The organism is Pseudoalteromonas sp. R86517 (assembly GCF_042466295.1).
GTDB lineage: Bacteria > Pseudomonadota > Gammaproteobacteria > Enterobacterales > Alteromonadaceae > Pseudoalteromonas > Pseudoalteromonas atlantica.
This window is the reverse complement of sequence record NZ_JAXHCB010000003.1, coordinates 1-461,373: the sequence shown is the minus strand read 5'-3', so window position 1 is coordinate 461,373 and position 461,373 is coordinate 1. Positions and strand designations below refer to the sequence as shown.

Genomic DNA, 461,373 nt, shown 5'->3' with positions numbered 1-461,373 from the left:
ATTGAAGGCATAAAAATGAGTAATGGCGCACTGCGTGACTTATGGCCTTCTCAAGTAAATATGGTAAACGTAGAAAGTAAAGGCAAGATTAAAACCCTTCACTTTACCCAAAACGATACCTGGCTCGAGGCTAAGTTCGAGCAATAAGTACTTCCCCAACCTACGCGCACTGCAGTTTATGTGCGCGTATTCTCCTTTTGTTTATGCTGTGTTCATTTTTGATCTGTTATTACTAGCTGTTCGTAGAATTTTAGTAATTAATTGGTGTTTATAAGGCTAAGTAATAGATAAGTGAATACTTTTCTAATAATTTGTTTGATAAACATTTGCTAAATTATTCTCATGAAGTAGAGTCATTATGTGTACACATGTTGTATTGATTTTTACCCCATTCAAGGAATGATATGAAAGCTCAAGTAGAGGCTATTCAAGGAGTTATATTTGATTTAGATGGCACGTTAGTATCGTCTGAGTTAGATTTCTCTCTTATAAAAGCACAAATAGGTTGCCCATGCGAGCAAGACCTACTTGATTATATTGCCCAGCTTCCATCGCCCTACATGCGTGAAGAGGCGATGAATATAGTGCATCAGCACGAGCTGCAAGACGCTCAGTTTGCCACTATATTGCCAGGCGTAACCGAAGCCGTTAACGCCCTTAAAGTTAAAAATATTCCTATGGCTATTGTTACCCGCAATTTTGATAAAGCGGCAGCAATAAAGCTACAAAATAACCCGCTACCTATCGAAACGGTATTAACCCGTAGCGATGCCCCAGCCAAACCCGATCCCAGTGCCTTAAATGCAATTGCCACGCTTTGGAATATAAACGCCAGCAACTTGTTATACGTAGGGGATTTTTTATACGACATTCAAGCAGCACATAATGCAAATATGCGCGCTTGTTTGTACGCGCCAAACGCGGTGCCTATTTATGCCGACCAAGCTGATTACGTTTTACGTGAATTTACCGAATTAATTACTTTAGTCGAAAGTTACTCACAAAAAGTAGAGTTATGTTAAATAGCGCTTAACTTTTATTGTTGCGTAATTACTCCAGTGTTATTTGCATAGGAGCAGCTGTATTTATTTAGCAAATAGGTTGTTTTAAATTCAGTTTGTAAAGTTCAACAGACCCTAGCCCAATAGGGTTTGAATTGGTAAAATATGGCAAAATTAACGTATTGATTAGAGGCACAAGATGGGCAGAGCATTTGAAGTCCGTAAGAGCTCGATGGCTAAAACAGCCAACGCAAAAACTAAAGTTAACTCAAAGTACGGTAAAGAAATTTATGTTGCCGCTAAAAATGGCGAACCAGACCCCGATGTCAATCAATCACTGCGTCGTCTAATTGAAAAAGCAAAAAAAGACCAGGTTCCTGCTCACGTAATAGAAAAAGCAATTGAAAAAGCAGCCGGTGGGGCAGGGGAAGATTATTCTCCCGCACGTTACGAAGGCTATGGCCCAGGTAACTGCATGGTTATTGTTGATTGCTTAACCGACAACCCAAACCGTACAATTAAAGATGTACGTTTACCGTTTACCAAAACAGATTCAAAAATTGGTACACCGGGCTGTGTTGCACATATGTTCGATCACCTTGCCGTACTTGGTTTTGCCGGTGACGATGACGAAGTGGTCCTTGAAGCACTAATGATGGCCGACGTTGATGTAACCGACGTTGAAGTTGAAAATGGTAAAGTGTCGGTATTTGCACCCCATACTGAGTACTATAAAGCGAAAACAGCGCTTGAGGAAAACTTTGAAGGGATTAACTTTGAAGTAGATGAAATTACGTTTGTTCCGCAAGTGCATGTAGAAATTGAAGATGAAGAAGTTATTGCTAATTTTGACAAGTTCATCAACATGCTTGAAGACTGTGATGACGTTCAAAACGTGTATCATAACGCAATAATTAAAAATTAATTTAGCGCAAGGTACAGTGAGCACTAAATAAATAACGGTACTAGGGCGTGTTGACCTTTGGCGCTTGAATTTGCAGCAGTATGTTTGGTTTTTAGGCAAGACAGAGCCTATGAAGTGTGGTTATTCCCCATAAATAGGCGATAACGTAGCATAAATGCCAAACATACGCTGCCCTTTTGGGTTCTGCCTAGGTTGAACAAATTTCAATCTGCAAAGATCAACACGCCCTAATAAACAAAAAGCGCGTTTTGTGTAGGCAAAACGCGCTTTTTTGCTGTTAAACTAATGTTAACTATTCAGCTAGGTTATGGTGTTTTGCTTTATATTTTAAGCGGTAACTGTGTAATAGGGGCTCGGTGTAGCCACTTGGCTGCTTAGCACCTTCTAATACAAGCGCTAAAGCGGCTTGATAAGCAATACTATTTTTAAGTGACTCTTCGTTTTGTGCCATAGGCTTGTAAGCGCTGTCGTGCTCATTTTGGCCATCGACTACTTTAGCCATTTTAGCCATAATCGACTCTATTTGTTGTTGAGTACACACCCCATGCTGTAGCCAATTTGCCATATGTTGACTTGAAATACGCAAGGTTGCTCTGTCTTCCATTAAGCCTATGTGGTTAATATCAGGCACTTTTGAGCAGCCAATACCTTGGTCTATCCAGCGTACTACGTAGCCTAAAATGCCTTGTGCATTGTTCTCAAGCTCACTTTGAATATCTTCTTTACTGAGCGTTTGCGGCTGAGCCATTAAAGGAGGTGTAAGTAAATCAGTAAGGCTTGCCATGCCTCGTTTGGCAATTTCTTTTTGCTCGGTAAATACATCTACATCGTGATAATGCATAGCGTGCAAAGTGGCTGCGGTAGGCGAGGGCACCCACGCGGTATTAGCGCCAGATTGCACATGAGCAAGCTTTTGCTCCATCATAAGTGCCATTTTATCTGGCATTGGCCACATACCTTTACCTATTTGTGCTTTACCGCTTAGGCCGCAGGCAAGGCCTGTATCAACGTTACGGTCTTCGTATGCTTTGATCCACGGCTGAGCTTTAATAGCGGCCTTTGGCAAAGCGACCCCTGCGTGCATAGAGGTATGAATTTCATCGCCCGTGCGGTCTAAAAAGCCAGTATTTATAAACACCGCGCGCGCTTTTGCTGCGTGTATACAGGCTTTTAAATTTACTGAAGTACGGCGCTCTTCATCCATAATTCCCATTTTTAGGGTGTTTTTTGGCAAGCTAAGCGCTTCTTCTACCATGCTAAAAAGCGTATTTGTAAAAGCAACTTCTTCAGGGCCATGCATTTTGGGTTTTACAATATTGATGCTTTGCGCACTGGTGTTTTTAATGCCTGTTTTTTTATTTAAATCGTGCAGGGCTGCGGTTGCGCTAAACATCGCATCCATAATGCCTTCAAATACGGGTTGGCCGTAAATGTCGGTAATAGCAGGGTTTGTCATTAAGTGGCCGACATTACGGACAAACATCATGCTGCGGCCTTTAAGCGTAAGGCTACTGCCATCAAGGGCTGTATATTGCTTATCGCTTTGTAAAGTACGCTCTATGGTTTTATCGCCTTTTTTAAACGATTCAACCAAGTTACCTTGCATTAACCCCAGCCAGTTTTTGTAAACTTGTACTTTATCCTCGGCATCTACTGCGGCAACAGAGTCTTCGCAATCCATAATGGTTGTTAGTGCAGCTTCAAGCAAAACATCTTTTAATCCTGCTTTGTCGGCCTGGCCTATAGGGTGGTGATGGTCTATTTGCAGCTCTACATGCAGGCCATTGTTTTTTAATAAAATAGCACTTGGGTTTTGCGCCTCGCCTTGGTAGCCAATAAGTTGCTCAGGGTTTTTTAATTGAGTATGCGAGCTGTCTCTTAGGGTGATAGACAAGGCGCCTTCAACAATTGAGTAGTTGGTGCTTTCTATGTGTGAGCCATTTTTAAGGGGCAGGGCCTTATCTAAAAACTGGCGCGCATACGCCATTACTTTAAAACCACGAACCGGATTATACGTAGTGCCTTTTTCAGCGCCGTCGTCTTCACTTAATACGTCGGTGCCGTATAGCGCATCGTATAACGAACCCCAGCGCGCGTTAGCCGCATTAAGCGCAAAACGTGCGTTGCTAACAGGCACAACAAGCTGAGGGCCTGCGCTGAGTGCTATTTCGGGCTCTACATTTTGCGTTTCAATGGCAAAGTCTGCAGGCTCTGGTACTAGGTAGCCAATGTCTGTTAAAAACGCTTGGTACTGCGCGCTATCCCACGTTTTATTTGTTTTATGGTAGTCATCTATTTGTTGTTGTAGCTGCTCGCGCTTAGCTAAAAGAGCGTTATTTTGCGGGGTAAGCGTTTGTACTATGTTTGCAAAGCTTTGCCAAAATTGCTGCTCAGATAAATGAGTGCCTGGGAGTAGCTGTGTTTTTACAAAGTTGGCGAGCTGTGTATCTACGCTTAGCCCTGAGTGTGTGAGAGTGTGTGCCATATTTACCTTCCTTAAACGGTCGCGGTGTTGTTGTGTGCGTTAAAGCAACAATAACGCAAAAAAGGCTCAGTGCGTGCTTTTTAACCATTCACAAAAAATATAGCGGTAATAACAACTATAAATTTACTAAATCTAAAAAATAAGCCTAATGTTGAATTAAGCGATACGGAGCACACACTCCTAGCCACTCTCACAATAATTTAAATAATTTATAGACCCGTTCGAAGGATTTTATTATGACAACATACACACGTGAAACCGATACTCTAGCAACACTTTGCCAATCTCAAGGTAGCGCATGGAAAGCCATTAACCCTGAGTATGCAAGCCGCATGCGTTTACAAAACCGTTTTCGTACAGGGATTGAAATTGCACAATACACCGCAGATGTAATGCGTGAAGATATGGCCGCTTACGATAAAGACACCAGCCAATACACACAGTCTTTAGGTTGTTGGCATGGTTTTACTGCGCAACAAATGATGATGGCAATAAAGCGTCATCAAAAAACAACTAAGCGCAGTTATGTTTACTTAAGTGGTTGGATGGTTGCTGCACTTCGCTCTGCATTTGGCCCGTTACCGGATCAAAGCATGCACGAAAAAACCTCAGTGCCTGCGCTTATTGAAGAAATTTATACGTTTTTAAAACAAGCCGATGCCCGTGAACTAGACCACTTATTTAATGATCTAGACGAAGCGAAAGCCAATGGCGGCGATGTGCAAGCGGTGCTTGATAAAATTGATAATTTTGAGACACATGTAGTGCCTATTATTGCCGATATTGATGCTGGTTTTGGTAACGAAGAAGCAACCTACTTACTTGCTAAAAAGATGATTGAAGCAGGTGCGTGTGCCATTCAAATAGAAAACCAAGTGTCTGACGCTAAACAATGTGGTCACCAAGCAGGTAAAGTAACTGTACCGCACGAAGATTTTTTAGCAAAAATTAACGCTGTACGTTACGCATTTTTAGAACTCGGTATTGATAACGGTATTATTGTTGCGCGTACCGACTCATTAGGTGCAAGCCTTACGCAAAAAGTGCCTGTGTCTCAAACGCCAGGAGACTTAGCTAGCCAGTACAACGCGTTTTTAGAAACCACACCTATTAACGGTGTAGATGATTTAAACGAAGGTGATACGGCAATGAAAATTAATGGCCAATTATGTAAGCCAACGCGTTTAGAAAACGGTTTATACCAGTTCCGCGAAGGCACTGAAAAAGACCGCGTAGTACTAGATTGTGTAACAAGCTTACAATCGGGCGCTGACTTATTGTGGATTGAAACCGAAAAACCACATGTTAAACAAATTGCAGAGCTAGTTAACCGCGTTAAAGAGCAAGTACCTGATGCTAAGCTTGTTTATAACAATTCGCCGTCATTCAACTGGACGCTTAAGTTCCGTGAGCAAGTGTACCAAGAGTGGCAAGAAGCGGGTCGCGACTTGAGCGCTTACCCAAGCCTAGGTGATAATAAAGGCCTAATGGCGCCAGAAATGGACGATACAGAGCTTGCTGCTGAAGCGGATGTATTAGTGCAAAACTTCCAGCGCGATGGTGCACGTGAAGCGGGTATTTTCCATCACTTAATTACACTGCCTACATACCATACGGCTGCACTAAGCACCGATATTTTATCAGAAGGTTACTTTGGTGATATGGGCATGCTTGCTTATGTACGTGATGTACAACGTCAAGAAATTCGCCGCGAACAAGCCTCAGTTAAGCACCAAGATTTAGCAGGGTCTAATATTGGCGATACGCACAAAGAGTACTTCTCTGGTGAAAACGCACTTAAAGCCGGTGGTGAAGATAACACCATGAACCAGTTTTAACTTTTCTAGATAGTGTTACTCAAGGGCCGTAAGGCCCTTTTTTTATTATATTAATATAAATCGGACTCGCCTAAATTTAGTTGTGGATCACAATTTAACTAGGTAGATATTAAGTACAGCTATATGGCTGCTTTTTTACTGTAAAGCCGCTTTAAAGTGCAAAATCCCCCTATTAAAAGGCTGTTTTTAGCTGTTTTACTAAGTATAAGTAAAATAATAAACCGAAATTTTACTAACCTGGTGCCTTTATAAAACAATTTTTTACTAACTGAGTGCTTATAAACAGTGGCTCAAACCGATTTTTTACCAACTCAAACGATTTAAATTACAATAAACCGAAATTTTACTAACTGAAAAACACCTAAGTCCGATATGGATAAGCTCAAAACTGTAAAGGGGGTTTACAGTTTGGCATTAATTAACCTAAGCGTTGGTAATTACAAAAAATAGCCACTTAGGTGTGGCTATTTTTAAACCTAAACACGGAGCTTATTTTTTGTTTGAGTGTTTATCAAACCACCATTGAATGTAAGCCACCTTAGTCATTAAATTAGAAGGGCGCGCCGTAATACCGTGTGATGCATTAGGGATACGCACCATGGTGGTGTCAACACCTTGCAGCTTAAGGGCTTGATAAAACTGCTCGGTTTCAGAAATAGGGGTACGGTAATCTGCCTCCCCTGTTAAAAGCATAGTGGGCGTTGTTACGTTACCTACATAGCTAATAGGTGAGCGTTTCATGTAGTGCTCAATATGATCCCAAGGTTTACCTGGGAACCAGTAATCGGCAAAAAATGGATAAAAGTCGGCAGTTAGTACAAAGCTGATCCAATTAATCACGGGTTTAGCCACCACTGCTGCTGCAAACCTGTCGGTGTGCCCTACAATCCATGCGGTTAATACACCACCGCCAGAGCCACCTGTTACAAATAGTTTAGACTCATCAATAAAGCCTTTCGCTATTAGCGCATCAACGCCGGTCATTAAATCGTCAAAATCGTTACTTGGGTAATTATGATGAATTGTTTGGGCAAACGTTTTACCGTATGAGTCACTGCCTCGTGGGTTCATGTATAAAACCACGTTTCCTTTGGCTGCAAACAATTGCACCTCGGTACTAAAGTGAGGGCCATAATTAGCCACAGGGCCGCCATGAATTTCTAATACAAGTGGGTATTTTTTTGATTTATCAAACCCAGGAGGGTATGCAATCCAACCTTGAATTGGCAGCTGGTCGTGGCTCGATTTAAGCCAAATTTCTTCTACGTTGGCAAGTTCTTTATCGCCTAACGCATCGGCATTGAGTGTAGTGAGGCGACGAGCTTTGCCTCGTTTTATAGTGGCTATATCTGCAGGGCGCTGAGTATCGGCAAGTGTAAAAGCAATATCGCCATCTTCGCTTACATCAAAATCGCCGCCCGAATAAGGACGACCAAACGCAACGCTACCTATTTGCTCGGTGATCACTTTACGCTTACCACTGCGTGGTTGGTAGGCAAGGGCGGTTTGGCCTTCGTCTGCGTAGCTAAAGTAAACTCCTTTTGAATTGGCACTCCATTTAATTTTCCCCACACTTCTATCAAAATTAGGGGTTAGGCTTTTTGTATCGCCCGTTTTTAAATCACGAATATAAAGCTGCGTGTTTTCGTAATTGGTGCGTTTGTCGTCATACCCTGTAAAGGCTAGGTAACGCCCATCGAGAGATACTTTAGGTTGTTGGTCAGGGCCGTTTCTGTTGGTAATGGCAGCAATTTTTAAGGTGCTTAAATCAAGCTGGTATATTTCACTATTAGTGGGCTTTAGTTGATTTTGCTCATGCCGATTGGCCGAAAAATAAAGGCTGTTGCCGTTTTTACTAAAGCTTACTTCGCCGGCGTTATTAAACTCATCATGTGTGAGCTGCTTTGCATTGCCGCCATTTGCATCTATTGCAAATAATTGGCTAAAACCTTTTTGGCTATAACCGCCTCCGTCGGCACGGTAGTATACATCGTCTATAAATTTAGCAGGTTCTGCCCACGTAGCACCTTTAGGCTTGCCAGGTAAGTTAACAGGTGGTGCACTGCTACTTGGTACAAACATACTAAAAATAAGCTGCTGAGAGTCGGGATGCCAGGTAATTGCGCGTGGGCTGCTGGTTAGGTTACTAATTTTTGCTACAGCACCTGTTTTAAGCCACTTCATATAAATTTGGCTGCTGCCATCGCGGTTAGATATAAATGCAAGGCGTTGCCCATCTGGCGATAGTACCGGGGAGTGATCCATATGCACACCCGAGGTAAGCGGTTGCAGTTGTTTAGTTTTATAATCAACTGACCAAATATTACTGACTTTACGGTCCGTTTTTATATCCATACGGTTACGTACAAAGTACACCGTTTTACCATCGTCTGTTATATCAATTTGATTGGCGTATTCAAGGTTAAACACATCTTGTAGCTGTAATATGTTGTCCTTTGCAAAAGCTAACTGGCTACTACCAAGTAATAAACTGCTACTTAAACTAAGTGCTAAAAGCGTCTTCATTTGTATTCCCTGTTTGGTTTTTGTATATGTAGTTATATGTCAGCAGGAAAGGGATGAAAAGCGCGATGCGGTGAAACTATAATTTAATACCCGTTTAAGTAAAGCCTGGTTACTTTAGAGTAATAAATAGCGGGCTTACTGCGTTAAAATTTAATGCGCAACACAATATATTTCAGCGCTTTGTTACTTATGCAATGGGACTTGTGCTGTGTTGTTGCGCTTTTTTTAAAGTGATATTAGGTTTTACGTGATTGAACTTAATGGAGGTTAAAGCTGTAAAGCCCCTTTACAGCTAAATAGTTTTTAAAGTAAAGCAAACACGCGTTTTGTAACTTGAGGCTTAATAACGAGTTAAAAGCAAGGTTAGGTTGCTGAAGCACACAGTGACTTAATTTCTTTAATAAGAGCTATACCGGCTGCGTTATCGCCATGTACGCACAAACTGTTGGCATTTAAGTTTAGGGTGTTCCCTGAGCGAGTGGTTACACAACCCTCGGTTAATAGCTGTTTTACTTGTGCTAAAAGCGCTGGCTTGTCGTGAACGCTGCCATCAAGGTGGCGAGATACTAGATGCCCTTCGTCTGTATATTGCCTATCAGCAAAGGCTTCTAAAATAAGATCTACACCTAAACTATTGGCGGCAAAGGTGTGTTTTGCAGAGTCTTTTGTGGCTAACAGCATAAGCTTTAATGGTGCAGGGTAGTGCGCTATGGCAGTAATAACTGTTTGTAAAATATGATCGTTTTTCATCATGTCGTTATATAAAGCACCATGTGGCTTAACATAGCTAAGTGTTAAGCCTTGTACTTTAGCCATGCCATCAAGGGCAGCAATTTGGTAATGTAAGCAATTGGTCAGTTCTTGCGCGCTAAGGGCCATAGAGCGCCTGCCAAAACCTTGTTGGTCGGGGTAACTTGGGTGCGCACCTATTTGTACATTGTGCTGCTTTGCTAAATACAACGTATCGGCTATTACATCTGGGTCTCCACCATGAAAACCACACGCAATATTTGCCATATCAATATGAGGCATTACCTCATCATCTAATCCCATTTTCCATGCGCCAAAGCTTTCGCCTAAATCGCAATTAAGTTTCATTTTTTATCCCTTGTTATTATTATTTTATGGTAACTGGAAGCACGCCATGAGCGTGTGCATTGCCTAACAATACCTTAGCAAGCGCTGTAAACGCAGGCCCCGCAACAGCATTGTTTTTATCTGTATCTATATTATACGCATAAGAAGCAAGAACTGCATTAGCTCTGCTGCCAAACTGCGCTATGTCGTAGGGGGCACGCAAACTTATAAATATTGTTTTTTTATTCACTGATGCAGCTATATCCAGTAATGATGACAGCGCTTTAGGTTGCTCAGCGGTATTGAGTGCAAAGCGAGGGTCGTCTTTCAAATCATCCATTCCGCCAATCTCTACAGCGCTTTGATTAGGCGTAGCGTTGCCTGCAATTACCACATCTGCATTTTTAATTAAGCTATGCGCCTTTACAGGGTCAAACCCTTGTAAACTACTGCAACTATACTTAAGCGCTGCAGTACTTATAGCGCTAAGCGCTTGCTGCATGGCCATGCATTTTCGGGTATCGGGCATAATAATATGGATGTGTTGCCCTTTGCTTAAATTAAGAGGCAATGCATTATTGTTATTTTTAACCTCAGTAATAGCATTTACGGCAAGCTCAGCTTCTATTTTGCGATGTGCTTGAGAGCCAATAATATCTTTTGCTTTAGCCAAAGTGCTTAATGGGTCTAGCTGTGTGGTTAATTTAAATTTATTTTTTAAAGCGGTTATACGTGCAGCCGATTGAGCCACTTCTTCTTTACTGAGTTGTTTATTATTAACAGATGCGACTAATTCATCCATTAGTTTGTCGAGTGCGTTTAAATCAGCCGGTGTTCTGATCTCTATTGGCATAAGCGCTAGGTCAACGCCTGCTGCAAAGGTATTGATTACCGCTTGGGTTGGGGTGAAAAAATGACTAATGCCAGCCATATCTAAAGCGTCGGTTACCACCACACCTTGATAATTTAACTCCCCTCTTAAAATGTCAGTAATTATAGTACGCGACATAGTGGCGGGTTTTATCATGCTTTTGCCATCAACACTTACAAACGTACTGTTATCGAGTTGTGGGTATTGAATATGCGCCGTCATAATCATGCCTGGGTTTTGCGTGGCAATTATGTGTTTAAAGGGAGCTAAGTCTTGTTGGTATATGTCTTCTTTGGAGTGATTTACTTGTGGTAACCCTGTGTGGCTGTCTACGTTGGTATCGCCGTGCCCTGGGAAATGCTTTAACGATGTAATAACGCCGTTGCTCTCAAATCCGGCCACTTGTGCTGCGCCTAATTTACTGACAAGCGCTGGGTTTTCACCAAACGAGCGAACATTAATTACCGGGTTATCGGGGTTCATGTTTACATCTACCGTAGGGGCATAGTTAACATTAATACCTAACGAATTAAGCTCTTTAGCGATAACAGTGGCAGTTTGGGTTGCGTATTGAATGCCATACTTTTTATAGGTTGCACCAATAGACATATTACCAGTAAATGAAGTGGCAACATCGCGTGGTAAACGCGCCACTCGGCCGCCTTCTTGGTCTATCGAAATAAATAACGGCAGCTTTGAGCTTGATTTACTCGCCGCAGTTTGTAATTGGCTATTAAGGGTAATGGTTTGCTCAATAGATTGGGTGTTTTCAGAAAATAAAATTACACCACCAATATTATGCTTAGCAATGGCCGCTGCTAGTTCATCAGGTAGGGTAGTAACCTGTGTTCTGCATTGTTTGCTTGACCCTTGCTGACAAAAATAGCGTAAATCGAGTATTAGTTTTTGCCCCAATTGTTGTTCAAGAGACAGTGTAGGCTTAGCAAAAGAAGATTGTAATGGCATTAAACACCCAGATAAAAAAACAACAGACGAAATAAAGCATTTATTTAGCAAAACACACTCCAACGCTAAATAGATAAGTGGCAGTAGCTTATCTATTTTTGTGTACAACTGCAAAGTGCAGCTGTTTGTATACACAGGGTAAATTGTAAGGCGTGTATCATGGCTGAATACGTTTTATCTAAATGGTGAGTAGGTGTTAAATTAGCTGTACTCATTGCCGCCGTTTTAAAAACTAAAGATTAAATAGTTCATTGTTTTAATTGGCCAGTTAACTATTAAAGCCGCGCAGGGGTTAAGCTATAGGCTAGCCACGGGAGTTATTAAAGGCTAAGCACAAACACTATTTATTGCCTGCATTACTATAAAGGCTTGACATAAATAGTTAACTCTATATAGTAGGCCGCAGCTAGAAAGAAAGCATGTAATTTATAAATCTCCATTTCGTTGTTGTATAAGTAATACTTGTAGTACCGTCCTGAAGTTTTTAAGTACCATCTCATTTTTTGCTACACCCGCTCTTATGAGCATATTTTTTATTTTTATATCAGGATATTACAATGTCTAACATCGTATCAGGTACAGTTAAGTGGTTCAACGAGTCTAAAGGTTTTGGTTTCATCGAGCAAGAAAACGGCCCAGACGTTTTCGCACATTTCTCAGCAATCAAAAGCGAAGGTTTCAAAACTTTAGCTGAAGGCCAACGTGTAGAGTTCACTCTTTCACAAGGTCAAAAAGGTCCTCAAGCGGATAACATCACTCCGTTATAATTTTTACTTTTAAAGTAAAAATAAAAAAAAGCGCTTAAGGCGCTTTTTTTGTGTCTAAAATTTGACTGTAAAATAGCGCCATCTATCATTTAATAATATAAATTAATGTAGTGGTGCGGTTATTCTAAAACTCTTTCCTTTTATTGCTTGTTTCTTCTTTAGCACATTTGCTCATGCAAACCATTTTAAGTTAGTTATTTATACAGATCAGTTTGCACCTTATAATTTTATAAACGAGCACGGCCAACTTGTTGGCGCTAACTACGATATAGTCAACGCACTGTGTATTAAAGCAGAAGTAGAGTGCGACTTTAAAGTCATGCCTTGGAAGCGTGCCGCAATGCTTGTGCATAAAAAGCCTTATTCAGCCATTTTTTCAATGGCGCAACATACTAACCGAATTCCTTTATTTAATTGGCTTGGTCCGTTAACTACTGCACGAACTTATTTTTATAAGTTAAAAAGCCGTCCTGATGTCACTGTAAATACCCTTGGCGACACCACTCTTTATTCGTTAGGCATGGTAAGGGGAGATATATATCAATCATTGGTCAAAAAAATAGGGTTTGTAAATGGGCAAAACTTAATGACGTTTGGTGAAGAGCAACAATATATTCAGCTTTTTATAAACAATAAAATAGATCTTATTTTAGGCTCAGAGCACGTTATTTATAACCAATTAAAGCCTTATAACGTGAGCTTACTTGATGTAGAGCAACTTACTGAGCTACCTGTAAGTAACGACCTTAAAGATAATTATTTAGCGTTTAATAAAGCGGTGCCGCAGCACATAGTAGAGCGCTTTCAACGCGCCTTTAAAGTGCTAAAACAAGAGCGCAGTCTCGATTCGTTCATAGCGCCATATAGCAATAATTAATCACTAAGCCCCTATTTTAGAATTCATTAATTAGTGCGCTTTAATAAGCAAGGTTTAGCTTCGGTGCTAGGGTAGCCCTTGGGGATTTTTAAGTGTGTAAAAGGCTTTTTGTAGCGCGTTTATATAGCGCATATCGGTGTTTTTATTTGCTGCCAAATAGGCATCTACCTTGAGTTCTTCTACATTATATATGGCTTTAAATTCAGCGTCAGGGGTGGGCAAATACTGACTTATTTGATGTATTAGTTCGGGGTCATCAACAATTAAGTCTACTTTTTTGGCAACCAGTAACGAATACGATTTTTGTATATCGGTGGTTAGCACAGCTTCAAAGCCCAAATTGGTTAATATATCAGTAGAAAAGTCGTTACGTTGCATCGCTATTTTGTATTTTTTTGCTTCCTCAGTATTGTTAATAATTATGTCGTCACGCTCTTTAAGCGCAACAAAAGCAAGCTCAAAATGCGAAACTGGGCCTATCCAATGAAAGTTGTTTTCTCGCCCTTTGGTGCGCGCTATGGTGTAAATAAAGGTGTTTTGGATAGTGCTGGCAAGTCTAAATGCTCGCGCCCATGGGTACATTTGTATATCGGGCGTTAGGTTCGCCTTTGCAAAAATAGCCCTTATAAACTCAGTGCCTTTGCCTGTCACTTTTCCATCAACGAGTATTTGATCGGGCGGCGAGAGTTCCGTGACAACTAAAAGAGGGTCTGAGCTTGCGTAGCTATTAAAAAAAACAAACAACAATACTAATAAAAGTTTACGCATTTATATAAATCGACTTATCAACAGCGGCTATTTTATGAGTGTGCTTAAAGGTAGAGCATCAATAAAACAGTAGGTTACATTAGGATAAACCTAATTGTGGCCTAAAATTTATAATTTACCACTTTTCAATAATACAAATTTATCGCAAAAATATAAAAAGCCATGAGCGTATATGTACTTAAAGGTAAGAAAGAGAAAGTAGTTATTAAAAGGAAGAATATATTTATAAGGGCCTTAAAACGATAAAAGGGCCTTGCGGCCCTTGGTGAAGTATCGTTCAAGTCAGATAGTGCTTTAACCCCTTAAAGTACTATCTTCTTGTTTTGCAACACCGGTGTTCATCTCATTAAGTTTCTAAGCTAGCGAGAGGAAAAACCCAGCAATTGCTGCGCTCATAAGGTTAGCCATAGATCCTGCTAACACTGCTCTGAGCCCTAAGCGTGCGATATCCTTTCGCCGACTAGGCGCCATACCGCCTAATCCACCTAGTAAAATAGCTATCGACGATAGATTAGCAAACCCACATAACGCAAATGTTACAATTGCTTGAGTGTGCGCACTTAACGTATCGCGATAATTTATAAAGTCTAAGTAAGCAACAAACTCATTTACTACTAACTTTTGACCAATAAAACTACCAGCTATGATTGCCTCATCCCACGGTACGCCAAGTAACCATGCAACAGGAGCAAATACATAACCTAAAATTTCTTGTAGCGTTAAAGTAGGGTAATCAAACCACCCACCAATACCGCCTAGTAAACCGTTTAATAATGCTATTAATGCTACGAAAGCTAATAGCATTGCGCCCACATTTAGCGCTAAATGCATGCCGTTAGCTGCGCCTGATGCTGCTGCATCAATAACATTAACTGGCTTGTCTTCATCGGTGTCTAAATCAGCAAGCGTATCTTTAGGTGTTTCGGTCTCTGGCACAATCATTTTGGCCATTAAAAACCCACCTGGTGCAGCCATAAAGCTGGCGGCAATTAAATACTTAAGCTCTACACCAATAATTACGTAACCTGCCATTACAGAGCCTGCTACCGTGGCTAAGCCACCTACCATTACTGCAAACAACTCAGACTTAGTCATGGTTGCTATAAACGGCTTAACTATTAAGGGTGCTTCAGTTTGGCCTACAAATATATTAGCCGTTGCTGAGAGCGATTCTGTGCGCGAGGTTTTCAATAGTTTTTGTAAACCGCCGCCCAGAATTTTAATTATCCAATCCATAATGCCAATGTGGTAAAGCACAGCAACAAGTGCTGAGAAAAACACAATGACCGGTAAAACTTGAATAGCAAAAATAAAACCGAGTGTATCTTGCGATGCAAGAGGGCCAAATAAAAACCCAATCCCGTCGTTTGCAAAGCTAATTACCGAAGAGACGGCACTAGACATACTTGCTAACACATTTTTACCTGCTTCAAAAAACAGTACAAACCCACCAATAACTACTTGCATAGCAAAGGCTATCGCTACGGTGCGTAAGTTTATTGCTTTACGATTAGTCGAAGCCGCAAAAGCAATACTTAGTAGTACAAACATGCCTACTAAGCTCATAAATGTTGTCATACAGATGTTCCCCGTTATTATTCTTGTAGTAAATACTTAATTTTACTTTTAATAATATCAATCGCAACGCGGTTCATTCCGCCTCGAGTCACAACCAAATCAGCGTTATGCTTTGAAGGCTCAATAAATTGATAAAACATCGGTCTAACAGTTGCTTGATATTGCTCAACAACAGATTGTAATGTTCTGCCTCTTTTTTCCATGTCTCGTTGCATACGACGCATTAAGCAAATATCAAGGGGTGTATCTATAAATACCTTAATATCAAATTCTTTATTAAGTGCTTTATCACTTAATAATAAAATACCTTCTACTATTAAAATTTTAGCTGCAGCAACGCGACGAGTTTCATCGCTTCGTGTGTGTTGTGCATAATCATAAGTAGGTACTTCGACAGAGTTACCACTACGAAGTTGAGTTAAATGTTCAAGCATTAACTCATGTTCAAATGCATCAGGATGGTCGTAGTTAGTTTGCGTACGGTGTTCCATAGGCAAATGCGACTGATCCTTGTAATAAGCATCTTCTTCAATAATGGCGATAGCGCCTGGTTCAAGCTCATTAACCAACTCATTGTAAATAGTTTGGCTAAAAAGAGATTTGCCCGACGCTGATGCGCCAGCAATAGCTATAATAGTTCGTGTCACTAAAGTTCTCACCCACACAGAAAGGAAAAGTTGTTTGGTTGATCACAATAGCAAAAAAGACACGAATAATCTCTTTTGCTTTGCTTAAGAACGCAAATTTATAATGTTTAGCTTTTATGAAACAGGACTTATGTCCTGTACGGAAAATTCGATCAGCGGATAAAGTAACCACCTAGAAGCAAAGTGAGGTCAACATGGCAAGAGCAATCATCTTAATGGCAGACAGCCTAGGTATAGGCGCAGCACCCGATGCAGACAAATTTGGTGATGTTGGAGCAAATACACTCGCCCACTTATTAAAAGCATACCACGACGAAACGGGTAAAGCGTTATCGTTACCTAATTTATCTAAATTAGGTTTAATCGATGCCTGTGAGGCAGCGGGCGGTGAAACGTGTTTAGTTTCTGAGCGTCAAGCATCGCAAGGTGCATGGGGTTATGCAAAAGAGCTTTCAAGCGGTAAAGATACGCCATCAGGGCACTGGGAAATGGCCGGCGTACCTGTGTTATTTGATTGGGGCTACTTCCCTAAAACACAGCCGAGTTTTCCACAAGAATTTGTAGACGAATTTATAGCCGCTACCGGTATACCTGGCATTTTAGGCAACTGCCATGCATCAGGCACCACCATATTAGAGCAGCTAGGCGAAGAGCACGTAAAATCAGGCAAACCAATTTGTTACACCTCAGCAGATAGCGTGTTTCAAATTGCCGCACACGAAGAGTCTTTTGGCCTTGAGCGCCTTTACGAAGTGTGTGAAATTGCCCGCGAATTACTTGATAAACTAAATATAGGCCGTGTTATTGCTAGGCCATTTTTAGGCACAAGCAGCGCAGATTTTGCCCGTACTGGTAATCGTCGCGATTATTCAGTATTGCCGCCAGCACCGACCCTATTAGATGTGCTATCTAAACACGGTGGTGAAGTAATAAGCATTGGTAAAATTGCAGATATATATGCACACCAAGGCATTACCCAAAAACACAAAGCCCCAGGGCTGATGAATTTGCTTGAAAAAAGCAGCGAAGTATTAGCAAGTGCGCCAGATAACAGCTTAATTTTTACCAATTTAGTTGATTTTGACGAAAAGTTTGGCCACCGTCGCAACCCAGTTGGTTATGCAAAAGCGTTAAAAGAATTTGACGATTACTTACCAACTATACTAAACCAATTAAATGCAGATGACGTGTTAATGATCACTGCAGATCACGGCTGTGATCCAACCTTTCCAGGTTCAGAGCACACCCGCGAATATGTACCAGTTATAGCTTATCAACCGGGCATGCAAAATACCCCGCTTGGCGAGCGCAATAGCTTTGCAGATATAGGCCAAACCCTTGCACAGTGGTTTAACTTACCTGCACTTGAATACGGTGACGGCTTTTTAAATAAGCTAAACGCGCCTAAATAAAAAGGAAAACAATTAATGAGTACTCCGCATATTAGTGCAAACGTTGGTGACTTCGCTGAAACAGTATTAATGCCGGGCGATCCGCTTCGTGCACAATACATTGCTGAAAACTTTTTAGATGATGCAGTACAAGTAACAGGCGTACGTAACATGTACGGCTTTACAGGCACATACAAAGGTAAACCTGTAAGTATTATGGGTTCGGGCATGGGCATACCATCTATGTCTATTTATGCGCGTGAGTTAATTGTAAGCTTTGGCGTTAAAAATATTATTCGTATTGGTACCTGTGGTGGTATTGGTACAGATATTAAAATTCGCGACGTAATTTTTGCACAAGGCGCAAGCACCGACTCAAACGTAAACCGTGCACGCGTTCGTGGTTACGATTTTTCAGCAATTGCTAACTTTGACCTACTTTTAAACGGTGTTAACGCCGCTAAAGACCTAGGCATTAAAGCAAAAGTAGGTAACGTATTTACTACCGATACCTTCTACCAAGCTGACGACACATTCTACAAAGACCTAGATAAACTAGGTGTACTAGCTGTAGATATGGAAACAGCAGGTTTATATGGTGTAGCTGCAGAGTATGGTGCTAACGCAATGGCACTATTTACCGTAAGTGACCACGTGATCACCGGTGAAGCAACACCTGCAGATGAGCGCCAAAGCACATTTAACGAAATGGTTAAAATTGCTTTAGAGTCTATTTAATAAACGCAATTTTATTAAATTAGCAAACAGTTCCTTGGTAACGTATTCACTAAGTTTTGGAGACACGCCCAAAGTGAAGTGAGACTAAACCCCCCAAAGCCGCATTTTATGCGGCTTTTTTTATGCCTATAAAAGCGCTGCTTTTAAAGCGCCAGCAAGCTGCACAGCACGAGCTAACCGCGTAGCTGGGGTTAACCTCGCGTTTGGTATTAATTTTTTTCGCGGCATAAAGCCGCTGCTACTCATGAATTCCACTACAAAGTACACAGAGGCGCTTAGCGTTACACAGAGAGCACGGGGATTGGCTCATCACTTTTTAAATCACTTATTATCTACCTCTAAAAGTGCAGCGTGTCTTAACCTCTTTGTGAATAATTGGCTTAACTTGTTTTTCACCACAGAGGACACAGAGGCGCTTAGCGCTACACAGAAGAAACAATGGGGGGTGGTAACATTTCTCCTGCTCTTCTCCTTCACTTCTCTGTGGTAACAAAATCACTCATGAACGAAAACAACGCGCGTCTACAAAGCACGAGCTAACCGCGTAGCTGGAGTTCACCTCGCGTTTGGTATTAATTTTTTCGCTGCATAAAGCCGCTGCTACTCATTAATTGCACCGCAGAGGGCACAGAGACACAAAGGAAACAATGGGGGTTGGTAAGTCATTTCTCCTGCTCTTCTCCTTCACTCCTCTGTGGTGAAAAAAATCACTTATGAACGAAAACAACGCGCGTCTGTACAGCACGAGCTAACCGCTTAGCAGCGAGTTCTCCTCGCGTTTGGTATTAATTTTTTTCGCGGCATAAAGCCGCTGCTACTCATCTTTTTTAAACAAACCAATGTTACCCAAAGTAAAAGCACTACGTTTAAAAAGTAGCTACACCCAGTGTCACTCTTACTAAGTTAATGCTAGTGTATAAATTACAACCATTTATTGTTTTTGTTGTTTAACCGTTAAGCTATGGAGTTGACTATGTCTAACTGGGTAGATGCAACCGTAAAAAAAGTAACATGGTGGAGCGATACACTTTTCAGCCTGGTAGTGAACGCAAGCGTAGAGCCATTTAAAGCAGGGCAGTTTACTAAGCTCTCGATTATGGAGGGCGATAAACGTATTGCTCGGGCATACTCTTATGTAAACGCGCCTAATAACCCCGATTTAGAATTTTACCTTATCAATGTAGAGGGCGGCTTATTATCGCCTAGGTTGGCGCAATTAAAACCAGGCGACACTGTATTAATAGAGCAACGTGCCACAGGCTTTTTTACCTTAGACGAAATACCGCCAAGCGAGCAGTTATGGATGCTAGGTACAGGCACTGCAATAGGGCCGTTTTTATCTATTTTGCAGCAACAAGAGGTATGGCAAAAATACACACAGATTAATTTAGTGCACGGCGTACGTTTTAATACCGATTTAAGCTATCAGAATCTAATACACACCCTAATAAACGCACACCCTACACAACTTAACTACATTCCGGTTGTAAGCCGTGAGGAGCCACAGCAAGGCCTGAAAGGGCGTATAACTACAGCAATTCAAAACGGCGAGCTATTTAGTAAAGCCTCTAGAACCCCAAGCCCGAGTAATTCGCAATTTATGATTTGCGGTAACCCACAAATGGTAAAAGACACCACACAGTTACTTTTAGATAAAAACTTTAAACGAAACCGTCGCAGAGACCCAGGGCACATAACGGTTGAGCAGTATTGGTAAAGTGTATAACAATCATTTAATTGCTACCCGAAAACGCTCAAATTTGTTATGTTGCAGCATTAACAGCGTTATATGTTCATATTAGGAAAGTTATGAAATCGTTATCTATTATTTTTGCCTCGCTTATTGCCACTGTTGCCCTGATCAGTTATGCAGCAGAGCAAACCGAAGAGACTCAAGAAGAGCAAAAAAGTACCGAGCAAGCGTCAAGCTCTACTCAAGCCAGCAATTCACCAACAAAAGCAAAAGATGAAAAGTTAAACACGCTTGAGTACCAAGCCCCAGAGCTTAAAGCGCCAACAGTAGATACTACTAAACCTGACGACTCAAAAGTACTGGGTAGCGAAACCCCAAAACCGGTAGAAAAACCAAAAAACAAAGTAGAAAAAGCAGCAGCTGTGGCCGAGGCAGAAAAAGCGGTAACGCAAGCCAAAGAGGCATTAACCGCTAAGCAGCAAGCTAAAGCTAAGCAATCTCGCGAGTCGCTTGCTGTTGTAGAGCAATTAGTAGAAGCCTATAACGCACGTAATATTGAACAATTTATTCGTATGTACGATGAAGATGTAGAGTTTTATATTTTTCCTAATGAGCTATTATTTAAAGGAAAAGAAAAACTAATAGCCCGTTATGGCTTAATGTTTAAAAAATTAAAATGCATTAATAGCTCGCCAATAAAGCGTATTGTGCACGGCGATATAGTAATAGACCACGAGCTATCAGAAACCTGTTCAACAGACGAAAACGTGGTAGATAAACGCTCTGAGTTAGTATCGAGCTACCAAATAAAAGACGGAAAAATAATCCGCGTATTATTTTTTAGATAATTATAAAAGGCATACTATGCAGTTAGCAGACGACAAAAAAATTCGCTTAATGTACCGCGTTGAGCCAGGGTGTTTAGGGCCGCAGGGCGCAGATCACATAGAAGACTTTTGTCGTTATGCTAATAAGCATATTAAATCACCTTATTACGGGCAATTTTTGTTTTTACCACGTTTTGACAAACAAAAAGATGAGCGTCAATACAGCGTAAAAAACCGCAACCTATCGCGAGTGCAAGCCAAGGCCTATTTAAACCATTTTGAAATTGATATAGATACCTTCGAAGAGCAACTCGACGAACTCCTCACCAAAGCCATCGATTTATACTTTAAACGATAATTATAAACGCCTGAATACAAGTTTTACCCTGTAGCTAATTTTGCCTGTAGACGCCTAGTTTGCTCAGGGGGATGCGTATTTTCTCATTAATTGCCCCACAGAGGGCATTTTGCGCTACACAGAGAAAATAGGCATTGGTGAGTTACTTCTTTGTGGTGAGATAATCATTTTTAAGACGTGTCTACAGAATAGGGTTTATCGTGTAGCAGCGAGTTTACCTCGCGTTTTATATTGAATTTTTCGCGGCATAAAGCCGCTGCTACTCATTAATTTCACCACAGAGGGCACAGAGGCGCTTCGCGCTACACAGAGAAAACACAGGTATTGGTGATTTATTTCTCCAGTTTTTCTCCTGCACTCCTCCTTCATTTCTCGGTGGTGACATAATCACTTTTAAACGAAAGCATAGGCTAACCACGTAGCAGCGAGTTTACCTCGCGTTTTATATTGAATTTTTTCGCGGCATAAAGCCGCTGCTACTCATTAATTTCACCACAGAGGACACAGAGACACAGAGGAAACAATGGGGGTTGGTGAGTAATTTCTCCTGCTCTCCTCCTTCATTTCTCGGTGGTGACATAATCACTTTTAAACGAAAGCATGAGCTAACTACGTAGCAGCGAGTTTACCTCGCGTTTTATATTAAACTTTTTCGCGGCATAAAGCCGCTGCTACTCATTAATTTCACCACAGAGGACACAGAGGCGCTTCGCGCTACACAGAGAAAGCACAGGTATTGGTGATTTATTTCTTCAGTTTTTCTCCTGCTCTCCTCCTTTACTTCTCGGTGGTCACTAACCACGTAGCAGCGAGTTTACCTCGCGTTTTATATTAAACTTTTTCGCGGCATAAAGCCGCTGCTACTCATTAATTTCACCACAGAGGACACAGAGACACAGAGGAAACAATGGGGGTTGGTGAGTAATTTCTCCTGTTCTCCTCCTTCACTTCTCGGTGGTGACATAATCACTATTAAACGAAATCATGAGCTAACCACGTAGCAGCGAGTTTACCTCGCGTTTTATATTGAATTTTTTCGCGGCATAAAGCCGCTGCTACTCATTAATTTCACCACAGAGGACACATAGACACAGAGGAAACAATGGGGGGTGGTGAGTAATTTCTCCTGTTCTCCTGCTTCTCTTCTCGGTGGTGTGATAATCACTTTTAAACGAAAGCATGAGCTAACCACGTAGCAGCGAGTTTACCTCGCGTTTTATATTGAATTTTTTTCGCGGCATAAAGCCGCTGCTACTGCTATTGTGGGCTTCGCACTTTACGGCAATAACGCGCCTACAAAACTCTAGCTTCCCGCTACTATGGTATTAAAGCTGTCGTTGTCGTGTAGGCTGGCAAATGCACTTTCGTGTAGTAGCTCATTACGTAAGTTTGGCGAGTATTCAAGAGCCATTTTTATATCGGCTAATGCATCGGCATGTTTGTGTGTAAGTGCATACGCACACGCACGCTGCCAGTAGGCATAGCCGTAGTCGCTATCTATATCAATGGCTTGGTTACATAACTCAATGGCTTTAGCTGTTTCGTTTAGCTCTAATAATGCATCGGCTTTATAGGCAATGGCTTCTACATCTTCTGGCTTACGTTTTAAAATTTCGTCAAATATTTCAATTTTGTTTGCAAAGTCGCTTTCTAGGTTTGCGCGCATCCATAACGAGTGCACCTCGTTAGTGACCGATATACGCTCTTGGTTACTGAGTATTTCTTCTGAGCGTACACGCAGTTTTTCTTCAAGAATTTTTAAGCGATCTTCGTACTCGTCAGTGATCACACTGACACGCGTATTTACTATGTCTTCTACTTTATTTTTAACATCGCGCAGCGAGTTCCAGCCTACTAAAACCAAAATAGAGGCCGTAGCAGTAATAATAAAAAACACGTTATTAATAGTGTCGGTGGTGTAAATAAGCGCTCTGTCGGCGGTGTCTAATTGGGCGTGTGTAACTTGTTTTGTTACATCTTCGCGTAATTGTTGTTGGTCTTGGCGAACGGCTTTTAACTCATCAAGAATATAGCGTTCTAAAAGCGGTTTATACATGGGCTCATTTAATTGCGCTAACGCTTGTTGCTGTTGCTCTTCTGTTGGTGCAGCAGATTCTTGGGCATTAACAGTATTTAAAAGCGAAACAAAACAAACAAATAGAATAGTTATATAAAAACGCATGGGTACGCCTAGTTAATTATTAGTGACTAATCGCACTTTAACATGCAAGGCTTATTGGCACTAGGGCGTGTTGGCTTTGAACATTAAACAAGTTAACAAAATCATACAACTGTTCACATAGCCTCAAAGGATTCTAAATTCTAGGCAAAAAAAAGCCAGCCCAATGTGGGCTGGCAAAACTGCTTAAAACAACAATAAATTGTCGCAGGGAAATAACAGGAGTGAGTGGTCATAATAATCAAGTTAATCTGAACATTTACTTAATTATTCAAAATAGATTTCAATAAGTTATAAAGTAAAGGTGCATTGGGCTTAGTAATGCACCTTTATAAACAACTTTAATTTCATGGTGAAGGGGGGTATTCCAATGTGCGCTTAATTAAAAGCCACTTTCAAACCCTTCACATACCATTACGCGTTATCTATTTAATCCGATCACACTAATTGTGGTGTTTAAACTGTATTCATTAAACCAATGGTTTCAATCGATTTAATTCAAGTTAATACGCTGGCGAATGTAATATTAGGGGTCTATATTGTTTGAGCAGTAAATAAAAATTATGCACAAAATTAATACACCTTAGCGTGTTACTTTAAATGTAAGCGCTGGGGCTTGAGTAAAATAGTTAAACTCTTCATTTAAAGTAAGGAGCTGAAAATGAGCAGCACTAAATCGGGTCAATGTCCCGTAATGCACGGTAGTAACTCAGTTATTTCTAAAGTAAACACAGATTGGTGGCCAAATACTCTAAATTTAGACATTCTTCATCAGCACGACACAAAATCAAACCCCTACGGCACAGACTTTGACTACGCCGAAGCATTCAAATCTCTCGATTTAGACGCAGTAAAAGCAGACCTAAAAGCCTTTATGACCGATAGCCAAGATTGGTGGCCTGCCGATTGGGGTCATTACGGCGGCTTAATGATCCGTATGGCATGGCACTCTGCGGGTACGTACCGATTATCAGATGGCCGTGGTGGCGCAAGCACCGGCAACCAGCGTTTTTCGCCGCTAAATTCGTGGCCAGACAACGCAAGCCTAGATAAAGCACGCCGCCTATTGTGGCCAATCAAGAAAAAATACGGTAACAAACTATCGTGGGCCGACCTATTTATTTTAGCCGGTAACATGGCATACGAATCAATGGGCTTAAAAATTTATGGCTTTGCCGGTGGCCGTGAAGACATTTGGCATCCAGAAAAAGACATTTACTGGGGCGCAGAAAAAGAATGGCTAGCACCGAGTGATGAGCGTTACTACAACGTAGAAAAACCCGACACCATGGAAAACCCATTAGCTGCGGTACAAATGGGCTTAATTTACGTAAACCCAGAAGGCGTTAATGGTATACCCGATCCGCAAAAAACCGCGCAGCACGTACGTGAAACATTCGCTCGCATGGCAATGAACGACGAAGAAACCGCAGCGCTTACTGTAGGCGGTCACACGGTAGGTAAAACCCACGGTAACGGTAAAGCTGAGCACTTAGGCCCAGAGCCAGAAGCGGCCGACGTACACGAGCAAGGCCTAGGCTGGAACAGCACTAAAGAAGGCGGCTTTGGTCGCAATACCGTAACGTCGGGCCTAGAAGGCGCGTGGACTACCCACCCAACAAAATGGGATAACGGCTACTGCCACTTACTATTAAACTACGAGTGGGAACTAACTAAAAGCCCAGCAGGCGCGCACCAATGGGAGCCTGTAAATATTAAAGAAGAAGACAAGCCGGTAGATGTAGAAGACCCATCAATTCGTTTAAACCCAATGATGACCGACGCCGATATGGCCATGAAGGTAGACCCAATCTACCGTAAAATTATTGAACGTTTTAACAACGACTTTGAGTATTTTTCTGATGTGTTTGCCCGCGCGTGGTTTAAACTTACGCACCGCGACTTAGGTCCTAAAGCGTGTTACTTAGGTAAAGATGTACCAAGCGAAGACCTAATTTGGCAAGACCCAATTCCAGCGGTTGACTACACCCTATCTGATGATGAAATTAGCGAGCTAAAAGCACAAATTCTTGATTGTGGCGTAAGCGCAACTGATTTAATTACTACAGCGTGGGATAGCGCACGTACGTACCGTGGCTCAGACCGCCGTGGTGGTGCAAATGGCGCGCGTATTCGCTTAGCTCCGCAAAAAGATTGGCAAGGTAATGAGCCAGAGCGCCTAGCAAGCGTACTTAGCGCCCTTGAAAAATTTAAAGCAGGTTTAGCTAAGCCTATCAGTATTGCAGATTTAATCGTATTAGGTGGCACAGCAGCTGTAGAGCAAGCTGCAAAACAAGCTGGTGTTGATGTAACAGTACCGTTTGCGCCAGGGCGCGGCGATGCAACCGACGAAATGACCGATGCCGAGTCGTTCGAACCATTAGAGCCAGTACACGACGGCTTTAGAAACTACCTTAAAGGCGACTTTAGCGTATCGCCAGAAGAGCTACTTTTAGAGCGTAGCCAGTTAATGGGCCTAACAGCACCAGAAATGACCGTACTGTTTGGCGGAATGCGCGTGTTAGGCACAAACTACGCAGGCAGCAAACACGGCGTATTTACCGACAATGTAGGTGCGCTTTCTACCGACTTTTTTGTAAACTTAACCGACATGGCCAATAACTGGAAACCGTCTGAGCCAGGTGTTTACAACATTGTTGAACGTAAAACAGGCACCATAAAATGGACTGCAACACGTATAGATTTAGTGTTTGGTTCAAACTCTATATTACGTGCACTAAGCGAATTTTACGCACAAGACGACAACAACGAACGTTTTGTAAATGATTTCGTAAATGCATGGGTAAAAGTAATGAACGCCGACAGATTTGATCTTAAATAAATCAAAATTATAGGCACAAAGGGGAGCAACATAGCTCCCCTTTTTATTATCTAAATTTTAGTTCGTGGCCTGTAGGCACCAAGCTTGTTCAGGGTTGATGTACAGCTTTTCATTAATTGTAAATTAAATACCACCACCGAGGACACAGAGGCGCTTCGCGCTACACAGAGAAAACACGGGGATTGGTTAATCGCTTCTTCTGCTCTTCTCCTTCACTTCTCGGTGGTGACATAATCACTTTTAAACAAAAGCAATGTGCGCCTAAAAACTATGAACTAACCACGTAGCAGGAGTTTACCTCGCGTTTGGTATTAAATTTTTTCGCGGCATAAAGCCGCTGCTACTCATTAATTCAACCACAGACGGGGATTGGTTAATCACTTCTTCTGTACTTCTCGGTGGTTAATTTGGCTTGTAAGCGCGAAGCTTGTTCATACGAAAGGCAAAGCATCTCATTATTCAAACGATGTATTGCACAAAGAGAAAAAATGAGGAGAAAATGAGGAGTGAAAGTTGTAGGCGCGAAGCTTGCTCGCGCAAGTTGCTAGTTGCTTCTCTAAAGCGAAGCGCCTCTACACCTCTTTGTGATTGTATTGGTTTAATATTTACGCGCTATCGCTCGTTACGCCAAAAAGCTGCGGGTCTACAAGGTAAGGTATAGCTCCGGTGTTAGTGTTAACATTGTGGGCTCCGGGCTTGCTCAGGGTTGATGTGCTGCTACTCATTAATTGTAAATTAAATACCACCACCGAGGACATAAATGCGCTTCGCGCTACACAGAGAAAACACGGTGATTGGTGAGCCATTTCTCCTTCACTTCTCTGTGGCGACATAATCACTGTTAAACAAAAACAATGCACACCCGCATATTCAAACACCCACAAAAAAAGGCGCTAAACAGCACCTTTTTAAAATGATTTAGGCTTTATTTTTAGTTTTTGAAACCTAAAAGCTTAAACCTAAAAACTTATACCTAAAACAGACGCGATATAAAATCGCTGCTACAACTTAAGCGATTTTTTTCTCTTCTATGCTTGCTAGGTATTCGTCAAACGTACCTTGAAAATCAATGACCTGCTTGTCTTTAATATCAATAATACGTGTTGCTAAAGACGATACAAACTCGCGGTCGTGGCTTACAAAAATAAGCGTGCCCGCAAAGTCTTTAAGCGCATTGTTTAGCGCTTCAATGGCTTCCATATCCATGTGGTTGGTTGGCTCGTCCATTACAAGTACGTTTACGTCTTGCATCATTAACTTACCAAACAACAAACGGTTTTTTTCACCACCTGAACAGTTACGCGCTTTTTTGTTTGAATCGTCAGCGGTAAACAACAAACGCCCTAACATGCCGCGTACCATTAAATCGTTATGCTTGGCTGTACGCCATTGCGACATCCAATCAAATAACGTTAAATCGTTATCAAAATCTTTTGTGCTGTCTTGCGGGCAGTAGCCAAAGCTTGCGTTTTCTGACCACTTAATTTCGCCTTCATTACTTTTAAGCTCGTCTACTAAACAGCGTAAAAAGGTGGTTTTACCCACACCGTTTTCGCCAATAACCGCAAGCTTAGCGCCTGCTTCTAGTAAAAAGTCGCCGCCGCTAAATAATGTTTCGCCATCAAAACCGTGGCCAAGTTTATTAACTTCAAGCGCTTGGCGGTACATTTTTTTGCCTTCGTCAAAACTTAATGATGGGCTCATACGGCTTGACGCTTTTACTTCATCAAGCTTAATTTTATCCATTTTTTTAGCACGCGAACTGGCTTGTTTAGCTTTAGAGGCGTTAGCACCAAAACGGTTAACAAAGTCTTGAAGCTCGTCAATCTCAGCGCTTTTTTTAGCGTTTTCGGCTAATAATTGCTCGCGCTGTAAGCCTGCGGCTTCTAAAAACTTTTCGTAGTTACCTGGGTAAATACGCAGCTCGCCGTAATCAATGTCGGCCATGTGAGTACATACCGAGTTTAAAAAGTGGCGGTCATGGGAAATAATAATCATGGTGCATTTACGTTTATTAAGCTCATTAGCAAGCCACGTAATGGTATGAATATCCAAGTTATTGGTTGGCTCATCAAGTAGCAGTATGTCAGGGTTTGCAAACAGCGCCTGCGCTAAAAGCACACGTAATTTCCAACCTGGGGCAACGTTTGCCATTAACCCATAATGAAACTCTTTATCTATACCCGCTTCTAATAGTATTTCTTCAGCGCGGCTTTCGGCTGTGTAACCGTCCATTTCGGCAAAAACGCTTTCAAGGTCGGCCACTTTCATGCCGTCTTCTTCGCTCATTTCGGGTAATGAGTAAATACGGTCGCGCTCTTGCTTTACTTTCCAAAGCTCTACGTCGCCCATAATTACGGCATCTACAACGCTGTATTGTTCAAACGCAAATTGGTCTTGGCTTAGGTTACCTACTTTAAGCCCCGGTGTAATCGACACATTACCCGCACTTGGCACAAGCGCACCGCTTAAAATTTTCATGAAGGTCGACTTACCACAGCCGTTAGCGCCAATTAAACCGTAACGGTTACCGTTACCAAATTTAGCTGAAATGTTTTCAAACAACGGCTCTGCGCCAAACTGCATCGTAATATTTGCGGTGGAGATCAAAAAGTTAGTCCTAGAATGAGTACTGACAGGGGCCAACTGCAGCAAAACGCCACAAACAAGACCAAGCAATAGGGTAAATTAGCTGGCGAATTATACAGATCCCCCCATGGTAATGAAAGGTAAAAGATACATACCTAAAATGGCAGCACGCTGTGCTATGAATCTATATAAGTGTAAAACCGAGGGTTAATAGGGTTTATAAATGCGCTCTATGGCCGCTTTATTATTTTTAATAAGGCGATTAATTACAGCTACTTCGTCAAGCGTGACCGACTGTTTACTCATCATAAAATGTACGCCATTAACATTAATAGCTGGCGCCGTTTTTACCGGCAAAATAGTGTTGTAGCGCTTAGCAAAATATTTTGCGACAACAGAGTCGTCAATCACGTAGTCAACTCGCTTTTTGTTAAGCATACCAAAGCGCGTATTTGCATCCGCGGTAAGTACTATTTGGTTGGGGTAGTGTTTTCTTATTTTTTCAAACTCAGCGCCAAAAAAGCTGCCTCTGTTAACGCCAACAATAAAGCCACGTTCAAAAAGCGCCGCCAAATTAATTACATCTTTGGCGTTTTCATGCTTATAAAGCAGCATAACTTCATCGCGATATACATCAGTAAAATAAGAGTATTCGGCGCGCTCTTTTGTATAACTTGCCGCAAAGGTAATATCAATATGGCCTGTTTTTAGCTCTTGCTGAACCCGCGATAAGCTCGGAAAATAAACCCACTCAATACAAAAAGGCGAATCGTTAAAAACAGCGTTAACCGTATCTACCTCTGCGCCTACAAAGGCATTGCCTTGTTTAATTAAATAGGGCGCCCAGTTGGTTTCGTTGGTGCCCATTTTTAACGTTTTAGTGCATGCCAGCACATTAAATTGCGCAACCAAAAATATAAACGCTAACAGAAACATCTTCATAAAACGTCCTTTTATACCAATCCGCATAATTAAGTGATCTATTTTGAGGATGGATAAACGTGTTGATAGCAAGGCAAAAAATTCGCTATTTAGTTGTTCTAAATGAGAATTTTTTAACGCAGATAGCGACACATTTAGCCCCTGAAAATGATTAAGTATTAATGTGGGTTGGTATTATTACTTAAATAACGCCTTAAGCGCCGCTTTATTTTTTACAATATGCGCATTAATAGTGTTAACTTCTTCTAAAGAAATCGTTTTTTTGCTCATCATAAAATGCACATTATTTACGTTAATAGGCGCTACTTGCTCAACGGGTAAAATAGCCGTGTATTTATTAGCAAAATGGTGCGCCACTAACGAATCGTCTACTACAAAATCTACCCGCTTTTTATTTAATAAAGCAAAGCGTTTATCGGCATCGCTGGTAAGTACTATTTGCTTGTTATATTTATCGCTTAACGTTTTAAACGTGTGCCCTAAAAAGCTGCCGCGATTAACGCCGGCTGTTAAGCCTTTTTTAAATAACTGCTCTAATGAACTAATATTTGCCGAGCCAGCATGTTTATACAACAACATTACTTCTTCGCGATAAGGCAAACTAAAGTGGGCATAAGCTTGGCGCTCACGGGTTTTACTTGCTGCAAACATTAAATCTACACGGCCGTGTTTTAGCTCTTCTAAGGCGCGTAAGGAGTTAGGTAACAACGTAAAATTTATACAAAAAGGGGAGTCTTTAAAAATGGTTTTAATTATATCTATTTCAACCCCCGTTAACGTATTGTTTTTTAGTACCACATACGGCGGCCAGTAGCGCTCGTTAGTGCCTACATTAATTGTTTTATCGCATGCTTGGGCTTTAGCGCTAAATAACCCCAAACACGTTACCCACATCAATAAAAACACACGCGTACAGCTCAAAACATTCATTCAAACAGCGCCTTAAGTGCTGCTTTATTTTTAGTTATATGCGCGTTAATAATTTTAACCTCATCGGGCGTTACTGTTCTTTTGCTCAGCATTAAGTGTATTTGGTCTTTATTAATAGCGGGTACGGTAGGCGCTTTCATTAAGCTGTTACCACGCTTACTTAAATAATTGCCTACTAGCTCGTCTTCTATTGCGTAATCTATACGCTGTTTATTAAGCATTTCAAAGCGCTTACTGGTTGCGCTGGTGTATTCTATTTGTTTTTTATGGCTTTTTTTATACTGCTCAAACTCTTCGCCATAATAACTACCAAAGTTAGCGCCTATGGTTAAACCTTGGTTAAAAATATCAGCTAAGTTTTTAACCTTGTGTTGATTGTTTTTGTTTTCGTATAAACGCATTACCTCGGTGCGGTAGGCCTTTGTAAAATGAGCATATTTAGCGCGCTCACTGGTGTAACTTGCCGCCCAGCCTATGTCTATTCGGCCATGGCGCAGCTCGGTAAAAGCCCGTTTAGAATTAGGCAGCATTTTTATTTCAAAACAAAAAGGCGAGTCTTTAAAAATAATAGTTAACGCATCCACCTCTTTACCCTGTAACTGGCCGCTAATGCCCATTACATACGGCGGCCAAAAAGCATCATGTGCGCCAACGCTAAGCGTTCTTTCGCAGGCAAACACACCCCAAGAGGTACTAAACAACACACACAATAATAAGGTTATTAATTTATTCATTAAGACTCTGAGGTAAGCTTTTTTTGTACGTTATTAAAACAGTATAACCTAGCAAAATAATATAATGGTGAAGGAATCATTAAAGTTGTAAAAAAATGTATCTAAAAAGGAGAGGGTTAAGGCTTTAAGGAGATAATTATTGCTAAATTCAATACAAACAGCGTATTAAGCTAAAAAAACCTACTTATAAGTTCTTTAATTTATCGGCTTGTTCCTGTAGATTAAACAAGTATGAATGCAGCATTAACGTTGCAAACTCGCAAAAGCCAAGGAGCGGTATAAGCAGTGCCCAATACCACACTAAATTATTATAACCAACATGCACAAACCTTTAGCGACTCAACGATTAATGTTGATATGTCGGCGCTTTACCGTGAGTTTTTACCTTATGTTGTCCAAAATGGCCATGTGCTAGATGCAGGTTGTGGCTCAGCTCGCGATGCTGCCTATTTTAAAGGCCAAGGTTTTAATGTGTCGGCTTTTGATGCAAGCCCAGCGCTTGCTGCGCTTGCAAGCAGTTACTTACAACAACTGGTCGAGGTTAAAACCTTTCATGAGCTTGAGTGTGTTAATAAATACGATGGCATTTGGTGCTGCGCTAGTTTGTTACATGTGCCAAAGGCCGAGCTTCCTCAAGTATTTTTAAACCTGCAAAATGCACTCAAACCCAATGGCGTTTTATATGTATCGTTTAAATATGGCACGCAAGAGCGTGTACATAATGGCCGTGAGTTCACCGATTTAACCGAGCAGTTATTAAGTAATTTGCTAAATCAACACACGCAATTAAGAATAATTAAGCACTGGCAAAGTGTTGATCAGCGTCCAGGGCGCGAAAGCGAAGTATGGCTAAATGCCATAATAAAGGCTGCTCCCATTTTATGATTAGCGCAATGCAGCAACAGCTCGACTTTATAGCGTACATACAACGCATGCTGGTTGAGGGCGATTTTAGCGCTACCTACAAGTTTGCACTTTTACACGCTATTGCCGATGTATGCGTAGAGCAACCGCTGTTATCTGAGCAAAGTGAATTAGTAATAGAGCTACCAACCCTTGCCGATAAACTCATTACCTTATACTGGCATCATGCAATGCCGTTTTCGTCAGAGCACACCGGCGAAAGCGCCTTACTTAAGCAAAATACAGGCGCGCAATCAAAAGTAATTAGCGTATTGTTTGAATGCCAGCAAAACAATATACGTAACTTTCGCCAGCTTAAGCAAAGCCCGTTTTATAAGCCCACGTTTAATGCTGCTATGGCAACACTAAAATCAGGGCCGCTTTGGCGCTTACAAATTCTCGCCAAACAAGAAGAATGCTTTTTATACCCACATACAAACAGCACTCAATTTATTACGTTAAATGCAGGTATAGCTAGCTGCTTTAGGCGCTTTTATGACCTAGTTGTATACTTGGCTAAAAATGCATGGCTTCAAAAAATTCAAAGTATAAAGCACAACCAAGCCCTTATTGGCCCGCAAAGTCAGCTGCAAGAGTTTTTATTTGGGGTAGACCGTAATGCACTTACCAAGGCAAAGCCTGTTTTAGTAGAGCTGCAATCAAACACCTGTTTTTATTGCCAAAAGCCAATGAAAAACGATGTTGAGGTTGATCACTTTATACCGTTTGCCCGCTATGCAAACGATCTTGGCCATAATTTTGTGGCCGCGCACCGCAAATGTAATAACAACAAACGCGACTTTTTAGCCGCACAGCAGCACCGTGAACGCTGGCAAAACCAAAATTTGGTCGTTAATAGCCAAACTATTAGTAATGAGCTAAGTGCCTATTTTCATTGCGATGCCGATAAATCTCTCGCTGTAAGCAATTGGGCTTACCAAGTAGCGCAAGCAAACAGCGCTAAATTATGGATTGCCAATAAAGACTATTTCGAACAAGCAAAACCAACTGCAGAATTGTTTACGTTTCCAAATGCACCACAGCCTGAGCTAAATCAAGTTGCTGAACCTGCCATTAGTTTAAAATCAGTTGATGAAGCATTAAAGCTACCGTACTTCCCTAATATTAAAGTTGCCTGTGGGCATTTTAAAACTGGCGATAGCAGCGATGTTGAATATTTAGACGCGCCACTTGGCGCGGGCAAGCTTGACCCAAACGTACACTTTTTAGCACGTGCTTCGGGTAACTCTATGAATGGCGGTAAACACCCAATACTTGATGGCGACTTATTGTTACTTGAGCTTATAACTTCCGATAGAGCCGGATCACTTCGCGGCCAAATTGTCGCTATAGAGCGAGATGATATAAGCGGAGACGGGCAGTATTTACTGCGCAAAGTTAATAAATTACCAAACGGGCAATATGAGCTAATCGCTCAAAACCCTGATTACGAAGTAATGATTGCTGATGAAAGCATGCGAACGTTCGCACGCTTTAAACAAGTGGTTGTGTAGTCGCGATTTTATATCGCGCTATTACTTATAGGCGCAGAGCTTGCTCGCGCGAAAAGCGCAGCTTTTAAATTTGTAGGACGTGCCGTAGGCGTGAGCTTACCTCGCGCTTTGAAAGTGTAGAAACAGGCTTGAGTCGTGATTTTTACATGATTTTGGGAAAAGGGATTTAATAACCTCTATTCGAGGTTTATGCCAGATTGCTGGCGACAACCAAAGGGTGCATACCGCCGTCCACCCTTTGGAATCCCACGGCGCGCCCGAGGATCACACTGTATCTTCAACTTACGTTAATGATGTGAACGTAAGCAGCGTAGATAGGCCATCCATGGCCAAGCTACGCTTTGTACAGCATCCATGCTGTAAATTACTCATCATTACGATCGTTTCAGGTGTGATCACGGGGGATTGGCGTGTGATGGTAGATTAAAGGTTATGAATATAGGCAGTAATATATTCCATACTTTTTATGATTTTAATTTTTCAATGGCTAGATTGTTACTATTCAAAGCAACATTAGCTACTTATTTAAGGATGGTAATGACAAATGTCTAAAGGAAAAATTTATGCAGGATGAAAACTTCACATTTTATGAATCAAAAGAGTCATGTAAGAATTTAATTTTGTTTATTCATGGCTTTACTGGTGATTCAGAAACAACATGGGTGAATGCCAACGGTAAATCTTTTGCTTCTCTTTTATTAGAAGATGATTATATCAAAGAAAATTTTGATATTGCCTCATATAGTTACTTTACAACACTGCTAAACCTTTTCGCTGACGCGAAAGTAAAGCTCCGTCGTTTAAAAGCCATAATAAGAAGAGTCACACATAAAAAGGAAAAAAACTTGGACATCGATGAGTTGTCTAATAACTTATCAACTCATATACGTTTTACGTTAAAACAATATGACAACATCTATATTGTGGCTCATAGCATGGGAGGATTAATTACAAAAAACTTAATCAATAACGATATCTCTAAAAGTGGTACTACTTGTGTTAGGTTATTTGTTTCTTTAGCTGTACCTCATCAGGGGTCTGAGCTGGCTGTGTATGGCAAATTAATAAGTAGTAACCTTCAAATACAGAACTTAAATCCAGTTCAGCAATTTATTAATGATTTGAACCAAAATTGGGTTAATTTAGATGAAAAACCTACTACTAAATACTTGTATGGTACTTACGACGAGGTAGTGACAAAGCATAGTGCAGTTGCAGTTGATAAAATTGAAAAAGATGTGGTGTCGGTACCTGATGACCATAACTCTATTTCTAAACCAGAGAATTCAACTTCGGTTGTTTGCAATATTGTAAAAAATTTTATAATTGAAGAGCATACACATACTAAGCTATATGAAGTTGGTCGTCAGTCGTTATCAGATTGCACTCAATATGAAGAAGAGATTTTTGTACTTAAAATGCTTGTCGCGGATATTGCAAAACACTCTAGAGATAATGCGAAAGAGTTATTCTTTAATGCTGAATATATGCGTAAGTTACTTAGTTCAAAATACGATCAAAAGTATCTCACAGAGATGATAGAGAATATACGTGAACTCTATAAAGATTGTTATGATATGTATCTGGCTGATGGGAATATGAATTCAGGTCAACTCTTATCAGAGGTACATAGCAGGATATCTGCTCAAGACTCGACACTACTGAAAAGCTTTATACCAGCATTAAGATTGTATCATAAAAAAGGCATGTTACATCAGATGGCTAATAATCAAGAGCTTGATATTTGGTGGTGTAAAGAACAGAGTTTAAATCCTAAAACAGGTAATTAATAATGAAATTACCCTTTATAAATCCAGAAAATGACTTAAATCTAAATCTTGCAATTTTGATTATCATAGTTAGAACTTTAAGTCACACAAAACGACAAACTTTGAAGTTAAATAATGAACGTCTACATATTTATTATTTCTTGGTAAAAAACCCTGTAAAGCTTAATAAAGTGATGGAAATATTGGGCAAAGCAAAGGTGCTACTTAGTGAACGAAATTCATATTCTATAGCTTCTATTTCTGCAAATTTAGATCCATTGTTTGATAGAGAAGGGTTGAAATCATTATTAACAATTCTTACGGCTCAAAGTTTAGTAAAAGTAGAGTATAAAAAAAATGATGGTTTTTTCTATCAGTTAACAGCTAAGGGTTATGAGCTTTCAGATTTATTTACTGAAAACTACTTCAAAGAAGTAGCACTTAACTGCAACAAACTAAAACAAACATTGAGCTTAAGTCAAAGCAGTTTAAACAATATACTAGGGCAAATAATGAGAATGGACGCATTTTAATGGCAAGTAATATTTTAATTAATCAGGTTATAGTCGTTGGTAGGAATAAAAATTATCAAGTTAATTTCAACCCTGGTGTGAATATAATTTACGGGGATTCAGCGACAGGAAAATCAAGCATACTTAATATAATTGATTACTTATTAGGTGGAAAAAAGTTTAAATCTTATCCTGAAATTGAGTTAGCAGGAAGGTACGCAGCGTTAGATGTAACACTTAATGAAGATAGGTATACAATCAAACGTGATCTTTTTAATCCAAATCGAGTGGTTGAAGTATATCCTTGTGCGTATGATAAAATAGGTGAATATGCAGCTACAAACTACTTACCAAATTTCAGTCCGAATACAGAATATCCTGAGGCGGGATTTTACTCAGACTTTTTGTTAGACGCCTTGAATTTTAGTAGGGTAAAACTTAAAGAAGCACCAACTAAAGATGACTCCAAACAAGTTAGAATGAGCTTTAGAGATCTTTTTAAGTATAGTTATATCAACCAAGATGTTTTAGGTAGTGAAAAGTTTCTCAAGTCTGATAATTGGGCTGTACAAACAAAAAATAAAGAAGTATTTAAATACATTTTTAACGCCTTAGACAGTAACATTAGTAATTTAGAAGGGCTTATTTCTGAGAAAACTAATCAAAAAAATAAGCTAGATAAAACATTCAAAACTGTTTCTGAATTTTTACGAGATGCAGAATTTGGCACGCTTACGACACTAGATGATGAAATAGACGCTGTAGATGCCGAAATACTGAATATTAGTAAAGAAATAGCTAAATTGAATGAAACACAAGCAGAAGATCCTGAAATATATCAAGCCTTAAGAACTGAATTGGCAAATTTAGCAATGGAACGTAGAGTTATTAATGCAGATATGCAGGAACACCAATTAAAGATCGAACGGTTTACCCGACTAAAAAATGATTATTTAAATGATATTAGTAAATATAAAGCGTCTGTTTCAGCGAAAAAGATTATTGGTGAGGTTGAGCAAGAGATTGAATTATGTCCTGTTTGCGATAATACTTTTGAAGTTACCGTTGCTAGAGAAAATTTTGAAATAATTGCTAATGAGAAAATATATAGTGAAATAAATCTTCTCAAAAGAAGAGCTAAAGAAACGGAAAGTATTGCAAACAAAGCAAAGTTTGATTGGGAAAACTGTCAATTAAAATTAAAAGAGATAGAAGCTGCTGAGAAAGAAGCGTACATACTTCAAGAAAAAAACACGGCAGTTACCCCCAAAATTGCTGAAAGAGATATATTTGTTTCAACACTTGGAGAATTAAATCAGCGCCGCAAAGAGCTCGTTTCAAGATTAAAGGTAAGAAATAAGCATAATAATTTATCAATATCGAAAGAGTCTATTGAAAAAAGTATTATAAGTTTACAAGAACAACTAGAGGAACTACGTAAAAGTACACCAACAATGACAGAAATTCTAGAAAGTTTAGCTGATAGCTTGCAGTCTTATCTTCGCTTTATTCGCATAAAGTCACCTAAAGGAGTGAGCTTTGACAAAAAAACTTTTTATCCAAGAGTCCGAGATATAGAATATTCTGATATTACATCTGGTGGTTTAAGAACCATAGTAGGAATTGGTTATATGTGTTCATTGATGGAAGAAGCTTTAAATAATAAGATCAATTACCCATCATTTTTAATGATTGATACTGTTGGTAAGTATTTAGGTAAAACTAAAGAGCAAAAATATAAAGAAGTAAGTAATCTTGATGCTGATCGAAGTGAAGCCGTATCAGATCCAGCTAAATATAAAAATATATATGATTTCATAATTGGATTGGCCGAAAAGTATGAAATTAATAATAAAACTTGTCAATTTATCTTAGTTGATAATGATGTCCCTGAGCATATTGTAAATGACTTAAAAGGTTTTATCGTTGCCCACTACAACTCAGAACGATTAAATGGTTTGCCGGTAGGTTTTATTGATGATGCTGATTATTAAATTAATTATAGAAGCTGTTGTACAATAAATTATGGCTAATAAGTCCATTTGAGCCTAATGCTTTAACCAATTCGCTATACTCATTTCGATAAAAGTTAACTAATGGGTTGGGTTTCCCTGTTTCTAAGTTAGTTAACTTGTCATAATTCTCAAGAAGATCTTTTAATAAGAAAAGATCTTTTTCAATGTATTTAATGATTTTATAATCGTCACTACTAGTGTCACTGCATGCTTCATATAGAAATTTGAAATCGAGGTTTTTATTATAATCTGCACCACCCAAGATAATTTTATGTAAAGAAAGAGTTTTTTCTTTGAATCTATTTTCATTGTAGTTTTTGTTAAGACGTTCAGTAACTTTTTGAATTACTTTATAAGTATCATCTTTTTGTTGTTGGTTGGAAATAAGTGAAAGTTGCTGCTCATTAGCATTTGCTACACGTGTAAACTCTTTTCTTGTTTCTTTTAGTTCTGTATTTTGTAAGACAATTGTCATTAATAAACAAATAAATGATAGAAAGGCAAAAATGGGATTTAATGTTCCTCCCATAAAATCACCAAAAGCTCCCCATTGCTCAATCGGTGAATCTGGTGAGAAGCCGAATTGAGCAATTATACTACATAATACAGATATCATTATTACAAAGGCGGCAATAGCAAGGCCACGGAAATTTTTCATTTGTTATTCCTTAAAATAAATATTTGAAATTAGCTTTAATCAAAGTTTTAGCTTGTCACCCAACCGCTAACTTCCCTGCCTCATGCCTCATGCCACATTTCACTTGGCATGGGGCTGGTTAACTCCCACGTTATATTCATCGGCTGGCTGCCATTATGGCTTTGGTATTTAACCTCGCCGTAGTTTACAAATCCCATGGTTCGGCCGTTTTCATCTTTGCCTTGTTCGCGCACAAATAACAGGATAGTTTTGCCTGTTTGTTGATGCTCAATATAACTTAGGCCGCGGCCGTGTTCTGGGCGGGCGCTATTTTGCGTTTGCCAATGAAACAGAGTAGGGCTGATTGCGTAGTCGTGATATAGCGTAGTGGGCGAGTAGGTTTTTTCGCACTTGTTGAGTGTTACAAATAACAGCTCTAGGTTTTGATCATTGAATACAAGAACACCCTCACGAGCAGATGACTGTTGCTCAAACGTGTGTGCGCCAAATGCTGCGAGTATTTGTTGGCGTGTGTAGCGGCTGTGTAATTTTATTGCGTGGTTTGGTAGGCAGGCTAAATCGCTTTCTTGTTGGTGAATGCGGTTTATTAAAAGCGCGATTACTTGGGCAAGTTCGTGTTGTAGCGCTTTATGTTTAAGGCCTTGTAAGCTTTGCTCAAGCGTTTTAAAACCTAAACTTGTGCCTGTGCTATCCCAAAAGTTGTAATGCGCCATAAGCGCGTACAGTTGGTTTTGTGGTGTTAGGGTAAAGCTAAAGTCGTTTTTACATAAGTCACGTAAAAAGCATAAATAACTGAGCGAGTCGCAGACGAGTAATTGAGTGTTTATAGCACGGTAATACGCGGCGTAAATATCGGCTTGTTTTGCGGGTATTTCATCGCCTTTTAACCAGTGCCAGCCGCCGAGCCTACCGGCTTTGGGTTTGTATATATCTTCTAGTGTGACTTGTGGGTTTATGCGTAAAAAATTACTGAGCGTTAGCGTGTCATTAGTATGTTGCGAATAGCTATTTATCAGCTGCTGTAAACGGCGTTTAGAGTTTATGGCTTGCTGAATATTTTTTAATATTGTTTGTTGTGTGCGCTTTTGTAGCTCTATGCGGCAACCCAGTGGTAAGTGCGGGAAGTTGTTTTCAATCTCGGTTTTTATTGGTTGGTTACTTTTACCAATTAGCGCGCGAAATTTACTGGCAAAGTCATATTCTGGGCGAGCATTACCTACAAAGTCGAGCACCGTACAGCATTGCTTATGGCTGTTTTCAGGTAGGCGCAGGCCACGGCCAAGTTGCTGCAAAAACAGCGTTAGGCTTTCAGTTGGGCGTAAAAATAACAGAGTATCGACCTCTGGAATATCGACCCCTTCGTTAAAAATATCAACCACGCAAAGTATTTGTATTTCGCCTTGGCGTAGTGCTTGCTGTTTAGCCGCGCGCTCACTGGTATTTTTGCTGGTCAGTACATCGGCGTTTATGCCTGCTAAGTTAAATTTAGAGGCCATAAACTCCGCGTGTTTTTGGCTTACGCAAAATGCCAACGCTTTAATATTGTGAACATTAGTCACTATATCAGCAAGACTGGATATAATTTTGTTAGCGCGGTTGTTTTCCCCTGTATAAAGGTTACTTAGCTCGGTTATATCGTAACGGCCGCCGCGCCATGTTATTTGGCTTAAGTCGGTGTCGTCATCCAATCCAAAGTATTGAAATGGGCATAAATGGCGTTGATTGATTGCCTGTGGCAAGCGAATTTCGGCGGCTATTACACCGCAAAAGTCATCGAGTATATTGGCACCATCTTGTCGCTCTGGTGTAGCGGTTAAGCCAAGTAATATAGTGGGCGCAAAGTGATTTAATATAGCGCGATAACTCGCTGCGCTTACGTGGTGTACTTCGTCTATTACTATGTAGTCGTAGTAATCATGCGTTAAATTAAGCGATCCAATTTGGATGTTTAATGTTTGTATTGATGCAAATAACTGGTTGTAGCGCTGCGGTTTGTAGTTACCTACCCACAGCTCACCAAAGTCGTTATTTTTAAGCACGCCACGGTAAGCGCTTTGCGCTTGTTTTAGTATTTCTTCTCGGTGGGCTACAAACAAAAAGTGTGCGTTTGGGTTTTTATCGTAAACAGTTTTAAAGTCGAACGCCGATATAATGGTTTTACCCGTGCCTGTTGCGGCTACCACTAGGTTTTTAAAGCGATTATGCACGCTACGTTCAACGCTTAGTTTTTCTAAAATAGCTAGCTGGTGTGTTTTTGGTGTTATATCAAAATAAAACTGGCTGCTTGATTGCCCAACACCGCGTTGCTCATTAAGAGAATTTATTAGCTTTTCTTTACATTCAGCTTTGCCTGTAAATAGCTCGAAATCTGGCGATTGCCAGTAGGTTTCAAACGTGCTTTTGGTTTTGGCTATTATGTGTGGGATTTCTTGCGCTGTAATTTTTAAGTTCCACTCTAGGCCGCTGGTAAGCGCTGAATGCGATAAATTAGACGAACCAATATACCCAGTATGAAAACCCGTGTTACGCATAAATAAGTAAGATTTAGCGTGTAGGCGTTCTTGCTGATTGTTGTAACTTAGCTTTACCTCGGTGTTTGGTAGATTTGCTAAAAACTCAACGGCTTTAGCATCCGTTGCACCCATGTACGAAGTAGTAATTACTTTGAGTTTATTACCGCTTTTGGTAAAGGCTTCAAGCTCATTTTTAAAAATGCGCAGCCCCGTCCATTTTATAAATGAGACAAGCCAGTAAATAGTGTCGGACGATTTAATCTCGCGCTTTAGCTCGGTTTCGAGTGATATCCCCGCATTTGCACCGCTAAATAATTCGCTTTGGGTAAGGCCTGTTAGCGGAAAAATATCGCTTGAATAATCTTTAAGATTTGCAGCAATGGGGTTTTGGGTATTAAACAACGCGGTGAGTATTCTGCCTTGGCTGTCGATAAGGTTTTCGTTAATTAGCTCGTCATCACGAATATGATCTTTAAGCCAAAGAACAAGGCTATTAGCTAGGCTAATTTGCTCTTGCAAACGCTCGCCCGAGTTGGGAATGGCATTTATTGCATGCTCAACAAGCTTGCCCAAAAAGCGTGAAAGCCATGTTGCGGCCTCTGCCGATTCTAGTTGGCGTTCGCCCACATAAAATTGATCACGATTTAAATTTTGCTCAATTACTTGCGTAATTAACTGCTCGTAAATACCAATTTGCTGCATTAAAACCACTCCCTGTTTGCGTGCAGTTAGTTTACTTAAAAGTGCATTGTAAACAAGCATTAACTCATTATTGAATTGAAGGCTGATGCTTAGGCCACTCCCCCGTGATCACACCCGAAATTGAATTAGTGATGAGTAATAGCAGCGCATGGATGCGCGTTAAGTGATGCTTACACACGGACGTGTTTCATCGCGTTTACGTTCATATCATTAATTTAAATTGAGGAGATAGTTTGATCCTCGGGGCGCCGAGAGATTCCAAAGAGAAGTCGGCGGTTACTTCTCTTTGGTTGCCATCGCCAACGCGATATTTATGAACTGTTTGTATTATTTCAAAAGCTCTGCTTTTAGCGCGAGCAAGCTTCGCGCTTACGCCGAGTTTTAACAGAACACTTTGATATAACCTGTTGACGCGCAACTTGTTGGCGTTTTAAAAGCAGGGCTTTTACGGTGTTAATTTATTAAGTAACGAGAAGCTACGCTTCTAACGTGAGCAAGCTCTACGTCTACAGGTGTTTAGGTGAAATTTGTTGAATAGATTGTACGGAGTTTGAATAATGCGACATGTACCTGTTTTTAAGGTATAACGTAAACATTGTGATTATAGGAACCCATCATGGATGATTTATTAAACCAAGGTTTAAGCCTTTTAGTTATTGTAGGTAGTGTTTATTCCTTATTAGGCGTTTTGTTTCTCAAAATATGGCTTCATCAAAAAAATGCCAAACTACCTGTAGATCGTAAAAAGCTTAAACGTGTTGCTGCACAAACACTTAGTGAGCAAGTAAATGACAAGATTGTTGATGTAATAGGGCTTATCTTTTTATCTGCGTTGATCGTTACAATGCCTTTTGCCATTAAAGGGATTGCTGAAGTATTTGCCAGCGGTGAGTTAAATTACTTTTTGGTTATTTTAATTGCTTTGGGTTTAGTTTATGTAGCAAGAAAGCTGTGGGTTAAATCAAACCTTTTGATAAAGCTTAAACTTGGACGAGATGCGGAGCTTGCCGTTGCCTCGGAGCTTATAGAGTTACAGTCACATGGATACCAAGTGTTTCATGATATACAAGCAGATGGGTTTAATATTGATCACCTAGTGGTAGGGCCAAATGGTATTTTTGCTATTGAAACAAAGGGCAGGCATAAACGAATAAAAGACGATACAAATTACAAAGTTAAATTTGAGAAAAATCGTTTAGCGTTTCCCTCTTGGTTTGAAAGTAAGCCGTTAGAGCAAGCCCAAAATCAGGCTAATTGGGTGAATAGATGGCTGCAAGAGGCAACGGGCTTCAATACTCAAGTTTTGCCAATTCTATGCTTTCCTGGTTGGTTTGTAGAGCGAAAGCAAAGACCAGAATTTCCTATTGTTTCTCATAAACAATTAGTTAAAACGATTCTATCAATGCGGCAAGTTAGCTTAAGCCAAGAACAGCAACGTGCTATTTGCTATCAAGTGATTCAGCGATCACTGCATGAAAGTAAAGCAATGTAAAAGCCTAGCTTTTTTAGCGTCAGCAAGCTTAACGCCTACGGTGGGAATAGGTTAAAGGCGCTAGGGGTTAGTCTGAATTTATAGCCCGTTGCTCGCGGCTCGTTACCCATAGCTTACTGTCTTCTCATTTACCCTCATTCACTTCTCTTTGTGCATATATGGTTTTAAGTGATTTATTCACAAAGAGGTTATGAAGCGCTGCGCTGAAGAGGTAATGCAAAAGGGACTAGGCGCTTTAAGTTCGCTCCTCGAAGCTCATTACGTCTCTATTTAAATAATATTGCAATCATGTTAAATACCGCTAAACTAATCATTAGTTTATTAATGACCGATTAGGAAGTCATTTATGAGATCAGAACAAGCATTAAAGTTGGCGCGTCGCTTGGGTGATTTAATTCGTCAGCATCGTACTTTACTTTATACCCAGAGCACGTTCGCTAATATGATTGGTGTATCTCGCTCCACGGTACAAAAGCTTGAACAAGGAGAGGTAGTAAAAAGCGATATATTGTTTGAAGCCCTTGTTGTTCTTCAATTGCAAGGCTCATTGCTGGATGAAATTAACGAGCTAGCCGCAGATGTGGGCGGTTATAATGCAAGACAGCGTAAAAGCAATAAAACTCAGGTGATTAACGATGACTTCTGAAGCTTATGTATTTATTGACGGTTTAGAAGACAGCCCCATAATTTGTGGTTTTTTTAAGTTAAATCCACAAACTGGCCGAGGTGAGTTTAATTAGGGTTAAAGTTACCTTGCGCGCTCTGATGCGTTTGCGCCCCTTGGTTGCTAACGCCATCGCCAACGCGATATAAGGAACTAAAAACACAGAGCGCGAGCAAGCTTCGCGCCTACGTCGAGTGCTAACGGCAAAGCTTGGTGTAACCTTGTAGACGCGCATTGCTTTCGTTTAAAAGCAGGGCTTTTACGGTGTTAATTTTTTAAGTAATGAGAAGCTGCGTTTCTAACGTGAGCAAGCCCGACGTTTACAAGCGCGATATAAAATCGCGCCTACATGTTGGTGCCTTTCTTTATGTAATCTTTGCATCTTTTAGCAAATTAAAGCTGCTGTGTGCGGTTTTAATTATGCGGTTATTTAATTTGGGTAATTTTATTTAAGTTTTAGTAACAATAAACGCAAACTTTTTGCTTGGGGTGTGGTCATAAAAAGAGCTGATTTTTACAGCTTGTTACAAATAAATAACGCACTGCCTGGTAGCAAAATGAGCGTGTAGCTATTGCCAGCATTATAATGTGGCGCGCTGAGCTTACCAGTGGTTCATTAAATATTAACATTGATAAAATTGTTCTTTTAATTTGCACTGCCTAGTATTAAAGATTGACAGTACACACCCAAACAAAACATAATATTAACATTGGCTACACTTAAAAAGCATTTCATTTAATTGTATTGCGTAAATTGGTTGAAGGAGGGAAGTATTATGAACAAATTACTCATTGCATGCGCTATCACTGCTGCAACTTTGTACGTGTTTAAAAACGATTTGACCGCCTTGGCTCAAAATAATCTACCCAACTCAATAACTAACACCACGGCTGTGCAGCCTGCTCAACCTCTGGTGGTAGATATACAAGCAATGCAAAGTAGCCACGATGTAACTAATAAAGAAGGCACTGCACTTACCGAGCAAATAGTGATTACTCCTCAAGAGGTGGGTGAATACTCTGAGCTAGAAAGCGCTGCTCAAATTGAAAGTACGCTTGATTTAGCACAGTCAGAGCAAGTGTTTTTAGATAAAGTGCAAAGCAGCTTTGCTGAAAAGTCGCTATTTTTATACAGTTTTGAGTGTAAGCAAAACGATTGTAATGCAGGCATTGTGGCAACCGACGGCCAACCTAAACACGAAGACATAGCCGGCGTGTTAGCGCATTTGTCGGCGTCTGAAGAGTTTGCTAATCACTCTGTGCAATTAGCGGGTGTGGCGGTTAATAACGATGGTATTTTACAATACGATTTAAATATTAAAAACATGCCCCCCGAATAATACTAAGCGTAATAATAGTTAATTATTTTGAGCGGCCAAATTTGGCGCAGCTGTGTTACAAATACAAAGATGCTAAAAGTACAGGAATTTTCAACTAGTTAGTTATAACAACTAAACAAGGCATTTTTTGTAGCAATAAAACGTGTTCTCAGTCTTCAATCCATACTTAAAATAGCTCGCTTAAGTAAGCGCATTAATACAACTCTATATTTTTAAACAACAAAGCGGCCTTGTGGCCGCTTTTTTGTGCTGGTAATTGAGTAATAGCAATTTAATCTTTAAATAGCGGGTACTTGCTGCGTTAAAAAAATTATTTGTATAGAGCAATAATATCGAGCTTATTTGCTCGGCTATTCTTTTGTTTGCATGTTTTTAGCGCGCTCTTCTGCCTCTATTAAGGCTTGTGATTTAGGCGCTTTCTTTTTTTCCTCAATCACGGGCTTTTTATCTGAATTTGGGTCCCAGCTTTCATCTAGCGAAAGGTTTGCAAATGGGTTGCTAGAATCACTTTGCTTGGGCGTACTTTCAGGCTCTGGTTGCGCTGGCTTTTCTTGAGCTGGTTGTGGTTCGTGAGCTGTTGATATTGGCGCATCTAACGTGGGTTCGTTATTTGGTTTTGCTGAAACTGTAGCTTGTGCAGGTTCTTTACTTGGTTTTAAAGGGGCATCTGGATTGTAGGTACGAATTTCGGGCTCTTTAAAGTCGTGTTCGCTATTTAACGTGGTTTGTTCAAGCTCACTGTTTTTATCGGCTGTATGCAGCTGCGCGCTGGTATTGGGCTCATTGATAGGGTTACTAGGCGCAGCCGGTTCGTTTATAAGAGTAGACTCTTGTGGTTTTACTTCTTCAACGGGCTCTGCTTTTGGCTGTTCTGCGGCGGCTTTGTGTTTACGCGTGCGCTTAACCGAAGGAGCGTCTGGGTTAAACTCTCTTACTTCGGGCTCTGCAAAGCCTTTTGCATTTTGAATACGCGCTAATGTATTTTTTGCGGCAGCTTCAAACTCTGCGGTGTTTGGCTCTGGCGCTACTTTTTTAGGTTCAGGTGCTGGTGCATCTTCTTCTGGTTTAGCTTGTTCTGGCTCAGCCTCTGTGGCTTGCATATTGGCAGGCAATGGCTCGTTAATTGCCTCGTTTTTTGGTGCATTAGAGCTTGTAGGCTCTGGCTCACTCGGGGCCGAAACCGGTGGCACAGCTGGTTTTGAAAGTTCATCACTTGGGGTTGGAGCCGTTTTGGGTGGTGCTGCTTGCGCTGCGCTTATGTTGTTATTTTTTGGGGCTGTAGCCGGTGGAGCAACCGGCGGCTCGGGCTTATTTTGTTTAGCGCGGCGTAGACGTATAACCACCATGGCGCCAATTAATACCACAATAAGCAGTAGCAAACTTGGTAACAATAATGAACTTGGTGGCTCTGCAACTGGCGCAGGTATAAGTACAGGTGCGGGTTTGGGCGTTGTATTAACCGTTGGCTGCTCTTTTTTAGGCTCTATTTTAGGCGCTGCTTTTGGGGCTGTTTCAGTGGCCACCGGCTGCGCTTGGCTAGTGGTAGGTATTAACTCGCTGCTATTAGGCGCAAGTTCACCCTTAGGTGTGCTTGGCGCATCCTTTACTGTATTAATTGGCGCAGTCTCTGGCTCGTTAGTTTCTGAGCTTTGCTGGCTTATTTGATTTGTAGGCTGAGAGCTTGTAGTTGCTTTACTTGCGCTTTGTTTTATAGCTTTTTCGGCCGCAGTTATTTGCTCAAGCAGCTGTTGTTCTTGCTCGGGGGTAAGGGCAAGTGGTTGTGGCTCTTGTTCAACTACTGGCGGCTCTACAGGTTTTGGTTTTGTTTGTACTTGCTTGGGTTTATTACAGTTTCTTTTAAAATCGCGTGCGGCGCTGCGGTATTTGGCACTGGCTTTATTATTACTGTACTGCTGCATTTCTTGCTTAATTAAAATACACATGGCTTCGTTATAGGCAGCACTTTGGCTGCTGTAAAATAAAGCAAAGCAAAAAATAAGTTGAGAGAGTCTAATAATCATAAAACACGGCGCTTAAGTATCAATAGTCTGATTTTAAGCGCAAAATTAAAATATATCTAGGCACTAAGGGCGTGTTGACCTTTGTGGATTGAAAATTTGTTCAATCTAAGGGCGATTAAATCGCGGCGTTAGGTTTGTAAAAACCACCCAACTGCACTCCCTCGTTAATCAATCACCATTAGGCTGCGGTACTCGTCGTAGGCAAATTGGTCGGTCATGCCACTTATGTAATCTTGAATTAGCCTACAGCGATAGTAAAACTCGTAAGCGGCAAAGTGGTCGGGCTCTTCTTGCATGGCATCTATGGCATGCTGATAACTATTTAAGTGCTTTTTAGAGAGCTTTTTAACCAAACGCGATTCGATTAATAATCGTGAGTCGCCATTTAATGCGCGTTTAAAATCGTCGCTGTTAAGTTGTAGCAGTGGTTTATAACAATCGAGCAGACCGTTAATTATGCGATAGCCTTGTAGTTCGAGTTTTTCTACCTCTTTGTGAGAAAACACATGCTTAAGCGCCACCTGTTTAAGGGTTTTAGTAACGGCGTGTAGGTGGCTGTTATCTTCTAATAGTGCTTGGTTAAAGTCGCCGTGGTAAATAGGCTCAATGTGCTCTATAAAACGCTTTGCCGCGTGGTTTACAAGTGGGTGAAGCAAGGCCACGCGTAGGTAAATAAAAAATTCGCTATTAAAGTTGTAAGGCTGCGCGTTGGCGCGCTCTAGTGCGTAATCTACCGCTTTATCTACAAAATTTAGGTGTTCGGTGTCGTCAATGGTTAGGTTTATAAGGGCTTTTTTATATTCACTTTTTAGCTGCTGACAAAGTAGCTCGGTGGTTATTATGTCTTTTTCTACGGCGTCTTCTATGTCGGCTAGGCAATACGAAATATCGTCGGCGGCTTCCATAATGTAACTTGCCGGATGGCGGCAGTATGGCTCTATAACCAGCTCGTTTTGCAATGCCTCTACAAAGGTTTTTTCGCTGTAGTAGTAACCTACTTTTTTCATTAAGTAGTTTTTATTTTGCGGTATGTCCTTTGGGTTTAATCCCGCGGGGCGGGTGTACTTTAAAATGCCCGCGCTTTGGCAATAAGTTAAGTTTAACCCCAGTAGCGAATGAATTATGCGTATGCCTTGGGCGTTGCCTTCAAAATTACAAATATCGTGCGCTAGGTGCTTAAAAATAACCCCTATACCGGTATTTTGCTCTTGGCAGCGCGCTGGTGTAACACTTGCTAAATTGTTATTAAACCAGTGATTTATGGCAGCTTCGCCAAAATGTCCGAAGGGTGGGTTGCCTATATCGTGCATTAGGCAGGCCATTTCTACTAGGCTTTCTAGTGGGCGTTCTAGCCCTTTTAAGCCAAACTCGGTTTGTTGCTCAAAGCTTAAATTTGCAAAAATGCGCTGTACTATAAAACGGCCAACTTGCTGTACTTCTAGTGAGTGAGTTAAGCGCGAGCGTACCGCTGCGTTTCGCTCTAGCGGAAAAACCTGAGTTTTTTGCTGCAACCTACGAATAGCTGCACTGTTAATTATACGACCGCGATCGCTTTCCATCGCCATTTGTAAATTTGCAGTCGTGCGATACATGCGCGCTGGGGTGATTTTTTTACTAAAGTCGATAGTCATCGGAGTCCTTGCTTAGTAGTGACGACTGGCAAAGTAAATGCGCGTTGTCATTCGTTTTAAATACTTACTTGTTAATATATACATCTAGACGAGTTAGGTACAGGTGCTTGTATCATTTAAGGCCTGGCAATTGTATTATAAAGCTATATTTTTCAGTATTTAACGCATTTTAATGTAGGCGAGTATTTGTAATGAAGTATGTATTTTTAAAGGCGATGATGTTGGCTCTTTTAGTGTTAACCAGCCAAGCGACATATGCGGCAAAAGAGCAAACCGTTGTACTTATATCAATAGATGGCATGCGTTGGGATTATATAGAAAAACACGGCGCGCCTAATTTAAAAGCAATGGCTGCTAAAGGTGTACGCGCGCAAAAACTAATGCCTGTTTACCCAACAAAAACGTTTCCAAATCATATTTCTATTATTACAGGGTTGCTGCCGGTAAACCATGGCATTGTAGATAATAACTTTTGTGATAAAGCCCGTAAAAGCGGGTGCTACAGCATGGGTAAAGGCATGCGCGATAGCACGTGGGTAAACGGCATTCCACTTTGGAATTTAGCAAAAATGCAGGGGCTAAAGTCGGCTACTTATTTTTGGCCAGAGTCGGATGCGCGCTTTAATGGTATGACACCCGACTATTACTTTCACTATTCTAAATACAATGAGTACCAAGGCCGTGTTGATCAAATAATACAGTGGCTAAGCTTACCTAAAGCGCAGCGCCCACGTTTTGTAGCAAGTTATTTTTCACTTGTTGATAGCATGGGCCACGAGTTTGGGCCAGACGCACCGCAAACTCGCGATGCAGTAAAGCAATTAGATGAACTAATGGGCCAATTACAAACCCGTTTAAGCAAGCTAGAGCAAGAGATTAACCTTGTTATTGTATCCGATCACGGTATGGCGCATGTAAACCCAGAGCAAAGTATTGATGTTTCTACATTGCCTAAAAACGATAATTTTATAGTTAAAAATACCGGCCCGCGGTTACTTATTTATGCAAAGCCTGCTGCAACAAGCGAGCAAATTGCAACTTACAAACAACGTTTGCAACAAGCCGCAAACGGGCGTTATACGGTATTAAACGACGAGCAATTAGCGGCATATCACTACAATAAAGGCACTCGTGTGGGCGATATTGTTGTGCAAACTAATGCGCCAGCGGTATTTACTAACGAAGGCAAAGCAATGTACTTAGGTACTCATGGCTATGCCTATACCGATGATATGGCGGCTACGTTAATTGCAGTAGGGCCTGCTTTTAAACAAGGGCTAAGCCTTGAAAAAGTAAATAATCTTGATATTTACCCGGTACTTGCCAAAGTAATGGGGCTTAAGCTTTTAAGTAAAGTAGATGGTGACGGTAAAACGTTAATGCCTGCTATAAAACAAAAAATAGTAGTGCATTAATTAGCTGCGCACTTTTAGGCTTTTAGTGACTTAACCTTGAAAGATCAACAGCCCCTAAGCTAAATAAAAAAGAGCGCAAATGCGCTCTAAAGGGAAATAATTATAAGTGGGCTATATACAGCCTGCTTTAAATCACTTACTTAAAGTTAGCAATGCTTGTTTTAGTGTCGGTAACCGTACGAATAGCATACGCTTGGTTAGTTACACCAAAGGGTAAGCCATTTACGCTCCAATTAGGGTTAGAGAAGTAATCGTATTGCGTTGCGCTACCGTAAACATGCGGGTAAGCCATTATACTTGCAAATTCGTTTTGTACGCCGTGGCCCATACCATCAACATATACGCCGCCCGATGTATCGCCTTGTTTACGTGAGTGCGCTAGGCCTTGGTTATGACCAAGTTCGTGTACAAACGTAGTGGCACCACAGTCAATAGCAGTAATAGAGTACATACGGTCGCTCATTGAGCTGTATAAATTACCGTTAGTGCCTTGGCCAACCCAAGCTAAACCACACGAGATTAAACCATTACCCGCACTTTGGCCTGTACCAAGTACGGCAACCATGTCGGCTTTCCAGCTAGTGCGTAAACCATCTACGTAGCTGCTGTTAGTTACTGCATCTAACCAATCTTCAGACGGTGTAATTGCGTAATCGCCTAGGTTTTCTGTGCCGGCTAAACGCAGTGTAATGTCTACCCCATTTTGGCTATAAACCTGGTTACTAAAGGCGATCAGCTGGTTTATTTTAGTGTTTATATTACTCGTAGCTGCGGCCGATTGGTCGGTATATAAAATACCAATATCAATTGTTACTGCCTGTGCTGCACTGCTAGCAAATAGCGCGCTGGCAATGGCTGCCGTAGTGATTAGTTTTTTCATTTTTATATTTCCTTACTTATGTAGTGGTTGGAAGTTTTACTGCTGATTGATTTAGTTGGGTTACTGCGTGTTGGGTTGTTCAGTTTTTTTTGGGGCAAACATATCTATGGTTTTATCTGTTTTTGGTGTGGGCGCATCTACGTGATGCTCTATGTGGTTTTGGTATAAGTCGCGTTTTGCTGCAATCCAGCCATATTTACCTTTACTTTCAAAAACGTAATTGCCGCTAGGTGCGGTAAATTGCCCATAAATTGCATCGTTTCCTACGGTCATAACCGTGGTGTGTAGTTGCCCGTTGGCACCAATAACTTGGCCAAATATGCTTTTATCGCCATTACTCGCCTCCGATAACGAGGTGATTTCGGCGCTGTAGGTTTCAACGGTTTGCGGGATTGAAATATCAAACGAGTCGCCAGTTTCAAGGGTTTGTAACGTATTTAGGTCGAACTCTATGTAGGCTTCGTTGTTTAAATCGCTTGGTAGTACGTTGGCGTTGGTAAGTACCTCTTTAGCTTTTTCAGATACCTTGTTTATAGCCTCAAACTGGTTGCTTTTCGCTGGTGCCTCAATGGTTTTAGGTTTTACGTTAACGGGATCTTTACTCATATCAATGGGCTGTGGTGCTTTTTTATTTGCTGCAAATTGAGAGTCAACGGGCACTATATCCACTGCAACAGGCGCCGTTACCTGCTGAGGTTTTTCGGTATTAAATAGCAGCTTATAAATAGCAAATGCAGATAGACCAAGGGCAACAATTATTAAAATAGCGCGTTTCATTTGTTTCTCTTACGGGGTTTTTAGTTAACTAATTGTTATGTTTTATATCATCTAGAGGATTAGATCAAGTTAGTGGTGGTAGTATAAAAGTGCTAATTATTTGCATTGTAAATGATTGTAAATAAACAATTTACCTATAATGGGTTTGATTTGTTGAGCTAAAAAGGATGGGTTTTTATAGAGTTTTAGCGGGGTGTAAGCGTAAGCGAATAATTGTTTTTGTTTTTAATTTGGCAATGAAAGGTGTGATCTTTATAGGTAAAAAAAATTTTAAAATAATGAATATTTTTCACGCTTAATAGCGTAAACGCTAATTGCAAAGCGTAAATAGGCAACGTATGTTGTGGGCTTAAAAATCTAAAATTAAGAGGGATTTTATGACGTTTTCCGATCAGCTGCTTAATCGAGCAACCGCAGGGTTGGTGGCTGTTATTATTGGTTTTTCAAGTTCTATTGCGCTTATTTATCAAGTCGTTATAACCCTTGGCGGCACGCCCGATTTAGTCGCAAGCTGGCTTTTAATGCTAGGGCTGGTAATGGGCATAACCACTATTGGGTTGTCGTATTATTATAAAGTGCCCGTTTTAATTGCATGGTCTACCACCGGGGCGGCTTTACTTATTTCCAGCGCGCAGGGCTACCATTTAGGCGAAGCCATTGGTGCATTTATGTTTGCCGCTACATTGGTTTTTGTGTCGGGGGTTACCGGTTGGTTTGAAAAAATAATGAACCGTATACCGAGCGAACTTGCCTGTGCCATGCTGGCAGGCGTATTGGTCACCTTTGGTATAGATGTATTTAATTTTATGAATGAGCTACCACTGGTTATAGGCCTAATGGTGCTTATGTATTTTTTAGGAAAACGATTTTTTGCGCGTTTTGCCATGCTTAGTGTTTTAGTTGCAGGCGTGCTACTGGCGTGGCAAATGGGGCATATTGATACAGGCGCTATTCATTGGAAAATAAGTGAATTTGCATACATAGCGCCGGTGTTTAACTTGCAAGCGTGTATAAGTATTGGCTTACCGCTTTATATAGTGACCATGACCTCACAAAACTTACCGGGTATTGCTGTACTAAAGGCTCATAATTATAAAGCGCCTATCTCAGCTACGCTTAATGTAACTGGTTTTATTAATATTTTAACAGCCCCGTTTGGTACGTACTCTATTAATTTAGCCGCTATTACTGCTGCTATTTGTATGAGCGATGAGGCCGATAAAAGCCCCGATAAACGCTATTGGGCAAGTATTGCCGCAGGCGTATTTTATATTGTTATGGCACTTTGCGCAGCAACGCTTGTTGGTTTAGTGGCAAGTTTGCCGCAGGCATTAATTTTAGCCTTAGCGGGTATTGCGCTGTTTGGCACCATTGCTAATAGCTTGCAGCAAGCTTTAAGCTCAGCCCAATACACAGAGGCTGCAATAGTTACGTTTTTGGTAACCGCATCTGATTTAACCATGCTCTCGGTGGGCTCTGCGTTTTGGGGAATAATTGCCGGCGTTTGTACGTTGATGATCACCCGTAAAAGTTAAAGAAAAGCGTTAACGAATAGGTTAAAACAAGTAAAAGCGTTGCTTTTAAAACGCCAGCAAGCTGCGCGTTTACAAGGTAATTGATCTCGGTGTTAATTTTGTTGGTAGGCGCGAAGCTTGCTCGCGCAAAATGCTAATTACTTCTCTAAAAGCGAAGCGTCTCTTAACCTCTTTGTGATTTATTGATCTTTAATACAGAAATGCACAAAGAGAAGGGAAAGAAGATTAAATGAGAAGTGAAAGTTGTAGGCGCGAAGCTTGCTCGCGCAAAATAGTGGCTATGACATTTAATAAATGCTTACCTTACAATTAAAAAAGCGGTGTTAAATTTAACACCGCTTTTTTACGTTAAGGTGCGTTTAAAGCATTGGTTTTAGCACATCATATAAAGCGTTAATGTGATCGTCTCTGTCGTTTAAGGCTGCAATATAACGGTACTTTTCGCCGCCTGCATTTTCAAATATTTCGCGGTTTTCTTCTTCAAGCTCTTCGAGTGTTTCTAAGCAGTCGGCGCTAAAAGCAGGGCTTAAAATTGCAACGTCGGTAATGTTTTCATCAGGTAACGATGCAAGCGTGGCGTCGGTGTATGGCTTTAACCATTCGGCTTTACCAAAGCGGCTTTGAAAAGTGCTAATTACTTTATCTTTATCAAGGCCTAGTTTTTCAACCACTAAACGCGTGGTTTGCAAACATAGGCAGTGGTAAGGGTCGCCTCTATCTAAAAATAGCTTTGGCATACCGTGGTATGAAAAAACTAATTTTTGTGGCATGCCGTTTTTTTCTAAATCTTCACTAATGCTGCTAGCTAATGAATCAATGTAAGCGGTGTTTTTGTGATAACCATTTACAAAGTGTAGCTCTGGCACCCAGCGCCATTTTTGCAATACTCTTGATACGGCATCAAATGTTGAGCCGGTGGTAGGGCTTGAATATTGCGGGTAAAGCGGTAGTACAATTATGCGCGTTAGGCCTTTATCGCGCAGCTCTTCCAGGCCCGCCTCTATTGAAGGGTTACCGTAACGCATGGCCATAACAACTTCGGTATTGGTGTAACCTTGCTCTTGGAGTAGCGCGTTTAGTTTGTCGCGTTGCAGGCGGGTAATATGTGTTAGCGGCGAGCCGTTTTCGGTCCAAATGCTTTCGTATAGTTTTGCTGAGCGCTTAGGGCGAATACGCAAAATTATACCGTGCAGTATTATCATCCACACTAAACGTGGAATTTCTACAATGCGCGGATCGGATAAAAATTCACGTAAGTAGGTACGCAGTGCCGCAGGGGTGGGAGCGTCTGGACTGCCTAAGTTGGTAAGTAAAATGCCCGTTTTTTGATTAAAACGTCCGTCGTGGGGATTGTCAGTGACTGCAGAAAATCGCGACACGCTGTGCTCCTTAAAGCAATGTGATACCTATTCGCAATAATACTTAATTATTTTGCGGGGCTAAACGTGTCGCTACAAGCGTTAAGCAATTCTCATTTAGAACAACTAAATAGCGAATTTTTTGCCTAGCTATCTACACGTTTTTCCACCCTCAAAATAAATTACTTAATTAAGCGGATTGGTATTAAACAGTTTAAAATTTATACCCAGATTAACAGGTACCTGTTTGAATTAGTTTAGCTTATTTACGGTAATTGTAACGAAAAAAGCCACAGTTTAGATCACTCATTTAGCGCTTTTTACCATTATTCTAAATGGGGTCGGTTTTTTGGCTTCTAGTTGCTGTAGTTTTTCGATGGATTTTTTACCAAACACATGGCCTTTAGGTAACAACATAATACCGCTGTGGCTGTGTAACGTATGGCCTAAAACCATATTAGCTTTTAGCTCTTGAGCGCTGCATATAATAATAGAGCCCGCATTATTAAGTTGCTCATTTAATTTGCTATGGCTTGCCTCGAGTGCGCGCACAATTTTAGGGTGGTAAAAAGTGCCACTGTACATTTTAACGCTTTCGAGCGCATCGCTGTGGCGCTCTTTGTCTGTGGGGCTTTGGCTTTGTTCAAATGCGTTCCAATAATCGCGAGCAACGCTAAGCACCATAGCGCCAATAGGAATGTCGTTTGCTGCTAATCCTTTTGGTAAACCGTTACCGTTAAAGCGCTCATATTGATGATAAATTGCATCAGATACATCATGTAAATGTATTGCAGGCATAAGCATTAATTGTGCTGTGCTTGGGTGTGTATAAAAAGCTTTGCGCTGTTGCTCGCTTAGCCGACTCACTGGCTTTTTATAGAGCTCTGGGTCCATAGCAAGCAAACCTATTTGCGCTAAGTAACCCGCCATGGGGGCTAAATCTATACTTTTCTGCGAGAGGTTTAAGTACAGTGCTATTTGGGTGCAGGTGTCGGCAATTTTTTGCGCTTTGTTGCCATCTAAGTATGGGTTGGCGTTTATAAAATTATAAAGTAGCTCTACGGTGGCTTTGTGTTCGTGTTTTTCGCGCTCGTTGGCATCTTCTAGCTGTTTAAGTACCTGCTTAATTTGTTTTGTACGCTTTTCTACTCGTTGCTCTAACGAGTTATTTAATTCGAGAAGTTCTTTGTTTTGCTGTTTTACTTGCTGCTCGAGTTGCTTGTTTTGTTTTTTTAGCCGAAATTTTTCGATGCTGTCGTTTATGCTGCGCAAAAGCATATCGTTTTGCCATGGCTTTTGTATGTAGCCGTTAATTTGCGCTAGGTTTACAGCGGCTAGGGTGGTTTCTATTTCGGCGTAACCGGTTAATAAAATACGCTGTGTTTCGGGGGCTTTGTTACGGGCTTGCTCTAAAAATTGCGCGCCATTCATGGTGGGCATTTTCATGTCGCTAATGATTAAGCTAAATTCGTAGCTGTTTAAAAGCTCAAGCGCTTGCACTGGGCTTTTGCAGGTCATAAAACTAAAGTTATTATTTTTTAATAAGGAGGTTAGTGAGCGCAGAACAATTTCGTCGTCATCAACACAAAGTACATCTACGGCAGTGATTGAATGTGCAGCGTCTGCTGGTTTGGTCATAGTGCTACCTTTTAAAATAATAAGCATAGCCTAAAAATTGCCCCTAGTTTGCATAATTACGTGTGGCAAACTAAACGTTATACATGGATGCGTATTTATGGAGCGAATAGGATGAGCACTTTAACCGACGACTACAAACAAGCCTTTTTAGATGAGCAGCAAAAGCGCATAGCCGCAGAGCAACTGCTTGCCGATAAAAGCCAATTGTTAGTTGTGTTAAATGGCGAACTAACCAAAAACGTTGCTGAGCTGTCTTTGTATCAGCAAATGTTTGTTCAGGCCGACAAAATGGCAAGTGTGGGTGTTTTGTCTTGCAGTATTGCGCATGAAATAAATAACCCGCTTTCGTATGTAATTAGTAATATAGAAAGCTTGCAATATGTTAGCCCTCTTTTATCAAAATCTCTTCACTATAACGAGCAGTTTTTAAACGGCCAATTAAATGCAGGGCAATTTAAAAACGTGTTGGTTGATCTAAAAAAACAATACCAACTGGCATGGAATGGACACGAAATTTACTCGCAGTTGAGCGAAAGCCTAGATGGTTTAAAGCGCATAAAGCAAGCCGTGCATAATTTATTAAACCTTAGCCAATTTACAAGTACCCATAACAAGCAATATTTAGATGTAAGCGAGGTTGCAGGCTCTGCTTTAGGCGTGTTGCAAGGGCAGCTTAAATACTGCGAAATAAAAACCAATTTTGAGCAAGTGCCGCTAATTTGGGGGGAGCTGTCGTCTATTCATCAAATTTTTGTTGAGCTGTTATTAAATGCTCAACAAGCGTGCGAACATGAATTAGAAAAAGGCACCATTATTGAACTAAGCGTAACGCAGCAAAATGAGGGGGTATGTATAAAAGTGAAAGATAACGGTTGTGGAATGGATGAAAATACCCAAGCGCACCTTTTTAAGCCTTTTTTTACTACACATAAAACAGCCCACTCATTAGGAATAGGAATGACCGTTGTTAACTTTATTTTGCAAGATCACGGCGGAAAAATAGAAGTTAGCAGTACTTTAGGAACAGGTACTACCATTTGTTGTTGGTTACCCGTAAAAGTACAAGAAAGCGTAATAAACCCATTGTAAATAAAGTGTTAATTTAATTTGAGGTTGAAATTAAAATCCTTAATTGTATGTGTTTTGAACAAGTTTAAGTGTTATTTTTTAGTATTTACATTTTTTTGCATAGTTAGACCTATTATTTAGTTTTTTTCATTTCTTTTTATTTGCATATGTTGCTAGGATGTTCCCCAGTGCGATGCGTTACATCGCAATAACAAATATTAAAGAACACACTAAACAGGGTCGTCACCATGTCAACATACCGTTTAAATACATTAGCTGCCGCTGTTGCGTTTGCCGTAAGCGCACCAAGCATTGTAAGCGCTCAAGAAGCACCTGTTGAGGCTGCACAAAATATCGAACAAATTTCTGTATTAGGGTCGCGCGTTTCTAACCGTACCTCTACTGAGTCTTCGTCACCTATTGATTTAATAGACGCTGATGATTTAAACAAAGGCGGCTTTACAGAACTAGGGCAGAGTCTGCAAGCTACTGCCCCGTCGTTTAACTTTTCTCGTACGCAAGTATCTGATGGCTCTGATTTATTTAGACCAGCAACGCTGCGCGGCTTACAGCCAGATCAAACGTTAGTGTTGGTTAACGGTAAGCGCCGCCATAATCAATCTATTTTTGGCCTTAATGGCACTGTAGGTGCAGGCGCTGCCGGCACCGACATGAACGCCATTCCGCTAACTGCGCTTAAAGGTGTAGAAGTACTACGCGATGGCGCAGCAGCTAAATATGGCTCTGACGCGATAGCTGGCGTAATTAACTTATCGCTTAATAATTCAACTGGCGTAACAACGGGTTACGTACAGTACGGCGGCACCAGTGAAGGCGACGGCGATACGCTTTCTGCAGGTTTAAACCGTGGTTTTGACTTAGGTAACGAAGGCGGCTTTATTAATTTATCGCTTGAGTATCGTGATGCCGATGGCACTAACCGTGCAGAGCGCGATACCGGTGGGTCGTTAAATGTTGAGCCAGGCACGTTGAGTGAAGATGTACGTTGGAGCCAAGGTAACTCAGAAAGTGAATTTACCTCGTTATTTTACAACATGGCTTTGCCAATGGGCGACAGCGAATTGTACTCATTTGGTGGCTACTCTGAGCGTACCGCACTGGGTAATGGTTTTTACCGTAACTTTAACGAAGCATCTAAAAATGTAACGCAAGTATACAGTGATGGCTTTTTACCCCGCATTTATAACGAAGCTGAAGATATTTCAGTAGCGGTTGGTTTTAGAGGCGATATAAACCCAGATTGGGGATACGATGTATCGGCAGTGTATGGCGAAAACAAATACGACTTTACCTCACGTAATACTATAAATGCCTCTTATGCGGCGGAGTACGTATTTAATAACCCAGATGCAAGCGATGCCGATATAGCAGCCAATGCAGGCCCAAGCGGCGGTTACTCTGGTGGTTTTAGATTTGATCAAACAACAGTTAATGCTGATTTTAACGGCATCGTTGATATTGGCCGCAATGAGCCTTTATATGTAACTATTGGTGCAGAATACCGTAAAGAAAACTACGAAATAGTCCCTGGCGATGAAGCCTCTTACGCATGTGGTTTAGCAAATACCGATGCTTCGTACCCTTCAGTAAACGATCCTGATCAATTTGCTGAGTGTGGTTTTCAGGCTTATAACGGTTTGCGCCCAGAGGCAACAAACAAGAGCGATCGCCACAGCTACGCGTTTTATGTAGATGTAGAAACCATGGTTACTGATGCATGGAACGTAAGTGGTGCGCTGCGCTATGAAGACTTTTCAGATGCGGGCGATGATTTAATTGGTAAATTAGCAACACGTTATGAATTTAACGATGACTTTGCAGTACGTGGTGCGGTTTCTACTGGTTTTAGAGCGCCATCGCTTCAGCAAAGTGGTTATACCGCATTTACAACTAACCTAGGCTCAGACGGCACACTTACTCAGTCGTTCACTGCAAATACGGGGACTGCTTTTCCAAGTGCGTTAGGTGTAGATAGCCTAGAGCTTGAAACCTCAACTAACTACAGTGCTGGTTTTGTTTACGATGTAACAAGTGAGCTTTCGTTAACGGTTGATTTTTACCGCGTAGAAATTAAAGACCGTATTACGCTTGGTAGTTTACTTTCTGCAGAGGATGTTGCCTTTAGCGATGAAGCCGTAGCCGCGCTTCAAGCAACCGGCGCAGTGCAAGCTAATTACTTTTCAAACTCTGTAGATTCAACTACACAAGGTGTTGATATTATTGCCTCTTACCGTACTGATGTAGAGGGCGGTAATTTTGGAGTAACCTTTGCGGGTAACTTAAACGACACTAAAATTGATAACGTGAACGCAGAAGAAGGTATTCCTGAGTCGGTGGCGTTTGATGATTTACAACGTAGCTTTTTTACCGACGGCCAGCCAGGTGAGCGCGCAACTTTAACGTTTGACTATGAGCGTGATGCGTATGAAACAACGCTTCGCTTTAATTACTTTGGCGAAACAGACGTTAAATACTTTGGTAATGACCACATCCCTTTACCAGGTGAGCTTTCGCCTACGGGGTCGTTTAAACCAACTAGTACAGTTGAATCAGCAGTACTAGTGGATTTAAACGTTAGCTACCAAATTAACGAAATATTTAACGTATCGGTAGGGGCTGATAATATTTTTGATGAAACCCCAGATGAGCTAGGTGATGACGAAGTGCTTAATTTTATTACCAACGGCGCGTTTAAATACCCTGTACGTGCATTGCCTTACGGCTTTGACGGGCGTACTTATTATGCAAAAGTAAGCTTTGAATTTTAATTATTTGAGCTAAACCTATTTAACCTGAATTCTGGTTAAGAGATATACCAGCATATTTTATTATCCAGCGTTCAGGTTACTCAGCGCAGTTATTTACTGCGCTTTTTTTATGTTTATTTATTATGAAAAAAGAGCGTTAAAACACTTGCAAGGTTGAAAATTAGGCATACAATCGCCACTTCTTAAGGTTCTTATTGTTATAAATAGTTAGGAAATAAAATGGCTAAAAAATCGAAAACCAAAGCCGCAAATAATAGTGCGGTAGACACCGGCCGAGGTGTTATTAATCATAATGCGCTGGCGGCGCTAGTAACCTCTAAAGTGTTTAAACCTCAAGTGGTTAAAGCTAAAAAAGGGAAAGGCTCGTTTAAGCGCAATAACAAACACGTAGGACGAGAGTCTTATTTAATCGCGGCTTAAATAGCACCGATCAAATAAGACTTTTAACTGCCTACTTTTTGCCAAGCATACGCGTAAGGGTGTTGTCTTTATCAATAATATGGTGCTTTAAAGCGCCCACAATATGTAAACCTAACGCGATAAGAAGCGCATTTGCTGTAATACCGTGAACGGTTTTTCCTATCTCAGCTAAGCCTTGGTTAAAAGCGAGGCTTTTTTGTGGGTTTTCTGGATTGGGGTTGTGCGGTACAAGCTCTAGCCCGAACATCTCTACGCCATGCCCACCAAAGCCCGACATAATCAGCCCCGAAATAGGCATAAGTAACATGCTTATTATAAGAACGTAATGCACAATTTTAGCTAACACTTGCTCATAATTTGGGTGTTTAACATCGTGCTTTGGCCAGCCATTTACAATGCGCCATGTTACTCTTAATAACGCAAAAACAAGCAGCATTACGCCAAATGACTTGTGCCAACTCATTAGAAAAAATGCTTTAAAGTTTTCCATATATAGGCCTGAGCCTAATAACCCAATAATTAAAATAGCTACAATCCAATGCAGGCTTATGGTGGTTTTGCTTAACGTACTTGTTGTATCTTTTGTAAGTTTCATTGTGGTTATTCCTAACTTAAAAAGTGGCGCTTAGTTGCGTGTACAATTGAATAATCTACATTAATGCAGCTAACTTAAACTATAGAGGGTTAAAGTAGGGTTAACGAAACTTATTTTTTAAATTTAAAAGGATAAACCCGCAACGTGAAGTGAAAGTTGTAGGCGCGAAGCTTGCTCGCGCAAGATGTAAGTTGCTTCTCTAAAAGCGAAGCGCCTCTGAACCTCTTTGTGGTTTATTGATCTTTAATACAAAAATGCACAAAGAGAAGGGAATGAGGAGTAAATGAGAAGTGAAAGCTGTAGGCGCGAAGCTTGCTCGCGCAAGATGGTAGTTACTTCTCTAAAAGCGAAGCGCCTCTTAACCTCTTTGTGATTAATTGAGCTTTAATACAAAAATGCACAAAGAGAAGGGATAGAGAAGTAAATGAGTAGCCAAAGTAACTTGGTATAAGTTATCTGTATATCACCACCGAGTACACCGAGGCGCTTCGCGCTACACAGAGAAAACACCCGTAACGCTTAGTCACTTCTCTTGGTATTCTCCTTCGCTTCTCGGTGGTGAAACAATCACTTTATATCTCGGTTAAGGCGTTGCTTTTAAACGCCAGCAAGCTGTGCGTCTAAAAGGTAATTTACTTCGGTGTTAATTTTGTTGGTAGGCGCGAAAAGCTTACTCACGCGCGATGCTAAGCATCTAAAAATCTAGGCCACTTTCTTTTAAATTATTGGCGATAGTTTGAGAGGGGTTTTCACCAAATAACTGCGTGTAATCTTTAGTAAATTGCCCTGCGTGCCAAAACCCCCAATTGGCCGCTATGATTGATATAGGCTTAGTTTGTCCAACCACTTTAAGCTCGCGCCTTACATTGTTAAGTCGAGTTAAACGCAAAAACCTAAGCGGGTTAATACCTAAAATGCTTTCGAAACTGTACTGCAGCGTGCGCCTACTAACAAAAGAAAGCTCGCAAAGTTCGGTTATGGTTATTGTTTTTTGTGGGTTGGCTGCCACGTACTCTTTTACTTTATCGACCACCGCTTTACGGTGTTTGTAGCTTGGGGCTATGTTTTGCTGCGGGTTATCGGCTTGCAATAAGTGTAGTGCTAACATACTAAGCATATCTTGCTGTGACTCTGGTTTAAGCCCAAAGCCTTTGTTTATAACCATACTGTTAATAATTTGCCTTGCTGTTTGCAGCGATGAGTCACTTACCGTTAAACGAGCAGATTGTGCAGATGATAGATTTTTAATAGTTACGCCTTGTAACTGCGCCATGTACTCAATTGAATGCCAATTAATAACCAAACCGTAAATATCAAATTGATCAGGGGTAATTAGCTCAAAGTCGCTGCTGCTGGTACGGCACATAAATTGATTGCTCGCTACATCAAGGCCATTAATTTTACTTTGCTGCGACTGACTCGGTATGCCAAGCCAAATAGAGTTAGGGGCTATATTGCATTGCTGGCGCAGCGCACGCTCGGTGTACTCTTTAAATGCATGAATATCGTTGTAATTTACGCCTTCTATACAGCCATAAAAGCGGCCATCGCTTACTTGGTCGTACTTTTGCTGCCATTGAGTGAGGTTATGGGCTTGCTCGTCAATATCGTGCGTGTATACCTTGCTCTTTTGTGGTGCGTTGTTGCTGCCTTGCTGCGCCATATAGGTGATGCTCTTTTAAAGTAAACATATTTTTAGTTTAAGTGAATGCCAAATAAAGGCGTTAACTTACTGAAATAAAATAATAAAAACGATTTGCCAAAATTCGATAGCCACTTGGTACAAATTAAGCCTTCTTGTGACTATTCAAAATTGATTTATAGCTTATATGAGGCAAGACCTATACCAAGGTTTGTAATATTAGTTATGCGGAGTAAATCATGGGGCATATGTACAGTTATACTTTAGGAACACATACTTATCAATTCAAGAGCTTAGCGCAGTTAATGGCTAAAGCTACGCCGCAGCGCTCGGGTGATAGGTTAGCGGGAGTTATTGCACAATCAGCGCAAGAGCGCGCTGTAGCGCAGATGACATTGGCCGAAGTACCGCTAAAAACATTTTTAAACGATGTACTTATTCCCTACGAGCAAGACGAAATTACACGCCTTATTATTGACGAGCACGACGCAAACGCTTTTAAGCTTATATCGCACTTAACCGTGGGAGATTTTAGAAACTGGTTATTAAGTGATTTTGCAACGCCTGCGGTACTTGCAAGTGTTAGGCAAGCCATTACCCCTGAAATGGCCGCTGCGGTAAGTAAAATAATGCGTAATCAAGATCTCATACTTGTTGCTAAAAAGTGCCACGTAAAAAGCGCGTTTAGAAACACCATAGGTTTGCCTGGGCATTTATCAACCCGCTTGCAACCTAACCACCCAACCGATGACATAAATGGTATAGCTGCCTGCATGCTCGATGGCCTTTTATACGGCAATGGCGATGCGGTAATTGGCATCAATCCCGCCACCGACAACGTAGCGCAAGCCATTAAGTTAATGACGCTGATGGATGATGTGATTCAAAAATACGAAATTCCGACACAAAGCTGCGTGCTTACCCATGTAACTAACACCATAGAGTGCATAGAAGCAGGCGCTCCGGTTGATTTGGTGTTTCAGTCAATAGGCGGTACAGAAGCAACAAATTCAAGCTTTGGTTTTAATTTAAATACACTAGCTGAGGCGCAAGATGCTGCGCTGAGCTTAAAGCGTGGCACGGTTGGCAATAATGTAATGTATTTTGAAACCGGACAAGGCAGCTCGCTTTCGGCTAATGCACACCATGGGCTTGACCAACAAACCTGTGAGGCGCGTGCCTATGCTGTAGCACGCAAGTTTAACCCTTTATTAGTTAATACCGTTGTAGGCTTTATTGGCCCCGAGTATTTATTTGATGGTAAAGAAATTACCCGCGCAGGGCTTGAAGATCACTTTTGTGCCAAGCTTTTAGGCATACCTATGGGGTGCGATGTGTGTTACACCAACCACGCCGAGGCCGACCAAAACGATATGGATAACTTACTCACCTTATTAGGTGTGGCGGGTTGCTCGTTTGTAATGGGGATTCCAGGCTCGGACGATATTATGCTTAATTACCAAACTACCTCATTTCATGATGCCTTGTATGTGCGCCGAGTTTTAGGCTCGCGCCCAGCGCCCGAGTTTGAAGCGTGGCTTAGCAAAATGAAAATTATGGAAAATACCGCCGAGACTATTTTATCAAACACCTTACCAACTGCCTTTGCTAAGCCATTAAAAGCAGTACAAGGAGGGATGTAATGAAAGCGGTTAAAAGCATAAACACGCAAAGCAGCCACGATCACGATAATGGCAAAGTGGTTGAAAACCCATGGAGCGATTTACGTCGTTTTACCGATGCCCGTATAGGCCTTGGCCGCGCAGGCATTAGTTTACCTACATCTGAAATGCTAGCGTTTCAGCTATCGCATGCTCAGGCGCGCGATGCGGTTAACTTTCCGTTAGATATTAGCGAAATGACAAAAACTCTCAGTGCTATTGATGCGCTTAGCGAGGTTGAAAAACCGCTAAGTGTACAAAGTGAGGCTGTTGACCGTGTTACTTATTTACAGCGCCCCGATTTAGGCCGAAAGCTAAACCAAGCAGGGCGTACAACGCTTTTAAACACTATGCAAAATAGGCAAAGCAGTACTCAGGCACAATACGATTTAGCCATTGTAGTAGTTGATGGGCTTTCGTCGTTGGCGGTACAAAAAAACGCAGCGCCATTTATAAACGAGCTTTTAAAGCAGCTTCCTACTGAGCCCTCACCTTACAAAATTGCGCCAATTACCCTAGTAGAGCAAGGTCGCGTAGCGATTGGTGATGACATTGGCGAGCTGTTAAACGCACAAGTGGTAATGGTATTAATTGGTGAGCGCCCAGGACTTAGCTCCCCCGACAGCCTTGGCCTTTATTTAACGTGGGAGCCTAAAACAGGGCTTAACGATGCCTGCCGTAATTGTATTTCTAACATTCGCCCTGCTGGGCTTAGTTACTTTGAGGCTGCCCGAAGAGCCGTATATTTACTGCAAGAGGCCAAAAAGTGCGGGCTTACTGGGGTTAACTTAAAAGACAGAACACAAGACGATGTAATAGAGCATCAGGTTCAAACCACAAATTTTTTAATCGCGGAATAAAACTATAAAAAGAGGTCAATATGTCTAATAACAATAAAGAGTATCTTGCACAAAGGCAGTTAAAAAGTGGCACTGCGGGCTGGTTATTGCTTGCAGGGCTAGGGGTGTCGTATGTAATTTCGGGCGACTTTGCAGGCTGGAACTTTGGCATAGCCGAAGCCGGCTGGGGCGGATTTGCCATTGCTGCTGTGTTAATGGCAATAATGTATTTAACGCTGGTGTTATCGCTTGCTGAAATGTCGGCAGCAATTCCTGCGGCGGGTGGCGGTTACAGTTTTGCACGACAAGCAATGGGCCCTGCCGGGGGTTATTTAACTGGCCTTGCGGTATTAATTGAATATGCATTAGCCCCCGCCGCCATTGTTATATTTATTGGCTCGGCGGTTGAGGCGTTAACGGGTTTTAATGGCCCGTGGGTATATGCACTGTTTTATTTAACGTTTGTGGGTATTCACTTAGCGGGTGTGGGTGAAGCGCTAAAAGTAATGATGGTGATAAGTGGTTTAGCAGTATTGGCTATTATTGCCACCGCCGTGGCGTTAATTGCTAATTTTGACGCGGCTAATTTATTTGATGTTGCGGTAACTAATGCTGCAGGTGCAAATGAATTTTTACCACTTGGTTGGTATGGTGTGTGGGCTGCATTACCTTTTGCTATGTGGTTATTTTTAGCAGTAGAAGGCGTGCCGCTTGCTGCCGAAGAAGCTAAAAACCCAGCTAAAGATGTACCTAAAGGCATTATTGGCGCTATGTTATTTTTACTGTTTACCGCTTTACTTGTTGTGGTATTAGTTCCCGCTGCTGGTGGTGCAAACGCAATGGGCGCCAGTGCAGTTCCTTTAGTTGATGCGCTTAACGCCACGGGCAATACAAGCTTAGCCACTGTGGTAAATATTTTAGGCTTAGCGGGATTGGTCGCGTCGTTCTTTTCGATTATTTATGGTTATAGCCGTTTAGTGTTTGCGCTTTCGCGTGCGGGCTATTTACCGCGTTCGTTATCAATTACTACAGAGCGCAAAGTACCCGCGCGTGCGTTAATTGTACCCGCTATTTTTGGATTTATTGCCTCACTAAGTGGCGAGGGCGATTTAATGCTAGCCATGGCGGTGGTAGGTGCAACGGTATCGTATGCGTTAATGGCGCTGAGCCATATTATGTTACGTATTAAGCAACCTAATTTAGCTCGCCCGTATAAAACGCCAGGTGGCGTGGTTACATCGGGTATTGCGTTAGTGTTATCACTTATTGCATTAACGGGTGTGTATGCGTTTGACCCTCGTGCATTTTTATACACCGTAGTGCTATTTGTGATTGGTGCAGCTTATTACTTTGGCTATAGCGCTAAGCATTTAGTCGCTAAAAGTGCAGATGAAGAGTTTGCTATGCTTGCCGACGCTGAAGCGGACTTAGCCGCCTCAAATTAAGGGGGTTAACACTAGGGTAAAAGCGTTGCTTTTAAAACGGCAGCAAGCTGCGCTTCTACAAGGTAATTTACCTCTGTGTTAATTTTGTCAGTAGGCACGAAGCTTGCTCGCGCAAAATATTAGTTGCTTCTCTAAAAGTGAAGCGCCTTTAAACCTCTTTGTGATTTACTGATCTTTAATACAAAAATGCACAAAGAGAAGAGAGAGAAGTAAACGAGCAGCCAAAGTAAATTAGTATAAGTTATCTGTATATCACCACCGAGTACACCGAGGCGCTTCGCGCTACACAGAGAAAACACCCGTAACGTTTAGTCACTTCTCTAGGTATTCTCCTTCGCTTCTCGGTGGTGAAACAATCACTTTATACCTCGGTTAAAGCATTGTTTTTAAACGCCAGCAAGCTGCGCGATTACAGCCCATTTAACTTATGCGGGTTACTTTTACTTTTATTTTTCCTGCATTGGCGCCGTAAAATCGGCTTAAGTCATTGGCAAATGGGCTAAATTCACCTGATTTAGTAATGGTTACTGTAGCGCCATTGGCTATTTCAAATAAATATTCGTCGTTATTGTTAATTGCGCCAACCAAAGAGAACCACTGCGCTCTTGGAAGTCGTCTAAATGGTTCAAGCAATGCCATGGGGATTTCTTTAACCCCTAATTGCACATTATCGCGGTGCCAGCCGCTTGCAGTGCATTTTATGCCGTCGTCATACCAAAATTGATTAGGGTAGGGTTCAAACTTATAAGTTGCGCCTTCAACTAACATAAGCCCTGTATTGTTATGTGCCTCGCTGGCAAACACCATTACATCTTGGCTTTGCGAAACTTGTAATACGCTCATGTTTTGGTTTTCAAGGGCAATGTGTTGGCTTAAACCAGTAAAGCTTAATGTGCTGTTATCGTTATACCTAATTTTGTAATGCAAGTTTTTAAGCGATTCTGGGCGATAGCTAGTTAGTTTATTAATTCGTGTAGCTACGCTTTGATGTATATGTGGTTCTAAGTTGCTGGCTTCGTTATCAATAAGTACATAGCACTCCCTATCCACCAATTTAAAAAAGGGATTAAACCAAAAGTAATTTTGCTGATGGCTTAAAGCTAAAGGATCGGGCGTTACGGTTACATCGTCTTGGTCAACTAATTTACTACCAGGCAATAAGGTTTCGTAGTCAATATCGTGACTGGTTAATAAACTAATATTAAGTGGTTGCTCAATTAACCATTCAAGCGCATAGCGCAGGCAAATATCAGCTAGGCCATCGCGGTAATAACCGCCGCCAATATCTGAATGCGCCCCTGCAAACCAAAGCTCGGTAATATTATTTTGATGGTTCATTAAGGTGGGTTCAAACGCACGGCGTTTTTCATCAAGTGCTACACAGTGCAGTGCCTGCGAAATATTATTAGCAATGGTGTGGTTTTCAAATATTACATGCTCGGCACCGCGCGTTGCTTTACTGACTTTTGATAAACCTATTGAGGCCACGGTATCAAATACACAGACGTAAACATTATCGCTAATTAAAGGCTCTAGGATTTTTGCAAAACGCCTAGCGAGTGCGCCGCCTCGGCTAAAACCGGTAAGTAAAAGGGTGTCGCCTAGTTGGTAATGCGCTTTAAAATCACTCATGGCTTGATTTAAAATACTGGCAACATCGTCACCACGTGGCGCTAAAGTTTGGTTTAAAATACGTTTTAAGCGGCTACCTTTAGTGCCAATACCTTGATAATAAAAACTAAGCTGGTTTGTAAATGGAGTGGTGGGGGAGTCATCGAGTTTGCCGCCTAATAATAAATGCAGCTTAAGAATATTAGAAATACTACTGTCTTCTTTAAAATGGTCTGAGCTAAATTGCTCAGCATCGCGCGGCTCGCCACCAGTACCATCAAAATTAAAAATTAGCGTTTTACCCGTCATAGCCCTAATCCTTTAATTGTTTTAAATACTCTACACAGGCAATGTTAAATATTAAAGACATTAATTTTTCAAATAGCACGCTAAGAGGCGTTAGCGTGCTTAGCGGGTTATTTAGTGATTATCAAACATATAATGATTTAACTCTGTGCCCTGGGCAGGCTTAAGCGCTGGGTTTAGCTGAATTAACTGCTGATAAACCTCAGGGTAAAACATTTTTAATCGTGCTACGCGGGCTAAGTGGTTTGGCTCAAATTTTTCCACAAGCTGCAAAGCTAAAGGAATCATTGGGCTTAACTCCCCTTTGGTGTAACTTTGCTCTAGTGCTAAGTCGAGTATATCTACGCCAAGCTTACTTGGATCAGCCGGTATTTTATTATCAATTAAAAATTGTACTGCCTCAGAAGAAGACGATGCAGCTTGTGTATAAACGTCGCGCCCATGTATATCGGTAATCGAAAAATCAAAACCCGCCTGTGCGAGTGCTTGCCAATGGTTTATCGAAAAGCGGCTTAATCGTGTTAACTCACGCGGTGGCTTAGGGTTTATGCGGTTTTGCCAAGTAGTGATTAAATCATCAGGGTTTAAGAGTAATAAAGAAAAAAGCGTATCGGTTTCGGCTTGAGTTAATACCGTACTGAGGCTGTATTCATAAGCTTTTTGATATTCTTTCTTAGATAAATATTCGTTAAATGTGCTTTGGCTTCTATCGTTTGAAAGCTGGTTACTCAGACTACTCCACCAATAATTGACTAAAACAGGGTCTATATCGTGCAAAACACGTACAAAGTTAGATCCGTGCTTATTTTTAACCTGTTGAACTTTGTCATAAGCTTGCATTACTGTGTGCAGCTGCTCTGTATCTTTTAACTGTTGTTGTAACAGCTCACAGTTTTGCCTTTTATTGTTTAGCTGCGCTTTTTGCTGCTTTAAATCTACTAAAAAAAGGGCAACATCAGAATTATCAGGCTCAGTTATTTGGGGGAACGCGTTATTGTTAATTTTACCAATAGGGCTAAAGTAAGCGTATTGCGCTGGGTTGTCCTGCTTATTAATATAGGCCCCTTGCTGGTAAATAAAGTCATTTACAAAAAATACCCCTTTGCTATTTAGGTCTTCATTCGCATTGCCGCTATGTGCTTTGTAACCACGCTTTTTAAGATAATCTAAAAGCTGGGTGTGCTTAGTATCTAATGGGGCTAGGGTTAAGTTACCGCTTTTAGGCAGGTTTACAATAGCCACGTCTAAACCTGTAAATAGGCCTGGCTCGTTGGTTGGCGTAACGCCTTTTGTTTGCAGTGCTTTTACAAGAGGTAAATTAAATTTACTGACCGCAATATCGGCTAAGTTATATAAAACAGTGTTTTTTTCGTATAACGGCATGACATCTAGCACGGGAACTTGCTGTAAAAGCGCAATAATATACTCATTTGGAATATCGTTTTTTATAGCGGTAGCCACTTCATTCACTGTAAATTGGTTAGATGAAATTGCCTGCTCAAACTCTTTTGGCGTAAATTTATTTGCATTAAGCACAAACATTGTCGCCGGAGAAATTACCTCACTGCCTTCAAGTTTAATAAACGTTTTAGAGTAAGTGGTAAATGTATCGGTGTTGCTTAATAAAGCGTAAAGCGTTTCTTTTTGTACATTTTCATCAAGGGGTACACTCAGAGTAAGTCCTGGAGGGTTATGCTTATTATCTCCAAGCTGTTGTATCATTTCTTTTACTTTATCATTGGTGAAGCCCTTAATAGCCTCAATACCTTGCCAATTAGCTAACTCGTTTAAAGAGCTAGTAATGTTAAGTTGCTGCTTTTGCTCTGCAATAATGGCATCTTTTAAAAGGGCAATGTATGTACGCTGATTGATTTTTGATAAATCTGTATACTTTAAAAGCGTGGATACCGATGTCCCTTTTTTAAGTTCACTTACAAAAAATGAAACAAGCGACTGATTCAATGTTTGTACTTTATTGCTTTGTTGTTGTGACTGATCTCTACACAGGCTAATCTGTTTTTTTAGTTTATTTACTACCTGTAGCGGTGAGTCCTCATTTGGCTGCTTTTTATTAACTACGCTGGTCTGAGAGGTGGTTGGTTTCACTTGAGCTGCTTGCTCTACAGCTACAGAGTGCGGTTGAGTTTGAAAAAAATAAACAGCTAAAGCAGTGATTATTACAATCCCAAAAAGTATTTTTTTCATTAGCGTCAATCCCTTGAATTACAATTACATCTAACTGCATGGTACTATTTTAGATACGCATAATGCAAAAAAGCTTTAAAGGATAACTTACATTACCTATTAAAGCTTTTTGACTATTTAGCTGCTGTTTATGTTCTAGTGCAATTTCATTTTAGGGCGTACTACGCGCAGTACTTTTTCGCTTATCCATAATGCAAAGGTTTTTGCGCTGCCGTGTATGGCGCGCTGGTGCATGCGATACAGTGATATATACATAAAGCGAGCAATTTTACCTTCTATAAAAAAGGTATTGCTGGTTAAGTTACCCATTAAATTACCTACCGTACTGTAGCGCGATAAGTTAACGAGCGAGCCATGGTCGCTATATTTAAAGCCGCATAATGGCTGTTGTTTTAACGTGGCAATGAGGTTTTTTTCTACACATAGCGCCATTTGATGCGCCGATTGCGCACGCGGTGGAACAAGCTTTCCGTCTTCTTGGGTAAAGGCGCAGCAATCACCAATAACAAAAATGCTTTCATCTACGGTACTTTGTAAAAACTCGTTTACTTGAATTTGGTTACTGCGGGTAAGATCAAAAATACCTAAATCTTTAATAAAATCTGGCGCTTTTACACCTGCAGCCCATACCATTATATCGGCGTCTATGTGTTCTTCGTCTTTTGTTATAAACCCTTGTTCGGTGGCTTCTTTTACCAGTGTTTGCTCTCGTACGTTTACGCCGAGTTTTAATAACTCGCGCTTTGCGCTATCGGCTATGCGCTCGGGTAGGGCGGGTAAAATACGGGGCCCCGCTTCTATTAAATGAATATGTAAGCGCTTAGACGACATATTTGTAAGGCCGTAAAGCTTTAATAATTCAGATACATGGTAAAGCTCTGCCGAGAGCTCAACACCGGTTGCGCCGCCGCCCACAATGGCAATATTTAATGATTGCTGTTGGTTATCGTCTTGGTGAAGGCGAGTAAAGCTGTCGAGTAGTGAATGCTGAAAACGCTCAGCTTGCTGATTTGAATCTAAAAAGTAGCAATGATCTTTTATGCCTGGGGTATTAAAGTCGTTGCTTACGCTGCCAATGGCAATAACAAGGTGGTCGTAGCGTACGCTGCGCTGTGGCAAAATAGTGTGGCCTAGCTCATCAAGGTGCGGTGCAAGGGTAATGGTTTTATTGCTTTGGTCTATATCGCAAAATGTACCAAGCTGAAAATTATAATGATGTTTTGCAGCGTGGGCTGAATACACAACGCCATCTAAATCGGGGTCAATAGAGCCTGTCGCTACTTCGTGTAGTAACGGCTTCCATATGTGGGTGCGGTTTTTATCGATTAAAAGAATTTCGGCTTGTTTTTTCTTCCCTAATTTATGCCCTAATTGTGTTGCCAGCTCTAGTCCGCCTGCGCCACCGCCAATAACGACGATTTTAGGTTTAGTTATATTCATAGCAATGCCCTTAAAAAATAATATACCCAAATAATCTGCTTATAACGCTTATAAAAAATCACTTGGGTATACAAAATTAGCTTGGCTGTTAGCACCATTGAGCATCTGCTGCGTATTTTGCGCCTAAATAAAACATATGTCAGCAATTGATAAGCTTATTTGTTGTATACTAAGGTCTAAATTGCCTCAATATGAAAAATTTAGCGCTTTACAGGGGCCTAATATAAAAGCGTTACTTTACATAAAAGGCAACTTGCTTCTAATAGGGCATAACGCAGATATTAAAAGCTTTTAACTCTTTTAATCTATTGATTTTAAGTAGGTTTTAGTACTTTGTTGATTGTTGCAATAAAGCCGCTAATACTTGCAATCTATGCTTTATCTAAATTGCTTTTAATGCCAACAGACACTCTTATATTGAGATGCTTTGGGCTATATGCAAATATTTCATTTACGTTGCACTTTTGCTGTTAAAGCCTACTCCATAGCCAAAAAGGATATTTATGACCACGCCATTAATTAAATCACTTGAGCAGCATTTTGGTTTTAGCCAATTTAGAGCAGGGCAACAGCAAACCATTGAGCAGCTTTTAAATGGGCAGTCGTCACTGGCTATATTTCCTACGGGGTCGGGTAAGTCGTTGTGTTATCAGCTAACAGCTATGCATTTACCAAACTTAACCTTGGTGGTGTCGCCCTTACTTGCATTGATGAAAGATCAAATTAGCTTTTTAAATAGCAAAGGTATTTACGCGGCAAGCCTTGATTCGAGCCAAGACCAAATGCAAAGCAGCACCGTAATGAACGATGTGCGAAATGGTAAAATTAAAGTATTAATGGTGTCGGTTGAGCGTTTTAAAAACGAGCGTTTTAGAGAGTTTATAAGCCAAGTTGCGCTGTCTATGCTGGTGGTAGACGAAGCGCACTGTATATCTGAATGGGGCCATAACTTTAGACCCGACTACCTTAAACTACCGCGATACCGCGAAGAGCTAAATATTCCACTGGTACTATTACTTACCGCCACAGCCACAAAAAAAGTAAAACGCGACATGAGCGAGCGTTTTAATATTGCCCCAGAATGCATTGTACAAACAGGCTTTTACCGCGCTAACCTCGATTTAAGCGTGCTAAGTGTAAAAACGGCTGATAAAAACACTGAGCTTACAAACATAGTGCGTGCGCAAAATGGCCCAGGTATTGTGTATGTAACGCTTCAGCAAAGTGCTGAGCAAGTGGCTAATACGCTAAGTGCACAAGGTATTCAAGCGGTTGCGTATCATGCAGGGCTTGAAGATACACTACGCTGGCAAATTCAAGATGATTTTATGGCGGGTAAAATTAACGTTGTTGTGGCAACAATAGCCTTTGGTATGGGCGTTGATAAATCAGATATTCGCTTTGTTATTCATTACGATTTACCAAAATCGATTGAAAACTACAGCCAAGAAATTGGCCGCGCAGGGCGCGATGGCAACCCATCAAACTGCTACACCTTGGCTAATTTAGATGGGCTAAACACAGTAGAAAACTTTGTGTATGGCGACACCCCTGAGCTTAGCGGCATTGAATACGTAATTAACGATATTAAAGCCCAGCCGCAGCAATGGGAAATGCAGGAGTACAGCTTATCGAGCGAAAGTAACATTCGCCAATTAGCGCTTAAAACCTTGCTGGTACAACTAGAAATGCAAGGCGCAATAACGCCGCAATATGCTTACTACGCCGATTTTAAATACAAGTTTTTGGTTGATAAAAACGAATTACTGAGCCAGTTTGACGAGCAGCGCCAAGCCTTTTTAACGCAAATATTTAGCCACACCGATTTTAAAAAAATATGGGGCACGCTTAATTTTGACACCCTTACCCAAGCCGCCCAAGTTGATCGGAAACGGGTTGTGGCCGCGCTTGACTACCTAGCCGAAAAAAACCTAATAACCCTTGAAACCAAACGTATTACCCAAGTTTACAAAGTGCATAGTGAGGTTATAAATAACCCTGAACTTGCAAAACAATTACACAGTTATTTTATCGAAAAAGAACAAGCCGAGATTAAACGTATAGCTGCATTGGTACGCTTTTTTGAGCTACAAAGTTGCTTAAGCTATAACTTGGCGCGCTATTTTGGCGACCAAAATGCGCCAGTGCAATGCGGGCATTGCAGTGTATGCCGTGGTAATGCTGTAAAACTTGAGTATTCAATAGAGCCTGCTCACATTGCCGATGACGTTGTTTATCAAAAAGTGGATGAGTTTTTAGCGCACATGGCAACAAAAGGTATTCACAGTGTAGGTATTGAAACTCAGTGCCGCTTTTTAGCGGGCATGAGCGTGCCATTATTTGCACGTAATAAAGTGCGCCAACTGAGTGGTTTTGCGCTTTGTGAGCAGATGCGTTACAGCGATATAAAAGCAAAACTACTAGCGCGTTAAATTAGTTACTGTATCCTAGTGGCTTATTCAAAAAAGTAAGTCACTATGCCTAATACTGTTATTCCAAGTAAAACTATTTCCTCTACACCTGAGCCCATAACCTGCGCTAATTGCCAGGCATGTTGCTGCCAATTAGAAGTGCGCATAGTGACCGACACGGGCGTGCCTTTTCAGTACATTGATTACGACAAATGGGGCAGCGAAGTAATGAAACGCGCAGACGACGGCTGGTGCCAAGCACTCGACCGCAATACCCTAATGTGTACCATTTACGAAAACCGCCCACTTACGTGCCGCGAGTTTGAAATGGCCTCAAATGAGTGTATTACAGAGCGCGAAATAGCGGGTATTTGATAAAAACATATGCACTAAAAAAGGGGCTTAAAAAGCCCCTTTGGTTTATCTGTGTTTTGTACTTTAATTAATCGTATTTAGCTTCTAGCCCATTAGCTGTATGAAACTTCTCGTGGCTTTGTAATTGCTCATCGTATTTTACAAGGTGTTTAAAGTGGGCAAGCTGGCCTGAGTTTTTAACTATTTCTACAATAAACGACATCATAATATCGGCACCGGTTAACGTGTCGCCGACTAAATAACGTTTACCTTGGAGTCGGTCGTTAAAGTAGCTAATTACTTTCACGGTTTCGGCATCGGCGTAATTTTCTAAAAACTCTGTTTTAGCGCCATCTTTTAAAACAAACATTTTAAGCAACAGCGGCAAAATAGCAGAGCTTTCGGCAAAGTGAAGCCATTGTTGATATTCAACATATTCGGCAGTGCCTGCTTTTGGCGCAAATTTACCGTTACCGTATTTAGTAATTAAATAATCGGTAATCGCGCCGGATTCGGTAACAATTAGGCCATCGTCTTCAATTACTGGTGACTTACCTAATTGGTGTACTTTTTTAAGTTCGTCAGGCGCTAAAAAGGTCTCTGTGTTGCGCTGGTAGGCAACAATTTCGTAATCAACATCAAGCTCTTCTAAAAGCCAAATAATACGTTTTGAGCGCGATTTATTTAAATGGTGTAGTTTAATCATGTCAGTCCTTGTTGGCGTTACTGCATGTGCAGTAACGCTTAGTAAAATTTAAAGTGGCTCGTTAATTTTAACAACGGTTTTACCAAAGTTTTTACCATTAAGCATGTCGTTAAATGCGCTAATAGTGTTTTCAATACCTTCTACCATGTGTTCGCGGTATTGTACTTTGCCTTCTTTAAGCCATTTTTGCATGTCTTGTGCAAATTCGTCGTAGCGGTGGCCGTAGTCGTCAAAAATTATAAAGCCTTGCATTTTAATACGTTTAGTAAGTAATTGCCCCATTAGCATACCCATACGATCAGGCCCATCTGGGAGGCTGGTAGAATTATATTGCGACACTAAACCACACAGTGGCACACGGGCCGCGGTATTAAGTAGAGGTAATACGGCATCAAACACTTTACCGCCCACATTTTCGTAATAAACATCTATGCCGTTATCACAGGCTTTTTCTAGCTGCTCTGCAAAGTCATCGGCTTTGTGATCAATACAGGCATCAAAGCCCAGCTTTTCAACAGCATGTGTACATTTTTCGCTGCCACCAGCAACGCCTACCACTTTACAGCCTTTAATTTTAGCTATTTGGCCAACGGTTGCGCCAACCGGCCCTGTTGCTGCGGCTACTACAACGGTTTCGCCTTCTTTAGGTGCGCCAATATCAAGTAAGCCCATGTAGGCTGTAAAGCCTGGCATACCCATAATACCGAGTGCGTACGATGGGTTTTCTGGCTCTTTACCTAATTGCATAAGGCCTTCGCCGTTAGTAATGGCGTAATCTTGCCAACCGGTGTAAGCAAGTACCCATTCGCCTTCGCTGTATTTATCGTTTTTAGACTCTTCTACTTGGCATACGGTAGCGCCTACCATTACATCGCCCACATTAACCGGATCGGCATACGACTTTGCATCGCTCATGCGGCCACGCATGTATGGGTCAAGTGATAGGTAAATAGTGCGCAGCAGCACCTCGCCATCTTTAAGCGCTGGTAAATCTACTGTTTTAAGTTCAAAGTTTTCATCGGTAGGGGCACCGTGCGGGCGTGATGCTAAAGTAAGTTGACGACTAGTTGCAGACATAAAAATCTCCTCTTAAGAGTGAATTTACTTAGCGAATGTTTACGCGTTTAAAACCAGGTTGAGCCTAAACAATAATGCGCGCTAAGTTATACGAAAATAATAATTTGTACCTTAATACACGAGCTTTGGGCGCGAGGCTGGTAATTCAAGCTTTGCAGAGTATTTATTCTAAACGGTTTATTTTAGCTTGCTAAAAATATGGCTATCGTAAAATACACCATTTTTATAAATGGCCTGTTTGAGCACAGCCTCGGCTTTAAAGCCGCATTTAGTGAGTGCCTTTATAGAGCCAGTATTGCCAGCAAATACAGCGCCAAAAATTCTATTTAGGTTTGAGCTTTTAAATGCGTCATCGCAAATTTGCGAAATAGCCTGGCTCATTACTCCTTGCCCCCAAAAGTGGCTATTAAGCCAATAGCCTATTTCGCCACTGCGGCTATATTCAAATTCTCCGGGGGTGATACCAATACACCCCGCAAATTGCTCATCTACAACAATGGCCTTAACTATTCCACTTTTAGAGCCTTGGTTTATCCACCAGTCGGCGTCGGCTTGAGTATACGGAAATGGAATTTTAGAGGATAAAAAGCGCGTAACCTGCTTATCGTTTAAGGTATTAATAATGTGTGGCGCGTCTGTTGGTTTAAAGTCTCTTAGGGTGATCATTGTTTTAATAAAGTGTCTGTTGCATACGGGTCAACTTAGCAAGCAATTAGAGATTGCACAATCACAAAGATTAACCGTTTACGCCTATAACTTTGTTTTAAAGTACTCTAATATAAGCAAAATATGATACCTGTTTAAGATACCTTTATGCACCCACATATAGCCGCCCTTTATAATAGTGCCCAAAAGCCAAGCCGTTTAATTATAGGTTTAATGAGCGGGACCTCGTTAGATGGGCTCGATGTAGCACTGTGTAAGGTAACGGGCGCAGGTATAAATACGCAAATTGAAGTGCTTAACTTTACCACCGTTGACTATAACAACGAGTATAAAAGTAAAATAAAGCAGGTATTTGCCAAACGAGAGTGTGACTTAGAACTTGTTACCTTACTGCATCCATGGGTTGGTAAACTCCATGGCGATATGGTTAATCAGTGCTTACATACTTGGCACGTAAACCCAGCAAGTATTGATGTAATAGCCAGCCACGGGCAAACCATTTACCACTGCCCGCAGTCGCAGCATAATCATAAAAGCTTTACTAATGGCACATTACAAATTGGCGATAGCGACCAAATAGCCGTTACTACCGGTATTACAACGATTGGCGACTTTAGGCAAAAACACATAGCCGCAGGAGGGGAAGGTGCACCGCTTGCGGTATATGGCGATTACTTATTTTTTGCAAACCCCAATGAGAACCGCATTTTATTAAACATGGGTGGTATTGCTAATTTAACGTTTTTACCTAAAAGCGGTGATGCAAATAGCGTATTTAGTAGCGACATAGGCCCAGGTAACACCATTATGGATGCGTACGTACAGCAGAATTTTAAAGGCATGCACTTTGATGATGGCGCTAAAATAGCTAAAGCTGGCAAGGTTAATTCACTCTTATTAAATGCATTGTGTAGCAACACTTTTTTTGAGCTTGCGCTGCCTAAAACAACAGGGCCTGAAGTATTTAATTTAGCGTATTTGCATGCCGCTCAGCTGCAAACAAATACACAGCACTTAAGCCATGAAGATGTTATGGCAACTTTAAATATGTTTAGCGCAAGGGTAATTGCAAATGCGTTAAATGAATGCGGGCAAAGTGCTAAAGAGTGTGTGGTGTACGCAAGTGGTGGCGGTATTCATAACTCATTATTAATGGCGCACCTTAATGCGCTGTGCCCGACCATTAAAGCATTTAAAAATACCGATGATTTGGGCATAAACCCCGATGCCAAAGAGGCCGTACTATTTGCCATTTTAGCCAACGAATGCCTAGCAGGTGAGCAACAGCACCTAAATAATACTGCGCAGGGTATTGCTGGGGTCACTATGGGTAAAGTGAGTTTTGCTGATTAAGTTTTTATAAATTTGTATACCAACACATTAAAAAAACGAAAATAAACTTGAGCTCATATTACGAAAGTATTTTTTAACGCCGTGTGGCTTAGTTTGGCTTTTAAGGGCTTGCTGATTTTTATAACCAGCCTCAAACGCATTTACTTGCATATCAAACTGTAAACTATTTTTTAAAGTGGCATTTAAGCCATGCAGCATCAATTGCATTACTAAGCAGTGGCTTTGGGTAATTTTACTTAATGTTAAATACACATAACCACGCTCTAAGTCGGCGTTAGTGAGTACTTTTTCAGTAAAGTATTGTGCATCACGGGCACTGGGATACGTTGCGCTCAGCGAAATAATATCGTTTTCGTGGGCGTCGTCAGGCAATACGCATTGCAGCGTTATTTCATGCATAGCACTGGCTTGCAAGGTTAACTGCTCGTATTCCATTGTGTGGCCCATAGCCGCAGAGAGAGGATCTTCAAACGATTGTAACGCAAATGTGAGTTGCGTCATTGGTGTGCTCATTTACTTCAACTTCTAGATTATAAAAAATACAGTTCGAGTTTAAATTATCACCTATTTTGATTGCAGTTTTATGACAAATTGCACTTAATCGGATAATCGCTGTATTTTGATCAAAAAAGATCGCTATATGTTCTTTCTCATTCAACTTTGGAATAGTTTGTCACACATCTAGAATAAAGAGCCTTATGTGGCAAGGCTTGTAGCGATGGTGTTGTTGTTCCTTATTTGAGTTTTTCTCATAGGCTTCTCTTCATAGGGAATAGAATTTGGTTTTTAGGCTTTACCTAATCAAAGCATTAAATAGAGATTCCAAATTAAAATTTCATACTTATCTTTTTTGATTTAATACGGTATGCATTGCGGTTGAATGTTGTAGCCCGTATTAAAAGAGTGCCCGCACAAGCCAAGCTATCTTATGCTAAAAATGTAGTAAGGCCTTTATGAGCGATAACAGGTCATTGAGATTGGCTAAATATCGTCGTTAATTGATTGGTTAAACTGCACTTTGCGCATATATTCATGAAAATGAGCGCTGCGCGCAAATTGGATTATTTAAGTTTACCTAAAAACTTTAGAAAACTTAGTGATAGTAATACCTTAGGTAATTTGTTAAAACTATATAAAGTAGATAAGTGAGCGTTAAGTCGGCAGAAATATGCGCGATGAGCGCACTATTAAATTGTTAGCAGTACAAGGATGCATATGAGCACTATCGATTATTCTAAATACTCTATAAATGAGTTATTTGAAGTTAAAGATAAAATTTCACCTGAATCTAGTAATTATGATTCATTCCTGACAGAGCTCGAAATTAGAAAAGACGAAATAGCTATAGTAATGGCTAACTCCCAAACTGAAGCTTTTTCGTTAGCTGAAAATAGAGTTAAGATCATCGGTTATTTCCAACTTACAGCAGCCGTATTTATTATATTGTATTATTTGAGCTCTATTGCCGATGGTTCAGTTTCAATACTTAGTACGGTGATTACGCTTCCACTAATAGTACTTAATATTTTAGCTGGCTATACTGCATTAAAAGAAAACCATAAATACTACTGGCTTTCTATCTTAAATCAGTCACTTCAAATCCCTAGCATTGCTATCGGTAGTATTTCAACTACTTATTCTGGGTTAGGTGGTGCTTATGTTTACCTGAGTTGGGGGACTGAGTTTTCATTTGGGGCAACAGCATCATTTTTGCCTGGCTTCTCTTTTAATCAATTTACTTCAAGTTTACCTATGCAGTCGTTCTCAATTGATATTATTGCAATAATATTCATTGGTGCTCTTCTAACTGTAAGCAAGGTTAAAAGTACTGCTAACAAGCCAATTAATCAGGACAAATAACAGTTGGTTTTTGCTCCTACGTCGCTTATTTTAACCAACTGATATTCGCCCATTATTGGGGCGTTATACGCAAACTAGGAATCTGTGAATATGTCGGATGTAATGGAAAAAGTAGAAGATGACATTAACAAACATGGTTGGCATGTTCTTTCTGTTTTTAGCAAGGATGCTCCGAGCTTTTCATATTCAATAGGTTTTACTGAAACGCTTGATCATCCTGAAATCATCATGTCTGGGTTGGATACCTCATTGATGCACTCACTAATCAACGATATTGGACAGTTAATCAAGAACGGTCAACGATTTACCAATAACCAATTAAGTGAAGAAGTTATAAAAGGCTATCCGGTCAAATTTAGTAAAATTAGCGAACTCAACAAAGAGGAATACTTAAGGGCGGCTGTTAGTATTTATAGCATTGAAAAGTTTGACGCTTTTCAATGTATTTGGCCTGATAAAGAAGGTAAATTTCAAGAAGAAAGTAACACCGCTCAAGAGGTCTTATCGTGATTGCGTATAACAAAAAATTAAGTCACTCACTTCGTTCGCTGGGACGCATACACGTGGGCTGCTTCGCATTATAGCCCACGCGTATGCGCCCCTTATTTAAAAGTTAGGTTCCTATGAGATTACTCACGATTCTTGCTGTTGGATTTTTAGTGCTGGGGTGTTCTGACGAGTATAATCCTTTCAAAAACAGGGTAGAAAAAAGAGCAGAAGGCTTTTTGTCGAAACATCATAGTAGCTTAGAGCATTTGATTAAGTTGGCTGAGAAAGGAAAATTTGAGCTTGTTCAGTGGATAGATGAAGATGATGGTAAAAACCTGCCGGTAAATGTCGTTTCAATAAAAGGGACTAAAAAGAAAGTAGAAGTTTCTGATGGCCGACTTGACGAATTCATTTCATTCGCTAAAAGTAAAGGAATCAAATTAATTTGGTTTCAGTACTTTGATGGTGTTTGGTTTGTCATGAAGGCATTTTCTTATGAAGACAGCGGAAAGCGTCGAGAAGGCTATTTTTCTTTTGGTAATCCATCAAAAACAAGAATTTGCCATTTCGGCGAAGAAAATATGGGGTTCGCTATGCTTAACGAAAGCGAAAAGAATTGGTTTATGATCAAATGTAACATCCCTAAAACCGGAACCTAACAAGTTGCCAAAGTTCGCCGCAAAAAGCGCGGCTGGGACAAATACTCACTGGGCTTCGCCCAACAACGTTCGCATTTGCCCCTTGGCAAAGCGTTAGCTGCTTTGAGGTCAATCATTAGTAAGGTGTCATAGTGAGAATTTTAGTAACAGGCTCTGCCGGTAGAGTCGGGCGTGCAATCTATATTAAATTAATGCGCACCCATGACGTGGTCGGCATTGATAAAACGCCTTGCTCAACAGCCGATTACATTGGTGATATTCTTGATAGTGATCTGATTGATCGGGCTCTTAAAAATGTTGATGTCATCATTCATACAGCGGCTCTTCACGCTCCACATGTTGGTTTAGTACCTGATTCAGAGTTTCAGTCTATCAACGTAGACGCGACCGAGAAACTCGCTCTGGCTGGATTAAAAGCAGGTATTAAGCACTTTATTTTTACCAGCACTACTGCATTGTACGGCTATGCTTCAACACCTAAAGGTATTGCAGGTTGGATAAATGAAGACATCACACCTCAACCCAAGTCGATTTATCATAAAAGTAAAATTGCGGCTGAAGCTAAGCTAGAAGAAATTTCAAAGTTGTTTCAGCTTCCAGTTACTGTGCTGCAAATGTCGAGATGTTTTCCTGAACCTGCGGATTTAATGGCAGTATTTCGCCTTACTCGTGGCATAGATGCTCGTGATGTAGCAAACGCTCATTTATGTTCTGTGGAAAAACGCTTAAGTGGTTTTAATCGTTTTATAATCTCAGGCGCTACACCTTTTCAACTTTCTGATTGTGAAGCGCTATATACTGATGCTGCATCTGTCATCGAGCGTCAATGTCCTGACATCGCGCTAGCATTTAAACAAAGAGATTGGCAACTACCTCAAAGCTTAGATCGCGTATATGACTCATCATCTGCATGTGACAAATTAGGGTGGTCACCTATACATGGTTTTAAAAGCGTTTTGGAAATGCTAGATACTGAAATACCTGAAGTATTGCCAATTTTGAAACGCAGCTAACAAAGCAATTAAGAGTGATTCGGCGTGGGCAGCGTTTTTACTATGCATTGCTTTTAACATTAGGCAAAGCGAGTTCGCCCTCAGTACACTCTTTTTTAAAAGTTTATTACTTTGTGCCTAAACTCGTTTGCAAGTTTAGTTTTTCGATAGCTGCCTGTATTAGCCCTTGTCTATCTTTTGTTCACTAAATGCTGGTGTTCATTTTTATTGAACGATATTAATTAGTGAATAGGGAAACTTAAATCCCTTACTGTAATTAGTGGAATAAGTACAAGCCTGATAAGTAACCTTTAGAGAGTTTATAACAGCTCTATTAAAATAAGCCCCTGTGTTAAACGTTACGTTTAACACAGGGCTTTATAGTTTTAGGCTAACCTGCTTAACACCAAACGCATTAAAACGAATACTGCAGCCTTAATGAGATTGCATTGCCCGATGTGATAGTACCGCCTGCTTCAAAGTAGTCGGCTTTTATGTAGTCGGCCATAAACTTTATGTTTTTGTTTACGGTGTAGTTAACGCCGAGGGCGTAGGTTTTTGCGTCTTGGTTTTCTTGCTTGAGCTTAAGTAGGCTGTAGCGGCCTGTAATTTCCCAGCCTGGCTCTGAGCTTGCGTCTAGTTTTGCGTTTTTATACTTACGGTATCCGCCCGATAGCTGATAGCCAAATTGCAAATAGCCGCCTTCGTAATCATTGGTTGTATTTTCAATATTGGTTACTTGTGCTTGTTGCCACTCGGCCATCATGGTAAATCTATCTTTAAGCCATAGTAGCTCTACGCCTTGTTGCGAAAGGCTATCTGCATTAATTTTATCGCCTTCTATTAATGAGTCGGCGGTATAAACTTCAAGAGGTTCATTTACTCTAAATTCGTTACCGTCGTACTGCCTCTCACTAAATGCGACGCCCATGTGTAAAAGGTTGGTGTTTTGCTGCCATGGCACCCAAGTTACGCGCCCTGTAATAGCAGACGTTGCTTCGTCTTCATCGGGCTCGTAATAACCTAGCTGCCAATTTACTGAGGCTATGTCGCCGGAAAGGCTAATACCTAAGCTACGCCCTGGTGAAAACGCTTCGCTTATCATGCTGCGCTCAAGCATTAGCAATTTACGCGAGCTGGTTAGTTTTTCTAGGCCAAAACCTTCTTTTTGCTGGCCTATGGTTAAATCGGCATATTTCCAGCCAGAGTATTCTAGGTAGGCGTCTTTTATTTCGGTTTCGCCATCGGCAAAGCCAAGCTGAAATTTACTTTTCCAGTCTTTACTTATATCTGATTTAAAACTTAGGCGTGCGCGGCGTATTTCAGAGGTACTTTCTGAGCTGTTGCTGTCGTATTGCCCCTCTAACAATGAGGTATCAAACTTGTTGTAGTCGAGCATGATATAGCCGCTTAGGTCTATATCGTCGTTAATTTTGGCAAAGCTTGCGTTACTAACAAGGCAAAGCGCTGAAAGTGCCGCATAGGTAATCGTTTGTTTAGAGGTCATGTTAGGCTGCCTTTGTTTGTTTTTCGGCTAAGTAACTTACTTTTAGTTGCGCTACGTCTCTTAAAAAGTCGATGTGTTCTATATCTACGGCAACGACGTTTAGGCCTGTGCGCTGTTTTAAATCATTGATGAGAATGGCTTGGTTTTGTGGGGTTATGTTTTCTATGCGCTCGTAGCAAACGCTTTGTACTTCGTAGCGTTTTACAAATACGCTTGAGTCAATCAAAAAGGCAATTAAGCAAATAATGCCATTAAGAATACTTAGCTCAATTAGGCTCATTTGCCCTACAGAGGTCAGTAAAGCAATGGCAGTAACAAGGAATAAGTAGGTCATTTCTTTAATCGAGATAGACTCAGTGCGGTACCTTAGCATGGTAAATACAGCAAATAGGCCAAATGCAAATTCCATCGACATATCAACGCCGTGCAGCAAAAAGGTAATAATAAAAACGCCTACGCCAAATAAAATAAACGAGCCTGCTACCACTGCATTTTTACTTACGCGAAAGTAACAGCCATAGCAAAGTACAGCCAGCGATAGGATGTTTACTAAAAAGCGGGAAAGAAAAATAAGATCTAATTTGGTCATTTTAATTATTCTCTAAAGGTAAAAGCGGGTTAGTGCGGTTAAGGTGTTTTAAACGGGCTAAAACAGGTTTAAAGCGGTTTACTTTTAAACGCTCGGGGTAAAGCAAAGCACAGCCAATGCAGTATTTACTAAACGAGGCAGGGAATATGTGGTGTTTGCTCATAAGTTTATAAAATGGCGAGCGTTTTGTTTTTTTACTTTGTTTAAGCTCGGCAATAAAAAAGCCCGGTAAGGTTATTTTGTTATCGCCTTTTGGGGTGTTGTACCACAGGTTAAAATCAAGCGTTAAGCGCTCGGCTTTTTCTTCGTTGGCTAGGGCTATGCGGTTATAGCCGCTTTGCTGGGTTACGTTTAAATGTGCAAAGCTGTTTTTCATTTGCTCTTTAATAAACGCCGTGCTGTTAGCTTGCTGGTTGTTAGTTTGCGCGAGCTTTATACGTGTTTTTACTGTGCGGCTTTGGTTGTTTTTTAGTTTTACTTCTAGGTATTCGGTGGCGGTATCAACGTAGCGCCTTTGGCGTACTTTGTAGCGATTAAGCTTACCGTTATGGTGGGCTTTATATAAATCAAGTTCGGGTGTATCAAAGTACTGATTATAGTAAGAGAATAAACGCTTGCCTTGTATATCAAGTACCCGATACTGGCCTTGTATATGAGTAAGTAGCTCAGGTAAAAAAGACAGTGGTAGCATAAACTTGCTATCTACACGGTTCATTAAATTAGCGTTATTAAGATCGTTTAATCCGTAACCTTCAAACGGAATAAGTAACTCGTTAATTAAGCTTGTTAATGAGCCACGAGCATCTGGTTTTTCAGGCTGAGCCTGCTTATTTTTAGTGTTTATAGCAGTAATTGCTACTGGTGAGATTGAAGTATCCTTTTCAAAAAGTTCATCCTTAAAACGTGCTTGAATTGTCATAATTTTCTCAGATTATTAAATTGCAAAGTAATAGAGTGCAGTGCCAGCGTGCTGACACCGCATCAAGGATGGGTTGTTTATCTAGAGCAAAATCCGCTGCCATCACCCGCTGAGGGCAATGTGCCATCAAGCTGCGCGGCCATATTTGCTACGCGGTACTCCATAAACGAGGTTAAGCCGTAAAACTGCCCCGTGGTAGAGGTTAGGTTTTGCTCAAAGTAGGTTGAGCCATAAAAGCTAGTTGGGTCGTTTTGTACGTGCTCACGAATTAAATCGGCTATTTCATTTACGCGTGCGTTAAATGTGTCGCTTGAAAGTGAGCCATTAATAAGCTGTGTTAAATAACTGTGGTACGTATCGAGGTGGCTTTGCTCGGCAAATACATTAGCAATTAATGGGCGCTCGCTTAATGCGCCGCTTACAGGCTCATCAATGTAGAGCTCTCTTACATCTACGCCATTACAATCCATGTTAAAGGTGCCAAATGACTCGTTAAAATCCCACGGTAAAATGCTAAATACGCCATCGTCATCGTAAATATAATAGTTATGTGCAAGCGGGCCGTGGTAGCTATCTAAATTAGACAGTGAAGTACTAACCGACATATAACGCAGCAGCGTGTCTATATCTATGGCGCTGGTTTCGCCTTTATCTAGCGATTCAACAAAGTTAATAAAGGCGCCGTTATCGGTGGTGTCTTCGTTGGTTTGCAGGTTTATATCGGTGTAGCTTTGTATGTCGTCACCTAGCCATAATAAATCGCTGCCTGTGCCATCTGGCTTGTATAAATCGCCGTTACTGTTGGCAAAGTGTTTTTCTACAAATTCGCCATCTACGGCTTCTACCATTAAGTACAAACCAAATAGCTCGCCGTTTACATAAAAGTTAACGTAAGCATGCTCAGGCGTTGGGACGCCCATTTTATCCATAAGCTCGTAGGCGATTACTTCACGCATGTACGACGGGTCGTTAAACGAGTTTTGTAGTGTGAATTTTTTTAGCCCAAAAAACTTTTGCCCCGACACATATTCGTTAATATCAACCTTAAAGCTGTAACGGTCGCTGCTTGAGTTGGCAACGCTGCTTAAGCTTGAGCCGCCTTTTGTGCGAATAGCCACGCTATCGAGTGTTACCCCATTAAAGGTAATAGCGGTTTCGTGGTATTCCTCATCAAGTGGGTTATCTAGAATGTCTTGCCAGTTTTCGTCGGTAATTGTAATAGAAAGAGTATTAACCGCTGTGGGTGTAAAGGCGGTTGCAACTGTATTTTCACTACTTGGGGTAGGTGTTAAAAACGCATGAGTAAAGCCTGTACTGCTACTTAGGCCGTAACTAAAGCCTGTGGCTACATCACTTTCGTCCCAGTCAATGTAGTCAATTACTTCATCGTTGAGTATTAAGTTTAGCTCGTCTTCTTTGCCTAGTTTAAACGGGACGTAGTAAGTGCCTGGGTCTTCATCGGTGGCATAAATAGTAATGTATTCACCTGCGTATAAATCTATGTCGGGAAGGGTTACGGGGTCTATGTCGTCGCTTTCATCAATAACGTGGTAGTTGGCTAAGTTAATTGTATTTTCGCTGTTGTTGTATAGCTCAAACCAGTCGTTGCCATCGTCTGCGGCGCTTGCCACTATTTCGTTAATAACGAGTGGCCCGTGGGTTGCTTGGCTGTTTGAGCTAAGCTCTGTTGGAGTGAGTACCGCAGTTGCATCGCTGCCATCTGGGTAGCGGCCATAGCTGTAACCACTTAGCGCTTGGCCTTTATTCCACGATAACTGCTCTATAATTACATTGTTACTGTAAAGGCTGACGGTATCGCTTGCGCCTAATTTAAACGCTACGCTTGGCAGGTCGCCTAAATCATCGGTGCTTGCGTAAATGCGGTAAAACTCACCAGGCGATAACGTAATATCAGGTAGAGCAAATTGCTCGTTATTGTCATCACTTAGTGTGTAGTCGGCTAAATAAACATCGCTACTGCTTGTTACATAAAGCTCTATCCAGTCCTCACCGCCGCTGCTGTCTTTTGCTACTACTTCGTTTATACGCAGTGGGGCATCTTCAGCAATTAGCGTTGTAACAAGTGTAGAGGTATCGGCTGTTTGGTTAGCTGCGCCCTCTGTGGGCGTTAGTGTTTGCGCGGTGCCGGTGCCGTCGGTGTATAAGCCGTAACTAAAACCTTCAGCGGCTTCGCCTTCTTCCCAATCAAGTACAGACACCGCAGTGCCGTCCTCGTATAATGTAACCGCATCGTCGCTCCCTAGTTTAAAGGTAACGTAATAGCCGCTATCGGGCGGGGTGTCGGTTTCATCAATGGCTTGAATAACAATAAACTCACCTTGCGAAAGCGCTACTGCGGGTAAAGCTTGAGGCTCTCTGTCGGCGTTATCATCAACAAGTGAAAATACCGATAAGTCGGCTATATCTTCAGTGGCGTATAGCTCAATCCAGTCGTAGGTGGTGTCGCTTGGGCTTGCGACAATTTCGTTAATAACTAAGCCCGTTGAGGTGGTTGTTGATGATAAGTCAGTTTGCTCTGTGCTGCTATCGGTTGTTTGCTCAGTACCGCCACAGCCATATAAAAATGTAGTAGAGGCGATAACTGAATAAAATATAAAAGGTTTTATATTCATGTATGCACGCTTATTATTTTATTAAAGTGGGCAAACTATAAAAATAGAAGGTGCAAACAATGTGTAAACATTCAGTAATATTCAGTATAGTGAGCTTAATTACTCACTTTAAAAGTTACTTTAACCTTATGTTTAAACAATTAATTTTATTGTGCGCGTTAAGCATGCCGCTTGTAAGTACTGCCGCTACTGCGCCATTTTCGGGCGATATTACAACTGATGTACTATTAAGCGATTACGATAAGTTTAATAAGCAGTACAACGCATTTACGCCAACCGAGCAAGATATAGCCTTAATGCAAAAGCTAGAAGGCAAGGCATTAGTTGTATTATTTGGCACTTGGTGTCACGACAGCCAACGCGAAGTCCCAAAGCTTATTAAGTTACTTGATGCGTCTAAGGTAAAACTTGCAAGCGTTAAATATGTGGCCGTGGGTTACAACAAGCAAGACGACGCTGGAATAGCACTAGCGCACGACTTGCAATACACCCCTACGTTTATAGTAAAAGATAATAGCAAAGAGTTAGTACGCGTAGTTGAAAAACCAACGGGTACATTGGCACAAGATTTAACGCAGGGTTTGTGAGTAGAGCTTGGGGCTGTGAGAGCTTACTGATTCAGCCTAATAGACTTATAAGTTAGCTTGTGGGCTGTTATGAATGATCTCTTAGTATTTCAATATGAGAGGTCAGGATTTTACCCCTTTGTTTTTTTAAGGAGGAAGTATGTTTTTAAAAAGTGATGTAGAAAAGCTTGAAGAAAACTTTAGGTTAGCTAAGCAGGCATTACCTGATATTGATAGTTCTAGTGGCTACCCTAATTATCCTGAAGTTATTTCTGAATTTATGAATAGTCTATGTTCCCCTCCGTGGTTAAAAATTGATTATGACCCAAAAGAAGTAAAAAATATCATTTCAAATATAGATAATGCTTCCCCTGATAATTTACGTAATGTATTGACAGATGCAAATCGTATTGAACGTTTTGGTTGTGGGCAATGGGCAGTAATTTTAGGCGGAGATTTTTTTCCTTTAGTTATAGCTCGTGCTTATGAGCTCACAAAACCCTAACAAACATAAGCGATAGAGGACAAACTGTCTCACACATCACGAGTTATCAACGCTCGCTTTAACGTTTATGTAAATTTACGACGCGCGTTAAATTCACTCATTTAAAAATTGAGCACTAAATAAACTTTTTTCGAATGCTTGCGCAGCTTGCGAAGACGGTCTGTCTTTATAATGCAGTTGGTATAGCGGCCGAGAGAGTTGCTCGTTATTTTTTTGGCTCAGGCGTGTTAATTTGCCTAACTGCACTAAATCTTCTGTGACTACGTTTGGCAATAAAGCGACCCCCATACCTTGAGCAACAGCTCTTGCTATGGCTTCGTTGCTGCCTAATTGCATACTTTGCTCAGCCTGTACGCCATGCTCTGCTAATAACTTTACAGACATTTCTAACGTGCCAGAGCCTGGCTCGCGTAATAACCAAAACTGCTTATTTAACCATGCTTTTAAGTCTTTAGTGGGCTTAAAGTTGCTCGGTATAACTACACCCATTAAATCATTTTGCCAGTGCTTACTAATAATGTGCGGCTCGGTAGGTGTGCCTTCAACCAGTGCTAAATCTATAGTGCATTCAAGTAAGGCATGCTCAATTTGCGCGGTATTAGCCACTTGTACTTCTACTTTTATATGCGGGTACTGCGCACAAAATTTGGCTAAATAAGGTGGTAGCCAATAACTGGCAATGGTGGTGCTGGTGCCTATAACTAATGTACCGCGCTTAAGCCCTGTTCGCGATTTAATATCGTCAATGGCGGCTTTTTCGATAGCAAAAATACTGCGAGCGTGATCAAAAAGTGCTTGGCCACCTTCGCTTAAGGTGAGCTTTTTACCCTTAGATGCACGTTCAATAAGTTGAATGTTTAACTGATGCTCTAGCTCTTTTAGCGCCTTAGAAACAGCGGGCTGGCTTATAAAAAGCGCTTCGGCTGCGCCTGAAAAGCTACCCAATTTAGCCACCGTATAAAACACCCTAAGTGCATGTAAGTTCATTGAACAACCTTAAATTGCATAACTCTAAATTGTATAACTTTAAGTTATCAAATCATGATTTTAATATATTGGAGTTATATTTTGAGCTTTCTTACAATTAAGTCAACACATCAATATGGTTTAAGTGAGGGAATATTATGCTTAGCGCTATTAAAAATAGTTTTCAGCCTTTGGGTATTAATACTAAGCAATACGGCGATACGCGCTGGTGGTTAGGTATGCTGCTGGTGGTTGTGTTAGCGGGGGCATCTGTTGCATTAAGTAAGTTACCTATAATGCAAAGTGCGCAATTTAGCTCCTTAACAATTGGTATTGTGCTTGGCATTATTGTAGGCAACAGCGTGTTTTCGCGTATAGCTACGCGTACAGATGTAGGCGTTGATTACGCTAAAAGTATATTACTCAAAGCGGGCGTTATTTTATTTGGGTTTAGAATTACTTTTGCGCAAGTAGCGGATGTAGGCTGGCATGGCCTATTAACCGATGTGGTAATGCTGCTTGGTACGTTTATATTAGCAGTACAGCTAGGTAAGCGCGTTTTTAAGCTTGATGAACAAACAACCATACTAATAGGTGCGGGTAGCTCTATTTGTGGCGCCGCAGCGGTAATGGCAACTGAACCAGTTATAAAAGCACAAGCGCATAAAGTATCTGTAGCGGTGGCAACGGTTGTGGTGTTTGGCACGTTAAGTATGTTTGCCTACCCCATTATGTTTGAATATATGGGTGTGAGTGAGCATGCGTACGGTATTTTTGTTGGTTCAACCATTCATGAAGTTGCACAAGTGGTAGCAGCAGGGACTGCGGTAAGTGCCAATGCGGCCGACACCGCCGTGATAGAAAAAATGCTACGCGTAATGATGCTTGCGCCATTTTTAGTAGGCTTATCGTTTTGGCAAAGTAAAAAGCATGCAAACATAAACGCACATGGCGGCGAGCAAAAATCAGGAATTACAATCCCTTGGTTTGCAGTGTTATTTATAGTGGCAAGTGGCGTGCATTCGTTATCGGTTATTCCGCAAGGTACTACAAGCGCTATTATATGGTTTGACAATATACTACTTACCATTGCCATGGTCGCACTTGGGCTGCGTACCCACGTTGGCGCTATTCGCCAAGCGGGTATAAAGCCACTGTTATTAGCTGGCTGTTTATTTTTGTTTTTAACCTTAGCTGGCTTTGCCATTAATATTGGCATTGCGCAGCTGTTTTAAAATATAACCTGCTGGAGGTAGATTGGCTTAAATAGGCCAATCTACTTCGTTTAAGTGATCGAGCTGCTGTGTTTTATTACTGTGCCCGTGCCATTTATTGGTATAAATACCATTTGGCTCAAACTGCGCGGTTTGTTTTTGTATATTAAAGTGGCGGCCGCCACGCGGATCAACCCCTACACCGGCTATGTACTGCCAGTTGCCCCAGTTTGCTGCTACATCGTAATCAATCAATTGTTGCTCAAAATAGGCTGCGCCGTATCGCCAATCAAGGGCAAGCTCGTTTACTAAACAGCTTGCTGTAATTTGCCTTGCTCGGTTTGAAATGTAACCCGTAGTGTTTAGCTCTTTCATAATGGCATTTACAAGCGGGTAAGGCGTTGTACCGTTACACCAAGCAGCAAAGCGTGTAGGTGTAAAAGTAGTAAGCGGTTTAGTTTGTTTTTGCCCTTTAAAGCTAAACAGGCTGTTACCTGCTTTAAGTGCGTGCCATTTAAAATACTCTCGCCATAGCAATTCAAATTTAATCCAATAAGTAGACTCGTTTGCCGTATTGCATTGCTCGTAATTTTCTACGGCTTTGTAAACTTGTTTTGCACTTATACAGCCAAAGGCAAGCCAAGTACTAAATTTGGTGGTGTTGTTAAAGCCATCAAGTTCGTTGCGAGTCGTTTTATAAGTACTTGGCATTGTGCCTGCAAAGTATTGCTTTAAATGAGCTTGCGCACTGTTAAGCCCGCCATGCATTACGCTTTTATTTGTTATACGTTCTATAGGTTTTTTTGCGCATAAAGTTATTGGCTTAGGGAGCAAACCGTTTGGCAAAGTTGTTGGTGTAATAGGGCTATTAGCGGCCTCTACCTTTTTACGAAACGGGGTAAAGTGTTTGGGTAATTCGCTTAAATCAAAGGGGAGATCACTTTGCTTAAAGAGCGTGTCTTGCTGCGTTCCTGTAAATTGTGTATTGGGGCAATGTGCTTTGAGTAAGTTTATTTGGCGTTGCTCGTACAGGCCAAATTGCTCACTGTATACCACTTCATCAATATTTTGCTCATTAATACGTGCTTTTAAAAGCGATACGGGTTCGCCCTCAAGCACATGCAGGGTTTGCCCACGCTCAATAAGTGCTTGTTGTAGTTCGTACAAGCTTTGCATTAAAAATTGCTGTTTGTGTATGCCGTAAGGTTTTTGTTGGTAGTTATTATTTTTAAACCAGTGCGGGTTTATAACAAATACAATATCAAGCGCGCATTGCTGCAACATAAGGTCACTAAAAATTGGGTTGTCGGTTAGGCGTAAATCGTTTTGTAGCCAATATAAAATGCGTTTGCTCATACTTATGCTCTGGTTTTTGTAATCATTAAGTTTACGAAGCAAAAGCGGATAGGGATTAGTCAGCTGCAAGTTTTAGTAATGAAGCGGTGAGCAAGTATTGCTTACTCACCTGTTTAGGTTTTATTGAACTGGTTTGGTCGTGTTAGTGAGGTTAATAGATACATAAGCAATTAAATATACAAATACGCTAAGCGGTAAACTACAAATAAATAAAGCAACTTTGTACTTTTTAGCAATAGATGGTTTAGGCATTATGATTGCAAAAAGCATATTCATTGCTAACCAAAAAATGGTAACTAACGGTGAAAGCGTTGTTTTAGCGCTTGATAAATCACATGTGCCAAATGAAATACTGGCAATAGATGCGTTACCTATTTCTATACATTGCGCGTTACCTAATAAGCTGATGGTAACTAATGTTGTAATTAATAATAGTGCTAGCGGCAGTAAATGTTTCATATTTTTTCCTTAGTTATTTAATTTTATGGGTCGCTCTATAGCGCCTAAACAAAATTAAATCGATTGGCAAAAAATAACGATAACAAAGCCATTAACTAGTTATTATAAAGTTATAACCATGGTATTACCTTGGTTATAACTTTATAAGTCATTACTATTCAATAGGTTGTGTTTTTACTTCCGCTATAAGCTGATAACCTCGCTTCATTACAGACTTTATATATTTGGGGTTTTTTGTGTCGTTATCGTTAAGGGCTACACGTAGTTTGCTAATAACTCGTCTAACTGCGGTATCGGTTACTATTTGATTCTCCCATACATTATTGTGTAACTCTTCAAGGCTAACTATTCTTGGCTGTTGTTCTATTAAATAGCTAAGTACTTGCATGCATTTAGGCTCTAATGTGTAGAGGTTATCTTCTTTAATTAAGGACTGCTGCAGACTGTCAAAAGTGTACTCGCCAATTGTTAGCTGATTAACACTCGGCTTTTCAATAACAGGTTCTGCGCAAACATGGTTAGCTTGGGTTTTATTTGCTGCTGGGTTTGAATATTTTTTATAAACGCGTGATACCATCATTCCAGTTAAATTCATTAAAAGCACTAGCGGGCTGAGTGGAAATGCACAAAGGAAAAGTAAATACTTAAACCCCACGTGTACATTTGGTTTATTAAGCATTTGCCCAAATAACACATTTAAAAGCATCCATATAATAAAATAAGGCGTAAGGGAAATTGAATCTGTTTGCTCCCCACAAACGCCATATTTTACGCCCTCTATGTAGTTTGATGCTTCTAAACAAAACGCATTAGCTTGGCTGCTAAATAAAATGAATGATATAAAAATAAGTAGGTGTTTCATTAAAAAGTCCGTTTAGAAAGAGGCGGAAAATAATACCGTCCTCATTAATGTTAAATAGCCAATTTTTGTTTTGCTATCCAATCGTTTATAACGTCTTCAAGCACTGCCATAGGCAATGAGCCTTGGCCAATAACAGTGTCGTGAAAGCTGCGTATATCAAATTGAGCACCAAGCTCTTTTTCGGCTTTTGCGCGCAGCTCTCGTATTTTTATTTCGCCCATTTTGTACGAAAGCGCTTGGCCTGGCCATGAAATGTAACGATCTATCTGATCTTCCACCGCACTTTGTGGTAAAGCGGTGTGACTGGCTAAGTAATCAATTGCTTTTTGGCGGCTCCAACCAAAGGCATGAATGCCGGTATCAACAACAAGCCTCACCGCACGCCACATTTCGTAGCCTAAACGGCCAAAATCGCTGTATGGGCTTTGATAAAAACCAGCTTCTTTGCCTAAGCGTTCTGTGTATAGTGCCCAACCTTCGCCAAATGCAGAGTGGCTAAGTGTGCGTCTAAATTCGGGGACATTTAGCTCCATAGCAATGGCGTTTTGTAAATGGTGCCCGGGTATGGCTTCGTGCAGACTAAGTGCTTCTAAATTATATAAAGGCTGCAGTTTAGGTGTTGAGGCTAAAAAATAAGTGCCTGGTGAGCGGTTATCTGGTGGTGGCATATAAAACGCACCACGACTTGCTGAGCCCTTAATAGTAAAGGTGTTACGCGGTAAGTGGCCAAAGTAAGTGGGCAATTTGCCATACATTTTTTGCGTTATAAACGCGGTTTTTTCTAGCAAGTCTTGCGCGTCTTTTGCGTAAAATTGCTCATCGGTTGCTAAAAATTCTAAAAACTCACTATAGGTGCCATCAAAGCCTACTTCATCAATAATATTTTGCATTTGCGCCTTAATACGCGCGACTTCTTTAAGGCCTAGTTGGTGTATTTGTTTAGGTGTGGCGTTTGTTGTCGTGTAGTAATTAACCGTGTACTTGTAGTAATCAAGCCCGCCTTTAACGCTTGCTATGCCCGGCTGCGCTCTACAATGTGGCATATAGTCATTTTCAAAAAAGTCGTAAAAATGCTGATACGCAGGAATTACTTTATTTTTAATTACGGCTTGGGCTTTTTGTTTTAATTTTGATTTTTGCGATGCACTAAAGGTATTAGGTATACGGGTAAAGGGTTCGTAAAGGGCGCTATTTTCGGGGTTGTTAACTATGTGCGCGCTAATGCTTTGGCTGTAATTTTCAAAGGTTTTACAATAATGAGTAAAGCCTGTTTTTATACCTTCTTTCATTAAATCAATATTTTGCTGATTAAAGCGCGGGTAGTCGGCAAGGCTGATTAAAAAAGCGTTGTAATCATCAGCTGTTAAAAAAGCCATATTAGCTGGCGCTTCTGCAAAGTAGGTATGCCAGCCACTTAAAAAGTTTACCGGAAAATACTTATCTTGATAAAGGTAGCTTTGCTGCTCGGTTTCTCGCTCATATTTAAATAAGCGGTAGTTCATTAGCTGATCCTTGTTGAGCGTTTTTGGGTCAATATTGGCTAAGCTTTTTAGTACATTGTTGTTATACGCTTGGCGCTTAGCAATGGCTTGCTCGCTCCAATTTGGTAATGTGCCGTTTGGTTTCCAACCGTCTGGATCGGTCCGAAAAAATATTTTTTCAGCTTTGGCATTTTGCCAGTGGTTATCAATAATGGTTTTTAAATCGCTGTTACTGTCGGCAAGGCTTGGTAGCGAGGTGGCTGCTAAGCAAATAGCTAAAATACGTTTTTTAAACATAGTTATCCGTTATTGGCGAGTTAGTCGCGCTTTTTTATTTTAATTTGTGCTCAATATAGTACCAAGTTAACTTAATCAATGCGCTTACTTTTATAACTTGTACCTCTAGGCTTTACTTTTTGATTGAACAAATTTCACTGCGTAACTGAGTGGCGCACTAGTTTATTGTTTTATCAGCGTTTAGAATGATTAAAACTTATTATAAAAAAATGACCGTCATGTTTAATAAAGTAATCGCCTTAATTGATGAAGCAAACAACCAAGACCCAAACAGTGAGCAATTTAATGGGGAGAGTGTCCCTAAAGAGTATTTATACTCACAGCGTATGAGCGATATGCTTAGCCGTTTTAACCCAGGTGCTGACGAGCTTATGCAAATTGCAGTGCGTGGGCAGCATATACAACGCTGGAAGTCGCCGCGTAGCGACTTTGCAATGAACAAGCAAGGCTATCATCAGTGGCGCAGTGCGCTTTATATATTTCATGCAAGTAGTGTTGTTGCACTTATGCAGCAAGCTGGGTACAGCGATGATGAGCAAAACAGAGTGTACGATGCAGTTGCTAAAAAAAATATTAAACGTAACCCAGATAGCCAATTAGTAGAAGACGTAGCAAGCCTGGTATTTATTGAGCATTATATGCTCGGGTTTGCTAATAGTAAGCCTGATTACGATGAGCAAAAATGGATAGGGATTATTCGCCGTACATGGCAAAAAATGTCAGACGATGCGCATGAGTTTGTACTTGCAGGTAATATTACATTGCCAGCGCCGCTTGTTGGGCTTATTCATAAAGCGCTTGAGTAAAGTAGTGTAAGTTAAGTATTAAAATAAAAGGATTTTAGAATGTTATGCCCACGCACAAATACCTCTCTTGAGCCGTTATTAATTGGCGGCATTACTGTTTTTACGTCAGCGCAAGGCGGCGTATTTTTTGATAACAGCCAAATTTTTAAGTTTAGCTCGCCTGAGTTAAAGCATGGTCAGGTTCTAATTAAGTATTTGAGTAATTACATTGAAGGTGAGGGCGATGTATCATCGCGAGTAAATTGCCCAAAGTGCTTAGGGTCTGTTGAACTTTGCGGATTAAAATTTGTTCAAACTAGGGGCTATTTAATCACGGCGCGAGGTTTGTAACCTAGTGGACTAAGTAAAAGCCAAGCAACAAAGAGTAAATAGTCCCTAGGAAGAACCCTTTGGGTAGCGCCTGTTTGGCATTAATGCTACGTTATCGCCTATTTATGGGGAATAACCACACTACATAGGCTCTGCCTTGCCTAAATACCAAACAGGCTGCTGCAAATTTAACCTTGAAAGATCAACAGACCCTAGACATAGTAATGATGCGCCGGTTTTTTTCGCCGCTCAAAGTGGTTGAGGTAGACGAATGCCCAGGTTGCGCTGGCATATGGCTTGATAGCGGCGAGCTTGCAAAAATACACGAAAACCACCTAACACCCAAAGAGCGAAAACTGCTAGCGCATGAAATGGCCACCAATCATGGGTTTATATCTATTAAGCCGCCAAAATCTAAGTATTACCCCAAAGCGCCTAAAAATACCCAAGACACCACCGTTGAACGGTTGGTGCAATTGGCATTACTTAATCTTTAATACCCAGCCTCAAAATAAATCACTTAATTAAGCTAATTGGTATAAAGCATAAAAAAACGGCGTACTAAAAAGTACGCCGTTTTTTTGTAGTAAATTAACTCTAACGAATTTATTTATTACGGTTTTCTTTGGCAAAGGCACGTATTTTACGTTTTTGCGAAAGCGTTACTTTGTTAGTACGCCCTGCAAATGGGTTATCACCTTCTCTAAATTCAATTTTGATTGGGGTGCCCATAATTTTAAGTGCTTTACGGTAGTAGTTCATCAGGTAGCGTTTGTAGCTATCTGGTAAATCGTGAACTTGGTTACCGTGAATTACAATACGTGGCGGGTTATAACCACCGGCATGCGCATATTTAAGCTTAACACGACGACCACGAACAAGTGGCGGCTGATGATCGGCCTGTGCCATGTCCATAATACGGCGTAGCATTGCGGTGCTAATACGTTTAGTTGCTGACTCGTACGCTTCGTCAACCGATTCAAATAAGTGGCCAACACCTGTACCGTGAAGTGCAGATATAAAGTGCAAGCGTGCAAAATCAATAAAACCTAAACGGCGATCAAGCTCTGTTTTAATGCGATCTTTAACGTAATCATCAAGCCCATCCCATTTGTTCACGGCAATAACCAATGAACGACCTGAGTTAAGCGCAAAACCTAATAAGCTTAAGTCTTGATCAGAAATACCATCGCGAGCATCAACAACCAGTAATACAACGTTTGCATCTTCAATGGCTTGAAGCGTTTTAATTACTGAGAACTTTTCAACCACGTCGCTTACTTTTTTACGCTTACGAACACCTGCGGTATCTATTAAAATATATTCTTTGTCGTTTCGAGTCATCGGAATATAAATAGAGTCGCGAGTGGTGCCTGGCATATCGTATACAATTACACGTTCTTCACCGAGTATACGGTTTGTAAGTGTTGACTTACCTACGTTGGGGCGGCCGATAATAGCCAGTTTTACAGGTTTATCTGCAAACGCTTGGTGGTCTGTATCGTCGCCTTCAGCTTCTTGATAAAGGTCGATTAACTCTTCATCGTCATCAGCAACGTCTTCATCTAGTGCCGCAAGCTCTGCAATTACAGGCTGTAAAGTGTGCTCTAAAAGCTGTGTAATACCACGCCCATGTGCTGCTGCAATATGGTGAATATTACCTAATGATAATTGATAAAATTCTGCACAGTTTGAGTCGGCGTCAATGCCATCTGTTTTGTTGGCAACCACAAAGCTTTTTTTCTCTTGCTTGCGCAAGTGATTAGCAATGGCTTGGTCAGCAACGGTCATGCCTACGCGGGCATCAACCAAAAACAACACAATATCGGCTTCTTCAATGGCAAGTAACGACTGGTCAGCCATTTCGGTTTCGATGCCTTCTTCAGAGCCATCAATACCACCCGTGTCTACCACGATAAATTCATAGCCATCGTAATTAGCTTGGCCATATTTTCTATCTCGTGTTAAACCTGGAAAATCGGCTACGAGTGCATCACGAGTACGTGTTAAACGGTTAAATAATGTGGATTTGCCCACATTGGGTCGCCCAACTAGAGCGATCACGGGAAGCATAAACTACCTCTTTAAAAAACAACAAAAGGCTTCGCAGTGCGAAGCCTTACAAAAAACCTTTAAGTGTTAGCTAGTTAGTTAGGGGTGTTTACCACACTAACTTCACCATCACGGGTGTATAAAATTAGCTTGTCGTCGGCTACAACCGGCTCAACAAAAAAGCCTGAGCTGTCAAATTCTTCACGAGATACTAACTCGCCAGTGTCTTTGTTTAGCCAATGTAGGTTACCTTCTTGGTCACCTAAAGCTAAGTGGCTACCTGCAACTGCAGGGCCTGTTAGGTACCAACCACGTAGAGCGGGTTGGCTCCAACGTTCAATACCTGAATTTTTATCTAATGCGTAAATTACGCCTTCGCTATCTACTAGGTAAATAGTTTGTGCATCCATCGCTATTTCGCGGTAGCTGCTGTATTCACGTTTCCATACAACATTGCCTGAGCGAATATCTACCGCTGCTAGGTTACCGTTGTATGCAATAGCATAGGCGTAAGGGCCGCTAATAATTGGTTGTGTGTCTACATCAACCAAACGCTCAAATTCTGATGCGCCTTTAGCAACGGCAATTTCTGCACTCCATGCTGAATAACCGCTCTCAGAAATGAGTACACTTAATTTACCTGTTTCTAAGCCTACTAACACACCACCGTTTGCAACTGTTGGCGAGCTTTGGCCACGCAATGTAAGCGGTGGTACTTCTTGTTCGAAGTTCCAGCGTTCTTCGCCTGTATCTGGGTGCAGCGCTAATAGTTTACCCGAGCCTAAATTAACAAAAATTAGGCCATCACCCGCAGCTGGTTTTGATAACGCTTCGCCTGGCACATTTTTACGCCATACTTCTTCACCCGTTTCGCGGTCAAGGGCAATAATAAATCCGTGCTCAGAGCCTACGTAAATTTTACCATAAGCTTGTAATATACCGCCTGATAATTTAGCTGTGCCGTAATCTGACCATGGCCAAAACGATAAGTCTTCACGTACGTCGGTTTCCCATAGCGTGTCGCCATTGGTAAGCGAAAGCGCTTCAATTTGGCCTTCGCGGCTAGCTACATAAATAGTGTCTTTGTATACAGCAGGCGATAAGCGAGAAAAATAATGTTCTACACCACTGCCAACCGACTCTTGCCACACTACGTCTGTTTCAAATTGATTAACAATTTCAGGAAGTACTAACTCGTCTTCGTCATCACTTGATGAACAACCCATTAGCGTTGCCATGCACAGTGCGAGAGTTGCTGTTGTTATTTTTTTCATACCTAAAACCTTATGCCGCTGGGCTAGTTACTGCTAGGTCGTCTAATTTAATTTGTAATAAAGGGTTTGTTGTTAACCCGCCTGCATCGGCAGCTGCTTGATACGCAGTGCGAGCTTGGTCCTTATTACCTTGTGCAATGTAAATATCGCCTTTTAGCTCAGCTACATTGGCGTTATATGCCTCTGGTAGTGGCGAGTTTAATGTACTTAAGGCTTCGTCAAATTTACTTTGCGCAAGTTGAATACGTGCTAAACGCGTAATGGCAATGGCTTTAAGCTCTTCGCTTTGGGCGTTTGTAACAATCCAGCTAAGTTTTTCGCTAGCAAGGTCTAATTTTTTTGCATCAACAGCGTCTTTTGCCGCAACAAAAGCGGCTAAAGTTGCATAGCTTGTGTCTGGGTTGTTTTTAATGAATGTATCGGCTGCGCCAAGTACATCGTCACTTTGTACAAGTGTTGTATATTCGTCAGACGCTTGCTCAGCAGTTGTAATTTGGTTTTGGTTGTATGCTTTCCAACCGTATAAGCCGCCTAAACCTACAATTACACCTAGCGCAAGTGAAATACCGTTTTCGCGAAAAAAGCGCTTAATGGCTTCTGCTTGTTGTTCTTCTGTTGAATAAATGTCCATTATTACCTCTTAAGTTAGCTTAGCTATTGATAAGCTCAGCTAATAGCGCTTTAGCTTGTTCTAATTCTAGTGTGACTTGCTCTTTACGCTCACGTAAATATTTGATGGTCACAACGCCTTTTTCTAATTCATCTTCGCCAATAATAACAGCCACTAGTGCATCGCTTTTATCAGCTCGTTTTAGTTGTTTTTTAAAGTTACCGCCGCCGGCATGCACCATAACGCGTAAACCGGGTACGTCGCTACGCAGTTGCGCTGCAATGGCAGGGGCTTGTACGCTGGCTTTGTCGCCCATTGCCGCTAAATATACATCAGCATTGCGGCGAATGTCACCTACGCACTCAAGTGCTTGTAGTAACAGTACTAAGCGCTCTAGACCCATAGCAAAACCAACTGCGGGCGTTGCTTTGCCGCCAAGTTGCTCAACTAAGCCATCGTAGCGTCCGCCAGCACACACTGTACCTTGTGCACCTAGGCTATCTGTTACCCATTCAAATACGGTGCGGTTGTAGTAGTCTAAACCACGTACTAACTTTTCATTAACCGTGTATATGACGCCAGCTGCGTCTAAACGTTCACATAAATTTGCAAAATGTTCTTTTGATTCAGCATCTAAATGCTCAGACAATTTAGGCGCATCCACTAAGATTGCTTGCACGTCTGGGTTTTTGCTATCAAGTACACGCAATGGGTTTGAATACATACGGCGCTTTGAATCTTCATCAAGCACGTCGGTATGCTGTTCAAGGTAGGCAACGAGTGCATCGCGGTAATCAGCACGTGCTTCGTTAGAGCCTAACGAGTTAAGCTCTAAACGTACGTGTTCGTTAATGCCAAATGCTTTCCATAATTGCGCGGTAAGTAAAATAACTTCTGCGTCTATATCGGCTGTGGCAATACCAAATGTTTCTAAACCAAATTGGTGAAACTGACGGTAGCGGCCTTTTTGAGGGCGCTCATGACGAAACATCGGGCCCATGTACCACAGGCGCTGCTCTTGGTTATAAAGCAAGCCATTTTGGTTACCTGCACGTACACACACTGCGGTGCCTTCTGGGCGAAGGGTTAGCATGTCGCCGTTACGATCGGCAAAGGTATACATTTCTTTTTCTACTATATCAGTTACTTCACCAATAGAGCGTTTAAATAAGTCGGTTGATTCTACAATAGGAAAACGAATTTCTTGATAACCGAACGATGCTACTGTCTCGCGTAAAATGTTTTCTACTTTCTGCCAAACTTGCGTGTCGCCCGGCAGACAATCGTTCATACCGCGAACTGCCTGAATTTGTTTTGCCACTGATAAATCCTAATTACTGTTTATGTGTAATAAAAAAATGCTTACACAACAAGAATGCTAAAAATTGACCCGTCATTATATACCCAAATGACCCCATGATGCGAGCGTCGTTTGAATTAAAAGCGATTTAGGCAAGGCATTGATTGAAAGTAATAGTGGTTCTATTGTTAAAATCAATAACGCAGTATAAATCGCTTTTAAACCAACCCGTTGGGCGGTTCACAGACACTTACTCTCATCGTTGTTACTTTTTAAAAGGGATTGCCATTCTTGCAAAGTAACGCCTTGATATTAAGAGCCTGTGAAACGCTGAATTCTGTATCTTGGGGTCGTTTGGGTATCCTCTAGCTATAAAGGTAAACGCCAAACACCGTGGTTTGGCGCTTTATACGGTATTTATTCGACTATTTTAATGTCGATAGGTGTTTGCTGCTCTTTTTGAGCAATAAAGTCGCGCACGTAGCCTTCAAGCTGGTCAACAATGTTGTTGTTATCAATACGCGCTTTTTGACGCTCGCCATTAATGTATAAACCTGAGCGGCGGTTTGCACCGGCAAGGCCAATATCACTAACAAGGGCTTCGCCTGGGCCGTTAACGACACAACCAATTACCGAAACAGACATTGGCTCAACAACATCTTCTAGGCGCTCTTCAAGCTGGTTCATGGTGCTCACTACATCAAACTCTTGACGTGAGCAGCTAGGGCAGGCAATAAAGTTAATACCGCGAGAGCGTATACGCAGCGATTTTAAAATATCAAAACCTACTTTGATTTCTTGAACTGGGTCGGCAGCAAGTGATACACGTAGCGTATCGCCAATACCTTCGGCAAGTAACATGCCTAAACCTACAGCCGATTTAACCGAGCCTGAGCGCATACCGCCGGCTTCGGTGATCCCTAAATGCAGGGGTTGATCTATTTCTTTAGCAAGTAAACGATAAGCGCCTACAGCTAAAAATACGTCTGATGCTTTTACCGATATTTTAAATTGGTCAAAATCAAGGCGGCGTAATATATCTACATGGCGCATTGCTGATTCAAGTAATGCCTCGGGAGTTGGCTCGCCGTATTTTTCTTGTAGGTCGCGCTCTAATGAGCCGCCATTTACACCAATACGAATAGGGATATTATGCTCGCGTGCAGAGTCTACAACGGCTCTAATACGCTCTTCACTGCCTATATTCCCTGGGTTTATACGTAGGCAATCTACGCCATATTTTGCCACTTTTAACGCTATGCGGTAATCAAAGTGAATATCGGCTACAAGCGGTATACTAACTTGCTCTTTTATACTTTTAAACGCTTCTGCTGCATCCATAGTTGGTACAGATACACGCACTATATCGGCGCCGGCATCTTGTATTGCTTGGATTTGCGCTACCGTGGCATCTATATCCATGGTGTCGGTATTGGTCATCGACTGCACGGCAATAGGGGCACCGTCACCAATAGGCACGTTGCCTACATTGATGCGGGTTGATTTTCTGCGTTTAATTGGAGATTCTGAAAACATAGCGACTACTCTGCTAATGGTAATTTAAATTTGGCTAAACGATTTTTAGGATAACCAGAAATATCAACTGGTTCGCCGTTTAGAGAAACACTAACTACGTCGTGCTTACCCAGCACAACTGAAAAAGGCGGGATACCGCTTACAGCCATTTTATAGCCTGCTTTTTTTACGCCAAATGCAATGCGCTCACCTTCGCCATCGTGTATTTCTACCCAGCTCTCATCGTTAAACACCATGTTAATTGTACTGGTGTTACTTTGCGTGTCGGGCTCGTTAGTGGCTGTTTGGGTGCTAGCGGCAATAGGCGCCGTGGCATTAACGGCTTCACTTAAGGGGACTTGTTCAGCACTTAAAGGCATTACAGCCGGTGTGCGCTCAACTGCCCGTGTTGCTTGCACTTGCGAGGTGTTCTCGCTTTCGTTATTTAGCGCGTTGTTATTTTGCTGGTTATCTAAAATTGAATTTTCAATATTGATTGTGCTTGTTTGCTCATCGATAGGCGTAGCATTTTGCCAAAACCATAAGGCAGATGAGCCAATAACAATGGCTAAAATAATGTAGCTCACCAGCATTAGGCGGCTGTCGTGGGCTTCTTTTTCTGTGCGGCGCGAAAAGCTTTGCATGTTAGCCGGCTTTGTAGGCTCGGGCGGTGCTGGCAATTTAGCTAATATAGGGGCGCTATCGACGTGTAGTTCACGGCAATAGTTTTTAATGTAGCCTTTTACAAAGGTAATAGGGCCTAACGTTTGGTACTGATCGCTTTCTAAGCGTTGCAGCTGAGAAATAGAAAGCTTAAGTGGGCCAGTAAGTGACTCTAAGCTTACATTAGCCTGCTCTCGGTGCGCTTTTAATAGTTGCCCAACACTTGGCTCATCGCTTTGTTGCGTAGTTTCTTCTGTCATAATAGGTACGAATTTGGATCCACTAGTAATAGTCTGTGCCCAGGTGTAAGTTCTATATCTGGGCTTAATTTATTCCATCGCATTAATTCATCAATTAATACATGCCGCTGGGTAGCTATGTCGTAAAGGGTATCGCCAGCTTTAATCTCGTAATAAATATTAGGATCGTTTAAATAAATTTTACTTCCGTTGATAACACGATCCGACTCCTTTAGACCATTCCACTGCAGGAGTTTTTGTAGTTTAACATTGTATCGCACTGAAATGCTAAATAGGTTTTCACCAAACTCAATAATATGAAAAGGCACCTTTAAAGGGGGGACTTTTGGATTAAGCATGGGAGGCTCTTGTTTTACACTTGGTTGGTAGTTTTTTAGTGTAATGTCGTTACTGTCGCTGTATGGGTTATTACTAAATACCGCACTGTCTTTTTTAGCCTCATAAAATACTACCGAATTATTTAAGCCCGTATTTTGTGGGCCATTTGCAGCAGGGCGTGTATTTTGTGGGGTGTTAAAGTTAGCTTGTTTGGGCGCACCAAATGAAATTATTTTTACTTCGTCATCATCTTTGGGTGTTTGTTTAGCGACGGCTTTTGGCGGCTCAGCTGTGGGTGTAGACGTTTGTTGCGCTTGGTGATCCGTTGTTAAAGCCAAAAGCACCGCTGCGGTATCTGTATTAGATTCTGCAGGCGCAGATGTTGTAGTTGTAGTTGCTACTTGGGCAGTATTTGTTACGGTTGGAGCGGCTGCCGCAGCTGGCACTACTGCTTTTGTTGTTGTAACTACTTCAGCCTGCGTTGGTTGAGCCGCTGGCGTGAGAGTGGCAACGTCATCATTTTGCTCAGCTACGGTTTTTTGTTTGTTTGCTGCGGCAATGGTTGCCTGTGCTTTTGCCGTCTCATTTAATACTGGGCTTGAAGGCTCAACCCCTGGAGAAATTAAGCTGGTCGAATTATCGGTAGTTGGGCGCTTTTTTCGGATAATTTTAATTTTTGGTTGCTCAACACTGATTTGCTCTTCGCCATACTGCTCTTGAAGCTCTTCGAGCTGCGCTTTACGGTATTTTTCGCGCAGTATTTCAAACTCAGTTTGTCTAGTACGATTATCGCGAATAGCATAGGCTTGCTTACTGGTTGGGTAAGTTTGCATTATGGTGGCGGCAATTTTTTCTGCTTCTTCTATTCTGCCCATGCGCTGCTTAATTAAATAACCAAGCAATAAAGCCCGTGCAGACACTCGGCCGGTGTCGTCATGACGCTTTAATACTTCGCTGGCTTTATGTAAATCGCTTTTAGCATAAAAAAGGGCGGCTAAGCTTATTAGGGTCGATGTACGTTGCGAGCTGTGATTAAGTGCTTGTTTAAAGTAACTCTCTGCATTTTCAAAGTCGTTAAATTCTATGGCACATAAGGCAAGGTTTTCGTAGCTTTCGGCAACGCGAATATAGCTTGGAATATCAATTGCTTTTAAAAACTGATCGGTCGCGCGGTCATACTCTTCAATACTACATAAAAACACACCGTAGTTATTAAGCGTGTTCGGATCGTCAGGCTTAATTGCTAATGCTTTTTGATAGGCTTTATCGGCACGCTCTTTTTCGCCTACTTGTTGGTAATAATAAGCAAGAGAGTAATGTACTTCAGGTAGATTTGGGGCAAATTCTATAGCTCGCTCAAGGTTATACTTTGCTTGCGAGTTGTTGCCAGTTTCTAAGTATTGTAAAGCGAGGGCGATACGAGTGCGTGCTGCGCCTGCATTATTGATTTTGTTTTCGACGACGGGTTTGTCACTGCCGTTATAACTACTTTCACTTACGCACCCTGTAAGGGCAAGTGTTGAAAGTGTTAAAGCAAGTAAAGATCGCATTACCTTGTCTCTGTTTTTCTATCCATAGCGCCTATCTTACCTAAAACCCTTAGTGTTGCATCATTTATTTAAAAATAAACAACTTAACCACCCTGCACAGGGAATATACGCAGGGTGGTTACAGGCTTATGCTTGCTGGATATTTACGCTAATTGCGTTATCGTCGCGCATTTTCTTTTTCGCCATACGTTTAGTACGGTCAACAACATCGCCGGCTAATTGCCCACAGGCGGCGTCAATATCGTCACCACGAGTACGGCGCACAATACACGTAATACCCGCAGCTTGTAAAACCTTAGAAAAACGGTCAATACGGCTGTTGCTAGAGCGCGTGTATTCGTTACCCGGGAACGGGTTAAACGGAATAAGGTTAACTTTAGAAGGTGTACCTTTAAGCGTTTTAACCAGCTCATGTGCTTGGTCGGTGCTGTCGTTAACGCCATTTAGCATAACGTATTCAATGGTCACGTCTTTATTTGCTTTAGAGCCATCGATATAACGACGACACGCGGCTAAAAATTCTTCAATAGGGTACTTTTTATTAATTGGTACAAGTACGTCACGCAGAGCGTTATCGGGAGCGTGAAGTGAAATAGCAAGTGCTACGTCTATTTTTTCTTTTAATAAATCAAGCGCAGGTACAACCCCTGAGGTACTTAATGTTACGCGGCGCTTAGATAAGCCAAAGCCCCAGTCGTCCATCATAAGTTCCATCGCCGGCACTACGTTTTTAATATTAAGCAGGGGCTCGCCCATCCCCATCATTACTACGTTGGTAACTGGGCGTTTTTCGCTGTTGCCATCAAGGCCTATGTCTTTAGCTACACGCCAAACTTGGCCAATAATTTCAGACACTTTAAGGTTACGGTTAAAGCCTTGTTGCGCAGTTGAACAAAACGTACACTCAAGGGCACAACCGACTTGCGAAGATACACACAAGGTGGCGCGGTCTTTTTCTGGGATCCATACAGCTTCAACTTCTTGGCCGCCATCAAGCACTAATGCGTACTTAATTGTGCCGTCGCTTGCTTGCTGGCGAACAGAGATTTCTGGCGCAACAATTTCGCATTCGTTTTTAAGCTTTTCTTTAAGCTTTTTATTAACGTTGCTCATGTCGTCAAAGTTATCAACGCCAAAATGATAAATCCATTTCATCACCTGGTCGCCACGAAATGGCTTTTCACCGAATGATACAAATAGCTCGCGCATTGCATCTCGGTTTAAATCTAATAAGTTAATCTTTTTTTGCTCGGTCATGAAACAACCTCAATCGGTGACGGTGGAGATAAAATTTACAAGGGCGAATTGTACACAATTCACCCACTTTAATCATTAAGTAAAATATCAAAATGCACTTAAGGATACTTTACGTAATGACTAAAAAAGGGCTCGAAAGCCCTTTTCTTACTTTGCATTACAGCGTTAACTGTAAAACTCGAATTAACGAGTACGTGGGCAAAGCTCTTCGTCAGCGAAGAAGTACGCGATTTCGCGAGCAGCAGATTCAACAGCGTCAGAACCGTGAACAGCGTTTTCGTCGATGCTATCAGCGTAGTCTGCACGTAAAGTACCAGCTAGTGCTTCAGCAGGGTTAGTAGCACCCATGATTTCACGGTTTTTAAGAACAGCGTTTTCGCCTTCAAGAACGGTAACCATTACTGGACCAGATGTCATGAAAGATACTAAAGCACCGAAGAAAGGACGCTCGCTGTGCTCTGCGTAGAAACCTTCAGCTTTCTCTTTTGAAAGGTGAACCATTTTAGCTGCAACGATTTTAAGACCCGCAGTTTCGAAACGGTTGTAGATTGCGCCGATGTGGTTTTTTGCTACTGCATCAGGTTTTACGATTGAGAAAGTACGCTCTAAAGCCATCTTTATGCTCCAATAATTTTTAAATAAAAGTGTGAATATTTACGGGCGCGAATTATACGCGTTTTAATTGAAAAAACCTAATTTTATTAAAAACCAGTTTGGTTGCAGTTTTATGATCTTGATCAAAAGCACATTGTTTGGCGCATTTATAATGCCGCGCTTGTAAATTAATTAATCATGCAACCGATGTGTACTCGGTTAGCTGTATGGAGCGCATATGCCAGCTGTTTCTTCTGTAACTTCTTTTATTCCCGAACTGTTATGCCCTGCAGGGAGTTTAAAAAACATGCGCTACGCCTTTGCATATGGAGCTGATGCTGTGTATGCAGGTCAGCCTCGCTACAGTTTGCGGGTACGTAATAATGAGTTTGATTTAGAGACATTACAAATAGGGATTAATGAAGCCCATGCGCAAAATAAAAAGTTTTATGTGGTCTCTAATATTGCTCCGCATAACGCAAAGGTTAAATCGTATTTACGTTATATAGAACCTGTGATTGCTATGGGACCCGATGCGCTGATTATGTCAGATCCTGGGCTCATTATGCTGGTACGCGAAAAGTGGCCAGCCATGCCTATTCACCTATCGGTGCAAGCAAATGCAGTTAATTATGCAAGTGTTCAGTTTTGGGCAAAACAAGGTATTGAGCGGGTTATTTTATCGCGCGAGCTATCACTTGAAGAAATAACCGAAATACGCACACTCTGCCCTGACACCGAGCTAGAAGTATTTGTGCATGGTGCATTGTGTATGGCGTATTCGGGGCGTTGTTTACTTTCGGGTTATATAAATAAGCGCGACCCAAACCAAGGTACCTGCACGAATGCCTGCCGCTGGAATTACGATGTAAAACCAGGCGTTGAAAACGAAACGGGTGAGATGGTGCATAAAATTGATCCGAACCAAGTTATTCCTACTCTTAGTGAAGGTACGTCAAGTAGCGAAGTATTTATGTTAGAGGAACAAGGTCGCCCTGGTGAGTATATGCCTGCATTTGAGGATGAACATGGTACGTATATTATGAATTCAAAAGATTTACGCGCCGTACAATACGTAGAGCAGTTAACAAAAATGGGTGTACATAGTTTAAAAATAGAAGGGCGGACAAAATCGTTTTATTACGTAGCGCGCACCGCGCAAGTATACCGTAAAGCCATAGATGATGCGGCATCGGGTAAACCATTCGATACTCACTTATTTAAAACACTTGAGAACTTAGCGCATAGAGGCTACACCGAAGGCTTTTTAAAGCGCCATGCCCACCAAGATTATCAAAACTATGAATACGGTCACTCTGTATCAACTAAGCAGCAATTTGTTGGGGAAGTAATAGGGCGCCATGCTGATGGTTTAGTTGAAATAGACGTAAAAAATAAATTTTGCACAGGCCACTCACTTGAACTGATGACACCACAAGGGAACATTATTTTTGAACTTGAATACATGCAAAACAAAAAGGGCGAAAGTATTAGTGATGCAAAAGGCTCTGGGTATCACGTTAAAATTCGATTAGATACACGCATTAATTTAGAGCACGCAATATTAATGCGCAATTTAGATGAGCACCAAGATACCCGCAACCCCTATAAAAAAGTAGCAAGTGAGTAAGCGCTAGCATGGCTCTGCTTATAAATAACAAGTGCATTAACTGCGATGTATGTGTAGATGAGTGCCCCAACAGCGCGATTTTTATGGGAGAAGAAATCTACCAAATAGACCCAGATAAGTGCACTGAATGTGTGGGGCATTACGATAAACCAACGTGTGTCATAGTGTGCCCCATTAATTGCATTAAAAGCGATCCTTTAAATAGGGAGTCACTTGAGCAGCTCGCACAAAAGTATGTAAACCTAGTTGAAAGTGAAGGCTGAACACATAAAAAGGAACATATGCTTACAAATTTAGCAAAAAATTAGCTTAAACTACTTATTAATTATCGCGTTATCATTAATACCTCCTATACTGGAAGTAACTTGATTTAGTGTTTTTTGGTAGGGAAATTAATGTTTTTTTCAAAAGGTAAGCAAAACGAAATAGCCGCTTTAAAAGCTCAGTTGTACCCTTTAGAGCAAGTGTGGGATGGGCTTTACAAAGAAATGCTGGTACTTAATGTACTTTATGATGGGCGAATTTCGCATGCTAACGATAACTTTTTAAACGCATTAGGTTATAACGAAGATAATTTAACAAATAATCAGCTAGGCGATTTTATTGCTGAACAGTCGCGGTTATCACCTGAATACGAAGAGCTTGAAAAAGCATTCCAAAAAGAAGGCCACTGGAGTGGGGCTATTGAATTTGTTCGCCAAGATGGCAATGCAGAGTGGCTAAGATTAATTGTGCACCCTGTGGTGGGTGAGCAAAATCAGTTATTGTATTTTTCGGTGTTTGGCACCGTACTTACTAAAACCATTACAACCTCTCGTGAACAAAGCGACACAATAAAAGCGATTTATCGCTCTATGGCTGTGATTGAGTTTGATTTACAGGGGCATGTATTAACGGCAAACGATCAGTTTTTGTCAGCCATGGGGTACAATGAATCAGAAATAATTGGCCAGCATCACCGGGTATTCTGTCAAACCGAAGAAGCTAATTCGGCTGAATACCAACAGTTTTGGAGCAAGCTTAGGCAAGGCCAATTTATTGCCGACAGGTTTAAACGCATAGATAAATATGGCAATGTAATTTGGTTAGAAGCCACCTACAACCCTATTTCGAATGATGCGGATCAGCTTTATAAGGTAATGAAATTTGCCACCGTAATTACTGAGCAAGTAAACCGTGAAATTGCTATTTCGCAAGCAGCCGAAATAGCCTATGGCACCTCTACAGAAACAGATAAAACCGCAGAGCGTGGTAGCTGCGTATTACAAGAAACCGTATCTGTTATGAACGAGCTGGCTGTAAATATGGAGCAAGCAGCTAACGAAATTTCGGCGCTGGATCAACAATCACAACAAATAGCCAGCATAGTGCAAAGCATAAGTAGTATTGCCGAGCAAACCAACTTACTTGCACTCAATGCTGCAATAGAGGCTGCGCGTGCAGGAGAGCAAGGGCGCGGGTTTGCCGTGGTTGCTGATGAAGTAAGGCATTTAGCGTCAAGAACATCAAAAGCAACAGAAGAAATTGTGGAAGTGGTACAGCGTAATCAGTCACAAACCCAAAGTACGGTAGCGGTTATTGAGCAAGGCAAAGAAAAAGCAGAGCAAGGTTTAGCGCTTTCTAAAGAGTCGGGCGAGGTTATGGCAGAAATTCAAGATGGAGCCCAAAAAGTGGTTAATGCAGTAGGCCAATTTACCAGCCAATTAAACTCTAATAACTGATTGAGTAAATACGTTAAAACAACAAGCATAAAATAAAACCGCGAAAGCGGTTTTCTGCTTTAACAAGAATGCGTACCGGCACATATTAAGTAATTTGAACTGTGGGTAATAAACCTATCTCTGGCTAGAGAAAATAAATTTTACTATCACTGTAATTTAATTTGTTAGTAAGTCTCTTAACCGGAGTTTAGGTGAAGTAAAGCGGTGGGTAATAATTTTATAACAAGGGGTTATTTTCACCTTAGCTAGCATTAAATAGCTTAAAAACGGGCGCATAAACCCTAATAAGTTTAAATAGTGAGTTGCGAGTCATTTTTTAACCACAGTTGAGACTAAGTTAAGTCAAGCGTTAACAATACATTAAGTTTCGCCATGTAAACTTTGCAGCAATTTGCCATTACGTACTGCAATACGCTAATGGATCACTGATTTGCTTAGCCTAAGCAATGTAAATGGAATAGCTGTAAAAAATGATTAATTGCCTACGTCATTATCCTTTATCTAAAGTATATAAATCTTTATTTTGCGCATCACTTATTACCTCAAGCCCATTTAGCTTAGCTGATGATGCTGCCTCACAAAACGCTAAAACACTGCTTAAAAAAAATATGGAAGTAATTGAGGTACGGGGTATACGCTCAAGCATGGCTGAGAACTTAGATGTTAAGCGTATGTCTGGCTCTGTGGTGGATGCAATTACTGCCGAAGATATTGGCAAATTTCCTGATAAAAATGTAGCGGATTCGTTGCAGCGTGTCCCCGGCGTTGTTATTGAACGCGATGGCGGAGAAGGGGCATCGGTGAGTATTCGTGGTTTATCATCTGAGCTCACATTTACTCAGCTTAATGGCAATTTTATAGCCTCATCACCTGGGGAGCCTTCACGCTCGTTCGATTACACTTTACTGCCATCTGCCATGATAGAGAGCGTAGAAGTGTATAAATCGCCAGAAGCGCGTTTAGATGAAGGCGGCGTGGGCGGCACAGTATTAATGCATAGCCGCAAGCCTTTAAGCATGGAGGCAAACTCAGGTGTATTTAACGTTGAATCTACTTACGCCGATGTGACAAAAGAGTATGAGCCGCAATTTAGTGGCTTATATTCGTGGAAAAATGACGACGACACCTTTGGCGTATTGGTGGGTTATACCTATCAAGAGCGTACTAATCGCACTTTAACAGGCAGCACCGATGCAAATGTATGGCGTTACACGGGTGGCGGTCAACCTACTGATATTAATGGTAATGCCGTTGATAACAATAACGGGTGGGATACGATAAGTGATGCCAGCGGTAATCGTTATGATGGCGTGTGGTTTCCGCAAGTTGTACGTGGCTCAGTGCTTAATGAAAAACGTGAGCGTGAAGGTATTCAATTTAGTACACAATGGCGCCCAACTAATCGCTTAGAGCTAGGGTTTAACTACTTTGGTTTTACACTCGGACAAGACAGAACCGAATCAGTCATTGATATTCCTGAGTGGTCACTTAATCCTGATTTTTTAACCGCAGTAAACCTAGACGAAACAGGCACCATTGCAACGGGTATGCAATATAATGCCAGTGCTAGCGGTGTTGAAAACGATATGCAATTTCCGTGGATGCGTGGCAGTTATGTACGAGAAGAGTCTACCTCCGATACTATCGATTTTAATTTAACCTACGAAGGCGATAGCTTTAAAGCCCGCTTTGTTATTGGTAACACTCAATCTGAGGGCGGCCCTGAAGAAAGCTGGGAAGCCGCTTATAAAAGCTCAAACGCCGGTGAAAACGAAACCATTATTCAAAACGCATCGCAAAGCGCAGCGTGGTCTTTAAATGAAAATAATGTATCGCTGAGTATTGACCCCAACACATTAGCTAACTTGCAAAGTGGCTTAGGCGGTGGGCGTGATGCGGGTTCGTCAAATTCAAGCTTTGTGCGCAGCGAACTCGAAGAGGATTATTATCAAGCCGACATCGACTTTTATGTTGATTGGGGATTTTTAAAAACGATTAGAACCGGGGCTAAATATCGCCATGCCAACTTACACCGCGAGACCGGTAATACGTTTTTTTTAGATCCTAACTTTGATATTGCTGCAGGTGAAGCGAGTGAGCAAGGTATCACGCAATTTGATAGCTACCAATGGAATGGCGGTATGCCACTTGCCGAGGATGTGTTTATTAATCAAACCAATATAGTTGGCGGGTTTAATATAAACCAAATGCCCAGCATAGATTGGGATAAATACCGAGATTTAGTAACCGACAACTACACGCCTTATACCCGCATAGAAGATAACTTTGTGTACGATATTGAAGAAAAAATATCAGCGTTTTACATTCAAGGCGATTTTGAATTTAGTGAAGTAAGAGGTAATTTAGGTGTGCGCGTAGTACAAACTAAAACCTTAACCTCTTCTACCGATTTATATACTTATCAACTTGATCACACCAATGATGAAACAGGCGAGCCGGTAACTGGCGATGCGCGTTTTGTAGAAGACTATCAGTTGGTTACACAAAAAAACACCGACACACAAATTCTGCCAAGCTTTAACATAGCGTGGGATGCCACCGACGATTTAGTGATTAGGGGCGCTATCGCTAAAGTGATGGCGCGACCAGATTACAGCGATTTAGGCTCGCAGCAGCGTATCACGTTTGTATCAAATGAATGGGCAGAAGACAGAGCCGCATTCAAAGAGCTTGCAGGCTTTAGTGGCAGTGGCGGTAATAAAAATTTAAAACCTTTTGAATCAGTGCAGGCCGACTTATCTATTGAATATTATTACGCCGAGGGCTCTGCATTGGGGTTAGCGCTGTTTCATAAAAAGGTTGATAACTTTGTTGTGCCGCTGGTAATAGATATGCAGCAAGATTTTGAAGGCAAAGAAAATATAGTAGAGAGCGGTTTCATTACCGTTGCGCCATACAGCACAGTGGGTAACGGCACCGATGCGGTATCAAAAGGGGCTGAAGTATTTATTCAACATGCATTTGCAGGTGGTTTTGGTTTTTATGCTAATTACACCTATAACAAAACCAATAAAGCCGATGTAAGTGTAAATGGTGAAGAATTTGGCCAATCGCCATTAATTGGAAGCGCTAAATACCAGTACAACACCTCTGCTTATTACGAAGGCGAGTACTTTACTCTTCGCGCGTCGTACAATAAACGCGGCGAAACAGTACTTGGCTTAAACAGCGGTTTAAATGTATACCAAGATCCTTACGAGCAAGTTGATGTAAATGCCGCCATTAATATATCTGATGGCTTAAGTTTAACAGCCTCTGTTATTAATTTAACTAAATCGGAAACTGTTACGCGTTTAGGTAATGATAGCGATGCGCGTTTATTAAGTTCAAGTTACTCAGGTAGGCGCTACTACGCGGGTATAAATTATAGTTTTTAAATAAAAGCCCACTATACGTTTTTAGCACACTAACCTTGTTAATGAATAGCATGACCATTATGATGAAATTATTATAAAAGGATGAAGAAAATAAATTAATGAGTTACCAACCGTTGATAGATGATTCTGCTTCGCTAATCGAATTTACGCGTGTGTATTTAGCGCTTTTTTATACGTTTGTGGCGGGGTTTTACACCGTTAGAATTATTTATAAAAATCGTTCAACGCCCTCGGGTGTTATTTTTCCTGGCGCTAAGTTTTGTACTAGCTGGTGGAATCATATGGCGTTTAAGTTTTTTAGAGCTGCTATATGGTTTGTGTGTGTGCTGCGTGTGTTTGTGCCTGCCACTGATAACTACTTAGGTATGTTTTATACCTTAAATGGGTGGCCGGGTGTTATGTTTGGCAATATTATGCTCACGGCGGGCTTTGTGCTCAGTATGGTTGTTCATTTTCATATGGCGTCACTTTGGCGCTCGGGTATAGACCCAAATGGGCCTCAAACACTTAAAACTACCGGGTTATATAGTTTTTCGCGCAACCCTATGTATGTTGGTGTGGCAACTGCTCAGTTGGGGTTCTTTTTAGCATTACCAAGCTTATTTAGCTTAATTTGCCTTGCTGTGGGCTTATATGCGCTTTATAAACAAATAGCCGTTGAAGAAGCGCATTTAGTAACGCGTTTTAATAATGACTACCTAAAATATAAGCAAACCGTACCGCGCTGGTTGTAGGTTATTCAACGGTTGCTTTTATTTGCAGATGGCTATTTATAAAGTCTTGCTTTGAAAGCGGCTTTGAATATAAATAGCCTTGAATGTAATCACAGCCCAGCGCGATTAATTGTGCTTGTTGGGTTGGTGTTTCTACCCCTTCGGCGACCACTTCTACCCCTAAGTTATGCGCCATAGTAATTATGGCTTTAATTAGCGCTATACTGCTGCTGTTGGCTTCGATATTTTGTATAAACGATTGATCTATTTTAAGTATATCAATGTCTAACTGCTGCAAGTACGCAAGCGATGAGTACCCAACACCAAAATCATCAATGGCAATGTCTATATCAAGCGCATTAAGGCGTTTTAAATGGTGCTGAATAGCGTTATCGGGGTCCATTAAGCTATTTTCAGTTATTTCAATTAAAATAGTATGAGGTGGCAAATTATACAGTTTGCACGCCTCTACCCATTGGGTAACCCAAATACCGTCGCGATCAATTTCTAAAGGCGAGGTATTTACACTAATTTGCACCGGTGTATAGCTTAGCTTATTAAACTGCACCGCATCGCGAACAGCTTGCGATTTAACCCATTCACCTAACTCTTTTATCAAGCCATTTTGCTCTGCTATATCGATAAATTCGACAGGGCCAATAATACCTCGCTCTGGGTGGTTCCAACGGATCAGCGCTTCAGCTTTTTTTAGCGTACGTGAATGGGGGTCCCATATTGGCTGATAGTAAAGTTCAAATTGATTGTTATTTAAGCCAATGCGTATTTCTTCTATAAGGCGGCGCTTTTCAATCGCCAGTTCTTCCATTTCGTATGAGAAAAACTCAAACCTATTTCGCCCCTTACTTTTTGATAAATACATCGCTTGGTCGGCTCGTTTAACTAAGGCTTCGACCGATATGCCGTCATGCGGAAAAAACGCCACGCCTATACTCGCGGTTACCTGCACATGTTCGTTTTTTATGGTTATTGTTCGGGTCAGGCTTTTCATTACATCGTGTGCAATGTGCGAAACCGCTGTTGTATCGCTTATTCCTTTTAGTATTAGGGTAAACTCATCACCGCCTAAGCGCGCCACTATGTCTTGCTGTTTTAAGCAGCGGCGAAGTCGCTTAGCCACTTCGTGAAGTAATAAATCACCAAAGTCGTGGCCTAAGCTATCGTTTACTTCTTTAAAGCCATCTAAATCAATAAATACCAAAGAAAATGGTTGTTCAGGTGTGCTTACAAGCTGTTGCAGGTGCTCATAAAAATAACGGCGGTTAGGTAGGTCGGTTAAGCCATCTTGATAGGCATATTGATGCAGCTGAACATTGGCATTTTCGAGCTCTTTTGTTCTTCGTTTTACTTGGTTTTCTAGCAGGTTGTCGCGCTGTTCTATAGTTTGCAGCATGGTATTAAAACAGCTTGTTAGCTTACCCACTTCATCCTTTGAAAGCTCTTTAGCACGTAAGCTATAGTCGTTAGATGAGGTAATTTTCTCTGCTGTTTGTGCTAAATATAAAATGGGATTTAAAAAACGCTTTCTGAGCATTAGCGATACAAGCAAACTTAAAATAAAGCTAAAAATCATTAAAACAATAATAAACCGGCCATAAAAAGCGGCTCTATCGTTTAGGTCACTGTCGTCGGCGCGCACAATCAGCGTACCGTAGCGTTGAGCGTCAATTGTTAATGGTGTTTTTACTTCTATTGTATGCGGGGCTGAGCTTTCTTGGCTGTATTTAGGCGAGGTTACGCTTGCAAGTTGTTGGCTAAAATTGTTTATCACTTCTACCGATACAATATCGGAGCGCATTAATAACGGCTCAATCAGCTCTTTTATTGCGGCGGTGTCGTAAAATATTAAAGCAGTACTAATATTGGGGGCTAATATTTGCGAGAGTGATTTTAGGCTTTGTGTTTGTTCTTGTTTTGCGGTTTTTAGCTCATACGCGCTAAAAACAGCAGTAACGGTAGCGGTAGAAATAAGTGCAACGCTCATTAAAATAAACAGCAGCTTTTTACTCATTGAGTTGAGTGAGAAGTAGTTTTTCATTGTTTACCCCTCAACTACACGTGCTAGGCGCAGCACTTTTGAGCTCATAGTAATGCCTGCTTTTTTAAGCTTGCTTGGGGCAACTTCAAAGCGCACCTTACTACTTGAAAGGAAAAATCGAATATGTCCTTGTGCGGCTATAAAGCCATCGGTTTCGCCAACTATCATTGTATTTTTTAAATTAAGCGCGGGGTGGGCATCTAACCACATGTTATAGGTATTATCGGTAATAAATACTATATCACAGCCCTCAAGTGCAGTTGCCTCAAGGGGAGTTAGTTTATTTCGTAAGTGGCGATTATGTACTTTTCTGTTTTCTAGGGCGGCATTTGCTATTGCTATAAATTGGCTGTCGGGGCTACAAATTAAAAAGTCGGAGCCGTTTTCGGGTGCAGATTGCCATTGCCCTAAACGGGCAAAGTTATATAAAAAGCCTGCTTTAAGCACATATTCTTTTTGCACCGCAAACGCGCTTGAGCTTGTACAAAGCGCAAGGCAAAAAAATAGGTAAAGCAATCGATTTAAAGGCTTAAGCATTGGCTCTCTTAAAATGTTGCACTAACAGAAAACGTAACACACTCGTCTATGTAATTAGGAACAGTAAATGTTTCGCGAGTATTGGCGTATTCTATGTGTGAGCCTGCAAATAAATTTTTGCCTGATACTGCTGTGGCCCAGTTATTGTTTATTTTCCAGTTCCATGTAAGGTCTACAGCGGTGTAGTTATCTGTATTGTAAGTGCTTGAATTTTCGGCTCTTAGCGTGGCAAAAATAGAATGCTGCTCACTTAATTGGTAATTCAGTTTAGTAAATAATTGTCTGTTTACTGAGTCGTAGCCAATAGTAGGGCGTGTTGCATTAGGTAAGTCGTAATCTATTTTTGTATAGCTGTAGCCAACTTCGCTGCTTAAGTCGTCCATTAGTTGCATCGAGAACAATAAATCACCGCCGGTTGTGGTAGTTTCACCTACCGAAACAAAGTCGTAATCTAAGCTTGTTGTTTGAAGCGCCGCAAATGCTTGTGACACTTCCCCGGCTAAGTAAAAGTTTAATGCAGGTATAAATTGTTCTACATGAGGGTTTAAGCTAATTACGGCCACATCATTCGCTTGCGTATTAAATGCAGAAACATCTAAAGACCACTCCGCCTTTGATATACGGTAGCCTAGCTCGTACGAGATATAATTTTCGGCTTTTACGTTATCGTTACCATTTAAAAATGTAGCTATATGGTATTGATCTATTTCAGCAATACCCGACTGCATGCCAATAACGTCTGAGATTTTTTGGCCATTTACTCTAAAGTTATCGTTAAATTCAATTAGAGTAGGAATACGCACGCTACGTGAAATTGAACCCCATGCTAGGTGTTCGCTATTTGGCTGATAGGTAAAGCGGGCAAGGGGTTGGTTTTCCCAACCGGTTAAATCGTTATGCTCTATTTTTGTGCCTACAATGAGGTTTAACGTATCTGGAATAACACTGTATTGCGCTTGCAGCATGGCACCGTATTGATGAAGGTCTTCTAGGTCTTTATCGCTATTAATAAAAATGCTGTCTTGAAAAGAAATATCATTAAATCGATAATTAAGCCCCCAATCTACTTGGAGTGCTCCGGTAATAAAGTTCATTTGATAATCAACGTCAATCGATTCAAAATCTTCATTTATATAGGGTTGTTCACCATGTTGTTTAAGCCACGACATTTGCAGCATTTGGTTTGCATTATCTGAAAGACGATGCTCAACACGGGTCATTATTCGCGTATCGCGCCTATCTGCAATAGTTGGAAATTGCTGACTGCGGTTAGACGCATCTACTACCCCAGTAAGGTTTTGGCCGTGCTCTGTGTGGGTATGATCCCCTTGCAGGAGGATTGACCACTCATCGCTTGGCGTAAAATCAGCTCTAAAGCCGACAGCGTGCTGTTTAGTAAAGTCATTAGGTTTAATGAGGCTGCCTTTTTTAGAAGGTGCGGTATTTTTAGTATTATAGTAGCCCCTGTAACTACCAATATCAGAAATATCACCACCATGGCGAAGGCTTATGTCGGCATTTATTTGATTACCTGTAATTGCTTTAGCGTAAGTGTTGCGTGTATCTAAGCTATTTTTAGTAATGATATTGATCACGCCGTTATTTGCGTTATTACCCCATAACAACCCGCCCTGACCACGAATAACCTCAATGCGTTCAATATCGTATAAAGGCACATGCAACGACTCCCAATACACAGCCGCAAATTTGGGGGTATATAGGCTTTGCCCATCTATCATTACTAATAATTTGCTGGAATACCGTGAAGCAACACCGCGTGCAGAAATAGCCCATTGATTGTTATCAAGTTGTCTTACGGTAAGGCCTGGCACCATTTTTAATGCCTCAGGAATAGAGGTAGCGCCCGAGCTTGTAATTTGCTCTTTGCTTAGCACATAAATAGAAGAGGCGGTGTTAAAGGCCGATTGTGCTCGTTTCATTGCAGAAGTTGCTTGAACATCCATTCCCATTAACGCGTCAAGGTCTAAGTCATCGTCGTTTAATGGTTCTGCAGCAAGTATTGGTGAGGCAATAATAAGTGAGCACAATAGCTTTTTAGGTATTTTCACCTAGGTTTCTCCACAGGGATCAAAAATCAAAAACAGGATATATTTTTGTAAAACATTTGTTACCACAAAATATTAGCATACTTTATATTGCTAAAAGTACACTTTATTAGGCTAACTAGCATAAATTACTAAGTAGTAAGGGTGTTTTAAAATTTAACGCTAAATTATTAAAGTTTTGTAGTTTTTAAATAAAATTAACAAATAAAGCTACAAAATCAAGTAATAAGGCAGTCTACATTAGGCGCTGCTTGTAAATTCGCTTATCTAATTTAGCTTGCTGGCTATATCATTAATTATTAGATGGTATGTAAAACGCAGCACACCTAAACACATGCATTAATAAGGTAAATTACTTATAGTTAGCTGGTTCATACAGGTAAAATAATTTACCCTAAGTGTATTAGTCACTTTTATATTATTTGTTTTTATGAGCCTTCTTTTTTCTATTGCGTTAGCAAGCCTTCCTGCTTTACCCGAACCCGTTGCAAACAATGCCGTAGCTAAGGTTACTGTTGAAAACCAACGCTATTTTTTGAGTTTTATGGGGCTTGGTAAAAACAAACAACACACAGATGTACACAATAAGGTATTTTCACTAAAACTGGGCGACAGCGCTTGGCAGCAACAAGCGAGTGTGCCTTCAAGTTTGCCATTAAAGGGGCGCTTAGCCAGTACTGCTGTTGGCTTAGGTGAATACGCTTATATTTTTGGTGGCTACACGGTAGATAGCGATCATACTGAAATTTCAAGCCCCGATGTGTACCGTTTCGATATAAAAAACAATACGTATAAACACCTTGCAAGCATGCCAGTACCAGTTGATGACAGCGTAGCGCTAAGCTACAAAGAGCGTTACATATACCTTATTAGCGGCTGGCATAACGATGGCAACGTAAATTTAGTACAGGTGTACGATACTAAAAACAATACATGGCAGCAGGCGTCGCCTTTTTTAGGTGAGCCTGTATTTGGCCAAGCGGCTGCTATTAGTGGTAACACCATTGTTATTTGCGATGGCGTTAAAACCCAAGCAAATCCAGATTCACGCCGCTCGTTTGCAGGTGTTGCGCAGTGTTTAAAAGGCACAATAAATGCCAACAATCCGCTAAAAATAGATTGGCGCACGTTACCTCATCCTACAGGTGAATCGCATTACCGCATGGCTGCTACTAGCTACAATAACAATATTTACATGATTGGCGGCTCTAATAACCCCTATAACTACGATGGGATTGGTTACAATAAACAGCCCGCCCCGGCGAGCAACCATGTGTGGCGTTTTAATATAAAGCAAAACACGTGGCAGGTATTACCTAATGTAGCTGTTGGCAGTATGGATCACCGTGGCCTACTTGAGCATAACGGGGCTTTATATCGTATTGGCGGCATGAATAATCAACAGCAAGTAATAAGCGATGTATTAGGGTACGAGGTAACACAGTGAATACACTTTATATTACCGGTGCAGGGGTAAGCGCTGCCAGTGGCATACCTACATTTAGAGGCGAAGATGGCTTTTGGACTATAGGCAGTAAAAACTATACGCCTATGGAAATGGCCACGCGTGCTATGTATCAAAACAATCCGCGCGAGTTTTTAGCCTGGTATTACAACCGTTTTGCTGCCTATCGTAACCATGGCCCGAATGAAGTACACCATTGGCTGAGCGATAAAAATTTAATAACCCAAAATATAGATGGTCTTGATGGCAAAGCCGGTAACAAAAATTACATTGCTATACACGGTAGGCTCGATCAAATGACGTTATTTCATGAGCAAGGCGAAGCCGTTAAACCGCTTATGACTCCGTGGGATAGTGTAGATGAAAGTCGCCTGCATGAGTCTCTTTTTGAGCTATTTAATATTCAAAACCAAACACCGGAGCTTAATCATTCGTTTAAGCCTTTTGTGTTGTTGTTCGATGAATTTTACACCGAGCTTTACAGAATAACCGAAGCACAACAGCGTATGCTCAACGCCGATAAAATTGTATTTATGGGCACCTCGTTTAGTGTAAATATCACCCAAATGGCATTAGAAATAGCCCGTAATTACGACATACCTGTAGAAGTGGTAGACCCTAACCCTGTTCACATAATGCACAGCAATGTAACGTACAAAAAAATGAATGCATTAGAATACATCCAATCTAATTAGAAAGTGCTATATTTTGAAGAGATTGCTAATGTTTTCTTAAAGATTACAATCTCTTTATATAATATTAACGAGTCAACAATGTTATTATTATCCTTATTATAACAATACTAAAGAGACTTGAATGAGCGACCTAACTGCAATAGCAAACTTGTCCATTTTACTTGTAGAGCCTTCAGAGGTTCAGCAAAAAATAATAATAAAATCGCTTGCAGAAAGTGGTGTTAAACAAGTAGAAACTGCGGCTACTCAAGCGCAGGTTTTATCGTTACTTGAAAGTTACCACCCAGACCTAGTAATAAGCTCGATGTACTTATCAGACGGCACAGCCGACTCATTATTGCAAAAAATAAGACTTAACCCCGCCACTGAACATCAACCTTTTATGCTTATATCGAGCGAGCGTAATAAAAAGTACCTTGAGCAACTACGCCAATCCGGTGTGTTGGCTATTTTACCTAAACCTTTTAGCGCAAAAGCCATTACTCGCGCACTCAAAGCAACCCTCGATATAATAAGCGAAGAAGAAGTAGATCTTGATCATTTTGATGTAACGCTACTTCGCGTACTTGTTGTAGACGACAGCCGCTTTGCTCGTAAACACATAATACGCGTACTTGCTGGCATGGGGATCCCCGAACCGGTAGAAGCCGAAAACGGAAAAGAAGCCATAGCGCACCTTAGTGAGCAATCGTTCGATTTAATCGTTACCGATTACAACATGCCAGAAATGGATGGCCGCGAGCTAACCGAAACAGTACGTGGCTCAAATGCTTACTCGCATATTCCTATTTTAATGGTGAGCTCAGAGGCAAACGACACTCACCTAGCTAATATTGCGCAAGCAGGAGTTGATGCCATTTGTGATAAACCGTTTGAACCGGCCACAGTGCGAGAATTACTTTATAAAATAATGTCTTAGTCTTTTAAAAAACGGCTAACAACAGCGGTAGTTAAATACATAACTACCGCTGTTTTGGCTTATTGGCTTATTGGCTTGGCACGTTATATAACTGAAACGCTACAAAACATAAAATAACCGCAATACAGCTATCAAATACGCGCCATCTAAACGGGGAGCTTAAAACCTTTTTTAATTTTGGCGCAAACAACACTAAGCTACTAAACCAAATAACAGAGGCCACACAAGCACCAATAGCAAAGTGCATAGGCGCGGGTTGTAATGCGCCAATGCTGCCAAGTAGTAATACGGTGTCTAAATAAACATGTGGATTTAGTAAGCTTATAGCAAAGGCCGCAAGGGCCGTTTTCCACCAGCTCACTTTTATTACCTGAGTTACTTTTAACCCCGATGTGCCTTTAATTGCGCTGCGCGCAGAGCCAAATGCTAAGTAAAGTAACATAGCTATACCACCCCAGGTTAACCACGGTAATAACCCCGGCAGCCATAGCTTTAACTCATTAGCGGCAAATACACCTACAATAATTAGCGTGGCGTCGCAAAGTATACAAACCGCAGCTAAAACAAAACGGTTAGCGCCCGCCATACATTGGCTTAAAATCCAAATATTTTGCGCCCCAATGGCAATAATTAAACTTAGCCCTAACATCACGCCCGACAAAAACGACATACTTCTAATCCACCCAAATAAAACCTGTTATCCAATGCCTTGCAGGGTAGGGGGTATTCTGTTACAAATCCAATGAATATATTTATTGTTATATGCGTAAAACTCATGATTGATTACCAGTTACTCAATGCGCTTAGTGCCGTTATAAGTGAAGGCGGATTTGAAAAGGCCTCAAAAAAATTATTTATTACCCAATCGGCGGTGAGTAGGCGTATTCATCAGCTTGAGGCCAAACTAGGCGAACCCGTATTAATAAGAACCCAGCCGCCATCGCCAACAGCATTAGGCAAGCGCTTACTTAATCATTTACAGCAAGTATTACAGCTAGAAGTGGCCCTTAATGTAGAGGCACTTAACGAGCATACAGATTTAAACACCCCGCTTAGCGTAAAGCTTGCTGCTAATGCGGATTCGCTTGCCACCTGGCTGCCCGAAGCACTCGCCGTATTAGATACAGAGCTTGCGTGCAAATTACGCTTTGAAGTCATTAGTGAAGATCAATCCATCGCCCATAAAAGAATGAAAGACGGCGAGGTTATGGTGTGTATTAGCTCATCCCCCGAGCCCGTTAATGGCGGACTAGTTAGCCCGCTTGGCGCCATACGCTACAAAGCCATTGCAAGCCCCGATTTTATAAAACAACATAAGCTTACTGAGCTTTCGCAATTAGCGCATTTACCGTGCTTGGTATTTAGTGAGTATGACAAGCTACAACACCAGTTTTTAGAAGATATTAATGGCTCAGCCCCACTGTTTACCCATATTTACCCTTCGTCAGAGGGATTTAAACAAGCCATGATAGCAGGCCTAGGTTATGGGCTATTACCTACATTACAGCTAGGAGACTCGCTGGCAAAAGGCGAGTTAGTCGATTTATTCCCAGAATATTATATTGATACACCTTTGTACTGGCACTATTGGCAAACCGAAAGCCCGCAGCTTAAAACGTTGCGTAAGTTTGCATTGCAAGTAGCAGGCAAACGGTTAGAGCCTATTAGCCCATAAAGGCTAAGCCTGCGTTTATAACTGCCCTAATCTGTAAATAAGCAGTGCTGTTTTAGCGGTGTTTTTATTAAGTGAGGTTAAATCGGCGGTTTCGTTTTTAGTGTGTGCGCCATTGCCCATTAGGCCTAGGCCATCAAGCGCCATATCAACATGGTTTGCAGCAAACGAAATATCAGCAGCACCGGCATTACGTGGGTTTGCAGCCTCCACTTTGTTATAGCCTAAGTCTTGGCTTGCTTGGCTATACAGTGCAAGCAGCTTTTTATTACCCTCAGTGAGCCCCATTGGTGGGTAGCCGTCTTCAAAAGTAAGCTCAGCTTGGCTGCCATTTAAGCTTTTAGCCACTATTTGCTGCATCACTTTTTTAGCGCCCTCTACCTGCTTTGGCGAAAGCGCCCGTAAATCACCCGCTACATGCACGGTTTGCGCAATTACGTTACTTTTACCAAACGCCGTGGCTGACGAGTTAGCACTGTTGTACTGTGCATCAGTACCGCCCACAATAAGCCCCGGGTTAAAGGTTAAATTAGGTTGTGTAGCTAGTTGCTCTCTAAAGTCATTTAAAATACGCGACGCCTCGTAAATAGCGCCATAGCCCACACTGTCACTAAATATTTGCGATGAATGTGCAGCATTGGCCGTTACATTTAACGTCCAGCCGGTATAACCACGGCGCGCCGCCATCGCGGTTTTAATATTGTTATCGCCGTTCTCAAAACCTAGCGCTACGTCAGCCCAAATTGCGCCATCAACAATGGCTTGTTTAGATAAGCTCAGTGGGCGACCGCTGCTTTCTTCATCGCCGGTAAGCAGTACTTTTACGCTTACGTTTTCAAGTAAATTAAGGGCTTGTAAGCTTTTAAGTGCGGTAATTATAATAGTGTTACCACCTTTCATGTCGGCTACACCTGGGCCACTGGCGGTGTGTTCATCAATTTGTTTATAGGTAGTAAAGTTATCGTGTTTAGCAAACACGGTATCAAGATGGCCGATCATCAGTATTTTTATTGCATCGGGGTTTTTACTTTTGTGCGCAGCTAATACATGCCCTGCGCGGTTAAAAGCGCTGCCATCTAGCCACTCAACCTTAAAACCAATGGCTTTTAGTTGCTCGCTTGCAAGCGCGCCCACCTTTTTTACGCCTTCAATATTAAGCGAACCGCTATTAATGTTTACCGCTTGTTTTATCTCTTCAAGCGCTTGCGGCATGTTCTGCTTAACTTGTTTTACTATTTCACGCTCGTTTTTATTAAGCGCCGCGTGGCTTGTAAACGGTAGGGTACTCGCAAGGATAAAAATAAGTGCTTGGCTAAATTTTAAAAGTGACATAACAGCCTAATAATTGAAAAGTAGTTCAGCTAATATGAAGTAAAAATACAAAGGGTTCAATAGAAGTAGATTGTGATTTTTAACTAATTTTATAAACAACAACGAGTTACAAGATTAAGGGTTAAAGGGGGTATGCGTTACTGGTTTAAACGCAGGTGTTTAAAATATGATTTGTTAATTAATAATTAATAATTAATAATTAATAATTAATAATTATTAATTAATAATCAACTAATACAACTACACAGCTATATGTCTGATATTACTGATCTCCACCATTTTGGGGTTTTGCTACATTTAGGAAAGGTAAGGTGAAGCTAACTATTTGTTTACAGGTATTTATTTTATAGCTAGGATAAAATCACTTTAATATAGGGGCATTTTTCGGTTTGTAAAACGAAAAATGCCTTAGACTAAGTTGTTATGTCTCAGGGAATCCAATGCACATATATGAGCACCTAACTCGAAGAGAAACCGAGGTATCAACCCTTTCAAATAAAGAGCTTAAAAATATTCTTGAATTTCAAAATAGAGCGAAAGACTTTGATACAGCAATGAAAAAGTATCACAAAGGCGCTATGTCCAAACATTTGATAACGTCAGACCAAGATTTAAAAAAACAATCTTTTGAGGCAAGCACTCCCGAATTAGACCATGTTCAAGCGTTAGCGATAAAATTTAGATTTTTTTACGCAAATAAAGAACCTACTCAATTCGAAAAAATTGCTAATATTTTACGCAAACATGCAAAAGATTCATGGGCGGCTAGCTATATTGATGTTGTTAAAAATCAATATAAAGAAATTATGAAATCCTCAGATACTAGTAGTGAATTTGATTCACCTATACCAAATAGAGAAATAATCAATTTGTGGTTTAATTCTCACTTCTTTCATTCTGACTTAGATAAAAGAGAAAAGTTGGAATTATTACATGATGATATTTCGAAAAAAGTTTCTCTATTTCAGTTGTATGTATCTATTATCGGTGTATCAACCCAAATAAGATCTTTATATTCAATAGTCCATAAACTTGATAGTCACAATCTTATTATTTGTACTCCTGAACATGATTTTTCTAAACACAAAGCTCTATAGACATAACAAGCAAATCAGCAAGGACTTTGCTCCTCACCCGTTTTAGTGGACACCTCCTCATCACTTTGAGGAGGCTAAAATGCCTAGATATACCCAACCTAGAAAGACATGGTTTTACCCCGTTAATTTCAAAATCAAAGCAGCCAAGCTAAGCTTACGAGATGATATCATGTCAAAGGGCGCTCCCGAGGCGCTTAATATTCATCCTTTTATGCTCAGTCGTTCGCGACAAGAATATCGAGAAGGTAAATTTAAAAAGCTACTGTGCCAATGGAGAATACATTGTAGTGAGTGATCCATAATAAAACCCATTAAACTATTTACCACTTATAGTGTTCACTTTGATAGGCTAAGCTTCAGGCTTTTGTTTGTATAAAAAGCAAAATATTACATGACAGTGCATAAACAACTGGCATACTTGTCACCTTTATTTTTTACAGGGAAGTTAAATGAACTTAAATCAAATTACATTACCCGTTACGGATATGGAAATTTCGACTAAATTTTATCGCGACTTAGGTTTTACCCAAATTGTAGATACCCCACATTATGCTCGCTTTGAATGCCCAGATGGGGATTCAACTTTCTCATTGTCTTTAGATCGAGGTGAGTTTGATTGTGGCACGGTAATATATTTTGAACATGAACAATTAGATGAACTGGTTGAGGCTTTAAAAGTTAAAGGTTTTGTATTTATACAAGAACCTACAGACCAGAGTTATTTATGGCGAGAGGCCGTACTGCATGATCCGTCAGGTCATAAAATTAAGCTATATTGGGCTGGTGAAAATAGGATTAATCCACCTTGGCGTGTAGAAGTACGCAGCTAATCAGACCTTTAATTATGCAGTGTTCAACCTTACGCTATTAAAATCTAACCTCAAAATACAAACAACCATCAGGTTTAACGCTATTGGCATTAAACCTGGCAGCTCAAATTTAACCAATCAGCGTTAATTAGTCGGCATTAAATATATCTCGCGCACGTTGTTGCGCTGGTTTGCTTCATCAAAAAATGGGGTGTAGGGGCTATGGTGGTACAGCGGCCATTCTACACACCATTTCCTCAACTAAGTTTTGCCCAAACCCGTAAGCAAACCATTTAGTTGCACCGTAAATAGAGCCTTTAATAGGCTTACGGCCGACAGCTGGGCTGGTTAATATAAAGTGGCTTTTGTTTTAGCCCGCATGTCTATTTAGAAATTTGCTACCACAACAAAGTGATGCACAGTATCCTGTACATGTAATAATTTTCCAGTTAAACTTGTCTTATATAATGTACAAGTGAGGTGCAAAATGAGAATAGTGTCTTTTACCGAAGCCCGAAATAGTCTAAAAGCCGTTTTGGATAATGTAATTAATGATGCAGATACGACAGTAATCACTCGTCGTGACACTGAAGATGCGGTTGTAATGTCATTAGATTACTACAACAGCCTTATGGAAACTGTTCATTTACTTCGCTCTCCAGCGAACGCTGAACATTTAAACCGTTCAATTGCGCAGTATAAAGCGGGCAAAACGACTCCACGAGAACTTATTGATGAGTAGCAGGTTATTATCATGGACTGATGAAGCTTGGAATAGTTACGTCTACTGGCAGACTCAAGATAAGAAAACCTTGAAACGTATAAATAAGCTAATTGTCGATGTTAAGCGTTCTCCATTTGATGGGATTGGAAAACCGGAACCCCTCAAAGAAAATCTTTCAGGCTTTTGGTCTCGTAGAATAGATGATACAAATCGTTTGGTATATGCCGTGGATGATACAGCAATTACAGTTATCTCGTGCCGTTACCATTACTAAATAAACAAGACATCCATCTTAAATTATTCATACTATCCAGCCAGTAGTTATCAAAAACAACCATCAGGTTTAACGCCATTGGCATTAAACCTGACAGCTCAAATTTAACCAAACAGCGTTAATTAGTTGGCATTAAATAAATCTCGCGCACGTTGTTGCGCTGGTTTGCTTCAATGGCAAACAATACGGCGTCGGCTACATCTTGTGGGTCGAGTTTGTCGGGCTTTGCTTCATCAAAAAATGGGGTGTTTACCATGCCAGGGGCTATGGTGGTACAGCGGCCGTTCCACTCGCTCATTTCCTCAGCTAAGTTTTGGCCAAACCCGTAAGCAAACCATTTAGTTGCGCCATAAATAGAGCCTTTTATTGGCTTACGGCCAGCGGCTGAGCTGGTTAATATAAAGTGGCCTTTGTTTTGGCGTAAATGAGGCAGGGTTGCTTTTGCCGTCCACAGCAGGGCTTTAATGTTTATGTCTATCATGGTTGACCATTCATCGGGGTCGCCTTTTTCAGTGCCTGCGGTTGAAACGCCCATACCCGCGTTGGCGAATGCGGCATCTAGTCGGCCAAATTTTTTAAGCCCTTTTGTTACTACGTTTTCAAGTTCGGTAAAGTCGGTGGCATCTGCGGGTACACTCAGTGCGTTATCTTCACCTAGCGACTCAACTAGTTCAGCTAATTTATCTTCACTTCTGGCGGTAAGAATGACTTTATGGCCGTTATTAACCAATGTTTTTGCACTCGCTTCACCTATGCCACTAGAGGCACCTGTAATTAGAACTACTTTTTCTTTCGCCATGATTATTTCTCCTATGTTTACATATTCAAAATGATAAGAACGGTTTAACTAATACGTGCTATTGACTGTACCAGTTCTGGGTTAACGGGGCTTGAATGCAGGTCACTTTTCGAATGAATTATTTGGATGATGTTAGGTGAGTGGCTTTAATGGGTTTTTGCAAAGGTGGAGTGTTCGTTTTTGTTATACTTTTTATAAAAAAAGCGCACCTTAAAGTGCGCTATACGTTTATTGTGTTATGTCAAAGCTAACTGAAAGGTCCTCAGTTTGCGGTACACTAATTTGCTTAAGTTGATAAACAGTGAAATCAGTATCTTCTAGCTCTGCATCGTCTATATGTGCGGTGCAGGTATAGCCAAGTTGGTAGTCTCCCGGTGTAATGAAAGCAAGCTCAAACTCATATTGGTTATCGTCTTGATCAAATACAACATTTGCGGTCGCAAGTGGGGCATCTTCTGGGGTTTGCTCATCTATTTCGTATATATCTTTAGGTGTTTGAGCATCTGATGAATATAAATATACGGCGTGTCCAAACGTTGAATCTGCAGCAGCAGTGGCGATATTATCTGTTTCACAGTTATTAATAAGCGCTTGGCTTACTGTGCCTTCAATTTCTTGTGACTCAGAAAGATTTTGTAATCGTACGCCTCTAGGTTTTAAAAAGATCTCCTCATTATTTTGGGGATCGACCAGCGATTTTTTTAGGTCAAATTCTAAAACAAAGTCGTTATCAGTTTGGTTAAGTGTAAAGCCATCGAGTTGTATTTCGCCTACACCATCATTCCCTTTTCTTTTTACCACGAGCGGAGCAATGCTGTCGTCTTCGTATACTACGTGAGATGTAAAACTAAGGTTATTAGTATCGCCATTTATAACCTGAGCGCGGATCCACGAGTATTCGCCTGCTGGCACTTCTTGATCGTCAAGCAGCTCAAAAACATCGTCCCCGGTGTAATCGAGCAAATTAACCATTTGTGGTTGAGATGCGTCAGCTTCACTTCGGGTTTCAAAACTAAATTCTTCATCGCCTTGTGTTTTAATAGTGATTGAATCAAACACGACGTTAACCGCTTTTAAACCACTAACCGGCGCATCTGACACACCAAGGCTAAAGGTTGATTTGTCGCTAGATTGTGGCGGTGTTGTGTCATTGTCATCACTTGAAGAGCCACACCCGGCTAATGCAAAAAGAACGGCGCTGCTGACTAATGTTGATTTAAAATTCATGATTTACTCCTTTAGTTTATAAAGCGGATTGTAGAAGAGCTAAGCTGAATTTAGATTGAACTGGTTTTTAGAATAGTTACTTGAAATTAATCTTTATTTTACTTTGCGCATTTTTGAACAAAAATATGTACGCCATAGGTTAACTAGTTTGTGAGCACTAAGGTTTTAAGCGTGAAAATTTAAGCGAAAAAAAGAAAAACTTTGCCCAATTAATTTGCTGATATAGGCACACCTTCCACTTATTTTAATGCTATCGCTTTAAAATTTTTACTATATACTCCCGCCACTTCTTTTGAAGTGTATAGATTTAATTCTTGCTGATAATCAGCTCATAGTTGGAATATGTATGAAAGATAAACTTATTGTGTTTTGGCAAAGCCATTCAGAAACTATCATCACTTTAGGTTACAAAGTGGTATTAGCTTTGGCTATTTTAGTTGCGAGCGCGCTTATTGCACGCTCGGTTAAAAAAGCGATTAAAAATTCTAAGTCGCCATTAAAAAAAGTAGACGAAACGCTACTGCCGCTTTTATCGAGCATTGCGGGGTATTTAGTTTACATAATTGCTGGGCTGTTTATTTTAGATATTTTTGGCGTTAATACGGCAAGTTTAATAGCGCTAATGGGCGCGGCGGGTTTAGCGATTGGTTTGGCGCTTAAAAACACCTTAAGTAATATTGCAGCAGGCATTATGCTACTCATACTTAGGCCATTTAAAATAGGCGATTTTGTAGATGCGAGCGGTACGCTTGGCACAGTGAACGAAATAAACTTATTTACGACCATTTTTAAAACCACCGACGGCCTTTATATCGCATCGCCTAACGGTAAAGTGTGGGGCGGCAACATTAAAAACTTTACCCGCAACGGTAAAAGGCGCATGGATATAGTGGTGGGAATTTCGTACGCCGACTCTATTGATGTTGGCTTAAATGTACTTAAAGAAGTTGCCGAATCAGAAAGCCGATTACTCGCAGAGCCAGCACCTAAAGTAATGGTTACCTCAATAGGCGAAAGCGCAGTAAATATTCAATTACGTGCATGGGCTGTAAATGGCGATTACTGGCAAACCGTGTGGGATTTAAATAAACGCGTTAAAGAGGCCATAGAAGGCGCGGGGCTGAGTATTCCGTTTCCGCAGCGAACACTACATATATCTGAGTCGATGGCATCGGCAGTAACGGTTAATAACGGTAAATAAAACCTTTAAACACTATTAGCATAAGCACAAATAAAAATAGCGAGCCAAGGCTCGCTATTTTTGTATCAGCTTTTTGCTGACGAGTATTAACCTTCTAATTGAAAGTCGTACACTGAGCCTAAGTTAAGCAGTTGGGTGAGTTCATCCAGTGCTTGGTAGCTTTCGGTGAGTAGGGCTGAATCGGCAAAGTCGCTTGCACCTAACTTATCGCGGTAGTTTCGTTTTGCCCAGTCACAAAGCTGAGTGTATTTAGTATCGGTTAAAATAACCTCTGGGTTTACCGCAGCAAGTTCTTGCTCGTTAAGAGCTACACGTAAACGCAGGCAGGCAGGGCCGCCGCCATTTTGCATACTTTGGCGCAGGTCAAAAAACTGCACTTGGTTTACTGGGTTATCGGCTAAAATCATTTCTTCAATGTAGGCGTTTACTGCGCTGTTACGTTGGCACTCTTGTGGCGCTACTAATAGCATTGAGCCATCATCTAGGCTTACTAATTGGCTATTAAACAAGTAACTGCTTACTGCATCGCTAATGCTTACTTTATCGGTAGGTACTTCAATTATGTATAGCTGTTTACTGCCGGTGTAGGCATCGCGAATTTCTTGCAGGGCATCGTGTTGGTTTAAAAATGCTTGCTGGTGGCAAAGCAATACGTTTGCGTTACCTACTGCAATTACATCGTTATGAAACACGCCTTGGTCTATAACATCTGGATTTTGCTGCAGTAAAATTTGGCTCGATTCTTTTAAATTATGTAATCGGCAAATGGCTTCTGAGGCTTCTAGTGTTTGCCTTGCAGGAAACTTAGCCGGTTTTGGTAATTGGCTGTTAAAGGCACTTGCACCAAATACAAACATTTCTAGGCCTTGCTCGCCGTGGCTGTCGCAAAGGCGGGTGTGGTTAGCCGCGCCTTCGTCGCCAAAAAAGCCCTGATCGGGTAAATGCGTGTGATGTGCAAAGTAGCTATCGTTATTAAACATGGCTTTTAGTAAGCGGGTAGTTGTAGCAGGCTCTAGCGAGCGATGAAACTTATTGTTTAAATTAGCTGAGGTAAAATGCACTTTGCCATCGAGGGTATCTGGCGATGGAGAAACAGTAGCGGCATTGGCGGTCCACATTGCAGAGGCCGAATAACACGCGCGCAATAAAATAGGGTCTGCTTTAAATGCTTTATGAATAACTTGCGAGTCGTTGCCGGTAAAACCTAGGCGACGTAGTACGTTTAAATCGGGGCGTGCGTGGGGCGCAAACACACCTTGTGTTAGGCCTTTGTCGTGCATGGCTTTCATTTTTTCAAGGCCCTGTAACACAGCTTCTTGAGGGTTTGAAAAACTTGCCGCATTATTTAACGAGGCAACGTTACCATACGATAAACCCGCATAGTTGTGAGTAGGGCCAACTAAGCCATCAAAATTTACTTCTAAGGCGTGCATACACGTTCCAATCATATTGTTTTTAGTTACTTAACAATACAACGCAATGGCCGCGCTTGCAAAGCCTATAAATACGAAATTTATCGGCTGTAAACTCGCTCTTTATCGCACGTAGTATGGGTATTGCTGGGATCGTTTACCTGCCATACGCTAATGTCTAAACGCCATAGTAGGTAAAGGGTGTGGTATAGGTTAGCCATGGTATTTTCCTTGAAAGTTTCACTGAACACATCTGTACTTTGAAAGAATTATGCCAACTGTTAATTGAATATTTTATGAATACAAATCAGATATTTATTAAAACACTAAAAATAACTTTTGAGCGCTTAGCACCACTTTGGGGCTAAAAGGCTTAAAAGTTGCACCAAAAAGCCACGCAGCGGGTGCGTGGCGTATGGTTTATACGCTGTATTTAGCGCCCTACTTTACCCTTTACTAGTGGGTCGAACGACAGCACACTAAATTTTCCTTGGCTGGCATTTTTACCGTTATTTAATACTGGCGAGCGATGTAGCTCATCTACGGTAAAATATATTTTATGATCGGCGCCATAACTAAAGCCATCAGGCCAGCTTAAGCGCTCGTCTTTATATAATACGTGGTATTTACCGCTTGGTTTTACTACACCAATTGCGCCGTTGGTTATGTCGGTAACATACACATTACCGCCGCCATCAACAATAATGCCATCTGAAATTGGTTTAGTGCCGTAACGCGTTACTTTACTTTCAAGGGCGCTTGCGCTCAGGCTTTTATTGTTAATATCGCTTGTGGCAATACGGTAAACCGATGTGCCAGACATAGAGCCAAAGTAAAGCCACTGTTCGCTTGGGTCGAGTGTGATTGGGTTTACGCCTAAACGTGCTGGTTGGCCGCCTAGTTTCATGGTGCGCCCTTCAATGACCATGTCGATGTTTTCGGCTGTGGTGTATGGGCTATTTTGTAAGACTCTGCGCGCCTCACCTGTTTTTAAATTTACGGTAATAATAGCGGCTTGGCTGCCTTGTGCGGTGTCGGCAATGTATACAACGCCGTGTTTATTATCGATAACTAAATCGTTTAAAAACGAGGTGTCGGTAATGGTGGGTTTAGCTAAATAAATTATTTTATGCAGCTGCTCTTTGTTGGTATCCCATCCGACTAAACGCCCAGCATGATCAGGGCCTGATGTATCAAGCATCCATAACACGCCATCGGCAGATACATTTATGCCAAGTACGTCGTAAAAGCCTTTGCCGTTTTTGTACGCGTATGCCCATTCTTCATTAGGGTAGGGTTTGGTGGTGCCATCGCTTAATAGCTCCATAATTTTTTGTTTTTGGCCGTAAAAACCATGTACCGATAAAAACTTACGACCCGATGGCGTAATAGCAATATTACCTGGTGGGTGTTGTGCATCAAATGTAGCAACTGTTTTTAAATCGGTGTGCGTAGGTTGGGAATTCGCAAACACACTGCTGGTTAAAAACGCAGTGCTACAGGCTGCAACTAAAAGTAATTTTTTAATCTGATTCATGGTTAAAAGCCTTCTAAAACAAGTTTACCGCGTGAGGTGTGCGATTCTAAAATTTGATGCGCTTTATATAAATTAGCGGCGTTAATTAATCCTAAATTTTGCCCAAGCGTGGTTTTAAGTGTACCTGCGTCTATCAGCTCGCTAATTTCATTAAGTAAGGTGTGCTGCGCTGTTATATCGGCGGTAGTAAATAGCGAGCGGGTGAACATAAACTCCCAATGCACCGATATACACTTACGCTTAAATTTTAAAATATCGAACGATGTAGGGTCATCTATTAGCGCAAATTTACCTTGCGGTTTAATACACTCAACTATTTGATCTTGGTATTGGTCGGTATGGGTTAAGCTAATAACGTAATCAAACTCAGCTAAACCAAGCTCTAGGCGCTGCTCGTTTAAATTTTTAGTATGATCGAGCACGTGATCCGCTCCTAACTCTTTAAGCCAAGTTACGCTTTGCTCGCGCGATGCAGTACCTACCACCTTTAGCCCAGTAAGTTGCTTGGCAAGCTGTACTAAAATAGATCCAACGCCACCTGCGGCGCCAATAACTAAAATAGATTGCTGAGTATTTTGCTTATTTTTAGGCACTTGTAAGCGCTCAAACAGCATTTCGTAGGCGGTAATACTGGTTAGCGGCAGCGCTGCGGCTTGTGCGTCGGTTAATGTTTTAGGCGCACGGCCTACAATACGCTCGTCAACTAATTGAAATTGCGCATTACTGCCTTGGCGCGATAAATCGCCAGCGTAAAATACACGATCTCCCACATTAAATAACGATACCGACTCGCCAACGGCTTTTACAACGCCTACGCCGTCCCAGCCTAATACTTTGTAGCCTTGCTCTGGCGCTACATTTGCACGTATTTTTGTATCTACAGGGTTTACCGAAATAGCCTTTACTTCAATAAGTAGGTCGTGCCCGCTGGCAGTTGGAGTATCAAGCTCAATTGTTTGTATAGAGCTTGCTGTAAGCGTTTTAGTGTTTTTGGTGTAGCCAAATGCTTTCATGTGCGTTCCTGATGATTTTAACCAAGTGTTTTTAACTTATAAGCACTATAGCTCAGTTGAAAAATAGAAAAAGACATGAAAAACTAAAGCACTTTCAAATTTTAATTGAAAATATGCGATCATTTAACGATATTCAAACTTTTATAGATGTAGCTAGTTGCGCCAGTATTTCTGAAGCTGCACGGCAAAACGAGCAAACTCCAGCGGCGGTAAGTGCTGCTATTAAACGCCTAGAAAAAGACTTAGGAAACGTGCTGTTTATTCGCTCTACCCGCAGCTTACGCTTAAGTGTGGCAGGGGAGCAGTTTTTAAGTTACGCCAAAGACTCCCTTTCACTTATTCAACAAGGGGTAGCTGCAGTACAAACCGCAGTGGGCGAAGTAACGGGAACGCTACAGGTATCGGCCCCGTGCGACTTAGGGCGCAATAAACTAAGTGAATGGCTTAATGAGTTTTTAGCACACTACCCGCATGTAAAACTTAAACTGCACTTAAGTGACGAAGTAAGCGACATTTACAGCCAATCAATTGATATCGCACTGCGCTTTGGTGTACCAAAAGATTCGCAGTTAATTGCAGCGCCACTTTTTTTAAATAATGCGCGTATTTTAGTGGCCTCTGCTGAATATGTAGCAAACAATGGATTGCTTACACATCCACTTAACTTAACGCAGCACACCACCATTACCTTTATGCGCTTTGGCGAGGTGTTTAAAGAGTGGCGATTTTATAAAAATGGCGCAGTGCAAAAAGTGCAGCTAAATTGCCAACACATAGTTAACGATGGCGAAATGGTTAGGCGCTGGGCGCTAGAGGGCAAAGGCATTGCGTATAAGTCGTACTTAGATGTAATTGATGATTTAGCAAGCGGGCAACTCGTTCATTTATGCCCCGAGTGGCAAAGCGATCCGCTACCGCTTTATATGATGTACGCCGATCGGCGCCAAATGACCCCGGTGATCAGCGCATTTAGGGCGTTTATTCAACAAAAAATAACCGCGTTAGTTGGCTAACTCATCATCGTTTTTAGTTGTTAAATCGCTTATTACTAAATCAAGCAGCTGCATTAGCTGTTTGGCTTGTGTGGGATCTACACTTTCAAACTTACATAATATATTTTTTGGAATATCAGCGGCTTCGTTTTTAAGGGCTTGCCCACTTTGGGTAAGCTGAATTAGGCGCTTACGCTTATCGTGCTCATCTTTAATAACAGCCAGCAGAGACTTTTCGGTCATTTTTTTGAGTATTTGGGTCATAGCGCCGCCATCAATAGCGGTTTTATCTATTAGCTGCGCTATGGTTATTTTGTCTTGCTCCCACAGCGCCATCATTACTACATACTGCGGATACGTTAAATTAAGTGCAGCTAAAGGCTCACGGTAAGCACGTGCAATGCTATTTGATGCCATATATAACCTATGACAAAGCTGATTTTTTAATTTTAATTGCTCAAATGACATACCCAACTCCTAGTGCGTTAATACCTTCAACTCAAAAAACATTTTAATTTGCATGCAAAGTATTTGCAATCTCTAATTACTTGACCTATTATTTTGCATGCAAACTAAATTAATTAATAAACTTTGGAGTTCACTATGAATGTATTACAAAACGTTGCCTACACAGCAAAAGCAACTGCAACCGGTGGCCGTGAAGGTGTAGCTAAATCAGACGATGGCCGTTTAGATGTAAACTTATCAACCCCAAAAGGGCTAGGTGGTGACGACGGACAAGGCACAAACCCAGAGCAATTATTTGCAGCTGGTTATGCAGCGTGCTTTATTGGTGCACTAAAATTTGTAGCCGGTAGCGAAAAAATTGCGCTACCAAGTGATACACACATTAACTCTGAAGTATCTATTGGCGCGATTGAAGGCGGTTTTGGCATTGCAGTTAAATTAGCTGTATCACTCGGTGATATGGATAAAACAGCAGCGCAAGAGCTGGTAAATAAAGCACACCAAGTATGCCCATACTCAAACGCAACACGCGGTAATATTGAAGTTGAGCTTTCGGTTATTTAATTAACAGATCACTTAGCATTGTAATAGCCCAGTGGTTTGCCACTGGGCTTTTTTGTATGCAAAGTTTATTAAAAAATAACGTTATAAATATATGAAAACAGCATGATTAAATTAACCCATATACCAGCAACTGACACAGCTGTATTTGTCTTGTAGTGATTAAGTAAGCAGCTCTTTAATGCTGAAAAATGTTGGGAGGATGAAAAGGGTTAAGGCGTTCTGCAAGAACGCCGATAGAGGGCAAACTTTATCGTTTGTATCGGGTGTATTGGGTGTGCTTACAACCCTAATTCCGATAACCCTGGGTGATCGTCGGGGCGGCGCCCTTGGGGCCAGTGAAATTTGCGCTCTGATTCTTTGATGGGTAAGTCGTTGATGCATGCGAAGCGGTTTTGCATTAAGCCGTTTTCATCGAATTCCCAGTTTTCGTTGCCGTAGGAGCGAAACCAGTTGCCGCTGTCGTCGTGCCACTCATACGCGTAACGCACGGCAATACGATTTTCAGTGAAAGCCCATAACTCTTTTATCAGCCTATATTCCAATTCTTTTTCCCATTTTCCCGTTAAAAATGCAGCGGCTTCCTCACGGCTGTTCACGAAAGAGCTGCGATTACGCCATTTGGTATCCACTGTATAAGCAAGTGATACCTTTTCAGCGTTACGGCTGTTCCAACCATCTTCTGCTAGACGCACTTTTTCGATGGCGCTTTCGCGGGTAAAAGGGGGCAGTGGTGGGCGTGTACTCATGTTTAAATCCTCTTTGGGTAAAGTAACGTTGAATAACTTGTATAGGTTTCATCAATAAGTGACTTTGAATATTAGCCTGATTAATTGAGCTACAAATCTAATATAACAGTGTCGCAATCTTTCGCTGGCACAGCGCAGCATAACAATACGTCTGATGCGTCAATATGCGCACTTGGCTTGGTGCGATACGTTACAGCACCACTTTTTAGTTTAACCGCACATGAGCCACATTGGCCGCTGCGGCAACTGTATGGTGGCGTAAGTCCTTTGCTTTCGGCTACGTCGAGCAGGGGCTTGTCACCCTTGTACCAGCTTTGTTCAATACCTGAGTGGGCAAACTTTATCACAGCAGATTTAGCCTCTAGCTCAGCGTGGTTGCTGGTATCTGTTGATTGACGGGCTAAAGATGATGGCCCAAACGCTTCGGCATGAATATCTTCATCTTTTACCCCAATGCCGATCAGTAAGTCATACATACTTTGCATAAAACCTTGGGGGCCACACAGATAAAAGTCTTTGTCGAACAGCGATGGGAAATCGACGCTATGCTCTGTGACCATTGCATTAAGTACGTCCATTACCAAGCTTTGGCTAATTCGCCCTTGAGAAGTGTAATCGTTCGACATAGTAGCGTTATCTGTTTGATTGTTGTGCGCCTGACTTAATACAGAATAATACTGAATACGCCCAGCGCTGCGCTTTGCAATGTTGCTCAGTTCTGCATAGAAAGCGCGTTGCTGCCTATTTTTGGCCGCTTGAATAACTGCCATTGGGCGGATATAGCGAGTGCGTATACCTTCATTAAGTGCATCATTTGCCATGGCCACCATTGGCGTTATGCCCACACCTGCACCTATTAAAATGGCTGGGCGTTGTTGTGTGTTATCGATAAAGAAATGGCCGCTTGGTGCTTTAACCTGTATTTCACTGCCAATCGATATTCGAGAATGCAAGGTACTTGATATCACACCATACTCTTCACGTTTTACTGAAATACGATAACCACTTTGCGTTGGGGCACTGGATACAGTGTAATTGCGCACAAGCCAGTTTTCAGTATTTTGCTGTTTAATACGCAGGGTTAAATGTTGCCCAGGGGAAAATGGCAGTACAGGAGCATCATCTTTTGGCTGTAAATAAAATGAGCGGATTGTACTGCTCTCGTCTTCGATTTTACTGACGGTAAATGCGCGCCACTGGTTGCGTTTAGCTTGTGCTTTAACGATTGCTTCTGCCTGTGACCAAGTACCCGTTGCTTGAGAATTGGGAGAGTAGCTATCGAATTGAGCGCGAAATGGAAGTGCCGCTTTTAATGTCACCCCTTGGGTTAGGGTAAATTGCCAGCCGCGCTGTGCACCTTGAAACCCTTTGATTATCGGTGAGTCACTCGCCAGCAAGGTAACCGTGCCGGTTAACATGAAAACATCGCCGCTGGTAAAATCAACAAACAGTAAACCCGCTTTGGGGTTTAATACGAAATTACCCAGCGTATTGAAGAAGTTATTTCCTGCATAATCAGGAATGGTGAGGGTGTTTTCGTCAACCTTTATAAAACCTGGCATGCCACCACGGTGTGACACATCAACCCCCATAGCATTATGGGCAGATAGCTGACGGTTTACTTCGTTTGAAGGTTCGTTATCCGCAGAACTGGCAACAAAAAACGTATCCGCTTGGCGGATGAATGCCTTTAGGCTATCACTTAGTTCAAAAAACGTTTCAGCGCGCGGAGCTTTGTATGGCGCATCTGGCGAACGGACAAAATGAAGGTTGCGAGTTTGAATATATTGCGGACAATTGCCAAAAGATTGCTCAACTTCTAGGGTAAATTGGTGACTCGCTGCGCTAGTAACACAAGCGTTGACGCGGTTTCTACGCCGGGTCGACATTTCCAGTCCCAATAAACCCAATCGAGCACCTTGTGTGATTGCTGTAGCTAATGGGTCACCTGATAAAATTGGGGTGTTTACTGTGAGCTGAGTCGGGGAAGGGGACTGCACGAAGCCCGGCTTTCCAGGTAAAATTGACGCCCAAAGTTGCCCCTTATCTGCTGTACTACCCAGCACCATAAACGGCAGTTGTTGGAAAAACTGCCTATGCTGAACTGGCATAAATTCGCGGATCGCGCGGCGGCCAATAGTACGCATTTTTTCGTAACTTCCGGCACGTCTTTGCATTTGCTGTTCACCTTCGTGAAAAGCACTTGAAGTAATGTGTGTGTTCATAATGACTCCATGAGCGCAGTGCGCCGGAAAAGCATTTGCCAAAAATATTAAACTGGTGATGCAAAAGAATGTCGGGCTTGAACCTATTCATTGAAAGGCAGAGCCGCTAAAAAAACACTTACTTTACCAGTCCCGCTTTTGTAGCCTGCATAGGAACGAAACCGCTTAACCCTTCTACGTTAGATAACCAGCGACGTATATTTGGATATGGGTCAAGAGATACATCACCCTCGGGAGCGTGGGCGACATAGCTGTATATCGCAAAATCAGCCAAGCTCACTTTATTTGCCACTAAGAAGTCATTGCCATTGAGTTGCTGTTCCAGTTTTGTTAGGGCTTTTGCTGCTGTTTCTTTAGCGAAAACAGGGTCAACCGGCGAGTTGAAAACATTAATTAACCTCGCTGCACCAGGGCCGTAGGATATCTCTCCTGCTGACATGGCAAGGAAACGATGCATCTCAGCTTCGTTGGCAAGATCTTGCGGAATATATGAAGGGGCATATTTGCGTGCCAAATAAATCAGGATTGATATTGAATCGTGAATTACCACGTCGGAATCTTCAATTACTGGTACTACACCTAATGGATTGAGAGCCAAAAAGGGGGCTTGTTTATGCTCCCCAGCGGGTAAGTCTACATAAATAACTTCATGGGCTATGCCTGCAACACTTGCAAATAACTCTACTCGGTGGGCATGGCCGGATAATGGAAAACCGTGAATTTTAATGGCGTTTGACATGATATTTACCTTATTTAATCGTTAACTGATGACTTTTGCTGTTAGCCACTGACCTGTTGTGGCATGGGTAAATATTAGGCGTTGCGTTTCTTATGAACAATATGTTGATTTATAGAATCACTATGTACAAAATATTCATAAATTGGGCGAAGCATTACACGGAGCAATATAAGGAGCTCTTATGGATACACTTGACGGCATGCGCACGTTTATTGCGGTGGCAAAGCAAAAATCTTTTACAGGTGGTGCCAAGCAATTAGGCATAAGCACTAAACTGGCGAGTAAATACATTGCTCAGCTGGAGCAAAAACACGCTGCTTTGTTGTTCCACCGTACTACGCGCAGTGTTACGTTGACCGAAACTGGGCAGGCGTATTTTGTGCGATGCGTTCCTTTGCTGGAACAATTTGAAGAGCTAGAAGATGTCATTCAGCATCGGCAGTCTGATCTGTCTGGCACGGTTCGCTTAACCGCACCTACCGCATTTGGCAGTACTAAATTAGTCGATGCACTGGCCCCATTTTTAGCCAAGCATCCGAAAATTAATGTTGAGTTGAACCTGTCTGATCAGTATGTGGCTATCATCGATGAAGGTGTGGATGTTGCTGTGAGGTTTGGGCCGTTGAAGGATTCAACGCTGATCGCTAAAAGATTAATGGATATGCGTATTGTTTTTTTTGCCTCTCCTGAGTATTTAAAGCGCAATGGCAAACCAAGGCATCCCCGTGCGCTGGCGACACACAATTGTTTATTGCAAACTTCTCAAAACGACCCTGAAAACTGGAAGTTCAAGGAAGATGGCAATACGTTCACCGTTAATGTTAGCGGCGATTTTGCTTCTAACTCCCCCAGAGCAGTAACCCACATGGCTTCCCAAGGGCTAGGAATAGGCATGGGCCCACAATACGTGACAGAGCCTTACGTAAAAGACGGCTCATTGCAGTTACTGTTCGAACCCTACGAAGCAAGCATATTGGAATTAAACGCAGTGTATGCTTCAAACCGCCACTTACCGGCAAGAATACGAGCATTACTTGATCATCTTGCGCTTTCTTTTGCAACTTAGTGGTAATTACCTCAATAGCTACTGTGCAGGCACAATGTATAACGTATCTGCTTATTGATTTAGACTTTGCTCGTGAAGTAGAGCAAAGCGTAGGGCATCTTTTTATCGCACAGACCTGCGTAAATACCTTGTTAGCATAAGGCTTTAAATGGCAGCAGCGATAAAGCACACCAAGTATGCCCATACTAAAACGCTACAAAAGCCCAGGGGTTTGCCACTGGGCTTTTTTGTGCGCTGCAATTTACTAGAAATCACATTAATTGAAGTGGGCTTTTAAATAAACATACGAAAAATCGTATATTCACTATTTCATATATTCTCATTTTGTTTTATTGTATGCACACTAACTAAACGAGGATGCTATGGAACAACTCAACCCACTACAATTTTACAAATGCTTAGCCGACGATACACGCTTAAAAGCCATGTTATTAATTAGCCATGAGCAAGAGCTGTGTGTGTGTGAGCTTGTTGCTGCGCTTGAACTTAGCCAACCTAAAGTGTCGCGCCATTTAGCGCAGCTTAGGCAATGTGGCTTATTGAGCGACCGTAAGCAAAATCAATGGGTGTATTACAGCATTAATAAAGCCTTGCCGAAGTGGGCTCTTAGCGTAATAGCACAAACCAAAAACGAAAATTCTGCGTTTTATAACGACGATTTAAATCGACTCAATGCTATGGGTAATCGCCCAGAGCGTGCAGCAAGCTGCTGTTAATTAAGCAAATTGATATAACTTTACTAAAGGTATTTATTATGACAATTAAAGTAGGTATTAACGGCTTTGGCCGTATGGGACGTTTAACACTGCGCGCAGCACTAGAGTGGCCAGAAGTAGAATTTATTAAAGTAAATGATGTTGCAGGCGATGCTAAAACACATGCCCATTTATTAGAGTTTGACTCAGTGCACGGGCGTTTAGCCCAAAATGTTACAGCAAACGAAAATAGCTTTAGTGTGGGCAAACACACTATTGCCGTTACCAATAACAAAACCATTAGCGATACCGATTGGTCTGATTGCGATGTAGTGATAGAAGCCAGCGGTAAAATGAAAACCACTGAGCTGTTAAATCAATATTTAGCACAAGGTGTTAAGCGCGTTGTGGTAACCGCTCCGGTAAAAGAAGACGGCATTTTAAATGTGGTTATGGGCGTTAACGATAATTTATATAACCCAGATGAGCACAAAATTGTGACTGCGGCTTCGTGTACGACTAACTGTTTAGCGCCTATTGTAAAAGTACTGCAAGAAAAAGTAGGCATTAAGCACGGCTCAATGACCACTATTCACGATATTACCAATACCCAAACTATTATTGATGCGCCACATAAAGACTTACGTCGTGCTCGTTCGTGCGGGACAAGTTTAATACCTACCACAACTGGTAGTGCAACAGCTATTACGCATATATTCCCTGAGCTAAAAGGTAAGTTAAATGGCCATGCTGTGCGCGTACCTTTAACTAACGCATCGATTACTGACTGTGTATTTGAGCTTGAGCGTGGTGTAACTGCCGCTGAGGTGAATGAATGGTTTGCTCAAGCGTCTAAAAACGAGCTTGCTGGTGTATTAGGCTACGAAGAAAAACCGCTGGTATCGATTGATTACAAAACCGATCCACGCAGTAGCATTATTGATGCGCTTTCTACCATGGTTATTAATAATACCCAGCTTAAATTATACGCTTGGTACGATAACGAATGGGGCTACGCTAATCGTACTGCCGAGCTTATGCTTAAAGTTGCTAAAAGTGACTTGGTTTAACCATTAATTAAAGGTTTTAAGGGCGTTAACCATGTTTGAGCAACTCGCTAATTTACCTACAGCAATAAAACAGTATTTAATAGTTACCGGTAATTACTGGGCATTTACCTTAACCGATGGCGCACTACGTATGCTGGTGGTGCTGCATTTTCATCAGTTAGGGTATGGTGCGCTGGCCATTGCCATGCTGTTTTTGTTTTACGAAATTTTTGGTGTGATCACCAATTTAGTGGGCGGTTGGCTAGGGGCTCATTTAGGCCTTAATAAAACCATGAACTTTGGCTTGGCGCTGCAAATAATGGCGCTTGCCATGTTATGTGCGCCAAGTGAATGGCTTACAGTGGCTTATGTTATGGCGGCGCAAGCGCTTAGCGGCATAGCAAAAGATTTAAATAAAATGAGCGCCAAAAGCGCCATTAAACACTTAGTGCCCGAGGGAGAAAGCGGCCAAGGCCAGCTCTATAAATGGGTGGCTATTTTAACGGGCTCAAAAAATGCGTTAAAAGGGGTCGGCTTCTTTTTAGGTGGTTTACTCCTTACGGTACTGGGTTTTGTAGGTGCTTTAAAAGCCCTAATTATACTACTTACTATTGCGTGGATTATTAGCGTTGTATTTTTAAAAGGCGACATGGGCAAGGCTAAAAATAAGCCTAAGTTTAAAGAGCTACTTTCTAAATCCCGTGCAATAAATTTATTAAGTGCAGCACGATTATGCTTGTTTGCCGCGCGTGATGTATGGTTTGTAGTGGCTTTACCTATTTATTTAGCCCAGCAGTTTAACTGGAACTTTTGGTGGGTAAGTGGCTTTATGGCACTTTGGGTAATTGGCTACGGTGGTGTGCAATCACAAGCGCCGCGTATTACCGGCACCAGTAACTCAAACGTTGATACCGTTAAACATGCCTATTTATGGGTGTTGCTGCTAAGTGGTGTAACAGCACTATTAGCACTTTTTATGCAACTTGATGTGGCCGTGCATGCCACGCTGATTATAGGTTTGCTTATTTTTGGCGGTGTATTTGCCGTTAATTCATCTGTGCATAGTTACCTAATTGTCAGCTTTGCTAAAAGCGATGGTGTATCGCTTGATGTTGGCTTTTATTATATGGCCAATGCCATGGGGCGTTTACTGGGCACGGTGCTTTCGGGGTGGGTGTTTCAGGTTTATGGCTTTGTAGCGTGTTTGTGGGTGAGCGTTGCTTTACTCATAGGTGCCACGATAACCACTGCTATTTTGGCCAAGCGTTAGGCCTAATTGTTCAAAAAACTTAAATTATTTTATGTTATTGATGGCTTGATGCAGTTTGTATATTAAACTGTAGGGGTGTTTTAACAAAAGGTAATTTAAGTGCGAGAACTCACGTTAGCAAAAAAGTTATTATGGATAACTGTAGGGAGTACATTTTTAACAGTATTAGTACTTTCTGGGGTTTTATGGTGGCAAATGTCATCAAACAGCGAGGCGCTCGCTAAAGAGTCTGAAGATTATATCGTGGCCGAAGTTGAGCAAAAGCTTAACGCAAACGCGGCTGCTTACGGCGAAAAAATTGCCGGATTTATCAACGAAGCTTACCGAATTCCAAACTCATTAGCTGCATTACTTGGTGATGCGGCTAATACTCAAACATTAAACCGCGACACGGTAGTGAGCATTAACCGCTCTATACTTGAAAAAAATCGGTTTTTATCGTCAATTTATTCGCAGTTTGAAGCCAATGCCTTTGATGGGCAAGACGCGCAATTTAAGCAAGGATATAAACACTCAGTTAATGGCGATGGCACGTTAGAAGTATATATAACGCGTGACCAAAACGGCATTATTGAGCAGCAAAAAGTAGCTAACGCTGCCGATAAATACCTGACCTCGTTAAACGAATTTGGTATTCGTGAAGCGCATTGGTATTTATGCGCAAAAGATACACTTAAGCCCTGTATTATGGAACCTTACCTTTACGAAATACCTTCTGGCGATTCGGTTATGCTTACCTCTTTAACCGTACCTATTACTAAATCGGGCCGCTTTATTGGTTTAGCAGGCGTTGATTTAACGCTCCCTACGTTTCAGGGCTTAACCGAAAAACTTTCGAGCGAACTTTATAACGGCCAAGCAAAAGTAACACTTTTAAGTGATATAGGTTTAATTGTAGGCAGCAGTCACTACAAATCAAAATTAGGCCGCCCATTTAAAGAAGCGGTTAGTAGTAACACTTACAGTGAGCTGGTTAAATTTAAAGGGCAACATGGCCTTTTTAAAACACCTAGCGAGTATTTAGTTAACTACCCAATTAATATTAAGCTGGCTAACACTCAGTGGAGCCTACTTATTGAAGTGCCAAGTAATTTAGCGCTAGAGGGGCCTAATGCCTTAGCTAAAAACATGAGTGACTCGGCCAATCAGCTCGGTGTTGTTATTTTAATAACCGGTGCTGTTATTGCTTTAATTGCTTTTATTATTATGAAAGTAGTAGTAGGCACTGTGGTTGCACCCCTTGAGCAAATTCAACAACGTGTAGATAACCTTGCCAGCTCAGAAGGTGACTTAACTCATACGCTCCATGTAGATACCCACGCAGAGCTGATTGCGCTTGCGGGTGGTTTTAATGCCTTTTTAGCTAAGCTACGTGGCTTAATTGCAGAGCTTAAAGATGTATCGTCGCAAACAAAACAGCAAGGCGAAATAGCACAGCATATTGCTATTGATACAAAACATAATGTGCAATCGCAGTTTCAAGAAATTGAAAGTGTAGTGACCGCTATGAACGAAATGAGCGCCACCGCACTTGAAGTTGCCAGAGCCTCTGAGCAATCTGCTCAACAAGCGGATGAAATAAATGGTTTAGTGGTTAGCAGTGAGTCGAGCTTGTCATCGGCTATGAGCCAAGTGAAAACCATGTCTGAAGAAATAAAAGAAGCCAACCAAGCGGTTGAAAAAGTGGCTTCGCGTAGTAAAGATATTACGCAAATTTTAGATGTGATAAGAACCATTTCAGAGCAAACCAACTTACTTGCACTTAATGCCGCCATTGAGGCAGCACGCGCTGGCGAGCACGGCAGAGGCTTTGCCGTAGTTGCCGATGAAGTACGTGCACTGGCGTCTAAAACACGCTCATCTACCGATGATATTAGCCAACTTATAGATAGCTTATTGTTAGAAGTAGGTAATGCATCAACCGTAATTGAAAAAGGCGTAGTACGCGCGCAAAGCGCAGTAGACGAAACTTCGGTGGCGTTTGACGCGCTGCACAGTGTGGTAGTAAAAGTAGATGAAATTACTAATCAAATTACCCACATTGCCACCGCCGCCGAAGAGCAAAGCTTAGTAACTGAAGAGATAAATCGTAACCTTACGCTTATTTCTGATGCTGCATCGCAACTGGCTGATTTATCGACTCAGGCGGGCGATAGTAGCGAAGCGCTTAATGCACTGGTAGCGCAGCAAGATAGCGAGCTTAATAAACTTAAAACGTAAGTAAAGCTCAACCCTAGCAAATATAAAAAGCGGCTAATTCACACGAATTAGCCGCTTTTTTTAGTTGAGACTTTTTAGAAGTTAGTAATGCGAAACGTTATAGTTTTTTGATCAAGGAAAACATTTGGTTGATCATCGGCTGCGCTAATTGCTCAACCCCTGGGCGGTTAAAATAGCCACGCAGCCCAGTAAATTGCACCTGAAAAAACTGCGCGTATTCAAGCGCGGTAAGGTTGCTGCTTAGCTCATTATTTTTAATGGCTTGAGCAAACAAGGTGGTTAAGTAGGCTTCAAACTTTGCTGATAGATCTAGGCTTAGCTCGTATAACGAGGCGTCTTTTTCTGCAAATTCGCTGTTTGCTTTTACCAACATACAAATAGCACTTGGGCTACAGTCTTTGGTTTTAATAATTACGTTTTCTACAAACGCACGCAAACCACCTAAAACAGAGTCAGAACTTGCTAAAAACCCATCAATTTGGCTTTTCATTTGTACTGTGTAGTCTTTTAAAGACTCGCTGTATAGGCCTTCTTTAGAGCCAAACGCCGCATATATACTGCCTGGGCGCATGTTAATGGCTTCTTGTAAATCGCGGGTTGAGGTGGCGTTAAACCCCTTTTCCCAAAACAATTGGCTTGCAACGCGAATTACATTATCGCGCTCAAATTTAACTTTGTTTGCCATTTTAATCTCAACTATTTTGAACGTATGCTCAATTTTAACTTGAACGGTCGCTCAAAATCAAATAGTATGTGTCTCGAAGTTACTTAACCTGACACTAGGTTACTCAAACACATTAATTTATTGGAGCAGAACATGGCAGAATTTACGTTATATACTCAAGACAACGCACCAGAAGAATCAAAATCGCTTATGGCTGATTCAGTAGCAGCATTTGGCATGTTGCCTAACCTTCACGCCGTAATGGCCGAAGCGCCTACGCTACTTAAAGGTTACCAAGTACTGCACGAGTTATTTCAAAACACCTCGTTTAACGCAGAAGAGCTAACTGTGGTATGGCAAACAATTAATGTTGAGCACGAGTGCCATTACTGTGTACCAGCACACAGCGCAATTGCCGCTTCAATGAATGTAGACCAAGATATTGTTGATGCCCTAGTAAACAAAACACCACTTGCAGATGCAAAACTTGAAACACTACGTGAAACCACACTTGCAATGACACGCGATCGCGGCGTAATTAGCGATCAGCAAATTGAAAAGTTTTTTGCAGCAGGTTACGGTAAACAGCAACTACTAGAAATTGTTGTAGGCTTATCGCAAAAAGTAATGAGCAACTACACTAACCACCTTGCTGATACACCAGTTGACGAACCATTTAAAAAGTTTGCTAAATAATAGCGGTTTTATAAATAACAAAGGCAGCTTAGGCTGCCTTTTTGTGTTTTAAGCGAATGGCCATTATTTAAATTTAACGGCTTTAGTGCTGCGTGTATAAGTACGCTGCTCGGGCTTAGTCCACTCACCCTTTTTTAAATAAGAAGTTGAAACTACAAACGTATCGTTTTTTAGTTCGCTGATCGAGCGCACTTTAGTAATACCTTCTTTACTGCCTGTTACCTCTTCATACGCTACAAATTGGGTAGGACTGAGCACTTTCATGGTGCCTTTTGTGTAAAAACCTGCGGTAGTAAAATAGTAAAACACCAATGACTCTTTTTTACTGTCGTAAAAAATCATTGATTCCCCTCCATACTCACCTTCATTAATAGAGTGCTTGGTATGTATAGCTTTACCATTTAATGCGCGCTCCCAGTGGCCAACATCTTGTACAGGTTTTGCACCTTTAGGTACGTCAAAATCGGCCTGCCATGTACCTAAATAAGGTTTAAATACAGCGAGTTCTTTATCAAGGTTACTTGGGGTATCAGCGGCGTAGCTATTAAAGGCGTATAAGCATAATACTAAAAATAGGGCTTTAAAGTATGTCATAATTTGGCTCTTATTATTTTGGTTTAACTCTTTTTAGTATAGGCGATCATGAATTGATAAAGAAAACATTAATCACCTTCTCACTGCTTTTTTTGGTCGCAGTATGGCAAGCTCATTGGCTTTATAATATGAGCATTTATATACCAAGCTACTTTACAGGTTTAAGCTTTTTTACTTTTATAATGTACGCATGGGATAAACGACAAGCTAAACTATCAGCGCATAAAAAAGTAAACCGCACACCCGAGCGCACGCTTCAGTTACTGTCGTTACTAGGCGGTTGGCCCGGCGCACTCATTGCACAGCAATGGCTTAGGCATAAATCGCAAAAACGTCGTTTTATAGTGGTGTTATGGCTGTGTATTGTTGGGAATGTGAGTGTAATAGGGGCTATTACATTTTTTGCAGTAAACATGAGAGTTATGCCTTTAAATTAATGTGTATTTAAAGGCATAAATACAATTTTACACGGTGTTTAGTTTGCAGCTTCAGTTTTGGCTACTTCATCTAACTCTACTGTAAGTATGGTTTTTTTATCAACCACAACCCACTTACGATAAGTTTGGTAACCTGGTTTGCTTACCTCAACATCGTATTCACCTTCTTTTAGTTCGATCGCGTCTTGGTATACCGGTTTGATATTCATAATACGTACGCGAGCGTCATTAGGGTTAGTAATTACGGTAAGTGAGATTGGAGCAACCACTTCGGCTACTTCAGCCTGAACATCGGCAACATTGTCTTCAACTTTTTGTTCAGTTTCATTCATATTTGAAGTGTTTGCACAGCCACTTAAGATGAGTAATGCTGCAAGTGCGGTTATTTTTTTCATTGGTACTCCATAAATCATTATAGTAATTAAAATTGCGAAATATCATGGAGGAGTACAAGCGTTAGCTTAACTCGTCGTCCTTGACTTTCGTCGGTAAAACTAAGTGTTCATCAACTTTTAAAGTGTATTGTAAAAGCAAAGCCACAATCGCTTTGCTTTACTGTTTATAAGTTACAATAAAACATTATCAAGTGATTGAGTAATGGCTTCACTTCGCTCTACTAGTTGTTCAGCAGTACGATACATTTTTCTCTTCATTAAGGTATTCGCCATTGTAATGTATCGTTTAGATAACTCTTGCTTTAAAGAAACCAAAAGCGAAAAGTCTGATGGTAAATCCACTGACTCCACGTTAATCTGCTCTTCAAATTCTAATAGTTCTTTGTATTGTTCAATGCCTTCCAGCTTTTCTGTGTAGCGATTAAAGCGTGGCTGATAAAATACAACAGCATCTGCAGTTGGAAATTGTGCTTGCTGGCCTTTATTTACTTTTTCCTGATACAAGGTGAGAGCATCGATTGCCGACTCTCTTTTGAGCAGCTCAGCAAATTGCAGCTCTTCTTTTTGCGTATTAGTAAAGATGGCTTTCCCTACGTTTAATAACGCTTTTTGTGCAATAACGTCGTCTTCTTGTATAGCTTTGTCGAGCGCTAGCTTGTAGTTATCAAAGTGAATTTGTGAAGGCTGATAGACGTACGTGTCATCGACCTGTTTTAAATCGATAATTAACTGAGGAATACTATTGTTATCAACTTCGTTATAACGAGATTGCTCTAAAAGTAAATTAATTCGCGATGTAATATCAAAAATAATAGATTGTCTTTCTCTTAAAATGCTTTCCAGTTGCACAGAAAGCTTTTCTGAATCTGGGTAGTATTCAAGTGCCTGAGTGTATACATCTATTGTTTCATCGAAGTTTTTAAACTTATCACCACTATTATTTAGCTGATTAGCCATACCATCAAAGCTTTGCAAAACACTCTCTTGATTTACACGCAATAAGCCTTGCTTTAAAACTTCGTATTGCGGCGGTATTTCAGAAAGCTTATCGAGTATGCTTGGGCCATTCCACGACATCCACGTTTTTACTTGCTGATTTATCGCCTGAGCATTGTCTAATTTTGCTTCGAGCTGTTTTACATTGTTATCGTTAGATAAGTAATATTGCCCTGCTAATACTGTAGCAATCACTAAGCTTGCTACTAGTGCGATAGCTGGTTTGTAATTATGGTTTAATTTAGCAGTAATGGGGTCGAGTGAACTTAATCTATCAGAAGCGTTTAATGCAATTGCTTTATTTAAGCTACCCCACAACCATAATGGGCAGTTACTAGGGCGTTTGGCCGTGGCATCTTTTGCTAGCTTATCGGCTGCTACGCGGTTAAATGGATGTTTGCTGCTTAATAGTTCAAGGGCTATACATGCGTAAGAAAATACATCATCTTTAACTGATGCTTCTGCACCTTTAAGTTGCTCCGGGCTTGCATAGGTGGGGGTGTAACCACCTACAACTGCGGCATTTTGTTGGTTTTGAACAGCATAGGCATCTTCAATGGTTTTATGTTTCGCAATACCAAAATCAAGTACTTTTAAGTTGCCGTTAGAATCAAAAATAATATTCGATGGCTTTAAATCATTGTGGATAACACCGCGTGCATGCGCGTAAATCAGTGCATCAGCTAACTGCTCTAAAATCACTTTGGCTTTTTTAAACACCATGCCAGTGGGTTTATTTCTTTTTATTATTTGCTCAAGTGTTTCGCCTTCAACAAGCTCCATTGTTACATAGTGAAGATCGCCATCTGAACCTGCTGAATAGACTTTAACTATATTAGGGTGAGCTAACTGTTGTGTTTTAGTGGTTTCATCTTTTAGGAGAGTGATGGCCTCTTCTGAGTGTGAAAACTCTTCGAGTAACACCTTTATCGCCACAAACACTTCAGGGCGGCTTGGGCTTTCTAAAAATAAATCCCTTGCGCGATAGATATAACACATACCGCCTTGGCCAATTAATTCTTCAACCAAGTAACGAGCAGATATTTTTTTGCCAATTAGATTGAGCTTATTTTTAGCTTGGGGTTTTTTGAGATTTGAATCAAGCGACGCTATCTGAGTTTTATCGTTAGAATTATTGATACCGCTCATTATAAATCCTTTTATTGTGTATATATAAATAATTGCAAAGGTGAATTTTTATCGTTTTTATCAATTCTCCCTTTGATAACGGCAGTATTTTTACAAAAAAAGATTACTTTAGCAATCTTTCTAGCGTAGAAGTTTCATACAAAATTAATTATGTCGCCTGTTTTAACTCACTTAAAATTTGTTTTTATTTTTAAACTTAAAAAATAACGTGCTTAAAAGGGCTGTAAAAGGCGTAAAAGGTACATTCATCGGTAATTTTTCACTTTATTTTGTTTGGGATTAAGTTTGTTGCAGTGTGCTGAAAAAGGAACATTCAAACGGTAATTTAATTATTGGATTTCATGTTTTTAGGTTTATTAAATTTATCATTGTCTTCAAAATTAAATATATGTGTATATTTTTATATATTAATTTCAATGTTGACAATAGTTTCGCTTCTACTTTATCCTAATAAAAATGTAGATTTATGGGACTAACTTATCAAATGGAACTGATACTAAATATAACTAGTTATCATAGACTCTCGCCTGAAATTGAAGCTTCTAAAACAACTAAACACTCTCTTATTTTTGGCCGCTCGGAAGCGTGCGATTGGCACTTGCCTGATCCTGAAAAAATAATTTCTAGCCGACACGGCCGTATTGAAAAAGAAGGCGATTCGTTTTACTTATACGATACCTCTACTAACGGAACGTTTGTTAATTTTGGCGTGTCTGCGCTTGGTCAAGGTAATAAACACCGTTTAGCGCACAGTGATGTGATTACTGTGGGGGACTTTCAAATTGAAGTCGAGTTAGCTGATTCTCAATCTACGACAGCATACACTGAAGCACGCCCAAGTACGGATGACTTTGCACCAAGAAATAGTGCCCCGGCACCTGAAATAGATAATTTTTCTTCAAGTAACTTATTTTTAAATGAATCTATTTTAGATGAGTCAATGCCTGCTGTTTCAATGAAAGAAGAAAACATGGCACAGCCTGATAATCAAATTCCTGAAAATTGGGATGAATTATCACATTTAATGAACCCTGATGTGTCAGTCTCACCGCAAAACCATTTTGATGATGTTGCAGTGGCAGAACAACCCGTTAAAGTTGAGCCACAAAAAACACCAGAACCCGTTAAGCAGCCAGTAAAACAAGCGCAATCACACGCTAGTACCGCAAGCGCTAATTCCGCTTTATCTGAGGCGTTTTTAAAAGGTTTAGGTGTTAAAACTGAGCTTCAAAATGCCCTCAATACACCAGAGTTGTGGTTTGAAATGGGGCAAAGTTTAAATTTATTATTAAACGAGCTGATGGAGTCATTAAGACAACGAGCATTGGTAAAAAATCAATTACGTTTGAATCAAACCATGTTTCAAACAAAGCAAAATAACCCTATAAAATTTTCTGCTGATATTGATGATGTTATTCAGAATTTATTCATAAGAAATAGTGCAAGCTTCCTGTCGTCTCGTGAATCGATTAAAGAAAGTTTTACTGATACACGAAGACATGAACATGCTTTATTAGCAGGAGCTGATGGTGTACTTAAAGGGATTTTAGAGCAGGTTTCTCCCCAGCAGATCACCCAGCAAGTAAATGAAAACTCTAATGTATTAAAGATTATTCCAGGCCAGTCAGAAGCAAAATGTTGGAAGATATACCAAAGCCTTCATGAAGAGCTAGCGCATGATGTTAATGCTAAAGGCGCTATGGCGTTATCTGACGATTTTTTAAAGGCTTACAATGATAAAACTCAAGAAACGTTTTAGGAAGGAAAGTAAATAATGTCTAAACTTAAGCTCTTTTTTATGAGCATTAGCCTACTCTTTTTGACGGTTGGGTGTACCACCGTAAATAAAATAGTGCCGCCTTCAACTGATTTAATTATTAATGTTGCTAAAGATGTAAATCCAGACACATCAGAGAGACCGTCGCCAGTTGTTATGAAAATATTTGAACTTAGTTCACGAACTATTTTTGATACGCAGGACTTTTTTAGCTTATACGAAACGCCTGAAAAGCTACTGGGTCCAGATTTACTTAAAAAAGATGAGTTAGAGCTACAACCAAACTCAGTACAAAAATACAAAATGAGCCTTAACAGAAATACCCGTTATGTGGGTGTTGTTGTGGCCTATAGAGATATCGACCAAGCAAGGTGGAGAGCTGTTATTGAGGTTGACCCAACAGGCTATGACGATATAGATGTAAATGTTGAAGCAATTGCTACATACATGAGAGAGCGATAAAAAGGATTTGTAAAATGGGTGATAACACTCGTGTTGCGTGGACTGAAGGGATGTTCTTAAGGCCGCAACATTTTCAACAATCAGATAAGCATTTTTCTAACTTAATAAATCAATTATGCAAAGGGAATTTATCTGATCCGTGGGGCATACTTGATATAAGTATAGACACACAATTATTGAGCTCAGGGCAGTTTGCTCTTGAGTCTTTAAGTGCTATCACGCCTGATTTACTCCCAATTGAAATGCCGCAATCAACCCCTTTACCTGAGCCATTAGTGGTTAATAAAGACGTGTATGATGAGGTGGTATACCTTGCCATCCCTGCATTGAAAAGCAGTGGTATTAATATTTCAGCGCTGGATGAAAATATCGTCACGCGCTATAAGCTAAATGATCTAACAGTTAGTGATGACTCTTTGGGAGCTCAATCTCAAGAGGTAATTCAAGTTGCTAAAATCTATAGCAAACTTGTGCTTTCATCAGATGATCACGCTGGTTATATTTTGCTACCTGTGGCGCGCATTATTGAAGTAAGCAGCGAAGGCAGCATTAAGCTTGACACTAAATACATACCTGCCTCTTTAAAAGTAGGTCAATGCAAGCCGTTACTTGGTTTAGTAAGAGAAATAGGCTCTATGATAAAACAGCGCGCAGAGAGTATTTCTGTGCGTTTATGTCAAGGTTATGCAGGGAGCACCTCTGTTGCTGACTTTATCATGCTGCAAACCCTTAATAAGTACGATGCTGTTTTTGACAATCTACTTAGCGTGAATAACCTCCACCCAAATGTATTTTATACCCGTCTTATTGAGCTTGCTGGCGAGCTATCTACTTTTAGTACTGCGAATAAAAGAGTACCAAAGCTGCCTAAGTACGATCATGAAAATTTGGGCAAAGTATTTTCTGAAGTAGTTAATTTCTTATATCAATCTTTAAGTCATGTTATTGAACAAACTGCGACAGAAATTAAATTAGAGCAAAGCAAGTTTGGTATTTCGTTTGGCGCACTAAAAGATAAATCTGTACTTAACTCGGCACAATTTGTTTTAGCAATCAAAGCAAGTGTACCGCACGAAGAGCTGCGCAAAATACTGCCCTCACAAATTAAGATCGGTAGTGTAGAAACCATACGTGACTTAGTTAATAACCAAATTCCTGGTATTACCATTAGTAACTTACCAATGGCACCGCGCCAAATCCCATACCATGCAGGTTTTCATTACTTTGAGTTAAACAAGCAGGGTGAACATTGGGAAAAACTTCGTTCAAGTGGTGGTATCGCTATCCACTTATCGGGCAATTACCCAGAGCTACAAATAAGCCTTTGGGCAATTAGAACCTAACTTTTAAAGGAAGAGTTTCAATGGACGAAACCATTATAAAACCTCGCCCTGGTAGACTAGGGCGTGACACTTCAAACACTCCTAATGTAGATAACGATGCTGATAAAACAGTGATGTCTGTTGAGCCTGTTGCCAGCAGTGTTGCTAATACGTCTAAAGTTTCAATTTTTAAAAATCCACTTTTAGAAGCGGCAACAGATTGCTTTTCAATTGTAATTTCGATTAGCCAAGCTAAAGAGATGACAAATATTGCTGCTTTAAAGCATCGCTGTGTTGAGGCTGTAAAGCGCTTTGAAGTTGAAGTGCGTAACCAGGGGCTTTCTAAAGATGTCATTACCAACTCGCGTTATTGCTTGTGCGCGATTTTAGATGAATCAGTTTTAAATTCTAAATGGAGCTCAATGGAGTGGGCTGATGAGAGTTTACTATCGACGTTTCATAAAGAAACGTTTGGCGGTGAATACTTTTACACCCTGCTTGATAATGCACTTGCTCAACCTGAACAACACAAACAATTTATTGAGCTGCAGTACCATTGCTTAAACTTAGGCTTTAAAGGTAAATACAGGCTAGACAACGGTGGCGATACTAAAATAGAAGAATATCGCTCTCAAATGTATCACCTTTTAAATCAATTAGATGGCCCATTGAATAATAAACTTTCACCTAATTGGAAGCAGCGTGTTGCCGCTGGCGTAGAGCTTAGAAATCAAGTTCCGCTTTGGGTGATTTTTTCAGTGCTGGGCTTAGTGCTGTTAATGGTTTACTTATTTATCAATATGAAATTAAACGACGGCGTTACTTCACTTAACGATAAGCTGGCTGTTATTCATCCTATAGCGCAAAACGAAAGTGTAGATAAAAAAGATAAGCAACTATTAGTACTTGAGCAGTTACTGCAAACAGAAATTCAGATGGGGATTGTGACAGTAAAGAAAAACCTAGACCGCATAAGAATTTCAATAAACAGCGAAAGTCTATTTAATCAAGGCGATGCTAAATTATTACCGTCAATTCAACCCATTTTAGAAAAGCTAGCACTTAGTTTAGAAGGAACAAAAGGGCGTATTTTAATTACTGGGCATACCGACGATACGCCTATTCGGACTGATAAATACCCATCAAATTGGCACCTTTCTTTAGCCCGTGCAACGCAAGTTGCTAATTCTATGGCTAAAACTACAAACCTAAGTGGCCGTTTATGGCCTGAAGGTAAAGGTGCTGCAGAGCCTATCGCCAGCAATTCAGATTCAGCTTCTCGGTCACTAAACCGACGAATTGAAATCGATTTATTATTTTAATGAGGCTGACATGAGTTTTTCACACAAAATAAAAAAAATTACTTACGTACTTACTTCTAAAACAGCCATGTTAATTATCGGCTTTTTGGCGTTATCTTTACTAATTTGGTTTGGCGGTCCGCTTATTGCGATTGCTGACTTTATCCCTTTAGAGAGTGTAGCAGCACGGCTGTTAACTATTTTGTTTGTTATTTTAGTGTTTGCTATCACCAAAATTTATAGCTTAACGCAACAAAGCAAACGCGATGAGAAAATGGCCGATGAACTAATTGAAAGCGATGAGTCGAACAGTAACGAGGTGAATGAAGAGATCACCACGTTAAAAAATCGCATGAATGAAGCCATCAACTTACTCAAAGATGTAAAGCTATTTAAAGGTAAAAATATATATCAATTACCTTGGTATATTATGATTGGCCCGCCTGGTGCCGGTAAAACAACGGTTATTAATAATTCAGGATTAGACTATCCGTTAAAAGATAAGTTAGGTGTGGATTTAGTCCACGGTGTAGGTGGTACACGAAACTGTGATTGGTGGTTCACTAATAAAGCTGTACTTATCGATACCGCAGGGCGATACACTACACAAAGTAGCCACGCAAAACATGACTCACGCGCATGGGAGGGCTTTTTAGGGCTTTTACGCAAGTACCGCCCTCTACGCCCCATTAACGGTGTAATGATCAGCATGGGTATTTCTGAGCTCATGAGTCAAACTAAAACAGAGCGTAACCTACATGCCCGCGCAATTAAACAGCGCTTACAAGAGTTACAAAATCAGTTGGGTATGACTTTTCCAGTGTACGTTATTCTTTCTAAAGTTGATTTAATTGAAGGTTTTAGAGAGTTTTTTGGCGAGCTTACAGAAGAGGAATGCGAGCAAGTTTGGGGTGTTACTTTTGAGTTAGACCTAGATAAAGACACTCAAGTTGAAGCGTTTAACAAAGAGTTTCACGCATTAATTTCAAAACTGACAGAAATGCTTAATCGTAGGCTGATTAACGAGCGTAATGAAGAAATACGAGCCAAAATTTTCGAATTTCCGAGACAACTTCGTGTGCTACAAGGTGTGGGCGATGCATTTTTAAAAGAAATTTTTACCCCTAACGCTTATGAAGAACTCCCTATGTTTAGGGGCGTATATTTGACCAGTGCAACTCAAGAAGGGAAGCCAGCTAGCTTTCTAAATGACGTGAACTCAGCAGATTCTAGTTATATAAATCAATCGAAAAGCTTCTTTATCAAAAACGTTTTAGAAGGTGTAATTTTCCCTGAGCAAAACCTAGCTAGCACTAACAAACATCACGATAAGCAAAACAAATGGCTCAGAGTAGGTAGTATTTCTTTAGCCAGTATTGCGGTAATTGGTTTTTCTATTTCGTGGTACTTTAGCTTTGCATGGAATAATAATTTAATGGCTGCTACAGATGAAGCCATTGAAACTTATCAGGAGTTAGATGCCGCCTCGTTTGATAGAAGCAACTTATTAGTATTAAACGACAGACTCAATGCGCTAAGAAACTTACCAGCTAACAACCCTGCGTTAGTTGATGACGATGAATCTCAGTCAATAGGTTTTAATAAGCTTAATGAAATTAAACAGTCATCTACACAAGCCTATAACAGGTCTCTACAAACGTATTTAGAACCCTATATCGCAAATACGTTAATTAAAGAAATGGAAGCCTACCCAGAGCACCTTAGCTATTTATACGAGACGCTAAAGTGCTATTTAATGCTATTCCAACCTGAATACTTTGAAAGTGAAGATATTTCGGCTTGGTTTAATGCATACCTAGAAAGAAATCTACCGGGTGATAAAAATGCGCTAACTCGCGGCCAGTTAATGAACCACATTGCTGCCTTACTAGAGCTTGGCGTTAGTCAAACCAAAATAGATAATCAAGCAGTGCGTATAGCTAGAGCTGAATTAACTAAGTTACCAATAGCCGAAAGAGCATACCAACGCCTACAAGCTGATTTCCTTGATAGCAGCATTCCGCCGTTTAGATTAACAGACATTATTAGTTTTGAAAGTGCGCAAAAATTCACATTCAGAAACAATGGCGAGCTGACTCGAAGTATCCCTGGTTTATATACCTTTAACGGTTTTCACGGCATTTTTAATGTTGAAAAAAGTAAAATGCTTGGAAATTTGATGGCAAGCAGCTGGGTATATGGCGAGGAAGCATCGGGCACTTATGATATTTCTAAAGAAGAAATTGAAAAGAAATTAGAGCAGCGTTATTTCCAAGATTATGTCTTCTTTTGGCAATCATTTATCGACGATTTAAGCCTTAATCAGTACAGCTCACCTGCTGAGGGTGTGAATATTACTGATGTACTTGCTGGCTCAGAAGCACCGATTAAAAACATTATTATGGCTGTGCAAAAAAATGTGCAACTAACCAAATTGCCGGTGTCAGAGAATCAAAAAGCAGCGGGTAAAGTTGCCGCTAATGCCGCTGAAATTGCAATGCAAACTAAAGCTAACAGAATTAAGCGTTTTTTACCTGACGAAGCCCCTAAGTTTGACATTAAACTGCCAGGTTATCAGGTTGAAGAAGCGTTTGAAGATGTTATAAATATTGATGCTCAGCAATTAGATAACATTCAGAAAAACCTCAGAGAGCTTAATGTATATCTAACTAAGCTTGATAGAGGTGATCAGTTAAAGTCATCAATAAAAGATCAAATCAGTGGAAAAAGTAAACCAAGTTTCATTCGCCAACTTGAGTTCCAAAGCCGTGATCTACCTTACCCATTTAATAGCTGGTTATTAGATATAAGCAGAGATACCAGTAATATCACTAAAAATAGCGCTAACAGACACTTAAATGAGATTTGGAAAAGCCAAGTTTTACGTGAGTACAACGCAGCTATTGTGGGCCGATACCCTTTCTCTCCTTATGCACAAAAAGAAGTGAATATGAAAGACTTTACACGCTTCTTTGGACCAGATGGCACTATTGATAGCTTCTTCACTAACTATGTAGCGCCAAGTGTGGATATGAGTTCGAGTCCGTGGAAGTTTGAAAAAGACATTGGCATAAGCGCTGATACACTAGCCATGTTTGAACTAGCCCATCAAATTCAAACGGTATTCTTCGATGGTGGAAGTGCAACACCTAGAATTGAGTTTGGATTAAGAACCGTTGAATTAGATCAAACTGTCTCTAAATTTAGAGTGGAAATAGATGGCCAGTCCATGTCATATCGTCATGGCCCAATCAAAATTACTAACTTTGTATGGCCAGGTTCATCAGGGCAAAGTACCACAAGAATTGAGTTTACGCCGCCAAGTGGTGGCCGCCCAATTAATACGACTTACCAAGGTGAATGGTCGCTTTATCGCATGCTAGATGAGCTAAGCGCTAAAAGAGCTAAAACACGTGAGGATTTAGAGTTACATTTTTCTCTCATGGGTAACAACGCAAAAGTTGAGCTATTGCCAAAATCAATTAGGCATCCATTTTGGAATAAAAGTGTAGAGAAGTTTTCATGTCCGACCCGATTATAAATATAGGCTACCTCGGCAAAGTCCCTAGCTTGGGGGACTTTGTTCAAGACAGCGTTTCGAAAGAATTTTCAGAGCACTGGGAGCAATGGCTGCAAGCAGCTATTGCTGTAAGCAAGGAACAGTTAGGCGACAATTGGCAAGATAACTACCTAACAGGTCCTGTATGGCATTTTGCTTTATCGCCAAATATTGTTGGCGATAAAGGCGTAATGGGAACCCTATTACCGAGTATGGATGCTGTAGGGCGCCATTACCCATTTACAGTGGCCAGTACATTAGAAGTTGCGCCGATAGAAGTATTAAACTCGGGCGTTTTCTCCTTAGAGTACGAAGACACTGTACTTAAAGTGCTCGATAGCTCTGTTGACCTTTTTACGTGGAGAAAAGACGTTGCTAAATCGATAAGCACCCTTATAGCGCCTAAAAAGCAGCTTAGTATTTCTCCCTCTAGCGACAAAAATAAAGAAGGTGAAGCATTTGAGTTCTCAGGTGATGAGCTATCAAGTGATGTTTTAAAAGACGCCCTACATGCACTTTTATATAAAAAGCATGGTGATTATAGTGTTTGGTGGACACACGGTTCATGCAATATAAAGCCTATGATGCTTGTTACTTCAGGACTACCGCCTGTTAACCAAGTTGCTGCTATGTTAGATGGCCGATGGAAACATTGGGAATGGAATTACACACAGGTAAAAAATAGTGATTAGCAATTTAAGTACAAGTTACGCAATAACTCATCGCGGTGCAGTTAGGCAATTAAATGAAGACTCTCATGTTGAAATTAATAGCCATAACTTATGGGTAGTAGCTGATGGAATGGGTGGACATGAAGCGGGTGAAGTTGCAAGCCAACTAGTCGTAGATGTTATTAGAGCAAAAGTTGAAGAAAAGACACTAGCTACGCTTAGCGTTTCTCATATTGTTTCAGCTATTGAAGATGCAAATCGCCAATTAAATGATTACAGCGCTCAGTACTTAGGAAGTAAAACGGCGGGCAGCACAGTAACCGCCTTATTTATAAAAGATAATCAATATTACGTTTTGTGGGTAGGTGACAGCCGGGCATACGTGCTGCGAAATGGCCAATTACAGCAAGTATCGCGGGATCATAGCCAAGTAAATGACCTTATCGATGAGGGCGTAATTTCAGTCGAGGAAGCAAAAACGCACCCTCTTTCGAATGTGATTACGCGTGCAGTGGGCGTTACAGACGAAGTTAAAGTAGATGTAGTACAAGGTGAAGTAAATACTAATGATATTTTCTTACTTTGTTCAGATGGCTTAACAGGCGAATTGTCTGATGAAGAAATATGTTTGTCATTAGAACCTAATAGTATTATTGATTCAGGTATGGCGCTAATGCATTCTTCTTTAGTAAGAGGTGCACGCGATAATGTTACCTGTATTATAATTAAATATGGCCATGAAAATTTTAGTAGCAAATCGGAAACATACAAAATTCAAGATGAAGCTACAATTCCACTTTTTACTAAATAATTATTTATTACTAATTATATAATTTTAAGTGTTAATTTATTTATATTGAAAGTTTATTGTTTATATATTTGCAATTATTTTGGTTTAAACACAATTGTAACTAGGCTTGTATTTTAATATAAAGAATGTAATATGAAATCCGCTCCGCTTTATTGGAGTTTTATGGATAATTATTAGGACGACGGAATGTTTGTATTTGAAGAGTATATTTCCCCTATTTCTGAAACTGAGATCGCAGGTTTAGACCCTCGCTCGGATGTTTCTCCTACGTCGACTTATTACGCCTTAAAAGATTTAAGAAACCAACTTCGTGCCGCTGAAAGAAACGCGTTAGTAGACGAAGAAGGTATTTCATCACTTGCTCGCGACTGGTTACCTTTATTAGAGCAATGCAGTAGCGCAATTAAATCACAAAGCAAAGACATTGAGTATTTAGCATGGTTTATTGAAGCTTTATGCCGAATTCACGGTTTTAAAGGGCTTGCCTTTGGCTTTAAAGTGGCTAGCCACTTATTAGATAATTATTTCGACGCGCTATACCCTACCCTCGATGCAGACGATGAAATTTCAGACAAAGTATCGGCTCTTGGCGGATTAAATGGCTCCGCAGGTGAGGGGACTCTTATTATCCCCATCAAAAGCATACTGTTAACTGACAGTGTTAGCTTAGACCCTTTTACATTTTGGGAATATCAGCAAGGTTATGATATTTCAAGGTTAAATGATGAGAAAAGAGAGAAAAAACTAGCACAAGGCGCGGTCGATTTTGAATTAATCGAAAAAAGCGCTGCAGAGACAAGCACTGAATTTTTTGTCAACTTAAAGCAAGATATAGAAGAGGCAATTACTGAGTTTGCCCAGCTTAGCGATGTGATGGATAAAGTGACTGGGCAGCCGCAACCTACCTCAAATATTAAACAAGCGCTTGAAGTAAGTTTGGCAGCCGTTAACCACATTGCAGCGGATAAACTTGTTGCAGCTGAACAGGCTCTCATCTCTGAGCAAACGCAAGAGCAACTCACTCAAAACGATGAAGAGCAAGATGCTGTTGAAGCGCCTAAAAAGGCCATTAACCAAGCAATTGATTCTCGTGAGAATGCGATAAATAAGCTTAAAGAAATAGCGGCGTTTTTTAGAAAAACCGAACCGCATTCTCCAATGTCATACACGATAGAACAAGTGATTCGATGGAGCGAATTATCGCTGCCTGAATTATTAAATGAATTAATAACAGATAGTGATGCTAGGACCGGGTACTTTAAGTTGTCTGGCATTAGAATCAGCGAAACTGAAACATAAGTAAAAGGAGTTCTCTATGAGTATCCATGATAAATTAAAACGAGTACGTAAGCCTCGCGTTCACATCACTTATGATGTTGAAACTGAAGGGACTGCGGTAAAAAAAGAATTACCATTTGTTGTTGGTGTAATGGGTGATTTTTCAGGTGATAACACTGAAGCATTAAAACCATTAAAAGACAGACGCTTTATTCAAATTGACCGCGAAAACTTTAACGATGTTTTAAAACGCATGAGCCCTTCATTAAAACTTGTTGTAGAAAATACACTGAGCGATGATGACTCTGAGTTTGAAGTTAACCTTAGCTTTAAATCAATCGATGACTTTGAGCCTGCAGCAGTTGTTAATCAGGTAGAACCATTACGTAAGCTAATGGAAACACGTAATAAATTACGCGATTTAATGACTAAGATTGACCGTTCAGAAGAGCTTGAAAATGTTTTAGAAGAAGTATTAAGCAATACTTCAAGCCTTGATTCTATTGCTAAGGAACTTAAGCTAGAGGAGACTGAAAAATGAGTGCAGAGCAACTAAGTACTGAATTAGAGTCAACAGCTGAGGCAAGCTCATCGTTATTAGAGCAAGCAATTGGCGCCACTAAGCAAACTGATGCAAGTCGTGCAGAAGAACTACTTAAAACATTAACTGAAGAGGCATTAAAAGGCACAGTTCAATGGAATAAAAACATGACTGTGACGTTTAATGAAGCAATTCAATTAATCGATCAGAAAATCTCAAAGCAGCTTAGTGTTGTTATGCACAGCGAAGAGTTTCAAAAGTTAGAAGGTTCTTGGCGTGGTTTGCACCACCTTGTAATGAATTCTGAAACCAGCTCAACGCTTAAAATTCGTGTTTTAAACATGAAGAAAAAAGAACTACATAAAGATTTAAGCAAAGCAGTTGAGTTTGACCAAAGCCAAACATTTAAAAAGATTTACGAGTCTGAATTTGGTACTCCTGGTGGCGAACCTTATGGCACAATTGTGGGTGACTTTGAATTTACTAACCACCCAGAAGATGTGGAAACGTTAAGCCTAATGTCGAATGTGGCAGCAGCTGGTTTCTGTCCATTTATTGCCGCTTCTTCACCGTCTTTATTCGGGTTTGATAACTGGGAAGAGTTGACTAAACCTCGTGATTTAGAAAAAGTGTTTGAATCATTAGAGTACACAAAATGGCGCTCGTTCAGAGACAGCGATGATTCACGTTTTGTATCGCTAACTATGCCTCGCTTCTTATCACGTTTACCTTACGGTGCAGCTTCTAAACCTGTCGAAGAGTTTAACTATGAAGAGTTTGAAGTTGAACCAAAAGCAGGCCGTTCAGTAAGCACTGATAATAGCGACTACTGCTGGAGTAATGCAGCTTACGCAATGGCCACTAATATGACCAAAGCGTTTTCGCAATACGGTTTTTGTACTGCGATACGTGGTGCTGAAGGTGGCGGTAAAGTTGAAGGCCTACCAACGCATATTTTCACAAGTGATGATGGCGATCCGGATCTTAAATGCCCAACAGAAATTGGCATAACAGACCGTCGTGAAGCTGAGCTAAGTAAACTTGGTTTCTTACCTCTGTGTCATTACAAAAATACCGATTACGCTGTTTTCTTTGGTGGCCAAAGCTGTCAAAAACCACAAATATATTCAACGCCTGATGCAACAGCTAATGCTGCAATTTCAGCTCGCTTACCTTACTTAATGGCGACGTCTCGTTTTGCACATTACTTAAAAGTGATGGCGCGCGATAAAATTGGTAGCTTTATGGAAGCGGAAGATGTTGAGTCATGGTTAAACCGCTGGATTCTATCGTATGTAAATGCGACCGAGGGTGGTGGCCAAGATATCAGAGCACGTTACCCATTAGCCGATGCAAAAGTATCAGTTAAAGAAATACCAGGTCAGCCAGGCGCTTATAACGCAGTGGCATGGTTACGACCTTGGCTACAAATGGAAGAGCTTACCTCTTCATTACGTCTTGTAGCTAAAATTCCAGAGATTGGTTAATTAACTAGTCTTTAGCGTTAAGGATAATGCAGTAAAATGAATCACGAAGAGTTTTCATTTATAAATCAAGACTACGCTTTTCACCAAAAGTCGCAGTCTAGAATTAGCGATAATGATGCTTTGCTTGATAGGTTTTTGAACGAAAAAAACTTAGACAAGGCACTGTTATTGTGGCTTGAAGGCTCTTCTGATTCACCTATCTCTTGGACAAAAGAATCGCTTGGTCCTTATTTACAACGAATTATTGTTGAACTTGATCAGCTAATTTCTCAACAGCTAAATAGCATTATTCATGCTACACGATTTCAAAAGTTAGAAGCCAGCTGGCGTAATTTATGGTGGTTAACCCTCCAAACAGAGCAATACGACAAAGAAAATAAAGTAAAAATAAAAGTATTAAACTGTGATTGGGCAACCCTCTCTAAAGATGTAAACAAAGCGATAGATTTCGACCAAAGTTACTTTTTTCAGTTACTCTATCAAAGTGAATTTGATAGTGCCGGTGGCGAGCCTTTTGGTGTAGTAATTGGCGATTACGAAATTAGTAATATGTCATCTAATGGCACTATTTATAACGATATTGATACTATTAAAGAAATCTCGCGCACTGCAGCTGCTGCATTCTCACCATTTATATGTTCAGCGTCTCCAAACCTTTTTGGCGCAGATAACTTTTCTGACCTAGGGTACTACGCAGATTTATTCAATCAATTTGAGCAACCTGAATATGTAAAATGGCAAAGCTTTAGATCAATGGAAGAGGCACGCTTTGTTGGTTTAACGTTACCGCATGTTTTAGTCAGAGCTCCCTACAGTAACGATGGTAAACGCCATCAAGACTTTTATTTTAAAGAACAAATAAAAAACCCCGAAACAGATATGTTATGGGGTAATGCTGCGTTTCAGTTTGTCTCAACAATAATTAGGGCTTACTGTGATAGCGGATGGTTTGGGCATATTAGAGGGATAGAGCCTGGTAAAGTGTCAAAAGGGCTAGTCACAGGGCTTGCAAAAGACAGCTTTGCAAACGATACCTACCAAAAAGAAGCTAAACCGCCATTGGATTTATTGGTAACAAGTAAATTTGAAAAGCAGTTCTCTGAACTTGGATTTATTCCAACGTCATCAGTAACTAATACTGAACATATTGTTTTTTATAGTAATGCATCGGTACAAAAAGCAAAAAATTACGAATCCAGTGCAGCTAATATAAATGCACGCCTTTCATCTATGTTGCAATACATTTTATGCGTATCTCGCTTTGCACATTATTTAAAAATACTTGCCCGCGATAGAGTCGGTTCTTACATAAATGCGCATGCGTGCGAGCGCGACTTACAGTCGTGGATCAATAATTATACAACGGCGTCAGACTCAGCATCTGAGCAAATCAGAAGTAAATATCCACTGAGTAATGCGCGCATAAAAGTAAGTGAAAACAAAGCAAATCCAGGTCACTTTTTTTCTGTTTTACAACTACAACCCCATTTTCAATTAGATCAAATGGTCTCGAGCATTAAATTAATAACAGAGCTCAGTCCTCACCACAAAATAAAGGAATAACCATGAAGAAAATACATAGCTTGATTCGCGAGGGAAAACTAACTGAAGCACTATCTTTGTGTGCTACAGAGCTTCAAGATGAACCTTTAAATTTTGATATAAGAAGTATCTATTCAGAATTACTTTGCATAAATGGTGATCTAGAAAAAGCAGACAAACAACTCGACTTTATGGTTCAAAAAAATCCTGAGTTTGCTGTAGGTGCTGTGAATCTTAGACATTTGATCCGTGCTCAGCAATCACGAATAGACTTTTACCAAGGTAAAGGGATCCCTAAATTATTTCATGATGCTGATGAGATAGACACGCTGTTTTTAAAAATGCATGTGGCATTGCTAGAGGGCGAAATAGACGAAGCTGCTGAGCTTTCTGCGCAAATGGAAACGTTAAGAGTTACGACGTTAGGTGATGCAGAGTCTGTGGCACGCGACTTGGACGATACATTAAACCCTTATTTAGAAGTATTAGGGACAAATGGCGAATTTTACTTGGCAAATTTTGATGAAATTGAATCGATAAAAGTAGAGCCTGTAAGTTCAGTATTAGAAAGCATTTGGCTACGCGTTGAAATAACGATTAAAGAAGGCCCTTCAGGCACTGCACATTTACCGCTTGTCTATGCCAATGCTGAATCGGATCTTGAAAAATTAGGTCAGGTTTCGGACTGGGTTGAACTCAAAGATGAATTCATTATTGGTAAAGGCATGAAAATGCTGTTTGTGAATGATGAGGCGATCACAATTCCTAATTTAAAAATTAATGCTGTAGAAGCAGCATAATTTATATTTGAGCAATAATGATAGAACATAAGCAGCAGCTTCAAGCATCTATTTTAGATAGGCTCATTGATGATGAGCCTGACTTTCAAGATGCACCATCGCGTACCGAAGGGATCACTATAAGTGAGCTACGTAAAAATGTGCGCAGAGATATAGAAGCACTGCTTAACGCCCGAATTCAATGGCACACGTGGCCTACACAATATAGTGAGCTTGCTACATCGTGTTTATCGTACGGTTTACCTGATTTTTCAAGTATGTCGGTTAGTTCTCATGAAGGCCGAGCACTGCTATGCGAGACAGTTAGAAACACTATTTTAAAATTTGAGCCACGATTTTTAGAAGTTGAAGTATTTACTGATGAAGAAGTACCAGTTAATCGTGTTTTAAACTTGCGTATTAATGCGCTTTTATACGCTGATCCTGAGCCAGAATTTATAAGCTTTGATTCTGAGGTAGAGCCCGTAAATTTAGGTATGAAGATTATTGAGGCATCATTATGAACGATGAATTATTAAAATATTACAATCGTGAATTAGCATTTGTGCGTCATTTAGGTAAAGACTTTGCTGAGAAATACCCAAAAGTAGCTGGGCGTTTAAAGCTTAGTGAAGATCATGTTGAAGACCCTCATGTATCACGGCTTATTGAATCGTTTGCATTTTTAACAGCCAATATTAGACAAAAGCTAGATGACAGTTTTCCTGAATTAACGGATGCTTTATTAGGGCAGATGCTACCAGATTATCAAGCACCTATCCCTTCTATGTCGATTGTAAAATTAGAAGCCGAAAACCTTTCAACGGCGGGTGTTGTCATCCCAAGAGCAAGTGAAGTTGAAACTAACGTTGATTCTATGAAGCAATGTAAGTTTCAAACCTGTTACGAAACCTACCTTTGGCCCATTGAAATTACTAAAGCCCAGTTTGATAACAGCCCTTTTGTAGCGCCTAAGCCGCGTTGGCATGAAAAGGCAAAGTCTATATTTAAGTTAGAGCTAACCGGTGAATACAAGGGCGTTTCGCTTGCAGAAACTGGTTTAGAAAAACTTCGCGTATATATAAACGGGCAGTGGCACCATACTCTTAAAGTGTATGAACTGTTATTTAAACACAGCATTGGTATAGCCATAGATAATGGCGAAGAAGGCATTAAATACCTATCAAAAAACCAATTAAAAGCGGTCGGGTTTGAAACACACGAAGCGGTTGTGCCTTACTCTCAGCGCTCTGCTGCCGGTTATCGTTTATTGGTCGAAAACTTTACTTTTCCTGAGAAGTTTCGTTTTTTTGAACTTGAAGGTATACGCGGCGTATTACCTAAAAACTCCAACAAATGTGATATCTATATATACCTTGATACTGAGTCAAGTGAGCTTGAGAAACAGGTTGATGAGGATATGTTTTTACTCGGGTGCACGCCAATAATTAACTTATTTGAACAAGAACTTGAGCCAATTCGCCCTGAGATAAGTGAATACGAGTATCAACTTGCACCGCGTTATATGGACTCAGAAATTTCTGAAGTGATTGGTATTTCAGAGGTTATAGCGTTTGATCACAAAGGTAATAAACAAGTCGTTGCGCCATTTTATGGTCAAACTCATCCAAATTATCAAGGTCACGAAGACCTATTTTGGCATATAAGAAGAGAAACAGCGTCGTGGGCGGGCGGTTATGTAGAGTCTGGCACCGAGACATTTATGTCATTGGTAGATGCCAAATTTGAAAACAGCGCTATGGAATATGGTGAAGGTAACTCTGTACTCACTGTACGCGCACATTGTAGCAACCGTAATTTACCTGCGAGTATGCCATTTGGCGACGATGAGCTTGGGTTACTGATGCCAGAGCGCGGCGATGTAATTAAAAAAATTCGTTGTTTAGCGCCTTTTACACATGCAGTTAGACCCGTATTAGCCGATGCAACGCGCTGGCAGCTTGTTAATCATTTAACACTCGATACGTTTAGCGGTGAAGATGCGTGTAATAAATTAAAAGAAGTACTTCGTCTGTATGACTTTAGAGCATCGCCTCAAACCAAAGGGCTAATAGATAATATATATCGCGTTAGTATTGAGCCTGCAACCGCGCGTGTTATTCAAAAAGGCAGGGTAAGTTTTGTAACTGGCAGCGAGATAGAAATTACTTTTGCTAACGATGATTTTTCGGGCAGTGGCATGTTCTTTTTTGCCGCAGTGTTGGATCATTTCTTTGCTCAGTTTGCCGCTATAAATAGTTACACACGTTTGAGCTTGCGTTTAAAAGAGCAAGAGCAAATATATTATCAGTGGCCTGCGCGCGTAGGTGATAGACCACTACTATGATAAAGCAACTGATTGCCCAAGCTTCTCAAGTCGATTTTTATAAAGCGGTTTTCATTATTGAAAACCAGCTTAAAAAGCGTGGCTTAGATTATCGCCACGTCGGTTACGATAGCAACCCAAAGCAAGAACTAATAAAATTTACGGCCACCCAAAAGTTTGGCTACCCGGGAAATGCAATTACTAAGCTAGAAGAAACTGGCTTTGAAGATGGTCTGCACAAGGTCAATATGCAGGTTTCATTTATGGGGTTAACTGGCTGCTCTGGTGCATTACCGCAATTTTATAGTGAACTGGTTATGCAAAGGCTGCGCTATAAAGACACGACCATGCGCGATTTTTACGACATGTTTAATCATCGTCTGATCTCTTTGTATTACCGAGCTTGGAAAAAATATAAGCCTTCATTAAACCATGTAAACAATGACAAAAATAAAGACCCATATACCAAAATATTGGGGCTATTAAGTGGTGGCTATAATGAGCATCAGTTGCATTTTTCGGGTTTGTACAGTCGAAAAATTCGTAACGCATTTGATTTACAAAGTGTGCTTAGCTCATACCTGGGTTGCGAGGTAAAAATAAAACAAATGGTTGGTCAATGGCATGAACTTCACCAACAAGAGCAAACACGCCTTGCAAGCCAAGTATTATTTGAAGGTCAGCATGCGCAGCTAGGTGTAGATACCATGCTAGGTAAAAAGGTTTGGGATGTCTCTTCTAATATTGAAGTGCATATACAATCAAACGATCCAAAAAAAGCAAAACTTCTTTTACCCAAAGGGGCTTTGTTTGAACTCGCAAACAAAATTACTAAAGACTACGTTGGAAACTCAATCCAGTTCCGCTTAGTTATTGAAACTGACTTTCAGCATTTAGGCGCCGCTCAGCTGGCTAAGAATGACTGCCAATTAGGCGCAAATTCTTTTTTAGCGGTACAAAATAACAAATCAAAATCTAACCCTACTAAGTTATCGTTTAAGGGATAATTAAAATTAAAAGGAACACTGTATGTCTTCGATGACACTCAATAAATTAGTTGAAAAACTAAGCCCTGATTGCAGAAAAAGCCTAGAGGCGGCGGTTGCAATTTGTAATAGCAGAAGCCACTTTACAGTGGAGCTTGAACACTGGTTACTTGCCATGATTGAGCAACAACTAGATGATGTTAGACTTATTTTTGGCTCTTTTGACATTGATATTGAAAAAGTAAAACAAGACTTAAATCAATCTTTAGAAGCGTTTAAAACCGGTAGTGAGTCATCACCTAGTTTATCTGTACATGTTACTAGCTTATTAAAGCAATCTTGGTTAAGTACCAGTATTGAGTTTACAGATAATCAAATTCGCAGTGCCTACGTTATTTATACGCTTGTAAAAGACGATACCTTATCGAGCTTAGTAACCCGTTGCAGTAAGTTATTTAATAAAATAGAGCCAGGGCAGTTACTTCATGCGTGGCCGGAAATAGTTGCTCAATCGCAAGAGCGTAATCACTCAGTACAAAACACGGCTAGTCAATCGGCTACAAACTCTAAAACCCCGAGCCTTGACCAATTTACTGTTGATTTAACTGCTCAAGCAAAAGCCGGAAATATAGATCCCATTTTAGGACGCGACTTCGAAATTCGCCAGATGGTTGATATTTTGACCAGACGCCGTCAAAACAACCCTATTTTAACCGGTGAAGCGGGTGTAGGTAAAACAGCCGTAGTTGAAGGTTTAGCTTTAAGAATTGCACAAAAAGATGTACCTGCCGTGCTGCAGAATGTGAAAATTCACAGCTTAGATTTAGCACTATTACAAGCTGGCGCAGGTATGAAAGGCGAGTTTGAAAATCGTCTTAAATCATTAATTAACGAAGTGAAAAATTCAGTTAACCCGGTTATTTTATTTATTGATGAAGCTCATACAATGATTGGTAGCGGTGGAGCCGCAGGCCAAAACGATGCTGCTAACTTATTAAAACCGGCACTTGCTCGTGGCGAACTTAGAACCATTGCAGCTACAACGTGGGCTGAATATAAAAAGTTTTTTGAAAAAGATGCAGCTCTAACACGCCGCTTCCAAGTGGTAAAAGTAGAAGAGCCAACGCCAGAAAAAGCAGTGGCTATGTTACGTGGTTTAGTGCCCGTAATGGAAAAACACCACAAAGTATTTATTTCTGAACAAGCACTCGAAAGTGCAGTGCACTTATCGCATCGCTATATTACGGCAAGGCAACTACCCGATAAAGCGGTGGCATTATTAGATACAGCCTGCGCGCGGGTGGCAATGAGCCAAGCATCTACACCAAACACTATAGAGCAACTTGTAAATCGATTAAGCGAAATAGAAACACAAGTGCAGATGCTACACCGTGAACAAAAAACAGGTTTAGATCATTCAGTGCAACTAGATACACTTAAAACTGAACTTGTAACTATTGAAAAGCAGTTAGCGCCGTTAACTGAGCAATTTAAAGTAGAAAAAGAAATTGTAGCTGAGCTTAATCAGGCACTCGAGTCTATTAACTCAGAACAAGAAAATTCATCAGATGAAATTTTAGCCAATCTTAAGCAGAGTAAAGAAAAGTTAACTGCTTTTGAACATAATATGGTTCATTGGCAAGTAGATGAAGAGCTTATTGCACAGGTTATATCAGATTGGACTGGCATACCTGTAGGTAAAATGCACGAAGATGAAATACATGGCATTTTAAACCTTGCACAGCAAATGAAAAAACGTGTTGTAGGGCAAGACCATGGGCTAGATTTAATCGCTAAGGTAGTGCAAACATCTCGCGCCCAACTAGCAGATGAAAGCCGACCTAACGGCATTTTTATGTTGGCAGGTCCAAGTGGTGTAGGTAAAACCGAGACTGCACTTTCGCTTGCACAAGAAGTGTATGGCAGTGAAGAAAATGTCACCATTATTAATATGTCTGAGTTCAAAGAAGAGCACAAAGTATCACTACTGCTTGGTTCACCTCCTGGGTATGTAGGTTATGGCGAAGGTGGCATATTAACCGAAGCCGTAAGAAGAAAACCGTACAGCGTAGTATTGCTCGATGAAATGGAAAAAGCTCACCCTGGTGTACAAGATATTTTCTATCAAGTGTTTGATAAAGGTACAATTAAAGACGGTGAAGGCCGTGATATCGACTTCAAAAATACAATCATTATTATGACCTCTAATGTGGGAACTGATACCACCATGAGTTTATTTGAAGACGAAGAAAGTAAACCTAGTATCAAAGGTTTATTAAAAGCATTACAAGATGATTTACTCGCATCATTTAAACCTGCTTTTTTAGGGCGTATTAATGTAATACCTTACATTCCACTAAGTGACGATATTCTTACAGAAATTGCATCACTACAAATTGATAAAATAATTAAACGCGTTAATAAGCATTACGATGCTGAGCTTAAATATGAAAATGACGTAATAGAATATATTATTGATAATTGTCAAAATGCAGGGTCCGGTGCTAGGAACATTCATACCATTTTGCAAAATAAATTATTACCTTTGTTGTCGGAAGTTTTACTTTCTAGCATGATTGATGACAAAAAAATAAATAGTATATCGCTATCAGTTAAAGATAATGAATTTAATATTGAGTTAAATTAAAGTTTATTTAATTTAACTTAGTATTAAGGTTGTTTCTTTATTTTTAGGGTATTATAATTTTGGTGCCTTAAATCACTACATGGAATTTTGAGACATTGTCTTCATCTAAGGAAAGGAATCTGAAGGCCTTTTCATTGCTGTATTAAAGATAATGATTTCAAAGGAATTTTTGGGAAACCAAAGTAAATAATCCAGTCTAAATGGATAACATTGTTTAATTAAAAGGAGCATTATCAAATGCAAGCAAATACATATTTAAAATACGGTTCAATCAAAGGCGAAACTACAGCTGAATCTTTCAAAGATTTAATCACAGTATTATCTTTAGATTGGAACGTAAGCCGTGAAATTAGCGCAGCAACTGGTACAGCAATGGACCGTGAGTCTAGCTCTACTCGTCTTGGCGACGTTACTATCACTAAACTTCAAGATAAAGCATCTCCGGATCTTTTCAAAGAAGCGACAATTGGTAAAGGCTTACCAGCTATTTTCCATATCACTAAACAAGGTGATAAAGTTGAAGAAATCATGAAAATCGAACTTACAGATGCGATGATTTCTAGCTATTCAGTGTCAGTACAAAACGATCGTCCTATTGAAACAATCACTATCAGCTACACAGAAATGATGATGACTGTTACTCCAACAGACGACAAAAATAACATTACTGCTCCACTTGTATACGGTTACAGCGGTGTTAAAGGTCAACAAATGTAATATTTGTTATCTTATAATGGCTCTGGGCTTTTGCTCAGAGCTTTTTTTGATCTTTAGGATGGGAAAGGCAAGGAATGCAAACAGCAACACAAAATAACAACGTAATTCAGATTAGCACCCCTGCTGGTAAAGATGCCCTCTATTTAACTCGTTTTGTTGCCCAAGAGGCAATGTCAGACTTATTTGTTATGTCTGCCAATATGTACACAATTGGCAAGCAAATAGCACATGAAGATTTGGTTGGAAAGCCAGTATCTATTAAGGTAAAAAATGCACAAGGCGGCGGTGAGCGTTACTATCATGGAATAGTAAGCCATTTGGTTTCAAACGGCAGCCGTACAGCTGATGTAGAAGAACAAAAAAACTATATAGATTACCAAGCAACTATCGTCCCGTTTGCAGCATCTATGCGCAACCGTAAAAACAGCCGAATATTCCAAAAGAAAACAATTAAAGAAATATTTGCTGACCTATTTGGCCAACACAATGTTGCCTTTAGCGATAAAACCAGCAAAACATACCCTAAATACGAGTACTGTGTTCAGTACCAAGAGTCAGACTTTGACTTTATTCAACGATTGCTTCAACAAGAAGGTATTTTTTACTTTTTTGAGCATACCAACAGCAACCATACCTTGGTATTAGCTGATGATATAACCGCTTATGAAGTGTGCGACGAAGCAAAGGTAGTTTACTCAACTGGCCATTTAAGCGAATCTCATGTATCACGTTGGCAGGGCGGTTTAAGTATTGCGCCAGGCAGCTTTAAACGCGTTGGTTACGATTTTAAACAGCCATCACGCTACCCAGATGGTGAGCAAGCTAATCCAGAGTTACCGACGCAATCAGTATCAGAAATTTTTGAATACACGGGCGAGCAAGAATGCCACCCGCGCGCAGCTAATTTAGCATCTGTTCAGCTTGAGTCATTACAGCGAGACATGAAGCTTTCTAGTGGTCGCAGTGATTGTCGTTCATTTACAGTGGGTAAACTCTTTAGCTTTAAAAAGCATGAAGACCCACGTCTTGAAGGTAAAACATTTGTTATTACCTCTATGATGACGTCTATAACGGTGCCTAATCAGTCTGGCTCTCAGCAGTCGTCAGTAGAAGAAGTCTACTCAAACCATTTTGAATGCGTACCCAAAGATATACCCTACAGAGCGCAAATAAATAAGAAAAAACCAGTTATAAATGGTGTGCAAACGGCAATCGTAACTGGCGATAGCGCCGATGAAATAATGATTGACCAATATGGTCGCGTAAAAGTGCAATTTGACTGGGACCGAGAAGGTAAAAAAGATTCAAAAAGCTCGTGTTGGATCCGTGTTGCGCAAAATTGGGCAGGTAAAAAGTGGGGGGCATTTTTCTTCCCTCGGGTAGGCCAAGAAGTACTTGTAGACTTTATAAATGGCGACCCAGACCAACCAATTATTAGCGGAGCAGTGTACAACGCAGATTTAATGCCTCCGTATGCATTACCTGGTGAAAAAACACAAAGTGGTATTAAAACACGCTCTACTAAAGAAGGCGGAGCCGATAACTTTAATGAGCTAAGGTTTGAAGATAAAAAAGGCAGCGAGCTGGTTTATATTCAAGCAGAAAAAGATAAGCAGCTTTACGTAAAAAATGACCAAAACGACAAAACAGATCACGACCATAATATTGAAATTGGCAACGATCGAAAAGTTGATATTGGCAATAATGAAACACTAAAAGTGGCTAAAAATCGCAGTGGCGATATAGGTGAAAACGACACGTTAAAAGTGGGTAAAACACTTAATATTGAAGCTGGTGATGAAATAGTAATTAAAACAGGCTCTGCACAAATTAAAATGAGCAGCAGAGGTAATATAACTATAGAAGGCACTAATATAGACATTAAAGGCAGTAACGTTAAAGTTGATGGTAGCGCCATTACTTTATCTGCTGGCATGATTAAATTAAATTAGTGCAGTTATGGAAATAATAAATAGCTTTTATACAGGGCATAGAAATGGCATTAATAATAATGGTTACGTTGTATATTGCCGTTATGGTTTGCCGTATTTAATTTGTTTACCAATAAATAGGCCAGATGATCCATTGCTAAATCCTGCATTAACGCATTTAAAAGCTATGGATGGTTATTATGCTAATCAGTTTTTAAGTAATTTACATAATGCTTTAAATAGTGAGGATACCATAGCCGCTTTATATCAGTACGCATTACAAAGCCCGGTATCAATTTCGGATTATAGTAAGGCAGAATTAGTTGATACATTATCGGGTTTAGTTTCTCAAAGTAAATTATTAATTATTCCTTTATTTGATTAGTTTTATTGTCAAAAAGTAAATAAGACAAGGAGTCTTTATGGGTAAGCCCGCAGCTACAATTGGTCATATGCATGTATGCCCTAAAACCACAGGTACAGTCCCGCATGTTGGCGGCCCTGTTGTGGTAGGCTCAACTAATGTATTAATAGGTAGCATGCCCGCAGCACGTAAAGGCGATATGTTAGTGTGTGTTGGGCCACCCGACAGCATAAAGTCAGGCTCTGGTAGCGTAAAAATTAACGGTAAACCCGCAGCTCGAATGGGTGATGATAGCTCCCACGGCGGAAAAATTGTTGTTGGCAACCCTACTGTATTAATAGGTGGCTAACCTTGCTGTCTACTTACATAAGTAATCATCAAGCACAATTGCTCAGTATTAGTAAGGCGCAGTGCTGCCCGTTTACTTCTGTAGGTTATGTAAAAACACTTAAAAAAAAGCTGTTAGAAACAACGTGGCTAACCGCTAAAAAAAATAATACTCCTCAACACTTTACACAACCCGATTTAACTTTAATTAATACGTTAGTAACGAGTGAGCAAAGCCTTGATGTGACTGCGCAGGCATGTATAGAGGTTATGGCTAATTTACCGCAAACAATTAACCTGGCTTTTATAAACTCGTTGCTCAACAGCCCGTCCCTGCATGGCTTAGCAAAGGCTGTTATTTATAAAGTTTTATTACAGCAACACAGCTTTAATTTAATTGCATTAATTGACTTAAACACTATTTATTTTGCATTGGCTAATAGCACCGAACAAGAGGCAACATCAGCCGAAACAGTGGCGCTTATCAGCGCGTTCAACTCTAATGCAAACATACAAGTACTAAAACATGTGTTTGATGAGCTATGTAAAAGTAAGCTTGTTAATTCACCGTTAATGTCGCTTTTTTTATTATCACTAAGTTGGGAACAAGTAAACGCATTAAGTAATTACGCAAGCAATGTTTTAACAGTCGATGACACGTTACATGTGCTATTACAAAGTGGCTATGTAAAGCTAGTGCCCTTAGCGTGTATGTCGTTAAACCAAGTAGAAAACCCAACAGCTATTATTGCCTTAATAAGGCGAATGCTCGGTGATAAGCTCGATTTACTCGTAAGCTATGACATTCAAGTAAATGCATTTAATGCTGAACAACAAGCACTAGTGGCTTTTAAACAGCAGTTACAGCAAAACTGGCCTAAATACGAGGAGGAGCTTTGCTTGCAGAGGTTTGTAGGTGGCAAATCTCTTAATAAAAGGTTAAGCGCAATAGAAATGTCGGCAATGGACTGTTATAGCCAAGCAATATTTAATTTGTATACCTACTACAAATCGATGGCTAAAAATGTAAAAGCAGAGGCGCAAGGATGAAGGCGTTTAATGTAAACGTAAGCTGTTTTTCTACGCCTTTGTCGCAAGACATAGATACACTGCTATATGCAGATACCCCAAATCCACCTGACGGTATTATTTGGCAATCATGGAATGCCTGTATTTATGATTGCATAGTAAAAGCGAAAGAACTTTTTGCAAAAGTAGAAGACTCAAACTTGCCACTTGTATGGTTATTGCCAGCACTTGCGTACCAAGATGAGCTAAAGCAGCTTTTAGCAAAAAGTTTTAAACAGTTGTTCCCTGAGCATGTAGAGCACTTATTATTTTATGGCGCTGTTGGTGCTAATACGTTAGTGCAGTTGGCGGTGCAAAAAAAATGGGATAAGGCAAACGTGATTGCCATTGATGCTACCTATAAAGCCGATAAAAACAATGAGTGGGTATACTTAGGAGTAGGTGGTGCACTCGCGACTATTGAAACGGCTCAAATTGGCTGGATGCAAACTAGTCATGACTTTGCTCCTTCAATAGATTTTATAAAGCACGACCAACTAGGCGGTATATTTTCAAAAATTGCACAGGATAATAAAGACCATATAGATCTTATATTTGCACCTGGCAACGGCATACATCAGCAAAGTGATGTTTGGCTGACTAATTTACAATTGCTCAGTAATTTAATTAATGAGCATACACATTATGAATTACCTAATTACAAATTAGGTAAAATTGGTGCGCTTGAAGGACTCGTCAATTTATATCAATTGACCTCAAGCCCGGCTATTGTAAATCACTTTAAACACGTGTTAGTGATTTCTCAAGAACAATCAAAATATCAGGCCGCAGCATCATACTTATGGATAAGTGAGGAAGTACACAACTAATGCAAAGTAATACGGTTGTTTTACAAGGAACGAGTTACCCCATTTGCCTAGTTGCTGGCAAAGGCCAAACGCCGTCAGGTTATGCGCCAACTGTGGCAAACACCCCTGAAACGGCTAAACAACAAATAGCTCAAATTGGTGGTGCGTTAACAGGTGACGCTGCCAAACGTCTTGATGTAATTAATTTATTAAATAGTGCTGGCGTTAACTGCCTACGCAGCGCATCAGCTCGCGAAACCGCAAGCGTACTTACCCAAGCCTTAGTAAGTGGCGCAGTAACGTGTTTCCATCAAAAAGCAAAGTCGGCCATTCAAGTAAGCGATAATACTAATAGTGGCTCAGCGGGCAAAAAGTCGAACAAAAAATCAAGCTCAACCGCATCAGGTAAAAGCGCATCGCAAGCACCCGCTAAAAATACGGGTGGTGCAAGTAATAACACCGCAAGTGAAGAGCCCATTACAAATCAAGAGTGCCGATCAGATCCAGTTTCAATGCTCTCTGGCGAAGAAATTCTCCCGCTTATCGACTTTACCCTAGCAGGCAGCCGCCAATTAGTGTGGCGACGTTTGTATCGCTCATCTCATGCTGATGTGTGCACAACAATGGGTAATGGTTGGCGCCACGACTTTATGGCAAGCCTTACCGAGCATTATTTGCCGCCCCCAAAAGTGGGCCCTAAGCAAAAAGGCACTTACTGGCTAGAGTACCAAGACGAGCACGGCGCTAAACATAAATTTGAAAAGGTGAAACCTGGCCAATCAAGCTATCAGTTAAGTAGTAACCTTGCGCTACATTACCAAACAAATGGTAAGCAAGTACTTGTAACACCAGATGACCAACACCTTACGTTTAAACCAGGCGAAAGCGCGTGGCTGCTTGAAAAAATAATTAACGAAAAAGGCCAAAGCATCGCGTTTTATTACGATGCTAAAGAGCGCCTACACCGTATAGAAGTAAATAAAGTACGTGGCTGTATAATTAGCTACAACGCGCAAGGTTTATTAAGCAAAATAGCAGCGTACTGCACCGATAAAAACAACAAACAACAATTGCTATCGCCATTACTAGCAAGCTACGAGTACGACGAAAACAAAAACCTTGTTCAGTCTACTAATCAGCAAAACGAAACTGAGCGCTACGCGTATAACGCCGCTAACTTATTAACAAAGCGTACCCGAGCCAGTGGCTTCAGCCATCATTTTGAGTGGGATAGCTACTCACCCAGCGCTAAATGTATAAAGCAGTGGGGCGATAACAACACCTATACTTACCAGTTTGAATATAACTTAGAGGCTGGTGAAACAACCTGTATAGACTCTCGCGGCCACAAAGAGCACTTTGTACATAACGCACAAGGCAAACTGTTAAAACATACCGACCCTAACGGCAACGTTTGGCAATATACATACAATACACAAGGCCAAAAACTCAGTGAAATTAAGCCTGATAGCAGCACAACGCGCTATAGCTATACACCTTTCGGCCAATTAGAAACAATAACGCAGCCAGATGGTAGCCAAACCCATTTTGCTTACAACCAACTTGGGCAACGTGTACTAACTACCTTACCTGATGGCCAAACCATTACGCGTAAATACAGTGTGGCTGGCTTATTACAAAGCGAAACCTTTGGTGATGGCCGCACCACATTATACAGCTACGATAAGCTCGGCCAGTTAACTCAGCATATTAATAAAAATGGTCAAATCACCAAGTTTATTTGGAACGAGCAAGGCGAGCTATTAGCAAAGCATCATAACGATGAGTTAATACGTTACAGTTATGACAGCCTAGGCCGCGTAAATGCCACACTGAATAACGCAGGCTTACTCACTCAATATAAATACAATGAGCACGGCCAGCTTACACAAACCATTGCCTTTGATGAAAACGAGCCTGAAAATAAGCAGCATCAATACTTTAGCTACGACGAAGCAGGGCGGTTAATTAGCTCGCAAAACAGCAAAGGCCACACCACCGAGCAACACTTTGAAGGGCTAAGCCAACCGCATTGTGTTATTCAGCCCGATGGCAGCGCACTGCATTTAACGTACGACAAAGAGCGCAACTTAACAGCCATCGAGCGAAGCGATGGTCACGTATACCGCATAAGTTACGACGCGAACGAAAACCCAACGCAAATAACCGGGTTTGATGGCACGCTACAGCAATATAAGTACGATGCCTGTAACCGCTTAGCCTCAGTCACGCAAAGCAACAAACGCCATGTAAAAATAGAGCGCGACAGCCTTGGCCGTGTAACTGCGCAGCATGCAAGCCTTGCAAGCGACTCACATATTGTTAATAACGCCAATTATTACAGCTACACAAAGCAAGGTAAAATAGCGCGTGCACATAATGCGCAATCAACACTTAAACAACGCTTTGATAAAGGCGGGCGGCTACTGTGCGCCGAGCAAGTTAATAACCAGCAACAAGCGCATACCTTAAAATACAGCTACGACGAATACGGCAGAAGGCAAACCCTTACCCTGCCAGATTCAACCACGCTTAAATACAGCTACAACCAGTTTGGCCAGCTAAGTACTATTCACTTACAGCAAGCCAACAGCAAAGAGGTTGAACTTGCACAGCCGCTCGTAACATTAAGCTACGACCGCCAAGGTAATATTAAAACCCAGCAGTTTGGTAACAGCATTACCCTCAATCAACAGTTTGATGTATTTAACCGTTTAACGCAGCAACAGCTCACGCACCCAGCACAAGCATTATTTGATACCTGTACGTACAATTACGACAGCATCAACCAGCTGATTGCCCGTAAAAACGAAGGCGTAAGCAGCCAAAACATCAATTTTGAATACAACAGCTTAGGCCAGTTAATACAACAAACTTTAGCAAGCTCACGCGCTGATACAACCACGCACTACCAGTGGGATAGCTTTGGTAACCCGCAAAGTCAGACTGTTCAATCAAACACAAGCGATGCAGACCTTAGAGATACAGGCGAGCAGGGTATAGAACATGATGCAGCCAGTAATGAGCATACAGCCAGCTCTTCTATTGATTTAACACGCGCCACCCATAGCGAATACAATGAGTTAGCACTAAATAGTAGTGAAAGTAGTAGCAAAAATAGTAGCAACGCTGACTCAGTAATAAACAATAAAAGTACTAACAACACCACAATAAACAGTGCCACCGACGCCGACCGCCTAACACAACTTGGCGACAGCGACTTTTACTACGACGAGTTTGGTAACCAAATACGCGAAACCGGTAAAGGCATTAAAACCCGCCGTGAATACAACGCATTTAACCAATTAAGTTGTTTTAATAATAACGGCACGCTCACCCAATACGACTACGACCCACTCGGGCGTCGTATTGCCAAGCACACCGAACACGGTAAGATTGACTACATTTGGGACAACGACCAGTTAATCGGTGAATGCCAACATGGTGAATATACCTGGTATATCAACCTGCCAAATCAATTTCACCCAGTCGCATTGATTAAACAAGGTGAAGTGTATTACTACCACCTAGACCAACTGAATACCCCACGTTTTGTAACAAACAACAAAGCAGAAGTGGTGTGGGAAAACCAAGCCGATGTGTATGGTTATGAAGAGTTAAAAGCAGAATCAAATAAAGAAGACTCTTTCACTCAACCAATCCGTTTTCAGGGACAGTATTTAGACGAGGAAAGTGGCTTACATTACAACCGTTATCGCTACTACAGCCCCAAACAGCAACGCTTTATAAACCAAGACCCGATTGGATTAGTGGGTGGCATAAATCACTATCAATATGCACCGAATCCGGTTAATTGGGTGGATCCGTTTGGGTTGAGTTGTAAAGAAGATGAAGAGAGAAGATTAAAAGCAAGCTTAAAAAAAGCATTTAACGAAGGCCTAATTAGTGAGGAGTTACAAAGGGATTTACTTGAAGCCGCTCAAATTGGATTTATCACGCCAAAAGAGATTAAGCAGGGGATTATTTCGGGAAATCCCACTTCATTGCTTATATTGGGAGGAGGAGATAACTCAAGCCCAATGACCTCTCAGTCTATTATCGATGAAAGTATTGGAGAGCCGCTTTCTATAGATGCATTGATTCATTCAGAACTAGATAAAGTGACTAGTTTAATATGGAAAGAGGGTGAAGAGTTTAAAAACCACGTTTTAATTAATTACCATTTAGATCCTGATATGCAGGTTTTAACACGTGATGAGTTTTTATCACTTGCAGTGTATACTACAAACCTTTACAAGCCCATAAATTCTGGGCTTAGGGGGTTTTCACCTAAGGATAAGGAAAAATGGGCTAAGGCCGTTGCTGATACTGATCAAGCGTTAATTAAATTGGCGGAAAACCCATTGTTGAGGTATGAGGGACAGGTTATTCGTGGAGATCAATTCAGTGATGACTTATTAGAGGAGTTGTTCCCTATTGGTGGCATACACCATGAAAAAGGTTTTAAAAGTTCATCGAGTAATTTAGATAAGCCCTTCGATGGCAATACTAAAATACTTATAACTTCTAAAACAGGGATTAATATTGCTAACAATGCTGCAGTCAAGCCAGAAGAGGAAGAAGTATTGTTTAAGTCAGGAACGAAATTTAAAGTTATTAGCCGTATAAAAGTAAATGGAACAAACTTCATAGAGTTGGAAGAGGTTTAAAATGAGTGAAAAAAAATATTATGATGATTCTGGTGAGTTAATTACCTCTTCCATAATAATTCGAATGTTAGAAATGGAAAATAAAATTCCTAATGATCTTCGATTTCCTTTTATGACAAATAAATTGAGTGGCTCCAGAGAGCCTCATAAAACCCAATGGATGTCATCATATAATGTCTATCGCATTGCTGTCCCAAGACCTACTGATGAGCAATGTAAAGAATATTATCAAAGAATTCAAGTTGATTGTGATGATGACATAAATCGCTTTCGAGGTGCTTTACTTGGATGTGCGCTTGGTGATGCTTTAGGCACAACTCTTGAGTTTAAGGCCCCTGGAACATTTGAGCCAATTACTGATATTGTGGGAGGAGGGCCATTTAACTTGAAGGCAGGAGAGTGGACGGACGATACTAGCATGATGTATTGCCTAGCTCATAGTCTCGTTCGTACAAAAATTTGTGACCCTAAAGATCAAATGGATTTGTACCATAAATGGTGGAAAGATGGTGTTTTCAGTGTAAATGGGAAGTGTTTTGATATTGGTAATACGGTTGTCCATGCTCTGCAAAGTTATAAACAAACTGGCGATCCTATATCTGGCAATACAGATCCAAAATCGGCAGGAAATGGGTCTTTAATGCGTTTGGCACCAATACCAATTCGTTACTATGATAATTTTGAAAATGCAATTAAATATGCAGCTTTAAGCTCTATTACAACTCATGGCGCTGAAGAAGCTGTGGATGCTTGCCGTTATTTTAGTGGGTTAATTTGGGGGGCTTTGCATGGAGTATCGAAAGAAACTTTACTCGATGGGATCTATACACCCATAGACGGGTACTGGGATGAAAACCCATTATGTCAATCGATAATTGATCTCATAGTAGACGCTAAATATAAATCTAAAAGTGCTTCGCAAATACGCGCAAGTGGTTATGTCATGCATACCTTGGAAGCAGTTTTATGGGCTTTTTATCATTCTGATACATTTGAGTCTGGTGCTTTATTAGCCGTTAATTTAGGTGAAGATGCTGACACAACAGGTGCTATATACGGGCAGCTTGCAGGTGCATATTATGGAGAACGTGTAATTAATTATCATTGGGTTAAAAAAGTGAGAGAATTTCATGTTTTTTATTTAAAAGCCCAAGAGTTTAAAGAGTTGATCGTTTCGGAAAGAAATTAATAACAATAAATAAAAGACAAGGAAATACAATGTCATCAATAAGAATAACTCAATCTATTGGATTGGGCGGCACTAACAGTTTAAATGATGTAAAAACAGTACAAGCCGCGTTAAATAAATTACTAAAACTTATCCCACCTACACAAGTTTTAGTTGTTGATGGTCGCTTAAACCCTCGTCCAGAAAACTCAAAAACTATTGCTGCTATTAAGTTATTCCAAAGCAAAGCCTTAAACATGGTTCGACCCGATGGAAAAATAAATCCGAATGATGCTACTTTTCGCAAAATTAATGAAAAGCTCGCCTTATTTAACTCTCAAAAAGCAGGAATGAAAGATCCTCAACTTTTCTTGAACAATGTAATAAAACCAACGCTGTTAAAAATCGGTTTATCATCAAAAAAAGCAGAAATCTTATTGCTGGGCACAGCGATTCAAGAAAGTCGATTGAAGTATCGTCAACAACTAGGCGGTGGACCTGCTTTGAGTTATTTTCAGATAGAGCCTGCTACTCATGATGACATTTGGGATAATTACCTAAGTTACAGAGGAGAGTTAGCATTAAAAGTTAAAAGCTTAATGACTACTGAAGATAAGTTAAAAGAGCTAAAAGAGAATGATGCTTATGCATGCGCCATTGCTAGAATCCACTATTTAAGAGCACCAGCCGCCTTGCCAGAAGCTAATGATACTAATGCGCAGGCTCAGTATTGGAAAACTTATTACAATACGCCACTTGGAAAGGGTACTGTGCAAGAGTTTATCCATAATTGGCAGACATATGGAGTAAGTATATGAATGTTTTTAAGGCCTTAATTTGTACTCTACTATTAACGATAAGTCATACCGCTTTCGCATCAGAGTGCTTAAATATAAAAGTAACTAAGCCTATAAAAATTGATGACAAAACAGGGCTATTGCAGTCATTGAAGTTTGAGCAAGTTAAATTACTCCACAAAGATAAATCAGGTATTTGCTTACCTACGAGGGATACCTACATTTTGTCTTTTAGTGAAGGGATCCCTTTTATTGCTACTCGATTAAAAGGTCATACGCCAGAAATAATATTGCTCGAAAAAGGCAAACATTATTATGCATTAATAAAGTTTTATGCAGGTAACAAATTGCAAGTACTAAAGGGATATCAAATCATCAACTCAGAGCTATACGCACTACCTAATTTCACTTTGAGTAGTAATGTAAGCAATATTAGTATTGATGAAGGGGTTATTAGCGTAAAGAATACTAAGTTAGTTGAAGAGCACTCTATTGATTCAGTTACGCTTTATAACTTTGATTTATCAGGTGTATCAGTTAAGCATTAAGTAATGTACTTACTAAATAACTATAATATTGAACTATCAAGGGTATTTAAAAAGCATGATAAAAAGTAACCTTGGTAAGTTTTTTCTGATAACAGCCTTGTTTTTTATTGCACCGTGTAATGAAGCTCAAGGTGCCTCGCAAGTTATATTTAAATGTAATGTGGATGTGCCTCCACCTCCACCTAATGAGCCTATTATTAGCAAAGTAGGTAATAAATTTCACTTACCCGAAAATTCAGCTCATATGAAAGGGCTATAATGGTGAAAACAATAGCTACTTTTCTTTTTGCTATTGTAATATGTTTTAGTGGGATGGCAGGAACTCTTTTTCCTAACCTTGATATTAATGATCCTAACTTATCGCAAGATAAAGTCATGCGCCAATGTCAAAAAAGCTTAATGTATGCACCTCAAGAGCTTGATGCTTGGTGTGATAAAGCTTATAAAATGGGAAATTGGCAAGCTCTGGAATTAGTAGGCCTTCATAAAGGTGATGGAAGCCGCTATATTGCTGAGGCAAAAAAGCATGCTGCAGAAGGCGATCCTGATGGTATCTTAGCTTTAGCTTATGTATATAGCACTGGACGTTTTGTTACTAAAGATCTTTATTTAATTTACACTGAGCTAGGCGACTTAGAAAAGGCTGCTGCACATAAACGCTTTTTAGATGAAAGTAACTATGAAAAAGTCAGAAAAGAAATGTTTGAAAAGCAACTTAAGGATTCGGGCATTTCTTTAGATAATTAAGAAATGAGCATTTACTTAAACTATTTATAATTAGTACAAACCATTAAAGTTATTGCATTTTTAAAGGAGCTATAAACGCCTAAGCTAAGGCACTATAGAAATGATATGGAACAACAAAACCAACAAACATTAACTAACCTTGTTTACGATATATACGAAAACCCAACTTTAATAGAAGAGCATCAAGTGCTTATCATGCCCTTGTTGAGCGATTTAGTTGCCACAGCACCAGCTGGGTTTGAGGGTATGGCGACGATGATTAATACCCATATTTCTAATGGGTTTAAATTCAAGAACCCTAAAATACAAAAATTTGAACTTGAGTCAGGGCTTTTAAAACTTAAAACATACTTTCAAAAAATAAACCTATAACACCTACCTCTCTTTATTATTGAGCACCCACATTTTTAATTTTAATGCAGCATAAGTGCTGCATTTGTTTTTCTCATTAAGGATGATGTATGAGCCTTATTACCACGAGTATTTTAATGCTGTTTTTACAGCCATTATTTGTATATTTAGCTCTTTTTAAAGAGTCTGAGCAAAGTGCCCAAAACCGTTCACTTGATAACGAAGGTGCTATGTATCTATTTATAGCGCCAGGGTTAGCTGTATTTTATCCTGATGACTTTTGGCAGGCAGTACTTTATTTAGGAAGTGTATGCCTACTAGGTTTAATGCTTGCCATTATTGTAAAAAGCAAAGCTAAAAAACGATTAACAAGGGATGACGCTATTGGGTTTACTATTGCCAGTTTTTTATTTTTTTGGCTTATAAAATTAATTATTGGTGGGATAGGGTATCTTTTTAGCGAAAGTGCCGCGAATGGTTCAGCGGCCGACATAGGCCAGCAAGCTTATTCATCAACTTCAGGTGAGCTTTTAAACTGGGGGTATTTATATTATCAGTTTTGGCCAACGCTATACTTTTTACTATCTATGTTAATCACTTTAGCTATAAAAATAATTGAAAGCCGGTTTGATAAACATTCAATTTCAGGCTCGCTGTTAATTTTGGGTGCAGTTTTAGCTGGCGTATCACCGTTATTTGGCAATGCTTTTATTTTAGGTGTGATAGCTAACTTTTTTATATTTTTTGTTGTGTGTACGGCATGCATAGAAATTGATAAAAAGAGCGATCCTTCAGCCGGTGCTATTAGTATTATGTATGCTTTTTTGCTTATGGGCGGCATCATGTTTAGTGGCATTGGTAAATTAATATATACACTATTTTATAATTAGATTAGTGATTGTTTTTTGATTAAAAAACATGCAGTATAATTGTACCTAATTAGACCCCTACTTTTTCAGTATAAATATGGCTGGTGTAATTAATTAGCCATATATATATAAGTAGTTTATAGCTAGGCCTTGGGAGAGAGTTTGCTTTGTTTTTATCGCGCTTAAAAATTTTTGTATTGGTAATAGTCTCTATTGCCGTTGTTTTTTTTACTACATCACAGGCTTGTGCAGATATGTTTGGCTTTTTTAATAAACAAGAATTTTATTTATCAGCTCCAGTAAAAGGGCAGATATTAGATAATGGGCAGCCAGTTGCAAACACTAAAGTGATGCGCTCACTTACCTATGGCGATGAATACGTTGATGAAACCACAACAGATGAACAGGGTTATTTTACCTTCACAGAAAAAACAATAAAAACAGGTAAACCTTCTAATATGTTTGATAACGACTCGCTGGTTCAACATATTTATTTAGAAAACGGCACGCCAGAAGGGATTGTTCTATGGTACACACTTGTTTCAATTCATGAAGATAGCGATACACTTAAAGCACTTCTTGCGCACTTAGAGTGTGATATTGGCCAAGAGCCACAAACATACGATATTCCAATTAAAGAAGATACAAGCCACACTTTTGCGATATACACATCATGTAAACTTTAACTATTTATTTAAAGGGAACTTATATGAATACTTTGACACCCACTCAAGCCGTACAATTAGCAAACCTTGCTTATAAAGCAAAAAGTATTAAAACTACTAATTTACTCAATCGCACACTTCATGCCTCTTTGCGCGATAATTTTAATTTTTCAGTTAATCCAGGTGCAGTACAAGGGGTAACGGGCAGCTTTTTTTCTCATTTATTTAATTTAAGCACGGGCTTTGCTTTAGTAGGGCATGGGCTTGGCGCGTATGAGGGCGATTCGGTTATAACTATTCGGGGAACTAACTCGCTAAGAGATGGATTAACCGATGGGCACTTTGGTGTGAGTGGTGGGTCAAATGGCAGTATGGTGCATGCTGGTTTTAATAAGACTTTTTATAGTATGAAGCCTGCGCTGCAAGAGTTTATAGCAGCGAATATTCAAGATAAAGTAACGGGTTGCGTTCATTTAGTTGGCCACAGCTTGGGTGGTGCGTTAGCGACGCTTTCTGCTGATTGGATCAAAGCTGAGTATTCACTTCCTGTAAAATTATATACGTTTGGTTCGCCACGTGTTGGGCTTGAAAACTTTTCTCGTGCAGCCACATCCAGAATCGATAAAATTTATCGCTGTACACATGGGGCTGACCCAGTGGCTAAAGTGCCTTTATGGCCTTTTTCGCATGCTCCGCACAATGGCCAAGAAATACGTTTAGATAGTGGACAAGGTTTAAAAGGGGCTGCTCATACTCTTGCTGGTACGCCTGGCTACTTAAACACTGCCAATAGCAATAATTGGAACAACTTAACTATACAAGCTAATCACTTTTTAAACATGCCTGTGCGTTTAAAATTTGAAGATAGAAATCAAGCATCATTTACCTCACATTGGGCAGATAAACTTGGTGCTGCATTAATTACCCTTTTAAAAGATGCAGGCTATTACAGCGCAGTTGCTGCCCAAGCAGCCATTGGAACCGGGCTCACTTTTTACGATATGTTGGCGCGAACGCTTGATAAAATAGCTAAAGCGTCCGCCTCGTTTGCAACACAAACCTTAGGTTTACTAGGGCATATGTTAGTGTTTGCAGGCAAAGTAATTAGTAAAGCGGTGGAGCTGACCTATAGCTTTATAAAATCTGTATTCGACTCAACCCTAGGCGCTTTATACAGAGCTGCAAGAGAAGGGCTTAGCGGCCTAGACTAACCTTAATTTAAATCTTAATCTCGCTCTAACAAAATAGCACCACTTTGGTTTTCGCCTAAGTGGTCGTTTTTGTTATACATAGGGCACTTACTCATAGATAAACACCCACAACCAATACAGCCATCTACGCGGTCGCGTAGGCGCTGCATATACGCTATGCGCTCATCAAGCTGTGCTTGCCATTGCTTTGAAAGGGCTGACCAGTCTTTTTGTGTGGGAGTGCGCTGCTCTGGTAATGTGGCCAGGGTGTGTTTAATTTCATCAAGTGTTATTCCCATGGCTTGTGCGGCTTTTATTACGGCTATACGGCGCAGCACATCTTTTTTATAGCGACGTTGGTTGCCGCTATTTCGCCAACTACGTATGAGTCTTTTTGTTTCGTAAAAGTGTAGGGTTGATACTTTTACGCCGCTGCGCTTAGCGACATAACCTACGGTTAGGTTAGCCTCGGTTAGTTTTTTTTGATCTATTGGCATTGTTTTAAATTTCCGGTTGACCTCAATATAGGTTGAGGTTTTAAGCTTCTTTCAACATTAAAAAAGGAGCTAACTAAATGCAACAAAAACTTAAACGTAGCACTGTTATTATTTACTCAAGCGCACGTAAAAATGGTAATACGCAGGCACACGTTAACAGCTTTGCTGAGCAAAACGATGTAAGGATAATATGTTTAGATGATTATAAAATAGCGCCGTACTGTTATAACAAAAACTATAAAAGCGATGACTTTTATGCTGTATTTGAAGCACTGTTAAAGTATGACCACTGGGTGTTTGCCTCACCCGTTTATTGGTACAGCACCACGGTACAAATGAAATTATTTATTGATAGAATAACCGACTACATGGACGATGAAGCATTAAAGCCAAAGTTACGAACGCTGCGTAGTAAGCATTTTTCAGTGCTTTCTAATGCGTCATCAAGTGAGGCGCCGGCGTGTTTTGTAGAGCAATTTAAAAATACGTTTAGTTATTTAGGTATGCAGTTTATTAATCATCACCATAAAAGTACCCAAAAGGTTGCTTAAATTGCAGCCTTTTTTGGTTGTCTCTGGTAGTTTAGTAATACGCTTAAAAACACAGGATTGTTTTATGAAATATTTACTAGGGTTAGTGCTGCTTTTTAGCCCGTTTATTAATGCTAATGAGCAACCAATTAACGGGTTTGGTAATTATTATAATGTACCCGAGCATGACAAAATTAATAGCTCTACGGTATTTAAAATAGCATTTGATGTTGCTGATGGCGCTAAAAAAGGCGAGCAAAATAACTCAATAAATTCGTTAGCGCGTTTTATTAATATGCATGTAGCGCATGATGTAAAGCTTAAAAACATTCAGCTTGCATTAGTTGTGCACGGCAGCGCTAGTGTTGATGTGTTAGCTAATAGCGAATATAAAAAACGCTTTAGTGCTGATAATAAAAACCAAGCGTTAATTAAGCAGCTACTTGCTAATAACACTCAGGTGTATGTGTGTGGGCAATCGGCAACTCATTTTAAAGTAACGCCTGAGCTGCTTATTGATGGCGTAAAAATGTCGCTTTCTGCGATGACCGCGCACGCACAACTTCAACAACAAGGCTATACGATTAATCCATTTTAATGACGCAAATAACAAAAAATATACTCTGCTTTGGCGATTCTAATACGTGGGGTTTAAACCCCGAAACAGGTAAGCGCTATGATGAAAAGACCCGTTGGACGGCGCGGTTACAGCAACAGCTAGGCAGCGGTTTTAGCGTAATAGAATCAGGGCAGCCAAACCGTACGCTTGTGAATAACCCGCCTTTTACGGGGGAGCTTAATGGTATTCGCTATTTAAAACCCGATTTGCAGCAATACGCTTTACACACGCTCATTATTGCACTTGGCACTAACGATTTAAAAAAGCGTTTTAACTTACCCCCAACAGATATAGCCACCGGCCTTACGCATTTTATTGGCTCTATTAAGCAATTTTACTCGCCTGCTAATTTACCGAACATAATTGTTATTGGTCCTTTATTTATTAACCCTCAGCATGGGTTAAGCCGTATTTATTTAAACTGTAATCAAAAGTTACAACCCTTAAACGCTCTCTTTAAACGTGTAGCACACGAGCACGCGCTTAATTACGTTGATATATCACACCTTAACGCCCCCCTAGGGAGCGATGGTATACATTTAAATAGCCAAGGCCATAAGCAGCTTAGCGATATACTCAGCCACCTGGTTTTGCAATTATAATGCAAACAAATCAATAAATTAAAAACGTAATTTGCTTTAATTATTTTACAAGCTTGATTGCTTTTATGCCCAGATATGCAATTATTATTGCACCTTACTCACACACAGCTTCTTTAAAAAGGTGTTATGAAACAATATCAACGTAGGTCTTTAATTGCAGTATTAAGCGGTGTCGTGGTTTTTATTATATGTGCTAGCACACTAATGTACTTTGCTGCACAAAAGCTAAGTAGGCAGTTAGCGCGAGATTCAAATTATATTGTTCAACACATAGATGCTGCCGCAACAGAGCGTAGAAAAATTTTAACCCGCCTAAATAACGCGAACGCTAAACAATGTAATAACAATACATTGATAGAAATGCGCCGCGCGTTGTTTGATGCACAGTACGTGATAGATATTGGCTTTTTTATAAATAATGAGCTGGTTTGCACCACCGGGGCAGGAAAGCTGGCAGCTACAATTACTGATAATCCTCCCGACTACATTCGAATTGATAAATACGATAATAAACCTGTGCGCATAAGGTACGAACCGCAATTGTATTTGCTTTTGTTTAGTGGCCGTGCAATGGAAGTGATAATTGTAAGGCAAGGTAATTACAATTTAATAGTCGATACGCGCGCTTTTAACGATAAAGTAATTGTTTCTCCTCAGTGGGAAGTACTTTATAAAAATACGCGCGAGACGTTTCATTTAGCGGGGGCTAAAGGGGTTTATGAGCAGGTAAAAAATCACTCATTTTTACCTTATGAATCAATTATTAAATGCAGTACTAATAACCCCGGGTACTGCGCAGCCGCACAACTTCCGTGGAGCCAATTTTTTGCTGATAATCAATTTTTATTGATTATTTCGCTTATTTTAATTTCGTTAGCGGGTGTATCGAGTGGACTGTTAATTGACTATAGCTTAGCGGCTAGGCGCTCAACTATCACGCGCGTGCGCAAAGGCCTTAAAAAAGGCTCATTTTATTGGACCTACCAACCCATTATTTGTTTGCAAACAGGTAAAGTGGTTGGCTGTGAGGCGTTGGCACGTTTTGAAGATAAATACGGGGTTTTATTTCCTGATCAATTTATTCCTATTATCAGAAAAACCAATTTAACGTGGCGCTTTACCCAAGCCATGATTGAAAAAGTACTTTATGAGCTAACCACCGTTGAGGCATTACCGCGCAATTTTAAAATTTCTATTAATATTTTTCCCTACGATGTAGAAACAGGCAATATTGCGCTTTTAAAAGACATACCTGCACTCACCGATTCGCGCTTTATTATTTGTTTAGAAATAACAGAAGACGAATACTTAGACTCAACAGTTGCCCATACCCACTTTAAAAGGCTGGTTGAGGCGGGCTTTAATTTATCGATAGATGATTTTGGTACGGGTTACTCTAACTTAAAAAATCTACAAAATTTGAGCTTTCATCAACTTAAAATTGACCGCACCTTTGTACAAGACATAACAACACAAGGCTTAAAGGCCTCAATGATCCCCAATATTATGGCGTTGGTACGTAAGTTTAACTACACCTGTGTAGCAGAAGGCATAGAAACTAATGAGCAAGAAGCCATACTAAAACAAGCTGGCGTACATTATGGCCAAGGCTGGAAATATGCCAAGCCCATGGCACTTCGAGAGTTTAAAGCGTATTTAAAATTGCAAACGGTTTAAACCTGTTTTACCTCATACACGTATTAGTATGATATTTATAACAGTGTAAGGTTTTAAAATGATTAAAATAATAGCCAGCGCATTTATGGTGTTAATGCTTAGTGCGTGCTCAGCTCAATACCCAAATCAGCAAATTACCGGTAAGCAGTTTCCTACCATTAGCGGCCAAAGCCTAGATGAGAAAAGCGTAACCATACCGAGTGATTTTAAAGCCGATAAAACCTTGTTACTCATTGGCTATAAACAAGATAGCCAATTTGACATAGACCGTTGGTTAATTGGCTTAGACATGACAGGGGTTACATTACCCACTTACGAACTGCCTACCATAGCAGGTATGGCCCCGCGTATGTTTAGTACATTTATAGACAGCGGTATGCGCAAGGGCATTCCAAAAGAGCTGTGGGGCGGGGTAATCACTATTTATGAAGATGGTGACACTGTGCAAAAATTCACAGGTAATAACAACCCAAACAATACTCGCGTTGTTTTAATAGATAGCAAAGGTAAAATTTTACATTTTTACGATAGGGGCTTTTCGGCAGAGGCGCTTAATAAACTAAACGAAAAAATAAAATAAAGGGAGCCAAGCTCCCTTTAGTATTAAGTGTGTTTAAAACGCATAACTTACACTAAAGCGCGTAGTGCGTGGCATAATATAGCGGCCATTTGGGGCATCGGCATTACGTGGGTCGCCCTCTGTTATACCTTGCTCATCCGTTAAGTTATCAATGGCCAGTTGTAGTTTTATGCCTTCCATAGGTTCTAAAATTAGGCCTAAGTCTACTTTTTCGTAGCCATCAAGAGTCACCGTGTTTTCGTTGTTACCAAAGCGGTCATCAACAGCCGACAGTGTGCCATATAACGTGGCATACATACCTTGTAGCTCAAAGTCGTAGCTAGGTGTGATACGCACTTGCCACTTTGGCTGACGCTGAGATTCATTTCCTTCATTGGTTGGGCTTTGCGTTATTTCGGTTTCTTGTAGTGTGGTATTTAAATTAACCGAAAAACCCGACTGATGATTAAAGTTATAATCAAGCTCAACACCGTACGCTTCGTTTGTTAAAATTTCTGCAGGTACACCTGGGCGGCGTACAAATGTATCGCCCTTTACTTCGTTAACAAACAAGGTAGCGTAAAAGTCTGTAGAGTCAGAAATTAGCTTGTAGCCAAATTCGCCTTGGGTTACTTCTTTAATTAGCTTTTCGCCGCCTTCATAAGCGCTAAAGTTATCTCTAAAGTCGTCAAAGTAAGGCATTTTATAACCGCGGTTTACGCGTGCAAATACACCCATGTCATCGTTTATTGAATAGTTAATCCCCGTGGTCCACGATGTTTTACTTTCATCATAGTTAACTGTTTTGGTAATAATTCCATCAAGGTCTTCATCAACACTGTATTCTACTTCATGACTTTCGTGGCGCACGCCTGCATCTAAGGTAAAGTCTTCGGCAAATTTGTATTGAGCTGTTACATAAAACGCATGGGTTCGCGCATCACCAGTCGAGCTAATATCGTAGTTAAAATCGCAGCCATCAGTGCTTTGATTACACTCAATGCCAGTTAGCGACTCGCCGCCGGCTTCTAGTACGTGGTAAGCCGTATTACCTAAACTCCACCAATCGTTTGCCGATGTACTGGCTGTGTAGTAACCAAACGTGGCTGATAAATCATCAAATTGCTTTGAAAACGCTAAATCGTTTGTAAATGAGCTAATTTCTTTAAGTACAACCCAGCGTCCAAGCTGTTGTATAGGGGTGTCGCTTGCGTATTCTGTATTGGTTACTGCACCAAATGCGGTTTGCCCATTATCGGCAACTGCACCAACCGTGGTTGCTGAGCCACTTGGCACCAACCCGTATGTATTGGCATCCCCTTTAGTTATATTAAAGCGGTCAGAAAATTGCCAACCATTATCAAGCTCTAGTTTAATGCTACCGCCTGTTACGTGGCCGTCCCAACCTCGGCCATCCCCTAAGTCAATATCGTGTGCTTGTGCATCAGGGCCTGTGAAGATTGTTGCTTGGCGGTTTAACGTACCAAGTTGGGTATATTCTGCGTCAATCCCTTCAATATTAAGTGGAGTTGGTAAGTACCATGCACCATGGTCATCTGTTTGACGGGTATAAAAATTAAGCTCGCCGTTATCTAAATCTTTAGTGATATTAATGGTAAATTGGCTGCCTTTCTCAGAGGTAAAACCTGCATCACGAATACCCGGAGAGCTTTTTACATACCCGCCAACCATAAAGTATAAATCGTCAGTAATTTCTCCACTAATAACAGCATCTACTCGTTGTAGGTCGTAATCAGATGTTGTGTATTTAAATAAGCCTTCGGTGTCTTCACCACCGCGCTTTAGCCTAAAGTTAGTTGTTAAACCCGGTTGGCCGTTTGATAAAACAGGGTTTGGCCCACCGCGTAAAGCCTCCATGGTCTCAATCGTTTCATCAATTCTAAAAAGTGAAGAGTTTTCTAAAAACGATAATGTAGGGGCTGGGTAAACGGGTGACCCTTCAATACTTAGGGTTAAAAATGGGGCGTCACCGCCGCCAGGAAAACCTCGTACAAATACATTGGCACCAGATTCACCCCCTGAGCTTTCTACCCAAACCCCAGGTACGGCTTTAAACAGATCGGCAGTGCTTTTAGGTGAAAGTTTAATAATTTGCTGGCTATCAATATTTGTAACAGCGTAGCCTGCATCTATTTTTCTGATGCCGACCCCGGTAGGTGTGCCCGAAACAACAATTCGCTCTACCTTGGTTTCTTGTGCTTGCTCTTGTGCAAAGGTGGCGTGTGAGCTCAAGGCTAAAGTTATAGCGCACGCTAATGTACTTTTTGCTTTATTGAATGTCATGTGTGATCCCGTTTTTAGTGTGTTAAACAGTGTGTGTTTTACTGCGCTGTATACAAAGTTTTCATGTAAACAGGCTGTATATGATGAAACCTTAAAGATTAATGCAAACGTTTGCAATATTTATTTGTAAATTATTTATGAATTATATTTGTAGAAATATTGAGCGCAAAAGCCAAGGTATGGCTTTTTTAGCCTGTGAGGCAAGCCAGAAAAAATTAATAATGCTATATTGTCAGCTAGTTACATTAAACATTAGTTAATACAACGCGGCTCAGGGTTTTCATGGATAACAAAAAAATAAAATTAGCTGATTTAGCAAAGCTGGCAGGGGTGTCTACCTCTACGGTTTCGCGTGCTTTAAATGACAACCCGTTAATAAAACAAGAAACACGCGATAAATTAAAACAACTCGCTAAAGAGCATAATTTTAGTTTAAACACCGCTGCAAGCCGCTTACGAACGCAAAAAACAAATGTTGTTGCTGTTATCATTAACTTAGATGAACAAACCGAACAATCGATTAGCGATCCATTTTTACTTAAAGTGGTTAGCGAAATTAACCTTGCACTTAATCAACAAGGGCTAGAGCTTTTATTGTCTAATTCAATAATGGCACAGCACGATTGGGCCAATTATTTTATTAATGGTCGAAGGGCCGATGGTATTATTGTGGTTGGGCAGGGTAAAGATCAGCGCAATATAGAGGCGGCTGCTAAAGCGGGGATCCCTTTGGTTGTGTGGGGAGACCCTAAAACACCCAGTAATTACCCTATTGTAGGCAGTGATAACTACCTAGGTGGAATGCAAGCCACTGCGCACTTAATCGAACACGGTGCAAAAAATATTTTATTTTTAGGCGACCCAGAGCACGGTGAAATTAGCGAAAGGCACCGTGGTTATGCGGCTGCGCTATCTACGCATAAACTAGAGCAGCACGTTGTTTCTATTGATATTACGAGTAGTTCGGCGTATCAAGAAATTAATAGTCTATTACGCGGAAAAGGGCTCTACTTTGATGCAATAATGGCTTGTAGCGACATGGTTGCCTTAGGGGCAATGAAGGCGTTAAAAGAGCGCTATGTCAGTATCCCTAACGATGTTGCATTAGTTGGCTTTGACGATATAGCAATGGCAGATATTAGCCATCCGTCGCTTTCAACAATTAAACAAAATACTCAATTAGCGGCTGAACTTTTAGTTAAAAAGCTTATGCAACAATTTATGGGTCAAAAAGTTGAATCTCAAGTTATTGATATAGAATTAATAACTCGTCAATCGAGCAAACGTTGATTTATGAATGATAGATACAAATTTTAAATCTTAAAATGCAAACGATTGCATTGGTTTTTATTCTACACTAAACTCAACGTTCACTGACACAAACACACACGCTAATTACCCAAAGGTGTTAGCTTTAATCGTTATGGCGCACTGCGTTATAAGTAAGGCAAGCTATGAGTAAAACAAAAATCACACTAGCAATTGCTGCAAGCTATTTTATTTTCGCAATATTATTAAATAGCGTAGGAACAGTCATTTTGCAGGCAATAAACACATTGGGCGTTAGCAAAACTGAGGCGTCTGTTTTGGAAGGCTTTAAAGACTTATCAATTGCGATAATGTCTTTTGTTGTTGCCTCGTTCATTCCTAGATTAGGGTATAAGCTCGCAATGTTAGGGGCTTTAGCGGTCGTTGCATTAGCGTGCTTAAGCACCGCATTGATCAGCGAATTTTATATGTTTAAAGTGCTATTTGCAGTGATAGGCTGTGGCTTTGCGGTAGTCAAAGTTTCTGTTTATTCGATTATTGGCCAAGTAACCGAAGATGCGAATAGTCACTCGTCACTTTTAAACACCATCGAAGGCATTTTTATGGTGGGTGTATTAAGTGGTTATTGGATTTTTACCGCCTTTATAGACCCAAGCCAAAGCAATGCGTGGCTCAATGTTTATTACGCGTTGGCTGCGCTTACTTTAATTGTATTACTAAGTGTTGTTATTGCACCGATTGCGCCTGCAATTGATAAAAATAAAACTGACTCTAGTTTGAGTGACTTTATAGCCATGCTTAAATTAACGTATCAGCCCTTGGTGCTTATTTTTATTATAAGTGCATTTTTATATGTTCTTATTGAACAAGGCGTAGGCACTTGGCTGCCAACCTTTAATAACCAAGTTTTACAATTGCCTGTGGCTATAAGTATTCAGTTAGCGAGTATTTTTGCAGCGGCGTTAGCGTTTGGTCGTTTAGTTGCTGGGCAGGTACTGAAACATATTAATTGGTTTTTTGTACTGTGCGGATGCTTAGTCGCCATGGCATTACTTATTATTATAACGTTACCCCTAACTGAAAACCTGCCTAATACAGCAATCACTAGCCTATTTGATGCACCACTGGCTGCATTTGTTTTGCCCCTCATTGGTTTTTTTATGGCGCCAATTTATCCAGTTTTAAATTCGGTAATGCTCAGCGCATTAGAAAAGCACCAACATGCTGCCATGACAGGGTTAATCGTTGTATTTTCAGCACTTGGAGGCACAACTGGTTCAATGATCACAGGCTACGTATTTGAGCATTTTAGTGGTCAGCACGCATTTTACCTGTCGTTAATTCCCATTAGCTTAATTTTTATAAGCGTGATTATTTTTAAACAGCGCACCCGCGCCATTTCTCAGCACGCTGCCAGCATATAATTGATTTAGGATTGTTATGAATTTTTTTGAGAGCCAGTTATTTAAAGATGTACAGACCCAACATATTTTTGATGACTGTAAAACATTTGCAGATGCAACTGCACGAACCAGCTGGCAAAGTGCGTGTAAACACTATGAGCAAGTAGCACCGCTTAATCAAGCCCAATTAAAAGAGTTTGTAAATGCTCACTTTATTACGACCCCCTTACTCCGTATGCAAAGTGAGCCAGATACCGCAAGCGTTAAACACTACATTAACTCTTTGTGGCATGGTTTGAGACGGGCGGCTGATAAACCTAAAGCCGATTCTTTATTAGCATTAAAGCATAGCTACATTGTGCCTGGTGGGCGTTTTCAGGAAATATACTACTGGGATAGCTACTTTACAGCGCTTGGCTTAATGGATGCTAATAAACCTGAAATTGTTGAAGATATGCTGCAAAACTTTATCGACCTTATAAACGATTATGGGTGTATTCCAAATGGCAATCGCAGTTACTACTTATCGCGTTCACAGCCACCTATTTTAGCGCTTATGGTTGAATTACTATGGCAGCACGAACACAGCAAAACCAATAATGTAGCGTGGCTTGAAAAATGTGTTGATGCGCTTGAAAAAGAGTATGCGTTTTGGATGCAAGGCGCAGAAGAGCTTACGAACGAGAAAACGGCACTAAGGCGAGTTGTAAAAATGCCATGCGGTGGCAAGTTAAATCGTTATTGGGACGATGAAGCAGCCCCTAGGGCAGAATCCCTGAGAGAAGATCTGGCACTCGCAGAGGGCTTAGCTGAGCATAAAAAGCCCGACTTTTATCGACATATACGTGCTGCGTGTGAATCTGGCTGGGACTTTAGTTCTCGCTGGCTAGCTGAGCCTAATTCACTTAGCTCTATACAAACGACCGATATAATACCCATTGATCTTAATTGTTTGCTTTATAACCTAGAAAAACAGCTTAGTAAGTTTAATAAGCTGCTAGGTAATAACCAACAAGCCGATTTATTTAGCGACTACGCAGCAGCTCGCCGCACACTGATTAATAAATACATGTGGAGTGAGCAACAACACTTTTTTGTTGATTATAATCATCACAAAGCGAGTCAATCTAAGGTGTTAAGCGCTGCCGCAAGTACTGCATTATTTTTTAACTTAGCGTCTGAGCAACAAGCTCAACATATTGCCGAGCGACTAAGCCGCGACTTTTTAAAGGCTGGTGGCATAGTTACTACCGTTACCTCTACATCACAGCAATGGGATAGCCCTAATGGGTGGGCTCCGCTGCAGTGGTTTGCTGTAAAAGGGCTTAATAATTACGGTTTTAGTGATCTTAGTAAACGTATAATGCAAAACTGGCTAACAATGGTAGAAAACGACTTTTCTGTTAATCAGTGCCTACTAGAAAAATACAATGTGTGCGTGCCTCAATTAAAAGCAGGGGGCGGAGAATACGTAGTACAGCAAGGTTTTGGCTGGACTAACGGGGTTACCTCACGCTTTTATACATTATGTGAGGACTGATCAGAGCAGTGTTTTATATGAAAATAATTCACTAATTATCATTAAGTTATTGTAACTATTAACTAAATATAATTGGTGATTGTTTTATACCTTGTATGAATAATACCAAGGGCGCATTGTAAGTTGTTAATAAATTCGGTAATGTGGTGTAAACATTTCAAGGAAGAAATCTATGCTACAACCACACGCCGTTTTTGTAAAAACCACGTTTCAATCTTCTTTTCACTGTGAAAGCTACACAACTATATTAAAAACCATGCAAGCTATTTTTGGCGATATTAAAATGGACGACGTGATCCCTAAAAACGAAAAAAGGGACAAGTTTGATTTATTTTTAATTGATGGCGCTAAAAATAACTGGTTAGATTTGCTGCCTGCCGACTTAATTTGCCTCGCTAAAAAGCATAAAGTTGTCTTATTTAATGTAGAGCCCAATGCCGTGTGCGAAAAAAACCTACTGTTAAATCATTTCAATGGTGTGTTTTATAAATCAGATGCACCAGAAACTATTTTTAAAGGGCTAGTTAGAATAACCTCAGGCGAGTTATGGTTTACGCGAAAGGTTATATCAAAAGCGTTTTCAGATATTCTCTCGGTTGCCTCTTCGTTTAATAGCCTACAAGAAGATATCACCCTAAAAAAAGGGGATTATGCGCACCTTACTAAACGTGAAAAATCGGTTATTCACTTAATTGCTCAAGGGGCGAGCAATAACGCCATTGCCGATAAACTTAATATAAGTGACCACACCGTTAAAACGCATTTGTACAGTGCCTTTAAAAAAACCAATTCTCGTAACCGTGTTGAATTAGCAAATTGGGCTCAGCGTTACATATCGGTTTTATTACCTATGGCTAAGTAGTTATAGCAATTTTTTAAAACACGATTGTTGTATACACTCATATAAAAAAGGCTACGTCATGTAGCCTTTTTTGTTTTTAAATTATAGCCTTATACCAATTCGCTTAATCAAATGTTATTGCGCATTGGTATTACGCTGCTTTTTGTGCCCACAAGCCCCTATCAATTCCTTTTGTAATTAAGTCTGTGAGTGCTTTTTCAATGGCTTGGGTTACACATATGCTCATCGGTTCGTTATCACTAAAGCCGGCTTCAGCTTCGGCTAAGCGTTTGTAGCTTACGTACCTAAAAAATCCTGCACGCATTTCTTGGCTAAGTACTTTTTTGCTGGTGGCTACGCTAAGTAATACTTGGCCGGTGCGAACATCAACTGCGCGTAAATATATAGATATTGCATCTTCACGATATAACTCAGATGCGCCAATACCAAAGTATTCCATTCCTAAACCGCCTGTTTTTACATTGGTATCGTAGCTAATAATACCGCCTTCTAAAATTATTTTAGCGGTTGTTAGGGGCGGTAAATCTGGTTGGTTAGGGTTGTCAGATTGGCCTGCACGAATAATTTTTCGCTCTGTTAAAATATTTTGTAAGCCTTCGCGTTCAACCGGTGTAAACCAATCAGACTCGTGCAGTGCTTGCACTAAAATAGAGTTAGCACCTTGCGTTACTGCCGTTGAAAACGAGCTAACATTAGTTTGCGGTTTGTATTGGCCTGTTTGATCTCTAAACGAATATACAGACACAGGGATACTGCCTACAGGTTTAGGTAAGTTTTTTAAATCACTAAATATTTCAGTGGGTTCTAATGTGGTGGCGACTTGCTGTGAGGGAGGGATTAAGTTTCCCATACTTGAGCAACCAGTTATGGCTAATAGAGTTATTGTTATGAGTATTTTGCGCATTATCCAAACCTCGGAACTTCGATTATCACGACAGAGTCATCTAATATATTGGTTATTTTTACTGTAATAGTGTCGGTTGTGCTGGTGATGACTTCTATTTGATAATCGCCACTCATAAATATTGAGTCTTGGTCAAATAGGCTGTCTTCAATTTCTTCGCCAAACGCCATATCGGTAATTTCTCTTACCATGCGGTTTAAATACGTGCGCTCTAATGAGTCTTGAAATTGCTCTGCGTAGCCTTTTTCGATGGTTGGGGCTTTGTGTTTGTTTTGCGCTTGCGCTTTACTAAGCAGCATAGTGGCATTGAGTGGGTTACCACCAAAGCTTGGGTTGATTGGGGTATAAATTATTTCAGTTGCCGAGGCTGAAAAACTAAGTGTTGTTATTATTATAAGTGCTATTTTTTTCATTTTACCATCCATTTACTGCCATATCGGGTGACGATGTTGCCATATTTGAGCGTGCCATCGCGTCTATTACAGTGTAAACAGCTTGCTCAACGCGTTCGTCGAGGGGCGCTAATCTACGTCCTAAATAGGTTACATACACGAGTTGGTTATTCATAATTAGCGAAAGCTTTGTGCCAGCTTTTGGTATTACTGTTTCTCTTATTTCTATATTAAAACCAGCGGTTGAAGGGAGATCTCGCCAGTAATTTGAAAACTCGTAATAAAATTGATGGCCAAAACGACTAATGCTTCTATCAAGCAGTAAGCCATCTATTTCTAGTTCTTGCGCAGCATTGCTTAGCGAAGAAAAAAACAGAAAAAAACTCAGTAGGTAGTAACGTAAGAGAATATTTATTTTCATAGTAAAATGGGGAGGGTTAACCTCCCCACCTCAATAATTACATTTGCGTAATTGTTGCTGTGTTGCCATCACCAATTTGCGTAACAGAAACCGTGCTGTCGTAGCCAATTACTGAGCCTTCAACAAGGTTATCGTTACCTACTTGAGTGACTGTAAACGATACGTTTTCACCGCCCACTAAAAAGGCTGACTGCTCAACGCCGCTTACCCAGTTACCTTCACCTTCTTGTGAAATATCAATACTGTGGCTACTACCTTCAACCATCATATCGACTAGGTTTAACATGCCATCTTGCGCAATATCGATTTGGTTATCGTTACTATCTAAAATACCTGCAAGCGTAACAACTGCCTCGTTTTGAGCACCACTTTGGGCAATATCAATATCGTTATTGTTTGATGTAAGCGATACATCAGGGTACGACGATTGCACCAGCATGACGTTTTCATCACCAGATTGAACTAAATCAACATCGTTATCTGTGCCGTTAAAGTTAGCAAGGTGAACAGAGTTTAAGTCGCCAACTTGAGTGGTTGAAAACTCATTATCAGAGCCAATTACACCCATGTAAGATTCGTTAAAGTCACCGTTTTGTAGTGAAGTTAGCTCGTTGTTATCGCCAATTAAATCGGCTGTCATTAAGTTTTCAGCGCCAACTTGCGTTGCTGTCACTTCGTTATTTGCGCCTTCAAATAAGTTTGATTCAATTGTATTTAATGAACCTTCTTGATCTAAATCTATTTGGTTATCATCGCCAACAACAGCTGCAAACGTTACTGCATTTGTTAAGCCATCTTGCTCAATTTCAATTTCATTTGCATCACCAGAAATTGAACTAAATGCTACAGCGTTACGGTCGCCGTTTTGTTCAACTTCAAGCTCATTTTCATTACCTTGTAAGCTACTTACTTTAAAAGTATTCCAGTAGCCGTCTTGAAGTAAATCAAGTGTATTTTCATCGCCTGAAAGCATGGTGATTTCTGCTTCATGCCATTCACCCTGTTGTAAAGACATGATTTCATTTGCATTACCTTGCATATCCATGTTGTAGAACCAGTGGCCGCCGCTACCTTGCTCTACATCAATAAGGTTGTCATCACCGGTTACGATGTTAATCGCTTCGTTATTTACGAAAAAGCCTTGGCCAAATTGGCTAACAAATAACATGTTGTTGTTACCTGTTACCTCAGAAATAAACCCATTAGCAACGCCATCTTGCGAGTACACTTGCGTGTTGTTATCGCCAGTTGTTGTTACTTCGGCATAATTACCAAATTGGCTTTGCACAACTTCAGTGTCGTTATTGTTACCTGTGGTGGTCACAAGCATGGTGTTGCTGTCGCCTTCTTGATAAAGAAACGCGTTATTTTCATTTGAAGTTTGGCTGAGGGTTAAGCTGTTTTCTAGACTCTCTGTAGATACTTGTGTACTTAGTTGCGAGCTAGACACTGATTTGTTTTGTGTATCTGCGTGTGAGGCAAAGCTGGTACCGACTGCTAATGCAACAGCGCAGCTTAAAAGTGTTTTATTCAACTTCATTATTATTCTCCTTGAAATAGTAAAATCAAATACCTTAAGTGTTATAAATTTTAATAAGATATTTTCGCTCAGCATGCCGTGCTGAAATAATGGTGTGATCCACTGTTAATTTGATTTTGTAAATCGTTTGTTATTACAAATGCTAAGTTTAAGCCTGTCATTTTTATTAAACATAAAGTAGCTAAACTTTTTTGTAAGAACACCTTCACTGTATTCTCCCCTGCGAAGGACTTAAATCATCTTTTTTTACCAATTTTGTTTTTTTATGTATTTCATCGAGTTATAAAAAAGTATCTATATAGGAACAAAGCTGAGAAGGAAAACTAGTAAAAATGTTTGGTCCTTAAAAAGGTAAAAATGGCGGGCGGTATTTCATAAAAATGACTGTGTTGTATGTTTTTTTGTTAATCAGTCTGGTTAAAAATGTTGATTTTTAGTTGTTTGTTATTTTTTGACTTGTGTAAATCCATATTTATTAGTTTTCTAGTTCTATGCCACGTGATCCTCTTGTATTTGAAGTTGTAAGTAAACTTACTTAGTACGGCTAAGTTAAACCAACTATGGATAGAACAATGAAAACAAAATTATCTATTATCACTCTTGCTTTACTCCCGTGTTTAGCTGCTGCAAAACTACCTGATGCAGGTGTTAAACAACCTGTTGTAGCAAGTAGTGATGCAGTAATTGTTAAATACAAAAAAAATGCATCAGCACAAATGCGTAAACAAGCGCGTTCGTTAGTTAAAGCAAAAATTTCAGATGTAAATGCTGATGAAATTGATGATAACTATAAGTCTTTACTTTCTGGGCGGTTAGCTAAGTTTAAAATTTCGGGCATGAGTACTAAAGAAGCCATTGCGCGCTTAAAATCTCACCAAGCGATTGAATACGTTGAGCCTGATTACCAAGTAAGCATTGCTCAAACGCCAGATGATCCGCGCTTTGATGAGTTATGGGGTTTAAATAACGACGGCCAAACAGGCGGTACTGCCGATGCTGATATTGATGCAGTAGAAGCATGGGATATTTCGACAGGTAGTCGCGATGTTGTGGTAGGTGTAATTGATACCGGTATTGACTATAGCCACAGCGATTTAGCTAGCAATATGTGGGTTAATAGCAGTGAAGTGCCTGGAGATGGCATCGATAATGACGGTAACGGCTTTGTAGATGACGTGCACGGTATTAATGCAATTACCAACAGTGGTGACCCTATGGATGATGAAGGCCATGGTACTCACGTATCGGGCACCATAGGCGCAAGCGGTAATAACGCAACAGGTGTTGTAGGCGTTAACCACGAAGTATCGCTGGTAGGGTGTAAATTTTTAGATGCGGCAGGTAATGGCTCAACATCAGATGCAATTAAGTGTATTGATTACATGGTAGGACTTAAAAATGCCGGTGTTAACTTACGTGTTTTAAATAATAGCTGGGGCGGTGGCGGTTATAGCCAAGCATTAGCCGATGCAATTGCCTCAAGCGAAACAGCCGATTTACTGTTTGTAGCGGCAGCGGGCAACGACACCATAGATAACGATGTAAACCCGCATTATCCTTCTAACTACGAAAACGCAAGCGTGTTATCTGTAGCAAGTACGGATCAAACCGATAATATTTCGTGGTTTTCGCATTATGGTTTAACCAGCGTTGATATGGGCGCACCTGGTAGCGCAATTTTATCTACTACACCAGGTGAGAGCTATGCGTCTTACTCAGGCACATCAATGGCGACTCCTCATGTAGCTGGCGCTGCAGCATTAGTGCTATCTATTAACCCAGAACTTAACACGCAAGAGCTTAAAGAATTACTAATGAGCTCTGGCGATGCCAACACTGCACTGCAAGGTGTAACGGTGGCAGGTACGCGCCTTAATGTTAACCAAGCACTTATTGATGCAGATCCTACACCTGGCTTTAAAATTTCAGCCGATCCACTTACGCAACAAATTGTAGCGGGCCAAGCTACAAATTACACATTTACCATTGGCTCAATTGCCCAGTGGGATGAAGAAGTAACGCTTGAACTATCATCAACATTAAGCGGCGCTTATTTGTCGGCTAGCACGGCTCGCCCTGGTGATGAAGTAATGCTTAACGTTGAAACTGACACTGATACACAGTGGGGTGAATACGAGCTAACCGTTACAGCAACAGCGGATGAAATTGTTAAACAGCAGTCAGTTAAATTAATGATTCAACCGGTAGGCCTAAACGACTTTACCTACAGCAGTAATGCAAGTGTTGATATTCCTGATAACTCACCAGTGGGCGCCGTATCAGTAATTAATGTACCTGATGATTTAACTGTGTTTGGTACAACAGCTGATGTTGATATTACGCATACTTACTCAGGCGACTTAGTGGTTAAGCTAGTATCAGCACAAGGCACGCAAGTAACGCTACAAAGCAACGTGGGTGGTTCAAGCGACGACATAGTGAGAAGCTTTACATCTGAGTCATTTAACGGTGAAGTGGCAACAGGTGATTGGACGCTACACGTTGAAGATACCGCAGCAGCCGATACGGGTACCATTAATACGTGGTCTCTTACATTAAGCGCTATTGGTGAAGTTAGCCCACAACCACCGCGTGCGGGTTTTGATGTAGAAACACAAGGTTTAACCGTTAACTTTACTGATTCAAGTACGGATGCAAACAACGATATCACACAGTGGAGCTGGGAGTTTGGTGATGGTGCAACATCATCTGATCAAAACCCAATGCATGTTTATGCAGCCTCTGGTAATTATGATGTTGTACTAACCGTAACTGACAGCGAAGGCAATACAAGCACGTCAACGCAAACGGTTGTAGTAAGTGATGTAGAGCTTGAGCTTACCCTTAAACGCGCTAATAAATCTCGCCTTGATACTATGCGTGTAGATTTAAGTTGGGAACGTGTTGGCGCTGAGTCATTAAGCGTATACCGTAACGGTGAGCTGGTTGATACCACATCAGACAACGGCCGTTACCGCGACTACGTACGTGGTGCTACATTACCATCGTACGATTACCAATTATGTGTAACTGAAAATGTATGTTCTAACATCATTACAGTGTCATTTAATTAACTACTCCTAAAGTGACCTTAAGCCCAGCACTGCTGGGCTTTTTTTGTTTTACGATAAATCTAATAAGCTCTTAGAGTTTAGTTTTAACGGCTCACATCTAGGCTTTTTTATACCAATGAGCATAATTAAATGATCTATTTTGAGGATGGATAAACGTGTTGATAGCAAGGCAAAAAATTCGCTATTTAGTTGTTCTAAATGAGAATTTTTAACGCAGATAGCGACACGTTTAGCCCCTGAAAATGATTAAGTACTATTGCGGATTGGTATTATAGGGATGAGTTTTAAGCCAGTGCTCGGCGATTTGCTCGCGCGTGGCAAACCACACTTGCTCATGCGATTTAGCATATTCTAAAAACCGTGCAAGGGCTTTAATGCGCCCAGGGCGGCCAATTAAGCGACAATGCAGCCCTATAGACATCATTTTAGGGGCGTTTTCACCTTGTGGGTCGCCTTCTTCATAAAGCGTATCAAAGGCATCTTTTAAATAATTATAAAACTGATCGCCGGCATTAAAGCCTTGCACAGCGGCAAATCGCATGTCGTTTACATCAAGCGTGTAGGGCACTATTAACTGTGGCTTACCTTCTTTAATACTGTAAAAGGGTAAGTCGTCGCTGTAATCGTCGGCATCATATAAAAACGAGCCATTTTCTACCACAAGGGCTGCTGTGTTAGGGCTTGTGCGCCCGGTGTACCAGCCTGTGGGCTTTTTACCGGTAAGCGTTTGAATGATTTCAATGGCTTTTTGCATGTGCTCGCGCTCGGTTTGTTTATCTATATGTTGATAATTAATCCAGCGCAGGCCGTGGCTTGCAATTTCGTGCCCAGCCTCAACAAAGGCTTTAGCTATATCGGGGTGGCGCTCAAGGGCCATTGCCACAGCAAAAATGGTGACCGGTATATCGTATTTTTTAAAGAGTTTAAGTAAGCGCCACACGCCTGCGCGCGAGCCATATTCGTAAATAGACTCCATGCTTATGTGGCGGTCTTCTACATGGGGAGCGCTGACTATTTCAGATAAAAACGTTTCGGCTGCTGCATCACCATGCAGTACACAGTTTTCACCGCCTTCTTCGTAATTTAATACTACTTGCACGGCTATACGGGCTTTATTAGGCCAGTTGGCATGCGGAGTGTGTGCACCATAACCAATTAAATCGCGCGGGTAATGTTTAAATTGCTCGCTCATGTTACTGCTCCTTTTTTACTGCGCTAAGCCAAGTGCCAAGCATTTCACGCTCTGCATCAGTCATTTTTGTCATGTTAGCCAATGGCATATCTTTGGTAATAACGGCGCGAGTATGAATAAGTGCACTGGCTTTTTTTACATCAGCAAGTGAGTCGAGCTTAAAGCCGAGCGGCGCGGTTTGAAAAAGCTTCGATGTAGGGGTTTCACTGTGGCACTGTGTACAGTGTTTATTAATAATATCCCATGCTTGCGCATCACTTATACTTGCTTGTAGCTCATTATTCGCGTTTACAGAACTACTTGGCCACGGTGCAATGGCTAGCATTAACGCAAAAAACGCGGCAATACCGCTTATTAGTACTGAAGGCTTATTAACACCTTGGTGCTTTAAATTAAAAAAGTGGCGTATCCACATACCAATAATAAAAAAGCCAATAAGCACTAACCAACCAAACTCATGGCTATAGGTATACGAAAAATGGTTACTTAGCATAATAAAAATAACTGGTAGGGTGGCGTAGTTATTATGTACTGAGCATTGCTTTGCTTTTAAACCCGGCGCTGAATCAGGAATGCGCCCAGCTTCTACTTCGCCTACCATGTAGCGCTGTGCAGGCATTATAATGTGATATACATTACCGGCCATACAGGTACCAATTAATGCACCAACATGAATATACACTGCGCGGTCACTAAATAGCTGATCAACCCCATACGTCCATAACGCTAAAAAGCCTACCCCTATGGCAATAAATGCCTTGCCGTTTTCAACAAGCGGGCTTTTACACAATAACCGATATACACCATAGCCTAAGCCTATAAAACCAAGTGATGCACCAATAGCTGCAAACTTACTGAGCTCACTTTTACTGGCATCAAGTAAATACACATCTGCACCCACATAATATAACAGCGTAAATAACAGCGCGCCGCTGATCCAGGTTGTGTAGGCCTCCCACTTAAACCAATGAAGGGTAGAGGGCATTTGCTCTGGGCCATTTTGATACTTAGCCACTTCGTAAAAGCCGCCGCCATGAATAGCCCATAAATCGCCTTTTATGCCTTTATCTTGTTTCCATTGTGGCGGTGTTTGTAAGTTATTATCAAGCCACACAAAATAAAATGAGGCGCCTATCCACGCTATACCTGCTACCACGTGAAAGTATCTAAACACCAAATGAGCAAGCTCAAATAAATAGTTTTCCATCGGGTTATGCCTCTTCTAAATCGGGTGTGGGTGTGGCTGCAAACTGGGCTTGTTGGTCGCGTTTATACACGCTTTTACCCATAATGTAGGTTTGTTCAATACAGCGGTCGTCGCCTAGCATCATCATGGCAAAAAGCTGTTCGTGAAGGGTTTTGGCATGGCCAATTCTGAACTTTAAAAACGAGGTGGCCGCGTAATCCATTACAATAAAGTCGGCCTCACAACCTACATTAAAGTTACCTATGGTGCCTTCTAAATCAAGGGCACGCGCGCCGCCTAGGGTGGCTAAATAAAACCCTTTAAATGCTGAGAACTTTTGACCCTGTAGCTGCTGAATTTTGTACGCTTCGTTACCTGTTTGTAGCATAGAAAAACTTGTGCCTGCGCCAACATCGGTACCCATACCCACATTTATTCCATGCTCTTCACATCTCTTTAAATTTAAAAGGCCCGAGCCTAAAAATAAGTTAGAGGTAGGACAGTGCGATATAGCCGCGTTGTTATCTGCAAGGCAGCAAAGCTCGCGCTCAGATAAATGAATACTATGGGCAAATACCGAGCGTTTTCGCACCATTTTAGCTTGCTCGTATACGCCTAAGTAATCATCAGCCTCTGGGAATAACCCTTTTACCCATTCGCACTCGTCTTTGTTTTCAGATAAGTGGGTATGCAGGTAGGTGTCGGGGTATTCTTCTAATAATTGAGTACATTTTTGTAGTTGCTCTGGGGTAGATGTGGGCGCAAAACGTGGCGTTACTGCATAGCTTAACCTATCAACATTGTGCCATTTTTCTATAAGTGCTTTTGATTGTTCATAACTGGTTTGCGCGCAATCTGATAAATCATCTGGGCAGTTTCTGTCCATCATTACCTTACCGGCAATCATGCGTAAATTACGTTTTTGTGATTCGTTAAAAAATGCATCCACCGATTGCGGGTGCACAGTGCCAAATACCAATGCGGTAGTGGTGCCATTACGCAGTAGCTCATCTAAAAAGCGATTAGATATGTCTTTTGAATAATGCTCACAGGTAAACTTTTTTTCAGTGGGGAAGGCGTATTCGGTAAGCCAGCTTAAAAGCTGCTCGCCATACGCGCCGACCATTTCGGTTTGCGGCAAATGTATGTGCGTGTCTATCATGCCGGGCATTACTAATTTACCATCGTGGCGAATAATAGTGGCTGACTTATCAATGCTTGGCAGTATGTCTTGCTCGTAACCAAGGTTAACCACTTTGCCGTTTTGAATAACTAACGCGCCTTTTTCAAAATAGCGATGGGCGCTTTCGCCTGCTATGGCGGGGTCGTCAACAAAGTCGAGTATGTTGGCACAAATTACGGTTATTTTATTATTATTTTGCGTGCTCATAATTAGCTGCCTCTGTACGTAGAGTAGCCAAATGGGCTAAGCAATAACGGAATATGATGGTGTTTTTTATCTTGTAATCTAAAGGTGATTTGCGCCTCTGGGTAAAACGCAGGTGTTTCTTGGTTTTCATAATAGCTATCTAAGTCAAAAACCAGTTTATAGGTTGCAAATTCTACGTCGGTATTGAGCCAGTCGGTAATTCGCCCGTCGCTATTTGTTTTTCCTTGAGCAATTAATTGCCACTCGTTATTAGTGAGTAAAAACAATTGTACAGCTACATTTTCAGCCGGTTTGCCTGTGCTTGTATCGAGAATATGGGTAGTGATAGGGCTTTTATTCATAGCAATGACTCCAATCTTATTTTTGTTATTTTGGCTTGTTCGCCCGCGGCTATATTAAGCTCTGTGCTGCGGGTGTTGTGTATGCGCTGCTCAATAAGTTCAAGCATTTGCTCAGCACTTTTACCACTGGCACACACAATAAATATAAAGCCAAATTTACTGAGGTATTCTTTATTTAGCGCAATCATTTTTTTAAGGGTTTGCTCGTTTGCTTTGCTCATTCCTGATTGTTCGTGCCCCGCTTTTTGTGCTGTAGCGGCGTACTTTTTACTTAATGTTGATAAATCACCTATTTGCGGGTGGCCTTCAAAAGCGGCTAAATAATCGCTTTCGCCTAGGCTATCCCATACGCTTTGCGCGCTGTTAAATAAGTGCTCTTTATTTTCAAATGGCATGATATTTATCATACCGCTTACCCAGTTAGGGGCGGCGCAACAGTGTTCTAATGCTTGATGCGCTTGCGCTGCATTTAGGTTATTAATTTTTAAGCTACTCATGCGTTTTCTTCCTCGTGCGTGGTGCTAATTAAGGCATTTTTAAGTGCACGCCATTGCAGGCCTTGGCGTTTGGGCGCATGGGTTTGCATAGCTTGATAAAGGCCAATTAACTGCCCGCTAATTGATATTGCTACTTCCATAGGGAGCTTGCCCGTTACATTTTCAAGCCCTACAGGGCAGGTCATTTGCTTTATTTGCTCGGTGGTAAAATCGCGATGGGCTAAGCGCTGTTTAAAGCGTTTTGCTTTAGTATCTGAGCCAATTACACCAAGCCAATTGGCATCAGCGCGTTTAATAATGGCTTGTGTAAGTGCAAAGTCGAGCTGGTGGTTATGGGTTAATATTAAGTAATTATTAGCCTTTGGCGCGCGTTTAACTTGCTCTGTTGGCTCTTCATCAACCACTTTTATTACGTTATTAGGAATAACTTGCGGGAACACATCGGCGCGGCTATCTATCCATCGTATACGCATAGGTAATTGCGCCAATATACCAATAAGCGCCTGTGCTACATGGCCTGCGCCGTATATGTCGAGGGTAAAGCGTTCGCATTGCATGCACTCAAGCATAACGGTGGCAGCTCCCCCGCAACATTGGCCTAAATTTGCGCCTAGGTTAAATTGCTCTATCACTTGGGCGGCCTCGCCTTTGGCAAGTAGCTCGCGGGCTTTTTCTATAACTACGTATTCAAGGTGACCACCGCCAAGGGTGTCGTAAATGTGCTCGCCACTTATTACCATTTTAGAGCCTGTGCCGCGTGGGGTTGAGCCATTGGTGCCAAGTACAGTGGCAATAACATAATTAATGCCGCTTTGTTCGTGCTCGTTTATAGCTTGCGCCCAATTTTGCGTATGAAAACCCTGAAACGACTCATTTAAATTAGCCATGTTGCTGCTCCTTAAACCAGCTAGTGGTTTGCTCAATTGCATTTAATACACGCTCAGGTGTGGCAGGTGTATCAAGTGGGGCGGTGTATTTGTAATCGGCCACACTGCTTATGGCATTACGAATAGCACTCCACACACTAAAGGCCAACATAAACGGCGGCTCGCCAACCGCTTTTGATCTAAATACCGTGGTTTCTGGATTGGCCGAGTTATATAAATTTACATTAAATTCGGCAGGGGTATCGCCAATTGCAGGAATTTTATAGTTAGCAGGGCCAAAGCTTGCAAGCTGGCCTTTATCATTCCATTGTAAGTCTTCGGTGGTAAGCCAGCCCATACCTTGCACAAAAGCGCCTTCAATTTGGCCTATATCAAGTGTAGGATTAATTGAGCTGCCCACATCGTGCAGTATATCCACGCGGGTTACGGTGTTTTCGCCTGTCAGCGTATCTACTTCTACTTCACTGAGTGCTACGCCGTGTGCGTAGTAAAAAAATGGCCGGCCTTCGCCTTTCGCTCTATCGTAATGAATTTTAGGCGTGGCGTAATAACCGGTTGATGAAAGCGATATACGATTCATGTAAGCAAGGTTTGCAAGTTCGCTAAAGCTAATTTCGCCGTTACTAAAGGTAATGAGGTTATCTTTAAATACAATACTTTGGCTGTCTACTTCAAAGTGCTCACTTATAAAGTTTATTAAACGCTCTTTTATGGTGTTTACCGCGTTTAGCGCCGCCATGCCATTTAGATCAGTCCCGCTTGATGCAGCAGTTGGCGAGGTGTTGGGTACTTTGTCGGTACGAGTAGCGCTTATGCTTACTGCGTCAAAGTCAACGCCAAAGCCATGGGCTACTATTTGCGCTATTTTTGTATTAAGCCCTTGGCCCATTTCGGTGCCGCCATGGTTTAAATGAATTGATCCATCGCTATAAACATGTACGAGTGCACCCGCCTGGTTTAAGTGTTGTACGGTAAACGATATACCGTATTTAACCGGCGTCATCGCAAGGCCTTTTTTGATAATAAGGGATGATGCGTTAAAGGCTTTAATTGCCTTTTTTCGCGCCCAGTAATCACCTGACACCTCAAGTTGGCTTATCATATCTTTTAAAATATGCTGCTCTACTGTTTGATGATATGGGGTGGTGTCGCGGCCTTTTTTGTATAAATTAAGCTTTCGGATCTCAAGCGGATCTTTACCTAATTTAGCGGCTATGTCGTCCATTATTAGCTCGCCCATGATCATGCCTTGCGGGCCACCAAATCCTCTAAACGCGGTGTGGCTTACGGTGTTTACTTTACAGCGATTTCCTTTAATGGTGGCAGCTGGGTAGTAATAAGCGTTATCTGCATGAAACATTGCACGGTCGACAATGGCATCAGATAAATCAGGCGAATAACCACAAAATCCATTTACAGTTACATCAGCGCCTTCAATCAGGCCATTTTCGTCAAACCCTACATGGTATTGATTATAAAATGGATGGCGTTTACCGGTAAGTTTAAAGTCGTCGCTGCGGGCTAGGCGCATTTTAACGGCGCAGCCAAGGTAGTAAACTGCAAGTGCTGCAAGGCAAGCCCACGGCGCGCCTTGGGTTTCTTTACCACCAAAGGCTCCGCCCATGCGGCGGGTTTCTACGTTTACAAAGCTAAATGGCTTTTTTAAAATTTTAGCAACTAAGTGCTGCACCTCTGTTGGGTGCTGGGTAGAACATTGAACATGGATCCCGCCATCGTTGTCGGGCTGAGCAAGTGCTATTTGCCCCTCAAGGTAAAAGTGTTCTTGCCCGCCTATGTGTATTTCACCTTTAAGTTGGTGGGCTGCATTATTTATGGCTTGCTCGCTATTACTGCGGTTAAGTGAATGTGGCGGCCTTACCCAGAGCTCTTTTTTAATCGCTTCTTTAATATCAAGTATGGGGGTGGTTTGCTCGCATTCTATAACCACTAAGCGAGCAGCGCGGCGCGCAATGGCGTAGCTTTTGGCAACTACTACTAGCACAGGTTGTCCGTGGTATTGAATTTCGTGATTGGTCAGCAGTACATCCCCAGGGAATACTGGGCCAATATCAAGCTTACCGGGTACATCATCAGCCGATAAAATACGTTTAACGCCTGCCACTTCAAGCGCTTTACTTGTATCTATTGATTTAATAAAGCCGCTGGTAATGGGCGCAAGTACAGGGTAGGCGTGCAAGCAGCCATGGGGCTCTGGGTTATCGTCGGCGTAGTTTGCATTGCCACATACTTGCTTTATTGCGCTTTCGTGATACTTAGATTGGCCAACACTTCCACCTTGGGCTTTTAGTTTATCCATTTCAAAATGACGCATGTGAAATCCTCGTAATGGCAATGTTGTTATTATTTTTACTGCTTGGCTGTGCACCGCAAAACTCAATACCAATACGCTGTAGCAAGTTTTTGCTTACCGTAGTGCGGTAATGCGCGCTGCTGCGTACATCGCTCATGGGAGCAAAGTCATCATTTATAGCACTAGCGGCATCTATAAACGTGCTTACTTGTAAGGACTGAGCATTAAGCTTTTGCTCTATATGCGTGGCGCGTTTTGGTATGGCAGCCATACCGCCCATGGCGCAGCGGGCATTGCTAATTACGCCTTGCGTTTGCTCTATAGCCAGCACTAAACACACAGTAGATATATCATCTTCAAAGCGTTTTGAAATTTTATGACACGCAAGCTTTAACGAGTCTGGGCGTTTAGGTACGGTAATTTTGCTAATGACTTCATCGCTTTTAATGACTGTTTTTTTGTAATCAACAAAGTAGTCGGCCACCATAATAGTGCGTGTGCCTGCTGCGCTTAATAAATCTAGAGTGGCATTAAGTGCGATTAATAATGGGGCTGGATCGCCAATAGGAGAGGCATTTCCTATGCTGCCACCTAAGGTGCCACTGTTACGTACTTGGTTAGAGCCGAGGCGCTCAAACAGCTCTTTAGACTCAGGGTAGTAAGTGTAAAACGCTTCAACAAATTGGCTGTAAGGGAGTGCTGCACCAATATGTAGCTCGCCGTTGTTATCGGTTAAAGTGCACAGTTCACTGGTTTGGCTAAGCGATATAATAATATCGGGCAATAGCATGTTTTGGCTAAGCTCAATGGCAAAGTCGGTGCCACCAGCAACCAAGTGTGCCTGCGGGTAACGCGCTTTAAGCTCAACAAGTTGCGCTGCACTTTGCGGTAAATAAAACGTACGAGGGCCATTTTTTAAACAAGGAATGTCATCACCTATATTTAGTGATGCCTTAAATTGTGCCGCCATGGCAGAGTAAGGCTCATTTTTACGCTCATAGCTATAAGCTTTTTCAACTGCAAGTAAAATAGGGCTGTAACCCGTACAACGACATAAATTACCCCCTAGCGCATGAATAGCGGCTTTTTTACCTGGGTAACTCGGGTTATTAATATAAAGCGCCAACATGCTCATTATTATGCCAGGGGTACAAAAACCACATTGCGAACCATGGCACTCAACCAATGCGCGTTGCACCGGATGTAAATCGTTAAGTGTAGGGTAAAGCCCTGTTGTTACAGCCTCTACGGTTACTATGTGTTTTGCGTGTGCATTACCTAATAAAAGCAGGCAGCTATTCATGGTTTTATAGTGCCAAACTGGCTCACCGTTTGAATTTAGTTTTTCTTCGCCAACTAAAATTGTGCATGCGCCACAATCGCCTGTTGCACACCCTTCTTTGGTGCCCATTTTCCCTTTTTTGGTGCGAAGCCAGTCCAAAATGGTGAGATTCGGCGCGCATTCTTCTACTTCTATTGGCGTGTCATTTAATAAAAACGTAATCACACAGACCCCCTTAACTTTTATAAAGCCCTGATATGTAAAGGCTTGGCGTATATTTTTTCTTGTTGTTTTTAAGCAGGTAAGAAAAAAACTTTTTCATCTTGGTAAGTTAATTGCAGATACCATGCCATTGTTGACCGCTCGGTCAGCAATTTAATTAAAGCACAGTTTTGTTTAACAAGTACACAAAAGAGTGAGGGCTAAAAAGCTATTTACCCTTTTATATAAAGTAAAAGCTGTTAGCTAAATAGCTTTTTATAGAAGTTTATTTTTAACATTTTAAATAGGCGCCATAAAAATATTTGCACAATAAACTTGACCATTAGGACAGTTTGTTGGCTTTAGATATAAAGCAATAGTTTTGATTTTTGGTTGCAGCAATATTAACTATACAAACTAAAGGAGAGCACTATGTTAGAGCCGATAAAGCAATCAGACGATGCAATGTGTGAGGCAAGGACAGAAAAAGCGGTTAATACGTGCGAAGACATTTTATACACAGTAGATGATAAGCCAGGCCTAGTAGAATCATTTTTTGCAGCTCTACAGCACGTGCTAGCAAGCTTTGTGAGTATTATTACGCCCACGCTTATTATTGGTGGCGTATTGGGGCTTGGTAGCGAAATACCATATTTAATTAGTATGGCGTTGTTTGTATCGGGGGTTGGTACATTTATTCAGGCTCGCCGTGTGGGGCCAATTGGCTCAGGGCTTATTTGCGTACAAGGCACCAGCTTTGCGTTTTTAGGCACTATTTTGGCAACCGGTTTTACCGTAAAAGCCACTGGAGGCGGAAACGATGAAGTACTTGCCACCATTTTTGCTGTGTGTTTTTTAGCAGCCTTTGTAGAGATATTCATTAGCTTTTTTATAGAAAAGCTTGGCAAAGTAATTAAGCCTGTAGTGACCGGTGTGGTGATCACCACCATTGGGGTTTACCTCATTAAAGTAGGTATGACCGACATAGGCGGCGGGCAATGGTTATTAACTAATATGCCTGAAAAGTTTGCCTCGCCAAGCAACTTAATTGTGGGCTTTTCGGTGGTGGCGCTGGTGGTATTACTAAATGCTAGCAAAAATCAGTGGGTAAGGCTTACCGCTGTAGTCGTTGCCATGTTAGTAGGGTGGTTACTTGCACTTATTTTAGGTATAGCCAAATTTAAAATGGGCGAATTTGATTTAATCGCCATGCCATTACCCTTTAAATATGGCTTTAACATTGATTTTGGCGCCATGATTGCCTTTAGCTTTTTATAGCTAATTACCGCCATTGAATCCACAGGCGATATAACCGCAAATTGTGCGGTGTCTAAATTACCGGTAAAAGGCGCAAGCTATTTAGCGCGTATACGCGGAGGTATTTTAGGCGATGGCGTTAACTCAATGATTGCTGCCGCATTTAATACGTTTCCTAATACTACTTTTAGCCAAAATAACGGCGTTATTCAGTTAACCGGTGTAGCAAGTAGATACATTGGCCTGCGGATTGGTGTAATTTTGATTATTTTAGGGTTATTTCCGGTGATTGGTGCCGTGCTACAAAATATTCCTAAACCAGTGCTAGGCGGTGCAACGCTCGTGATGTTTGGCACAGTAGCAGCCGCAGGAGTAAAAATTCTTGCAAGCGAAAAAATAAATCGTCGTAGCTTACTTATTATTGCGGTGAGCTTAGGTATGGGGCTAGGGGTTAGCTTTGTGCCCGAAATGTTTATAAATGCGCCTAAGCTGGTAACCGCTATTTTTGGCAGCGCTGTAACGGTATCGGGTTTAACCGCCATCGTTATGACGCTTGTTTTACCAGAAAATTATTCAGCAAGTACAGATCATCTTAACTAGACTAATAAAATTATAACAAAGGGATTAACAATGAAAATTACAACAATTAAAAAATTAGCCTTAGTAAGTGCTATCGCGGTGTGTTCAAGTAGCGTGTCGGCAAAAGAGCTGTGGTCAGATTTTAGTATAACCGCCATGACCGGCGCCGATTACCTCGAGCCGTTCTCGGGGGAGGAAGATGACAGAAGCGTAGTAACCATTGAGCATGCATCGGGGCATACATGGGGCGGTACCTTCTTTTTTATGGATAGATTAAGTAACCCCGATGAAGTATACGGAGAGCTAAACATCAACCCAACGCTGTACAAGCCACAAAACAGCTTTGTTAAAGAGGTGTTTTTAGGCCTACAAACAGAATATGGCTCGGGCGATACCGATCAAAATAACTACTTATTAGGTGGTGGCGTATCGTTAGATGTACCAGGGTTTCAATACTTTAATGTGGCTTATTACCGTCGTTTTCAGGACGATATTGGCATAGAGCGTGAAGATAACAACCAAATAACCGTAACGTGGGGCTATAACAAGGGTAACTTTAGATACGATGGCTTTTTAGATATTGTTGACAGTACCGACACTATGTTTGGTAAAAGTGAAGGCGGTTTTAACTTTACCTCACAACTTAAATACAATATTGCTCCTATGCTTGGCCTAGACACAGGTCGCCTTGATGTAGGTATAGAATACGTATATTGGAAAAATAAGTTTGGTGTAGATGGTCAAACAGAGCACAACCCAAATTTGATGGTTAAATGGCATTTTTAAAACTTTAAGCGTTACAGAATACAAAAAAGGCTGCTAGTTAATGCAGCCTTTTTTGTACATTAAACGCAATAAAGTTGACTTATTGTTAATAATGACACTGCAGTAACACGCATCTTAATCGGTTAAGTTTTATTGTGAATTAATGAAATGTTAATTGCTGAATGTATTGATAATTGTTATCATTACGTAAAATAACTAATTAAATACCACGTAATGACTCTGAAAAACACTTTAGCTCTGCCTCTAATTGCTGTTGCGCCATTTTACACTTTGGCTAACGCTAACAATGATATAGAAACAATAGTAGTGACCGCCTCAGGCTTTGAACAAACCTTAGCGCAAGCGCCAGCTTCTATTACTTTAATTAGCAAAAAGCAGCTAGAAAACCGTGCTTATAAAGACTTAACCGATGCACTTAACGATGTTGCAGGGGTTACGGTTACCGGTGGTGGCTCGCGACAAGATATAAGCGTGCGTGGCATGCCAGCGCAGTACACTGCTATTTTGGTAGACGGTAAAAAGCAGTCAGGGCGTGAATCACAACCAAGCGGCAGCGGTGGCTTTGAGCAAGATTGGCTGCCACCACTAGATGCTATTGAACGTATTGAAGTTGTGCGTGGGCCTATGTCTACGTTGTATGGGTCGGATGCAATTGGCGGCGTTATTAATGTTATAACCCGTAAAAATTACGACAATTGGCATGCTAATGTTCGCCTAGAAACCACACAGCAAGAAAACAGTAATTCGGGTGATGAATACCAAGGGCAAATATATGCAGCGGGGCCATTAATAAAAGATTTATTAAGCGTTAACCTTTCGGCTCTTTACCAAGAGCGTGAAGAAGATGAAATTGAGCGCGGTTACGGTGAAAAAGAGCTGACAAGTTACAGTGGTACACTGCATTTAACAGCCACCCAGCACGATGTGATATCGCTTGAATACAGCGAACACGATCAAAAACGTATTTCTACCTCGGGGCTATCGTTACCTAGTCGAAATAGCTCTAGCGAAACGAACAATAACCGCAGCACGTGGTCGTTAGCACATAAAGGTAGCTATAGTTGGGGCGCTGCGCATTCGTATATTCAACAAGAGTCGGTTGAAAACGAAGGCCGTGAAATAACCATCGAAAATACCTTAGCAAATACGCAGTGGTCAATTGCACTTGAAAACCACCATGTAACATTAGGCGGCGCATTTGAACAAGAAAAGCTTGATGACAAAACAACAAACGCAGCCACTATTACTAAAATAGATAACAAACAATGGTCGCTATTTGCTGAAGATGAGTGGAGCTTACACCCCGATTTTACCATTACCACGGGTTTACGAGTTGATGATAACGAGCAGTTTGATTCGCACTTGAGTCCACGTCTGTACGGAGTTTGGAATATTAATGAGGCATGGACTTTTAAATCGGGCGTAGCTACCGGTTACAGAGCGCCAGATTTACGCGAGCTTAGCCCTAATTGGATCCAAAGCAGCCGCGGTGGCGACTTATATGGAAATGCTGACCTAGAGCCCGAAACATCCGTCAGTAAAGAAGCGGCTGTGTATTATGCTAACAGTGACTTTCAAACTAATATCACGGTTTTTCATAATAGCTTTGAAGACAAAATTAGCACCGTTTTATGTCCTCTCACAGTGTGTGGTGATGAAACCGACCGCTATAACATCAATATTGATAAAGCGGTGACTTATGGGGCTGAGCTAAATATAGAAACAATGTTAAGTGCAGATATTACCCTTGCAACTAGCTACAGCTATACGTTTTCTGAGCAACGCAGTGGCGACAATAAAGGCCAGCCACTTACGCAAATACCTAAACATTTAGCCACGCTAAATATTAACTGGGATGTAAGCGATAATATTAATACGTGGGCACGTGCTAATTACCGCGGTAAAGAAACCGAAGCAGCCTCTATAACTAGCCGTTTAACCTCAGCCCCTTCTATTGCAACAGCAGATATAGGCAGTGCGTGGCAAGTAAACGGTAACGTTAAAGTTATGTTTGGTATTTACAATATATTTGATAAAGCAACCAGTTACGATGAATACGGCTATGTAGAAGATGGCCGACGCTACTGGCTAGCTATAGATACAAAACTATAAGGGGTTTTTATGCCAAAATTTATATTATCTGCAGTGGTACTTAGCTTTTTAGCTACGTACCCGGCTATTGCGCAAAATACACAATTAACAGCGCAAGATTATGTCGAAAAAGGCATGCAGTACGCTGATGAGTTTCCGGGGTTAACAAGCCTATGCGATATACAAAACCCGTTACGTGATTTAACAAAGCGTGTCCGCACTAGTAATGAAGGTAAAAAGCGCAGTAAAAAGTTGGGTAGTAAACGGCGCTCATCAACGATTGAACCTACACAAGTGTTTGACAACCTTTATTATGTAGGTACTGGTGGAGTGGCAAGTTGGGTAGTTAAAACATCACAAGGGCTTATTGTTATTGATGCGCTAAATAACAACGAACAAGCTAAAAATTACATTGAAAAAGGTTTGCTCACACTAGGCTTAAACCCCGAAGATATTAAGTATTTAATTATTAGCCATGGGCATGGTGATCATTACGGTGGGCAAGAGTACTTAGTTAATAAATACAAACCGCGTGTTGTAATGAGTGAGGCTGAATGGCGACGCTTAGAACAACCAAAGCTTGATTTTGAAAGCCCACGTTGGGGCAAACGGCCAACAAGAGATATAAGCACAAAAGAGGCAGATACAATTACGCTTGGCGATACCAGCATTGGCGTTCATTTAACGCCTGGACACACCCCTGGCACTATTTCGTTGTTGTTCCCAGTATACGATAACGGCAAAAAACATATGCTAAGCCTGTGGGGAGGGACTGGGCTAAACTATGGGCCTGATATTGAGCGAATTAGCGCTTACAGCGTCGCCGCTAAACGTTTTGGCAATCTGGCAATGCAAGCCGGTGTAGATGTGTTTATATCAAATCACCCTAAACGCGATGGTTCGTTTGAGCGCATAAAGCAACTTAAAAATAGAGCCCCCGAGGCGGCGCATCCATTTGTAATAGGCCAAGAGCAAGCCTCGCATGGTTTTTCTATGTTGAGCGATTGCACTTACGCGCAGGTTTTAAAAATTAAAGGAGAGTAAGGCACTTATTTGCAAAAGTTTTTAATATTAGGGGTTAACCATTTAACCAATGTGTTGTAATTTGGAGTATCTATATTTACTTTTAACGCCAGATTAAAAGGAAGAATGATGAAACCCCTCATTTTAATTTTATGCTTGTTTATAAGCTGCTCAGTGTGGGCCGAAACCACTAAAAATATGCCCGTAGCAATAAACTGGTTACAGTTAATTGATGCGGGTGAATACACAAAAAGTTGGCAACAAGCCGATGCGCTATTTAAATCGCAATTAAGTAAAGCAAACTGGAAAAGCGCCCTAAACACAGTGCGTGCGCCACTAGGTAAAGTGGCTACGCGAGAACAAATAAGTACTAATGCTTACTCATCTTTACCTGGTGCCCCGCAAGGTAAATACCTTATTGTGCAATTTAAAACGCAATTTTCAGCAAGGCTTGCGGTGGAAACCCTTACATTAAGTAAAAGCAGTGGGCAATGGCGCGCGGTTGGCTATTTTATTAAATAACCAGCGTTCAATACCAATCCGTAATAATACATAATCATTTTCAGGGGCTAAACGTGTCGCTATCTGCGTTAAAAAACTCTCATTTAGAACAACTAAATAGCGAATTTTTTGCCTTGCTATCATCACGTTTACCTATCCTCAAAATAGATCACTTAATTATGCGGATTGGTATAAGTTAAAAAACTATTTTGCGTATTTATTAATATTAGAAAAAGCCATTAACACATCGCGGGCATAATTAAGCCGCGGGTGAGCAAGCGCCCCTTTACGCCACGCTAAGTACAAATTGTTTTCCGGCCCTTGCGGACCAAGTTTAATTAATCTACCCGATTGAATATCGTCATGACATATATAATCAGGCAGCACGGTATAGCCAACACCGGTTCTTACTATGCCGGCGAGCGCGCGTATGTCGGGGCAGCGAGCAATTATTTTTGACGTACAGCTTTGTTTAAATACAGTATCAAAATACTGGCGTATAAGCGGTAATTGACTGTCGTAACTGACCACCGGCAGCGTATTTAAAAGTGCTGGGGTAATGGTTTGCCCCTCTAAGCTTTGCGCTAATAAACGGTGCGCCACCAGTACTAGCTCTTCGCTGTCGAGCACTTCAAAGTCGTAAATTTTGTTATCGGGCAGGGAGGCTGTAATAGCCATATCGGCAACGCCGGTGTCGAGCGCTGAATAAATTTGCTCACGATTACCTGGCAGCACGACCACATCAACATTGCCTGCTTGTAACAAATTTGCCAGCTGTGCTGAGGCAACATAACTAATATATTCGGCGGGTCCGGCTAGTGTAATCGTTCCGCTCACATCGTTTGAACGGGTGCGTACAGAGGCAACTTTTTGCTCTATAGCATCAAGGTGATTTGCCACTTGGCCTGCTAAATCGTGGGCGGCATTACTTGGTTCTACGCCTCGGTGACGCCGCTCAAATAACGATTTACCTACCACCGACTCCATTGTTTGTATATGCGCGGTTGCAGCTGGTTGCGAAAGCCCCAAATTTTTAGCAGCCCGAGAGATGTTTTTACAACGATATACCTCAACAAAGGTGCGTAATTGTACAAAATAAGACATAAAACATTAGGTATCAGAAATCCGATGGGTAAAGCAAGATTAACTGAATTCTACTTATTGTAAAGTGCGCGTACACTTGCGCTCGTTCAGTTAGACATTAAACATTTTCATATTTAATTTATAAAATAGGTAATTAATTACTTGAAAGTTAACTATTAATTCCCATTTTATAAAGCAATGAGCACCAGGGGCTGAGCCCCGTAACCAAGTAGAGTACAAATATGTTAAATTTTGCATTTAAAAACCGCACCGAGATTTTATTCGGCAAAGATCAAATTAATGAGATCGCAAGCCGCGTACCAAGCCAAGGCAAGGTCATGTTTTTATACGGTGGCGGTTCGATCAAAAAGAACGGCGTATATGACGATGTAGTAAATGCACTTGAAGGTGTGGACTTTGTGGAGTTTTCGGGAGTTGAGCCAAACCCAACTTACGAAACACTTTCTAAAGCTGTAGAAATTGTGAAAGAGCAAAACGTTAGCTTTATATTAGCTGTAGGCGGCGGTAGTGTTATCGACGGCGCTAAATACGTAGCTGCAGCAGCAAAATACGAAGGCGACGGCTGGGATATTTTAGTTAATGGCGCAGAAGTAAAAAGTGCATTACCTATTGGCGCGGTATTAACGCTTCCGGCTACTGGCTCAGAAAGCAACGGTAACTCGGTTGTTACCCGTAAAGAAACCCAGCAAAAACGTGCCTTTGGTACGCCAATAGTGCAACCGCAATTTGCTGTGCTTGATCCTACGTATACATTCTCACTGCCAACTCGCCAAATTTCTAACGGTGTAGTTGATGCGTTTGTACATGTTATTGAGCAATACTTAACGTACCCAGTTAATGCGCCACTGCAAGACCGTTTTGCAGAAGGCATTTTATCTACGCTAATTGAGCAAGGCCCTAAAGCCCTTGAAAACCCAGAAGAGTACGATGTTCGTGCAAACGTAATGTGGTCGGCAACGATGGCACTAAATGGCTTAATTGGCCAAGGCGTACCGCAAGATTGGTCTACGCACATGATTGGCCACGAGCTAACAGCGCTTTACAGCTTAGATCACGCTGTAACACTTGCAATTGTATTACCGCCGCTTATGTTTGTTCAGCAAGAGCAAAAACGCGCTAAAATTATTCAGTTAGGCGAGCGTGTATTTGGCCTTGATATGCAAGACAAAAACGAGCTGATTGATGCAACCATTAAACATACTCAAGACTTTTTTGAGCAAATGGGCATTAAAACAAAACTTGGCGATTACGACCTAGGTGAAGACGCGGTTGAAGCCGTTGCCAACAATCTTGAGCGTAACGGCATGACAGCCCTTGGCGAACATGGCGATATTGACATAGCTAAAGCGAAGAAAATTTTAAGCCTAGCGCTTTAATTTAATTGTTTTTTGAATGGCGCTTTTTAGCGCCATTTTTTATGCTCAAAAAGCTAAATGTTGAGCTAAATTTTTGACATAGATTATTGAATAAATTACTAAAGCTATGCTACTTTGGGTTAAATTACGTAAAGGAATACCCCAAGCATGGACACCCCAATAGACTTTTCTACCTACACATTAGATGAACTTTACTCCAGCGCAAAAGTCATTGACCGAGAACGTTTTCCTGAGCGCGCAAAAGAAATAGACGAGCTTATAAAAACCCGAGAAGCGCAAGATCCCGCACACAATGCCGACCTAAAAATAGCGGGAGAAAAAGCATCACGCGGGGACAGGCTTGTTGCTGCTATTATTGACGGCTTAATAGGTATAGCATGTTTTATACCTGTAATAATGTATATCGGTTTTGATAACTTAAGCCAACCAAATCTGGGTTTATCTGCATTTTTATTTGTTTACGGTGTGTTTTCTACGTTAGTGCTTCATGCCTACCTTATGTATCACTACGGACAAACTATTGGTAAATACTGTATGTCTATTCGTATAGAAAACCTAGACGGCACACAAGCAAGTTTTATAACTATTTACTTTAAACGCATGTTACCTATGCAGCTGTTATCACTGGTCCCTTCGGTAGGTCAGTTTATTGCTGGTTTTGTTAATCCATCATTTATATTTGGAAAAGATAAACGCTGTTTACATGATCATTTAGCGGGAACAAAAGTAAGTAATATTTAGCATGAGCAATGCTCAGCGAAGGATAATACTTTAAAGGGATTTATGAAAAAACTGACAAGGTACAAAAAAGCACCCAGCGCAAAACTACTTTGGACGCTTGGGTGTAATACGTTCATCGCCGTTATTATTATATTTTGGGTAGAGGTATTTATTGAACAACCTTTGCTGCATCAATTTTTATACTTATTTGCGTTTGTCCTATTGAGGGTATTTTTACAATGGCATTATATGAAAAAAGAACAATGCCATTCGGTTGAAATTGTTGACCTTTGCCGATTAAATTTGTTCAAACTAGGGGCAATTTAATCGCGGCGCGAGGTTTGTAACCTAGTGGGCTAAGTAAAAACCGAGCAACAAAGAGTAAATTGTCCCTAGGCAGAACCCGAAGGGCAGCTGCAAATTTAACCTCGAAAGGTCAACAGACCCTAGTGCTGGTGGGCACTAAAAAAGGCGACTCAGCTAAAAATAAATAATGTGTAAAAACTACTCACTTTTAAAATAATTACCTTTTTAAAATACCGCATATCACAATAACCCATCATTAATTTCATCAAAAATTTATTAACCCATTGTTTTTAAATGTACTTTTAATCCTCGCTTTTGGCTTTTGCTAATTACATCTGGCATATAAATTGATACACCAAAGTATAAAATTTAAAAGAGAATGCACATGACTGCTGAATACTTTATGGTGTTGGGGCTGCTCGGAGTGGCTTTTTTTTCGGTTGCAGGAGCACTGCTAGGCTACGAAAAAAACATAAGTGGTTTTGGGGTGGTTGTGGTGGCTACTGTCACTGCGCTTGGCGGCGGTACTCTCAGAGATATTTTGCTAAATAAGCCTGTATTTTGGATTGCTACGCCCGAATATTTATACTCAACTTACGCAGCCATTGTGGCCACAATATTATTTGTACGTTACTTGCCTCATGTAAATAACTCTTATTTTTTATTCGTCGATGCCATAGGCATGGGTTTGTTTAATATTATGGGGATCGAAAAAGCGCTGATTAGCGGCACAGGTATGTTAATCGCCATTACTATGGGTGTAACAACCGGTATTTTTGGCGGGCTTATACGCGATGTAATTTGTCGTGAGTTGCCCTCGGTTATGCGAAACGAACCTTATGCCTCAGCCTGTTTAATTGGCGGACTTGTATATGCAGCGTTGTTTACTTTAAGTATTGATTATATTTGGTGTATTTTAGGCTCATTGTTTTCTACGGTATTTTTAAGGCTAGGCTCGCTTAAATGGGGCTGGCACCTAACCATTTTCAGAAAAAAAGATTTTAAAAATCAAAGTGATTAGGTTTTAAGGCGTGAGTTATTAATTGGCTGAGTTTGCATATGGTACTCATAGTTATCTTCCCCAGTGATCTTAAAGCCTAGTCGAGTATAAAGTGCTTTAGCAGGGTTGTTTTTAAGTACTGTTAGTTTGATAGGCTTTAACTTTGCAGTTTTAATTACTTGCTCAATAACGCCTCTGCCGTAGCCTTTATTTTGATGGTTGGGGTGTATTTGTAATTGCATTATTTCAATGTGGCTACCCGATATTTTGTACTTTAGCGTACCTATAGTATCACCATTAAACTGTATGAGATGAGAGCAATCGTATTGCTCGTCAACCCTTTCATTATGCTGTTGCTCAGTTAAAAACAAGCCGGCCACCTCAAGGTGCTCTACCATAGTAAGTTTTCTAAGACATAATTAATAACCTGAGCCTTGGCTAATAAATCTATCTCAAGCAGCTATCTTTAGCGCTAACTGCGTTGAATTTACTTGCAATAGGCTAGCTATTGACGCGCAAATTCGCCTTGTTTTCACTTAAAATTTCTAGCTAGAGAAAACAGACCCAGTAACATTACTAACCAACTATATCTAAATCTCTTAACCAAAGCTCAGGTTAAACCTCTTTTCGGGCGTGGCTTTTGTAAACGTAAAAACCAAAATGTCCTTCCTTGTATTTAAAAAATTTAACTTTAGTTGAATCACTTTCTGTAAAAATTAGGTCTTTATTAGCCATTACAGATTTAATGGGCACATAATGAACATAACACACACAAATAACGCACTCACCTTTTTACTTACACTCAGCTTTGCATTACTTGGTGTATCGTTTGCTTTAGGTGCAAACCCAAACACACTCTCAGCTACCTTTAGTTTTTATGAACTTGATACCTTACTCAGTAACAATACATTAGGTTTGCTCACAGGCACCGCGATGATTGCGTTGGCAGCAGCAACCTTAGCTGCGCATTTAAAATTAATAAAGCCGATGCCTGCACTTATACTCGCGTTAGTTGTTAGCATAGTGCCTTTACTTACCTTATTTGCCAGTAACCGCTGGATGGCACAGTTAGGCGGCTTTCCAATTATTGGCAGTGGGCAAGGCATAATTAAATACTTTGCTATCATCCCTTTGTATTTATTTTTGTTTTATAAAAATAAACTAACAGACAAACAACACGTACTTTTAAACTTTATACCGGTTGCTATGGTTTTACTGTGGATTGGCGGCATGAAATTTTATGAGTTTGAAGCCAAAGCTATTGTAGGCCTAGTAGAAACCTCACCGTTTATGTCGTGGTTATACACGGTATTTAGCGTACAAGGCGCATCAAATATCATTGGTGGGTTTGATGTATTATTTGCAGTACTACTTGGTGCGGGCATTTTATTTAACAATAAAAAGCTTATTATTGTTAGTGGCTTTGCGTGTTTAAGTGTATTTTTAATGACCCAAACATTTTTAATAACCGCAACCGGTGCATTTAGCTCAAGCACATTATTAGAGCGTTTAGGGCAATTTGTAATTAAAGATTTATGGTATGTAGGCAACCTAATTGTTATTGCCACTTTAATGCTACTTAAGCCAGCTAAATAATATATCAAGAGGACGTTATGATCAGTTGCAACCATTACGATTGCATCGAAATTGCCTGTATGCACCATTTACGCATTGAGCTTATATTAAAAAATGGCGATGGTGTATGTGGTGTAGCAACTGATACAAAACGCAATGCACTCAAACAAGAGTGCATTGCCATTAATGTAAGTGGCGAGCTAAAGCTTATTGTGCTCACTACAATTAGTCTACTTAAAGCGCGTAAGAGTAATCCTTACTTTGATCATGTGAACTTTGATGTAAAGTAAATCACTAACCAATTCGTTTTATCATAAACACTCCAGCGGGCCTGTTTCATCATTATGTTAAGGCTCGCTTATCTCGCCAATGCTTTAACTCATACGTGCTAAATGCACAAAGGCAAAATTTACCTTTAGAGTAAACTGTGCATATAAACAACTATTTTGACTTTGTCCAATAACATTATTAAAAGTCGTTTTTGGGCAACATAACAAAGGCTTTTTCACTACTGTCTAATTGCTTGTTTACATTACAGTTATTTAGTGGAATTATTGAGCAATGTAATATGCGCCGTTTTGGGGCGTTATAAACCCCCAAAGTGGTGTTCAATAAACTGTTAGGGTTACAAGGAGAGTTCGTGAAAGTATCATTTTTATTCGCAATTGGAGTTTTACTTTTGAGTGGATGCTCAACTACAAAAAAAAATTCTTCTAACGAGCATTTAGATTTAATTGGTAATAAAGAAGCTGTACTTGATTACTGGGTAGTTAAAAAAAAGATTGCTCCCAAATACCCCCAACAGGCTAACACCAAAAGAATATCGGGTTGCGTTGAATTCTCGCTAATTATTGATTCAAGTGGTAATGCAATTAACCCTAAAATAATAAAAGCGTTTCCTGAAGGTGTATTTGATATTCAGGCTACAAGGGCTATTGAAAAATGGAAATGGGTTCCAACATCAACAAATTCAAATAGACAACCTGTTGCAACTACTATCCAACTTGACTTTGTGGTTAGAAACTCATCTAACTACAAAGATGCATATAAAAACTGTAAGATTTAAGTAACCCTCACAAGCTGTTAAACAAGGACAAAAAACAGTTGGTTTGTGCTTCTTCGTCGCTTATTCTAGCCAACTAAATTTTGCCCGTTAACAGGACGTTAGCTTTTTCAGTGGTCACTCAATCAAAGTGAAATCTATTATGAATGTTTTTATTGATACGAATGCTTTTTTTAATAATTGGTTTGTAGGTAATGTTAATTTTAAGCTCTTGTTTCACTACTTAAATAATGAAAACTTAGACTTGCTCTTATCTGAATTGGTAGTGCAAGAGGTCAATAACCTCAGAAACAGGGAGGTTGTTGCATCTAAGTCGGAAATTAAAAAGCACTTTAAACGCTTACATAAGTTAAATAGTGGAAGTATTGGGGTGGCAATAGAAGATATTTCCACATCCGAGTACGATATTAAGACGATCTTAGAAGGCAAAGTACATTCAATAGAAAATATTGACTATGTGGGAATATCGCAGAAAGAAGTCGTCCAGCGAGCTCTAAATGTAACGAAACCATTTACAGATGGTGAAAAAGGTTATAGAGATACTTTGATTTGGTTGTCTTTTCTAAAATACCTAAAAGACAATTCAATAACAGGTGATGTGGCGTTTATTACGGATAATAAAAGTGACTTTTTTGAAAAAAAAGGTTCTGATTTAGTTTTGAATGGAGATCTTCAGAAGGATATTATAGCTTTGGAAATTGGGGCAAACATTAAGCCTTATCTTAAAGTTTTTGATTTTAATAAAGAAAATGTAGATCAAATAGCGAATGCAGTAAATAAATATGAAATCCTAGATGATGAAGAGTATTTCCTAATCGAAGAAACTGAAAGTTACTTAAACTCTATGTCTAATTCTGTACTTAGTAATCTATTGGGCTCTAGAGTTTTTGGAGAAAAGCTTACTGAAGTTATTGATATTGAGTCAGATATTTTTGAAGGGCTAGAAGATCCTGGAGTAAATTACGTTAGTGAATTATCAGACTCAAGCGTTTATATAAGTTGTTCTTATGAGATGAGAACGGTTGATCTAGTAGTAACTATCGACTTAGTTGAATTTAAGCAGCACGTAGATGATATTGAGAATATAAAGGCACTTTATAATATTGAAATTGATGAGGGTACAGTAAACCTTTCTTTTACCTTTAGGTTATATATAGATGCAAGCTTTGAATATGATACAACGTCAGAAATATGTTCAAACTTAAGTATTGAGCAACTATCAGGTCGAAGCTAGAAAAGTTGTAAACTCGGGCAATAAACAGTTGGCTTTGTTCGTGACTCACAAAATTTTTGCCAACTATTTTTAGTAGGTTAGAGCGGCGTTAGCCACTCAATTAGCTATGGAGTTGAAATGAAGTTAGAAGAAATGGATGCAGAAAAATTTACTGACTTACATAAAGTGATCGATTTAGCCTCTACCTGTTCAAACTCTAAACAAATAAAAGTTTATCTAAGTTATTTTGAGTTGTTTGCTAAAGCCAGACATAAAAATGATGGAAATTTACCACCTCACGTAAAGAATTTGGTTCAACAGCTCCAACAGAAATGCGACGAGCGGCCTTGGCATGACAGTCTTTCTTTTAAAGTTGTATCAACAATTTTACTAGGTTTGTTTGTTGCGTATTTAGCTTGGAAGCTAGGTTTTTCGGGCTAACAAGTGCCTAAACCAAGTGACGTAATACAGCAGGCTTGCGCTCCTTTGACGCTAATTTTAGCCTGCTATTTCGCGTCGGTTAGGCAAGCGCTATAAGCCTTAAGGAGTTAGGGTGACACCCATTCTAACCTTTACGTAAATTATTATTTATAACATTAAGTTAGGTTAAATTCATGAAAATGAATCATTTAAAAAGCTGAACTACACTGACGATATAAAAGTAATAAGAGATAGCCCGATAGGCGACAAAAAACTTTATAAAAAAGTAAACGGCTCGGGTTTATTAAGTCTGTTTTCATTTAAATAAAAAGCGGAATAATACGGTCAAAGAGACATGAAAAAGTTGGCCTTACAGGATAAAACGAATATGAACGCCTTTATTTTCTGCTGCCACAACTGTATTGCCTTGTTCATAAATGAGAAAGCTGAAAAACATGATGCATTAAAAAAAGGGGAGCCCTTTATACCAAAATACGCCAATCAAGCACCTATAATTCCCTCTAAAACGTCCATTAAAACAGCCGCAAATTCTCTTTTTATATTTTATGTGCAATATCTATAACTGATTGAACCAAAATAGGAACTCGGCTATGGTTGATTCATTAATAAAAATAAATTTAAAACGAGTTAATTTACAAGCTCGTTAGTTGCTCTGGAGACTTATGAGTACAGCTGGAATTATTATTTTTGTACTGACTTTTAATGTCACAATGAATTTTCACGAAGAGTTAGGGATAAAGAAAACTTGTGCACAAAATGCAGCTTCTTGCTAAGTATTGCTAATTTATGCCAACTACTTATTGTTTAGTAATGCATTCTATATTCCTTCAGCATTACTATTTAAGGATGTCTAATGAATAATTTAAAAGTGGTTTTAATAACGGGCGGAGGTCGAGGTATTGGTGCTGCTACATCTAAATTATTTGCATCAAAAGGGTATGCGGTTTGCATCAATTACAAGTCTAATCTAGCTTCGGCCGAAGCTGTCGCAAGCGATATTAGGGCTGCGGGTAATCGTTGTATTACAGTCCAAGCAGATGTTTCGGTTGAGAATGATGTGCTAAGGCTGTTTAAAAAAATTGATGCCGAGCTAGGTCCTTTATCAGTACTTGTTAATAACGCTGGTATTTTACGTAAGCAGTCGCGTTTGGAGGATTTAACAGCTGAAAGAATTAATACTATTTTAGCAAACAACGTGACTAGTTACTTTTTATGCTGTCGAGAGGCCATAAAGCGTATGTCTACACGCCATGGCGGAAAAGGTGGTGTTATTGTAAACGTTTCATCGGGGGCATCTCGTTCAGGTTCACCGAATGAATATATTGATTATGCTGCCTCAAAAGGGGCTATAGATACACTCACTAAAGGTTTATCACTAGAGGTTGCCTGTGAAGGAATTAGAGTTAATTGTGTGCGTCCTGGGCTAATTAATACGCAAATGCACGCTGATGGTGGTGAACCTGAAAGAGTAGAAAGGTTAAAGGAGCTTATTCCTCTTAAGCGTGGAGGTGAACCTGAGGAGGTGGCTGAAGCTATTTATTGGCTTTCATCAGCAAAGTCATCGTTTTCGACAGGGAATTTTTTAGACTTATGTGGTGGCCTTTAATACATAGCAAACCAATGTAATGGCAATTCCTCACGCTTAACACTTTTAAGTGGGTGTTATAAGCTAAAAAAGGATTGAATATGCTACTCGACTTCTCAGTTCTTGTTCACAAGCCTGCATTAATCAGGTATTTATACTAAGCGTAGCAGCGACGCACAGATCAGCATTTCGATTTTAAAGCACTAACTGGCTTTAACTAAGTAAAAGCTATATCAGCCGCATTTATTAAATACAGCTATTCAAACGCAACTATTCAAACACAACTATTCAAACACAACCTCCCCCAAACACAGCTAAGCATAAAAGCTTCGCCAAATAACGTTATTTTAGTAAACGCGAGTTCATATTGCGGTGTGTAATATCTTTACAAGCATTTTAAGTTAGGCGCTTGTAGTGGGCGCTTATTTTTAGACTCCCTTTATTAGAGATACTTTTTATGAAGTTAAAGTTATTTATTGCCGCTATTATTGCCTCCTCTGTGTCGTTACACGCGGCGCAAGCACAAGCAAGTGCTAAGTTTACTTTTGAAGATTTAAAAGCAATGGCAAAAGCCTCTGCCAAAAAGCCCTATACGCCTGTGGAAGTGCCAGCACCTGAGCTTATTGATAAAATTACCTATGACGAACATTGGAAAATACGCTTTAAAGAAGATGAAACCCTCTACCCAAATGGCAAAAAGGCACCGGTGCAATTATTTTACCCTGGGCGATATTTTCCTGAACCGGTAAGTATTTTCATCAGAGATGATAAAAACAACGTTAAAGAACTGCCTTTTAATAATGCACTTTTTGATATGCCTGACGATAGCCCTGCCCACGACCTGCCAGAAGGGTTTGGGTTTGCAGGCTTTAGAATTATGCGCCCTGATATAAAACCAGATTGGATATCGTTTTTGGGGGCGTCTTATTTTAGAACTGATGGCCCTCAGGGGCAATATGGGTTGTCGGCTCGCGGTATTGCAATTAATACCGGTATGAGTGAGCCAGAAGAATTTCCACGCTTTTCGGCATTTTGGCTAGGCCCTGCAGAAAATAAAGGTGAGAGCATGTCTGTGTGGGCATTACTTGAGGGGCCCTCTGTTACAGGTGCTTATCGGTTTGGTTTGAGTAAAGACAACAAAGAGGCCAAAGGGCATGTTACCTCTGTAAGTGCTAATTTGTATATGCGCGCCGATGTAGAGCGCTTAGGTATAGCGCCGCTAACCAGTATGTATTGGTACTCAGAAAAAGATAAAACGGTAGCGAAAGACTGGCGCCCAGAAATTCACGACAGCGATGGCTTAGCGATTCATACTGGGTCGGGCCAGTATATTTGGCGACCGTTAAATAATCCGCAGTCGGTGTCGACCAATAGCTTTATTGATGAAAACCCTAAAGGCTTTGGTTTAATCCAAAGAGATCGTGACTTTAATAACTTCCAAGACGACGGCGTGTTTTACAATAAGCGTTCATCAGCGTGGATCAAGCCTACGGGTGATTGGGGGAGAGGCGCTGTGCAGCTAATCGAAATCCCAACTAAAGATGAAACGTTTGATAACATTGTTGCTTATTGGGTGCCTGAAAAAGAGGTACGTAAAGGCGATGAGTTTACCTTTTCTTATGATATTGAGTGGCGTCCACTCGATCCAAAATCAAAAAACCTAGCAAGTGTTGTTAATACTCGCCAAGGGCAGGGCGGAATTCCTGGCCAGCCTATTCCTGAGGGCGTAAACAAAATGGTGATTGATTTTGAAGGCCCAGTATTTAAAGGCCTAGATAGAGAAAGTGGCATAAAGCCTATTGTTGAAGCCAGTAACGGCGAAATACTGGAGCCAATTGGTGCTTACCCAATAGTGGGTACCAACCAATGGCGATTAGCATTTGATTACAAACAGAGCAATAACGACCCCGTAAGCATACGCGCGTATTTGGTTGATAAAAACGAAGAGGCGATAACCGAAACATGGGTAAGTGATGCAAAGGTAACGATTGAGTAACTATAAAAATTAAAACGGGTGGCCCTATAATTAGTTTTATGTAGCCACCCGAATAACTGCAAAATAAATGTTTTTAGCGAAGGTTAGCTAAAGCAATTCTCTTATTTCAAGATACATCTAATGCTTAGTTATAAATTTAATATGCTAGGCTAACTACTTGGTGAATTTAGCTATTTTAAGTTGCTCCTACTTGTTTTTAAGTTTGCTTGTGTGAATAATAAACATTCGCTCAGAACAATAATAAAAGTAATTAAATTAAGGATGAATATGAAACTTTACCCGTACTCAACAATTAAAACAGAAAACCTTAAGGGCCTGCTTATCGCTTCTAGAGTACTTGGGTTTTTGAGTTACATACTGTTTTTTATAGCTATTTGCATTGGTTTATTTGGTGTTTTTTCTAACCTTGGCGCACCTAAAGATTTAGGGAATGGAATAGTTATGTCTGCACCAAATGCCGGTTTACCTGTGATGATAATGTCAATTTGGGGTGCCGTTTCTGCAGTTTGTATTTTAGCTTTTAGTGGCTTATGTGCAGCTGTTGTATCATGCGAATACAAATATACAAAGTCGGTTTAGCTATATACCAGAGTATTTAGATAGTAAAAACGGGGCTTCTACTATCTAAATATTTATTTGTAAGACTTGGTTAACTACCGCGAACAAATCTAAATTTTTTGTTCTTCTTCCTTAGCTCAATAGCCTGATATTCGTTTTAATAATAATGCAAAAGCAAATCTACCTTAGCTTTTAATACATCCAAACTGTAGCTAATTTACCTTGATAAACCCTAATTTATAGTTAAAATGGCCGGCTTATTTAACGAATGTACCTACTTTATTACTGACATAGTATTAAAAGCTGCATTAATAGATGTAAATACTAAGCGTGCAATTTAAGGCGTGTTATTTACCTCGTTTTATACCAATCCTCCAAATAGGTTACTTAATTAAGCGAATTGGTATTTGTAAATTTACGTTAGGACGAAAATTGGTTTGATCTCATTGAACGACGATTTAATTGTAGGTAAAGGGGCGCATAGAACGTGTTACAGGCACCCTGAGGCACATAATTTATGTATAAAAGTAAGCCATGAAGGGTTTTCGCAGGAGCAAGACCAAGAGCTGGCTTATTATAAGCGACTTAGTAACCGAAATATTCAGTGGCAGTTGTTAGCGCGATACCATGGTACGGTACACACCAATATTGGCACAGGGTATGTGTTTGATTTAGTGATTGATGCAAATAATCAGCCGGCTAAAACGCTAGAATATTATTTAAATCAGCCAAATAGTGAAGCCTTAGCCGAGCCACTATTAAATTTAAAAGATTATTTATTGCACAATTTAGTGATCACCAAAGAAATAAAACCACGCAATATAGCGTGTGTTAATAATAACGGCACCATTGAGCGGTGTGTTGTTGTTGATGATATTGGTAATACTGAGTTTTTTCCTATTAGTAATTACGTGAGCTCATCGGCTAAGCGTAAAATAAATAGAAAATGGCAGCGCTTTGAAGCGAGTTTAAATGAGCTTGGCTTAAGCCTTAATTAAGTTTTAAACACCGATTTTAAATACTGGCTTTAATTAATAACCACAGCCCCATTTAATACGCAGGGCTAAGCTAACAGCACATAGCCTACCCTGCGCTTAATAACCGTTAGTTACTTTTCTAACTCTTTTACATACAGCATGAGTGCGCTGTACATTACGCTAAGGGCTTTTGTTACATCCTCATCAATAACAGCTTCTGCGGGGTGATGGCTTATCCCGCCAGGGCTGCGTATAAATAGCATGCCTACAGGGCAAATAGGGGCAATAGCCATGGCATCGTGCCCAGCGCCAGAGGCAAGTGAAGGCGAGGCTTGGTTATTCAATTTACAGGCACTGCTAAACAATTGCTGAATTTGAGTGTCGCACGCTACGGCGTCGGCCGCATGTGTCCATTGCCAATCAAGCGTTAAATTACGCGATGTAGCAATTTGATCGGCGCGGGTATGTATTGCATTAAGTAATACTGCTAGGTCGGCATCATTTTGTGCGCGTGCATCTAGGCTTATAGTCGTTTTACCGGCAATAACATTTGTAGCGCCTGGGCGAGCATGAATTTGCCCTACGGTGGCTACTTCACCATTACTCGCGTTTTTTGCTAGCTGCTCTATGGCAAGGGTAAGCTCGGCGCAGCCAACTAACGAATCTTGGCGTAAGTTCATTGGTGTAGTGCCTGCATGGCCGCTTTGGCCTGTTAGGGTGATCATAGCGCGTTTGGCGCCAGCAATAGCGGTTACTACGCCTAGCGCCTGGTTTACCGATTCAAGCACTGGGCCTTGCTCTATGTGGGTTTCCCAATAACCGAGTAATTCGTTTTTGTTAAGGGCGGCTTTAGCGTAATCATCAGGGGTTAGGCCAAAATCAAGCATGGCTTGGCGCATACTAATGCCGTTTGTATCTTGTATATTTAACCACTGGGGGTCAAACTCGTTCGCCAGTGCTTTTGAGCCAATTAACGTGGTGGCAAAGCGAGTGCCTTCTTCATCACAAAAGCCCACTACATCTAAATGAAATGGTAAATCAAGCTTAAGCGTGTGTGCAAGGGCGGCTACTTCAATACCTAGTAATACCCCTAAAATACCATCAAATGCACCGGCGTTTGGTACGGTGTCTAGGTGTGAGCCAATAATTAAACGTTTAGCGTTTGGATTAGATGATGCTAAGCGCCCCCATAAATTGCCGACTTCGTCTTGCCACGATTGCATGCCCGCCTCAGCCATCCATTCAGCAGTGACACGGTTACACTCTTTGTGCTCTTTAGATAAATACACACGGTGAATGCCACCTTGCATTTGCGATAGGCCACTGAGCGTTTTACAGCGCAATAACGCGCGCTCGGCAAATTTATTAGCCAGCTCACTGTTTAATAATGGCTCATGGAGGGGGCTTGCAATCGTCATGCTAAATCCTTTTTTATTTATAATGGGCAAGGGCGGCAATAGCGGCTTCGCCTTTAGGGCCTTTGTAACCATTGGCGTGTAAGCAGGCATCTAGGCTTGCCAATGTTTGTAATACGGCATCTTTACGGGCGTTGTAACCCATGGTGCCAATACGCCAAATTTTGCCATGCAGCGGCCCAAACGAGGTGCCAATTTCAATACCAAAGTCGGTTAGCATTTGTCCGCGTACGTGGTCAGCATTAATGCCCTCGGGTATATATACACCCACTACGTTGTTCATTTTATGGTTTAAGTCGCCAAATACGTTTAAGCCCAGCGCTTGAATACCCGTTAGCATGGCATCGCCGTGTAACTTGTGGCGGGCAACGCAGTTATCTACGCCTTCCTCAATAACAATGCGAGCACATTCTGATGCGCAATACAGCATGCTGGTGGCTTCGGTGTGGTGGTTAAGGCGCTCTTCGCCCCAGTAATTCATGATCATGCCTAAATCAAAGTAGTTTGAGCGTACAAATGGCTCGGTGCCGTCGGTATGCTGCGCGGTACGAATACCCGCTTCTACTTTTTTGCGTTTTTGGATCCAATCGGCGCATTTATCGCTCAGTGTTAAAGGGGCAGAGCCAGACGGGCCACCTAAACATTTTTGCAAACCAACCGAAAGCGCGTCGAGTTTCCACTCATCGGCGGGTAAATCGTTACCTACAATTGATGCGGTGGCATCGCAGTAAAATAATACGTCGTGCTTTTGGCAAATATCGCCAATGTGTTCAAGTGGTTGGTTCATGGTTGTAGAGGTATCGCCCTGTACCATAGCAAGTAAATGGGGTTTTACATCAACAATGGCTTTTTCTATTTGTTCGGGGGTAAATACCTCGCCCCACGGGACTTCTATGGTGTGTACTTTTGCGCCTACGCGCTCGGCTATTTCAGCAAGCAAGTGGCCAAAGCGGCCCATAATGGGCACCAGTACTTTATCGCCTGGGCGTAAAATAGAGCATAAAACGGCTTCTATGCCTGCGCGCGATGTACCATCAACTAACATGGTCCATTCGTTTTTGGTTTTAAAAATTTCGCGATAGCGGGCCATGGTTTCGTTCATAAAACCGGTCATTACTGGGTCGTATTGGCCAATTAGCTGCGCCGACATAGCACGTAGCACGCGTGGATCTGCATTTATTGGACCTGGGCCCATGAGTAATCGCTGTGGCGGATTTAAAGTTTGAATTTGCGTGTCGCTAAACATGTTTTAGGCTCCCAGAGTCTGAATAAGCATACGAATGCCCGTTATCATTAATACAACGGCAAAGGCGCGTTTTAATTGTTTTTGATCTAGCTTGCTACCAATTTTTACGCCAATAGGAGCAAACAAAATAGTAAGCGGAATAATAAGTATAAAAGCAGGTAGGTTTACAAGGCCCCACGTGCCAAGCGGCGCATCGGTGGGTGTAGTACCAATACTTAATAAAGTAATAACGCCCGGTAGCGCAATTAATAAGCCAAATACAGCAGCGGTGCCAACGGCAACATGAGCACGTACGTTAAACGCGTTTAGCATGGGTACGCCAATAGTGCCGCCACCTATGCCAATCATTACCGATAAACCACCGACAATACTGGCCATAATGCCTTGGCCAAATTTACCAGGTAATTTACTAACTAGGGCAGGCGCGCCGGCTCTAAATAACATGTTTAAACTTACTAAAATGGCAATACAGGCAAACATAAATACCAACGCATTACCGCGTATAGAATGAGCTAAGTAGCTACATATCACGGCCATTACCAAAATAAACGGGGCCCAGTATTTAATTAAAGCAAGGTCAATATTGCCTTTTGCATGGTGCGAGCGAATCGACGAAATAGAAGTAGGCACTATGGTGGCAAGCGATGTCGCTGTTGCTATCATCATGGCCGACTCAGGGCTTACGCCAAAGCCTTGCAGTAAAAAGTACAGCACAGGCACAATTACTATGCCGCCGCCTACACCAAATAGGCCTGCTAAAATACCTGCAAAAATACCGGTTGCTATTAAGGCCGCTATAATCGGCCATTGATTTATTATTTCTGTCATTGTGTTCCTGCTGTAGTTACTGTTGCGCGACCATCTGAACGAGGATCGGTGGCTGCTTCAAGGCTGGTAGGCGTATCTAAAATTGCACCTGCATGACCCATCATTTCATTGTTATTATCAACGCTTACCCAGTCGTGGTCACGTTGATTTAATTCATGTTTAACTTGAATTACTAAGCTTTGCTCTACCTTTAAATTTGTGCTTGTATCGCCCCAGGTGCGCCCTAATAACCAACGCGGATCGCTTACTGCTTGGGTAATTGATTTATTACGCCATGCGTAACCACTAAATACTGCAGCTTGTGTTTGTGGCTGGCCTTCGCCGCCCATGGTGCCGTAGGCAAGGCGCCTACCATCGTCAAATTTTGCTAAAGCAGGGTTGAGTGTATGAGCCGGTTTTTTATGCGCTTTTAAGGCATTGGCATCGTTGCTATTTAAACTAAAACTTAAACCGCGGTTATTCCATACAAAGCCGCCTTCGCTCATTAAAATGCCGCTACCAAATTCCCAGTAAACACTTTGAATAAAGCTCACTAGTTGGCCGTTTTTATCACGTGCTGCCATCCAAACGGTATCGCCTGGCTCTGCATTAAATGGCCATTGCTTGGCTTGGCTCATATCTATATTGCTGGCAAGCGCATTTAAGCGCTCATCAGTTAATGCGTTTTTATAATCATCGCCTAGCGCGTCTGGGTCAGCCCAAAGTGTAGGGCGGTGAGTAAAGCTTTGTTTGGTTGCCTCAACAATTAAGTGCATCCAATCGGCCTCTGTTTTGGCTAAATGTTTTAGTTTATTAACAGCGCCAATTATTTGCAGAGAATGCACGCCTTGCGTGGGGGCGGGTAAGTTATAACACTGTATGCCCGATAAATTAGCACTGAGCGGCATTACTAAATCGGCCTGCGTATTAGCAATGTCAGCGCGTGTAATTGCACTGCCTGCGGCAGCTAAATCGTTTGCAAACGACTCTGCTAAAGGGCCTTGGTAAAAGGCGTTTAAGCCATGCTCGGCTAAGTGCTCAAAGGTATTGGCAAGTTTTGGGTTTTTAAAATGTTGGCCCGCTTGCAACGGTTTACCATTAGGTATGTAAAGTTCTTTAAAGGCAGCGTTAGTGTTTGAAGCGGTAGCAAGCTTTTCGCAGCCTGCTTGCAAGCTTTTAGATACTGTAAAGCCATCGCGCGCGAGCTTTATGGCTGGGGCTAAAATAGTACTTAGCGAAAGAGCAGCGTGCTCATCTACCGCAAGGGCTTTTTGCCAGCCGCGAAGTGTTGCAGCCTGAGTAAGCGCGCTTAAACCGCCGCGCTCTGGTATGTGTGGCTCATTGCTATAGGCGCTTATATCGTTTGGTGCGCGCCCGCAGGCATCAATGGCAGTGGGTATACTTTGGTTTGGGTTATCAATAAGCCAAAAACTGTCGCCGCCAATTGAGTTCATATGCGGATATACCACGCTAATCGCAGCCGCTGCCGCTACCATGGCTTCGGTGGCTGTACCGCCTTGTTTTAGTATTAAGGTGCCTGCCTCGGTTGCTGCAAAATGCGGGGCAGTAAAGGCAATGTTGTGTGTGCTCATGCAAGTGTGTCCTGTTTAGAGTGGGCAGCTAATTGTTGTACGCAGGCAAGTAGGCTTTTATCGTTGCCGTGGCTCATCATTAATGAAAACCCATACGGGTGGCCATTTTCTAAATTAGCCAATGGTAAGTGTACTTGCGCCGAGCGGCTCAAGCCCGCAATGGCCGATAAGGTAATTATTTGCATGCGTAAGGCGCTTGTGTCGGCGCCCAATTTAGGTGCAGTTGTGGGTGTGGTTGGCAAAAATAAACAGCTGTTTGTGTTTAGGTTTTTAGCGATTAGTGTTTGCCATTGGGTTTGTACATTTAGTGCTTCTTGTTCTTCTTGGGCGGTTAGAGCAAGCGCCATGTTAAAACGTGCCGCAATTGCCGGAGCAAACTGGGGAAGTTGCCCAGGCAATTGAAGCCAATCTTTATGCGTTTTTGCGATTGCGCGCCCTTGCAGTATTCTAAAGCTGTCAGCCAGTTCGCTTAATAAGCTGCTGTTAGGCAGTTCAAATTCTTTATGGTGTTTAAAACAAGGTTTGGTTTTTTCAAGCAACTGTTTAAGTGGGGCTTGTAAAACAGGGTCAACCAGCTCAAATAATGGCTCGCAAATAACTAAAGTATCAACGTTATTAATAGCTTGATTTGGTAACAGTACATTGCCTACATCGCTTAGCAGCTCTGCATTTTGCGTAAGCCAGCCAATGGTATCAAATGGGGGCGCTAGCGGTATTAGGCCATCTTTTTCAATTACGTTATGGCTTGGCCTTATACCAAATAAGCCACAATAACTTGCCGGTATCCTTATAGAGCCACCAGTATCAGTGCCTAAGCCAATATCGGCTAGGTTAGCCGCCACAGCTGCTGCCGAGCCCATACTTGAGCCGCCACTTGCATGGCCTTTAAGTTTTGGGTTTTGTGCTGCACCATAGTGAATGTTATTGCCCTCTAAGCTGTAGGCCAGCTCATCGGTATGGGTAAAGCCTGTAAAGCTACAACCTTCATTCATTAGTTTGTTTACGGCACTTGCTGTTTGCTGTGCAGGTTTTGCTGCTTTAAACCAGCTTGGGTTACCTGCGCTGTTGCGCTCGCCTTTAACAGCAAATACATCTTTTACCGCAAGGCGCTTATTTACAAGTTTGCCGTGGGTTTGTGTTTGCCATGCGTTAGGGCCATGGCCACAAAAAATACCGGTAAAATTATTATGTGTTTTGGTACTCATATCACCACTCGTTATAAAGTAAATCTGACCAACTGGTTATAATCAGATTTAGGATGATTAAAAAGACGAATTAGTTATTATTATTTTTCAGCCCACTGCGTAACATCTTATTTCTATTTTACAGAGCCTGATCCGCTTTTTAATCGGTTAGCTATTATATTGCCTAAAAGCTAAGCAAAAGCAATGCCAAATGCAATAAAGCTGTCCGTTCGGTCAGGTTTTATTTGGTTTGTATGGGGTTTAGCAGATATTTATAAAAATATAAGTATTAAAGAAGGCGTAATTTAGAGGTGAAAACACACCAAGTTGGTGCGTGATTGCACCAACTTGGTTGCAAGTGTGGCGTTTATAGTAATGCGTTAGGGCTAATAATTAAGCCATTTATATCGGCGTATAGCCAATCGTTAGGGTTAATTGTGGTACTAAGCATGGTCACTGTTTGATTTTTATCTCCAAAGCCACGCTTTAATGTACTGCGCGGGGTTGAGCCCAGTGCCATAACCGGCAAATCCATTGTGGCAAGTATTTCAATGTCGCGACAACAGCCGTTAATAATCACGCCTTCCCAGCCATTTTTTAACGCGCGCTCCGCCATAATATCGCCTATAAAAGCAAAACGTTTGCTAGCAAAGCCATCAATAACCAGTACTTTACCTTTACCGTTTTCATGCAGTATATCGGCGGCAAACGAGTTATCGTCTGGGCAGGTAACGGTAACTGCTTGGCCACTAAACGTGGTTTTTTTACCAAAGTGGCGCAGGCCGCTGTCGGCGACTTGTACGCTATTGCGGTGATCGTCAAATAAGTCTGGGGTGGTAAAGTTATCCATGGGTTAAGCCTCACTGTGCTCAGGTATTTTTAAACCAATACCTTTTAAAATTATGTGGGCAGTTGATTGCGTTATTTGTGCCACATCGGTTTCGTCGTATTCTAATTTGTTCATTACCAGTAGCACTTCGGCCTGAAAGTCGGCGTAGTACTGCGTAGTTGACCAAATGGTAAATAATAAATGGTAAGGGTCAACATTATCCATTTTGTTTGCATCTATCCAGGCCTGAAACACGTCTACCTTTTGTTTTACCCACGGGCGTGTGTTGGTTCTAAAGTAGTTTTGCAAATAAGGAGCGCCGCGCAGTATTTCACTGGCAAATAAACGTGATTGCAGCGGCTGGTTTACGGCAAGTATGACTTTGCTTTTAATATAGTGATACAACACATGCGCAGGGTCGTCCTCAGGGGTTACGTTATCTAAGCCTAAGTTCCAGTGTGCGATAATGCGGTCTATTACGTTTTCGTATAGGCCGTCTTTGCTTTTAAAATAATATAAAATATTGGCCTTAGGAACGCCTGCTTCTTTGGCAACCATACTCATACTGGTGCCATCGTAACCAAGCTGAGAAAACAATTGCTCGGCGGCATCGAGTATTAATGTTTGGTTTTTTACTCGGGTGAGTTCTTTTTTATTTGGCTTTGTTTGTGTGCTCATTATGGCCATGCTGTTTTTAACGTGTTGAATGATTGTAACTTTACTGACCAAAAGGTCAAACACTTAAGTGCAGGCCAAAAACATCTTTATAACAATAAATGATGAGCAACAATTGTTTAACCCAATAATTACTGTTAGCGTAACGTCAAACGTAAGTAGTACTTTTAGGTAGTTAATGGACTTTTTTTCTAATCATAAATACACGCTTTATGGCATTGCCGCTATTTTATTATGGAGTTGTTTAGTGGCTCTGCTCAGGGATGTTTCGGAGTTATTTGGCCCCATAGGAGGGGCGGCACTCATGTACAGTGTAAGCGCGCTGTTTTTAATTTTGGTAATGGGGCGGCCTAAGTTTGCTGGGTTTAATAAGCGCTATATTATTTGGGGTACTGCTTTATTTGCACTTTACGAGGTGTGTTTAGCGCTGTTTGTAGGGCTTGCTAATAATCGCCACCAAGCGGTAGAAATGGCGGTTATAAATTATTTATGGCCCACACTTACCATTTTGCTCAGTATTATAGTTAACCGTAGTAAAGTAAGTGTTTGGATTTACCCCGGTATGCTGCTTGCTTTTTTTGGTGTGGCTTGGTGCGTTGGTGGCGATAGTGGGTTATCTCTTAATAGTATTATGGGCAATTTTGCCAGTAACCCAACGGCCTACTTGTTGGCGTTTGTAGCGCCTTTTATTTGGTCTGTTTACTGTGTAATTACTCAAAAAAATAGCAATGGGCAAAATGCCATTGTGCTGTTTTTTATCGCCACGGCACTAAGCTTATGGGTGTTGTATGGATTAAGTGACGAGCCAAAAATGACCTTTACACTGCACGCGACCGTAACGCTTGTGCTAGCTGGTGTGGTTGTTGGCAGCGGGTATGCTCTTTGGAACCAAGCTATTATTGGCGGTAACTTAATGTTGCTTGGTACGCTTTCGTATTTTACGCCGGTTTTTTCGGCGATTATTTCGGCGCTTTATTTGTCTATTACGCTTAGTGCCTCGTTTTGGCAAGGAGTAATAATGGTAACTGGCGGCTCACTCGTATGCTATTTCGTGACGCGTGAAAAACCAGTTAAAAAGCAAATTAACGCCGTAAATTAACGGTGTAAACGCATCCTTTTTAACTATGTTTGTTTAGCCAGTTAAGCGCAAGTGGCCATAATCCGTCAGATTTTTTGCTAAAAAATTTCATATGGCCAATTTCCTTCAAACCATAGTCGTGTGGGTTTAAGGTTAGGGTTTGTGCTTTTAATTTAGGAAAAACCGAGAGCATATCGGCAACATTTGCATTGTTAGCAATATCGTCATCGGTAGCATTAACCCATATTGAGGGCATAGAAAGTGTGTTGTAACAGTGTTGAAATACGGTATCACCAAATGCTGATTGCACATACCCTTGGGCGTTACACCATTTGCGCCATTGTTTAGCTACGCCCTTAGGTAGTGGCTCGCCCATGCCAAACCACTGCGATTTAGTATGACCAAACAAGGCATTACTAAGAGGAATAACCCCATTCATAAAAAAGTGCGCTTTAACCTGATACGCTAAGCTCATATTAGTTAATTTACCCGACGAGCAAGCAAAATTAAACGCGGAGCTTAGCTCGTTGGCGTTATGCATTAGCCCCACTAATTGCCCACCGGCGCTATGACCCACTAAATGATACTGCGTATTAGGAAATACCCTTTGCAAATGCTCAAGCACCGCAGGCATGTCTTGCTCACCCCAACTTTGTAAACTGGCTTTGCTTTTTTTAATGCTGCGGTTAAGCGATTGGCCAATGCCACTGTTATCAAACGTAATAACGCCAAAGCCATTTTGCTGTAAGTAAGTAGCAAAGTTTGCATAAAACTGCTGCTTTATACCGGTTGCAGGGGCAATCATCACCACGCCTTTAATAGGGCTGGTGGGTGTAAATACACGGGCGCTTAGGGTTTGCCTGTTATTGCAGGTAATAGTGGTGTGCTCAAAGTGTGGTGCGGTCATTAGAATTATTATTTCCCATATAAAGTACACAGGTAAAAATAATAGCTGGTTAGACCAGTCTCGGCAAGAGGGGCGTGCGTTGTTTATACCAACCCCATTAAGTATGTGTTCTAAATTTTACCCAGAAAAAACAATTCAGTTTAGGCGTAAATTGATGTAAATGGTTGTTCCCTCGACGAAAATTACAACAAAGAAATGCGTTGTTTTAGCAAGTAAAATAGATCAGCTATTTATTGGCGTTGGTATTAAACCACGCCCCAGATGAAATGGGGCGAGAGGAAGGTTTAAATAACTCAAGGGTACTACTTATTTTGCTAAAGCCGTGTTATTGGCTGCTAATTTAGCCTTATTGTCACTAACAATAACGGGCTAATGGGTATATTAAAAGTTGGTTAATTAGATTTACTGTTTACCTGTGCTAATAAGTCGAGCACTTTTTGTTGGCCAAATTTTTGGGCAAATTGCTCGGCTGTTTGACCGGCTTTGTTTTGATGTGCGTTATCGCAATCAAGGCTAACAAGTGTTTTAGCTATACTAAATTCACCTCTAAATATGGCGGCCATTAGGGCTGTGTTACCGCGGTTGTCTTCAAGGCAGGCATTAGCGCCTAATTGCAATAAGGTGTTTACCGTATTTTTATTGCCGTGGTAGGTGGCAATCATTAGCGCGGTGTAACCTTTGTTGTTGTAACTATTAATAGGAATGCCAGCATCAACAAATTGCGTTATTACGGCGGTGTCGTCGGTGCGTGCGGCTGCAAAGTAATAAGCAAGTAAGCTGTCGTATTGCGACTGGGCGGTGCTTTGTTCCGTTACAGGGCTTTGTGGCTCATTGGCAAAGCTTGAAAAGCTCATCACTAAAGTAAATATAATAAGTAATTTACGCATACTGTTTACCTTTTTAAAAAAGAGGAAAGCTAGGCTTTCCTCAATAACTTACAGGTTGGGTAAAATATTAAAGCTTAGCGGCTAGTTGCTTAACTTGTTTCATGTCGCCGTTTACAGCGTTAGTTAAGCGTGTACCGTATTCGCTATCTGCTTTGTAGAAGTGGCTAAGCATTTTGTGCATAACTTTGCTGTCTTTCACTTTGCCTAAATCGCCGGCTAAGTTGTTAACTAAGTTAGTGCGCTCTTGCTTGCTAAAGCTGCGGTAAAGTACACCCGCTTGAGCAAAGTTTTGCTGCTTTTTAATTGCTGCTTGTTGTACGTAGCCTTTAAGCTCTGTGTTACTTCTGCGTGCAATTGGGTTTTCTGCAACGTTTTCGTGACTTGGTTGGTAGTTCACGTTACTTGTGGTATTACCGTAGTTCATTGCGCCGTCTTGGTTGTAGTTAACCACTTCAACTTTTGCACGGTTAATTGGCAATTGTTGGTGGTTAGCACCTAAGCGGTACATTTGCGTATCGGCGTAAGAGAAAACACGCCCTTGTAAAAGTCTGTCTTCAGATGGCTCAATACCCGGAATTACATTTGCCGGTGCCATTGCAACTTGTTCTGTAGATTGGAAGAAGTTAGTTGGCATACGGTTTAGGGTCATGGTGCCTACTTTAGTTTCTTTAACGTCTAACCACATTTTTGTTGCATCTAATGGGTTGTAGTCAAAGTCATCTAACTGCGACGGATCAAGGGTTTTAATGTAAAGATCCCACTTAGGGAAGTTGCCTTTACCAATCTCGCTGTATAGGTCGCGTGTTAAGTGTTGGAAGTCTTTACCTTGCACTTCGTTTACTTCTTTAGCATCAAGGTTGTCTATACCTTGTTGGCTTACCCAGTGAAACTTAACGTATTTAACATCGCCAGACTTATTAATCATTTTGTAAGCATGTACGCCCCAACCGTCCATTTTACGTAGGCTTGCTGGTGTACCGTAGTCGCTGTATACCCACGTTAACATGTGAGTAGAACCTGGCTCGTATGAGAAAAAGTCAAAAAAGCGGTTAGGATCTTGAATGTTATCTACCGGTGATGGCTTTAACGAGTGAACCATGTCTGGAAATTTAATCGCATCGCGAATAAAGAATACCGGTAAGTTGTTACCTACTAAATCCCAGTTACCTTGGTCGGTGTAAAACTTAGTAGCAAAACCACGTGGGTCACGCAGTGTTTCTGGGCTACCTTTTGAGTGAATTACTGATGAAAAACGTACAAATACATCAGTTTCTTTGCCCGCTTCTGCAAACGGTGCAGCAATTGTTAAGTCATCTAATTCTTTAGACGCTACAAACACACCGTGTGCACCTGTACCACGCGCATGCACTACACGCTCAGGAATGCGCTCACGAGCAAAACGTTGTAGCTTTTGAATTAGGTGTACGTCTTCAAGTAATACACTTCCGCGCTCACCTGCGGTAATAGAGTTTTGGTTGTCGCCAACAGCTGCGCCGTTGTCTTTAGTAAGGGTAGTTGCGGCACTTGCAGGTAATGCCATTGCTAAAGCTAATGCGCTTAGCGTTAACGTAGATTTATTATTAATCGTGTTTTTTTGAGTATTCATTGTCGACCTCATCTGTATAAAAGTGCCGGCAGTGTTGCTGGCTGTTTAACTGTTAACGAGTGTATTAACAAAAGTGAATTCGGTAAAATTGATTGTTTAGATTGGAGTAATCACAAATTTAGATTGTTGTTTGCGTGCTGCCTTCTATTTTCTAAATAGCGGTTTTGCAATGTTCGACCTTAGTCGTAATTGCAATTTTGAAATCAATGAAAATACAGACAATTTCATATTTAATGAATAAATATTCACCACTATGGTGCGTTTTTCACTAACAAGATGTTGACTTATTATAACAATAAAGAGAATATGCTCACTTGCTGGGCTTATGCTCAAGTTAAGGTTGCACCAAACTAGGTGCATAAAAAGGGGCAATATGAATACTAAAATAGAATTAGTTATTTTTGATTGTGATGGCGTTGTTATAGATAGCGAAATATTAAGCGCGCAAGTGTTAATAAACATGCTTGCAGAGATTGGCGTTAATATTGACCGAGCCTATGTACAGCAATATTTTTTGGGCTGTAATTTTAAAACAGTCACCCAAAACTTATTCGATACCTTTAACGTGACCTTAGCTGAGAGCTTTGAAGCCGATTACCGAGAAGCACTATTAAACGAGTTCGAAACTGCATTAATGCCAACTAACGGCATTAAACACGTGCTAGAGCAATTATCTGTACCTTGTTGCATTGCAACAAGCAGTAGCCCTAAACGCACCGCTAAAGCGCTTAATGTGGTTAATTTATCGCAGCACTTTAATAAGGTATTTACCTCAAGTGAGGTAAAAAATGGTAAACCAGCGCCCGATTTATTTTTACATGCCGCTGAGCAAATGGGCGTAAAGCCACAAAATTGTTTAGTGATTGAAGATTCAAAAGCCGGCGTGTGCGCCGCACTTGCCGCCAATATGCAGGTTTTGCATTACAGCGGGGGTGGGCATATGCAAGATGCAGTGAACTTTGTTCACCAAGCTTACCCAGAGGTAGCGCATTTAACGCATTGGGATGACTTTTATAAGCAGTACCCAACATTACAAACACAGTAATAGAATATCAACGTTGAGCTTTATGACACTGACAAAGCTTAACGTAAAAATGCATTAATTATTAAATAGTTATAGTAGTAGCATTATAAAAAGGCACGGTGATTTACTCACTATTAATTTAAATAAATAACACTTATTTAAATTAATAGTTAACCTGAACTTTGGTTAAGAGATTTACTAACATATTAAATCAAAAGTGATATCTATGTTTATTTTCTCTAGCCAGAGATTTACAGTGAAAACAAGGCGAAATTACGCGTCAATAGCTAGCCTATTGCAAGTAAATTTACGTAGTTAGCGCTGGAAATAGCTGCTTGAGATAGATTTATTATCCAGAGTTCAGGTTAGTTAGGGCTGTGCTTAAAACAATAGGAAAATACCATGGCATCAAGTCCACACACACAAACATTTAACGATGTTAACGAAGAGCAATTGCCCGTTGCTAATCATAAGCTTCATGGTTGGAAGCACTTTGCCGGTTTATACGCTGGTGAACACGTTGCTGCAACCGAGTTTGTTATTGGTGCAACCTTTGTTGCATTAGGCGCATCGACCATCGACATTTTATTAGGTTTATTAATTGGTAACCTATTAGCTATGTGTTCGTGGTGGTTAATTACCTCTCCAATTGCGGTAGAAACACGCTTAAGTTTATACAACTACCTAAATAAAATTGCGGGTAACTCAATGACCAAGCTCTATAACTGGGCAAACGTGGTCATATTTAGTGTGATATCCGCCGCCATGATCACGGTATCGGCAACCGCAGTGCGGTTTTTGTTTGATATACCCGCGCAACTCGATTGGTACCCTAACAGCTTAGCATTTGTGGCCATTGTTTTATCGGTTGGCTCTATTGTTGTATTTGTGGCTATGTATGGTTTTTCAACCGTTGCTGATTTTTCTAAAATTTGTGCGCCATGGTTATTTGTTATTTTTATAGCGGGCTCGTTTGCCTTGTTCCCTGAGCTTTCTAATCATGTATTAGGAGTAACTACGCTAACAGGGTTTGATGACTTTATGGCGATAGGGGATTCTTCTATTTGGACCGGTACCACCGCTGATGGCGAAAAAGGTATTGGCTTATTAGAGGTTATTGGTTTTGCATGGGCTGCAAACTCTATTACCCACTTTGGCTTAATTGATATGGCAATTTTTAGATTTGCTAAACGCAAAAGCTACGGTTTGTTTTCAGGCGTAGGTATGTTTTTTGGCCATTACTTAGCATGGATCTCGGCCGGTATTATGGGCGCAGGTGTTGCGGTATTACTTAAAACAACTATTTCATCACTTGACCCAGGTGACGTTGCTTACCACGCATTAGGCTGGACAGGCTTTGTTATTGTAATTATTGCGGGCTGGACTACAGCTAACGCCAACCTTTACCGCGCAGGCCTTGCAGCACAATCTATTTTTGTTGACCAATCGCGCGAGCGCACTACCGCAATTGTCGGTGTTGTAACCGTTATAATTGCGTGTTTCCCGTTTGTATTTTCGCAAATGTTACCGCTTTTAACTTACGCAGGCTTATTAGTAGTACCTGTAGGCGGCATTGTATTTGCCGAGCATGTTTTATTTCCTAAAATTGGTTTAACCCGCTACTGGGCTAAATACAAAAACATTACACGTAGCGTACCGGCCATTGCCTCTTGGGCATTAGCACTTGTGTTTGGCTTTGGTTTAAATGCGATTGATGTAATGTCGTTTTACTACTTATTTATTCCTACTTGGATTTTCACCATTGTTATTTACACGCTACTGGCTAAAAAGTACGGCGCAGGTGAAGACTACAGCAAAGAAATTGCAGCAGAAGAGCAAGAGCAGCAAGACATTAAAGAGTACCAAGCAGGGCTTGCAGAAAACGTTCAAGCTCCGGTTGTTGATAACTCAATGCTAACCAAAGTGTTAAATGGCGTGTCGACTGTTTCGTTACTTATTATTTTTGGCTTTGCCAGCCAAGTAATGTTTTTTAGTGACAGCATGAGCATTTACGCAGGAAATAAATCTCAGTTTGAAATTGCATGTTTTATTTGCACCATTATTTATTTTGCAACCGCTTACTGGTCGCTATTGCGCCATAAAGCACTCAATACTGCATCTTAATTTAAATTTTTAATATTGTTTTAGTAAGGCCGCACCATGACGCAACACCAGCACACTGACGCTCTTGTTAAAGGGCTAAACCAACAAAGCTTGGCAGATATGCCAAGCCATGTAGATACACCAAACTACGACCGTAGTAAGCTAAAAGCGGGTATAGTTCATATTGGTGTGGGCGGCTTTCACCGTGCTCACCAAGCGGTGTACATTAACGAGCTATTAAAAACGCCAGGTGCTGAACAGTGGGGTATTTGTGGTGTTGGCTTATTAGAAGGTAACCGTGGTCTGCGCGATATTTTAAAGCAACAAGACTACCTTTACACGCTAACGGTAAGACACCCAAACGGGCAAATAGATAACAAAGTTATTGGCTCTATGATTGACTTTTTGTTTGCTCCAGAGGACAAGCAAGCGGTTATTAATAAGCTTGCGCACAGCGATACGCATATTGTGTCGTTAACCATTACCGAAGGCGGCTATAACTTTAACCCAGTAACGGGTGAGTTTGATTACTCAAACCCAGACATTATTAACGACATTAATAACCCGAACGACCCAATTACGGCGTTTGGCTACATTACTGCTGCGTTAAAGCTACGTAAAGAACAAGGCCTTGATGCGTTTACAGTACAGTCGTGCGATAACATTCAGCACAACGGTAATGTAACGCGTAAAATGCTACTTGCCTTTGCGGCCGAGCAAGACAAAGAGCTAAGCGAGTGGATTGCTACTAACGTAACTTTCCCAAATGCAATGGTTGACCGTATTACGCCAGTATCTAAAAAGAGCGATATCGACTACGTTGTTGATGCGTACGGTGTTAGCGATGAATGGCCAATTACCTGTGAGTCGTTTACTCAATGGGTAATTGAAGACTCATTTTGCTGCGGACGCCCAAATTGGGATAGCGTTGGCGCACAATTTGTAAGTGACGTAACACCTTTTGAGACCATGAAAATACGCTTATTAAATGCAGGCCATTCGGTACTGGGTTTATTAGGCTCTGTACATGGCTACGGCACAATTGACGAAACAGTATCAGATCCTTTATTTGCTAAGTACTTACGTGCGTTTATGGATAGAGAAGTAACGCCTAACCTAGAAAAATTAGAAGGCATTGATCTTGAAATCTACAAAGACACGCTAATTGAGCGCTTTGCTAATCCAAACATTAAAGACAGCTTATCGCGCATTTGTTCAGAAAGCGCAGCAAAGCTACCTAAGTTTTTAATTGCCACTATTAACGAAAATCTAGCCCATGGCCGTGATGTATCACTTGCGACCCTGGTTATTGCTGCATGGTGTTTTTACAGCGATAAAGGCGAAGATGAGCAAGGCAATAAGCTTGAAATAATCGATGCAATGCAAAGCGAGTTACATGAAGCCGCGGCTAAAACGGCGACTGATGACCTTGCATTTTTATCGCTAACTAGCTTATTTGGCGATTTAAATACGCAAAGTGCCTTTACGTCTCACTACAAAAACAATGTAGAAGCGTTATACGCACCGGCTAGCAAAATTAAAGCAATTATGAATAACGTGCTTGAGCCTAAAGGTAACTAATAATGAGCATTTTAATTGATTCTAAACAAGGTAAAGACGTAAGCGTAAGTTGCTTTGGCGAAGTACTATGGGATTGTTTTGCAAACGATAAACGCTTAGGCGGCGCGCCGCTTAACATGTGTGTGCGTATTAACTCACTGGGCATTAAAGCCGACATGATAAGCGCTGTAGGTAACGATGAACTGGGTACTGAGCTACTAGGCGAAATTAAAAGCAAAGGCGTAAGCTGCGAATACATTGGCGTTAATAACGACAAAAAAACCAGCACAGTACAAGTTACCTTAGATAAAAGCGGCTCAGCCAGCTACGAAATAGTTGCCGACACCGCGTGGGATAACATCGAGCTTACAGACTCACTTATTGAAAAAGTAAAAGCCAGTGATGTATTTGTATTTGGCAGCCTAATTGGCCGAAGCGAAGCCTCACTTGCTACATTAAACCAATTAGTTGATGTAGCTAACTTCAAAGTGTTTGACGTAAATTTACGTGCGCCACACTACACGTTAGACACATTAGTAGATTTAATGAATAAAGCCGACTTCATCAAATTAAACGATGAAGAGCTTTATGAAATTGCCAAGGCAATGGGCTGTAAGTTCCATTCACTTGAGCAAAACTTAGCGTTTATTGCACAGCAAACTAACACCGAATACTTATGTGTAACTAAAGGCAGCCACGGTGCACTACTAACCATTAAAGGCGAAAATTACTATAACTCAGGTTATTTAATTAGCGTTGTGGATACAGTAGGCGCGGGGGATTCGTTTTTAGGGTCGTTAATTTATCAGCTTTGTAGTAGCGATTGTGCACAACATGCTGTTGATTTTGCGTGTGCAGTTGGTGCAATGGTGGCCGAAAGTGCCGGTGCTACACCTACACTGACTCATGAACAAATTAACGAGTTTATGAGCCCAGCGTAACGTAAAAAATCACAGTTACACCCAATCATTGTGTGTGTAAGCGGCTTTACTTTTATAGTAAAGCCGCTTTTTTTTGCTTTAATTTTTATTAATAAAGCCGTTTAAATTAAGTGTTGAGCAAGGTGCATAAAAAGTAACTCAAATAGGGTCTGTTGACCTTTGCAGTTTGAAATTTGTTCAAACTAGGGGCGGTTTAATCGCGGCGCGAGGTTTGTAACCTAGTGGGCTCGATAACTGCTCCTGCGTTATCCTAATGACTTACATCCATGTAAGAATAAGTCAAAACCGAGCAAAGCTTCCGCGTCCTGCTCACGCCCCTTACTTACATCCATGTAGGCAACAAAGAGTAAATCGCCCCTAGGCTGAACCCGAAGGGCAGCGCCTGTTTGGCATTAATGCTGCGTTATCGCCTACTTATGGGGAATAACCACACCACATAGGCTCTGCCTTGCCTAAATACCAAACAGGCTGCTGCAAATTTAACCTTGAAAGGTCTACAGACCCTTGTGTATTAGCTATTCGTCTTATAGCGGGGGGATTAATACTTTGTTAATGTTCGTCGATTATTCATGGATTGAAAGGCGGGGCGGCAATTAGGCGCTCTATACTCCAAATACAAAAAGAGAAACGTGCTTTATGATCATCTTTTTTATCTGCATAACAATCTTAATACTGGGATATAAGTTTTATAGCCCGTTTGTTGAAAAACAAGCAGGTATGGATACAACAGTTGATACACCACAAAAACGCTTTAGCGAAGGTGTTGACTATGTAGCCATTCACCCTGTGCGTGCATTTTTAATTCAATTTTTAAATATTGCGGGTGTAGGCCCTATATTTGGCCCAATTTTGGGTGCGCTTTACGGACCGGTAGCACTTGTGTGGATTGTGCTTGGTAACGTATTAGGCGGTGCAGTACACGACTTCTTCTCGGGTGTGATGAGCATTAAAGAAGATGGCAAAAGCTTACCAGAAATAGCAGGGCACTATTACAACGTTGTGTTTAAAGGCTTTATGCTAATATTTACAGCCATGCTGCTGTTTTTTGTGGGCGTTGTATTTATTATGAGCCCAGCAGGCTTATTAAGTAATTTAGATGTATTTGAAGGCACTTTTTTTGCTAATAATACTTTTTGGGTTTTGGCTATTTTAGCGTACTACTTTTTAGCAACGCTGCTACCTATTGATAAAATTATTACTAAGTTTTACCCGCTATTTGGCTTATTAATGATTGTAATGACTACATTAATAGCCGGTGCGTTATTACTAGATGCGCCACACTTACCAGTTGCAGGCGACTTTTTAGCCTACTTTGAAGCCGACCACGCGCATGACTTTTTAGAGCCAAACCCTGATGGCCTGCCAACCTGGCCGTTATTGTTTATTACCATTACCTGTGGTGCTATTAGTGGCTTTCACTCTACCCAAGCGCCTATTATTGCCCGCTGTTTAACAAACGAAAAATACGTACGCCCAGTATATTACGGCGCAATGATGTGTGAAGGCATTGTAGGTTGTGTATGGGCACTTGCGGGTATTGCTGCATTCCCAGAAGGCTACGCTGGCTTAAAAGCATTGCTTGATCAAGGTGGCCCAGGTTTAGTGGTTAACCATGTAGCAAATAGTTACTTAGGCGTAATGGGCGGTATTATGGCTATTATTGCTGTTGCGGTGTTCCCTATTACCTCTGGCGATACGGCGTTCCGTTCACTACGTTTAACCGTGGTTGATGCATTTAATATTCCGCAAAGCTTACGTAATCGCTTATTACTGGCAGTGCCAATTTTAACGATTGCCTTTTTTATGACTAAATTAGATTTCTCAGTTATTTGGCGCTACTTTGCATTTTCAAACATGCTGCTTTCAACCAGTGTGCTATGGCTTGCAACTAAGTACTTATTTGATAGACGTGCATTCCACTGGATCACCAGCATACCTGCCGTTATCGCTACTGGCGTAACACTTTCGTACATTATGACTGCTGCTATTGGCTTTAATTTATCGGCCGACTTAGGTAAACCAATTGGTGCCGCTGTGGTTGTTATTGGTTTAGTAGGTTTAGTGTTTGTACACTCTAAGCATAAAAAGCTAGATGTAGCGTAAAGCGTTAAAAATTAAATAAGCGAGCTTAATAAGCTCGCTTTTTTTATGCATAAAATTTACTCTCACACTATGCAATTTTAAAGGTAATAAAATGAAAATAGCCGCCGATTTTACCCAGAGAGTCGTTGTTCATAGTGAGCAACTTAATTGGAACCCTTCGCCAATGGCGGGCGTTGATAGGCGCCCACTTGATAGAGTAGGCGCAGAAGTAGCCCGTGCTACAAGCATTGTACGTTATGCACCAGGGAGCGAGTTTTCGCCTCATGTGCATACAGGCGGCGAAGAATTTATAGTACTAGAAGGCGTATTTCAAGATGAGCATGGCGATTTTCCACAAGGCTCTTATATTCGTAACCCACCGCAATCAAAGCACAAACCAGGCTCTGATGAAGGCTGCATAATATTTGTAAAGCTTTGGCAATTTCAGCCACAAGATAGAACCCACGTACGCTTACAAACACAGTATATGGGCAGCGTGGAACACGCCACATTTAAAGGCCTTGCCATAACCCCACTTTATAAAGATGACTTTGAAGATGTGAGCTTATTGCATTTTGAGGCAGACGCTAACATGCAAATTAGCGCAAGCGGGGGTGCTGAGTTACTCGTGCTTGAAGGCGATATAAGTGAGCAATCAGACGTATTAGTAAAACACAGCTGGTTAAGGCTGCCTATTAATAGTGAGCTTAATATAACCGCAGGTAAGCAAGGTGCAAAAGTGTGGCTTAAATTAGGGCATTTAACAGATGTAGATAAGCAAATAGAGCGCGTACAAAACGCTTAGCAAATAGCATTATTTAGCAGTATTGTTTGATTTAGTTCAGTACTAATTAACTTAATACGGTGTAGTTTTATGATTTAACTCAGTAAGTGATGGGTATTTTTGGGGTTTTTATTTTTTAAAGGGAATAATTTCACTTTATAGGCTTTAATTAACTCCAACTTTCGTTATTAAACCCATTCACACAGGCTGTAAATAACATAAGCGCACCCGATTAAGGAGAGCAGCATGGTACACACAACACATGGTTTATCTATTGGTATTGAACGCGCAGGCCGAGAATTTTTTTTAAAACTAAAAGCTGTAGGAACGCTAACCCACGACGACTATAAAGTCATTACCCCCATGATCGACTCAGCGCTTGGCGAGGTTAAACACCCTATAGCAAACGTGCTTATTGATGCCAGCGAGCTAGAAGGTTGGGAGCTTCGCGCCGCGTGGGATGATTTAAAGCTTGGCGTAAGGCATTCAAAAGAATTTAATAAAATTGCTATTTATGGCAATCAAGAATGGCAAGCCCGCATGGCTAAAATAGGCAACTGGTTTATATCGGGTGAGGTGCAATACTACGAAAACGCCACCGCCGCCATCGATTGGCTAGATGAATAGCTTGATTGAAAAGTTTAAGTTAAAGCACTCTTATAGAGTGCTTTTTTATATAGGAGCGTTAATAAGTTTTTGAATTTGCTTTATTTAAATTGTTAATGTTGCTTAATTAAAATACACTCCTTAGTACTAATAAAACTATACATTATAATAACAATGAAACACGTACTTGCCCTTTTTGCATTACTCATTTTTTCTACATCAATACATGCAAAAGACAACACCATATTTACGCCCGTGAGCGATTTATTTTTAGCTGTTTCTAACTTTGATCACGTAAAAATGCGCGCGGCTGTTGACGATTCATTCTTGCTTTTAGAGCACGGTGAAGTGTGGACTATTGATGACTTTGTAAATGTTGTTAAACCCGCTGATTACATAAGAACTAATTATTTTAGTGTTATAAATTCGCGTGTAGAAGGAGATGTTGCGTTTATTAATTACTGGAATAAAGCCAACTTTAAAAACGCCGATAAAAGCGGTGACATTTATTGGTTAGAAAGCGTGGTTGTATCAAAAGTGGGTGACAAATGGCTATTATCGCAAATGCACTCAACCCGTTTACCACAAGGTGAAACACCTAAAGGCGTTACTTTTATTAAGCAATAATTATAAATTAGGTTAAGCCCCGCTATTTGGGGCTTTAACTGTTTATATTACATCAGCTAGCACTGGTAATGCCGGAAAAGCGCCTTTAGCTAAACACGCTTTAGAGCCACATTTAAGCGCAAAATGCAGAGCATCTTTTATGCTGGTTTCATCATTTAGTTTATCTGCCAGAACTAAATTACTCCCTAAGTTATTTAAATAGTATAAAACCCCCGCTATAAAGGCATCGCCCGCGCTTGTTGTATCTACTGCGTTTATTTTTGGTGCAGATTCGTTAAGTATAAATGCGCGGTGGTATACCGTAGCAGGCTCAGGCCCGTCGGTTAAAAATACCAGTTTTACTCCGGTATTTAATAGTATTTGAATGTAATCTTCGCCCGTTGTTTCGCTATGCTTTGCTAAAAAATTAAGTTCATCACGCGAAAGTTTAACTATGTCGCAATAAGCGAAGCAGGCCTTTACATTGCTGGCTATATCATGGGTGTTTTCCCACAAGCTGTAGCGTAAATTTACGTCAAAACTAACGAGCTTATTATGTGTTTTAGCAAGTTCTAGCGCTTTAACCGTTGTGCTAGCTATGGCTGGATCGGTTAGGGTGTTTGAGCAAAAGTGCAGGGTGCTTATGCTTTGCCAATTTATTTGCGCTAAATGCGCTTGGGTTAAAAGTACATCGGCTGTGTTATGGCGATAAAAGCCAAAACTACGCTCGCCTGTTTCATCAAGGCTTACTATTACCATGGCGGTTTGTGAGCCAGCAATGGTAAATAAATAGTCTGTATTTACATTGTATTGCGCCAATGCATTACTTAATTGATTGGCAAAATGATCGTCACCTTTACCACCACAAAATGCAGCCTCACCGCCAAGTTTTGCATAGCCAACAGCAACATTAGCAGGCGCACCACCAGGGATGGGTAAGTACGCTGAGTTATGAGCATCTTGTGGCAGCATATCAATTAAAAGCTCGCCTAAGCACAGGAGTTTGGTCATTTGGAATATCCTAAAAAACCCAGCAAAGCTGGGCTAAAACATGAAGGGTGTTATTTATTCATACTTTAAAAGGCGCTACAGCGATGACTCACTGCAGCGCAATACACACATTTAGTTAAAAGCGTATTTTAAAGTAACCGACGTAGTGCGGCCGTTAATAGTACGGGCACGAATAATGTCGTTTTCTGGTACTGAGCCTTCTTCGGCTTCTGTAATACCTACTGTATCGAATAGGTTGTTTACATTAAGCGCAAGGTTTAAGTTTTCTGATAAGTCGTAGCTTACAAACGCATTTACTTGCGTGTAGCCGTCAAACTTAAGGTCGTTGTTATCTTGTGCATAAGCATCGGTTGTACCAATAAAGCTTACACCTGCCGCGCCGTTATCGTAGCTGTAACGCGCCATTAGTGAGTAAATTAAATCCGCTTGGCGACGTGGTGTGTTACCTACAACTTCAGGGGTTAGCGCATCTTTTGCAATTTCAGCATCGGTCCAAGTAAAGTTACCTCTGAAGTCCCATGCATCCATAAAGTAAGTTGATTCAACCTCAATCCCTTTTGCTTCGTATTCACGGTCGAAAAAGGTTTGCGATGTTGCTTCAAAGTTTTGCTCTTCTGTTTCTGCGTAAAAGGCTGTTGCAAATACCGAGAACGAATCAAAGCGTTTTTTCACACCAATCTCAAATTGGTTTACTTCATCTACTGCATCTTCATCAGCTACGCTTCCGTCGCTGCGTACTTTACCAAATAATAAACGGTCTGCATTTGCGCGCCCGCCTTTACTAATACGTGCAAACGTAGCTAGGCTTGGGTCAATTTGATAGTTAGCACCTACAGAATAAGACGAGTAGCTCCAGTCGTAATTTACTGGGCTTGCATTAGCTATATCAATACCTGCTACGTTTTGCTCAGGAATAGAAATAGTACCGTCGCGGTTCATATCTACTGTTGAGGTTACGGCACCTGCGTAGTTACCGCGTGCTTCACCGCTGTCGTAGCGGGCACTTGCATCAATGCTTACATCACCAAGTTTTGTTGAAAACGCAACATACGGTGCGCGAGTGTCGTACTCGGTGTCGTAATCGCGCTGACAGCAGTTACCCCAATAAGGCGTGCCGTATGCATATAAACCATTTTCTGAATACTCAGTGCCATCGGCTGCGGTTACATTTAAAAGTGCCGCATTGTCGCCTTTAAGCTCCATTAAGTACGAGTTCCATAACCACGACATAGCAATGTTTTGCGTTGAGGCAAAGTAACCAAAGGTTAGGCTAGTGTCATCGCTAAACGATTTAGTTAGTTTAAAATCATTAACAATAGAGCCAAAGTCATTAAGCGTTACATCAAAAGTGTGAATACGCATGGCAAGTTCATCATTAAATGCTTCGCCTGTGTTTGCGTTACTCAGTGTTGCGCCTACACCACCAATGCTTTGTGCAATAGACGATGCGCTGCCAACCTCAGCAGGAATAAGCGAGTTAAAGTTGCCGCTAATTGACGATTTACGAAAACGGTTTTCGATACGCCAATCGTTATCTAAATCAAATACAGCTTCAAAACCTACCGCATCCACTTTAGGGTTCATGCCGTCGCGTAAATCGCCACTGCTAATTTGGTTTTCACCGTTTAAACGAACAGTTTTAGTAAATAACGCAGAATGCGGTGTATCTGATTGTGCATCAAACCCGGCAATAGAATCACCATTTGAGTACATTGGCATAGGTAAGTAACCTACGCTTTTGTCGTCTAAGTGTTTGTAGTAAAGGCGTACGTAGCCGTTTTCAAAATCTTTAGTAAGGTTAGCTTTAATTTGGCCACCTTTATTTGATGTGTAGCCTGTTTCGCGCGGGCCTTCGCCTTGGCGTACAAAGCCACCTACATGAAAACGCACGCTGTCGGTTAAATAGGTGCCGTATTCAAAGTCGGTGCGTACACTGTCGTAATCTAGGCCAACAGTAGTAGATACGCTACCCGATTCGTTTTCGCCGTTTTTAGAAATAAAGTTAATTATGCCGCCAGGTGCATTACTGGCTGATGTAGAGGCTGAGCCACCGCGAATTGATTCGATTGTTTGCACTGTGTTATCAAGGCGCATAAAAATATCGGCGTTACCAAAGGCAACATCACCAAACTGCATTACAGGCAGACCATCTTCTTGCAGTTGTAAAAACTTAGCGCCACCCGATGCTACAGGTAAGCCACGCACTGCAATATTTGCATTACCTTCACCGCCTGTTGATTCAGCGCGAACACCCGGAATAATTCTAAATGCTTCAGCCGTTGAGCGTGGCGTTGATACCTCAACTTGCTCAAGCGATAAACTGCTTACTGATGAGCTCGATGCCATAATAGTTGTGCGGCGAGGTACACCGGTAACAACAATTGTTTCAAGCCCTTGCTTAGCTTGCACTTTGGTTTCTTGCTCGTCTTGTGCATGAACGCCTTGACTTACTGCAAGTGCTAAGGCACTGATTAAATATAAAGGTGTGTGGTGTGTTGTCATGTTAACGCCTCATTGTGTTGTGTGAGTTTGTTATTTTTACTTAATCGATTAAGTAAAAATAACAAAGTTTTTACAATATGCAAATTATTTTTGTGTGTAATTTGCACTTTTTTTGTTTTTATATTGATTTTAAAGGTATTTTTATTCTGGCTTGAGCAGCCATTTATGCATTTTTAGTTAATGCTTTTGCCGCAGGGTCGCGGTAAAAGTTATAAAGCATGGCTAAAAATAAGATCACAGCAAAGCCGGTAGCTAAGTAAAAACCGTAGCGTACGTGGCCAAAGTAATCACTTATCATGCCCATAAATAAAGGCGCAAGTGCGGCCGAAAGCGCGGTAAAAAATAAAATAACACCCGCTACTGCACCATGTTGTGCAACAGGAAAGCACGATATACCTTTAGAGTTTAAAGTAGGGTAAACCATCGACATAAATAAACCCGAAAGCGGAAGCAAGCCTACCGCCCAATCAACACCGCCTACCAAAGTGCCTACATAACACAGTGCGATGCCTAAACTTAAATAAGCCATAACCCCTTGCCAGCTAAAGTGATTTAAAAGCCATACAGCAATAAAGCGCCCAGCAGCACGTAATACAAAAAATAGTGTAAGTGCGTAGGTTGCAAGTAGAGGCCACGAGCCTGTGTAATCTTTTAAAAGTGTTGGCATCCACACGTAAATAGCAACCTCGGTAGCCACATATAGTGCAATAGCCAACGAAAAACCAAGTGCGTACGGGTTTTTAATCATTTTCATGGTGGTGGCAAGTGAAGCGGGCTTTTCTGTGCTCTTAACAACACTTGGGTAGTCGGCGCGCCATGCCATTAACGCTAAAATTAAACACATAACGCCGGCAATAATGTACAGGTAAGTCCAGCTCACGTCTTGAGTAAGCAGTACGCCTACCAGCGCAGGGCCAACTATGGCACCAATACCAAAAAAGCCTTCTACTTTGTTCATGGTTTTAGTGTGCTCTGCGTTACTTGCAGATATATCGCCAAGTAGCGCTAGTGCGCCGGTTTTAAATAAACCAATGGCAAGCCCTATACAGCACAGCAAAATCAAAAACACCGAAAAGCTATTGCTAAAGGCAAACAAAAAACAGCTGAGCGAGAAAATAAGTAAGCCTAGCATTATGGTTTGTTTACGGCCTAGGCTGTCGGCTAAAAAGCCTAAAAACAAGCCACTAAAGGCAATAAGTGCCATAGGTGCATAATGAAAAGCACTGGCTTGGGTCATACTTAAACCAAACTCTTTGATTAGTTCAGGGATGATCATACCTACTGCATCTGAGGTCATCGCAAACATAAAAAACATCATGTAAGTGAGTATTCGTATGCGCTGCATTGGGTCGCTTTGCGAGTGTGTGTGTAAATTCGTCATGTGATTTTTCCTCGTTGTGGCTCAAGTTATAGTAATAACTCAATCACTTACTCTAGTTAGTATTACCGTTGCCACAACTTTTGTATGTAAAATATTTAAAAATTACTTGTAAAATTGTACGTGCTAGTTAAAGATATATCTTAATCGATTAAGTTTCAACTTGGTAATCACACATGATGAAGAATAAAGTTCAATTGATCACATATGCTGATCGAATCACAGGTCAAGATATAAACGCACTTACAACATTGTTAAAAGGTCCTCTGAAGGGCGTATTTGGTGGTGTGCACCTTTTACCTTTTTATAATCCTATTGATGGAAGCGATGCGGGCTTTGACCCGATTGATCACAGCGAAGTAGATTCTCGCATTGGTACATGGGCTGATATTCAAGCACTGGGTGAAAACCATGATCTAATGGCTGATTTAATCGTTAACCATGTATCGGCGCAGTCTTATCAGTTTCAAGATGTGCTAGCTAAAGGCAAGCAATCAGAATTTTGGGATTTGTTTTTAACAAAAGAAGACGTTTTTCCAAATGGTATGAGCGAAGCTGAGCAACAAGCAATTTATCGCCCGCGCCCCGGTAGCTGTTTTACGCCAATGCAGTGTGGCGATGGTCAAACGTATGACTTTTGGACCACGTTTACCGATAACCAAATTGATATAAACGTAAAAGTTGAAGCGGGTATAGCGTATTTAAATAACGTATTAACTAAGTTTTCTGAAAATAACGTAAATATTATTCGTTTAGATGCAGCGGGTTACGCAATTAAACAAGCCGGTACTAACTGTTTTATGCTAGACGAAACCTTTGGCTACCTAGATAACTTGTCAAAGCAAGCAAACGAGCTTGGCATGGAAACCATTGCTGAAATTCATAGCCACTACCAAACACAAGTAGAAGTAGCAAAGCGTGTAAACATGGTTTACGACTTTGCATTACCGCCGCTTATTTTACATAGCTTATTTAATAACGATGTAGATGCATTACTTAAATGGTTACAAATTTCACCACGCAACTGTTTAACGGTACTTGATACACACGACGGCATAGGCATTATTGATGCTGGCCCAATGGGCGACAAGCCAGGGCTATTAAATGCACAGCAAATAGATACCCTTGTAGAAACCATGCATGCCAACAGTAACAACCAAAGCCGCCAAGCTACAGGTGCTGCTGCCAGTAACGTTGATTTATACCAAGTAAATTGCACGTATTACAATGCATTAGGCGCTAACGATTTAGATTATTTGATTTCGCGTGCCATACAGTTTTTTGCCCCCGGTGTCCCGCAAGTGTACTACGGTGGTTTATTTGCCTGCGAAAACGATATGGATTTACTTGCGCGTACCAATGTGGGCCGTGATATTAACCGTCCGTATTTAAATAGTGAAACAATTGAGCACGCACTCAATAAACCTGTAGTAAAAGGTTTAATAGAGCTCATTAAATTACGTAATGAACACCCCGCTTTTGCAGGAGAGTTTAGTGCTCACGGTACACAGGGAATATGTTGTTTAACGTGGCAACTTGAAGATAAGTCTATTGCATTAAGTGTTAATTTTAAAACGCGAGATGCACTTATTACCCAAGTAAATGGTGATGAAGAAACAACGATAAGTTTAAACGCATTGTTAGCCTAACAGGCTATTAAAACATAAAAGCCAAGCTCTTGAGCTTGGCTTTTGTTTACCCAGTCCTTTTTAACATAACCTATTAACCACTTGCGCCAATATCTAGCTCGTAACTTACATCACATATTTTTTCTTCTTTAGATATAAATAGTTCGGCGGCCATTACGCCTTTTTCTTGGCTGTTTTGATGAATAGTGGTTAGGCGCGGCACAAAACGAGCGGCTTCGTCTATTCCATCAAAGCCGACAATACGCAGTTCTTCACCTATTTTTATGCCTTGTTTTATCGCTTCTCTCATGGTGGCAAGGGCAATTAAATCACTCATACAAATGATAACGTTAGGGCGGGGGGAGGCACTTAACACCTCTTTAGCGGCAATATTAGCAAAACGCTCGCTGCTCTCAGGTATATTCCAAATGCGGTCATCAGCTACGGTTATATTTGCCTCACTTAAAGCACGTTGATAACCCCGTAAACGTTGGTGCGAAATAGATTGCCCCGTTTCAAATTCGTGGTGCTCATATACGCGGCACAATACGTTTTCATCAAGTAATCTTAAGCCTAAAATAGCGACTTTATCGCTTTGATTTTTTAAAACATGCTTGGCTATTTCGTAACTTGCTTGCTCGTTATTAATATTTACTGAGGCATTGCGGGCTATATCAAAATCAATAGTTACCACATGTTTAGAGACCGTTTTTAACTGCTCTACTAATGCGTTATTTCGAGGGCGGCCATAACAAATAAAGCCATCTACAAAGTCGACCACACTGTTAAGGTTATCGCTATTACCAGAAAACAATAAAACATTAATGCCGTTTTTTTCAAGCACCGAGGTTACACCCCGCATAAAGCTGCTGGCCACAGGGTCCGACACCATATATTCCACGCTATCTGGCAGCACTAACGCCACAATGTTAAATGTACCACTGCGAAGCGATTGCGCGGCTTTATTGGGCCCGTAATAGCCCAAGGTTTTGCACGCTGCAAGAATATCGTCTCGGCGTTTAGCCGATAGCTGATCAGGGCGGTTAAACGCATTTGAAACCGTCGCATTAGACACACCTAACTCTTTGGCAATACTTTTTAATGTCCAACGGTTTTTTGTATTCATATAACTTACTCAAGGGAGGATGCTGGTTGAAAGAGTAAATTACCATATCTGGCTTTAAATCAAAGTGCTAATTATTTAAAAGAGTCGTTGTAAGACGCTCTTTTAAATATTGCGAGAGTTTAGTGTGCCAAACTGACCCACCCCTATGGGGTAACCTTTGAGGGAGTGATATTCAGCTTCACTAAATTAAATAGAGTTTGAACTAAGTAAAAATCAATACAAAAGAATTGGTTGAGATCGTTTTATCAAAACTAATATATTAATATTCATTAATGTTATATAAAATATATTGTATACAATGATAATGAAGTGTTAAAAGTTGTATCTCAATAACCAGTTCTGGATTAAGAACATACTAATCATCGAAGGTATAATATGAAAATTAATACACTGATTTTGGCGTTACCAATATTAGGTATGAGTTCAATGGCATTGGCTGACAAGGTGGAGGAGCGAACATTTAAACCTCAGACAGCCGTTGTAGAGCGTTTACATCATCATGGCGTTGAACAAAATCATAATGAAAAAGCACCGATTGCAAAAATGCAAAGCCAGCAAAAACTTTTTAATGCGCGTGTGATGACGATGCAAGCAGTCGCCGTTACGTGTGATTTGAATGCATTAGCAAACGCGAGCACATCAAGTATTATTACAGAAATTCAAAACCAAGGTACACAATGTATTAATGAGTTGTTTAGTGCCTCTGCATTAACACAAAGTCAGGTGTTTACGTCTGATAAAATGTTTGCTGTTGCAAATCATGCTAAGGCACTTTCACAGACTTATGCTGGCGGCGGAAATGTAGAGTTGGAAGCGCTATTTTTATACCTACGAACTGGTTTTTACGCTGAGTTTTATAATGACAATGTTAGTTTTGCAACGTGGGTCACCACCGCAGTTGTGGGGGCGGTTGATGCATTTGTTGCCAATAGTCATTTTTACGACGATAACGACGGTCATGCTAAAACGTTAAACGAAGTAATCATCACGATGGACAGCTCAGAGCAACAGCATCGTTACCTTGAAGTGGTAAAACAATGGTTGAGCCGTTTTAATGAAAGCTACGGCGCCAAGTGGAATGTACGAAGTGCAGTGAATGGTATCTTTACCTTGTTATATCGTGGTCAATGGAATGATGAATTTGTTACGGCAGTGGGCAAAGACACTGATTTAGTAACAAGGCTCAGTGCGTTTACTCAAAAACAATGGATGATTGGATCAGACGCACAGTACCTTATTGTTAATGCAGCAAGTGAACTTGCTCGGTTAAAGCAATACTCAGATACACCGATTCAAAGTGCTGTAGATACTGGTCTAAATGCTATTTTTTCAACGTATACTAGCTTTGGCTATGGTGATGCGGTTTGGCTTGCGGCAGCTGACTCGGTTAGTTATTACGCAGATTGTAATGATTATGGTATTTGTGGGTTTGTAGATAACCTGATAGGTCAAGCACTGTCACAAAGCTATAGTTGCAGCAGCACGATTAAAATTCGTTCGCAAAATATGACTGCTGCGCAACATGCCGCCGCGTGTGATGCAATGGGTGCTGAGGAAGGGCTATTCCATACTAAACTTGCCACTAATAACACCCCCGTAGCTGATGATAATAATAGCTTTTTACAAGTGAATATTTTCGATAGTAGCGACGATTACGGTAAATATGCGGGGGTCATTTTTGGTATTAATACCAATAATGGTGGCATGTATTTAGAAGGTGATCCATCCGTTGTTGGCAACCAAGCAAACTTTATTGCTTATGAAGCAAATTATGCAAATGCAGAGCATTTCGTTTGGAATTTAGAGCACGAATATGTGCACTATCTCGATGGGCGATTTGATCTGTATGGCGATTTTAACTCTCCTACAGAAGATGTTGTTTGGTGGTCGGAAGGGGTTGCTGAATACGTTGCTAATTTAAATGATAATGACGCCGCAAAAGAAACCATTAGTGATGGCTCACGTTTTACCTTAGCACAAATCTTTTCCACTACTTATGATGGTTTTGATCAAGACCGAATCTATCGTTGGGGTTACCTAGCTGTGAGGTTTATGTTTGAACGCCATTATGATGAAATTAATACTATGCTTGCCCATACCAGAGTGGGTGATTGGATTGCCTACAAAGCAAAAACAGAACAGTGGGAAAGTAGTTACGAAAGTGAATTTGTACAATGGTGCGATGATTTAGTTGCTGGCGCGCCTACAAATATTCCGCCGACCGTTCAAATCAACGGCCCATATTATGACGTGCAAAATAATGACGTCAGTTTTACCAGCAATGGCAGTATTGATAGCGATGGCTCAATTGTAAGTTATCAATGGAACTTTGGTGATGGCAGTAGCTCGAATCAGGCTAATCCACTTCACAGGTATATCAGTGAAGGGGAGTACAACGTAAGTTTGACAGTTACTGACAATCAAGGAGCAAGTCAATCAGCTATCACGACAGCGACCATCGAAAAAGATAGTAGTGCCGGTGATAACATATTGCAAAATAATCAAACAGTTCAGACTAACGGCGCGCAAAATGAGCTGCAATACTTTACTTTTGCCGTTCCGCAAGGTGCCAGTGAACTAGTATTTACAATTACTGGAGGAGAAGGAGATGCTGACCTGTATGTAAGCTATGAAGCGGCACCAACAGAGACCGTTTACGACTGTCGTCCTTATATTGGTGGTAACGAAGAGCAGTGCGCCATTGACCCAGCACAAGTTGGTACTTATCAGGTTATGTTACGTGGATATAATGCATTTGAAAATGTGCAATTAACAGCGTCTTATACGCCAGCCACTTCCAATGTGCCCGATGTATGTGCCACACAAGGCAGTCGTAGCAACGGTCGTTTAAATGATGGCGAAGCGGTTTGTTTAGGTAACAGCGGTCCGATGTGGTTTAGTCTTGCTGATTTGCAAAGTCAAAGTGGGATTGCAATCACCACGGCCAATGGTAGTGGCGATATAAGCCTTAGCTATGCCGAGAGCTCGTGGCCTAATGGCAATAACGAATTGGCTGAGTCAAATAATAGTGGTAACGACGAGTGTATTTATATTGCTAATTCAAGCCAATATTGGGGTTACTTAAAGGTATCAGGCTCAAGTCATGGTGTTAGTTTAGTCGTTGACTATAACAGTAGTGGATGTCGTTAATTACTCGCCCTATTAATGGTACTTTAAAGGAAAAGTTTATTCACACTATCTATGGAATAAAACTAAAACTGAAAAATGCCGATCAGTTTGCTCACTGGTCAGCATTGATTTTTTTGAAAGGTTTTTACACTATTTTTGTCTTCAAAAGGTTATATTGACTGCTTTTTGATGATGCGAATTTCTTCTCCGTCTACATCTAATAGTGCCGTGATCGTGATTAACATTGCTTTAGAAGTAGGGGGTAACTCAAACTCGTATTTCTTATCTTCATAAGGCGTGATTGCAACGTCCTGTTGTTGTGTATTTATTGGCGCAGCTTGGTCGTAAGGTGTCGCAGTAAAAGAAATAGTACCGTAGTAAGACCTGAATAAGGGCCAAACAAATGTGCATTAATTTGCCAAGTCTCTAGCGCGGAAAATGGTTAACCAACTGACCTACGCTTACCTTATAAAGTACATCCCACGTTTTGCCTAAGTGGGAGGTTTATGCCAGAAGCATAATGCTTCGCTTTGGTAAAGTACGTGATTTTAGACACTTATTTACCTCAAGCAGTTCACTGTAATAGCAGTACAAAACACTGCCCTATATGGTGAACAGCAAGAAGCGCCTAATCTCTGATGGAATGTTGCAAATTTATTATTAATTACTCAAAAACAAGCTAAGTGAAGTGAGTAGTGCCAGTGGCTGCATGGTTTTCGTATACATGCAGCAGAGAGTGTTATAAATTAACTGGTTGATTTAAATGGGTCGTCGATACTATGGGATGGCTCAGTAAACCACTTTGGCCCGTTGTCGGTCATATAAAAGTGATCTTCTAATCTTATACCAAACTCATTTGGTACAACGAGCATGGGTTCGTTACTAAAGCACATACCGGTGGCCAGAGGGGTTTTATCGCCGCCGACTAAATAAGGCCACTCGTGAATGTCTAAGCCAATGCCGTGGCCGGTACGGTGTGGGCACCCTGGCGTTTGATATTCAGGGCCAAGGCCTTGCTCAGCTAAATAATTACGAGCTCCAGCATCTACGGCTTCACATGTTTGGCCTATTTTTGCTGCATTAAATCCAGCTATTTGTGCCGCTTTTTCATAATCCCAAAATTGGCGCTGGCGATCACTTGCTTCGCCAAACACATAAGTGCGAGTGATATCAGATAAGTAATCGTGCACTTTACAGCCAGTATCAATTAATACCACATCGTCTTTTTTAAGAATTTGCGCGTCTTTTACGCCATGGGGAAAAGAGGTAGCAACACCAAATAACACAATGCAAAAATAGTTACCTGGGGCACCTACTTTTTGGTGCGCTTGTTTGATAAAAGCTTCTACTTCAGTGGTGCTAATGCCTTCATACAGCATACTGGCTGTGGCTTTATGTACCACTAAGGTCATATCCATTGCGCGTTGCATTAATGCAAGTTCATTGGTTGATTTGTGCATACGACAATGTGTTGTTACGGGTTGTGCGTTAACCAGTTTTAAGCCGCTTTGTGCTTTATTAATGCCATCAAAAATAAAAAACTGTGCACTTTCATCAATGCCGATAGTGCCATCTTTTGCAATGCCCATTTCGGTTATTACATCTACAAATAGCTGATATGGGCTTTCATGTTCTTGCCAACCATGAATTGGGCCATCAATCACTTTAAAGCCATTGAGTGAACCAATTTCAAAAAAAGGAGCAATATATTGTACATCGCCCTGTGCAGGTAAAATTGCTCCCACCAGTCTTTCACTGGCATACCAACGCATTCCCGTAAAATAAGTAAGATTTGTACCAGCGTTTAGATATATGGCGTCAATACCATTTTGTTGCATGTATACTTGAGCTTTTTTAATTCGTTCTAGGTGCTCTTGCGGTTGGATCGGGGTTAAATCGTCAGTCATATTAGATAAACTGGCAAGTGCTTGTTCTTGGGTATGGGTACCAATACCTTGGGCTATCATAGTGCTTTCCTCGTAAGTGTGACTATTGTGCAAGTGGGGCGTGTGAACTGCAAGCAGCTTGAGATGAAAAGCGGCTGATACAATATGGTTTTATATCTACGCTAGGTACTTGTTGTAAACACAAACTAGTTATTAGCTCACCTGTAATAGCACCTTGAGTTAATCCAAGGTGCTGGTGGCCAAATGCAAAAAATAAATTAGTGTGGTTAGGTGCTTCGCCTATGATCGGTAATGAATCGGGCAGTGATGGTCTGCAGCCCATCCACACGCTACTAGGTTGAAGTGTTACCGCTGAATGATTGAGCATTGCTTTGGCACTGGGTAATAATGCCAAAGCGCGTTTATTATTCATTTTACGTTCTGTACCTGCGAACTCTACTGTTCCAGCAATTCGTAAACCTTGGCTCATGGGGGTCATAATAAAACTGCGCTCTGCAGAGGCGACAGGACGAGATAGACCATAATTACTCGATAACATGCAATGATAGCCTCGCTCTGTATCAAGAGGTACATTGTAACCTAAGGGCTTGAGCAGTAATTTGCTCCACGCACCAGCTGCGATGATGACTTTATCGGCTTGAAATTTTTGGTCCGGGCAATTAATTTCATAGCCACTATAAACAGGTGAAACCTCAATCACTTTTTGTTGGCAAAACTGCCCACCTAAAGCTCTAAATTGCTCAGCTAAACTTAAGCAAAATAAATGAGGATCAACGCTGTGCGCTACCTCTTTAAAAAATAATGCATGCGTTATGGTTTTTGCTAAATTAGGTTCCAGTCGTTGTAGTTGTTCAGCATTGAGCAGCTCTACAGCGATACCGTGTGCTAAATATTTTTCAAACATAGCCTGTATTTGTGTAACTGGCGTTGTTTCGAAAGTGAGCAAGCTCCCTTTCTTTGTTATTAAATGATTTAATTTGAATTCATCTAGCAGGGTCTCGTAGGCTGTAATTGCACGGTGGTTGAGCGCCTGTAAAGCGTGGGTATTTGCTTTATAGGTTGAGCTAGCCATGTTATTAACAAACCGCCAAAACCAAGGTAGTGCTTTGATCACATAGCGCCAATCTATTCTTAGAGGGCCGAGTGGGTTTAATAGCATCATAGGCAGCTTTTTTAATAACGATGAGTGCGCTAAAGGAAATACTTGCTCTGTTGCAAAGTGCCCAGCATTCCCTTTCGAGCAGCCTTGAGCTAAGCCATTTTCATCATACAAAGTAACTGTAAAGCCAGCGCGTTGTAATTTTAACGCACAACAAATACCGATTATACCTGCTCCAACCACGCCAATATGTTGTGTTTTATTATCAGACAAAATGCTTACCTCTTTATGCAATATGTTTGTTGTGACGGATGTATTGTGTCTATCTCAAAATTGCATTTATTTTTTAAGTTACGAAATATGATTTTTCAATACTTGTTATTTAGCTTTATTGTTTTTTAAATTCAAATGCTTAATGTTTTTACTGCTGTTTTATAGATGCCCTTCAATACCACTAAAGAAAGGAATGATGAAATAGGATATTGATTATTGTATACAATATACTTACTATATCAAGCATAAACATCAATCAGGTAATTAAAATGACAGTAAATTGGCAAGAGGCCTTTGGAGCGTTTTCGGCTCAGTTTAATGCAGATGGCGCTATTCATTTTGCAAGTAGCGCAAACATGATCGATGAGCTAAATAATCAAACTGTTCACAGCATTATTAAGCTAAACGCATCAGATGAAAATGCAGCTGTTACCACGCTTTACACTAAAGCGATGGCAAGCGGTATTGACGTAACAAAATTAAAGTTGGATTAAGTTATGCTCAAAGGGACCTTTTTTTGTATTGACGGCCATACTTGTGGCAATCCCGTAAGGCTAATTACCAGTGGTCACCCGCAATTGAGCGGACAGAGCATGAGTGAGAAACGCCAAGACTTTTTTCAAAATCACGATTGGATACGCCAAGCGCTAATGTTTGAGCCTCGTGGTCACGATATGATGTCGGGCGGATTTTTATATCCGCCCACCACAGAAGACGGCGATGCCGCTATCTTATTTGTTGAAACATCAGGGTGCTTGCCCATGTGCGGCCACGGCACAATGGGTATTGTTACGTTTGCTTTAGAGCATGGTTTATTACATGCAAAAGTGCCCGGGACCTTGCTATTAGACACGCCAGCTGGACGTGTACAAATCAATTATGAAATGACCGATGGTAAAGTTCAGTGGGTAAAAATTTATAATGTTCCCGCGTACTTAGCATATCAGTCAATTGTAATTGAAGTACCTGAACTGGGCGAGCTTAAAGTAGATATTGCCTACGGAGGTAACTTCTACATTATTGTTGAACCGCAAGCCAATTACAAAGGCATTGAGCATTTTAGCGCTGGGCAAATTTTAAAGTACAGCCCGCAGGTGCGTGATGCCATAAACGCAAAAATAAAATGTGTTCACCCCCTTGACCCAACCGTTCAAGGTGCAAGCCATGTGTTATGGACAGGCACACCTAAAAATGCCAATTCACATGCCGCAAATGCTGTTTTTTATGGTGACAAAGCCATTGATCGCTCACCATGTGGAACAGGCACTAGCGCACGTATGGCACAGCTTTTTGCGAAAGGGCAGTTGGCCCAAGGGCAAGAATTTATCCACGAAAGTTATATCGGTAGCCAATTTATCGGCTGCATTGAACAGGTAACAGAAATCGCAGGCTTAACAGCCATTCTGCCAAGTATTCAAGGTTGGTCTAGAGTAACAGGCACAAGTGCTATCACAGTCGATGACGATGACCCATATGCATTTGGGTTTCAAGTAATATAATCAGGAGCAAAACATGACATTAACAGGACAAAGTTTAGTAGCAGGACAATGGGTTGGTGATTCAGCGAATGGTGAATTTAATGCATTTTCTCCCGCTGGTAATGAACCACTACCTACATGCTTTTTTAATCTCAGCGCCACTGAATTAAACGTTGCAATCGAAGCCGCACAATCAGCTTTTTATGAGTATCGTAAAACTAGCTATGCGCAACGTGCTGATTTTTTAAAGTGTATTGCAGATCAAATATTAGCGCTTGGTGATGATCTACTTGAGCAAACTCAGCAAGAAACCAACTTACCGCTTGCGCGATTGCAGGGGGAGCGCATGCGCACCGTAAATCAACTTAAAGCGTTTGCTAGTGCATTGCGCGAAAACCCTGAATCACCTTTGGGTTTAAAAATAGTGGATGAGGCCGATGCAACAAGATCACCGTTACCAAAACCACACACTGAACTTAACTATTTACCATTGGGGCCGGTTGCTGTGTTTGGTGCATCTAATTTCCCTTATGCCTTTTCAACATTGGGTGGCGATACAGCTGCGGCACTTGCTGCTGGGTGCCCGGTCATTGTTAAAAATCACACAGCGCACCCAGGAACCGGCGAGTTGATGGCACGTGCGGCGCTTGCAGCCATAAAAGAATGTGCGATGCCATTAGGCGTGTTTGCAATGGTGCAAAGTATGGAGTATGACATATCACATCAATTAGTTGCAGCGCCGGCAATTAAAGCGGTTGGCTTTACAGGCTCATTTAACGTGGCGAGTAAACTGCAAGAAACGATTGCTAAACGTGAAGAGCCCATCCCATTTTATGGTGAGCTGGGAAGTATTAACCCTCAAGTTATTTTACCCAATAAAGCCATTGAACAGAGTAAAGAAATGGCGCAGTCACTTTGCCAGTCAATGCTTATGGGTAACGGCCAGTTTTGCACCAGCCCTGGGCTTTGGTTAGTGCCAACCGGGTGTGATGAGCTTGAAGCACATATTACTGCGAGTATTAATGATGCACCATCTGACACTTTGCTCACGCCAGGCATTGTTAAAACGTTTAAACACCAAGTAGAAGAGCGAAGTCAACTTGCTCAAGTAAGCGTGTTAGGGAAAGGTAAGCTTGAGCAAACGTTCCATGCTAATGCACATGTATTCGTTTGTAATGCCGACGATTATTTAACAACCCCAGCGTTGAATGAAGAAATGTTTGGCCCTGCTGCATTAGTTGTGCGTTACGACAGTGAACAGCAACTCATGACATTAATTAATAAACTGCAAGGGCAGCTTACAGCCAGCGTTCATGGCACGAAAGCGGATTTAAGCAAAGCAGATAGCCTCATCGAAGCACTGCAATATAAAGTGGGCCGTTTGATAAAAAATCAGATGCCAACAGGTGTTGAAGTGTGTGGTTCAATGAACCACGGTGGGCCATTTCCAAGCTCAACGGATGTACGTAGTACCTCTGTAGGCACAAATGCAATGTTACGTTTTATGCGACCAATTTGCTATCAAGCATAAGATTCATTGGGCGGGATATGCAAATTGTATATTCCCGCTTTTCCTTTATAAACGCTAACTGAGGACGGAATCTAACTTGGCATCTCATGTTACTTGAGTATAATGTATGCTAAATGCAATACTTAAGGATCACTATGGCTATCGAACACAAAACACGCACCCAATTAGTAGCAGAAGCAATTCGTGAAAAAATATTAACCGGTGAAATCAAAGCTGGTGATCCACTGCGTCAAGCTGCACTCGCTGCTGAGCTTAATGTAAGCCGAATACCTGTTCGTGAAGCACTGCTTCAGCTAGAAGCTGAAGGGCTTGTAAATTTTGAAGCGCATAAAGGAGCCACGGCAACAGAGCTTTCAGCATCACAAATTGATGAAATCTTTGATTTAAGGGCATTACTAGAGGCTGAGCTGCTAAGTCACTCAATAGAAGGTTTAACAGATCAAGATTTAATTGATGCTGAGCTTATCTTAACTGAGCTAGAAAGCGCCATGGATGCAGGTGATACCCACCTAGCAACGGGCGATTTAAACAGCCGTTTTCATGGTAAGTTGTATTCACGCGCGCAACGCCCACAAACTCGTGAACTAGTTGATATGTATAGTAAAAATTCAGAGCGTTATGTGCGCATGCATATTTTACTAGCAGGTGGTTTAACCACTGCACCAGAAGAGCACCGTACATTGCTAAATCACTGTCGTGCAAAGGACACTAAAAAAGCGTGTGACTTTTTGAAAAAGCATATCTTAGGCGCCAAAAACGACATTAAAAAGCTATTACTTAAAATAGAAGACGAAAAAAGGTAGTTTTAAATAAGCCCCCTTATTAGCACATATTTTATAATGTGCTCAGCTTGCTGCCGTAGGCTAATAAGAATGCTATATTTATGTTGTTTTTAACTTACCTCGATTAGTTTGTTTAGTGCGATGTTAGATAACTGAACAAGATCTCACCAACTTATCTTTATTATTAAGTGGATATGTAAAAATAATTTAGGTAGATAGGGTAAAAAACTCAGAAGTGTCAAGCTTAGCCTTACGCTATATTTGAATAAACGATACATCTGATTTTCTTTTATGCTCAAGTATGATTATTTAATAGGGTCAGTGCAATCACCGCAAGAGCAGCTTATCTATAGCTACAAAAACGCTCCGTAAAAACGGAGCTTTTGTTTGCCAATTTTTGAAAATTTAGTCTATTAAATCCAGACCCTCGAGTCGTTCTTTTGCTAAGGCATACCTTGTGTGTACATCATCAATTTGCTGTTGATTTAACTTTTTACCAAAAGTACGAAGCCCGCCAGTTACATCATTATGATGAATGCCAAATGCAAATTTAAGGTATTCTAAAAGTAACGGTTGTGCATCAAGGTAAGATATAGAATTCATAGCTTGAGAAATTTTGTTTGCCTCGGCCCACTCACCTTTATTCACGTATTCCTGCATAGTGACACTCGCTTTTGGAAATATACAGCCAACGCCTGTAATCCCACCGCATGCGCCAGCGAGTCCTGCATGTATAGTTACCGTATCTACACCTGCGAGTACTTTTATGTCCTTATTTTCTAGCACCATCGTTTCAATAACAGATACATCTATGGTGGATATTTTAAGCGCCGTAACTTCAGGTAAAGCGGCAAGCTTTGTTAGAAGGTCAGTTGAAAGTGGATGATAGCCAGCGGCGTCCGGGTTGTTATAAGGCATTATTGTAATACCGGCCTCTTTTGCAGCTGTGGCAGAAAGGGCATAATACGCATACATTTCCTCATCAGAAGGCGTGTATTTGGTTTTTGGTGGCATCACCATTACGGTGTCTACGCCAACAGTTGCTAGCTCTGTAACAATTTTGGCCAGTTCTTCTTTGGTTTCTGCGGCTGCGCCACTAATCAATGGGACATTGTATTCTTTAGCAACACTTGAGAGAGCTTTTAGTAAAGAAAGACGCTGTTCGGAACTTAGGTAGCTGTTCTCACCAAGAGTACCAGAGCCAACAAGGCCTCCCATACGAGTTCCACCTTTGCCTTGCACCTTTAAAATATCTGCAGCGTATTTTTTCGTTGCATCAAGGTCAATTGCAACGGTTCCAGACTCTGTTTCTTTGAGCCATGTAAATACGGCTGGCATAACTGTGTATCGCCAATCTTTACAGTTTGTTTCCATTATATTTCCTCTAATAAGTAATATTGTATACATTATACATTTCGATTGTATCAGTAAAATTAACTTCGGCAAGTCTAAGAACTAAATTAAAAGGGTATCGTATATGTAAATTATACAGGGGCATGCAAAGGCGAGTAACGTTAACTATATAAAGTGGGGTTAATCATTTAACTATCTATAGTTTGCTTCTTAATAACCTGTACTCTGGATTATAAACCTACCCCAAGTAGCTATTCTTAGCGTTAACTGAGTTTAATCTACTTGCAATAGGCTAGCTATCACAAGTAATTTCGCCTAGTACCCACTGAAAATCTCTTAACCAGAGTTCAGGTTAAATACTTCAGCTCATGTATTAAATTACGATACTTAATAAAGCTTCTTTTAATTACAAACTTGCAGAGCAATTGACTTAGTTTAATTTGTATTTAAATTTTAACTAAAAATTACCACGTATTACATATTGTATGCAATATGTAATTTATGTATATTTTACGTCGAGGTAGTCTCACAATAAAAATCTACAGGACCAAGGAATTCTTACATGATTACAAATAATAAAAAACAAACTCAGGCGTAGGTGCTAAAACCCTGCTGGTAACTGCGGTAACAGCAGCATTATTAATTGCGCCAGCGGCACACGCTGTTGATGGCTATAGTATTGTGAAAGGTCATATTGTTGCGCAATCGGGGAATGATTTAACCGGCGCAACTATTACACTTAAGCACAAAAGCAAAGGGTTGGTTTACACCATTACCAGTAACGCCGAGGGTGATTACTTATTAAGAAACGTACCTGTAGGTAAATACGATGTAACTATTGTAAAAGACGGCTATCAAGCAATGACTGAAGAAAATGTTGCGGTAACTATTGGCCAATCAATAATACTTGATGTACAACTTTATAAAGCTGGTACTGATATAGAGCGTATCGCGGTAACAGGTTCGGCAATTCGTCGTGTAGATATGGCATCTTCCACCTCTGGCTTAACGTTTAGTGATGCTGAACTTAAAGCAATGCCGGTAAATACTGGTTTTGAGAGTATTGCGTTACTAGCGCCAGGTACTGCAGCTCCTGGTGGTTCTAATTTCAAAGGAGCCTCTAGTTTTGATGGCTCATGGCTATGGTAATTTACTAAATGACCACTGCCACGCTATTAAGTTTAGTGGCGCGAACTACATCAGGTCGTCCAAAAAGGTACTTCCACAATTACTCGTAGCAGTCTATTTATAGGTAGTAATTAATATATCAAATGAAACTGGTAAGTTATTGTTACCAATGCAAGAAGGTATATTTACTGAGCTTACCGTGTGTTGAGCTGGCTTATTTAGCCAAACAAAATATACCTGTTCGAAAAAGTAGACAAAAAATAACAGTATTTAAATCAGTAGGTAGAACGTTGAGTGATTTATTTACTCATTTTGTTTACCAAAAAATTAATTAAAATGAAGGTGAATGTATGGTACTGCTAGGGTTAGGGGTTTTATTTATACTAATAGGCTTGTTGCCACTTGTTCGTTGGTTAAAATGTAAAGTTAATAAACGCCATTGGCGAGTGTGTCATATAGAACAAATAACGGCAGCGACAAATAATCAAATAACAGCGCCAGAGCTTTTACATCAGCCAACGATGCTAGTGAGTTTTCGTTTTGATGATCAAGTGTGCAGTATATTAATTGATTATAACGAAAATATGATGTGGCGTTTTAAGCAGGGTAAGCAATGCACGCTATTGGTGGATAAGCACAATCCTCATCAAGTCTACTATAACGCTTTCTTATGGCATAACTACGGCATAGTGTGGTTACTGGCAGGTGTAAGTTTATGTATTGTAAGCTATTATAGTATTGTTATTAAAATATGACTGCGCTTTTAACCACTTAGTAAAGTATTAGCTATCAATGCCCACACTGTTTAGGTGCAATCCCGAAGGTTTGTTTAAACAAGCGGCTAAAGTGGCTGGCGCTATTAAAACCAAGGTCGTAGCACACTTTACTTATAGCTTGGCCTTCTAATAAAAGCGTGCGGGCTTTTTTAAGCCTAAGCTGTTGCTGCCAAAGCGCAGGGCTGGTGCCAAAAGCGAGTTTAAATTGCTGGTAAAACTTACTACGACTCATACAAGTTATTTTGCATAAGGTGTCTATGTCGAGTGTGTCGCTTAAATGATCTTCAATGTATTGCAGTGCATCACTCACGTTACTTTTTAGACGCAGTTTATCGCAGTTTGCCATTAATAAATCGCGGCTTTGTTGTTGTAATAAACGGGTGATCAATTCGTTTAACGATAAATCAATTAAGTAGTGCCGCTCGGCGCCTTGCTCACTAAATAAATGCACCATGCGCTCTAATAACTGCTGAGTTTGCGCATTATGTTGGGTATGAACCAAATTAGGGCTGTATTCAAATAAGCCGTCATTAGCAAAGTTTTGCTGCATATTAAGTGCATTAGCCACATTGGTTATTTTATCGGTGCTGATCTCAATCGCTAAACAGGTGGTTGGTGAATTAATAGTTGCCTGTGGAAAATCAATCAGCACCCCTTGCTCGGGCGCTAACACAAACGATTCGTGCGGTAAAAACGCTTTATGATACTGACTGCTCTCAACATGCATAATTTTCTTGCCGCTGAGCATGGCACAAAACAGTAATTCGTTTGAATGCAGCGCCACTTTTTGCGCACTTTTATAAGTATCATAAATACTCAGCTCGGAGTTATCGGCAGCAAAGCTCACTTTGTTTTCAATAAGTACATCAAGTTGTTGGCGTTTTTTGTTTAACTGAGGTGTGTGCATATCAATCCTTTAGTTTTTTATTAGTGTGGACTCACAGACAACTTTTGTGGACAGCTAATCAAGTTTTTAGGTTCTCGTTAGGCTAATGTCAAACTAAATATAAAGCATTTTGTTTTATATAAATGTTCGACCTTTAGCTAACAACAATAAAGAGAGCACACATATGATATACGCAAATCCAGGCACAGCAGACGCACTCATCACATTTAAACAGCAGTATGGTAACTATATTGGCGGCGAGTGGGTTGAACCCGTTAATGGCCAATACTTTGAGAATATTAGCCCTGTAAATGGCAAAGTATTTTGTAAAATCCCTCGCTCTGATAAAGACGATATTAATTTGGCACTTGATAAAGCGCATGCCGTAAAAACGCAGTGGGGCACCACCTCAGTTACCGAGCGCAGTAATATTTTATTAAAAATTGCCGATCGCATTGAACAAAATCTAGAGCTACTTGCAGTGGCCGAAACATGGGATAACGGTAAAGCCATTCGCGAAACCCTCGCCGCTGATATTCCACTTGCTGCGGACCACTTTCGTTACTTTGCCGGTTGCTTGCGTGCTCAAGATGGCAGTATTGGTGAAATAGACGAAACCACGGTGGCGTATCATTTTCATGAACCATTAGGTGTTGTAGGGCAAATCATTCCATGGAACTTTCCGATTTTAATGGCTGCATGGAAGCTAGCGCCTGCACTTGCAGCTGGTAACTGTGTGGTACTTAAACCTGCAGAGCAAACACCCGCATCAATATTAGTGTTAATGGAAATTATTGGTGATTTACTGCCCGGCGGCGTGTTAAACGTAGTAAATGGCTTTGGTAAAGAAGCTGGTGAAGCACTGGCAACCAATACGCGTATAGCTAAAATTGCCTTTACAGGCTCAACCCCTGTGGGGTCACATATTTTAAAATGTGCAGCTGAAAATATTATTCCTTCCACAGTAGAGCTTGGGGGGAAATCACCTAATATCTTCTTTAGCGATGTTATGGAAAAAGACGACTCATACCTAGATAAAGCAATTGAGGGCGCTATTCTTGCCTACTTTAACCAAGGTGAAGTATGTACTTGTCCATCTCGCTTGTTCATTCAAGAAGATATTTATGAGCAATTTATAGAGCGCATTTTAAAACGTACCAAGCAAATTAAACGTGGTAACCCGCTAGACAGCGAAACCATGGTAGGCGCGCAAGCTTCTAAAGCACAGTTTGATAAAATTTTAAGTTACATAGATATTGGCAAACAAGAAGGTGCTGAAGTACTCAGTGGCGGTCATGTTGAGCAACTTAGCGATGAGCTAAATGGTGGCTATTACATTCAACCTACTTTATTAAAAGGCACTAACGATATGCGCGTGTTCCAAGAAGAAATTTTTGGCCCCGTTATTTCTATGTCGACCTTTAAAGACGAAGCCGAAGCGCTCGAATTGGCTAACAGCTCAGAATTTGGTTTAGGCGCAGGGGTATGGAGCCGTAATATGAACCGCGCTTATCACTTTGGTCGCAAAATAGAAGCCGGTCGCGTATGGACCAACTGTTACCATATGTACCCAGCACATGCTGCGTTTGGCGGTTATAAAAAGTCTGGTATAGGCCGCGAAACGCACAAACTTGCGCTCGATCATTATCAACAAACTAAAAACTTATTAGTAAGCTACAGCGAAGATCCGCTTGGCTTCTTTTAATAACGCGTTTTAGTTTAAACAAACAACCTATAAGTAATGAAAGCGCTGCATTGTTGTAGCGCTTTTTTTAACCTTAATACCTATAGTATTAAATTTGTAGTTAATTATCCTATATCGAGGGATCATTTTTCTTTAGGGTTAATTTAACAGCGGCATGTTAGGTCTTGAGTTAATACTATAGTATTCAGTTTATTTTCATATTAGATGATGGCGAAGAAGAAACGCTATACATGTGACGTTGTGTGACCTTCTTAGATAGCTCTCTTATAATTCGCCCCGAGTTCATCGCAGACCAGTTTGTTTAAGTCAGGCCACTTTACCTGACTCGTTTAAATTGTCATAGTAATTTACTTCATATTGAGCTGGTGAAATATACCCAATTGAAGGGTATCACCGTTGATTGTTAAACCAACTGACCCATTCTAAAGTTGCTTATTCAACGGCATCAGCATTTTTCCACGGGCCATTCCTGCGAATAATTTCTTTTTTAAATAAACCATTTATCGTTTCAGCCATTGCATTATCGTAAGAATCACCGACACTGTCTACAGATACTTGAATCCCTGCTTCAGCAAGTCGTTCAGTGTATCTTATGGGTAAATATTGACTCCCTCTATCGCTAGGTGAAACAGTCCTTTTGGATCACCACGATGCCAAATGGCTTGCTCTAACGCATCAAGAATCAAGTCTGTATACATCGTCTTTGGTACACGCCAGCCTACGATGTACCGTGAGAATACATCTATCACTAAGGCCACGAAAAAAAATCCGCTCCACGTAGCAACATAGGTGATATCAGCGACCCAAAGTTGATTTGGCTGCTCTGCCGTAAATTGACGATTAACCAAATCCTTTGGCTTATCTTGTTGCTCATCTGGTATCGTTGTTTTACATGCTTTTTCGCGGCGAGCACCTTGGATACCCGTATTTCTCATTAGTCGCTCAACAGTACAACGGGCTACTTGATTGCCGTCAAGTTGCAGTTGTTTCCATATTTTCCTTGCTCCATAAACAGACATGTTATCTTCCCACTCATTGGAGAATGAGTATGATCAACTCAACATCACGCTTTTTGCGGTTAGATAGTCGTTTTGGCTGCCTCTGTCGCTGTTTGTGGGCGTAATACGTTGAAGGTGCAATGGGCAATTCTTTGCAAATTGACTCGACACTGAAATGCTCACGATAAGTATCTATAAAAACCACGCTTATTTGTGTTTGCGGTCGAGCTTTGCTTGGGCGAAAAAAGCGGCAGCTTGCCTCAAAATATCATTCGTTCGCTTTAGTTCTTTATTCTCACGCTCTAAAGTAGCCAGTCAGCTCTTCAGCTGATTGAGTGTAAGAAGAGAGTTTAGACGGTTGAGCTTGAGACTTCTTAACCCATGCTCTAAGTGTTTCTGGTGTACACCCCAGTTTCTCAAGTTATTGAGTCTCAGGCAAACACGGGGCGATTCAATAGCCGAACCACAACAGCTGGCCACTTAATCTAAAAAGTCGCACTTAATATTCGAACCTAAGACTGATCATTAATTGATTTAAATTATCCAAAGAGTTGAATATATTGTATACAATATATTAAATGTAATGTATGTTAATAGGAGTTGTTTTTAAGGTTAAAAAAATATTCAACTAATAAGAAATAAAATTAATAAGATATAAAGAGGGATAGAAATGGAAAATGAAGTACATAATAGAATCGAACCACGTAAAAAAATACTGGCATTAGCTATTGGCATGGTTTTAAGTACAGTTAGTTCCGGAGCTCTGGCTGCAGAGGCTGAATCTGAAGACACTGCAGAAAATGACGTTGAAGTCATAGAAGTTACAGGGTCTCGGATTAAGAGAACTGATTTTGAAGGGGCATCGCCAATTGTTACTATTTCAGCTGCCGATATTGCATTACAAGGCCATGCGAATGTTTTTGATGCACTCGACGCACTAGCACAAAATACGGGGATATTTGTAGGTGAAGAAAGCAGCAATAATTTTAATGCTAATGCTCAAGCGATAAACTTACGAGGCTTTGGAGCTGGCTATACATTAACCTTAGTTAATGGACGGCGGATCCCGATATTACCTAAGCCTTCTGGAGGTGTGGGTGGCAATATAGTAAATCTTGCTATGATTCCTACCGAGGCTGTGCAGCGTATTGAAATACTAAGTGGTGGAGCTTCAGCTATTTATGGTTCTGATGCCGTTGCAGGGGTCGTTAACGTTATTTTAAAAGATAACCTTGATTATAACAAAGTTACAATGCGTTATGGCGATACGAAAGATGGTGGAGGTAAAAGTAAGAAGTTGACGCTAAGTACTGGCGGTAAATTGGATAAATTGAGCTACACGGCTGTATTTGAACTTGACCAACGAGACCCCATTTATGGTGATGATAGAGATTGGTTTGATGAACCTACTGATGGGCCAAATGTAGACCGTCATGGCACCTCTCAAGTTATGAGTTACTGGGCTAGGTGGCAGCCAGATTCATTTATGATGATGGACTTATCAGGCCGATGTGAGCCGCTAGGTTATGAAGACGTTCAGCCTCCTGGGCGCTCTCATTTTGACCCAGATCCATATTACTGTGGTGATAATACTTATGGTACCAATACTATTCGTAACGAGCGTGATAAAAAGTCTGCATTTGTAAATCTTGAATATGAGACTGAGGATGGCCGATTATTTGCAACTTTACTTGGCACACAGTCAGAAGGTGATGCAGGCATTTATCGTTATAGTTTTGCTACTGATTACGATGTTCGTACCGATATAAATGACGGCAGTACTTGGCAAGGCAGTCGGCATGCTTGGCGTGCCTTCAGAAATTTTGAAGTACCCACGTCCAACCAGTCGTTTGAGGAACTTTCTTTAGTGGGTATTTTTGGTATTGAGGGAGTGATTGCCAACGACCTTGATTACTCTCTTACCTTGACTGCCAGCCAATATAATTATGAAGATTCTGTTATTCGTTTTAATGATCAAAAAATGCTCAGCCTACTTTTTGGTGAAAAAGGTGTTGATTGGGATCAACCGTGGGAAGGATCTCGATGGGCTGTCGTTAATGCTTCTCAACTCAATGATAATTTTGAACCCGCTGGTATTGATTTTTTTGGTGCGTTAACTCCCGATATGTTTAACGATGTGACACATAAATCTGTTGGTGACGGCGATTCCTATTTATATAGTTTAGCGTTTGATCTTACCGGTAGTGTAATGCAACTACCTGCCGGAGATTTACAATTTGCATTTGTTTCAGAATATATGAAAGAAGGCTATGAATTTGATACCGATCAAAAAACGGTGCAAGGCGATATATGGGGTTGGAGTGGTATTACAGGTGAAGGAGACCGTGACCATTATGCCCTAGGTTTAGAGTTATCTATTCCGCTAGCTAGTAAAGACAGTAGCATAGGTGCGCTAGAAGGTATTCTTGCTGGTCGTTATGATTATTATGATGATGAGTCAGATGTCGGTGGTGCATTTACTTATCAAGTCGGTTTTACATGGAAACCGATCGAAGATTTAATGATCCGAAGCTCTTATTCAACATCATTTAGAGCACCTGATATGCATTATATGTATGCGGGGGAAAGTTCTTCATTTGCTAGCCCTACTGACTACCTGAAATGCGTGCAAAGTGAGGAACTCACTTCAGGACAAACTTGGTCAGGCTGTAGTGACAACTATGGTACATCAGGCGTTCGCCAAAACTCCCAAGGAGACTTGTCGCTTGAAGAAGAAACCGGAGATAGTTTGAACGTTGGTTTTGTGGCTAATATCACTGATAATTGGTCGATTACCGCAGATTACTATGAAATTAGTTTGGAGAAAAAAATAGGGAATTTAGGTGCTAGTACTGTATTGCGATATGAAGCTGAGTGTATTGTTGGCTTTAATGAGTCAGGACAAGCGGTTGATAAAGATTCACCCCGATGTCAAGAAATGCTCAGTCGCGTATCTAGAGGCGGACCGCAGGGAGATACCATACTCTCAACGATCACTAGTCCGTTCAATACTGGTGAGCGCGAACAAAAAGGCATGGATATCTCATCTAAATTTAATTATGGCTTAGGTGATTTTGGTGCGATTTTCTTTAACATTGATTACACCCATATATTTGAAACGAATGAAAGGTTTTTACCTGAAGATGAGATAGAAGATATTAGGGATCTACAATGGAATAGAGAGTTTCGTACGCATACTACGGCCACATTAGGTTGGTATAATGATGATATTTCATTAACACTTTTTGCAAACCGTTTAGGTACATCTCCAGTAAGATGGTCTGATGACGAGAACGAACGCTACAGCGCTTGGACACGATACAATTTTAATATGAATTATCATGTTAATGATGACTTAGATATTAGTATGTCAATTGTTAATTTATTCGATAAAAAGCCGCATCAACATGAATCAGAAGAGTGGTGGCCTTTTGCTGATATTTCTAAGTATAACGCGGTTGGCTTGGAGTACTTTGTTACAGCAAGTTATCGTTTTTAACGAGTTATAGATTGATATCATTGTATATTTTTAATATTAAGCCAACACGTTAATTGTTGGCTTAATATTATTAATTTGTCGAATAAAATAAATTTAATTTGAAACAACCTATGCTTATAACTTGATAGGTTTTGGAAAAATAATGAAAAAACTTCTCCTTGTTTTATCTACATTACTACTAATAAGTTGCCAAAATACGCCTTCGTTTTCGAAGAAAAGCAATACGCATATAGCTCAAGCGCGACAATATAGCGCTGAGAGCTTACGTAAAAAAGTACATAATCTACAGTTAACGCCTAATTGGCTTCAGGATAATGACAAACACTTTTGGTTTGAACGTTATTCTCTAGCACATGGACAGGAATTCGTTTTAGTATCAACAACCAATTTTCAAAAAAAAGCCTTGTTCAACAAGGCGAAGCTAGAACAAGCATTAGACACTGCAGAAGCTGTTATTTGGCATGATTCACCAATGGAGCGTGTTAGTTTGTCAAATGGTAAACTAAAATTTGACTTCAAAGGTGAAGAATTTTTATGTGATATTACGATTGCAGAATATGCATGCGAGTTGAATAAGCTTAAAACTTCTAGTCAAAAAGTACATATTGATTACTTGTCACCAGATGAGCAATATTATGCAAAAGTAGAAAACTATAATTTGTTTTTATGCGAAACTCTAACTCACTTTTGCAAACAGCTTACAACTGATGGTAGTGAAGCGACACCTTATGCTGTTGCCAACCCTTATCCTGAAGAAAAGTTATCAAATGAAGCTTTTGATGAGCAAAAGCGATTAGGTATTTACTGGTCAAAAGACAGTAAATACTTTATTAGTTATAAGCTTTTTAGACAAGGTGTTAACCAGTTAACATTAACGGATAGTGTTGCAGATAAAGATTTTAACGTTAATGCAGTTCGCTATTACTATCCTCAGGCTGGTGATGTTAAGTTACCAATGGGTCAGCTAGTTTTAGTTGATGTTGCTAGGCACAAAGCAAGCTTAATGACAGCACCTAAAATAATGCAGACATATTATGGAACGGCAGTTTGGGGCCAATGGCATCATGGTGACTTTTACTATCAAGATCGTCGCCGTGGTAACCAGGAGCTATATTTACGTAAAGTTGTTGCTAAAGAGAACAAAGTCGTTTCAGTCATTAAAGAAATAGATGAAGAATTCATCGATCCTTGGGTACAAACCGCATACTACCTTGATAATTCAGAGCGGGTTATTTGGAGCTCACAACGCACAGGATATCAACACTTATATCTTTATGACTTAGCCACAGGCAAGTTAATAAACCCAATTACTAAAGGTGATTTCACAGTTAGGGCTATTCGCGCAGTCGATGAAGAAAATGGTGTGCTGTATTTTGAAGCGTCAGGTCGAGAGAGCAATAGAGATCCTTATTTAAGGCATCTCTACCGTGTAAATCTTGATGGTTCAAATCTCAAATTATTGACACCGGAGCCATTTGAGCATGATACGCGATTATCGCCGGATTTAAATTATATTATTGATAACTACTCTGATGCTAAGACCCCAACACAGTCTTGGTTAAGAGATGCGAATACAGGAGAGAAACTTGTTAAGCTTGATGAAGCACAAGTAAGTGAGTTGTTCCAGATTGGCTGGCAACCACCGGAGCCCTTTAAGGTGATAGCTGAAGATGGTGTTACTCCCTTATATGGATTAATGTATAAACCGAGCGATTTCGATGAAAATCAAAAATACCCGATAATTGATGATACCTATACTGGGCCGCATAATTTTTTTACCCCCAAGTCGTTTGCTACTTTTATGAACCTGCGACCTGCGTTAGCGGAGTTAGGTGCTATTGTCATTAAAATGGATGGCCGAGGCACCAGCAAACGTGGTCGGGCTTTTCATCGGTTTAGTTATAAAAACTTAGCAGGTGGCACCGATGATCATGTTTGGGCAATTAAGCAACTGGCTAAAAGGCATCGCTTCATTGATATTGATCGAGTTGGTATTTTTGGTTTTAGTGCTGGAGGATATGATACGGTGCAAGCAATGCTTCGCCATGATGGTTTTTTTAAGGCAGGAGTAAGCGCTTCTGGAAATCATGATTTTAGAGTTGATAAAGCGGGTTGGAATGAGCTTTGGATGGGCTGGCCAATGACCGAACATTGGGAGCAGCAATCTAACTATACTAACGTTGAACGCCTCAAAGGTAAGTTGCTACTTGCACATGGAGAGCTAGATAGCAATGTTCACCCATCGGCAACGTTACGGTTAGTTGATAAGCTTATTAAGGCAAAGAAAGATTTTGATTTGTTAATTATACCTAAGATGGGACATGTATTGGACGCCAATCCATATTTTGTTGAAAAACGCTGGCAATTTTTTATAGAGCATTTGCAACTACAATAAAATTAGAAGCAAGTGGTAGTCCAACTGAAAAACTGTTGCCCTTAATTAATAATTACAGGGCAAAATCGTACTTTTACGATAATTTGATTAAAGTGAGCAGAATTAATCGTTAAAACTCATTGTGTATAGTGTCATTAACGTGCTGAAGTGAGGTTTTCATCTTATTTGGTTTCATTATAAAGAGGATGACTGTCGAATAAGAAAAGATGATGAAGCTGAAAATTCATTTATTATCATATGGTTATGTTTTAATGTGGCGAAGTTACACCCCAAGAAAGCCTGCATAAGAGGAAAGCACAGAATGTGCTGAGTGGGGTGATGAATTTAAGGCGGAGCTGGTATTTGGCGCAATTGGTTAATATTGCTGGTTGGTTAGTTATAGTGCATGGTATTAGTACCTGGGTTGCGGGTTATTTTCCTATGGATGCTGATCCATTTACTAAACATCCAACTTTTAGCTGCAAGGTACATTCTTGGGCTGGTTTTATTATGTTACTTTCGCTGGTTGTAGACCAATATTAATAGCTATTAGTCCAACCACAGAAGTTATCTCTCTATACTTTCGTGCTTTTTCAATTGTTTCTGTTATCGCTACAGTTTATTATTTGTTTGCTATGGCTAAAGCAATAAAACTACAAAGTAAACCTGGTACCTATCAACGTATCTCTTATGGTATTCAATTAAGTTGGTTAAGTGTTTTTTCAATAACGTTAATTTAAAACAATCACTAGTGCCTATCATTTGTTTAAACGTTAGGCTTGTCAATCTAAGAAATACATCAGCATTGTGTTGATTTTAGCTCATTATTTGGGCTTATAAATAAAGGAAGACTCATGAATATAAACGATACTAAATTCCGTTTTATTTTACTAAGAGGCCCTTTAGGCTGGGGAATTCCTACAGCTATTTTATTTCAATTAATCATGCACCTTACAGGTGAGCAAGATTTTTTTGATGGAATCATTTCATCTTTAATAATATTTCCTTTAATAGGCATATTATTTGGATACTTTATGTGGCATTCGAAACATAAAAAGAACTAAATAACTGAGAGACCTATCTTAATTACTTGGTTTTTGAAAGTTTTTAGCTGTAATTACAAGGAGGTTTGAGTGAAAATTTGTGAAACCCAAAGGTTGCTTATTCGGCAGTTTTCAATTGATGATGTGCCGGCATTAAGTAAAATTCTTAGTGACGATGAAGTAATGAAATACTCAATTCGTGGTGTGTGCGATGAAGCCGCAACTGGTGAATTTATAAAGTGGTGTTTACAATGCTACGATTCATATGATTTGGGCCCATGGGCACTAATAGATAAAAACAGCGATTTATTGATTGGATTTTGTGGTATTTCCCCACAAAGTGTTGCGGGTAACGAAGAGCCTAATTTAGGGTATCGATTAGCGGTCGATTTTTGGAATAAAGGCTTAGCCTGCGAAGCGACTAAAAGTGTTTTAAAGTATGTGTTTACTCAAACTACTCATCAATCGGTCGTTGTTATTATTGAACCTGAGCATATTGCGTCATTGAGAGTAGCAAAGAAAATTGGCTTTACAGATTATAGCAATCATAAATTTCATGGTCGTGCCGTACAGTTATATCGATTAACAAAGGCGCAGTGGAATGGACTTCTTTAGATGCTGCTTATGTAGCTACCTAAAGCTCAAGATAGTTAACGTTGGTTTGTTAAAAGGAAATTTTTAATGGATATAGATTCTCACATAGTTCAGCTTAAAAAAAATAACCGAAAGTTATTTAGTGCATCTCATTATTTGGGACTTACGATAGCGATGGCTGTTATTGTTTTGTTGTTAATGTTTTATTTCAGCCCATTGATAGGGCTTGCTTGTTCAGGTTTTGCTGCTTTCTTTTTAAACTTTTTCTATTCACAGTATAGCTTTAGAAAACTCAACGCCCGCATAACACTATTACAAACCAAAATTGAACAAACCGCTAAGTAAGCTGTTGCCCTAAATTTAAAGCCAGTTCATTTTAAATGTTACTTATTACTAGCTGCTTTCAATGTTGCTAAGTTATTGCTGTAAAAATTGCTTAAACTTATTGGATTTAAGGTATTTTTAGTTCTACCAAATGAGTTTACAGTAATTATATAACTTAATTTAAAATGGATTTTCATGAACATAAAAACAAAAATAGTTAGCCGTACTTTATTGAGCGCTTTATTAATTACGCCTACCTTGAGCATGGCCGAATTATCGCTTACTCCTAAAACTCCAGAGCAATGGCGCAGTGTTACTGAGCGTGATATTGAAGCTGCTTACAGCATATCGGCAAAAAATCACCCAGGCATGTTTGATGTTAACAACCCAGCCTTTCCTGAGTTATTAAAGCAAGCAAAAGCAGAAGCACTTACATTGTCGGCTCAAGCGAGTGGGCCGCAGGTTCATGCAGCGGCAATTGCGCGCTTTAGCACTATTTTACAAGATGGCCACGCCGGTGCGTTTTCAAGCGTAGATAGACCCGCGCGCCGCTGGCCGGGCTTTAGAACTGTGTGGCGAGGTGATGCGCTAAAAGTGTATTACAGTGAAAACAAAAGTATTAGCAAAGGCGACGTTGTAAGCCAATGTGGTGGGCAAAGCACCGAGACCTTAATACGTGAGAGAGTGTTTAAGTTTCATGGGCAAGTTGCACAACCTGGCCATTGGTGGCAGCAAGGTTGGCGGTTACTCATTGACGAGGGCAATCCATTTTTAACTCCTTTAAAAGAATGCGAATTTGTTAAAGCCAATGGCGATACCTATACACACGTATTAAATTGGTCTGTAAGGCCTAAGTCAGTCAGTAAGCATTTAGAAAATGCCCACAACGGTGATGAACTCCCCATTGATTTAACCTGGCCTGAAAAAAATATTGCGTGGATTGCTATGCCTAGCTTTTCATCAACCGAAAAGCAAACTGCTGCCTACAATAAAGTGTTTGAAAAAATACAACAGCAGCGTAGCAAGTTACTTACTGCAAAAGCCGTGGTGTTAGATTTGCGCCATAACCAAGGTGGCTCATCTTATTGGAGCTCACAAATAGCCAAAGAACTATGGGGCAAAAAAATAGTAGAACAAAAAGTAAATAATACTTCTCAAAACACGCAAGTGTGGTGGAGAGCATCAAAGGATAATACCGACCATGTAGTGTCTTTATTAGAGGTTGTAAAAAATCAGCCTGAATTATTGAAAATATTTAAAATCACAGCTGCGGGTATGGCTTTATCACTTAAAAGTGGTGAGCCATTTTATGTAGAGCAAGAAACTAATACGCCAAATAACATACCACAAAAGCCTTTAACTAGTGACTTTAAAACCAAGGTGTTTGTTATTGTTCCGCCGCAGTGCGCCAGTGCTTGTTTAGATGCGCTTGATAAGTTTAAGCTTTTTGAAAATACAACGTTATTCGGTGCGCCAAGTAGTGCTGATTCTATGTATATGGAAGTACGCTTAGCTGATTTACCTTCAGGGTTGGGGAAAGTGATTGTACCTAACAAAGTATACGTAAACAGAGCGCGAGGAGCAGGGGCTTACTACAAGCCAGATATTGCGTATAACGGCATTGATTGGACAACTAATGTATTGCTTGAGCAAATAAAAACGTTATAAAAAAAGCCGCTTGTTGAAACAAGCGGCTTAACTATTCTAACTAGGGAATAGTTTAAAACGTGTAACGGGCACCAATTGAGTAGCGTGGGCCGTACTGATTAGCAAATAAAAACTGCTCTTCGTAACGGCCGTAGCCTTCTTCGGTGGCATTATTTAAGTTTATGCCATCAAAAAATACGGTTACGTTTTCATTTACATCGTAGTTAACGCTCATATCCCATTGGCCGTAGGCTTTAGCATATTGCGGTGGCGCATCGGCTGAGCCTTGTGCTTGGCCTACACCAATTAAGTACGAGTCGCGCCATGCGTAAGTAATTTTGATTGATAGGCCGTCTTTTTCGTAAAAGCCTTGAAAGTTAGCAGAGTCACTTAAACCTGTAAGCGGCGCTTGTTGGTCTAGGCTTTCGCTATCAAATTCTACATCGCCATCTACAAACGTGGCGTTAACACCTACACCAAAACCAGTTTCGCCAATTAAGTGCTGAACAGCCACTTCAAACCCATCTACCGATTTGCTGTCGGTGTTTTGTGGTTGGCTTATGTTCCATACCATAAGTGGGTCATCGCTATTTGGCTCAATGACGCCATTCGCATTGCCATAACCATTGCTAATCATTTGCGCAAAAATAGCATCTGTGGTTGCTTGCTCGCCGCGCGATTCAATATCGCTAACTGCTTGTAAGTAACGCGGGCCGTTTAAAATGTCGTATAGGCCTTCAATCGTGGTTTGCGTAATGGTGGTTTGAATAAAGTTATCTACGTCTTTTTTAAAGTAACCAACAGAGGCATAGCTGCCTTCTGCGTAGTAATACTCTAATGATAAGTCGAGATTGGTTGATTCAAACGGCAATAAATTTGTATTACCTTGGCTACCCGTGCGCGAGCCAGGTTTTGGGCTGCCTGTTAAGCTACGGCCACCGGCTAAATCACCCAGTGGTGCACGCGACATAGTTTTACCCCATGATACGCGGGCTACAACGTCTTCGGTTAAATCAACACTTACATCGATTGACGGTAATAATATGTCGTAATCGCCTTGCTGCTCTAAGAAGTTATCATCGCCGCCGGCTGCATATTGCATTATCCACTCTGAGGCGCTGATCCAGTTTACTTGTTCTTCAACACGTTGGCGTACTGTGCTGGTTACATCTGTTTGCTCGTAGCGCAGGCCAGCGTTTACTTTTACGTAGTAATCGCTTACATCAAACTCCCAGCTTGATTGAATATAAAAGCTGTTTGTAATTTCTTCTACGTAGCTTTCGCTATCAATACCATCCATGTAAGCATTGGCTGCGTATGCATCGCCACCGGTTACATCAGAGGTTAAGTATGCCATTTGGCGAGCCACTGCTTCGTCAAAATCGTAGGTGTAGTAGTAACCTGGTTGTAAGTTGCTGCCGCCACCATCAAATTGATCTAAAAGGCCCGACGTATCGTGGCGAGTAAACATGCTATCTGGGAATATTTCTGTGTACGATGGGTTAAAACCAGGGCCACCTACTAAACCACTCCATGCAGTGTAGCCACCGGTGTTTTGCTCAGTGCGTGATGCGCCAAATTTTACTTTAACTAGGCCAATATCAAAGTTTTCATTGTACCAAGTGGTATGTAATTGTAATTGCTCAATGTTTGATTCACCCGGCGAGTGCGTAAATTGGCTAAAGTTAGAGTCAATTTCGCCTGGCGTTAATTCGCTTGTGCCGTTTAACCAGTTAACTTGAGCACTAGGGATTTCGCCTGTGCGGTAATCGTAAATTTTATTTGCTAGCTGATCAGAGCCTAAAATAACTTGGCCGGTACTGCCTAGCCCGTCATCGGCGCCGTTATCGGTTTCATTTTTAGAGTCATGGTAATCAAGCTCAACGTGCCACGTGTCGTTAATTTCCCACTCTAGGTTTAAACCAATAGAGCGTGCTTTTACTTCTGTGGTGCCTTTATTGGCTGTAAACGAGGCATCGTTACCGCTAATATCGGCATAAACAGCGGTGCCGTTTTCATCAAGCTCGTAGCCATTAATATTGCTACCAAAGTCGTTCCAAATACCCCAACCAATACTTTCAGAGCCCGTAACCGCTTTACTTGCTGTGTAATCTAAGGTGGCTACAAAGCCATCAACCGGTTCAAATTGAAAAGTAACTTGGCCGTTAGTACGTTCACGCTCTACATCTTCAATAGAGTAGTTCATGTCTTTAGGGAAGTAGTAGTTACCTGATGGGTCAGTACGGTTATCAACAACGTTACTGCTATCTAATTCAGGTAAATCAACATTGGCTTGCCAACCTTGAATATTGGCGCGTTGTTTTTGAAAGTCGCGTTCTTGATGCGAAAACGAAAAACCAAAACCAAATCTGTCATCTGCAAATGTGTTGCTATAAACAGCCGAAAGCTCCGGGGTTACATCATCACCGACTTCGTTTGATGAGTCGTGATTTGCTTTAACCGTGGCTGAAAAATTTTGACCTGGCTTTTGAAAAGGGCGCGCAGTAGAAATGTTTACCGTAGCACCTAAACCACCGCTTGGTACATCGGCGCGCGCTGTTTTAAATACTTCTAGCGCACTTACGCCCTCTGAGGCAATGTTTTCAAGGTTGTACGAACGCGTATAACCTGTGCCTGGCATTTGGCGGCCGTTTAGCGTAATTAAGTTAAACTCTGGGCCAAAACCACGTACGGTAATTTGGCTACCTTCACCGTTTGCACGGCTCACCGATACACCGGTAATGCGTTGTAATGACTCTGCTAAATTGGTATCTGGAAATTTCCCCATTTCTTCTGCTGAAATGGCATCTACTACGCCCGATGAATCACGTTTCATATCCATAGAACGAATAAGTGAACCACGAATACCTTTTACTTCAATAACTTCTACATCAGGAGATGCTGCTGTGTCTGCCTCGGCAGCAATGGCCGTATTTAACGTGCTTGCAGCAATGATAAGAGACACAGAAGCCGCAAGTTGGCTCTTTTTAAAATTGAATGTGTTCATAATAGCTCTGCTTTATAAAATGTTGTTGTGTAGCAATAGGCGCCATGCGCCTATTGTAGTGTGTTTTTATGGATTCGCGATAATCACGTTATCTATGCGGTATAATGCGCCGTTGCCCATATCCCACGTAGGAAATACCATGAGCACGTTTATAGCGCTAATATCTAAGCCCGCATCAAATAGTTGCCCAATAGGGAAGGTGTATGTTTGCCACTCACCTGTAACAGGTGTTTGCCCTTCATTGCTTTGCGTTAATGCCAGCTCTACTGCGCTTGAAGCGCCAATTGATTCAATTTTAAATAACCATTGTGCATCCACGTTTGAAGGTGCTGTTATTACTTTTAAATCAAACTGTACAACGCCATTTTCTAACAGGGCTGATGCATCAAACGATACGTCTTCATCGGCTAAAAAGCCCATTACAGTAGGTGTTGCACCAATGCTAAACTGAGCCACTGCGCCGTGCTGATCATCGTCGGTTTCTGTTGTAGGTGTTGAACCACCACAGCAATCCCATATGCTCCACTGATCGGCGACTGTATCTGTAAATACGTTTAGCTCACCAGAGGCAACGGGCGCTGCATTAGGGTTGTAAATTTTAACATTATCTACACGGTAAACCGCGCCTTCACCTGCGCCCCATGCCGGAAAAATCATAAGTACATCAATTGCACTTACATCAAGGCCCGCACCAGCGAGATCTGATAACTTAAATGTATAAGTTTGCCACTCGCCAGTCACTGGCGCTACACCTTCAACACTTTGCGTTAGTTCAAGTTCTGCAAATGAAGTTGCACCATTTGCTTCTACTTTAAATAACCAAGCAGTTGACGGGTCGCTAGGAGTAGACGTTACTTTTAAGTCAAACTGTATAACGCCTTCATCTAAAATGCTGCTTGCATCAAATGACTCACCTGCACCACCTACTTCAGTACGGCTGTTAAAGCCCATTACTGTAGGCTCTGCACCAATACTAAATTCAGCGGTTACACCGTGCGCTTCATCATCTACCACTTCGATAGGCGTTGAGCCACCACAGCAATCCCACATTGGCCATGCTAGGTTTTGCTCATCTTCAAAAATAGTCAGCTCTGGTGATGCGCCTAGGTTATCTTGTGTAATTTCAACGTCGTCAATTAAAAAGGTTGCGCCTTCGCCCGTGCCCCACTCAGGAAATACCATAAGTACGTCAATTGCGCTGATATCTAAATCTAAGTCAGCAAGGTCAGAAAGTAAAAACGTATAGGTTTGCCACTGACCGACTACAGGTGCTTGGCCTTCAACGCTACTTGTAAGCGGCATATCAGCATCGGTTGAGGCTTCTGTGCTTTCAAGTTTTACAAACCAAGGTGTGTCTGGCACGCTTGGTGCGCTGGTTACTTTCATTTTAAAGCGTACGTAGCCTTCTTCTAGCATAGGTGATGCATCAAAAGGCGTGGCAGCACCGTTTTCGTCAGTAATAAACGCATCGCGGCTAATAAAACCAACCACTGTAGGCTCGCTGCCTATTGTAAATTCAACAACGTCGCCTTGCTCTTCATCACTTACGATTGCAGGTGTAGAGCCACCACAACAATCCCATGCTGGCCAGTTAGGGTTAAAGCTGTCGCCAAAAATAGTTAACGGTGTAGCAATACCTGTAGATGGCGGGCTAGGAATAGGCGCTTCGCCCTCTAGCAGGGCATCGTCTAGGCTATCGTAACCTGGGCGAATAGTTTCACACCCTTTGCCGGTATCTGGGTTTGATGCACATTGATAAACACGTACGTAGTCAATTGCAAACGTTTGGCCGTTTTCAAATGCGCTGGCATCTACGCCTAACTCATTTACGTTTTCAGGCCAGTCGCCGCCTACTGCTAAATTTAACAGTAAGTGAAAGTCCTTATCGTAAGGAGCGCTATCCCAATGAGTTTCTAGCTCGCCAGAACCTTGTTCAAAATACTCTGCAAACCAACCGCGATGTTTCAAACCTGCGGCTTCGCCTTTGGAATTATATAATACTTCTGATTGGCGCTGTGTGGCATATAGGTAGCCATCAACGTACCAGCGTATTTCACCTTCTTGCCACTCTACTGCGTAAGTATGAAAGTCATCTGCTGGGTTGCTATCTTCAGGAAATTTGTACTCTTGGCCTGTGTAGCTGTTATCTGGCCATGCACGGCCGTAATGCAATGTGCCATGAATGCTTGATTCAACACCGCCATCTTCGTCAGCGGTTTTTAGGTTTACTGATTCTAAAACATCAATTTCGCCTGAGCGTGGCCATGTACCGTATTCTTCATCGGTTGGTAGCATCCAAAACGCAGGCCAGCTGCCTTGCCCCGAAGGCAGCTTTGCACGTACTTCAAAGCGGCCATAAGTAAAATCAGCATTGTAACGGGTATTTAAACGCGCAGAAGTGTAGGGCTTTTTAGCGCCTTCTGTTGCGGGTAGGGCAACAATGTTTAACACACCGTCTTGTATAAAGGCGTTTTCTTCGTTATCGGTGTAACATTGTTTTTCGTTGTTACCACCGCCATCGCAGTTTAATTCAAAGTTCCACTTATTAGTATCAATGGCTGAGTCTTCAAACTCGTCGCTCCATACTAGTTGCCAATCTGAAACTGGCTCAGAAGCGTCGATATTTTCAAAATTAGATGTTGTGGCTGAGTCGCCACCACAGCCAGCTAAAGACGCTAACGAAATAGCAGCCAGTAAGCGAGCAATGTGTGTTTTTTCAATGTTCATAGCTGAACCCCGGTTTCACAGATTGTTGTCAGAATGTGTGTTTAAACTTATTAAAAAGAACCATATTTATTTTTGTAAGCGCTTACATTTATCATGTGTTTTTGTAAGCGCTTACAAATAATATTGCGCACTACGTAAATGGTCAACATATTTGTGTGTTTTATTTACATTTAGTTTACGGTAAGACCAGTTTATCAATTGGAGTTATTAACTAAATCGCTAATAAATTTAACAGCTTACATTATTTGTAATGTTGCATTTTTAATACATCTATTAATACTTTACTTAATTGGTAAATATTAAAGTGACCTGCAGCAATTACGTTTAGCGCTAATTGCGATGATTTACCCGTATTAGGCTAACTATATGGCGTGTAATTTTGCTTTTTTACAAAAAACGAAAGTTAAAAACAAAGTGAAAGTGGTATAGCATTCAATAGGTTAGTAAACCCTTTAAAGTGCTTAACTTGTTAAGGCTAAATTTTAGCGGGTAAGGCTTTGGCGGGGTTTAATAAGGTAAATGTGTAAATTTAAATACGCATTTACCCCTTAATTTATTGTTTATTTAAATAGTATTGTAGCCACTTGAAACGGCAGCTTATTTACGTTTAAACGGCATAATTAGCAAGCCCCACAGCGAGGCGTTTTGCTGCGGGTTAGGGTATTCTTTTAAGCCTATATCTATGTCGTTATCGGCTTTTTGCGCTTCATTTTTGTAGCTACCAAACAGTTTATCCCACCAAATAACGCTAAATCCATAGTTTGAATTGGTTTCGCTCACGCGTTGGCTATGGTGAATACGGTGCAGTATTTGGGTCATTAATATGAGCCGAAGTGGTTTTTCTATTGCATTGGGTAAACGTATATTGGCGTGGTTAAACAGCGCTAACCCATTAAGTGCTATTTCAAATATTAATACTGCAATAGCAGGTACACCCAAAGCGGTTACGGCAATCAATTTTATAACTATACTGAGCACAATTTCGATAGGGTGAAAACGCAAACCTGTGCTGGTATCTACATGGGCATCGGCGTGGTGAACACGGTGCAAGCGCCACAAAATAGGCACTTGATGAAAAAGCCGGTGCTGCCAATAAATAACTATATCTAGCAGTAATATGCTTAAAATAATAGCAACACTACTTGGTGTGGCTATTTGATTAAATAAACCAATGCCGTGCTCTTGGTTATAAAGCGCTACGGCAGTTAAGCCTATTGGCACACTTAAGCGAGCAATTAATGATGAAGCAAACACCAGTCCAAAATTGGCCAACCACCGGGTGGTACTTTTTATCGGCGATTTACGAGCAGGCATACGCAACTCTAGCAGCATCATAATAACCAAAATGCTAAAAAAGAACCCTAATCGCCACCAAATTTCATTACTCATTGTTTTGTTTAACCTCATCAGCTTCTTGGCGTTTAAGCGTGTTATACCCACCATGTATACGTGTAAAAATAGTAATAGCGCACGCAGTGGCAAAAATACTCGCCATTAGGGCAAAGTGCTGCGGCCAAATACAAAAGGCGATAAACAGCGCGATGGTTTCTGTGCCTTCGGTTAAACCATTTAAATAGTAAAAGCTTTTGTATTTAAACTGGGGTTTTTCGAGCTTAAATTTTTCGGCGGCTATGGCAAAGGCTAAAAAGCTTGAGCCAGTGCCTATAAAGGTGGCCAGTAATATGCTACCTGCAATGGCGTTTTGCTCGGGGTTTGCCAAAATAAAGCCAAGCGGAATTGCCGCATAAAATAAAAAGTCGAGGGTAATATCTAAAAAGCCGCCAGCACTTGAACTTAAATTTGCATGGCGTGCCAATGCGCCATCTAGCCCATCTAAAATACGATTTAAAGCAATAGCCGTTAACGCTGCGTACCACATTTCATACGCAATTAATGGCACAGCTAATAGGCCTATTAAAAAGCCTACCACAGTAAGTTGGTCGGGCGTTATGCCGCATTTGTGCATTAACGCCACAACAGGAGTTAACAGTGGCTTTATTACTGGGGTGATGTATTTGTCTAACATGCTTGGTGCCTTGTACTTTTTGTGCGTTTATTTGGCTAAATTTAAGGTGATCAGTTTGCCATTTGCGGCCTCTGCATCGCTATGATCGTGAGTTACCATAATAGCGGGCAATTTATGCTCGCGTATTTGGCTAAATACTAGCTCGCGCGTATCTAATCTTAATTGGGTATCGAGCTTGCTAAAGGGCTCATCAAGTAAAATGGCTTTTGGCTCGCTCAATAGCATACGCAATAAAGCAACGCGGGCTTGTTGCCCACCAGAGAGGTTGTCGGGGTGGCGATTAGCCATGCCTTTTAATCCAACTTGTTCAAGGGCGTGCTCTATTTTTTCAAGGCGCTGTTTTTTATTGCCTTTAGGCATAGCAAAGGCAATGTTACCGCTTACCGATAAATGCGAAAATAATAACGCATCTTGATAAAGCACGCCTATGTGGCGTAAATGTGCGGGTAAGTTATTAATATTTTCGCCGTTAAGCCACACTTCGCCATTTGCGCTAAAACCACTGGGTAATGTGCCGGTAAGCCAATTTAATAAACTTGATTTACCACTGCCTGATGGCCCCATAACAGTGAGTATTTCGCCGCCTTTTACCTGCTCGTTTAAGCTAAGTAATTGTTGGTTTTGACGATAAAGCTCACAATTTTTAATCTCTAAAGATGACTGCATTAAAAACCTTTTAATTTATGGGTTAGCGATGGGCGCTTTTAAAAAAGTACTTAGGTAACACCCACGCCAGTATAAAGCCAATGAGTGGCAATGCCATTTGCATAATGGCATACACCGCACTGGTGCGGCTACTTGCGCCATTAGCAAGGGTAACCGCTTCGGTTGTTATGGTTGCTATGCGCCCGCCACCGGCTAAAAGTGTAGGTAAATATTGGCCAAAGCTAATGGCTAAACCAAGTGCCGCCGCAATTAAAATAGGAGCAAATAACTGGGGTAATTTCACTTGTAAAAATACTTTGCAGGGCGTTGCGCCAAGGCTTGCTGCTACATTAGCAAAGCGAGGGTCTAAGCGCCTATAACTGCTCGCAAGTGATAAAAACACATACGGTAGTACAAACAATAAATGGGTAAATACCACATTAAAAAACGCGGCCTGGTTATTTACTAGTTGTTGCAGCCACACTAGGCCAAATAAAAACGCAATACTTGGTACAAGCAGCGGTAAATAAATAATTAAGCTGGTAAAGCGCGACATGGGTTTGGCACTTAACTGCTCTGACTCTAAGCACAAAAGGGTAATAATAATGGCAAATAACGTAGTAACTAGCCCTATCGCAAGGGTATTAAAAAGCGGGCTTTGCATTTGCATTAGCGCACTTTTAAAGTGAAGTAGCGTGAGCTGATCGGGCAGTGCCGCCGGAAAACGCCAAAACCCCGCAACCGACCACACAATTAAGCCAATTAATGAAAGCAAAATAAAGCCAATTACAAATACTGTTAATACGGTTGTTATTTTTTGCCAATAAACACCGCCATACTCTCGCTCGCCATTGGTGAGTAAATCACTAAATAATGCTTTTATCGCTTTTTCGCCGCCAAGCCAAAGTGCTAGCAAACCGCCAGTAAGGACAAGCTGTAATAGTGCCCCCGCAGAGGCTTTAATACGCAGGTTTAAATCTACATCGTTAAACCAGTGCATTATAGCAACAGCAAGCGTAGGCGGGGTATTTGGCCCCAAAATAAGTGGCATTTCTACACTTGCACTGGCATAAGCCAATACGGCTAAAATGGGTAGACGCAATAATGGGTAAAGGCTTGGTAATATTACTTTAAAAAAAGCCGTCATAGGGCAGTAGCCTAAATTAAGCGCTACTTTATGTTGCTGGCGCAGCTTTTTGCCAAGCTCAGGTTGAGCAAGCACACCTAGCGCCATTAACAGTAAAAAAGGCAGCTCTTTAAGTGTTAAGCCTAAAATTATACTAATTCCAAACGCGTCATGCGGAAACATGCCGTTAGGCGCAAGTTCCCACCCACTAAACCAAGGCGATACTAAGCGCGAGATCATTCCCGAAGGAGCAATTAAAAAACCAACCGCTATAGCCGCTGCCGCGTGAGGAATTACCAGTATGGGACTCAATAAACGCTGAATACGGTTAAGCCACGGGCTATTAAAAAATGCCGCTAAAATCATTAATGTAATGGTAAAGGCTAGTAAGGTACTTATTAATCCGCTGCCAACACTTAGCATAACCATGTATGTTAGGCCGGGTGTTTGCATGAGCATAGTAAAGCCATGTAGGCCAAGTGTTGTATGCTCAAGTACCGGCGCATAACCAAAAGCGGGCAATAGCACGCTAATTAAGCCGCCTATTACAGGTAAAATAAGCAATGCCAGTAAAAAGCGTGGACTTAATGTAACTAATTTACTAAACATATCGGCGCTTTTATGTGGTTTAAGCGTTGGGCTTGCTGCTAACTTATTTGAAACAACACTCATTGGCTTACTCCAAAACGCGCTTGCCACCCTTGCAAAATAGCGTTTACCCAGCTTGGGTGTGGCTCATTTAGCGTGCGTTTAATACTATTTAAAGGCAGGGCACTTGGATGCGGTTGCGTTGTTTTAAATAAAGTTTGTTGCTGTGGAGCTAGCGTTGATTGAATAAGTACGCTTTTATCGCCCCATATAGACGCTTTTTGTTTTTGAGCTTGCGCCTCTGGACTTAATAAAAAATTAGCCACTAACTGCGCACCTTGCTGGTGGCTTGCATTAAAAGGTATGGCTACAAAGTGGGTGTTACTTAAACTGCCATCTTGCATTGCATAACTGCGAATACTTTTTGGTAAATCATAGCGTTTAACGGCTGCGGGCACTTCGGGTGCTGAAAACGTAAACGCTATGCTTAGCTCGGTGTCGCCTACTAAACGGCGCATTTGTGCACCACTTTGCATAAAGTGTTTCCCGCCGCGCCAAAGTGTTGGGTGCAGTTTATTTAAAAAGTCCCATAATGGGTTTAATACTTGGGCTGTGTTTTGTGCAGTAGCTGGCTGATTTAACTGTGCTTTAAGTGTTTCATCACTTTGTTGATGTAGCATAACAAGCGCGTATTTTAAAAAGCTCATGCCTAAAAAGTCAGGTGGCTTTGGGTAACTAAAGCGCCCTGGGTTTTGTGCGCTCCAGCTAAGTAATTGGTTTAGGGTTGTTGGTAGTGTGTTATTTGCAGTGCCGTCAATTGCTAAACTGTCGTAGTAAAAGGTGAGCGATGCTTGGCCCCAAGGTGCTTCCATTCCATTAGTGGGTATTCCAAAATCAAAATTAACAGCGGGGTTATTGCTAGGGTCGGTGTAGCTAAAATTAGGCAGCTTATTAGCCCATTGTTTTAGTAATAATGAGTGCTCGCTCATGGTGGCAAAGTTAGCACCGTTTATCCAAATTAAATCTACGCTGCCTTTATCGTTATTGTTTGCTGATTTTTCGGCAAGTACCCGGCTAACGGCTTCGCTGGTATCACTGAGTTTTACATGTACTAAGTTAATGTTGTATTTGGCTTTTACTTGCTGCGCAGCCCATTGAATATATGCATTTATTTGCGCATCGCCGCCCCACGCATAAAAATATACGCTTTGGTTTTTACCTAAGCTTTCTATTTGTTGCCAACGGCTTTGTAATTGTGTACTTGCTAGGCTTTTAAAGCTAATAACAAGGCAAATGCAAAACGCGACACAGCAAAAGCTGTATCGCGATAATGTTTGCCAACATTTATTGGCGAGCATTTAAATCCCAGTTGTAGTCTAAAAATTTAACTTTCATGTTGTTATTTTTAAGCGCTTTTTGCTGAGCGGGTACCAGTTTTAGTGCTTTAGGGTATTGCAAAAAAAACTGCTGCAGCGTGTTGGCGCCTTTAAAACCTTGTTCAAAATCATCGCCGTACCACTTAAATATTGAAGACACATTTAGCGTGTTACCTTGCGCTATATTGCGGGTTGTATCTGATAAAAAACGCACCGTTTGCGCTTGCAATTGGCTGTCTAAATCAGTGGCAGTGTAGGCTTCTTCACGTAGGGCTGGGCAACCAATACTCGCGCAATTTACAGCAAAGTGAATACGTGGGTCGTTGTATTTACCACTGCCACGTATTAAACCATGCTCTATATCATCAAGGCTGCGCGTTTTACCAAGTAATGGCACAAACTCTTTGCTCCATGGTGAGCTAAAAAAGCTGCCTAAATCTTTAATTGATTTAAGGTTTGGGTATTTTGTTAATATAAGCTCAACAGTAAAGGCATTATACGCATTGATTAAAAACGCAAGTTGCTTCGGTTTTTCCCATGTATCAAACTCGTTTTGCGTAACAGCCGATAACGAATCTAAATAGCTTTTAAGCTCGCTGTGCTTAGCTTTTATTGCTGCGTAATCAACCTCTGTGCTGTGGCCATGATTAATAGCTACAACATGGTTGTTTAATAATGCGTTCCAGCCCTCGTGCATATTTTGAGCTTGGGCCGAAAATGACGTTGCAAACGATGTTGCAAGTAAAGCAGACCCTAACAGTAGCTCTTTTAAAGGTGTTTTAAACATATTAGCCTCTGAGCCATGCGTGGTATTTTTCAAGCATGTTAAGTACTTTTTCAGGTGCGTGAGCGCGTTTCCACTCACCCGCCGCGTACTTATTACCTTCAGCCCACGTAGGGTAGCTGTGAATAGTGCCCAGTATTTTGTTAAGGCCTAACCCGTGTTTCATTGCCAGTACAAACTCAGCAATTAAATCGCCAGCGTGCTCAGAAACCACAGTAACACCGAGTATTTTGTCTTTGCCTTTGGGTGTAATTACTTTAATAAAGCCTTTGGTGGCGCTGTCGGTAATGGCGCGGTCTAGCTCTTCAAATTCAAAGCGAGTGATTTCATAGTCAATGCCTTTATCAATAGCGTCTTGCTCGTTTAAGCCAACACGTGCTACTTCTGGGTCAATAAACGTAGTCCACGGAATAACACGGTAATCTACTTTAAACTTTTTAAGATTACCAAATAAGCCATTTACTGCTGCGTACCAACCCTGATGAGCGGCTACGTGCGTAAACTGATACGGACCTACAATATCGCCAGCGGCAAAAATGTTAGGGTAAAGCGTTTCAAGGTATTCGTTAGTGACTACAGTACGGTTAGTTTCTATACCAAGTTCTTCAAGGCCGTAACCTTTAAGGCGAGCGCTTCGGCCCACAGCACATAGTAGCTCATCGTATTCAATATCGATTTCGGTATCATTATGTTTTACCACAATGAACTTTTTGCCATCGCGCGCTTCACAGCGCAGTGCCTGATGCGAGGTTAAAATGTTTACGCCGCTTTCAATAAGCACTTCGTGAGCAAAGGTAGACACCTCTAAGTCTTCTTTGATCATAATGCGTTCAGCCATTTCAATTTGCGTAACATTTGAGCCTAAGCGTGCAAAACTTTGTGCAAGTTCGCTACCAATTGGGCCGCCGCCAAGTACAACAAGCTTTTTAGGGGCTTCTTCAAGTTCAGCAAATTTAGTCCATAAAGTATCGCTTGTTACATAGCCTGTTTCTTCAATGCCAGGAAGTGGCGGTACAAATGGGCGTGCGCCTGTGGCAATAACAATAGTACGGGCGGTTAATGTTTGCGTGCCGCCATCGTTAAGCTTAATTTCTACAGTCCACGGGTCTAATAATTTACCGTAGCCTTTTACAACATCTACGCCTAGGTTTGTGTAACGCTCAACGCTATCGTGCGGGGCGATGTCGGCAATTACTTTATGTACACGTGCCATTACTTTTTTAAACGAAAACTGCGGTGCCATGTTTTCTAGGCCGTAGTGTTCACCGTGGCGAACTTGCTCAGCAATTTTAGCGCTTTTAATAACGGCTTTACTTGGCACACACCCGTAGTTTAAACAGTCGCCACCCATTTCGCCGGCTTCAATTAGGGTTACTTTGGCTTTAACCGCTGCTGCAATGTAGCTTGTTACTAAGCCGCCAGCACCTGCGCCAATAACAATCATGTTGCGGTCAAACTTTTTAGGTTTAGTATAGTTTTTGTATACACGACGTTTTTTAAACACGTTTAGGATTCCTTTAGCAATGAATGGAAATACACCTAATAAAGCGAATGATAAAATAAGATCGAGCGATAAAATGCCTGATAAGCTCTCAATTTGCGCAAGTTGCGTACCGGCGTTTACAAATACAAATGTACCCGCCAGCATGCCTATTTGGCTTACCCAGTAAAAGGTCCATGCTTTAATTGCGGTAACACCCATCAATAAGTTAATTAAAAAGAACGGAAATACGGGCACTAATCTAAGCGTAAATAAGTAAAAGCCACCTTCTTTTTCAACGCCTGCGTCAATAGCGCCTAAGCGCTCAGGAAAACGTTGTTTAATTGTATCGCGCAGTAAGTAACGCGATACTAAAAAGGCAAGCGTAGCACCTACCGTAGAGGCAAACGAGGCAACCAATAAGCCTTCAACTAAGCCAAATAATGCACCTGCGGCCAGTGTTAATATTGCCGCCCCCGGTAATGAGAGAGCCGTTACCACTACGTATAATAAAAAGAAGCCACCAAAAACCAATAATGGCGACTGCTCTTTATATTGGCTAAATTGATCCATCGAGCCTTTTAAGCCTTCAAGCGTAAGTAACTGGTGTAAATTAAAGTGAAAGAACAAGCCTATAGCCGCTGCTGCAATCAATACCAAAAATAGTTTTTTAATCATGTTCTCTCAACCGCTCTTAAAAATTATGGGTTAGTGTTAATTTTGCGTTTATTGGCAGTTCAGGGAATGCCAATGTTGCGCCAAAGTAACCCCCTTCAAATACTGGGCGCCAGTTTTTTTGATTAGTGACATTGTTTACATCTAATCGCAACTTAGTCCTAGGCGTAAATGCGTAGCTAGTATTAACGTTTAGCGTGTATTGATCACGAATTTTAACTGTTGCTAAAAAGTCTAATGGGTAACTCTTTGTATATAGACCTGAAAAACCCATTTGCCATTTCGAATTAATTGAATAATTTCCGTTAAAACTGAACGATTGCTCAGGAATGCCCTGAACTTGGCGGTTTGAAGGTGCAAACGCGGTAAAACTTGGTGCGCCAACGCCGGTACCTGCAATAATATCTGGGCGTGAATTGTCAAACGCATCGATTACTTGAGCAGAATCTTGACTGCTTGCAGAATTGTCGTAACGAGCGTCTATGTAGCTGTAACCCGCACTTAGCCAATATGGGTAGGCATCGTAAAATACTTGGCTTTCAAAACCTGTAGTACGAATACCTGTATTGCTGCCGTCGCGATTACGTAAACTACGGCGCTGGCTAAATACCGCGCCATCAGCGTACCAGTCTCTGTCGGTTGGGGCGTACTTTAAGCCAAACTCAACTAAGGTGTTTTCGGTTGCAAAATTTTGTGCGCTAATTGTGTTATCGCCGCCAAGTGATGTACCGCCAGCCATACTGTTTGATGTTGCTTCGTTATAACTTGCTGCACCATAAGTGGTGTAATCACTATTTAATTTGTAATTAAAGCTAACTTGGCCAGAATGCAGTATTTCGTTAATGCTGTCGCTTGCGGCAACTTGACCTTGTGGTGCAATAGGGTCGTTTGCTTCTACATCGTAAAAGTCAACGCGGTAGCCCGCACTGGTATGAAGTTTATCGCCCCAATCTGAATCTTGCTGAATAGCAAGCCCTGTTTGCCATGAACGTGAATCGGTGGTGTCTGATAGGTTAAAGTCGCCGCTGCCATCGTTATCTAAATCGTATTGACCACCAGGCGATACAAATACACCTGGGCTTAGCTCTACTAAACGTGCTTTTTGTGCATCGGTTAAGGGAATGCGGCGGTTTGAAAGTGGGCCAGTTAAATCAATAGGTAAATCGGCCTCGGTAGTAAATTGGCTGTAGCCAAGTACTTTGTTATAGCGTACGTCAAAAGCAAAAATTGTTTGCTGGTCACTGTTCCAGCGGTAAGTAAGCTCAGTACGGTTTTGCGCTGTATCAGCGCCGTCTATAATTTCTACAAAGCTGTTTTGGGCTATTTCTTCACGCTGTAAATGCTGAAAATACGTAATGTTTTTAAGTGAGGCATTAGCACTTAGCTCGCGCTTATAAATGCTGTGAATTAAATAAGTTGTAGCTTCGTTTTGGTTATCAAGGTCGGTAAGTACGGTGCTGCGATCTATTTTTACTTGCCCAGTAGGCGATACAATTGAACCCGCTGCTGGTACGGTACTACCATTGGCTTGCACGCCTTGGCCGGTAATATAAAGGCCATCATCAATTAAGGCTTGGGTAGGGCGGTTAATACCAGCGTTGTCGGTAAATTCAACTTGGTATAGCTCAAAGTTAATATCCCAACTGCTTTTATCATCGGGCAATATGCGTAGTGCTGCAAATAAACTGTCGCTTTTTGTACCTGAGTAATCGTAGTAGCTGCCTTCATCGAGGTGCTCGTAACTTACTCTAAGCCCCACTTTATCTTTTATAATGGGGGCAGTGTAATCTACTTGCGCACTGTATTGATCCCATCGCCCCGCTGAGAGTTTAACTTTACCTTTACTTTCATCTGTAGAGGCAGTCTTTGAGTGTAAATTTACAAAACCACCGTTACGTTGGCTTGAGCCAAATAAAACCGGCGGTGCGCCTTTTACTACATCTATTTGTTCTACAGAATTGAACGATAACGGCACGCCAAAGCCATTATTACCTGCTTGGCGGCGTGTACCATCTTGAAAAAGCTCACCCAGTTGGCCACGAATAGTAGGTAAGCTGGGTGCACCAAAGCCACTTGCAGAGTATGTGTTTGGGCTTACGGCTAGTACGTCTTGTAGGGTAGTAATATTTAGTTGCTCTATTAACTCGCTTGAAATAGGCGTTACTGAGCGTGCTATGTCTTGCAGTGCAAGGTTGTCGCCGAAGGGGCCGTTAATAGTGGCATCTTTTACAGAAAGCCCTTGAGATTTAATCGTTTGGCCTGCTACTTCAATACGTTCAATTGAGTCGGTATTAGCTGCAGATTGTGCCGCATGAGCATAAAAATTAGGTGTGAGTGAAGCGGCTATAAAAAGTGCCAAATATGAATGTTTCAAAAGGGTTCTCATTTTGGTTAGTGTGAATGTGGCAATAAAGACCTGCAGCATTGTGAATAACTTTCAGTAAATATTAATTCTTTTTGTTTTTTAGAATGAAACGTTAAAAGCTTAGCACATTGCTCAAAAGCGTTATTCAGTTTTAGGCACTATGTTTTTGTTTTACAAATACTGTAGTTAGTTATTGCCATAATAGGTCGTAATTTATAAATAGCGGTTTTATACGCAAACAAACCAAAAGCAGGGCACCGAATTTATTAAAAAATTATACATTAAGATGAAATAAAATATGTGTTGAGCGGTCTTGCTAGTTTCAACATTAAATTATTTAGTTTTAAGGAAATTTTATGACTGGTACAACAGGTACTGACTTTCAAAATCGTTTGCAGTGGTCGCTTTTTTCGCTACGCCTAGGCGTATTTATTGTAATGATTATGTGGACGTTTGATAAGTTTGTTAACCCTGGGCATAGCGCTCGAATTTTTGAGCATTTTTATGGTATTAGCGGCTCTACAGATGTGGTTGCTTATGTACTGGGGGCGTTACAGCTTATTTTAGTGTTGGCTTTTTTAGTGGGTATTAAAAAGCGCCTTACTTATGGCGTTATATTTGTAATGCACGGCCTATCAACGCTTTCATCTTATAATCAGTATATTGATGGCTTTAATAACTTATTGTTTTTTACAGCGTGGCCAATGTGGGCAGCGTGTTTTGCACTGTATGTGTTACGCGAGCAAGACGTTAAATTTACCATTAAGTAGCGCTGCAAAAAAAAGGTTATAAGCCATACGGCTTATAACCAATAAGTACACAAGGGAGTGTATGGAAGTCGGTTTAATTAATAACTAATGCATGGCATCGTTATACTGTTTAGCTAGGCTTTCTTTTTGTCCTTCGGTTAGGGCTTTACCCGCTAATTGAAATACTTCATGTTCTTCTTCACTTAAATGATGATGCACTAAATGGTGCAACTTTTTAGCTGCAACTAACCAAGCAGATGAGCTCATTTCGGTGTCTTCAAGTTGTTCTATTAATTCGTCAATTTCATGGTGTTCAGCAACGCTGTGGCGTGCTTTTTCGTGCGTTAAATCGTCAAACATAAGTGGGTTATAAAAATAACGCTCTTCAAATTTTGCGTGATCTTCTAATTCGGTTTTTAGCTCGTCCATTAGCTTGTGGCGCTGCTGCGTATCGCCGTGCGTTTGAATAAGGGCATCTACTAACTCGCGTTGTTTATCGTGGTCGTGACGTAGCGCTTCAAAAATATTCATAACTCTTTCCTTGCTGTAATTACTTTATAAACTTTTAAAAAGCAAGCGCAGTGCCAGATTTTAATATGTTGATATAATTGACTTTAATGTACTTTTGGTTGGTTTGGATGGCGTTGCTCTGTAACTTTTACACATAAACAGCTGCAATTTTTTCAGATTAAAAGAGGTGATTGCTTTTGACGCTACATAAGCTTACATATTTTTACTGGTTGGGTATTTTATTGAGGTGGTAAAGTAGCGCATTATTTGGGTACAAGCTGTACATACTTGCCTTACCTATATTTTTATAAAACTTTAGATATTAGGATAGTTTAAGGATGAACTTAAAAAGCCCCACTACAGCATTATTACTGTGCGCGTTATTAAGTGCATGTAGTACAGCCGAGCATTCCGAAGGACGTGTATGCATACAAGAGGCAGAAATGACTGAGCTAAATGGCGCTAAAACAAGCTCAGAGGTTTTCAATGAATGTGTAAGCACTCAAATAAAAAGGATGCTAAAGGCGACACTTTTTTTGATGAAGTTGGTGTGTTTTTTATTGATCTACTTGTTTTAATAGCCGCCTAAGTAAGCAAACTTACAGCTATAATTTTAAGCACAAGGATGCGTACAATAGGATTGAATATGAAAGCGTTTTTAATTGTATTTTCATTGTGTATATTTTTAACTGGCTGTGCGGCAAAGCCTTATGCGGGCTCTGCAAAATGTATGGAGCAAGCTGATATAGCTTATGAAACCAATATACATAAAAATGAGCCGCTAAATAATGAATGCAAAGCTACAAAAGTAAATACGCCTAATAAAGAGTTTGAGAATCATAGTATTGTTGATAGAAGTCTTTTACAGCTAATTGTTAGTTTTTTAAACGGTATATTTAGATAATTAAAATACAATTAAATAAGGTATGTATGCAGGAAGAACTAAAAGCAAAAATTATAGCTGTATGCGATAAAAAAATAGCAGCCAAAGGCGAAAACGTAGGCCTTTCTTTTTACGCTTTTTTTGCAAATAAAAACGACAATCCAGAGCTGCTGATGCAAGCCGCTACGTGGTGGATACACACCCATAAGTTAGATCACTTTGAAAAAGCGATAAAAATAAAACAAATGATTATTGAAGGTGACTAATAACGTATATTTACGCGATTGCTATTTGGTTTCTGCCATTTTCTTTTGCTTTATAAAGTTGTTGGTCTGCACGTTTAATTAGCTCGCTGAGTGAGTCGCTTTTAGCATCACTTATTGCCACGCCAGCACTAAAGGTAACGTGTGTTTTACTTGGCAATGCCTCAATATGACTGCAGTACTGCGCTAACTTATTTTCAAGATTTTCAAAAAAGTTGTTTATTTTATCGCGATTTTGCGTTTTTAAAACAAATAGCCACTCTTCGCCGCCATAGCGCCCAAACTTATCGTTAGTACTTAGTGTGTCTTTTGCTGCTTGAGCAAATTTTATAAGTACTAAATCTCCTATATCGTGGCCAAATTTGTCGTTAATAGCTTTAAAGTAATCTAAATCAACGATGACTATTGCTAGGCTCTGCTGGGATAAACACTCATTTGCTTTTTGCAAAATGCCACGCCGATTTAAGCTGTTAGTTAGGTAGTCGGTTAATGCTATAGCATGGTATTTTTTACGTTGGCGCATTTGGCGGTAAAATAAAAATAGCGACACGATGACTAAAATAAAGGCAATTGAGGCACTTAAGCGCCAAATTATTTTTTGCTGGTGTTCTTCTGTTGCCTGCAGTTTGTTTATGTCTTTTTCGTATTCTAGCTGTAAAATTTTGTCTTCTTTTTCTTTTACTTCAAATTTTACTTGCAAGGTTTTTATATTGGTTTCGCTGGTGGCTTCGTAGTGTTTTATTGTATAAGCCAGCTCATCTTCAATTGCTTTAAATGCATCTTCGGTGAAGTTAAGCTGGCGCTTTAATTTATAGCGTTTGCTTAAAAAATCAGCCTTATAAATGCTGCGGCTAAATTTATCTAGGTTTAAAAATACTTCGTCGTTTACTTGGTTGGCTTTATTTAATAAATTTTGTTTTGTGTAGATGTCTGATAATAAAATCATTGATGCTAAATGCATGTCGTTAATGCCGGCAGAGCTTGCAAGTGCAATGTTTTTGTTTGTAAGCATTAAAGCCGTATCGTAATTACCCTGCAGGTATTGAATATTTGCAATAGAATATTGAGCGAAGGCTAAACCTTTTTTCATATTAACTTTGCTAAAATAAGCCAGCGCTTTATTTAAGTATACAAGCGCGTTTTTAGGCTGACCGACCTCAAGTAATACGTTTCCTAAACTCCAATAAGCTTTAGCGGTAAATAGGCCGTCGCTTGTTTGCTCGTAGGCATCTACCGCTTTTTGGGCGTAATAAATGGCTTTTTCTTTATCATCTTTGTAGAGGTAGTTGTAAGCGTCGGCAATTTTTCTAAAAAAGTAGCCCTGCGAGGCTATGTCTTCTTCTTTTATGGCAAGCTCTAAACCTGTTAACGCCGCACTTAGCGTTTTTTTAAGTTCGTCGGTTTCGGTGTAGTAATAGGCTATAGCCCGAAAAACAATGATTTGTTCGTTAGGAGAAAGCTGTTTTACCTGCGTTTGCAGTTGATTAGCAAGCGATTGCGCATTACTTAACTCTTTGTTAATTGCGAAAAGCTTAAGCTGAGCCTCTAAAAATAGTAAGTGACTGTTTTTATATGTTACAAGCTCAGTACTCTTTAAATACATTAGCAAATGGGTACCTAGCGCGGTGTATTGTTCTTGTCGAAAAAGTAGCTCTGAATATAAGGCAGCCGCTTCAAGGTGCAACTGTTTATGCTTTGTATGTTTAGTGACATTATAAGCGTGGGTTAGTTGTTTTTGGTGTAAAAGGTAATCTAGCTTGTTGGCTTTAATATCACTAAGCAGGCTTTGGATTGATTTTATATCAGATGAAGTTAGTGAAGAGCTATTGGCAAATGTAGCACTACTTGGTAGTAAAAATAACAGGAGCACAAAAAAGCGAAACCACACTATATTGATTTTTATTATTATATTGTTCGTCATTTATTTTTTTACTGAATCAACACCCAAAACGATATAACTAACTATAGCATTGCTTGTGAATAACAAGTTAATGCTTTATTGGGAATACACCACCACATCCCTTTAAAAACTCCACTTTCTAGTAAATAAGTATGAAAAGCATTATTAAAATAATGATGACACCCATTTAAAACATAACTATGACACCCATCAAAACACAAATAATAAAAAATGAAATAATCATGACACCCATTTAAAACATAACTTTGACACCCATCAAAATAGTTGTATAAAACACAAGCTAGGACTACGCTTTAGCTCAAATAATAAACAGGGTTGTGTTATGGCTATTGCTCGAAAGCGCCAAATAAGTTTGGCAGATACAAAATATTATCACTGTATTTCACGTTGTGTTCGCCGGGCATATTTGTGTGGTGAAGACCCTTTTACAGGACAAAATTACGCGCATAGAAGAGGGTGGGTAGAGGATAAGCTTATCAGCCTTGCAAAGGTATTTTGTATAGATGTTTGTGCATACGCAGTTATGAGTAATCATACACATATTGTGTTGTATGTAGATGATAAAAAAGCTAATAGGTTAAACGACAAAGCAATAGCAATTCGTTGGCACAAGCTTTTTAAAGGCACCGCTATCACGCATAAATTTATACGCGGTGAGAAGTTATCGGCTACCGAACATTGGTTTTTAAACGAGAGCCTAGAGCTGTATCGAGAACGCTTAAGTAGTATTAGCTGGTTTATGCGAGCATTGAACGAAAATATTGCGAGGCGAGCTAACAAAGAAGATGGCTGCACAGGGCGATTTTGGGAAGGACGATTTAAATCTCAAGCGTTACTAGATGAAGCTGCTTTGTTGGCGTGCATGGCATATGTAGATTTAAATCCAATACGCGCCAAAGCGGCTGAAACACCTGAGGATTCGCACTTTACGAGCGTAAAACAACGCATAAAATCAATTGCACTTAAAAGCAACCAGGCGTTAAAAGTTAAGCAGCCAAAACAGTTATTACGCTTTGCAGGAAAGTCTAAAAAATACATGCCAAAAGGTTTACCATTCGAATTAAAAACGTATTTAGAGTTAGTTGAATTAACAGGTCGATGTATTCGCGCTGATAAAATAGGCTTTATTGCGCATTCAACACCTGAATTATTGATACGTTTGAGTATAGCGCCAAAGAACTGGTTAAAACTTACAACCGAATTTGGCAATGTTTTTCATGGAGCAGTGGGGCGTGTAAGTTCATTAGATAGTTATTGTAAACATCAAGCTATTAAGCGAAGGCCTAGCTATTCAAATAGTAAAAAATTATTAGCCTAATAAAATCCATTAAATAAATAGTATGTCACTTAGCTTTGCTGAGCTTTTATTGTGCCTGAAGTTTCTTATTGGCCATAAGATTATTATAAAAAGCTTAAGTATATAAACTTAAACATCTCCATTACCACTCAACATCTCAAATCAACATATAAATCCAACCAAATATTTCTTACTACATTGTTAATTTATAAATAATTAGATTGGGTGTCATAGTTATGGCTTTATTATGACTAAGAAAGATTAAAGGGATGCCATATCTTTAAATATCCTCATATATTTTGGACTCTAGGGCTTTCCTAGCCTGTTAATTTATAATGGGTGTCAAAGTTATTATTTTGTATAAATCTGTATTGGTTGACATGTAGAATGAATGCTCTACCATATTAGGTAGAGCATTCATTCTACATGGGTTAAACACTTTGCTAAAACAAGATATAGCTGCTGCACTTGAGGTGGCCTTTAGTCAACATGGCTTTGCTGAGCCTAGTGTGGCTAAGCTGCAAAAACTCAGTGGCGTTAGTTTGCGCACCCTTTATAAATATTACCCGTCAAAGCAGGCAATGATCATTGCTGCGCTTGAGTACCGCCATAATCGCTATATTAATTTTTTACTTAAAGATGCACCTGCTCCGGGAGTTGAGGCGGTTTTGCACATGTTTGATCAACTAAAAGCGTGGATGGTGCAATTTGCGCCTAATGGCTGTTTATCTATTAATGCGTTGTCGGCGTTTCCTGAAGATGAAGCTATTAGCCTTGCGGTGCAAACGCATAAAAATGACGTAAAAAAACTGCTAGGTGAGCAAGGTTTAAATTCATCGTTGGCTAGTAGCTTGTTTTTGCTGCACGAGGGAGTGTCGAGTGCATGGCCAGTTATGGGCGATGAGGCGGTTACATCAGCAAAAAACAGTATTCTTAAATTAATATAATGGAGCAACCAATGGCAAATTTACCTAGCACAATGCACGCTGTACAGCTTACCGAGCATGGCGATTTTGATGTATTAAAGTATGCAACTAACTTACCGTTGCCAGGGCTTGCACAAACAGATGTACTTATAAAAGTCATGGCTGCAGGTGTTAATAACACAGATCTTAATACCCGCACGGCGTGGTACGCTAAAAAACAAAGCAGTAAAGACGATGCAAGTTGGTCTGGTGATGCGTTTGTTTTTCCTCGTATTCAAGGGGCAGATGTGTGCGGCGTAATTGTGGCTGTTGGTAAAAACGTAGATCAAAGCCGTATTGGTGAGCGCGTTATTGTTGAGCCATGTTTAATTAAAGCTAATGGCGAAACGCTTAAATCGCCATGGTATTTTGGCTCTGAGTGTGATGGTGGCTTTTCACAGTTTACCCGCGTTGACTCTATTCACGCTTATAAAATCAATAGTAACTATAGTGATGAAGAGCTGGCCTCTTTTCCGTGCTCATATTCTACGGCCGAAAACATGCTGTTTCGCTCAAACCCACAGCAAGGGCAAACTGTTTTAATTACAGGGGCTTCTGGTGGTGTTGGCTCAGCGGCAGTGCAATTAGCTAAAGCACGTGGCGCTTTTGTTATTGCCATTACGAGTAAAAGTAAGGCGCAGCAGCTTGAAGAGTTAGGTGCCGATAAAGTTATATTTCGTGAAGATGATTTAATTCAAGTCTTAGGTAAAAACAGTGTGGATGTAGTCATTGACCTTGTTGCCGGCGAGCAATGGCCTGCACTGCTGGAGGTATTAAAACCAAAGGGGCGTTATGCGGTGTCGGGCGCTATTGGCGGGGCATTAGTCGAGCTTGATATACGTACTTTGTACTTAAAAGATTTAACTTTTTTTGGCTGTACAGTTATAGAGCCTGAGGTATTTAAAAGCTTAGTTAACTTTATTGAACAAGAAAAAATAAAGCCTATTGTGGCGCAAACATTCCCATTGAGCGAAATTGTTACAGCGCAAAAAGTGTTTGCACAAAAACAACACGTAGGAAAAATTGTACTCACTATCCCCCATAGCGAATAGCGCGTTAAACAACAAAGCCCGTTACAAAGTAAGCGGGCTTTTAAATGGTAACAAGCTTATAAGCTTTTTTTAGGCGGTAAAGCCACGTTTGCAAATATTAGCCCTGCTACAAGCGACATAAATATTAAAAACGTTTGCTGGCCTATATGCTCGGCGTAAACAAAGTCTTGGCCTTCAATAAGCGAGTTTAAGCCAATATACGTTTTACTGCCGGGTACCAGTACAATTAAGCCTTGCATGGCAACAATGGAAGCTGGCGCATTTGCAACGCGGTTAAATAAGTTACTAAACACTCCAACCGAAAGCGCACCAACAAACGTGCCTAACGTGTAGTCAAGGTACATAGCCGAACCAATACTTGTGCCATAGGCTATAAAACCTGATGCGATAGACCATCCAGCATGTTTAAGTTTGGTTCTAAATATCACTATTAAGCTGCTACAAAGTAAAAATATAGCCAGCCACGCAGTCCAGCGCGGTAGTGGGTCGGGCTGTACAAAATCGGTTTGGCCAAATATGGCAAAGCCAATGCCTATGCCAATAAAGGCGCCAAAGTACAGTTTAAATAACAGCATAAACGAGTCCATAACCCGCGCCGTACCCGAAACCAAATGCCTAGCGGCAAGCTCTGCTAAACCAAGCGCTAGCGCTAAACCAGGTATAAATACAATAATGGCAGAAAGCACCACTAACCGTATATTTATATCGGGCGAAATATACACACTTATTGCACAAGCCAGCACTGCCGATACTATAGCAACAAGGGGCTCAAGCATATGAGCAACCCGTTTTGAGCGCCCCGACCACAGTACAAACACATACACCACTAAAGTAAGCAACGCAGACCAAATAACGTCTGTCCAGCTGGTACCCATTAGCATGGCAAATGCACCCCCCGATGTTGCAAAAGCAATACCGGTAACAAATTTATTGTACGGGTTTGGCATGTCGTAAATGGCATCAAGCTGAGCATCAACCTCTTGTAGGGTGAGCTTGTCGTCGAGCATTTGATTAACTAAGTCGTCGGTGTCGGCAAGTGAGCCTAAGTCGTGATCGCCTGGGTCTACGCGTGCCACGTGGGTGTATTCGTCTTCGTGGCCATCAGTCCAAATTACAAACGTTACCGAAGTTGGCGACATAACAAAAGACGATTTAAGTCCTAAGTAAGTGGCCACTTCCATTAAGTGTGCTTCTAGGCGGTACGCTGGGGTGCCGTACTTATGAAGCATTTTACCTAATTTAACGATAAATTTGCGTTTTTCAGTAAAGGTTGCAGTTTTCAAATCTTGTATGGACCAGTGTGTAAATAAATTAGCTAAAAGTATAGGCTAAAACGCCCATTTGTAATGGGCGCGATTTTAAACACAAATTTGTAGGAGTCTAGTCATTTTTAATCTAATTTTTTATTTTTTTCAGCAATCCATTGCGCCATATATTGCGTACTGCGCATAGTATGGTGTTTTAACATTTGTCCGGTGAAGTTTTTTTCCCTATGCGCTTTTAAATCGTTGCTTATAGAGTCAATTTTATTAATTAACGCCGCGCTTAATTTTACTTTGTCGTACAAGGTATTAAGTAGCGAATTACCAGCTTGTTGCGCGTGTTCAAAACCGGTTTGATTGGTGTAAAGCTCAACGGCTGCATTTGCAAAATCGTCGGTATTATTAGCCACTTTACCAGGCCATGGTAGTTCGTTGTGCATGCCCTCACTGCCTATGTCGGTAGTTACACTGGGGGTTTGCATTATCATGGCTTCTAGCAGCTTGCCTTTTATACCTGCGCCAAAACGAAGTGGGGCTAAACATACGCGTGCGCTTTGCATTACCTCATAGGCATTGTCGGCCCAGCCTTTTATTAAAAAACCGGTTTTAGGGTTATTAAGTGCTGTTGCTTTTGGTGGCGGGTAAGAGCCATAAATATGCAGTTCTGCTTTTGGTAATTCCTTGCGAATAAGCGGCCATATTTTTTGTAAGTACAGCACGGCATCCCAGTTGGGGGCGTGTCTAAAGTTACCTATGGTCATAAAGTGCTCACGTTGTTCAAACGATTTAGTTTGCGCAGGTAAAGCGGTTAAATCGACCATAAAAGGGAGATGATGTAATAAACTGGCTTCTACGTTAAATACACTACTAAGTAATTGTATTTCAAAGCTTGAAATAATTAAGCTTAGGTCGCAGCGCAATATTGCGGCTATTTCGCGTTTTGCTATGTCTGAATGTAAATCGCTGGTGGTAAATTCTCGCTCGCCTTTGTGCGCTTCGTGGCGCGCATTACGTAGGCATTGTAAATCTTCGGTATCGAGTATTTTAATGGCATTAGGGCAATGTTTATCTACACGCCAGCCAAATTGCTCTTCCATCATAAAGCGGTCAAACATCACTATGTCTGGGTTGTACGCTTTAACGTACTCATCAAAACTTTCGCAGTTTAGGGCAATGCTTTGACTGGTAATACCAAAGTGATCTAGGTTTACCATGTGCTCGGTGCGTTGTGCTGGGGTGGCAAATTCTACTTGCCAATTTTGCGTTTTAAACGCATTTAATAACGACATCATGTGCGTTCCCGCAGCAGACGAATTTGGTTCTGGCCATACGTAACCAATTACCAGCACTTTTTTCATTACGGTGTTTCTCTAATTTGTAGGTTTACATTTACCAGTGTTTTTACTGGTGCAGTGTTTGTTTGAAGTTGTTCTTGCAGCACTAAAATACTGCGCTTAGCAAGCTCTTGCGTGTTTATATTGGCGCAAGTAAAGCGAGGTTGCATTTCGGTAATATCAGGAATATGTAAGCAGCTTACTATATTGTTTTTTAAATGCGGGGCGGCGGCTAAAACGCCATGCGCAATTATATTATTAGCGCATACAACCGCGTCAATACTCGGATTATTAAGTAATGTATTACTAAATATTTGCTTAGCATGTAATGGGGTGCTTTTTGTGCACGTAATAGCTGGCTCAGGGGTTATATTGTGTTTTTTACACGCGCTATTAAAGCCACTTAATAAACCTTGTGCAGATAAGCTTTCATCACCCATAAACAGTATGTTTTTAGGCGAATCATTAATTAGCTGCAATGTTACTACATGGCTTGCTTTAGTGTAGTCGGGTAAAACACACGGGGCTGAGCTGTAAGGTACTTCGTGCATTAGGCTAATAACATGGTAGGCAGCAGCAAGGTTGTCGAGCCACTGCGCACAGGTACTAGCCACAGGGCAAATTATAAATGCAGCCACTTTGTATTCTTTTAAATTATTTATTAGCTGCGTTTGGCGCTCTACGCTGTTGTTACTACTAACAATAATGGCCTGAAAAAAAGCTTCGCTTAAAGCCTGCTCTATATTTTTAGCAAGCAATGCCATAAGCGGGTTTGTTAAATCGTCAATCACTACAACCACTAAATTAGAGCGCCCAGAGCGCATAGCTGCTGCATCGCGATTATACACATAGCCTAGCTCATCTATGGCTTGTAACACTTTTTGTTTGCTTTTATCGGCTACTTTATTGCTGTGTGTAAGCACCAATGATACGGTCGATTTAGACACCCCCGCACGGTGAGCAACATCAAAAATAGTGACCGATTTAGCTTTGTTAGGCATGGTATTTTAAGCGCGCAGTAGTGAGTAAATAGCTGCGTAGTGTAGCGTATATAATGCGTTTAAGTCATCTTTTAGCCCTGTAATTTAAAGCTTAATACTTTATGAACAGAGCAAAACATGTTTATATACCTTTTATAATCTTAAAAATAACAAAAGGATAAAAACATGAACGCATTTAGGCTGTTAGTTGCCTTTATTTGTTGTGTTGTAATAATGCCAAACAGCTATGCTGAGCAAGGTTATCAAACACCTTCGCCTGAGCTAGCCGCTGTGGTAGATGCCAAATTAGCACCCACTAGTTTTTTATCGAGCGATGGCCAATGGCTTGCTTTATTTGAGCGTAAGCGCGTAGAGACGCTTGACGAGCTTGCTAAAGATGAGCTCAAACTTGCGGGTATAAAGCTTAACCCTGCTAACTTTTCGCGTTCGCGTGTTAGCGCTAAATACAGCGCGCTTGAGCTTAAGCATGTGCAAAGCGGCACCGTTATTAATATTAATAATTTACCAAACGGTATTATTCGCTCGCCTAAATGGTCATCTAACAGTAAATATTTAGCATTTGTTGTAGAGCAACAAAACCAAGCAAATTTATGGCTTTACAGTGTAGAGACAAAGCAAGCAAAAATGCTCTCAAGCGCAGCGCTTAACTCAGTTATTACCGCTACGCCTTACCAATGGCTGCCCGATAGCAGCGCACTGGTTGCAAATTTAGCGGTTAATATAGGTAAACCCGCGTTAAAAAACAGCAGTCAAAATGTAGTGCCTGTTATACAGCAAAGCACAGGCGAAAAAGCCCCAGCGCGTACTTATCAAAACTTATTAACCAGCCCGTTTGACGAAGCACAGTTTAAATTTTACGGCCAAGGGCAATTAGCTTACGTAATGCTTGATGGCAATACACAAGCCATTGGCAGCCCTGCATTATTTAAATCGTTTTCGGTATCGCCAGATTCAACCAATATATTAGTTGCTGCGATAAACGAGCCGTTTTCGTATCAAGTACCGTACAGCCGTTTTGCCAGCACTTGGCAAATATGGGGAATGCGCGGTTACGCATTAGCCGAACTTGTAAAACAACCGCTTGCCGATAACATTCCACAAGGCTATGACAGTGTTCGCACCGGCCGCCGCGATTTTGAATGGCGCGCGGATCAAGGCGCAGAAGTTATTTGGGCCGAAGCGCAAGATGGCGGCGACATGAAAACCGATGTTAAGCACCATGATTATATTTACAGCCTACGCGCGCCGTTTAAACGCGAGCCAAAACTGTTTGCTAAAGTAGAGCGCCGCTATGCAGGTATAGTTTGGGGTAATCAAAATATTGCCATGCTTAGCGACTGGCGCTTTAGCGACCGCCAAGTGCGTACGTATGTTATTCAGCCACGCAATGCAGATAAAAACCGTGTGCTTTTTTCTGAGCGAAGCTATAACGATGCGTATAAAAACCCAGGTAGCTTTATATACGAGCGTAACGATTTAGGCGCCAACGTTATTAAAATTGTTGGCGGGCGTTATATGTATCTGCGCGGTAACGGCGCGTCTGAGCAAGGTAATATTCCGTTTTTAGACCAGTACGATGTAAAAACGAATAGCAGCAAGCGTTTATGGCAATCACAAGCGCCATACTACGAGCGTGTTCGTGCACTGCTTGACGACGAAGGCGAGCGCTTTATAACTGTGCGAGAATCTAAAACCGAGCAACCTAACTTTTTTATTCGTGATTTAGATAACGATACTCTTACGCAGCTTACTAATTTTGCTCATCCGTACCCTGCATTTAAAGGGGTTACAAAAGAGCAATTACGTTATAAACGCGATGACGGGGTTGAGCTTTCGGGCACGCTTTATTTACCACCAGGTTACGATGTAACCCAAGGCCCGTTACCCGTACTTATGTGGGCGTACCCACTTGAATATAAAGATAAAGCCGTAGCATCACAAGTGCGCGAATCACCATACGAATTTACTTACATTGGTTATTGGGGCCCTATGCCTTACCTTGCTAAAGGTATTGCCGTATTTGACGACCCTAAAATGCCTATTGTAGGCATTGATGGCAGTGAGCCAAACGATAATTTTAGAAAGCAGCTAGTTTCAAGTGCACAAGCTGCGGTTGATGTGCTGGTTAAAAAAGGCATTGCCGATAAAAACAACATTGCTATAGCAGGGCACTCGTACGGTGCATTTATGGTGGCAAACCTATTAGCGCATAGCGATTTATTTAAAACCGGTATTGCTCGCAGTGGTGCTTACAACCGTACCTTAACGCCGTTTGGTTTTCAGGGTGAAGAGCGTGATTTTTGGCAAGCACAAAGTGTGTACGCTAACATGTCGCCGTTTTTCCATGCTGAAAAAATTAACGAGCCAATGCTAATGATCCACGGTCAAGAAGATCCTAATTCTGGAACTTTCCCAATGCAAAGTGAGCGCATGTACGCCGCCCTAAAAGGCTTAGGTAAAGACGCTCGCTTAGTTATGCTTCCTTACGAAGCCCACGGTTACCGCGCTCGTAAAAGCTTATTACACGTACTGTGGGAACAAGAGCAATGGCTAGATAAGTATTTATTGAGTGATACCGCAAAGCCAGTAGAGGTCATTACTCAGCCAGTGGCAAGTACTGAACAATAGTAGATAATAGGTAACCAATAGCGCGGCTACTTTAGCCGCGTTTTTTGCTTTTAATATAGAGAGAAAAAATGATTGATGTTGCAGCGCTTGCCGTTTTTATTCCTACCTTCTTTTTTGTATCTATTACACCGGGTATGTGTATGACCCTCGCCATGACATTAGGTATGAGCATAGGTGTAAGGCGCACATTATGGATGATGATAGGTGAGCTGTTAGGGGTCGCAAGTGTTGCTATTGCTGCGGTATTAGGTGTTGCAAGCGTAATGCTAAATTACCCTAATGCGTTCGATATTTTAAAATGGGTAGGCGGTGCATACTTAATTTATATAGGTATAAATATGTGGCGCGCAAAAAGTAAAATGTCGATTGATACACATAGCCCAAGTGATGTAAGCCGCCAGTCGCTATTTACGCAAGGCTTTGTGACTGCCATTGCTAACCCAAAGGGCTGGGCGTTTATGATCTCTTTACTACCGCCATTTATTAGCGTTGAACACGCACTCGCCCCGCAACTGTTAGTGCTTGTTTTAGTTATTATGATAAGCGAATTTACCTGCATGTTAGCGTACGCCACAGGCGGTAAAAGCCTACGTTTATTTTTAAGCCGTGGCGATAATATAAAATGGATGAACCGAATTGCAGGCAGCCTTATGGTGCTAGTAGGCATATGGCTGGCATTAGGGTAATTAAATAACAGTTGATATTGTCAATTAACTTGCTATAGTTGACTTTGTCATCTATTTTAAGAGAAATACCTGTTTAATGAATACGCCTGCTTTAGTAAATTCTGCGCTCGTAGAGCCTAAAAAAACACCGAACATTTATAAAATAATGGCGATGGTAAGTATTATTGTTTTTGTAGGCGGCAGCTTAACAGGCATTATGACTTACACAAATGTAGGAATAACTGAGCATTTTTATATAGATTGGTTTACCTCGTTTTTAAGTGCGGTGTTGGTTATGGCTCCTGTGGGGTTAGCAATGACAGCCCTTATGAATACCTTGGTGGCTAAGTTATTACCAAAAGCAAGTGAGCTAAAACGCAATTTAGTGATTAGTGTTTTTATGGCGCTTACCATGGAGTCGCTAATGGCGTTTGTAACCGCTACTAACAATATAGGTTTTGCCAATATGCGCTTATTTTATACCGCGTGGGTAGAGGGGCTATTAGCCGCGCTACCCATTGGTTTAACATTAATACTTGTTATGTCGGTTACTGTAAAACCTAAATTAGAGCGATTTTTAAAAAGCTAAATTGCGCTTTTTAAAAACGTTGACGTGCGGCTATGCTTAGATTGAGCCACATCTTCAGGTTTACCTTGAGCAACAATTAAGCCACCTTCGTCCCCGGCTCCTGGGCCAATATCAATAACCCAATCGCTGTTACTGGCTACTTGCATATCGTGCTCAACCATAATAACGGTGTTGCCCGCATCAACTAAGCCATTTAACTGCGTCATCAACATGGCTACATCTTTTGGGTGTAGGCCGGTGGTTGGTTCATCTAAAATATACAGCGTATCGCCGCGCTGCGCACGTTGCAGCTCTGTGGCAAGCTTTATGCGCTGGGCCTCTCCGCCCGAAAGCTCAGTAGCAGGTTGCCCTAAACGTAAATAGCCAAGGCCTACTTGTAAGAGCGCATTTAGCGCACGTAAAATAGCGGGTTCATCGGCAAAAAATGTATGCGCTGACTCCACCGTTAAATTAAGCACATCGGCAATGGTTTTATCTTTGTAGGTAATGTCGAGTGTTTTTTGGTTGTAGCGCTTGGCGTTACACACAGGGCAAGGCGAATACACGCTAGGTAAAAATAACAGCTCCACGCTTACAAAGCCTACGCCTTCGCAGTTGTCGCAACGGCCTTTTTTCACATTAAACGAAAAACGACCTGCATCGTATTTACGCGCTTTTGCCTCTTTGGTATTGGCAAACAATTTACGTACGTGATCGAACAAACCAGTGTAAGTAGCAAGGTTTGAGCGAGGCGTGCGGCCAATGGCTTTTTGATCAACCGTTATTAGGCGCTTTATATGCTCAAGGCCCTCGGTAATTTTGCCATGGGTTGGTGTTTGGAGTTCTTGATCAAGCAAGTCGGCTTCATCGGTAGGCATTGGCGGCGGCGTTTTTTGTCCTAAAGCATCTTGAATAAGCTCGACTAAGGCTTGGCTTACTAAGCTTGATTTACCTGAGCCAGAAACCCCCGTAACACTTGTAATAACCCCAAGCGGAAATTCGGCACTGATGTTGTGTAAATTGTTACGCTCAATACCACTTAGCTTAAGCCAGGCTGATGGCGTACGTTGAGTTTGATGATTTGGCTTTGCGTTATTGTTATGCTTAAAAAGATGCCGACTTGTATGTGAGTTGCTCACTTGCTCTAAGCCTTCAACTGGGCCGCTGTAAACAATATTACCGCCATGCGAACCCGCATTTGGCCCTACATCAACCACCCAATCGGCGTGGCGAATTACACTTGTATCGTGCTCCACCACAAATACTGAGTTACCAGCCGCTATTAGCTCATCTAGGGCGCTTAAAAGTGCTTGCGTATCGGCTGGGTGTAAACCTGCCGAAGGTTCATCTAGCACATACACAACACCAAATAATTTTGAGCGAATTTGCGTTGCAAGCCGCAAGCGTTGTAATTCCCCAGCTGATAACGATGGCGTAGTACGCTCAAGCGATAAATACCCTAAACCAAGTTTAGTGAGTGCTTCTACGCGTTTAATAATGTCGCTTGTGATGCGCTTTGCCACAATGGCTTTTTCGGGGTTGGCTGCGTTACTTTTAGCGGGGTTATTGGCAGCAATGCTGAGTTTTTCTGCCAGCTCGCCAAGTGTTAACTGCGAAATTTCGCCTATATCAAGCCCTGCTACCTTAACCGATAACGACTCTTTTTTAAGTTTTTTGCCTTCGCACTGCGGGCATTGTGATATTTGCATATACTGCGATACGCGCTTTTTAGTGCGCGGACTTTGAGTGCTGGCAAATGATTGTAAAACAAAGCGTTTAGCACTTATAAAGGTACCCATGTAGCTGGGGCTTTCTTCATTTTTAATAGCTGCTTGGGTTTGCTCAAGCGTGTATTCGGGAAACACGGGCACTGTGGGTGTATCATCGGTAAACAAAATCCAATCACGGGCTTTTTTAGGCAGGGTATTCCACGGTTTATTAATATCGTAACCTAGCGAGGTAAGAATGCGGCTTAGGTTTTTACCTTGCCAAGCCGGCGGCCACGCTGCAATGGCGCGCTCTTTAATTGATTTAGTCGGGTCGGGCACTAACAGCTCTTCGGTTACGTTAAATACGCGGCCAATACCATGGCACTCTGGGCAGGCACCTTGTGGCGTGTTAGGCGAAAACGCATCGGCATACAGTATACCTTGCCCTTTGGGGTATTCGCCTGCGCGTGAGTAAAGCATTCGCAGCGCGTTAGAAATAGTGGTTACGCTACCCACCGATGAACGTACCGAGGGTGCGCCACGCTGTTGTTGTAGTGCTACTGCGGGTGGCAGCCCTTCAATCGAATCTACATCGGGCTCATCTACTTGGTCTATTAATCTGCGCGCATAAGGCGATACCGAATCAAGATAACGATGCTGTGATTCGGCAAATAATGTTCCAAAGGCGAGCGATGATTTACCCGAGCCCGATATACCAGTAAAAACAACAAGTGAATTACGGGGCAAGTTTACATCCACATTTTTTAAGTTATGAACACGCGCGCCTCGTACTTGAATGCTGTGCTCAGGGTTTAATAAAGCCGATTGCGCTTTACTAACCTCATGTGAATTTTTAGGTGTGGTTGCCATGTAATTTACTCCTGTTTAATAACCATGTGTTTATTAACGTGCCGCAAAGTATTAATACTAATGGGGTGTCACTGAATGAGCGCTTAGTTAGTTTACTGAGCGTTTAATAGAGTGTTTACATAATAGGTAAAAACTGCGAGTATAAATTTCAATCAAGCATTCAAGCATCTAAATTTAAAAGGACGTTTAATTGTGGCAAAAATTGTAGTTAGCTTTTTATTTTTATTGGTACTTTGCGCCAATGTGTGTGCAGCGCAAAATAATGTACTAAACGTTGACCGAGCCATACCAAATAGCATGCACTTGTCGTTTCCAAACGATAATAATATAACGCCTAAAAAGTCTGACTTTTCTATCGCAAACTATGTACTTATGAGCAACGAAATAGGAGAGCGTTGGGCGGTTATTACCCTTACTAATTTAGCCTCTGGTAAGCGTGAACTTAATCAAGAACACGTATTAGCGCTGTTTGCAGATGGCAGCAGGCTAACACCAAGTGAATTTAAATTAGGCTTTAAAGGCAATCAAACACAGTCGGTAACGGTATCGTTTGCTGAGCATACGTTTCCTATTTTAAGTGTGTATACCAGTAATGATCAGTAACATATTTTAAAATAAGTTAAATATGTAGCAGTTGCTTTAGTTTATCGGCACCGGCTCTGCTGGTGCTTAGCTCAGATTTAATATCATCATTTACAATCACCATCAATTTGCCATTAAACCAACGCTGTATTTCTTTAATGTGGTCAACGTTAACCAAATAACTTCGATGAATTCGTACAAAATTATGTTCTGCTAAAGCAAGTTCGAGCTGATCGAGTGTATCGCTTAAGTGATGAAATGTATCGCCATTCCACGCCAAACTATTGCCTTGCTCCGATTTAATAAATTTAATGTCACTTGGGGAGAGTAATAATATCCGCTCACCGTTTTTACTAATGAGCTTATTTATAGTGTTTTTGGTTAATGTAAACGTTTGCTCGTTGGGTTCGTGATTGACTAGCGTATGTGCACGTTGTTGCTCTAGTTGCTGCTGCGCTTTAGCGAGAGCTTTTTTTAGCCTAGCAATAGGAAAAGGTTTGAGTAAGTAGTCAGTTGAGGCGTGCTCAAAAGCTTCAATTGCAAATTGGTCATACGCGGTTGTATAAATAATAATGGGCTGGTAGTTAAGTAAATCAATAAGCTCTAAGCCATTAATTTCAGGCATTTGTATATCAAGTAATACCACATCCGGAGTTAGCTCATTAATTAATGATATGGCCTCTTTGCCATTTGTGGCCATACCCACTACTTCAACATGCTCCATTAAACTCAATTGATGGCTTAATTTTTCGCGAGCGGGAAGCTCGTCATCGGCAAATAATACGCGCATTTTAGTTACTGTATTTGGCTGGTTTTTGCTGCTCATAGTGTTAGCTCCAACGTAACCACTGCACCATTATTATTGCTCAGTAGTACCTTACTTTTACCAAGTTGCTTAACGCGTTTTAGTATGTTTTTCATTCCTACACCACTGCCATGGCCGTGTTTTATTACCTCGCTCGAAAAACCCTTACCGTTATCGCTAATTTGTATTTTAACGCCGTTAGGTAGCTCACTAAGCGTTATATTAAGTATTAACGACGTTTGTTTGGCGTTATGTTTAATGGCGTTTTCAATAATTGGTTGAATAAGTAGCGGGGGCAGCGATATGTTTTTAAGCGTATTGGGAATGTGGTAATTAACTTTGAGTTTATCGCCAAAGCGGGCTTTTTCAATATTTAGGTACTTTTCTATTATTGTAAGCTCTTGCTGTAAAGGTATTTGTTGTTGCTCTGCCGTGTCGAGGGAGTACCTTAAAATATCAGCCAGTTCATGCAGTACTTCATCGGCTAAATCAGGGTTTGTATGAATATAAGCCGAAATTGTATTTAAGCTATTAAACATAAAATGTGGGTTTAGTTGGTAGCGCAATGTAGCAAGTTGGGCTTGTTTAAGCGCGTGTTTTTCGGCTGTTGCGCGTTTTTTGTTTTCAATAAAAATACTGGTAAAGTAAATACACGAGCCCCAAAGTAAGCCGTTAAAAACAACAAACACCCCCATCGATTTGTGCCCATCAAAAAGCTGTGTGAGTACTGTATCGGTAAGCACATTACCAAGTGCCATAAATACAACGGCAATTAACCATTCAAACGCTATTTTGTTAATGTGTTTATTGCGCAGATAAAAAATAACCGCTGCCGCACTCCAAACAGGAACCCAGTAAAAAGTAACAAACCACACGGTAGCAGCGAGTGCACTACCCGCAGTAAAGGGCGCAGAGTTAGCAATTATAAGCCCAAGGGCATAAGCAATATCTACAACAAGTAAAATAAAAAAGCTGTATTTATAAAAAGGATGTTTGAGCATAATAGGTGCTTCTTTTTGTAATTGATTAAACCATAACAAAAAACAGTCAAAACCCAAAGAGTTTGTGTTTTGACTGCTACTCTTTTAAAAGTAAGTTAGCTCCTTGATTTGTAGTGTGTTTTTTAATGGTTCATTGCTTGCGCCTGGCATTTTACGCCACATTAGGTTTACTCCAGTTAATTGAGTGGCCGACCACGTAACGGGGCTACCAAAGCCAAATTGTTTAAATGTAGTGAAAGGAATATCAAGCGTTGTCCACTCATCGCGCGGTTTTAAAAGTACACTAAAGTGATCCCAATCTTTTACATCATTATGATAAACAGACAAGGCAAAAGGCGTACTTGAACCTTTATATGTTAGTCGAATACCTTTAAATGCAGAGGCATCAGCCGGCGATGTAAATTTTATTTCAGCGCCTGCCCATGCGCCAAAGCTGGTTGGCTTTGTAATGGTTGTATCAATAGTTAAGCTGTTTTTATTTGTGGTAAGTGTTGCCACAGACTGACCACCCATTACCGAGTCGCTCAGGGCTTGCCATGGCGTATCACCGGTAAAATCATCAATAACATGCTGCGCTTGGCGGCTTTTAACTTCTTCATTACAGGTAGGGCCTTGTGGTGTAATGGCCTTGTTTTGAGCAATAAGCGTTGGGCGGTCTACTTGTATACCTGATTTGTAAACCTCTGAGATAGTGTGAATGTGGTTTATATCATCAAGGGGGTTTTGCTTAAGCAGCACAAAGCTTGCCTCAAAGCCTTTAGCAAGTTTGCCAATGCTCTCGGCTTTATTAATCGCTTTTGCGCCGTTAACTGTGGCTGCATTAATTATTTCACCATTTGTTAAGCCTGCTTTTTTAAGCGCATCTAGCTCGTTATGTAACCCAGTACCGTGCAGCGTGTAAGGGTTTCCGGCATCAGATCCTGTGCCTATAGTAATATTAGCTTTATGTAGCTTTTGTATATTTGCATAAGCGGTTTTTCGCTCCTCCCACGCGTGTTCTTTCCATTTTGAAGGTGCAGGTACGTTGTCAAACAAACACCCTTGAAGCTTTTCGGGAATGGTTTTTAGTAACTCGCTTTGTGAGCTTATAGCATGGTTATGCTTTTCATCGCTATGGTTATGATACACCGCAAGGGTAGGAATATAGGTTACATTATGCTGTTTCATTAGCGTAATAAATTCATCGTCAATCGCTTCGCTATTAATTCCGTGCGCTAAAGCCGTTGCACCGGCTTTAATAGCGCGTTTAGCATCATTTAATGTAGAAACATGCACAAAATACGGTAAATTAGCCGCTTTAGAGCGTTTACCTAGCTCGCTTAATTGGCTATCAGTTAACGATTTACCCACACCGCCAAAGGTTTCAATAACCGCTTTAGTTACATGTGGCTTAGTGCTTATATGTTTTTGCCATAGTGCTGCTATGTCTTCATCTTTTGCAATTTCGTATGCGTGACCGCCAAACTGCGTGCCATGCCCGCCAGGGTTAGTAAACAATGTACCTGCATAAAAAAGGTTAGGGGTTAGCTGGGCTGCTTTTAATTGAGCGGCTTCGTTTAGGGTTTGCTCAAATGAAAACAAATCAACAATATTAGTTACGCCTAAATACAAATTAGAATTAAAGTGCGATTGAACCGGCAAATACTGAAACTCAGTAAAGTTACTACCCGATGAGCCTAAATGTACATGTAAATCAATTAAACCAGGTATTGCATATTGGTTGTTGGCGTTAATTGTTTTATCTGCGTTTTGTAGTGGGTCAGTCGCTTTAGTAATACTTACTATTTTACCCTCATCAATGTACAGCGAACTTGGCGCAGAAAAGCTTTGCGAACTGCTTTGGTATAAACGAATGTTATCGACCCGCAGGTCAATGGCATACGCACTAAAGTGGCTTGCTAAACTCAGTGCTATAACTGTTTTTGTAATAATATTCATGACTATATTCCTTATCAAAATAAGTATTTGGCGTTTTGTTGATAAGAAATTTAGCGAGCTTTTTAACCTGCTTCATTAATGTTTATCTGAATCGACATTATTAGAGGTTGAACCGACATAAAAGTAAATAAGCGTTGTGGTGGGGTGCTCGGGCTAACTAAATTTAGTTTTTAAAGGGCCGTTATGAGCGAGAAGCAGACGGTCGAGTAAACTCGTTTTTGGACAATTTCGAGTTAGAGCTGATGTTCAAAATTGAATGCTTCGCATAAGAAAAATTTAGAAAAAGCAATGTTACAATCAACCGCAATTGCTAATGATATTACAGTCTTTTTTTAGATCTGTTCCATTCTCACAACTGCAACGTTGGCTATTCCAAGTCCTGTTAGAGTGTCACTGTGCACTTCCTCATCATCAGGGTCATAAAATGTCGCAACCCATTTAGCACCAGATCTGACTGATTGCTCCAACTTCTGGAAGTAGGGTAAATCTACGTCAGCTAATGAGTGGCCGAGAACATAGACTTCATCAATATTGGCGAGCTTTGCAAAGAAGTCTTCATTGTTTTTTATTATCTGGTCTGTTCCCTTGAAAGTTGCTGAGAAATACTGATTGATCGCATCCTTACCACGCTCGAATGAGTAGTCATATTGATCAGATTGATATTCCATCCAACGTTCTAAATCTTCATCACTCAATCCTGATGGTGGTTCGGCAGGTTTCTCTTTGAAATTTTCAGGATCAACACCATGACCGAGAATTAACTCATCAATATGTTCATCGGCTTTCCCGTGAATGAATAGCACGTTCTTATCAGGGATTGCGTAGTATTGAGAAAGCGTATCTGTGTAGTTGAATGTGAGGTAAACAGCGTCTCTATCAATGTTTACTGATCGGCTGTGATCAAACTGAGGAAACTGTACAGCCAAAATGAACTCTTTGAATGCTTTATACAGTTCAGTGGTTAGAAGGCCAAGTATTCGCTCCATCTCAATTTCAAGCGTGTATCGGTCTCTGTCTCGAAAGTCATCTGAAGAATAGTTTGGCATTGCATCCATGTTTGCTTCCAAAACTGAATCTTTATCAAGCAGTGACATACTCGTTTCAAATTCAGACCATAAAGGGTCTGACATTGTTGTTGGAAAATCTGGGTCTAAGTCAGCAAACCCGTAATAGCCAAGCAATAGCTCATAAGTTTCCCAGTAGTTAATTTGAGATAAAGCCCAAAAGATGTATACCTAGTGTCAAGGCCATGATGAACATCAAAGCCATTACCTATTACATATAGCTTCATGTCATTCACCGTTGATATCAAGTTCTTTGAAGTGAATGATTTCAAAGTCATTATCAGTCAGTTCGAAGTACGTATCCTGGAAATACAGCTCTTCAATATATGCTTTAGCTTTTAATCCGTCGTCATAAGCAAGAGTTAAGTGGGCAGTGTAAGTTTCTTTATGTTTTACTGTTGATTCATTACTCAAGACAAAGACATACTGCTTATCTTCGGGATCCCAAGGTGAGCGGTCATAATCTGAGACGCAATAGTTTGCGGTAACAATCACCTCAAATTCTACTTCGTATTCAGCCCTCTCAGTATCGACATTCTGTAAGTTTATCTTCTCAACATTCACCGAGTTGATTTCTATAGAATTTATAATTTCATCGAAAGGATCTGCGTCTTCATAGTTGAACTCACCATCTTCGAGAGCTTGTAGGGCATCAGCTTTGATTTGTTCTAGGAGTTGTTCGAATACTTCATCAGCAAATTTTGCTGGTTCTTCGTACGCTTTGTCGCTTCGAACAATCAAGTCAATTAGGTCATCGACGTTTTCAAGGTGAATGAAGTTATCTTCTTGATCACAGAATGATTTCATATCGCCATCGTCACTAACTATGTAGGCTGAATGCCCTCTAGCCAAGCTCACCTTTTTAATAGCTTCTAGCGCAAATGCATCAGGAAACTCGTGCTTTTTTGATTCTTTGCCAAAGGGAGGGAGGTTTTTGAAGTAAGCATCAAACACAACTTGAGGGTTAACAGTGCTTACATCAATTGTTTCGACGCAGCCGTTTTCGACGAAATCATCAAATTTTTCACTGATAACAGCATAAATATCATCACCTTTAACCTTGGTGAAGATGCCATGACAATCAAGGTCGGGGGTGTTCCTTAGGAACATCGCATCTCTTTGCATCTTCTTTATCATAGAAGCTGCTTCTTCAGATTTGTGTTTGAGATGGGAGTCGATCTCTTTCCTTGTCACATCAGTAATGAGCAAGTGGATTTTCTCATCCTCAATTAGTTCTTGAAGACGACCAAGAGCGTGTTGCCCAAATTGATAGTTTTTCTTTTCAAAAGCGCTTGTATCGATAAAAACTAGCCTTGTCTGTAATTCCATAATCAATACCTTGAATACATGGTGTAAATTGTCATCAAATAAATTGATAAAATAATCGAGTGGTTAACCAACTAATGGCATAATGATTCATTACAAAAATTTGGGCAAGTAATAAGTTAGCAAGGTGTACTGAGAAATAGCTATAAATGATTTTGGGGCAGAGACGAGTTTCGTGTGAAGGTCCGCTCATGGCACTCTTCAGCCACTCGACAAGATAAAATGTGATAATAATTGGCAAGGTATTTTACTGTGTCGGATGGCGCTTCGCTTATCCGACCTACACTTACACAAGTCGCTTATTTGGATTCTGCCCTGCTCAAAATAAGAGGCTTATTCAACACTAATACCTTGGCTTAAAAGGTACTCCACTGCTGCATTAGTATGGGGCTTAAACGCCTTCCAACGGCCAATTGCTTTATTGTTAAGTGGTTGGCGTACTTGCATTTTACTTGCAGTAGATACCGGTGCGGTGTTTAAGTGAAAGTCTATACACTGTGCTTGCCACTCTAAATTACAAAAGCTGACTAACTCTTTAATTTGCTGCTCGGGCTGGGCGACTAGTTCTTCGTATTTTACTAATTTTATATTGCTGTGCAGGGCGCTAAAGTGCTGCATGAGTTTGTAAAAGCGGCTATAAAATTTGGCGGTGTCGAGTAAATCGAGCGAGTATGCGTAGTAGGGGTTATTTATAGTAAATAGCTGGCGGTAGTTACCAATGCAGGTGTCCATTGGGTCGCGTAGCATACAAATAATTTTAGCGTTTGGCAGGGCTTTAGTTATTAAGTCGATATAAAAAAAGTTAAACGGGAGTTTATCTATAAAGTGCTTATGGCTGCCGGTGGTTACGCGAGTGGCGTTTAAATACGTTGTCCCAAGCTGATTAAAATCAAGCTCATACGCTTTAGTGAGTGTTTGAGTATCGAGTACATGCGGTGTTTGAGTTTGGCTTAATTTTTTAACGCTTAGGCCAAAGTCTTGTAATTCACCGGCTGATTGTACGTCGCTGTGGCTCGATAAAATACGCTCAACCAATGTGGTGCCAGAGCGGGGCATACCTAATACAAAAATAGGCTCTTGCGTTGGGCTGCCGTGTGTTAGCGCGTGTTTATTCTGCTCGCTTAAATGTTTAATGTGTTCAAATAATGCGACTGAGCTTTTATGATCAAAAGGCTGTATAGCGCGTTTAGTGGCTTTTCCTTGCTCCAGGCTGTTAAACGCATCATCAAACTTGCCTATGTCTTGGTACTCTTTTGCAAGTGCGTGGCCAATGTGTAATTTTGCATCGGGGTGTGTTACTTGCTCAAAGACGTTTTTTAAGCGTTCAATATGGTTAGTTTGCAGCGTCGCTTTGGTTAAATCGCTTAATGCGAAATGACTTGCATGGTGAAGTGGGTTTAGCGCAATGGCGCTTTCAAAGGCATTTTTGGCTTGTTCAAATTGGCCTAAAAATTTAGCGCTTACCCCTAAATTATAATAAAACTGAGGTTGCGGTTTATTTGCATGGTTAGCCAGCTCAATAGCGCAGTTAAAATAGTTTAGTGCCTCTTTGTGTAGGCCTGCTTGCGTAAGTGCAACACCTAGGGTGTCGGCATCAAGACTCTTTTTTATTTGCTCAACGGGTATCGCTAAAGCGGTGTTTTTGGCTTTGGTAAGCTCACCTGTTAATGCGTAACACTTTGCAAGCTGCGCGGTGTATTCAATGCTTTTGCCAAGGCTAAGGGCTTTTTCTATTAGCTTTATGGCTTTGTGAATTTGCCCTACACGTAAATTAACCATGGCCAGTAAAAAGTAGCCATCGGCAAAGTCGCTTTTTTGAGTCACTAATTCAACGAGGGCTTTATGGGCACGTTGTATATTACCTTGGTTTAAATACTCAATGGCGCTTTGATGAAGGTGCTTTAAGTTTGGCTGCATGATGTTTGTTTTATTTATGTGTTAATAAAGAAAAAAGGCTCAAATAAATTTGAGCCTTATAACATTGTTTAAAAGTGACTATAAATTATATTTCAAATTTGTAGTTAAATTTAACGCCTACTGTTAGTGGGCGATTAATATAGTGGCCGTAGTTACGTTGTATGTCGGCGCCATTTGCTGATGTTATGTCTGCATCTGAGCGACGTACTGATGTAAATGCATATTTGTTGAATAGGTTATCAACATAAAGAGTTGTTGACCACTCATCGGCTGTTAACTTAGCAGAAATATTACTTAAGCTATAACCTGGCAGGGTTTCACCGTTGTCGTGCAGGCCTACTCTTGTGATTACATCGCTTTGGGCGGTTAAACCGTAGTTAATATCAAGGGTTTTATCGCTAAATACATCTGTTTGATAGTTTACACCCATTGAGAACTGGTGCTCTGGGGAGCCCGGTAAACGGTCGCCGTCTTCTGCGCCATCGGTGCCATCGGCATTAAATAAAAATGGGGCGTCTGAGGTTAGCTCTGCTTTAGTGTATGCGTATGTTGCGTACACGGTAAACGAGTCAGATAAAATAGCACGGGTAGATAGCTCAATACCTTTTGCGTTGGCAGAGCCTGCATTAGATAAGTACGGTAATTGGCCTACATCTGTTGCGCCTGCAATTTGCGCATCTTCCCAATCTACATTAAATAAAGCGGCGTTAAAGTGTAATTGGCTTCTAAACCAGGTGCTTTTAAGGCCTAGCTCGTAGTTTGTTGTGGTATCGGCATCGTAAAGCATTTCTTCTGGGCTACCACAACCTGCTTGGTTAGCTGGTAATGGATCAGGACACGGTGCTAAACCATTTGAGCCACCAATTCTAAAGCCTTCACTTACCGTTGCATAACCCATTACTGATGGAGTGAACTGGTATTTAGCGTTAAATTTAAATAGGCTGCCGTTGTCGTCTGCTTCATTTTTTTCAAAATTTAATGAAATCGCATCAGGTGCTGCGCCATCAAATAGGGTATTAAATAGCGGGAAGTCGACAGCAGATTCTGATTCAACGTCGTACTGGTACAAACGCATACCAATGGTCACATCTAGTTTTTCTGTTACTTGGTAACCTACTTCACCAAACAAAGCCGACTCTGTAATTTCTGTACGGTCTACAGAAAAGTACTCAAGTTGATCTGGACGAGATTGCGATGCGCCAAAGTTTTCTACAGCAAAGTCACCAAAGCCTGGGGTAAATTCTTTACTTGAGGCGTCTGTTTCTATTTTGTTGTAAAACGCGCCTACAATCCAATTTAGGTCGCTGTCGCTTTGCGATACTAAACGAAGCTCTTGCGTGAAGGTATCTTCTTCGTCAATTTCACGTGTGTATGATGAAAACGCAGGGAACTCTTCATAACCGTAATCTAGGCGGATAAGTAAATCGGTTTGGTCACGTTGGCCGTCGGCATCAAAGCTTGAAATACCGGTTGCCGATACAAGCTCTGCAAAACCTAAATCGGCTTTTAGCTCAAGGCTTAATAGTTGATCTTCTTTCTCGCGCGGCTCTTCATAACGATAAGCCGACTCGTATTTACCTACAATATCGCTTAAACCGTTATCGTCGTTTAGGCTGTTGTAATGAACAATTGAACGGCCTTCGCTGTCTTGGTTTTGGTAAAAGTAATTAAGTGTCCCTTCAAATGTTTCGCTTGGTTTCCAACGTACAGAAATACGCCCTGTGGTAGTTGTTTCGCCGTTAGCATCTTCAACATTTTTAATATTGTTGTTTACTTCGTCGGCGTTGCTCCAATCAGGGTCCGGTAGCGATAAACCTGGCTCACGCACTGTGTAAGCATAATCAATAAAGCCTGGGTCTTCGTATACGTTTAAGCTTGCACGTACTGCAAGTTCATCTTCAATAAGTGGCAGGTTTACTATAAAGCCGCCTTCGCCGCCTAACGAGTCACTTTCTTGAGTTTGAAACATATCGCCAAATATTTCTACCGTTGTAAAATCAAGCTCTGGCTCTTTAAGCATGTAACGAATTGCGCCGCCTAATGTGCCCGCACCATAAAGGGTACCTTGTGGCCCAATAAGTACTTCAACACGCTCTATGTCGACTAAACGCATATCAACTGACACCGGAATTTCGTTAACGTATGTGGCTACGGTGCCGCCGTCTGATGATGGACCCGACGAGTTAGTGTTTAAACCACGAACTATAATCGGTGAGCCTGAGCGACCACCTTGATCGGTAATTGTTAAACCAGGTACCCAACGCGCTACATCGGCTAGTTCGCCAATGTTTTGATCTTTCATTACATCGGCATCAAGTGCGGTAATGTTTAGCGGTGCATTTTGTACCGATCCGCTGCGTCTTGTTGCTGTAACTTCGATTACTTCGAGTGATTTGTTTTTAGCGGTGGTTTCTTGTTGTGCCACAGCCGAGTTAGAAAATAAAAATGCGCTAGATACAGCGCTCGAAATAGCCAAGGTTAGCAAGCTTGGTTTAAACATAAAAAGTGATCCCCAGATTCAAAATTTAACACCAGTTAATATAAGTTAACCAGTTTATCAGGGAGTTAAAGTGGTGGGAATATTAAAGTTGAATTTTAATTCACTTTTTTGGAATAAATATAGCTAGTTACACAACAAAAAATTATATAAATATGTATAACATCCAAGTAATTGGCTAATTAAGGTACAAGGAAGCATATTTTACTCGTTGAGCAAATGTAAATAGCCATTCATATTAGTTAATTACCTGAATGTATTAATACGGTTAAAAAACCTATAAGACCCTGTTGAATGTTTTGCTCAACGGTATTTATTCACGTTTTAGCACTATAAAAGTGAAGTTTGATCCCCATTAACCCTTCATACCGTAAGCTATAGCATTTCGTACTAAAGTACGCGTATTTAAGGAATATTTATGAGCCAATTATTCTCACCTTTAAAGCTCGGTGAACTCACTTTAGACAACCGCATTATTATTGCGCCTATGTGCCAGTACTCAGCAAATCAGGGGTCTGCCAGTGATTGGCACACTATTCATTTAGGGCAATTGAGCTTAAGTGGTGCAGGGCTATTAATTTTAGAGGCCACCGCGGTAAGCCCTGAGGGGCGTATTAGTTACGCCGATTTAGGGCTTTGGAATAACGAAACCCAGCAAGCACTGGGCAAAAGCTTAAAAGCGCTTAGGCAATACAGTCCTATGCCTATTGGCATTCAGCTTGCGCATGCAGGGCGAAAAGCATCTACTGAAAAACCATGGGATGGCGGTGGTGCAATTGCACCTAGCGAAGACAACGGCTGGCAAACACTTGCGCCTTCTGCCATAGCCTACGATGACAGCGCCTATCAACCAAAGGCTATGACAAAGTCGGATATAACCAAGCTAATAAACGATTTTGTAAGCGCAGCAAAACGCGCTGATGAGCTAGGGCTTGATTTAATTGAGCTACATGGTGCGCATGGTTATTTGTTACACCAGTTTTTATCGCCTCTTTCAAACAAGCGTGATGATGAATACGGGGGCAGTTTGCAAAACCGTATGCGCCTTGTGCTTGAGGTGTTTAAAGCACTAAGAGCTGAATTTGCAAGCCATAAACCGGTAGGCATTCGTATCTCTGCTACTGATTGGGTAGAAGGTGGCTGGGATTTAGCACAATCTATTGAGCTTGCTAAAGCATTAGACAAGCTTGGCTGCGATTTTATTCACGTAAGTACAGCAGGGCTAAGCCCAGAGCAACAAATACCGGTTAAACCTAACTTTCAGGTACCATTTGCAACTGCTATTAAAGAGGTCGTAAGTATGCCGGTAATAGCCGTAGGTTTAATCACTGAGCCACAACAAGCCGAAGATATTATTAGCGAGCAGCAAGCCGATGGCGTAGCACTTGCGCGAGGTATTTTGTATAACCCGCATTGGCCTTGGCATGCTGCAGCGCAGCTTGGCGCAACCGTTAATGCGCCTAAACAGTACTTGCGATCTAGCCCACATGGGCAGCCTTCACCTATTAAGTAACCCACATTTTTACATTTACCATGGCTACCCACTGCATTTATATGCAGTGGGTTTTATTATTTATAAATTAGAGTTATTTATGAACCAATCACGTGCACAGCCAGTGCAAATAAGTAATACCTTAGTGAGCATTATTGCTCTGTGCTGTGGCCTTATTGTGGCAAATATTTATTATGCCCAGCCTATTATTGAGTTATTAGCGCCCGATGTTGGTTTAAGTGCGCACAGCGCCAGTTTTATTGTGTCGCTTACACAAATTGGCTATGCAATGGGACTGTTTTTTTTAGTGCCATTGGCTGATTTAGTCGAAAACAAACGCTTAATGCTCATTACCTTAGCCATAACATTTTTAAGTTTAATAGGCGCAGGCTTAGCGCAAAGCCCAAGTGTAATGTTGCTATTATGCTTATTGGTGGGGGCGAGCTCTGTATCGGTGCAAGTATTAATACCGCTTGCTGCGCATTTATCGTCAGATGAAAAACGTGGGCAAGTACTGGGCAATATAATGGCGGGGTTGTTACTGGGTATTTTATTAGCTAGGCCAGTTGCAAGCTTAATAGCCGATCACTTTGGTTGGCGAGCCGTATTTTACTTTGCCGCAGGCTGTATGGCATTTATAGCCAGTGTTATATATTTTGCAATACCGAGCAGACAACCGACACACAATACAACATACTTTAAGTTATTAAAATCGCTTAAGCAGCTAATAATACAGCAGCCAGTGCTGCGTCAGCGGGCATTGTATCAGGCGCTTATGTTTGCCTCTTTTAGCTTATTTTGGACCAGCGTACCGGTTGTATTAGCCAGAGAATATGGTTTATCGCAATCGCAAATCGCCTTATTTGCTTTAGTAGGCGCAGCAGGTGCTATTGCAGCCCCTATTGTTGGGCGTTTAGCCGACAAAGGTTACACGCATCAGTTATCCTTACTTGCAAAAGTGATTGCTGCTGCGTGCTTTTTACCCAGTATATTTGAGCTTCCGCACGGTATTATTATTTTAGCGCTTACGGGCATGTTTATTGATTTTGCTGTGCAGGCAAATATGGTACTGGGTCAGCGGGTGGTATATTCATTAGAGCCGCAAAGCCGAGCTCGCTTAAATGCCATATACATGACCAGTATTTTTGTTGGCGGAGCGCTTGGCTCGTTAATGGCAAGCCCACTATACGAAGCTGGTGGCTGGGAAAGCGTGGCGTTAGTGGCAGCGGGTATGCCAGTAATATCACTAGTTGGCTATTTAATGACAAGTAAAAAGTAGCGCGATACAAGTTATATAAAATTTTGTTATTTAAAAGGCCAGCGCAGTTATGTGCTGGCCTTTTTATAGAGGCGATTATTGTTTTTTAACACTCGAAAATGAGCTACCCACCGAAGCTATAATCACCAATAAAATAGCCAACCATTGCCACAAGGTTAATAACTCGCCAAGAATAATAAACCCAGCAAGGGCGGCAAATGCAGGCTCTAAACTTAGCATAATACTAAACCCTTGAGCGGGCATATTACGCAGTGCAACCATTTCAAGTGTATAGGGCAGTGCGCTTGATAAAATAGCAATGCCTATGCCCAGCGGTATAACACTCCATGTAAATGCACTGCTTTGTAATATGCCGCCATAAGGTACAAGTACAATGGCTGCTACGGTCATGCCGAGTGCGACCGTTGCGCCGCCTGAGCTTTGCGTGCCGGTTTTTTTGCCAAATAAAATATAGGCTGCCCAGCAAGCACCGGCACCTAGCGCGAGTATTACGCCAATTGGGTCTAGACTTTCTTGGCTGCTCATATCGGGCAGTAACAGTAAAATACCCGCAATTGCACACGCCACCCAAAATAAGTCGCGCTTAGCGCGTGAGCTAAATAACGCCACCGCTAATGGGCCGGTAAATTCAAGCGCCACACCAATTCCTAAAGGGATACGTTCAATGGCGTAATAAAATAAAATGTTCATTCCGCCTAGGCTTAAACCGTATACCACAATTGATAACCGATTACCCTTAGCTGGTAGGTGTTTCCACGGTTTAAATATTAAACACAAAATAAGTGCAGAAAAGCCAAGCCTAAGTGCAGTAGTACCTTCGGGGCCAATAACAGGAAATAACTGCTTAGCAAATGAGGCGCCAGATTGAATTGTGATCATTGCTAAAATAACGCACACAAGCGCGAGCAAAAAGTCTTTAGTGGATGATTGCATTGTTTTCCTTGGTAACAATCGTCTAGTTTTGCGCAGTGTATCTGTTTTTTATTGGCTAAGTAATAGCTTGTATGGCATACACATTAAATTTGGGAGGGAGTGACTAATATGTGCGATGAATTAGCGTAACTGCTTATGCATAGCTAAAGGCAAACGCTGAGTGCCTTAAAATAAAAAAGCCAGCGAATAGATCGTTGGCTTATAAACGTTTAGGTCGTTTTAGTGTGTTTTGCTAGCACTTTTAACTAGGCCATCTAAAGAATAAAGGCCACGTTTTTCATCATTTTTACGTTTGATTTCTTCAAGCGCACGCGCTTCAACAGCGTCAAATAATGCATTAATTAAACGGTTAAAGTGTTTATGCATTGCGGTGCGTGCGGCGCTTGCGTCGTGTGTTTGCAGCGCATTATAAATAGCGGTGTGCTCATCCATTACGCAATCGTTATTGTTTTTACACACACTGCCATAATCAGCCACAATTTGTGAATTGTTTAAACGTAAATCCCATAAATTTGCCACTGCATACTCAAGGGCTTTGTTACGTGTAGCACGCGCTATAATTTCGTGAAACTCGCGGTCTGCTTGTTCTACATATAAGCCTTTTTCCATGGCTATTAGCGTTTGCTTTAATTGAGCTAGTTCTTCATCGGTGATTGATTGAGCGGCAAGTGCAGCTATTTCACCTTCAATGAGTGCGCGAGCTTGCGTTAGCTCAAAAGCGCTGATCTCTTTTGTTTTTACAGATGTTTCTTGTTGTTCTATTACATAAACGCCTGAGCCGGTTTTGACCTCTACGCGGCCTCGTACTTCTAATGCAATAATAGCTTCACGAATTGTTGGGCGGCTTACGTCAAACATGTCGGCAAGTTCTCGCTCTGGTGGTAAACGACTCCCAGCAGAAAACTCTCCTTGGTTTATCAAAGCTTCAACTTTATCAACAATGCGCCAAAATAAGCGACGGTTTCCCATATTCTACCTTTATTACCTTAAGGAATAGCGGCTAATAGGCTCAAATAGCCTAAACCTACTGTTATTAGCAGAGGTTACCCCAAAATTCACTATTATGTCAAAATTCTAAAGTGATGTAACGGTCATATAATATTATAAATGAGTGTTAACCTATTTATGTTACCAATTTAGTATAAATTTTAATAATTGGCTAGCTTGATTGGTCATGTTTTTGTGTGCTAAGTTAACTTTGCTCATTTATATAAGCGTGCTTAGAGCAAGCTAACTTTAATGGATTGAAATGTGTGCAATCTAGGCGCGGGTTAATGGTGGTGCGAGGTGAGTAACCTAGTGCGCCTAATAACTGGCGCTGCCTTGGTTGAATGGTGAATAGATTTATGCAAATTAAACCATTAAAAATCTACACGCTTAAATAAAGAGCCTGTGTAATTTAGCTGTACCTAATAAAAAATAAGTAAGCACATAATTACAACCAGGCTCTTGCCTTGATTGCCCACGGATGGGGGTCAACTTTAGTCCGCTGCTGCGTTTTTATCATTAGGGTAAACTACCCCAAGCTGTTTTCTTGCGGTATCAAGTACGTTCATTACGTCGCGGGCAAGCTGATGTGTATTAACATCTGACTCTCGCTTTTGCGCGTTTATGGTTTGCATAAAGTGCGCAACTTCGTATTTCATAAAGTGCTCATCAAATTTATCTGAAATAACCTCAACCTCCCCGTTATTGGCAACAAACTCTATGTGTTTTAACTGCGACACGGCGTGTATTCGTAAGCGTCCGCGCTCACCTTGTATTTCTGTGATGTTATCGCCTTGAGAAATTTTAGAGTAGCTAATAACGGCTTGTTTATCATCGTAATTTAATAATACGTCGCCTGCGCCATCTACGCCTGTATCTAATAGTACCCCACTGGCACTCACGCGCTGTGGAGCGCCCCAAAGTGCTATAAGTAGGTAAAGCGGATACACACCTAAATCGAGCAAAGCGCCATTGGCAAATTCGGGTAAAAAGGTATTTGGGCGTTCGCCGTTTTTGTATTTATCGTAGCGTGATGAGTACTGACTGTATTGGCCTATAAACTTACGGGGTTTACCAATTTTACTCAGCGCATTTTTAAGTCGCGCAAAGTTTGGCAAATGCGTGGTCATCATTGCTTCCATGTATAGGCGTTTATTGGCATTAGCTGCAGTTAAAATAGCATTTAGCTCTTGGCTATTAGCGGCTGAAGGTTTTTCGCCTAGTACATGTTTGCCTGCTTCAAGGCACATTACTGCATATTGCTTGTGTAGGCTATTTGGCGCTGCAATATACACCGCATCAACATCGGGGTCTTGGCATACCAGCTCAATTGAGGTGAAAATTTTTACATCGGTATTGGGGTGATTAGATAAAAAGGCTCCGCCGCTTGATTGTTTGCGTGAGCACACACCGTATAAATTAAATGCAGGTAACGTATTTGCTGCGCTTAATAGGGTATCACTAATAAAATTTGTACCGACAATGACAAAGTTCATGCCTGCTCCTTAGCTTAAATAATAAGAGCCGTTACTTTAACATTTTTTTTGCCCTGTATGCGCGTGGAGAATACCCAAACCAGCGTTTAACACTTGCGCATAAGGTTGCCTGTTCGTGATAGCCTAAAAGCATTGAAATAGTGCTGATAGAGTATTGTTTTTGAAGCAAGTAATGCGCTGCCAGCGCCCGACGTGTGGTGTCTTTAAGTTTTACAAAGCTGGTGTTATGTCTAGCCAATTCACGGTGCAAGGTACGCGGGTGCATATTAAGTGCCTCGGCAATAGTTTGGTTTGAACACTGATAAATAGGCAGCATTGGCCTTATGAGTGCGCTTACTTGGGCAGGTAATGAGTGACTGTGTTCGTTGCGTTTAGCTAAAAAATTAAAGGCCGCGTCGGTTTTATTAAGGTTATTGTGGTTAAGCTTTATCGATAAGTCGGCTTTGTTTATTACAATGCCCGCACTGTTGCGGTGCTCTATTACTTTACAGCCAAAATAGGTTTTGTATGCGAGTGTATTAGTTGCCAGCTTTTGCGGTAAAAACACAGTGCGAGGCTTGCACTGATTATTACTTAATTTTTTAATTATGCTCATGGCTAAGCCAAGCGTGAGCTCTATGGCTTGGTTTATTTGTGGCAGGGGCTTTAGGTTAAATTCAAACGATAAAAATAAGCTCTCGTCATTATCTAATGAGTGCGTTGTTAAGCACAATGCGGGGCTGTGTAAGTGTAAATATTTAACCACCCAGCTAAGCGCTTCTTCTAAATTAGTCCCACTTTTAGCGGCTATGGCTATGTGGCCTAAAATATCAAAGTTTTGTTTATTTGCTAATTTAAGCCCAAAGCTTGGGCAGTTAAGGGTGTGGCTGCAGTATTCTAATAAATTTGCATAGCTCAAATAGGGTAAATATTGGTTTTCAAGGTTATTAAAGTCGACAGTGACCTTACAGGTTTTCATTACGCTTGCTGGGTCTGCGCCAAGTTCTTTAATTAACGAATCTATTGAATATAAAGAGGTGGCACGTATTGGGCTGCTCATACACTGGCGCTGTAAATTAAAGAAGGTGTCTAAAAATATCAAGTTTTTAGGATTTAATCTATGCACTATAGAGCGAATAGCTTGCTGCAATAAAACTGCTTATTTACAACTGCATGGATGCACAAAGCAGAAGCAGCTACCAATAAGAACTAAATAGTGATGATGCAAAGGCACCTATGAATAACCACACGTTTGATTATATTATTATCGGCGCAGGCAGTGCAGGTTGCGTGCTGGCAGCGCGTTTATCAGAAGATCAGCATATAAGTGTGTGCCTAATAGAGTCGGGCGGTAGCGATAAGAACGCTTTAATTCAAATGCCTGCGGGTATTGCGGCCAGTGTGCCATACGGCATAAATAGTTGGCATTACAGCACGGTACCGCAAAAGGCGCTTAATAACCGATGTGGCTTTGTGCCGCGGGGTAAAGTGCTAGGTGGGTCTAGCTCTACGAATGCCATGGTGTATATACGCGGTAATAAATACGATTACGATAACTGGGCACAAAATGGCAACCTTGGGTGGGACTACAACAGTTTATTACCCTATTTTATAAAAGCCGAAAACAATAAAACGTTTAATAACGCGTTACATGGCACAAAAGGGCCATTGCATGTGCAAGAGCTGACTAAGCCAAGTGCGGTAAACTCTTGCTTTTTAAAAGCGTGTGTTGAGCAAGGAATACAGTTAAATGACGATATAAATGGCGCTGAGCAACATGGAGCACGGCTTTCGCAGGTTACGCAACATAATGGTGAGCGCTGTAGTGCTGCAAAAGCGTATTTAACACCGCACTTAAACAGGCCTAACCTTAGTGTGTTTACCCACAGCCACGTTAATAAGATTATAATAAAAAATAAGGTCGCCCACGGCGTAGAGCTTGAGCGCGGCGGTAAAATTATTACATTAATGGCCAAAAAGGAGGTGCTTTTAAGCGCCGGAGCAATTAACTCTCCGCACGTGTTAATGCTTTCAGGAATTGGCCCTAAAGCGCATTTAGCAGCGCATAACATACCACTGGAACATGCACTGGAAGGAGTAGGGGGTAATTTACAAGATCACTTAACCGTGGTGCCTTTGTGTAAAGCAAATACTGCAAAAGGCACCTTTGGGGTAAGTGTAAAAGGCGCTGCAAGTATTATTAATGGGTGTGCGCAGTGGTTTAGTCAACGCAGCGGAATATTAACCAGTAATTTTGCTGAGTCACATGCGTTTATTAATGTGTTGGATAACTCGCCTGCGCCGGATATTCAACTTGAGTTTGTAATTGGGTTGGTGGACGATCATAGTCGCAAAGTTCACCTTGGCCATGGCTATAGTATTCACAGTAGTATTATGCGCCCCAAAAGCCGAGGGACAATAAGGCTTGCCAATAGCGATCCATGCAGTGCGCCGCTTATCGACCCTAATTATTTAAGCCACCCTGATGATTTATTGCTTATGCTTGCAGGGCTTAAAAAAGCGCTGCGTATTATGCAAAGCCCCGCCTTTGATAAAATTCGTGGCAACATGGTTTACCCGCTAGATGTAAATAACGACGACCAGCTTATTGAGTTTATTCGCCAAACTGCCGATACCGAATATCACCCTGTGGGCACCTGTAAAATGGGCACCGACAATATGGCGGTGGTTAATAGCAAACTACAAGTACACGGGATACGCAGCTTAAGGGTTATTGATGCCTCAATTATGCCTACCATAGTAACAGGTAACACAAACGCACCTGTTATTGCCATTGCTGAAAAGGCCGCTGATTTAATTAAATTGAGCTGTAAAACAGGGTTATAAGGTGCGGTTGTAAAAGTCAGTAAGCCACGCCTGCCAGTCATCTTCTAACTTTAGCATTTGTTGGTGCTTTTTAGCGTTAAGGTGTTTGTTTTCATCTTCGGTGGCAATAAAAGGGCCTACCCGACAAAGCGAGCAATGATTTTCACCTAAATACGCAGGCTTTGTAAGGTGCGTGCTTAGTTCGTCAGATTGCGCCGAGATTGCTTTAGGCGTAAACACATAAGTGATGCCACTGGTGTCTTTTACGTGTTTATCACGGTCTACGTTTCTTATTTTGTAACCATCAAACTGGTTAATATCAAAAGGCATTTGGCCCGCGTATTTAGCTTCAAGGCCATTACTTAAGCTGCCTTCAATATTCCACTCGCGATAGGGTTTTACATCTTTTGAGGTTATGTAGCAAAGCATAGGGCCGCTTTTGTCGAGTGCGTATTTGTTAGCGTATTTAATAAATTGATGTAGTAACGCGCGATTAAGCACGTTCATGCTGGTTTTTTGGGTGTTGCTTTCAAATGCTTCGCGCCCTACAAAGGCAGGAATAAGCGGAAACTGAAAAATAACCACATCAAAGCTGTGCTGGTGGGCAGCTAATTTTTGCCAACATAAAGGGTCCGTTACATCAAAGCAATTAATAACCTCAACATGACACTTTTTTAAACTACTTAGCGCATTGTGTTGGTATTTTTGCTCTATGGTTTTGGCGCTATCATAAGTAGATGCGACTAACTTTGCCGGTTTTATGTGATTAACCACCGCATTAGAGAACGATAGATCGCCATCGCCTACGGTGAGAATTCGCCAATTAGGATTTAAATACATAACTTAATTAGATTTGTGAGTGTTTTGATCTGCACTTTGAGTATTTTGCGCTGTATTAGCACCATGCAAACGGTGAAACGCAAGGCGTGTTTTAAGCCCTTCAATGGCTATTTGTTTTAAAATTAAATTAAAGGTAATTAAAATAGCAAACACAATATGAATAGGGCCATGTGTAAAACCCGCCTCTGGGTTATAAAGCGTAAGCCCAAACAACATAAATAACACCACTAACAGTATTTCTATTAATTGGTTTGAGTAAAAGCTGAGCCGGCCTTCATTTTTGTGATCTTTTTTAATACTAATAGCGCAAAAAAACGGAATAACTTTAATTTTAAAAGCGGCGTTTTTTTCTACGTAGTTTTCGCCAAGCTCGTTAAGCTGCTGGCGTAATGTATCAATCATGGTGCGTCCTTAAATAGCAGTGCGCGGATGTTACACTATTACGCCTAGTAGGTTAAGCAGCGCAAGGTTATTTTGGGTAAAGGCTCATACCAATGGTGAGTATGTGACACACAAATACCACTGAGGTAAGAATAAAGCGCATTTTTTGATAATCGCGATGGTAGGTTTGCCATTGTGGTGTGGCTTTTTCAAAGATAAGAACTAACCAAAAACTAGCCCCTAACCAAGCAAGCGCCCACTCCAGCGGAATAAACGATAAAAATGGTACGGGTATAACAGGCACAACCGCTTTAATTGCATCGCTGTAGCTTTGCATCCCAGCGCGCCATAAATTGCCCGCCATAAATGCCAGTATAGCAATGCTATAAAAAGTAAAAAACTCCAAGTTAACGCTATTACTGCCAAACATAAGCGGCCACGCTACACAGCCCAAAAAGGGTAGTAACCCCAAATAGCCAAGTTGAATATGATTAACAAATTTTTCCATTACAGCATGCCTTATGTTGTGTGTTTTTTAGCGCGGCTATTGTAGCAGTATTCTTAGCACTTGCAGGTAATAAATCGTTTACGAATAGTAGAGCTAGATAGTTCAATCTTAAAAATCGATTGTTTTAATCTAAACAATCAATTTTATTTAGTTTGCCAATGGGCTTATTGTATTAATCAAGCCAACGCGAAAGGCCACACATTTTGGCTGCGTTGAGTAACTTTAAAACACTTTAAATATAAATGAGGAATACTATGAGCACTTCATTGATCAACACAAAAATTCAACCTTTTAACGCAACTGCATACCACAATGGTGACTTTGTAGAAGTGTCTGAAAAAGACGTACTAGGTAAGTGGTCAATCTTCTTCTTTTACCCTGCAGATTTCACGTTTGTATGTCCTACTGAGCTTGGCGATGTTGCTGATTACTACGAGCAGCTACAAGAAATGGGTGTAGAAGTTTACTCAGTATCAACTGATACTCACTTCACGCATAAAGCTTGGCATGACACGTCAGACACTATTGGTAAAATTAAATTTCCAATGATTGGCGACCCAACTGGCCGTATTACTCGCAGCTTTGGCGTTATGATTGAAGATGACGGCCTTGCACTTCGCGGTACTTTTGTAATGAACCCAGAGGGCGAAATCAAAGTAATCGAAACGCATGACCTAGGTATTGGCCGTAGCGCTAAAGAGTTAGTACGTAAAGTACAAGCTGCACAATACATTGCAACTCACGACGGTGAAGTTTGCCCTGCATCTTGGCAGCCAGGTGAAGACACACTTGCTCCTTCACTAGACCTAGTTGGTAAAATCTAAATACAGGTTTACCCACTTTTATGAGGGCAGGTAACTGCCCTTAAACCAACATCATTTCGCTTGTTGGTGCCTCCTATCTCAACTCGGACTCATTAGCACATGCATTAGTTGGCATGGGAGGCTTGCTGTTTAAATTTTCCTAAAAAGGGTTAAGCCATGTTAGATAACAACATTAAAAATCAATTAAAAAGCCATTTTGAATCGCTTACTCAACCTGTTGAGCTGCTTATTGCCTTGGATGACAGCAAAAAATCAGCAGAAGTAGAAAGCTTAGCAAACGATTTAGCCTCGCTAAGCGATAAGTTTACGGTAGTGAGCAACCCTGATTCGAGCGCACGTCGCCCATCTATGGTTGTGCATTCACCTGAAAAAAACACCCACATTACGTTTGCTGGCGTACCTATGGGTCACGAATTTACAAGTTTAGTGTTAGCGCTTTTACACAGTGGCGGACACGCAAGTAAAGCAAAAAGCGAAGACATTGAACAAATAGAATCACTCAATCAAGAACTTAATTTTGAAGTATACATAAGCTTAAGTTGCCAAACATGCCCGCAAGTAGTGCAGGCGCTAAATACAATGGCAGCAACAAACAGCAAAATTAAAGCAACAATGATTGACGGCGCACTCTTTCAAGACGAAGTAGAAGAGCGCAATATTTTAGCAGTACCAGCTGTGTACTTAAATGGCGAACCATTTAGCCAAGGTGCATTAAGCCTGACCGACATTTTAAATAAAGTAGACACTAAAGGCGCGGCTAAACAAGCTGCAGCATTAAGCGAAAAAGACGAGTTTGATGTATTAGTAGTAGGTGGCGGACCTGCCGGTGCCTCAGCCGCTATTTACTCTGCTCGTAAAGGGTTAAACACCGGTATAGTGGCCGATAGATTTGGTGGCCAAGTTGCCGATACGTTGGCTATCGAAAACTTTATTTCGATTAAAGCCACTGAAGGTCCAAAGCTTGTTGCTCAGCTTGAAGAGCATGTTAAAGAATACGATGTAGATGTAATGCATAACCAACGCGCAGCAGGGCTTGGTCGCGGTAGTAATGGTTATGAAATTACCCTTGAAAACGGGGCTACTTTAAAAGCTAAATCGCTTGTTTTAGCAACCGGTGCACGCTGGCGTGAAATGAACGTCCCTGGTGAGCAAGAATATCGCGGCCATGGCGTAGCTTACTGCCCACACTGTGATGGTCCGCTATTTAAGGGTAAGCCTGTTGCCGTTATTGGTGGTGGTAACTCGGGTATAGAGGCGGCTATCGACTTAGCTAACATTGTAGAGCATGTAACTGTGCTTGAGTTTGCTGATACGCTGCGCGCTGACGAAGTACTTATTCGCAAAGCGAATAGCTTAAGCAACATCACTATTATTAAAAATGCGCAAACCACTGAAGTAGTAGGCGATGGTAAAAAAGTAACCGGACTTAATTACACTGACCGTGTAACCGGCGAGGAAAAATCATTAGCACTTGCAGGTATTTTTGTACAAATAGGTTTGATCCCTAATACCGAATGGTTAAAAGAGAGCGACCTTACACTAAGCAAGTTTGGCGAGATAGAAATTGACGCTAAAGGCGCAACCTCATTACCGGGCGTTTACGGTGCGGGTGACGCAACAAATACGCCATTTAAGCAAATCATTATTGCAATGGGTAGTGGTGCAACAGCAAGCTTAGGGGCGTTTGATTACTTAATTCGCCATAGCGAGCAAAGCAACCAAGACCAAAATGCAGCTTAATAGGCAAATCATCTCTTGATGTAACAGCAATAGGTACACCCAAAAGCTGTTTGTTAACCCAAGCCGCCCTCTCCAAAGGCGGCTTTTTTAATGTTTATAACAATATCTCTATTAATCACAGCCACCAGAATCCCCACCGCAATCATTATTAGAGTGGGAGTTATTACTAGCATAAATTGAAGAGTCAGTGCTTGTATAAGCTGAACGGCCTTGTGATGCCTTACCACTGATAAACGTAACTAATAGCAATACGCTTGATACAATAACAACGGTTATTGATGAACCCCATTGCCCTGTAGAAATGCCTTTAAATATGGCTAACAGCAGTACAGTAAAAAGTAATGTTCTTATTATATTTCTCATAGTATGTCCTTACTAAATTAAAGCGAATTTACTTTAGCTGTATGTTCTAAGGCATTAGAAAGCGCTTTTTCTATGTGCGGAAGCTTAAACGGCTTAGAGACAAACATATCCATGCCTGCTTGCTGGCAAGCTAGTTTATCTTGCGACGATGTATTAGCAGTTAGCGCTACAATGTAGGTGCTTTCGCTAGGGCAAATACGTTGCGCTCTCAGCGTTTTAGTGGCTTCAAAACCATCCAGGATTGGCATAATGCAATCCATAAAAATAAGGTCGTAATGCTTTTGCTTACACTTAAAAATAGCGTCTTGGCCATCAATGGCACAGTCGGCTTTTACGTTTAACTTATCAAGAGAGGCATCAAGCACACGGCGGTTTATATCGTTGTCATCAACAATAAGTACACTGAGCGAGTGGCTGTTTAACTCAATTTTTGATTGAATGTCGTCTATTATTTGCTCTTTACCAAGCTCTAGCGGAATATTAATACTAAACGTTGAGCCTTTTTGTAGTTCACTCGTCACCTTTATTGTGCCGCCCATGTATTCTACAAGCTCTTTTATAATTGCTAGGCCAAGCCCTGTGCCCCCTTTATTATTTTTAGCGTCAACCTCTTGTGTAAACGGCGAAAATAAAGACTCTAAAAAGGCAGGGGTCATTCCGCGACCAGTGTCAGAAACTGTAATACCAAGAGATAGCGCATCGTTATTATTTATGAGCTGTGTTTTAAGTTTTACATGGCCTTGCTCGGTAAATTTTAATGCGTTACTTAATAAGTTAGAGGTAATTTGGCTCAGGCGTGTACTGTCGCAAAAGGCCCAGCAGCTATCATAAATTGTATTTTCTATGATTAATTCAACATGGGTTTCTTTAAATAACGGGGTATATAAAGAGGCTAAATCACTAAATATGGTTTTAAGCAGTACATCGGTTGGCTCTAGTTTTAATTCACCATGATTAATTTTAGAAAAATCGAGTACTTCGTTGATAATATTAAGTAAAATATCAGCGCTGCGTAGCGCTATTTTTATTTTTTCGTCTCGTTTTTCAGTGTCTTTTTCATCTATTAGGGTGGTGAGCATGCCGGTTATGCCATTTAGGGGGGTGCGTAACTCGTGGCTAATTTTAGCAAATAGCATACTTCTATCTTCTAACATATGCTCTGCTTCGGCTTTTTTCTTTTTTAGCGCTTCTCTAAGTAATATAGATTCGGTAATGTCTTGAAATGTACCAAATAGCCTTATGCAATTACCTTCGTGAAACTCGGCTTCTCCAAAAGTCGAAATCCAAATTTCTTGGTTTTGTGCAGTGATAACCTCAAGCTCTAAATCCCATTTTTCACCTTTGTTTATGGCGTTTTCTACTGCTTGGTCTATGGCTTCTCTGCTGGCGCCCTCTTTGTAAAACTCAATCGCGTTATCAACTATTGGCTGATAGTCATCGGCTACCTGATGAATGCGTTTAGTTTGCTTACTCCAATAAACTTTGTTCTCGATTAAATCGACCTCCCAAGTGCCGATATTCGCGATGTTTTCGAGCTTTGACAGGGTGTAGCTATTTTTTAAAAGTTGCTCTTTGGTGTCTATTTTTGCAAATTCAGATCCTAACCACTGAGCAAATAGCTCAATATAATCGTAGGCTTCGTCGCTAAATGCAGGTGACTCGTTAGGCGATGAAAAGTTAACAGTGCCAAAGGTTTTATCGGCTACTTTTATAGGTGCGCCAATGTAGGACTCAAGTTGAAAATTTATGTAACAAGGGTGAGTTGCAATCGTACTTTGTGAGGCTTTATGAAACGAAAGCGCCGAGCCCGCAGATAACGTATGGACGCAATAGGTGCCATCTAGCTCAAATTGTGTACCGGGTAATAAGGCGTTATCGGGTGTTAGAGCATGTAATACTGTGTACGTATTAGCATCAATTTTACTAATTATTGCTACATCAAGGCTGAACACTTCTAGGCCAAACGCGAGTAGGTTTTTAATTTTAGAATTAAAATCCAGAGTTTGGTCTGAGACTATATCGTGAAAACGCCTTAAAAAGTTCACCGCAATTACCTTAATTGTATTTTATACCGTTATGCGTATCGGCAGATAGGCACATTTATTTATATGTTTTTAACAGTTTATACCAACAGGCGTAAACCGTTGAGCAATATATTGAGTAATGGGTGTTAGGCTATCAACACGCGAACTTAATTGTTTTGCTCAATTAGCAAACTTTTCCCATTAATAGGTAGAATTAGGCGTGTATTCTGGGTTTATGTCGCCGCCTACTTCTTCTGGGTCTACATCGTTTATAAGCAACACTTCGCGCACGGCTTCAATATGATCAAGCACCGTTTGATAGCGCTCGCCATATTCGTACTTTGTTACTTCAATTGCTTGCGGCATGTAAGTAAATGCAATTTTTAGTGCGTGTAACGCGTCTGGATTGATTTTATCGCTCATAAATTTCTCTCATTTTATCAATGTATAGTGATTTGTTTAACAGCTGCTAAAAGAGCCAGCCTAAGGACAATAAGCTTTTTGCATACGCCCTAACAAAATAACAATAATTATAGAGTTTGTTGACTGTTAAATTTAAAAATTTGCCTGTTTAGCCGTTATTTTAATGGTCTAAGCAGTTAAGCACTGATCAGTATGATAACGCAGTTATTTTTGGATTATTTAAAAACAGTTTTAGCTCATCATATTTGCCTACCTAAATACCAAGTATGCTCAAAAATGTAATTTTATAAATAAACAGACATTGATTATGCGAATAAAAAGGAGCTTGTTCGCTTATTAAGTAACGATAATATGTTGCATAAATTTACAAACGCGCAATATAATGCAAATAGTTGTTATTTGCATGTGCAGGTGTGCGCGCCTGCTGTTTATTAAATGAGCTAAAAATGAATAATAAAAAAACCTTTAGCGCTACAAAGCGTCGCCATTTAATGGCGTGCGTATTGGCATTGGTAACCGCTACGGTGATGATCACCGGGATGACTACCTATTTGCCCTTACAAATGAGTGAACAAATTTTACTGCCTATTTTACTGTTTCCAATTATTTGGGTTGGGCTTTTTATATATGCCTACATTAGCGAAAAAGCATGGCAGCCATTTTTAGTCATGATCACTTTGTGTTTAGTGCATGGAATTTTAAGTTATTTTGCATTAATGCAGGGGCAAGGATGAAATCAATTACTTTAAAAAAGCTATTTTTATTACATAGTTGGGTGGGCGTAGTAACCGCCGTTTTATTGTTTGTTGTGGCATTTACCGGCGCGTTAGCAGTACTTGCCAGGCCTGAGCTAAAAATTTGGGCCAACCAATCACTGCAGCAAACTCAACATATTCCTAATAGCGAAATAAGCACATTAGTTAATACATACCACGCTCAAGTGCCCAAAGAGTTTGGTGAAAACATTCATGTGTTTATGCCAACAGGGCATAATTTTCACTTACTGGCTTTAGTATTTGAATCGCACCATGGTGATGAAAATTACCAGCAAGAAGTACTTCGGGCATTTGAATTTGACCCAGCAAGCTTAGCGTTGGTAAATACCTACTATGGCCCAAGTAAGCAATATTATGCCAATAGAAAAACAGATGCAGCCAGCTACATTGGTGAGTTTCACGCTGACTTACACTTAGGGCGACCTATAGGGCTTATTTTAACTGGGTTTTTAGGCTTAACATTATTAGTAAGTACGGTAACTGGCTTATTTATACATCGTAAATTAATTAAAGAGCTGTTCACCTTTAGGTGGCTTAAAGGCTTTGATGTAACCATAAGTGACGGCCACAAAGTAATGGGCATTTGGGGCAGTATTTTTAATATTGTAATTGGCTTTAGCGGCGCATTTTTAGGGCTCGCAACCGTAATTTTACTACCTGCAGCAGCCTTTGTTAGCTTTGGAGGCGACCAAGATAAGTTGATAGAAACTTTTACAGCTATTCCTGAGCCAATAATTAGTTATGTAAATCAGCCAACTAACATAACCGCTATTTTAAGTGATGCGCAGCAACGCTACCCACATGCAGTTATTTTAGATGCCACGGTAATGGCGCATAACGATGCTAACGCACAAGTGTATTTACGCCTTTTAGGAGGCGAAGCCGTGGCTTCTCAATTATTGCATTACAATGGGCAAGGGGAGTACATCACTTCAATGAGTAGTTTTGGCGATATTGCAGGGGTATCAATTAAAATTATTGAAGTACTCTTCCCACTCCATTTTGGTAATTTTGCAGGTTTATTTGTGAAGTTACTTTGGGTAATGCTTGGCTTAGCATGTGCCTTAATGCCACTTTCAGGCATGATGATGTGGTTAGCAAAGCGTACCAGAGGCAGCACACCAACGCTTAGCGCTGACACGTATGCAAGGTGGAACCGCTTTATTATAGGCAGTTGCGGTGGTTTAGTGCTTGCATGTTGTGTGTTATTCCCTGTGCAAGTACTTTTAAACTATGCCGTGGCTGGCGCTGAGCACAATGCTTACTTTGGGCCGGTATTTTTTTACGCGTGGTTAGTATGGCTAGTAATTGCAGCATTTTGGCAAAACTATAAAAACTACTTTAGAGCAACCTTGTTGCTTTGTGCCTTATTCTTAATAAGTGTTTTACCACTTAATAGTGTATTGGGCGTTAATAATGTTATTAACGCAAACAGTACCCTAGTGGCATTTACAGATATTAGCTTTTTAATTATGGGACTGGCGTTTTTATGGGGATACTTAAAAACAAAACCTGATGCCATAGCACTTGCAGAGGTAAAAGCAGCATGAGCACCGTTATGATAGTTATTGCACTAGCGTGTTTACTGGCCGCTTTATTATTAATGAGAAGTAAGCACTACAATGTAGCCTATAAGTGGCTGTATTGTTGTGCTTTAATAGCTATTGCCTTAGCGTTTTTTATAAATGTTTACGCTGTGCTAGCGGGGATTGTATGCACCATTGCAGCGTTTACTGTAATGGGCATACTGGTTGCGCTATCTAAAGGGAAACAACACACTTAGCTTAAAAAGGCTTTGGATGTATCAATTCCCATTTTGTACCCATCGTTAAGGCGTTTAACATTTTTTGTTGTACGGCCCACTCTAAATTGGGGCGGAGGAGCAATAATATTGATTTTGCAATCTTCAGGCGGGTTATTAATAAAATCTATGCTGCTGTTATAAACATGCGCTCTGTTAATCGAGCTATTTATTAAAGCAGGGTAGTTTTTATAAAGCTTTTTGGTTAACCACTGAGATTTACTTGGCTTTTTTCTATATCCTAGTGGCTGAGAAAGCACCACGGTTATTTCTTGAGCACCCATTTCGTATGCTTTTATTACGGGAATAGAGTCTGCTACGCCGCCATCGGTCATCGCAATATCATTAATTATAGGGTAGTTACGATACGCAATTGGAATCGCGCACGATGCCTTAAGTTGCTCTACCATCGCATCACTACTTGCTTTAAGGTAATGGGGCTGCCCTGTTGTGATAGCTGTAGAGACGATATAAAATTCGTGAGCCTCCTTTGCAAAGGCTTCTGTATTGAGAGGGATTTCTTTAATGGTTGCTTGCCATAGCCAATCTAAATCAAATAAGTGGCCGCCTTTGATAAAGCGCGCTAAGTTAATAAATTCAGGCCGACACGAAAAATCGGTAATAACATGGTAATTTCGTTTAGGTTGTTGGCATAAATAAGCGGCTATATTGGTAGCGCCAGCAGAAACCCCAAAGTAATTAGTAAAAGGTTGATAGCGCTGCGCTAAAAACTCATCCAGCACGCCGGCGGCAAAAATACCGCGCATTGCACCTCCCTCAACCACTAAAGAATGTTTATTGTTATTATTAATCATACTATTACCTCCCTTTTGATGATATTACCAACTAACCAAGTAAAGCGCGATAAAATGCTGAAATAATTATACTCATTTGCCACATTACTTAATCAATTTAAGGGATTAAATCTGGCGCTAAAAATTTTGATATAAACAGCTCAATAACGAAGCTTTTGCCCTGTAGTCAACATGGTTTAGTATTTAAAACTAAATCACTTAATTAAGCTATTTGGTATTAGTGCACTGTTTGGCTTAGCAAAAGCATTTAGCTGCTAATATGTTTTGTTTAATCGTAAGTGTTGGGGATTTCTGATAAAGTATTTATTAATACAAGGCTTTGTTAATATTAAAGAATCGTTATTTATGACTGACTCAAGTGTGACCGTATTTAGTAACGTGCAAAATAAGTTAGGTGAAAGCCCGCTTTGGCACCCTTTGCTTGAAACGCTATTTTGGGTAGATATAGAAAAAAACCTGCTGCTAAGTAAGTGTTTAACAAAGCCTGACTCACTAACACAAGTTGAAATGCAAGATACGGTTTCGGCTTTAGCGTGGCTTGATAAAGCACATCTTATTATTGGCACCAGTACGGGTATATATAAATACCATATAGCTTCTGGGGTGCGCCAAACGCTCACATTTTTAGAAAATACCCAGTCCACACGGCGCTCTAACGATGGTCGGGCAGACCCTTGGGGTGGGTTTTGGCTAAGCACTATGGATACAAACGCCCGCTCAGGCGAAGGTAAGATTTACCGTTTTTATCAAAATTCGCTCAATTGCGTGGTGCAAGGTTTAACCATTCCCAACGGGTTATGTTTTGATAAAGCGCGCTCGCGTGCTTATTACTGCGACTCAAAAGCCAGCTGTATTTTTACCTTAAATGTAAACCCAGATAGCGGCGAGCCTATATTACCCGCCCAAGTTTTTTATCAATTTAAAAATACCCAAGTAGACCCAGATGGCTGTGTGATTGATGCCCTTGGCAACTTATGGCTTGCGGTATGGGACATGGGCTGCGTTATGTGTTTATCGCCAGATGGGGAGGTTTTAAACACACTGCCACTTGCTGCAACAAAACCTACAAGCGTTGCGTTTGGTGGCAATAACGCACAGTGGCTATTTGTAACTTCTGCAGATGACAGTAATGTAAAAACTAACCAGTCATTACAAGGTAATGTATTTAAAATATCAGGCATAAAAAACGGGCAGCTAGAGCCGCCCGTTACTTTATAATAGATTTAGTTATGTAAATTGGCATACCTTATTACGGCCTGTTTCTTTTGCGGTATAGAGTGCTTGATCGGCTTTACTTATAAAGCACTGTGGCGTGCTATTTTTATCAGGTGTGGCTGAATAAAAACCGATACTTAATGTTAAGTACTCACTTACGGTAGAATTATTGTGTTTTATGCCTGCCGCGTTAATTGCTTGTTGAATTAAGCGGGTAAATTGTTGGCAGTCTTGCTCATTAGTTGCCGGTAAAATGACGGTAAATTCTTCACCGCCATAGCGCGCGGCTAAATCGCCTTCGCGTCGGCATTGCGACTTAAGCGCAGCTGCCACCTTAACTAAGGCTTCATCGCCTTGTTGATGGCCGTAGCTGTCGTTGTAATTTTTAAAAAAATCTATATCGCACATAATTAAGCTAACGGGCTGCTTTGCACGTGCGCAGCGTTTAATTTCGCTCTCTAGTGCTTTGTCAAAACAACGTCTATTTGCAATTGTGGTGAGGCTGTCAGTATTTACAAGGTGGTTAAGCTTTTGATTTGCGGTAATTAGCTGTTGTTGAATATGCTGAAGCTCTTGCTTGTAGTTTAAGTTTTTAAACGCATTAGCGATTATTTCACCTACTAGTTTTAACCTAATTAAGTCTAAGTCTGTCCACTCACGTTTTTGCTTTACACAATCACAACCAATAAAGCCTACTAGCTCCTTATCGTAGCGAAGGCCAATACACAGTACCGATTGAATACCTTCACGCTCAAGTTCTTGTTTTTCTTTAGCCGCTTTTGCTGGGAGGCTTGCAACATCATTCACTTGAAATAAGTGTGTGGTGCCCATTAAATTAGCAAAGTAGGGGAGTGAGTTTTTTGGTATGTGCTGTAGTTGATCTTTAAATGGCTGAATCCCTTGGTTAACCCACTCATGGGTGTTACGCATTGACTTACCATCGTCAGAAAATTTAAATAAGTAGCTCCTATCGGCATGGCATACAGTGCCAATGGCTTTAAGCGCAAACTCTATATGAGTATCAATATCGTCAATTTGAATATCTATTAAGTCGGTAGAAATTTTTGAAATAATTTTATCAAAGTTATATTGCGCATCTTCGTTGTGTTCAATTATCTCAAACGTAGCAATGTATAAGTGACTATTTAGCGAGGCAAGTTTGGCGTTTAGTAATAGGCCGTGCGTTTGTTTTTGTAAAAATACGTGGCAGTTAGTATTTATAACTAAGTATTTTTCAAACAATTGAGCAACAGTAAATTGTTTTTTACTTTCTGGACTACTTAACGTGAGGTGCTTAAAGTCTGCATCTTTTAAAGTTGGCTGTGAGGGTAAATCAAATATACTCTGCGCTTGAGTGTTTGCATTATAGGCTTGTGTTTTAGCATCATAAAGTACAACGGCAAACGGAATAAGCTTTATAGTACTCCACATATCTTCGATTGGTTTTAAGCCCACTCATTGCTCCAGTTGATTTTACATACAATTTAATTGTTCCTACTATGTTATTTAGTACAACTTTAGCTATTTTGCTAAGTTTTTAGTGCGTTTAAGAGGGCTTCGTATTACAATTGCTACTGTATATCATTACCCTTTTCTACTCTAAGCCACCTGACGGCTTATTTGCATTTTAAGTATAGGTTTTTCAAGCATTTCATGACAGAAATCACTACACACCAGGCGTCTCGTCGTCGGTTACTTATCGCTTTAGCGATAACATGTTCATTTATGGTAATTCAGGTAATTGGCGCTTATTACGCTAATTCGCTTGCTGTACTTGCCGATGCAGGGCACTTATTTGTGCATAATAGCTCGCTATTTATTGCCCTTATTGCCTCAAGCTTAGCAATTCATTTTGCTAAAACCTATAACGATGGCTATCAACGCGCTGAGCTCATTGGTGGTTTAATTAATGGTTTACTGTATTTGGCGATAAGCTCCGTTATTTTATATGAAGGTGTAGAGAGAATTTCCCATCATAACGATGGCCATGATTTAGCAATAAACAGCTTTTTAATGTCGAGTATTGCCTCTGTGGGGTTTTTATTTCATGGTGCTGCAGCGTGGGTACTTTATAAAGGCCGCAAAGCAAGCATTAATGTGTACGCTGTATTTTTACATTCGTTTTTTGACATTATATCGACCATTTCTACGTTTATAGCTGGCGTACTTATTTATTTTACGGGCTGGAGCATTATTGATATTTTATCGAGCATGCTAATTGCCTCGTTTGTGTTATTTACCGGCGGTAAAGTGATCACGAGCTGTATTAAAGGGCTGTTCTTTAATAACGCTAAGTTGCCTAAAGTGAAGGATATTGAGCAGTCAATTACCGATTTAGAACATGTGCATAACGTACATAATGTGACGGTGTCGCGCAAAGACAGCGATATTATTGTCGGCGCTCACGTGGTGTTAAAAGAGCATTGTACAATTGAAAAGCACGATGAAGCCTGCCGCTTAAAAATAGAAAAACTCCTCGCTGCGCGTTTTAATGTTAAAAGCAGCGTACTACAAATAGAAAGCCACGAATGCCAGCATATTCATAGCTAACTTTTTATTAAAGTGTGAATATGCTCATGTGTTTCGGGGTTTTGTAATTGCTCTGCCCGCATTGGTTTTGCAAAATAATAACCTTGTAAAACATGACAACCTAACCCTTCTAAAAAGGCTTTTTGTTGCTTAGTTTCAACGCCTTCGGCTATGCAATAAAGCGCTAAGTTTTGAGCTAAAGTGTAAATGGTTTTGATGATCGACTCATCACTTTTATCCATCCCAATGCTGTTAACAAAGCTTTGATCTATTTTAATGACATCAATAGGGAACTGGCTCAAATAAGTAAGTGATGAGTAGCCGGTGCCAAAATCGTCGAGTAACAGCTTAAAACCAGCCGATTTTAACTTTTGTAGTTGCTTTGCGGCTTTTTGCTTGTCTTCTAGCAGTATGTTTTCTGTTATTTCTAGGCGCAATTGTACTGGGCTCATTTGATGCTGTTTTAATATATTGGTCAGCTTAGTTGCTATATTCGTCCTTAAAATGTGCTTTGGCGACAAGTTAAGTGAAATATAAAACAATGGGTTGCTGGCCAATGTAGGGGCTAGCTCAGTTAGCGCGCGCTCTAAAGCTTGCTCAGTTAATGCTTCTATCAGGCCTGTTTCTTCAGCAATAGGGATAAATAAAGCCGGCGAGACAAATTGGCCGTTATTTTCCCAGCGCATAAGTAACTCAACCCCATTTATTGTTTGTGCGTGCGTGTCTATTATGGGTTGGTAATGATTAAATAATAGATTATCTTTCGCGGCATCTTTTAAATCGTTTTCGAGGATGAGCTTTTGTTTTATTTGCTCGTTCATCGAGTCGTTAAAAAACTTAAACCCGTTTCGGCCAGCTTGCTTTGCATGCATCATGGCTACATCGGCGTTTCTGATCAGTAAATCGGTCGAGCTGGCATCAAATGGGTATAAAGCCACGCCAATACTGGCTGATATATTAATAGAAAAATCTTCGATAATGACCTTATTGGCAAGTTCTGAACTGATACTTTTGACTATGTTATTTAGTGCGGCTATGTCTTCTACGTTATCAATAAGCACTAAAAATTCGTCACCGCTTTGGCGGCCAAGCGTGGCATTACTTGGCAACATAGCGCTCACTCTTTGGGTAATATTACACAGTAGTTGATCTCCCACTGCGTGGCCAAATGTGTCGTTTACCGGTTTAAATTTGTCTAAATCTATAAATAGTAAAGCGCTTTGAGTGAGCTGCTGATGAGCTTTTTTAATCGATTTACCAATTTTTTGATGCATTAAACTGCGGTTAGGCAATTGTGTAAGGGGATCGAAATTGGCTAAATAGCGCAGCTCGTCTTCTGCCTTTTTTTGTTCGGTTAAATCCGAAATAACAATCACATAGTAACTTATGCTATGTGTATCTTTAGCGATTGCAGTGGCACTTATATGTATGGGGTGGTGCGGGTTAGTTGCAGTTTTAATAACGGCATCAGTTCGCCAATTTTGTTTTGCTGTTAAGCTTTTTAATGTGCTGGCATAGCTTTTACATTGCGTTTTACCTATCGCATTAACAAACACTTTTAAGCTAAGCGGATGTTTATGAGTTTGCGAAAAGGTTTTTATAAAACTGTTATTTGCAGAAACCGGCACCAAATTATTATCTAGAATAAGCAGCCAGTCGTTTATTTGCCCAAACGCCTCACCTAAAATGTTGGCTTGCTGCTCATTGGCACGTTGCTCTGTTATGTTGGTATATATGCCAGATACAGATACCGGTTTATTTGTTTGTTCGTCATAAATAATTTGCCCTAAATCTTGATACCACAACCAATGGCCAAGCTTATGCTTCAACCGGTAAGTTGCTTGCCAATGCTCATGCTTTTTTTGTTTGGTAAAATTTAACCAGTGCGAAATAACCCGTGGTTTGTCTTCAGGGTGAATTAAAGCTAAATAATGTTTTAATGGAATACGGTTGGGCAAATTAGTATACCCAAGCTCACTTCCCCGGTTTGTATTTACCGAATCGTCGCTGTAATGGTAATCCCAAATGCCACTTTTATTGTTACTAAGCGCAAGCTCGGTTTGTTTTTGTGAGTGTATTGTCGCTTTTTGCGCATTAGCTATGGCTAGCTGTCTGCTTCTGTATTGCCAAAACAGTAAACACAGCACAGTTATAATAATTAAAATATAAGCTGCATATGCATAAGGAGACTTCCACGGCGCGTATGCCACATTAAAATTTAACAGCGCCGGCTTTGATTCAGTCGCACTATTAAAATTATACGCGCTGGCCTTTAATTGATAATTTCCTGGTGGGAGCTTTGTAAAAAATATTTTGTTTGCTTTTAAATCATCATACTCTAGCGAAGTAGGTCCTTGAAGCGTAATCTTGTAACGTGTTTCCGCGCTATTTTGAAAATCAAAATTAGAAAAGCTGACCTCCAAACCCATATCTTCATGTGTTAATTGCAATGCAGAGGTGGCAAACTGATTTGGCTGATAGTCTAAATCGCGCGACATTAATGTAATATCGGTTATTGAGGTTGCTGTTTGCGTGCTTTGCTGTAAAAACTCAGCGGGGTTAAACGAAATTGCACCATAACTGCTGCCAAACATTACAGTGTTATTTTTAAGCGTAATTGCCCCTAAAGTGCTAAATAAATTTACCGATAAACCATCTTTTACTGTAAAAACTCGCAGCCTTAACGTATCGGTATTTAAGCGGTACAAACCATTTTTACTGCTAAACCATAAATAGCCATACTCATCGCTAATAAGCGAATAAATAGACTGCGTTTTTAAGGCGTTACTTACGTTAAAGTGGTGCTTTTTTTCAAAGCTCTGCGCATCAATACCCACTAGGCCTTCGCTGGTTGTTGCTAACCATAAAATGTTATTTTTATCGGTTAACCAGTTTTCGACTGTGTGGTAATTTTGGCTGTCTTTTTTGCTGGTTTTATAAATAGTGGTAAGAGTGTTTGTTTGCTCGTTAAACCGGTAAAAGTGGGTAGTTGTACTTAATACAAATTCATTTGGGTAATCATCAAAAGGTCGATGAAAAGTATAGGCCTCTAAAGGGTTTACATGTTGTTTTAACCCGTTAATTTCGCGCGTTAAGCCTGTTTTGCCATTGTACACATAAAAACTGTGATCATTATAAAAAGCGAATGTGTCGGGGGCTACCTCAGACAAACCATAAATAACCGCACCTTCAGACAGTGCGTTATTTAAATCTTTTTTTGCAACGGCAGTGCCTGTTTCTTTGTCAAATAAAATTAAACTGTAGTACCCCGTTAGCCATAAATATCGCGAAGTGGAATCTAAATGCGCTTTATTAATTGCAAAAATAGCGTATTCACCATAAACCGCTTTAGGGTCTTGTGAGGTTAGGTAGTAGGTTGCTTTGTTTTTAGCATTTACATGAGCAAGGCCATTATCGGTGCCGTACCACATAGATAAATCATCGTCTTGGTAAATACTGTTTATATAGTTGTTTTCGGGTAGGGTGGTTTTGTTAAAGCGCCGTGTGTTTATTGACCAAGTAAGCACGCCTTGAGTGCGCGACGCCAGCCAAAACACGCCACTTGAGTCGACCATTAAATCGTTAATAGTATTTTCGGTAATATTAAATTTACTTTGATCAAAGCTAAGAATTAACTCAGTGGTGCCCTTTTCTCGGTTAAATTCGAACAAGCCATGCTCTGTGGCAATAAATTCGCCATAGGGTGTATTGCTGTAATCCCAAATATTGTAATCAGCAATCACGCTTTTAGTGCTTTGAGTTGTAGTTGCTCCTGCTGAGCTATTTAAACTTAATGCGTACATGCCCTCAACGGTGCCTACTAATAATCCTAGTGCGGGGTCTACAGATAAAAACTTAACATTACTGTTATCGACTGTTTGTTTATCGGGAGTATGTAAATTAAGAGGGGTTAATGACTCTGTTTTTAGGTCGTAACTAAATAAACCCGTTTGTGTGCCTATAAATAGCGTGTTTTTGTAATATTTTAATGCGCGCACCACGCTGTTTTCATTGCCTATAGTAAACTCTAAAGTAAGTGAATTTGTTTTAGAGTTAAGTGAATACACGTTGTTTAAAATGGCAAGGTAAAAGGTATCTTGGTGCTGGGCTATCGCTTCAATAGAAGCGAAACTAGCTGTATTACCTGCAAGATTGCCCGAAAATATATTACGAGTAGTCAACGTTTTAGGGTTAACTAAATAGGCACCGGCAAGCTCAGTAGAAACAATTATATTGCCTGCATGCGTTTTAAATAGTGTAGTGATGAAGTTTTCGTTAAGGGTAAATCCGCCATCAAAAGGGGTTACCGTATAGCCGTCAAATCGATTAAGCCCTTGCGCTGTGGCTATCCAAATATAACCTAAATCATCTTGCAAAATTTTAGTTACGTAATTTTGGGATAAACCTTCATCGGTAGATATTCGTTGTAATTGTTGAGCATAATTTGTGGAGGCCGATACGCTAGTAATACAAAGAAAACATACAGTGGTGAAGAGAAAAAACAAAATACTCAATCGCACTAATAAACTCGCTCTAGGGCAGGGGATATACATATAAAAGTTAAATATAGCACATTTTTTAAAATGTGGATTACAACTTATAACAACTAAATTAAAGCACTAATTTAGTTATTTATAACCATTTAAGCTACGCTTACTAATTATAATTACTTAAAAACGGGGTGTTATGGTTAGTCACAAAAATTTATCTGCAGATAACAGCGTGTTATTAGTGATAGATATTCAAGATAAGCTATCTCCCGCTATTAGCGAATTTACTGATTTACTAGGGTGGGCAATAAAAATTGCCAAAGTAAGCGCCCTTTTTAAAATTCCTAGCATAGTGACTGAGCAATATCCTCAAGGGCTTGGTGGTACAAACAGGCTTTTAAAAAACACCCTTATAAACGCACAGACTGTTGAAAAAACACATTTTAGTGCGTGTAATGAGCCTGCATTTAATGCTGTGTTTACAAAGCTTACGCGTTCACAAATTATAGTAATAGGCACGGAGGCGCATGTATGTGTTTTACAAACCTGCTTAGATTTAATAGCCCAAGGATTTGAGGTGCATGTAGCGGCAGATGCTGTGGGTTCACGAAATACGATGCATAAATCGCTAGCTCTAGAGCAGTTACAACAGGCAGGGGCAATAATTACAAGCGTAGAAAGTATCATTTTTCAGTGGACAAAAAACGCAGCATTACCTGAGTTTAAAGCGGTTTTATCAATTATTAAGTAAAGTTGGCAGGCTAGGCTATATTGATAATTAAATGTGGTCGTAATTATGAGTTAATACGTACAACCCCTGATTTTGTTTAAAAAAATTTTAATAATTAAAGGTATTTATGAATAGTGTAAGTCGTTTATTCACCATAATATTCATTTTTTTGTTTGTAGAGTCTATCGCCCTAGGCTTGTACTTTGGGACACTTACACAAGCATTTATAGTCGGCCTACCTTTAAGCTTAATGCCTATATGGTTACTTAAAACTCAGAAAAATAACCCAATCACAGGTCATGTTGTTGCTGCGGCAATTATGATGTTTTCTTTTTTGCACATACAACAAGCCTTTGGGTTAATAGAAATACACTTCGAAATATTCATATTAATGGCTATGTTGATCATGTTTGTACAGTGGCAGGTGTTTATTACGGCCATTATTTTTGTGGCCGTTCATCATTTAAGCTTTTACTTTTTACAAACACAAAACACCGGTTTTTATGTATTTGACCCTGACAGACTGGCGTTTACTACGGTGCTTATACATGCCGGCTATGCAATAGTAGAAGTGTTTGTAGCAGGCTATATTGCTAAAACACTACAACAAGAGCGCAGAGCTGGCGTGTCTTTAACCAAAGCGACCGAAGCCATTATGCAAGACCCCGAGCATATACAGCTTTCGCTTAGGGCCGATGATAAAAATAGCAATGCAGTAGCGGGCTTTAATACTTTATTGGGTTATTTATCAGATGTAATTAGGCAAGTGCAAACGCAGTCTCTTTCACTGCAGCAAAATTCGCAGCAATTAATAAACGTACACGATGAGCTAGCAAGCGGGGCAGAGCTAAGAAAGCAACAAACTAATGATATAGCAGACTCTGGTGCTCAAGTTGCACAGGGTTTTAGCTTAGTTGAGCATGAAAGTGAAGTATTAAAGCAGCAGGTAGATAACATTACTCAAGCTGCAAATAGTGCCTTAAATGACGTTATGCAAACAGACACTAAAAGCACGGAACTACTTAATTTACTTAATCATACAGAAGAGCAAATAAATCATTTGGTGGCCGCTGGCGATGTAATATCAGGGTTGTTGAATGAAATATCAGGCATTGCAGAGCAAACTAACTTACTTGCGCTTAACGCAGCCATTGAAGCCGCAAGAGCGGGTGAGCATGGCCGTGGGTTTGCAGTTGTAGCCGATGAAGTCAGAACGCTTGCTACAAGCAGTAAAGCCACGACAGATAAAATTGCTTTAACATTAAAAGATTTAGTTACAAACAGTAAAACGTCAACCCAATCTATGAGCCAGTGTGTCGATTTTGTTGTTGATTTAACGCATATCAGCACCACCATGAAAGAAAACATAAGCGCCATGAGTGAGCAAATAAAAGCCGTCAGCCAAAGTACTCACTCTGTAGCGCAAGTTGTTGCTGAGCAAGCTGTAAACACAAAACAAATAGCCTCAAGCACAGAACAAATGCAGCAAAGCCAATATCAAGATACCAAAGTGGTAGAAAAGCTAACCGCTAAAGTACAAATGATCGACGTAAGTATTGCGGTATTAGAGCAAAGCATTGCTAAATTTAAGTAATTCATCCATTAAAATGAGTGCAGTGATTGCTCTGTGGTTAGTATTGACGGTTTCTGGTTTAGTTTATTATCAATATAATCAGTTGCGCGTTTTTGACAGCTATGGCGTACTTGAGCAACCAAGGTGGTTTACTAAATTTAAACAACACATAGGGTTTACAGCAGCAAAGCATAATTCGTTGATTATTGTTACTGACCCTGACTGTGGCTGCACCAAGCAAGCTCAGCCTCATTTAAAACAGTTGGTTGCGTTTTCTAAAGCGCAAGATTTTACGCTTATCAATATTGAGCAAACAGCCTCTTTACAAATACTGCTCCCTGCTACACCAGCTGCTGTGGTGATTAACTATAAAGGTGACTTTGTTTATGCCGGCCCACTTTCTCAAGGGCTTGGCTGCGCGCAGGGCAGTGGTTTTGTTGAAACGGTTATAAATAATCTTGTAGCTGGATTTAACAGCGAGCTGTTACTTAATAAAACCAGTGGTTGTTACTGCACTGCTTGATAGCGCTATTACTGATTAGCCTTTTATAGGTATTAAAAACGCCACCTGCATAATATTAAGAATATTAGACTGGTAGGTTTGTGGGTCAAATACGATTAAGCACAACATATACGGTTTTAGAATACGGTTATAAACAACAAAATTTCGATGAAGCCTACTGTTAGTACAATCACAGGAAGTGAATTTAAAAAGTACTCCATTTTAGTTAATTCTATAATAAAGCTTATTTAACTTTAGCGGTTTTTTTTTCTTTCATGAAAGAGTGCAGCCTAATTTTTTTTACGTTTGGTTAAGCGGATTCACAAGAGCAAGCATGTTTTGGTTAAGAATATTAAGTGTCGCGTTAAAGCGCTTTAGTTGGCTTTTTATTTCAGGAGTTTTTAATAAACAAAGCGCTAGTGCCATTCGCAATAATGCACATCCCTAAGCTTAAATGGCTCAAAGTTATAAATAAGCGGGGTCGATATAGCGCTACTAAAGACCTATGTAAGTAGAAAGGGATTTAAATTTATTTTTTCACGCATATTTTTTTGCCGATAGTTTTTTCTGTTTAAGAAAGCTTTATCTTTTAACAAATACGTACTAAAGGCAAAAAAGTCTAGTTGGTATGAAATTAGTAACCAAATTTAGTTTACGGATTTTATTGTTATAAGCTATGCCACAGCTGCAGATTTAAGTTTTAGATTAGCTATTTCACTTTGTGTTGGCAGTGCATCAAAGGCACCAAATTTAGAGACTGTTAATGCTCCACATTTAGTCGCAAAGTCAATAGCTTTTAAAACGTTTTCAAAATTATTAGTCCAAGTAGAAAATTCACTACGATTACAAATTTTCTTAGCTAGTTGATATAAAAAGCCGCCAATAAATGAGTCCCCTGCAGCAGTGGTATCTACAACATTAGCATAAGGGCAAGGGTAGGTTCCACTGAAAGATTGAGATGTAAATGAAATTGGCTTGGCGCCATCGCTCATAAGTACTAACGTTACACCACTATCAATCCACGCTTTTATAGTACTTTCTATATGCTCTATCCCATACAACATAGCTAGCTCTTCTTTACTCGCTTTGATGATATTAACTGTTTTGGCAACTTCAAATATTACTGATGCTGCAGTATGAGGTGCATCCCAAAATGCCGGGCGAAAATTAATATCCATACAGGATATAGAATCAACTTTATTAAACTGTTGCAGAGCATATACAGTGGTATCGTAAATGAGTGGCTTGGCTAGCGAGCCTGAACAAAATGAAACAATTTTAGGTTGCGTAAATAAGGTTGGATCTAGATCTGTTATATGAAGGTCGTAATGGGCTGCGGATTTGTCATAAAACTCAAACGTACGTTCACCGCTTTTATCTAAAGACACAAAAGCAATGGCAGTTTTACCCCTTAGAGATAAACCAAGGTGATCTGTATTTACGTTATGGGATTTAAGGGCATTAATTAAAAAGTTGCCAAACTTGTCATCACCTACCTTTCCTAAAAGTGCACTTTTACCACCTAACTTAGCCACTGCTACAGCTACATTTGCTGGTGCACCGCCTGCAAATTGGTTAAAACTAAACGACTGATTTGAGGTGTTTTCGTTTATACATTCATTTGAAAGTAAATCGATTAACGCCTCGCCGATTGCAAGTACTTCCATCGTAAATATTCCTATAATAGTAAACATTATCGCCTGCTAAGCAGGCGATAAAAATAAAATTAAAAGCGCTTACCTATGCTAATACTAAATGTGCGTGGTAGCACAACCCGTGCATTGAACGTAGTTGCTTGACCCGCAACTGTTTCACCTGCACGTGGATCGCCCTCTGATAACCCTTCAGAATTATTTAGGTTTTTTACATCAGCGCGAAGGTAGTAGCCTTTTTCATTTTCAAGCGATAAACCAATATTTAGCATGCCATACATAGGAAGCTCCGCAGTGTTGGCATCATCAGCATAACGTTTACCACTCCATGAATAGCTACCATGTAGTTTTGCCATACCCCAAGAAAAATCATCAAATTCATAGCTACTAGTAAGTTGCCCAAAGTGTTCTGGAACACGTACAGGCATGTTGCCATTGATATCAATAGCCGCAGCATTACCATTCGCATCAAGGTATTGAGCGGCAGGGGTGTTCACAAATTCTGGAGATTGATAAGTAGCAGAAACCCCAACGCGCCAGCCTTCGGTAACTTGAAGGTTTAACTCAGCTTCAACGCCAAGAGTTTCCGTATTTCTAAATGCTTGTCGTTGAACAACTTGGCCGTTTTCAACCGTTGGCACATTAAAAAATAAATCATCAGCAGCCGCAAAGTAACCCGTTATAAATGCGGCTATGTCGCCTTCATTATATTTGATGCCTACCTCAGCCATTACCGTTGATGCCGGCTGTGTTTCTCGACGATTGGAATTATTAAACTCGTCAATTTCCTGCTGATTTGCTAAGCCTGTAATTGCCATGTACTTGTCAACATCAGGCATACGAAAGCCATCTGCGTAACGTGTAAATACAGCCAAATCATCATTAAATTTATAGTTTGCGGCCACTGTCCAAGCAAGTTCATTGTATTCAACGTTAAAGTTTCTGAAGGTGCCTGCGCCAAAAGGTAAGGAGATATTGCCGTTAATAGTATCTGTATCACTGGCAAAGCTATTTATTGTATATTCTGCTTGATTTTGCGCCTCACCATCTGCTTTTAATGTTTCGTATCTTAGGCCTAAATTGAAAGATACATCTTCAAGTTCGTACTCAAAATCGGCAAACGGCGCGAGAGTTTTTTCACTGTAAACAATATCTGCATAACCATGAGACCCTGACTGAATACCTTTATATGTGCCGCTGCCAATATCGTTACCTTGTTCATCGGTAAAAACAATATCTAATCGTTGTGGTAGAGGCTCAATTGATTGTAATGTATTAATACGGTAGTCAGTTACGTGACCATTGATATTAGAGAAAAATAACCCAAAGTTTGCATAGAGAGTGCCATCCCCCATGTTATCGAATGTGTAGTTTAATTTAGTTTCATTTTGAAAGTTATCGCCTTCGAAGCGTCTGTGCCAAAATCCGGCATTAATACCGTAGCCATTTGTGTTATATGAGTTTACATCACTTGAGTTTGCAACACTAAACCCTGTACCTGCATCACGAATATCAAAATTTAAACTGCCGTTTACGAGTGCATTACTTAATTGGTCTGCATTTGCATCATAAATGGCTTGCGCTTTATCTGATAATAATTCGGCATTACCTACATTTATGATACCGGTAAATGTAGTTAACATATCCGTATAACGCATTTGGTTAGAAAAAATTAAATTCTCGTTTATTTCTATTTCGGTAGTGTTACCAAAATAAGTGACGTCAGCGTAGTTGCCATCTGCTACGTCTAAATCTATGTCTCCGCTTGGGGTGTTGTTTAGCGTTAAAAGGCGAGCACCTGCTGAATTACCTGTTGTTCCGTCTCTTATATCCATACCACCAGGTATTGTTTGCGCATCGGTAGTGCTTCCCGTTAGTGGTTGTGGGATAAAAAAGAATGAACTGTCATCTTGTTTGTTTATTTCAAAGCGCGTAAATCCATTACCATCATCAAAAAAATATTTAATATTAGCGTTTATTTCACCACCTTGGTTTGCTGTATACCCAGGATCGCGTGCTGAGTCATCCTCGCGGTACCAAGCGCCTACCGCATAGGTTGTTTGATCATTAATAGAGCCGCTTACCCAACCTTGCACTCCTAAACGATTATTACTGTTGGTTTCAAAAAATACATCGCCTTGAGTATCATCGCCCCCTTCACGGGAGATAAAGTTAATAAACCCTGCAGGTGCACTACCAACAAATATAGAGGATGCACCGCCTCTTATTGCTTCCACATTACCTACATAATTTGAAAGTCGAGTAAACCTGTCATTTTGAGTGAATAAAATATCTTGATTATAAAATACAGTCATACCGTCACGTAGTAGTGCTGTAAATTCAGTTTGGGTTGAAAGTGGGAAACCTCTGGGGGCCACGTTATTACCCGTTTCGCCGCCGGTGTCTTCGGCGTGAAAACCAGGAATACTTCTAACGAGCTCTGCTACACTGTGGGGCGCTAACTGCTCTAACTTTGCTTCGTTAAACGTTGTCATTGCATTCGTTGACTCAATTTTTTCTTTGGGTCGAGATGTACCTGTTACGATTATTCTTTCAAAACCTAAATCACTCTTTGTTTCTAATGAATCTTGGGCTTGCGACTTAGCTTTGGGTGAAATGCAAATAGCAACTGCCGTAGCTATTAAGGTCATTTTAGCAGACATATTTTTCATGTTGTTCTCTCTTTATTGTGTGTGTTTACAATTTTGTGATTTATTAATCAAACGAGTCAGTGTTTTCAAAATTGTGAATAGAATGTAGAGAACTTGATTTAATAAATCAACTATTATTATTTATTAATTTTTACAAACATAATGGTGACTTATTAGTCTATGGGATTTATGAAAAGGTACTTTGTATATAGCAGCTCAAGCTAAGCGCAAGCTGCTAATAGTGAATTCAGAATTGCTTTAATGGTGTGAAAGGATAGTGTTGTCTTGTGAAAAGTTTATGAGTAACGGTAAGTTAGCGCAGCCTATTGATTGTGCTTTAGCGCCAATAGAACCACTTTTTACTTCACAGCGATTAATACCACGGTGATCTGCTTTGCTTAATTTTATCTGGGTAGCGAGTACTATTTTTTCTCTAACGTTTATGGGAATAGCGCCGTCAATAACGACAGCTTCAAAATCAAAAATCGCAAGGGAGCATAATGCTGCATAGGCGAGGCCGTCAGCAACTTGATCTATCCATTTTTCTAAAACAGGTCCTAAGTCGCCCCAATATTCATTAGAACTCCATAGTATATCGGTGTTGTAGCCATCATTTTTAAGCATTTTTTCTAAAATATATAAAGATGACTGCATAATAAGCTGCTGAGAACTAAGTTGACCTTTGCTATTAAGCATAGGCTTGGGAAGCGAACCAATAGCGCCTGCATTGCCTTTTTTACCTGTAAATAATGATTCATTTATGACTACGCCACCCCCAATAAAGGTGCCTATAAAAACATATAAAAAATCTGTAAATCGGGTAGGGTTTCCAAAGCTTAACTCAGCTGAACAAGCAGCTGTGTCGTCATTACAAACATAAACAGGTAGGTCAATTATTTGATTTATTCTTAACTTAAAATCAAAAGATTTCCACTGTTCCATTATTTCAGTAGGGGCACCGGCTTCTTCTGTCCAATTCCAAATCTCGTAAGGAGTAGCAACGCCTATGCCTAAAATCCTATCTGCTAGGTCTTTATTAAGGCTCATTTTTAGTACGCTTATACCTTTTTTTAAAAAGGTTAGTAGGCTATCTACTGTTGGGTAAGCGCAATTTTCATGAAGCGTAGCACGAATATTTCCCATTAAATCAATAAGTGTTAAATCAAAACTACGGCGACCTACTTTTAGACCTATACCAAATGCGCCATCAGGGTTTAGTGCAAAGGGGATTGTGGGTTGCCCCACACGGCCTCGTTGTGGCTCTTTTCTTATTAACAGGGAGTCGGCTTCTAAGCTATTAATAATAACCGTAACCGCTTGCGCAGAAAGCCCTGTTTTCAGCGCAATTTCAGCTTTTGGAGCGCTACCTTGCTGACGGATCAGCGTCATAATTCGACGTTCATTATAAGCACGCAGGCCTGATTGGCTTCTGCCTTCTTGTGATGTAAGTCGAGGGTTTTTAGCTTTAATAATTATTCCTACCTAGTTGGTTATTGTCTTGAATAACTTAATTTATTGTACACCGCAAGATCCCGTTTGGCGATACAGCAACCTGTATAAATGGGAGCTGCTTTGCTACTTTGTTGAATAATATATTGAGATTATATAAAGCTAAAAGCACAATAAATAACTATAGTTGATTTATTGACGTGCAGATATATACCTGTTTAAATGCTTTACTTAAAGTTAACAACTGAGACACTGAAATGTCCACACACACACACACACACGAAAGCACCTCTGGTCTCAAAAGAGATGGTCGTGCCTTTTATTTTACTCGTATTATGTTTTGCAGCTTGGGGTGCAGCTGCAAATATGACCGATCCGTTAGTAAAAGTTTTTAGTAAAATTTTTACTATGTCTTCAGTGCAATCCGCATTGGTGCAGTTTAGTTATTATGGCGCATATTTTTGCTTAGCTATTCCTGCTGCCTATATTAACAAACGGTTTTCTTATAAAGTTGGCGTATTAACTGGGCTAGGCATGGCTGCAATGGGCGCATTTATGTTTTACCCTGCTAGTCAAGCAATGACCTATGGCTTTTTTTTAGCGGCTTTATTTATACTTGCAGGTGGCCTATCTATTTTAGAAACATCTGCAAACCCTTATGTTATGGGGATGGGGAATGAGCAAAGTGCAACTCGAAGGTTGAATTTAGCGCAATCATTTAATCCGGTAGGGACAAACATAGGGGTGTTTTTGGCTGCTACTCTTATTTTACCAAGCTTGAATACCGCTACTTCCGATGAGCGTTCGAGCATGACTACTTCGCAGCTCAAAAATATAATAAGCGCCGAATTGGATGCCGTAATGGTGCCATATGTGGGCATGGCATGTGTGCTTGTTTTTATTTGGCTTGCCATCGCGTTCACTAAAACGCCGGATTTTTGTAAAAAGAAGCAGGTCTCAAAACATGTTGATTTTAAGCCAGCCTTTAAACGCTTATTTAAAAATACCCATTATCGTTTTGGTGTAATAGCCCAATTTTTTAATGTTGCTGCACAGACATGTGTATGGACCTTTACGATTCAATATGTAATGGAAGCGTTGAATACAAATGAGGTCAGTGGCGGTACAATTTTACAGTACAGTATGATTACATTTTTAGTGTCTCGTTTTGTAATGACGTGGCTTATGGGATTTATCCGTCCTGCAAAGTTACTGATGGCTACATCTCTTATAGCAATGATGTTATGTATTTACATGGTGCAAATGCCTAATATAAGTGGTGTTTGGGCTCTAGTATGTATTTCTGCTTGTTTGTCATTAATGTTTCCTACTATATATGCAATTGCGCTACACGGGTTAGGTGACGATGCTAAGCTAGGCGCAGCAGGTTTAGTTATGGCGATTCTTGGTGGGGCAATAGTACCTGTAATTCAAGCTGTATTTATTGATACTTACAGCGTTGCATTTTCATATATGGTGCCTGCAGGTTGCTTTATTGTTGTAGCCGCTTATGCTGCATTTGATTTAAAGGCCAAAGTAAGAACGTTTAACAAAACCTCTCCTTGTTAATAACTTGAGCCGAGTTAAGAGCTCGGCTTTTTTGTATTATATTTTCTCTGCTAGCTAAATACTGGTAAGTTGAGGCATTGATAATTAAAAGTTTATTAAGCCTTATGTTTTTTAGTATTAGCTCAATACAAGCAACGCAATATTTACTCGTATTTAGTGGGTGGTATTAGTCCGCGCCCATTGCATTAAAGAGCGAGGTTAAACTGGGTGGAGGTGAGTTTACTAAAACGAAAGACATTTTTAGTTTAAATCGAGCAACCTTATAACGCTCCTATTAAGCTTAATATGAATAATGCTTTTGTCAGAACCTCAGCAAAGTACTCACCATTGTAGTGGTAGTACATCCAACAATTGAGATGTATATTTGTGGAGGGATTCTCGAAATGTAGTGGCCAATTATATTGGCCACAATTTAAGGTTCTTTATATTTAATCTTAGAGTCAATTGTCGTTAAACCTAAATTAAGCTAATTGAGTAGTTTGTTATTTGATTACTGCGGAATAAGTTTCGCTTTTTAATTTTGTGATTTTTACCCAAATTTATATGCTTATTAGCATAATATTTCCTTCTTAATGGGTGTCCAAAATTACTTTACCATTACGTTAGTAAAAAAGCTGATACGAATTACAAATATAGCCCTCTACTTTAGTTGATAAATTTCAAATAAAACTCCGTGTGAATTATAGAGTTATCAACATCTCTCTGGTTTTGTCAATCTGATGTACAACTAGACCCGCATCATTGTTTTTTCAGGAAGCTCAATTCACTTCAATAGCTGTCGAGCTTCTTTGTTCTTAGAGAGATAGCATATTGGAACGATATCTATTAATTACACAATAACTAGCAACACCTTAAAATACATCTAGGCGAAAATTTCACGGGAGCATAGGCCTAGCGCGTATTACCTTTACTGCGAATGATCGGGGCAACCTTCAAAGGAGCTAGCTCAAATAAGCTCAGTTCGGTATTCCCGCCAATTGACTCGACCGAGAGGCCATTTTCTCCGGGGGCACCGAATACGAGATTTGAAAGTACAACTTCTCCGTTATTTACAAAGACCTCAATGGATGTTGTATCTACAATGATATCCAACATGACAAAGCCATCGCGCATTTGTACAGGCGACTTTCGAACCTCGCGGTAAACTTTGGGCATCGCATTGGCTATAGCATCACTATCGCGTTGGATAAATACAGTATCATTCGCAAGGTTGTACCCAACGATAGAAAAGTGCTTTTTTCCTCCCTTAAGTCGGAAGCGGACCTCTTTAGCATCTGAATCCGCATTAATCTTCACACGGAGACGGTAGGCGTCGGATGGAGGTTGAGGGAGTGTCGTTTTCGACGCTTCCGTCACCCGAATATTAGATCGAGCTACTGTACTGCCTTCAAGTTTGTTGATCGCATTTATGGGTTGCGATACAAGTTGTGGCTTACCGTCGACGGACTGAAGCATGATGCGCCGTACGACCGAGTTAGCTCCCCCGTGCCAGTCATCGGTTGGGAGTTTGGTGGCGTAGGCCCAGTTATTAAGCCAACCGATGGCATAGCGCGAAGTAAGGCGTTCGGCGTCATTGTTGCGGGGGTCGTCCCATGTCACTGCGGCATAAAAGTCGGCGCCGAAGTCTAGCCATTGAGGTTCATCGTGATCAGCGGTGAAATGTTCTCCGTCCCATTCTCCGGTCCAGTACACAGTTCCCGTGGTCATTCCTTTTTTAAAGCCGTTCGCGCCAGTTACCAGCACCCATCGTGTAGTTGCAGTGTCACCGTTGACCGACATCCGGAACAGGTCTGGACATTCCAGAATTCCAAGGTCGCTGCGCTTGAACCCAGACTGATACTTCCAATGTTTCAAATCGGGCGATGTGTAAAAGCCGATTTTATGACCCTCAGCCAGAACCATCAACCATTCATTGCGCGTGTCGTCCCAGACTATTTTAGGATCACGCCAATGCTGGGATCCTGGGTTGTCCATAATAGGGTTGTCTTGGTACGCCTTAAAACGATAGCCGCCGTCAGTCGAGACAAAGAGTGATTGACGCTGCACACCCTCGTGCTGTTGAGTCATAATGGCGATTACCGCGCCAGGACCGAAGCCTGCAGTGTTATTGATGTCAATTACTGCGCTGCCGGTTTCAATATCGCCGAGGCCATTCTTATACTTATCAATTGCCACGCCGTGATCTTGCCAGTGCACAAGGTCAACCGAGGTTGCGTGGTACCACTCAGTACCATTCCCTATAGGATAATCGGCATTGTAAAGGTAATAGTAGTGCCAGATACCGTCAATCATAATTGGACGCTGAGGATCGTTCATCCAGTATTTATCGGGGGTCAGGTGCATTGCGGGTCTATATCGTGCCCAATTAGTCGGACGCTGGTATTTAGATGATTTTTCTGTCAACAGGGGCAACGGTGAGGAGCTGATTGCTGCTTCGGAACCGAATTCAACGGCCGATGACTCCCCTGAATTGAACAGCGCGACCAACATGCAAATTGCCAAAGACCAGCGACTTGCAGATATTAAAATAAAATTGTTATTCATAACTCTCCTTATTGGAAAATCGGATAAAAAGTAAAGTAGTTGGCAAAGGTACTCAATGAGCATGATAGATGGTATGGGCGGTACAAAAAAATTGTAAAATAAAGAAATGCAGTGCTTCAAAAGTCACTGCCGCAAAACAAAAAAACAGACTGACAGTTTGTGAGGCTGTCCAATGAATCCGCATACTTTTATTTGCCAGGTACAAATAAGAGAGAAGAGGATACGTCGGTACAACACCTTCTCCTCTTCCCCCTTGTAAGGACTATATAAGTTAATTTACTACAGTTATTGCTTAAGTGGCTTGATCTGTCCGCCCGAATTCACATTCAGGTTTGCAGGGATATCGGCCCAACCACCTAGCCCATAACCATTTACGCCATAGGAATAATCAACCTCTGACGAGTCGCCGTTAATTTTTATCCTAACTGTAGGTGCAAGTGTCCCACCACGGCGAAAATTTTCTTTAGTGCCGACTGTGTCGATGAACGATTGGATTAAACCACCAGGCATCACATAGTGTGAGTATGACTGGAATTGACCTGGATGCTGATTATAGTCTGGCGCAAACGGGCTACCTGGCCAGTAATTGAGGTTTGTTGGGTTACCGAGCACCAGCCCAGATCCCTGGTTCATCGGCTGGTAATCGCTGCGAATACCGTTGCCTACGAAACCATATACGCCCTCGGGGCCAGTAATACCTGTTGCATATGTAGTGCTGTGGCTAATAGTGAAAAGATAGTACTTGCCATCTTGTTGGTAAATCTGCGGTCGTTCAGTCTGGTCGGTGACACAGTTTGCAGATAGAATAGGCGGCAGAAATTCCCACTCGGTCAGGTCGTCGTTCGTAGCCCTGGCCAGACCAACGTTACCGATTTGAAAGGGCGCACCCGATGCATTCACTTGAGTTACGGTTTCTGCATAAGGGTCGCCGTCCCGGTAGCCAAGGTCGTCAGCATCACACTGTGCAGTTGCCCGGTCCATCGCCGTGTTGCCCTCAAATACCATATAGGTCTCACCTGGATGAGCCGGATCTTCGAAAGTAAACGGGTCGCGGAAGTTATAGTAAGGGTTTTGCTCAGCATTTTGGTAGTAAGTGCCGTCAGCCTCGAGTAACGACGTAACTTTATTGAACCCGGTGAATCTCACACCGTGTTTATTAGCATGCACATGGCCTACGCTTAGGGCGAGTCGAGAGTCGTACGGTTTGATGTCCGGTCCACCGTTTTGGTCTCGGTAGAATGCAACATCTGTGAAAAATAATTTTATTTCACCACCTGGAAAAATACGCGCCGAGCCTGACCACTGGGTCTGGTGGCTATAAGACTGGTCCTCGAAAATTTCACCGGTGACACCTTCATCGAACACGAGACCACCATAGGTCCAACCACCATTTTCTGGGCGTTGGTCAGCGGAAATCCCAGCCGGCCGATAGAAGTAGCCGATCTTTGCGTAAACATGACGGTCATCAAAGCCAAGGCTACGGTCAGCTACTAAAGAAAAAATGATCTCCTGCCCATTGACACTGTACTGATTAGCATTCTCGTCAGTAAGAGGCCAAGAGTCCCATACCCAGACCTGTTCGTTCGACATGTCGGGAAAGTTTTGCGGGATATCAGGCATAGTATATTCTTCAGGCATCGAATTTTGACGTGAACCTGCCGTCGGATCAGACATGCGCTTGATTTGGCGTGCATCAGCCCGCGTCCACTTCGCAGTGAAATTACTCTCAGGTGAAAATGCCTCTTGGGTGTGAAGTGTCGGCTCGGGACCTGGCTGTAGATAAGGTTCTGCAACAGCTGCCGTTGTTAAACCCAGAAATGCATACAAAATTGGGATTGTCGATTTACTTATTTTACTATCCATCAATATCTTCTCACTAAATTGAAAATGTTTCCCGTAAAAGAATAGCCTCTTCCTAATAAGACACCCTGTTACCCTAGTCTAAATCAATTATCCTCAGTGAAAACCAATTGTATTCACTTGAATGTATGCGACTTTTAAAGCGAAATCGATTCGGACAAAGGCTAAAGTTTATCTTCTGGAATTAGCCAAGAAATTCAGGCGTAATAATGTCCTCGCTAATTGATATTAGCAGTGTGACTATATACTACTTTCTCGAATACTTAAACGATTAAGATGCATGTTTAGTAAGAGTATACTGATTTAATAATATAAATATAAACATAAATATAAATATAAAAACTAATGCATGAATTATCTTTTACAAAACCCAATTAATTCATCTCGAATTAAGGTTTGGTCATATATATGGGGGGTAAATGGGTTGGTGTTTACTTGCGGGCTTAATGAGTGACCTAGAGGGAGAAAATAAAAAGTGTGAATATTAATGCTGTAAAACTAAATTTTAATGCTTTAAGGTTGTGATTCTGCATTTAGGTTTTAACTGAAAAACAATGTGTTTATCATCATTCGGCACTAGGTTAATTAAGGTTTTACTTAATCGGTTAAGTTAATCTGGAGAAAGGAGGCATTAGTTTTACACTAGTGCTTATGTAATGGAAAAATGAACCCCGAATATAGGATTACGTATTGTTATTTTCCGATGAGTCAAAAACGATACCGACTCATAAAATACTGTTGCTTTGGGTCTTGAAAAGCTTTCCCGCCAAGGTGTTAATCTTCATCAGGGCATCTAATTTTCGACCATATGTTTAAGCAAGAAGTATACGTTTTAATAACTAGGCAAATTATCAATTCAAATCACTTACTGTAATAGATGTTTTCAAGCGATTTCTCGTTGTTTAAGAAATTTACCTAATAAAAAACATAATTATTTTTAGAGTGTAATTAAGTTAATAAATCTCAATTTAAGTGCCATGTTTAGTTATAAATCAATAACTTCTCAACGTGCCGTGAATTCTCGATTTAAGTGGCACTGATCAGTTTGATCGGCGCCATATAACTTGAGAATCTCAGCCATGTAATAAGATTTCAAAACAATAACTTAGCTTGTGTTCTTTATCGGTACTGCGCCTCTTAAATTGAGAATTATTTATAGCTAAAAACTGCCCCAACACAAATTCTCATCCAGCCAAAAAGTTCTCATTCTGCCTTGCAGATTCTCATTCTGCCACTGAAGAACTCTGACTTGATTTTAATGAGCACATAATTAAGTAGATTCTGTATTCGGTAAATTAGTGGCGAACACTATACGCTAATATTTACTTAGTAAAAGTGTAGTAAATCGATTAGAAAATGGATTTTTAGGATAAAGAGAAATGAAGCCATTTAAGTGAAAGCTAAAATGTAGATATGCGAAGCTTCATTTGTAATGTTGAGTTAATTCAAATTTGGTTTGATTTAGGTTTAGTTATGGATGAAGTTACTAAACCTTTATTAAAAAAGGGAAAGTTAAACTTATTGATATTCAGTCGGTTAGTTTTAGTGAACTGCCGGTATTGTTATTAATAAAGCATAGACCGAGAACATGTCTCGGCCTAAAAATTAAAGTTGAAATTACAAAGTACTAAATGTCGAGTGATAGCTGTTTGTTTTGCGTTTTCGCCAACTTCAAAGTATCACAATTAAGTATACGTTTTGAATTATTGCCATGAATGTAAACGGGCCTGAGCTTACCGGTATTAATCAACCTCATTAGTTCTACCTTTGGTATACCGGTGACTTCAGCTACGTTTGCAACGGACATCGTTTTATCTCTTATAAGTTTAGTATGTAATTTACAAAAGGTATCGAATGCTTCAGGCAAAACGTGTATGGAATGCATTAAGTCTAATGAAGGTTTGTATGCTATTGATAATTCTTTATTTTTAGTAGCTATCAGTACATCAGTTATACAGATATTATGAAGAGCCATAAAGCGACGTAGCTCAGAAAGGGGGACGTAATCTTTATTGTGGCTGAACTCGGCTAAAAAGGTATAAACACCTGATATTTCAACGCGAGTATCTGTTCTTAAGGCCTTTTTTGAATCAGTTCTTATCAATCCAACTTCGACTAAAAGAGCGATTTGTTTAAACGTTACCCCAATTATAGAGGAGGCTGTTTGAGCTTCAAACCAAAGCTGAGTTATGGGAGCTTTTGAACGAATATACTCGCTATTATACATTTCATATAGTGTGGATAATGACCCCCATTCACATAGCAAATTCTGAACAATAATTTCAATTTTGTGAAACTCAATGTTCAACGGTAGATCTGTTGGTACACGTTTAGCCCTTTCACTTAAGAATACTCTAGCACTATCTGGGTTATTAAGAATATCAGCCGCTCTATTTAATAATGTGGAGGTAATCTCCTTTGGTGGGAAACTCGTTCGTGTATTACTATCGTCAACTATCACTTTAGCTATGAGGTATGCATCGTGGACTTGTTCAGGTGATTTTAATTGATTATTCAATGGTATATGCGTTAAGCGTAAGCCGCACAAAGGTGATGTGCAGCGGCCATTTAGAAGATTAATGGTAAATTGCAGCGGTGAATTGCAATGAGGGCATTCGGATAACAGGGCACACTCATGAATAATACAGTGTCGTAAAAATGGATTTTGCCACTGGGCCCTAAAATACCCATATTGGTTAACACAATCTGGACAAACTTGTGGCGTTAGCAATCTCGCATGTGTCCAGCACTTTATCTTTAATGATGATAAAGTGCGAGTTATAGGAATAAGGTGATCAAGGAGTTCGTTCTTTGTTGATCTACCTTTGATGATACTGGTTAGCATAGCCTTATTGAGTACGCGAGATTCTGATTGTATGCCATTTCTTTTAAGTAAACGAAGTACATAACCAATACCTGACTCCGCTTCATAGTAAGAGGGTTTTATTGGGAAACGCATTAGCATAACCCCGAATAGAACTGACTTCTAAGGTTTTTATCTTGCTCATTTAGATATGCATCTAATTGTTTTTTTGTTAAAATTTCATAATCAAATGGATTGACAGCCCCAATTGCATATTTCTCAAAGTTTTCAAATAAGGCTTCTATAAGCTGATCATAGTTTTTTGCATTTCGTGTGTTATTACGTAAAAATAAATCGCGCATTGTACTCATGGTGTGCTCACTGTACGCAAGGTAAATACGATCAAGTAGCTCACTGTGCTCATCCTTTGTTAAATTTGGCAACCCAACTTGTTGAATGAACCAATTACAACAGGCAATCCAGTTTTTCGTTTTAGGAAGGATTGGCTTAATTTCAATGGGGCGCATTTGTCGACGAGACATCTGCTCGTCATCGTCAAATTTACCGGCGGTTCTACCAAATGTAATAAGGCGCTTAGCACTGCTTGTACCGGCGAAAATAATCGAACAACGGATCTTGTTGCTATCGATCAGATAGCAAAAATATTTAATAATTCGTTGAAACTCTATCCCATCATAACTTGAGGCAATATTCTGAATTTCATCAAGAATGATTAGCTCCACTTCTAGGTCTTTGAGAAGTGAGATAAGTTGGGCATCCAATTCAGCTGCAGTAGTGCGAGAGTTTTGTGTTGTTCCCTCTAGCTCTGAAATTAAAAATCGAGTTATCTCTGCAGTACTTTTTTTAAACTCCTTAAAAGCGACATAAAAGATTGGTTTTGTCGTTTTTTCTGGCTTAGTAACAGGTAAAAACTGAGCGTGATACTGCTTTAATATATACGTCTTGCCAGCACCCGAGGCACCATAAATAAGTTGAGCTCGTTTATCCTCTGAAGGTACGTGATACATATTGTGGATTTCCGCTATCCTCTGCCATATCTTCATTTGTATGTCACATGCGAAAATTGTACTGGGCATAGTTACCATTGTTTTTCATTTCCTTCATCATCATTATAACGGGTAGAGGCCATTTCTCTGGTTTTGCTCACTATCGTATCTGCGTAGGTATCTTGTTCACCTGAGTGCGATATCTGTGATTTAAGTTCATTCACTTTATGAGATTTTTTTATTCGCTCTACAATGGATAAGTTCTCTTTCGTATTTTTATTGAAAGACGCTACCTTCGGGCCCCTGTGCTGTTTGCGTTTGGGCTTTTGCTTTACGAATTCAGTTATTTCACCGACATAGTGACCAGTAGGAGTATGGGAGAAAGTTTCTGTATATATTCCGAGTTGGGTCAGAGTTTGATTGCCATTTAGTTCAGCAAAGCTGACTGGTAGTTTAGTATCATGATGGTCAATATTATCAGCCACTATTTCCACAGGATTGTTCTCGCCAGGCAGTGTTGCTTGAACTGTTACTTTTCTGGCATCTAGGTCGTCATGAAACACATAAACAGAGGGGTTTTCACCCAGCTCCATGTCTGTTTTAGTAGCCGCGTATAGTTGTTTTAGCTCATCACTGTAATAATCTTGACCTAAACATCTGATAGTTCCACGTTGCTGTAATTTATGTGAGGTCTGGGCTCTGGACACGTGGAAGCAATGTTGTAGCTGATCATATGTGAATGAAGGCATAGGCGTATCAATAATGGACTGATTCCATTTTTTGATAGGCGTATGGCCAGCCTGTTTATGGTGTTTGTGCATGTATTCTGTCAAAAATATATTCAGTAGCTTTGTAAAATCAGATACCTTTATATCCGCACGTTTAGCTAATGGAATTGTGTCGAGTGAGTTCGGGTTAGTACGTTTTCCTGAATAACTTTGAAATCCAATACTCGTCTCACCACTTTGCGTTTCAATCTTCATACCCGAAAAAAAGTGATCTCTTAACACATTAAAAAATGACTCAATGAATGGCTTCTTAGCAGGTTGATTTGATGGTGTATAATGAATATTTAACTCTAGTCGCTCCGCAGCCTTTTTTATCAAACGATTATTAAACCCTGGGCCATTATCCATAATCAATGTAGTCGGTTTACGTCCATTCATTGTAAGATTACTATCCGCCATAAATATTTGACGTAAAAGATTAAGCCCACCGGCAGAGTTTTCAGGTTCAAAGCTAAGCACCACAGAGATAGGTGCGCGTGTGTATACGTCTATTGCTACATACAAAGAAATAGGCGGTGTCGGAAGACCTGTTTTGTCGTCAATTAAACACATATTTAGCACAACACGGTCGCATTCAACGCGCTGCATTGCGTAATAGGTTTTTATTCGTTTACGTAGCGTTGTTAGTCGCTTATTGATTTCCGCTTGTGAAAGGCCTTTAAAATTAGCAAGTTTTTCGGCATCAGTAAGCTCTTGTAACCGGCGGTAAAAGGTGCGTTGTGATGCGATTTGAATCTCATTATTTTTCAAGCTAGCTTCTTGCGCTTCTCGTTTATAGTTACTGTAATATGCGCCTTTGAAAGCAGAGTTATTACACGAATAGACGGTAGCGATGTAGTGCTGTATGAAAGCCTCAGTGGCCGCATTTAGCCGTATAGGCCTATTACGCTTCACTCCCGCAAGCGCCTCATCATTAAAATCTGATTGAACCCATACGCGCCAATGGCGACATACCGTTTTCCATTGCGGGTGTTTTGTGGCAATAGTTGCAGGATGTTGACTCTCGACTCGTTTGATGAGCTCATCATATGTCTTCTTGGTTGTAGCAGGGTATCCTTCACTAACCAGTTCTTTCAAGATAGATTGATAAATCAATCGTGATGTAACCGTTAACTTTTGATATTCTGTTAGTTCAATATGTGGATGCTGTGCGCTTCTTAATATAAAGCCTTGATCATCAATTGATTTCTCAAAGTCGTCTCGAGGTAATAGGCGCTTCTTAGTCTCTATACCATCACCGGAAAGGAGTATTGATGTACTGTCAACAAACGCAATAGATTCAACGTTACCGTACTTATTAGTCAAGTCAGTACCCGTAGCATATCCGATCATTTGAGGTGACCTCGCATCAATGTAGTAGAGGCGTTTAACGGCTTCTCCATATCGAATTTATATACATTTGATGCAATTAGTCCATAAGCCTCTGACACTGGGTTTTTAGCTATACCCTCCAAGCATTCGATGAGTTCACCAAAGGTTAAATCTCCATCAGGCAGCATTGTTAATGGGAATGAATGCTCCGAGTAATACATTGTTATCAGATTAAGGTTCGCCATAAAGATAGTATTGAGCTTATCGACGATGATTAACCGTAAACCTATTTGTGCTTTTTTTCGGGTGTACTCATTAAAAAGATGAATTTTCGAGTGATACTCTTTATCAACCTGAGACTCATGATGAACTTCAATATATTCAGCGAAGCCAGAATGATATAGCACTAAGAAGTCGGGTGTATAGCGGTAAACTTTTTTGTCTATAGTCACTTCTATTTGCTCTGGTTGGGTGGCAAACAGCTTCACATTAGGGTCACATTCCAGTTTAAAAGCCAGGATCAGCTCCTGAAATGACTCGGGATTAAGTGCGCACTGATTTTTATGGGAGTAAAATCGTATAACAAATCGACCTCTGTGAACGTTAGCGTTCGTCTTTGTAACGGTCATAATTTTACCTCCCAAAAAATAAATGTCTTTACACTATAGATAATGGGTGATAAATTAAAAGTTTTATCTTTAGAATAGTTGTTCTTGGTAAGCATTTTTACATTATTCCTTTCGTCATAATTAGGCTTATCAATCCTTGGAGCCACTGAAAATTTTGTTTTATTTTCAAGGGTTAATCTCACTTTAAAATTCAAAAGTTAAGTTCAATGTTTTTTCTACGAGCAAATTATTTATTCTCAAAAAAAATTTATCTTTAAAGTACTGTGAAGGTTTCTCGAGTTGTTTTTACCTTATCCAAACCGATTTTATGTTTGTGTTTAACATGACGTTGTTATGTTCAAGTAAAACACCCAAAGCGTAATTAATATTCCGCGCTACCCCCAAAAGCTTAAATTTAAAATTTCACACCTAGCCCCAGCAAAGTTGATGCTTTTCAAAAGGCAGTCACTATGATTGCAGATATTGCAGATATTGCAGAAATAGAGAAGGTTAAACTGGTCAGACCACTAGGTTATATTCTTCTAACTTCTTCGATTTGGGTCTTAAAATCCAATAAATCTCCACTGCAATTAATATTAACTGAGTGTGAATATGTGCTTTTTTTTTATTTTTTGTGTTTTTTTAAGAAAAAAGAGGGGGTGTTCTCTTTTATTAAGTTAAGGTTAATGGAGGCTTAAATTTTTTTGTAAACAAGATGGAGTGACATATGAAACACAAGCCAGAAGGGTGGGTTGTTTTAACGTTTCAAACTATTGATAGCAAACCCTGCTATGTGTTGTTTTGTTCGTGGAAAAATGATGATGAATGGAGAGTAAGCTCAGGTTCAATGGTTCTACCCCACTTATCAGCCTGTGGGAATTATTGGATTTGGCCTCAAATATCAGGCTCTGTTTATGAGCTTCCCGTTGATGAAGAAAATGGCTATACCTTTTACACCGGCGCTGTATTAGATGAATTATTAGTAAAAGGGTATCGCGATGGCACTCAGCTAAAACGCATTGCACTTAAAGATATTATGGAAGATAAATAAGGCGATTAACGCCTTGTAATCTATCTATTATATTTTACTTTTGGGGGTCGTGAGCTCTACATAAGGGAAGATATTTAGGGGCTTTGGTAGGCAAAGATGAGAATCTGTATTATGTAAATGTTGCTAGTTCTACATTAAAAGCTAATAAATGAATACATTAAAAGCTAATAAATGAATACAGTAAAAGCTAATAAATGAATAGAGTACAGGTATAACTAACGCGCACTCCCATAGTAATCCAGCCTAATAAAATTTGGCTAATATCCAATGAGGTTCTGCTTGCGTTACCGAAGGAGTTGATATTCTGGCTTCATTAATCTTTAATAAGCACAAATATTACTTCACAAAGGATTACTTATGGGAAAGGAACTCGATATTTATAAATTGCACAAACCAGATAGAACATACGATATAATTGACCTAGATATCGTATCGATGGCAGACCAAATTGCCGAAGAAAATAACCTCAGTTATAAAGAAGCAGTAATATTAGCCAAGATTGGTTTTCCTAGCGGCAAAACTAAAATAGCGGATATAGTCAAAAACGGATTTAGCTGCAAATTTGAAAAAGAAGCTTTAAAGCAAGCCTACGACGTAAACTTATTTACGAATTACCTTGTTTTGAACCAAAAAGCGTATATTGCCCTAGGGAACTATCTGCAAGTTTACGGGGAATTTATACCGCTTAGGTGTGATAAAGAGCTAATTTTATTTAATCCTCTCGTTTTCGAAGATGAAGACGAAACTCTTACTGAAAAGGCTTACCTGAATGGTATTGAGGACGGCCTCAAATCCTTATCATTTAAATCAGACAAACATCTTGTTTTTAAATCATGCATTCAAGGCGGGACAGTACTTTATTGCAATGCCGCGTTTAAATCTCTGATTAATGAAAATAGCTTAAGCGGACTTTCTTTTAATAGTGATTTAGTTAGCATTTTTGCTTAACAAGATAAGCGCGGAATGAATTCATTTAATAAGACCTAACCAAAACTGTCAGATTTGAACAAATAGAGTCAACCAAATCGAACAGACGCATTCGTTCCATGAGCTGCCTTTCCGGTTTAACCCATTTCTGCCCCGTTCCAATTTAGTTAAAACTATCAGCAGTGAAGGGCGAGCAGTTTAATGGACTACTTTTTCTTATTTTATAGTATCTAAATGTCTCAGGCCTTACTAAATGGGGTAAATGAAGGGAAGCTCAAAAGATTCCCTCTTTGATGTTTAGCTTTATTTCTAGCGATGAATTGCATAGTATCTCTCTAATATAATTAACTTTAATTGGCAGGCGGCAATGACATTGTATACTCCCAAAAACTCATCAGAGTCAGATTTTTATGAAGTAGGAGTTCTGGTGAACCAGATCCTATGGTTGAATGACCGACGTTATGAAAAGGGGCTTCATGGGCTTTTGGAAGAGTATAAATCACATGAAGAGCGTGAGGCTCTCATTACGTTGCTTGAGAGATTTATCCATCATGAGCATAGGGATAGGCTTGATGCAGTGGATTATCTTGCCGATATAATTAATGAGAAGAATTTCACACACCAAGATACTTTGTTCATTGCAACCTCAGATGGAAAGGAGTCTGATGGATCAACAGCAGGCTTATACAACTTCAAGTCGGCACTTGCAGAGTTAGGGCAATATTGGAAGGAAGATAACTTAATCCCATCTCTCAATATGTCTTTTGAAAGATGTACAAGTTGCCATATAAAAAACGTTGTAATTTTTGACGACTTCATCGGTAGCGGGAAGACAATAGTTAATAAGGTTAATGAATTTCGACAGGAGATGAAGGCTAGAAATGTTCTACATATAAAAATATATATATTTTCATATGTAGGCATGAAGTTTGGGGTTGAGTATGCTGCTAAGGAGTTGGATCAAGAGATATATTGTTATCTTCATGTCAGTCCAGATCAGTATTCTTTGATTTATTAATGATGTAGGCCAGACATTCTGGCCTTTTTATATTTCTAAATACGAATGTTAACACCAGTACTTTTGTCTTGCATGATAGACATAGCTGATTCTAACATCTTCAAAGTAGTCTCGTCATTGCGTGACAGTGCGCCTTGGATGCCATCACGCGTTTTTTGAATGAAGTTATATCGTGTTTCATCACTGTGTGCACCTGCCAGTTCGCCTCCATTTACGGGTATTTTCATAGTCATAGCCATGAAAGGCCTGCCGTCATCGAGAGACATTTCTCCATTGCGGATTTGAGTGTTGGCCCAGTCCCGCATTTCTTGCCGGGTCATACTAGTGAAATCCGCCTGTTTTGTGCTGCTGTCAGTCTTATCATTGTCTGTTTGTGCTGCTGTTAATGCAGCCGAAAATGACGTTGAGGCCTCTGTTGAAGGCTTGGTACGCTGGTTCCCATTAAAATAATGTACGTTTGCATCAACTCGCATAGGTTCTTTTCCTTAGTATGATCGTATGAGTGATATTAACTGCAAAACCTGCGCCATAATTATACACTTATAGTCTTTTGAAAACGCCTTTAAAAAGTTTATTTAAATTAAGTTGTTGAAGGTAATTCATCGTAAAGTGAAAAGCTTAATACAGAGGTGTTGGACGGCAAAGGCTTTCCGGTAACTGGAATATTTACTAATAGGCTTGGCTCATAGGCCTTAAATTATTCAGGATAAAGCCTAATAAAAGAAGGTTTTGAAATAAGCAATATTAAAGTGAAATATTGGGATCGAGATTGATACAAAGATGAGGGATATAGAAATCAATATCCATTTCAATTTTTTGATTTCTTTTAAGTGATTTGCATTTTTAAGCGATTCATTTAGCCGCTGAATATTTAGTTCAACTTCGTGTACAGTCTCCTGAGAGACGAGCGCTAAATCTTTAATACTATCAACAGAGCTTTTTAAGTTTTTCTCTGTTGCTAGTATATGAGTATCAACGCTCTTAATTTCCAGTGATTTCTTCACATATTCAGATAAAGAAATACCTTCCTTTTGCGCCTCACTACTTAAAGACTCTTTTAATTTATCGTCAATTCGGATGCTTAGAATAGCCATTCTAAAATACCTCTGATGTATACGGGTGTAAACAAAGCGTATACGCCTATTTTTAAAGGCGCAACAGGTTATTTTAGATGAAAACTGTGTATGACAAAATGAGATAATAGGCACGCTGTCGAATGTATACAAATGAATCGCCCCGAGTTCATCGGAGACCAGTTTGTTTAAGTCAGGCCACTTTACCTGACTCGTTTAAATTATCATAGTAGTCTGTTTCATATTGAGCTGGTGAAATATACCCAATTGAAGATAATAAGCGTTGATTATTAAACCAATTGACCCACTCTAACGTTGCGTATTCAACAGCATCAACATTCTTCCACGGGCCATTTCTGCGAATAATCTCTGTTTTAAATAATCCATTTATTGTTTCAGCCAATGCATTGTCATAAGAGTCACCCACACTGCCTACAGACGCTTGAATTCCAGCTTCAGCAAGTCGCTCAGTGTATCGTATAGACAAATATTGGCTGCCTCTGTCGCTGTGGTGAATTAACCCTTCGGGGTTGCCACGATGCCAAATAGCTTGCTCTAACGCATCAAGAATAAGCTCTGTGTGCATTGTCGTTGATACACGCCAACCTACAATGTATCGTGAAAAAACATCTATCACGAAAGCGACATAAACAAACCCACTCCATGTGGCAACATAGGTGATGTCAGCTACCCAAAGTTGATTTGGCTGCTCAGCAGTAAATTGACGATTAACTAAATCAAGTGGCTTATCTTGTTGCTCGTCAGGTATCGTTGTCTTATGTGCTTTACCCCGACGAACACCTTGAATTCCCATAACTCGCATCAATCGTTCGACTGTACAGCGGGCGACTTGATGGTCGTCAAGCTGTAGCTGCTTCCATATTTTTCTTGCACCATAAACTGACATATTATCCTCCCACACTTCGCGAATGAGTATTATCAGCTCAGCATCACGCTTTTTGCGGTTAGACAGTCGCTCAGGCTCTCTTTGTATCTGTTTATGAGAATAATACGTTGATGGTGCAATCGGCAATTCCTTGCAAATTGACTCGACACCGTAATGCTCTCTGCAAGCATCAATAAAATCCGCTATTACTTCTGTTTGCGGTCGAGCTCCGCTTGGGCGAAAAAAGCGGCAGCTTGCCTCAGGATATCATTCGTTCGCTTGAGCTCTTTATTCTCGCGCTCTAAGACGGCAAGGCGTTCTTCAGTTGATTGCGTATTAGAAGAGGGTTTAGACGGTTGAGCTTGAGATTTCTTGACCCATGCTCTAAGTGTTTCTGGGGTACATCCCAGTTTATCTGAAATCGATACTAGCGCAGCCCAAAGAGAAGGGTATTCATGCTGTTGTGTGGTAACAAGCCTAATTGCACGTTCACGAAATTCTGATGTATAGCGATTTGATTTTTTCATAGTTCCAGTTTCTCAAGTTATTGAGTCTCTGGCAAACACGGGGCGATTCATGGAAGTATTTAAAGGCCCATTAGGCAGTCATCGTAATTTTATTAATCATATGGCCCTAGCAAATTATCAAGACTACCAAACTCTATGCGGGTTAAATAAAGAAAATGGAAAGCAACAAACACCTGATAAATATAAAGAGTTCAGATATTTTTTAAACGCAGTCGAGTCTTTTAATAATATATTAGATTATTTCTATTACGAAAATGAATCTGAGTTAGGGGATGTAAATCTAACTCAATTTAAAAGAAAGGTGTTTGTTAAATATCCTATCCTTGAGGAATTATCTGACTTGGCTAATGCGTATAAGCACTGCATAAGAGAAAAGCGTGAGCGAAGAACGAGGACGTTTGTTAAAAACACAGAATTAGCTTGGGCAAAAGATTTACAAAAACCAGAAATAAATGTTGATATAAACATCTCACATGAATCTGGGGTAGGTGCAAATGTAACTTATAATTTTAATTGGCCTATTCCTGAAAATGAAAAAATCATTAATAACGTTTTTCTTTTTTGGTTAGATTATATTCAACCAAATGATGTGGACTTAATTAACGTATAACAAGCGCATTAATGGTGACAAATAAAGCTTTGCTTTGTTCACAGCGTTCCCTATTTTAACCAAGTGTTATTTGCCCGTTATGCGGACGTTAGTACTCTCTCAAATTTTGCGTCAATTTCGGACATAAGGATATTGAATGAAACTTGTATCTCTAAAAATGAATAACTTTCGTGCCATTAACGGCGAAGAAAATGTAATTGAATTCAAAGATAATAATATTGTTTTTCTTTTTGGGAAAAATAATATTGGTAAATCTAGCGTGTTACATGCTTATAAGTATTTTACATCACCCTCTCAAAAATCCTTGATAACAGATTTTTATGAACAAGATACAACCAAGGAAATCGTAATAGAAGCAACTTTCCTCAAAGAAGATAGTGATATTGATAATTTTAATGAAAAGGGTTTGGATAAATGGGTGGATGCTAATGGCTTAGTCAAGTTTAGAAAAGTTTGGAGCGAAGTTGATAAAGCTGCGACTAAAATGACTTTCAGCATTGAGGAAAGTGATTTTGTTGCTGGTGGGTTTGGAGGCTTGGAACCTATTCTTACAAACGCTACGCCAAATATCATTTTTATTGAGGCTATGCCGAGTGTCAAATCATTAACGGACTGGTTAGAAAAAGAAATAAAGAATAAGTTACTGAAAAAATTAAAAGATAATCACCAAGCTGAATATAGTAGTGCTCTTACTGCTATCAAGTCATTGCAAGAAAAGGTTGAGAATGAAGGTTATCTTGGAGAAATAAGCCAGAAAGCTAATCGTTACTTTAGTGAAACATTCCCCGAACTTCAGTTAAATATACAGTCAACACCTTATAAAGAAGCTGATTTAAGCAAGGCTTTTGAAAAAGATTTTAGTGTCACGATTGGCGATAAGAAAGATGAAGAAATCAAATTGGCAGAAGCTGTTGAAGCTGCTGAAGAGCTATTAGGTGATGAAAACTCATCTAAAATAGATCGTAAATTTGATCTGCATGGTCATGGCTTAATTAGACAGGCAATAATTAATATACTGTCTTTGTTTAAAGATACTAAAGATGGTGAAAAACACATTATTTTGTTTGAAGAGCCAGAGTTGTACTTACATCCAAGCAATAAAAGGAAGTTCAGCAATACCTTATACCAAATAGCAGAACAAGATGATTATCAAATAATTTGCGTGTCTCATGATCCTCAATTAATTGATATGAGCAGGGAACATACCTCTTTAGCTCGGTTTGTGAAGAATGAGAATGGCGAAACAATTATTTATCAAGCAGGCGATAATGTTTTTTCAAAGGATGAGGAAACTAAAGACCGAGTTCTAATGCTTAATCGGTTTAACCCCCACATCTGTGAAACATTTTTTTCTGACGAAGTGATTTTGGTTGAAGGTGATACAGAGGCAATAGTTTTACGAGGCTTAATTTATGAGCATTATCCAAATAGTGATTTATTTGTTCTAAACACAGGAACCAAAAATAACATTCCATTTTTTATTGAAGTATTAAGCCATTTTAAAATCAATCAGCATGTAATACATGATTCTGATGAAAGATATCTTTACACCGCAGGACAAAGGAGGTTAAAAAATGATGGAGATCCTAAAGCTAATAGCGCTTGGACATTAAATGCCAAAATTTGGGATGCTATGGAAGTAGCAAAATCAAATGGAGCATCTGTTAAGCGCTATGTATCTGTCAGAAATTTTGAACATAGCCATGATTATTCTCACGATCCCGAAAAAGGGAAACCTTTATCAGCATATGAGTTTGCTCAAACTCTAGATATTGCTGATGAGGAAAAAAGCATTGTACATTTCTTAAAACAGGTTGCTGGTGATAAGCCTTACCGCAATGAATATACGCAAGAGTACCTAGAAGAGATTGTTGAGGAACCGTTTTAAAGTGTGCTAACAAGCCAATCTAGTAGGCATTTTCCGCAGCAAAGCTGTGTCGATTTTTGAGGTGTTAAGTTTTTTAAGTGAGAGATATGCATCCACATTTACAGGTTAAATCTACAAGTAATGATGTGTTTCTTGAAAGGATCATCAGCGCAATTGAAAGTGTGGATTGCAACGAGTATTTTTCAAATCACCTTGGGCAAAGACAATCAGATCAAAAAGTTATTGTTACAAGGTTTCAGAACGCCATACGAGGTGCTTTAGAAGCCAATATCTCATCAATCACGTGGGAGTTGGAATACTGTCCAAGCAAATCGAACAGGGATTCTATTGATATCTTCGGAAAAAACGAAACCTTATCGGTAGCTATTGAGCTCGACAAGCATCGTGCAGATCAAGTCGCAAAAAAATTTGTTTCTCGTGTGGCAATTCTTCCTGAAACAAAAGTTTACTATATATCTTTGTGTTACCCCGGAACGGTGAATATGAGCAAGCCAGAGACAATAAAGTACTTTGGTTATTGCGCAAATTTAGCTAAACGAATGAATAATGTGTATGCAGGTTTTACTGTTGAACCCAAAACATAACAAGGCAATGAAAAAACGCTCACAAAAGCCGTGGGCCGGAATCAATACGCTCGCCTTTTATTGCGGCGGCTCAATGTCCGCTCATGGCACAGAGCAGACCGCCGGTAATTATTGAGTGATGCAATCCACGGCTATAACTGCCCATGAATACAAGTTCTTTATGTAATGAAAAATAAAGATGCGCTGTTGCTACTCCGCAAAGCATCGGCCTAAATAAACTCTACCTCGAAGTAAACCGATTAGCTTTCGTATAACAGATAGGGCAAATTATCAATTCAAATCACTTACTGTAATAGATGTTTTCAAGCGATTTCTCGTTGTTTAAGAAATTTACCTAATAAAAAACATAATTATTTTTAGAGTGTAATTTAGTTAATAAATCTCAATTTAAGTGCCATATTTCATTATAAATCAATAAGTTCTCAACGCGCCGTGAATTCTCGATTTAAGTGGCACTGATCATTTTTTTTGAAAAAAATTACTTTTTATTTCACAAACAATTGATAACCATTATTGTTTAGATTAATATGCACCTACTAAATGAAATTGAGAGTAGTTTGTATTCATGTATATTTGTCTTTGTCACGGGGTGACTGATAAAAAAATTGAGCAAACAATTGACGATGGTGCAACTACCATGCGTGAATTAACTAAAGAGCTTAAAGTAGGCAGCCAATGCGGTAAGTGTTGTTGTTGTACTAAAAAGATCCTAAATCGCAAACTTATTGAGATTGCAGATATTACCGATCAAGTCGCTTAATTCGTTATTACAAAATTCAAATACAAAAAAAGCAGCTTATAAAGCTGCTTTTTTTTATGACCTAAATTTACCTTACAGTTGAGACTGTAAGTAATTTTCAAGCCCTGTATTTTGAATAAGTAGTTGCTGGGTTTCTAGCCAGTCAATTTGTTCTTCCTGCTCGTTCAAAATATTGTCGAGTGCTTCACGGCTAATATAATCTTTTTTGTTTTCAGCTAATTTAATTGCACTGCGCAAATCATCAATTGTATCAAGCTCAAAGCTCATATTTGCGGCAATCATTTCTTCGCTGTTTTCGCCAATGCGTAAACGGCCTAGGTCTTGTAAGTTAGGTAAGCCTTCTAAAAATAAAATACGTTCGATTAAACGATCGGCGTTTTTCATTTTTTGAATTGAAACTTTGTAGTCTGCTTTATCAAGCTGGCTAAAACCAAAATCTTTAAACATGCGGGCATGCAAAAAGTATTGGTTAATACCCACAAGCTCATTAGCGAGCACTTTATTTAAAGCTGCTATAACGTCTTTATCGCCTTTCATACTTTATGCTCCTTACTCGCCCATTTGTGCTTGGTGGTAGTTTTGCGTACCAATTTTATCAATTAGACCAAGTTGTTGCTCTAACCAATAAACGTGATCTTCTTCGGTATCAAATAATAGCTTTTCTAACACTTCGCGAGACTGATAATCTTGCTGCTCTTCACAAATAGCAATTACCTCTTTAACACATGCAACTACTTCAAGCTCTAGTGTTAAATCGTTTTGCATCATGCTTTTTACATCGTTACCAATTAAAAGGTCACGGCGTTTAGTCATGTTAGGCACGCCTTCTAAAAACAAGATGCGTTTGATTAGCCAATCAGCATGATCTTTTTCTTCTTCCATTTCATGGTTAAGGCGTACATATAATTTATCTAAACCCCAGTCATCATACATGCGTGAATGAATAAAATACTGGTCAATTGCGGCTAACTCATTGGCTAGCAAAGTATTAAATGCATCGATTACTTTTTGATTACCTTTCATGATAAATCACCTTAACTATTTTAATTGTGCACAGTGTAGTTAAATTTGCGTATTTTGCAAGTTTTTCTATAAAAATCATTAATTTACAATTGGTTTTGATTCTTATTTAAGTTTGCGTTATTGCTTGGTTTATGTACATTTTTGCATTTTCATTTAAAGGGTAATGCTATACCCACTTGTGCCGTTTGCACCATAAATAAACACCACTGAGTATAAAAAATGCTAACGACAGTGATACTAAAAGCCATACAAATTTTACAATCGGCCCTGCAAATGCGCCAGTATGAAACACATATTTAAAGTTCCATATATGGGTGACTGCATTTGCTTTACTGGCATCATACGCGCTAAGCACTTTAGCGTTGTATGGATTTACCCACACCCAGCTATAAGCATGGCTTTCTCCTGGGTTTTGTAGGCGTAAAGCGATTGGGTCATTGTGTTTTTTAGGTAAGTAAATACGATACAAAATCCCCTCAGGAAATACATCAAGAGCTTTATTTATTGCTTGGTCGTAGTTAATACTTGCTGTTGATTTTGCTATCACTGTGGGCGCTTTAGGCCTATTTTGTACTTGAGAAAATGCCACGGTTTCTACTAATGTTTTGGTCGCGCTTTTCCAATTAAAGGTGATACCTGTAAAGGCTATAAGCAATAGCGGTAATAAAACATAAACACCAAGCACGGTGTGTAGCTGATACATAAGTACTTTAAATTTGGCTTTAGGTTTAATCGCCAGTCGTTTTAGGCGGTTTTTAGGCTTAACCCATAAATAAAAACCCACTAACACATTTATTATTAATAATAGGGCGCATACAGAGACTACGTTTTTTAGTGGTTTTTCACCAGAGGCTGTTTCAAATAATAGCCAGCGATGCAAAGCAAGGGTAAAACCATACAGCGTGTCATTTGTTTGGTATTGAAAAATTACTTTGCCTGTATACGGGTTCACACTGGCGTTACTGCCATCACCTAATCTAAATTGCCAGCTGGCATTAGGATTACTAAGGGGCATAAAGCGGGTGATTTTTTTATCTGTTTGCTGCTGTACTGCGCGGATTAACTCTGCGTGGCTAAGCGTTTTGGTTTGTGGTTCTACCTGCCATTTATCGGGCTGAATATAAAATTGTATGTCATTTGCATAGAGTAAAATGGCGCCGCTAATACTGAGTATTAACAAAAAAAGGCCACTTAGTAAGGCAAGGTATAAGTGAATTCGACGTAACCAGATTTTCAAAAGTAATCTCTATAATAAGCAGTTACAGCGATTGTAAGTGATAGAACAGGTGTTTATCAATTTATAAAATGTGACCCTTTGTGTAAGCAAACTACTGTATATAAAACCGCGAACAACACGCTAAGCTTTAGTCCCTTAAATAAAGTTTAAAAATTTAGTGGCTTAAGTCAGTAAAAGTTCGTATGAGTAATGCGCTTTAATTTTTATAATAATGAAATAAACACCAGCTAAAAATTAAAATATGCACGGTTTGCGTTCTTGCTTATTTTTACGTGTAAATTTTAATTGCAACTTATTGATGTTTAAACTGTAATTATGTGATGTATTTTAAACGCTTTGCGGGCTAAAACTTGCGTCTTTTAGGTTTTAGTGCATTAATATAGGTAATAAATAATACAATTACAGTTATTGGATATATAGCATGGTTGAAGGAAAAAAGTATGGGCTGCTAAATGGCACAGCTCAGTCTGTGCGTAGTAAGCTGATCATTACTTTTTTAGTTATTGCTATTGTTCCACTTTGCTTGCTGACCTGGTTTAGCTTACGGCACGTTAATAATACCTTGCAAAAAAATGCAAATGCAGAGCTTCATGAATTAAGCTCTATCGCCTCAGAGTTTGCTAATTTATGGTTTGATGATCACCTTACTGATTTATATACCTTTAAAAATCAGCTTTCTAACTTCCCGCTTGAACAAAGCAAATTAATAAATCATTTTGTTAATCAATATGACTTTGTAAACAGTATAGAAATTATAGCTGCATCGGCACTTAAGCAGCCCATTATCTCGCCTTACGGGCAGATAAACAAAGGTGAGCTTAGTACGCTAATTAATTCGGTTAATACCTCAACGCCAGCCGCTTTTGGCTCTGTTATGTTAAATGGCAAACAGTTTAATATTGTGGCTATGCCTTTGCTTAATTCGGCGCAACAACTAGAGGGTGTAATTCTCACAGAAGTAAATATTAATGGCCTTTTAAAAAGCTTAAACACCATTCACAACATGCACAACGAAGTGAGTTTTTTTGTACTACATAATAATAAAATAGAGCGCTCTTCAGTAACAAATGCAGATGAGGCGCCTGTTTTTTCGCAAACGGCACTCACCAGTAAGCAAGTGTTTGATTACGCCAGTGCCAACGGCACGACATACCATGCATATATTAGTGATTTAAATTTTTTAGGTGTGCAAGGGTGGCAACTTTTAGCAGCAAAACCTTTGCATATTATGCTCAAAGACTCTACTTATTATAAGCAGCTGGCTATTTTTACAAATGCAGTTTCTTTACTTCTCATTTTATGCGCAGCGTGGTGGTTTAGTCGGCGCTTATCTAAGCCTTTAATTCAGCTTACCTCAGTAATGGCCCGAATTACCGATGGCGAGAAAGTAAAGGTGCCTACTTTAACTGATAGCCACGAGTTAAATAGGTTATCAGTAGATCTTCAAAAAATGGTGGCATTTAAAGAAGAGCAGCAGAGCATACTGCAAAAGCAGCGCTCTGCTTTGCAAACTGCGTTTAAACAATTGGATGAGCAAAAAAGTGCCCTCGATGAGCATGCCATTGTTGCGGTAACAGATTTAGCGGGCACTATCACTTTTGTAAATAAGAAGTTTTGTGAAATTAGCGGCTATGAAGAACATGAGCTTATAGGCCAAAATCACCGTTTACTTAATTCAGGAAGGCACGACAAAGGCTTTTTTAAAAGCATGTATAAAACCCTTAAACGGGGTGAAGTATGGAACGGCCAAATATGTAATAAAGCAAAACATGGTGGCTTTTATTGGGTAGACACCACCATAGCGCCATTTTTTGATGAGCACGGTAAACCGCAAAGCTATATAGCCATTCGTACTGATGTCACGCCATTAAAATTACAAGAGCTTGAACTTGAGCAGCACAAAACCCAACTTCAGTTAGTCATAGATACCACCGCCGTAGGAATATGGGATTGGTTTATAGATACCAGCAAAGTGACTTTTAATAATCGCTGGGCAGAAATAATAGGCTATAAACTCAGCGAGTTAGAACCTACCACTATTAATACTTGGTATAAGTTTGCACACCCCGATGATTTGGTTATTTCAGAGCAAAAGCTAAAAGCGCATTTTAATGGTGACACCGATTACTATGTCAGCGAAGCGCGAATGAAACACAAAGATGGCCACTGGGTTTGGGTACTCGATACTGCAAAAGTAGTCGACTGGAACCTAGATGGGTCGCCTCGTCGTATGATTGGAACACATTTAGATATTACCGAGCGCAAGCAAATAGAGTCTGAGCTACAGTATAGCCGCGATCGCTTTGCTTCTTTGGTGGAAAATATTCCAGGGGTTATTTATCGATGTAAGTTCGATAAAGCTTGGACCATGTTGTACATGAGTGACCAAGTAAAAGACATAACAGGCTATACGCCTGATGACTTTATTAATAATAAAACACTAAGCTTTGCCGCTATTATTCACGATGGCGATCAAGATGTTGAGCTGCAAGTAAGTACCTGTATTGCACAAAAGCTGCCTTGGTCTATTGAATACAGAGTAAAAAGAAATGATGGCAGCATTCGTTGGGTACACGAAAAAGGCCAAGCAATTTATGGCGATGACAACGAAGTTCTTTATTTAGATGGCTTTATTTTAGACATTACTGAGCGCCATAATACTCAAGTAGAAATTACCCGCCAACAAAACCTGCTTGAAGCAATGAGTAAACAAGGCCAAATTGGCGCATGGGAAATAAACCTTGAAAACCAAACCATGTATTGGTCAGACGAAGTAAAAGTAATACACGAAGTTCCCGACGGGTTTGAACCTAACATTGATACAGCCATTAACTTTTATAAGCCAGGAGAGCACCGCGATAAAATTAGTACGTTGTTTGAATGTGCGGTGACTTTAGGCGAAAGCTGGAGTGTTGAGCTGATAATTTTAACTTATACCGGTAAAGAGCGCTGGGTTAAGTCGATGGGGCAGGCGGAGTTTAAAGACGGCAAATGTGTGCGTGTTTTTGGCTCGTTCCAAAGTATTGATGCACATAAACGGCTAGAGTTAGAAAGCGAAAAAGCAAACGCCTATAACAAAAATTTAGCGTCATTAACGGTTTCGCCTGAAGTACAAAATAGCGACGTTGCGCAAGTTAAAAAGCTGGCGATAAAGTCGATGGTAGAGGTATTAAATGTTGAGCGTGCCTCTATTTGGATATTTAACAAACAGTGCGACGAAATGGCGTGCCATGGTTTATATACTAGACAAGATGGATTTGTAGATTTTGACGGCGTTCTTAAAAAGGCTGATTTTCCAAGTTACTATGAGGCTATTTTTGAGCAAAACCTAGTGGCGATTGAAGATGTATATACGCATAAGGCAACCATTGAATTTACGCAAAGTTATACTCAACCATTAAATATTCAGTCGATGCTGGGTGCGGTTATTTCATCAGGCGATGGAAATTTAGGTATTTTATGCGCAGAAACTGTAGGGGCTAAGCACATTTGGACGCAAAGCGAAGAAACCTACTTGCGCTCTTTGGCTACGTTAGTCGGTAGTACCTTGGTCTCGCAAAAGCGTAAAGAAACCGCTGAAAAGCTAAAGGTTGCTTTAGTGCAAGCACAAGATGCTGCTATAGCAAAAAGCCAGTTTTTAGCAACTATGAGCCACGAAATTCGTACACCGATGAATGGCGTATTAGGCATGTTAGAGCTGGTAGAGTTAGAGCCATTAAGTAAACCAATAGAAAAAAAGGTCGCTATTGCTAAAAGCAGTGCTCATTCTTTACTTGGCGTTATTAACGATATTTTAGATTTTTCTAAGGCGGAAGCAGGTAAAGTTGAGCTTGAGCATATACATTTTAATGCGCGCGACTTAATTGGCGAAATAGCCGAGGCACAGGCCTTTACCGCACAAGAAAAAGGCATTGAGATTATTTTAGATTTAGTCTCCTTGGAGCCTTCACATTTAATGGGCGACCCCGGGCGCATACGCCAAGTGGTAACCAACTTAATTAGTAATGCAGTTAAATTCACCAGTCAGGGTGAAGTGGTGGTGAGCGCATCTATAGAAAAAACCGACCAAGACCTACTGCTAAATATAAAAGTAAAAGACTCAGGAATAGGCATAACCAAAGCAAAACAACAGCAATTATTTAACCCTTTTTCCCAAGTGGATGCATCAACCACGCGAGAGTACGGAGGCACGGGGCTAGGGCTTGCTATATGTAAACAGTTATGTGAGCTAATGAATGGTAAAATTTCACTGGCAAGCGAACCTGGCAAAGGCAGCGAATTTACTGCAACCATGCAAGTGGCTGAAGGCATCGAAAAAGAACGTACTATCCCTAATATCAATATGAGTTCGTTAAATGTACTACTGGTTGATGATAACGAGACAAACCGCTTAGTTATCTCTCAGCAATTAGGGCATTGGGGGGCTAATGTTACGCTTGCTAGTAGTGCAAAACAGGCGCTTGAACTATGTGCACAGCGCATAGGAAATGATCAGCCTATGTTTGATATTGCCGTGCTAGACATGCAAATGCCAGAAATGGATGGAATGGAGCTGTGTAAAGTGCTTAAAGCACATGATGACTATAAAGCCATGCCATTAGTAATGATGACCAGTATTGCAGGTATGGAAGGCGCTCAGCGCTACTCAAAAATTGGTTTTCAGGCTTATTTTCCTAAGCCGGTTACAACCGCCGATTTAATTTCTGCGTTATCGGTTATTACAAGTTCAGACAGCACCGAGCCCCTTCCTTTGGTGACCCCAGGGTATATTTCGTCACTCAGAAAAGAAAAATCAGACACACCTGCAAAAATTTTATTAGTTGAGGATAACCCCGTTAATCAGCATGTTTCTACACTGATGCTTAAAAAGCTAAATTGCGAAGTGATACTGGCGCAAAATGGTCAAGAAGCCATAAATACCTTAAGTGAGCATAACGAAGGGTATTTTGATTTAGTGTTAATGGATTGCCAAATGCCGGTAATGGATGGCTTTGACGCCACGGCTAATATAAGAGACGGTATGGCAGGGGATGAGCACAAAGCAATAAAAATAATTGCCCTAACCGCCAATGCAATGGACTCAGATAAAGAGCGTTGTATTAATGCCGGTATGGATGACTACTTAACTAAACCCATTCAGCTTGATATTTTAAAAGAAAAAATAGAGCAGTACTTTTAGGATTAATAACATGAGTAAGCAAATAGAAATACGCGACGCTAAAAAAAGCGATGCGCCAACCATTTTACAGTTTATTACCGAACTGGCCATTTACGAAAAAGAACCCGATGCAGTAAAAACAGATGAGCAGGCAATTATAAAAACGTTGTTTAGTGAGGGGGCAACAGCACACAGTGTTATTTGCCTTGAAGGTGATGAGCCTATTGGCTTTGCGGTGTATTTTTATAATTACTCTACCTGGCTGGGTAAAAATGGCTTATATCTAGAAGATTTATACGTAAGCCCCGATAGCCGTGGCAATGGTGCGGGCAAACTAATAATGAAACACCTTGCTAATAAAGCCATAAAAAACGACTGTGGACGTTTTGAGTGGGTAGTACTGGATTGGAATAAACCCGCTATAGATTTTTATAATAGCATTGGGGCAAAAGCCCAAAACGAATGGATAATCTACCGCCTAGCAGGCCAAGACTTGCTCGATTTTGCAGAGCAATAGTGATACTAAAACGCTTAATTAAGTGGGTTGGTATAATACTTTTTTAAAAGCAGATGAGTGCCGAAAACGGCCAGTATCTGCTTTAAAAATTGTTATGCTGAGGTACGTTTTATTGATTAAGACCCTACATGAATAATCAGTATTGGCAAAAAGCACGGCAAAGCCGCGATGCACGATTTGATGGCTTATTTTACGTTGCGGTAAAAAGCACCGGTATTTATTGTCGGCCAATTTGCCCCGCGCCCACCGCTCAAGAAAAAAATGTGGTGTATTATCAATATGCGCACAACGCAGCGCAAGCAGGCTTTAGACCGTGTATACGCTGCAGGCCCGATAGTGCTCCGGGCAGCGCTGCTTGGCAAGGGGTAAAAACAACCGCGCTCAGAGCTAAGCAGTTAATTGATTTAGGTGATAGTTGTAATTGCGAAATGCTAGCTACTCGTTTGGGTATTACCAGTCGATATTTGCGACGCATATTTAATCAGCACTTTGGTGTGTCTGTTACTCAGTATCGGTTATTTAACCAATGTCAGTTTGCTAAAAAGCTCATTCAAGAGACCACATTACCCATAACCGATATTGCATTTGCCGCTGGGTTTAAAAGTGTGCGACGTTTTAACGATGCTTTTTTACAACAATTAAATATAGCGCCATCAAAGCTCAGAAAATCAAAAAAAGAGGCAACCCCTGTGATTGTATTAACTCTCCCTTTTAGACCTCCTTACAATTGGCAGGCTTTGCACAGCTTTTTGTCAAAGCGGTTAATAGAGCCTATGGAGTGGATAACCCCAACCAGTTACGGGCGAACATTTAAGCTAAAAGGGGCGGTAGGTTATTTTAATGCGCACTTTAAGGCGCAAAATAACCATTTTAAAGTTGAAATAGTAATAAATAATACCGAGCACTTACAAAAAGTAATTAACAATATACGCCGTGTACTTGATGTAGATGCCGATATAAACCCTATTGAAAGCCATTTAAAAAGCAGTATTAATGGGGCATTTACATTAAGTGAAGGGCTACGCTTACCTGGGATATGGTCAAGCTTTGAAGCGGGGATCCGCGCTGTATTGGGCCAACAAGTTAGCGTGGGGGCAGCGCACACTTTAGTAACAAAGCTGGTCGCAGAGCGAGGCGATAAACACGCAAATAAAGTGTATTTTCCACAGCCTGAGGGTTTAGCGACATGCGACTTTGAATTTTTTAAAATGCCGCAATCGCGCAAAAATGCATTAAAAAATTTATCTAAGTACTGCGCTGATAACCCCGATAACAGGGTTTTGGATAATTGGCTCGATATAAAAGGCATAGGCCCATGGACTGTTAATTACGCCAAACTGCGCGGGCAAAGTAACCCAGATATACTATTAGCCGGCGATCTCGGGGTAAAAAAGGCGCTGATCAATGCTAAGCAATTTAACCCAGAGCTGAGCGCTCCATTTCGCTCGTACTTAACGTTTCAACTATGGCAGCAACTTTCATGATTATACAGACCGCAATTTCGAGCCCGATTGACGATGTTATTATTCAAGCGACTGAAAACGGGGTGAGCTATGTTGGTTTTTACCCAAAAACACACTACACCCATACACCCGTTGAGCAAGTAACAAATGAAGCGGTTTTAATCTGCGTACAACAATTACAGGAATACTTTAATGGTCAGCGCAAAACCTTTAATGTGCCATTAGATACGCAAGGTACGCCTTTTCAAAATGGTGTATGGCAAGCGTTGCTAAGCGTCCCTTTTGGCAAAACCATGACCTACGGCGATATAGCTAAACAATTAAATAACCCTAAGGCGGTAAGAGCAGTCGGGGCTGCAAATGGCAAAAACCCCATTAGTATTATTGTGCCATGCCATCGAATTATTGGTGCAAACTCAAAGCTTACTGGGTACGCTGGTGGCCTTGAGAGAAAAAGTTGGTTACTAAAGCATGAAGGGATAATTTAACTGTTACAGCACTGGCAGCTTTGTTATCACAAGCTACAATTTACATTATTTACTAATAAAAATTATTATGAGTATCAGCAGCTTAAATTATTTATTTATAATTGGTTTGATGTTTTCTTCAGCAGTGTTTGCTAACCCTCAAACACTTATATTTTGCTATGAAGATAAAGACGTTGCACCTATGTTTTTGGGCATTGGGCAAGAGGTACCTATAGATAACCCTGGCGCCTCAATTGAAATTTTAAAGCAACTGGATGCCGACATACCCAATGTGGCTATTTCTTTTGTTAGAAAACCATGGCGCAGATGCCTAAACGATTTAGAACTTAACCGTGTTAATGCCGTTATTGCCAGCTATCGTGATGGGCGTGAACGTTTTGCTGTGTACCCTACAAACGAAAAAGGGGTGTTGCTAGAAAAATTTGCAGTGAGTCGTTTTAGTAGCTGTTTAATAGGGCGAGCTCGTTTTCATAAACAATGGCAAACACGTGAAGTATTTCAAAATAAAGCGTTCACTATCGCCATTCCTAATGGCTATGGCTTAAACAGCGCGCTAAAAGAAGAGCCTTTTTATATTCATAATACTTTTTCAAAAGACAAAGCATTTGAATTACTTGATAAAGGAGTGGTACAGGCAAGTGTTGATTTATGCCAAGTAGATGACTTAAAAGTGTCGAGCTATCAACATAAAGGGAGCGATGTAAAGCCCCTTTACCCACCTTATGAAACAACCGACGGTTATTTAATTTTTTCAAAGCAGTTTTACCAGCAAAATAGCCAGCTTAGTAAAGAAATATGGCAATGGTTAGCGCGCTTTGACAGTGCACAAATTTATATAAAATACTTGCAAGCTGTTGAGTAATAAGAAAATCAAAGCGCTTATTAACTAAAATAGCGATATGAAATTGGTATTAATCGCATATTAAGGTAGCATAAGCGCACTTTTTATCTTAAGGCACGGCAATGGCTCAATTATACTTTTACTACTCTGCGATGAATGCGGGTAAATCAACCACCTTATTACAATCTGCGTTTAACTATCGTGAACGCGGTATGGAGCCAGTTATTTTAACGGCTGCAATTGATAACCGCTCTGGTGTAGGAAAAGTATCGTCTCGTATCGGGCTGCAAGCTGATGCGCATATATTTGATGCGTCAAAAAATGTTTTTGAGCTGATCCAAAATCTGCAAAACGAAAAAAAGCGCCATTGTGTATTGGTTGATGAATGCCAGTTTTTGTCTAAAGAGCAAGTTATGCAGCTGACTGATGTGGTTGACGAACTTGGTATTCCGGTATTGTGTTATGGCCTGCGAAGCGACTTTAGAGGTGAGTTATTTATTGGCTCTCAGTACTTGCTAGCATGGGCCGATAAACTGGTTGAACTTAAAACAGTGTGCCATTGCGGCCGTAAAGCCAATCATGTGTTGCGTACAGATGAAAACGGCAATGCTATTGCCGATGGTAACCAAGTAGAAATTGGCGGCAACGACCGTTATGTGTCGGTGTGCCGCAAGCATTATAAGGCTGAGTTAAATATGGGCCGCTAAGGCTCGTATAAAAGTATCTATATCATCTTGGTTTATATCAAGATGAGTGACTAGCCTAAGCTGTTTGCTTGGGCTAATTAATATGCCTTGTTGTGCTAATTGCTCGCTAATATGCGCTATATTTAACTCACTTGAATAGCGCGCATACACCATGTTAGTGGTGTTACTCATATCAACGCTAAACCCATCGAGCTCATTAAGCTTACTTGCTAAATAACGCGCATTAGCGTGGTCGCCTTTTAAGCGAGAAACGTTATTTTCAAGTGCGTATTGCCCCGCGGCTGCCAGCATTCCGGCTTGGCGCATGCCACCACCGAGTACTTTTCTCCAGCGCCGTGCTTTTGTGATAAGCGCCTTTGTGCCTAGTAATAGCGAGCCAACGGGAGCACCTAGCCCTTTTGATAAGCAAATTGAAACAGAGTCAAAATGCTGGGTTATATCTGTAATATCAACGTTTAATTCAACCGCTGCATTAAACGCACGTGCGCCATCTAAGTGCAGAGCTAACGAGTGCTCATTTACAAAATGACGTGCTTTGGCTAAGTAGCTAAGGGGGAGTACTTTTCCGCCTATGGTGTTTTCAAGGCTAAGTAAGCGGGTGTTAGCAAAATGGCTATCATCTGGTTTTATTGCTGCGGCAATTTTATCAAAGCAGAGGCTGCCATCGGGTTCATTCTCAATCGGTTGTGGTTGAATAGAGCCTAATACTGCAGCGCCACCGCCTTCAAATTTATAGTTATGGGCATTTTGCCCGCAAATATATTCATCTCCGCGTTCGCAATGAGCCATAAGCGCAAGTAAGTTAGCTTGCGTGCCAGAGCTACAATAAAGTGCGGCTTCAAAGCTAAAACGCTCACTTGCATAGGCTTCTAGCTGGTTTACGCTAGGATCATCCCCATACACATCATCGCCTACTGGCGCGTTATACATTACATCGCGCATGGCTTTTGAAGGTTTAGTAACCGTGTCTGAGCGAAAATCTATCATGGTGGTTATTCCTTTATTAAGTACTACAGGCTTTATTGTTTTTATGGGTTTAAACAAGCTCTTCAAAAATTTGTTCACGGGTGGCTTTATCAAAATAACTCCAGGCAATAAAGCGACTTACTTTTTGCCCTTGTGCCATGTCTATAATTTTATATTCGGCAATAGGGAGGGTGCTTAATTTATTTTCTAACACTTTAAGCGTTTCTTTTTTTGAAACCAAGGAGGTAAACCATATTACTTGCTCTGCAAATTGCTCACTTTGAGCAATCATATTGCTAATAAACTGTGCTTCGCCGCCCTCGCACCATAACTCATTATTTTGCCCGCCAAAATTAAGGGTGTTTTTAGGTGATTTTCCTAAGTTTTTCCATTTGCGCTGCGACCCTTTATTGGCCTCTTCTGCGCTTGCGTGAAACGGGGGGTTACACAGGGTTAAATGAAATAAATCTTTTTGATTTATAATGTTTTCAAAAATAGATGATGCGTTTTTTTGGTGTTTAAGGGTTATTTTTAAACCATTAAATTGGGCGATTTGTTTCGCTATTTTTATTGAATTTGCATCGATGTCGCTACCAGTAAAGTGCCAGTTGTATTCATGATTACCTGTTAACGGGTAGACCAAATTGGCCCCTGTGCCAATATCGAGCACTTTAATTTGCCTGCCAGTTGGAATATTTTGTTGGTTGTCGTCGCTTAATAAGTCTGCCAAGTAATGAATGTAATCAACGCGACCAGGAATAGGAGGGCATAGGTTATGCTCAGGAATATCCCAAAAATCTATTTTATAATGCGCTTTTAAAAGCGCTTGATTAAGCGTTTTTACTGCTGTGTTATTGGTAAAGTCAATGCTCTTACTCCCCGCAGGGGTGACGATGATGAAAGGGGTTAACGCATCATGCTTATCGCATAGCATGTCTAAATCGTAGCCATGTAAATGTTGGTTGCGTGGGTGGAGCTTGTTAGAGACTTGTTTTGATTTCATAGCATTAATTTAGCAATTAAATAATGGCGCAATTGTATCAAATGCCCCACTAAAAAGTGCAACCATTTACTTTAGAATTAACAGTGGTACTGGTAGGATGAGTGGCTAAAAATAATAAAGGAAAATTTGTGGCAATTACACAGCACTCACATTTTGTTCAACTAGGCAATCAGCAAACGCTACATTTACGCCGTATAGCAAACGACAAGCAAGCGGGCCCCGTGGTTTTTTTTATGCACGGCGCAGTAGAAAATGGCAAAATTTTTTATACTTACAGCAATAAAGGGTTAGCCCCTTATTTGGCTGAGCAAGGCTACTGCTGTTATGTAGCAGACCTGCGCGGGCGTGGAGAGAGCAAGCCGCTTATTTCGCCACAGGCTAAATATGGTCAAACAGAGGCAATAGTAGAAGATATCCCCGCCTTTATTAATTACATTGAACAATTTGAAGGTAAAAAGCCAGACTATTGGGTTGCTCACTCTTGGGGAGGCGTTTTAATGAATAGCGTTTTTGCACGTTTTCCTGAGTATTTAAAAGAGGTTAAAGCGTGTGCTTATTTTGGCTCTAAACGCTCTTTGTTTAACAATCACCCTAAAAAGTTACTACAAGCAAATATAATTTGGTACTTTATGGCGCCCATATTGGCTAAAAAACAGGGGTACTTAAACGCAAAAGGCTATAAGTGGGGCAGCGATAACGAATCGCAAAAGTCGCATTATCAAAGCATGCAGTGGGCTAAAAAAAGGCCATGGATAGATAGCGATGATGGTTTTGACTATGCAAAAGCCTTAGCTAAAGTGCAGGTGCCTCCTACACTACATATTGGCGCTGTAAACGATAAGGCTCTTGCGCAGCCTATTGATATTAAAAAGTTTATGGCAGAGTCCGGACCTGGAAAACAAACCCTTAAAATTTATGGCAAGCGCCATGGTCATAGTGTGGATTACGATCATATTAATATGCTAACTCACCCTCAGGCACAGGATGAGCAATTTAAAGATGTTGTAAGCTGGTTTAACGAGCACAGTTAGGCAATTAGGCTCATTCAAATTGTTTTAAAAGCGGTGTTTTATAGCGCTCCCAATGCGCGAGTGCCTGTGTATTAATTGGCTGCCTAATGGCTTGTTTGCTTAATGTGCTAACAGCAGCCTTACGCTTATAAAATGCTAAGCATTGCGGTTCATACTCACACCCTAAAAACGAAAATAAAGCACTTAGCTGCGACTCAGGCTCGGCAACTATTTGCTCATAATGAATATCGTATAGCGGTAATGAGGGCAGGCTGCGCCAATGATCCATTAATTTTGCATACAACGAATGGTAAAGTTTAAATTCTTTTAAATCACAAAAGTACGGCTCATTTTCGGCAAAGTAGTTACTGAATACCGAAAAAGCAGTGGCGTTAAAATCCCTACTTAAATTAATAAATTTAGCATTGGGGAACAGCAAGTAAATTAAGCCAATAGACTGATAGTTACTCGGTAGCTTATTAATAATGAAAGGGCGTATAGGCTGTGCTTTTTTTAATTCTTCAATATAAATATTGCGAGCTTTTGCGATTAAATCGTTACTAAGTGCGCTTAAGCATTGCGGGTAAGGGGTTTGCGTTTGCTGCTCTATAAATGCCACCACTTGGTTAGCGATACTGGTGTTTTCACCTAATGTGGCAAACTGTGAGTGGCTGGCCATCATTTGCTCAAGTAAGGTTGAGCCGCTGCGGGGCATACCAATAATAAACACAGGCGTAATAGTGCCGGTAAAAGTGTGATCGGCAGATTCAATTAGCTGTTGTGTATTATGCGTTATAATTGTTTCATAAAAAGGCACTAAGTCACTGGTTTTAAAGTGAGTAAGCTTTTTTTGAAGTTTGTTGGCAAGCACATAGTAGTTAAATGCTTGCTCTGTATCTTCTAGTTTGTCGTAGCTTTTACCTAACGCGTAGTAACACACCATTTTTAAACGCACGTTATTCGTTTGCGTTAAAAAGTGGTGCAGGTTGCTCACATAATTATGTTCTTTATTGAAACGGCCTAATTGTACTAGTTCAAATAAAATATAGGCAGTTACGGGGTAAAGCCCCATGCTTAGTGCATGCGCAAATGTGGTGTGTGCTTTGTCTAATTCGCCGTAGCTTAAATAATGCTGAGCTAAATAATAATGAGGCTCTGGGTTATGGCTTGCGAGACTTTTAGCATATTCGAGTACTTTAAGCGCATCATTAGGGGAATTAACGCCGTTAAATGCATCGGCAAGGGCGTGCAGTGGCTCAAGCATATGGGGTAAACGTTCGCATGCTTTTTGTAATAAGTATACCGCTGCATCAAAGCGCTCTAACCTAAGTGCTATCCTGCCTAAACCAAATAATGCTTCGCCGCTTTGCGGGTTACTATTTAAAATTGCTTTAAAATGAAACTCGGCTTCTTTGAGTTTATTTTCTTGTAGTAATTGATTGGCTTTTTTAATTAGCATGATGAGGCATTATTGTTTTTTAATTAATATAAAATAAAAAAGGCGAAATGTCTTAACATTTCGCCTTGGTTTATCATGAAAAAATATTAGAAAGTATAGGTTGCTTTCGCGTAGTAGAAGCCACCGTTAATACCGTATGGAGACGTTTCGTAGTATTGGCCACCCCAGTTATTGTTAGGGATACCCGTACGGTCTTCAAAATCAAGTTTTTCAGCGTCTTGGTCAAAGATGTTTTGTGCACCTACCGAGAAACTAATAGACTCATTTAAGAAGTACGTTATTTCAGCGTCAATGGTCACGGCTGCGTCAGCTGTTTTTGCTGTTGCATCGTAATCTACGTGAACACCTTGGTATTCGCCGTAGTAATTAGCACGGGTAAACATTGAAAAAGATTCCCACTGCTGTGCCCAAGTAAGCGTTGCACGGTGGTTAGGTAAATCTTCTTCTAAACGCTTAACTTTAAACTCACCGGTAATGTCGCTGAACTTAGTTACCTCAGTTTCATTCCAGTTGTAAGCAAGGCTAAATGTAGAGCTTCCGCCTAGCATGTCAGCTGTGTAGTTTGCTACTAAGTCAATACCTTGCGTTGTTGTATCAAAGTCATTAGTGAAAAAGCTTACTTGTGCATAGCTTTGCGCATTTGGTACGCCTGCTGCTTCTAACGTGTCTTTATCATCTTGGCTAAGTACAATTTTTTCTGATTGGCTGATACGGTCATCAACTTCAATATTGTAGTAATCAAGTGTTACAAATAAATCGCCAATAGTGTAAACCGCACCTAATGTGTAGCTTTGCGATTCTTCTGGCTCAAGCTCTGTACCACCTAATTGCACTGCAATTGGGTTTGTTGGTGGTAATAATGCAGAATCTTGTAATACACCATCACTTAAGTTTGTTTGTACGTTACTAACGTTCGCTTGGCCAACAGTAGGGGCACGGAAACCTGTGCTTACTGAGCCACGAATATTTAGATCTTCAGTTACGTGGTACTGCGCCATTACTTTGTAGTTTGTTGTTGTACCAAAGCTGTCGTAATCTTCAAAACGTACCGCAAGGCCCATTAAGAATTCTTCTGTAAATGGTGCTTCGATATCTACATAAGCTGCGTAGTTACGGCGTGTATATTCGCCTGCATCAGAAGGTTTGAAACCAGGGAAACCATTAGAGCCAATACCAAAACCTTGCTCAGTTAAAGGACCTGCAGTGAATGATGCTTCATCACCCGAAATTACAGTAAATGTTTCTTCGTGCCATTCTAAACCACCGGCAATATTTACATCGTACGCTAGGTCAAAATCAAAGCCTTTAGAAAGGTCAAAGTTAAAGTTTTTCTCTAGTTGCTCATATTTACCTGGGCTAAAATCACGTGGGCTGTCTGCACCTAACGACGCATTAACCGTGTCGTAAATAAAGTAGCGAGATTCGTTTAAACCCACCGTACCGCTTAAATCGTAAAATGCATCTTTAAGGAAACCACCCGTAAACATACCCTTTGTACCAATAGTTAAAGAGGTATCGGTAATGTTGCCACCAAAGTTAGGCGTAAAACCACCAGGAATGGTTTCGTTAAATGCAAAACAATCAGGATTATTAGCAACACCGCTAATGTAGTCTGGGTTATCTAGTACGTTGTCATCAATTGCGATAGTTGGACAGTTACCGCTCATGTCTTCTGTTAAATCGGCAACAAGCAGTGTTTCACCGCCATCGTTTGAGTATACACCTGGGCGAGTGTGCGGGTTACGGTAGTAAAAACCACCACGTACATCACGCTCAGAGTAGTTACCAAACATATAAAATTCTGAGTCGTTTGTTAGTTCTAAACCAAAGTTACCAAAAATTGAAATGTCGTCATCAACTTCAGGGGCACCCCAAACTTGCGCAAGCGAAGACACTTCTGGTACACCTGCAGCAGAAAGTGCGGCTGCATCAGGGCGTTGCTCTGAGCGACTTGTCGCATCTGCTGTTTTATATTGAAAACTTAAGTTAGCAAAACCGTTGTCAGTAAATGGTAACCCTACGTTACCCGATATCTGTGTGGTATCGCCGTCGCCTTCGTAGTATTGACCATGGCGTACTTCAAATTTACCGCCTTCAGAGGCATCTTTAAGTTGGAAGTTCATTACACCTGCGATTGCATCTGAGCCGTATTGTGCTGCTGCGCCATCACGTAGTACTTCTACTTGCTTAAGTGCAATGCTAGGAATAACTGAAATATCAGCGCCTTGTGCACCATCGTTAATACCACCACCTAAAAATGCAATAACAGAAGCACGGTGACGGCGTTTACCGTTTAAAAGAATTAATGTGCTGTCTGAAGGTAAGCCACGTAAGTTAGCTGGACGTACTAGTGATGCGGCATCACTGATTGGGTTTTGGTGAACATTAAAAGAAGGAACAGAGCCTTTAAGTAGCTCTAGCATGTCTGTGTTACCAGACTTTTCTAGCTCTTCACCGCCAATAATATCAATAGGAACCGGTGAATCACCAATAGAGCGTGGCGCTGAGCGAGTACCCACTACGGCAATTTTTTCAACGTTTTTATTAACTTTAGTTTCACTTTCTTCTGCTGCAACAGCAGAACCTGAAATAAACAAACCTGCGGTGGTTGTTGTTGCTAATGCAAATTTAATTGCTTGATTTAGCGCGTTGCTTTTAAGTTTCATTCTAATTTTCCCCAGTTAGAATATATTTTGTACGTAATGCAGTAATTAACATTACTTATTTATAATTTTGGACGTATTCACATGGGGATAAAGAGTCAACCTACTCGACTTCTTAAAGCTAAAAGCCCACCTCATGTGAAGTCCTATGTACAGACTATACATAAAAAACTTTCAGGGCAATTAATAATTAACTCTTTAATAACAAAAAGTTCAAAATAAAATATATTTGCAACAATGGTGCAGTATGTAACTAATTTGAACTAATAAAGTGCGGTTTTATCGCTTTTTCGAAGATTTAATGCGCAAAGTGGGTGAGTGGATGTTATCAACTTGTTTCTATTGGTGAGGCAGGTGGTGTGTTTTGCGCTTGCCAGTCACGATATTTTTGTCTGTATTCGTCCCACACACAAGGGCTACAGCTACCTCCGCCGCAGCATTCATCAGGCTGTGGTTTTTGGGGTTTGAGGAGTACTATTATTTGTTTGTTTTGCATAAAAATGAGCTTTTTGAGCACTGTTATGGTGCAAAAGAGTAAAGTATAGGGCGTATTAAGTAAATTATTCTTGTGTAAAACCCTTTATGTGTGAAAATAAAGGGTATGCGATTATATAAAGTTATTCACCGTGCGCCTTGGCGGGTAGTTAAAATTAGTAAAAAGCGCCAACAGCTTCGCTTTCGTCGTGCAATGGTGGCGCTAAAAATTGCTCTTGCGCAAGAAAGGCAAGAAACCATAGAAATGCTCACCATTTATAGGCGTTACACGCAAGGGCAAACCAGCAAAGAAGAGTTAAAGCGTGCTAATGAGCAGTTTGTAGATATTTTAAAAGGGCTTGGCTTAGGTGTATTTGCCGTACTGCCGTTTGCCCCTATTACTATTCCATTGGTTGTAAAGCTAGGAAGAATGGTAGGTGTAGATGTATTGCCTAGCTCGTTTAACATTAATAAACCAGTTAAAGAGCTAGACGCTGAAATAGTTAAAGAGGATTTAAAACAACACACTAAAGCGCCAAATAAAGAATAAATCTGGCTAAAATTAGCTATACCTTTTAGCCGGTCTTATTGGTATGCTTTGAGCTACCATTTTTTATTATATGAGCTTTTCAATGAGTGCATTACTTCGTCATACTTCTTCTGGTATTCCTTTATCTTTTATTCTTAAAAACGAGTTAACTGACTGGCAATCACAACAACCGGCTTTTATCCAAACATGGTTAACAAATAGCGGCTTTGAAAAGCAGGGTTTAGCGCTTGTGCCTGACGCGCAAACCGGTGAGCTAAGCCACGTTTATTGTTTATTACAAAGCCAAAATGATTTTTGGGCCGCAGGCGAGCTTGCCAATAAATTACCGCTGGGCACGTATCAAATTCAAGGCGATGATGCCTTTATAGAGCAAGTCGCGCTTGGTTTTGTGTTAGGCGGCTATGAATTTAGTGAATATAAAGAAAAACCAACGGCCAAAGCACAATTAGCCATTGCCGATGAAGCGCTGTATCAGCGTATTAAGCAACAAGCCGATGCCATTTATTTAGCGCGTGATTTAGTAAACACACCTGCGGTAGATATGATGCCGCAGCATTTATCGCAAGTAATGGAAGATTTAGCCAATAATTACAACGGCGAATTTACCCAGTGGATTGGCGATGAGCTACTTGAGCAAAATTACCCAACAATACACATGGTCGGGCGCGCCAGCGAAAACAAACCGCGATTACTTGATTTAAAATGGGGCGATGAAAACGCACCACTTATTACCTTAGTCGGTAAAGGGGTGTGTTTTGACTCTGGCGGACTTGATTTAAAGCCAAGCTCTGGCATGCGTAACATGAAAAAAGACATGGGCGGGGCTGCGCACGTTATTGCTTTAGCACAGCTAATTATGGCGGCTAATTTACCTATTAGACTGCGTGTTTTAGTGCCTGCGGTTGAAAACGCGGTATCGCGAAATGCATTTCGCCCAGGTGATGTAATTAAAACGCGTAAAGGCATTATGGTTGAAATAGACAATACCGATGCAGAAGGGCGTTTAGTATTGTGTGATGCGCTTAGCGAGGCACAAAACGATAACCCTGAGCTAATTATTGACTTTGCGACCCTTACCGGTGCTTGTCGTGTTGCTTTAGGTACTGAGCTACCGGGCTTTTTCTCAACAGAGCGCGATGTAGCAAATGGTATTATTGATGCCGGTATGGATGTAAGCGACCCTGTATGGCAATTGCCTTTATTTGATCAGTACAAAAGCTTTTTAAAGAGCGATGTAGCCGATATGGCAAACTGTGCCAGCACACCATTTGGTGGTGCAATTACCGCGGCGCTTTATTTAAAAGAGTTTGTAGAGCCAACCACACCCTGGGTACATTTTGATGTAATGGCGTGGAATTTACGTGCTTTACCTGGGCGCCCAACCGGCGGCGAAGCGTTAGGTATTCGTGCGGTATTTAATTACTTGCAAAGCCGCTTTAAATAAACCTTATTATACGAGGGTTATACCTCGTATAACTCAAGCGGTAAGTTATCTGGATCGGCAAAAAAGGTGAATTTTTTGCCGGTTATTTCATCCACTCTTATCTCTTCCACTGTTATATTTTGTGACTCTAAATACTGCTTTGCTTGGGCAACGTTTTTAACTTTAAATGCTAAATGCCTCAAGCCTTGCGCTTCTGGGTAGCTTGGTCTTGCAGGTGCTCCATCAAACGAAAATAACTCTATTTGGCTGCCATCAGGCATCGCTAAATCTAATTTATACGAATTACGCGCGGCCCTAAAATGCTCGTTAATAACTTTAAGTTTAAGTACGTTACTATAAAAGTGCTTAGAGCGGGCGTAATCACTGCAAATAACAGCAGCATGATGAATGCCTAATAGTTCCATATAGTTAGTTCCATGTAGATAGCTCCATGAGTTTGTTCTTCTAAAAAACAAAAACGCACTAAAAAGTGCGTTTAATTTTTATGTGCTTTAAAAACGTTTAGCTAGGCTCAGCGTCTTTGCAGGCTTTAACTGCGGGGGCTACAAGCTCAAGGCCGGTTAGCTCACACGGTGGCAAAGTTGCATCACTTACTTTAATCGGCGTAACACGCTCGCCCCATTTTATATAGCTTGCTGCCCACGTTAAACCTGCGCCAAACGCTGCCGACATAATATTTGAATGCGGCTTAATTAAGCCTTGCTCTACGGCTTCACATAACGCAATAGCAATCGTCGCGGCTGAGGTATTACCGTAGTCAGCAATGTTTACCATTACTTTTTCATCCGGCACTTTTAAACGATGCTGAATTGCTTGAATAATACGTAAATTAGCTTGGTGTGGCACTAATACGTTTATGTCATCAAGGCTTAGGTTGGCTTGCGTTAATACATCATCACACGCTTCGCTCATACCTTTAACGGCACGTTTGAAAATTTCACGGCCTTCAAATAGTAAGTCCGATGGGCCAATTGGCTCATATTTATTTAAATCACTACCAAAGTTGGTGATATGCAAAATGTCTCTGTCTTCACTGTCGCAACCGGTTTTAGTACCAAGTAGGCCTGCGGGTGTATCTGCGGCTTCGAGTACTACTGCGCCTGCGCCATCACCAAATAATACAGCGCTGTCACGGCGTGCCCAGTTTACATACCAAGTCATGCGCTCAGCAGCAATAACCACGGCTTTTTTAATCATACCCGCCTGAATTTGAGCGGTAGCTGCCTGAAGAGCATATAAAAAACCAGAACACGCAGCATTGGTATCCATAGCTGCAGCGCCGGTTGCACCAATGTTTTTTTGTACTAAAGAGGCGGTATTGGCCACTACAGTAGAAGGGGTACACGTTGCTAAAATAACTAAATCGATATCTTTTGCGTCAATCCCTGCACAATCGATGGCGTGCTTTGCGGCAACGGTTGCAAGTTCTGCGGTGCTAACATGGCTAACCCTACGAGATTTAATACCAGTACGTGTGGTGATCCACTCATCGTTGGTATCAACTATTTCGCTAATTTCATCGTTGCTAATGCTTGCTGGTGGAATACATTTACCCCAACCAGTAATATGTGCGTAGGCCATAGTGTGTTCTCTTAAAAAGGTGGTCTGACGTGTATTGCTAATGGGTGAGTTATATCAAAAATTGCCCTTTAAGAGAAGTTATTAACCTGTTTTGTCTCGTAAATAATAGTAATTGTGGGCAATTTGACGTAAAGCTTGTTTAAAGAGTAAGCAAGTATTAAAACTATACGTAGCGATGTGTTAAACAGCATATAATTGAATAGTGCATGATTTTGCGGCTTTACTTAAACGTAAGTGGCTTGCGTTTATGGCACTGCGTTCAAGCTGTTAGCTTGAGTGAATTAAAGTAAGCCGATATTATTAATTACTGCCCGTTTAACGTATAAACACACAAACACGTGGCAATTGCATACATAATAAGGAAGCCCATGAGCAATAAAATAAAAGTGTCGTTGTTTAATCACTTGATTGAGGCAGAACGACAGTTGCTCGACCCCGATGTTCGTCAATCAAGCCATGCATTAAATGCCTTACTTGATGATGAGTTTATTGAAATTGCAGCTAATGGCACCGTATTTGATAAGCAGCACGTACTCACACGTTTACCTACCGAGGTTGTTCCGCAGTTTTATAATCAGCACTTTAAAGGGCGAATGCTTAGCGATGATGTCGCGCAAATTAGTTACCAAGCGGCTTATAGGCGCTCAGCCCGAAGTGAGTTTAATTACTCCTTACGTATGTCGCTTTGGCGTAAAAGTAATGAACAATGGAAAATGGTGTTTCATCAAGGAACGCCGTGCGCGCTGTTTACTATATCAATGGATGAAGATTAACTTTTTTAACGTATTAAATTTTATAGGTACATCACACCTTGTTTATGCAAACCGACCCGACCATTAGTCGCCTTTTAATGCTGCGAAGTGGTGCTATTGCTGTGCAGTTAATTGCTGTACTAAGCGTGTATTTTTTATTAGAACACCAAATAGCGTTACTCCCTTTATTAGTGGTAATAGCTATAGAGGCGATATTTCAATTAGTAAGCGTATTCGCCTATCGAAATGTTAGCCAAGCGCGCCCTATAGGGATGTTAATGCAGCTCACTGCGGATGTCCTGTTTTTAACTATTTTGCTCTCATTAAGTGGCGGCGCAACCAATGCGTTTGTATCGCTATTATTGCTACCTATCATGATTGCAGCGGTCACCCTTCGTGAAAAAGGACTCGCTTATATCGCCGTACTGGCAATTGCCGCTTATAGTTTTTTACTCATTAAGATGCCCGATCACAGTATGCATCAAATGAATATGAGCGGGCATTTTATAGGCATGTGGGTTAACTTTGTTTTAAGTGCAAGCGTTATCGCTTTGGTTATTGGCGCTATGAGTAGAGCATTAAAGGAGCGAGAGCGCACAATAGCTAAAGCTCGCGAGCAGCAATTGCGCAACGAGCAACTGGTAACCCTAGATGGCGCAGCTGCGCAAATAACCCATCAACTAGCCAGTCCTATCGCTAACTTACAATTACTATTTGAAGAGCTTTTAGAAGAGCAGCCAAATAACCCTGTCGTTGTGCAAATGCACACGCCGCTTAAGCAATGTGCTAGGCAATTAAATGACTTTAGAAAGCTCTCTGCTCAGCTTCGTAATAAAAATACCACCGAGCACATTACAGTAAACCAGCTACAAACGCAGATCATCGATACATTATTACTGCAATACCCTGATCAGCACATTAATTGGTTAAGTGAGCCAATAGCAGCCACCTTAAAAAGTGATGCAATGCTATTGCCTGCTATTCTCAATTTGCTACAAAATGCATGCATTGCTAATCAAAAAAATAACCAAACCCAGTTAGAGCTAAGCTGGCAGCAAGATAATCAACACAGTGAAAGTATATATTTGCTAATTCGTGATTTTGGTAGCGGTTTTAGCCAATCACAATTAGCAGAGCTTGGCGGGCAACTTATGCCTAGCAGCCAAGGTATGGGGCTTGCGGTTTTACTTTCTAATGTAACGTTTGAGCGACTAAACGGCTCGTTAACTTTGTATAATCACGCTGGTGGCGGGGCAGTGGCTAAAGTAAAATTAGCCATAGCAAATAATGAGCAATCACTTACATGAAATTACTGATAATTGAAGACGATATAAACCTAGCCAGTACACTTGCTCGGCGTTTAACAAAGCAAGGCTTTAGTTGTGAAGTTGCGCATAACCAAAGTGATGCATTACTCAGTGCACATAAACACTTACCAGATTTTATTTTGCTCGATATGAAATTGGGTGACGATAACGGGCTTGCCTTAATTAAGCCACTTCGCAGCTTATTACCGCAAGCGTATATTGTATTATTAACAGGGTTTGCAAGCATAGCCACCGCAGTAGAGGCCATGCGTTTAGGTGCTAACGACTACCTTACAAAACCCGTTGATATGGCCACGTTATTAAAGGCCCTAAACGCAGATTTAAATACACAAAATGTTAGTGATATTGCCACACCAGTTATGTCACCAGAGCGTTTAGAGTGGGAGCATATTCAGCAAGTGCTACATAGTAATAACGGTAATGTGTCGGCCACTGCGCGGCAACTCAATATGCATAGGCGCACATTGCAGCGTAAGTTACAAAAAAAGCCGGTTCAGCAGTAACCGCTTAAGGGGTATAAAATGAGTGATGATGCGGCTACATTAATGCGTAATCAAAAAATTATATTATTCGATGCACAGTGCAAATTATGTAGTGCGTGGTGTAATTTTATTATTAGGGCCTGTTTATCTTTCGAGGTTAAATTTGCAGCAGCCTGTTTGGTAATTAGGCAAGACAGAGCCTATGTAGTGTGGTTGTTCCCCATAAATAGGCGATAACGTAGCATAAATGCCAAACAGGCGCTGCCCGAAGGGGTTCTGCCTAGGGGTCATTTACTCTTTGTTGCTCGGTTTTTACTTAGCCCACTAGGTTACAAACCTCGCGCCGCGATTAAATGGCCCCTAGATTGAACAAATTTTAATCCTGAAAGGTCAACAGGCCCTAGGAACGATACCAATGCCATTTTTAAACTGTGCAGCGTGCAATCCCCAAAAGGTGCACTGCTATTAACTCACTTTGGTTTTTCAACCACACAATACGCCTCAATGGTTTACCTACAAAACGGCAAAGCGTACACGCAAAGTCATGCTTTTTTTGAAGTGGTAAAGCAGCTAGGTTACCCCTATAAATTAGCCACTGTATTTAGTGTTTTACCTAACACCTTTAATAATTGGCTGTACGATAAAATTGCTTTAAACCGCTATACCTTATTTGGCAAATATCAGTATTGCAGAGTACCCAACCCAGAGGACGCAAAACATTATTTATAATTGATCGCAGATAAAGAAATTTACTATCGTATTGAATCATTGTCTCCATAAACAAATATATTGCGCAGTCCCAAAAAAATCAGGTGTTGATATGTTTAATAAAAGTAGAGTTTTTTTTGTTGTAATGCTTTTAACTTCACTCGCTTGGAGTGCTTATTTAGTAACCGTTGTTTCAGAAGGTCAGACTACGAAAAGTTGGCCTATGGTTGAGGGTACTGTTATTTCTAGTAATGGACTACGTATACAACATAACCAAGAGCGCTATATTTTAGAAGTTGAATACTCTTATATGGTTGATGAAAAGCTATTTGTTGGAAATCGAGTATCAAACGTCAACTCTATGCTTGATAGAGCGGAGCGAGATTTACAACTTAAAAAATATCAAACGAGGGATAAAGTTAATGTTTATTATAATCCTCAGTAGCCTAGTAAATCCTACCTAATGGTTGGTGTAGGCTACGGTATTTATCTTTTGTTGTTTGTGTGTATAGCTATGGTATTTTTCTCAGTTGTGAATTTAAGAACGTTATTAAAAAACTGATTTTAAAAAGGCTCTTAGCAGAAGCAGAAAATTAATTGGGTTAGGTTTTTCTTATTGCCTTTGGTTGGTTGCTGCTAATATTGAGGTGTTAACTAATACAAATCAATAGGTTATGATATTTTTTGGCCTCGCAGTTTAGAGTGTACGGATGCGTTATAGAGCAATCCTCCCGGAAAGTTAATAGAATCCAAATATGAAAAAATTTATATCTATGTCTAGATTGTTAGTTTTAATGGTTGTGGTCTTTTCTGTAAAAGCAGTTCCCTTACAGGAAAGTATAGAATGTAAAAAAGTATCATGGGGTCCACTGTTTAAGAATCAAAATGATTTGGTTGGAACTAAAGTGTGCTTAGTTGGACATTATGGGCACCTTAGTTTTTATGAAGATCGTGCAGCTCTAGAAAAAATGTCAAAGCAATACTTAGTATTCCCATTTTACGGTGATGTAACTGAGGGGGTTGTTAAGCGTTGTAGCAATAGAATGCTTTTAGTGGAGGGATTTATTGCCAGTCATGAAAAAAGTAAAGCACCACGAATTAGAAAAGTAACTAGGTTAAGCCCGCTCTCGGCCCCTGAATATAGCTGTTTAGACCAAATATCAGGTTTTGTGAATTAAAGCGTGCTATTGGGTGACGCCAATTATTTGATTGGTCAGCTATAAGTAGATGCTAGGTTTAGGTGGCTGTGCTAAAATCGCCGCGTTTTAAATTATCAGGGCTTTGAAATGGCAAGTACAGCGCACGCACTCCACATATTGGTTAAACACAAAGAAATAGCAGAAGACATTATTAAGCAATTAGGTAAAGGTGCCAAATTTCAAACCTTAGCTAAAAAATACTCGTCGTGCCCATCAGGTAAAAAAGGCGGTGACCTTGGCGAATTTAGACGCGGGCAAATGGTTCCGCAGTTTGACAAAATAGCCTTTAATGGCGCTATTTTAGAGCCACATTTAGTTAAAACTAAATTTGGCTGGCATGTAATTAAAGTGCTTTATCGTACTTAATAAGCTCGCTGTCAAATACTAAAAAGGCTGCACACTGCAGCCTTTAAGATATAACCTTACCCGATTATTAATTATCCAAATTAAACTCAATTGTCATTTCTAAGTTTTTATCAGGTACAGCAACACCATTAACAACTTTAGGTGAGTATTGCCATTTAGATAGGGCACGTTTGGCTTCGCTATTAAACACTTGTTCAGGTTTAGCGTTAATAACTTTAATATTATTTGGGCGCCCATAACTATCTACATCATAAGACATGGTAACAAAACCTTCTGTTTTGTTACGTACCTCTGCAACAGGGTATTTAGGGGGAACTGTTGATTTTACTGTTGCGGTAGGACTGTCTTGAAGTGGAGTTGTAGTACAGCCAGTAATGATTAGAGCGGCAATTATAGACAGTAAGTATTTCATTTTAATTCCTTTTATTATTTAGTTAGTCCCCTTTTTTACACTAAAATACCAGTCATGTAAAATAATCCGCTTAGTTATCAAGCCCATTATTTAACCTGAATTAAGGTTATTTAATAAACATCCAGATACCCGCCGCAATCATAAACAGGTTTTCGGTCAGAGAGACAAACCCCAGCGGTACATTACTATCTCCGCCAACACAGGCACATTTAAGCTCTCGTTTGTCTATGTAAACAGCCTTAATCACCGACACGGCGCCAACACCCCCAATAAATAAAGAAATTGGTGCAACAATATAAGCTGAAAGCCCTGCAATCATGCCAATACTTACAAATGCTTCTAAAAATGGATACACATAAGCATATCTCACTACTTTCATCGCAAATAAATCATAGGTTATAAAAGAATTACTAAAGCTGTATAAGTCGCGTAATTTTTGAATAGCCAGTACGCCCATTGTTAACGCGACAAACAGCATAACTGTATGCATAGAAAAAAGTGCAAAGCCAGTCGAGTAGCTAAATGCAAAGGCAAGCAATAGTGTAACAGCAAAAATGGCCGTTACGGGAGTATAAGTTGTCCCCTGTTGGCCTGCTTCAGATTTGTTAAAATAACTACGTAGCTCATCGTAGCCACCTATGCGTTCGTTGTCTATAAAGGTTTGCGGCGTTGTTTTTACATCGTGCTTATTTTTAAATGCATCGGTTTCTTCGCGAGAGGTTAATAGATTATCATCAAGCTCATAACCTTTTCGTTTAAGTAGATCTTTAGATTTTAAACCAAACGGACATATATGTTCATCGGTTGCCATTCTATATAATGTTGCTGACTTAGCCATGTGTACTCCTTACTTTAAATAGTTAATTTATTTGTGCAGACAGTACAAATGTAGGTTTCAACATTGTTGGTCGCTTAGAAAAAAGGGTCTAAATAAATGTAATTTTTACCTATCATTCGCACAAAATTATCTCACAGAGCATGTAATAATTTTCTTTGCTAATAATGCACTTATAATGCCAGTGTAAAAATCTATTCGTATAATGTTAATTGTGGCAAAGGAACAAATAGTAGATGTGTTCCTATATTAGAAATTAACCATAAGCAATATCAACTACCTATTATTATGAAAAATACAGTCACGTTAATAAAATCTAAAGGTGTAGGGATAGGAGCTATCGCTATATTAGCAGGGCTCGTTTTAGCGTTAGGGGAGCTTACTAGTCTATTCACTCATTTACCAACATACGAAGGTGGCTTTAACAAAGTTGCAGGGGGGAGATGATACTGCCATTTAGCTGCTTAGCCAGTTTGTATATAGTTTATAAATATTTTCGATTGGTTAGGGTTATTAAAATAAACTTAATAACAGAGCAGGTAACAATAAATAATAAACCCCTCATAGGCTTTTTAGAAATATCGATTAAGACTTTCGAAAATACGCATCGCTGCGCGTTAATAATTAAAAATACTGAGGAGGAAATACTCAAGTCAGGGGCGCTCTATTACTGCGCTAGTAAGGATTGCTTAATCAACTACAGCGGCGAATATTTGCATATTCCAGTTGAGAACCAATAGGGCTAAAATGTGCAGCCTTATTTAGTTTTAAATTTGTCTTGTCCTGAAATGTGTAAACAGATTTCAGGACAAGACACTTTGAAAGAGATTGGTGACTATTTTCAATTGCACTATTCTCGTGTAAGTAAAATAGTGTCAAAAAGAAAGGCCTGACCACCCTATTTACACAAGCCTTGAGCAACACTTTGCAAGCATTTGATAGTTATTCTGTTAACATTGAATTTCGTAAAGTGCAACAGAAGTTTCAAACTGGCAGTAGTTTAAAACCAACGTTTGACGTGACAAATTACACCATTGGAAGTATCAAGTTATGAGCCAATTAAAATACCACAATGACCACTATAAATTAGTGAACTTGCAAAATGCCTTTCATATTCATTTAGATACTTATAACAATAGGTGGCAGCGTTATCTCGAGCTAGAGCCCGCGATTTATGAGGAGCCGCAGGCACGGTTAAACTCTGACGCAATGGATTGTATAAGTCTAAGCTTTCATGCACAAAATGCAGAAAAAAGGCTTGAGGGCGTGCCTATTATGCGCTTTGGCCTAGACTTATTGCATGCGCATTATAATTTAGTGTCAAACCCTGGGCAGCGCCATATTTTTACTTTAAAAGGTCACGTATTTCGCTTAGAAGGTCATTCTGAACATCGCTTGATCATGGTTGATGATTGGTTACTGCAATTAAGTTTAGCCCTGTGTTTAAGAGATGCTGATGCGACTGAACTAATCTGTCGATGCGAAGAAAATTGGCTTGAGTACCCTGACGTCCTTGACTTCGCACTCCTAAATTTTGTGCGAAATATATTTGTACAAGACGCAGACCAAACAGTGTTATTACGCGAGGTAATGGAAAAATCAGGCCCTGAGCATGTTGATGAATTTAGAGCGCCTTATGTGAACATGCTTTTCTTGCCTTATTTGGATGTGTGGGTAGCGCTTTTATCAAACGATGAAGCTCATTATAAACGGGCAATCTACAAGGCTATTGAATTACATTTTACATTTTACAATGACCCACCTGAGGGCGCAGTTACGTGGGCAGGCGATGTAGCTCTGCTAATAAGCGCAGTGGCTAGCCTTGCCTATGATAAACATGGTTGGCAAGTGCCCGACACCCCTTACCTGCCAAAGTGGCTAATTTATAAAGAGTTTGAAAATGCTTAAATTAGCCTTGTTTGGCTACGAGGCTGCATATTGCAGCCTTTAATTTTGCTAGCTAACTAAACTTCTTGCTTAGCCTCTTCTTCACTAATTTGTTTTAGTGCTTGAATAAATGAGTCGCTTGGTTGTCCGCCACTGATTGCATATTTATCGTTGATAATAAATGTAGGGACTGAAGTAATACCGAGTTGCTTAAAGCGGTCTTGCTCTTGGCGTACTGTTTGAACGTATTTATCTGAGTGTAAAATACTACGCGCCTGTTCTTTATCAAGGCCAACACTTTCTACTACATCAAGCAGTGCCTCTTCTTGATTTAAGTATTTTAAATCGGTGAAGTGTGCTTCAAACATGGCAAGCTTTAATTCGGTTTGCTTATCTTCTTCACGCGCCCAAGTAAGTAGGCGGTGTAAATCAAAGCTGTTGATCATGATGCGCTCACCATCAAAATTAAAGGTAAACCCGGCACGCTGACCTGCTTCGTACATGTTTTTACGATTTTCATCGCCTTGCTCTTCGCTTAGGTTGTACTTTTGCATTAGGTGCTCATTTAAATTTTGACCTTCAAGCGGCATGTCAGGATTTAGCTCAAAAGGATGCCACGTAATATCTGCACTCATCTCGTCTTTAAGTTGGTCAAGCGCTGTTTCTAGGTTTTTGTAACCTATTACGCACCATGGGCACATTACGTCTGACACGATATCAATTTTAAAGTTTTTCATATTCATCCTTTTGCGGATTGCTTTGGTATAACAAACGATATTGGGATGAAGTATGCATTATCAATCCTCAAACTAAAAAGAGCAGCTAATGGCTGCTCTTTATAAAGGGTTTAAGCGTTCAGCCCAAACGGGTCGTCAATACTATAACTTGGTTGTGTAAACCAATGCGGGCCGTTGTCGGTCATATAAAAGTGATCCTCCAAACGTACACCAAATTCATCAGGTATTACTAGCATTGGCTCGTTACTAAAACACATGCCAGGTGCAAGTGGGGTTTTGTCTCCACCGACTAAATAAGGCCATTCGTGAATATCTAAGCCAATACCATGGCCCGTACGATGCGGGCAGCCCGGTGTTTGGTACTGTGGCCCCAATCCTTGAGCCGCTAAATAGTGACGAGCGCCGGCATCAACTGCTTCACACGTAGCGCCAATTTTTGCAGCACTAAAGGCGGCGAGTTGCGCTGCTTTTTCATGATCCCAAAACATGCGCTGGCGCACTGTTGGCTCACCAAATACATAGGTGCGGGTTATATCTGAAAGGTAATCATGCACTTTGCAACCGGTATCTATTAATACCATATCGCCTTTTTTAAGCACTTGCGCATCTTTAACGCCATGTGGAAATGAGGTCGCCACACCAAATAAAACAATACAAAAATAGTTACCGGGGGCACCTACTTTTTGATGCGCTTTTTTAATGAAGGCTTCTACCTCTGTGGTGGTAATACCTTCGTAAAGCATGCTTGCAGTTGCTTGATGTACAGCTAAAGTCATATCCATTGCGCATTGCATGAGCGCTAATTCGTTTACCGACTTATGCATGCGGCAATGTGCAGTAACGCTCTGTGCATTAACTATATTTAGGCCTTTTTGCGCTTTGTTTATACCGTCGAATATAAAAAATTGGGCACTTTCATCAATGCCTATCGTGGCATTGTCATTAATGTTGAGCTGCTTGAGTACACTTACAAATAACGCATATGGACTTTCGTGTTCTTGCCAGCCATGAATGGGGCCTTCAATCACTTTAAAGCCGTTTAGGGTGCCAATTTCAAAATAAGGGGCTATGTATTGTACATCGCCTATAGCGGGTAAAATGGCGCCAACCATGCGCTCACTTGCATACCATTTCATACCTGTGAAGTAAGTGAGGTTTGTACCTGCATTTAAATAAATTGCATCAATATTATTTGCTTGCATATAAGCTTGTGCTTTTGCAATGCGCTGTAAATATTCATCTGCTTGAATAGGGGTTACATTGGCGGTCATATTGCTTAATCCCGCTAATGCTTGCTCGCTTGTGTGTGTACCAACGCCTAGTGTGGCCATAAAAGTCTCCTTGGTTTCAATACCAAGCTGCATAAATACTTGAGCAATTGAACATATTAAATTTCACTAAAATGTTAAAAAGCCCCAATAAGCAGATTGGTGTTAGGCATTGTGTTTAATGTAAAACCATAATTCAATAATATGCGACAACATGCATGCTAAGGTTTTTTAGCGTAAGGTAAACGCGATAATTTATTGCTAGTGTGGTAACTATCAAGCCCAGTTACAGCCACAGTCTCAATAGCTTGTAAATCTAAAAAGCCATCACTTTGTAGCGCCGCTTCATCTAAATACACATCAGTAATTTCACCTATAACCAGCTCGGTGCCATTAACGGCTAAGTGTTGGTGCTCAACGTATTTCACAGAGTATTTTAATCGCGACTCTTGAACAAAAGGGGCTGTAAATTCATTTAGGTATTCTGGCGTTAAACCTGTTGCGTCAAATTCTGACTCGCCTTTATCGTAGCGAGCTGATGTTTGATGAGCTTGCTTATATATGGCCTTATTAACTTGGTTAATGGTGTAACAGCCGGTTTCTATGATGTTTTCAAACGTATGGCGAGGCACGCTATTAGGGCGCATTATCATGCCAACCAATGGCGGGTGAGCCCCTAAATGAATAACCGAGCTAACAATAGCTACATTTGTATTGCCTTGCTTGTCTTGCGTGCCAATTAAGTTGGCGCTTTTAAAACCCGAAAGTGAATTAATTAAATGAGTACGAGTGTGTTTTTCAAGTGCGTTTATGCGCTCTTTAGTAAAATGCATTAAAGGTCCTTACCAGGGTATGGCTTCGCCTTGCCAATCTAAATAGGCGGGCTCACCGTTAAGTTCTAAATGAGGGTTATTAAACGTAAGTGTAAAAAGCTGTTTAGCTACAAATTCAGCGCTAAAAAGCTTATCCGCAGGTACGTTTTTTTGAAATGGTTTTGAAAGCGCAGTATCGGTAGTGCCCGGATGAAATAACACCAGTTTAGTATTTTTAGCTCGGCGCGCCAGTTCTACCGCTGCGGTTTTAAATAGCATGTTTAAGGCCGCTTTAGATGCGCGGTATGTATACCAACCGCCTAATTTATTATCATTAATACTGCCCACACGCGCACTGAGCGCCGTTATAGTGCACAGCGTTTTATGTGTTAACAGCGGTAAAATGCTCTGCAAGCACAGTAAGGGAGTGAGTGTGTTGGAATTAAATAATTCATTAAAATAGTCTGCGTTTAGCTCTTCTAGCTTTTTTTCTGGCATGTGGTTTTTATTGTGCAATGTGCCATTAAACATAACGACTTGTTGAATCTCGGCATTTTGCTCTTTTAAGTAAGTTGTAACCTTGGCTAAGCTTTGCGCTGTGTAATCGCTCTTTATGTAAACAACATTACTATTTGTATCTGCCTTTTTTGAGCTAACACATATAACTTGCACTGTGGGTGCATTTATTTGTAGGTGCTCAATATAAGCTTGTGCTATTGCGCTGCTGGCACCAAATAAAACAATTGTTTTCATTGTTTGTCCTTTGTATTAACAGTGCATTGGCCGTTTAAACATGAGGCGTTTAGCATGAGCAAACGGCTTATTTTTTGTCTGTGTTTTGCAAAAAACATATAGGCGGCATCAGCGAAGTAGCGAATTATTGGCAAGCGAAAAATTTTCAACCAGCGGTATTTTCCTACTGTTCTCCACGCTTGATAGGTAACATCTAAGCCGTAAATCATCTCGCCAGTTGGTAACTGTGCATGCAATATAGCCATGGCCTTGTTTTTATTAACACTTGGATAACGTGCGCTAAAATCGTGGCTATTAAGGTCTTCTAAAACAATTTTATGTTTAGTATCAGCATCTTTAAGGTGCTGCATTTCGGTATTGCAAAGCGGGCAGCTGGCGTCGTAAAAAATGATCATAAAAGCCGTTTTCTAATAATTTACATATAGCTAATTACGATTCACCATTGCAAATGGATCTATTAAATCTGCGCTCATGATGATATTAATAGCATTCCATGAAACAAAGGAGACTGAGAAATGAGTGAACAATATGCCGCCTTGCGAGGTAATGTTAATTTACTTGGGCAGCTACTAGGACAAACTATTAAAGATGCCCAAGGCCAAGCGATTTTAGATAAAGTAGAGGAAATTCGCGCTTTATCAAAGTCATCTCGCAGTGGTAACGAAGACGACAGACAAGCGCTAATTGAGGTACTACATGCGCTTAGTGATGAAGAGCTTTTACCGGTTGCCCGTTCATTTAATCATTTTTTAAATTTAGCTAATGTAGCAGAGCAGTTCCACACTGTTTCGCGTTTTAATGATGTTGGTTTTTGCCAACTAAACCCTCTCACTCAAACATTAAAAACGTTAACTGCAAAAGCAAAAGAAGGCCAATTAGATAGTAATCGTCTGGCCGAAACACTCTCAAAACTCCACATAAACTTAGTATTAACCGCTCACCCAACCGAGGTGACGCGCCGTACAATTATTAATAAGCACGTAGAATTAAGTGATTGTTTAGCCTCGCTTGAGCGCAAAGACAATTTACCACAAGAACGTGAAGCTATTTTAAATCGCATCGCTCAGCTTATCAGTCAAGCATGGCACACCGATGATATTCGTCGTTCTCGCCCAAGCCCAGTTGATGAAGCTAAATGGGGATACGCTGTTATTGAAAACAGCTTATGGCACGCTGTGCCACGCTTTTTACGTGAGTTTTCAGATCAAGTTAAAGAGCATTTAAGTTTAGAGCTCCCAATTGATTACAGCCCCATTGAGTTTACCTCTTGGATGGGCGGAGACCGTGACGGTAACCCATTTGTAACCGCACAGGTAACACAGCAAGTACTTGACCATGGTCGTTGGATGGCGCTTGATTTATACAGCCGTGATATTGACACGCTAAGCGCAGAGCTGAGCATGTCAGATGCAAGCGATGAGCTAATTGAGCTGGCAGGACAAGACTTTGAACCTTATCGCGCTGTACTTAAAAAGCTTAAAAACCAAGTCTCTGAAACAGTGGTGCATTTAGGTGCAAAAATCAAGAATAAGCGCAGCGATTCAGAAGACTTAATCACTGATATAAATCAAATCAAGCACCCAGTAGAGGTGTGCTATCGCTCTTTATTAAAGTGCAACATGAAAGTTGTCGCCGATGGTTTATTACTTGATTTACTGCACCGTATAAATAGCTTTGGCCTGCGTTTGGCAAAACTTGATGTACGCCAAGATTCAGACCGCCACAGCGATGTGTTTTCTGAGCTTACACGCCACCTAGGCTTAGGCGATTACAACCAATGGCAAGAGCAAGATAAGCAAGCATTTTTGCTTACCGAGCTTAACTCACGCCGTCCGCTTATTCCTAAAAACTGGCAACCTAGTCCAGAGGTGCAAGAAGTGCTCGACACCTTTGATGTAATAGCTAAGCAAGATGAAAAAACATTTGGCTTGTATATTATTTCAATGGCGCGTACCGCCTCTGACATTTTAGCTGTACAACTGCTTTTAAAAGAAAGTGGCTGTCAGTTTGATTTACCAGTAGCGCCTTTGTTTGAAACGCTTGACGATTTAAACGCTGGTAGTGATGTAATTACCACGTTGCTTGATAATGTATGGTACCGCGGGCATATTAAAAATACCCAAAATGTCATGATTGGTTATTCTGATTCAGCTAAAGACGCCGGCATGATGGCCGCGGGCTGGGCACAGTACGAAGCAATGGATAAACTAGTGCAGCTTGCCGATAAGCGCGGCATTGAACTTGTTTTATTCCATGGTCGTGGTGGTACGGTAGGGCGCGGTGGGGCACCTGCTGCACAAGCATTGCATTCACAACCGCCTGGTTCATTAAAAGGTGGCTTGCGAGTAACTGAGCAAGGCGAAATGATCCGCTTTAAGTTTGGTTTACCCGATGTAGCACTGCAAAGCTTAAATATTTACGCGGGTGCTGTACTGCAAAGTAACTTATTACCACCGCCAGAGCCTAAGCAAGAGTGGCGTGAAGTGATGAAGTTGATAAGCGAGCAGTCGTGCGATCACTACCGTAATGTGGTTCGCCATGATGAAAACTTTGTACCTTACTTTAGAATGGCAACGCCTGAGCTAGAGCTGTCTAAATTACCGTTGGGCTCGCGTCCTGCGAAACGTAACCCAAATGGTGGGGTAGAGAGCTTACGTGCTATTCCATGGATTTTTGCATGGAGCCAAAACCGTTTAATGTTACCTGCATGGCTTGGCGCATTAACAGGCTTAAAAGCGGCACTCGATAAATACGGCATAGAAACACTGCACGAAATGAGCCTGCAATGGCCATTTTTCAGAGCACGTCTTGAAATGCTAGAAATGGTATTTAGTAAAGCCGATAGCTGGTTAAGTGAGCATTACGATAACGCGCTGGTGGAAGATATGTACAAACCACTAGGTACTTCGTTACGTAAAGAGCTAGAAGAAGCAATTAGCTTAGTGCAATCGCTTAGCCCACAAAATAGTTTATTGGCAGATCAACCATGGATAAAAGAGTCGATTGCGCTGCGTAATCCGTACACCGATCCGCTTAATGTACTGCAAGTTGAGCTGCTGCGCCGCTCGCGCTCAAGCGATAAAGTAAGTGAAGGTGATATTGATAATGCATTAATGATCACTATGACAGGTATAGCCGCAGGTATGCGCAATACTGGTTAGTCTACTTTAACTAAAAAATAGGGGAGCACAGTGTGCTCCCTTTTTTTGCTGGCATTTAGGCGCCTAACCTTTTAAACTACTTAGCCATTAAATAATTATAATATGTTATGGCATCAGCAACTTTTACTGTGCAACAAGACACAGCACTCACAAATTCACATATCTCACTAAGCGTTACGCAAACTCAAGCATTACGCAGCCAATTAAAAGCCCAGCGCGGTATTTTACATCCTAACGATATTAGCCAATTATGCGCGCAACTTAATGTATCTGATGACGCGTTATTACAAGGTTTAGTGCCTTTAGCGTCTGAATTTTCCGTGGCTCCTGTTTCTCATTTTCATGTGGGAGCTATTGTTAAAGCACTTGATGAGCAAGGTGATATAAATTTTTATTTTGGTGCTAATGTCGAGTTTGATCACCAAGCGCTTAGTTTAGTCGTGCATGCAGAGCAGTCAGCGATTAACAATGCGTGGTTAAATGGCGCAAAAAAAATACTAAAAATAGCAATTAGCGATGCCCCATGTGGTTATTGCAGGCAGTTTATGAACGAACTGGCTGATGCAAAAGAGTTTGATATTTTACTACCAGATCAGCACTTTAAATTAGCTGATTTATTACCGCATTCATTTGGCCCCACTGATTTAGGCAACGATTTTAGCCTGTTTAACCCAAAACAGCAGCAACACACATTTGCAGATACAGCTCTTGATGAAAAACTAGCAGCCATGGCGCTAATGGCCTACGTACCTTACAGTAACAACTTTAGCGCAGTTAAAATAAGTACCTTTAACAATGGTGACTTTTACGGCAGTTACGCAGAAAACGCGGCTTACAGCCCAAGCCTTTCGCCACTACAAAGTGCGCTTAGTCAATTGTTTTTAGCGGGTCTTAGCTTTAACGATAAAACGATTAAAGCAATTACACTGTTAGAAACCCAAGGTCATGAAAACCAAGGGGGAGTAGCACGTGCGGTACTTGCAAGCTTTAGCAATTTGCCAGAAATAGAAGTGATTAGCGCAAAGCTAAGGTAACCAGAATTTAGATTAAGCTAAAAACAATAAAGCACAGCAATTGCTGTGCTTTATGCGTTTTATTAAAGCGCTACAAAGGCATTAGCCTAATAGTACTTTTGCAGCTTCTAATACCACAGCCACAGATTTTTTCTCAATTTCACCGTGATCAACGTTTGGAATTTCTTGGCGAGTACGGTTAACCAATACACCGGCAACACACGCCGCTTTAAGGCCTAGCGCTGCACACATGGTAAATAAGGTAGCAGACTCCATTTCGTAGTTCATCACGCCTAGGTTTTGCCACTCTTCACAGCTACCTTGTAATGACTTAGGTACATAACCCGAATGCGTATCGTAACGCTCTTGCCCTGGGTAGAATGTGTCGCTTGAGGCAGTAATACCAATGTGGAAGTCGATATCTAGGTTTTTACACGCTTGCACCATAGCTTGAGTCGCAAAAAAGTCAGATACCGCAGGGTAGCTAAGTGGTGCAAAGTGTTGGCTTGCGCCATCTAAACGCACAGACGCTTGGCTTACTAAAATATCACCTTCATTAATATGTGGCTGAATTGCCCCAGTAGTACCAATACGTAAGAAAGTACGTACGCCAAGCTGTGCCAGCTCCTCTACAGCAATAGAGGTTGAAGGGCCGCCAATACCGGTTGAACAAATCACCACAGAGTGACCATTTAACTGGCCTAAATAAACATGAAACTCACGTGTTTGAGCAAGGCAGGTTGGGTTGTCTAGGAATTGAGAAATGCGTGCAGCACGATCTGGGTCGCCAGGGACAATAGCAAGTTCAGCCCCTTTTAAATCGTCAATACATAATCCTAAGTGAAATACCTTTTCCATAACTAAGCCTTTTTATAAAAATTTGTTGTCAATCTAGCATCATTACGGCAAATGTAAACTAAGTACAGGACGTATGTCCGATGTGGAAAAATACTTATAAATGATGGCTTTATTCATTCACATTGAATATTAAATCAAAGGCTTAAAGTTCGTTAAAAGGCGGGTGGTTGACTTGTTTATTGAGAGTCTATATGTATTGATTATGGTGATAATTTAAATTTATCAATACGTGGTTTAAAGCGTTTTTAGTTATTTAATAACAAATAGTTACGGTTTTATTTTGACTTTATTTTAACGGCTTTTATATAAGCGCGCAAATAATGCTTGAGCAATAAGTGAGCGCATTACGCGTTATTTGCAAATAGGTCGATAATTTTAGTTTTTGCATAACTAATCAAAACCACATGAATAAAACACACAAGTATAGGATTTATTATGAGCACACAATTTGACGCGTTTAAACGTAAAGTAGAGCACTGTTTATGTGCACCTGGCGATGGTGTATTTACAGTTAATACCGCGAAAGAGCGTAAAGCGGCATTACGTAATAAATTGTATGGGCAAAGCGAAAATGTTGATGTTTTGTGGCGCGATTCTTTAACACAATTACCCGAATCTCCTCACAAAGCGGTTATGTTAGGTATTAGCTCAGATTGTGGCGGCGGTATTTTACGTGGCGCAAACTGGGGGCCATTATTTTTACGCTCAGCCTTGATTGATCAGCAAACCCAGTGCCGCTCTTTTGATTTAGGTGATGTACGCGTTATCCCACATTTATTACATGATAAATACTTAAACGACGCCACAATTTCAAACTGCCAAAAAGCCCTATACGGCGATAAAAACGATGATTACTACGTAAGCCCGCTTTCTATTACCGAAGATGTGTGCGACAGCTTTTACGCCACATTTAAAGATAAAGGCATATTTGGTATTGGGGGCGATCACTCAATTAGCTACCCGCTAACTAAAGCGTATTTAAAAGCTAAGCGTGAGCAAGGCAAACGTACCGCTATTATTCATTTTGATGCGCATACCGATTTATTAGTAGAGCGCTTAGGGATAGATTTATGTTTTGGCTCGTGGTGTACGCATATATTAGAGTTTTTACCTGCACCGCATCATTTAATCCAGTTTGGTATTCGCTCAAGCGGTAAACCTAAATCGCACTGGGAAAGCACCTTTGGTGTAAAACAACATTGGGCTAATGAAATAATAGAGCGTGGTGCAAAAGCGGTTGCAGAAGAAACCATTGCGCAGCTTAAAGCCGATAACGTAGATGAAGTGTATGTAAGCTTTGACATAGATGCACTCGATGCCGAATTTGCCTCAGCAACGGGCACACCAGAAGATAACGGCTTAACCCCGCAACATGCACTGGATATTTTACAAGCTATTGCCGATGAGTTTCCAATTACTGGCGCCGACATGATGGAAATAGCGCCATTTACCGACAGCTCATTAGTAGGCCAAGCAAGTTCAGAAACAACATTACGTGAAGGCGCTAAAATTTCAGCGTTCTTAATTAGTGCAATGAATAAATAGCAGGTTAGTCTTTAAAAAATCTAGTCCTATCAGCGTATAGGGCTAGGTTAAAAACTAGCGGTTCGGTTACCCTCGGCTATAGTTGGTGTATATCTGTTTTAGTTTTGAGGCGAAGCTAAATGAAGCTGTACTTATTTTTGTTGTGTTTTGCATGCATAAGGCTCAATGCAGCTGAAATTACAATAGTGACCGAAGTATTCCCCGACTTTCAATACATTGACGAAAACAACCAACTTGCAGGGCGCTCTGTAGATAAAGTGAGAAACGCGCTCGCCAATACAGATATTAAATACACTATGTTAGCGCATAGTTGGGCTGTGTCTTATAACGCAGTATTAAGAGATACGAATACCTGTATATTTTCTATTGTAAGGTTACCTAAGCGAGAAGATAAGTTTAGCTGGGTGGCTGAGCTTGAAAGTTTTGACTCTGCTATTTATGCCCTTAAATCACGTAACATTCGCTTAAAAACGCTTAACGATGCTAAAAAATATAAAACAGCGGTGCTTAGGGATAATTTTAGCCACCATTATTTGCTAGAGCGTGGCTTTAGTGAGGCTAAAAACTTATTGATAATTGATAGCTTAGACAAAATAGATAAATTAATAAGCACACGGCACGATATTCTCGACTTTGTTATATTAAGTAAAAAACAATTTAACTACCGCGCACAGTTTGAGCCAAAGCTTAAATTATTAGAGCCTATATTTACGCTCAATACACAACACTCCCCCCTTTACTTTGCCTGTAATAAAAACATGCCGCAAAGCCTACAAGACAGACTTTCGCTGGCATTCGATGAAGCAAAAAAGCAAAATAAACAGCGCTAATTCAATGGCTTATTAATTTTTCCTGTAAAAGTATAAATATAAATTGCCGCGTTTAAAAAAGCGTCTATAATCAGCTGCTTTTTATTGAAAAAGCGCTAACTTTTGGAGCGTTAAATGGGTGATTTAATCGGGATTAGCTTATTGATCTTGATCAGTGCGTTGTTTGCCATGTCGGAAATTGCTATTGCAGCATCGCGTAAAATTAAACTGCGGGTAATGGCCGATGAAGGCAGTGATAACGCAGCCGCGGTATTAAAACTGCAAGAAAACCCTGGGGCGTTTTTTGCGATGATCCAAATTGCCTTAAACGCGATTGCTATTTTAGGCGGAATAGTAGGCGAACAAGCGCTATCGCCTTATGTACAAAGTATCTTGGTGCTTTTTTATCAAGGTGTACACCTTGAAAAAATTAGCTTTTTATTTTCGTTTTTTACCATTACCTCGCTGTTTATATTATTTGCTGATTTAATGCCAAAGCGTTTAGCGATGATCATGCCTGAAGCGGTGGCTGTGCGTGTGGTAACAATAATGCGATGGGTCACTTTTGCACTTACGCCATTAGTGATGTTTTTTAATGGTTTAACTAATTTTGTACTGCGCTTATTTAAAGTACCCGCAGAGCGGGAAGATATTGTTACCACCGAAGACATTGTGGCGATGATGGATGCGGGCGCAGAATACGGCAGCTTACAACAACAAGAGTATGAGCTAATTGGCAATGTGTTTGAACTAGAAGCACGCTTTTTATCAAGTGTAATGACCCCACGCGACCAAATAGTTTATTTTGACTTAAATGAAAGCAGCCACGATATAGCCACCAAAATTATTGAAAATCCCCATAATCATTTTTTAGTGGTCTCGGGTAATTTAGATAAATTACGCGGCTCTGTTGAGTCTAAAGATATACTACGACAAGTACTAAAAGGTGAGCCAGCTAATATTAAGCAAGAACTGATTGAAACAGACGTGTTTTATTTACCAGAAACCCTAAGCCTGTCTGAGGCGCTAAATGCATTTAAAAGTGCTGCTAAACCGTTTGCTGTGGTAGTAAATGAATATGCCTTGTTAGTCGGTATTGTTACCGTAAAAGATTTAATGAAAGGGTTTATGGGAGATTTAATTACCCATCAAGGCGATGAACTTATTATTGCCCGCGATGAGCACTCGTGGTTAGTGGATGGTTTAACCCCGATTTCTGATTTAGCTAAAGTATTAGACATTGAAGAATTTCCTGATCAAATGCACTTTGAAACCGTGGCTGGCTTTTTAATATACACAATGAAGCGTATACCTAAACGTGCTGAGCACTTTACCTTTGATGGCTTTAAATTTGAGGTGGTTGATGTTGAGGGCATAAGGGTTGAGCAATTATTGGTTTCTCGTATAAGTAAATAGTTATAAATTTGTATTAAAGCCAAGCTTAGCTTGGCTTTTTTGTTGCAGGTTAATAAATAACGCACCGCAATAAAGTTTATTTTTCATACTTATCCGTTTTATTTTTCATCAAATTAACACCTTCTACAACCTATGGCGTAGTTTAATTTTGCAACTGTAAGTTAGTGTAAATTTGCACCCATTTTAATTTATTCTCGTTTAGATTTACTTTAGAATGATCGTTCACTCTAGACATAAATAGACTAAAAGGTATTTAACATGCAGCGTTCTCGCATCGCTTTATTTGTATTAACAGCCCTCGTTGGATCTGTTGCTTTAACAGGTTGCGACCAAGCAGCTGACTCGCAACAAGCTTCAGCTCCACAAGCAGTACCTGTTGGTGTAATTACATTAAAAAGCCAAGCGCTTACACTAAAAAAGGAGCTTCCCGGTCGCATTAGTGCTTTTCAAATTGCGGAAATCCGCCCGCAAGTAAGTGGCATTGTGCAATCGCGTTTATTTAAAGAAGGTGCTCAAGTTAAGCAAGGCCAAGCGCTTTATCAAATTGACCCCGCTACGTTTGAAGCTGACCTAGCAGCAAGCGAAGCAGCTGTTGCCCGCGCTGAGGCAAGTATTGCCAGCACTAAATCAAAAGCGTCGCGTTATAGCGAGCTTTTAAAAATTAAAGCCGTAAGTCAGCAAGACTTTGACGAAGCAGATGCAGCGCAAAAGCAAGCGCAAGCAGAGCTATTAACGGCAAAAGCACAGCTTAAATCGGCGCAAATTAACCTAGACTACAGCCATGTATCTTCTCCAATCAGTGGCCAAATTAGTAAATCGAGCGTTACTGTTGGTGCGCTTGTTAGCGCTAATCAAACAACAGCACTGGCAACAGTGACCCAGCTTGACCCTATTTATGTTGATTTAACCCAATCAAGCAACGAGCTAACTCAACTTAAAAAAGCTATTTCTTCAGGTTCATTGAGTGTTGATTCACAATCGCAAACAGATGTTGAACTGCAAATGGAAGATGGCTCAACTTACCCACTTAAAGGCACGTTACAGTTCTCTGAAGTGACAGTAGACCCAAGCACAGGGTCGGTTACCTTACGCGCTAAATTTCCAAATCCTGATAAGTTATTATTACCGGGTATGTATGCACGTGCCTCTGTGGTTGAGGGCGTAAAACAAGACGCTATTTTAGTGCCGCAACGTGGGGTTAGCCGTAATACAAAAGGCGAGCCAACAGCCATGGTTGTTAGCAAAGAAAACACCGTTGAAAGCCGCGTTTTAAAAGTAGACAGAACGATTGGTTCAAACTGGTTAGTAACCGACGGGCTAAGCGATGGCGATAAAGTGATTATTGAAGGGTTACAAAAAATTCGCCCTGGAGCGCCGGTAACACCGACTGAAGTTTCACCATCAGCAACAGCTGACAAAGCGCAATAACGGAGAGTTTTCATGTCACGATTTTTTATCGACAGACCCATCTTTGCATGGGTACTTGCTATCGTGGTTATGCTTGCAGGTGTTTTAGCTATTCAAAGTTTACCAATAGCTCAGTACCCGTCAATTGCCCCGCCGGCAATTAGTATTACTGCAACATACCCGGGCGCATCAGCACGTACCCTAGAGGATACGGTTACCCAAGTTATTGAGCAAAAAATGAAAGGCCTTGATGGTTTACTATATATGTCATCGACTTCTGAGTCGAGTGGTTCAGCAACCCTTACGCTTTCATTTAGCGCCGAAACTGACCCGGATATTGCACAGGTACAAGTGCAAAACAAGTTAGCCACAGCCACCCCTTTGCTACCTGAAGAAGTGCAAAGGCAAGGTGTATCGGTGGCTAAGTCTGCACGTAACTTTTTAATGGTACTGGGTTTTGTATCAAAAGATGGCAGCATGACGAATATCGATATTGGTGATTATGTGTCATCTAATGTTCAAGATATTGTTTCGCGTGTTGAAGGGGTAGGTGAGGTTCAGCTGTTTGGTTCTCAGTATGCTATGCGTATTTGGTTAGACCCAGCTAAGCTGCAAAACTACAAGTTAACCCCTGCTGATATTAGTGCATCAATCAGTGCTCAAAACGCCCAAGTGTCTGCTGGGCAATTAGGCGGCATGCCTGCGGTTGAAGGTCAGCAACTTAATGCTACCGTTACTGCACAAAGCCGTTTACAAACAGCAAAAGAGTTTGAAGACATTATAGTTAAGGCAAACGCCGATGGCTCGTTTGTACGCCTTGAAGATGTAGCCCGTGTAGAGCTTGGTGGTGAAAGCTATCGTGTTGTAGCGCGTTACGATGGACAACCCGCATCGGGCTTAGGTATTAAGCTTGCCAGTGGGGCAAATGCACTCGATACCGCAGAAGGTGTAAAAGCTGCTATTGAAGAGTTAAAAGCGTTTTTTCCTGAAGGCTTAGATGTTGTTGTTCCTTATGATACTACTCCGTTTGTTTCGTTATCGATTGAAAAAGTAGTGCATACATTAATAGAAGCGGTTGTGCTGGTATTTGTTGTTATGTATCTGTTTTTACAAAACTTCCGCGCTACGCTTATTCCAACTATAGCTGTACCTGTGGTGTTGTTAGGTACTTTTGGTATTTTGTACGCGTTTGGCTATTCAATAAATACATTAACCATGTTTGCGATGGTACTTGCCATAGGTCTACTGGTTGATGATGCGATTGTTGTAGTAGAAAACGTTGAGCGTGTAATGAGTGAAGAAAAACTCTCTGCGCTTGAAGCAACACGTAAATCGATGGATGAAATTAAAGGCGCGCTAGTAGGTATTGCCATGGTGCTGTCGGCTGTATTTATTCCGATGGCGTTCTTTAGTGGCTCTACCGGTGTTATTTATCGTCAGTTTTCTATTACGCTGGTATCAGCAATGGGGCTCTCGGTATTAGTAGCACTTATTTTAACACCTGCATTGTGTGCCACGCTTTTAAAGCCTAGCCACGTGCATGATAATAGCTCGATGTTTGGCCGTTTTTTCAGTGGTTTTAACCGCGGGTTTGATAAAACAAATGCCGGCGCGCAAAGTTTTGTAAGCCGTATGATCCGCTTATCTAAGCGCTACCTTTTATGTTATGGCCTTATTGTTGCGGGCATGGTGTATATCTTTTCAAGCCTACCTACAGCGTTTTTACCTGATGAAGACCAAGGTATTTTGTTTAACCAGGTTTCACTGCCTGCAGGCTCAACTACCGAAGAAACATTAGAAGTGGTTAAAAAAGTAGAAAACCACTATTTAAACGATCAATCTGAAGCTGTTAACGGTATTTTTACGGTAACCGGATTTAGCTTTGCAGGTTCTGGTCAAAACTCAGCAATAGGGTTTGTAAACTTTAAGCATTGGGATGAGCGCGAACGTGATGATTTATCTGTGCAAGGTGTGGCAGGTAAAGCAATGGGCTATTTCTCAACGATTAAAGAAGCGTTTGTGTTTGCTTTCCCGCCGCCAGCCATTGTTGAGCTAGGTACTGCAAATGGTTTTAATATTTTCTTACAAGACAGGGTTGGACTTGGCCACGATGCTTTATTAGCAGCGCGTAATCAATTACTTGGTTTAGCGAGTCAAAGCCCCATTTTGGCGGGTGTACGCCCTAACGGACAAGAAGATATGCCCGAGCTGCAACTTGATGTTGACCTTGCTAAAGCACAAGCACTCGGAGTGTCTCAGGCAGATATTAACAGCACGCTATCAACTGCGTGGGGTAGTAGTTACGTTAATGACTTTATTGACCGTGGCCGCGTTAAAAAGGTCTACCTTCAAGGTGAAGCGCAAGGACGTATGGTGCCAGAGGATTTAAACAAGTGGTATGTACGTAATGACAGTGGCGATATGGTGCCATTTTCAGCCTTTGCAAGTTCGTATTGGACCTATGGTTCACCACGTCTTGAGCGTTATAACGGCTTTTCAGCAATGGAAATTCAAGGTACTGCTGCACCAGGTTACAGTACTGGCCAAGCAATGGATGAAATGGAGCGCTTAGTTAAACAACTTCCTAATGGAATTGCCTCTGAGTGGACGGGTATTTCGTTTCAAGAGCGCTCTAGCAGTGGCCAAGCCCCGTTACTTTACGGTTTATCGCTATTGTTTGTATTTTTATGTTTAGCAGCGCTTTATGAAAGCTGGTCTGTACCGTTTGCGGTTATGCTTATTGTGCCATTAGGTATATTTGGAGCTACGGTTGCCGCGGTAATGGCAGGTTTATCTAATGATATTTACCTTCAGGTAGGTTTATTAACCACCATAGGATTAGCCTCTAAAAATGCAATATTAATCGTAGAATTTGCGATTCATAAAATGCAAGAAGGTCTAGGGTTAGTCGATGCGGCTATTGCAGCAGTACGCTTACGCTTACGTCCAATATTAATGACCTCAATGGCCTTTATTTGTGGTGTTATACCGCTTGCTATTGCCTCAAGTGCCGGTTCAGGTGCGCAAAATGCACTGGGTATTTCGATTATAGGTGGTACGCTTGCCTCTTCTATTTTAGTGGTGGTATTTGTGCCGTTATTCTTTGTTTTAGTTCGTCGTGTATTTCCAATGAAAAACACCGACGATAAAAAGGAGAGCGCACAATGAGCATTAAACGCTTCACTTTAAGCGCAATTACATTAGTTGTTTTAAGTGGCTGCCAACTAGCCCCTGAGCAAAAAGAGCTTGCTTTACCAGTGCCAGATACTTATGTATCTGACACTGAGCAAGCAGCAGCGCAACAGTTACATTGGCAGCAATTTTTTAATGATGAAAAATTGCAAACCTTGATTAGCTTAAGCCTTGAGCATAATAAAGATATGCAAATAGCAGTATTAAATGTGCAGCGTGTACGCGGTTTATACCAAATTGAAGATTCGGGTTTATACCCTTCATTAGATTTTAATGGTGGGGCTACGCGCCAACGTTTACCGGCTGATTTAACCAGTACGGGTGAAGCAGGTATTAGCTCACAGTACAGCGCAACGGTCGGTATTACCTCTTATGAATTAGATATTTGGGGTAAGGTACGTAACCAGTCTGAGCAAGCCCTGCAAAACCTCTATAACACTGAGCTTACGCAATACAGCACGCAAATTTCACTCATTGCTGAGCTTGCCAATGCTTGGTTAAACTACGCAACTGACTTACAGCTATTAGAGCTTGCTAAAGAAACATTAAGCTCGCAGCAGGAGTCGCTCTCGCTTACGCAAAAAAGCTTTGATTTAGGCGCTACATCGGCAATTACGCTTGAGCAGCTTAAAAGTACGGTTGCCACTGCAAAAGTAGATATAGCAACATATAAACGCTTGTTAAAGCGTGATAAAAGCGCGTTAGATTTACTGGTAGGGCGTCCTGTATCGAGTGATTTATTACCGACTAACTCGTTAACTAATTTACTGGATTTACCAGAAGTACCTGTTGGTTTACCCTCTGATTTATTAACGCAGCGCCCTGATATTAAAGCCGCTGAGCACGCTTTATTAGCCGCTAACGCGAATATTGGTATAGCGCGTGCGGCGTTTTACCCAAGCATTAGCTTAACCGCGACTGCGGGCAGTACGTCTAGTGATTTAAGTGGCTTGTTTGATTCAGGCTCAGGGACATGGAGCTTTGTACCGTCAATCAACTTACCAATTTTTACTATGGGACGTAACCAGGCAAACCTTGATGTGGCTAAGGCCGATCAAGAAATTGCGGTGGCAACGTACCAGCAAAAAATTCAAAATGCGTTTCGTGAAACTGCCGATGCATTAGCAGATAGAGAAGGCTACAAAGAGCAACTTGATGCCCTCGATATGCTAATTAGTTCGCGTCAGCTAACGTACGATTTATCAAAAATGCGTTACGAAAAAGGCGCTGATAGCTACCTACAGGTACTTGATGCACAGCGTACGTGGTACTCGGCTCAACAGCAGTTAATAACAGGTCAGCAGGCTTACCTTGCCAGCCAAATTAATTTGTATAAAGCTTTAGGTGGCGGCTGGAATATAGCTAAAACACCTGTGCAAGAGCAGTAAAATGAAAGGTGTTGTTAAGTTAAGCTATGCAATGAACTTACGCTGTATTAAGTATGCGCTTAATACCGGAGTAGGGTTATGAGCACGAAAGCTAAAAGGCATATAGACCCAGCATTAGCACAAGCTAGGCGAGAGCAGGTGCTTAGTGCTGCCTCAGAGTGTTTTAAACGCAAGGGATATCATGGCGCAGGCATGGCCGAAATATCCCGTACTGCAGGCATGAGCGCTGGGCATATATATAACTACTTTGAAAGCAAAGAGGCAATAATTGAAAGTATTATTGCTAAAGACATGGAAGAAATGTTTTCTATCTTTCAGGAGTTTGAAGATCACCCGGGTGATGTTCTGCAAGCGCTTATAGATGGCTTAAACATTGGTGTACAAAGGCATATGGATACCGGTGCCTGTGTGGTTGATTTAGACATGATGGCGGAAGCGGGTCGCAATAGTAAAGTGGCCTCGCTTTTACGAGATATGGATATTCAAGCACGGGGGCGCATGCGCCAACTACTCACCAGTGAACGTAGTGCACTTAAAGACACTGATGAACACGAACTTGAAAGCCGCATTAACGTTATTTTTTCGATGATGGCGGGGTTACTGCTTCGTAAGATGCTCTACCCTGAGCTCACCGAAGAAACGGTGTTAATCGCGCTTAGGCCTGCGATGAAAACCTTGCTAATGCCGTTTGATAAAACCAAGTAATAGAAAACTAAAAAGCGAGTCAAAAGACTCGCTTTTTTAATGCTAAATACGCTCTGCGCACCACAATAGTGCCATTGCAGCGATAGCAAGGGAGCCAATTGGCATCACCCATTTTATGTAAATAGGTTTATTGCGCATGGTTAGTAACACCGGCAGTGCAATACACAGGATACTCAGCTGCCCAAGCTCTACACCTAAGTTAAACGCTAAAATGCTGAGCAATTGATAATCGCTCGAGAGCCCAAGCTCACCCAGTACACTGGCAAAGCCCATTCCATGTAACAAACCAAACGCAAAAGTAAGCCAGCCAAGGCGTAATATAACCGGCCATACATTGTTTAAAGCCGCAAATAATACCGAGATTGCAATACCTAGCTCTACCCAGCGGCTACTTGGCGAAACAAGATTAAGAGCCGTAGCAGTAAGGGTAAGTGAATGCGCAAGGGTAAACGCAGTCACAATCCACGCAGTGTGCTTAATAATGTGCTTTTTACTTGCTATTGCCTGCCAGTGACTATCATTGCGTGTTAAAACGCAGGTTAAAAGTAGTGCAATTAAAAATAAAATATGGTCAATACCAATCCAAATATGTAACACGCCTTGATAAACATATTGGTTAAAAGTCGTTAAATAACTCGATTGCCCAGTGGTAAAAGTGTGCTGTTGCTCATCTATAGTGAAAACCCGCGAAACCTGATTTACATTTACAATAACTTTGTGGTTTGCGTCTTGGTTAAAAAAAGCGCGGTACGTTAACGTTACATCTGCATCAGTGTTACAGCTAAAAACTAGCGGTAACACTAAATATGCTTCATTAAAATGATTATCTAATTGGTAGTTATCGGTGATTGTTAATGGGCAAGTTTGCTCATTTTGTAAAACCGATAGAGTATTTTTGGCATAGCGATTAATAGCCGACTTTTGTGATTTTAATTCGCCCCAGCTTATTTGTGTGTCTTGGTTAACATCAAGCGCAATGTGCTGTTCTAAATCGCTAATATTTATTTGCCAGGTGCCTGTGTATTGCTTTTCGTTGTTGGTATTATCCAGTGAAATGTAGCTTGTGCTCAACTGATGTGCTTGCACGCTAAAGTTGGCAAATAGTGCAACTATAAATAAAACAAATAACGCGTTTATTTTACTCATAAAGAATCCCTAACCATCGTATTTGCTTGGCTTAGTAAATGTTTATCTGTACTCATTTTTGCTTGCTGCCAATTTATATTTGCCCAGTATTGTGCCTTGGCTTGGTTTGCTTGTACATGAATATAGTAGTTAGCTAAGTCGTTGGCATGAAAGGTATCTTGGCGTTGTTCACGTAATTTTACGCGCTGTTGCATGAGCGGTTGCCACACCGTATTAGTGTGCTTATTACTGCGTTTTTCAGCTATGGCTAACTTGAGCAAAATAGCGTCTTCAAGCGATGAGTGGCTATTGGCAAGTTTACCGAGTGTATTAAGCACTTTTTCAGGGTTGTTTTGCTGCAGTTGAATATCGGCCCACAGCACAATAAGGCTCACCGGGGCTGTGTTTAAATCAATATTATTTATATGCTGCTGCGCACGGGGGAATTTATTGAGTCTAAACGCCATTTCGCTGAGCACATGTTTTGTCGCTAAGCTGCTGTTTTTGTTTTGCGTAAGCTTAACTAACGCGTGATAACTTTCACTCAGTTTGCCCCGTTGGCTTTGTACATCCAGCACACACGTGCTGGCCGTTAATAGGCTGGTGTTACCAATTAATGCCACGCAATGGCGCTTAGCTTGTTCAAATTTGCCTTGTGTCATCAACATATTAGCGAGTAATAAATGGGTGTTTACATGATCTGGCTGGGTTTTTAATACGTTATTAGCAACGTCTATGGCACGCGAAAACGCATGCTCCTTTTGAAGTACCCGTGCATATAAATAACCGCTTTGTGCAGTCGCAGAAGCGGTATATAGATTTTTTAAGCGTTTTTTTAATACACCTTGATAGCGCTCTGTTTGGCCTATGTATTGGCTATTTAGCACCAGCGCAGTGAGTTGCTCCAGGGTTAAATTAGCACTTAATGTTGCATTGCTTGAGGCAATAATTGCGTTATCTTTTGGGGTAATTGGTTTTGCAAGCACGTTATTTACACACAGTGCAGTGCAAAAAACAAAGAGCATTTTTTTATAATGACTGCGCATTGTTTTATCCTCTTAAAAAAGCCATCCATGGCCATCAGCTTAATTTACTTACTGAGTTAGTTACCAGAAGCGCCCGATGAAATACCGCTTACGTCTGTGTCTGTATTGATAAAGACACGTCCGTTGGTAGATAGCGGTTGCGCAGTGGGGCTTTGATTAAATGCGTCGCTTGCAAATTGTGCAAAGTCCACTTGCAGTGCTTCAATGGTTATATTTACCGCTGCAGTCACTTGCTGGTTAACACCGTCTGATACACCAAACATAAAGCTGTCGCTACCGGTTGCTTCTTTGTTTGGGGTATAGGTAAAGCTGCCATCGCTATTTACTACAGCGTTACCTAATGTCGGCTGCGAAGTTAATGTGTATGTTAATGTATCGCCATCAGCATCGGTTGCCACTAACATGTCGTTAATTTCAACTTCTGTTTGTGTGGTTAGCATTGCATCACTAGCACTGGGCGCAGAATTTACAACCGGTGTGGGTTGTTTGTTATCATCATCACTGCTACACGCGCCTAGTGCCAAAGCGCATAACAATATACTGCTATGGGTAAGGTTTAAATTACGCATACGTTACTCCTTATTTAGAGCCTGCAAGTGGGGTGGCTAAGTATGGGAAAGTGGCATCCATCATGCTTGCATCAACTGGAGCACCATCAGTGAATGGCACTGTACCTACATCAGCATCCTCTGGTGTACATAGACCTAAGTCGGTGTCTTCACCATTTACAGGAATAGGATGACATAAACGCCCCATTACCACGCGAAGTGCAATATCAACGACATCGTCACCTGGACGGCGCCCGTTTGGAAAACCTGCTAAATCATCACCGGCTACACCAAATGCAGACTGATCAGTTTGTGCTGTGGCTGCAATTGCAGTATTTAAACGTAGCATTTCTGATGGCGTTACGGTGGCTTGTTGGTTTACCCCTGCAAAACCAGTTAAAAATGCGGTGATTAAATCAGTACGTGGAAAGTTAGTTGGAGCAAGAGTTTCTAAATTAGCACCAAGTGTGGTATTTACTGCATCTTTAAATAAAATATTTAACAGCTCTGGTAAAGACGGGTGCGAAACGTAATCTAAAAACTGTGCATCGTCTTTAGGATGAGCCGTTGAGAAGGTATCTTTGTCTTTAATACCAATAACTAGCTCATTAACTAATGGATTACCTAAGCGTGAAACCTGCGTTAATGCACCGCCATTTACCGAGTTATCTGCAAATTTAGCGTTAGGGTTTAAAATGCGTGCTTGAGGTAGGCTTGCTGTTGTCCATGAACCAATTACGCCGTTGCCTTCACCTACAATACAGCTTTTAGGCATTTCAACTGCAATTGAGGTGACGTTTTTATCTACGAGGTCGTCATTCTCACTGCTTTGTGTAATCCCCCCAGGGAAACCACCGCCATCCCCAGCACCTGGCGCACTATCACCTTCAACGGGAACGTAATTTACTAAATCGAATGTTTTACCTAAGTTGACGACAAATGGGTCTTTGCGCTGACCAACAAATACTTTGGCCATACTGTCACAGCCTGGTACCGAAACTTGATAAACAAACTGATCTGCATAGGTTTGGTAATCAGCCATTGAACCAAATGTTTTGTCACCAATATAATCAAGCGGTTTATTAAACGTGGTTGAACTGGTGGTGGTATTACTTAATGTTGTACTGGTACCTGTGCGTTGTGGACCGCTTATCATGCTGAGTGTGTATGACTCGCTAAAATTAGCGGCGCTATCATCACCAGCTGCTACACCACCAACGTTTTTAAGAGGTACAGATACAGTACGCTGATTATCTTCTGGGCCAACGGTTAATTGCACGCCTTGATTATCGTTTGGCAGCATACTGGTAAAATTAAAAGCAAAGGTAATATCCTCAACTGCATCACCGTCGTTATCAATATGAATACTGTAGGTTGCATCTGGATCCATAGCAAAGTAGTTAGGGCCGCCGTAGGCATCTTGTAGAGGAATATAGTTGGCAATAAATGTAACGTAGTCGTCTCTGCCTGCTTCATAACTATTAAATACGTAAAAGTCGGTAGAGTCTAAGGTTGGAAAGCGGCTAATGTTCGGCGCTTCACGATGACTTGATGCCTCGCTAGAGGTGCTTACTAAGGTACTGCATACTACTACTGCGAGTATAGATGGAGTTAAAGCTTTCATGACTTTTTCCTTTAGTTTTGATTGGAGTCATAACTAATAACGAAGCAAAAAGCACAATGGATGCAAAAAAGTTAAATATTTTTTATTATTGTTAATAAAGGGGTGTTTAACGTTCAAGATTAAATTTTCAGCAGGCTGTTTTGCATTTAGATAAGGAAGTGATAGGAGAGTGATAAAGAGGCTGAAGCGGTTTGGTTTTATACTTATTACAGGGGGTGTATGCAATTAAAATAACGCAGCAGGTATTGAGCACACAATATGATAAGCATCGCACTGCGATTAAGTCTACTTTAGTTTAATCAAATATTAATGGTTACCCAAGGTAAATAAAAAGGTTGGCCAAACAAAGTTTGACCAACCAGTCGCGTTTATTTAGTTATAAAATAACTAAATCTGTCGTGTACAGTACTTGTGTTGGTAGGCCGTTTGGCGAGCCACCTAAAGGCTCTAAGCTAACAGCGAGTAGGGCAATGTCTTGTGCCTTAAAGCGCGTGCCTTTGAGTAACTGTTTTTCACCGTTTTTAGGCAGTAGACCCAACGAAATTGGCGTGTCTTGCCCTTTTAAAATCATCCACAGCTCGTAGTCTTTATCGGTTTGCGCAACAAGTTTATCACTGGCTTTAGCCGATAATGTTTGCTCATCTACGTTAATAAACCACAGTGATTGCTTATCTTGATTTTGTACTAAAGCAATTTGTTGGCTGTATTGGGGCTGAGTTGTGGGCTGAATAACCAAAAATGCTAAGATAATACAGGCAGCTGTAGCTATAAATGACCAATTGCGCCACAGCGATGTAGCTGGTTTGATCACCGTTTTAACGGGCTGATTGGTGTGTTCTAATGTATTTAAAATATTCTGCCACACTTGCGCGCTGGGTGTTTGAGGCGTAATTGCACTGGCTAAATCATTTAAATTTTGCTCCCACATTATAGTGGCTTCTCGGGCTTGCGGTAAGCTGAGCATTAAACGTTGAAAACGTTTTCGTGCCAGGCCTTTTAAAGTACCTAATACATACTGCCCTGCTAAAGCATCAAGTAATTCTGGTTTATTATAATTCATAATGTTAAACACCTCTGCAACTGCTGCAAACCACGCCTGATCCAGCTTTTAACTGTGCCTAAGGGCGTTTCTATGTGATTGACTAACTCACCATGGCTTAACCCTTTGTAATAGGCTAAATGAATGGCTTGTTTTTGTTGGGGGTCAAGTTGCTCAATACAATTAACAAGTTTGGTTTGTTCGTCGTAACTAACATCGACTGCTTGTTCATCGTATTCATCATCACCCATTGCCTGCTCTTTTCTTACCTTGTGATAACGCAATGCATCTAAGCTGCGGTATCTCACAATGCTTATCATCCAGCTAATAACTGTGCCTTTAGATGAGTTGTACTCTGACGCGTTATGCCAAATTTTTATAAATGCCTCTTGCAGTACTTCTTCTGCGTGCGCGCGGTTTGAAAGCATATTTAAACTAATCGCAAAAAGCTTTGCGCTTGTTTGCTGATACAAATCAGCAAACGCGGCTTTGTTACCCTGTGCTGTTTTACACAAAAGGGGAAGTAAATTGTCGTTTTCCATAAGGTTCCTGTTGTTTTTATTATTACCGAGGTGTGTTGAGCTTTATGAATTAACAATTGTTTTATTTAAGCGCAACTTAATCGCTTTGAAATAGAGATTAAACAGGCTGTTATAAATTTAACCAATAAAGATAAACACACTCTCAATAAACGTGTGAAAAGAGTGATTGGATGCAAAAACTTTTAAGCTGACATTTATATTAGCTGCTGTACACATTGAAACAAGTTTTAAATATAAACAGTTACCTTTGAGTAGTGAGAAAAAATGACCGATTACTGTGTAAAAAGCGCCTAATATGCGAATACAGCTAAAGCTAGCTACTTTTATTTATTTTATATCAGTTACTTAGTGTTGTTTTTGTTCCTAAAAAACAACTTTTGTTGGCGTGTAAATTGCTACTACACTTATACACAGCTGTAAAAAAATGTGCCAAAACAGTAAAAATAAAGGAGAAAATATGTGGGCTGCAACGAGTTATTTAATTTTAGCGTTAATTTTTATATTTATAGGGTGGGAGGTTAACTCGGTATATTTTGCAGTGGTATTTTACTGGAGTGCATTGTCGTTAATTCTTGTCAGTGGTGCTTACATTTTTAATTTGGCGAAAATTTTTAGAAAGCGTGAAAATGGTGTCATCCCATTTTATATCCGCTGGGCATTTGTGCCTTTTTTACTGGGTGTTCAAATTTACAATGCGTATTCTCGCAAGCACGATAAAGTCCCTCCCATTCAAAAAATTAACGACCATTTATTTTTAGCATGCCGATTGTTCCCCTCTGATATTGATACGTTAAAAGAAAACGGCATAACGGCAATATTAGATGTAACGTGTGAGTTTGATGGCTTAGAATGGAGCTCTACACAAGAAAATATTAGCTATTTAAATATTCCGGTGCTTGATCATAGTGTGCCTAACCATTCGCAATTAAACCAAGCCATTAACTGGATACATCATCATATTAAAGAAGACCGCCGCGTGGTAGTTCACTGTGCACTGGGTAGAGGGCGTTCGGTATTTGTTATGGCAGCGTATTTACTGAGCCAAGATAAAAACGCCGATGTTCACCAAGTGCTCGCGCAAATAAAAGAAACCCGCGAAACCGCAAATCTTAATAAGCATCAGCTTCGTCATTTAGCAAAGCGACATAAAAAGGGTGAGCTAGTTATTAAAAACAAAGCCGTTATTATTGCAAACCCTGTGTCGGGTACCAAAATGTGGCAAGACAAAGAGCATTTAATAGTGGCTAGGTTGTCGGCGTATTATGATTTAGAAGTATTAACCACCACCAAAGATATAGACGGTATTGAGCTTGCTAAACAAGCCATTAGAGATAAGCCAGATATAATAATTGCCTGTGGCGGCGATGGAACCGTGACAGAAGTAGCAAATGTGTTGGTAAACACTCAGTGCAAGCTGGGTATTATCCCAATGGGCACAGCCAATGCATTAGCGCATGTGCTTATGGGGATTAGCTCTAAAATCATTCCTGTTGAGCAGGCCTGCGATCTTATTATTGATGGGCAAACCCAAACAATTGATACGGCCTATTGTAATGACGAGCTTATGCTGTTGTTAGCTGGGATTGGTTATGAGCAATCAATGGTAGAAAAAGCAGATAGAGACTCAAAAAACGAATCGGGTCAGCTTGCCTATTTAAGTGGTTTTTTTCAGGCATTTAGTGAGCAAAAAGCGCAAACCCTTTATGTCACCCTTGATGATAATCAAATGCAGGAGGTAAATACAAATAGCTTTATTGTGGCTAATGCTGCGCCATTTACTACGTTATTAGCCCAAGGAGGTGGTCAGCCCGATCACGAAGATGGCCTATTAGACATTAATTGGCTGCTACCTAGTGATGAAAACACCACTCGCGTGTTAAGCATTGCTGAACTTATGTTTAGTAGTATTACACAAACGCATTTAGCAATTAGCTCGCATCATACCAACGCTAAAAAAGTAACGATAACCGCAGACGAAGAAATTAAGTATGTACTGGATGGTGAAATAAAAACAGCGGATACGCTTACTATTACAGTTGACCCTGCCTCGTTAAATGTAATTAGTAAGGAGTTATAAAATACAAAATGCACGTATTTAACGTGCATTTTTGTGTATTACTTTTTAATGCTTGGCCAAACAAAACCACTGCTATCGCTTTGGCTGGCAGGCTTAGGGCGCTGAGCGCTTTTGGGTTTACGCAGCGGTTTGTTACTTAACGTATGTAAGTAGAGAGCTTCAACTTTATCGCGTGCCCAAGGGGTTTTACGTAAAAATTTTAAGCTTGATTTAATACTCGGTGAGTCGGTAAAACATTTAATGTTTACTTGCTCGCCCATGGCTTTAAATCCTAAGCGCTGCTCAAGCTCTACTAAAATTTGTTCTAACGTTACCCCATGAAGAGGATTTTTTGGTTGATTATCCATAGCCATACTACTTATTTAAACTGTGCGCATTGTAGCGTAAATCCTCTTTTAGCGCTAATTGACCGTAATGGTTTTAGGCTTTGTGGGATAAACAATATTGCCTTTTTTATCTAATTTTAGCCAAATTAGCTCACTGTTATTATGCTGCGGGTTATTAGCAGCGCATACTAAGGTAAAAGAATGTACTTGCACCAGCGCGCCTTCACTATAACGTTTGTTGTCGTACCAACAAATATCACCATTATTAATAATCTTATTAGCGTCAATAATAGAATGCGTTTTGACTGTTTTTGCATAACTGCTAGGGGCTAAAGTGAACGCAATTAAAAAAATAAATAAAACCATAATATGGCGCATGAGCGACCTCGAATTTTGATAGTTTAAAAATAGTACACACGATTAAAAAACATGCTAGGGTAAGTAATAGCGTTAAACAACACTGACTTAAACACACAATTATAAAAAGGTGAACACATGCAATTTAATCAAACAATGATAGATGAATTTACGTTATTAGCTAAATTTCCACGTGAGAGCAAAATGCAAGGGATTAAGTTACATTCGGATGCTGAACCAAATTTATTAAGCGCGGCACAAAGGTTGTTTGATAAAGGCGTGATAGACAGCCCAGATGGCGGCTATTTAACCGAACTGGGCCTTGATTTAATAGAGCACGTGAGTGTTATTCACTGCGCATTAAAAAGTTAAACTGCATCGCGCTGATTTTGCGGCGCGGCGTCACTAAAAGCGGGTAATGCATTACAACGTGCATAAATGGCTGCAATTTTTGGATACGCAGCCATATCTACATTAAAACGCAACGCATTAAATACCTGTGGCACTAAACATATATCAGCGAGAGTGGGTGTATTGCCTACGCAAAACTCATTGTTTTCACTTAGCATCATTTCAATTTTTTCAAACCCAAGCTCTACCCAATGCCTATACCAGGCGGCTTTAGCTTGCTCGTCTACACCCAATTCGTTACTTAAATACTTCAGCACTCGTAAATTATTTACTGGATGAATATCACATGCCACTGCATAGCTAATATTACGAATTTGCGCTTTTTGCCATGTAGTGCCATAAATTAACGGCGTTTGCGGATAGCTTTCATCTAACCACTCTAAAATAGCCAGTGATTGCGCTAATACGCCTTCGTTCGTTTCAAGAGCAGGAAGTAAACCTTGCACATTTTTATCTAAGTAAGGCTGCGCTAGCTGTTCAGATTTAAGTAAATTAACGAATTGCATATCATGCTCAATACCTTTTAAATTAAGCGCTATGCGTACACGGTATGCGGCAGATGAGCGAAAGTAGCTGTATAGTTTCATTGTTATTATTCCTCGCCTGTAAAATGTTTTGTGATACTTCGCCAGCACTGAGTGTAATTAGTTTGGCGCTCTTTTCCTTCAAGAGCATATTTAGTGGGGGATATTATGTAACGAGACTCAAACATAAAGGCCAACGTGTTCTCGTATTTTTGCGGTGCCAGCTCAGCGTTAGATGCTTTTTCGAATACCTCGGCTTCAGGCCCATGTGGTGACATACAATTATGCAAACTAGCGCCTCCTGGTACAAACCCGTGCTCTTTTGCATCGTAAACCCCTTCTATTAAGCCCATAAACTCACTCATAATATTGCGATGATAGTAAGGAGGTCTAAATGTATTCTCTGCCACCATCCAGCGCGGTGGAAAAATTACAAAATCTACATTTGCCATGCCTTCAGTGGCTGAAGGGGAGGTAAGTACAGTAAATATAGAAGGATCTGGGTGGTCAAAACTCACGGTATTAATAACATTAAAACGCGCTAAGTCGTATTTGTAAGGTGCACTGTTACCGGTCCAAGCAACTACATCTAAAGGCGAGTGTGTAATAGGGCAACTAAATAAATGACCGTTAAATTTAGTGACTAATTCAAAGCTACCTTCTTTATCTTCAAATGCAGCAACAGGGTATTTAAAGTCTCTGTCGTTGGCGTAGCCATTTGCACCGACGGGGCCGCGCTCGGCAAGTTCAAATGCATGACCATAGTTTTCACAAATGTAGCCACGTGCGGTTTCATCAATTAAATCAACCGAGAATTTAATCCCGCGAGGAATGACGGCAATTTCCCCCGGCTTTACTGTGAGCTTTCCGCATTCAGTGTGTAATAACAGTTCACCATGCTGAGGCACAACCAACAGCTCACCATCGGCATTACAAAAATAACGCCCTTGCATAGAACTGTTAGCAACATAAACATGAATACCAATACCGGTTTGCCCATTGGCACTGCCATTTGCAGCCATTGTAATTAAGCCATCAATAAAATCAGTGGGCTTTGAAGGAATATCAATAGGGCTCCAGCGCATCATTGTAGGGGGCGTAATTGCTTCAGTTATAGGCGCTGTTCTTATTAGTGCGTTATCTATAGCGGTGTATTCACCTTGTACCACCGATGGACGAAGGCGGTACAGCCACGTGCGACGATTAGCGGCTCGCGGTGCCGTAAAGGCCGTGCTGCTAAATTGCTCGGTGTATAAATTGTACTTCACCTTTTGTGGGGTAAATTGCCCAACAGGCAGTGCGCCGGGTAGCGCTTCGGTTTCAAACTCATTACCAAAACCGCTCATGTAGTTTATTTCGCTGGCCATATTTAGATCCTGTGAGAGTGACATTGTTTTATCTTTCTAGGGCCTGTTTATCTTTCGAGGTTGAATTTGCAGCAGTCTGTTCGGGAATTAGGCAAGGCAGAGCCTATGCAGTGTGGTTGTTCCCCATAAATAGCAATAACGTAGCATAAATGCCAAACAGGCGCTGCCCGAAGGGTTCTGCCTAGGGGCCATTTACTCTTTGTTGCTCGGTTTTTACTTAGCCCACTAGGTTACAAACCTCGCGCCGCGATTAAATGGCCCCTAGATTGAACAAATTTCAATCCTGAAAGGTCAACAGGCCCTAATTAGTTTAAAGTACTCTCAAGTGAGAGTAATTTCAAATGGGCGCATGTTTTAGCCTGTAAATAAAAATGCACAGTTTTCACAGTGTGTAAATGCGATGAGAAAGTAATAATGGAAATAGATCTAGAGCAGTTTTTGCCCTATCAGTTGAACCAAATGGCAAATCTCATAAGCGATGATTTTGCGCGTGTTTATAAGCAAAAATACAACTTAACCATCCCTCAATGGCGGGTGTTGGCAAACTTAGCACAATATGGCAAAAGCAATGCAAAAGATTTATGTACACAGGCCAATATGGATAAGTCAACGGTTTCGCGAGCTATAAAATCATTGCTGCAAAGAGGGTATGTAGAAGCACAACTAAATCAGCAAGATAAGCGAGTAACGCAGGTTATGTTAAATGAGCCGGGCAATGCAATTTACAAGCTCATAGCACGTGATGCACAAAACTGGGAAGGGCAATTAGCTGAAAAATTTAGTAAGCAGCAACAAGTCCAATTGCTAAATTTACTAAAAGAGCTTAAAGAGGCCTTATAAAATCAATCCGCAATAATACTTAATCATTTTGAGGGGATAAATAGATCATTTAATTAAGCTGGTTGGTAAAAAAAAGCCCATCAAAAGATGGGCTTTAATTAGTCGTTTTTTACGCTAATGCGATTAGAAAGTGTAACGAACACCTACACGCATTTGCCATAATGACGCATCAGATTGTACTGATGTATTT

382 protein-coding genes, 7 pseudogenes and 2 other annotated features (1 of these 391 only partly in view) are annotated in these 461,373 nt (G+C 40.7%); of the genes and pseudogenes, 211 read left to right on the top strand and 178 right to left on the bottom strand.

What is annotated here, in order from left to right; translation table 11 throughout:
• The 3 genes from SJY38_RS18730 to SJY38_RS18720 all read left to right on the top strand — a co-directional run.
• On the top strand, positions 1–147 hold the 3' end of the coding sequence (locus SJY38_RS18730; RefSeq protein ID WP_377110563.1) for a DUF6702 family protein. The gene continues 345 nt to the left of window position 1, outside the view; 147 of the gene's 492 nt are visible here — the last part of the coding sequence; its start codon lies beyond the left edge, outside the window; its stop codon occupies positions 145–147.
• A gap of 257 nt (positions 148–404) precedes the next feature.
• A complete protein-coding gene (locus SJY38_RS18725; RefSeq protein WP_377110562.1) occupies positions 405–1,022 on the top strand; it encodes an HAD family hydrolase in 618 nt (205 codons plus the stop codon).
• A 178-nt stretch (positions 1,023–1,200) separates the two neighbouring features.
• On the top strand, positions 1,201–1,926 hold the full coding sequence (locus SJY38_RS18720; protein ID WP_024032996.1) for a YebC/PmpR family DNA-binding transcriptional regulator: 726 nt from the start codon (positions 1,201–1,203) through the stop codon (positions 1,924–1,926).
• Positions 1,927–2,218: 292 nt separating this feature from the next.
• Here SJY38_RS18720 and SJY38_RS18715 read toward each other — a convergent pair whose 3' ends face one another.
• On the bottom strand, positions 2,219–4,411 hold the full coding sequence (locus SJY38_RS18715; protein ID WP_377110561.1) for a malate synthase G: 2,193 nt from the start codon (positions 4,409–4,411) through the stop codon (positions 2,219–2,221).
• 236 nt (positions 4,412–4,647) lie between these two features.
• On the opposite strand from SJY38_RS18715, the gene SJY38_RS18710 reads away from it, so the two are divergent.
• The gene (locus SJY38_RS18710) at positions 4,648–6,249 is read left to right on the top strand and encodes an isocitrate lyase (RefSeq protein WP_004587182.1); all 1,602 of its coding nucleotides are present in this window, start codon (positions 4,648–4,650) and stop codon (positions 6,247–6,249) included.
• Positions 6,250–6,738: 489 nt separating this feature from the next.
• Here SJY38_RS18710 and SJY38_RS18705 read toward each other — a convergent pair whose 3' ends face one another.
• The 3 genes from SJY38_RS18705 to SJY38_RS18695 form a co-directional block, all read right to left on the bottom strand.
• A complete protein-coding gene (locus SJY38_RS18705) occupies positions 6,739–8,775 on the bottom strand; it encodes a S9 family peptidase (protein ID WP_377110560.1) in 2,037 nt (678 codons plus the stop codon).
• 363 nt (positions 8,776–9,138) lie between these two features.
• Complete coding sequence (locus SJY38_RS18700) at positions 9,139–9,873, bottom strand: 5-oxoprolinase subunit PxpA (protein WP_004587184.1); 735 nt, start codon at positions 9,871–9,873, stop codon at positions 9,139–9,141.
• A gap of 19 nt (positions 9,874–9,892) precedes the next feature.
• Complete coding sequence (locus SJY38_RS18695; RefSeq protein ID WP_377110559.1) at positions 9,893–11,689, bottom strand: glycoside hydrolase family 3 protein; 1,797 nt, start codon at positions 11,687–11,689, stop codon at positions 9,893–9,895.
• 557 nt (positions 11,690–12,246) lie between these two features.
• Here SJY38_RS18695 and SJY38_RS18690 point away from each other — a divergent pair.
• Complete coding sequence (locus SJY38_RS18690) at positions 12,247–12,456, top strand: cold-shock protein (protein WP_004587186.1); 210 nt, start codon at positions 12,247–12,249, stop codon at positions 12,454–12,456.
• 121 nt (positions 12,457–12,577) lie between these two features.
• Positions 12,578–13,333 (top strand): substrate-binding periplasmic protein, encoded by a 756-nt coding sequence (locus SJY38_RS18685; protein ID WP_377110703.1) that lies wholly within the window; start codon positions 12,578–12,580, stop codon positions 13,331–13,333.
• A 66-nt stretch (positions 13,334–13,399) separates the two neighbouring features.
• On the opposite strand, the gene SJY38_RS18680 is transcribed toward SJY38_RS18685, so the two are convergent.
• The 3 genes from SJY38_RS18680 to udk all read right to left on the bottom strand — a co-directional run bounded on the left by SJY38_RS18680 (position 13,400) and on the right by udk (position 16,326).
• Positions 13,400–14,101 carry a substrate-binding periplasmic protein gene (locus SJY38_RS18680; RefSeq protein ID WP_377110558.1) on the bottom strand — a complete coding sequence of 234 codons (702 nt, stop codon included), beginning with the start codon at positions 14,099–14,101 and terminating at the stop codon, positions 13,400–13,402.
• A gap of 354 nt (positions 14,102–14,455) precedes the next feature.
• The gene (locus tag SJY38_RS18675; RefSeq protein WP_004587189.1) at positions 14,456–15,679 is read right to left on the bottom strand and encodes a NupC/NupG family nucleoside CNT transporter; all 1,224 of its coding nucleotides are present in this window, start codon (positions 15,677–15,679) and stop codon (positions 14,456–14,458) included.
• A 17-nt stretch (positions 15,680–15,696) separates the two neighbouring features.
• On the bottom strand, positions 15,697–16,326 hold the full coding sequence (gene udk / locus SJY38_RS18670) for a uridine kinase (protein ID WP_004587190.1): 630 nt from the start codon (positions 16,324–16,326) through the stop codon (positions 15,697–15,699).
• 194 nt (positions 16,327–16,520) lie between these two features.
• Here udk and SJY38_RS18665 point away from each other — a divergent pair, with 194 nt between their 5' ends.
• The 5 genes from SJY38_RS18665 to SJY38_RS18645 all read left to right on the top strand — a co-directional run bounded on the left by SJY38_RS18665 (position 16,521) and on the right by SJY38_RS18645 (position 21,333).
• Positions 16,521–17,738, top strand: coding sequence for a phosphopentomutase (locus SJY38_RS18665; protein WP_121638629.1), 1,218 nt, complete (start codon positions 16,521–16,523; stop codon positions 17,736–17,738).
• A gap of 15 nt (positions 17,739–17,753) precedes the next feature.
• Complete coding sequence (deoD, locus tag SJY38_RS18660) at positions 17,754–18,455, top strand: purine-nucleoside phosphorylase (RefSeq protein ID WP_004587192.1); 702 nt, start codon at positions 17,754–17,756, stop codon at positions 18,453–18,455.
• A 973-nt stretch (positions 18,456–19,428) separates the two neighbouring features.
• On the top strand, positions 19,429–20,172 hold the full coding sequence (locus SJY38_RS18655) for a ferredoxin--NADP reductase (protein ID WP_377110557.1): 744 nt from the start codon (positions 19,429–19,431) through the stop codon (positions 20,170–20,172).
• Between the two features lie 92 nt (positions 20,173–20,264).
• Positions 20,265–20,996 carry a nuclear transport factor 2 family protein gene (locus tag SJY38_RS18650; protein WP_377110556.1) on the top strand — a complete coding sequence of 244 codons (732 nt, stop codon included), beginning with the start codon at positions 20,265–20,267 and terminating at the stop codon, positions 20,994–20,996.
• A gap of 16 nt (positions 20,997–21,012) precedes the next feature.
• Entirely contained in the window at positions 21,013–21,333 is a 321-nt protein-coding gene (locus tag SJY38_RS18645) for a hypothetical protein (RefSeq protein WP_004589283.1), read from the top strand.
• A gap of 1,303 nt (positions 21,334–22,636) precedes the next feature.
• On the opposite strand, the gene SJY38_RS18640 is transcribed toward SJY38_RS18645, so the two are convergent.
• The gene (locus SJY38_RS18640; protein ID WP_024032988.1) at positions 22,637–23,515 is read right to left on the bottom strand and encodes a TPR end-of-group domain-containing protein; all 879 of its coding nucleotides are present in this window, start codon (positions 23,513–23,515) and stop codon (positions 22,637–22,639) included.
• Between the two features lie 658 nt (positions 23,516–24,173).
• Here SJY38_RS18640 and katG point away from each other — a divergent pair.
• A complete protein-coding gene (gene katG, locus SJY38_RS18635; RefSeq protein ID WP_377110555.1) occupies positions 24,174–26,354 on the top strand; it encodes a catalase/peroxidase HPI in 2,181 nt (726 codons plus the stop codon).
• 1,008 nt (positions 26,355–27,362) lie between these two features.
• Here the strand turns inward: katG and SJY38_RS18630 are convergent.
• The 4 genes from SJY38_RS18630 to SJY38_RS18615 form a co-directional block, all read right to left on the bottom strand.
• Positions 27,363–28,964, bottom strand: a complete 1,602-nt coding sequence (locus tag SJY38_RS18630) for an ABC-F family ATPase (protein WP_377110554.1) — start codon at positions 28,962–28,964, stop codon at positions 27,363–27,365.
• A gap of 186 nt (positions 28,965–29,150) precedes the next feature.
• Entirely contained in the window at positions 29,151–29,885 is a 735-nt protein-coding gene (locus tag SJY38_RS18625) for an ABC transporter substrate-binding protein (RefSeq protein WP_096043021.1), read from the bottom strand.
• 177 nt (positions 29,886–30,062) lie between these two features.
• Positions 30,063–30,815 carry an ABC transporter substrate-binding protein gene (locus SJY38_RS18620; protein WP_273609873.1) on the bottom strand — a complete coding sequence of 251 codons (753 nt, stop codon included), beginning with the start codon at positions 30,813–30,815 and terminating at the stop codon, positions 30,063–30,065.
• Positions 30,812–31,549, bottom strand: a complete 738-nt coding sequence (locus SJY38_RS18615) for an ABC transporter substrate-binding protein (RefSeq protein WP_024032982.1) — start codon at positions 31,547–31,549, stop codon at positions 30,812–30,814. Before SJY38_RS18615 ends, SJY38_RS18620 begins: the two co-directional genes overlap by 4 nt.
• 285 nt (positions 31,550–31,834) lie before the next feature.
• Here SJY38_RS18615 and SJY38_RS18610 point away from each other — a divergent pair, with 285 nt between their 5' ends.
• From SJY38_RS18610 to SJY38_RS18590, 5 genes are all read left to right on the top strand, one after another.
• Positions 31,835–32,434, top strand: a complete 600-nt coding sequence (locus tag SJY38_RS18610) for a class I SAM-dependent methyltransferase (protein WP_377110552.1) — start codon at positions 31,835–31,837, stop codon at positions 32,432–32,434.
• Positions 32,431–33,966: a S24 family peptidase gene (locus tag SJY38_RS18605; protein WP_377110550.1), complete on the top strand. Its 1,536-nt coding sequence runs from the start codon at positions 32,431–32,433 to the stop codon at positions 33,964–33,966. The genes SJY38_RS18610 and SJY38_RS18605 overlap by 4 nt, the downstream gene beginning before the upstream one ends.
• Before the next feature lie 563 nt (positions 33,967–34,529).
• Complete coding sequence (locus SJY38_RS18600) at positions 34,530–35,756, top strand: ABC-three component system protein (RefSeq protein ID WP_377110548.1); 1,227 nt, start codon at positions 34,530–34,532, stop codon at positions 35,754–35,756.
• Positions 35,757–35,758: 2 nt separating this feature from the next.
• Positions 35,759–36,268, top strand: a complete 510-nt coding sequence (locus tag SJY38_RS18595) for an ABC-three component system middle component 4 (RefSeq protein ID WP_149592743.1) — start codon at positions 35,759–35,761, stop codon at positions 36,266–36,268.
• Positions 36,268–38,241 carry a hypothetical protein gene (locus SJY38_RS18590; RefSeq protein ID WP_377110546.1) on the top strand — a complete coding sequence of 658 codons (1,974 nt, stop codon included), beginning with the start codon at positions 36,268–36,270 and terminating at the stop codon, positions 38,239–38,241. Before SJY38_RS18595 ends, SJY38_RS18590 begins: the two co-directional genes overlap by 1 nt.
• Before the next feature lies 1 nt (position 38,242).
• On the opposite strand, the gene SJY38_RS18585 is transcribed toward SJY38_RS18590, so the two are convergent.
• Both SJY38_RS18585 and SJY38_RS18580 read right to left on the bottom strand, forming a co-directional pair.
• The gene (locus tag SJY38_RS18585; RefSeq protein WP_377110544.1) at positions 38,243–38,920 is read right to left on the bottom strand and encodes a hypothetical protein; all 678 of its coding nucleotides are present in this window, start codon (positions 38,918–38,920) and stop codon (positions 38,243–38,245) included.
• 80 nt (positions 38,921–39,000) lie between these two features.
• Complete coding sequence (locus SJY38_RS18580) at positions 39,001–42,135, bottom strand: DUF3427 domain-containing protein (protein ID WP_377110542.1); 3,135 nt, start codon at positions 42,133–42,135, stop codon at positions 39,001–39,003.
• A gap of 616 nt (positions 42,136–42,751) precedes the next feature.
• Here SJY38_RS18580 and SJY38_RS18575 point away from each other — a divergent pair.
• The 3 genes from SJY38_RS18575 to SJY38_RS18565 all read left to right on the top strand — a co-directional run bounded on the left by SJY38_RS18575 (position 42,752) and on the right by SJY38_RS18565 (position 45,631).
• On the top strand, positions 42,752–43,627 hold the full coding sequence (locus tag SJY38_RS18575) for a nuclease-related domain-containing protein (protein WP_289076361.1): 876 nt from the start codon (positions 42,752–42,754) through the stop codon (positions 43,625–43,627).
• A gap of 346 nt (positions 43,628–43,973) precedes the next feature.
• Positions 43,974–44,273, top strand: coding sequence for a helix-turn-helix transcriptional regulator (locus SJY38_RS18570; RefSeq protein WP_138563925.1), 300 nt, complete (start codon positions 43,974–43,976; stop codon positions 44,271–44,273).
• Positions 44,274–45,067: 794 nt separating this feature from the next.
• Positions 45,068–45,631 (top strand): hypothetical protein, encoded by a 564-nt coding sequence (locus tag SJY38_RS18565; protein ID WP_248450065.1) that lies wholly within the window; start codon positions 45,068–45,070, stop codon positions 45,629–45,631.
• 350 nt (positions 45,632–45,981) lie between these two features.
• On the opposite strand, the gene SJY38_RS18560 is transcribed toward SJY38_RS18565, so the two are convergent.
• Positions 45,982–47,652, bottom strand: a complete 1,671-nt coding sequence (locus SJY38_RS18560) for a cell surface protein (RefSeq protein ID WP_377110539.1) — start codon at positions 47,650–47,652, stop codon at positions 45,982–45,984.
• Between the two features lie 164 nt (positions 47,653–47,816).
• Positions 47,817–49,283: a dGTPase gene (gene dgt, locus SJY38_RS18555; RefSeq protein WP_096042675.1), complete on the bottom strand. Its 1,467-nt coding sequence runs from the start codon at positions 49,281–49,283 to the stop codon at positions 47,817–47,819.
• A 191-nt stretch (positions 49,284–49,474) separates the two neighbouring features.
• On the opposite strand from dgt, the gene SJY38_RS18550 reads away from it, so the two are divergent.
• Positions 49,475–50,698, top strand: coding sequence for an alkaline phosphatase family protein (locus SJY38_RS18550; RefSeq protein ID WP_377110537.1), 1,224 nt, complete (start codon positions 49,475–49,477; stop codon positions 50,696–50,698).
• A gap of 136 nt (positions 50,699–50,834) precedes the next feature.
• Here SJY38_RS18550 and SJY38_RS18545 read toward each other — a convergent pair whose 3' ends face one another.
• Together SJY38_RS18545 and SJY38_RS18540 are read right to left on the bottom strand one after the other, a co-directional pair.
• Positions 50,835–51,578: a zinc-dependent metalloprotease family protein gene (locus SJY38_RS18545; RefSeq protein ID WP_377110535.1), complete on the bottom strand. Its 744-nt coding sequence runs from the start codon at positions 51,576–51,578 to the stop codon at positions 50,835–50,837.
• A 60-nt stretch (positions 51,579–51,638) separates the two neighbouring features.
• On the bottom strand, positions 51,639–52,355 hold the full coding sequence (locus SJY38_RS18540) for a hypothetical protein (protein WP_282338327.1): 717 nt from the start codon (positions 52,353–52,355) through the stop codon (positions 51,639–51,641).
• A gap of 377 nt (positions 52,356–52,732) precedes the next feature.
• Here SJY38_RS18540 and SJY38_RS18535 point away from each other — a divergent pair, with 377 nt between their 5' ends.
• The gene (locus tag SJY38_RS18535) at positions 52,733–53,890 is read left to right on the top strand and encodes a benzoate/H(+) symporter BenE family transporter (protein WP_004589605.1); all 1,158 of its coding nucleotides are present in this window, start codon (positions 52,733–52,735) and stop codon (positions 53,888–53,890) included.
• Between the two features lie 359 nt (positions 53,891–54,249).
• On the opposite strand, the gene hemH is transcribed toward SJY38_RS18535, so the two are convergent.
• Both hemH and SJY38_RS18525 read right to left on the bottom strand, forming a co-directional pair.
• Positions 54,250–55,269: a ferrochelatase gene (gene hemH / locus SJY38_RS18530; RefSeq protein WP_004589664.1), complete on the bottom strand. Its 1,020-nt coding sequence runs from the start codon at positions 55,267–55,269 to the stop codon at positions 54,250–54,252.
• Positions 55,270–55,554: 285 nt separating this feature from the next.
• Entirely contained in the window at positions 55,555–56,886 is a 1,332-nt protein-coding gene (locus SJY38_RS18525; protein WP_377110532.1) for an HD domain-containing phosphohydrolase, read from the bottom strand.
• Between the two features lie 111 nt (positions 56,887–56,997).
• Here SJY38_RS18525 and SJY38_RS18520 point away from each other — a divergent pair, with 111 nt between their 5' ends.
• From SJY38_RS18520 to arfA, 3 genes are all read left to right on the top strand, one after another.
• Positions 56,998–57,975, top strand: a complete 978-nt coding sequence (locus tag SJY38_RS18520) for an ATP-binding protein (protein ID WP_273608783.1) — start codon at positions 56,998–57,000, stop codon at positions 57,973–57,975.
• A 227-nt stretch (positions 57,976–58,202) separates the two neighbouring features.
• Positions 58,203–60,743, top strand: coding sequence for a TonB-dependent receptor plug domain-containing protein (locus tag SJY38_RS18515; RefSeq protein WP_377110530.1), 2,541 nt, complete (start codon positions 58,203–58,205; stop codon positions 60,741–60,743).
• Positions 60,744–60,962: 219 nt separating this feature from the next.
• On the top strand, positions 60,963–61,163 hold the full coding sequence (arfA, locus tag SJY38_RS18510) for an alternative ribosome rescue factor ArfA (RefSeq protein WP_024032961.1): 201 nt from the start codon (positions 60,963–60,965) through the stop codon (positions 61,161–61,163).
• Positions 61,164–61,194: 31 nt separating this feature from the next.
• Here the strand turns inward: arfA and SJY38_RS18505 are convergent, their stop codons facing one another.
• Positions 61,195–61,758: a cytochrome b gene (locus SJY38_RS18505; protein WP_377110528.1), complete on the bottom strand. Its 564-nt coding sequence runs from the start codon at positions 61,756–61,758 to the stop codon at positions 61,195–61,197.
• Positions 61,759–62,452: 694 nt separating this feature from the next.
• Positions 62,453–63,421 carry a helix-turn-helix domain-containing protein gene (locus SJY38_RS18500; protein ID WP_377110526.1) on the bottom strand — a complete coding sequence of 323 codons (969 nt, stop codon included), beginning with the start codon at positions 63,419–63,421 and terminating at the stop codon, positions 62,453–62,455.
• Between the two features lie 218 nt (positions 63,422–63,639).
• Here SJY38_RS18500 and SJY38_RS18495 point away from each other — a divergent pair, with 218 nt between their 5' ends.
• From SJY38_RS18495 to eat, 3 genes are read left to right on the top strand one after another with little or no spacing between them, the layout of a single operon-like run.
• Positions 63,640–65,043 carry an ethanolamine ammonia-lyase subunit EutB gene (locus SJY38_RS18495; RefSeq protein WP_029773109.1) on the top strand — a complete coding sequence of 468 codons (1,404 nt, stop codon included), beginning with the start codon at positions 63,640–63,642 and terminating at the stop codon, positions 65,041–65,043.
• Positions 65,043–65,921, top strand: coding sequence for an ethanolamine ammonia-lyase subunit EutC (eutC, locus tag SJY38_RS18490; RefSeq protein WP_377110524.1), 879 nt, complete (start codon positions 65,043–65,045; stop codon positions 65,919–65,921). Before SJY38_RS18495 ends, eutC begins: the two co-directional genes overlap by 1 nt.
• Positions 65,922–65,941: 20 nt before the next feature.
• Complete coding sequence (gene eat / locus SJY38_RS18485) at positions 65,942–67,345, top strand: ethanolamine permease (RefSeq protein ID WP_096042685.1); 1,404 nt, start codon at positions 65,942–65,944, stop codon at positions 67,343–67,345.
• 420 nt (positions 67,346–67,765) lie between these two features.
• Here eat and SJY38_RS18480 read toward each other — a convergent pair whose 3' ends face one another.
• The 3 genes from SJY38_RS18480 to SJY38_RS18470 all read right to left on the bottom strand — a co-directional run bounded on the left by SJY38_RS18480 (position 67,766) and on the right by SJY38_RS18470 (position 72,907).
• A complete protein-coding gene (locus SJY38_RS18480) occupies positions 67,766–69,265 on the bottom strand; it encodes a DUF2235 domain-containing protein (protein WP_121638250.1) in 1,500 nt (499 codons plus the stop codon).
• A gap of 111 nt (positions 69,266–69,376) precedes the next feature.
• Entirely contained in the window at positions 69,377–71,467 is a 2,091-nt protein-coding gene (locus SJY38_RS18475) for a cupric reductase (RefSeq protein ID WP_377110521.1), read from the bottom strand.
• 135 nt (positions 71,468–71,602) lie between these two features.
• Positions 71,603–72,907, bottom strand: coding sequence for an NAD(P)/FAD-dependent oxidoreductase (locus SJY38_RS18470; RefSeq protein WP_029772829.1), 1,305 nt, complete (start codon positions 72,905–72,907; stop codon positions 71,603–71,605).
• Positions 72,908–73,410: 503 nt separating this feature from the next.
• Between SJY38_RS18470 and SJY38_RS18465 the strand changes: the two genes are divergently transcribed.
• Positions 73,411–75,339: an ATP-dependent DNA helicase RecQ gene (locus tag SJY38_RS18465; RefSeq protein WP_377110519.1), complete on the top strand. Its 1,929-nt coding sequence runs from the start codon at positions 73,411–73,413 to the stop codon at positions 75,337–75,339.
• A gap of 45 nt (positions 75,340–75,384) precedes the next feature.
• Positions 75,385–75,693 carry a YkgJ family cysteine cluster protein gene (locus SJY38_RS18460; RefSeq protein ID WP_171036109.1) on the top strand — a complete coding sequence of 103 codons (309 nt, stop codon included), beginning with the start codon at positions 75,385–75,387 and terminating at the stop codon, positions 75,691–75,693.
• Positions 75,694–75,760: 67 nt separating this feature from the next.
• On the opposite strand, the gene SJY38_RS18455 is transcribed toward SJY38_RS18460, so the two are convergent.
• From SJY38_RS18455 to SJY38_RS18445, 3 genes are all read right to left on the bottom strand, one after another.
• The gene (locus tag SJY38_RS18455) at positions 75,761–76,378 is read right to left on the bottom strand and encodes a glutathione S-transferase family protein (protein WP_377110517.1); all 618 of its coding nucleotides are present in this window, start codon (positions 76,376–76,378) and stop codon (positions 75,761–75,763) included.
• A 48-nt stretch (positions 76,379–76,426) separates the two neighbouring features.
• The gene (locus SJY38_RS18450; RefSeq protein WP_055255619.1) at positions 76,427–77,455 is read right to left on the bottom strand and encodes an NADP-dependent oxidoreductase; all 1,029 of its coding nucleotides are present in this window, start codon (positions 77,453–77,455) and stop codon (positions 76,427–76,429) included.
• 177 nt (positions 77,456–77,632) lie between these two features.
• Positions 77,633–78,121 (bottom strand): GNAT family N-acetyltransferase, encoded by a 489-nt coding sequence (locus tag SJY38_RS18445; protein ID WP_377110514.1) that lies wholly within the window; start codon positions 78,119–78,121, stop codon positions 77,633–77,635.
• Between the two features lie 147 nt (positions 78,122–78,268).
• On the opposite strand from SJY38_RS18445, the gene SJY38_RS18440 reads away from it, so the two are divergent.
• Positions 78,269–79,474, top strand: a complete 1,206-nt coding sequence (locus tag SJY38_RS18440) for an anhydro-N-acetylmuramic acid kinase (RefSeq protein WP_024032947.1) — start codon at positions 78,269–78,271, stop codon at positions 79,472–79,474.
• Between the two features lie 27 nt (positions 79,475–79,501).
• On the opposite strand, the gene SJY38_RS18435 is transcribed toward SJY38_RS18440, so the two are convergent.
• Positions 79,502–79,987: a hypothetical protein gene (locus tag SJY38_RS18435; protein ID WP_024032946.1), complete on the bottom strand. Its 486-nt coding sequence runs from the start codon at positions 79,985–79,987 to the stop codon at positions 79,502–79,504.
• A gap of 702 nt (positions 79,988–80,689) precedes the next feature.
• Between SJY38_RS18435 and SJY38_RS18430 the strand changes: the two genes are divergently transcribed.
• From SJY38_RS18430 to SJY38_RS18415, 4 genes are all read left to right on the top strand, one after another.
• A complete protein-coding gene (locus SJY38_RS18430; protein ID WP_096042693.1) occupies positions 80,690–81,334 on the top strand; it encodes a hypothetical protein in 645 nt (214 codons plus the stop codon).
• 90 nt (positions 81,335–81,424) lie between these two features.
• Positions 81,425–81,844 carry a DUF4262 domain-containing protein gene (locus SJY38_RS18425; protein ID WP_273611206.1) on the top strand — a complete coding sequence of 140 codons (420 nt, stop codon included), beginning with the start codon at positions 81,425–81,427 and terminating at the stop codon, positions 81,842–81,844.
• Positions 81,845–81,957: 113 nt separating this feature from the next.
• Positions 81,958–82,482 carry a hypothetical protein gene (locus SJY38_RS18420; RefSeq protein WP_024603380.1) on the top strand — a complete coding sequence of 175 codons (525 nt, stop codon included), beginning with the start codon at positions 81,958–81,960 and terminating at the stop codon, positions 82,480–82,482.
• A gap of 131 nt (positions 82,483–82,613) precedes the next feature.
• Positions 82,614–83,495, top strand: coding sequence for an NAD(P)-dependent oxidoreductase (locus tag SJY38_RS18415; RefSeq protein ID WP_054981634.1), 882 nt, complete (start codon positions 82,614–82,616; stop codon positions 83,493–83,495).
• 394 nt (positions 83,496–83,889) lie between these two features.
• On the opposite strand, the gene SJY38_RS18410 is transcribed toward SJY38_RS18415, so the two are convergent.
• The 4 genes from SJY38_RS18410 to SJY38_RS18395 all read right to left on the bottom strand — a co-directional run bounded on the left by SJY38_RS18410 (position 83,890) and on the right by SJY38_RS18395 (position 89,122).
• Positions 83,890–84,981, bottom strand: coding sequence for an OprO/OprP family phosphate-selective porin (locus SJY38_RS18410; RefSeq protein WP_377110510.1), 1,092 nt, complete (start codon positions 84,979–84,981; stop codon positions 83,890–83,892).
• Between the two features lies 1 nt (position 84,982).
• Positions 84,983–85,570, bottom strand: a complete 588-nt coding sequence (locus tag SJY38_RS18405) for a DUF4956 domain-containing protein (protein ID WP_029772252.1) — start codon at positions 85,568–85,570, stop codon at positions 84,983–84,985.
• Between the two features lies 1 nt (position 85,571).
• Complete coding sequence (locus SJY38_RS18400; protein ID WP_377110508.1) at positions 85,572–86,489, bottom strand: polyphosphate polymerase domain-containing protein; 918 nt, start codon at positions 86,487–86,489, stop codon at positions 85,572–85,574.
• 77 nt (positions 86,490–86,566) lie between these two features.
• Complete coding sequence (locus SJY38_RS18395; protein ID WP_377110506.1) at positions 86,567–89,122, bottom strand: CotH kinase family protein; 2,556 nt, start codon at positions 89,120–89,122, stop codon at positions 86,567–86,569.
• Between the two features lie 128 nt (positions 89,123–89,250).
• Here SJY38_RS18395 and SJY38_RS18390 point away from each other — a divergent pair, with 128 nt between their 5' ends.
• Complete coding sequence (locus SJY38_RS18390; protein ID WP_348735201.1) at positions 89,251–89,709, top strand: thioredoxin family protein; 459 nt, start codon at positions 89,251–89,253, stop codon at positions 89,707–89,709.
• Positions 89,710–89,848: 139 nt separating this feature from the next.
• Positions 89,849–90,193: a hypothetical protein gene (locus SJY38_RS18385; RefSeq protein ID WP_126009495.1), complete on the top strand. Its 345-nt coding sequence runs from the start codon at positions 89,849–89,851 to the stop codon at positions 90,191–90,193.
• Between the two features lie 93 nt (positions 90,194–90,286).
• Here the strand turns inward: SJY38_RS18385 and SJY38_RS18380 are convergent, their stop codons facing one another.
• Positions 90,287–91,180 carry a LysR family transcriptional regulator gene (locus SJY38_RS18380; RefSeq protein WP_377110504.1) on the bottom strand — a complete coding sequence of 298 codons (894 nt, stop codon included), beginning with the start codon at positions 91,178–91,180 and terminating at the stop codon, positions 90,287–90,289.
• A gap of 137 nt (positions 91,181–91,317) precedes the next feature.
• Here SJY38_RS18380 and SJY38_RS18375 point away from each other — a divergent pair, with 137 nt between their 5' ends.
• Complete coding sequence (locus SJY38_RS18375; RefSeq protein ID WP_055255607.1) at positions 91,318–92,394, top strand: YeiH family protein; 1,077 nt, start codon at positions 91,318–91,320, stop codon at positions 92,392–92,394.
• A 27-nt stretch (positions 92,395–92,421) separates the two neighbouring features.
• Here SJY38_RS18375 and SJY38_RS18370 read toward each other — a convergent pair whose 3' ends face one another.
• From SJY38_RS18370 to SJY38_RS18355, 4 genes are all read right to left on the bottom strand, one after another.
• On the bottom strand, positions 92,422–93,729 hold the full coding sequence (locus SJY38_RS18370) for a DASH family cryptochrome (RefSeq protein WP_377110502.1): 1,308 nt from the start codon (positions 93,727–93,729) through the stop codon (positions 92,422–92,424).
• Positions 93,730–93,849: 120 nt separating this feature from the next.
• The gene (locus tag SJY38_RS18365) at positions 93,850–94,188 is read right to left on the bottom strand and encodes a transcriptional regulator (protein WP_121638265.1); all 339 of its coding nucleotides are present in this window, start codon (positions 94,186–94,188) and stop codon (positions 93,850–93,852) included.
• A 154-nt stretch (positions 94,189–94,342) separates the two neighbouring features.
• Complete coding sequence (locus SJY38_RS18360) at positions 94,343–95,050, bottom strand: winged helix-turn-helix domain-containing protein (RefSeq protein WP_273603806.1); 708 nt, start codon at positions 95,048–95,050, stop codon at positions 94,343–94,345.
• A 50-nt stretch (positions 95,051–95,100) separates the two neighbouring features.
• Positions 95,101–96,828, bottom strand: coding sequence for a DUF885 domain-containing protein (locus SJY38_RS18355; protein WP_377110500.1), 1,728 nt, complete (start codon positions 96,826–96,828; stop codon positions 95,101–95,103).
• A gap of 218 nt (positions 96,829–97,046) precedes the next feature.
• Here SJY38_RS18355 and SJY38_RS18350 point away from each other — a divergent pair, with 218 nt between their 5' ends.
• The 3 genes and pseudogenes from SJY38_RS18350 to SJY38_RS18340 form a co-directional block, all read left to right on the top strand.
• The gene (locus SJY38_RS18350) at positions 97,047–97,634 is read left to right on the top strand and encodes a DUF4202 domain-containing protein (protein WP_377110499.1); all 588 of its coding nucleotides are present in this window, start codon (positions 97,047–97,049) and stop codon (positions 97,632–97,634) included.
• Between the two features lie 39 nt (positions 97,635–97,673).
• On the top strand, positions 97,674–97,964 hold the full coding sequence (locus tag SJY38_RS18345) for a hypothetical protein (protein ID WP_377110497.1): 291 nt from the start codon (positions 97,674–97,676) through the stop codon (positions 97,962–97,964).
• Positions 97,965–98,161: 197 nt separating this feature from the next.
• Positions 98,162–98,440: pseudogene (locus tag SJY38_RS18340) on the top strand (zf-TFIIB domain-containing protein); the annotation flags it as partial.
• Positions 98,441–98,549: 109 nt separating this feature from the next.
• Here the strand turns inward: SJY38_RS18340 and der are convergent.
• The 9 genes from der to ndk all read right to left on the bottom strand — a co-directional run bounded on the left by der (position 98,550) and on the right by ndk (position 109,357).
• The gene (gene der, locus SJY38_RS18335; RefSeq protein WP_004586988.1) at positions 98,550–100,016 is read right to left on the bottom strand and encodes a ribosome biogenesis GTPase Der; all 1,467 of its coding nucleotides are present in this window, start codon (positions 100,014–100,016) and stop codon (positions 98,550–98,552) included.
• Between the two features lie 74 nt (positions 100,017–100,090).
• Positions 100,091–101,269, bottom strand: a complete 1,179-nt coding sequence (gene bamB, locus SJY38_RS18330; protein WP_377110496.1) for an outer membrane protein assembly factor BamB — start codon at positions 101,267–101,269, stop codon at positions 100,091–100,093.
• Positions 101,270–101,279: 10 nt separating this feature from the next.
• On the bottom strand, positions 101,280–101,900 hold the full coding sequence (locus tag SJY38_RS18325; RefSeq protein WP_096042705.1) for a tetratricopeptide repeat protein: 621 nt from the start codon (positions 101,898–101,900) through the stop codon (positions 101,280–101,282).
• 19 nt (positions 101,901–101,919) lie between these two features.
• Positions 101,920–103,200 carry a histidine--tRNA ligase gene (gene hisS, locus SJY38_RS18320; protein WP_004586991.1) on the bottom strand — a complete coding sequence of 427 codons (1,281 nt, stop codon included), beginning with the start codon at positions 103,198–103,200 and terminating at the stop codon, positions 101,920–101,922.
• A 396-nt stretch (positions 103,201–103,596) separates the two neighbouring features.
• Positions 103,597–104,715, bottom strand: coding sequence for a flavodoxin-dependent (E)-4-hydroxy-3-methylbut-2-enyl-diphosphate synthase (ispG, locus tag SJY38_RS18315; RefSeq protein ID WP_004586992.1), 1,119 nt, complete (start codon positions 104,713–104,715; stop codon positions 103,597–103,599).
• A gap of 5 nt (positions 104,716–104,720) precedes the next feature.
• Entirely contained in the window at positions 104,721–105,617 is an 897-nt protein-coding gene (locus SJY38_RS18310) for a RodZ domain-containing protein (RefSeq protein WP_286741636.1), read from the bottom strand.
• Complete coding sequence (pilW, locus tag SJY38_RS18305) at positions 105,614–107,485, bottom strand: type IV pilus biogenesis/stability protein PilW (protein ID WP_377110495.1); 1,872 nt, start codon at positions 107,483–107,485, stop codon at positions 105,614–105,616. Before pilW ends, SJY38_RS18310 begins: the two co-directional genes overlap by 4 nt.
• A gap of 126 nt (positions 107,486–107,611) precedes the next feature.
• Positions 107,612–108,742 carry a bifunctional tRNA (adenosine(37)-C2)-methyltransferase TrmG/ribosomal RNA large subunit methyltransferase RlmN gene (locus SJY38_RS18300; protein WP_004586995.1) on the bottom strand — a complete coding sequence of 377 codons (1,131 nt, stop codon included), beginning with the start codon at positions 108,740–108,742 and terminating at the stop codon, positions 107,612–107,614.
• 183 nt (positions 108,743–108,925) lie between these two features.
• Positions 108,926–109,357: a nucleoside-diphosphate kinase gene (gene ndk, locus SJY38_RS18295; RefSeq protein ID WP_004586996.1), complete on the bottom strand. Its 432-nt coding sequence runs from the start codon at positions 109,355–109,357 to the stop codon at positions 108,926–108,928.
• A gap of 217 nt (positions 109,358–109,574) precedes the next feature.
• On the opposite strand from ndk, the gene yegQ reads away from it, so the two are divergent.
• The 5 genes from yegQ (at position 109,575) to SJY38_RS18270 (ending at position 116,819) form a co-directional block, all read left to right on the top strand.
• Positions 109,575–110,966: a tRNA 5-hydroxyuridine modification protein YegQ gene (yegQ, locus tag SJY38_RS18290; protein WP_286741631.1), complete on the top strand. Its 1,392-nt coding sequence runs from the start codon at positions 109,575–109,577 to the stop codon at positions 110,964–110,966.
• Positions 110,967–110,974: 8 nt separating this feature from the next.
• A complete protein-coding gene (locus tag SJY38_RS18285; protein ID WP_286741629.1) occupies positions 110,975–111,229 on the top strand; it encodes a YfhL family 4Fe-4S dicluster ferredoxin in 255 nt (84 codons plus the stop codon).
• A 132-nt stretch (positions 111,230–111,361) separates the two neighbouring features.
• A complete protein-coding gene (locus SJY38_RS18280) occupies positions 111,362–112,687 on the top strand; it encodes a PAS domain-containing methyl-accepting chemotaxis protein (protein ID WP_055255596.1) in 1,326 nt (441 codons plus the stop codon).
• Between the two features lie 470 nt (positions 112,688–113,157).
• On the top strand, positions 113,158–116,085 hold the full coding sequence (locus SJY38_RS18275) for a TonB-dependent receptor (RefSeq protein WP_286741626.1): 2,928 nt from the start codon (positions 113,158–113,160) through the stop codon (positions 116,083–116,085).
• Between the two features lie 98 nt (positions 116,086–116,183).
• Entirely contained in the window at positions 116,184–116,819 is a 636-nt protein-coding gene (locus SJY38_RS18270; RefSeq protein WP_054981654.1) for an isoprenylcysteine carboxylmethyltransferase family protein, read from the top strand.
• A 1-nt stretch (position 116,820) separates the two neighbouring features.
• Here SJY38_RS18270 and SJY38_RS18265 read toward each other — a convergent pair whose 3' ends face one another.
• The 3 genes from SJY38_RS18265 to SJY38_RS18255 are packed head-to-tail and all read right to left on the bottom strand — an operon-like array spanning position 116,821 to position 121,460.
• On the bottom strand, positions 116,821–118,854 hold the full coding sequence (locus SJY38_RS18265) for an EAL domain-containing protein (RefSeq protein WP_377110494.1): 2,034 nt from the start codon (positions 118,852–118,854) through the stop codon (positions 116,821–116,823).
• Between the two features lie 3 nt (positions 118,855–118,857).
• Positions 118,858–119,391, bottom strand: coding sequence for a YfiR family protein (locus SJY38_RS18260; RefSeq protein WP_377110492.1), 534 nt, complete (start codon positions 119,389–119,391; stop codon positions 118,858–118,860).
• Between the two features lie 8 nt (positions 119,392–119,399).
• A complete protein-coding gene (locus SJY38_RS18255; protein ID WP_377110490.1) occupies positions 119,400–121,460 on the bottom strand; it encodes a TonB-dependent receptor plug domain-containing protein in 2,061 nt (686 codons plus the stop codon).
• Between the two features lie 427 nt (positions 121,461–121,887).
• On the opposite strand from SJY38_RS18255, the gene SJY38_RS18250 reads away from it, so the two are divergent.
• The 3 genes from SJY38_RS18250 to SJY38_RS18240 all read left to right on the top strand — a co-directional run bounded on the left by SJY38_RS18250 (position 121,888) and on the right by SJY38_RS18240 (position 124,536).
• Positions 121,888–122,904, top strand: coding sequence for a Kelch repeat-containing protein (locus SJY38_RS18250; RefSeq protein ID WP_377110489.1), 1,017 nt, complete (start codon positions 121,888–121,890; stop codon positions 122,902–122,904).
• Entirely contained in the window at positions 122,901–123,617 is a 717-nt protein-coding gene (locus SJY38_RS18245) for a Sir2 family NAD-dependent protein deacetylase (protein ID WP_024032918.1), read from the top strand. The genes SJY38_RS18250 and SJY38_RS18245 overlap by 4 nt, the downstream gene beginning before the upstream one ends.
• Positions 123,618–123,738: 121 nt before the next feature.
• The gene (locus SJY38_RS18240) at positions 123,739–124,536 is read left to right on the top strand and encodes a response regulator (protein WP_004587007.1); all 798 of its coding nucleotides are present in this window, start codon (positions 123,739–123,741) and stop codon (positions 124,534–124,536) included.
• A 67-nt stretch (positions 124,537–124,603) separates the two neighbouring features.
• On the opposite strand, the gene SJY38_RS18235 is transcribed toward SJY38_RS18240, so the two are convergent.
• Positions 124,604–125,206, bottom strand: coding sequence for a LysE/ArgO family amino acid transporter (locus SJY38_RS18235; protein WP_024032917.1), 603 nt, complete (start codon positions 125,204–125,206; stop codon positions 124,604–124,606).
• A gap of 72 nt (positions 125,207–125,278) precedes the next feature.
• On the opposite strand from SJY38_RS18235, the gene SJY38_RS18230 reads away from it, so the two are divergent.
• On the top strand, positions 125,279–126,211 hold the full coding sequence (locus SJY38_RS18230) for a LysR family transcriptional regulator ArgP (RefSeq protein WP_377110487.1): 933 nt from the start codon (positions 125,279–125,281) through the stop codon (positions 126,209–126,211).
• Between the two features lie 15 nt (positions 126,212–126,226).
• Here SJY38_RS18230 and SJY38_RS18225 read toward each other — a convergent pair whose 3' ends face one another.
• A complete protein-coding gene (locus SJY38_RS18225) occupies positions 126,227–127,540 on the bottom strand; it encodes a M20/M25/M40 family metallo-hydrolase (protein WP_377110486.1) in 1,314 nt (437 codons plus the stop codon).
• Between the two features lie 440 nt (positions 127,541–127,980).
• On the opposite strand from SJY38_RS18225, the gene SJY38_RS18220 reads away from it, so the two are divergent.
• From SJY38_RS18220 to SJY38_RS18210, 3 genes and pseudogenes are all read left to right on the top strand, one after another.
• Positions 127,981–128,637: a hypothetical protein gene (locus tag SJY38_RS18220; protein WP_377110484.1), complete on the top strand. Its 657-nt coding sequence runs from the start codon at positions 127,981–127,983 to the stop codon at positions 128,635–128,637.
• Positions 128,638–128,716: 79 nt separating this feature from the next.
• Positions 128,717–128,896 (top strand): annotated as a pseudogene (locus SJY38_RS18215) (IS3 family transposase); the annotation flags it as partial.
• Between the two features lie 190 nt (positions 128,897–129,086).
• The gene (locus SJY38_RS18210) at positions 129,087–129,467 is read left to right on the top strand and encodes a VOC family protein (RefSeq protein ID WP_341605504.1); all 381 of its coding nucleotides are present in this window, start codon (positions 129,087–129,089) and stop codon (positions 129,465–129,467) included.
• Between the two features lie 123 nt (positions 129,468–129,590).
• Here the strand turns inward: SJY38_RS18210 and SJY38_RS18205 are convergent.
• Positions 129,591–129,807, bottom strand: a pseudogene (locus tag SJY38_RS18205) (short-chain dehydrogenase); the annotation flags it as partial.
• Between the two features lie 126 nt (positions 129,808–129,933).
• Here SJY38_RS18205 and SJY38_RS18200 point away from each other — a divergent pair.
• On the top strand, positions 129,934–130,188 hold the full coding sequence (locus SJY38_RS18200; protein ID WP_004587013.1) for a type II toxin-antitoxin system Phd/YefM family antitoxin: 255 nt from the start codon (positions 129,934–129,936) through the stop codon (positions 130,186–130,188).
• The gene (locus SJY38_RS18195; RefSeq protein ID WP_377110482.1) at positions 130,181–130,444 is read left to right on the top strand and encodes a Txe/YoeB family addiction module toxin; all 264 of its coding nucleotides are present in this window, start codon (positions 130,181–130,183) and stop codon (positions 130,442–130,444) included. The genes SJY38_RS18200 and SJY38_RS18195 overlap by 8 nt, the downstream gene beginning before the upstream one ends.
• 118 nt (positions 130,445–130,562) lie before the next feature.
• On the opposite strand, the gene SJY38_RS18190 is transcribed toward SJY38_RS18195, so the two are convergent.
• Positions 130,563–131,243, bottom strand: a complete 681-nt coding sequence (locus tag SJY38_RS18190; RefSeq protein ID WP_004587015.1) for an SDR family oxidoreductase — start codon at positions 131,241–131,243, stop codon at positions 130,563–130,565.
• A 228-nt stretch (positions 131,244–131,471) separates the two neighbouring features.
• Entirely contained in the window at positions 131,472–132,470 is a 999-nt protein-coding gene (locus SJY38_RS18185; protein WP_273589205.1) for a DUF4382 domain-containing protein, read from the bottom strand.
• A gap of 346 nt (positions 132,471–132,816) precedes the next feature.
• On the opposite strand from SJY38_RS18185, the gene SJY38_RS18180 reads away from it, so the two are divergent.
• On the top strand, positions 132,817–133,671 hold the full coding sequence (locus SJY38_RS18180) for a mechanosensitive ion channel family protein (protein ID WP_024032909.1): 855 nt from the start codon (positions 132,817–132,819) through the stop codon (positions 133,669–133,671).
• A gap of 86 nt (positions 133,672–133,757) precedes the next feature.
• On the opposite strand, the gene astB is transcribed toward SJY38_RS18180, so the two are convergent.
• The 3 genes from astB to SJY38_RS18165 form a co-directional block, all read right to left on the bottom strand.
• Positions 133,758–135,104, bottom strand: coding sequence for an N-succinylarginine dihydrolase (gene astB, locus SJY38_RS18175; RefSeq protein WP_004587018.1), 1,347 nt, complete (start codon positions 135,102–135,104; stop codon positions 133,758–133,760).
• Between the two features lie 412 nt (positions 135,105–135,516).
• Positions 135,517–136,620 carry an L-dopachrome tautomerase-related protein gene (locus SJY38_RS18170; RefSeq protein ID WP_286741169.1) on the bottom strand — a complete coding sequence of 368 codons (1,104 nt, stop codon included), beginning with the start codon at positions 136,618–136,620 and terminating at the stop codon, positions 135,517–135,519.
• 2 nt (positions 136,621–136,622) lie between these two features.
• The gene (locus SJY38_RS18165) at positions 136,623–137,633 is read right to left on the bottom strand and encodes a zinc-binding alcohol dehydrogenase family protein (protein WP_286741168.1); all 1,011 of its coding nucleotides are present in this window, start codon (positions 137,631–137,633) and stop codon (positions 136,623–136,625) included.
• A 113-nt stretch (positions 137,634–137,746) separates the two neighbouring features.
• Between SJY38_RS18165 and SJY38_RS18160 the strand changes: the two genes are divergently transcribed.
• Positions 137,747–138,646, top strand: a complete 900-nt coding sequence (locus tag SJY38_RS18160; protein WP_235576527.1) for a LysR family transcriptional regulator — start codon at positions 137,747–137,749, stop codon at positions 138,644–138,646.
• On the opposite strand, the gene SJY38_RS18155 is transcribed toward SJY38_RS18160, so the two are convergent.
• On the bottom strand, positions 138,635–139,093 hold the full coding sequence (locus tag SJY38_RS18155; RefSeq protein ID WP_121638292.1) for a MarR family winged helix-turn-helix transcriptional regulator: 459 nt from the start codon (positions 139,091–139,093) through the stop codon (positions 138,635–138,637). The genes SJY38_RS18160 and SJY38_RS18155 overlap by 12 nt on opposite strands.
• A gap of 135 nt (positions 139,094–139,228) precedes the next feature.
• Here SJY38_RS18155 and SJY38_RS18150 point away from each other — a divergent pair, with 135 nt between their 5' ends.
• Positions 139,229–139,657, top strand: coding sequence for an organic hydroperoxide resistance protein (locus SJY38_RS18150; RefSeq protein ID WP_377110480.1), 429 nt, complete (start codon positions 139,229–139,231; stop codon positions 139,655–139,657).
• A 278-nt stretch (positions 139,658–139,935) separates the two neighbouring features.
• Here the strand turns inward: SJY38_RS18150 and SJY38_RS18145 are convergent, their stop codons facing one another.
• The 3 genes from SJY38_RS18145 to SJY38_RS18135 all read right to left on the bottom strand — a co-directional run bounded on the left by SJY38_RS18145 (position 139,936) and on the right by SJY38_RS18135 (position 143,367).
• Positions 139,936–140,403 carry a nuclear transport factor 2 family protein gene (locus SJY38_RS18145; protein WP_008129990.1) on the bottom strand — a complete coding sequence of 156 codons (468 nt, stop codon included), beginning with the start codon at positions 140,401–140,403 and terminating at the stop codon, positions 139,936–139,938.
• Positions 140,404–140,492: 89 nt separating this feature from the next.
• Positions 140,493–142,628 (bottom strand): pyridoxamine 5'-phosphate oxidase family protein, encoded by a 2,136-nt coding sequence (locus SJY38_RS18140; RefSeq protein ID WP_286741165.1) that lies wholly within the window; start codon positions 142,626–142,628, stop codon positions 140,493–140,495.
• Positions 142,629–142,746: 118 nt separating this feature from the next.
• Entirely contained in the window at positions 142,747–143,367 is a 621-nt protein-coding gene (locus SJY38_RS18135) for a glutathione S-transferase family protein (RefSeq protein WP_055255515.1), read from the bottom strand.
• 181 nt (positions 143,368–143,548) lie between these two features.
• Between SJY38_RS18135 and SJY38_RS18130 the strand changes: the two genes are divergently transcribed.
• The 5 genes from SJY38_RS18130 to SJY38_RS18110 all read left to right on the top strand — a co-directional run bounded on the left by SJY38_RS18130 (position 143,549) and on the right by SJY38_RS18110 (position 149,667).
• On the top strand, positions 143,549–144,433 hold the full coding sequence (locus SJY38_RS18130) for a LysR family transcriptional regulator (RefSeq protein ID WP_286741164.1): 885 nt from the start codon (positions 143,549–143,551) through the stop codon (positions 144,431–144,433).
• Between the two features lie 362 nt (positions 144,434–144,795).
• The gene (locus SJY38_RS18125; protein WP_286741162.1) at positions 144,796–145,149 is read left to right on the top strand and encodes a metalloregulator ArsR/SmtB family transcription factor; all 354 of its coding nucleotides are present in this window, start codon (positions 144,796–144,798) and stop codon (positions 145,147–145,149) included.
• A gap of 38 nt (positions 145,150–145,187) precedes the next feature.
• Positions 145,188–146,198 carry an ArsJ-associated glyceraldehyde-3-phosphate dehydrogenase gene (locus tag SJY38_RS18120; RefSeq protein WP_096042729.1) on the top strand — a complete coding sequence of 337 codons (1,011 nt, stop codon included), beginning with the start codon at positions 145,188–145,190 and terminating at the stop codon, positions 146,196–146,198.
• A 31-nt stretch (positions 146,199–146,229) separates the two neighbouring features.
• Positions 146,230–147,447, top strand: a complete 1,218-nt coding sequence (gene arsJ / locus SJY38_RS18115) for an organoarsenical effux MFS transporter ArsJ (protein WP_286741158.1) — start codon at positions 146,230–146,232, stop codon at positions 147,445–147,447.
• A 99-nt stretch (positions 147,448–147,546) separates the two neighbouring features.
• Positions 147,547–149,667: a methyl-accepting chemotaxis protein gene (locus SJY38_RS18110; protein WP_121638297.1), complete on the top strand. Its 2,121-nt coding sequence runs from the start codon at positions 147,547–147,549 to the stop codon at positions 149,665–149,667.
• A 97-nt stretch (positions 149,668–149,764) separates the two neighbouring features.
• On the opposite strand, the gene SJY38_RS18105 is transcribed toward SJY38_RS18110, so the two are convergent.
• Positions 149,765–150,352: a TetR/AcrR family transcriptional regulator gene (locus tag SJY38_RS18105; protein ID WP_288421470.1), complete on the bottom strand. Its 588-nt coding sequence runs from the start codon at positions 150,350–150,352 to the stop codon at positions 149,765–149,767.
• 132 nt (positions 150,353–150,484) lie between these two features.
• On the opposite strand from SJY38_RS18105, the gene SJY38_RS18100 reads away from it, so the two are divergent.
• Positions 150,485–151,027: a carboxymuconolactone decarboxylase family protein gene (locus SJY38_RS18100; protein ID WP_029773647.1), complete on the top strand. Its 543-nt coding sequence runs from the start codon at positions 150,485–150,487 to the stop codon at positions 151,025–151,027.
• Positions 151,028–151,090: 63 nt separating this feature from the next.
• Here the strand turns inward: SJY38_RS18100 and SJY38_RS18095 are convergent, their stop codons facing one another.
• Positions 151,091–151,621, bottom strand: a complete 531-nt coding sequence (locus SJY38_RS18095; protein ID WP_055255511.1) for a hypothetical protein — start codon at positions 151,619–151,621, stop codon at positions 151,091–151,093.
• Positions 151,622–151,674: 53 nt separating this feature from the next.
• Here SJY38_RS18095 and SJY38_RS18090 point away from each other — a divergent pair, with 53 nt between their 5' ends.
• On the top strand, positions 151,675–152,058 hold the full coding sequence (locus SJY38_RS18090) for a DUF1294 domain-containing protein (protein WP_286741153.1): 384 nt from the start codon (positions 151,675–151,677) through the stop codon (positions 152,056–152,058).
• 38 nt (positions 152,059–152,096) lie between these two features.
• On the opposite strand, the gene SJY38_RS18085 is transcribed toward SJY38_RS18090, so the two are convergent.
• Together SJY38_RS18085 and SJY38_RS18080 are read right to left on the bottom strand one after the other, a co-directional pair.
• On the bottom strand, positions 152,097–152,453 hold the full coding sequence (locus SJY38_RS18085) for a PEGA domain-containing protein (RefSeq protein WP_096042733.1): 357 nt from the start codon (positions 152,451–152,453) through the stop codon (positions 152,097–152,099).
• A gap of 171 nt (positions 152,454–152,624) precedes the next feature.
• Positions 152,625–154,598 (bottom strand): serine/threonine-protein kinase, encoded by a 1,974-nt coding sequence (locus SJY38_RS18080; RefSeq protein ID WP_096042734.1) that lies wholly within the window; start codon positions 154,596–154,598, stop codon positions 152,625–152,627.
• A gap of 484 nt (positions 154,599–155,082) precedes the next feature.
• Here SJY38_RS18080 and tagH point away from each other — a divergent pair, with 484 nt between their 5' ends.
• The 31 genes from tagH (at position 155,083) to SJY38_RS17925 (ending at position 192,329) form a co-directional block, all read left to right on the top strand.
• On the top strand, positions 155,083–156,357 hold the full coding sequence (gene tagH / locus SJY38_RS18075; RefSeq protein ID WP_377110478.1) for a type VI secretion system-associated FHA domain protein TagH: 1,275 nt from the start codon (positions 155,083–155,085) through the stop codon (positions 156,355–156,357).
• Positions 156,358–156,372: 15 nt separating this feature from the next.
• Entirely contained in the window at positions 156,373–156,837 is a 465-nt protein-coding gene (tssJ, locus tag SJY38_RS18070) for a type VI secretion system lipoprotein TssJ (protein ID WP_377110477.1), read from the top strand.
• A gap of 14 nt (positions 156,838–156,851) precedes the next feature.
• Complete coding sequence (tssK, locus tag SJY38_RS18065) at positions 156,852–158,180, top strand: type VI secretion system baseplate subunit TssK (RefSeq protein ID WP_377110475.1); 1,329 nt, start codon at positions 156,852–156,854, stop codon at positions 158,178–158,180.
• Between the two features lie 20 nt (positions 158,181–158,200).
• Positions 158,201–159,481: a type VI secretion system protein TssL, long form gene (gene tssL / locus SJY38_RS18060; protein ID WP_286741140.1), complete on the top strand. Its 1,281-nt coding sequence runs from the start codon at positions 158,201–158,203 to the stop codon at positions 159,479–159,481.
• 10 nt (positions 159,482–159,491) lie between these two features.
• Positions 159,492–163,001, top strand: a complete 3,510-nt coding sequence (gene tssM, locus SJY38_RS18055) for a type VI secretion system membrane subunit TssM (RefSeq protein WP_286741137.1) — start codon at positions 159,492–159,494, stop codon at positions 162,999–163,001.
• Positions 162,983–163,711 (top strand): type VI secretion system-associated protein TagF, encoded by a 729-nt coding sequence (gene tagF / locus SJY38_RS18050; RefSeq protein ID WP_024032881.1) that lies wholly within the window; start codon positions 162,983–162,985, stop codon positions 163,709–163,711. Before tssM ends, tagF begins: the two co-directional genes overlap by 19 nt.
• Positions 163,704–164,501, top strand: a complete 798-nt coding sequence (locus SJY38_RS18045) for a PP2C family serine/threonine-protein phosphatase (RefSeq protein ID WP_286741134.1) — start codon at positions 163,704–163,706, stop codon at positions 164,499–164,501. The genes tagF and SJY38_RS18045 overlap by 8 nt, the downstream gene beginning before the upstream one ends.
• Before the next feature lie 186 nt (positions 164,502–164,687).
• Complete coding sequence (gene tssA / locus SJY38_RS18040; RefSeq protein WP_377110474.1) at positions 164,688–165,800, top strand: type VI secretion system protein TssA; 1,113 nt, start codon at positions 164,688–164,690, stop codon at positions 165,798–165,800.
• Positions 165,801–165,816: 16 nt separating this feature from the next.
• Positions 165,817–166,320 carry a type VI secretion system contractile sheath small subunit gene (gene tssB, locus SJY38_RS18035; RefSeq protein WP_024032878.1) on the top strand — a complete coding sequence of 168 codons (504 nt, stop codon included), beginning with the start codon at positions 165,817–165,819 and terminating at the stop codon, positions 166,318–166,320.
• Positions 166,317–167,807 (top strand): type VI secretion system contractile sheath large subunit, encoded by a 1,491-nt coding sequence (tssC, locus tag SJY38_RS18030; RefSeq protein ID WP_024032877.1) that lies wholly within the window; start codon positions 166,317–166,319, stop codon positions 167,805–167,807. The genes tssB and tssC (SJY38_RS18030) overlap by 4 nt, the downstream gene beginning before the upstream one ends.
• Before the next feature lie 36 nt (positions 167,808–167,843).
• Positions 167,844–169,370 (top strand): type VI secretion system contractile sheath large subunit, encoded by a 1,527-nt coding sequence (gene tssC, locus SJY38_RS18025; protein ID WP_024032876.1) that lies wholly within the window; start codon positions 167,844–167,846, stop codon positions 169,368–169,370.
• A gap of 2 nt (positions 169,371–169,372) precedes the next feature.
• On the top strand, positions 169,373–170,149 hold the full coding sequence (locus tag SJY38_RS18020; RefSeq protein ID WP_024032875.1) for a type VI secretion system accessory protein TagJ: 777 nt from the start codon (positions 169,373–169,375) through the stop codon (positions 170,147–170,149).
• A gap of 17 nt (positions 170,150–170,166) precedes the next feature.
• Positions 170,167–170,652, top strand: a complete 486-nt coding sequence (gene tssE, locus SJY38_RS18015) for a type VI secretion system baseplate subunit TssE (RefSeq protein WP_064387136.1) — start codon at positions 170,167–170,169, stop codon at positions 170,650–170,652.
• Complete coding sequence (gene tssF, locus SJY38_RS18010) at positions 170,649–172,475, top strand: type VI secretion system baseplate subunit TssF (RefSeq protein WP_377110472.1); 1,827 nt, start codon at positions 170,649–170,651, stop codon at positions 172,473–172,475. Before tssE ends, tssF begins: the two co-directional genes overlap by 4 nt.
• Entirely contained in the window at positions 172,472–173,461 is a 990-nt protein-coding gene (gene tssG, locus SJY38_RS18005) for a type VI secretion system baseplate subunit TssG (RefSeq protein ID WP_126009403.1), read from the top strand. Before tssF ends, tssG begins: the two co-directional genes overlap by 4 nt.
• Positions 173,462–173,483: 22 nt before the next feature.
• Positions 173,484–176,087, top strand: a complete 2,604-nt coding sequence (gene tssH, locus SJY38_RS18000) for a type VI secretion system ATPase TssH (RefSeq protein ID WP_273611270.1) — start codon at positions 173,484–173,486, stop codon at positions 176,085–176,087.
• Positions 176,088–176,324: 237 nt separating this feature from the next.
• Complete coding sequence (locus SJY38_RS17995) at positions 176,325–176,804, top strand: type VI secretion system tube protein Hcp (RefSeq protein WP_024032870.1); 480 nt, start codon at positions 176,325–176,327, stop codon at positions 176,802–176,804.
• A 74-nt stretch (positions 176,805–176,878) separates the two neighbouring features.
• Positions 176,879–178,756 (top strand): type VI secretion system Vgr family protein, encoded by a 1,878-nt coding sequence (locus SJY38_RS17990; protein WP_377110471.1) that lies wholly within the window; start codon positions 176,879–176,881, stop codon positions 178,754–178,756.
• A 7-nt stretch (positions 178,757–178,763) separates the two neighbouring features.
• The gene (locus SJY38_RS17985) at positions 178,764–179,120 is read left to right on the top strand and encodes a hypothetical protein (protein WP_024032868.1); all 357 of its coding nucleotides are present in this window, start codon (positions 178,764–178,766) and stop codon (positions 179,118–179,120) included.
• Positions 179,121–179,157: 37 nt separating this feature from the next.
• Positions 179,158–179,448, top strand: a complete 291-nt coding sequence (locus SJY38_RS17980; RefSeq protein ID WP_024032867.1) for a PAAR domain-containing protein — start codon at positions 179,158–179,160, stop codon at positions 179,446–179,448.
• Between the two features lie 2 nt (positions 179,449–179,450).
• A complete protein-coding gene (locus SJY38_RS17975; RefSeq protein ID WP_377110469.1) occupies positions 179,451–180,476 on the top strand; it encodes a hypothetical protein in 1,026 nt (341 codons plus the stop codon).
• Complete coding sequence (locus tag SJY38_RS17970) at positions 180,473–181,324, top strand: hypothetical protein (protein ID WP_286741117.1); 852 nt, start codon at positions 180,473–180,475, stop codon at positions 181,322–181,324. Before SJY38_RS17975 ends, SJY38_RS17970 begins: the two co-directional genes overlap by 4 nt.
• Positions 181,324–185,973, top strand: a complete 4,650-nt coding sequence (locus SJY38_RS17965; protein ID WP_286741115.1) for an RHS repeat-associated core domain-containing protein — start codon at positions 181,324–181,326, stop codon at positions 185,971–185,973. The genes SJY38_RS17970 and SJY38_RS17965 overlap by 1 nt, the downstream gene beginning before the upstream one ends.
• 1 nt (position 185,974) lies before the next feature.
• Complete coding sequence (locus SJY38_RS17960; protein WP_024032863.1) at positions 185,975–187,162, top strand: ADP-ribosylglycohydrolase family protein; 1,188 nt, start codon at positions 185,975–185,977, stop codon at positions 187,160–187,162.
• 29 nt (positions 187,163–187,191) lie between these two features.
• On the top strand, positions 187,192–187,959 hold the full coding sequence (locus SJY38_RS17955; protein ID WP_286741112.1) for a peptidoglycan-binding protein: 768 nt from the start codon (positions 187,192–187,194) through the stop codon (positions 187,957–187,959).
• Entirely contained in the window at positions 187,956–188,486 is a 531-nt protein-coding gene (locus tag SJY38_RS17950) for a hypothetical protein (protein WP_024032861.1), read from the top strand. The genes SJY38_RS17955 and SJY38_RS17950 overlap by 4 nt, the downstream gene beginning before the upstream one ends.
• A 258-nt stretch (positions 188,487–188,744) precedes the next feature.
• Complete coding sequence (locus SJY38_RS17945) at positions 188,745–189,233, top strand: hypothetical protein (RefSeq protein WP_286741109.1); 489 nt, start codon at positions 188,745–188,747, stop codon at positions 189,231–189,233.
• Between the two features lie 105 nt (positions 189,234–189,338).
• Positions 189,339–189,605 (top strand): hypothetical protein, encoded by a 267-nt coding sequence (locus SJY38_RS17940; RefSeq protein WP_096042758.1) that lies wholly within the window; start codon positions 189,339–189,341, stop codon positions 189,603–189,605.
• 89 nt (positions 189,606–189,694) lie between these two features.
• On the top strand, positions 189,695–190,474 hold the full coding sequence (locus tag SJY38_RS17935) for a hypothetical protein (protein ID WP_377110468.1): 780 nt from the start codon (positions 189,695–189,697) through the stop codon (positions 190,472–190,474).
• A gap of 146 nt (positions 190,475–190,620) precedes the next feature.
• Positions 190,621–191,139: a DUF6795 domain-containing protein gene (locus SJY38_RS17930; RefSeq protein WP_377110467.1), complete on the top strand. Its 519-nt coding sequence runs from the start codon at positions 190,621–190,623 to the stop codon at positions 191,137–191,139.
• A 23-nt stretch (positions 191,140–191,162) separates the two neighbouring features.
• On the top strand, positions 191,163–192,329 hold the full coding sequence (locus tag SJY38_RS17925) for a lipase family protein (protein ID WP_064387120.1): 1,167 nt from the start codon (positions 191,163–191,165) through the stop codon (positions 192,327–192,329).
• 14 nt (positions 192,330–192,343) lie between these two features.
• Here the strand turns inward: SJY38_RS17925 and soxR are convergent, their stop codons facing one another.
• A complete protein-coding gene (gene soxR / locus SJY38_RS17920) occupies positions 192,344–192,805 on the bottom strand; it encodes a redox-sensitive transcriptional activator SoxR (protein ID WP_377110466.1) in 462 nt (153 codons plus the stop codon).
• Between the two features lie 77 nt (positions 192,806–192,882).
• Between soxR and SJY38_RS17915 the strand changes: the two genes are divergently transcribed.
• The 5 genes from SJY38_RS17915 (at position 192,883) to SJY38_RS17895 (ending at position 196,813) form a co-directional block, all read left to right on the top strand.
• Positions 192,883–193,356, top strand: coding sequence for a flavodoxin family protein (locus SJY38_RS17915; RefSeq protein WP_024032853.1), 474 nt, complete (start codon positions 192,883–192,885; stop codon positions 193,354–193,356).
• 64 nt (positions 193,357–193,420) lie between these two features.
• Positions 193,421–193,933 carry a DsrE family protein gene (locus tag SJY38_RS17910; protein WP_377110465.1) on the top strand — a complete coding sequence of 171 codons (513 nt, stop codon included), beginning with the start codon at positions 193,421–193,423 and terminating at the stop codon, positions 193,931–193,933.
• Positions 193,933–194,556 (top strand): GDSL-type esterase/lipase family protein, encoded by a 624-nt coding sequence (locus SJY38_RS17905; protein ID WP_377110464.1) that lies wholly within the window; start codon positions 193,933–193,935, stop codon positions 194,554–194,556. Before SJY38_RS17910 ends, SJY38_RS17905 begins: the two co-directional genes overlap by 1 nt.
• A 126-nt stretch (positions 194,557–194,682) precedes the next feature.
• Positions 194,683–196,233, top strand: coding sequence for an EAL domain-containing protein (locus SJY38_RS17900; RefSeq protein WP_377110463.1), 1,551 nt, complete (start codon positions 194,683–194,685; stop codon positions 196,231–196,233).
• Between the two features lie 58 nt (positions 196,234–196,291).
• Positions 196,292–196,813: a hypothetical protein gene (locus SJY38_RS17895; protein WP_377110462.1), complete on the top strand. Its 522-nt coding sequence runs from the start codon at positions 196,292–196,294 to the stop codon at positions 196,811–196,813.
• A 33-nt stretch (positions 196,814–196,846) separates the two neighbouring features.
• Here the strand turns inward: SJY38_RS17895 and SJY38_RS17890 are convergent, their stop codons facing one another.
• Positions 196,847–199,096 (bottom strand): TonB-dependent receptor, encoded by a 2,250-nt coding sequence (locus tag SJY38_RS17890; protein ID WP_377110461.1) that lies wholly within the window; start codon positions 199,094–199,096, stop codon positions 196,847–196,849.
• Positions 199,097–199,375: 279 nt separating this feature from the next.
• Here SJY38_RS17890 and SJY38_RS17885 point away from each other — a divergent pair.
• From SJY38_RS17885 to SJY38_RS17870, 4 genes and pseudogenes are all read left to right on the top strand, one after another.
• Positions 199,376–200,386, top strand: a pseudogene (locus SJY38_RS17885) (LacI family DNA-binding transcriptional regulator); the annotation flags it as partial.
• A gap of 164 nt (positions 200,387–200,550) precedes the next feature.
• The gene (locus SJY38_RS17880) at positions 200,551–201,789 is read left to right on the top strand and encodes a sugar MFS transporter (RefSeq protein ID WP_138576559.1); all 1,239 of its coding nucleotides are present in this window, start codon (positions 200,551–200,553) and stop codon (positions 201,787–201,789) included.
• Positions 201,790–201,805: 16 nt separating this feature from the next.
• On the top strand, positions 201,806–203,308 hold the full coding sequence (gene treF / locus SJY38_RS17875; protein ID WP_377110460.1) for an alpha,alpha-trehalase TreF: 1,503 nt from the start codon (positions 201,806–201,808) through the stop codon (positions 203,306–203,308).
• 172 nt (positions 203,309–203,480) lie between these two features.
• Positions 203,481–204,170, top strand: coding sequence for a response regulator transcription factor (locus tag SJY38_RS17870; RefSeq protein ID WP_096042767.1), 690 nt, complete (start codon positions 203,481–203,483; stop codon positions 204,168–204,170).
• A gap of 130 nt (positions 204,171–204,300) precedes the next feature.
• Here SJY38_RS17870 and SJY38_RS17865 read toward each other — a convergent pair whose 3' ends face one another.
• The 4 genes from SJY38_RS17865 to SJY38_RS17850 are packed head-to-tail and all read right to left on the bottom strand — an operon-like array spanning position 204,301 to position 207,427.
• Positions 204,301–205,074, bottom strand: a complete 774-nt coding sequence (locus tag SJY38_RS17865; RefSeq protein WP_004587046.1) for a CsgG/HfaB family protein — start codon at positions 205,072–205,074, stop codon at positions 204,301–204,303.
• A complete protein-coding gene (locus SJY38_RS17860) occupies positions 205,074–205,499 on the bottom strand; it encodes a curli assembly protein CsgF (RefSeq protein WP_004587047.1) in 426 nt (141 codons plus the stop codon). Before SJY38_RS17860 ends, SJY38_RS17865 begins: the two co-directional genes overlap by 1 nt.
• A complete protein-coding gene (locus SJY38_RS17855; protein WP_004587048.1) occupies positions 205,489–205,887 on the bottom strand; it encodes a curli production assembly/transport protein CsgE in 399 nt (132 codons plus the stop codon). Before SJY38_RS17855 ends, SJY38_RS17860 begins: the two co-directional genes overlap by 11 nt.
• Positions 205,888–205,924: 37 nt before the next feature.
• The gene (locus SJY38_RS17850) at positions 205,925–207,427 is read right to left on the bottom strand and encodes a curlin (RefSeq protein ID WP_377110459.1); all 1,503 of its coding nucleotides are present in this window, start codon (positions 207,425–207,427) and stop codon (positions 205,925–205,927) included.
• A gap of 572 nt (positions 207,428–207,999) precedes the next feature.
• On the opposite strand from SJY38_RS17850, the gene SJY38_RS17845 reads away from it, so the two are divergent.
• The gene (locus tag SJY38_RS17845) at positions 208,000–210,501 is read left to right on the top strand and encodes a S8 family serine peptidase (RefSeq protein WP_377110458.1); all 2,502 of its coding nucleotides are present in this window, start codon (positions 208,000–208,002) and stop codon (positions 210,499–210,501) included.
• Between the two features lie 253 nt (positions 210,502–210,754).
• Here SJY38_RS17845 and puuE read toward each other — a convergent pair whose 3' ends face one another.
• The 8 genes from puuE to xdhA are packed head-to-tail and all read right to left on the bottom strand — an operon-like array spanning position 210,755 to position 219,812.
• Positions 210,755–211,693, bottom strand: a complete 939-nt coding sequence (gene puuE, locus SJY38_RS17840; protein WP_054981688.1) for an allantoinase PuuE — start codon at positions 211,691–211,693, stop codon at positions 210,755–210,757.
• A 1-nt stretch (position 211,694) separates the two neighbouring features.
• On the bottom strand, positions 211,695–212,900 hold the full coding sequence (locus SJY38_RS17835; RefSeq protein ID WP_377110457.1) for a urate hydroxylase PuuD: 1,206 nt from the start codon (positions 212,898–212,900) through the stop codon (positions 211,695–211,697).
• A gap of 4 nt (positions 212,901–212,904) precedes the next feature.
• Positions 212,905–214,269: a guanine deaminase gene (gene guaD, locus SJY38_RS17830; protein ID WP_377110456.1), complete on the bottom strand. Its 1,365-nt coding sequence runs from the start codon at positions 214,267–214,269 to the stop codon at positions 212,905–212,907.
• A 2-nt stretch (positions 214,270–214,271) separates the two neighbouring features.
• A complete protein-coding gene (gene uraH / locus SJY38_RS17825; RefSeq protein ID WP_138576547.1) occupies positions 214,272–214,610 on the bottom strand; it encodes a hydroxyisourate hydrolase in 339 nt (112 codons plus the stop codon).
• Positions 214,607–215,107, bottom strand: coding sequence for a 2-oxo-4-hydroxy-4-carboxy-5-ureidoimidazoline decarboxylase (uraD, locus tag SJY38_RS17820; protein ID WP_377110455.1), 501 nt, complete (start codon positions 215,105–215,107; stop codon positions 214,607–214,609). Before uraD ends, uraH begins: the two co-directional genes overlap by 4 nt.
• Positions 215,104–215,994, bottom strand: coding sequence for a xanthine dehydrogenase accessory protein XdhC (gene xdhC / locus SJY38_RS17815; protein ID WP_054981693.1), 891 nt, complete (start codon positions 215,992–215,994; stop codon positions 215,104–215,106). Before xdhC ends, uraD begins: the two co-directional genes overlap by 4 nt.
• A complete protein-coding gene (gene xdhB / locus SJY38_RS17810; protein ID WP_377110454.1) occupies positions 215,987–218,326 on the bottom strand; it encodes a xanthine dehydrogenase molybdopterin binding subunit in 2,340 nt (779 codons plus the stop codon). The genes xdhC and xdhB overlap by 8 nt, the downstream gene beginning before the upstream one ends.
• Positions 218,313–219,812, bottom strand: coding sequence for a xanthine dehydrogenase small subunit (gene xdhA / locus SJY38_RS17805; RefSeq protein ID WP_377110453.1), 1,500 nt, complete (start codon positions 219,810–219,812; stop codon positions 218,313–218,315). The genes xdhB and xdhA overlap by 14 nt, the downstream gene beginning before the upstream one ends.
• Positions 219,813–220,220: 408 nt before the next feature.
• On the opposite strand from xdhA, the pseudogene SJY38_RS17800 reads away from it, so the two are divergent.
• From SJY38_RS17800 to SJY38_RS17780, 5 genes and pseudogenes are all read left to right on the top strand, one after another.
• Positions 220,221–221,645, top strand: a pseudogene (locus SJY38_RS17800) (uracil-xanthine permease family protein).
• A gap of 30 nt (positions 221,646–221,675) precedes the next feature.
• The gene (locus tag SJY38_RS17795; RefSeq protein ID WP_004587064.1) at positions 221,676–222,410 is read left to right on the top strand and encodes a DUF5020 family protein; all 735 of its coding nucleotides are present in this window, start codon (positions 221,676–221,678) and stop codon (positions 222,408–222,410) included.
• 213 nt (positions 222,411–222,623) lie between these two features.
• A complete protein-coding gene (locus tag SJY38_RS17790; protein ID WP_377110452.1) occupies positions 222,624–224,522 on the top strand; it encodes a TonB-dependent receptor domain-containing protein in 1,899 nt (632 codons plus the stop codon).
• Between the two features lie 9 nt (positions 224,523–224,531).
• Complete coding sequence (locus SJY38_RS17785; protein WP_377110451.1) at positions 224,532–225,545, top strand: MBL fold metallo-hydrolase; 1,014 nt, start codon at positions 224,532–224,534, stop codon at positions 225,543–225,545.
• A gap of 105 nt (positions 225,546–225,650) precedes the next feature.
• On the top strand, positions 225,651–226,046 hold the full coding sequence (locus SJY38_RS17780) for a DUF4019 domain-containing protein (RefSeq protein ID WP_286938494.1): 396 nt from the start codon (positions 225,651–225,653) through the stop codon (positions 226,044–226,046).
• A 183-nt stretch (positions 226,047–226,229) separates the two neighbouring features.
• Here the strand turns inward: SJY38_RS17780 and SJY38_RS17775 are convergent, their stop codons facing one another.
• A complete protein-coding gene (locus tag SJY38_RS17775) occupies positions 226,230–227,129 on the bottom strand; it encodes a LysR family transcriptional regulator (protein WP_138685306.1) in 900 nt (299 codons plus the stop codon).
• A 221-nt stretch (positions 227,130–227,350) separates the two neighbouring features.
• On the opposite strand from SJY38_RS17775, the gene SJY38_RS17770 reads away from it, so the two are divergent.
• The 4 genes from SJY38_RS17770 (at position 227,351) to SJY38_RS17755 (ending at position 230,552) form a co-directional block, all read left to right on the top strand.
• Positions 227,351–228,505, top strand: a complete 1,155-nt coding sequence (locus SJY38_RS17770; protein ID WP_096042781.1) for an iron-containing alcohol dehydrogenase — start codon at positions 227,351–227,353, stop codon at positions 228,503–228,505.
• A 147-nt stretch (positions 228,506–228,652) separates the two neighbouring features.
• Entirely contained in the window at positions 228,653–229,246 is a 594-nt protein-coding gene (locus SJY38_RS17765) for an RDD family protein (RefSeq protein ID WP_377110450.1), read from the top strand.
• 42 nt (positions 229,247–229,288) lie between these two features.
• Positions 229,289–229,552 (top strand): hypothetical protein, encoded by a 264-nt coding sequence (locus tag SJY38_RS17760; protein ID WP_377110449.1) that lies wholly within the window; start codon positions 229,289–229,291, stop codon positions 229,550–229,552.
• 364 nt (positions 229,553–229,916) lie between these two features.
• Positions 229,917–230,552: a trimeric intracellular cation channel family protein gene (locus tag SJY38_RS17755; protein WP_055255484.1), complete on the top strand. Its 636-nt coding sequence runs from the start codon at positions 229,917–229,919 to the stop codon at positions 230,550–230,552.
• Here the strand turns inward: SJY38_RS17755 and SJY38_RS17750 are convergent.
• Complete coding sequence (locus SJY38_RS17750; RefSeq protein ID WP_377110448.1) at positions 230,549–230,929, bottom strand: GNAT family N-acetyltransferase; 381 nt, start codon at positions 230,927–230,929, stop codon at positions 230,549–230,551. The genes SJY38_RS17755 and SJY38_RS17750 overlap by 4 nt on opposite strands.
• 358 nt (positions 230,930–231,287) lie before the next feature.
• Between SJY38_RS17750 and SJY38_RS17745 the strand changes: the two genes are divergently transcribed.
• The 10 genes from SJY38_RS17745 (at position 231,288) to SJY38_RS17700 (ending at position 239,960) form a co-directional block, all read left to right on the top strand.
• Entirely contained in the window at positions 231,288–232,127 is an 840-nt protein-coding gene (locus SJY38_RS17745) for a DUF417 family protein (protein WP_377110447.1), read from the top strand.
• Between the two features lie 17 nt (positions 232,128–232,144).
• Complete coding sequence (locus SJY38_RS17740; RefSeq protein ID WP_377110446.1) at positions 232,145–232,396, top strand: Rho-binding antiterminator; 252 nt, start codon at positions 232,145–232,147, stop codon at positions 232,394–232,396.
• A gap of 350 nt (positions 232,397–232,746) precedes the next feature.
• Positions 232,747–233,172, top strand: a complete 426-nt coding sequence (locus SJY38_RS17735; RefSeq protein ID WP_256847960.1) for an energy transducer TonB — start codon at positions 232,747–232,749, stop codon at positions 233,170–233,172.
• A gap of 139 nt (positions 233,173–233,311) precedes the next feature.
• Positions 233,312–234,403: a PIN domain-containing protein gene (locus tag SJY38_RS17730; protein WP_377110445.1), complete on the top strand. Its 1,092-nt coding sequence runs from the start codon at positions 233,312–233,314 to the stop codon at positions 234,401–234,403.
• Between the two features lie 117 nt (positions 234,404–234,520).
• Positions 234,521–234,823 carry a hypothetical protein gene (locus tag SJY38_RS17725; RefSeq protein WP_377110444.1) on the top strand — a complete coding sequence of 101 codons (303 nt, stop codon included), beginning with the start codon at positions 234,521–234,523 and terminating at the stop codon, positions 234,821–234,823.
• Positions 234,824–235,157: 334 nt separating this feature from the next.
• Positions 235,158–235,385, top strand: a complete 228-nt coding sequence (locus tag SJY38_RS17720) for a hypothetical protein (protein ID WP_377110443.1) — start codon at positions 235,158–235,160, stop codon at positions 235,383–235,385.
• A 291-nt stretch (positions 235,386–235,676) separates the two neighbouring features.
• On the top strand, positions 235,677–236,429 hold the full coding sequence (locus SJY38_RS17715; RefSeq protein ID WP_377110442.1) for an SDR family oxidoreductase: 753 nt from the start codon (positions 235,677–235,679) through the stop codon (positions 236,427–236,429).
• Positions 236,430–236,865: 436 nt separating this feature from the next.
• A complete protein-coding gene (locus SJY38_RS17710; protein ID WP_377110441.1) occupies positions 236,866–238,404 on the top strand; it encodes a glucan biosynthesis protein in 1,539 nt (512 codons plus the stop codon).
• Positions 238,405–238,671: 267 nt separating this feature from the next.
• Positions 238,672–238,983, top strand: coding sequence for a hypothetical protein (locus tag SJY38_RS17705; RefSeq protein ID WP_004587081.1), 312 nt, complete (start codon positions 238,672–238,674; stop codon positions 238,981–238,983).
• A gap of 416 nt (positions 238,984–239,399) precedes the next feature.
• A complete protein-coding gene (locus SJY38_RS17700) occupies positions 239,400–239,960 on the top strand; it encodes a YrbL family protein (protein WP_164834669.1) in 561 nt (186 codons plus the stop codon).
• Between the two features lie 110 nt (positions 239,961–240,070).
• On the opposite strand, the gene SJY38_RS17695 is transcribed toward SJY38_RS17700, so the two are convergent.
• The 7 genes from SJY38_RS17695 to SJY38_RS17665 all read right to left on the bottom strand — a co-directional run bounded on the left by SJY38_RS17695 (position 240,071) and on the right by SJY38_RS17665 (position 247,690).
• On the bottom strand, positions 240,071–241,357 hold the full coding sequence (locus tag SJY38_RS17695) for an allantoate amidohydrolase (protein WP_377110440.1): 1,287 nt from the start codon (positions 241,355–241,357) through the stop codon (positions 240,071–240,073).
• Positions 241,358–241,370: 13 nt separating this feature from the next.
• Entirely contained in the window at positions 241,371–242,600 is a 1,230-nt protein-coding gene (locus SJY38_RS17690) for a pyridoxal-phosphate-dependent aminotransferase family protein (RefSeq protein WP_377110439.1), read from the bottom strand.
• A 3-nt stretch (positions 242,601–242,603) separates the two neighbouring features.
• Positions 242,604–243,428 carry a sulfite exporter TauE/SafE family protein gene (locus tag SJY38_RS17685; protein WP_054981715.1) on the bottom strand — a complete coding sequence of 275 codons (825 nt, stop codon included), beginning with the start codon at positions 243,426–243,428 and terminating at the stop codon, positions 242,604–242,606.
• On the bottom strand, positions 243,425–244,999 hold the full coding sequence (locus tag SJY38_RS17680) for a gamma-glutamyltransferase family protein (RefSeq protein ID WP_377110438.1): 1,575 nt from the start codon (positions 244,997–244,999) through the stop codon (positions 243,425–243,427). The genes SJY38_RS17685 and SJY38_RS17680 overlap by 4 nt, the downstream gene beginning before the upstream one ends.
• Entirely contained in the window at positions 244,996–246,204 is a 1,209-nt protein-coding gene (locus SJY38_RS17675; protein ID WP_377110436.1) for an amidase family protein, read from the bottom strand. Before SJY38_RS17675 ends, SJY38_RS17680 begins: the two co-directional genes overlap by 4 nt.
• Positions 246,205–246,550: 346 nt before the next feature.
• A complete protein-coding gene (locus SJY38_RS17670; RefSeq protein ID WP_377110435.1) occupies positions 246,551–247,033 on the bottom strand; it encodes a putative 4-hydroxy-4-methyl-2-oxoglutarate aldolase in 483 nt (160 codons plus the stop codon).
• A gap of 3 nt (positions 247,034–247,036) precedes the next feature.
• Positions 247,037–247,690: a TetR/AcrR family transcriptional regulator gene (locus SJY38_RS17665; RefSeq protein ID WP_024032802.1), complete on the bottom strand. Its 654-nt coding sequence runs from the start codon at positions 247,688–247,690 to the stop codon at positions 247,037–247,039.
• Positions 247,691–247,865: 175 nt separating this feature from the next.
• Here SJY38_RS17665 and yddG point away from each other — a divergent pair, with 175 nt between their 5' ends.
• Entirely contained in the window at positions 247,866–248,786 is a 921-nt protein-coding gene (gene yddG, locus SJY38_RS17660; RefSeq protein ID WP_024032801.1) for an aromatic amino acid DMT transporter YddG, read from the top strand.
• A 19-nt stretch (positions 248,787–248,805) separates the two neighbouring features.
• Here the strand turns inward: yddG and SJY38_RS17655 are convergent, their stop codons facing one another.
• The 3 genes from SJY38_RS17655 to SJY38_RS17645 form a co-directional block, all read right to left on the bottom strand.
• Positions 248,806–249,672: an alpha/beta fold hydrolase gene (locus SJY38_RS17655; protein WP_377110434.1), complete on the bottom strand. Its 867-nt coding sequence runs from the start codon at positions 249,670–249,672 to the stop codon at positions 248,806–248,808.
• A 392-nt stretch (positions 249,673–250,064) separates the two neighbouring features.
• On the bottom strand, positions 250,065–250,559 hold the full coding sequence (locus SJY38_RS17650; RefSeq protein WP_289106660.1) for an ankyrin repeat domain-containing protein: 495 nt from the start codon (positions 250,557–250,559) through the stop codon (positions 250,065–250,067).
• A gap of 67 nt (positions 250,560–250,626) precedes the next feature.
• Positions 250,627–252,165 (bottom strand): catalase, encoded by a 1,539-nt coding sequence (locus SJY38_RS17645; RefSeq protein ID WP_004587093.1) that lies wholly within the window; start codon positions 252,163–252,165, stop codon positions 250,627–250,629.
• A gap of 373 nt (positions 252,166–252,538) precedes the next feature.
• Here SJY38_RS17645 and SJY38_RS17640 point away from each other — a divergent pair, with 373 nt between their 5' ends.
• The 8 genes from SJY38_RS17640 (at position 252,539) to SJY38_RS17605 (ending at position 261,892) form a co-directional block, all read left to right on the top strand.
• Positions 252,539–253,210: an HAD family phosphatase gene (locus tag SJY38_RS17640; protein WP_029772306.1), complete on the top strand. Its 672-nt coding sequence runs from the start codon at positions 252,539–252,541 to the stop codon at positions 253,208–253,210.
• A gap of 381 nt (positions 253,211–253,591) precedes the next feature.
• On the top strand, positions 253,592–255,313 hold the full coding sequence (locus tag SJY38_RS17635) for a cytosine permease (RefSeq protein WP_029772305.1): 1,722 nt from the start codon (positions 253,592–253,594) through the stop codon (positions 255,311–255,313).
• A 36-nt stretch (positions 255,314–255,349) separates the two neighbouring features.
• Entirely contained in the window at positions 255,350–256,873 is a 1,524-nt protein-coding gene (locus tag SJY38_RS17630) for a mannitol dehydrogenase family protein (RefSeq protein ID WP_248461835.1), read from the top strand.
• Positions 256,874–256,875: 2 nt separating this feature from the next.
• Positions 256,876–257,793, top strand: a complete 918-nt coding sequence (locus SJY38_RS17625; protein ID WP_024032786.1) for a carbohydrate kinase — start codon at positions 256,876–256,878, stop codon at positions 257,791–257,793.
• Positions 257,794–258,429: 636 nt separating this feature from the next.
• On the top strand, positions 258,430–259,896 hold the full coding sequence (locus tag SJY38_RS17620) for a carbon starvation protein A (RefSeq protein ID WP_004589533.1): 1,467 nt from the start codon (positions 258,430–258,432) through the stop codon (positions 259,894–259,896).
• A 91-nt stretch (positions 259,897–259,987) separates the two neighbouring features.
• Positions 259,988–260,680, top strand: coding sequence for a cupin domain-containing protein (locus SJY38_RS17615; RefSeq protein ID WP_286745454.1), 693 nt, complete (start codon positions 259,988–259,990; stop codon positions 260,678–260,680).
• Between the two features lie 225 nt (positions 260,681–260,905).
• Positions 260,906–261,286 carry an STAS/SEC14 domain-containing protein gene (locus tag SJY38_RS17610; protein ID WP_004589535.1) on the top strand — a complete coding sequence of 127 codons (381 nt, stop codon included), beginning with the start codon at positions 260,906–260,908 and terminating at the stop codon, positions 261,284–261,286.
• Positions 261,287–261,439: 153 nt separating this feature from the next.
• Positions 261,440–261,892 (top strand): nuclear transport factor 2 family protein, encoded by a 453-nt coding sequence (locus tag SJY38_RS17605; RefSeq protein WP_377110430.1) that lies wholly within the window; start codon positions 261,440–261,442, stop codon positions 261,890–261,892.
• Between the two features lie 42 nt (positions 261,893–261,934).
• Here SJY38_RS17605 and SJY38_RS17600 read toward each other — a convergent pair whose 3' ends face one another.
• The 3 genes from SJY38_RS17600 to SJY38_RS17590 all read right to left on the bottom strand — a co-directional run bounded on the left by SJY38_RS17600 (position 261,935) and on the right by SJY38_RS17590 (position 266,765).
• The gene (locus SJY38_RS17600) at positions 261,935–262,882 is read right to left on the bottom strand and encodes a carbohydrate kinase (protein ID WP_377110429.1); all 948 of its coding nucleotides are present in this window, start codon (positions 262,880–262,882) and stop codon (positions 261,935–261,937) included.
• 111 nt (positions 262,883–262,993) lie between these two features.
• Positions 262,994–265,384: a TonB-dependent receptor domain-containing protein gene (locus SJY38_RS17595; protein WP_004589538.1), complete on the bottom strand. Its 2,391-nt coding sequence runs from the start codon at positions 265,382–265,384 to the stop codon at positions 262,994–262,996.
• Between the two features lie 163 nt (positions 265,385–265,547).
• Complete coding sequence (locus tag SJY38_RS17590; RefSeq protein WP_377110428.1) at positions 265,548–266,765, bottom strand: MFS transporter; 1,218 nt, start codon at positions 266,763–266,765, stop codon at positions 265,548–265,550.
• A gap of 173 nt (positions 266,766–266,938) precedes the next feature.
• On the opposite strand from SJY38_RS17590, the gene gtfA reads away from it, so the two are divergent.
• Positions 266,939–268,411, top strand: a complete 1,473-nt coding sequence (gene gtfA / locus SJY38_RS17585) for a sucrose phosphorylase (RefSeq protein WP_095206589.1) — start codon at positions 266,939–266,941, stop codon at positions 268,409–268,411.
• 73 nt (positions 268,412–268,484) lie between these two features.
• Here the strand turns inward: gtfA and SJY38_RS17580 are convergent, their stop codons facing one another.
• A complete protein-coding gene (locus SJY38_RS17580; protein WP_377110427.1) occupies positions 268,485–269,516 on the bottom strand; it encodes a LacI family DNA-binding transcriptional regulator in 1,032 nt (343 codons plus the stop codon).
• Between the two features lie 375 nt (positions 269,517–269,891).
• Here SJY38_RS17580 and SJY38_RS17575 point away from each other — a divergent pair, with 375 nt between their 5' ends.
• A complete protein-coding gene (locus SJY38_RS17575) occupies positions 269,892–272,666 on the top strand; it encodes a collagenase (RefSeq protein WP_377110426.1) in 2,775 nt (924 codons plus the stop codon).
• 725 nt (positions 272,667–273,391) lie between these two features.
• On the opposite strand, the gene SJY38_RS17570 is transcribed toward SJY38_RS17575, so the two are convergent.
• Together SJY38_RS17570 and SJY38_RS17565 are read right to left on the bottom strand one after the other, a co-directional pair.
• A complete protein-coding gene (locus SJY38_RS17570; RefSeq protein ID WP_377110425.1) occupies positions 273,392–274,612 on the bottom strand; it encodes a M24 family metallopeptidase in 1,221 nt (406 codons plus the stop codon).
• Between the two features lie 22 nt (positions 274,613–274,634).
• Positions 274,635–275,927 carry an NAD(P)/FAD-dependent oxidoreductase gene (locus SJY38_RS17565; protein ID WP_377110701.1) on the bottom strand — a complete coding sequence of 431 codons (1,293 nt, stop codon included), beginning with the start codon at positions 275,925–275,927 and terminating at the stop codon, positions 274,635–274,637.
• 266 nt (positions 275,928–276,193) lie between these two features.
• Between SJY38_RS17565 and SJY38_RS17560 the strand changes: the two genes are divergently transcribed.
• The 4 genes from SJY38_RS17560 to SJY38_RS17545 all read left to right on the top strand — a co-directional run bounded on the left by SJY38_RS17560 (position 276,194) and on the right by SJY38_RS17545 (position 279,736).
• Positions 276,194–276,418, top strand: a complete 225-nt coding sequence (locus SJY38_RS17560) for a hypothetical protein (RefSeq protein ID WP_248461846.1) — start codon at positions 276,194–276,196, stop codon at positions 276,416–276,418.
• A gap of 3 nt (positions 276,419–276,421) precedes the next feature.
• Positions 276,422–277,423: a 4-hydroxyproline epimerase gene (locus SJY38_RS17555; protein WP_248461847.1), complete on the top strand. Its 1,002-nt coding sequence runs from the start codon at positions 276,422–276,424 to the stop codon at positions 277,421–277,423.
• Positions 277,424–277,436: 13 nt separating this feature from the next.
• Positions 277,437–278,933 carry an aldehyde dehydrogenase (NADP(+)) gene (locus SJY38_RS17550; protein ID WP_377110424.1) on the top strand — a complete coding sequence of 499 codons (1,497 nt, stop codon included), beginning with the start codon at positions 277,437–277,439 and terminating at the stop codon, positions 278,931–278,933.
• A gap of 134 nt (positions 278,934–279,067) precedes the next feature.
• Entirely contained in the window at positions 279,068–279,736 is a 669-nt protein-coding gene (locus tag SJY38_RS17545) for a GntR family transcriptional regulator (protein ID WP_138609499.1), read from the top strand.
• A 384-nt stretch (positions 279,737–280,120) separates the two neighbouring features.
• On the opposite strand, the gene SJY38_RS17540 is transcribed toward SJY38_RS17545, so the two are convergent.
• Positions 280,121–281,089, bottom strand: coding sequence for a dihydrodipicolinate synthase family protein (locus SJY38_RS17540; protein WP_377110423.1), 969 nt, complete (start codon positions 281,087–281,089; stop codon positions 280,121–280,123).
• A 660-nt stretch (positions 281,090–281,749) separates the two neighbouring features.
• On the opposite strand from SJY38_RS17540, the gene SJY38_RS17535 reads away from it, so the two are divergent.
• Both SJY38_RS17535 and SJY38_RS17530 read left to right on the top strand, forming a co-directional pair.
• Entirely contained in the window at positions 281,750–282,217 is a 468-nt protein-coding gene (locus SJY38_RS17535; protein ID WP_377110422.1) for a carboxypeptidase-like regulatory domain-containing protein, read from the top strand.
• A 329-nt stretch (positions 282,218–282,546) separates the two neighbouring features.
• A complete protein-coding gene (locus SJY38_RS17530; RefSeq protein ID WP_377110420.1) occupies positions 282,547–282,951 on the top strand; it encodes a hypothetical protein in 405 nt (134 codons plus the stop codon).
• Between the two features lie 34 nt (positions 282,952–282,985).
• On the opposite strand, the gene SJY38_RS17525 is transcribed toward SJY38_RS17530, so the two are convergent.
• Positions 282,986–283,879 carry a helix-turn-helix domain-containing protein gene (locus SJY38_RS17525; protein WP_377110418.1) on the bottom strand — a complete coding sequence of 298 codons (894 nt, stop codon included), beginning with the start codon at positions 283,877–283,879 and terminating at the stop codon, positions 282,986–282,988.
• 163 nt (positions 283,880–284,042) lie between these two features.
• Between SJY38_RS17525 and SJY38_RS17520 the strand changes: the two genes are divergently transcribed.
• Positions 284,043–285,563 carry an aldehyde dehydrogenase family protein gene (locus SJY38_RS17520; protein ID WP_055011494.1) on the top strand — a complete coding sequence of 507 codons (1,521 nt, stop codon included), beginning with the start codon at positions 284,043–284,045 and terminating at the stop codon, positions 285,561–285,563.
• A 590-nt stretch (positions 285,564–286,153) separates the two neighbouring features.
• Here the strand turns inward: SJY38_RS17520 and SJY38_RS17515 are convergent.
• Positions 286,154–286,582: a DDE-type integrase/transposase/recombinase gene (locus tag SJY38_RS17515; RefSeq protein WP_377110417.1), complete on the bottom strand. Its 429-nt coding sequence runs from the start codon at positions 286,580–286,582 to the stop codon at positions 286,154–286,156.
• Between the two features lie 112 nt (positions 286,583–286,694).
• Positions 286,695–286,811, bottom strand: a sequence feature (AL1L pseudoknot).
• 420 nt (positions 286,812–287,231) lie between these two features.
• Here SJY38_RS17515 and SJY38_RS17510 point away from each other — a divergent pair.
• From SJY38_RS17510 to SJY38_RS17480, 7 genes and pseudogenes are all read left to right on the top strand, one after another.
• Positions 287,232–290,060, top strand: a complete 2,829-nt coding sequence (locus SJY38_RS17510; protein ID WP_377110416.1) for a TonB-dependent receptor plug domain-containing protein — start codon at positions 287,232–287,234, stop codon at positions 290,058–290,060.
• A gap of 142 nt (positions 290,061–290,202) precedes the next feature.
• Complete coding sequence (locus tag SJY38_RS17505; protein ID WP_377110415.1) at positions 290,203–292,455, top strand: DPP IV N-terminal domain-containing protein; 2,253 nt, start codon at positions 290,203–290,205, stop codon at positions 292,453–292,455.
• Positions 292,456–292,791: 336 nt separating this feature from the next.
• Positions 292,792–293,174, top strand: a pseudogene (locus SJY38_RS17500) (DUF998 domain-containing protein); the annotation flags it as partial.
• Between the two features lie 114 nt (positions 293,175–293,288).
• Positions 293,289–293,498, top strand: coding sequence for a hypothetical protein (locus SJY38_RS17495; protein WP_377110414.1), 210 nt, complete (start codon positions 293,289–293,291; stop codon positions 293,496–293,498).
• A gap of 69 nt (positions 293,499–293,567) precedes the next feature.
• Positions 293,568–294,092 (top strand): GNAT family N-acetyltransferase, encoded by a 525-nt coding sequence (locus tag SJY38_RS17490; RefSeq protein WP_377110413.1) that lies wholly within the window; start codon positions 293,568–293,570, stop codon positions 294,090–294,092.
• A 66-nt stretch (positions 294,093–294,158) separates the two neighbouring features.
• Positions 294,159–294,416 (top strand): hypothetical protein, encoded by a 258-nt coding sequence (locus SJY38_RS17485; RefSeq protein WP_377110412.1) that lies wholly within the window; start codon positions 294,159–294,161, stop codon positions 294,414–294,416.
• A 174-nt stretch (positions 294,417–294,590) separates the two neighbouring features.
• Positions 294,591–296,063 carry a S41 family peptidase gene (locus SJY38_RS17480; protein WP_377110411.1) on the top strand — a complete coding sequence of 491 codons (1,473 nt, stop codon included), beginning with the start codon at positions 294,591–294,593 and terminating at the stop codon, positions 296,061–296,063.
• 52 nt (positions 296,064–296,115) lie between these two features.
• On the opposite strand, the gene SJY38_RS17475 is transcribed toward SJY38_RS17480, so the two are convergent.
• The 10 genes from SJY38_RS17475 to SJY38_RS17430 form a co-directional block, all read right to left on the bottom strand.
• Positions 296,116–299,049: a TonB-dependent receptor gene (locus SJY38_RS17475; RefSeq protein WP_377110410.1), complete on the bottom strand. Its 2,934-nt coding sequence runs from the start codon at positions 299,047–299,049 to the stop codon at positions 296,116–296,118.
• A gap of 66 nt (positions 299,050–299,115) precedes the next feature.
• Complete coding sequence (locus tag SJY38_RS17470; RefSeq protein WP_377110409.1) at positions 299,116–301,776, bottom strand: family 16 glycosylhydrolase; 2,661 nt, start codon at positions 301,774–301,776, stop codon at positions 299,116–299,118.
• 597 nt (positions 301,777–302,373) lie between these two features.
• Entirely contained in the window at positions 302,374–303,165 is a 792-nt protein-coding gene (locus SJY38_RS17465; protein ID WP_286744301.1) for a sterol desaturase family protein, read from the bottom strand.
• Positions 303,158–303,802, bottom strand: a complete 645-nt coding sequence (locus tag SJY38_RS17460) for a CDP-alcohol phosphatidyltransferase family protein (RefSeq protein WP_286744302.1) — start codon at positions 303,800–303,802, stop codon at positions 303,158–303,160. Before SJY38_RS17460 ends, SJY38_RS17465 begins: the two co-directional genes overlap by 8 nt.
• A gap of 27 nt (positions 303,803–303,829) precedes the next feature.
• Entirely contained in the window at positions 303,830–304,468 is a 639-nt protein-coding gene (locus tag SJY38_RS17455) for an ATP-binding cassette domain-containing protein (RefSeq protein WP_286744304.1), read from the bottom strand.
• Between the two features lie 22 nt (positions 304,469–304,490).
• Positions 304,491–306,245 carry an ABC transporter permease gene (locus SJY38_RS17450; protein WP_286744306.1) on the bottom strand — a complete coding sequence of 585 codons (1,755 nt, stop codon included), beginning with the start codon at positions 306,243–306,245 and terminating at the stop codon, positions 304,491–304,493.
• On the bottom strand, positions 306,242–307,519 hold the full coding sequence (locus tag SJY38_RS17445) for an ABC transporter substrate-binding protein (protein ID WP_377110408.1): 1,278 nt from the start codon (positions 307,517–307,519) through the stop codon (positions 306,242–306,244). The genes SJY38_RS17450 and SJY38_RS17445 overlap by 4 nt, the downstream gene beginning before the upstream one ends.
• On the bottom strand, positions 307,506–308,324 hold the full coding sequence (locus SJY38_RS17440; protein ID WP_286744310.1) for a DUF547 domain-containing protein: 819 nt from the start codon (positions 308,322–308,324) through the stop codon (positions 307,506–307,508). The genes SJY38_RS17445 and SJY38_RS17440 overlap by 14 nt, the downstream gene beginning before the upstream one ends.
• A gap of 1 nt (position 308,325) precedes the next feature.
• On the bottom strand, positions 308,326–310,479 hold the full coding sequence (locus tag SJY38_RS17435; RefSeq protein ID WP_377110407.1) for an FAD-dependent oxidoreductase: 2,154 nt from the start codon (positions 310,477–310,479) through the stop codon (positions 308,326–308,328).
• 16 nt (positions 310,480–310,495) lie between these two features.
• Positions 310,496–312,850, bottom strand: a complete 2,355-nt coding sequence (locus tag SJY38_RS17430; RefSeq protein WP_377110406.1) for a TonB-dependent receptor — start codon at positions 312,848–312,850, stop codon at positions 310,496–310,498.
• A gap of 347 nt (positions 312,851–313,197) precedes the next feature.
• Here SJY38_RS17430 and SJY38_RS17425 point away from each other — a divergent pair, with 347 nt between their 5' ends.
• Positions 313,198–313,611, top strand: a complete 414-nt coding sequence (locus SJY38_RS17425) for a hypothetical protein (RefSeq protein WP_064387061.1) — start codon at positions 313,198–313,200, stop codon at positions 313,609–313,611.
• Between the two features lie 84 nt (positions 313,612–313,695).
• Here the strand turns inward: SJY38_RS17425 and SJY38_RS17420 are convergent, their stop codons facing one another.
• Positions 313,696–314,121: a hemerythrin domain-containing protein gene (locus SJY38_RS17420; RefSeq protein ID WP_004589589.1), complete on the bottom strand. Its 426-nt coding sequence runs from the start codon at positions 314,119–314,121 to the stop codon at positions 313,696–313,698.
• Positions 314,122–314,746: 625 nt separating this feature from the next.
• Here SJY38_RS17420 and SJY38_RS17415 point away from each other — a divergent pair.
• Together SJY38_RS17415 and SJY38_RS17410 are read left to right on the top strand one after the other, a co-directional pair.
• Positions 314,747–315,004, top strand: a complete 258-nt coding sequence (locus SJY38_RS17415) for a hypothetical protein (RefSeq protein WP_273605342.1) — start codon at positions 314,747–314,749, stop codon at positions 315,002–315,004.
• Positions 315,005–315,030: 26 nt separating this feature from the next.
• Positions 315,031–315,249, top strand: a complete 219-nt coding sequence (locus SJY38_RS17410) for a DUF6500 family protein (protein WP_004589592.1) — start codon at positions 315,031–315,033, stop codon at positions 315,247–315,249.
• A gap of 10 nt (positions 315,250–315,259) precedes the next feature.
• Here the strand turns inward: SJY38_RS17410 and SJY38_RS17405 are convergent, their stop codons facing one another.
• Positions 315,260–317,167 carry a tetratricopeptide repeat-containing diguanylate cyclase gene (locus SJY38_RS17405; protein ID WP_286744321.1) on the bottom strand — a complete coding sequence of 636 codons (1,908 nt, stop codon included), beginning with the start codon at positions 317,165–317,167 and terminating at the stop codon, positions 315,260–315,262.
• Between the two features lie 322 nt (positions 317,168–317,489).
• Between SJY38_RS17405 and SJY38_RS17400 the strand changes: the two genes are divergently transcribed.
• The 3 genes from SJY38_RS17400 to SJY38_RS17390 all read left to right on the top strand — a co-directional run bounded on the left by SJY38_RS17400 (position 317,490) and on the right by SJY38_RS17390 (position 320,481).
• Positions 317,490–318,485, top strand: a complete 996-nt coding sequence (locus SJY38_RS17400; protein ID WP_377110403.1) for a transposase — start codon at positions 317,490–317,492, stop codon at positions 318,483–318,485.
• Between the two features lie 419 nt (positions 318,486–318,904).
• Positions 318,905–319,411: a TetR/AcrR family transcriptional regulator gene (locus tag SJY38_RS17395; protein WP_039972541.1), complete on the top strand. Its 507-nt coding sequence runs from the start codon at positions 318,905–318,907 to the stop codon at positions 319,409–319,411.
• 11 nt (positions 319,412–319,422) lie between these two features.
• Positions 319,423–320,481 (top strand): alcohol dehydrogenase family protein, encoded by a 1,059-nt coding sequence (locus tag SJY38_RS17390; RefSeq protein WP_273605346.1) that lies wholly within the window; start codon positions 319,423–319,425, stop codon positions 320,479–320,481.
• Between the two features lie 56 nt (positions 320,482–320,537).
• Here SJY38_RS17390 and SJY38_RS17385 read toward each other — a convergent pair whose 3' ends face one another.
• The 3 genes from SJY38_RS17385 to SJY38_RS17375 all read right to left on the bottom strand — a co-directional run bounded on the left by SJY38_RS17385 (position 320,538) and on the right by SJY38_RS17375 (position 324,078).
• Positions 320,538–321,764 carry a threonine/serine exporter ThrE family protein gene (locus SJY38_RS17385; protein WP_377110400.1) on the bottom strand — a complete coding sequence of 409 codons (1,227 nt, stop codon included), beginning with the start codon at positions 321,762–321,764 and terminating at the stop codon, positions 320,538–320,540.
• 107 nt (positions 321,765–321,871) lie between these two features.
• Complete coding sequence (locus SJY38_RS17380; RefSeq protein WP_377110398.1) at positions 321,872–323,101, bottom strand: glycosyltransferase; 1,230 nt, start codon at positions 323,099–323,101, stop codon at positions 321,872–321,874.
• Positions 323,101–324,078, bottom strand: a complete 978-nt coding sequence (locus SJY38_RS17375; protein ID WP_377110397.1) for a LacI family DNA-binding transcriptional regulator — start codon at positions 324,076–324,078, stop codon at positions 323,101–323,103. Before SJY38_RS17375 ends, SJY38_RS17380 begins: the two co-directional genes overlap by 1 nt.
• Before the next feature lie 165 nt (positions 324,079–324,243).
• On the opposite strand from SJY38_RS17375, the gene SJY38_RS17370 reads away from it, so the two are divergent.
• From SJY38_RS17370 to SJY38_RS17360, 3 genes are all read left to right on the top strand, one after another.
• Positions 324,244–326,706, top strand: a complete 2,463-nt coding sequence (locus SJY38_RS17370; protein WP_377110396.1) for a prolyl oligopeptidase family serine peptidase — start codon at positions 324,244–324,246, stop codon at positions 326,704–326,706.
• A 68-nt stretch (positions 326,707–326,774) separates the two neighbouring features.
• Positions 326,775–327,392: a LysE family translocator gene (locus SJY38_RS17365; RefSeq protein ID WP_377110395.1), complete on the top strand. Its 618-nt coding sequence runs from the start codon at positions 326,775–326,777 to the stop codon at positions 327,390–327,392.
• 76 nt (positions 327,393–327,468) lie between these two features.
• Positions 327,469–327,960 carry a DUF2798 domain-containing protein gene (locus SJY38_RS17360; RefSeq protein ID WP_377110394.1) on the top strand — a complete coding sequence of 164 codons (492 nt, stop codon included), beginning with the start codon at positions 327,469–327,471 and terminating at the stop codon, positions 327,958–327,960.
• Here the strand turns inward: SJY38_RS17360 and uvrA are convergent.
• Positions 327,957–330,518, bottom strand: a complete 2,562-nt coding sequence (gene uvrA / locus SJY38_RS17355) for an excinuclease ABC subunit UvrA (RefSeq protein WP_377110393.1) — start codon at positions 330,516–330,518, stop codon at positions 327,957–327,959. The two genes, SJY38_RS17360 and uvrA, sit on opposite strands and share 4 nt — an antisense overlap.
• Positions 330,519–330,710: 192 nt before the next feature.
• Between uvrA and SJY38_RS17350 the strand changes: the two genes are divergently transcribed.
• The gene (locus tag SJY38_RS17350; RefSeq protein ID WP_004589556.1) at positions 330,711–331,121 is read left to right on the top strand and encodes a hypothetical protein; all 411 of its coding nucleotides are present in this window, start codon (positions 330,711–330,713) and stop codon (positions 331,119–331,121) included.
• A gap of 16 nt (positions 331,122–331,137) precedes the next feature.
• Here the strand turns inward: SJY38_RS17350 and SJY38_RS17345 are convergent, their stop codons facing one another.
• The 8 genes from SJY38_RS17345 to SJY38_RS17310 all read right to left on the bottom strand — a co-directional run bounded on the left by SJY38_RS17345 (position 331,138) and on the right by SJY38_RS17310 (position 341,651).
• Positions 331,138–331,926, bottom strand: a complete 789-nt coding sequence (locus SJY38_RS17345; protein ID WP_377110391.1) for a LytR/AlgR family response regulator transcription factor — start codon at positions 331,924–331,926, stop codon at positions 331,138–331,140.
• The gene (locus SJY38_RS17340) at positions 331,923–332,963 is read right to left on the bottom strand and encodes a sensor histidine kinase (protein ID WP_377110390.1); all 1,041 of its coding nucleotides are present in this window, start codon (positions 332,961–332,963) and stop codon (positions 331,923–331,925) included. Before SJY38_RS17340 ends, SJY38_RS17345 begins: the two co-directional genes overlap by 4 nt.
• A 27-nt stretch (positions 332,964–332,990) precedes the next feature.
• Complete coding sequence (locus tag SJY38_RS17335) at positions 332,991–334,844, bottom strand: CIA30 family protein (RefSeq protein ID WP_377110389.1); 1,854 nt, start codon at positions 334,842–334,844, stop codon at positions 332,991–332,993.
• A 332-nt stretch (positions 334,845–335,176) separates the two neighbouring features.
• Positions 335,177–335,938, bottom strand: coding sequence for a bacteriophage abortive infection AbiH family protein (locus SJY38_RS17330; RefSeq protein ID WP_377110388.1), 762 nt, complete (start codon positions 335,936–335,938; stop codon positions 335,177–335,179).
• Between the two features lie 56 nt (positions 335,939–335,994).
• Entirely contained in the window at positions 335,995–336,135 is a 141-nt protein-coding gene (locus tag SJY38_RS17325) for an AbiH family protein (protein WP_377110387.1), read from the bottom strand.
• A 1-nt stretch (position 336,136) separates the two neighbouring features.
• The gene (locus tag SJY38_RS17320; protein WP_377110386.1) at positions 336,137–337,237 is read right to left on the bottom strand and encodes a PIN domain-containing protein; all 1,101 of its coding nucleotides are present in this window, start codon (positions 337,235–337,237) and stop codon (positions 336,137–336,139) included.
• 330 nt (positions 337,238–337,567) lie between these two features.
• On the bottom strand, positions 337,568–339,151 hold the full coding sequence (locus SJY38_RS17315) for a tetratricopeptide repeat-containing sulfotransferase family protein (protein WP_377110385.1): 1,584 nt from the start codon (positions 339,149–339,151) through the stop codon (positions 337,568–337,570).
• Between the two features lie 85 nt (positions 339,152–339,236).
• Entirely contained in the window at positions 339,237–341,651 is a 2,415-nt protein-coding gene (locus SJY38_RS17310; RefSeq protein WP_377110384.1) for a TonB-dependent receptor, read from the bottom strand.
• A gap of 415 nt (positions 341,652–342,066) precedes the next feature.
• Between SJY38_RS17310 and SJY38_RS17305 the strand changes: the two genes are divergently transcribed.
• Positions 342,067–343,161 carry an NADH:flavin oxidoreductase/NADH oxidase gene (locus SJY38_RS17305; protein ID WP_377110383.1) on the top strand — a complete coding sequence of 365 codons (1,095 nt, stop codon included), beginning with the start codon at positions 342,067–342,069 and terminating at the stop codon, positions 343,159–343,161.
• A 79-nt stretch (positions 343,162–343,240) separates the two neighbouring features.
• Positions 343,241–344,419, top strand: a complete 1,179-nt coding sequence (locus SJY38_RS17300; RefSeq protein ID WP_064387172.1) for an MFS transporter — start codon at positions 343,241–343,243, stop codon at positions 344,417–344,419.
• A 75-nt stretch (positions 344,420–344,494) separates the two neighbouring features.
• Here SJY38_RS17300 and SJY38_RS17295 read toward each other — a convergent pair whose 3' ends face one another.
• The 4 genes from SJY38_RS17295 to SJY38_RS17280 form a co-directional block, all read right to left on the bottom strand.
• Complete coding sequence (locus tag SJY38_RS17295) at positions 344,495–345,352, bottom strand: DMT family transporter (RefSeq protein WP_273605361.1); 858 nt, start codon at positions 345,350–345,352, stop codon at positions 344,495–344,497.
• Between the two features lie 219 nt (positions 345,353–345,571).
• The gene (locus tag SJY38_RS17290; RefSeq protein ID WP_004587131.1) at positions 345,572–346,321 is read right to left on the bottom strand and encodes a FadR/GntR family transcriptional regulator; all 750 of its coding nucleotides are present in this window, start codon (positions 346,319–346,321) and stop codon (positions 345,572–345,574) included.
• Positions 346,322–346,833: 512 nt separating this feature from the next.
• Positions 346,834–347,835, bottom strand: coding sequence for a Gfo/Idh/MocA family protein (locus SJY38_RS17285; protein WP_377110382.1), 1,002 nt, complete (start codon positions 347,833–347,835; stop codon positions 346,834–346,836).
• A 31-nt stretch (positions 347,836–347,866) separates the two neighbouring features.
• Positions 347,867–348,874, bottom strand: a complete 1,008-nt coding sequence (locus tag SJY38_RS17280; RefSeq protein WP_377110381.1) for an AraC family transcriptional regulator ligand-binding domain-containing protein — start codon at positions 348,872–348,874, stop codon at positions 347,867–347,869.
• 176 nt (positions 348,875–349,050) lie between these two features.
• Between SJY38_RS17280 and SJY38_RS17275 the strand changes: the two genes are divergently transcribed.
• A complete protein-coding gene (locus SJY38_RS17275) occupies positions 349,051–350,661 on the top strand; it encodes a GMC family oxidoreductase (protein ID WP_377110379.1) in 1,611 nt (536 codons plus the stop codon).
• Here SJY38_RS17275 and SJY38_RS17270 read toward each other — a convergent pair.
• The 3 genes from SJY38_RS17270 to SJY38_RS17260 form a co-directional block, all read right to left on the bottom strand.
• Positions 350,656–351,480 carry a class I SAM-dependent methyltransferase gene (locus tag SJY38_RS17270; protein WP_377110378.1) on the bottom strand — a complete coding sequence of 275 codons (825 nt, stop codon included), beginning with the start codon at positions 351,478–351,480 and terminating at the stop codon, positions 350,656–350,658. The genes SJY38_RS17275 and SJY38_RS17270 overlap by 6 nt on opposite strands.
• 3 nt (positions 351,481–351,483) lie before the next feature.
• Positions 351,484–351,882 (bottom strand): hypothetical protein, encoded by a 399-nt coding sequence (locus tag SJY38_RS17265; RefSeq protein WP_029774450.1) that lies wholly within the window; start codon positions 351,880–351,882, stop codon positions 351,484–351,486.
• Positions 351,883–351,949: 67 nt separating this feature from the next.
• Positions 351,950–352,369, bottom strand: a complete 420-nt coding sequence (locus tag SJY38_RS17260; RefSeq protein WP_054981772.1) for a DUF3429 domain-containing protein — start codon at positions 352,367–352,369, stop codon at positions 351,950–351,952.
• Between the two features lie 254 nt (positions 352,370–352,623).
• Here SJY38_RS17260 and ahpC point away from each other — a divergent pair, with 254 nt between their 5' ends.
• Together ahpC and ahpF are read left to right on the top strand one after the other, a co-directional pair.
• Positions 352,624–353,193, top strand: coding sequence for an alkyl hydroperoxide reductase subunit C (ahpC, locus tag SJY38_RS17255; protein ID WP_004587118.1), 570 nt, complete (start codon positions 352,624–352,626; stop codon positions 353,191–353,193).
• 156 nt (positions 353,194–353,349) lie between these two features.
• Positions 353,350–354,933 (top strand): alkyl hydroperoxide reductase subunit F, encoded by a 1,584-nt coding sequence (ahpF, locus tag SJY38_RS17250; protein ID WP_377110377.1) that lies wholly within the window; start codon positions 353,350–353,352, stop codon positions 354,931–354,933.
• A 111-nt stretch (positions 354,934–355,044) separates the two neighbouring features.
• On the opposite strand, the gene SJY38_RS17245 is transcribed toward ahpF, so the two are convergent.
• From SJY38_RS17245 to SJY38_RS17235, 3 genes are all read right to left on the bottom strand, one after another.
• On the bottom strand, positions 355,045–355,296 hold the full coding sequence (locus tag SJY38_RS17245) for a hypothetical protein (protein ID WP_154944923.1): 252 nt from the start codon (positions 355,294–355,296) through the stop codon (positions 355,045–355,047).
• Positions 355,297–355,313: 17 nt separating this feature from the next.
• On the bottom strand, positions 355,314–357,341 hold the full coding sequence (locus tag SJY38_RS17240; protein ID WP_377110376.1) for an ATP-binding protein: 2,028 nt from the start codon (positions 357,339–357,341) through the stop codon (positions 355,314–355,316).
• A gap of 180 nt (positions 357,342–357,521) precedes the next feature.
• The gene (locus tag SJY38_RS17235) at positions 357,522–357,743 is read right to left on the bottom strand and encodes a hypothetical protein (protein ID WP_024032720.1); all 222 of its coding nucleotides are present in this window, start codon (positions 357,741–357,743) and stop codon (positions 357,522–357,524) included.
• A 446-nt stretch (positions 357,744–358,189) separates the two neighbouring features.
• Here SJY38_RS17235 and SJY38_RS17230 point away from each other — a divergent pair, with 446 nt between their 5' ends.
• Genes SJY38_RS17230 through SJY38_RS17220 form a run of 3 tightly spaced genes read left to right on the top strand, consistent with a single transcriptional unit; the run spans position 358,190 to position 360,302 of the window.
• Entirely contained in the window at positions 358,190–358,477 is a 288-nt protein-coding gene (locus SJY38_RS17230; protein WP_273587011.1) for a hypothetical protein, read from the top strand.
• Entirely contained in the window at positions 358,474–360,069 is a 1,596-nt protein-coding gene (locus SJY38_RS17225) for a PepSY-associated TM helix domain-containing protein (protein ID WP_377110375.1), read from the top strand. Before SJY38_RS17230 ends, SJY38_RS17225 begins: the two co-directional genes overlap by 4 nt.
• Positions 360,066–360,302, top strand: a complete 237-nt coding sequence (locus SJY38_RS17220; RefSeq protein ID WP_377110374.1) for a hypothetical protein — start codon at positions 360,066–360,068, stop codon at positions 360,300–360,302. Before SJY38_RS17225 ends, SJY38_RS17220 begins: the two co-directional genes overlap by 4 nt.
• On the opposite strand, the gene SJY38_RS17215 is transcribed toward SJY38_RS17220, so the two are convergent.
• Positions 360,299–361,135: a patatin family protein gene (locus SJY38_RS17215; RefSeq protein WP_377110373.1), complete on the bottom strand. Its 837-nt coding sequence runs from the start codon at positions 361,133–361,135 to the stop codon at positions 360,299–360,301. The genes SJY38_RS17220 and SJY38_RS17215 overlap by 4 nt on opposite strands.
• Positions 361,136–361,480: 345 nt before the next feature.
• On the opposite strand from SJY38_RS17215, the gene SJY38_RS17210 reads away from it, so the two are divergent.
• On the top strand, positions 361,481–362,353 hold the full coding sequence (locus tag SJY38_RS17210) for an SMP-30/gluconolactonase/LRE family protein (protein WP_024032715.1): 873 nt from the start codon (positions 361,481–361,483) through the stop codon (positions 362,351–362,353).
• A 9-nt stretch (positions 362,354–362,362) separates the two neighbouring features.
• Here the strand turns inward: SJY38_RS17210 and SJY38_RS17205 are convergent, their stop codons facing one another.
• Entirely contained in the window at positions 362,363–363,805 is a 1,443-nt protein-coding gene (locus SJY38_RS17205; protein WP_377110371.1) for a diguanylate cyclase domain-containing protein, read from the bottom strand.
• 198 nt (positions 363,806–364,003) lie between these two features.
• Between SJY38_RS17205 and SJY38_RS17200 the strand changes: the two genes are divergently transcribed.
• The gene (locus SJY38_RS17200; protein ID WP_029774437.1) at positions 364,004–364,900 is read left to right on the top strand and encodes a cation diffusion facilitator family transporter; all 897 of its coding nucleotides are present in this window, start codon (positions 364,004–364,006) and stop codon (positions 364,898–364,900) included.
• On the opposite strand, the gene SJY38_RS17195 is transcribed toward SJY38_RS17200, so the two are convergent.
• A complete protein-coding gene (locus SJY38_RS17195; RefSeq protein WP_377110370.1) occupies positions 364,897–369,432 on the bottom strand; it encodes an EAL domain-containing protein in 4,536 nt (1,511 codons plus the stop codon). The genes SJY38_RS17200 and SJY38_RS17195 overlap by 4 nt on opposite strands.
• A 133-nt stretch (positions 369,433–369,565) precedes the next feature.
• Between SJY38_RS17195 and SJY38_RS17190 the strand changes: the two genes are divergently transcribed.
• The 3 genes from SJY38_RS17190 to SJY38_RS17180 all read left to right on the top strand — a co-directional run bounded on the left by SJY38_RS17190 (position 369,566) and on the right by SJY38_RS17180 (position 372,195).
• Complete coding sequence (locus tag SJY38_RS17190; RefSeq protein ID WP_377110369.1) at positions 369,566–370,120, top strand: hydrolase; 555 nt, start codon at positions 369,566–369,568, stop codon at positions 370,118–370,120.
• 106 nt (positions 370,121–370,226) lie between these two features.
• Positions 370,227–371,693 carry a methyl-accepting chemotaxis protein gene (locus tag SJY38_RS17185; RefSeq protein WP_377110368.1) on the top strand — a complete coding sequence of 489 codons (1,467 nt, stop codon included), beginning with the start codon at positions 370,227–370,229 and terminating at the stop codon, positions 371,691–371,693.
• Positions 371,677–372,195, top strand: coding sequence for a DUF6436 domain-containing protein (locus SJY38_RS17180; RefSeq protein ID WP_377110367.1), 519 nt, complete (start codon positions 371,677–371,679; stop codon positions 372,193–372,195). The genes SJY38_RS17185 and SJY38_RS17180 overlap by 17 nt, the downstream gene beginning before the upstream one ends.
• Before the next feature lie 653 nt (positions 372,196–372,848).
• On the opposite strand, the gene SJY38_RS17175 is transcribed toward SJY38_RS17180, so the two are convergent.
• The 3 genes from SJY38_RS17175 to SJY38_RS17165 all read right to left on the bottom strand — a co-directional run bounded on the left by SJY38_RS17175 (position 372,849) and on the right by SJY38_RS17165 (position 377,893).
• A complete protein-coding gene (locus SJY38_RS17175) occupies positions 372,849–373,868 on the bottom strand; it encodes a carbohydrate kinase (protein WP_377110366.1) in 1,020 nt (339 codons plus the stop codon).
• A 32-nt stretch (positions 373,869–373,900) separates the two neighbouring features.
• Complete coding sequence (locus tag SJY38_RS17170) at positions 373,901–376,498, bottom strand: TonB-dependent receptor (protein WP_377110365.1); 2,598 nt, start codon at positions 376,496–376,498, stop codon at positions 373,901–373,903.
• 237 nt (positions 376,499–376,735) lie between these two features.
• A complete protein-coding gene (locus SJY38_RS17165) occupies positions 376,736–377,893 on the bottom strand; it encodes an ROK family protein (RefSeq protein ID WP_377110699.1) in 1,158 nt (385 codons plus the stop codon).
• Between the two features lie 339 nt (positions 377,894–378,232).
• Between SJY38_RS17165 and fucP the strand changes: the two genes are divergently transcribed.
• Positions 378,233–379,495 carry an L-fucose:H+ symporter permease gene (gene fucP, locus SJY38_RS17160; protein ID WP_377110364.1) on the top strand — a complete coding sequence of 421 codons (1,263 nt, stop codon included), beginning with the start codon at positions 378,233–378,235 and terminating at the stop codon, positions 379,493–379,495.
• Between the two features lie 891 nt (positions 379,496–380,386).
• Here the strand turns inward: fucP and SJY38_RS17155 are convergent.
• The 6 genes from SJY38_RS17155 to SJY38_RS17130 form a co-directional block, all read right to left on the bottom strand.
• On the bottom strand, positions 380,387–382,039 hold the full coding sequence (locus SJY38_RS17155; RefSeq protein ID WP_377110363.1) for a glycoside hydrolase family 32 protein: 1,653 nt from the start codon (positions 382,037–382,039) through the stop codon (positions 380,387–380,389).
• A gap of 285 nt (positions 382,040–382,324) precedes the next feature.
• Positions 382,325–383,902, bottom strand: a complete 1,578-nt coding sequence (locus SJY38_RS17150; RefSeq protein WP_377110362.1) for a glycoside hydrolase family 68 protein — start codon at positions 383,900–383,902, stop codon at positions 382,325–382,327.
• 1,624 nt (positions 383,903–385,526) lie between these two features.
• Positions 385,527–386,417 carry a hypothetical protein gene (locus SJY38_RS17145; protein ID WP_377110361.1) on the bottom strand — a complete coding sequence of 297 codons (891 nt, stop codon included), beginning with the start codon at positions 386,415–386,417 and terminating at the stop codon, positions 385,527–385,529.
• Between the two features lie 440 nt (positions 386,418–386,857).
• Positions 386,858–387,766, bottom strand: coding sequence for a TniB family NTP-binding protein (locus SJY38_RS17140; RefSeq protein WP_377110360.1), 909 nt, complete (start codon positions 387,764–387,766; stop codon positions 386,858–386,860).
• A 35-nt stretch (positions 387,767–387,801) separates the two neighbouring features.
• Positions 387,802–389,829: a hypothetical protein gene (locus SJY38_RS17135; RefSeq protein WP_377110359.1), complete on the bottom strand. Its 2,028-nt coding sequence runs from the start codon at positions 389,827–389,829 to the stop codon at positions 387,802–387,804.
• Complete coding sequence (locus tag SJY38_RS17130) at positions 389,826–390,437, bottom strand: Tn7 transposase TnsA N-terminal domain-containing protein (protein ID WP_256850810.1); 612 nt, start codon at positions 390,435–390,437, stop codon at positions 389,826–389,828. The genes SJY38_RS17135 and SJY38_RS17130 overlap by 4 nt, the downstream gene beginning before the upstream one ends.
• A gap of 449 nt (positions 390,438–390,886) precedes the next feature.
• Here SJY38_RS17130 and SJY38_RS17125 point away from each other — a divergent pair, with 449 nt between their 5' ends.
• From SJY38_RS17125 to SJY38_RS17110, 4 genes are all read left to right on the top strand, one after another.
• A complete protein-coding gene (locus SJY38_RS17125; protein ID WP_377110358.1) occupies positions 390,887–391,114 on the top strand; it encodes a hypothetical protein in 228 nt (75 codons plus the stop codon).
• Between the two features lie 29 nt (positions 391,115–391,143).
• Positions 391,144–391,467 carry a hypothetical protein gene (locus tag SJY38_RS17120; RefSeq protein ID WP_138579943.1) on the top strand — a complete coding sequence of 108 codons (324 nt, stop codon included), beginning with the start codon at positions 391,144–391,146 and terminating at the stop codon, positions 391,465–391,467.
• A gap of 357 nt (positions 391,468–391,824) precedes the next feature.
• Positions 391,825–392,415, top strand: a complete 591-nt coding sequence (locus SJY38_RS17115; protein ID WP_377110357.1) for a hypothetical protein — start codon at positions 391,825–391,827, stop codon at positions 392,413–392,415.
• Between the two features lie 406 nt (positions 392,416–392,821).
• Entirely contained in the window at positions 392,822–393,412 is a 591-nt protein-coding gene (locus tag SJY38_RS17110) for a hypothetical protein (protein WP_377110356.1), read from the top strand.
• A 35-nt stretch (positions 393,413–393,447) separates the two neighbouring features.
• Here SJY38_RS17110 and SJY38_RS17105 read toward each other — a convergent pair whose 3' ends face one another.
• The 3 genes from SJY38_RS17105 to SJY38_RS17095 all read right to left on the bottom strand — a co-directional run bounded on the left by SJY38_RS17105 (position 393,448) and on the right by SJY38_RS17095 (position 395,898).
• Entirely contained in the window at positions 393,448–393,885 is a 438-nt protein-coding gene (locus SJY38_RS17105) for a hypothetical protein (RefSeq protein ID WP_013463093.1), read from the bottom strand.
• Between the two features lie 240 nt (positions 393,886–394,125).
• Positions 394,126–394,506 carry a hypothetical protein gene (locus SJY38_RS17100; RefSeq protein ID WP_024606317.1) on the bottom strand — a complete coding sequence of 127 codons (381 nt, stop codon included), beginning with the start codon at positions 394,504–394,506 and terminating at the stop codon, positions 394,126–394,128.
• Between the two features lie 172 nt (positions 394,507–394,678).
• Positions 394,679–395,898, bottom strand: a protein-coding gene (locus SJY38_RS17095) for an IS3 family transposase (RefSeq protein ID WP_232510977.1) whose coding sequence is annotated in 2 segments (ribosomal slippage) — positions 394,679–395,610 and positions 395,610–395,898 — 1,221 coding nt in all. Because the reading frame shifts where the segments join, the coding sequence is not laid out codon by codon here.
• Positions 395,504–395,620: a sequence feature (AL1L pseudoknot), on the bottom strand. (Overlaps the previous gene by 117 nt.)
• 49 nt (positions 395,899–395,947) lie before the next feature.
• Here SJY38_RS17095 and SJY38_RS17090 point away from each other — a divergent pair.
• The 4 genes from SJY38_RS17090 to SJY38_RS17075 all read left to right on the top strand — a co-directional run bounded on the left by SJY38_RS17090 (position 395,948) and on the right by SJY38_RS17075 (position 399,740).
• The gene (locus tag SJY38_RS17090; RefSeq protein WP_377110354.1) at positions 395,948–396,508 is read left to right on the top strand and encodes a hypothetical protein; all 561 of its coding nucleotides are present in this window, start codon (positions 395,948–395,950) and stop codon (positions 396,506–396,508) included.
• A 136-nt stretch (positions 396,509–396,644) separates the two neighbouring features.
• Positions 396,645–398,396, top strand: coding sequence for an ATP-dependent endonuclease (locus SJY38_RS17085; protein WP_377110353.1), 1,752 nt, complete (start codon positions 396,645–396,647; stop codon positions 398,394–398,396).
• 86 nt (positions 398,397–398,482) lie between these two features.
• Entirely contained in the window at positions 398,483–398,980 is a 498-nt protein-coding gene (locus SJY38_RS17080; protein ID WP_377110352.1) for a hypothetical protein, read from the top strand.
• 565 nt (positions 398,981–399,545) lie between these two features.
• Positions 399,546–399,740 carry a (2Fe-2S)-binding protein gene (locus SJY38_RS17075; RefSeq protein ID WP_004588794.1) on the top strand — a complete coding sequence of 65 codons (195 nt, stop codon included), beginning with the start codon at positions 399,546–399,548 and terminating at the stop codon, positions 399,738–399,740.
• A 72-nt stretch (positions 399,741–399,812) separates the two neighbouring features.
• Here SJY38_RS17075 and bfr (SJY38_RS17070) read toward each other — a convergent pair whose 3' ends face one another.
• The 3 genes from bfr (SJY38_RS17070) to SJY38_RS17060 all read right to left on the bottom strand — a co-directional run bounded on the left by bfr (SJY38_RS17070) (position 399,813) and on the right by SJY38_RS17060 (position 402,000).
• Positions 399,813–400,277, bottom strand: a complete 465-nt coding sequence (bfr, locus tag SJY38_RS17070) for a bacterioferritin (protein WP_004588793.1) — start codon at positions 400,275–400,277, stop codon at positions 399,813–399,815.
• Positions 400,278–400,289: 12 nt separating this feature from the next.
• Positions 400,290–400,763, bottom strand: a complete 474-nt coding sequence (gene bfr, locus SJY38_RS17065) for a bacterioferritin (protein ID WP_024031963.1) — start codon at positions 400,761–400,763, stop codon at positions 400,290–400,292.
• 166 nt (positions 400,764–400,929) lie between these two features.
• Positions 400,930–402,000, bottom strand: a complete 1,071-nt coding sequence (locus SJY38_RS17060) for a PepSY-associated TM helix domain-containing protein (RefSeq protein ID WP_377110351.1) — start codon at positions 401,998–402,000, stop codon at positions 400,930–400,932.
• A gap of 421 nt (positions 402,001–402,421) precedes the next feature.
• Here SJY38_RS17060 and SJY38_RS17055 point away from each other — a divergent pair, with 421 nt between their 5' ends.
• The 6 genes from SJY38_RS17055 to SJY38_RS17030 all read left to right on the top strand — a co-directional run bounded on the left by SJY38_RS17055 (position 402,422) and on the right by SJY38_RS17030 (position 411,174).
• Positions 402,422–407,179 (top strand): PAS domain-containing protein, encoded by a 4,758-nt coding sequence (locus SJY38_RS17055; protein ID WP_377110350.1) that lies wholly within the window; start codon positions 402,422–402,424, stop codon positions 407,177–407,179.
• Between the two features lie 10 nt (positions 407,180–407,189).
• Entirely contained in the window at positions 407,190–407,675 is a 486-nt protein-coding gene (locus SJY38_RS17050; protein ID WP_377110349.1) for a GNAT family N-acetyltransferase, read from the top strand.
• A 128-nt stretch (positions 407,676–407,803) separates the two neighbouring features.
• Positions 407,804–409,159: a DNA-3-methyladenine glycosylase 2 family protein gene (locus tag SJY38_RS17045; protein ID WP_248461914.1), complete on the top strand. Its 1,356-nt coding sequence runs from the start codon at positions 407,804–407,806 to the stop codon at positions 409,157–409,159.
• Positions 409,156–409,626 carry a methylated-DNA--[protein]-cysteine S-methyltransferase gene (locus SJY38_RS17040; RefSeq protein WP_377110348.1) on the top strand — a complete coding sequence of 157 codons (471 nt, stop codon included), beginning with the start codon at positions 409,156–409,158 and terminating at the stop codon, positions 409,624–409,626. Before SJY38_RS17045 ends, SJY38_RS17040 begins: the two co-directional genes overlap by 4 nt.
• A 67-nt stretch (positions 409,627–409,693) precedes the next feature.
• Positions 409,694–410,488, top strand: coding sequence for an amino acid ABC transporter substrate-binding protein (locus tag SJY38_RS17035; RefSeq protein WP_154945456.1), 795 nt, complete (start codon positions 409,694–409,696; stop codon positions 410,486–410,488).
• A gap of 101 nt (positions 410,489–410,589) precedes the next feature.
• Positions 410,590–411,174, top strand: a complete 585-nt coding sequence (locus SJY38_RS17030; RefSeq protein ID WP_004588785.1) for a thymidine kinase — start codon at positions 410,590–410,592, stop codon at positions 411,172–411,174.
• On the opposite strand, the gene ltaE is transcribed toward SJY38_RS17030, so the two are convergent.
• Both ltaE and rlmF read right to left on the bottom strand, forming a co-directional pair.
• Positions 411,157–412,161 (bottom strand): low-specificity L-threonine aldolase, encoded by a 1,005-nt coding sequence (ltaE, locus tag SJY38_RS17025; RefSeq protein ID WP_377110347.1) that lies wholly within the window; start codon positions 412,159–412,161, stop codon positions 411,157–411,159. The genes SJY38_RS17030 and ltaE overlap by 18 nt on opposite strands.
• 49 nt (positions 412,162–412,210) lie before the next feature.
• Complete coding sequence (gene rlmF, locus SJY38_RS17020) at positions 412,211–413,143, bottom strand: 23S rRNA (adenine(1618)-N(6))-methyltransferase RlmF (protein ID WP_138579159.1); 933 nt, start codon at positions 413,141–413,143, stop codon at positions 412,211–412,213.
• 128 nt (positions 413,144–413,271) lie between these two features.
• On the opposite strand from rlmF, the gene SJY38_RS17015 reads away from it, so the two are divergent.
• On the top strand, positions 413,272–414,174 hold the full coding sequence (locus tag SJY38_RS17015) for an alpha/beta fold hydrolase (RefSeq protein ID WP_377110346.1): 903 nt from the start codon (positions 413,272–413,274) through the stop codon (positions 414,172–414,174).
• Positions 414,175–414,184: 10 nt separating this feature from the next.
• Here the strand turns inward: SJY38_RS17015 and SJY38_RS17010 are convergent, their stop codons facing one another.
• The 3 genes from SJY38_RS17010 to SJY38_RS17000 form a co-directional block, all read right to left on the bottom strand.
• Positions 414,185–415,612 carry a sulfotransferase gene (locus SJY38_RS17010; RefSeq protein WP_248450386.1) on the bottom strand — a complete coding sequence of 476 codons (1,428 nt, stop codon included), beginning with the start codon at positions 415,610–415,612 and terminating at the stop codon, positions 414,185–414,187.
• 86 nt (positions 415,613–415,698) lie between these two features.
• Positions 415,699–418,278: a TonB-dependent siderophore receptor gene (locus tag SJY38_RS17005; RefSeq protein WP_004588780.1), complete on the bottom strand. Its 2,580-nt coding sequence runs from the start codon at positions 418,276–418,278 to the stop codon at positions 415,699–415,701.
• 325 nt (positions 418,279–418,603) lie between these two features.
• Entirely contained in the window at positions 418,604–418,771 is a 168-nt protein-coding gene (locus SJY38_RS17000; RefSeq protein ID WP_084554454.1) for an oxidoreductase-like domain-containing protein, read from the bottom strand.
• A 105-nt stretch (positions 418,772–418,876) separates the two neighbouring features.
• Between SJY38_RS17000 and SJY38_RS16995 the strand changes: the two genes are divergently transcribed.
• Entirely contained in the window at positions 418,877–419,299 is a 423-nt protein-coding gene (locus tag SJY38_RS16995) for a hypothetical protein (protein ID WP_024031949.1), read from the top strand.
• Positions 419,300–419,381: 82 nt separating this feature from the next.
• Positions 419,382–420,743, top strand: a complete 1,362-nt coding sequence (locus tag SJY38_RS16990) for a M17 family metallopeptidase (RefSeq protein WP_054981809.1) — start codon at positions 419,382–419,384, stop codon at positions 420,741–420,743.
• Positions 420,744–420,760: 17 nt separating this feature from the next.
• On the opposite strand, the gene SJY38_RS16985 is transcribed toward SJY38_RS16990, so the two are convergent.
• Together SJY38_RS16985 and SJY38_RS16980 are read right to left on the bottom strand one after the other, a co-directional pair.
• Complete coding sequence (locus SJY38_RS16985; RefSeq protein ID WP_024031947.1) at positions 420,761–421,147, bottom strand: VOC family protein; 387 nt, start codon at positions 421,145–421,147, stop codon at positions 420,761–420,763.
• A gap of 97 nt (positions 421,148–421,244) precedes the next feature.
• Positions 421,245–422,324, bottom strand: coding sequence for a ketoacyl-ACP synthase III (locus tag SJY38_RS16980; RefSeq protein ID WP_121638415.1), 1,080 nt, complete (start codon positions 422,322–422,324; stop codon positions 421,245–421,247).
• A 368-nt stretch (positions 422,325–422,692) separates the two neighbouring features.
• Here SJY38_RS16980 and SJY38_RS16975 point away from each other — a divergent pair, with 368 nt between their 5' ends.
• The 7 genes and pseudogenes from SJY38_RS16975 to SJY38_RS16945 all read left to right on the top strand — a co-directional run bounded on the left by SJY38_RS16975 (position 422,693) and on the right by SJY38_RS16945 (position 427,159).
• Entirely contained in the window at positions 422,693–423,097 is a 405-nt protein-coding gene (locus SJY38_RS16975; protein WP_004588774.1) for a DUF4440 domain-containing protein, read from the top strand.
• A gap of 44 nt (positions 423,098–423,141) precedes the next feature.
• Entirely contained in the window at positions 423,142–424,383 is a 1,242-nt protein-coding gene (locus SJY38_RS16970; RefSeq protein ID WP_286743066.1) for an ATP-binding protein, read from the top strand.
• Complete coding sequence (locus SJY38_RS16965) at positions 424,380–424,907, top strand: response regulator transcription factor (RefSeq protein WP_273603105.1); 528 nt, start codon at positions 424,380–424,382, stop codon at positions 424,905–424,907. Before SJY38_RS16970 ends, SJY38_RS16965 begins: the two co-directional genes overlap by 4 nt.
• Positions 424,908–425,291: 384 nt before the next feature.
• Positions 425,292–425,615, top strand: a pseudogene (locus SJY38_RS16960) (thiol-disulfide oxidoreductase DCC family protein); the annotation flags it as partial.
• A 91-nt stretch (positions 425,616–425,706) separates the two neighbouring features.
• Positions 425,707–426,039 (top strand): DUF3592 domain-containing protein, encoded by a 333-nt coding sequence (locus tag SJY38_RS16955; RefSeq protein WP_286741225.1) that lies wholly within the window; start codon positions 425,707–425,709, stop codon positions 426,037–426,039.
• Between the two features lie 310 nt (positions 426,040–426,349).
• On the top strand, positions 426,350–426,772 hold the full coding sequence (locus tag SJY38_RS16950; protein WP_286741227.1) for a hypothetical protein: 423 nt from the start codon (positions 426,350–426,352) through the stop codon (positions 426,770–426,772).
• A gap of 108 nt (positions 426,773–426,880) precedes the next feature.
• The gene (locus SJY38_RS16945; RefSeq protein WP_004588770.1) at positions 426,881–427,159 is read left to right on the top strand and encodes a peptidylprolyl isomerase; all 279 of its coding nucleotides are present in this window, start codon (positions 426,881–426,883) and stop codon (positions 427,157–427,159) included.
• Between the two features lie 67 nt (positions 427,160–427,226).
• Here SJY38_RS16945 and SJY38_RS16940 read toward each other — a convergent pair whose 3' ends face one another.
• Both SJY38_RS16940 and SJY38_RS16935 read right to left on the bottom strand, forming a co-directional pair.
• Positions 427,227–427,571 carry a TonB family protein gene (locus SJY38_RS16940; protein ID WP_029771693.1) on the bottom strand — a complete coding sequence of 115 codons (345 nt, stop codon included), beginning with the start codon at positions 427,569–427,571 and terminating at the stop codon, positions 427,227–427,229.
• A 106-nt stretch (positions 427,572–427,677) separates the two neighbouring features.
• Positions 427,678–428,409 carry a MauE/DoxX family redox-associated membrane protein gene (locus SJY38_RS16935; RefSeq protein WP_286741238.1) on the bottom strand — a complete coding sequence of 244 codons (732 nt, stop codon included), beginning with the start codon at positions 428,407–428,409 and terminating at the stop codon, positions 427,678–427,680.
• A 1,047-nt stretch (positions 428,410–429,456) separates the two neighbouring features.
• On the opposite strand from SJY38_RS16935, the gene SJY38_RS16930 reads away from it, so the two are divergent.
• The gene (locus tag SJY38_RS16930; RefSeq protein ID WP_286741240.1) at positions 429,457–430,314 is read left to right on the top strand and encodes an immunity 49 family protein; all 858 of its coding nucleotides are present in this window, start codon (positions 429,457–429,459) and stop codon (positions 430,312–430,314) included.
• Positions 430,315–430,370: 56 nt separating this feature from the next.
• Here SJY38_RS16930 and SJY38_RS16925 read toward each other — a convergent pair whose 3' ends face one another.
• The 5 genes from SJY38_RS16925 to SJY38_RS16905 all read right to left on the bottom strand — a co-directional run bounded on the left by SJY38_RS16925 (position 430,371) and on the right by SJY38_RS16905 (position 434,258).
• A complete protein-coding gene (locus SJY38_RS16925) occupies positions 430,371–431,030 on the bottom strand; it encodes a DsbA family oxidoreductase (RefSeq protein ID WP_377110344.1) in 660 nt (219 codons plus the stop codon).
• Positions 431,031–431,140: 110 nt separating this feature from the next.
• Entirely contained in the window at positions 431,141–432,361 is a 1,221-nt protein-coding gene (locus SJY38_RS16920) for a Xaa-Pro peptidase family protein (protein WP_138579137.1), read from the bottom strand.
• A gap of 158 nt (positions 432,362–432,519) precedes the next feature.
• Complete coding sequence (locus tag SJY38_RS16915) at positions 432,520–433,131, bottom strand: flavin reductase family protein (protein ID WP_004588763.1); 612 nt, start codon at positions 433,129–433,131, stop codon at positions 432,520–432,522.
• A gap of 9 nt (positions 433,132–433,140) precedes the next feature.
• Entirely contained in the window at positions 433,141–433,863 is a 723-nt protein-coding gene (locus tag SJY38_RS16910) for an SDR family NAD(P)-dependent oxidoreductase (RefSeq protein ID WP_377110343.1), read from the bottom strand.
• On the bottom strand, positions 433,860–434,258 hold the full coding sequence (locus SJY38_RS16905) for a thiol-disulfide oxidoreductase DCC family protein (RefSeq protein ID WP_377110342.1): 399 nt from the start codon (positions 434,256–434,258) through the stop codon (positions 433,860–433,862). The genes SJY38_RS16910 and SJY38_RS16905 overlap by 4 nt, the downstream gene beginning before the upstream one ends.
• A gap of 120 nt (positions 434,259–434,378) precedes the next feature.
• Between SJY38_RS16905 and ppc the strand changes: the two genes are divergently transcribed.
• Complete coding sequence (gene ppc / locus SJY38_RS16900; RefSeq protein WP_377110341.1) at positions 434,379–437,024, top strand: phosphoenolpyruvate carboxylase; 2,646 nt, start codon at positions 434,379–434,381, stop codon at positions 437,022–437,024.
• Positions 437,025–437,131: 107 nt separating this feature from the next.
• The gene (gene cdd, locus SJY38_RS16895) at positions 437,132–438,058 is read left to right on the top strand and encodes a cytidine deaminase (protein WP_055253932.1); all 927 of its coding nucleotides are present in this window, start codon (positions 437,132–437,134) and stop codon (positions 438,056–438,058) included.
• An 81-nt stretch (positions 438,059–438,139) separates the two neighbouring features.
• Here the strand turns inward: cdd and udp are convergent, their stop codons facing one another.
• Entirely contained in the window at positions 438,140–438,895 is a 756-nt protein-coding gene (udp, locus tag SJY38_RS16890) for a uridine phosphorylase (protein WP_004588758.1), read from the bottom strand.
• A gap of 435 nt (positions 438,896–439,330) precedes the next feature.
• On the opposite strand from udp, the gene SJY38_RS16885 reads away from it, so the two are divergent.
• The 7 genes from SJY38_RS16885 to SJY38_RS16855 all read left to right on the top strand — a co-directional run bounded on the left by SJY38_RS16885 (position 439,331) and on the right by SJY38_RS16855 (position 449,357).
• On the top strand, positions 439,331–440,440 hold the full coding sequence (locus tag SJY38_RS16885; protein ID WP_377110340.1) for an arginase family protein: 1,110 nt from the start codon (positions 439,331–439,333) through the stop codon (positions 440,438–440,440).
• Between the two features lie 119 nt (positions 440,441–440,559).
• A complete protein-coding gene (locus tag SJY38_RS16880) occupies positions 440,560–441,270 on the top strand; it encodes an ABC transporter substrate-binding protein (RefSeq protein WP_064386605.1) in 711 nt (236 codons plus the stop codon).
• 114 nt (positions 441,271–441,384) lie between these two features.
• Positions 441,385–442,665, top strand: coding sequence for a hemolysin family protein (locus tag SJY38_RS16875; protein ID WP_377110339.1), 1,281 nt, complete (start codon positions 441,385–441,387; stop codon positions 442,663–442,665).
• A gap of 258 nt (positions 442,666–442,923) precedes the next feature.
• Positions 442,924–444,093, top strand: a complete 1,170-nt coding sequence (locus SJY38_RS16870) for an efflux RND transporter periplasmic adaptor subunit (RefSeq protein ID WP_054981828.1) — start codon at positions 442,924–442,926, stop codon at positions 444,091–444,093.
• 12 nt (positions 444,094–444,105) lie between these two features.
• On the top strand, positions 444,106–447,240 hold the full coding sequence (locus tag SJY38_RS16865; RefSeq protein WP_054981829.1) for an efflux RND transporter permease subunit: 3,135 nt from the start codon (positions 444,106–444,108) through the stop codon (positions 447,238–447,240).
• Positions 447,237–448,652 carry an efflux transporter outer membrane subunit gene (locus SJY38_RS16860; protein WP_121638433.1) on the top strand — a complete coding sequence of 472 codons (1,416 nt, stop codon included), beginning with the start codon at positions 447,237–447,239 and terminating at the stop codon, positions 448,650–448,652. The genes SJY38_RS16865 and SJY38_RS16860 overlap by 4 nt, the downstream gene beginning before the upstream one ends.
• A 78-nt stretch (positions 448,653–448,730) precedes the next feature.
• A complete protein-coding gene (locus SJY38_RS16855) occupies positions 448,731–449,357 on the top strand; it encodes a TetR/AcrR family transcriptional regulator (RefSeq protein WP_024031928.1) in 627 nt (208 codons plus the stop codon).
• A gap of 42 nt (positions 449,358–449,399) precedes the next feature.
• Here the strand turns inward: SJY38_RS16855 and SJY38_RS16850 are convergent, their stop codons facing one another.
• The 6 genes from SJY38_RS16850 to SJY38_RS16825 all read right to left on the bottom strand — a co-directional run bounded on the left by SJY38_RS16850 (position 449,400) and on the right by SJY38_RS16825 (position 455,281).
• Entirely contained in the window at positions 449,400–450,503 is a 1,104-nt protein-coding gene (locus tag SJY38_RS16850; protein ID WP_377110338.1) for a HupE/UreJ family protein, read from the bottom strand.
• The gene (locus tag SJY38_RS16845) at positions 450,500–451,528 is read right to left on the bottom strand and encodes a hypothetical protein (RefSeq protein WP_377110337.1); all 1,029 of its coding nucleotides are present in this window, start codon (positions 451,526–451,528) and stop codon (positions 450,500–450,502) included. The genes SJY38_RS16850 and SJY38_RS16845 overlap by 4 nt, the downstream gene beginning before the upstream one ends.
• Before the next feature lie 56 nt (positions 451,529–451,584).
• On the bottom strand, positions 451,585–452,097 hold the full coding sequence (locus tag SJY38_RS16840) for an Ig-like domain-containing protein (protein WP_126009051.1): 513 nt from the start codon (positions 452,095–452,097) through the stop codon (positions 451,585–451,587).
• Positions 452,098–452,107: 10 nt separating this feature from the next.
• Positions 452,108–453,700, bottom strand: coding sequence for a DUF4331 domain-containing protein (locus SJY38_RS16835; protein ID WP_377110336.1), 1,593 nt, complete (start codon positions 453,698–453,700; stop codon positions 452,108–452,110).
• A 376-nt stretch (positions 453,701–454,076) separates the two neighbouring features.
• On the bottom strand, positions 454,077–454,760 hold the full coding sequence (locus SJY38_RS16830) for an anti-sigma factor domain-containing protein (protein ID WP_377110335.1): 684 nt from the start codon (positions 454,758–454,760) through the stop codon (positions 454,077–454,079).
• A complete protein-coding gene (locus SJY38_RS16825) occupies positions 454,757–455,281 on the bottom strand; it encodes a sigma-70 family RNA polymerase sigma factor (RefSeq protein ID WP_024031922.1) in 525 nt (174 codons plus the stop codon). Before SJY38_RS16825 ends, SJY38_RS16830 begins: the two co-directional genes overlap by 4 nt.
• Positions 455,282–455,738: 457 nt before the next feature.
• On the opposite strand from SJY38_RS16825, the gene SJY38_RS16820 reads away from it, so the two are divergent.
• Positions 455,739–457,358, top strand: coding sequence for a diacylglycerol kinase family protein (locus SJY38_RS16820; RefSeq protein ID WP_377110334.1), 1,620 nt, complete (start codon positions 455,739–455,741; stop codon positions 457,356–457,358).
• A 38-nt stretch (positions 457,359–457,396) separates the two neighbouring features.
• Here the strand turns inward: SJY38_RS16820 and SJY38_RS16815 are convergent, their stop codons facing one another.
• Together SJY38_RS16815 and SJY38_RS16810 are read right to left on the bottom strand one after the other, a co-directional pair.
• The gene (locus tag SJY38_RS16815; RefSeq protein ID WP_004588743.1) at positions 457,397–457,705 is read right to left on the bottom strand and encodes a VF530 family DNA-binding protein; all 309 of its coding nucleotides are present in this window, start codon (positions 457,703–457,705) and stop codon (positions 457,397–457,399) included.
• A gap of 54 nt (positions 457,706–457,759) precedes the next feature.
• A complete protein-coding gene (locus SJY38_RS16810) occupies positions 457,760–458,062 on the bottom strand; it encodes a DUF1496 domain-containing protein (protein ID WP_377110333.1) in 303 nt (100 codons plus the stop codon).
• Positions 458,063–458,179: 117 nt separating this feature from the next.
• On the opposite strand from SJY38_RS16810, the gene SJY38_RS16805 reads away from it, so the two are divergent.
• A complete protein-coding gene (locus tag SJY38_RS16805) occupies positions 458,180–458,413 on the top strand; it encodes a TIGR02647 family protein (RefSeq protein WP_004588741.1) in 234 nt (77 codons plus the stop codon).
• On the opposite strand, the gene maiA is transcribed toward SJY38_RS16805, so the two are convergent.
• Both maiA and hmgA read right to left on the bottom strand, forming a co-directional pair.
• A complete protein-coding gene (gene maiA, locus SJY38_RS16800) occupies positions 458,410–459,039 on the bottom strand; it encodes a maleylacetoacetate isomerase (protein WP_377110332.1) in 630 nt (209 codons plus the stop codon). The genes SJY38_RS16805 and maiA overlap by 4 nt on opposite strands.
• Positions 459,040–459,044: 5 nt before the next feature.
• A complete protein-coding gene (gene hmgA, locus SJY38_RS16795) occupies positions 459,045–460,343 on the bottom strand; it encodes a homogentisate 1,2-dioxygenase (RefSeq protein ID WP_377110697.1) in 1,299 nt (432 codons plus the stop codon).
• 414 nt (positions 460,344–460,757) lie between these two features.
• On the opposite strand from hmgA, the gene SJY38_RS16790 reads away from it, so the two are divergent.
• Positions 460,758–461,183 carry a MarR family winged helix-turn-helix transcriptional regulator gene (locus SJY38_RS16790; RefSeq protein WP_377110331.1) on the top strand — a complete coding sequence of 142 codons (426 nt, stop codon included), beginning with the start codon at positions 460,758–460,760 and terminating at the stop codon, positions 461,181–461,183.
• Positions 461,184–461,373 lie beyond the last annotated feature (190 nt).

What these genes read in the sequence shown, in the direction of transcription:
- SJY38_RS17995 (WP_024032870.1), top strand. Translation starts at nt 176,325, where the DNA reads ATGCAAGCAAATACATATTTAAAATACGGTTCAATCAAAGGCGAAACT.
- SJY38_RS17925 (WP_064387120.1), top strand. Translation starts at nt 191,163, where the DNA reads ATGAATACTTTGACACCCACTCAAGCCGTACAATTAGCAAACCTTGCT.
- SJY38_RS18595 (WP_149592743.1), top strand. Translation starts at nt 35,759, where the DNA reads ATGAAATTACCCTTTATAAATCCAGAAAATGACTTAAATCTAAATCTT.
- SJY38_RS17300 (WP_064387172.1), top strand. Translation starts at nt 343,241, where the DNA reads ATGAACCAATCACGTGCACAGCCAGTGCAAATAAGTAATACCTTAGTG.
- SJY38_RS16965 (WP_273603105.1), top strand. Translation starts at nt 424,380, where the DNA reads ATGAAATTACTGATAATTGAAGACGATATAAACCTAGCCAGTACACTT.
- SJY38_RS18605 (WP_377110550.1), top strand. Translation starts at nt 32,431, where the DNA reads ATGATTAGCGCAATGCAGCAACAGCTCGACTTTATAGCGTACATACAA.
- SJY38_RS17310 (WP_377110384.1), bottom strand. Translation starts at nt 341,651, where the DNA reads ATGTTTAAACCAAGCTTGCTAACCTTGGCTATTTCGAGCGCTGTATCT.
- SJY38_RS17200 (WP_029774437.1), top strand. Translation starts at nt 364,004, where the DNA reads ATGACAGAAATCACTACACACCAGGCGTCTCGTCGTCGGTTACTTATC.
- SJY38_RS18190 (WP_004587015.1), bottom strand. Translation starts at nt 131,243, where the DNA reads ATGGCGAAAGAAAAAGTAGTTCTAATTACAGGTGCCTCTAGTGGCATA.
- SJY38_RS18240 (WP_004587007.1), top strand. Translation starts at nt 123,739, where the DNA reads ATGAGCGACCTAACTGCAATAGCAAACTTGTCCATTTTACTTGTAGAG.
- SJY38_RS18020 (WP_024032875.1), top strand. Translation starts at nt 169,373, where the DNA reads ATGAAGAAAATACATAGCTTGATTCGCGAGGGAAAACTAACTGAAGCA.
- SJY38_RS17715 (WP_377110442.1), top strand. Translation starts at nt 235,677, where the DNA reads ATGAATAATTTAAAAGTGGTTTTAATAACGGGCGGAGGTCGAGGTATT.
- SJY38_RS16855 (WP_024031928.1), top strand. Translation starts at nt 448,731, where the DNA reads ATGAGCACGAAAGCTAAAAGGCATATAGACCCAGCATTAGCACAAGCT.
- SJY38_RS17685 (WP_054981715.1), bottom strand. Translation starts at nt 243,428, where the DNA reads ATGACAGAAATAATAAATCAATGGCCGATTATAGCGGCCTTAATAGCA.
- SJY38_RS17320 (WP_377110386.1), bottom strand. Translation starts at nt 337,237, where the DNA reads ATGGAATTACAGACAAGGCTAGTTTTTATCGATACAAGCGCTTTTGAA.
- astB (WP_004587018.1), bottom strand. Translation starts at nt 135,104, where the DNA reads ATGCACGCCTTAGAAGTAAATTTTGATGGCTTAGTTGGCCCTACTCAC.
- SJY38_RS18535 (WP_004589605.1), top strand. Translation starts at nt 52,733, where the DNA reads ATGACGTTTTCCGATCAGCTGCTTAATCGAGCAACCGCAGGGTTGGTG.
- SJY38_RS17035 (WP_154945456.1), top strand. Translation starts at nt 409,694, where the DNA reads ATGAGTATCAGCAGCTTAAATTATTTATTTATAATTGGTTTGATGTTT.
- SJY38_RS17900 (WP_377110463.1), top strand. Translation starts at nt 194,683, where the DNA reads ATGAAACAATATCAACGTAGGTCTTTAATTGCAGTATTAAGCGGTGTC.
- SJY38_RS17530 (WP_377110420.1), top strand. Translation starts at nt 282,547, where the DNA reads ATGGTACTGCTAGGGTTAGGGGTTTTATTTATACTAATAGGCTTGTTG.
- ahpC (WP_004587118.1), top strand. Translation starts at nt 352,624, where the DNA reads ATGAGCACTTCATTGATCAACACAAAAATTCAACCTTTTAACGCAACT.
- SJY38_RS17370 (WP_377110396.1), top strand. Translation starts at nt 324,244, where the DNA reads ATGAACGCATTTAGGCTGTTAGTTGCCTTTATTTGTTGTGTTGTAATA.
- SJY38_RS17045 (WP_248461914.1), top strand. Translation starts at nt 407,804, where the DNA reads ATGAATAATCAGTATTGGCAAAAAGCACGGCAAAGCCGCGATGCACGA.
- SJY38_RS17655 (WP_377110434.1), bottom strand. Translation starts at nt 249,672, where the DNA reads ATGACCGCACCACACTTTGAGCACACCACTATTACCTGCAATAACAGG.
- SJY38_RS17425 (WP_064387061.1), top strand. Translation starts at nt 313,198, where the DNA reads ATGACTGGTACAACAGGTACTGACTTTCAAAATCGTTTGCAGTGGTCG.
- SJY38_RS17695 (WP_377110440.1), bottom strand. Translation starts at nt 241,357, where the DNA reads ATGACGATTGCAAGCCCCCTCCATGAGCCATTATTAAACAGTGAGCTG.
- tssF (WP_377110472.1), top strand. Translation starts at nt 170,649, where the DNA reads ATGAACGATGAATTATTAAAATATTACAATCGTGAATTAGCATTTGTG.
- SJY38_RS18105 (WP_288421470.1), bottom strand. Translation starts at nt 150,352, where the DNA reads ATGGCAAACAAAGTTAAATTTGAGCGCGATAATGTAATTCGCGTTGCA.
- SJY38_RS17525 (WP_377110418.1), bottom strand. Translation starts at nt 283,879, where the DNA reads ATGCACACACCTCAGTTAAACAAAAAACGCCAACAACTTGATGTACTT.
- SJY38_RS16880 (WP_064386605.1), top strand. Translation starts at nt 440,560, where the DNA reads ATGAAGCTGTACTTATTTTTGTTGTGTTTTGCATGCATAAGGCTCAAT.
- SJY38_RS17760 (WP_377110449.1), top strand. Translation starts at nt 229,289, where the DNA reads ATGAAAAAACTGACAAGGTACAAAAAAGCACCCAGCGCAAAACTACTT.
- SJY38_RS18230 (WP_377110487.1), top strand. Translation starts at nt 125,279, where the DNA reads ATGAATATATTTATTGTTATATGCGTAAAACTCATGATTGATTACCAG.
- SJY38_RS18405 (WP_029772252.1), bottom strand. Translation starts at nt 85,570, where the DNA reads ATGACCAAATTAGATCTTATTTTTCTTTCCCGCTTTTTAGTAAACATC.
- SJY38_RS18470 (WP_029772829.1), bottom strand. Translation starts at nt 72,907, where the DNA reads ATGAATATAACTAAACCTAAAATCGTCGTTATTGGCGGTGGCGCAGGC.
- SJY38_RS17450 (WP_286744306.1), bottom strand. Translation starts at nt 306,245, where the DNA reads ATGAGTGTTGTTTCAAATAAGTTAGCAGCAAGCCCAACGCTTAAACCA.
- SJY38_RS17775 (WP_138685306.1), bottom strand. Translation starts at nt 227,129, where the DNA reads ATGTCTTATTTTGTACAATTACGCACCTTTGTTGAGGTATATCGTTGT.
- SJY38_RS17890 (WP_377110461.1), bottom strand. Translation starts at nt 199,096, where the DNA reads ATGACATTCAATAAAGCAAAAAGTACATTAGCGTGCGCTATAACTTTA.
- tagF (WP_024032881.1), top strand. Translation starts at nt 162,983, where the DNA reads ATGTCCGACCCGATTATAAATATAGGCTACCTCGGCAAAGTCCCTAGC.
- SJY38_RS16975 (WP_004588774.1), top strand. Translation starts at nt 422,693, where the DNA reads ATGAGCAATAAAATAAAAGTGTCGTTGTTTAATCACTTGATTGAGGCA.
- SJY38_RS18165 (WP_286741168.1), bottom strand. Translation starts at nt 137,633, where the DNA reads ATGAAAGCATTTGGCTACACCAAAAACACTAAAACGCTTACAGCAAGC.
- SJY38_RS17330 (WP_377110388.1), bottom strand. Translation starts at nt 335,938, where the DNA reads ATGTCACTGCTTGATAAAGATTCAGTTTTGGAAGCAAACATGGATGCA.
- SJY38_RS18640 (WP_024032988.1), bottom strand. Translation starts at nt 23,515, where the DNA reads ATGCGTTTTTATATAACTATTCTATTTGTTTGTTTTGTTTCGCTTTTA.
- ppc (WP_377110341.1), top strand. Translation starts at nt 434,379, where the DNA reads ATGAGTGAACAATATGCCGCCTTGCGAGGTAATGTTAATTTACTTGGG.
- SJY38_RS18250 (WP_377110489.1), top strand. Translation starts at nt 121,888, where the DNA reads ATGAGCCTTCTTTTTTCTATTGCGTTAGCAAGCCTTCCTGCTTTACCC.
- SJY38_RS17085 (WP_377110353.1), top strand. Translation starts at nt 396,645, where the DNA reads ATGAAACTTGTATCTCTAAAAATGAATAACTTTCGTGCCATTAACGGC.
- SJY38_RS16930 (WP_286741240.1), top strand. Translation starts at nt 429,457, where the DNA reads ATGAGCCAATTAAAATACCACAATGACCACTATAAATTAGTGAACTTG.
- SJY38_RS17195 (WP_377110370.1), bottom strand. Translation starts at nt 369,432, where the DNA reads ATGTATATCCCCTGCCCTAGAGCGAGTTTATTAGTGCGATTGAGTATT.
- SJY38_RS17520 (WP_055011494.1), top strand. Translation starts at nt 284,043, where the DNA reads ATGATATACGCAAATCCAGGCACAGCAGACGCACTCATCACATTTAAA.
- SJY38_RS17615 (WP_286745454.1), top strand. Translation starts at nt 259,988, where the DNA reads ATGAAAATAGCCGCCGATTTTACCCAGAGAGTCGTTGTTCATAGTGAG.
- SJY38_RS18620 (WP_273609873.1), bottom strand. Translation starts at nt 30,815, where the DNA reads ATGAATGTTTTGAGCTGTACGCGTGTGTTTTTATTGATGTGGGTAACG.
- SJY38_RS16810 (WP_377110333.1), bottom strand. Translation starts at nt 458,062, where the DNA reads ATGCGCCATATTATGGTTTTATTTATTTTTTTAATTGCGTTCACTTTA.
- SJY38_RS18300 (WP_004586995.1), bottom strand. Translation starts at nt 108,742, where the DNA reads ATGACCGAGCAAAAAAAGATTAACTTATTAGATTTAAACCGAGATGCA.
- SJY38_RS18480 (WP_121638250.1), bottom strand. Translation starts at nt 69,265, where the DNA reads ATGACGGGTAAAACGCTAATTTTTAATTTTGATGGTACTGGTGGCGAG.
- SJY38_RS18505 (WP_377110528.1), bottom strand. Translation starts at nt 61,758, where the DNA reads ATGAAACTTACAAAAGATACAACAAGTACGTTAAGCAAAACCACCATA.
- soxR (WP_377110466.1), bottom strand. Translation starts at nt 192,805, where the DNA reads ATGCCAATAGATCAAAAAAAACTAACCGAGGCTAACCTAACCGTAGGT.
- eutC (WP_377110524.1), top strand. Translation starts at nt 65,043, where the DNA reads ATGAAAGCGGTTAAAAGCATAAACACGCAAAGCAGCCACGATCACGAT.
- SJY38_RS18325 (WP_096042705.1), bottom strand. Translation starts at nt 101,900, where the DNA reads ATGGACATTTATTCAACAGAAGAACAACAAGCAGAAGCCATTAAGCGC.
- treF (WP_377110460.1), top strand. Translation starts at nt 201,806, where the DNA reads ATGAATTTTTTTGAGAGCCAGTTATTTAAAGATGTACAGACCCAACAT.
- SJY38_RS17935 (WP_377110468.1), top strand. Translation starts at nt 189,695, where the DNA reads ATGAGCCTTATTACCACGAGTATTTTAATGCTGTTTTTACAGCCATTA.
- SJY38_RS18425 (WP_273611206.1), top strand. Translation starts at nt 81,425, where the DNA reads ATGTCGGATGTAATGGAAAAAGTAGAAGATGACATTAACAAACATGGT.
- SJY38_RS17515 (WP_377110417.1), bottom strand. Translation starts at nt 286,582, where the DNA reads ATGTCTGTTTATGGAGCAAGGAAAATATGGAAACAACTGCAACTTGAC.
- SJY38_RS16860 (WP_121638433.1), top strand. Translation starts at nt 447,237, where the DNA reads ATGAGCATTAAACGCTTCACTTTAAGCGCAATTACATTAGTTGTTTTA.
- SJY38_RS17315 (WP_377110385.1), bottom strand. Translation starts at nt 339,151, where the DNA reads ATGCAGCCAAACTTAAAGCACCTTCATCAAAGCGCCATTGAGTATTTA.
- SJY38_RS18440 (WP_024032947.1), top strand. Translation starts at nt 78,269, where the DNA reads ATGCACCCACATATAGCCGCCCTTTATAATAGTGCCCAAAAGCCAAGC.
- SJY38_RS17135 (WP_377110359.1), bottom strand. Translation starts at nt 389,829, where the DNA reads ATGATCGGATATGCTACGGGTACTGACTTGACTAATAAGTACGGTAAC.
- SJY38_RS17650 (WP_289106660.1), bottom strand. Translation starts at nt 250,559, where the DNA reads ATGCGTAAATTACTTATTATATTTACTTTAGTGATGAGCTTTTCAAGC.
- SJY38_RS18430 (WP_096042693.1), top strand. Translation starts at nt 80,690, where the DNA reads ATGAGCACTATCGATTATTCTAAATACTCTATAAATGAGTTATTTGAA.
- SJY38_RS18100 (WP_029773647.1), top strand. Translation starts at nt 150,485, where the DNA reads ATGGCAGAATTTACGTTATATACTCAAGACAACGCACCAGAAGAATCA.
- yddG (WP_024032801.1), top strand. Translation starts at nt 247,866, where the DNA reads ATGGACTTTTTTTCTAATCATAAATACACGCTTTATGGCATTGCCGCT.
- SJY38_RS17220 (WP_377110374.1), top strand. Translation starts at nt 360,066, where the DNA reads ATGAGCACCGTTATGATAGTTATTGCACTAGCGTGTTTACTGGCCGCT.
- SJY38_RS17865 (WP_004587046.1), bottom strand. Translation starts at nt 205,074, where the DNA reads ATGCGCAAAATACTCATAACAATAACTCTATTAGCCATAACTGGTTGC.
- SJY38_RS17605 (WP_377110430.1), top strand. Translation starts at nt 261,440, where the DNA reads ATGAAACACGTACTTGCCCTTTTTGCATTACTCATTTTTTCTACATCA.
- SJY38_RS17670 (WP_377110435.1), bottom strand. Translation starts at nt 247,033, where the DNA reads ATGGATAACTTTACCACCCCAGACTTATTTGACGATCACCGCAATAGC.
- SJY38_RS17625 (WP_024032786.1), top strand. Translation starts at nt 256,876, where the DNA reads ATGAGCATTTTAATTGATTCTAAACAAGGTAAAGACGTAAGCGTAAGT.
- SJY38_RS17905 (WP_377110464.1), top strand. Translation starts at nt 193,933, where the DNA reads ATGACGCAAATAACAAAAAATATACTCTGCTTTGGCGATTCTAATACG.
- SJY38_RS17480 (WP_377110411.1), top strand. Translation starts at nt 294,591, where the DNA reads ATGAACATAAAAACAAAAATAGTTAGCCGTACTTTATTGAGCGCTTTA.
- SJY38_RS18380 (WP_377110504.1), bottom strand. Translation starts at nt 91,180, where the DNA reads ATGAACTTACATGCACTTAGGGTGTTTTATACGGTGGCTAAATTGGGT.
- SJY38_RS18375 (WP_055255607.1), top strand. Translation starts at nt 91,318, where the DNA reads ATGCTTAGCGCTATTAAAAATAGTTTTCAGCCTTTGGGTATTAATACT.
- SJY38_RS17540 (WP_377110423.1), bottom strand. Translation starts at nt 281,089, where the DNA reads ATGGAAACAAACTGTAAAGATTGGCGATACACAGTTATGCCAGCCGTA.
- SJY38_RS18150 (WP_377110480.1), top strand. Translation starts at nt 139,229, where the DNA reads ATGAATGTATTACAAAACGTTGCCTACACAGCAAAAGCAACTGCAACC.
- SJY38_RS17305 (WP_377110383.1), top strand. Translation starts at nt 342,067, where the DNA reads ATGAGCCAATTATTCTCACCTTTAAAGCTCGGTGAACTCACTTTAGAC.
- uraH (WP_138576547.1), bottom strand. Translation starts at nt 214,610, where the DNA reads ATGAATAAAAGCCCTATCACTACCCATATTCTCGATACAAGCACAGGC.
- SJY38_RS17380 (WP_377110398.1), bottom strand. Translation starts at nt 323,101, where the DNA reads ATGAAAAAAGTGCTGGTAATTGGTTACGTATGGCCAGAACCAAATTCG.
- SJY38_RS18585 (WP_377110544.1), bottom strand. Translation starts at nt 38,920, where the DNA reads ATGAAAAATTTCCGTGGCCTTGCTATTGCCGCCTTTGTAATAATGATA.
- yegQ (WP_286741631.1), top strand. Translation starts at nt 109,575, where the DNA reads ATGCCAGCTGTTTCTTCTGTAACTTCTTTTATTCCCGAACTGTTATGC.
- tssA (WP_377110474.1), top strand. Translation starts at nt 164,688, where the DNA reads ATGTTTGTATTTGAAGAGTATATTTCCCCTATTTCTGAAACTGAGATC.
- SJY38_RS18570 (WP_138563925.1), top strand. Translation starts at nt 43,974, where the DNA reads ATGAGATCAGAACAAGCATTAAAGTTGGCGCGTCGCTTGGGTGATTTA.
- SJY38_RS17985 (WP_024032868.1), top strand. Translation starts at nt 178,764, where the DNA reads ATGGAAATAATAAATAGCTTTTATACAGGGCATAGAAATGGCATTAAT.
- SJY38_RS18260 (WP_377110492.1), bottom strand. Translation starts at nt 119,391, where the DNA reads ATGCTTAAGCCTTTAAATCGATTGCTTTACCTATTTTTTTGCCTTGCG.
- ispG (WP_004586992.1), bottom strand. Translation starts at nt 104,715, where the DNA reads ATGTTTTCAGAATCTCCAATTAAACGCAGAAAATCAACCCGCATCAAT.
- SJY38_RS17005 (WP_004588780.1), bottom strand. Translation starts at nt 418,278, where the DNA reads ATGAAACTTAAAAGCAACGCGCTAAATCAAGCAATTAAATTTGCATTA.
- SJY38_RS17495 (WP_377110414.1), top strand. Translation starts at nt 293,289, where the DNA reads ATGAATATAAACGATACTAAATTCCGTTTTATTTTACTAAGAGGCCCT.
- SJY38_RS17365 (WP_377110395.1), top strand. Translation starts at nt 326,775, where the DNA reads ATGATTGATGTTGCAGCGCTTGCCGTTTTTATTCCTACCTTCTTTTTT.
- SJY38_RS17415 (WP_273605342.1), top strand. Translation starts at nt 314,747, where the DNA reads ATGAAAGCGTTTTTAATTGTATTTTCATTGTGTATATTTTTAACTGGC.
- bfr (WP_004588793.1), bottom strand. Translation starts at nt 400,277, where the DNA reads ATGAAAGGCGATAAAGACGTTATAGCAGCTTTAAATAAAGTGCTCGCT.
- SJY38_RS17030 (WP_004588785.1), top strand. Translation starts at nt 410,590, where the DNA reads ATGGCTCAATTATACTTTTACTACTCTGCGATGAATGCGGGTAAATCA.
- SJY38_RS16990 (WP_054981809.1), top strand. Translation starts at nt 419,382, where the DNA reads ATGAGTGCATTACTTCGTCATACTTCTTCTGGTATTCCTTTATCTTTT.
- SJY38_RS17790 (WP_377110452.1), top strand. Translation starts at nt 222,624, where the DNA reads ATGACTCTGAAAAACACTTTAGCTCTGCCTCTAATTGCTGTTGCGCCA.
- SJY38_RS17190 (WP_377110369.1), top strand. Translation starts at nt 369,566, where the DNA reads ATGGTTAGTCACAAAAATTTATCTGCAGATAACAGCGTGTTATTAGTG.
- der (WP_004586988.1), bottom strand. Translation starts at nt 100,016, where the DNA reads ATGCTTCCCGTGATCGCTCTAGTTGGGCGACCCAATGTGGGCAAATCC.
- SJY38_RS18310 (WP_286741636.1), bottom strand. Translation starts at nt 105,617, where the DNA reads ATGACAGAAGAAACTACGCAACAAAGCGATGAGCCAAGTGTTGGGCAA.
- SJY38_RS16910 (WP_377110343.1), bottom strand. Translation starts at nt 433,863, where the DNA reads ATGAAAACAATTGTTTTATTTGGTGCCAGCAGCGCAATAGCACAAGCT.
- SJY38_RS17410 (WP_004589592.1), top strand. Translation starts at nt 315,031, where the DNA reads ATGCAGGAAGAACTAAAAGCAAAAATTATAGCTGTATGCGATAAAAAA.
- SJY38_RS17560 (WP_248461846.1), top strand. Translation starts at nt 276,194, where the DNA reads ATGACAGTAAATTGGCAAGAGGCCTTTGGAGCGTTTTCGGCTCAGTTT.
- SJY38_RS16935 (WP_286741238.1), bottom strand. Translation starts at nt 428,409, where the DNA reads ATGGCTAAGTCAGCAACATTATATAGAATGGCAACCGATGAACATATA.
- SJY38_RS17765 (WP_377110450.1), top strand. Translation starts at nt 228,653, where the DNA reads ATGGACACCCCAATAGACTTTTCTACCTACACATTAGATGAACTTTAC.
- SJY38_RS17390 (WP_273605346.1), top strand. Translation starts at nt 319,423, where the DNA reads ATGGCAAATTTACCTAGCACAATGCACGCTGTACAGCTTACCGAGCAT.
- SJY38_RS17720 (WP_377110443.1), top strand. Translation starts at nt 235,158, where the DNA reads ATGAAAAAGTTGGCCTTACAGGATAAAACGAATATGAACGCCTTTATT.
- SJY38_RS18120 (WP_096042729.1), top strand. Translation starts at nt 145,188, where the DNA reads ATGACAATTAAAGTAGGTATTAACGGCTTTGGCCGTATGGGACGTTTA.
- SJY38_RS17335 (WP_377110389.1), bottom strand. Translation starts at nt 334,844, where the DNA reads ATGAATATTATTACAAAAACAGTTATAGCACTGAGTTTAGCAAGCCAC.
- SJY38_RS18420 (WP_024603380.1), top strand. Translation starts at nt 81,958, where the DNA reads ATGAGATTACTCACGATTCTTGCTGTTGGATTTTTAGTGCTGGGGTGT.
- SJY38_RS17125 (WP_377110358.1), top strand. Translation starts at nt 390,887, where the DNA reads ATGATTGCAGATATTGCAGATATTGCAGAAATAGAGAAGGTTAAACTG.
- SJY38_RS17130 (WP_256850810.1), bottom strand. Translation starts at nt 390,437, where the DNA reads ATGACCGTTACAAAGACGAACGCTAACGTTCACAGAGGTCGATTTGTT.
- SJY38_RS18715 (WP_377110561.1), bottom strand. Translation starts at nt 4,411, where the DNA reads ATGGCACACACTCTCACACACTCAGGGCTAAGCGTAGATACACAGCTC.
- SJY38_RS18155 (WP_121638292.1), bottom strand. Translation starts at nt 139,093, where the DNA reads ATGTCATTTGAGCAATTAAAATTAAAAAATCAGCTTTGTCATAGGTTA.
- SJY38_RS18270 (WP_054981654.1), top strand. Translation starts at nt 116,184, where the DNA reads ATGAGTTACCAACCGTTGATAGATGATTCTGCTTCGCTAATCGAATTT.
- SJY38_RS16995 (WP_024031949.1), top strand. Translation starts at nt 418,877, where the DNA reads ATGCGATTATATAAAGTTATTCACCGTGCGCCTTGGCGGGTAGTTAAA.
- SJY38_RS17275 (WP_377110379.1), top strand. Translation starts at nt 349,051, where the DNA reads ATGAATAACCACACGTTTGATTATATTATTATCGGCGCAGGCAGTGCA.
- SJY38_RS16955 (WP_286741225.1), top strand. Translation starts at nt 425,707, where the DNA reads ATGTTTAATAAAAGTAGAGTTTTTTTTGTTGTAATGCTTTTAACTTCA.
- SJY38_RS18690 (WP_004587186.1), top strand. Translation starts at nt 12,247, where the DNA reads ATGTCTAACATCGTATCAGGTACAGTTAAGTGGTTCAACGAGTCTAAA.
- SJY38_RS17485 (WP_377110412.1), top strand. Translation starts at nt 294,159, where the DNA reads ATGGATATAGATTCTCACATAGTTCAGCTTAAAAAAAATAACCGAAAG.
- SJY38_RS18225 (WP_377110486.1), bottom strand. Translation starts at nt 127,540, where the DNA reads ATGTCACTTTTAAAATTTAGCCAAGCACTTATTTTTATCCTTGCGAGT.
- SJY38_RS17895 (WP_377110462.1), top strand. Translation starts at nt 196,292, where the DNA reads ATGATTAAAATAATAGCCAGCGCATTTATGGTGTTAATGCTTAGTGCG.
- SJY38_RS17680 (WP_377110438.1), bottom strand. Translation starts at nt 244,999, where the DNA reads ATGAGCACACACAACATTGCCTTTACTGCCCCGCATTTTGCAGCAACC.
- xdhC (WP_054981693.1), bottom strand. Translation starts at nt 215,994, where the DNA reads ATGGCTAATTTAAATGAGTCGTTTCAGGGTTTTCATACGCAAAATTGG.
- SJY38_RS18580 (WP_377110542.1), bottom strand. Translation starts at nt 42,135, where the DNA reads ATGCAGCAAATTGGTATTTACGAGCAGTTAATTACGCAAGTAATTGAG.
- SJY38_RS17785 (WP_377110451.1), top strand. Translation starts at nt 224,532, where the DNA reads ATGCCAAAATTTATATTATCTGCAGTGGTACTTAGCTTTTTAGCTACG.
- eat (WP_096042685.1), top strand. Translation starts at nt 65,942, where the DNA reads ATGTCTAATAACAATAAAGAGTATCTTGCACAAAGGCAGTTAAAAAGT.
- SJY38_RS17245 (WP_154944923.1), bottom strand. Translation starts at nt 355,296, where the DNA reads ATGAGAAATATAATAAGAACATTACTTTTTACTGTACTGCTGTTAGCC.
- ltaE (WP_377110347.1), bottom strand. Translation starts at nt 412,161, where the DNA reads ATGATAGATTTTCGCTCAGACACGGTTACTAAACCTTCAAAAGCCATG.
- SJY38_RS17745 (WP_377110447.1), top strand. Translation starts at nt 231,288, where the DNA reads ATGAACATAACACACACAAATAACGCACTCACCTTTTTACTTACACTC.
- SJY38_RS16920 (WP_138579137.1), bottom strand. Translation starts at nt 432,361, where the DNA reads ATGGCCACACTAGGCGTTGGTACACACACAAGCGAGCAAGCATTAGCG.
- SJY38_RS17170 (WP_377110365.1), bottom strand. Translation starts at nt 376,498, where the DNA reads ATGAAAAATATGTCTGCTAAAATGACCTTAATAGCTACGGCAGTTGCT.
- SJY38_RS17435 (WP_377110407.1), bottom strand. Translation starts at nt 310,479, where the DNA reads ATGATTAAAAAACTATTTTTGGTATTGATTGCAGCAGCGGCTATAGGC.
- SJY38_RS17360 (WP_377110394.1), top strand. Translation starts at nt 327,469, where the DNA reads ATGAATACGCCTGCTTTAGTAAATTCTGCGCTCGTAGAGCCTAAAAAA.
- SJY38_RS17260 (WP_054981772.1), bottom strand. Translation starts at nt 352,369, where the DNA reads ATGGAAAAATTTGTTAATCATATTCAACTTGGCTATTTGGGGTTACTA.
- SJY38_RS18275 (WP_286741626.1), top strand. Translation starts at nt 113,158, where the DNA reads ATGATTAATTGCCTACGTCATTATCCTTTATCTAAAGTATATAAATCT.
- SJY38_RS17475 (WP_377110410.1), bottom strand. Translation starts at nt 299,049, where the DNA reads ATGAACACATTCAATTTTAAAAAGAGCCAACTTGCGGCTTCTGTGTCT.
- SJY38_RS18600 (WP_377110548.1), top strand. Translation starts at nt 34,530, where the DNA reads ATGCAGGATGAAAACTTCACATTTTATGAATCAAAAGAGTCATGTAAG.
- puuE (WP_054981688.1), bottom strand. Translation starts at nt 211,693, where the DNA reads ATGAGCGAGCAATTTAAACATTACCCGCGCGATTTAATTGGTTATGGT.
- ndk (WP_004586996.1), bottom strand. Translation starts at nt 109,357, where the DNA reads ATGGCTTTAGAGCGTACTTTCTCAATCGTAAAACCTGATGCAGTAGCA.
- SJY38_RS18520 (WP_273608783.1), top strand. Translation starts at nt 56,998, where the DNA reads ATGAGCACTTTAACCGACGACTACAAACAAGCCTTTTTAGATGAGCAG.
- SJY38_RS17595 (WP_004589538.1), bottom strand. Translation starts at nt 265,384, where the DNA reads ATGACAACACACCACACACCTTTATATTTAATCAGTGCCTTAGCACTT.
- SJY38_RS17055 (WP_377110350.1), top strand. Translation starts at nt 402,422, where the DNA reads ATGGTTGAAGGAAAAAAGTATGGGCTGCTAAATGGCACAGCTCAGTCT.
- SJY38_RS18725 (WP_377110562.1), top strand. Translation starts at nt 405, where the DNA reads ATGAAAGCTCAAGTAGAGGCTATTCAAGGAGTTATATTTGATTTAGAT.
- SJY38_RS17955 (WP_286741112.1), top strand. Translation starts at nt 187,192, where the DNA reads ATGTCATCAATAAGAATAACTCAATCTATTGGATTGGGCGGCACTAAC.
- SJY38_RS17185 (WP_377110368.1), top strand. Translation starts at nt 370,227, where the DNA reads ATGAATAGTGTAAGTCGTTTATTCACCATAATATTCATTTTTTTGTTT.
- SJY38_RS17345 (WP_377110391.1), bottom strand. Translation starts at nt 331,926, where the DNA reads ATGAGCAGCAAAAACCAGCCAAATACAGTAACTAAAATGCGCGTATTA.
- SJY38_RS16875 (WP_377110339.1), top strand. Translation starts at nt 441,385, where the DNA reads ATGGGTGATTTAATCGGGATTAGCTTATTGATCTTGATCAGTGCGTTG.
- SJY38_RS18705 (WP_377110560.1), bottom strand. Translation starts at nt 8,775, where the DNA reads ATGAAGACGCTTTTAGCACTTAGTTTAAGTAGCAGTTTATTACTTGGT.
- SJY38_RS17780 (WP_286938494.1), top strand. Translation starts at nt 225,651, where the DNA reads ATGATGAAACCCCTCATTTTAATTTTATGCTTGTTTATAAGCTGCTCA.
- xdhB (WP_377110454.1), bottom strand. Translation starts at nt 218,326, where the DNA reads ATGCGTCATTTTGAAATGGATAAACTAAAAGCCCAAGGTGGAAGTGTT.
- SJY38_RS16865 (WP_054981829.1), top strand. Translation starts at nt 444,106, where the DNA reads ATGTCACGATTTTTTATCGACAGACCCATCTTTGCATGGGTACTTGCT.
- SJY38_RS18185 (WP_273589205.1), bottom strand. Translation starts at nt 132,470, where the DNA reads ATGAATTTTAAATCAACATTAGTCAGCAGCGCCGTTCTTTTTGCATTA.
- SJY38_RS18550 (WP_377110537.1), top strand. Translation starts at nt 49,475, where the DNA reads ATGAAGTATGTATTTTTAAAGGCGATGATGTTGGCTCTTTTAGTGTTA.
- SJY38_RS17050 (WP_377110349.1), top strand. Translation starts at nt 407,190, where the DNA reads ATGAGTAAGCAAATAGAAATACGCGACGCTAAAAAAAGCGATGCGCCA.
- SJY38_RS17740 (WP_377110446.1), top strand. Translation starts at nt 232,145, where the DNA reads ATGATCAGTTGCAACCATTACGATTGCATCGAAATTGCCTGTATGCAC.
- SJY38_RS18565 (WP_248450065.1), top strand. Translation starts at nt 45,068, where the DNA reads ATGAACAAATTACTCATTGCATGCGCTATCACTGCTGCAACTTTGTAC.
- SJY38_RS18675 (WP_004587189.1), bottom strand. Translation starts at nt 15,679, where the DNA reads ATGACAACATTTATGAGCTTAGTAGGCATGTTTGTACTACTAAGTATT.
- SJY38_RS17940 (WP_096042758.1), top strand. Translation starts at nt 189,339, where the DNA reads ATGGAACAACAAAACCAACAAACATTAACTAACCTTGTTTACGATATA.
- SJY38_RS17455 (WP_286744304.1), bottom strand. Translation starts at nt 304,468, where the DNA reads ATGCAGTCATCTTTAGAGATTAAAAATTGTGAGCTTTATCGTCAAAAC.
- SJY38_RS16940 (WP_029771693.1), bottom strand. Translation starts at nt 427,571, where the DNA reads ATGAAATACTTACTGTCTATAATTGCCGCTCTAATCATTACTGGCTGT.
- SJY38_RS17960 (WP_024032863.1), top strand. Translation starts at nt 185,975, where the DNA reads ATGAGTGAAAAAAAATATTATGATGATTCTGGTGAGTTAATTACCTCT.
- SJY38_RS17755 (WP_055255484.1), top strand. Translation starts at nt 229,917, where the DNA reads ATGACTGCTGAATACTTTATGGTGTTGGGGCTGCTCGGAGTGGCTTTT.
- SJY38_RS16850 (WP_377110338.1), bottom strand. Translation starts at nt 450,503, where the DNA reads ATGAGTAAAATAAACGCGTTATTTGTTTTATTTATAGTTGCACTATTT.
- SJY38_RS18500 (WP_377110526.1), bottom strand. Translation starts at nt 63,421, where the DNA reads ATGGCGCAGCAAGGCAGCAACAACGCACCACAAAAGAGCAAGGTATAC.
- fucP (WP_377110364.1), top strand. Translation starts at nt 378,233, where the DNA reads ATGGTCGTGCCTTTTATTTTACTCGTATTATGTTTTGCAGCTTGGGGT.
- SJY38_RS17505 (WP_377110415.1), top strand. Translation starts at nt 290,203, where the DNA reads ATGAAAAAACTTCTCCTTGTTTTATCTACATTACTACTAATAAGTTGC.
- bamB (WP_377110496.1), bottom strand. Translation starts at nt 101,269, where the DNA reads ATGAAAAAAATAACAACAGCAACTCTCGCACTGTGCATGGCAACGCTA.
- katG (WP_377110555.1), top strand. Translation starts at nt 24,174, where the DNA reads ATGAGCAGCACTAAATCGGGTCAATGTCCCGTAATGCACGGTAGTAAC.
- SJY38_RS18465 (WP_377110519.1), top strand. Translation starts at nt 73,411, where the DNA reads ATGACCACGCCATTAATTAAATCACTTGAGCAGCATTTTGGTTTTAGC.
- SJY38_RS18400 (WP_377110508.1), bottom strand. Translation starts at nt 86,489, where the DNA reads ATGACAATTCAAGCACGTTTTAAGGATGAACTTTTTGAAAAGGATACT.
- tssB (WP_024032878.1), top strand. Translation starts at nt 165,817, where the DNA reads ATGAGTATCCATGATAAATTAAAACGAGTACGTAAGCCTCGCGTTCAC.
- SJY38_RS17575 (WP_377110426.1), top strand. Translation starts at nt 269,892, where the DNA reads ATGAAAATTAATACACTGATTTTGGCGTTACCAATATTAGGTATGAGT.
- hmgA (WP_377110697.1), bottom strand. Translation starts at nt 460,343, where the DNA reads ATGGCCAGCGAAATAAACTACATGAGCGGTTTTGGTAATGAGTTTGAA.
- SJY38_RS18650 (WP_377110556.1), top strand. Translation starts at nt 20,265, where the DNA reads ATGAAATCGTTATCTATTATTTTTGCCTCGCTTATTGCCACTGTTGCC.
- SJY38_RS17770 (WP_096042781.1), top strand. Translation starts at nt 227,351, where the DNA reads ATGTTAAATTTTGCATTTAAAAACCGCACCGAGATTTTATTCGGCAAA.
- tssG (WP_126009403.1), top strand. Translation starts at nt 172,472, where the DNA reads ATGATAAAGCAACTGATTGCCCAAGCTTCTCAAGTCGATTTTTATAAA.
- cdd (WP_055253932.1), top strand. Translation starts at nt 437,132, where the DNA reads ATGGCATCAGCAACTTTTACTGTGCAACAAGACACAGCACTCACAAAT.
- SJY38_RS18410 (WP_377110510.1), bottom strand. Translation starts at nt 84,981, where the DNA reads ATGACCTCTAAACAAACGATTACCTATGCGGCACTTTCAGCGCTTTGC.
- SJY38_RS18385 (WP_126009495.1), top strand. Translation starts at nt 89,849, where the DNA reads ATGTTTTTAAAAAGTGATGTAGAAAAGCTTGAAGAAAACTTTAGGTTA.
- SJY38_RS17115 (WP_377110357.1), top strand. Translation starts at nt 391,825, where the DNA reads ATGGGAAAGGAACTCGATATTTATAAATTGCACAAACCAGATAGAACA.
- SJY38_RS17290 (WP_004587131.1), bottom strand. Translation starts at nt 346,321, where the DNA reads ATGGGAAACCGTCGCTTATTTTGGCGCATTGTTGATAAAGTTGAAGCT.
- tssC (WP_024032876.1), top strand. Translation starts at nt 167,844, where the DNA reads ATGAATCACGAAGAGTTTTCATTTATAAATCAAGACTACGCTTTTCAC.
- uraD (WP_377110455.1), bottom strand. Translation starts at nt 215,107, where the DNA reads ATGAGTAGCTTAAAAATTAATAACCTAAATGCAGCGCAAGCGCATCAA.
- SJY38_RS17470 (WP_377110409.1), bottom strand. Translation starts at nt 301,776, where the DNA reads ATGAACATTGAAAAAACACACATTGCTCGCTTACTGGCTGCTATTTCG.
- SJY38_RS17080 (WP_377110352.1), top strand. Translation starts at nt 398,483, where the DNA reads ATGCATCCACATTTACAGGTTAAATCTACAAGTAATGATGTGTTTCTT.
- SJY38_RS18495 (WP_029773109.1), top strand. Translation starts at nt 63,640, where the DNA reads ATGGGGCATATGTACAGTTATACTTTAGGAACACATACTTATCAATTC.
- SJY38_RS18450 (WP_055255619.1), bottom strand. Translation starts at nt 77,455, where the DNA reads ATGTCTGCAACTAGTCGTCAACTTACTTTAGCATCACGCCCGCACGGT.
- SJY38_RS16815 (WP_004588743.1), bottom strand. Translation starts at nt 457,705, where the DNA reads ATGGATAATCAACCAAAAAATCCTCTTCATGGGGTAACGTTAGAACAA.
- SJY38_RS18360 (WP_273603806.1), bottom strand. Translation starts at nt 95,050, where the DNA reads ATGAAACACCTACTTATTTTTATATCATTCATTTTATTTAGCAGCCAA.
- ahpF (WP_377110377.1), top strand. Translation starts at nt 353,350, where the DNA reads ATGTTAGATAACAACATTAAAAATCAATTAAAAAGCCATTTTGAATCG.
- SJY38_RS18590 (WP_377110546.1), top strand. Translation starts at nt 36,268, where the DNA reads ATGGCAAGTAATATTTTAATTAATCAGGTTATAGTCGTTGGTAGGAAT.
- SJY38_RS17235 (WP_024032720.1), bottom strand. Translation starts at nt 357,743, where the DNA reads ATGAGCGATAAAATCAATCCAGACGCGTTACACGCACTAAAAATTGCA.
- SJY38_RS17990 (WP_377110471.1), top strand. Translation starts at nt 176,879, where the DNA reads ATGCAAACAGCAACACAAAATAACAACGTAATTCAGATTAGCACCCCT.
- SJY38_RS18160 (WP_235576527.1), top strand. Translation starts at nt 137,747, where the DNA reads ATGCGATCATTTAACGATATTCAAACTTTTATAGATGTAGCTAGTTGC.
- SJY38_RS17980 (WP_024032867.1), top strand. Translation starts at nt 179,158, where the DNA reads ATGGGTAAGCCCGCAGCTACAATTGGTCATATGCATGTATGCCCTAAA.
- SJY38_RS17725 (WP_377110444.1), top strand. Translation starts at nt 234,521, where the DNA reads ATGAAGTTAGAAGAAATGGATGCAGAAAAATTTACTGACTTACATAAA.
- tssL (WP_286741140.1), top strand. Translation starts at nt 158,201, where the DNA reads ATGGACGAAACCATTATAAAACCTCGCCCTGGTAGACTAGGGCGTGAC.
- SJY38_RS17620 (WP_004589533.1), top strand. Translation starts at nt 258,430, where the DNA reads ATGATCATCTTTTTTATCTGCATAACAATCTTAATACTGGGATATAAG.
- SJY38_RS18235 (WP_024032917.1), bottom strand. Translation starts at nt 125,206, where the DNA reads ATGTCGTTTTTGTCGGGCGTGATGTTAGGGCTAAGTTTAATTATTGCC.
- SJY38_RS17105 (WP_013463093.1), bottom strand. Translation starts at nt 393,885, where the DNA reads ATGCGAGTTGATGCAAACGTACATTATTTTAATGGGAACCAGCGTACC.
- SJY38_RS17265 (WP_029774450.1), bottom strand. Translation starts at nt 351,882, where the DNA reads ATGATTGATACATTACGCCAGCAGCTTAACGAGCTTGGCGAAAACTAC.
- SJY38_RS18345 (WP_377110497.1), top strand. Translation starts at nt 97,674, where the DNA reads ATGTTATGCCCACGCACAAATACCTCTCTTGAGCCGTTATTAATTGGC.
- SJY38_RS18280 (WP_055255596.1), top strand. Translation starts at nt 111,362, where the DNA reads ATGTTTTTTTCAAAAGGTAAGCAAAACGAAATAGCCGCTTTAAAAGCT.
- SJY38_RS17090 (WP_377110354.1), top strand. Translation starts at nt 395,948, where the DNA reads ATGGAAGTATTTAAAGGCCCATTAGGCAGTCATCGTAATTTTATTAAT.
- SJY38_RS16825 (WP_024031922.1), bottom strand. Translation starts at nt 455,281, where the DNA reads ATGGAAAACGACAATTTACTTCCCCTTTTGTGTAAAACAGCACAGGGT.
- SJY38_RS16980 (WP_121638415.1), bottom strand. Translation starts at nt 422,324, where the DNA reads ATGGCCTACGCACATATTACTGGTTGGGGTAAATGTATTCCACCAGCA.
- SJY38_RS16950 (WP_286741227.1), top strand. Translation starts at nt 426,350, where the DNA reads ATGAAAAAATTTATATCTATGTCTAGATTGTTAGTTTTAATGGTTGTG.
- SJY38_RS17750 (WP_377110448.1), bottom strand. Translation starts at nt 230,929, where the DNA reads ATGGTAGAGCACCTTGAGGTGGCCGGCTTGTTTTTAACTGAGCAACAG.
- SJY38_RS18170 (WP_286741169.1), bottom strand. Translation starts at nt 136,620, where the DNA reads ATGAATCAGATTAAAAAATTACTTTTAGTTGCAGCCTGTAGCACTGCG.
- SJY38_RS17580 (WP_377110427.1), bottom strand. Translation starts at nt 269,516, where the DNA reads ATGAATACAAAAAACCGTTGGACATTAAAAAGTATTGCCAAAGAGTTA.
- SJY38_RS17420 (WP_004589589.1), bottom strand. Translation starts at nt 314,121, where the DNA reads ATGAATATTTTTGAAGCGCTACGTCACGACCACGATAAACAACGCGAG.
- tssH (WP_273611270.1), top strand. Translation starts at nt 173,484, where the DNA reads ATGTCTTCGATGACACTCAATAAATTAGTTGAAAAACTAAGCCCTGAT.
- SJY38_RS16845 (WP_377110337.1), bottom strand. Translation starts at nt 451,528, where the DNA reads ATGCGCAGTCATTATAAAAAAATGCTCTTTGTTTTTTGCACTGCACTG.
- SJY38_RS18625 (WP_096043021.1), bottom strand. Translation starts at nt 29,885, where the DNA reads ATGAAGATGTTTCTGTTAGCGTTTATATTTTTGGTTGCGCAATTTAAT.
- udp (WP_004588758.1), bottom strand. Translation starts at nt 438,895, where the DNA reads ATGGAAAAGGTATTTCACTTAGGATTATGTATTGACGATTTAAAAGGG.
- SJY38_RS18365 (WP_121638265.1), bottom strand. Translation starts at nt 94,188, where the DNA reads ATGAAACATTTACTGCCGCTAGCACTATTATTAATTACAACATTAGTT.
- deoD (WP_004587192.1), top strand. Translation starts at nt 17,754, where the DNA reads ATGAGTACTCCGCATATTAGTGCAAACGTTGGTGACTTCGCTGAAACA.
- SJY38_RS18475 (WP_377110521.1), bottom strand. Translation starts at nt 71,467, where the DNA reads ATGAAAAAAATACTTTTTGGGATTGTAATAATCACTGCTTTAGCTGTT.
- SJY38_RS18220 (WP_377110484.1), top strand. Translation starts at nt 127,981, where the DNA reads ATGCACATATATGAGCACCTAACTCGAAGAGAAACCGAGGTATCAACC.
- SJY38_RS17325 (WP_377110387.1), bottom strand. Translation starts at nt 336,135, where the DNA reads ATGAAGCTATATGTAATAGGTAATGGCTTTGATGTTCATCATGGCCTT.
- pilW (WP_377110495.1), bottom strand. Translation starts at nt 107,485, where the DNA reads ATGCGATCTTTACTTGCTTTAACACTTTCAACACTTGCCCTTACAGGG.
- SJY38_RS16830 (WP_377110335.1), bottom strand. Translation starts at nt 454,760, where the DNA reads ATGAATTATAATAAACCAGAATTACTTGATGCTTTAGCAGGGCAGTAT.
- SJY38_RS16925 (WP_377110344.1), bottom strand. Translation starts at nt 431,030, where the DNA reads ATGAAAAACTTTAAAATTGATATCGTGTCAGACGTAATGTGCCCATGG.
- SJY38_RS16840 (WP_126009051.1), bottom strand. Translation starts at nt 452,097, where the DNA reads ATGCGTAATTTAAACCTTACCCATAGCAGTATATTGTTATGCGCTTTG.
- SJY38_RS18130 (WP_286741164.1), top strand. Translation starts at nt 143,549, where the DNA reads ATGGATACACTTGACGGCATGCGCACGTTTATTGCGGTGGCAAAGCAA.
- SJY38_RS17675 (WP_377110436.1), bottom strand. Translation starts at nt 246,204, where the DNA reads ATGAGTACCAAAACACATAATAATTTTACCGGTATTTTTTGTGGCCAT.
- SJY38_RS18540 (WP_282338327.1), bottom strand. Translation starts at nt 52,355, where the DNA reads ATGAAACGCGCTATTTTAATAATTGTTGCCCTTGGTCTATCTGCATTT.
- SJY38_RS17000 (WP_084554454.1), bottom strand. Translation starts at nt 418,771, where the DNA reads ATGCAAAACAAACAAATAATAGTACTCCTCAAACCCCAAAAACCACAG.
- SJY38_RS18210 (WP_341605504.1), top strand. Translation starts at nt 129,087, where the DNA reads ATGAACTTAAATCAAATTACATTACCCGTTACGGATATGGAAATTTCG.
- SJY38_RS16820 (WP_377110334.1), top strand. Translation starts at nt 455,739, where the DNA reads ATGTGGGCTGCAACGAGTTATTTAATTTTAGCGTTAATTTTTATATTT.
- SJY38_RS17555 (WP_248461847.1), top strand. Translation starts at nt 276,422, where the DNA reads ATGCTCAAAGGGACCTTTTTTTGTATTGACGGCCATACTTGTGGCAAT.
- SJY38_RS18095 (WP_055255511.1), bottom strand. Translation starts at nt 151,621, where the DNA reads ATGACATACTTTAAAGCCCTATTTTTAGTATTATGCTTATACGCCTTT.
- gtfA (WP_095206589.1), top strand. Translation starts at nt 266,939, where the DNA reads ATGATGAAGAATAAAGTTCAATTGATCACATATGCTGATCGAATCACA.
- tssK (WP_377110475.1), top strand. Translation starts at nt 156,852, where the DNA reads ATGGGTGATAACACTCGTGTTGCGTGGACTGAAGGGATGTTCTTAAGG.
- SJY38_RS17270 (WP_377110378.1), bottom strand. Translation starts at nt 351,480, where the DNA reads ATGTATTTAAATCCTAATTGGCGAATTCTCACCGTAGGCGATGGCGAT.
- SJY38_RS17870 (WP_096042767.1), top strand. Translation starts at nt 203,481, where the DNA reads ATGCTACAACCACACGCCGTTTTTGTAAAAACCACGTTTCAATCTTCT.
- SJY38_RS17375 (WP_377110397.1), bottom strand. Translation starts at nt 324,078, where the DNA reads ATGCCTAACAAAGCTAAATCGGTCACTATTTTTGATGTTGCTCACCGT.
- SJY38_RS18615 (WP_024032982.1), bottom strand. Translation starts at nt 31,549, where the DNA reads ATGAATAAATTAATAACCTTATTATTGTGTGTGTTGTTTAGTACCTCT.
- SJY38_RS18445 (WP_377110514.1), bottom strand. Translation starts at nt 78,121, where the DNA reads ATGATCACCCTAAGAGACTTTAAACCAACAGACGCGCCACACATTATT.
- tssC (WP_024032877.1), top strand. Translation starts at nt 166,317, where the DNA reads ATGAGTGCAGAGCAACTAAGTACTGAATTAGAGTCAACAGCTGAGGCA.
- SJY38_RS18080 (WP_096042734.1), bottom strand. Translation starts at nt 154,598, where the DNA reads ATGAGCGGTATCAATAATTCTAACGATAAAACTCAGATAGCGTCGCTT.
- SJY38_RS18200 (WP_004587013.1), top strand. Translation starts at nt 129,934, where the DNA reads ATGAGAATAGTGTCTTTTACCGAAGCCCGAAATAGTCTAAAAGCCGTT.
- SJY38_RS16870 (WP_054981828.1), top strand. Translation starts at nt 442,924, where the DNA reads ATGCAGCGTTCTCGCATCGCTTTATTTGTATTAACAGCCCTCGTTGGA.
- SJY38_RS18560 (WP_377110539.1), bottom strand. Translation starts at nt 47,652, where the DNA reads ATGATTATTAGACTCTCTCAACTTATTTTTTGCTTTGCTTTATTTTAC.
- SJY38_RS17215 (WP_377110373.1), bottom strand. Translation starts at nt 361,135, where the DNA reads ATGATTAATAATAACAATAAACATTCTTTAGTGGTTGAGGGAGGTGCA.
- arfA (WP_024032961.1), top strand. Translation starts at nt 60,963, where the DNA reads ATGGCTAAAAAATCGAAAACCAAAGCCGCAAATAATAGTGCGGTAGAC.
- SJY38_RS17100 (WP_024606317.1), bottom strand. Translation starts at nt 394,506, where the DNA reads ATGGCTATTCTAAGCATCCGAATTGACGATAAATTAAAAGAGTCTTTA.
- SJY38_RS17075 (WP_004588794.1), top strand. Translation starts at nt 399,546, where the DNA reads ATGTATATTTGTCTTTGTCACGGGGTGACTGATAAAAAAATTGAGCAA.
- SJY38_RS17795 (WP_004587064.1), top strand. Translation starts at nt 221,676, where the DNA reads ATGAAAATTACAACAATTAAAAAATTAGCCTTAGTAAGTGCTATCGCG.
- SJY38_RS18195 (WP_377110482.1), top strand. Translation starts at nt 130,181, where the DNA reads ATGAGTAGCAGGTTATTATCATGGACTGATGAAGCTTGGAATAGTTAC.
- SJY38_RS16885 (WP_377110340.1), top strand. Translation starts at nt 439,331, where the DNA reads ATGAGCACACAATTTGACGCGTTTAAACGTAAAGTAGAGCACTGTTTA.
- SJY38_RS18180 (WP_024032909.1), top strand. Translation starts at nt 132,817, where the DNA reads ATGAAAGATAAACTTATTGTGTTTTGGCAAAGCCATTCAGAAACTATC.
- SJY38_RS17175 (WP_377110366.1), bottom strand. Translation starts at nt 373,868, where the DNA reads ATGTTTACTATTATAGGAATATTTACGATGGAAGTACTTGCAATCGGC.
- SJY38_RS18655 (WP_377110557.1), top strand. Translation starts at nt 19,429, where the DNA reads ATGTCTAACTGGGTAGATGCAACCGTAAAAAAAGTAACATGGTGGAGC.
- SJY38_RS17850 (WP_377110459.1), bottom strand. Translation starts at nt 207,427, where the DNA reads ATGAAGTTGAATAAAACACTTTTAAGCTGCGCTGTTGCATTAGCAGTC.
- arsJ (WP_286741158.1), top strand. Translation starts at nt 146,230, where the DNA reads ATGTTTGAGCAACTCGCTAATTTACCTACAGCAATAAAACAGTATTTA.
- SJY38_RS17910 (WP_377110465.1), top strand. Translation starts at nt 193,421, where the DNA reads ATGAAATATTTACTAGGGTTAGTGCTGCTTTTTAGCCCGTTTATTAAT.
- SJY38_RS17510 (WP_377110416.1), top strand. Translation starts at nt 287,232, where the DNA reads ATGGAAAATGAAGTACATAATAGAATCGAACCACGTAAAAAAATACTG.
- SJY38_RS16790 (WP_377110331.1), top strand. Translation starts at nt 460,758, where the DNA reads ATGGAAATAGATCTAGAGCAGTTTTTGCCCTATCAGTTGAACCAAATG.
- SJY38_RS17460 (WP_286744302.1), bottom strand. Translation starts at nt 303,802, where the DNA reads ATGTTAGACAAATACATCACCCCAGTAATAAAGCCACTGTTAACTCCT.
- SJY38_RS17610 (WP_004589535.1), top strand. Translation starts at nt 260,906, where the DNA reads ATGGTACACACAACACATGGTTTATCTATTGGTATTGAACGCGCAGGC.
- SJY38_RS17970 (WP_286741117.1), top strand. Translation starts at nt 180,473, where the DNA reads ATGAAGGCGTTTAATGTAAACGTAAGCTGTTTTTCTACGCCTTTGTCG.
- SJY38_RS18350 (WP_377110499.1), top strand. Translation starts at nt 97,047, where the DNA reads ATGTTTAATAAAGTAATCGCCTTAATTGATGAAGCAAACAACCAAGAC.
- SJY38_RS17645 (WP_004587093.1), bottom strand. Translation starts at nt 252,165, where the DNA reads ATGAATACTCAAAAAAACACGATTAATAATAAATCTACGTTAACGCTA.
- SJY38_RS17945 (WP_286741109.1), top strand. Translation starts at nt 188,745, where the DNA reads ATGGTGAAAACAATAGCTACTTTTCTTTTTGCTATTGTAATATGTTTT.
- SJY38_RS17285 (WP_377110382.1), bottom strand. Translation starts at nt 347,835, where the DNA reads ATGAACTTTGTCATTGTCGGTACAAATTTTATTAGTGATACCCTATTA.
- SJY38_RS18645 (WP_004589283.1), top strand. Translation starts at nt 21,013, where the DNA reads ATGCAGTTAGCAGACGACAAAAAAATTCGCTTAATGTACCGCGTTGAG.
- tagH (WP_377110478.1), top strand. Translation starts at nt 155,083, where the DNA reads ATGGAACTGATACTAAATATAACTAGTTATCATAGACTCTCGCCTGAA.
- SJY38_RS18455 (WP_377110517.1), bottom strand. Translation starts at nt 76,378, where the DNA reads ATGATTAAACTACACCATTTAAATAAATCGCGCTCAAAACGTATTATT.
- SJY38_RS18265 (WP_377110494.1), bottom strand. Translation starts at nt 118,854, where the DNA reads ATGAAAAACTACTTCTCACTCAACTCAATGAGTAAAAAGCTGCTGTTT.
- SJY38_RS18460 (WP_171036109.1), top strand. Translation starts at nt 75,385, where the DNA reads ATGCCTAATACTGTTATTCCAAGTAAAACTATTTCCTCTACACCTGAG.
- SJY38_RS17880 (WP_138576559.1), top strand. Translation starts at nt 200,551, where the DNA reads ATGAGTAAAACAAAAATCACACTAGCAATTGCTGCAAGCTATTTTATT.
- SJY38_RS18140 (WP_286741165.1), bottom strand. Translation starts at nt 142,628, where the DNA reads ATGAACACACACATTACTTCAAGTGCTTTTCACGAAGGTGAACAGCAA.
- SJY38_RS17120 (WP_138579943.1), top strand. Translation starts at nt 391,144, where the DNA reads ATGAAACACAAGCCAGAAGGGTGGGTTGTTTTAACGTTTCAAACTATT.
- SJY38_RS17010 (WP_248450386.1), bottom strand. Translation starts at nt 415,612, where the DNA reads ATGCTAATTAAAAAAGCCAATCAATTACTACAAGAAAATAAACTCAAA.
- SJY38_RS16915 (WP_004588763.1), bottom strand. Translation starts at nt 433,131, where the DNA reads ATGCATTTTACTAAAGAGCGCATAAACGCACTTGAAAAACACACTCGT.
- SJY38_RS17950 (WP_024032861.1), top strand. Translation starts at nt 187,956, where the DNA reads ATGAATGTTTTTAAGGCCTTAATTTGTACTCTACTATTAACGATAAGT.
- SJY38_RS17710 (WP_377110441.1), top strand. Translation starts at nt 236,866, where the DNA reads ATGAAGTTAAAGTTATTTATTGCCGCTATTATTGCCTCCTCTGTGTCG.
- SJY38_RS18355 (WP_377110500.1), bottom strand. Translation starts at nt 96,828, where the DNA reads ATGTTTAAAAAACGTATTTTAGCTATTTGCTTAGCAGCCACCTCGCTA.
- SJY38_RS17635 (WP_029772305.1), top strand. Translation starts at nt 253,592, where the DNA reads ATGGCATCAAGTCCACACACACAAACATTTAACGATGTTAACGAAGAG.
- SJY38_RS18145 (WP_008129990.1), bottom strand. Translation starts at nt 140,403, where the DNA reads ATGAGTACACGCCCACCACTGCCCCCTTTTACCCGCGAAAGCGCCATC.
- SJY38_RS17400 (WP_377110403.1), top strand. Translation starts at nt 317,490, where the DNA reads ATGGCTATTGCTCGAAAGCGCCAAATAAGTTTGGCAGATACAAAATAT.
- SJY38_RS17210 (WP_024032715.1), top strand. Translation starts at nt 361,481, where the DNA reads ATGACTGACTCAAGTGTGACCGTATTTAGTAACGTGCAAAATAAGTTA.
- SJY38_RS17690 (WP_377110439.1), bottom strand. Translation starts at nt 242,600, where the DNA reads ATGTTTAGCGACACGCAAATTCAAACTTTAAATCCGCCACAGCGATTA.
- rlmF (WP_138579159.1), bottom strand. Translation starts at nt 413,143, where the DNA reads ATGAAATCAAAACAAGTCTCTAACAAGCTCCACCCACGCAACCAACAT.
- uvrA (WP_377110393.1), bottom strand. Translation starts at nt 330,518, where the DNA reads ATGGCAACCACACCTAAAAATTCACATGAGGTTAGTAAAGCGCAATCG.
- SJY38_RS17855 (WP_004587048.1), bottom strand. Translation starts at nt 205,887, where the DNA reads ATGAAAATAAATATTCTCTTACGTTACTACCTACTGAGTTTTTTTCTG.
- SJY38_RS16835 (WP_377110336.1), bottom strand. Translation starts at nt 453,700, where the DNA reads ATGAAAGCTTTAACTCCATCTATACTCGCAGTAGTAGTATGCAGTACC.
- maiA (WP_377110332.1), bottom strand. Translation starts at nt 459,039, where the DNA reads ATGAAACTATACAGCTACTTTCGCTCATCTGCCGCATACCGTGTACGC.
- SJY38_RS17630 (WP_248461835.1), top strand. Translation starts at nt 255,350, where the DNA reads ATGACGCAACACCAGCACACTGACGCTCTTGTTAAAGGGCTAAACCAA.
- dgt (WP_096042675.1), bottom strand. Translation starts at nt 49,283, where the DNA reads ATGACTATCGACTTTAGTAAAAAAATCACCCCAGCGCGCATGTATCGC.
- SJY38_RS18370 (WP_377110502.1), bottom strand. Translation starts at nt 93,729, where the DNA reads ATGAGCAAACGCATTTTATATTGGCTACAAAACGATTTACGCCTAACC.
- SJY38_RS16805 (WP_004588741.1), top strand. Translation starts at nt 458,180, where the DNA reads ATGCAATTTAATCAAACAATGATAGATGAATTTACGTTATTAGCTAAA.
- SJY38_RS17665 (WP_024032802.1), bottom strand. Translation starts at nt 247,690, where the DNA reads ATGAGCACACAAACAAAGCCAAATAAAAAAGAACTCACCCGAGTAAAA.
- SJY38_RS17545 (WP_138609499.1), top strand. Translation starts at nt 279,068, where the DNA reads ATGGCTATCGAACACAAAACACGCACCCAATTAGTAGCAGAAGCAATT.
- SJY38_RS16905 (WP_377110342.1), bottom strand. Translation starts at nt 434,258, where the DNA reads ATGATCATTTTTTACGACGCCAGCTGCCCGCTTTGCAATACCGAAATG.
- SJY38_RS17600 (WP_377110429.1), bottom strand. Translation starts at nt 262,882, where the DNA reads ATGACCAAACTCCTGTGCTTAGGCGAGCTTTTAATTGATATGCTGCCA.
- SJY38_RS17405 (WP_286744321.1), bottom strand. Translation starts at nt 317,167, where the DNA reads ATGACGAACAATATAATAATAAAAATCAATATAGTGTGGTTTCGCTTT.
- SJY38_RS16970 (WP_286743066.1), top strand. Translation starts at nt 423,142, where the DNA reads ATGCAAACCGACCCGACCATTAGTCGCCTTTTAATGCTGCGAAGTGGT.
- SJY38_RS18525 (WP_377110532.1), bottom strand. Translation starts at nt 56,886, where the DNA reads ATGACCAAACCAGCAGACGCTGCACATTCAATCACTGCCGTAGATGTA.
- SJY38_RS17230 (WP_273587011.1), top strand. Translation starts at nt 358,190, where the DNA reads ATGAATAATAAAAAAACCTTTAGCGCTACAAAGCGTCGCCATTTAATG.
- SJY38_RS17590 (WP_377110428.1), bottom strand. Translation starts at nt 266,765, where the DNA reads ATGACGAATTTACACACACACTCGCAAAGCGACCCAATGCAGCGCATA.
- SJY38_RS18720 (WP_024032996.1), top strand. Translation starts at nt 1,201, where the DNA reads ATGGGCAGAGCATTTGAAGTCCGTAAGAGCTCGATGGCTAAAACAGCC.
- tssJ (WP_377110477.1), top strand. Translation starts at nt 156,373, where the DNA reads ATGTCTAAACTTAAGCTCTTTTTTATGAGCATTAGCCTACTCTTTTTG.
- SJY38_RS16945 (WP_004588770.1), top strand. Translation starts at nt 426,881, where the DNA reads ATGGCAAGTACAGCGCACGCACTCCACATATTGGTTAAACACAAAGAA.
- SJY38_RS17730 (WP_377110445.1), top strand. Translation starts at nt 233,312, where the DNA reads ATGAATGTTTTTATTGATACGAATGCTTTTTTTAATAATTGGTTTGTA.
- SJY38_RS18390 (WP_348735201.1), top strand. Translation starts at nt 89,251, where the DNA reads ATGTTTAAACAATTAATTTTATTGTGCGCGTTAAGCATGCCGCTTGTA.
- SJY38_RS18700 (WP_004587184.1), bottom strand. Translation starts at nt 9,873, where the DNA reads ATGAAACTTAATTGCGATTTAGGCGAAAGCTTTGGCGCATGGAAAATG.
- SJY38_RS17965 (WP_286741115.1), top strand. Translation starts at nt 181,324, where the DNA reads ATGCAAAGTAATACGGTTGTTTTACAAGGAACGAGTTACCCCATTTGC.
- SJY38_RS17860 (WP_004587047.1), bottom strand. Translation starts at nt 205,499, where the DNA reads ATGGATGGTAAAATGAAAAAAATAGCACTTATAATAATAACAACACTT.
- SJY38_RS18435 (WP_024032946.1), bottom strand. Translation starts at nt 79,987, where the DNA reads ATGAGCACACCAATGACGCAACTCACATTTGCGTTACAATCGTTTGAA.
- tssM (WP_286741137.1), top strand. Translation starts at nt 159,492, where the DNA reads ATGAGTTTTTCACACAAAATAAAAAAAATTACTTACGTACTTACTTCT.
- SJY38_RS17150 (WP_377110362.1), bottom strand. Translation starts at nt 383,902, where the DNA reads ATGGATAGTAAAATAAGTAAATCGACAATCCCAATTTTGTATGCATTT.
- SJY38_RS17465 (WP_286744301.1), bottom strand. Translation starts at nt 303,165, where the DNA reads ATGAGTAATGAAATTTGGTGGCGATTAGGGTTCTTTTTTAGCATTTTG.
- SJY38_RS18575 (WP_289076361.1), top strand. Translation starts at nt 42,752, where the DNA reads ATGGATGATTTATTAAACCAAGGTTTAAGCCTTTTAGTTATTGTAGGT.
- SJY38_RS17440 (WP_286744310.1), bottom strand. Translation starts at nt 308,324, where the DNA reads ATGTTTAAAACACCTTTAAAAGAGCTACTGTTAGGGTCTGCTTTACTT.
- bfr (WP_024031963.1), bottom strand. Translation starts at nt 400,763, where the DNA reads ATGAAAGGTAATCAAAAAGTAATCGATGCATTTAATACTTTGCTAGCC.
- guaD (WP_377110456.1), bottom strand. Translation starts at nt 214,269, where the DNA reads ATGAGCACGCAAAATAATAATAAAATAACCGTAATTTGTGCCAACATA.
- SJY38_RS18285 (WP_286741629.1), top strand. Translation starts at nt 110,975, where the DNA reads ATGGCTCTGCTTATAAATAACAAGTGCATTAACTGCGATGTATGTGTA.
- SJY38_RS16985 (WP_024031947.1), bottom strand. Translation starts at nt 421,147, where the DNA reads ATGGAACTATTAGGCATTCATCATGCTGCTGTTATTTGCAGTGATTAC.
- SJY38_RS17295 (WP_273605361.1), bottom strand. Translation starts at nt 345,352, where the DNA reads ATGCAATCATCCACTAAAGACTTTTTGCTCGCGCTTGTGTGCGTTATT.
- SJY38_RS17155 (WP_377110363.1), bottom strand. Translation starts at nt 382,039, where the DNA reads ATGAATAACAATTTTATTTTAATATCTGCAAGTCGCTGGTCTTTGGCA.
- SJY38_RS17550 (WP_377110424.1), top strand. Translation starts at nt 277,437, where the DNA reads ATGACATTAACAGGACAAAGTTTAGTAGCAGGACAATGGGTTGGTGAT.
- SJY38_RS18135 (WP_055255515.1), bottom strand. Translation starts at nt 143,367, where the DNA reads ATGTCAAACGCCATTAAAATTCACGGTTTTCCATTATCCGGCCATGCC.
- SJY38_RS17915 (WP_024032853.1), top strand. Translation starts at nt 192,883, where the DNA reads ATGCAACAAAAACTTAAACGTAGCACTGTTATTATTTACTCAAGCGCA.
- SJY38_RS17225 (WP_377110375.1), top strand. Translation starts at nt 358,474, where the DNA reads ATGAAATCAATTACTTTAAAAAAGCTATTTTTATTACATAGTTGGGTG.
- SJY38_RS17845 (WP_377110458.1), top strand. Translation starts at nt 208,000, where the DNA reads ATGAAAACAAAATTATCTATTATCACTCTTGCTTTACTCCCGTGTTTA.
- SJY38_RS17280 (WP_377110381.1), bottom strand. Translation starts at nt 348,874, where the DNA reads ATGAGCAGCCCAATACGTGCCACCTCTTTATATTCAATAGATTCGTTA.
- SJY38_RS17835 (WP_377110457.1), bottom strand. Translation starts at nt 212,900, where the DNA reads ATGGAAAACTATTTATTTGAGCTTGCTCATTTGGTGTTTAGATACTTT.
- SJY38_RS17640 (WP_029772306.1), top strand. Translation starts at nt 252,539, where the DNA reads ATGAATACTAAAATAGAATTAGTTATTTTTGATTGTGATGGCGTTGTT.
- SJY38_RS18680 (WP_377110558.1), bottom strand. Translation starts at nt 14,101, where the DNA reads ATGCGTAAACTTTTATTAGTATTGTTGTTTGTTTTTTTTAATAGCTAC.
- SJY38_RS17140 (WP_377110360.1), bottom strand. Translation starts at nt 387,766, where the DNA reads ATGAAGATATGGCAGAGGATAGCGGAAATCCACAATATGTATCACGTA.
- SJY38_RS18395 (WP_377110506.1), bottom strand. Translation starts at nt 89,122, where the DNA reads ATGAATATAAAACCTTTTATATTTTATTCAGTTATCGCCTCTACTACA.
- SJY38_RS18695 (WP_377110559.1), bottom strand. Translation starts at nt 11,689, where the DNA reads ATGCCATTACAATCTTCTTTTGCTAAGCCTACACTGTCTCTTGAACAA.
- SJY38_RS17570 (WP_377110425.1), bottom strand. Translation starts at nt 274,612, where the DNA reads ATGATAGCCCAAGGTATTGGTACCCATACCCAAGAACAAGCACTTGCC.
- tssE (WP_064387136.1), top strand. Translation starts at nt 170,167, where the DNA reads ATGATAGAACATAAGCAGCAGCTTCAAGCATCTATTTTAGATAGGCTC.
- SJY38_RS17040 (WP_377110348.1), top strand. Translation starts at nt 409,156, where the DNA reads ATGATTATACAGACCGCAATTTCGAGCCCGATTGACGATGTTATTATT.
- SJY38_RS18710 (WP_004587182.1), top strand. Translation starts at nt 4,648, where the DNA reads ATGACAACATACACACGTGAAACCGATACTCTAGCAACACTTTGCCAA.
- SJY38_RS18125 (WP_286741162.1), top strand. Translation starts at nt 144,796, where the DNA reads ATGGAACAACTCAACCCACTACAATTTTACAAATGCTTAGCCGACGAT.
- SJY38_RS18515 (WP_377110530.1), top strand. Translation starts at nt 58,203, where the DNA reads ATGTCAACATACCGTTTAAATACATTAGCTGCCGCTGTTGCGTTTGCC.
- SJY38_RS17705 (WP_004587081.1), top strand. Translation starts at nt 238,672, where the DNA reads ATGAAACTTTACCCGTACTCAACAATTAAAACAGAAAACCTTAAGGGC.
- SJY38_RS17445 (WP_377110408.1), bottom strand. Translation starts at nt 307,519, where the DNA reads ATGCTCGCCAATAAATGTTGGCAAACATTATCGCGATACAGCTTTTGC.
- SJY38_RS18085 (WP_096042733.1), bottom strand. Translation starts at nt 152,453, where the DNA reads ATGAAAAAAATAACCGCACTTGCAGCATTACTCATCTTAAGTGGCTGT.
- SJY38_RS18665 (WP_121638629.1), top strand. Translation starts at nt 16,521, where the DNA reads ATGGCAAGAGCAATCATCTTAATGGCAGACAGCCTAGGTATAGGCGCA.
- SJY38_RS18545 (WP_377110535.1), bottom strand. Translation starts at nt 51,578, where the DNA reads ATGAAAAAACTAATCACTACGGCAGCCATTGCCAGCGCGCTATTTGCT.